Origin of the sequence: Mycobacterium numidiamassiliense (assembly GCF_900157365.1) — a bacterium.
Taxonomy (GTDB): domain Bacteria; phylum Actinomycetota; class Actinomycetes; order Mycobacteriales; family Mycobacteriaceae; genus Mycobacterium; species Mycobacterium numidiamassiliense.
In genome coordinates this window covers 2,276,699-2,738,071 of sequence record NZ_FUEZ01000004.1, presented here as the reverse complement: position 1 = coordinate 2,738,071, position 461,373 = coordinate 2,276,699, and the positions used below count along the sequence as shown (strand labels likewise).

General features: G+C 64.6%; 392 protein-coding genes, 8 tRNA genes and 15 pseudogenes (1 of these 415 running past the window's edge). 177 read left to right on the top strand and 238 right to left on the bottom strand.

Annotation, left to right across the window (positions count from 1 at the left end):
- Positions 1–36: 36 nt before the first annotated feature.
- The 3 genes from MNAB215_RS21405 to MNAB215_RS21395 are packed head-to-tail and all read right to left on the bottom strand — an operon-like array spanning position 37 to position 3,084.
- Positions 37–1,038 (bottom strand): EcsC family protein, encoded by a 1,002-nt coding sequence (locus MNAB215_RS21405; protein WP_077080584.1) that lies wholly within the window; start codon positions 1,036–1,038, stop codon positions 37–39.
- 60 nt (positions 1,039–1,098) lie between these two features.
- Positions 1,099–1,935, bottom strand: a complete 837-nt coding sequence (locus MNAB215_RS21400) for a hypothetical protein (RefSeq protein WP_131829160.1) — start codon at positions 1,933–1,935, stop codon at positions 1,099–1,101.
- 9 nt (positions 1,936–1,944) lie between these two features.
- Positions 1,945–3,084, bottom strand: a complete 1,140-nt coding sequence (locus MNAB215_RS21395) for a TIR domain-containing protein (RefSeq protein WP_083746201.1) — start codon at positions 3,082–3,084, stop codon at positions 1,945–1,947.
- A 372-nt stretch (positions 3,085–3,456) separates the two neighbouring features.
- Between MNAB215_RS21395 and MNAB215_RS21390 the strand changes: the two genes are divergently transcribed.
- Entirely contained in the window at positions 3,457–4,827 is a 1,371-nt protein-coding gene (locus MNAB215_RS21390) for a hypothetical protein (protein ID WP_077080581.1), read from the top strand.
- A gap of 334 nt (positions 4,828–5,161) precedes the next feature.
- Here MNAB215_RS21390 and MNAB215_RS21385 read toward each other — a convergent pair whose 3' ends face one another.
- The 5 genes from MNAB215_RS21385 to MNAB215_RS21365 form a co-directional block, all read right to left on the bottom strand.
- Positions 5,162–6,412 carry a DUF262 domain-containing protein gene (locus MNAB215_RS21385; protein WP_083746200.1) on the bottom strand — a complete coding sequence of 417 codons (1,251 nt, stop codon included), beginning with the start codon at positions 6,410–6,412 and terminating at the stop codon, positions 5,162–5,164.
- Positions 6,409–7,017 carry a hypothetical protein gene (locus MNAB215_RS21380; protein ID WP_077080579.1) on the bottom strand — a complete coding sequence of 203 codons (609 nt, stop codon included), beginning with the start codon at positions 7,015–7,017 and terminating at the stop codon, positions 6,409–6,411. The genes MNAB215_RS21385 and MNAB215_RS21380 overlap by 4 nt, the downstream gene beginning before the upstream one ends.
- A gap of 10 nt (positions 7,018–7,027) precedes the next feature.
- Complete coding sequence (locus tag MNAB215_RS21375) at positions 7,028–7,213, bottom strand: hypothetical protein (RefSeq protein ID WP_077080578.1); 186 nt, start codon at positions 7,211–7,213, stop codon at positions 7,028–7,030.
- Between the two features lie 162 nt (positions 7,214–7,375).
- The gene (locus MNAB215_RS21370) at positions 7,376–7,573 is read right to left on the bottom strand and encodes a hypothetical protein (RefSeq protein WP_131829159.1); all 198 of its coding nucleotides are present in this window, start codon (positions 7,571–7,573) and stop codon (positions 7,376–7,378) included.
- Between the two features lie 424 nt (positions 7,574–7,997).
- Positions 7,998–8,450 carry a VOC family protein gene (locus MNAB215_RS21365; protein ID WP_077080576.1) on the bottom strand — a complete coding sequence of 151 codons (453 nt, stop codon included), beginning with the start codon at positions 8,448–8,450 and terminating at the stop codon, positions 7,998–8,000.
- Positions 8,451–8,541: 91 nt separating this feature from the next.
- Here MNAB215_RS21365 and MNAB215_RS21360 point away from each other — a divergent pair, with 91 nt between their 5' ends.
- Genes MNAB215_RS21360 through MNAB215_RS21350 form a run of 3 tightly spaced genes read left to right on the top strand, consistent with a single transcriptional unit; the run spans position 8,542 to position 12,105 of the window.
- The gene (locus tag MNAB215_RS21360) at positions 8,542–9,810 is read left to right on the top strand and encodes a cytochrome P450 (protein ID WP_077080575.1); all 1,269 of its coding nucleotides are present in this window, start codon (positions 8,542–8,544) and stop codon (positions 9,808–9,810) included.
- Between the two features lie 24 nt (positions 9,811–9,834).
- Positions 9,835–10,677 (top strand): DUF6745 domain-containing protein, encoded by an 843-nt coding sequence (locus tag MNAB215_RS21355; protein ID WP_131829158.1) that lies wholly within the window; start codon positions 9,835–9,837, stop codon positions 10,675–10,677.
- A 42-nt stretch (positions 10,678–10,719) separates the two neighbouring features.
- A complete protein-coding gene (locus tag MNAB215_RS21350) occupies positions 10,720–12,105 on the top strand; it encodes an FAD-binding oxidoreductase (RefSeq protein ID WP_077080573.1) in 1,386 nt (461 codons plus the stop codon).
- Between the two features lie 11 nt (positions 12,106–12,116).
- Here MNAB215_RS21350 and MNAB215_RS21345 read toward each other — a convergent pair whose 3' ends face one another.
- The 4 genes from MNAB215_RS21345 to MNAB215_RS21330 form a co-directional block, all read right to left on the bottom strand.
- Positions 12,117–12,938: a lysophospholipid acyltransferase family protein gene (locus MNAB215_RS21345; protein WP_077080572.1), complete on the bottom strand. Its 822-nt coding sequence runs from the start codon at positions 12,936–12,938 to the stop codon at positions 12,117–12,119.
- 110 nt (positions 12,939–13,048) lie between these two features.
- A complete protein-coding gene (locus MNAB215_RS21340; protein ID WP_077080571.1) occupies positions 13,049–13,747 on the bottom strand; it encodes a DsbA family oxidoreductase in 699 nt (232 codons plus the stop codon).
- Between the two features lie 123 nt (positions 13,748–13,870).
- Positions 13,871–14,320, bottom strand: coding sequence for a hypothetical protein (locus MNAB215_RS21335; protein WP_083746199.1), 450 nt, complete (start codon positions 14,318–14,320; stop codon positions 13,871–13,873).
- Between the two features lie 93 nt (positions 14,321–14,413).
- Complete coding sequence (locus MNAB215_RS21330) at positions 14,414–14,848, bottom strand: protease inhibitor I42 family protein (protein WP_077082209.1); 435 nt, start codon at positions 14,846–14,848, stop codon at positions 14,414–14,416.
- A gap of 296 nt (positions 14,849–15,144) precedes the next feature.
- On the opposite strand from MNAB215_RS21330, the gene MNAB215_RS21325 reads away from it, so the two are divergent.
- From MNAB215_RS21325 to MNAB215_RS21300, 6 genes are all read left to right on the top strand, one after another.
- A complete protein-coding gene (locus MNAB215_RS21325) occupies positions 15,145–16,737 on the top strand; it encodes a Na+/H+ antiporter (RefSeq protein ID WP_077080569.1) in 1,593 nt (530 codons plus the stop codon).
- A gap of 86 nt (positions 16,738–16,823) precedes the next feature.
- Positions 16,824–18,500: an acetolactate synthase AlsS gene (gene alsS, locus MNAB215_RS21320; RefSeq protein ID WP_077080568.1), complete on the top strand. Its 1,677-nt coding sequence runs from the start codon at positions 16,824–16,826 to the stop codon at positions 18,498–18,500.
- Between the two features lie 13 nt (positions 18,501–18,513).
- A complete protein-coding gene (gene budA / locus MNAB215_RS21315; RefSeq protein WP_077080567.1) occupies positions 18,514–19,308 on the top strand; it encodes an acetolactate decarboxylase in 795 nt (264 codons plus the stop codon).
- 327 nt (positions 19,309–19,635) lie between these two features.
- Complete coding sequence (locus MNAB215_RS21310; RefSeq protein ID WP_077080566.1) at positions 19,636–20,748, top strand: glycosyltransferase; 1,113 nt, start codon at positions 19,636–19,638, stop codon at positions 20,746–20,748.
- A gap of 40 nt (positions 20,749–20,788) precedes the next feature.
- Positions 20,789–21,643 carry a sulfurtransferase gene (locus MNAB215_RS21305; protein ID WP_077080565.1) on the top strand — a complete coding sequence of 285 codons (855 nt, stop codon included), beginning with the start codon at positions 20,789–20,791 and terminating at the stop codon, positions 21,641–21,643.
- A gap of 9 nt (positions 21,644–21,652) precedes the next feature.
- Positions 21,653–22,450 (top strand): alpha/beta hydrolase, encoded by a 798-nt coding sequence (locus MNAB215_RS21300; RefSeq protein WP_077080564.1) that lies wholly within the window; start codon positions 21,653–21,655, stop codon positions 22,448–22,450.
- Position 22,451: 1 nt separating this feature from the next.
- Here MNAB215_RS21300 and MNAB215_RS21295 read toward each other — a convergent pair whose 3' ends face one another.
- Together MNAB215_RS21295 and MNAB215_RS21290 are read right to left on the bottom strand one after the other, a co-directional pair.
- On the bottom strand, positions 22,452–23,711 hold the full coding sequence (locus tag MNAB215_RS21295; protein WP_077080563.1) for a cytochrome P450: 1,260 nt from the start codon (positions 23,709–23,711) through the stop codon (positions 22,452–22,454).
- Positions 23,708–24,304: a TetR family transcriptional regulator gene (locus tag MNAB215_RS21290; RefSeq protein WP_245830372.1), complete on the bottom strand. Its 597-nt coding sequence runs from the start codon at positions 24,302–24,304 to the stop codon at positions 23,708–23,710. The genes MNAB215_RS21295 and MNAB215_RS21290 overlap by 4 nt, the downstream gene beginning before the upstream one ends.
- Before the next feature lie 101 nt (positions 24,305–24,405).
- Here MNAB215_RS21290 and MNAB215_RS21285 point away from each other — a divergent pair, with 101 nt between their 5' ends.
- From MNAB215_RS21285 to MNAB215_RS21275, 3 genes are all read left to right on the top strand, one after another.
- Entirely contained in the window at positions 24,406–25,263 is an 858-nt protein-coding gene (locus MNAB215_RS21285) for an LLM class F420-dependent oxidoreductase (protein ID WP_077080561.1), read from the top strand.
- Positions 25,263–25,994 carry a hypothetical protein gene (locus tag MNAB215_RS21280; protein ID WP_077080560.1) on the top strand — a complete coding sequence of 244 codons (732 nt, stop codon included), beginning with the start codon at positions 25,263–25,265 and terminating at the stop codon, positions 25,992–25,994. Before MNAB215_RS21285 ends, MNAB215_RS21280 begins: the two co-directional genes overlap by 1 nt.
- Positions 25,995–26,215: 221 nt before the next feature.
- Positions 26,216–27,205 carry an alpha/beta fold hydrolase gene (locus MNAB215_RS21275; protein ID WP_077080559.1) on the top strand — a complete coding sequence of 330 codons (990 nt, stop codon included), beginning with the start codon at positions 26,216–26,218 and terminating at the stop codon, positions 27,203–27,205.
- Here the strand turns inward: MNAB215_RS21275 and MNAB215_RS21270 are convergent.
- Both MNAB215_RS21270 and MNAB215_RS21265 read right to left on the bottom strand, forming a co-directional pair.
- Complete coding sequence (locus tag MNAB215_RS21270) at positions 27,202–28,404, bottom strand: cytochrome P450 (protein ID WP_077080558.1); 1,203 nt, start codon at positions 28,402–28,404, stop codon at positions 27,202–27,204. The genes MNAB215_RS21275 and MNAB215_RS21270 overlap by 4 nt on opposite strands.
- A gap of 15 nt (positions 28,405–28,419) precedes the next feature.
- Complete coding sequence (locus MNAB215_RS21265; RefSeq protein ID WP_077082208.1) at positions 28,420–29,082, bottom strand: TetR/AcrR family transcriptional regulator; 663 nt, start codon at positions 29,080–29,082, stop codon at positions 28,420–28,422.
- Positions 29,083–29,306: 224 nt separating this feature from the next.
- Here MNAB215_RS21265 and MNAB215_RS21260 point away from each other — a divergent pair, with 224 nt between their 5' ends.
- A complete protein-coding gene (locus tag MNAB215_RS21260) occupies positions 29,307–30,092 on the top strand; it encodes a spirocyclase AveC family protein (RefSeq protein WP_425436496.1) in 786 nt (261 codons plus the stop codon).
- Positions 30,093–30,097: 5 nt separating this feature from the next.
- Here the strand turns inward: MNAB215_RS21260 and MNAB215_RS21255 are convergent, their stop codons facing one another.
- The 3 genes from MNAB215_RS21255 to MNAB215_RS21245 all read right to left on the bottom strand — a co-directional run bounded on the left by MNAB215_RS21255 (position 30,098) and on the right by MNAB215_RS21245 (position 33,201).
- The gene (locus MNAB215_RS21255) at positions 30,098–31,072 is read right to left on the bottom strand and encodes an LLM class flavin-dependent oxidoreductase (RefSeq protein WP_077080557.1); all 975 of its coding nucleotides are present in this window, start codon (positions 31,070–31,072) and stop codon (positions 30,098–30,100) included.
- A 65-nt stretch (positions 31,073–31,137) separates the two neighbouring features.
- Positions 31,138–32,211, bottom strand: coding sequence for an NAD(P)H-dependent amine dehydrogenase family protein (locus tag MNAB215_RS21250; protein WP_077080556.1), 1,074 nt, complete (start codon positions 32,209–32,211; stop codon positions 31,138–31,140).
- A 12-nt stretch (positions 32,212–32,223) separates the two neighbouring features.
- The gene (locus tag MNAB215_RS21245; RefSeq protein ID WP_077080555.1) at positions 32,224–33,201 is read right to left on the bottom strand and encodes an LLM class flavin-dependent oxidoreductase; all 978 of its coding nucleotides are present in this window, start codon (positions 33,199–33,201) and stop codon (positions 32,224–32,226) included.
- 290 nt (positions 33,202–33,491) lie between these two features.
- Here MNAB215_RS21245 and MNAB215_RS21240 point away from each other — a divergent pair, with 290 nt between their 5' ends.
- Together MNAB215_RS21240 and MNAB215_RS21235 are read left to right on the top strand one after the other, a co-directional pair.
- Entirely contained in the window at positions 33,492–34,589 is a 1,098-nt protein-coding gene (locus tag MNAB215_RS21240) for an NAD(P)H-dependent amine dehydrogenase family protein (protein ID WP_077080554.1), read from the top strand.
- Positions 34,590–34,612: 23 nt separating this feature from the next.
- Positions 34,613–35,818 (top strand): MalY/PatB family protein, encoded by a 1,206-nt coding sequence (locus MNAB215_RS21235; RefSeq protein ID WP_077080553.1) that lies wholly within the window; start codon positions 34,613–34,615, stop codon positions 35,816–35,818.
- Positions 35,819–35,844: 26 nt separating this feature from the next.
- On the opposite strand, the gene MNAB215_RS21230 is transcribed toward MNAB215_RS21235, so the two are convergent.
- Complete coding sequence (locus MNAB215_RS21230) at positions 35,845–36,576, bottom strand: DUF2652 domain-containing protein (RefSeq protein WP_077080552.1); 732 nt, start codon at positions 36,574–36,576, stop codon at positions 35,845–35,847.
- Between the two features lie 112 nt (positions 36,577–36,688).
- Between MNAB215_RS21230 and MNAB215_RS21225 the strand changes: the two genes are divergently transcribed.
- Positions 36,689–37,594 carry a haloalkane dehalogenase gene (locus MNAB215_RS21225; RefSeq protein ID WP_077080551.1) on the top strand — a complete coding sequence of 302 codons (906 nt, stop codon included), beginning with the start codon at positions 36,689–36,691 and terminating at the stop codon, positions 37,592–37,594.
- Between the two features lie 6 nt (positions 37,595–37,600).
- On the opposite strand, the gene MNAB215_RS21220 is transcribed toward MNAB215_RS21225, so the two are convergent.
- From MNAB215_RS21220 to MNAB215_RS21205, 4 genes are read right to left on the bottom strand one after another with little or no spacing between them, the layout of a single operon-like run.
- Positions 37,601–38,632, bottom strand: coding sequence for an amidohydrolase family protein (locus MNAB215_RS21220; protein WP_077080550.1), 1,032 nt, complete (start codon positions 38,630–38,632; stop codon positions 37,601–37,603).
- 23 nt (positions 38,633–38,655) lie between these two features.
- Positions 38,656–39,660, bottom strand: a complete 1,005-nt coding sequence (locus MNAB215_RS21215) for a VOC family protein (RefSeq protein ID WP_077080549.1) — start codon at positions 39,658–39,660, stop codon at positions 38,656–38,658.
- Positions 39,657–40,517: an alpha/beta fold hydrolase gene (locus tag MNAB215_RS21210; RefSeq protein WP_077080548.1), complete on the bottom strand. Its 861-nt coding sequence runs from the start codon at positions 40,515–40,517 to the stop codon at positions 39,657–39,659. Before MNAB215_RS21210 ends, MNAB215_RS21215 begins: the two co-directional genes overlap by 4 nt.
- Positions 40,514–42,097 (bottom strand): bifunctional 3-(3-hydroxy-phenyl)propionate/3-hydroxycinnamic acid hydroxylase, encoded by a 1,584-nt coding sequence (locus MNAB215_RS21205; protein WP_083746198.1) that lies wholly within the window; start codon positions 42,095–42,097, stop codon positions 40,514–40,516. Before MNAB215_RS21205 ends, MNAB215_RS21210 begins: the two co-directional genes overlap by 4 nt.
- Before the next feature lie 114 nt (positions 42,098–42,211).
- On the opposite strand from MNAB215_RS21205, the gene MNAB215_RS21200 reads away from it, so the two are divergent.
- Genes MNAB215_RS21200 through MNAB215_RS21185 form a run of 4 tightly spaced genes read left to right on the top strand, consistent with a single transcriptional unit; the run spans position 42,212 to position 45,300 of the window.
- The gene (locus MNAB215_RS21200) at positions 42,212–42,838 is read left to right on the top strand and encodes a TetR/AcrR family transcriptional regulator (protein WP_077080547.1); all 627 of its coding nucleotides are present in this window, start codon (positions 42,212–42,214) and stop codon (positions 42,836–42,838) included.
- A complete protein-coding gene (locus MNAB215_RS21195; RefSeq protein WP_077080546.1) occupies positions 42,835–43,788 on the top strand; it encodes an acetaldehyde dehydrogenase (acetylating) in 954 nt (317 codons plus the stop codon). Before MNAB215_RS21200 ends, MNAB215_RS21195 begins: the two co-directional genes overlap by 4 nt.
- The gene (dmpG, locus tag MNAB215_RS21190) at positions 43,785–44,795 is read left to right on the top strand and encodes a 4-hydroxy-2-oxovalerate aldolase (RefSeq protein WP_077080545.1); all 1,011 of its coding nucleotides are present in this window, start codon (positions 43,785–43,787) and stop codon (positions 44,793–44,795) included. Before MNAB215_RS21195 ends, dmpG begins: the two co-directional genes overlap by 4 nt.
- Positions 44,796–44,844: 49 nt before the next feature.
- Positions 44,845–45,300 (top strand): hypothetical protein, encoded by a 456-nt coding sequence (locus MNAB215_RS21185; protein WP_077080544.1) that lies wholly within the window; start codon positions 44,845–44,847, stop codon positions 45,298–45,300.
- A 12-nt stretch (positions 45,301–45,312) separates the two neighbouring features.
- Here the strand turns inward: MNAB215_RS21185 and MNAB215_RS21180 are convergent, their stop codons facing one another.
- The gene (locus MNAB215_RS21180) at positions 45,313–46,041 is read right to left on the bottom strand and encodes a 3'(2'),5'-bisphosphate nucleotidase CysQ (protein WP_077080543.1); all 729 of its coding nucleotides are present in this window, start codon (positions 46,039–46,041) and stop codon (positions 45,313–45,315) included.
- A gap of 162 nt (positions 46,042–46,203) precedes the next feature.
- Here MNAB215_RS21180 and MNAB215_RS21175 point away from each other — a divergent pair, with 162 nt between their 5' ends.
- Positions 46,204–46,758, top strand: a complete 555-nt coding sequence (locus MNAB215_RS21175; RefSeq protein WP_077080542.1) for a hypothetical protein — start codon at positions 46,204–46,206, stop codon at positions 46,756–46,758.
- 10 nt (positions 46,759–46,768) lie between these two features.
- Here MNAB215_RS21175 and MNAB215_RS21170 read toward each other — a convergent pair whose 3' ends face one another.
- A complete protein-coding gene (locus tag MNAB215_RS21170; RefSeq protein WP_077080541.1) occupies positions 46,769–47,944 on the bottom strand; it encodes a thiolase family protein in 1,176 nt (391 codons plus the stop codon).
- Positions 47,945–48,091: 147 nt separating this feature from the next.
- On the opposite strand from MNAB215_RS21170, the gene MNAB215_RS21165 reads away from it, so the two are divergent.
- The 8 genes from MNAB215_RS21165 (at position 48,092) to MNAB215_RS21130 (ending at position 56,659) form a co-directional block, all read left to right on the top strand.
- The gene (locus MNAB215_RS21165) at positions 48,092–49,222 is read left to right on the top strand and encodes an NDMA-dependent alcohol dehydrogenase (RefSeq protein WP_077080540.1); all 1,131 of its coding nucleotides are present in this window, start codon (positions 48,092–48,094) and stop codon (positions 49,220–49,222) included.
- 135 nt (positions 49,223–49,357) lie between these two features.
- Entirely contained in the window at positions 49,358–50,416 is a 1,059-nt protein-coding gene (locus tag MNAB215_RS21160; protein WP_077080539.1) for a cupin domain-containing protein, read from the top strand.
- Between the two features lie 84 nt (positions 50,417–50,500).
- Positions 50,501–50,890 carry a DoxX family protein gene (locus MNAB215_RS21155; protein ID WP_077080538.1) on the top strand — a complete coding sequence of 130 codons (390 nt, stop codon included), beginning with the start codon at positions 50,501–50,503 and terminating at the stop codon, positions 50,888–50,890.
- Positions 50,891–51,079: 189 nt separating this feature from the next.
- Complete coding sequence (locus MNAB215_RS21150) at positions 51,080–51,841, top strand: sensor domain-containing protein (RefSeq protein WP_077080537.1); 762 nt, start codon at positions 51,080–51,082, stop codon at positions 51,839–51,841.
- Positions 51,842–52,145: 304 nt separating this feature from the next.
- Positions 52,146–52,901 carry a sensor domain-containing protein gene (locus MNAB215_RS21145; protein ID WP_077080536.1) on the top strand — a complete coding sequence of 252 codons (756 nt, stop codon included), beginning with the start codon at positions 52,146–52,148 and terminating at the stop codon, positions 52,899–52,901.
- Positions 52,902–53,123: 222 nt separating this feature from the next.
- Positions 53,124–54,458 (top strand): magnesium transporter MgtE N-terminal domain-containing protein, encoded by a 1,335-nt coding sequence (locus MNAB215_RS21140; protein ID WP_077080535.1) that lies wholly within the window; start codon positions 53,124–53,126, stop codon positions 54,456–54,458.
- A complete protein-coding gene (locus tag MNAB215_RS21135; RefSeq protein ID WP_077080534.1) occupies positions 54,455–56,134 on the top strand; it encodes an NRAMP family divalent metal transporter in 1,680 nt (559 codons plus the stop codon). The genes MNAB215_RS21140 and MNAB215_RS21135 overlap by 4 nt, the downstream gene beginning before the upstream one ends.
- Positions 56,135–56,341: 207 nt before the next feature.
- Positions 56,342–56,659 (top strand): hypothetical protein, encoded by a 318-nt coding sequence (locus tag MNAB215_RS21130; RefSeq protein WP_245830370.1) that lies wholly within the window; start codon positions 56,342–56,344, stop codon positions 56,657–56,659.
- Between the two features lie 368 nt (positions 56,660–57,027).
- On the opposite strand, the gene MNAB215_RS21125 is transcribed toward MNAB215_RS21130, so the two are convergent.
- Positions 57,028–57,243 (bottom strand): hypothetical protein, encoded by a 216-nt coding sequence (locus MNAB215_RS21125; protein WP_077080532.1) that lies wholly within the window; start codon positions 57,241–57,243, stop codon positions 57,028–57,030.
- 71 nt (positions 57,244–57,314) lie between these two features.
- Complete coding sequence (gene htpG, locus MNAB215_RS21120) at positions 57,315–59,240, bottom strand: molecular chaperone HtpG (RefSeq protein ID WP_077080531.1); 1,926 nt, start codon at positions 59,238–59,240, stop codon at positions 57,315–57,317.
- Between the two features lie 62 nt (positions 59,241–59,302).
- Between htpG and MNAB215_RS21115 the strand changes: the two genes are divergently transcribed.
- The gene (locus tag MNAB215_RS21115; RefSeq protein WP_077082205.1) at positions 59,303–59,923 is read left to right on the top strand and encodes a TIGR03085 family metal-binding protein; all 621 of its coding nucleotides are present in this window, start codon (positions 59,303–59,305) and stop codon (positions 59,921–59,923) included.
- A gap of 121 nt (positions 59,924–60,044) precedes the next feature.
- Here the strand turns inward: MNAB215_RS21115 and MNAB215_RS21110 are convergent, their stop codons facing one another.
- Positions 60,045–61,556 (bottom strand): class I adenylate-forming enzyme family protein, encoded by a 1,512-nt coding sequence (locus tag MNAB215_RS21110; protein WP_077080530.1) that lies wholly within the window; start codon positions 61,554–61,556, stop codon positions 60,045–60,047.
- Positions 61,553–62,374, bottom strand: coding sequence for an acyl-CoA thioesterase domain-containing protein (locus MNAB215_RS21105; protein WP_425436547.1), 822 nt, complete (start codon positions 62,372–62,374; stop codon positions 61,553–61,555). Before MNAB215_RS21105 ends, MNAB215_RS21110 begins: the two co-directional genes overlap by 4 nt.
- Positions 62,375–62,725: 351 nt before the next feature.
- Between MNAB215_RS21105 and MNAB215_RS21100 the strand changes: the two genes are divergently transcribed.
- Positions 62,726–63,358 (top strand): chitin-binding protein, encoded by a 633-nt coding sequence (locus MNAB215_RS21100; protein WP_077080528.1) that lies wholly within the window; start codon positions 62,726–62,728, stop codon positions 63,356–63,358.
- Between the two features lie 128 nt (positions 63,359–63,486).
- Complete coding sequence (locus MNAB215_RS21095) at positions 63,487–64,188, top strand: histidine phosphatase family protein (RefSeq protein ID WP_077080527.1); 702 nt, start codon at positions 63,487–63,489, stop codon at positions 64,186–64,188.
- On the opposite strand, the gene MNAB215_RS21090 is transcribed toward MNAB215_RS21095, so the two are convergent.
- Positions 64,185–64,817 carry a class I SAM-dependent methyltransferase gene (locus tag MNAB215_RS21090; RefSeq protein ID WP_077080526.1) on the bottom strand — a complete coding sequence of 211 codons (633 nt, stop codon included), beginning with the start codon at positions 64,815–64,817 and terminating at the stop codon, positions 64,185–64,187. The genes MNAB215_RS21095 and MNAB215_RS21090 overlap by 4 nt on opposite strands.
- Positions 64,818–65,075: 258 nt before the next feature.
- Between MNAB215_RS21090 and MNAB215_RS21085 the strand changes: the two genes are divergently transcribed.
- A complete protein-coding gene (locus MNAB215_RS21085; protein ID WP_077080525.1) occupies positions 65,076–67,343 on the top strand; it encodes a putative bifunctional diguanylate cyclase/phosphodiesterase in 2,268 nt (755 codons plus the stop codon).
- A gap of 57 nt (positions 67,344–67,400) precedes the next feature.
- Here the strand turns inward: MNAB215_RS21085 and MNAB215_RS21080 are convergent, their stop codons facing one another.
- The 3 genes from MNAB215_RS21080 to MNAB215_RS29815 all read right to left on the bottom strand — a co-directional run bounded on the left by MNAB215_RS21080 (position 67,401) and on the right by MNAB215_RS29815 (position 69,834).
- Entirely contained in the window at positions 67,401–67,943 is a 543-nt protein-coding gene (locus MNAB215_RS21080) for a GNAT family N-acetyltransferase (RefSeq protein WP_077080524.1), read from the bottom strand.
- 52 nt (positions 67,944–67,995) lie between these two features.
- Positions 67,996–69,483, bottom strand: a complete 1,488-nt coding sequence (locus MNAB215_RS21075; protein ID WP_077080523.1) for an MFS transporter — start codon at positions 69,481–69,483, stop codon at positions 67,996–67,998.
- A gap of 204 nt (positions 69,484–69,687) precedes the next feature.
- A complete protein-coding gene (locus tag MNAB215_RS29815; protein WP_165691599.1) occupies positions 69,688–69,834 on the bottom strand; it encodes a hypothetical protein in 147 nt (48 codons plus the stop codon).
- A 326-nt stretch (positions 69,835–70,160) separates the two neighbouring features.
- Here MNAB215_RS29815 and MNAB215_RS21065 point away from each other — a divergent pair, with 326 nt between their 5' ends.
- The 5 genes and pseudogenes from MNAB215_RS21065 (at position 70,161) to MNAB215_RS21045 (ending at position 75,252) form a co-directional block, all read left to right on the top strand.
- On the top strand, positions 70,161–70,541 hold the full coding sequence (locus MNAB215_RS21065; protein WP_077080522.1) for a hypothetical protein: 381 nt from the start codon (positions 70,161–70,163) through the stop codon (positions 70,539–70,541).
- Complete coding sequence (locus MNAB215_RS21060; protein ID WP_077080521.1) at positions 70,520–71,248, top strand: Type 1 glutamine amidotransferase-like domain-containing protein; 729 nt, start codon at positions 70,520–70,522, stop codon at positions 71,246–71,248. Before MNAB215_RS21065 ends, MNAB215_RS21060 begins: the two co-directional genes overlap by 22 nt.
- Before the next feature lie 120 nt (positions 71,249–71,368).
- Positions 71,369–72,081: pseudogene (locus MNAB215_RS21055) on the top strand (AfsR/SARP family transcriptional regulator); the annotation flags it as partial.
- A 382-nt stretch (positions 72,082–72,463) separates the two neighbouring features.
- On the top strand, positions 72,464–73,897 hold the full coding sequence (locus tag MNAB215_RS21050) for a condensation domain-containing protein (RefSeq protein WP_077080519.1): 1,434 nt from the start codon (positions 72,464–72,466) through the stop codon (positions 73,895–73,897).
- Positions 73,898–73,899: 2 nt separating this feature from the next.
- The gene (locus MNAB215_RS21045) at positions 73,900–75,252 is read left to right on the top strand and encodes a hypothetical protein (protein ID WP_077080518.1); all 1,353 of its coding nucleotides are present in this window, start codon (positions 73,900–73,902) and stop codon (positions 75,250–75,252) included.
- On the opposite strand, the gene MNAB215_RS21040 is transcribed toward MNAB215_RS21045, so the two are convergent.
- Positions 75,238–75,660 carry a DUF3060 domain-containing protein gene (locus MNAB215_RS21040; protein WP_083746195.1) on the bottom strand — a complete coding sequence of 141 codons (423 nt, stop codon included), beginning with the start codon at positions 75,658–75,660 and terminating at the stop codon, positions 75,238–75,240. The two genes, MNAB215_RS21045 and MNAB215_RS21040, sit on opposite strands and share 15 nt — an antisense overlap.
- Before the next feature lie 234 nt (positions 75,661–75,894).
- Between MNAB215_RS21040 and MNAB215_RS21035 the strand changes: the two genes are divergently transcribed.
- The 4 genes from MNAB215_RS21035 (at position 75,895) to MNAB215_RS21020 (ending at position 79,957) form a co-directional block, all read left to right on the top strand.
- Positions 75,895–77,283, top strand: coding sequence for a PPE family protein, SVP subgroup (locus MNAB215_RS21035; RefSeq protein ID WP_077080516.1), 1,389 nt, complete (start codon positions 75,895–75,897; stop codon positions 77,281–77,283).
- A 98-nt stretch (positions 77,284–77,381) separates the two neighbouring features.
- Entirely contained in the window at positions 77,382–78,245 is an 864-nt protein-coding gene (locus MNAB215_RS21030; protein ID WP_077080515.1) for an SDR family NAD(P)-dependent oxidoreductase, read from the top strand.
- 10 nt (positions 78,246–78,255) lie between these two features.
- A complete protein-coding gene (locus MNAB215_RS21025) occupies positions 78,256–79,329 on the top strand; it encodes an NAD(P)H-dependent amine dehydrogenase family protein (RefSeq protein ID WP_077080514.1) in 1,074 nt (357 codons plus the stop codon).
- 10 nt (positions 79,330–79,339) lie between these two features.
- Positions 79,340–79,957 (top strand): TetR/AcrR family transcriptional regulator, encoded by a 618-nt coding sequence (locus MNAB215_RS21020; RefSeq protein ID WP_077080513.1) that lies wholly within the window; start codon positions 79,340–79,342, stop codon positions 79,955–79,957.
- A gap of 6 nt (positions 79,958–79,963) precedes the next feature.
- Here MNAB215_RS21020 and MNAB215_RS21015 read toward each other — a convergent pair whose 3' ends face one another.
- Complete coding sequence (locus MNAB215_RS21015; RefSeq protein ID WP_077080512.1) at positions 79,964–80,395, bottom strand: VOC family protein; 432 nt, start codon at positions 80,393–80,395, stop codon at positions 79,964–79,966.
- A gap of 58 nt (positions 80,396–80,453) precedes the next feature.
- Here MNAB215_RS21015 and MNAB215_RS21010 point away from each other — a divergent pair, with 58 nt between their 5' ends.
- Positions 80,454–81,575, top strand: coding sequence for an NAD(P)H-dependent amine dehydrogenase family protein (locus tag MNAB215_RS21010; protein WP_077080511.1), 1,122 nt, complete (start codon positions 80,454–80,456; stop codon positions 81,573–81,575).
- A 24-nt stretch (positions 81,576–81,599) separates the two neighbouring features.
- Here the strand turns inward: MNAB215_RS21010 and MNAB215_RS30330 are convergent.
- A pseudogene (locus MNAB215_RS30330) lies at positions 81,600–81,856 on the bottom strand (type 2 periplasmic-binding domain-containing protein); the annotation flags it as partial.
- On the opposite strand from MNAB215_RS30330, the pseudogene MNAB215_RS30325 reads away from it, so the two are divergent.
- Positions 81,854–81,979, top strand: a pseudogene (locus MNAB215_RS30325) (cytochrome P450); the annotation flags it as partial. The pseudogenes MNAB215_RS30330 and MNAB215_RS30325 overlap by 3 nt on opposite strands.
- A gap of 19 nt (positions 81,980–81,998) precedes the next feature.
- Here MNAB215_RS30325 and MNAB215_RS20995 read toward each other — a convergent pair.
- Complete coding sequence (locus MNAB215_RS20995) at positions 81,999–82,931, bottom strand: SAM-dependent methyltransferase (protein ID WP_077080510.1); 933 nt, start codon at positions 82,929–82,931, stop codon at positions 81,999–82,001.
- A gap of 138 nt (positions 82,932–83,069) precedes the next feature.
- Here MNAB215_RS20995 and MNAB215_RS20990 point away from each other — a divergent pair, with 138 nt between their 5' ends.
- On the top strand, positions 83,070–83,816 hold the full coding sequence (locus tag MNAB215_RS20990; protein WP_077080509.1) for an SDR family NAD(P)-dependent oxidoreductase: 747 nt from the start codon (positions 83,070–83,072) through the stop codon (positions 83,814–83,816).
- Positions 83,817–83,838: 22 nt separating this feature from the next.
- Here the strand turns inward: MNAB215_RS20990 and MNAB215_RS20985 are convergent, their stop codons facing one another.
- On the bottom strand, positions 83,839–84,705 hold the full coding sequence (locus MNAB215_RS20985; RefSeq protein WP_077080508.1) for a cyclopropane mycolic acid synthase family methyltransferase: 867 nt from the start codon (positions 84,703–84,705) through the stop codon (positions 83,839–83,841).
- Between the two features lie 70 nt (positions 84,706–84,775).
- Entirely contained in the window at positions 84,776–86,020 is a 1,245-nt protein-coding gene (locus MNAB215_RS20980) for a fatty acid desaturase family protein (protein WP_077080507.1), read from the bottom strand.
- A gap of 722 nt (positions 86,021–86,742) precedes the next feature.
- On the opposite strand from MNAB215_RS20980, the gene MNAB215_RS20975 reads away from it, so the two are divergent.
- From MNAB215_RS20975 to MNAB215_RS20965, 3 genes are all read left to right on the top strand, one after another.
- Positions 86,743–87,540, top strand: a complete 798-nt coding sequence (locus MNAB215_RS20975; protein WP_077080506.1) for a COG4705 family protein — start codon at positions 86,743–86,745, stop codon at positions 87,538–87,540.
- A 117-nt stretch (positions 87,541–87,657) separates the two neighbouring features.
- Positions 87,658–88,326, top strand: a complete 669-nt coding sequence (locus MNAB215_RS20970) for a response regulator transcription factor (RefSeq protein WP_077080505.1) — start codon at positions 87,658–87,660, stop codon at positions 88,324–88,326.
- 47 nt (positions 88,327–88,373) lie between these two features.
- Positions 88,374–89,630 carry a COG4705 family protein gene (locus MNAB215_RS20965; protein ID WP_077082204.1) on the top strand — a complete coding sequence of 419 codons (1,257 nt, stop codon included), beginning with the start codon at positions 88,374–88,376 and terminating at the stop codon, positions 89,628–89,630.
- Between the two features lie 11 nt (positions 89,631–89,641).
- Here MNAB215_RS20965 and MNAB215_RS20960 read toward each other — a convergent pair whose 3' ends face one another.
- Positions 89,642–91,018, bottom strand: a complete 1,377-nt coding sequence (locus MNAB215_RS20960) for a sensor histidine kinase (protein ID WP_077080504.1) — start codon at positions 91,016–91,018, stop codon at positions 89,642–89,644.
- Between the two features lie 184 nt (positions 91,019–91,202).
- On the opposite strand from MNAB215_RS20960, the gene MNAB215_RS20955 reads away from it, so the two are divergent.
- The 7 genes from MNAB215_RS20955 (at position 91,203) to MNAB215_RS20925 (ending at position 97,231) form a co-directional block, all read left to right on the top strand.
- Positions 91,203–91,553, top strand: coding sequence for a hypothetical protein (locus tag MNAB215_RS20955; RefSeq protein WP_077080503.1), 351 nt, complete (start codon positions 91,203–91,205; stop codon positions 91,551–91,553).
- 285 nt (positions 91,554–91,838) lie between these two features.
- Complete coding sequence (locus tag MNAB215_RS20950; RefSeq protein ID WP_077082203.1) at positions 91,839–93,053, top strand: MFS transporter; 1,215 nt, start codon at positions 91,839–91,841, stop codon at positions 93,051–93,053.
- A 145-nt stretch (positions 93,054–93,198) separates the two neighbouring features.
- Entirely contained in the window at positions 93,199–93,735 is a 537-nt protein-coding gene (locus MNAB215_RS20945) for an HD domain-containing protein (protein ID WP_077082202.1), read from the top strand.
- Positions 93,732–94,415, top strand: a complete 684-nt coding sequence (locus MNAB215_RS20940; RefSeq protein ID WP_083746192.1) for a TetR/AcrR family transcriptional regulator — start codon at positions 93,732–93,734, stop codon at positions 94,413–94,415. Before MNAB215_RS20945 ends, MNAB215_RS20940 begins: the two co-directional genes overlap by 4 nt.
- Positions 94,412–94,867, top strand: coding sequence for a carbonic anhydrase (locus MNAB215_RS20935; RefSeq protein ID WP_165691598.1), 456 nt, complete (start codon positions 94,412–94,414; stop codon positions 94,865–94,867). Before MNAB215_RS20940 ends, MNAB215_RS20935 begins: the two co-directional genes overlap by 4 nt.
- Before the next feature lie 358 nt (positions 94,868–95,225).
- Positions 95,226–96,674, top strand: coding sequence for an aldehyde dehydrogenase family protein (locus MNAB215_RS20930; RefSeq protein WP_077080502.1), 1,449 nt, complete (start codon positions 95,226–95,228; stop codon positions 96,672–96,674).
- A 68-nt stretch (positions 96,675–96,742) separates the two neighbouring features.
- A complete protein-coding gene (locus tag MNAB215_RS20925) occupies positions 96,743–97,231 on the top strand; it encodes a glutathione peroxidase (protein ID WP_077082200.1) in 489 nt (162 codons plus the stop codon).
- 64 nt (positions 97,232–97,295) lie between these two features.
- On the opposite strand, the gene MNAB215_RS20920 is transcribed toward MNAB215_RS20925, so the two are convergent.
- The 5 genes from MNAB215_RS20920 to MNAB215_RS20900 form a co-directional block, all read right to left on the bottom strand.
- Positions 97,296–98,351, bottom strand: coding sequence for an aldo/keto reductase (locus tag MNAB215_RS20920; protein WP_077080501.1), 1,056 nt, complete (start codon positions 98,349–98,351; stop codon positions 97,296–97,298).
- A gap of 43 nt (positions 98,352–98,394) precedes the next feature.
- Positions 98,395–99,273, bottom strand: coding sequence for an ABC transporter permease (locus MNAB215_RS20915; protein WP_077080500.1), 879 nt, complete (start codon positions 99,271–99,273; stop codon positions 98,395–98,397).
- A complete protein-coding gene (locus tag MNAB215_RS20910; protein WP_425436494.1) occupies positions 99,270–100,058 on the bottom strand; it encodes an ABC transporter ATP-binding protein in 789 nt (262 codons plus the stop codon). The genes MNAB215_RS20915 and MNAB215_RS20910 overlap by 4 nt, the downstream gene beginning before the upstream one ends.
- Positions 100,059–100,117: 59 nt before the next feature.
- The gene (locus MNAB215_RS20905) at positions 100,118–105,682 is read right to left on the bottom strand and encodes a type I polyketide synthase (RefSeq protein ID WP_077082199.1); all 5,565 of its coding nucleotides are present in this window, start codon (positions 105,680–105,682) and stop codon (positions 100,118–100,120) included.
- A gap of 70 nt (positions 105,683–105,752) precedes the next feature.
- On the bottom strand, positions 105,753–107,411 hold the full coding sequence (locus MNAB215_RS20900) for an NAD(P)/FAD-dependent oxidoreductase (protein ID WP_281253361.1): 1,659 nt from the start codon (positions 107,409–107,411) through the stop codon (positions 105,753–105,755).
- A 380-nt stretch (positions 107,412–107,791) separates the two neighbouring features.
- Between MNAB215_RS20900 and MNAB215_RS20895 the strand changes: the two genes are divergently transcribed.
- A complete protein-coding gene (locus tag MNAB215_RS20895; protein ID WP_077080497.1) occupies positions 107,792–109,042 on the top strand; it encodes a cation:proton antiporter in 1,251 nt (416 codons plus the stop codon).
- Positions 109,043–109,166: 124 nt separating this feature from the next.
- Here the strand turns inward: MNAB215_RS20895 and MNAB215_RS20890 are convergent, their stop codons facing one another.
- From MNAB215_RS20890 to MNAB215_RS20880, 3 genes are read right to left on the bottom strand one after another with little or no spacing between them, the layout of a single operon-like run.
- Entirely contained in the window at positions 109,167–110,222 is a 1,056-nt protein-coding gene (locus MNAB215_RS20890) for an alpha/beta hydrolase fold domain-containing protein (protein ID WP_077080496.1), read from the bottom strand.
- A 37-nt stretch (positions 110,223–110,259) separates the two neighbouring features.
- Entirely contained in the window at positions 110,260–111,765 is a 1,506-nt protein-coding gene (locus MNAB215_RS20885; protein WP_077080495.1) for a flavin-containing monooxygenase, read from the bottom strand.
- Complete coding sequence (locus MNAB215_RS20880) at positions 111,762–112,658, bottom strand: hypothetical protein (protein ID WP_077080494.1); 897 nt, start codon at positions 112,656–112,658, stop codon at positions 111,762–111,764. Before MNAB215_RS20880 ends, MNAB215_RS20885 begins: the two co-directional genes overlap by 4 nt.
- Before the next feature lie 260 nt (positions 112,659–112,918).
- On the opposite strand from MNAB215_RS20880, the gene MNAB215_RS20875 reads away from it, so the two are divergent.
- Positions 112,919–112,992 (top strand) — tRNA-Cys (locus MNAB215_RS20875).
- A gap of 10 nt (positions 112,993–113,002) precedes the next feature.
- On the opposite strand, the gene MNAB215_RS20870 is transcribed toward MNAB215_RS20875, so the two are convergent.
- Genes MNAB215_RS20870 through MNAB215_RS20860 form a run of 3 tightly spaced genes read right to left on the bottom strand, consistent with a single transcriptional unit; the run spans position 113,003 to position 115,515 of the window.
- Positions 113,003–114,148: a zinc-binding dehydrogenase gene (locus MNAB215_RS20870; RefSeq protein ID WP_077080493.1), complete on the bottom strand. Its 1,146-nt coding sequence runs from the start codon at positions 114,146–114,148 to the stop codon at positions 113,003–113,005.
- 58 nt (positions 114,149–114,206) lie between these two features.
- Positions 114,207–114,602 carry a YchJ family protein gene (locus tag MNAB215_RS30320; RefSeq protein ID WP_077080492.1) on the bottom strand — a complete coding sequence of 132 codons (396 nt, stop codon included), beginning with the start codon at positions 114,600–114,602 and terminating at the stop codon, positions 114,207–114,209.
- A 1-nt stretch (position 114,603) separates the two neighbouring features.
- Positions 114,604–115,515 carry a TPM domain-containing protein gene (locus tag MNAB215_RS20860; RefSeq protein ID WP_077080491.1) on the bottom strand — a complete coding sequence of 304 codons (912 nt, stop codon included), beginning with the start codon at positions 115,513–115,515 and terminating at the stop codon, positions 114,604–114,606.
- A 177-nt stretch (positions 115,516–115,692) separates the two neighbouring features.
- On the opposite strand from MNAB215_RS20860, the gene MNAB215_RS20855 reads away from it, so the two are divergent.
- Both MNAB215_RS20855 and MNAB215_RS20850 read left to right on the top strand, forming a co-directional pair.
- Positions 115,693–117,765, top strand: a complete 2,073-nt coding sequence (locus MNAB215_RS20855) for an APC family permease (RefSeq protein WP_083746190.1) — start codon at positions 115,693–115,695, stop codon at positions 117,763–117,765.
- A gap of 48 nt (positions 117,766–117,813) precedes the next feature.
- Complete coding sequence (locus tag MNAB215_RS20850; RefSeq protein ID WP_077080490.1) at positions 117,814–119,190, top strand: DUF2254 domain-containing protein; 1,377 nt, start codon at positions 117,814–117,816, stop codon at positions 119,188–119,190.
- A gap of 30 nt (positions 119,191–119,220) precedes the next feature.
- Here MNAB215_RS20850 and MNAB215_RS20845 read toward each other — a convergent pair whose 3' ends face one another.
- From MNAB215_RS20845 to MNAB215_RS20830, 4 genes are all read right to left on the bottom strand, one after another.
- Positions 119,221–120,519, bottom strand: coding sequence for an ArsB/NhaD family transporter (locus tag MNAB215_RS20845; protein ID WP_077080489.1), 1,299 nt, complete (start codon positions 120,517–120,519; stop codon positions 119,221–119,223).
- A 58-nt stretch (positions 120,520–120,577) separates the two neighbouring features.
- Positions 120,578–121,021 (bottom strand): CBS domain-containing protein, encoded by a 444-nt coding sequence (locus MNAB215_RS20840; protein ID WP_077080488.1) that lies wholly within the window; start codon positions 121,019–121,021, stop codon positions 120,578–120,580.
- An 80-nt stretch (positions 121,022–121,101) separates the two neighbouring features.
- Positions 121,102–121,602: a DUF4352 domain-containing protein gene (locus MNAB215_RS20835; protein ID WP_077080487.1), complete on the bottom strand. Its 501-nt coding sequence runs from the start codon at positions 121,600–121,602 to the stop codon at positions 121,102–121,104.
- A gap of 79 nt (positions 121,603–121,681) precedes the next feature.
- Positions 121,682–122,686, bottom strand: coding sequence for a glycoside hydrolase family 6 protein (locus tag MNAB215_RS20830; RefSeq protein ID WP_077080486.1), 1,005 nt, complete (start codon positions 122,684–122,686; stop codon positions 121,682–121,684).
- Positions 122,687–123,058: 372 nt separating this feature from the next.
- Between MNAB215_RS20830 and MNAB215_RS20825 the strand changes: the two genes are divergently transcribed.
- The 3 genes from MNAB215_RS20825 (at position 123,059) to MNAB215_RS20815 (ending at position 126,694) form a co-directional block, all read left to right on the top strand.
- Positions 123,059–123,703, top strand: coding sequence for a chitin-binding protein (locus tag MNAB215_RS20825; RefSeq protein WP_077080485.1), 645 nt, complete (start codon positions 123,059–123,061; stop codon positions 123,701–123,703).
- Between the two features lie 259 nt (positions 123,704–123,962).
- On the top strand, positions 123,963–125,513 hold the full coding sequence (locus tag MNAB215_RS20820) for a biotin carboxylase (protein WP_245830366.1): 1,551 nt from the start codon (positions 123,963–123,965) through the stop codon (positions 125,511–125,513).
- A complete protein-coding gene (locus MNAB215_RS20815) occupies positions 125,510–126,694 on the top strand; it encodes a serine hydrolase domain-containing protein (protein ID WP_077080483.1) in 1,185 nt (394 codons plus the stop codon). The genes MNAB215_RS20820 and MNAB215_RS20815 overlap by 4 nt, the downstream gene beginning before the upstream one ends.
- Positions 126,695–126,709: 15 nt before the next feature.
- Here MNAB215_RS20815 and MNAB215_RS20810 read toward each other — a convergent pair whose 3' ends face one another.
- Positions 126,710–128,449, bottom strand: coding sequence for an AMP-binding protein (locus MNAB215_RS20810; RefSeq protein WP_217348964.1), 1,740 nt, complete (start codon positions 128,447–128,449; stop codon positions 126,710–126,712).
- Positions 128,450–129,450: 1,001 nt separating this feature from the next.
- Here MNAB215_RS20810 and MNAB215_RS20805 point away from each other — a divergent pair.
- The 3 genes from MNAB215_RS20805 to MNAB215_RS20795 all read left to right on the top strand — a co-directional run bounded on the left by MNAB215_RS20805 (position 129,451) and on the right by MNAB215_RS20795 (position 133,564).
- Positions 129,451–130,536, top strand: a complete 1,086-nt coding sequence (locus MNAB215_RS20805) for a GGDEF domain-containing protein (RefSeq protein ID WP_077080481.1) — start codon at positions 129,451–129,453, stop codon at positions 130,534–130,536.
- Between the two features lie 105 nt (positions 130,537–130,641).
- Positions 130,642–132,246 (top strand): FMN-binding glutamate synthase family protein, encoded by a 1,605-nt coding sequence (locus MNAB215_RS20800; protein ID WP_077080480.1) that lies wholly within the window; start codon positions 130,642–130,644, stop codon positions 132,244–132,246.
- A 394-nt stretch (positions 132,247–132,640) separates the two neighbouring features.
- A complete protein-coding gene (locus tag MNAB215_RS20795) occupies positions 132,641–133,564 on the top strand; it encodes an ATP-grasp domain-containing protein (RefSeq protein ID WP_083746189.1) in 924 nt (307 codons plus the stop codon).
- Between the two features lie 106 nt (positions 133,565–133,670).
- Here MNAB215_RS20795 and MNAB215_RS20790 read toward each other — a convergent pair whose 3' ends face one another.
- From MNAB215_RS20790 to MNAB215_RS20775, 4 genes are all read right to left on the bottom strand, one after another.
- Positions 133,671–134,342, bottom strand: a complete 672-nt coding sequence (locus MNAB215_RS20790) for a GAP family protein (RefSeq protein ID WP_083746344.1) — start codon at positions 134,340–134,342, stop codon at positions 133,671–133,673.
- Between the two features lie 43 nt (positions 134,343–134,385).
- On the bottom strand, positions 134,386–136,710 hold the full coding sequence (locus tag MNAB215_RS20785; RefSeq protein WP_077082198.1) for an arylsulfatase: 2,325 nt from the start codon (positions 136,708–136,710) through the stop codon (positions 134,386–134,388).
- Between the two features lie 34 nt (positions 136,711–136,744).
- Entirely contained in the window at positions 136,745–138,202 is a 1,458-nt protein-coding gene (locus tag MNAB215_RS20780; protein WP_077080477.1) for a hypothetical protein, read from the bottom strand.
- Positions 138,203–138,338: 136 nt separating this feature from the next.
- Positions 138,339–139,295, bottom strand: coding sequence for a hypothetical protein (locus MNAB215_RS20775; RefSeq protein ID WP_077080476.1), 957 nt, complete (start codon positions 139,293–139,295; stop codon positions 138,339–138,341).
- Positions 139,296–139,362: 67 nt separating this feature from the next.
- Here MNAB215_RS20775 and MNAB215_RS30845 point away from each other — a divergent pair.
- Both MNAB215_RS30845 and mgtE read left to right on the top strand, forming a co-directional pair.
- Positions 139,363–139,467: pseudogene (locus MNAB215_RS30845) on the top strand (hypothetical protein); the annotation flags it as partial.
- Positions 139,468–139,904: 437 nt separating this feature from the next.
- The gene (gene mgtE, locus MNAB215_RS20765; RefSeq protein WP_077080475.1) at positions 139,905–141,311 is read left to right on the top strand and encodes a magnesium transporter; all 1,407 of its coding nucleotides are present in this window, start codon (positions 139,905–139,907) and stop codon (positions 141,309–141,311) included.
- A 326-nt stretch (positions 141,312–141,637) separates the two neighbouring features.
- On the opposite strand, the gene MNAB215_RS20760 is transcribed toward mgtE, so the two are convergent.
- Positions 141,638–142,162 (bottom strand): DUF5666 domain-containing protein, encoded by a 525-nt coding sequence (locus MNAB215_RS20760; RefSeq protein WP_245830365.1) that lies wholly within the window; start codon positions 142,160–142,162, stop codon positions 141,638–141,640.
- Between MNAB215_RS20760 and MNAB215_RS20755 the strand changes: the two genes are divergently transcribed.
- Positions 142,134–142,451 carry a hypothetical protein gene (locus MNAB215_RS20755; protein WP_245830364.1) on the top strand — a complete coding sequence of 106 codons (318 nt, stop codon included), beginning with the start codon at positions 142,134–142,136 and terminating at the stop codon, positions 142,449–142,451. The two genes, MNAB215_RS20760 and MNAB215_RS20755, sit on opposite strands and share 29 nt — an antisense overlap.
- 932 nt (positions 142,452–143,383) lie before the next feature.
- Here the strand turns inward: MNAB215_RS20755 and MNAB215_RS20745 are convergent.
- On the bottom strand, positions 143,384–144,286 hold the full coding sequence (locus tag MNAB215_RS20745; protein WP_077080472.1) for a LysR family transcriptional regulator: 903 nt from the start codon (positions 144,284–144,286) through the stop codon (positions 143,384–143,386).
- Between the two features lie 88 nt (positions 144,287–144,374).
- Between MNAB215_RS20745 and MNAB215_RS29810 the strand changes: the two genes are divergently transcribed.
- Together MNAB215_RS29810 and espB are read left to right on the top strand one after the other, a co-directional pair.
- Positions 144,375–144,536 (top strand): hypothetical protein, encoded by a 162-nt coding sequence (locus MNAB215_RS29810; protein WP_165691596.1) that lies wholly within the window; start codon positions 144,375–144,377, stop codon positions 144,534–144,536.
- A 43-nt stretch (positions 144,537–144,579) separates the two neighbouring features.
- The gene (espB, locus tag MNAB215_RS20740) at positions 144,580–146,046 is read left to right on the top strand and encodes an EspB family ESX-1 secretion system-associated protein (protein ID WP_077080471.1); all 1,467 of its coding nucleotides are present in this window, start codon (positions 144,580–144,582) and stop codon (positions 146,044–146,046) included.
- 119 nt (positions 146,047–146,165) lie between these two features.
- On the opposite strand, the gene MNAB215_RS20735 is transcribed toward espB, so the two are convergent.
- Complete coding sequence (locus MNAB215_RS20735) at positions 146,166–146,534, bottom strand: hypothetical protein (protein ID WP_077080470.1); 369 nt, start codon at positions 146,532–146,534, stop codon at positions 146,166–146,168.
- A gap of 906 nt (positions 146,535–147,440) precedes the next feature.
- Here MNAB215_RS20735 and MNAB215_RS29975 point away from each other — a divergent pair.
- From MNAB215_RS29975 to MNAB215_RS20715, 4 genes are all read left to right on the top strand, one after another.
- Complete coding sequence (locus MNAB215_RS29975) at positions 147,441–147,848, top strand: ImmA/IrrE family metallo-endopeptidase (protein ID WP_174604610.1); 408 nt, start codon at positions 147,441–147,443, stop codon at positions 147,846–147,848.
- A gap of 356 nt (positions 147,849–148,204) precedes the next feature.
- The gene (locus MNAB215_RS20725) at positions 148,205–148,528 is read left to right on the top strand and encodes a hypothetical protein (protein ID WP_131829156.1); all 324 of its coding nucleotides are present in this window, start codon (positions 148,205–148,207) and stop codon (positions 148,526–148,528) included.
- Positions 148,491–149,441: a zeta toxin family protein gene (locus tag MNAB215_RS20720; RefSeq protein ID WP_077080467.1), complete on the top strand. Its 951-nt coding sequence runs from the start codon at positions 148,491–148,493 to the stop codon at positions 149,439–149,441. The genes MNAB215_RS20725 and MNAB215_RS20720 overlap by 38 nt, the downstream gene beginning before the upstream one ends.
- Before the next feature lie 896 nt (positions 149,442–150,337).
- Positions 150,338–150,853, top strand: a complete 516-nt coding sequence (locus MNAB215_RS20715) for a hypothetical protein (protein ID WP_131829155.1) — start codon at positions 150,338–150,340, stop codon at positions 150,851–150,853.
- Between the two features lie 201 nt (positions 150,854–151,054).
- On the opposite strand, the gene MNAB215_RS29510 is transcribed toward MNAB215_RS20715, so the two are convergent.
- The 8 genes and pseudogenes from MNAB215_RS29510 to MNAB215_RS20665 all read right to left on the bottom strand — a co-directional run bounded on the left by MNAB215_RS29510 (position 151,055) and on the right by MNAB215_RS20665 (position 161,001).
- The gene (locus MNAB215_RS29510) at positions 151,055–151,507 is read right to left on the bottom strand and encodes a hypothetical protein (protein ID WP_131829154.1); all 453 of its coding nucleotides are present in this window, start codon (positions 151,505–151,507) and stop codon (positions 151,055–151,057) included.
- Between the two features lie 887 nt (positions 151,508–152,394).
- Positions 152,395–152,669, bottom strand: a pseudogene (locus tag MNAB215_RS20710) (carboxyl transferase domain-containing protein); the annotation flags it as partial.
- Positions 152,670–152,811: 142 nt separating this feature from the next.
- Positions 152,812–153,969: a M48 family metalloprotease gene (locus MNAB215_RS20705; RefSeq protein WP_077080465.1), complete on the bottom strand. Its 1,158-nt coding sequence runs from the start codon at positions 153,967–153,969 to the stop codon at positions 152,812–152,814.
- 10 nt (positions 153,970–153,979) lie between these two features.
- Entirely contained in the window at positions 153,980–154,789 is an 810-nt protein-coding gene (locus MNAB215_RS20700) for a hypothetical protein (protein WP_131829153.1), read from the bottom strand.
- A gap of 1,076 nt (positions 154,790–155,865) precedes the next feature.
- The gene (locus MNAB215_RS30045) at positions 155,866–157,734 is read right to left on the bottom strand and encodes a DUF4185 domain-containing protein (protein ID WP_245830459.1); all 1,869 of its coding nucleotides are present in this window, start codon (positions 157,732–157,734) and stop codon (positions 155,866–155,868) included.
- 15 nt (positions 157,735–157,749) lie between these two features.
- A pseudogene (locus MNAB215_RS30310) lies at positions 157,750–158,439 on the bottom strand (DUF1906 domain-containing protein); the annotation flags it as partial.
- 805 nt (positions 158,440–159,244) lie between these two features.
- The gene (locus MNAB215_RS20675) at positions 159,245–159,991 is read right to left on the bottom strand and encodes a hypothetical protein (RefSeq protein WP_131829152.1); all 747 of its coding nucleotides are present in this window, start codon (positions 159,989–159,991) and stop codon (positions 159,245–159,247) included.
- 584 nt (positions 159,992–160,575) lie between these two features.
- Positions 160,576–161,001, bottom strand: a complete 426-nt coding sequence (locus MNAB215_RS20665) for a hypothetical protein (RefSeq protein ID WP_131829151.1) — start codon at positions 160,999–161,001, stop codon at positions 160,576–160,578.
- Between the two features lie 267 nt (positions 161,002–161,268).
- Between MNAB215_RS20665 and MNAB215_RS20660 the strand changes: the two genes are divergently transcribed.
- The 5 genes from MNAB215_RS20660 (at position 161,269) to MNAB215_RS30840 (ending at position 165,470) form a co-directional block, all read left to right on the top strand.
- Positions 161,269–162,039, top strand: coding sequence for a DUF2510 domain-containing protein (locus tag MNAB215_RS20660; protein WP_077080459.1), 771 nt, complete (start codon positions 161,269–161,271; stop codon positions 162,037–162,039).
- Positions 162,040–162,269: 230 nt separating this feature from the next.
- A complete protein-coding gene (locus MNAB215_RS20655; protein ID WP_077080458.1) occupies positions 162,270–162,464 on the top strand; it encodes a hypothetical protein in 195 nt (64 codons plus the stop codon).
- A 19-nt stretch (positions 162,465–162,483) separates the two neighbouring features.
- Complete coding sequence (locus MNAB215_RS20650) at positions 162,484–163,509, top strand: hypothetical protein (protein WP_131829150.1); 1,026 nt, start codon at positions 162,484–162,486, stop codon at positions 163,507–163,509.
- 629 nt (positions 163,510–164,138) lie between these two features.
- Positions 164,139–164,879 carry an AAA family ATPase gene (locus tag MNAB215_RS20645; RefSeq protein ID WP_077080456.1) on the top strand — a complete coding sequence of 247 codons (741 nt, stop codon included), beginning with the start codon at positions 164,139–164,141 and terminating at the stop codon, positions 164,877–164,879.
- Between the two features lie 330 nt (positions 164,880–165,209).
- On the top strand, positions 165,210–165,470 hold the full coding sequence (locus MNAB215_RS30840; RefSeq protein WP_425436491.1) for a DUF732 domain-containing protein: 261 nt from the start codon (positions 165,210–165,212) through the stop codon (positions 165,468–165,470).
- Between the two features lie 19 nt (positions 165,471–165,489).
- Here the strand turns inward: MNAB215_RS30840 and MNAB215_RS20635 are convergent, their stop codons facing one another.
- The 4 genes and pseudogenes from MNAB215_RS20635 to MNAB215_RS20620 all read right to left on the bottom strand — a co-directional run bounded on the left by MNAB215_RS20635 (position 165,490) and on the right by MNAB215_RS20620 (position 169,086).
- Entirely contained in the window at positions 165,490–166,062 is a 573-nt protein-coding gene (locus tag MNAB215_RS20635; protein ID WP_077080454.1) for a hypothetical protein, read from the bottom strand.
- Positions 166,043–167,971 carry a putative alpha/beta hydrolase gene (locus MNAB215_RS20630; RefSeq protein ID WP_077080453.1) on the bottom strand — a complete coding sequence of 643 codons (1,929 nt, stop codon included), beginning with the start codon at positions 167,969–167,971 and terminating at the stop codon, positions 166,043–166,045. Before MNAB215_RS20630 ends, MNAB215_RS20635 begins: the two co-directional genes overlap by 20 nt.
- Positions 167,953–168,264, bottom strand: a pseudogene (locus MNAB215_RS20625) (DUF2563 family protein). Before MNAB215_RS20625 ends, MNAB215_RS20630 begins: the two are co-directional and overlap by 19 nt.
- A 600-nt stretch (positions 168,265–168,864) precedes the next feature.
- Positions 168,865–169,086 carry a hypothetical protein gene (locus tag MNAB215_RS20620; RefSeq protein ID WP_077080452.1) on the bottom strand — a complete coding sequence of 74 codons (222 nt, stop codon included), beginning with the start codon at positions 169,084–169,086 and terminating at the stop codon, positions 168,865–168,867.
- Between the two features lie 150 nt (positions 169,087–169,236).
- Between MNAB215_RS20620 and MNAB215_RS20615 the strand changes: the two genes are divergently transcribed.
- Positions 169,237–169,797: a hypothetical protein gene (locus tag MNAB215_RS20615; RefSeq protein WP_077080451.1), complete on the top strand. Its 561-nt coding sequence runs from the start codon at positions 169,237–169,239 to the stop codon at positions 169,795–169,797.
- 12 nt (positions 169,798–169,809) lie between these two features.
- Here MNAB215_RS20615 and MNAB215_RS20610 read toward each other — a convergent pair whose 3' ends face one another.
- The 3 genes from MNAB215_RS20610 to mobF (MNAB215_RS20600) form a co-directional block, all read right to left on the bottom strand.
- Positions 169,810–170,781 (bottom strand): alpha/beta fold hydrolase, encoded by a 972-nt coding sequence (locus tag MNAB215_RS20610; RefSeq protein WP_077080450.1) that lies wholly within the window; start codon positions 170,779–170,781, stop codon positions 169,810–169,812.
- A gap of 150 nt (positions 170,782–170,931) precedes the next feature.
- Complete coding sequence (locus MNAB215_RS20605; protein ID WP_077082195.1) at positions 170,932–171,681, bottom strand: thioesterase II family protein; 750 nt, start codon at positions 171,679–171,681, stop codon at positions 170,932–170,934.
- 219 nt (positions 171,682–171,900) lie between these two features.
- Positions 171,901–174,735, bottom strand: a complete 2,835-nt coding sequence (gene mobF, locus MNAB215_RS20600) for a MobF family relaxase (protein ID WP_077080449.1) — start codon at positions 174,733–174,735, stop codon at positions 171,901–171,903.
- 197 nt (positions 174,736–174,932) lie between these two features.
- On the opposite strand from mobF (MNAB215_RS20600), the gene MNAB215_RS30575 reads away from it, so the two are divergent.
- On the top strand, positions 174,933–175,067 hold the full coding sequence (locus MNAB215_RS30575) for a hypothetical protein (RefSeq protein WP_281253340.1): 135 nt from the start codon (positions 174,933–174,935) through the stop codon (positions 175,065–175,067).
- 532 nt (positions 175,068–175,599) lie between these two features.
- Here MNAB215_RS30575 and MNAB215_RS20595 read toward each other — a convergent pair.
- Positions 175,600–175,806 carry a hypothetical protein gene (locus MNAB215_RS20595; protein ID WP_077080448.1) on the bottom strand — a complete coding sequence of 69 codons (207 nt, stop codon included), beginning with the start codon at positions 175,804–175,806 and terminating at the stop codon, positions 175,600–175,602.
- 546 nt (positions 175,807–176,352) lie between these two features.
- Here MNAB215_RS20595 and MNAB215_RS29505 point away from each other — a divergent pair.
- Entirely contained in the window at positions 176,353–176,796 is a 444-nt protein-coding gene (locus MNAB215_RS29505; RefSeq protein WP_131829149.1) for a hypothetical protein, read from the top strand.
- Positions 176,797–176,947: 151 nt separating this feature from the next.
- Positions 176,948–178,537 (top strand): MobF family relaxase, encoded by a 1,590-nt coding sequence (gene mobF / locus MNAB215_RS20585; protein ID WP_077080447.1) that lies wholly within the window; start codon positions 176,948–176,950, stop codon positions 178,535–178,537.
- A gap of 160 nt (positions 178,538–178,697) precedes the next feature.
- Here mobF (MNAB215_RS20585) and MNAB215_RS20580 read toward each other — a convergent pair whose 3' ends face one another.
- Together MNAB215_RS20580 and MNAB215_RS20570 are read right to left on the bottom strand one after the other, a co-directional pair.
- On the bottom strand, positions 178,698–179,210 hold the full coding sequence (locus tag MNAB215_RS20580; RefSeq protein WP_077080446.1) for a hypothetical protein: 513 nt from the start codon (positions 179,208–179,210) through the stop codon (positions 178,698–178,700).
- 1,071 nt (positions 179,211–180,281) lie between these two features.
- Complete coding sequence (locus MNAB215_RS20570) at positions 180,282–183,773, bottom strand: SIR2 family protein (protein ID WP_083746183.1); 3,492 nt, start codon at positions 183,771–183,773, stop codon at positions 180,282–180,284.
- A gap of 296 nt (positions 183,774–184,069) precedes the next feature.
- Here MNAB215_RS20570 and MNAB215_RS20565 point away from each other — a divergent pair, with 296 nt between their 5' ends.
- On the top strand, positions 184,070–184,579 hold the full coding sequence (locus MNAB215_RS20565) for a hypothetical protein (RefSeq protein ID WP_131829147.1): 510 nt from the start codon (positions 184,070–184,072) through the stop codon (positions 184,577–184,579).
- 15 nt (positions 184,580–184,594) lie between these two features.
- On the opposite strand, the gene istB is transcribed toward MNAB215_RS20565, so the two are convergent.
- The 3 genes from istB to MNAB215_RS20550 form a co-directional block, all read right to left on the bottom strand.
- The gene (gene istB, locus MNAB215_RS20560) at positions 184,595–185,398 is read right to left on the bottom strand and encodes an IS21-like element helper ATPase IstB (protein ID WP_077079381.1); all 804 of its coding nucleotides are present in this window, start codon (positions 185,396–185,398) and stop codon (positions 184,595–184,597) included.
- On the bottom strand, positions 185,395–186,624 hold the full coding sequence (gene istA, locus MNAB215_RS20555; protein WP_077080442.1) for an IS21 family transposase: 1,230 nt from the start codon (positions 186,622–186,624) through the stop codon (positions 185,395–185,397). Before istA ends, istB begins: the two co-directional genes overlap by 4 nt.
- Positions 186,625–187,042: 418 nt before the next feature.
- Positions 187,043–187,255 carry a thiaminase II/PqqC family protein gene (locus MNAB215_RS20550; RefSeq protein WP_077080441.1) on the bottom strand — a complete coding sequence of 71 codons (213 nt, stop codon included), beginning with the start codon at positions 187,253–187,255 and terminating at the stop codon, positions 187,043–187,045.
- A gap of 200 nt (positions 187,256–187,455) precedes the next feature.
- On the opposite strand from MNAB215_RS20550, the gene MNAB215_RS20545 reads away from it, so the two are divergent.
- The 3 genes from MNAB215_RS20545 (at position 187,456) to MNAB215_RS30715 (ending at position 191,615) form a co-directional block, all read left to right on the top strand.
- Positions 187,456–188,913 (top strand): hypothetical protein, encoded by a 1,458-nt coding sequence (locus tag MNAB215_RS20545; protein WP_131829146.1) that lies wholly within the window; start codon positions 187,456–187,458, stop codon positions 188,911–188,913.
- A gap of 240 nt (positions 188,914–189,153) precedes the next feature.
- A complete protein-coding gene (locus MNAB215_RS20540; protein WP_165691595.1) occupies positions 189,154–190,866 on the top strand; it encodes an ATP-dependent nuclease in 1,713 nt (570 codons plus the stop codon).
- A gap of 533 nt (positions 190,867–191,399) precedes the next feature.
- The gene (locus MNAB215_RS30715) at positions 191,400–191,615 is read left to right on the top strand and encodes a helix-turn-helix transcriptional regulator (protein WP_425436489.1); all 216 of its coding nucleotides are present in this window, start codon (positions 191,400–191,402) and stop codon (positions 191,613–191,615) included.
- An 82-nt stretch (positions 191,616–191,697) separates the two neighbouring features.
- On the opposite strand, the gene MNAB215_RS30305 is transcribed toward MNAB215_RS30715, so the two are convergent.
- Positions 191,698–192,024, bottom strand: coding sequence for a hypothetical protein (locus MNAB215_RS30305; protein ID WP_245830363.1), 327 nt, complete (start codon positions 192,022–192,024; stop codon positions 191,698–191,700).
- 216 nt (positions 192,025–192,240) lie between these two features.
- Between MNAB215_RS30305 and MNAB215_RS30300 the strand changes: the two genes are divergently transcribed.
- Positions 192,241–192,924, top strand: a complete 684-nt coding sequence (locus tag MNAB215_RS30300; RefSeq protein WP_245830362.1) for a site-specific integrase — start codon at positions 192,241–192,243, stop codon at positions 192,922–192,924.
- 44 nt (positions 192,925–192,968) lie between these two features.
- On the opposite strand, the gene MNAB215_RS20525 is transcribed toward MNAB215_RS30300, so the two are convergent.
- Positions 192,969–193,042, bottom strand: a tRNA-Ile gene (locus MNAB215_RS20525).
- 231 nt (positions 193,043–193,273) lie between these two features.
- On the opposite strand from MNAB215_RS20525, the gene MNAB215_RS20520 reads away from it, so the two are divergent.
- Entirely contained in the window at positions 193,274–193,666 is a 393-nt protein-coding gene (locus tag MNAB215_RS20520) for a heme-binding protein (RefSeq protein ID WP_077080437.1), read from the top strand.
- A gap of 122 nt (positions 193,667–193,788) precedes the next feature.
- The gene (locus tag MNAB215_RS20515; RefSeq protein ID WP_077080436.1) at positions 193,789–194,082 is read left to right on the top strand and encodes a hypothetical protein; all 294 of its coding nucleotides are present in this window, start codon (positions 193,789–193,791) and stop codon (positions 194,080–194,082) included.
- 37 nt (positions 194,083–194,119) lie between these two features.
- Here the strand turns inward: MNAB215_RS20515 and MNAB215_RS20510 are convergent, their stop codons facing one another.
- Positions 194,120–195,370 carry a cytochrome P450 gene (locus tag MNAB215_RS20510; protein WP_077080435.1) on the bottom strand — a complete coding sequence of 417 codons (1,251 nt, stop codon included), beginning with the start codon at positions 195,368–195,370 and terminating at the stop codon, positions 194,120–194,122.
- A gap of 112 nt (positions 195,371–195,482) precedes the next feature.
- On the opposite strand from MNAB215_RS20510, the gene MNAB215_RS20505 reads away from it, so the two are divergent.
- Together MNAB215_RS20505 and MNAB215_RS20500 are read left to right on the top strand one after the other, a co-directional pair.
- Positions 195,483–196,091, top strand: coding sequence for a TetR/AcrR family transcriptional regulator (locus tag MNAB215_RS20505; protein ID WP_077080434.1), 609 nt, complete (start codon positions 195,483–195,485; stop codon positions 196,089–196,091).
- Between the two features lie 255 nt (positions 196,092–196,346).
- Positions 196,347–197,363 carry an acyl-ACP desaturase gene (locus tag MNAB215_RS20500; RefSeq protein WP_077080433.1) on the top strand — a complete coding sequence of 339 codons (1,017 nt, stop codon included), beginning with the start codon at positions 196,347–196,349 and terminating at the stop codon, positions 197,361–197,363.
- A gap of 17 nt (positions 197,364–197,380) precedes the next feature.
- Here the strand turns inward: MNAB215_RS20500 and MNAB215_RS20495 are convergent, their stop codons facing one another.
- Complete coding sequence (locus MNAB215_RS20495; protein ID WP_245830361.1) at positions 197,381–197,893, bottom strand: nitroreductase family deazaflavin-dependent oxidoreductase; 513 nt, start codon at positions 197,891–197,893, stop codon at positions 197,381–197,383.
- Between the two features lie 78 nt (positions 197,894–197,971).
- Between MNAB215_RS20495 and MNAB215_RS20490 the strand changes: the two genes are divergently transcribed.
- Positions 197,972–198,292: an EthD family reductase gene (locus MNAB215_RS20490; RefSeq protein WP_083746341.1), complete on the top strand. Its 321-nt coding sequence runs from the start codon at positions 197,972–197,974 to the stop codon at positions 198,290–198,292.
- 21 nt (positions 198,293–198,313) lie between these two features.
- Here MNAB215_RS20490 and MNAB215_RS20485 read toward each other — a convergent pair whose 3' ends face one another.
- From MNAB215_RS20485 to MNAB215_RS20475, 3 genes are read right to left on the bottom strand one after another with little or no spacing between them, the layout of a single operon-like run.
- A complete protein-coding gene (locus MNAB215_RS20485) occupies positions 198,314–199,180 on the bottom strand; it encodes a carboxymuconolactone decarboxylase family protein (protein WP_077080431.1) in 867 nt (288 codons plus the stop codon).
- A gap of 16 nt (positions 199,181–199,196) precedes the next feature.
- Positions 199,197–200,570 (bottom strand): TldD/PmbA family protein, encoded by a 1,374-nt coding sequence (locus tag MNAB215_RS20480; RefSeq protein ID WP_077080430.1) that lies wholly within the window; start codon positions 200,568–200,570, stop codon positions 199,197–199,199.
- Positions 200,567–202,084, bottom strand: coding sequence for a TldD/PmbA family protein (locus MNAB215_RS20475; RefSeq protein ID WP_077082192.1), 1,518 nt, complete (start codon positions 202,082–202,084; stop codon positions 200,567–200,569). Before MNAB215_RS20475 ends, MNAB215_RS20480 begins: the two co-directional genes overlap by 4 nt.
- A 59-nt stretch (positions 202,085–202,143) precedes the next feature.
- On the opposite strand from MNAB215_RS20475, the gene MNAB215_RS20470 reads away from it, so the two are divergent.
- From MNAB215_RS20470 to MNAB215_RS20460, 3 genes are read left to right on the top strand one after another with little or no spacing between them, the layout of a single operon-like run.
- Entirely contained in the window at positions 202,144–203,025 is an 882-nt protein-coding gene (locus tag MNAB215_RS20470) for a carbohydrate ABC transporter permease (RefSeq protein ID WP_077080429.1), read from the top strand.
- Entirely contained in the window at positions 203,012–203,836 is an 825-nt protein-coding gene (locus tag MNAB215_RS20465) for a carbohydrate ABC transporter permease (RefSeq protein WP_077080428.1), read from the top strand. The genes MNAB215_RS20470 and MNAB215_RS20465 overlap by 14 nt, the downstream gene beginning before the upstream one ends.
- The gene (locus MNAB215_RS20460; RefSeq protein WP_077080427.1) at positions 203,833–205,170 is read left to right on the top strand and encodes an ABC transporter substrate-binding protein; all 1,338 of its coding nucleotides are present in this window, start codon (positions 203,833–203,835) and stop codon (positions 205,168–205,170) included. The genes MNAB215_RS20465 and MNAB215_RS20460 overlap by 4 nt, the downstream gene beginning before the upstream one ends.
- Here MNAB215_RS20460 and MNAB215_RS20455 read toward each other — a convergent pair whose 3' ends face one another.
- Genes MNAB215_RS20455 through ddaH form a run of 4 tightly spaced genes read right to left on the bottom strand, consistent with a single transcriptional unit; the run spans position 205,171 to position 209,646 of the window.
- Positions 205,171–206,049 carry a universal stress protein gene (locus tag MNAB215_RS20455; protein WP_077080426.1) on the bottom strand — a complete coding sequence of 293 codons (879 nt, stop codon included), beginning with the start codon at positions 206,047–206,049 and terminating at the stop codon, positions 205,171–205,173.
- Positions 206,046–207,494: an amino acid permease gene (locus MNAB215_RS20450; RefSeq protein ID WP_077080425.1), complete on the bottom strand. Its 1,449-nt coding sequence runs from the start codon at positions 207,492–207,494 to the stop codon at positions 206,046–206,048. The genes MNAB215_RS20455 and MNAB215_RS20450 overlap by 4 nt, the downstream gene beginning before the upstream one ends.
- Positions 207,495–207,520: 26 nt before the next feature.
- Positions 207,521–208,762 carry an ornithine--oxo-acid transaminase gene (gene rocD, locus MNAB215_RS20445; protein ID WP_077080424.1) on the bottom strand — a complete coding sequence of 414 codons (1,242 nt, stop codon included), beginning with the start codon at positions 208,760–208,762 and terminating at the stop codon, positions 207,521–207,523.
- Positions 208,759–209,646 (bottom strand): dimethylargininase, encoded by an 888-nt coding sequence (gene ddaH / locus MNAB215_RS20440; protein ID WP_077080423.1) that lies wholly within the window; start codon positions 209,644–209,646, stop codon positions 208,759–208,761. The genes rocD and ddaH overlap by 4 nt, the downstream gene beginning before the upstream one ends.
- 121 nt (positions 209,647–209,767) lie before the next feature.
- Between ddaH and MNAB215_RS20435 the strand changes: the two genes are divergently transcribed.
- Complete coding sequence (locus MNAB215_RS20435) at positions 209,768–210,214, top strand: Rv2324 family transcriptional regulator (RefSeq protein ID WP_077080422.1); 447 nt, start codon at positions 209,768–209,770, stop codon at positions 210,212–210,214.
- On the opposite strand, the gene MNAB215_RS20430 is transcribed toward MNAB215_RS20435, so the two are convergent.
- From MNAB215_RS20430 to MNAB215_RS30825, 5 genes and pseudogenes are all read right to left on the bottom strand, one after another.
- Complete coding sequence (locus MNAB215_RS20430) at positions 210,211–212,013, bottom strand: sulfatase-like hydrolase/transferase (protein WP_077080421.1); 1,803 nt, start codon at positions 212,011–212,013, stop codon at positions 210,211–210,213. The two genes, MNAB215_RS20435 and MNAB215_RS20430, sit on opposite strands and share 4 nt — an antisense overlap.
- Complete coding sequence (locus MNAB215_RS20425; protein WP_077080420.1) at positions 212,006–212,458, bottom strand: SRPBCC family protein; 453 nt, start codon at positions 212,456–212,458, stop codon at positions 212,006–212,008. Before MNAB215_RS20425 ends, MNAB215_RS20430 begins: the two co-directional genes overlap by 8 nt.
- Positions 212,459–212,495: 37 nt before the next feature.
- Entirely contained in the window at positions 212,496–213,347 is an 852-nt protein-coding gene (locus MNAB215_RS20420) for a CbiQ family ECF transporter T component (protein WP_077080419.1), read from the bottom strand.
- Positions 213,344–214,252: an ABC transporter ATP-binding protein gene (locus MNAB215_RS30830; protein WP_425436546.1), complete on the bottom strand. Its 909-nt coding sequence runs from the start codon at positions 214,250–214,252 to the stop codon at positions 213,344–213,346. The genes MNAB215_RS20420 and MNAB215_RS30830 overlap by 4 nt, the downstream gene beginning before the upstream one ends.
- A 39-nt stretch (positions 214,253–214,291) precedes the next feature.
- Positions 214,292–214,606: pseudogene (locus tag MNAB215_RS30825) on the bottom strand (ATP-binding cassette domain-containing protein); the annotation flags it as partial.
- Positions 214,607–215,507: 901 nt separating this feature from the next.
- On the opposite strand from MNAB215_RS30825, the gene MNAB215_RS20410 reads away from it, so the two are divergent.
- Both MNAB215_RS20410 and MNAB215_RS20405 read left to right on the top strand, forming a co-directional pair.
- Entirely contained in the window at positions 215,508–215,999 is a 492-nt protein-coding gene (locus MNAB215_RS20410; protein ID WP_077080417.1) for a MarR family winged helix-turn-helix transcriptional regulator, read from the top strand.
- A 64-nt stretch (positions 216,000–216,063) separates the two neighbouring features.
- Positions 216,064–218,397, top strand: a complete 2,334-nt coding sequence (locus tag MNAB215_RS20405) for an ATP-binding cassette domain-containing protein (RefSeq protein ID WP_077082191.1) — start codon at positions 216,064–216,066, stop codon at positions 218,395–218,397.
- On the opposite strand, the gene MNAB215_RS20400 is transcribed toward MNAB215_RS20405, so the two are convergent.
- A complete protein-coding gene (locus MNAB215_RS20400) occupies positions 218,357–219,079 on the bottom strand; it encodes a VIT1/CCC1 transporter family protein (protein WP_077080416.1) in 723 nt (240 codons plus the stop codon). The two genes, MNAB215_RS20405 and MNAB215_RS20400, sit on opposite strands and share 41 nt — an antisense overlap.
- A gap of 93 nt (positions 219,080–219,172) precedes the next feature.
- Here MNAB215_RS20400 and MNAB215_RS20395 point away from each other — a divergent pair, with 93 nt between their 5' ends.
- Positions 219,173–221,113 (top strand): acyl-CoA dehydrogenase family protein, encoded by a 1,941-nt coding sequence (locus tag MNAB215_RS20395; RefSeq protein WP_077080415.1) that lies wholly within the window; start codon positions 219,173–219,175, stop codon positions 221,111–221,113.
- Positions 221,114–221,131: 18 nt separating this feature from the next.
- On the opposite strand, the gene MNAB215_RS20390 is transcribed toward MNAB215_RS20395, so the two are convergent.
- A complete protein-coding gene (locus MNAB215_RS20390) occupies positions 221,132–222,544 on the bottom strand; it encodes a nitrate/nitrite transporter (RefSeq protein WP_217348940.1) in 1,413 nt (470 codons plus the stop codon).
- 113 nt (positions 222,545–222,657) lie between these two features.
- Entirely contained in the window at positions 222,658–223,137 is a 480-nt protein-coding gene (locus MNAB215_RS20385; RefSeq protein WP_077080414.1) for an LppP/LprE family lipoprotein, read from the bottom strand.
- A gap of 345 nt (positions 223,138–223,482) precedes the next feature.
- On the opposite strand from MNAB215_RS20385, the gene MNAB215_RS20380 reads away from it, so the two are divergent.
- The 3 genes from MNAB215_RS20380 to MNAB215_RS20370 all read left to right on the top strand — a co-directional run bounded on the left by MNAB215_RS20380 (position 223,483) and on the right by MNAB215_RS20370 (position 228,716).
- Entirely contained in the window at positions 223,483–227,673 is a 4,191-nt protein-coding gene (locus tag MNAB215_RS20380) for a bifunctional nitrate reductase/sulfite reductase flavoprotein subunit alpha (protein ID WP_077080413.1), read from the top strand.
- A gap of 170 nt (positions 227,674–227,843) precedes the next feature.
- The gene (locus tag MNAB215_RS20375) at positions 227,844–228,056 is read left to right on the top strand and encodes a hypothetical protein (RefSeq protein ID WP_108637676.1); all 213 of its coding nucleotides are present in this window, start codon (positions 227,844–227,846) and stop codon (positions 228,054–228,056) included.
- Positions 228,057–228,125: 69 nt separating this feature from the next.
- The gene (locus MNAB215_RS20370; RefSeq protein ID WP_077080411.1) at positions 228,126–228,716 is read left to right on the top strand and encodes a rhodanese-like domain-containing protein; all 591 of its coding nucleotides are present in this window, start codon (positions 228,126–228,128) and stop codon (positions 228,714–228,716) included.
- Here the strand turns inward: MNAB215_RS20370 and MNAB215_RS20365 are convergent.
- From MNAB215_RS20365 to MNAB215_RS20300, 14 genes are all read right to left on the bottom strand, one after another.
- Positions 228,713–230,107: an MBL fold metallo-hydrolase gene (locus MNAB215_RS20365; protein ID WP_077080410.1), complete on the bottom strand. Its 1,395-nt coding sequence runs from the start codon at positions 230,105–230,107 to the stop codon at positions 228,713–228,715. The genes MNAB215_RS20370 and MNAB215_RS20365 overlap by 4 nt on opposite strands.
- 168 nt (positions 230,108–230,275) lie before the next feature.
- Positions 230,276–230,794 (bottom strand): CAP domain-containing protein, encoded by a 519-nt coding sequence (locus MNAB215_RS20360; protein WP_425436487.1) that lies wholly within the window; start codon positions 230,792–230,794, stop codon positions 230,276–230,278.
- 15 nt (positions 230,795–230,809) lie between these two features.
- On the bottom strand, positions 230,810–231,517 hold the full coding sequence (locus MNAB215_RS20355) for a hypothetical protein (protein ID WP_077080409.1): 708 nt from the start codon (positions 231,515–231,517) through the stop codon (positions 230,810–230,812).
- Complete coding sequence (locus MNAB215_RS20350) at positions 231,514–232,227, bottom strand: tetratricopeptide repeat protein (protein WP_077080408.1); 714 nt, start codon at positions 232,225–232,227, stop codon at positions 231,514–231,516. Before MNAB215_RS20350 ends, MNAB215_RS20355 begins: the two co-directional genes overlap by 4 nt.
- Positions 232,228–232,294: 67 nt before the next feature.
- On the bottom strand, positions 232,295–233,770 hold the full coding sequence (locus MNAB215_RS20345; RefSeq protein ID WP_077080407.1) for an MCE family protein: 1,476 nt from the start codon (positions 233,768–233,770) through the stop codon (positions 232,295–232,297).
- Entirely contained in the window at positions 233,771–234,892 is a 1,122-nt protein-coding gene (locus MNAB215_RS20340; protein ID WP_077080406.1) for an MCE family protein, read from the bottom strand.
- On the bottom strand, positions 234,889–236,271 hold the full coding sequence (locus MNAB215_RS20335; protein WP_077080405.1) for an MCE family protein: 1,383 nt from the start codon (positions 236,269–236,271) through the stop codon (positions 234,889–234,891). Before MNAB215_RS20335 ends, MNAB215_RS20340 begins: the two co-directional genes overlap by 4 nt.
- The gene (locus MNAB215_RS20330) at positions 236,261–237,451 is read right to left on the bottom strand and encodes an MCE family protein (protein WP_131829145.1); all 1,191 of its coding nucleotides are present in this window, start codon (positions 237,449–237,451) and stop codon (positions 236,261–236,263) included. The genes MNAB215_RS20335 and MNAB215_RS20330 overlap by 11 nt, the downstream gene beginning before the upstream one ends.
- Complete coding sequence (locus MNAB215_RS20325; RefSeq protein ID WP_077080404.1) at positions 237,448–238,476, bottom strand: MCE family protein; 1,029 nt, start codon at positions 238,474–238,476, stop codon at positions 237,448–237,450. Before MNAB215_RS20325 ends, MNAB215_RS20330 begins: the two co-directional genes overlap by 4 nt.
- Positions 238,473–239,744 carry an MCE family protein gene (locus tag MNAB215_RS20320; RefSeq protein WP_077080403.1) on the bottom strand — a complete coding sequence of 424 codons (1,272 nt, stop codon included), beginning with the start codon at positions 239,742–239,744 and terminating at the stop codon, positions 238,473–238,475. The genes MNAB215_RS20325 and MNAB215_RS20320 overlap by 4 nt, the downstream gene beginning before the upstream one ends.
- 6 nt (positions 239,745–239,750) lie before the next feature.
- Positions 239,751–240,599 carry an ABC transporter permease gene (locus tag MNAB215_RS20315; protein WP_077080402.1) on the bottom strand — a complete coding sequence of 283 codons (849 nt, stop codon included), beginning with the start codon at positions 240,597–240,599 and terminating at the stop codon, positions 239,751–239,753.
- Positions 240,596–241,363 (bottom strand): MlaE family ABC transporter permease, encoded by a 768-nt coding sequence (locus MNAB215_RS20310; RefSeq protein ID WP_077080401.1) that lies wholly within the window; start codon positions 241,361–241,363, stop codon positions 240,596–240,598. Before MNAB215_RS20310 ends, MNAB215_RS20315 begins: the two co-directional genes overlap by 4 nt.
- A 690-nt stretch (positions 241,364–242,053) precedes the next feature.
- A complete protein-coding gene (locus MNAB215_RS20305; RefSeq protein WP_077080400.1) occupies positions 242,054–243,964 on the bottom strand; it encodes a family 2A encapsulin nanocompartment cargo protein cysteine desulfurase in 1,911 nt (636 codons plus the stop codon).
- Complete coding sequence (locus tag MNAB215_RS20300) at positions 243,951–244,874, bottom strand: family 2A encapsulin nanocompartment shell protein (RefSeq protein ID WP_077080399.1); 924 nt, start codon at positions 244,872–244,874, stop codon at positions 243,951–243,953. The genes MNAB215_RS20305 and MNAB215_RS20300 overlap by 14 nt, the downstream gene beginning before the upstream one ends.
- A 366-nt stretch (positions 244,875–245,240) precedes the next feature.
- Between MNAB215_RS20300 and MNAB215_RS20295 the strand changes: the two genes are divergently transcribed.
- The 4 genes from MNAB215_RS20295 (at position 245,241) to MNAB215_RS20280 (ending at position 248,690) form a co-directional block, all read left to right on the top strand.
- Complete coding sequence (locus MNAB215_RS20295; protein WP_077080398.1) at positions 245,241–246,506, top strand: TQXA domain-containing protein; 1,266 nt, start codon at positions 245,241–245,243, stop codon at positions 246,504–246,506.
- Positions 246,493–247,422 carry a cysteine synthase A gene (cysK, locus tag MNAB215_RS20290; protein WP_077082187.1) on the top strand — a complete coding sequence of 310 codons (930 nt, stop codon included), beginning with the start codon at positions 246,493–246,495 and terminating at the stop codon, positions 247,420–247,422. Before MNAB215_RS20295 ends, cysK begins: the two co-directional genes overlap by 14 nt.
- Positions 247,423–247,424: 2 nt before the next feature.
- Complete coding sequence (cysE, locus tag MNAB215_RS20285; RefSeq protein ID WP_077080397.1) at positions 247,425–248,114, top strand: serine O-acetyltransferase; 690 nt, start codon at positions 247,425–247,427, stop codon at positions 248,112–248,114.
- Positions 248,115–248,411: 297 nt separating this feature from the next.
- Positions 248,412–248,690 carry an ANTAR domain-containing protein gene (locus tag MNAB215_RS20280; protein WP_077080396.1) on the top strand — a complete coding sequence of 93 codons (279 nt, stop codon included), beginning with the start codon at positions 248,412–248,414 and terminating at the stop codon, positions 248,688–248,690.
- Between the two features lie 24 nt (positions 248,691–248,714).
- Here MNAB215_RS20280 and MNAB215_RS20275 read toward each other — a convergent pair.
- Positions 248,715–248,790 (bottom strand) — tRNA-Asn (locus MNAB215_RS20275).
- Between the two features lie 172 nt (positions 248,791–248,962).
- Between MNAB215_RS20275 and MNAB215_RS20270 the strand changes: the two genes are divergently transcribed.
- Positions 248,963–249,229 (top strand): hypothetical protein, encoded by a 267-nt coding sequence (locus MNAB215_RS20270; protein WP_077080395.1) that lies wholly within the window; start codon positions 248,963–248,965, stop codon positions 249,227–249,229.
- Here MNAB215_RS20270 and dnaG read toward each other — a convergent pair.
- From dnaG to MNAB215_RS20240, 6 genes and pseudogenes are all read right to left on the bottom strand, one after another.
- Positions 249,204–251,126: a DNA primase gene (gene dnaG / locus MNAB215_RS20265; protein WP_077080394.1), complete on the bottom strand. Its 1,923-nt coding sequence runs from the start codon at positions 251,124–251,126 to the stop codon at positions 249,204–249,206. The genes MNAB215_RS20270 and dnaG overlap by 26 nt on opposite strands.
- A gap of 55 nt (positions 251,127–251,181) precedes the next feature.
- Complete coding sequence (gene sodC, locus MNAB215_RS20260) at positions 251,182–251,790, bottom strand: superoxide dismutase[Cu-Zn] (RefSeq protein ID WP_077080393.1); 609 nt, start codon at positions 251,788–251,790, stop codon at positions 251,182–251,184.
- 38 nt (positions 251,791–251,828) lie between these two features.
- Positions 251,829–253,094: a deoxyguanosinetriphosphate triphosphohydrolase gene (locus MNAB215_RS20255; RefSeq protein ID WP_077080392.1), complete on the bottom strand. Its 1,266-nt coding sequence runs from the start codon at positions 253,092–253,094 to the stop codon at positions 251,829–251,831.
- 327 nt (positions 253,095–253,421) lie between these two features.
- A pseudogene (locus MNAB215_RS30820) lies at positions 253,422–253,587 on the bottom strand (hypothetical protein); the annotation flags it as partial.
- Positions 253,588–254,116: 529 nt separating this feature from the next.
- The gene (locus tag MNAB215_RS20245) at positions 254,117–255,286 is read right to left on the bottom strand and encodes a PPE family protein (RefSeq protein ID WP_077080391.1); all 1,170 of its coding nucleotides are present in this window, start codon (positions 255,284–255,286) and stop codon (positions 254,117–254,119) included.
- A gap of 125 nt (positions 255,287–255,411) precedes the next feature.
- On the bottom strand, positions 255,412–256,803 hold the full coding sequence (locus tag MNAB215_RS20240; protein WP_108637674.1) for a glycine--tRNA ligase: 1,392 nt from the start codon (positions 256,801–256,803) through the stop codon (positions 255,412–255,414).
- Positions 256,804–256,981: 178 nt separating this feature from the next.
- Between MNAB215_RS20240 and MNAB215_RS20235 the strand changes: the two genes are divergently transcribed.
- Entirely contained in the window at positions 256,982–257,365 is a 384-nt protein-coding gene (locus tag MNAB215_RS20235) for an ArsR/SmtB family transcription factor (RefSeq protein WP_174604608.1), read from the top strand.
- Positions 257,362–257,754: a Fur family transcriptional regulator gene (locus MNAB215_RS20230; RefSeq protein ID WP_077080390.1), complete on the top strand. Its 393-nt coding sequence runs from the start codon at positions 257,362–257,364 to the stop codon at positions 257,752–257,754. The genes MNAB215_RS20235 and MNAB215_RS20230 overlap by 4 nt, the downstream gene beginning before the upstream one ends.
- Before the next feature lie 7 nt (positions 257,755–257,761).
- Here the strand turns inward: MNAB215_RS20230 and MNAB215_RS20225 are convergent, their stop codons facing one another.
- The 3 genes from MNAB215_RS20225 to recO are packed head-to-tail and all read right to left on the bottom strand — an operon-like array spanning position 257,762 to position 259,867.
- A complete protein-coding gene (locus MNAB215_RS20225; RefSeq protein ID WP_077080389.1) occupies positions 257,762–258,190 on the bottom strand; it encodes a hypothetical protein in 429 nt (142 codons plus the stop codon).
- Positions 258,190–259,086, bottom strand: coding sequence for a decaprenyl diphosphate synthase (locus MNAB215_RS20220; RefSeq protein WP_077080388.1), 897 nt, complete (start codon positions 259,084–259,086; stop codon positions 258,190–258,192). The genes MNAB215_RS20225 and MNAB215_RS20220 overlap by 1 nt, the downstream gene beginning before the upstream one ends.
- The gene (gene recO / locus MNAB215_RS20215; protein ID WP_077080387.1) at positions 259,070–259,867 is read right to left on the bottom strand and encodes a DNA repair protein RecO; all 798 of its coding nucleotides are present in this window, start codon (positions 259,865–259,867) and stop codon (positions 259,070–259,072) included. The genes MNAB215_RS20220 and recO overlap by 17 nt, the downstream gene beginning before the upstream one ends.
- Before the next feature lie 62 nt (positions 259,868–259,929).
- On the opposite strand from recO, the gene MNAB215_RS20210 reads away from it, so the two are divergent.
- Complete coding sequence (locus MNAB215_RS20210; protein WP_077080386.1) at positions 259,930–261,405, top strand: amidase; 1,476 nt, start codon at positions 259,930–259,932, stop codon at positions 261,403–261,405.
- A 6-nt stretch (positions 261,406–261,411) separates the two neighbouring features.
- Here the strand turns inward: MNAB215_RS20210 and era are convergent, their stop codons facing one another.
- From era to hrcA, 8 genes are all read right to left on the bottom strand, one after another.
- Complete coding sequence (gene era / locus MNAB215_RS20205) at positions 261,412–262,311, bottom strand: GTPase Era (RefSeq protein ID WP_077080385.1); 900 nt, start codon at positions 262,309–262,311, stop codon at positions 261,412–261,414.
- A complete protein-coding gene (locus tag MNAB215_RS20200) occupies positions 262,304–263,614 on the bottom strand; it encodes a hemolysin family protein (RefSeq protein ID WP_077080384.1) in 1,311 nt (436 codons plus the stop codon). Before MNAB215_RS20200 ends, era begins: the two co-directional genes overlap by 8 nt.
- Entirely contained in the window at positions 263,611–264,900 is a 1,290-nt protein-coding gene (locus MNAB215_RS20195; protein WP_077080383.1) for a hypothetical protein, read from the bottom strand. Before MNAB215_RS20195 ends, MNAB215_RS20200 begins: the two co-directional genes overlap by 4 nt.
- A gap of 114 nt (positions 264,901–265,014) precedes the next feature.
- The gene (gene ybeY / locus MNAB215_RS20190; protein WP_077080382.1) at positions 265,015–265,548 is read right to left on the bottom strand and encodes an rRNA maturation RNase YbeY; all 534 of its coding nucleotides are present in this window, start codon (positions 265,546–265,548) and stop codon (positions 265,015–265,017) included.
- Positions 265,549–265,579: 31 nt separating this feature from the next.
- The gene (locus MNAB215_RS20185; RefSeq protein ID WP_077080381.1) at positions 265,580–266,638 is read right to left on the bottom strand and encodes a PhoH family protein; all 1,059 of its coding nucleotides are present in this window, start codon (positions 266,636–266,638) and stop codon (positions 265,580–265,582) included.
- 55 nt (positions 266,639–266,693) lie between these two features.
- Positions 266,694–267,500: a 16S rRNA (uracil(1498)-N(3))-methyltransferase gene (locus MNAB215_RS20180; RefSeq protein ID WP_077080380.1), complete on the bottom strand. Its 807-nt coding sequence runs from the start codon at positions 267,498–267,500 to the stop codon at positions 266,694–266,696.
- Between the two features lie 8 nt (positions 267,501–267,508).
- A complete protein-coding gene (gene dnaJ / locus MNAB215_RS20175; RefSeq protein WP_077080379.1) occupies positions 267,509–268,663 on the bottom strand; it encodes a molecular chaperone DnaJ in 1,155 nt (384 codons plus the stop codon).
- A gap of 71 nt (positions 268,664–268,734) precedes the next feature.
- Positions 268,735–269,766, bottom strand: a complete 1,032-nt coding sequence (gene hrcA, locus MNAB215_RS20170; protein ID WP_077082183.1) for a heat-inducible transcriptional repressor HrcA — start codon at positions 269,764–269,766, stop codon at positions 268,735–268,737.
- Between the two features lie 155 nt (positions 269,767–269,921).
- Between hrcA and MNAB215_RS20165 the strand changes: the two genes are divergently transcribed.
- The 3 genes from MNAB215_RS20165 (at position 269,922) to MNAB215_RS20155 (ending at position 271,811) form a co-directional block, all read left to right on the top strand.
- Entirely contained in the window at positions 269,922–270,263 is a 342-nt protein-coding gene (locus MNAB215_RS20165; protein WP_077080378.1) for a type II toxin-antitoxin system VapB family antitoxin, read from the top strand.
- A gap of 79 nt (positions 270,264–270,342) precedes the next feature.
- A complete protein-coding gene (locus MNAB215_RS20160; protein WP_077080377.1) occupies positions 270,343–270,936 on the top strand; it encodes a carboxymuconolactone decarboxylase family protein in 594 nt (197 codons plus the stop codon).
- Between the two features lie 2 nt (positions 270,937–270,938).
- Positions 270,939–271,811: a sigma-70 family RNA polymerase sigma factor gene (locus MNAB215_RS20155; RefSeq protein WP_077082182.1), complete on the top strand. Its 873-nt coding sequence runs from the start codon at positions 270,939–270,941 to the stop codon at positions 271,809–271,811.
- Here MNAB215_RS20155 and MNAB215_RS20150 read toward each other — a convergent pair.
- The 10 genes and pseudogenes from MNAB215_RS20150 to MNAB215_RS20105 all read right to left on the bottom strand — a co-directional run bounded on the left by MNAB215_RS20150 (position 271,808) and on the right by MNAB215_RS20105 (position 294,282).
- Positions 271,808–272,326 (bottom strand): MTB12 family secreted protein, encoded by a 519-nt coding sequence (locus MNAB215_RS20150; protein ID WP_077080376.1) that lies wholly within the window; start codon positions 272,324–272,326, stop codon positions 271,808–271,810. The genes MNAB215_RS20155 and MNAB215_RS20150 overlap by 4 nt on opposite strands.
- A 38-nt stretch (positions 272,327–272,364) precedes the next feature.
- A complete protein-coding gene (locus MNAB215_RS20145; protein WP_077080375.1) occupies positions 272,365–272,886 on the bottom strand; it encodes an MTB12 family secreted protein in 522 nt (173 codons plus the stop codon).
- A 180-nt stretch (positions 272,887–273,066) separates the two neighbouring features.
- The gene (locus tag MNAB215_RS20140; RefSeq protein ID WP_077080374.1) at positions 273,067–273,294 is read right to left on the bottom strand and encodes an MbtH family protein; all 228 of its coding nucleotides are present in this window, start codon (positions 273,292–273,294) and stop codon (positions 273,067–273,069) included.
- A pseudogene (gene mbtG, locus MNAB215_RS20135) lies at positions 273,272–274,571 on the bottom strand (NADPH-dependent L-lysine N(6)-monooxygenase MbtG). The gene MNAB215_RS20140 and the pseudogene mbtG overlap by 23 nt, the downstream one beginning before the upstream one ends.
- Positions 274,568–279,013, bottom strand: a complete 4,446-nt coding sequence (locus MNAB215_RS20130) for a non-ribosomal peptide synthetase (RefSeq protein ID WP_077082180.1) — start codon at positions 279,011–279,013, stop codon at positions 274,568–274,570. Before MNAB215_RS20130 ends, mbtG begins: the two are co-directional and overlap by 4 nt.
- Entirely contained in the window at positions 279,010–285,585 is a 6,576-nt protein-coding gene (locus MNAB215_RS20125) for a non-ribosomal peptide synthetase (RefSeq protein ID WP_077080372.1), read from the bottom strand. The genes MNAB215_RS20130 and MNAB215_RS20125 overlap by 4 nt, the downstream gene beginning before the upstream one ends.
- A gap of 1 nt (position 285,586) precedes the next feature.
- A complete protein-coding gene (gene mbtD, locus MNAB215_RS20120) occupies positions 285,587–288,658 on the bottom strand; it encodes a mycobactin polyketide synthase MbtD (protein ID WP_077080371.1) in 3,072 nt (1,023 codons plus the stop codon).
- A complete protein-coding gene (locus MNAB215_RS20115) occupies positions 288,658–289,971 on the bottom strand; it encodes a beta-ketoacyl [acyl carrier protein] synthase domain-containing protein (RefSeq protein ID WP_083746337.1) in 1,314 nt (437 codons plus the stop codon). Before MNAB215_RS20115 ends, mbtD begins: the two co-directional genes overlap by 1 nt.
- On the bottom strand, positions 289,964–290,704 hold the full coding sequence (locus MNAB215_RS20110; protein WP_174604606.1) for a thioesterase II family protein: 741 nt from the start codon (positions 290,702–290,704) through the stop codon (positions 289,964–289,966). Before MNAB215_RS20110 ends, MNAB215_RS20115 begins: the two co-directional genes overlap by 8 nt.
- Positions 290,705–290,724: 20 nt before the next feature.
- Positions 290,725–294,282: a non-ribosomal peptide synthetase gene (locus MNAB215_RS20105; protein ID WP_425436486.1), complete on the bottom strand. Its 3,558-nt coding sequence runs from the start codon at positions 294,280–294,282 to the stop codon at positions 290,725–290,727.
- Positions 294,283–294,386: 104 nt separating this feature from the next.
- Here MNAB215_RS20105 and MNAB215_RS20100 point away from each other — a divergent pair, with 104 nt between their 5' ends.
- On the top strand, positions 294,387–296,033 hold the full coding sequence (locus MNAB215_RS20100) for a (2,3-dihydroxybenzoyl)adenylate synthase (RefSeq protein WP_077080368.1): 1,647 nt from the start codon (positions 294,387–294,389) through the stop codon (positions 296,031–296,033).
- Between the two features lie 9 nt (positions 296,034–296,042).
- Here the strand turns inward: MNAB215_RS20100 and kasB are convergent, their stop codons facing one another.
- Positions 296,043–297,296, bottom strand: coding sequence for a 3-oxoacyl-ACP synthase KasB (gene kasB / locus MNAB215_RS20095; RefSeq protein WP_077080367.1), 1,254 nt, complete (start codon positions 297,294–297,296; stop codon positions 296,043–296,045).
- A 275-nt stretch (positions 297,297–297,571) separates the two neighbouring features.
- Here kasB and MNAB215_RS20090 point away from each other — a divergent pair, with 275 nt between their 5' ends.
- From MNAB215_RS20090 to MNAB215_RS20075, 4 genes are read left to right on the top strand one after another with little or no spacing between them, the layout of a single operon-like run.
- Positions 297,572–298,438: an SDR family NAD(P)-dependent oxidoreductase gene (locus MNAB215_RS20090; RefSeq protein ID WP_077082178.1), complete on the top strand. Its 867-nt coding sequence runs from the start codon at positions 297,572–297,574 to the stop codon at positions 298,436–298,438.
- A 26-nt stretch (positions 298,439–298,464) separates the two neighbouring features.
- Complete coding sequence (locus MNAB215_RS20085) at positions 298,465–299,385, top strand: reductase (RefSeq protein ID WP_077080366.1); 921 nt, start codon at positions 298,465–298,467, stop codon at positions 299,383–299,385.
- Positions 299,382–300,884: a flavin-containing monooxygenase gene (locus MNAB215_RS20080; RefSeq protein WP_077080365.1), complete on the top strand. Its 1,503-nt coding sequence runs from the start codon at positions 299,382–299,384 to the stop codon at positions 300,882–300,884. Before MNAB215_RS20085 ends, MNAB215_RS20080 begins: the two co-directional genes overlap by 4 nt.
- Positions 300,885–300,898: 14 nt before the next feature.
- Complete coding sequence (locus MNAB215_RS20075) at positions 300,899–301,843, top strand: MerR family transcriptional regulator (RefSeq protein WP_077080364.1); 945 nt, start codon at positions 300,899–300,901, stop codon at positions 301,841–301,843.
- 3 nt (positions 301,844–301,846) lie between these two features.
- On the opposite strand, the gene MNAB215_RS20070 is transcribed toward MNAB215_RS20075, so the two are convergent.
- On the bottom strand, positions 301,847–303,196 hold the full coding sequence (locus tag MNAB215_RS20070; RefSeq protein ID WP_077080363.1) for a salicylate synthase: 1,350 nt from the start codon (positions 303,194–303,196) through the stop codon (positions 301,847–301,849).
- 566 nt (positions 303,197–303,762) lie between these two features.
- On the opposite strand from MNAB215_RS20070, the gene MNAB215_RS20060 reads away from it, so the two are divergent.
- Positions 303,763–303,966 (top strand): hypothetical protein, encoded by a 204-nt coding sequence (locus MNAB215_RS20060; protein WP_077080361.1) that lies wholly within the window; start codon positions 303,763–303,765, stop codon positions 303,964–303,966.
- A gap of 285 nt (positions 303,967–304,251) precedes the next feature.
- Positions 304,252–305,490, top strand: coding sequence for a sodium-dependent bicarbonate transport family permease (locus MNAB215_RS20055; protein WP_077080360.1), 1,239 nt, complete (start codon positions 304,252–304,254; stop codon positions 305,488–305,490).
- 12 nt (positions 305,491–305,502) lie between these two features.
- On the opposite strand, the gene hemW is transcribed toward MNAB215_RS20055, so the two are convergent.
- Positions 305,503–306,684: a radical SAM family heme chaperone HemW gene (gene hemW / locus MNAB215_RS20050; RefSeq protein ID WP_077080359.1), complete on the bottom strand. Its 1,182-nt coding sequence runs from the start codon at positions 306,682–306,684 to the stop codon at positions 305,503–305,505.
- A 151-nt stretch (positions 306,685–306,835) separates the two neighbouring features.
- Between hemW and MNAB215_RS30815 the strand changes: the two genes are divergently transcribed.
- From MNAB215_RS30815 to MNAB215_RS20035, 4 genes are all read left to right on the top strand, one after another.
- Entirely contained in the window at positions 306,836–306,928 is a 93-nt protein-coding gene (locus MNAB215_RS30815) for an Ms4527A family Cys-rich leader peptide (RefSeq protein WP_425436485.1), read from the top strand.
- Between the two features lie 116 nt (positions 306,929–307,044).
- Complete coding sequence (locus MNAB215_RS20045) at positions 307,045–308,712, top strand: nitrite/sulfite reductase (protein ID WP_077080358.1); 1,668 nt, start codon at positions 307,045–307,047, stop codon at positions 308,710–308,712.
- On the top strand, positions 308,709–309,449 hold the full coding sequence (locus MNAB215_RS20040) for a phosphoadenylyl-sulfate reductase (protein ID WP_077080357.1): 741 nt from the start codon (positions 308,709–308,711) through the stop codon (positions 309,447–309,449). The genes MNAB215_RS20045 and MNAB215_RS20040 overlap by 4 nt, the downstream gene beginning before the upstream one ends.
- Positions 309,428–310,159: a sirohydrochlorin chelatase gene (locus MNAB215_RS20035; protein ID WP_077080356.1), complete on the top strand. Its 732-nt coding sequence runs from the start codon at positions 309,428–309,430 to the stop codon at positions 310,157–310,159. Before MNAB215_RS20040 ends, MNAB215_RS20035 begins: the two co-directional genes overlap by 22 nt.
- Positions 310,160–310,171: 12 nt before the next feature.
- Here MNAB215_RS20035 and MNAB215_RS20030 read toward each other — a convergent pair whose 3' ends face one another.
- The 5 genes from MNAB215_RS20030 to MNAB215_RS20010 form a co-directional block, all read right to left on the bottom strand.
- Complete coding sequence (locus MNAB215_RS20030; RefSeq protein WP_077080355.1) at positions 310,172–311,218, bottom strand: sulfate/molybdate ABC transporter ATP-binding protein; 1,047 nt, start codon at positions 311,216–311,218, stop codon at positions 310,172–310,174.
- 15 nt (positions 311,219–311,233) lie between these two features.
- Positions 311,234–312,052, bottom strand: a complete 819-nt coding sequence (cysW, locus tag MNAB215_RS20025) for a sulfate ABC transporter permease subunit CysW (protein ID WP_077080354.1) — start codon at positions 312,050–312,052, stop codon at positions 311,234–311,236.
- Entirely contained in the window at positions 312,049–312,945 is an 897-nt protein-coding gene (gene cysT / locus MNAB215_RS20020) for a sulfate ABC transporter permease subunit CysT (protein WP_077080353.1), read from the bottom strand. The genes cysW and cysT overlap by 4 nt, the downstream gene beginning before the upstream one ends.
- On the bottom strand, positions 312,942–313,979 hold the full coding sequence (locus MNAB215_RS20015) for a sulfate ABC transporter substrate-binding protein (protein ID WP_077080352.1): 1,038 nt from the start codon (positions 313,977–313,979) through the stop codon (positions 312,942–312,944). Before MNAB215_RS20015 ends, cysT begins: the two co-directional genes overlap by 4 nt.
- 317 nt (positions 313,980–314,296) lie before the next feature.
- The gene (locus tag MNAB215_RS20010; protein WP_077080351.1) at positions 314,297–314,491 is read right to left on the bottom strand and encodes a hypothetical protein; all 195 of its coding nucleotides are present in this window, start codon (positions 314,489–314,491) and stop codon (positions 314,297–314,299) included.
- Positions 314,492–314,546: 55 nt separating this feature from the next.
- Here MNAB215_RS20010 and MNAB215_RS20005 point away from each other — a divergent pair, with 55 nt between their 5' ends.
- Together MNAB215_RS20005 and MNAB215_RS20000 are read left to right on the top strand one after the other, a co-directional pair.
- Positions 314,547–315,779, top strand: coding sequence for an FAD-dependent oxidoreductase (locus tag MNAB215_RS20005; RefSeq protein ID WP_077082177.1), 1,233 nt, complete (start codon positions 314,547–314,549; stop codon positions 315,777–315,779).
- 65 nt (positions 315,780–315,844) lie between these two features.
- Positions 315,845–317,893 carry a glycoside hydrolase family 15 protein gene (locus MNAB215_RS20000; protein ID WP_077080350.1) on the top strand — a complete coding sequence of 683 codons (2,049 nt, stop codon included), beginning with the start codon at positions 315,845–315,847 and terminating at the stop codon, positions 317,891–317,893.
- Positions 317,894–317,925: 32 nt separating this feature from the next.
- Here MNAB215_RS20000 and MNAB215_RS19995 read toward each other — a convergent pair whose 3' ends face one another.
- Positions 317,926–318,636, bottom strand: coding sequence for a sensor domain-containing protein (locus tag MNAB215_RS19995; RefSeq protein ID WP_077080349.1), 711 nt, complete (start codon positions 318,634–318,636; stop codon positions 317,926–317,928).
- A gap of 17 nt (positions 318,637–318,653) precedes the next feature.
- A pseudogene (gene lepA / locus MNAB215_RS19990) lies at positions 318,654–320,532 on the bottom strand (translation elongation factor 4).
- A 62-nt stretch (positions 320,533–320,594) separates the two neighbouring features.
- On the opposite strand from lepA, the gene MNAB215_RS19985 reads away from it, so the two are divergent.
- Positions 320,595–321,194 (top strand): type II toxin-antitoxin system PemK/MazF family toxin, encoded by a 600-nt coding sequence (locus MNAB215_RS19985; RefSeq protein ID WP_077080347.1) that lies wholly within the window; start codon positions 320,595–320,597, stop codon positions 321,192–321,194.
- A gap of 114 nt (positions 321,195–321,308) precedes the next feature.
- Here MNAB215_RS19985 and MNAB215_RS19980 read toward each other — a convergent pair whose 3' ends face one another.
- Positions 321,309–321,737 carry a CBS domain-containing protein gene (locus MNAB215_RS19980; protein WP_077080346.1) on the bottom strand — a complete coding sequence of 143 codons (429 nt, stop codon included), beginning with the start codon at positions 321,735–321,737 and terminating at the stop codon, positions 321,309–321,311.
- A 214-nt stretch (positions 321,738–321,951) separates the two neighbouring features.
- On the opposite strand from MNAB215_RS19980, the gene MNAB215_RS19975 reads away from it, so the two are divergent.
- Complete coding sequence (locus MNAB215_RS19975) at positions 321,952–322,788, top strand: ribonuclease Z (protein ID WP_077082176.1); 837 nt, start codon at positions 321,952–321,954, stop codon at positions 322,786–322,788.
- 39 nt (positions 322,789–322,827) lie between these two features.
- Here the strand turns inward: MNAB215_RS19975 and MNAB215_RS19970 are convergent, their stop codons facing one another.
- The 3 genes from MNAB215_RS19970 to MNAB215_RS19960 are packed head-to-tail and all read right to left on the bottom strand — an operon-like array spanning position 322,828 to position 326,347.
- A complete protein-coding gene (locus MNAB215_RS19970) occupies positions 322,828–323,667 on the bottom strand; it encodes a transglutaminase family protein (protein WP_077080345.1) in 840 nt (279 codons plus the stop codon).
- A complete protein-coding gene (locus tag MNAB215_RS19965; RefSeq protein WP_077080344.1) occupies positions 323,667–324,644 on the bottom strand; it encodes an alpha-E domain-containing protein in 978 nt (325 codons plus the stop codon). Before MNAB215_RS19965 ends, MNAB215_RS19970 begins: the two co-directional genes overlap by 1 nt.
- Entirely contained in the window at positions 324,644–326,347 is a 1,704-nt protein-coding gene (locus MNAB215_RS19960; RefSeq protein WP_077080343.1) for a circularly permuted type 2 ATP-grasp protein, read from the bottom strand. Before MNAB215_RS19960 ends, MNAB215_RS19965 begins: the two co-directional genes overlap by 1 nt.
- A 142-nt stretch (positions 326,348–326,489) precedes the next feature.
- On the opposite strand from MNAB215_RS19960, the gene rpsT reads away from it, so the two are divergent.
- Positions 326,490–326,750, top strand: coding sequence for a 30S ribosomal protein S20 (gene rpsT, locus MNAB215_RS19955; RefSeq protein WP_077080342.1), 261 nt, complete (start codon positions 326,490–326,492; stop codon positions 326,748–326,750).
- A 12-nt stretch (positions 326,751–326,762) separates the two neighbouring features.
- Here the strand turns inward: rpsT and holA are convergent, their stop codons facing one another.
- From holA to MNAB215_RS19940, 3 genes are read right to left on the bottom strand one after another with little or no spacing between them, the layout of a single operon-like run.
- Positions 326,763–327,719: a DNA polymerase III subunit delta gene (holA, locus tag MNAB215_RS19950; RefSeq protein ID WP_108637794.1), complete on the bottom strand. Its 957-nt coding sequence runs from the start codon at positions 327,717–327,719 to the stop codon at positions 326,763–326,765.
- 30 nt (positions 327,720–327,749) lie between these two features.
- The gene (locus MNAB215_RS19945) at positions 327,750–329,297 is read right to left on the bottom strand and encodes a ComEC/Rec2 family competence protein (protein ID WP_077082175.1); all 1,548 of its coding nucleotides are present in this window, start codon (positions 329,295–329,297) and stop codon (positions 327,750–327,752) included.
- Positions 329,298–329,317: 20 nt separating this feature from the next.
- On the bottom strand, positions 329,318–330,163 hold the full coding sequence (locus MNAB215_RS19940) for a ComEA family DNA-binding protein (RefSeq protein ID WP_077080340.1): 846 nt from the start codon (positions 330,161–330,163) through the stop codon (positions 329,318–329,320).
- Positions 330,164–330,348: 185 nt separating this feature from the next.
- Between MNAB215_RS19940 and MNAB215_RS19935 the strand changes: the two genes are divergently transcribed.
- The 6 genes from MNAB215_RS19935 to MNAB215_RS19910 all read left to right on the top strand — a co-directional run bounded on the left by MNAB215_RS19935 (position 330,349) and on the right by MNAB215_RS19910 (position 337,805).
- The gene (locus MNAB215_RS19935) at positions 330,349–331,509 is read left to right on the top strand and encodes an acyl-CoA dehydrogenase family protein (RefSeq protein ID WP_077080339.1); all 1,161 of its coding nucleotides are present in this window, start codon (positions 330,349–330,351) and stop codon (positions 331,507–331,509) included.
- A 7-nt stretch (positions 331,510–331,516) separates the two neighbouring features.
- Positions 331,517–332,635: an acyl-CoA dehydrogenase family protein gene (locus MNAB215_RS19930; RefSeq protein WP_077080338.1), complete on the top strand. Its 1,119-nt coding sequence runs from the start codon at positions 331,517–331,519 to the stop codon at positions 332,633–332,635.
- 4 nt (positions 332,636–332,639) lie between these two features.
- Complete coding sequence (locus MNAB215_RS19925; RefSeq protein WP_077080337.1) at positions 332,640–333,062, top strand: PPOX class F420-dependent oxidoreductase; 423 nt, start codon at positions 332,640–332,642, stop codon at positions 333,060–333,062.
- Positions 333,063–333,245: 183 nt separating this feature from the next.
- Complete coding sequence (locus tag MNAB215_RS19920) at positions 333,246–334,304, top strand: NAD(P)H-dependent amine dehydrogenase family protein (protein ID WP_077080336.1); 1,059 nt, start codon at positions 333,246–333,248, stop codon at positions 334,302–334,304.
- Between the two features lie 172 nt (positions 334,305–334,476).
- Positions 334,477–334,905: an MmpS family transport accessory protein gene (locus tag MNAB215_RS19915; protein ID WP_077082174.1), complete on the top strand. Its 429-nt coding sequence runs from the start codon at positions 334,477–334,479 to the stop codon at positions 334,903–334,905.
- On the top strand, positions 334,902–337,805 hold the full coding sequence (locus tag MNAB215_RS19910; protein ID WP_077080335.1) for an MMPL/RND family transporter: 2,904 nt from the start codon (positions 334,902–334,904) through the stop codon (positions 337,803–337,805). Before MNAB215_RS19915 ends, MNAB215_RS19910 begins: the two co-directional genes overlap by 4 nt.
- On the opposite strand, the gene MNAB215_RS19905 is transcribed toward MNAB215_RS19910, so the two are convergent.
- The 10 genes from MNAB215_RS19905 to MNAB215_RS19860 all read right to left on the bottom strand — a co-directional run bounded on the left by MNAB215_RS19905 (position 337,802) and on the right by MNAB215_RS19860 (position 348,525).
- Positions 337,802–338,629, bottom strand: a complete 828-nt coding sequence (locus MNAB215_RS19905) for a DegV family protein (protein WP_077080334.1) — start codon at positions 338,627–338,629, stop codon at positions 337,802–337,804. The genes MNAB215_RS19910 and MNAB215_RS19905 overlap by 4 nt on opposite strands.
- A 3-nt stretch (positions 338,630–338,632) precedes the next feature.
- Positions 338,633–339,370, bottom strand: coding sequence for a diglucosylglycerate octanoyltransferase (gene octT, locus MNAB215_RS19900; protein ID WP_077080333.1), 738 nt, complete (start codon positions 339,368–339,370; stop codon positions 338,633–338,635).
- A complete protein-coding gene (gpgP, locus tag MNAB215_RS19895) occupies positions 339,360–340,031 on the bottom strand; it encodes a glucosyl-3-phosphoglycerate phosphatase (RefSeq protein ID WP_077080332.1) in 672 nt (223 codons plus the stop codon). Before gpgP ends, octT begins: the two co-directional genes overlap by 11 nt.
- Positions 340,028–340,426 (bottom strand): ribosome silencing factor, encoded by a 399-nt coding sequence (rsfS, locus tag MNAB215_RS19890; protein WP_077080331.1) that lies wholly within the window; start codon positions 340,424–340,426, stop codon positions 340,028–340,030. Before rsfS ends, gpgP begins: the two co-directional genes overlap by 4 nt.
- On the bottom strand, positions 340,423–341,085 hold the full coding sequence (nadD, locus tag MNAB215_RS19885; protein WP_245830358.1) for a nicotinate-nucleotide adenylyltransferase: 663 nt from the start codon (positions 341,083–341,085) through the stop codon (positions 340,423–340,425). The genes rsfS and nadD overlap by 4 nt, the downstream gene beginning before the upstream one ends.
- 159 nt (positions 341,086–341,244) lie before the next feature.
- The gene (locus MNAB215_RS19880) at positions 341,245–342,690 is read right to left on the bottom strand and encodes a vWA domain-containing protein (RefSeq protein ID WP_077080329.1); all 1,446 of its coding nucleotides are present in this window, start codon (positions 342,688–342,690) and stop codon (positions 341,245–341,247) included.
- Complete coding sequence (locus tag MNAB215_RS19875) at positions 342,690–343,565, bottom strand: AAA family ATPase (RefSeq protein WP_077080328.1); 876 nt, start codon at positions 343,563–343,565, stop codon at positions 342,690–342,692. The genes MNAB215_RS19880 and MNAB215_RS19875 overlap by 1 nt, the downstream gene beginning before the upstream one ends.
- A gap of 37 nt (positions 343,566–343,602) precedes the next feature.
- The gene (locus tag MNAB215_RS19870) at positions 343,603–344,850 is read right to left on the bottom strand and encodes a glutamate-5-semialdehyde dehydrogenase (RefSeq protein ID WP_077080327.1); all 1,248 of its coding nucleotides are present in this window, start codon (positions 344,848–344,850) and stop codon (positions 343,603–343,605) included.
- Between the two features lie 58 nt (positions 344,851–344,908).
- Positions 344,909–346,312, bottom strand: coding sequence for a mechanosensitive ion channel family protein (locus tag MNAB215_RS19865; RefSeq protein WP_077080326.1), 1,404 nt, complete (start codon positions 346,310–346,312; stop codon positions 344,909–344,911).
- A complete protein-coding gene (locus MNAB215_RS19860) occupies positions 346,312–348,525 on the bottom strand; it encodes an adenylate/guanylate cyclase domain-containing protein (protein ID WP_077080325.1) in 2,214 nt (737 codons plus the stop codon). Before MNAB215_RS19860 ends, MNAB215_RS19865 begins: the two co-directional genes overlap by 1 nt.
- Positions 348,526–348,657: 132 nt before the next feature.
- Here MNAB215_RS19860 and MNAB215_RS19855 point away from each other — a divergent pair, with 132 nt between their 5' ends.
- Positions 348,658–349,530, top strand: a complete 873-nt coding sequence (locus MNAB215_RS19855) for a ribokinase (RefSeq protein ID WP_077080324.1) — start codon at positions 348,658–348,660, stop codon at positions 349,528–349,530.
- On the opposite strand, the gene MNAB215_RS19850 is transcribed toward MNAB215_RS19855, so the two are convergent.
- Entirely contained in the window at positions 349,527–350,348 is an 822-nt protein-coding gene (locus MNAB215_RS19850) for a GntR family transcriptional regulator (protein ID WP_077080323.1), read from the bottom strand. The two genes, MNAB215_RS19855 and MNAB215_RS19850, sit on opposite strands and share 4 nt — an antisense overlap.
- A gap of 78 nt (positions 350,349–350,426) precedes the next feature.
- Here MNAB215_RS19850 and MNAB215_RS19845 point away from each other — a divergent pair, with 78 nt between their 5' ends.
- Genes MNAB215_RS19845 through MNAB215_RS19825 form a run of 5 tightly spaced genes read left to right on the top strand, consistent with a single transcriptional unit; the run spans position 350,427 to position 355,089 of the window.
- Complete coding sequence (locus MNAB215_RS19845) at positions 350,427–351,854, top strand: MmgE/PrpD family protein (RefSeq protein WP_077080322.1); 1,428 nt, start codon at positions 350,427–350,429, stop codon at positions 351,852–351,854.
- Positions 351,855–351,864: 10 nt separating this feature from the next.
- Positions 351,865–352,749, top strand: coding sequence for an isocitrate lyase/PEP mutase family protein (locus MNAB215_RS19840; RefSeq protein WP_077080321.1), 885 nt, complete (start codon positions 351,865–351,867; stop codon positions 352,747–352,749).
- The gene (locus MNAB215_RS19835; RefSeq protein WP_077080320.1) at positions 352,740–353,987 is read left to right on the top strand and encodes a 3-isopropylmalate dehydratase large subunit; all 1,248 of its coding nucleotides are present in this window, start codon (positions 352,740–352,742) and stop codon (positions 353,985–353,987) included. The genes MNAB215_RS19840 and MNAB215_RS19835 overlap by 10 nt, the downstream gene beginning before the upstream one ends.
- Entirely contained in the window at positions 353,984–354,544 is a 561-nt protein-coding gene (locus MNAB215_RS19830) for a LeuD/DmdB family oxidoreductase small subunit (RefSeq protein ID WP_077080319.1), read from the top strand. The genes MNAB215_RS19835 and MNAB215_RS19830 overlap by 4 nt, the downstream gene beginning before the upstream one ends.
- Positions 354,544–355,089 (top strand): YbhB/YbcL family Raf kinase inhibitor-like protein, encoded by a 546-nt coding sequence (locus MNAB215_RS19825; RefSeq protein ID WP_077080318.1) that lies wholly within the window; start codon positions 354,544–354,546, stop codon positions 355,087–355,089. Before MNAB215_RS19830 ends, MNAB215_RS19825 begins: the two co-directional genes overlap by 1 nt.
- Positions 355,090–355,195: 106 nt before the next feature.
- Here MNAB215_RS19825 and MNAB215_RS19820 read toward each other — a convergent pair whose 3' ends face one another.
- Positions 355,196–357,238 (bottom strand): NAD(+) synthase, encoded by a 2,043-nt coding sequence (locus MNAB215_RS19820; RefSeq protein ID WP_077080317.1) that lies wholly within the window; start codon positions 357,236–357,238, stop codon positions 355,196–355,198.
- Positions 357,239–357,437: 199 nt separating this feature from the next.
- Here MNAB215_RS19820 and MNAB215_RS19815 point away from each other — a divergent pair, with 199 nt between their 5' ends.
- Entirely contained in the window at positions 357,438–357,911 is a 474-nt protein-coding gene (locus tag MNAB215_RS19815) for a CAP domain-containing protein (RefSeq protein WP_165691594.1), read from the top strand.
- A gap of 33 nt (positions 357,912–357,944) precedes the next feature.
- A complete protein-coding gene (locus MNAB215_RS19810; protein WP_077080316.1) occupies positions 357,945–358,799 on the top strand; it encodes an NAD-dependent protein deacetylase in 855 nt (284 codons plus the stop codon).
- Here MNAB215_RS19810 and MNAB215_RS30290 read toward each other — a convergent pair.
- The 13 genes and pseudogenes from MNAB215_RS30290 to MNAB215_RS19745 all read right to left on the bottom strand — a co-directional run.
- A pseudogene (locus MNAB215_RS30290) lies at positions 358,797–359,009 on the bottom strand (cytochrome P450); the annotation flags it as partial. The gene MNAB215_RS19810 and the pseudogene MNAB215_RS30290 overlap by 3 nt on opposite strands.
- Before the next feature lie 24 nt (positions 359,010–359,033).
- Entirely contained in the window at positions 359,034–360,098 is a 1,065-nt protein-coding gene (proB, locus tag MNAB215_RS19800; RefSeq protein ID WP_217348961.1) for a glutamate 5-kinase, read from the bottom strand.
- A gap of 35 nt (positions 360,099–360,133) precedes the next feature.
- Complete coding sequence (gene obgE, locus MNAB215_RS19795) at positions 360,134–361,576, bottom strand: GTPase ObgE (RefSeq protein ID WP_077080314.1); 1,443 nt, start codon at positions 361,574–361,576, stop codon at positions 360,134–360,136.
- A 42-nt stretch (positions 361,577–361,618) separates the two neighbouring features.
- Positions 361,619–361,885, bottom strand: a complete 267-nt coding sequence (gene rpmA, locus MNAB215_RS19790; RefSeq protein WP_077080313.1) for a 50S ribosomal protein L27 — start codon at positions 361,883–361,885, stop codon at positions 361,619–361,621.
- Between the two features lie 13 nt (positions 361,886–361,898).
- Positions 361,899–362,210 carry a 50S ribosomal protein L21 gene (rplU, locus tag MNAB215_RS19785; RefSeq protein ID WP_067171206.1) on the bottom strand — a complete coding sequence of 104 codons (312 nt, stop codon included), beginning with the start codon at positions 362,208–362,210 and terminating at the stop codon, positions 361,899–361,901.
- Positions 362,211–362,392: 182 nt separating this feature from the next.
- Positions 362,393–365,209, bottom strand: a complete 2,817-nt coding sequence (gene rne / locus MNAB215_RS19780) for a ribonuclease E (RefSeq protein WP_077080312.1) — start codon at positions 365,207–365,209, stop codon at positions 362,393–362,395.
- Between the two features lie 319 nt (positions 365,210–365,528).
- Complete coding sequence (gene ndk, locus MNAB215_RS19775; protein ID WP_077080311.1) at positions 365,529–365,939, bottom strand: nucleoside-diphosphate kinase; 411 nt, start codon at positions 365,937–365,939, stop codon at positions 365,529–365,531.
- 29 nt (positions 365,940–365,968) lie between these two features.
- Positions 365,969–366,370 carry a DUF4233 domain-containing protein gene (locus MNAB215_RS19770; protein ID WP_077080310.1) on the bottom strand — a complete coding sequence of 134 codons (402 nt, stop codon included), beginning with the start codon at positions 366,368–366,370 and terminating at the stop codon, positions 365,969–365,971.
- A complete protein-coding gene (folC, locus tag MNAB215_RS19765; protein ID WP_077080309.1) occupies positions 366,367–367,806 on the bottom strand; it encodes a bifunctional tetrahydrofolate synthase/dihydrofolate synthase in 1,440 nt (479 codons plus the stop codon). Before folC ends, MNAB215_RS19770 begins: the two co-directional genes overlap by 4 nt.
- Entirely contained in the window at positions 367,803–370,451 is a 2,649-nt protein-coding gene (locus tag MNAB215_RS19760; protein ID WP_077080308.1) for a valine--tRNA ligase, read from the bottom strand. Before MNAB215_RS19760 ends, folC begins: the two co-directional genes overlap by 4 nt.
- An 87-nt stretch (positions 370,452–370,538) precedes the next feature.
- A complete protein-coding gene (locus MNAB215_RS19755) occupies positions 370,539–371,075 on the bottom strand; it encodes a DUF937 domain-containing protein (protein ID WP_077082171.1) in 537 nt (178 codons plus the stop codon).
- A 95-nt stretch (positions 371,076–371,170) separates the two neighbouring features.
- Positions 371,171–372,427, bottom strand: a complete 1,257-nt coding sequence (locus tag MNAB215_RS19750; RefSeq protein WP_077080307.1) for a saccharopine dehydrogenase family protein — start codon at positions 372,425–372,427, stop codon at positions 371,171–371,173.
- Positions 372,428–372,437: 10 nt separating this feature from the next.
- Positions 372,438–373,454, bottom strand: coding sequence for a DUF4331 family protein (locus MNAB215_RS19745; RefSeq protein WP_077080306.1), 1,017 nt, complete (start codon positions 373,452–373,454; stop codon positions 372,438–372,440).
- 231 nt (positions 373,455–373,685) lie between these two features.
- Here MNAB215_RS19745 and MNAB215_RS19740 point away from each other — a divergent pair, with 231 nt between their 5' ends.
- Positions 373,686–375,635: a potassium transporter Kup gene (locus MNAB215_RS19740; RefSeq protein WP_077080305.1), complete on the top strand. Its 1,950-nt coding sequence runs from the start codon at positions 373,686–373,688 to the stop codon at positions 375,633–375,635.
- A gap of 199 nt (positions 375,636–375,834) precedes the next feature.
- Entirely contained in the window at positions 375,835–376,311 is a 477-nt protein-coding gene (locus tag MNAB215_RS19735) for a hypothetical protein (RefSeq protein WP_077080304.1), read from the top strand.
- A 180-nt stretch (positions 376,312–376,491) separates the two neighbouring features.
- Here the strand turns inward: MNAB215_RS19735 and MNAB215_RS29805 are convergent, their stop codons facing one another.
- From MNAB215_RS29805 to MNAB215_RS19720, 3 genes are all read right to left on the bottom strand, one after another.
- Positions 376,492–376,635 carry a hypothetical protein gene (locus MNAB215_RS29805; RefSeq protein WP_165691593.1) on the bottom strand — a complete coding sequence of 48 codons (144 nt, stop codon included), beginning with the start codon at positions 376,633–376,635 and terminating at the stop codon, positions 376,492–376,494.
- On the bottom strand, positions 376,632–379,022 hold the full coding sequence (locus MNAB215_RS19725) for a phosphoketolase family protein (protein ID WP_077080303.1): 2,391 nt from the start codon (positions 379,020–379,022) through the stop codon (positions 376,632–376,634). Before MNAB215_RS19725 ends, MNAB215_RS29805 begins: the two co-directional genes overlap by 4 nt.
- Before the next feature lie 177 nt (positions 379,023–379,199).
- Positions 379,200–380,054, bottom strand: coding sequence for a slipin family protein (locus MNAB215_RS19720; RefSeq protein WP_077080302.1), 855 nt, complete (start codon positions 380,052–380,054; stop codon positions 379,200–379,202).
- 511 nt (positions 380,055–380,565) lie between these two features.
- Between MNAB215_RS19720 and MNAB215_RS19715 the strand changes: the two genes are divergently transcribed.
- Both MNAB215_RS19715 and MNAB215_RS19710 read left to right on the top strand, forming a co-directional pair.
- Complete coding sequence (locus MNAB215_RS19715; RefSeq protein WP_077080301.1) at positions 380,566–380,772, top strand: hypothetical protein; 207 nt, start codon at positions 380,566–380,568, stop codon at positions 380,770–380,772.
- Positions 380,773–381,118: 346 nt separating this feature from the next.
- Positions 381,119–383,635, top strand: coding sequence for a plasma-membrane proton-efflux P-type ATPase (locus MNAB215_RS19710; RefSeq protein ID WP_077080300.1), 2,517 nt, complete (start codon positions 381,119–381,121; stop codon positions 383,633–383,635).
- A gap of 317 nt (positions 383,636–383,952) precedes the next feature.
- On the opposite strand, the pseudogene MNAB215_RS30810 reads toward MNAB215_RS19710, so the two are convergent.
- The 5 genes and pseudogenes from MNAB215_RS30810 to clpX all read right to left on the bottom strand — a co-directional run bounded on the left by MNAB215_RS30810 (position 383,953) and on the right by clpX (position 390,755).
- Positions 383,953–384,403, bottom strand: a pseudogene (locus MNAB215_RS30810) (transglycosylase family protein).
- A 1,113-nt stretch (positions 384,404–385,516) separates the two neighbouring features.
- Complete coding sequence (gene mobA / locus MNAB215_RS19695) at positions 385,517–386,128, bottom strand: molybdenum cofactor guanylyltransferase (protein WP_077080297.1); 612 nt, start codon at positions 386,126–386,128, stop codon at positions 385,517–385,519.
- Positions 386,129–386,142: 14 nt separating this feature from the next.
- Entirely contained in the window at positions 386,143–387,237 is a 1,095-nt protein-coding gene (locus tag MNAB215_RS19690; protein WP_077080296.1) for a 2-oxoacid:ferredoxin oxidoreductase subunit beta, read from the bottom strand.
- Entirely contained in the window at positions 387,234–389,195 is a 1,962-nt protein-coding gene (locus tag MNAB215_RS19685) for a 2-oxoacid:acceptor oxidoreductase subunit alpha (RefSeq protein ID WP_108637671.1), read from the bottom strand. The genes MNAB215_RS19690 and MNAB215_RS19685 overlap by 4 nt, the downstream gene beginning before the upstream one ends.
- A 279-nt stretch (positions 389,196–389,474) precedes the next feature.
- Positions 389,475–390,755 (bottom strand): ATP-dependent Clp protease ATP-binding subunit ClpX, encoded by a 1,281-nt coding sequence (gene clpX / locus MNAB215_RS19680; RefSeq protein ID WP_077080294.1) that lies wholly within the window; start codon positions 390,753–390,755, stop codon positions 389,475–389,477.
- Positions 390,756–391,020: 265 nt separating this feature from the next.
- Between clpX and mmuM the strand changes: the two genes are divergently transcribed.
- On the top strand, positions 391,021–391,911 hold the full coding sequence (gene mmuM, locus MNAB215_RS19675; RefSeq protein ID WP_077080293.1) for a homocysteine S-methyltransferase: 891 nt from the start codon (positions 391,021–391,023) through the stop codon (positions 391,909–391,911).
- Between the two features lie 3 nt (positions 391,912–391,914).
- Here mmuM and clpP2 read toward each other — a convergent pair whose 3' ends face one another.
- The 4 genes from clpP2 to MNAB215_RS19655 form a co-directional block, all read right to left on the bottom strand.
- A complete protein-coding gene (gene clpP2, locus MNAB215_RS19670) occupies positions 391,915–392,550 on the bottom strand; it encodes an ATP-dependent CLP protease proteolytic subunit ClpP2 (protein WP_077080292.1) in 636 nt (211 codons plus the stop codon).
- Positions 392,547–393,137: an ATP-dependent Clp protease proteolytic subunit gene (locus MNAB215_RS19665; RefSeq protein ID WP_077080291.1), complete on the bottom strand. Its 591-nt coding sequence runs from the start codon at positions 393,135–393,137 to the stop codon at positions 392,547–392,549. The genes clpP2 and MNAB215_RS19665 overlap by 4 nt, the downstream gene beginning before the upstream one ends.
- 126 nt (positions 393,138–393,263) lie before the next feature.
- Positions 393,264–394,664: a trigger factor gene (gene tig / locus MNAB215_RS19660; RefSeq protein ID WP_077080290.1), complete on the bottom strand. Its 1,401-nt coding sequence runs from the start codon at positions 394,662–394,664 to the stop codon at positions 393,264–393,266.
- Between the two features lie 40 nt (positions 394,665–394,704).
- A tRNA-Pro gene (locus MNAB215_RS19655) sits at positions 394,705–394,781 on the bottom strand.
- Positions 394,782–394,937: 156 nt separating this feature from the next.
- Here MNAB215_RS19655 and MNAB215_RS19650 point away from each other — a divergent pair.
- A tRNA-Gly gene (locus MNAB215_RS19650) sits at positions 394,938–395,008 on the top strand.
- Positions 395,009–395,040: 32 nt separating this feature from the next.
- Positions 395,041–396,231: a serine hydrolase domain-containing protein gene (locus MNAB215_RS19645; protein ID WP_077080289.1), complete on the top strand. Its 1,191-nt coding sequence runs from the start codon at positions 395,041–395,043 to the stop codon at positions 396,229–396,231.
- 82 nt (positions 396,232–396,313) lie between these two features.
- Here the strand turns inward: MNAB215_RS19645 and MNAB215_RS30885 are convergent, their stop codons facing one another.
- From MNAB215_RS30885 to MNAB215_RS19625, 4 genes are all read right to left on the bottom strand, one after another.
- Positions 396,314–396,610 carry an Mtp family mycobacterial-type pilin gene (locus tag MNAB215_RS30885; protein ID WP_077080288.1) on the bottom strand — a complete coding sequence of 99 codons (297 nt, stop codon included), beginning with the start codon at positions 396,608–396,610 and terminating at the stop codon, positions 396,314–396,316.
- An 87-nt stretch (positions 396,611–396,697) separates the two neighbouring features.
- Positions 396,698–397,504 (bottom strand): Fpg/Nei family DNA glycosylase, encoded by an 807-nt coding sequence (locus tag MNAB215_RS19635; protein ID WP_077080287.1) that lies wholly within the window; start codon positions 397,502–397,504, stop codon positions 396,698–396,700.
- A gap of 8 nt (positions 397,505–397,512) precedes the next feature.
- Complete coding sequence (locus MNAB215_RS19630; protein WP_077080286.1) at positions 397,513–397,992, bottom strand: ribose-5-phosphate isomerase; 480 nt, start codon at positions 397,990–397,992, stop codon at positions 397,513–397,515.
- A 70-nt stretch (positions 397,993–398,062) separates the two neighbouring features.
- Positions 398,063–398,686: a mycothiol-dependent nitroreductase Rv2466c family protein gene (locus tag MNAB215_RS19625; RefSeq protein WP_077080285.1), complete on the bottom strand. Its 624-nt coding sequence runs from the start codon at positions 398,684–398,686 to the stop codon at positions 398,063–398,065.
- Positions 398,687–398,805: 119 nt separating this feature from the next.
- Here MNAB215_RS19625 and pepN point away from each other — a divergent pair, with 119 nt between their 5' ends.
- Positions 398,806–401,391, top strand: a complete 2,586-nt coding sequence (pepN, locus tag MNAB215_RS19620) for an aminopeptidase N (RefSeq protein WP_077080284.1) — start codon at positions 398,806–398,808, stop codon at positions 401,389–401,391.
- A gap of 2 nt (positions 401,392–401,393) precedes the next feature.
- Here the strand turns inward: pepN and MNAB215_RS19615 are convergent, their stop codons facing one another.
- The 3 genes from MNAB215_RS19615 to MNAB215_RS19605 form a co-directional block, all read right to left on the bottom strand.
- On the bottom strand, positions 401,394–401,861 hold the full coding sequence (locus tag MNAB215_RS19615; RefSeq protein WP_077080283.1) for a DUF5130 domain-containing protein: 468 nt from the start codon (positions 401,859–401,861) through the stop codon (positions 401,394–401,396).
- Positions 401,848–402,072, bottom strand: a complete 225-nt coding sequence (gene ctaJ, locus MNAB215_RS19610) for an aa3-type cytochrome oxidase subunit CtaJ (protein WP_077082170.1) — start codon at positions 402,070–402,072, stop codon at positions 401,848–401,850. The genes MNAB215_RS19615 and ctaJ overlap by 14 nt, the downstream gene beginning before the upstream one ends.
- Positions 402,073–402,139: 67 nt before the next feature.
- Positions 402,140–402,787, bottom strand: coding sequence for an HNH endonuclease (locus MNAB215_RS19605; protein WP_077080282.1), 648 nt, complete (start codon positions 402,785–402,787; stop codon positions 402,140–402,142).
- 143 nt (positions 402,788–402,930) lie between these two features.
- Here MNAB215_RS19605 and MNAB215_RS19600 point away from each other — a divergent pair, with 143 nt between their 5' ends.
- The 3 genes from MNAB215_RS19600 (at position 402,931) to MNAB215_RS19590 (ending at position 406,020) form a co-directional block, all read left to right on the top strand.
- Positions 402,931–403,326 (top strand): globin, encoded by a 396-nt coding sequence (locus tag MNAB215_RS19600; RefSeq protein ID WP_108637791.1) that lies wholly within the window; start codon positions 402,931–402,933, stop codon positions 403,324–403,326.
- A gap of 39 nt (positions 403,327–403,365) precedes the next feature.
- A complete protein-coding gene (locus MNAB215_RS19595; RefSeq protein WP_077080280.1) occupies positions 403,366–404,931 on the top strand; it encodes a glycoside hydrolase family 13 protein in 1,566 nt (521 codons plus the stop codon).
- A 72-nt stretch (positions 404,932–405,003) separates the two neighbouring features.
- Positions 405,004–406,020 carry an FAD/NAD(P)-binding protein gene (locus MNAB215_RS19590; protein WP_077082169.1) on the top strand — a complete coding sequence of 339 codons (1,017 nt, stop codon included), beginning with the start codon at positions 405,004–405,006 and terminating at the stop codon, positions 406,018–406,020.
- 104 nt (positions 406,021–406,124) lie between these two features.
- On the opposite strand, the gene MNAB215_RS19585 is transcribed toward MNAB215_RS19590, so the two are convergent.
- The 10 genes from MNAB215_RS19585 to lipQ form a co-directional block, all read right to left on the bottom strand.
- Entirely contained in the window at positions 406,125–406,751 is a 627-nt protein-coding gene (locus tag MNAB215_RS19585; protein WP_425436484.1) for a DUF8185 domain-containing protein, read from the bottom strand.
- A 41-nt stretch (positions 406,752–406,792) separates the two neighbouring features.
- On the bottom strand, positions 406,793–407,209 hold the full coding sequence (locus MNAB215_RS19580; protein ID WP_077080279.1) for an acyl-CoA thioesterase: 417 nt from the start codon (positions 407,207–407,209) through the stop codon (positions 406,793–406,795).
- Positions 407,206–412,035: an NAD-glutamate dehydrogenase gene (locus tag MNAB215_RS19575; protein ID WP_077080278.1), complete on the bottom strand. Its 4,830-nt coding sequence runs from the start codon at positions 412,033–412,035 to the stop codon at positions 407,206–407,208. The genes MNAB215_RS19580 and MNAB215_RS19575 overlap by 4 nt, the downstream gene beginning before the upstream one ends.
- Positions 412,036–412,083: 48 nt before the next feature.
- Complete coding sequence (ettA, locus tag MNAB215_RS19570; protein WP_077080277.1) at positions 412,084–413,760, bottom strand: energy-dependent translational throttle protein EttA; 1,677 nt, start codon at positions 413,758–413,760, stop codon at positions 412,084–412,086.
- Positions 413,761–413,852: 92 nt separating this feature from the next.
- On the bottom strand, positions 413,853–414,344 hold the full coding sequence (locus tag MNAB215_RS19565) for a single-stranded DNA-binding protein (protein WP_077080276.1): 492 nt from the start codon (positions 414,342–414,344) through the stop codon (positions 413,853–413,855).
- A 159-nt stretch (positions 414,345–414,503) separates the two neighbouring features.
- A complete protein-coding gene (locus MNAB215_RS19560; protein ID WP_077080275.1) occupies positions 414,504–416,525 on the bottom strand; it encodes a bifunctional copper resistance protein CopD/cytochrome c oxidase assembly protein in 2,022 nt (673 codons plus the stop codon).
- Positions 416,526–416,562: 37 nt separating this feature from the next.
- Positions 416,563–418,926 carry a glycerol-3-phosphate 1-O-acyltransferase gene (locus tag MNAB215_RS19555; protein ID WP_077080274.1) on the bottom strand — a complete coding sequence of 788 codons (2,364 nt, stop codon included), beginning with the start codon at positions 418,924–418,926 and terminating at the stop codon, positions 416,563–416,565.
- Positions 418,923–420,641 (bottom strand): HAD-IB family hydrolase/lysophospholipid acyltransferase family protein, encoded by a 1,719-nt coding sequence (locus MNAB215_RS19550; RefSeq protein ID WP_077080273.1) that lies wholly within the window; start codon positions 420,639–420,641, stop codon positions 418,923–418,925. Before MNAB215_RS19550 ends, MNAB215_RS19555 begins: the two co-directional genes overlap by 4 nt.
- On the bottom strand, positions 420,638–422,110 hold the full coding sequence (locus tag MNAB215_RS19545) for a WS/DGAT/MGAT family O-acyltransferase (protein WP_077082167.1): 1,473 nt from the start codon (positions 422,108–422,110) through the stop codon (positions 420,638–420,640). Before MNAB215_RS19545 ends, MNAB215_RS19550 begins: the two co-directional genes overlap by 4 nt.
- A 184-nt stretch (positions 422,111–422,294) precedes the next feature.
- Positions 422,295–423,542, bottom strand: a complete 1,248-nt coding sequence (gene lipQ, locus MNAB215_RS19540; protein ID WP_077080272.1) for an esterase LipQ — start codon at positions 423,540–423,542, stop codon at positions 422,295–422,297.
- Between the two features lie 206 nt (positions 423,543–423,748).
- Between lipQ and MNAB215_RS19535 the strand changes: the two genes are divergently transcribed.
- A tRNA-Arg gene (locus tag MNAB215_RS19535) sits at positions 423,749–423,822 on the top strand.
- A 588-nt stretch (positions 423,823–424,410) separates the two neighbouring features.
- Here MNAB215_RS19535 and MNAB215_RS19530 read toward each other — a convergent pair.
- Positions 424,411–425,031, bottom strand: a complete 621-nt coding sequence (locus MNAB215_RS19530) for a TetR/AcrR family transcriptional regulator (protein ID WP_077080271.1) — start codon at positions 425,029–425,031, stop codon at positions 424,411–424,413.
- 259 nt (positions 425,032–425,290) lie between these two features.
- Between MNAB215_RS19530 and MNAB215_RS19525 the strand changes: the two genes are divergently transcribed.
- From MNAB215_RS19525 to MNAB215_RS30710, 3 genes and pseudogenes are all read left to right on the top strand, one after another.
- Positions 425,291–426,022: an SDR family NAD(P)-dependent oxidoreductase gene (locus MNAB215_RS19525; RefSeq protein ID WP_077080270.1), complete on the top strand. Its 732-nt coding sequence runs from the start codon at positions 425,291–425,293 to the stop codon at positions 426,020–426,022.
- Positions 426,023–426,098: 76 nt separating this feature from the next.
- Entirely contained in the window at positions 426,099–427,058 is a 960-nt protein-coding gene (locus MNAB215_RS19520; protein ID WP_083746180.1) for an SDR family NAD(P)-dependent oxidoreductase, read from the top strand.
- 276 nt (positions 427,059–427,334) lie between these two features.
- Positions 427,335–427,871, top strand: a pseudogene (locus MNAB215_RS30710) (PPE family protein); the annotation flags it as partial.
- A 2,203-nt stretch (positions 427,872–430,074) separates the two neighbouring features.
- On the opposite strand, the gene MNAB215_RS30705 reads toward MNAB215_RS30710, so the two are convergent.
- Complete coding sequence (locus tag MNAB215_RS30705; RefSeq protein ID WP_342743256.1) at positions 430,075–430,473, bottom strand: hypothetical protein; 399 nt, start codon at positions 430,471–430,473, stop codon at positions 430,075–430,077.
- Here MNAB215_RS30705 and MNAB215_RS29795 point away from each other — a divergent pair.
- Positions 430,381–430,899, top strand: coding sequence for a hypothetical protein (locus MNAB215_RS29795; RefSeq protein WP_165691589.1), 519 nt, complete (start codon positions 430,381–430,383; stop codon positions 430,897–430,899). The two genes, MNAB215_RS30705 and MNAB215_RS29795, sit on opposite strands and share 93 nt — an antisense overlap.
- A 42-nt stretch (positions 430,900–430,941) precedes the next feature.
- Here MNAB215_RS29795 and MNAB215_RS30805 read toward each other — a convergent pair.
- A pseudogene (locus MNAB215_RS30805) lies at positions 430,942–431,028 on the bottom strand (nitroreductase family deazaflavin-dependent oxidoreductase); the annotation flags it as partial.
- A 126-nt stretch (positions 431,029–431,154) separates the two neighbouring features.
- Between MNAB215_RS30805 and MNAB215_RS19495 the strand changes: the two are divergent.
- Positions 431,155–431,847 carry a cutinase family protein gene (locus MNAB215_RS19495; RefSeq protein WP_174604604.1) on the top strand — a complete coding sequence of 231 codons (693 nt, stop codon included), beginning with the start codon at positions 431,155–431,157 and terminating at the stop codon, positions 431,845–431,847.
- Positions 431,848–431,875: 28 nt separating this feature from the next.
- Here the strand turns inward: MNAB215_RS19495 and MNAB215_RS19490 are convergent, their stop codons facing one another.
- The gene (locus tag MNAB215_RS19490; RefSeq protein ID WP_077080266.1) at positions 431,876–432,436 is read right to left on the bottom strand and encodes a TetR/AcrR family transcriptional regulator; all 561 of its coding nucleotides are present in this window, start codon (positions 432,434–432,436) and stop codon (positions 431,876–431,878) included.
- A gap of 132 nt (positions 432,437–432,568) precedes the next feature.
- On the opposite strand from MNAB215_RS19490, the gene MNAB215_RS19485 reads away from it, so the two are divergent.
- Both MNAB215_RS19485 and MNAB215_RS29790 read left to right on the top strand, forming a co-directional pair.
- Positions 432,569–432,997 carry a nitroreductase family deazaflavin-dependent oxidoreductase gene (locus tag MNAB215_RS19485; protein WP_077080265.1) on the top strand — a complete coding sequence of 143 codons (429 nt, stop codon included), beginning with the start codon at positions 432,569–432,571 and terminating at the stop codon, positions 432,995–432,997.
- A gap of 133 nt (positions 432,998–433,130) precedes the next feature.
- Positions 433,131–433,301 carry a hypothetical protein gene (locus tag MNAB215_RS29790; RefSeq protein ID WP_165691588.1) on the top strand — a complete coding sequence of 57 codons (171 nt, stop codon included), beginning with the start codon at positions 433,131–433,133 and terminating at the stop codon, positions 433,299–433,301.
- A gap of 52 nt (positions 433,302–433,353) precedes the next feature.
- Here the strand turns inward: MNAB215_RS29790 and MNAB215_RS19475 are convergent, their stop codons facing one another.
- From MNAB215_RS19475 to MNAB215_RS19465, 4 genes are all read right to left on the bottom strand, one after another.
- Complete coding sequence (locus MNAB215_RS19475; protein ID WP_077082165.1) at positions 433,354–433,623, bottom strand: hypothetical protein; 270 nt, start codon at positions 433,621–433,623, stop codon at positions 433,354–433,356.
- A gap of 59 nt (positions 433,624–433,682) precedes the next feature.
- Positions 433,683–434,138 carry a carboxymuconolactone decarboxylase family protein gene (locus MNAB215_RS19470; RefSeq protein WP_077080263.1) on the bottom strand — a complete coding sequence of 152 codons (456 nt, stop codon included), beginning with the start codon at positions 434,136–434,138 and terminating at the stop codon, positions 433,683–433,685.
- 286 nt (positions 434,139–434,424) lie between these two features.
- Positions 434,425–434,679: a hypothetical protein gene (locus MNAB215_RS29485; protein ID WP_131829142.1), complete on the bottom strand. Its 255-nt coding sequence runs from the start codon at positions 434,677–434,679 to the stop codon at positions 434,425–434,427.
- A gap of 101 nt (positions 434,680–434,780) precedes the next feature.
- The gene (locus MNAB215_RS19465; protein ID WP_077080262.1) at positions 434,781–435,029 is read right to left on the bottom strand and encodes a hypothetical protein; all 249 of its coding nucleotides are present in this window, start codon (positions 435,027–435,029) and stop codon (positions 434,781–434,783) included.
- 144 nt (positions 435,030–435,173) lie between these two features.
- Between MNAB215_RS19465 and MNAB215_RS19460 the strand changes: the two genes are divergently transcribed.
- Complete coding sequence (locus MNAB215_RS19460; RefSeq protein WP_077080261.1) at positions 435,174–435,944, top strand: enoyl-CoA hydratase; 771 nt, start codon at positions 435,174–435,176, stop codon at positions 435,942–435,944.
- Positions 435,945–435,950: 6 nt separating this feature from the next.
- On the opposite strand, the gene MNAB215_RS19455 is transcribed toward MNAB215_RS19460, so the two are convergent.
- The 6 genes from MNAB215_RS19455 to MNAB215_RS19430 all read right to left on the bottom strand — a co-directional run bounded on the left by MNAB215_RS19455 (position 435,951) and on the right by MNAB215_RS19430 (position 443,241).
- On the bottom strand, positions 435,951–436,943 hold the full coding sequence (locus MNAB215_RS19455; protein ID WP_083746179.1) for a bile acid:sodium symporter family protein: 993 nt from the start codon (positions 436,941–436,943) through the stop codon (positions 435,951–435,953).
- A gap of 263 nt (positions 436,944–437,206) precedes the next feature.
- The gene (locus MNAB215_RS19450; protein WP_077080260.1) at positions 437,207–438,016 is read right to left on the bottom strand and encodes an HpcH/HpaI aldolase/citrate lyase family protein; all 810 of its coding nucleotides are present in this window, start codon (positions 438,014–438,016) and stop codon (positions 437,207–437,209) included.
- Complete coding sequence (locus tag MNAB215_RS19445) at positions 438,013–438,522, bottom strand: MaoC family dehydratase (protein WP_077080259.1); 510 nt, start codon at positions 438,520–438,522, stop codon at positions 438,013–438,015. The genes MNAB215_RS19450 and MNAB215_RS19445 overlap by 4 nt, the downstream gene beginning before the upstream one ends.
- Positions 438,519–439,685, bottom strand: a complete 1,167-nt coding sequence (locus MNAB215_RS19440; RefSeq protein ID WP_077080258.1) for an acyl-CoA dehydrogenase family protein — start codon at positions 439,683–439,685, stop codon at positions 438,519–438,521. The genes MNAB215_RS19445 and MNAB215_RS19440 overlap by 4 nt, the downstream gene beginning before the upstream one ends.
- Complete coding sequence (locus tag MNAB215_RS19435) at positions 439,682–441,649, bottom strand: acetyl-CoA carboxylase biotin carboxylase subunit (protein WP_077080257.1); 1,968 nt, start codon at positions 441,647–441,649, stop codon at positions 439,682–439,684. Before MNAB215_RS19435 ends, MNAB215_RS19440 begins: the two co-directional genes overlap by 4 nt.
- Before the next feature lie 5 nt (positions 441,650–441,654).
- Entirely contained in the window at positions 441,655–443,241 is a 1,587-nt protein-coding gene (locus tag MNAB215_RS19430) for a carboxyl transferase domain-containing protein (protein WP_425436481.1), read from the bottom strand.
- A 354-nt stretch (positions 443,242–443,595) separates the two neighbouring features.
- Here MNAB215_RS19430 and MNAB215_RS19425 point away from each other — a divergent pair, with 354 nt between their 5' ends.
- Both MNAB215_RS19425 and MNAB215_RS19420 read left to right on the top strand, forming a co-directional pair.
- Complete coding sequence (locus MNAB215_RS19425; RefSeq protein ID WP_077080256.1) at positions 443,596–444,231, top strand: SACE_7040 family transcriptional regulator; 636 nt, start codon at positions 443,596–443,598, stop codon at positions 444,229–444,231.
- A 43-nt stretch (positions 444,232–444,274) separates the two neighbouring features.
- Positions 444,275–445,069 carry an MmpS family transport accessory protein gene (locus MNAB215_RS19420; protein WP_077082163.1) on the top strand — a complete coding sequence of 265 codons (795 nt, stop codon included), beginning with the start codon at positions 444,275–444,277 and terminating at the stop codon, positions 445,067–445,069.
- On the opposite strand, the gene MNAB215_RS19415 is transcribed toward MNAB215_RS19420, so the two are convergent.
- Positions 445,066–446,409, bottom strand: coding sequence for an MFS transporter (locus MNAB215_RS19415; RefSeq protein ID WP_077080255.1), 1,344 nt, complete (start codon positions 446,407–446,409; stop codon positions 445,066–445,068). The two genes, MNAB215_RS19420 and MNAB215_RS19415, sit on opposite strands and share 4 nt — an antisense overlap.
- A gap of 101 nt (positions 446,410–446,510) precedes the next feature.
- Here MNAB215_RS19415 and cmrA point away from each other — a divergent pair, with 101 nt between their 5' ends.
- Positions 446,511–447,317, top strand: coding sequence for a mycolate reductase (gene cmrA / locus MNAB215_RS19410; protein WP_077080254.1), 807 nt, complete (start codon positions 446,511–446,513; stop codon positions 447,315–447,317).
- Between the two features lie 3 nt (positions 447,318–447,320).
- On the opposite strand, the gene MNAB215_RS19405 is transcribed toward cmrA, so the two are convergent.
- Positions 447,321–448,889 carry a helicase HerA-like domain-containing protein gene (locus tag MNAB215_RS19405; RefSeq protein ID WP_077080253.1) on the bottom strand — a complete coding sequence of 523 codons (1,569 nt, stop codon included), beginning with the start codon at positions 448,887–448,889 and terminating at the stop codon, positions 447,321–447,323.
- Positions 448,890–448,990: 101 nt separating this feature from the next.
- Between MNAB215_RS19405 and orn the strand changes: the two genes are divergently transcribed.
- Both orn and MNAB215_RS19395 read left to right on the top strand, forming a co-directional pair.
- On the top strand, positions 448,991–449,626 hold the full coding sequence (orn, locus tag MNAB215_RS19400; protein WP_077080252.1) for an oligoribonuclease: 636 nt from the start codon (positions 448,991–448,993) through the stop codon (positions 449,624–449,626).
- Positions 449,627–449,674: 48 nt separating this feature from the next.
- Positions 449,675–449,750, top strand: a tRNA-His gene (locus tag MNAB215_RS19395).
- Positions 449,751–449,833: 83 nt separating this feature from the next.
- On the opposite strand, the gene MNAB215_RS19390 is transcribed toward MNAB215_RS19395, so the two are convergent.
- A complete protein-coding gene (locus MNAB215_RS19390) occupies positions 449,834–450,127 on the bottom strand; it encodes a hypothetical protein (RefSeq protein ID WP_077080251.1) in 294 nt (97 codons plus the stop codon).
- Positions 450,128–450,225: 98 nt separating this feature from the next.
- Positions 450,226–451,437, bottom strand: a complete 1,212-nt coding sequence (locus MNAB215_RS19385) for a L,D-transpeptidase (protein ID WP_077080250.1) — start codon at positions 451,435–451,437, stop codon at positions 450,226–450,228.
- A 244-nt stretch (positions 451,438–451,681) separates the two neighbouring features.
- Between MNAB215_RS19385 and MNAB215_RS19380 the strand changes: the two genes are divergently transcribed.
- Positions 451,682–451,757 (top strand) — tRNA-Lys (locus MNAB215_RS19380).
- 60 nt (positions 451,758–451,817) lie between these two features.
- On the opposite strand, the gene MNAB215_RS19375 is transcribed toward MNAB215_RS19380, so the two are convergent.
- Positions 451,818–452,477 carry a TetR/AcrR family transcriptional regulator gene (locus MNAB215_RS19375; protein WP_077082161.1) on the bottom strand — a complete coding sequence of 220 codons (660 nt, stop codon included), beginning with the start codon at positions 452,475–452,477 and terminating at the stop codon, positions 451,818–451,820.
- A 135-nt stretch (positions 452,478–452,612) separates the two neighbouring features.
- Here MNAB215_RS19375 and MNAB215_RS19370 point away from each other — a divergent pair, with 135 nt between their 5' ends.
- From MNAB215_RS19370 to MNAB215_RS19355, 4 genes are all read left to right on the top strand, one after another.
- A complete protein-coding gene (locus tag MNAB215_RS19370; protein WP_077080249.1) occupies positions 452,613–453,641 on the top strand; it encodes an aromatic ring-hydroxylating dioxygenase subunit alpha in 1,029 nt (342 codons plus the stop codon).
- A 5-nt stretch (positions 453,642–453,646) separates the two neighbouring features.
- Complete coding sequence (locus tag MNAB215_RS19365) at positions 453,647–454,732, top strand: NAD(P)H-dependent amine dehydrogenase family protein (protein ID WP_077080248.1); 1,086 nt, start codon at positions 453,647–453,649, stop codon at positions 454,730–454,732.
- Between the two features lie 55 nt (positions 454,733–454,787).
- The gene (locus MNAB215_RS19360) at positions 454,788–455,867 is read left to right on the top strand and encodes an NAD(P)H-dependent amine dehydrogenase family protein (protein ID WP_077080247.1); all 1,080 of its coding nucleotides are present in this window, start codon (positions 454,788–454,790) and stop codon (positions 455,865–455,867) included.
- Positions 455,868–456,008: 141 nt separating this feature from the next.
- On the top strand, positions 456,009–457,835 hold the full coding sequence (locus MNAB215_RS19355; RefSeq protein WP_077080246.1) for an N-acyl-D-amino-acid deacylase family protein: 1,827 nt from the start codon (positions 456,009–456,011) through the stop codon (positions 457,833–457,835).
- 7 nt (positions 457,836–457,842) lie between these two features.
- Here the strand turns inward: MNAB215_RS19355 and MNAB215_RS19350 are convergent, their stop codons facing one another.
- Complete coding sequence (locus MNAB215_RS19350) at positions 457,843–459,015, bottom strand: aromatic ring-hydroxylating oxygenase subunit alpha (protein WP_077080245.1); 1,173 nt, start codon at positions 459,013–459,015, stop codon at positions 457,843–457,845.
- A 119-nt stretch (positions 459,016–459,134) separates the two neighbouring features.
- Between MNAB215_RS19350 and MNAB215_RS19345 the strand changes: the two genes are divergently transcribed.
- Complete coding sequence (locus tag MNAB215_RS19345; RefSeq protein WP_077080244.1) at positions 459,135–459,815, top strand: TetR/AcrR family transcriptional regulator; 681 nt, start codon at positions 459,135–459,137, stop codon at positions 459,813–459,815.
- 48 nt (positions 459,816–459,863) lie between these two features.
- On the opposite strand, the gene MNAB215_RS19340 is transcribed toward MNAB215_RS19345, so the two are convergent.
- Positions 459,864–461,012, bottom strand: coding sequence for an epoxide hydrolase family protein (locus MNAB215_RS19340; protein ID WP_077080243.1), 1,149 nt, complete (start codon positions 461,010–461,012; stop codon positions 459,864–459,866).
- An 83-nt stretch (positions 461,013–461,095) separates the two neighbouring features.
- Here MNAB215_RS19340 and MNAB215_RS19335 point away from each other — a divergent pair, with 83 nt between their 5' ends.
- On the top strand, positions 461,096–461,373 hold the beginning of the coding sequence (locus MNAB215_RS19335) for a flavin-containing monooxygenase (RefSeq protein ID WP_077080242.1). 1,720 nt of this gene lie beyond the right edge of the window; 278 of the gene's 1,998 nt are visible here — the first part of the coding sequence; it begins with the start codon at positions 461,096–461,098; the stop codon falls past the right edge of the window.

Here is a 461,373-nt window from a genome sequence, read left to right as displayed (position 1 = left end):
AAGAATAGTCCCACGCAGCGGCTTAAGGCAGCTAGATCACTCGTCTTCGTCCGTATTGAGCAGCTCGATGACATCGATCGGCTGGAGCTCGTGGGCATTAACCTCGGTCAGTGTCTTTTCGACCAGGAAGCGTTCCCGGTAAGCCCAATACGCAGCATCGGCGATCTCGGCGACCGTCTTCCAGTTCAACGCGGCGCCAAGTCCGACCCCGACGACGGGTACCAGCTGAAGAAGCTTTTTCCTGGTCAGCTTCCGGCTGAACTTGACGGCGAACTTCTGAGCAACGTCGGCGAAGGCCTCCTGATCGAGCTGATGCCACGCCGCGTTTCGGGCGAGGCTTTCTGTCAGCACCGCAAGTTGTTGGTAGGCAATCGTTTTCGCCGATATTGTATCTGCCAACCCCAGTCCGATTACTTGCATCATGAAAATCTCTTCGGCGTGGTCGCTCGGGTCGTAGCCATAAAAGAGAGCATCCTGGGCCGCCACGCCACTGCACGCGGCCAAAAGCGCTGCGGTATCGACGCCCATCGCCGTCACTACCGTGCCGAATCCCGGCCCGGCCGCAACGCCGGCGGTTGCGGCCGCGCCGGCAGTTGCCGCTGCCTCGCCGCCGCTGACCGCAAGACCGGCTGCGGCGCCTTCCGCTGCTGCCGATAGTGAGTAGGCGTGATGCGCGAGACCGAATGAGGCCACATCGTCGATAGTCCGCAGGTCGAGCTTGCGGATGTCGTCGATCTCGGCTACCGGGTGACCCTTCCTCGCATAGGCACCGATGACGCGAGCATGCGAAGTCGTCAGTTGACCCGTCCTGGCCATCAGCTTGCCGGCCCCCGCGGCCGTTGCGCCCAACGCCGCCTCGGCGGGTTCTCTCACCCGGTCAAGACCGGGCACTTTCGGCAGTTTGTCGAACAGCCCGGAGCCGACTCCGCTTACCGCGGCAGGAACCCGGGGAAGCAGTCGACGTGACGGGCGAAGGTTGCGTGCCTTGTGCGCGTTGACCTTCTTGAGCTGTTCCTGCTCGTATTCAGATAGCGCCATCCGGTGCTCCCCGCGTGGTTGGGCAGTCCGTGAGTCGGGATTGCAGCTGCGCACGTGGGGTCACCGGGGTGTGCTCCTCAAGAATCTCAACAACTGCTCCGAGATATCTACCACCCTTTGGAGATCCTCGTTCGGGATAGGCACTGCGTGCGCGACGTTGTTCCGCATCGCCCGCACAATCCGTATCTCTTCGTCGAACGTAGACCGGAATAGTTCAATCTCGTCGCTGGACAGATTGACTCTAAAGCGGTCGCCGCCGACTCCATGGCCACGAGGTTGCAGGTTGAGGGACGCGTTGAGGATTTCCCAGTTCTCTAGGATGCGCGACACCAGAAAAGGATCAGGTGTATCTGTTCCGACCGACGGGTCCGACGGCACGACTGTGTTCGGTGTAAGCGCCTCACCACGGCTGAACGCGTCTATTTTGTCCGGCAGGCGCGTGTCGGCCTGCTTGATGGCATCGCTGGTTACCACAAACACTTGGTTGGTCGCTTGGGCTGCCGCAAAATTTTGAGAGATAGTATCGACGCGTAAGTTCTGCATTTGCAACTGGCTTTCCAGTCTGTCTGCCTTCGCTTCTGAATCGGTCGCTTTCTGCTCCGCTGCTTCTAAACGTCGCTTTAGCGATACGCCCAGGACGCCAACTTCGCTCATGTCTGGAGCGAGCAGCAAAACCAAGAGCAATCCAACCGCGACGACGCTCGCGTCAGTGACGGTAGGCCCGCCGCATGTCGTGGTTACGGTTGCTCCATCCTTACCGGCCCCAGATTCGACTTTGCACACCTCGAACCTGTTGCCTAGCAGCAGGACTACAAAGGTGAGTAGGCCGCCGATAGCGATCGCCCATCTAATGAGTTTGAACACGCTCGCCCGCTCAACACCCTGCTCCTTGGTCAAAATTGCCACCTACGACTTGAACTCGTTGAATGTCTTCAACAACTTCATGGTGGCCTCGTAGTCGAGCTTTCCGCCTGAATACCGAGCCTGGTACAGCCCTTGCAGGTTGGACGGTAGCTCGGTGCCCTCTTCCACCAGCAGGATGAACTTCTTGCCGTATAGGGCCAACGCAGCCCCAATCTCAATCAGCACATTAGGGTTTAGGACCTTGTGCTCTTTGTCTTCACCGTCGAGCAAGATCTTTTCCGGACCCACGTGCACCACGGCGGCGCTGCATGAGCGCATGTCGTCCATTACTTTGTCCGGCAGTGACTTCGCTAAACTCTCCTTCTGAATCGAGACGACCGGTTCGAAGCCACCAAACTTCAATAGCTCGGCGATCTGTTCGACGACTTCCACGTTCTTGCCATGGGTAACAAACACCTTGTTATTGACAATGGTTTCGACCTTGACCGGGCCAGCAGGCGTCACCTTGGTGGTGGGTGGGCAGTCAACATCATCGCGTTGTTTGACGCCAGCAGTGTCCGAGTCAGACTCATTGTCGGGTTCGCCCTTATCGTCCTCAACAGCCAGACTTCCGCCTGCGCTGGCGGATAGGTCTACGTACTCATTGCCTTGGTTCTCTACGACGTAACCCACAAAGCGCGCGTTCTCAAGGATCATTTCGAGCGCCCGTTCGGTTGCGTCAATTGGTACGCCCATTTCCTCAAGTACGTTGTACGCGATCGCCTGCTTAGGCAGCCGGTTCTGGTCGTACTTTTCAAGGAATTCGCGAATTACCCTCGGCTTCAACACCGCTTCGGCGAGTGCCAACGCATCATCGCCTTCGGTCGTCGGTGCTACAGCCCGGCGACCGAGAGGAGTAAGGGCAATGGTGTCCGCCTGCGCTGCACCTTCGGTTAAGCCATAGGCCACAGCGCCGCCGGTCAAGGCTCGAAACGGACCAGCCGTGTGCGTCATCTCCATGGCGCGTCCAACTTGCAGTGGCGTTGCAGCCTTCTTTGCGTAGGCATCTCGCAAGGCTTGCGGCACCCTGAGTGCTTGCCGGAGCGTTACCGACGGAACGTCTGACTGCGCAAGCCGAGCACGTTTTTGTTTTGTAGCAGTCGTTTCCGGCTTTTCTCGCGATTCCGGCGCGATCTTCGACATTACGGCAGCCCTCCTGTCATCCGTCTGACACAAGATACACGGAAGATCAGAAGATGTCGAGACTGCCTGCGAACCGCAATTAGCAGGCAGACATATATGCAGTTCCAGACGCTATTTTCCCGCTTCAACGTATAGCTTCGAGTCAGATCCGCTTCAGTCAGACGACAGGCAGAGCATTCACATTTCAGGGGTCAGGCCGTACTTGCCCTGCGATGCAGGAGTTCTTAGGCATCGACGGCCTTGGATGACGGCGCGGTGCCAAAACATCAGCGTGTCGTTGCGTCCGCTTTCAGACCCGTATGCGATTCTGTGGGGCTGCCAGCAAGAAGGGAGTCACACAATGTGACTAGCGTGCAGGGAAGGCGGTCGAGCATGGACGCAGATGAAGAGCCGGAAGAAGCCGAACCGGTACGGGACCGGATTAACCGGCTGAAAACGTTCGCGTCGTCGCTGGACGACGTCGAGGGCGAAAGCGCAACCGAGTTCGTCGACAAGGCCGACGACGCATTGCGCGCCATCGTCAACCCGACGCTTGCATCCCGGGCCCGCACACCGGAGGTTTTGCTCGTGCTGGAAGCCCTGGGCGCAGCAGCACGGGTCACGGCAACCATAGTTAATGACTGGGCGAATACGCCTGACGTGCGCAACCGGTACACGCGCGAGTCCGCTCAACAGCTATTCAAAGACGCTCTAGACGGCGTGTTGTCCAATAGCGAGCGTTGGCTTTCCGAGGGTCTGCCGTCGAAGGAGCAGATCCAACAAGCCCTTCAGGCCCTGGCTGTCGGCGTTCAGCAGGACGAAGAAACAATTACCAAATCCATTACCGAGCTTGATGCCCAGGACGCCGAAGCGGAGGCAGACTCGTACGGATCGATTCTGATCTTCGACAACCCAGCGTTAGACCCCAGTGTGATTTTCGAGAAGGTGTGTTCATTGACCGAAGACCAAGACAGGCGCTATCGCGATGCGTACGAACGCCTTCGGCGCATGCTGGACAGTGAGTTGTTCCGGCATATCTCGGACGAGAGCGACAGGTTCCTCGATCAACTGATCGCCGTGCTCACTGATATACGAGACCAGCGAATCTCGCTCTTCGATGTCGATGCGTGGGACGAACACCGGCGCAAAGTGCGGTCGGCGTTGATTTCTTTCACTGCTGCCTTTCACAGCCACCGCGAACAAACGATTAGGGCAGTTAAGAAGGACTTTGGTCGCGACAGCGAGCAACACCTGTCTGTCGAGAAGCTCTTCAGCGATCTCAGAACGGAGTCCTTCGACTACGGCTGGCTTGAAGAACTTCGGGGGGCACTTCAGCACGGCGATATCAACGCCTTTGGATGGGGCTTCGGGGCGTCGGTTGAAGGACCTACGGCTAACGTTTACATGAAGAGGCAGTTCATGCTGGATTTCACGCGCCAGTCATCGCAGAAGAGATGGCTGAAGCGTCGCGAGCTGCAAGAGATGGATTCTGACCCAAGCGTGATGGACATGATCAAAGCGATCCAGCCGGTGATGGGACCGCTTCAGGACAAGCTGGACAAGATCATGTATCCCAATGTGACTCAGGACGTTGCCACGGTGAAGGAACTGCTGGCCCGATTCAACGGCAGGGGTGGCCTGCATGCGTTGCAAAACGGCCCCGGCTTCACACGACGCAATCAGAGTCCGCCGATCAGTCCTTTAGCCCCGCGTGTGCTGCAGTTCGTCGCCACTTACCAGGACGAGGCCGAACCAGATAGCTAGACGGCCCCGGCCGCCGACATTTTCCGAACGTTTGTGGACGCCGTGTGGACGCGGGGTCATTTCGGCCGAGCACCGCACACGGTGGCCGATCCAAAAATGTGCCTTTAACAGTAAAAATATGTGGTGGGGGGCTCGCTCGAACCCGCGACCTACGGATTATGAGAACCTTTTCGGAACCCCGTCGACCAGCACAGAAAGTTAGCTGATTCACTCAATACTGCCTGCTAGACAGAAAAATATGCCGATGCTGGTACGCGCGCGGTACGGGTCCTGTACGGCTACAAATCGCCCTCGGTCGCCGGTAAAGCGCCGGTAAAAACCGTGCTCCCCTCGATCAACCATCGGCCAGCAGGCTGTCTTGCACTGTCTGACGTTCCTCATCGTCGTCAGTCTCATCAGCGGACTCTTCAAGCTGATCCTCGACGCGAGTCCACTGTTCATCTGACTCCGACAGCGGACGAACCGGCGATGCAGCGAGATCAGTTTTCAAAAGAGTCTTCAGCGCTTCGTTTCTGCGGACTCTGCTTAGTCGGTCGCTCGCTGCCCGTTCAACCGCTCTCAAATACGACAGCGCCTCCTGCCCGGTCGGCTTCGACACGAGCTCGTCCACGCTTTGACCCTTTCCCTCCAAACGCTTGATTTCGTTCACCAACGTGGAAAAGTCAACCAACTTGTCCACTATCGCATCCAAGTTCATTTCATCCGTAGAAATATTTTCAGCATTCCTCGCCAAGAATACTATCAGTGAGTAACAGTCAGACTTATTACGAAAGCGCGATTTCCGTAGTTTTGCGCTGCCGAAATCCAAAAATGAAACAGCTCTGCCGAATCGTCGCGTCATTTCCGACAGTTGTTCGGACGGCACACCCCGGCGTTCAAAGGTTATGAATAGTTCATCGAGACCTTCTTTTTTATTTGGAAATGCTTTTGCGTCGATTGCCAGGAGGGCCTCGGCAACAAATTCATCGTTCCGCCGACGCTGGTAATCTTTAGGCGTGAAGACTCCAAGGTCACTTAAAGCAGCAGCAGCCCCACCACGCTCAACCAACTGTATAAAAGGACCTGTAAATGCGGCATGTCGAAGCTCTTGTGCCACCAGCGCTTCGACCGTCCGATTTAGCCGTCGAAAAATCTCACGCAAGACGGCGTCATTTGCGGAAATAGGTAACTCCCGGACGATGAACTTAAATCCGAGAAATTTCGCCTTAAGATCGGTTTCGAGTTCCGAGAAAGCTTTTCCACGCCATCCTGCATCGAGGTCATCGGAATTTCCGAGTCGCAAGCGGCCTTCGGCAAAATCGAGACAGGTCGAGATCCGCTGTTGACCATCTACGACAGTAAGACGCTCCGCCCCCTCAGCGGAGGTAACAATCTGTACGTAAAGCTCTGGGACTGGTAAGCCACGCAGAATAGAATCGATTAAAAAGCTTTTTTGATCTGGGTTCCAAACCAAGTTGCGCTGGAATGCTGGTCGCAATATCAACTCCGAGATCTCGCTCATGTCGACCTGACGGAAGTTGTTTACTGTCATCCCTCTAGCATCCGAAGAAAGTTGCGGATCGAAAAACAAACTAGTTCCCGTCATAGCGTGCGCCCCTTACACTTTGTTATGCCAGTTGCGATGTAGCTGCGCAGACTCCAGTAGTCGCGATATAGCCACAAATTGACTTTTACCTCTCGGCCAAACGTGATGGCCACATACTCAGAAATGCTTGTCCTGGCGGGAAACCAATACGGACCAAAGTCCAAGTACGTGAGGAGCTTGTTTGTCAAAATAGCGCCATCGAAAAATCGCTTTCTCTGGTGGTTTATTGCGTCGATAAACTTGCCCTCAAGCTCGTTGAGCGCAGGATGAGCGCGTTCGCGAAGATTCCTCCACGCAAGCTCGAAATGCATCTCGGAAATAAGCGCAATATCGAGATCGGATTTATCATCGAACGACTTGAGATTGCCTCCCGCTATCTTTCCTGGATTAATTGACAAACCAACAGCGCCCGAACCAGCACAAAAGACGCCATTTGGATCAACTTTGAACCCCGCTGAACAGCGAAACGCAAACTCCTGAAAATCGGCGTCTGCGAAGGCAAAAGGATCGCTTCGAAGAAAATGCCGGTCGATCCAGTCAAACATGGGCTCGGCGCCCAGCAACTCCGACTGTGTCGGGTAAACACCCGCTGCAGGCGCATTCACACGGCCTACATTAGCCAATATGAAGCGACCGACCGAATGGCTGCACCACGTTGCTCGGCAGGTCGGCTTGCTTGGCCGGAGCGGACGGCTCGGGCAGATTGTTGAGCGCGCCGCCGTCCTCTTCTGGTATGTAGTCCCCGTACACGTCCAGTGTCAGTGTAAAGGTGCTGCGCCCCAGCCACTTCGACACCTGCATGAATTGGACGCCCGCCGATAGTTGTAGCGTGGCGAACGTGTGCACAAGCGCCCTCGCGGCGAGGTGCGCGGCTACCCGGGAGACCAAGTTGCCCAGTGACTGGGCCGCCCGCCGAGCCGCAAAGCACGGCTAGGCGACCAAGGACAGGTAGGCGGGGCCAAATTACGGGCCTTTCCCCCAGGGCAGCGATGGCAAAGACTTCGGAGCCCACTTGCCCGACGACTCGATAATTTCGGCCGCGCGGGTCGGCTGGTCATGCGCGATCCACGCACAATAAACCAGCCAAATCAGACGCGCTCCAAACAAAAAGGCCGCCAACGCGACCGGCACAATGCAATACAACACGACAACCTCCAGCACGCTGCCCACCTTGCCTCGGAAGCCGGGCTGGGCTGTGGTTGTAATGGACTCTGTCTTGGAGTGGCTTGCGAGCACATCGCCGGGCCGTGCTCAACGGCTAAAAGTTTGGGTGCGTGTGTAAGTTTTTAGGTGATGTGCGTGTGTAAGTTTTTAGGTGATATGTGTGTGTAAGTTTTTAGGTGATATGTGTGTGTAAGTTTTAAGTGATGTGCGTGTGTAAGTTTTAAGTGATGTGCGTGTGTAAGTTTTTAGGTGATATGTGTGTGTGATACCTCAAGCCAAGATTCAGACTACACCAGATGCCACCGAAGGGGTTTGCGCGCGCCGCCACCGTGCTGGGGGCGCGATAAGGGCGACCCAGGAGCTACCTAGGCCGTGTCGTACGAGTCCTTGACCTCAGAGCGAGGTCATCGCAACAAGAGCACTACGGCCGCGCCGGCAACGCCGCTAACCACCCATCCGACACCAGCTCCAGTAGTTGCCCGTCGGGGTCGCGGATCATCGCCATCGTGTCCGAGACCGCCGCGTCGACGACCGTTCCCCCAAATTCTGCGACCTTCTCCACCACGGCAGCAATGTCGGACACAGAGAATGAAATGTGTGTCAGCCCAACCTCATCCATGACACGCTCAGCGCCGGCATGAACCTCACGCTTCGAGTAGTCGAGAAGTTCAAGCACAAAGCCGTCGCGCACCAGGTAAGTCGCATGGACACCGAGTGGTTCGGGAAGCTGCACCACCTGGGCGGTGAGATTGTCCGGCGGGTCGAGCTCCCACCAGAACTGAAACCCGAGCAGGCCCTCGTAGAAGCGACGTGACCGCTCCCGATCAGCGACGCACAGGCCGACGTGATTGAAAACCGTTCGATGACTTGTCATTACGACCTTCCGTAGCCTCGCTGCCGTCAAAAGCGTAATAATGCAAAGATAGCTTAGTAAGCGATCGCCAACGCCAGGTTGGAGGGCCTCAATGACGACACGCCCCGACGTCGCCGACGACGTGGTGGTCGACTTCGACCACCACTCCGACGCGTTCAATGCAAACCAGCAGATTATCAATGCCGAACTGCGACAACGATGTCCAGTGGCCTGGAACGAGAACTACGACGGCTTCTGGTACCTCAGCAGCTACGACGCGGTGAGCCAGTCGGCCCGAGACGGCGACACGTTCGCCCACAAATACGAACCTAACGCCGACGACGGCGTCGACTACCAGGGCGAGATGGGCATCCCGCGGCCCGAAGGTCAGCCGGCGCTGGGCATCGGCGAGGTCGACGGCCCCTACCACCTAGCCCTACGCCACGCTCTGGCCCCATTCCTATCGCCGGGCGCGGTCGACAGGATGCGGCCGTTCATGGAGCAATCGGCCCACTGGTTCCTCGACCAAAAGGCCAAAGGCGGCGAGATGGACCTGGTGCTCGACTACGCCAGCCCGGTTCCCGCCATCCTGACCATGAAGTTGATGGGCCTGCCCTACGACAACTGGCACCTGTACGCGACCCTCTTCCACTCCGTGATGGCCGTCCCGCAGGACAGCGAGGAGTACACCAGCGCGATCGCCAAGGTGCCCGCCATGATGGAAGAGGTCATCGAGTACGCGGCCACCCGGCGGGCCAACCCGAAAGACGACCTGACCAGCTTCCTCATCCAATTCGAATTCGACGGCAAGCGCCTCGATGACGCGCAGCTGCTGAACATCCTCTGGAACCTGATCGCCGGCGGCGTCGACACCACGACCTCCCAAACCGCGCTCACGCTCAGACACCTGGGCACCCACCCCGAACTGCGTCAACAGCTCATCGATCAGCCCGAGCTGTTCCGCACCGCCACCGACGAATTCCTACGCTACTTCTCGGTCAACACGTCGCTGAGCCGCACGGTCGCCAGAGACGTCGACCTCGGCGGGCAACACCTCAGGAAGAACGACAAAGTCATCATCAGCTGGCTGGCCGCCAACCACGACGAGCGCGAGTTCGAGCGGGCCGACAAAGTCGTTCTGGATCGCGCACCCAACCGCCACGTCGCCTTCGGCCTCGGGCCGCATCGGTGCATCGGCTCGCACCTGGCGCGGGTGATGTCCGAGGTCATGGTCAAGGCGGTGCTCGACCGCATCCCGGACTACGAGGTGGACCTCAGCGGCGTCCACCAATACATGGGCAACCCAAGCATGACCGGGCTGGGCACGCTCCCGGTCACTTTCTCCCCCGCAGAAAGTCGCCAAACGCCACGTCCGTGGTGACCGCCAGGTAGCTACTGTGACCGAGTGGGAACACCGCCGGTTGCACTGAACACACCACTTACCGGTGCCCAAATCGCCGATATCCGCGTGGTTGCCGATCGGTGGATGTCAGCCGGTTTGTCGACCCGACGCTGCGATAAACCGCGGGCCGAAGCCAGCGTTCGCACCGCCTACCGGACCGCGGGCCTCGACGAACCACAGCTCATCGTGTGGATGGATTCACCCTTGGGTGGAATGTTCGCCGCAGGCATCATCAAAAGCGCCGCGACATTCCAACTGGATGGTCCTGTATGGTCCCTACTCGGCAGGCAGCCCTGGGATCAGGTTGTGGATGAGCTGGGAAGCGAGCTCGCACAACAACTCTGGGGTCAGCTCACCGCCCAGCTTGGGGACCAACTCGGGACGCAGCTCAAAGATCAGCTCTCGGACCCGCTCGAACACCAACTCAATGATCCGCTGGGGCGCCAACTCGCACTCAACCTGAGGGACGGGCTTTGGAGTCAACTCAAGGATCAAGTCGACGGCCACAAGCTCAACGACCAGCTGATGTATCAACTCCAGGACCCGCCGGCCGACACGCTCTGGGAAGAGATTTCGCTCTGGCGGGATTGCGCATGGCTGGCCTCAATGGCCTGCGCGTTACGCCTGGCGGGACTGGAGAACTCACCGCTGGACGCTGTGTGTATGGCCTCTCGCGAGGTGGATTGGTGGTGGCCGATGAGCGAGGCCGTCGTCCTCACGGATCGTCCGACGGTGATCAGCCGCGACCCTCAGGGACATCTACATAACGACAAGGGGCCGGCGCTGGTCTACGCCGATGGCTATACGGTGCACGCACGACACGGCACACTTCTGCCGCCCGCCTGATCCAGCACCGATGACTCGGTCGAAAAAGCCTAGAGTGCCATCATGGGCGACATCACGGCACAATTCGCGGACATCGTCGGCAGCCACAACCTGCTGACCGGCGACGCCATCCCCGAGGACTACTGGCACGACGAAGTGTTGACGACGGCACCGCAAAAGCCGGGCTATCTCGCCAGACCGGCATCCGCCGAAGAGGTCGCGCAGCTGCTGAAAGTCGCGACGGAACAACAGCTTCCGGTGACCGCCCGCGGGTCGGGCAGCGGCTTGTCCGGCGCGGCGGTGCCGGTCGAGGGCGGGCTGGTGATCTCCTTCGAGCGGATGAACAAGGTCCTCGAGGTCGACACCACCAACCAGGTCGCCGTCGTCCAACCCGGGATCACCCTGCTCGAGCTGGACGCAGCGACCGCCGATACCGGGCTGCGCTACATGGTGCACCCGGGCGAGCTGTCGTCCAGCGTCGGCGGCAACGTCGGCACCAACGCCGGCGGCATGCGCGCGGTCAAGTACGGGGTGGCCCGCCACAACGTGCTCGGACTGCAGGCGGTGCTGGCGACCGGCGAGATCATCCGCACCGGCGGCAAGATCGCCAAGGTGTCCGCCGGCTACGACCTGACCCAACTGATCGTCGGCTCCGAGGGCACCCTGGCCCTGGCCACCGAGGTGATCGTCAAGCTGCACCCACGCCTCGACCACAGCGCCACGGTGCTCGCGCCGTTCGCCGACTTCGACCAGGTCATGGTGGCGGTGCCCAAGATCCTCGCCAGCGGCCTCATCCCCTACATCGTCGAATACATCGACAACATGACGATGGCCGCGCTCGTGCATACCCAGAACCTGGAGCTGGGCATCCCCGACAAGATCCGCGACAACTGTCAGGCGTATCTGGTTGTGGCACTTGAGAATCTGACCCCAGAGCGCCTGGATGAGGACGTCGAAAAAGCCGGCGAGCTGATGGCCGAACTGGGCGCCATCGACGTCTACGTGCTCGAAGGCGGCTCGGCCCGTAAACTGATCGAGGCGCGTGAGAACGCGTTCTGGACACTGAAGGCGATGGGCGCCGACGACCTCATCGACACGGTCGTCCCACGCGGCGCGATGCCGAAATTCCTTGCCGGCGCACGCAGTCTGGCCACGGAGGCCGGAGGCGCCGCGGTGGGCTGTGGGCACGCCGGCGACGGCAACGTGCACCTGGCCATCTTCTGCAAGGACCACGACAAAAAGAAGAAGCTGATGACCGACATCTTTGCGCTGGCAATGGAATTGGGCGGCGCGATCTCGGGTGAACACGGCCTCGGCCGGGCCAAGAGCCCCTACTACCTCAAGCTCGAAGACCCAGCCAAGGTCGACCTCATGCGCCGAATCAAACAGAGCTTCGACCCCGCCGGCATCCTCAACCCGGGTGTTCTCTTCGCGGCACGAGACGCATAGGGTCAGCGCTGTCAGCCAATGATCGGGAAATGGCGCTGGGCGGCAAGCGTTTTGAGCCCCTTTTGCATGATCCAGCGCACGTGCGCATCGAGCCTTTTGACGTCCGCAGCCTCACCGAACTTCGCAGCGAGATCGATTGGCGGCAACACCTCGGTGACGATCTTGGTCGGCAGCGGCATGTTGACCGGCGCTAGCACACTTAAACCGAAGGGGAAACCGAACGTTATGGGCAGGATGTTCGTTCGGAATAGCTTGCGCTCCAGCTTGGTGAGCCCGAGCGCACGCGCGAGCCATTTGCCGCGACTCAAGAACAACTGGCTTTCCTGCCCGCCGATGGAGACGGCAGGAACAATCGGAACATTGGCCTCCATAGCCGTGGTGATGTAGCCCGTTCGGCCGTCGAAGTTGATGACGTTCTCCCGCAGGGTCGGCCGGTAGACGTCGAAGTCGCCGCCCGGGAAGACCAGCACGACGGCACCCGAGGCCAGCGCCTTGGCCGCATTCTCTCGCGTCGCACGGATGACTCCGGTGCGCCGGAAAAAGTCGGCGGCCGGTCCGGCGAACACGGTGTCGAAGGCAAGCGCGTAGAGCGGTCGGTCGTACCCATAGGTGTCGTAATAGTCGACGGCGAACACCGACAGGTCAAACGTCATCAGGCCGCCGGAATGATTCGCCACCACCAGGGATGCGCCCGGCGGGATGTTGTCTAGACCCCGCACCTCAGAACGGAAATACCGCTTGACGATCGGTCGAGTCAGCGCGATGACATGCTCGGTCAGACCCGGGTCCCATTGGTCGACGTCGGTCGAGTCGTCGCTGCTGTCGCTGCTCATGTTTTCCTGGCTCGTCGTTGAGCGTGAGCCGATGCTACGCCGCCGATGCTGCACCCACGCAGGTGTTCGCGGCTGAAGAGGCAACTTGTCGCTCAGAGGCGGGCAAAACGTTACCCGCGTCCGCCCGTCAGCCCTTCGACATCAATCACCTCTCCGCGATTGATGCTGACCCAGTCGCGGCCATCGAGGTAGGGGCGCAGACTGCGGCCGATGAGTTCAGCATCCGCAGCTGACTTCGGCCGCTGTAGCTCGTACACATGCGGCAACGAAGCCATGCCGGAGACGACGTCCCACAATTTCACAGAAGCCGGCCCGGTCGGCGGATCGACCAACACCGGCCCAAACAGACACTGCCCGTCGAAAAACAGCGTCGGCACGCCGTACCCACCGGCATCGACCACCCGCTGATGGTCGGCGCGGACCTCGTCGTGGGTGGTCGAATCATCAAGCGCCGCATCCAAAATCGACCCATCGACACCGATCCCCACCAACAGCCGTCGCGCAACGACGGGGTCATGCGGTTTACCGCCCGCCACGTGCAGTTCGTGTCCGATCGCCTCGTACCACCGGTCCAGCAACGCCATGTCCGTCCGGCGCAGCAGCGCGCCGATCCGCATCAGCGACCAGCCGTAGGACCAGTCGCGCTCCCACGGATGCTTCTTGCCGTCCTCGCGGTTGATCTCCTCCAGGCTGAAGAACCGCCAGTTGATGTCGATCCCCAGTTGCGCGCGGACGTCACGCATCCACACCGACGTCTGAAAAGCAAAGGGGCACATGGGGTCGAAGTGAAAGTCCACGGCGGTCGTCATCGCATCTCCTCTGCCTGGAACTCACTTACCCAACATTGTGCGACGCCGTGGCTAGAAATCCGATATCGCATCCGATATCGATGTTGCGAACAGCCGCATGGTCCTGCCACGCCAAAGCCCGCCTCAAGGCTTCGGACGCACTCCGGCGGCGCGATACACGAACTCCGGCCGCACCGGAAACCGTAGCGTCGTGCACGGCAACGCCGAAAGCACGTCAGAAGGGATTGCCCTCTTGTAGTTCAGCTTCATCGAACCACTGAAAGCGCGATCCACTCCGTGCAGGTCGATATCGATCAGCAGGCCCTTCCTGGTGGCCGTCGCGGCCGCCGGGCCGCGGGCCGTGTCCCACGAGCAATCGATCGACCGCAGACCGGCATCGCCACGCGCGGGGAAGGTGGCCAGAATCCGCGCGGCGCTGAACGCGAACGCGCCGGTATAGCGGGAGACACCCGACGCGGAGAACACACCCGGCACATGACCGCTGAAATGCCGGACCACTCCGACCTTCTGGGCAACGAAAATCAGACCCTCGGCCTCGAGCTCCTCGCGAAGCTCAAGAGGCACGTTGCTCAACTGGGACAAGGTACGGAGAAAGCCAAGCACAAACAGACGTTAACCGAGCGACCGAAAGTCCGCAGTCATTTGCCAGACGAGCGCGCCGAGGGCTTACTGCACGGTCACGATCGCCGAGTACTGACACACGGGCCCGGTGTTCTTGCCCACGAAGCTCGAGTAGTTCGTGGAGATCGTCGTCGTCCCGGACTTCAGGGCAGTGAACGTCCAGACCTCGTTGCCGGGCGCGCCCAACGCGTCGGTGCTCGGCGCCACGTACACGTGACTCTCTTGCTTGAGGATGCTCGAATCACCGATCTTCATATCGGCGGTCCACCGGTACGGGGTGGTGTAGTTGGAGCCCAACTGCACTTTGAGGGTGTTGCCGACCATCAGCGTCGCGTTCTGCGTAATCGAGTTCTGCTTCGACACCTCATCCATCGACACCTGCAACGTCTTCGACGACGGAGGGTTTCTGGATTCGAAGTGGCACCCCATCAACGTCGATGAGAGGAGCATCGCGACGGTCACCAAATGCCTGATCTTCACGAAAGCCATCTCTTCCATTATGGCGCGCAGCCTAATACGGCAGGTCGGAAACGCATCCACCCGGCACACGGCGGCTTACCCGGCCGGTTAGCCAGCGAAACTTCCTCACGACCTGTCCCCGCACCACACTCCCGGCTCTGCATTTCGGGCGCGCGTTTGCTGAGAATCAGGTAGCTTCGGTGCATGTTCGGGATCATCCGGCCCTGCCGTCATCGACTCGGCGGCGACGGTTGCTGCTGCCGCGACTGCTCGTAACTCGTTAAGCATCCCGACCGCTCGTACGGGAAGATGGGCGAGTGTTTGGACTCGTCGTCATCGTTGCGCTGGTTTCGACCGTCATCCTGGGGACGTTGCTGGGCCGGCGCTATCGCGTCGGTCCACCGGTGCTGCTCATCTTTCTCGGCTCGCTGCTGGGCCTGATCCCGGCGTTCGGCCACATCCACATCAACGGCGAAGTCGTGCTGCTGATCTTCCTGCCGGCGATCCTCTACTGGGAAAGCATGAACACCAGCATTCGCGAGATCCGCGCGAATGCCCGAGTCATCGTGTTGCTCAGCGTGGCCCTGGTGATCGTCACCGCGGTGGCGGTGTCGTGGACGGCGCGAGCGATGGGCATGGAATCCCACGCCGCCGCGGTGCTGGGCGCCGTGCTGTCCCCCACCGACGCCGCCGCGGTCGCCGGCCTCGCCAAACAATTGCCCCGCCGATCCCTGACCGTGCTGAAGGGCGAGAGCATCATCAACGACGGCACGGCACTGGTCCTCTTCGCCGTGACCGTGCACGTCGCAATCGGCGGAGCCGAGATCGGCCCGACCGACCTGGTCATCCGCTTCATCGGGTCCTACCTCGGCGCCATCGCCGCCGGGCTTCTGGTCGGCGGACTGGTAACCCTGATCCGTAAACGGGTCGACGCCCCGCTCGAGGAAGGCGCCCTGAGCATGCTGACTCCGTTCGCGGCGTTCCTGCTCGCCCAGGCCTTCGACTGCAGCGGCGTCGTCGCGGTCATGGTGTCGGCCCTGGTGCTCACCTACTCGGGGCCGATGGTGATCCGGGCCCGCTCTCGGCTGCAGTCCTTCGCGTTCTGGGACATCGCGACGTTCCTGCTCAACGGTTCGCTCTGGGTGTTCGTCGGAGTCCAGATCCCGGGTGCCATACGCGGCATCGCCGACGTCGACGGCGGACTGCGCCAGGCCATCTGGCTAGCCCTCGCAGTCACCGGCGTCATCGTCGCGTCGCGATTCTTTTGGGGCGAGGCCACCACCTGGCTGCTGCGCGTGGTGGACCGCCGCGAAGTGCAGCGCACCCGCCGCGTCAGCTGGCGTCCGCGCGTCGTGACCGCCTGGGCCGGATTCCGCGGAGCCGTCTCCCTCGCCGCGGCGCTGGCCATCCCCACGAAAACCCTTAGCGGAGCGCCTTTTCCGGACCGCAGCCTCATCATCTTCGTCGTAGTCGTGGTCATTCTGATCACCGTCTTGGTGCAGGGCATCACGTTGCCCGCGGTGGTCCGCTGGGCTCGCCTGCCCGAGGACACCGCCTACGCCGACGAACTGCAAATCGCGCGGTGCGCGGGCATTCAGGCTGCCCTGGACGCCTTGCCGACGGTGGGCGCCGAGCTCGGGGTCAGCCACGAGCTACTGGGCCGGATTCGCAAGGAATACGAAGAGCACGCCGCGATCGTGATGGCCAACGACGACGATTCCAGAACCTACGGCCTGGCTAAACGCAACGAGCTGGTTCGCCGGGTGCGCCTCGGGGTGCTCGACCGCAGACGCCGGGCCATCACGGATCTGCGCAACCAACGGGTCATCGACGACATCGTGCTGCGCGAGCTGCAGGCCGAGATGGATCTCGAGGAAGTGCGGCTGCTGGACGCCGACGACAGCGGATAACCCGGGCCTTCGCGGGTCGCACGCCCGTCGCGTGTGCGTCCTGGGCGGCCTCGCGCAAAGTAGCACCAGCGACCAGACTGGCCTACATGGGAAACCCGGGTTCGCCCGTGCGCAGCGCGCAGAAGGTCGTCGACGTGCTCACCGCGCAGGGTGTCGAGTACATCTTCGGTGTGCCCGGCGCCAAGATCGACGCCGTGTACGACGCGCTCGTCGACGGCGGCCCGCGGCTGGTGGTCTGCCGCCACGAACAAAACGCGGCGTTCATCGCGGCCGCGATCGGTCGCCTCACCGGCATCCCGGGAGTCGTGCTGGTGACGTCGGGTCCGGGCACCTCCAACCTGGCCACCGGCCTGCTCACCGCCAACACCGAACAAGACCCGGTGGTCGCGCTGTGCGGAGCGGTCGGCCGCAAGGATCGACTCAAGCGCACGCATCAGTCCATGGATGCCGCCGCGTTGCTCAGGGCGGTGACCAAGTACACCGGCGAGGTCAGCGATCCCGACGACGTCGCCGAGGCCACCGTCAGCGCCTTTCGGGCCGCCGTCAGCGAACCGCGCGGGGCGGCCGCGGTGGTGTTGCCCGCCGACGTGCTATCCGCGCCGACCACCGCGAGCATCACCGCCCGACTGCCGATCCCAAAACTGGCGAGCGCCCCCGCCGCGGCGGTCGCCCAGGCAAGCGAATTGATCCGTGCCGCACGCCGTCCGGCGCTGCTCGTCGGAATCCGCGGTGCCGACCCGGACAGTACTCAAGCCCTGCGCACCCTGGTCGCCGCGACTGGACTACCCGTGGTGGAAACGTTTCAGGCCGCCGGGGTGATCTCCCGCGCGTTGGAAGATCACTTCTTGGGCCGCGTCGGCCTATTTCGTAACCAGCCCGGCGACATCGTCCTCGGGCACGCCGACGTGTTGATCACGGTGGGCTACGACGCCGTCGAGTACGACCCGGTGATGTGGAACGACAACGTCGAGCGCACCATCATCCACCTCGACTCCGTTCCCGCCGGGATCGACAACAACTATCAGCCGACGGTGGAGCTGCTCGGCAACGTTGCCGCCACCCTCACGGCGTTGACCGACGACCTGGCCGGGTTCGCTGTCACCAATGACTACCAGGCCGAGATCGACGAGCAACGAAAAGCATTGGCCGACATCGATGTTGCCGCATCCGGTGTGGAGCCCGCTGGACCGGGACTCAATCCGGTCGCCGTCGTCCTGCGGCTGCGCGAGGAACTCGACGACTCGGCAACCATCGCCTGCGACGTCGGCTCGGTCTATATCTACATGGCCCGCCACTTCCGGGTCTACGAGCCCAGGCGGCTGTTGTTCTCCAACGGCCAACAAACCCTCGGGGTCGCCCTCCCCTGGGCCATGGCCGCGTGCCTGGTGCGCCCCGGCACTCCTGTCGTCTCCGTGTCCGGTGACGGCGGATTCCTGTTCTCCGCCCAAGAACTCGAAACCGCCACCCGCCTGGGATTGACCTTCACCCACATCATCTTCCGCGACAACAGCTACGACATGGTCGCCTTCCAGGAAGAGCTGAAATACGGGCGTAAGTCCGGCGTTGAACTCGGTGACTACGACATCGTCTCTTACGCAGCGGCATTCGGAGCACGCGGTTACCGGGTGAATACCCTCGACGAATTCGGTGCGGCGTTGCGTCAGGCGCTGGCCGAGCCCGGCCCGTCTGTGATCGACGTCCCGGTGGATTACAGCCGCAACACCGAACTCGCCGCTCATCTGCACGACGACTGCTTCGAATAGGCCGGGAGGGGTTATGAACGCCAGACCCAGCGCACGTGAGCGCTTCCAGGATTGGGCCACAACGCTTCTCGCCCATCGGGCCGCCGACGACGACGCCGAGGTGTATCAGTTCTCGACCATCAGCGCCCTGCTCGACGGTGTCTACGACGGGGACGTCACTGTGGCAGACATCCTGCGCCACGGGGACTTTGGCCTGGGCACGTTCAACCATCTCGACGGCGAGATGGTCATTCTCGACGGCGTGTGCTATCGGCTGCGGGCCGACGGATCCGCCACTCGGGCAGCGGGAACCGATCGGACCCCGTTCGCGGCGGTGACCAGATTCCACCCCGACTTCGAGATCGCCATCACCACCCGCACCGGTCAGGCCGAGGTGCTCGCCGCGGTCGACCGCCAAATCGAAAGCGCCAACCTGATTTACGCGATCAAGATCGCCGGCCTCTTCGCCGAACTACACACCCGCACCGTCATGGAGCAAGAACCGCCCTATCCGTCGTTGACGGAGGCGACCGAAGGACAGGCCGAGACACGATTCAGCGATGTCACCGGAACCCTGGTCGGTTTCCGCACGCCCGAATACCAGCAAGGCATTTCCGTGGCCGGCTACCACCTGCATTTCCTCAACAGCGACCGCACCAGCGGGGGCCACGTGCTCGACTTCACCCTCGAGCACGGGCAGGTCGCGGTCAGCGGCGCCTCCCAGCTGCACCTGAGCCTGCCCACCTCCGGCGCGTTCCTCGACGCACAGCTGTCCGGCCCCGACGTGTCCGAACGCATCAACAAGGCCGAGGGACCAAAAGCCGAGTAGCACCTGCCCTACTCGGGCCGGCTCGCCAGGCCGGCTCGCCCGGGCGGCTCGCGCGGCCGGCTCGCCCGGCCGGCTCGCCCGGGCGGAGGAACCTGACCTTTTGCCCGCCTCCGAGCGACAACGCCGTTCGACAAAGCCAGAGCCAACCGCGGTCCACGGGATTGTCGCTCAGAGGCGGGCAAATTGGGTACCCCTGGCAAGAATCCGTAGGCAACAACACTGCGGACACGTGCAATTCGACGTGCGACCAGGGGAATTCATGGACTGTTCAGGCACGCGTCAGTTCCGCATCGTTGACTGCACACGAGCGCCGCGTCTTCTCAGCGTATGCGCGTAGTACAGGTCGCCAACTTTTACGGCCCTCGGTCCGGCGGCCTACGCACCGCGGTGGACCGGCTGGGGGCGGAGTACTGCGCCAACGGGCACGACGTGTTCTTGATCGTCCCCGGCCCGCGCGCCGAGCGGACCCGGCTTACCACGGGTGTGGTGCGAATCACTATGCCCGCGTGGTTGATTCCATTCACCGGCGGATACCGCGCGGTGATGCCTGGGCCGGTCAAGGCGCTGCTGGAGGTGCTGCGGCCCGACGCGTTGGAGGTCTCCGACCGGCTCACGCTACGTTCGTTGGGCAGATGGGGCCGCGAGCACGGCGCGACCACCGTGATGATTTCTCACGAACGCCTGGATCGCCTTGCGGGACAAATACTTCCGGGATCGACGGCGCGTTCCCTGGCCGACTTCGCCAACGGCCGCACCGCGGCCGACTACGACACGGTGGTGTGCACCACCGGTTTTGCGCGCGAAGAATTCGATCGCATCGGCGCGCAGAACGTCGTCACCGTGCCGCTGGGTGTCGATCTGCAGACCTTCCATCCGAGCCGGCACTCGTACCTGCTGCGCCGGCAATGGGTCACGCCCGAGCAGCTGCTGCTGGTCCACTGCGGTCGCCTGTCGGTGGAGAAGCGAGTCGATCGCAGCATCGACGCGGTGGCCGCGCTGTGCGATTTCGGCGTCGACGCCCGGCTGATCGTCGTGGGCGAGGGTCCGATGCGACCCAAGCTGCAACGGCAGGCCGCCGGGCTGCCGGTCGACTTCACCGGGTTCGTCACCGATCGGCACACCGTTGCCGGGCTGCTTGCGTCGGCGGATGTCACGCTGGCGCCGGGCCCGCACGAGACGTTCGGATTGGCCGCGCTCGAATCGCTGGCCTGCGGTACGCCCGCCGTGGTCTCACGCACCTCGGCGCTGACCGAGATCATCACACCGGACAGCGGCGCCTCGGCCGACAATCATCCGGAGGCGATCGCCCGCGCGGTCGGCTCGGTGATCAGCCGGCCCGAATTCCACCGCCGCATCTGCGCTCGCCGCCGCGCCGAGACCTTCACCTGGCAGCGTGCGGCAGCCGGCATGCTGGCGACGCTCGGCCCCGAAGCACCCTAGAAGCCGCAAGCCAGACCGCCGCGGCGGCTAGTCTGAACCGGTGGAAGCTCGCGACCAGGTGCGGATCACCGTCACGGAGCTGGCCGCCGCTATCGAGGCCGGCGATCCGTTGAGCATTCTCGATGTGCGGTGGCGAGTCGATCGGCCGGATGGGCGGCCGGACTACCTGCAAGGCCACCTTCCGGGCGCGGTGTACGTGTCGCTCGACGACGAACTCAGCGACCACACGATCGCGGGCCGCGGCCGGCACCCGCTGCCGTCCGGGCGGCGCCTGGAAGCCGCCGCCCGCGAGTGGGGAATCCGGCAGGACTCGCTGGTCGTGGTCTACGACGACTGGAATCGGGCCGGCTCCGCACGCGCGTGGTGGGTGCTGACCGCCGCCGGGCTTGCAAATGTCCGCATCTTGGACGGCGGCCTGGCGGCATGGCGTTCGACTCGGCAGAGCATTGAAACCGGCCCGGTCAAACCGCAGCCCGGGAATGTGACTGTGCCGCACGACGATCTGTACGCCGGACGCCGGCCGACCCTGACGGCAAAGCAAGCCCTAGCGGGCGGCATAACGCTGGTCGACGCCCGCGCCCCCGAACGTTTCCGCGGCGACGTCGAACCTCTGGACCCGGTTGCCGGTCACATCCCCGGCGCGCAAAACCTACCCAGCACCGCCGTATTGGCCGGCGACGGCACCTTTCTCGGCGATTTCGCACTTTCCCAGCTGTTGTCCGACCGCGGCATCCATCCGGAAGCGCCCATCGGGGCCTACTGCGGGTCGGGTGTGACCGCGAGCGTAACGATCGCCGCACTCGCCGCGATGGGCCGTCCCGCAGCACTCTTTCCGGGCTCCTGGTCGCAGTGGAGTTCGGATCCGACACTGCCCGTCGCCCGCGGACCCGAGTAACGGTCGGACATGCTCGAGGTCATCGACAAGGCGCCGCAGCGCGAATCGGGCAAGCCGCCATTGCTTTTCGTGCACGGCGCCTGGCATGGCGCCTGGTGCTGGGATGAGTATTTCCTCGACTTCTTCGCCGCCAAGGGCTATCGGTCGCTGGCCCTGAGCCTGCGCGGCCACGGAAACAGCACCGCGCCAAAGTCCATGCGGCTCTGCTCGATTGCGGACTTCGTCGACGATGTCGACTCCGTCGCCAAGAGCCTGCCCGAACCACCGGTGGTCGTCGGCCACTCGCTGGGCGGCTTCGTGGTGCAAAAGTATCTGGAAGCCCACGACGTCCCGGGCGCCGTACTACTCGCCTCCGCCCCCATCAGCGGGATTGCGGGATTTTTGCTGCGCCGGCTCAAGCGGCACCCGTGGTACACCGGAACGGCGCTGGCCCAAACGAAGTCATTGCGCGGCGTCGGTGGCACACCGGCATTGGCCCGCGAGACATTCTTCTCGGCGTCGACGCCCGAGGCCGATGTGCTGCGCTACACCGCCCTGCTCAGCGAGGAGTACGCGTGGAAAATTGCGCTCGACATGCTGTGGCAGAACCTACCCAAAGCCGAGCGCGTCACGACCCCGCTGCTGATCTTGGGGGCCGACGACGACATGTGTTTCACGCAGCGGGAAGTACATGACACCGCCGCGGCGTACGGCACGCAGGCGGAATTCTTTCCGGGCATGAGCCATGACATGATGCTCGATCCCGGCTGGAACGTCGTGGCCGAGCGAATTCACGCATGGGTCGAAAAGGGTTACCACACGTCGTAATTCAGCGCGTGCTGCACGGCAGCCGTTTGATGCCGTGGAAGAACGACGAACGCAGGCGGTCGGGCGGCCCGATCACCCGCAGACCCGGCACGTTCCCGTACAACTCTTCGAGCATGACGCGCAGCTCCAGGCGGGCCAGTTGAGCACCCAGGCAGAAGTGCACTCCCCCGCCACCGAAGGCGGCGTGACCGGCGTCTGGGCGCGTGACATCGAATTCGTCGGCGCGCTCGAACACCTCCTCGTCGCGGTTCGCCGACAGGTAATGAATCAGGACCCAGTCGCCGGCGGGAATTTCTTGCCCACGGATATCGACGTCCCGGGTGACGGTGCGACGAAAGTGCGTCACCGGAGTCGACCAGCGCAGCAGTTCCTCCACCGCGGGTTTGATCGCGTCGGGATCGCGGGCGAGCAGCGCCTGCTGCTCGGGGTGTTCGGAGAGCGCCAAGATCCCGTGGCTCAGCGTATTGCGCGTGGTCTCGTTGCCCGCGATCGCCAAGAGTAGGAAGAACTCGTTGAGCTGGTCGCGGTTGAGCCTCTCCCCGTCCACCTCGGATTCCAGTAACGCCGACAAGATGTCGTCGGTGAGCCCGTGCTTGCGCCGACGCTCGACCAATTCGCCGCAGTAGGCGAACATCTCCGCGACGGCCTGCCCCAGCGCTTCGGGACTGGGCGCGTAGTCGGGGTCTTCGATGCCCAGGCTTCCGATGGCGTTGCTCCATCGGAAAACCTCCATGCGGTCCTCGCGCGGAACACCGAGCACGTCGGCGATGACTTGAAGCGATATCTCCGCGGAAATGTCTGTGACAGCGTCGAATTCACCCTTCTCGGCTATGTCGACGACGATGTCGCGAGCGACCTGCCGCATGAGCGGCTCCAGCCGCTGCACATTGCGAGGGGTGAAACCCTGGTTGATCAGTTTGCGGTAGTGGACGTGACGGGGTGGATCGATGCCGGGCAGCATGGCCGAGTTCGGGGGCGCCTCGACTTCGACCAGGGTGTTGCCCTTGCTGCTGGTGAAGGTATCGGTGTCGCGGCTAACCAATCGTACGTCGGCGTGTTTGGTCAGCAGCCACGCTCTGGGGAGCCCGGGTAACTGCACCGGATGCACCGGCGCCGTTGCGCGCAACCGCGCCAACGCGTCGAACGGGGCGCCGTTGACAAAGGAATCGGGATTGAGCACGGCCGCGGCGTCGCGATCGGCTGCACTCTGCTGGTTCTCGGTGACCAGCGAACCCACCACACGGGTCTTCGGCGTGTTCATCGCGGCTCCGTCGAGGCGGTGATTCCCGCGACGATGACATCGAGTCCGGCACGGAACTGGGCTGGACTCTGACGTCGGCCTCGCGCCGCGCCGGGGATCGAGCGTGCTTCCTCCAGCGCTATCGAGCCGAGCAGGTAGGTATACAGCACGGTATGGGCGGCAGCCACATCGGTCTTCGCCAGCCCGGCCTCGCGGAGCAGAGAGCGGCTGAATCGGTCGAGCCGGCGAGCGGGTTCGCTTCCGCTGCTCGTCTGCAGGATACCGGCGACTCCTGGCACGTCAAGGATCATTTCCCTTGCCGCACAGTAGAAATCGATGAGGCGGTCATGCCACGGACCGGCCGCCGGCGACGGAATCTCGGCCAGCACGGATTCGGCGAGCAGCTCGAGAGCCGCCCGCTTTCCCGGGACGTGGTAGTACACCGACGGCGCGGCGGCGCCGAGTTCGGCGGCGAGTTCGCGCATCGTCACGCGTTCCGCGCCAACGCGCCGCGCCACCTTACGCAGGGCAGCGACCACCTCAGCCCGGTCGAGTTCGCCGTAGGCACGCCTTGGCGCGGGGTCATGTTTCGCCGCAACGGCCACGGCTCTCACCAGAATTCTATCGTTGTTCGAAAATATTCGAGCATTGTTAGAATTTACCCCGTTATCCGACCGCCGCAAAGCCTGGGCCGGCACTCGGTAAGATCTGCGCGATGACAAAGCTGTCGGTGGCCACACCCGTGGTGACGATGCTGCCGCAGATCAGCGGCAGCTGGGAAAAGGACGCCGCGATCGAGGACCTGGCCCAGATCGCAGAGTCCGCAGACCGACTCGGCTACCACCACCTCACCTGCAGCGAACACATCGCGCTGCCCGCCGTCGAGCAGCAGCGCCGGGGTGCGCGCTACTGGGACCCGCTGGCGACGTTCGGCTACCTGGCCGCGCGCACCCAGCGAATTCGGTTGGCCACCAACGTGTTGGTGCTGGCCTACCACCACCCGCTGGAGATCGCCAAACGCTACGGAACCCTGGACAAGGTGAGCAACGGCAGGCTCATTCTCGGTGTGGGCGTCGGCAGCCTCAAGGAGGAGTTCGACCTCCTCGGCGCCCCCTTCGACGACCGCGGACCGAGGGGCGACGACGCCCTGCGGGCGTTGCGCGCCGCACTGTCGGTCGCCGAGCCCGCCTATCACGGCGAGTTTTATTCGTTCCACGGCATGGTCGTCGACCCGTGCGCCGTCCAGGACCGGGTTCCCCTCTGGATTGGCGGACGCACGCTGCGATCGCTGCGCCGGGCCGCGACCCTGGCCGACGGTTGGGCGCCTTTCAACGTGGGACTGCAGCAGGCGCGAGAATGGTTGGGCCGCTTTGACCTTCCGCCCGACTTCGAAGTCATCCTGCCACCCCCCGCCCTGCTCGACCCGATCAAAGAACCAGACCGCACCCGCGATGCGCTCGGCGAGACCGCCGCCCACGGCGCCACCATCGTCAGCGCCATCTTCACCCATACCTCCCTGCAGCACTATCTGGAGAATCTGCAGGCCCTCGCCGAACTTGGGGGTACTACGTAATGCGTTTCAAGGCAGGCTTTTTCAGCCTCACCCCGCCGGCGCCGGCCGACGACGATGGCAGTTATCTGCGGTGGCACCTGCTGGATCACATGCCGGAGCAGTACCAGCTTCCTGGCATCGTGCACGGGCTGCGCTGGATCGCGGACGGCGACTACCCCAAGCACCGCCTGGCGGCCCACGGACCGCTGAGCGACATCGGCAACGTCGTGCACTACCTGGTCGCCGATCCCGTCGAAGAAACCTTCGACGAGTTCGTCGCTCTCGGCCGCGCACTGCGGGAAAACGGTCGCTTTCCCGTCGCGCGGCCGTCACTGCAAGTGGCGGGGCTGCGCCTGCTGCAGTGGCACGCCGCGCCGCACGCGCTGATTTCGGCCGAGGTGGTGCCGTTTCGACCGCACCGCGGCATCCTGCTGATCGTCGAAGAGCCCACCGACGGCCGCTCGAACGAGTGGCTGCAATGGCTGCATGCCGAGCACTATCCGGCGTTGCTCGCCACACCGGGCACCGCCGGCGCCTGGACATTCGGTTCGAGCACCGGGTGGAGCCATCTACCCCGGGGGTGGCGCGCCAACCACCAATACATCACGGTCGTCTACCTCGACGCCGACCCGCTGACCACCTGCGACGCCCTGGCTCCGCTCGTCGAAGATCGCTGGCGTTCAGGCGCCGTGCGACCCGTGTTCGCCGGGCCGCTGCGGACCATGATCAGCTGGGACGCCTGGCCGCGGTGACCGTCCATGTGACCTCGCTGGTGGGCTTTTGCCCGCCTCCGAGCGACAACGTCGGTCGCTGAGCGTGCGGGCCCGCCGGTTTGTCGCTCGGAGGCGGGCAAAACGACATATCCCGAACTAGCCGCGTCCACCGCTAGCGTGGGCCCATTTTCTGTGACGCGTGAAGATCCCCGTAACCGGCATGGTTGTCTGACCTTGCTCACCTCTGACATGCTGGCGGCTTGGACATCTTCGCGGAGTGGCAAAGAGGCGCAACCGAACTTCGTTGGCGGTCAACTACTGCGGCCAACGCGGGACAAGACGTCGGTGTGTTCAGTCGCCGATGCGGCACGCCCGGCGCACCTCCGCTGGTGCTGGTGCACGGTTTCCCGACCTCGAGCATCGACTACTTCGCGTTGACGAATGAACTCAGCGCCGAGTTCGACATCTTTCTGCTCGACTTCCCCGGCTACGGCTTGTCCGAAAAGCCCCCCGAGCCCTACGTCTATTCGCTGTACGACGACGCGCGCCTGCTGGTGCACGCGATCACCGAGGTGTGGAATCTGACCGGATTCCGCATCCTCACCCACGACCGCGGCAGCAGCGTCGGCCTGATCGCGGTCGGCATGCTCGCGGCCCAGGATCCGCCGATCGCGCCGCTGGACCTGATCGTGACGAACGGCAACATCTACCTGCCGCTGTCCAACCTCACCGTGTACCAAACGGCGCTGCTCGACCCCGCGACGGGCCGAGCCACCGCGGCGGCGACCACGCCCGAGACCCTGGCGGCCGGCTTGGGCGCCAGCACCTTCATGCCGCGGCGCACGCTGGACGACCCGGAGATCGCCGCGCTGGCCAAGTGCTTTGCCCACAACGACGGGATCCGGGTGCTGCCCGACACGATTCAATACCTCAACGAGCGGGCCGCGGACGAAACCAGTTGGCTTGACACACTTTCCAAGAGCCACATCAACACCACGGTGGTGTGGGGTGTGCACGACAACGTGGCCCCGTTGCGGGTTCCCAATCACATCTGGCAGGCATACCTGAAGGACAAGCCCGGGCGAAATCGCTACTGGGTGGTGCCGGGCGGCGATCACTACATCCAATGCGACGCCCCCGCGCAACTGGCCCAGATCGTCCGGCTCACCGCGCAGGGCGAGGACATTCCGCTGCAGACGCTGGGGAACCAGCCCGACGGGGCGGTGCTGATCGACCAAAGCGCTTCTTAGCCAGTGACAACCGGCAAGCGTGCCCAACCACGCACGCTCGCGGTGTGCGCACGTTGTGCGTTGGCGTAGTCGACTTCCCAGTCGGGCCAACGGTTGAGGACCTCTTCGAAGGCCACCCGCGCTTCCAACCGGGCCAGCGCCGAGCCCAAGCAGAAATGCAGGCCCTGCCCGAAGCTGAGGTGACTTCCGCCGCGGTGGATGTCGTAGCGGTCCGGATCAGCGAACTGGTTTTCGTCGCGGTTGGCCGACGCGTTCAGCAGCAGCATGTACGACCCCTCCGGAATCACGCGATCGTAGAGCTCGGCCTGCTGCGCGACGTAGCGCGCCTGCACCGGTGACGGCGGTTCGTAACGCAGGGTCTCCTCGATCGCGCCGGGGATCAGCGAATGGTCGGCCGCAAGCTCGCGGCGTGCATCGGGGTGATCGGACAACAGCTGTCCCATGAAACCGATGAGGCGAGCGGTGGTTTCGTTGCCGGCACCGGCGATCATCGCGGTGTAGGACAGCACCTCGGTCCGCGACAGGGGGCGCTTGGTGCCGTCGGGCTCCTCGATCTCGGCCCGCAGCAGTTCGGTCATCAGGTCATCGGAAGGATGACCAGCCCGCCATTCGATGTACTCCGCGAACAGCGCGATGGTGTTGGCAAAGACACTCGCATCGACCTGGGCGGGGTCGCTGTCCTTGGTCATTTCGATGTTGGCGACGCTGCGATCCCGGATCTTCTCTTGGTCCGCTTCGGGGATGCCCAGGAGATATCCGATGGTCCGCATCGGCATCATCGCGCCCAGGTCCGCGATGAAGTCGAAGCCACCCTGGCCAACCAGTGGATCGAGCTCGCGGACACAGAATCCACGCACCATCGACTCGACCGCCAGCATGCGCCGGGGGGTGAAGACGCGGGACAGCAGTTTGCGGTGCAGGTCGTGTAGCGGCGGATCCTCGAAGAGTAGAATGCCCGGTGGCACTTCGATATTCGCGAACAGGATGTCGGCGGTGGTGCCGCGACCGGATCGATAGGTCTGCCAGTTGTGCAGCTCGCGCGCAACGTCGTCGTAGCGGCTCAGGGCGTAGAAGTTGTACTTTTCGTTGTAGTACAGCGGCGCTTCTTCGCGCATGCGCTTCCACACCGGGTAGGGGTTTGAGTCGATGTCGACATCGAATGGGTCGTAATACAATTCGACGGCGCTGGGGCTGCTCATAGTCGGATCCCTATATCAGTCGTTGCGGTGCAAGAAGCCGTGCAGGAGCGCTTGAACGAGTTCCTCAACGATCACCTCCCGCGGCGGTTGTTTGTTCCCGAAATAAGTCGAACGCAGGGCGGCCATTCCGGCGATCATCGACACCGTCGAGTGGGCCGGCAGGTCGGGATGGTCCGATCGCAGCCCCCGCAACTGCATGCCCTCAACACTGATCTGGCCGAGCACCGTTATGGCGCGCCGGATCTCGGCAATGCCGGCATCCGATTGCTCCTCATCGCTGAGGGTCTCGGATGCCATGAGCGTCAGCAGCAGACCCTGGTGTTCGACGAACACGTCGTAGAGCTGCGAGACGAAAAGCCGAGTCAGCTCTGTCTCGTCGGTCTCCTCGGGCACCACCGACTGCCAAGTCTGGCCGAACTCGTCGACGAAGCTCACGAAGGGCACGACGAGCGCCTCGCGGAACAGCGCCGCCTTCGAACCAAAGTTGCGAAAGAGCAGGTGCTCGGTGACGCCTGCGGCCTGGGCGATTTCGCGCGTGGTGGTGCTGCGATAGTCCTGGCCGGCGAAGAGCGTCCGGGCGGCGTCGAGCAGAAGTCGACGGGGCTCGCCGCGGGGCCGACGCGCGGCCGCCGCCGGCGTGTGCGCCGCAATCGGCTGCTTAGTTGCTCGCTGGGGCACCGATGTCCACTCCTCGAAACGGGCTTCGCGGTCGACGAACTTTAGGATAGTATCCACTATCTAACGGAGATAGTAGCCACTATCCAAAGAGTGTATCGAAAGGGTGACATCATGGGCGCTGTCATCATGCTTGGCACGCTGTTCGGCCTGATCGTCCTGATATTCGGGCTGGTCCTGCGCTTCGATCCCGAGGCGCGGCGCGCGCCGAGCGACGAGGGCCGCCAGTGAAGACCGAAATGACGCCCCAGATGGCGGGGGCGATGTACTTCGCCTATGTCAGCAGCATCGCGTTCCTGGTCATCGGGATCTATCTGAGCTACCGCCGCCGACGGATCCACCCACTGCTGCTGCTGAGCCTCTCGGCGATCTCGTTCTCCTGGATCGAGTCGCCGTACGACTGGGCGATGTACGCCCAGTTTCCTCCCGCGCTGCCCCGGATGCCGTCCTGGTGGCCGTTGAACGTCACATGGGGCGGACTGCCTTCGTCGGTGCCCCTTGGCTACGTCTCCTACTTCGTGATTCCCGGCCTGAGCGGCGCCGCGCTCGGACGTTGGCTGAGCGCAAAGTTCGGCTGGCGCAGGCCAATCACCCTCCTCGTGGTCGGCCTCGCCGTCGGTGTCAGCTGGGCTTTGTTTTTCAACGCCTTCACGGGGGCCCAACTGGGGAACTTCTACTACGGCTATGTGATTCCGGGCCTCGCGATCTTCGAGGGCACCAAGCACCAGTACCCGCTCTACGACTCCCTCGCCATGGGTATCCAGATGATGGTCTTCGCCTATTTGCTGGGGCGGACCGATTCCGAAGGACGGAATATCGTCGAGATGTGGGCTGACACGAAGACGAAGAATCGCGTGCAATCGTCGGTGCTGTCCGTCGTCACCGTCATCGTCTTCGGAAACCTGTTGTACGGTGCGGTCTTTGCGCCCCATCTCATTACGAAGCTGGGCGGCTATGTGACGGCGGGGCCGACCGAAGAGCTGTACCCGGGCACGCCCAACCAACCCAAATAGCGTCGTTACGAACGAGCCTGGGGCAGCACAACTTCGCCGACGCGCTTGAGATACGTCCACGCGATGTCCGGTGCCAGCCCGCCGCACAACGGCGACAGGTTGAGTACCTGACCTTCGCGGACCCTCGAAATTGCCTCTGGCACAGAGATAATGATGTGCGAACCCGGCTTCTCGCGCAGCTCGTCGACAGTGCTCACGTGCGAGAAGCCGGCCGTCGTCTCGTCCCCGGGATTCCACGCGGCGTAGGTTCGCACGTCGTGCAGTAGATGCTCGCCAATCTCTTTCCACGCCTGGTCCACATCGTCGGCGACGAACACGACCGAGGGGGTGTCGCGGCCGGGGAACATCGTCGGCCCGGGCTCATGGCCGTGCTCGCGGCACGCCTCCTCGTACGCCTCGCGCATACCGGGAGTGTCGGCGTTGCCGAGCATGCCCAGGCCGTATCTGCCGGCCCGACGCGCCGCCGCCAGCGTGCCACCACCCCACATCATCGACGGACCACCCGCCGTCAGTGGGGCCGGCGTCACGTTGATCCGGCGTCCGTCTTCTTCGACAGCTCCTTCGGCCAGCAGTCGGCGCAGCAACCCAAGCTTGTCGTCGGCGATCCGGCCACGCCTTTTGATTGCCAAGCCGAAGTGCTCGAACTCCTCGGGCCGGTACCCGAGGGCCATCGTGTACATGGCCCGTCCATTGCTGATGATGTCGAGCACGGACATGTCCTCGGCCAACCGGACCGGGTCGTAGAACGGCAGAATCAGGATCAGGTTCATCGCCAATCGCTGTGTGCGCGCGGCGATTGCCGGCGCCAGGATCATCGGCGACGGCAGGTAGCCGTCCTCGGACCCATGGTGTTCACACAGCACGGCGGCCAGGCCGCCGTGATCTTCGGCCCAGGAACACATTTCGGGCACCGCGGCATACAGCGCGGCGGGTGGTGCGCCCCACGACGGTGCACGCATATCGAAGCGCAGTGTGTACAAAGCGACTCCTCGAAAATTCGAAAAACCCTAGCCTGACTAATCTTTGTGTGACGTAGGCTACGCGCTCAGTCGAACACGTGCCGCGGCAGGGTGGTCGGGATATCCAGCGAGCTGAGCAGGCCCGGAGCCGCGTCGACTACGTAGGGAATCGCATTGACGACCCGCATCGCCGTGGAGGTCATCGCGGCATTTCCGGCGCCGTGGCCTTCGGCATCGCCGACCGTCATCGCGCAGTGGATGTCGGGGTCGCCCTCGATGTCGACGCGGTAGGTCGCATCGCAGTCCGAGGTAGGCCAGTCCGGTGCGACGTCGCGGGCCATCCGGATGATGTGTTCGAGGACGATGGCCTCGCGGCCGTCGACCACCCCCGCCGCGCGGGTCCGGACGGCGCCGCAGGTACCCGCCGGTACGATGCCGAACGCCACCTCGATGTCGCGGTGGGTCAGCTCACGGTCCAGGGAGCCGCGCACCTCCTCGATCTCGACTCCAAGACCGGCGGCGATCAGGTATAGCGGCGCCTTCCAAGTCATTTCGATGAAGCCCGGCGTCTTGAGCATCGGCTCGAAATCGAGCGGGCGGGCGAAGCCCAACCCGTTCATCATGACGTCGGCCACCGGGTAGTGGTCGTTGAGCGCGACCTCGCTGACGGTGATGCGGCGGATCTTCTTGGACTGAGTGGTCATCAGCAGGGCGAGCTGATCGGACGTGAACCCGGGAAAGATGCCCGATCCGTAGAACGACGCGTTGCCGGCGTTGGCCGCCTCTTCGAGTTCCGCGCGCCAATTCGGTGCGAAATACGCCGGCGGATAGATCAACCCCGTCGACGTCGTCGACACCACGTTGATGCCGGCCTTCAACAGCCGCACGTAATCTGGCACCGCCCCGGCCTCGCGTTCCGGGCCGCTCGCCGCGTACACGACGCAGTCGGGCTTACACGCGATCAGCGCGTCGGCGTCGTTGGTGGCCAACAGGCCCAGGGGCTCACCGCCCGCCAACTCGCCGGCGTCCTTGCCGACCTTCTCGGGTGAATGTACCCATACCCCAACCAATTCCAGGTCGGGTCGATGCCTGATTCCATCGATCGCGATCGCCCCTACTCCCCCGGTGGACCACACGACGGTGCGTATTGAGGTTGGCACTGGCCGTGTTCCTTACTGCTCGTGGGCTCGCGCGCTGGCGGCCGCGGCGCGCTCGAGATACGGCCACGCCGCCTCGGGTGCAACGCCGCCGCAGAGTGGGTGCAGGGGCAGCAGTTGTCCGCCGCGCATGTAGTCGACCGCCTCGTCGGACGTGAAGATACGGTAGGGACCGCTGTCTTCGCGCAAGCCCGCCACCGTCTCGGCACGGGTGATGCTGGCGACCGAGTCGTCGTGTGGCCGGTAGGAGGCGGCGGTCTGCGCGTCATGCAACAGGTGCGGCCCCAACTGATCCCATGCCTGGTCGACGTCTTCGGCAACGAAAACTGCTGTCGGAGCGCCGGATACGGGGAACTGAACGATTCCCGGCTGATGGCCGTGTGCGCGGCATTGCGCCTGGTAATACTCCTTGAGCTCGGGTGACGCGGTTTGCGAGATGAACCCCAGTCCGTGCGTGCCGGCCCGCCGCGCCGCGGCCTTGCTGCCACCGGCGATCAGCACCATCGGGCCGTCGGGCGACGCGGCTGCCGGGGTGACGCGAACCCGACGGCCCCGGTATTCGACGGATTCACCGCGCACCAGTGGGGCGAGCACGGCTAGCATCTCGTCAGCGACCCGACCGCGTGTGCTCATGTCAAGGCCGAAGTGGTCGTATTCCTCACGCCGATGCCCGACGCCGAACACGTACGACACCCGTCCCCTGCTGATCAGGTCCAGCACGCTCATCTCCTCGGCGAGCCGCACGACGTCCCACATCGGCAGCGGTACGGCGGCCAGCAGAATCGCCAAAACGCTTGTCCTGGCTGCGATCGCCGACGCCAGCGTCAGCGGTACGGGCAGGTGGCCGTCGTCGGCGCCGTGGTGCTCGGACAGCACGACGAGTGCGGCGCCCCGGGTCTCCGCCCACGCGCACATGTCGACGGCCGCGGCGTACAGATCGGCCGCCGGCGCGGCCCACGTCGGGGCGCGCATGTCGAACCTGAGCGTGAGCATCAGCGGCCGCCGGAGTCGGTCCTAGGGAATGGGTGACTTGCCCGCCTCTCAGCGTCAACGCGATCGACCGTTGTCGCTCGGAGGCGGGCAAAACATTGGTCGACCCTCACATCGTGCAGGTTAACCTAAAATTTGTTCGTTAGGATAGTGCTTGCTTTCTTAAACCCTTGACCGCGCGGCCTCGTGACTGTTAGCTTCCGAATCGAACGTTGGGTGGTAACAGCCGCCTGCCGCCGTAACGGCAACGGCCGCCTCAGCTTTCATCGCGCATGCAACTGAGGAGGAACAAGATGACGGCTCAGCGCGTAGTTGTGTGGGCGACGGGCGGCATCGGCTCGATCGCCATCCACGCCATCCACCGGCGGCCCAATCTGGATCTCGTCGGGGTGTGGGTGCACTCCCCCGAGAAGGACGGCAAGGACGCCGGCGAACTCGCCAACGGTGAGCCGATCGGCCTGAAAGCCACCAACGATGCCGACGCGCTGATCGCCCTGAAACCCGACTGCGTGATCTACGCGGCCAGCGGCCCGGAACGCGACGCCCTGGCCATCCCGGACTACGTCAGGCTGCTCGAAGCGGGGATCAACGTCGTCACGACCAGCACCACCCGCTTGGTCAACCCGCACGCCTACGAACCCGCGGAATGGCGCGACCAATTGGTCGCCGCGGCCAAACAGGGCCAGGTGTCGCTGTACGCGTCGGGGATCGAGCCCGGGTTCGCCGCCGACTACCTGCCGCTGGTGCTGAGCACGCAGTCGGCGTCGATCGAGAAGATCCACTCGTGGGAGATCGGCCTGTACGACGACTACGGCGTCCCCGACATCATGAGCGACGCGCTGGGCTTCGGCCGGCCGCTGGACTACCAGCCCTGGATCGGCTTCGCCGGCGCCATCGCCGGCGAATGGTCGGGGCAGATCCGGTTGATCGGCGACGCACTCGGGGTCGAGGTCCAGGAGGTCCGCGAGCATTTCGACCGCGCGGTCACCAACCGGACGCTCGAGGTCGCCATGGGCACCGTCGAGGCGGGCACGGCCGGGGCGCTGCGCATGCGGGCGAGCGGCGTGGTCGACGGCCGCGAGGCCATTGTCATCGAGCACATCACCCGGCTCGCGCATGACGTCGCGCCCGAATGGCCAACCGGGATCGGCGATCTGTCCTACCGGGTTCAGATTTTTGGCGACCCCGACATCGACTGCACCCTGGCCGCGACGCTCAAGGACCCGCAGAAGTCGGGAGTCGGTGGAATGACGTCCGGCGCGGGGGCGATGGTCGCCACGGCAATGCGTGTCGTCAACGCGGTGCCGTATGTCGTTGCCGCAGAACCGGGTCTGCTGAGTTCGGTGGACCTGCCGTTGACAATCCCCAAGCACGCGTTCGTCATCGGGTGAGCCGGGCGGCTTAGGCTGCCTGGGTGACGTCGAATCCGCTCGAGGAACTCACCCTGCAGCAGCTGCAGCGGCGGACGAGCATGAAATGGCGCGCCCATCCCGCCGATGTCTTGCCGCTGTGGGTCGCCGAGATGGACGTCAAGCTGCCCCCGAAGGTGGCCGAGGTCCTGCGTCGGGCCATCGATATCGGCGACACCGGCTATCCCGGCGGCACCGCGTTCGGCGAGGCGGTCAGCCAATTCGCCTCGCAGCATTGGCACTGGGATGACGTGGAGGTGAGCCGCACCGCGCTCGTTCCGGACGTCATGCTCGGTGTCGTCGAGGTGCTACGCCTGGTCACCAATCGGGGTGACGCCGTCGTCGTCAACCCACCGGTGTACGCGCCGTTTTATGCGTTCGTGTCACACGACGGCCGCCGAGTGATCGAATCGCCTCTCGACGACAATGGCCGAATTGACCTGGACGCCTTGGAGGATGCCTTGGAACGCGCCCGTGCGGGCGCCGGAAAGGACGCGAAGGTCGCGTATCTGTTGTGCAATCCGCACAACCCGACGGGATCGGTACACACCGTCGAGGAACTACGCGGGGTCGCCGAACTCGCCCGCCGATTGGATGTCCGGGTGGTCTCAGACGAGATCCACGCCCCCGTCATCTTGACGGGATCACGCTTCACGCCCTTCCTGACCGTGCCAGGAGCTGAGAACGCCTTCGCCCTGACCTCTGCCTCCAAGGCCTGGAATCTGTCCGGGTTGAAGGCGGCGCTAGCCATCGCCGGCCCGGAGGCGGCCGCCGACTTGCAGCGCATGCCCGAGGAGGTCAGCCACGGGCCGAGCCACCTCGGCGTTCTCGCGCACACCGAGGCATTCAAGACCGGCAGCGACTGGCTCGACCTCCTGCTGCAGGGACTCGACGCCAACCGGACGTTGTTGGGCGATCTGGTAGCCGAGCATCTTCCCGGTGTCAAATATCAATGGCCACAAGGCACTTACCTGGCATGGCTGGACTGCCGTGAACTCGGTATTGACGAAGAAGCAGCCGACGGCCTTGCGGTGGTGGCCGATCTGTCCGGGCCGGCTCGCTGGTTTCTTGACCACGCCCGTGTGGCACTCAGTTCCGGCCATGTCTTCGGAACCGGCGGAGCCGGGCATGTGCGGTTGAATTTCGCGACCTCGCAAACCATTCTCACTGAGGCCGTGTCACGCATGGGCCGCGCGCTGACCAAATCCTAGTCAATTAGCCTATTGCACAAGGTTTTTCAGCTAGGTAGCAGTTCGTCGGTGCCGCGGCCCAGGTTGCGGAAGCCATCCGCGGGTCTCTTGATGCCCAGCAGGAACGGCAGTGAGCTCAACTCGAATTTCGTGGTCATGCCCAGCCGCCCGAAGAAGCCGCGCTCCAGCGGCGCCGGCGGCGCTTCCGGCGTGGCGAGGTCGATGTAGTGCGTCGACGTTTCTCCGATGCCGTCGAAGTCGTGCGTCAGCGGCTTCGCGAGCAGGCGTGTCGACTCGTCGAGGCAGGCGGCTACCGGGTCGGTCATCAGCACGTATTCCGGCACGGGCACCGCATTTTTCAGCATTCGGTGCACCAGGATTACATCCACGCCGGCGAGCTCGACGTGGCGTTTCACCTTCTGCTCGGCCACCTCGCCTTCGTGCGCGACGAACTTCAGCGACAGGCTGTCCAGCTGTTCGCAGCTCGCGCAGTCGCAGGCGATGTCCGTTGCGATCCGCTGTCTGCGGGCCAGGAACGACTGGCGCATGCGCCGCAACCGCTCGGGTACCAGCACGTTGGCGTTGCCGTCGGGTGCCCAGAAAAACGCGGCGTCACCCTCCAACTTCGCCAGTTTCAGCCCCTTGCCTGCGTCGATCACCGATTCCAGCAACTGCGCCACCGTCAGCTGGGCGTGCGCTAAGTGCGCACGGTTCCAATGCATGTAGTTCGTGTAGCCGCCGATGTCCGCAATCAGCAGGACAGCGCGCCGAATCGCCATAGATTGGCTATTTTAGTTGCCTGACAAGCTCTGCCCAAGGAATTCTCGCACTGGACGAAGTCGCCCCGCGGAGAGAGGCTTGCAGAGGTGCCAGTCCACCGGAGGAGCTGATATGCAGGTGCTGCGAACGCCAGACTCCAGATTCGAGAACTTGGAAGGCTATCCGTTCGTAGCGAACTACCTTGACGTCACGGCCAGCGACACGCAGCCGCTGCGCATGCACTTTCTGGATGAAGGCCCGATCGATGGACCGCCGATCGTGCTGCTGCACGGCGAACCCACGTGGAGCTATCTGTACCGGACCATGATTCCGGCCCTGGCGGACGCCGGGAACCGCGTGCTCGCCCCCGACCTGATCGGCTTCGGCCGCTCCGACAAGCCAGGCCGTATCGAGGACTACACCTACCTTCGGCATGTCCAATGGGTGACGTCGTGGTTTGAGCGCCTCAAGCTGCAAGACGTCACGCTGTTCGTCCAGGACTGGGGATCGCTGATTGGTCTGCGTATCGCCGCCGAACAAGGTGAACGAATTGCGCGCGTGGTCGTGGCGAACGGCTTTCTGCCCACCGCCCAGCGGCGGCCCTCTCCGGGGTTCTTGGCATGGCGGGCCTTTGCCCGCTACTCCCCCGTGCTGCCCGCCGGTCGCATCGTCGCGGGCGGCACCGTCCGCAGGGTTCCTCCCAAGGTGCGCGCCGGCTACGACGCCCCCTTTCCGGACAAGACGTATCAAGCCGGGGCCCGGGCATTTCCGCAGTTGGTGCCGACTTCCCCCGACGACCCGGCCGTTCCGGCCAATCGAGCGGCCTGGGACGCCCTGGGCCGATGGGAGAAGCCGTTCCTCGCCATCTTCGGAGCTCGTGACCCGATCCTGGGTCAGGCCGACCGTCCGTTGATCAAACACGTCCCGGGCGCAGCAGGGCAGCCGCATGCCCGCATCAACGCCAGCCACTTCATCCAGGAAGACAGCGGACCGGAACTCGCCGAGCGCGTGCTGTCCTGGCAGAAGGCCCTGCTTTGACACACGTCACCGGGTGTTGATCAGCCGCACCACGCCGCGCATGACCGCTCTGCCGACCGTGTGACGGACCTGGTCGATCGCCGAGCCGGCACTTGGCGGCGGCGCGGTCCCCAGCCTTGGGAAAAGGGCGAGCGCGTTGCTGTGCTCGATCGCACTGCGCTCGCTCGCGCCGAGTCCGGGGTAGGTTTCCAGGCCCGCAGCAAACAGCTTGCCCGCCGCCACCGGCGCGAAGGGCCAATCGGAACCGAAGGTCAGGTGTCCGGGTTTGGCGAATGCGAGCAGGCTGGGCAAGGCGGCGGCGCTCGAAGACAACGCGGTATCGAAATAGAACCCCGCGAAGTCGTCCAGGCTGTCGGTCAGGCTGCGTCCGGTGTCGCCCATGATGGCGACCGCCATGCGATGCGACGCGTAGGGGACGAAGCCACCCGCGTGGCTCAGGATGAATTTGATATTCGGGTACCTGCGGCAGATCTGGTTGCGCACAAGCAGATACGCTGCGCGGGTGGTGTCGAGTAGGAAGTCGGCCGCGAACGGCGCAACACCGTCCACCGTGGGGCCGGGCAGGACAGCCGGGTGGATGAACACCACCGCCGACCGTGCATCCAGGGCGGCGAAGAGATCGTCCTGTCCGTCCTGGCCGAGGTAAACCCCCGCATTGTTGGCGAGCAACACCACGCCGTCCGCGTGCAATTCGTCCAGCGACCTGGCGACCTCGCCGACGGATTCGTCGACGTGCGGCAGCGGGACGGTGGCAAAGTATCCGAACCGATCGGGTTGAGCCGTGACGAGATCGGCCAGGTAGTCATTAATATCGCGAGCCAGCGCAACGGCCTCGGCGGCGCCCGTCGAGAAGGCGGTACCCGGCGTGGAGACGGACAGGATCGCGGTATCGATGTCGAGTTCGGCCATCGTCTGCAGCGACGCCTCAGGACTCCACTCCGGAAGGGCACGACCGCTCTCTTCGTCAATCTTGGCCTTTATCAACATATCTCGGTAGAACGACGGGATGGCGTGATGGTGAGTGTCGATCCGCGACATGGTGGCTCCTGCCTAATTGGCGATCAGTGGTCTGGAATACCCGCACCCGCGAGTTCCGGAACGACGTCCTCGGTGTGCAGCAGCGACGCGGCACCAGTCTTGAACTGGGTGACTTTGTCGAAGATGGTGTGCCCCTCCGGAGTGTGGCCCCAGATGCTGATGCCCTGATAGGTCGTGGGTCGCCAAGTGGTCTCGTCGACCACGATCGGATTCCAGCCGACTTCCCATTCGAAGCCGGATGGCGTGACGGCGTAGAACGACAGCTCTTTGTCGTTGGTGTGTTGGCCGACGCCGAGCGCCATCCGGAAGCCGAGTTCCTTGACCCGTTGGTAAGCGCTCGTCAGGTCGTCCAGGTCGGCGACTTCGATGTTGAGATGCTGCACCCTGGTTCGGATGGGGTTCACCGGCAACCGGTTGACCGCGGCGATCGCGATCGAGTGATGGCGCTGGTTGACCCGCAGGAAGCGGATCTTCATCTTGACGCCGCTGATCGTCTCGTCGATGTAGTCGGACAGTCGCGCGTCGAACACGGCGGTGTAGTAGCCGCGCACCTGATGCGGCCGAATCGTGGTGACCGCGACATGGCCGATACCCGCTGCGCCGGTGACGAATCCGCCGGCCACCGCGGCCTGCAGCGGCGAATCGGCGACCCGCTCGCGGGTGAAGATCTCCTGGGTCAGGCCGTTGGGCCCGGGAAATCGGGCCAGCCGTTCCACCCCGCGCAGGGCGGCCTCGTCGTCGGTGCCTTCGGCGACGGGCACACCGTGCTGTCGGACGCGGGCGAGAATGGTGTCGAACGACTCGTGGCCATCCAACTGCCAGCCGAGCGCCGTGACGTCCTCGGCGCCACCGCGTTGCAGCAGGAACCGGCACTCGTGGGAGTCGAGCCGGAACCGCATCGCGTCCGTCGAGGCCTCGTCGAGATGCATCCCGATGGCATCGCGACCGAATCTCCGCCACTCACTGAGCTTTTGGGTTTCAATCACGGCGTAGCCCAGATGAACGTTGCCGAATACCGACGAGCTCATCGCTCATCGCCCAAGAATTCGATGGCCAACCGGTTGAACAGCTCCGCGCGTTCCCACTGCATCCAATGTCCGGTGTGTGCGGTCATGACCAGCTCTGCATTCGGCAGTAGGTTGAGCAGCATCGGGCCACCGGAGGGTCGGTTGACCTTGTCGTCACGGCCCCACAGGATCAGAGTCGGAGTCGCGAGGTGTTTGAGCCGTGGGTCCCTGGTGAGATCCATCCGCCACAGGGTGCGCAGGGCCGTCAACCCGGACGGCCGACGCAGCGGCGGGTCGGCGACCACCTCGGGGTCGATCGATGCCTGGTAGCGCAGGTCGATGAGGTCGTCGGGCACCGATGCGCCGTCGTACACCAGGTATTGCCGGATGAACGCGGCGAGCTTGTCGCGGCTGGGACCGTCTCCGGTGTAGTAGGACAGCAGGCTTTTCAGCCCGGCCGTGGGAAGACCCCTCGTGGTCCCAATTCCGCCGGGCCCCATGAGGACGAGCTTGCCGACGCGGTCCGGGGTGTCCAGCGCGAGCCGCAGCGCCGCCGCGCCGCCATACGAGTTACCGATCAAATGTGCGCTGTCGACATCGAGTTCGTCGATGAGGCCACGCATTGTGTCAGCGAGGTACCCGAACGGGTCGGCCTGGTCGACGCCTTTGATCGATCTGCCGTAGCCGGGCATGTCGGGCACGATGACCCGGAAATGCGGTGCGAGAGCGTTGATATTGCGCGAGTAGTTCGATACGCCCGACGCACCGGGGCCGCCGCCGTGCAGCATGACCACGGCCGGCCCGGTCCCGGCTTCGCTGACGAAGATCGGTTTGCCGGCTACGTTGACGATGCGCTCGGTCAATTGGGCGGTGGTCATGCGCTCACTCCAGTGCGAATGGGGGCGGAATACGAAAGATCGGTGAAACCCGCCGGCGGTGGCGGCAGTGGACGTCCCGAATCGACTCCGGCGAAGACGAATCCGTCCGGACGTACGACGACGGCCGCGGCCCTCTTGCCTCGAAGCCAACGGGCCAGCGTGCCGTCGTCGTCGCGGATAGCACCCGCCGCCGGCTCGCGACTCGTGACGGCCAGCGAGCAGGCTCCGATCCGCCGCCATTGATCGGTGCCGACCGGTGCCGCACCGAAATGCAGCACCGTCCAAGCCCCGCCGAGGACGTCGTCCAACCGCAACCGCTCTCCGGTGGAATCGGTGACCCACGGCTGCGGCAGTTGCCAACGCACCGAGGCATGTGCCTGAGGTGCGAAAAACCCTGCACGGTAGCGCGCATCGGGAATCCAAATCAGCTTCTGCCCGCCCGCGAGGACCCCAGGCAAGCGCGTCAAGTTGCGTAACAGGTGATTTCTTAGCCACGCCAAGGGCTTTCGGCGTTCGGTGATCAGCCGGCCGTTGCGTACTGCCCGGCGGGTGACCTCGGTGACGTGTGGCTTCCGTTCGGCCTGATAGCTGTCGAGCAGAGAATCGGGTGCCCGCCCGCGCACTACGGCCGCGAGCTTCCAGCACAGATTGGCCGCGTCCCGCACCCCCGCGCACATCCCTTGGCCGATCCAGGGCGGCATCGCGTGCGCTGCATCGCCGGCCAGGAAGACGCGGCCGACGCGCCACCGGTCGGCGACGCGCACGTGGTGGCTGTAGATGACGGCGCGCAGGATCTTCACCTCGTTCTCGGTGATGCCCTGCTGATGCAGAACCGCCCACACTGCTTCGTCGGTAACGAGTTTCTTCTCGTCCTCGCCTGCGCGTGCCGGGTACTCCCAGCGATGATGCCCCAACGGCGTAGGGCAATCCACGGTTGGACGAGCGGGGTTGCAGTGGAACCGCAGCCGGTCGTGGCCGTCCCACTCTCGGATTACCTTGGTGTCAATGACGACCCACCGTTCGGTGTAAGTGCGCCCCGCGTAGCCGACCCCGAGTAGGCCGCGGGTCGGTGAGGATCCGCCGTCCGCGGCGATCACGTATGAGGCGCGCAGACGCTTGAGGCTGTTGGTGCGCAAGTCCGCCAGCATGAGTTCGACCCACGATTCGCTGTTCACCGCGCGCAGGCACTCGTGTTCGAGAAGCACCTCGACGTGAGGAAACCGGGCGACGCCTTGGCGGAGCACGTGGTCAACCGCGGGTTGATAGAGGAATTGCTGCGGCGGATGCCCGCAGTCGCGGGGCGTCATGGTGGTCTCGATGAAAGGCACGCCGTTGGCGTCGACCCAGGCCAGCGGCCGGTCGGGCAGCATGTCCTGTTGTAGGCGATCGGCCAGGCCGACGGACTGCCAGATGCGCATGACCTCCTCGTCGGTAGAGATGGCTCGCGCCCGCCCGTACACGTCGGAGTCGCGTTCGATGACGACAACGTTGAGGCCAAGGCGGCCAAGCAGATTGGCAGCGGTGGCACCCGTCGGCCCGTAACCGATGATCGCCACGTCGTAGATCGAATCCTCGTTCACTGCTGTCTCGCATTCGGGTCGGGCTTGTTCTGTAATGATCACTACGGTAGTGTAGCGATCACTACGATAAAGTCCGAATGAGCCGGAGTCAAGGCCCAGCAGCAAGGAGTCAAAGTGGCCAGAGGTGACAAGCCACAGCGGCGACGCCGCGTCGACGGTGAGGCATCCCGAACCCGCATCCTGGATGCGGCCACCGAGATCGCCAGCGAACGCGGGTATGAGGGAGCCAGCATCGCGCTGGTCAGCGCCAAGTGCGGGCTGCCGGCCAGCTCCATCTACTGGCATTTCAAAGACAAGGACGATCTGATCGCCGCGGTCATCGAACGCAGCTTCGCCCAATGGCTTTCGGCATGGCAGATGCCCACCGAAGGCACCGGACGCGAGCGCATGGTCGCGGTGGCCATGCAAATCGCCAAGGCATTGCTGGACGCCCCCGACTTCCTGCGACTCGGCTTGATGCTCGCGCTGGAGCGACGGCCCGTCGAGCCGCGGGCACGGGCGATGTTCGTCGCCGTGCGCGACCAGGCGTTCGAGACGCTCACTCCCGCCATCCGTGACCTCGCCCCCGGCTTGACCGACGCACAGGTCTACCAGTTGGCGACCTACGCAATCGCCGGCGCCGACGGCCTGTTTGTTGCCAAGGAGATCGGCGGCGACTCGATTGACCTGCCGGCACTGTTCGAGATGCACGCGACCGCCCTCTACGACAGCGCAGTGCGCATGGTCGCCGAGTCCGAATGACCTCCACCCAGCGATGGCCGGTAGCCATCATCGGCTCCGGCGACATCGGTACCGACCTGATGATCAAGATCCTTGAAGGCGACGGCCCGCTCACCGTGGGGGCCATGGTCGGCATCGACCCCGACTCAGACGGGCTGGCCCGCGCACGGCGAATGGGCGTGCCCACTCTAGACGGAGTCCGGGCCCTGCTGGGCAGGCCGGGCTTCGCCGACATCAAGCTCGCCTTCGACGCAACCTCCGCCAACGCGCATCGCGCCAACTGGGCAGCACTGCGCGACAACGGGATACGCATGCTTGACCTCACAGCCGCCTCGATCGGCCCGTTCTGCGTGCCGGTTGTCAACCTGGACGACCATCTCGACGCGCCTAACCTCAACATGGTCACCGGTGGCGGGCAGGCCACAGTGCCGATCGTCGCCGCCGTCGCCAAGACCGGAATCGTCTCCTACGCCGAGATCGTCTCGTCGATCTCGGCTAAATCCGCCGGACCGGAAACCCGGGCCAACATCGACGGATTCACCGAAACCACCGCCACCGCACTGCGGGTGGTCGGCGGCGCACAACGCGCCAAGGCGGTGATGATCCTCAATCCCGCCGATCCCCCGGTGCTCATGCGCAACACGGTGTACTGCCTCGTCGACGGGGACGCCGATGACCACGCGATCGAGGAGGCCATCGTCGACATGGTCGACAAAGTTGCCGCTTACGCGCCCGGCTATCGCCTGAAGCAAGACGTGCAGTTCGAGGTCTTCGATCGGGACCGCCCGCTGTACATCCCGGAGACGGGCAAGTTCACCGGCACCCGCGTCACGGTGATGCTGGAAGTCGCCGGCGCCGCGCATTACCTGCCCGCCTACGCCGGAAACCTCGACATTATGACCTCTGCCGCCAAGGCCACCGCCGAGCGCTTGGCCGTTCACACTGCCGAAACTGCAGGGGCCGCAAAATGACCCGGCACATCTACGTCAGCGACGTCACCCTGCGTGACGGCATGCACGCAGTGCGCCACCAGTACAGCATCGAGCAGGCGACCACGATCGCGCGCGTTCTCGATGAAGCGGGAGTCGAATCGATCGAAGTCGCCCACGGCGACGGGCTGGGCGGTTCGAGCTGCGTGTACGGCTTTGGGGCACATACCGACCTGGAGTGGATCGAGGCCGTCGCCGCGGCCGTCCGCGACGCGAAGGTCGCGACGCTTCTGCTGCCCGGCGTCGGCAGTATTCGCAATCTCAAAGACGCGCGCCACGCCGGCGCCACCGTGGTACGCATCGGTACCCACTGCACCGAAGCCGACATCTCGGCCCGCTACATCGCCGCTGCACGCGACCTCGGCATGGACGCCGTCGGCTTCCTCATGATGAGCCACTTGACCACCCCTGCCCACCTGGCCGCACAAGCCAAGCTCATGGAGGGCTACGGGGCCGCCTGCGTCTATGTCGTCGACTCAGGCGGGGCAATGACGATGTGCGATGTTGCCGACCGAATCGACGCGCTGCGCCAAACACTTTCGCCCACAACCGAAATCGGCATCCACGCCCACCACAATCTGTCGCTGGGGGTGGCGAACTCCATCACCGCGGTCGAACACGGCGCACACCGGGTGGACGCCTCGCTGGCGGGCATGGGCGCCGGTGCCGGCAACGCGCCGCTCGAGGTGTTCATCGCCGCCGCCTCCCGGCTCCGCTGGGACCACGGGTGCGACCTGCACCGACTGCAGGACGCCGCCGACGACCTCGTCCGACCTCTGCAAGACCGGCCCGTGCGGGTCGACCGCGAAACCTTGACGCTCGGCTATGCGGGCGTCTACTCGAGCTTCTTGCGCCATGCGGAAGCCGCCGCTGCCCGCTTCGACATCGACGCCCGCACGCTGCTTGAAGAGGCCGGTCGACGCGGCATGGTCGGCGGCCAGGAGGACATGCTCGTCGACATCGCACTCGACCTCACCGAGTCGCACTGAATACCGCTTTTGCTAGTGCTCATGCACCCTCGGGTGAAACGATCACCGCATGGACATGATGACGATGGGCCTGATGGGCACGGTCGTGGGCGCGTCGGCCGTGGGCATCGCGGGAGTTGCGAAGTCGGCCGCCGATAATCTGCTCCCGGGGGTTGTCGGCAACACCCACAACAAACACCAGATGAGGATCCACCTGCATACACAGCGCTGCGACGCGATCCAACGGTGGCGGACCGGCCTCGCGCAGGCGCGAGACGCCTACCGGCAGTGGGAATGCGGACCTCGCAGTGACGACCCGCCCAACGTCGTCGGCGACGAGTGGTTCGAAGGCCTACGCCCGCATCTGCCCAACACCGGCGAAGCGGCGAAATTTCGCAGTGCTCACGAAGTCCATTGCGACAATCCGACTCTCACGCTGCTCTCGCTGGAGATCGGCCGCGTCGAACACGAATGGGCAGAAGAGGCGAAGGGCCGCAGGCGTCGACCGCGAAGCAGGAACAGATAACGGCGGGCCGCGTCAGCCCGTCACGGCAAGCACAGCCGCGGCAAGCTCGGGACGGCAGACGACAAGATCTGGCAACTTCGGATCCGGCTGGTTGTAAAGCAGGTCCGACCCGTCGATGCGTGAAGTGTGCAGACCCGCGGCACGGGCGACCGCCACCGGGGCCGCCGAATCCCACTCGAATTGGCCGCCCGCGTGGACGTATACATCGGACAACCCCTGGACGATGGACGCCACCTTCGCTCCGGCAGAACCCATTTCGACCAACGTGCCGTCCAGCGCATCGCGGACGGCCAGCGCGATAGCCGGAGGCCTGGTCCGCGATACCACGATGCGCGGCTTGGGCGGCGCCGCGGGTGGTGGGTCAACCCGTGGTGTCGCCAGCGTAATTCCTTGTGCCGGTAGGGCTACCGCGCCGGCGATCAGTTCTCCGGCCTGCCACAGCGCGACGTGTACCGCCCAGTCGTCGCGGCCGAGCTCGGAGAACTCCCGGGTGCCGTCAAGCGGATCGACGATCCACACCCGCTCGGATCGCAGTCGCACCGGGTCGTCGGCCCCCTCCTCGGACAGCACCGCATCCCCAGGGCGCTCAGATGTGAGCGCGTCCAGCAGAAAGTCGTGGGATCGCTTGTCTCCAGCCGCTTTTCGCTCGCCGGCCTCGGCGTCGGCGAACTCCTCGCGCACTTGGAGCAACAGCTGCCCCGCCTCGGTCGCCAACCGCCCGGCCAGCGCGTGATCACTCATCGCGAACTCCTATCTTGGTAGCGTTGACCAAATTTACCGTAACACGTTACTTTGCGGTCAGGGCGCCGACCATGACGCATCTGCCATAACCTAGTGAACGTGAGCGGGGGCAACGTCACGTCCTGGGGCCGGTTGCGGCACACACCGCGGGGGCAGCTAACGGTGATCGGCCTTGTCCTGGCCATTGTGCTATTCGGCGTGCTCGGCTTCGTCGCGGTAAAGCTGGCGCAGGGGCATAGCAGCACCTCCGGTCAGCCCACTACCCCGGCGCCGCCGGAAAGCCTGGCCATACCGGGCTGCTACAACCCGTCGGTCCGGCCCACCGAGCGCCCGAAGAAACTCAACGTGGTGGGATGCGCCAGCGTTGCCGTTGCACTGCAAGACATGTCATGGACGACGTGGGGGCCGCAGGGCGCCGACGGGACCGGTACCGCGGTCTTCAAGATGTGCGATCCGAACTGTGCGACCGGATATCAAATCACCAAGCCGGTCGTCGTTCACGCATGGAATCCGCAGCCCGCGCGCCGCGACGCCATCTGCCAGGTCGGCCTCAAGATCTTCAACGACATGATCTTGGCTTTCCCGCAAGGCCCCCCGCCACCGACCGCGCAGAAGATGGACACCCAGTTCAGCGGGATGCCGGCGGTGCACTACGTCGACTATTCACCGAGCAACACCGGCGAGACCGAGTTCATCGGCTACACCTTTTGCAACTAGCCGTGGGCGGTTAGACCTCGACGACGACCGCGCCGCCCTGGCCACCGCCGGCGCACATGGCCGCGACGCCGATGCCGCCGCCGCGGCGAGCCAGCTCGTAGACCAGCGTGGTGACCATGCGCGCGCCCGAGGCCGCGATCGGGTGGCCCAGGCTGCAGCCACTCCCGGAGAAGTTCACCTTCTCCTCGTCGATGCCGAACTTCTTGCACGCCGCGATGGGCACCGAGGCGAATGCCTCGTTGATCTCCCACAGCGCCACGTCGCCGAAAGACAGGCCGGCGCGCTGCAGCACCTTTTCGATCACCGCGAGGGCGCCCAGACCGCAGTCGCGGGCCGGCACACCGGCCGCGGCCCAGGCCTTGACGGTGGCCATCACGTTGAGATTGTTGGACGCGGCGTAGTCGCGGTCGACGAGCGCGACGCCCGCGGCGGCGTCGTTGGTGCCACTGCTGTTGCCCGCGGTGATCGAGAATCCCTCGATCTCGGGGTGCAGCACCTTGAGGCCGGCGAGCTTCTCGACCGTGGTGTCGCGGCGGGGGAACTCATCGACGGAGAAGTCGACCACCGAACCGTCGACCTGGGTGATCTTCAGCGGGAGGATCTCGTCGACGAACTTGCCCGCGTCGATGGCCGCGATGGCACGCTGGTGTGACCGGGCCGCCCACGCGTCCATCTCCTCGCGGCTGATGCCAACCGCCTGCGCGGTGTTCCAGCCGACCGTGATGGACATGTCCTTGGCGGGCGCATCCGGGGTCTCGACGTGGGTCGGCGGCATCCAGCGCTCTTCGAACTTCAGCTCGGGACCGGGGATGCGCCAGTTGGTCAGCGGCGTCATGGACAGCGATTGCACGCCACCCGCAATGAGGACACGCTCCATACCGGAGCCGATCTGCGCCGCGGCGTTGCCGATGGCGGTGAGGCTACCCGCACAGTGCCGGTTGACCGACTGACCCGGGACGTGGTCCAGGCCGGTCGCGGTGGCCGCATACCGCGCCAAATCACCGCCGCCGTAATGCGATTCGGCGAAGATGATGTCGTCGATGTCCGACGGGTCGACACCCGAGCGGCGTACCACCTCCGGGAGCACCGCGGTGATCAGCGTCTCCGGCGGGGTGTTGACGAGCGTCCCCTTGAAGGAACGGCCGATGGCCGTCCGGGCAGCTCCGACAATGACGGGTGTTCCCATTAGTTTTCAACCTCGTTGCACTGGGCGACAGACGCCGCGAATCGTATCAAATACTGTATAGGCAATAGTAATGGTCTAAATTCGGTAGGCCGGGGTCTGTGACGGCGCTAACAATTAAGCGGTTTGGGTAAATATGGAGGCCACCCGTTGAAGACCAAAGGTGCCCTGGTCTGGGAATTGAACGAGCCCTGGTCGGTCGAGGAGATCGAGATCGGCGATCCCCGCCATGGTGAGGTGACCGTCCAATTGGAGACGGCCGGCTTGTGCCACTCCGACCATCATCTGATGACCGGCGATTTCCCGATCCCGAGCTATCCCGTGCTTGGTGGTCATGAGGGCGCCGGGATCGTCACCGAGGTCGGCGAGGGGGTGGAGCACCTGGCCGTCGGCGACCACGTGGTCATGTCGTTCATCCCGTCCTGCGGCACGTGCACGCCGTGCCAGACCGGTTTGCGCAACCTCTGCGACCTGGGCATGGGCCTGCTGTCGGGCCAATCGGTGTCGGACGGGTCGTTCCGCGTGACGACGCAGGGCCGCGACGTCATCCCGATGTCGCTGCTGGGCACCTTCGCGCCATACGTGGTGGTGCACCACACGTCGGTGGTCAAGATCGACCCGACGATTCCCTTCGATGTCGCGTGCCTGGTGGGGTGCGGCGTAACGACCGGATATGGCTCGGCCGTGCGCAGCGCGGCAGTAGCACCGGGCGATGACGTGGCGGTCGTCGGGATCGGCGGCGTCGGAGTCGCCGCCCTGCAGGGCGCTCGCATCGCCGGTGCGCGACGCGTATTCGCCGTCGACCCCTACGAATGGAAACAGGAGCAGGCACTCAAGTTCGGTGCGACGGAGGCCTTCGCCGACGTTGCAGGAGCGGCGGCCCGCATCGCCGAGGCGACACGAGGCCTCATGTGCCAGAAGGTCATCGTCACCGTCGGCCACGTCGAGGGCAAGGACGTCGAGTCGTGGATGGGGCTGACTGCCAAGGGCGGTGTCTGCGTCCTCACCGGCATGGCCAGCGTCATGTCCAACGAATGCACTCTCAACCTCGCTGGGCTGTCACTGCTGCAGAAGAGCTTGCAGGGCAGCATATTTGGTGGCGGCAACCCGCAATACGACATCCCTGCGATTCTCGAGTTGTACAAGCTGGGCCAAATCAACCTCGATGACATGGTGACTCGGGAGTATTCGCTCGAGCAGATCAACGACGGCTATCGCGACATGCTCGAGGGCCGCAACATCCGCGGCATCATCCGCTTTACCGACGCCGACCGCGCCTAGCTTCTTGAAGCGGGCCGCACGTTCGGCGGCCAATCACACTTGATAACCAACGGTGATCAACACATCGAAAAGCGGTGTTGGACATACCGCGAACTGCGGCGGGATCGTGGAGTCAGCACACCAATAGGAGGCGAAATGGTAACGCAGAGGAGCAAACACGTCGCATCGCTAACAGGGGGCGAAATCGTCGAAGAGTCCGACCTCGGTTCCATCCGGCGCCTGACGGCCGACAACTTTCCCATTCTGAACGGCCTGTCGATCAAGCGGCTGCTGATCAACCCGGGCGCCATGCGGACCCCGCATTGGCACGCCAATGCGAACGAACTGACCTATTGCGTCTCGGGCACCGCCCTGGTCTCGGTGCTCGACACGGGCAGCCGGTTCGCGTCGTTCGTCGTGCGTGCAGGCGACATGTTCCACATCGACTCGGGGTCGCTGCACCACATCGAAAACATCGGCACTGATACGGCCGAATTCGTCATCACCTTCCGCAGTGAACGTCCCGAGGACTTCGGCCTGGGTGCGGCTTTCGGAGCCATGACCGATGCCGTGCTGGGCAACACTTACGACCTGCCGGCCTCGGACTTCGCGGCAATCCGCCGAAGCACCGCCGACCACGCGCTGGCCGCCCGCGACGGTGACCCCGAGGTGCCCGCGACCGCCTACTTCGACGACCCACACAAGTTCTCAGTCGAAGCGATGACACCACCGGTGACCAGTGCGGTCGGCTCGGCCAGGACCGCGCGCGTGCAATATTGGCCCGCGCTCAAGGACTTGTCGATGTACTCGTTGCGCATCCGCGAGGACGGTATGCGCGAGCCACACTGGCACCCGATCACCGCAGAGATGGGCTACGTCAACAAGGGCGCGGCCCGCATGACGGTGATGAATCCCGGCGGCGAGCTGGACACCTGGTACCTGCGACACGGCGATGTGTACTTCATCCCCCGCGCCTACCCGCACCACATTGAGGTGTTCGATGCCCCGGAGATGCACTTCTGCATCTTCTTCGACCAGCCCACGCCCGCCGACATCGGGTATCGGACGTCAATCAGCGCCTATTCACGCAAAGTGCTCTCGGCCACGTTCGACACCCACATCGACGACTTGCCCGACTTCCCGTTCACCAAAGCCGATCCGCTAATCGTCAACCGGCGCAACCCACTCGACGCCCACGCCGTCGGGGAACGCTGACCAACCCAGGGACTGGCCTAGCGAAGGGGAGCGTTCCGACGCTCCCCTTCGCTAGGCCAGGTGAGCACGGGACACAATGGGCCCATGACCATCACCCCCCTAGCTCAGCGCGACGCCCAAACAACCGCTTACCGAGTCGCGGCGATGCTGATCGGCATCGGCACCCTCCATTTCCTGGCGCCCAAGCCGTTCGACGACATCGTGCCGGCGGAGCTTCCCGGATCCTCGCGCTTCTACACCTACGCCTCGGGGGTCGTCGAGATAGGAACCGGCGCGCTGCTGGTGCCACGTTCCACCCGTCGATCGGCCGCGCTGGCGGCCGTCGCGCTCTTCGTCGGAGTCTTCCCGGCCAACGTGAACATGTGCCGGTTGTGGTGGGGAAAACCGTGGCCGATGCGCATCGTGGCCCTGGCCCGGCTACCGCTGCAGATCCCCATGATCACCACTGCGCTGAAAATCAGGCGCAACAGCTAAACACGTTCTTCAGTACACCAGATCGACTCTTGAACAACCGATTTGGCGCGTTGACACTCAGGAGCCGCCGCGCGCCCTTCCGCGACGTGCGGTCCTGTCGTATGCTCCATCCGCAAACCTCTGCACGGCCGACGCGCGGGAGCGCTGAGCGCTTGGGGGCTCACTTCAGCAGGAAAGGCACTCAAACGTATGCGCCAGCTATCAGCCGCAATCGCCGTCGCCGCCGCCGGAATGTTGGTCGTTTCCTGTGGCGGCAGCAACCAAAGCAGCCCCTCTTCTTCGTCGTCGTCCGCAACAACGACCACGACCGCGTCGAAGCCACCCCTGGCACAGGCCGCGCTGGCGAATCTCTTGGTTACCCCGGCCGACATCGACGCCGCGCTGGGCGTCACGGGAACCAAGACGGACAAAACGGTCGACGCGCTCCAACCAGACCAAACCGCCAGCAATTTCCCCAAGTCATACAAGTTCCCTGACGAATGCGTGTACGCCACCGACGCTGCCTTGGTGCCCGTCTACGCCAACAGCGGTAACACAGCGGTGCACGGCGAACACGACGTGGCGCCGGCCCCCCCGGGGTCAAACGATCCCCCACCCGACGCCGACCAGTTTGTCGTGCTGTTCCCTTCCGCCGACCAGGCGAACGCCTTCTTCACCAGCTCCACCCAGAAGTGGCCCGCCTGCGCCAACCGCCAGGACACCAGTCCCGCTGACGGGGACACTCCGGCGATTACCTGGAAGGTAGGGGCGGTGTCCAACTCCAATGGAGTTCTGAGCGTCACCGCGAACGTGTCGGCGACTAAGGACAACCAGACCATGTCGCAGAGCTGCCAGCGCGCGCTGACCGTCCGCAACAACGTCGTGATCGACACCGAGGCGTGCAACAAGGACGCAGGAAACGCAGCCGTCACCATCGCCAACCAGATCGCCGGCAAAGTCGACAAACAATAGTCGTCACCGTCGCTCGCCCGTAGCTACTCGCACAGAAGATTAGTCGCCGGTGTCGGTGACCGAGGCGTCCGCCGGCCTTAGATCGACTCTGGGGCAAGTGATTTGGCGAATAGCTAACACACGTGGCGTTACCGCCCAGGCTGCTCGCCACCCGCCTTCGCGCCGTGGCGGGCAGCCCGTGCCCAGCGAACCCTTCCACGATTGCGCAGCGCTGTCGTATGCTCCAACCGCATACCTCTGAATAGCCGACGCGCGGGTGCGCGGGACGCTTGAGGAGCTCACTCAAGCAGGAAGGCACCCCACCATGCGACAGCTATCAGCCGCGATCGCCGTCGCCGCCGCCGGAATGTTGGTCGTTTCCTGTGGCGGCAGCAACCAGAGCAGCCCCTCGTCGTCGACAGCGACGAACGCTTCGACGGCGACGAAGCCAACCGTGGCACAGTCCGCGCTGGCGAACCTCATGGTCAGCCCGGCCGACATCGACAGCGCGCTGGGCATTTCGGGATCCAAGGCGGACAAAACGTTGGACGCGTTGCTACCAGACCAGACCGCGGGCAACTTCCCCAAGGGGTACAAGTTTCCCGCGGAATGTCTCTACGCCACCGACGCCGGCTTGGTGCCCGTGTACGCCGACAGCGGCAACACGGCGGTGCACGGCGAACAAGACCTGATGACACCGCCGTCGGGGTCAAACGATCCCCCACCCAACGCCGACCAATTTGTGGTGTTGTTCCCTTCCGCCGACCAGGCGAACGCCTTCTTCACTGCCTCCACCCAGAAGTGGGCCGCCTGCGCCAACCGCCAGGACACCGCAACAGGCGATGCGGATACTCCGGATATCCAATGGAAGACGGGGGCGGTTACCAATACCAACGGGGTTCTGACCGCCACCGCCAACGTGACGGCGTCTAAGAACGGCCAGAGCGTCTCGCAGAGCTGTCAGCGCGCGCTGACGGTGCGCAACAACGTCGTGATCGATACCGCGGCGTGCAGCAAAGACCCAGGAAACGCGGCCGTCACCATCGCCAACCAGATCGCCGGCAAGGTCGACAAACAGTAACTGCGCATGGCTCGAATTCACCGCCTGCACAAGCTGTTAGGCAGACTGCGCTAAAACCGCTGAGAGCTACGGCTCACCCTGAACGGTTGGATGCCCGGCGGCCACCCGCCGTTTACCTATCGGTTCTGGTCACCCATGACGAATGCGGCGTAGGCTCTGGCCGCTACCCTGGTCAAGCCACTGGGCCGTATGCACGCATCCCCCCATGTTGAGGAGCGACAAATGACCACACCGACGACGGCCGCCGATATTGGCGGAGGGCTACCGGTCATCCATCTCTCGGAACTATTGCGGGCTCCGGTGGTGGCTCGCTCGGGCGAGGACGTGGGCCGGGTCGAGGACGTGATCGTGCAATTGCGCGGCGCCGATGACTATCCGGCTGTCACCGGGATTGTGGCCGAGGTCGGTGGCCGCAAGGTGTTCGTTGGCACCGGTTCTATCGACCAGATCGCCCCAGACCGAATTGTGTTGACCAAGAACAAGGTTGACCTTCGACGCTTCGAGCGCCGCGACGGTGAGGTGCTACTGCGCGCCGACGTGCTCGGGCACCGACTGATCGATGTGGCCGCCGTGGAGCTGGTACGCGCCTACGACGTCGAACTGGAAGACACCGGCTCCGGATGGGTGCCCGCGCGGCTCGACACTCGCCGGCCACCACTCTTGTTCGGGCTCATCAAACGCTCCGGGGGACACGCTGCCCGCGACTGGAAATCGTTCGAACCGCTGATCGGCCATGCGCATACCGACGCGGTTCGGCGCTTGTCTGGCCGGTTCCGTGGCTTCAAACCCGCCGAGATCGCCGACCTGCTCGAGGAGGCCGACAAGGCCGAAGGTGGGGAGATTCTCGATCGGGTGCACAGCGACCCCGAACTCGAAGCCGACGTCTTCGAAGAACTCGAACCTGAAAAGGCTAGCCGAATACTCAACGGAATGCCGGACAACGAGGTCGCCGCGTTGCTGGGCCGGATGCGCGCCGACGATGCCGCCGACGCCATCGCCGATCTGCGCCAGTCACGGCGCCGCCGGGTGCTCGACCTGATGCCCGCCGCGCAGCGCACCAAGGTGATCACGCTGATGGGGTTCAATCCGGAAAGCGCCGGCGGGCTGATGAACGTCGACTTCGTCTCGTGCGCTCCGACCGCAACGGCAGCCGAGGCGCTGGCGCTGATCGCCGCGGCGGCCACCATACAGCCGGAGGCACTGATCAAGGTGCACGTTCTCGACGAGAACAAACAACTGGCCGGTGTGGTGTCGGTCATCGAGCTATTGCATGCCGAGCCCACTGAAAGTGTTGCGGCACTGATGGATTCCGACCCCGTGCGGGTGGACGCTGATGCCGATCTCACCGACGTCGCATTGTTGATGGCTGACTTCAACCTCTACTCGATCCCCGTCGTCGACGATCAGGATCGAGTGCTCGGGGTGGTCACCGTCGACGATGTGCTGGAGGCCACTATCCCCGAGGACTGGCGGCGCCGCGAACCCGCGCCCCGCCCGATCCGCGAGGTCACCGGCGACGACCACGACACACGTGTGCCGGGCGGTGACGCAACATGACCGCCGCCGAGGACAACACCACCGACACCGAGGCACCGGCGACCCCGACCAAACACGAAGCGCCACAGGGCACCGCGGTGCTCGACAGCGCGCACCTGGGTGATATCGAGGGCGCGTTCGGGCGCATCAGCCTCAGCGAGACCGACCATCCCCGGACGTGGAAGACCCGGCTGCTCACCCTCCTCGCCATCGTGGGGCCCGGCATCATCGTGATGGTCGGCGACAACGACGCGGGCGGCGTTGCGACCTACGCGCAGGCCGGCCAAAACTACGGCTACTCCCTGCTGTGGGTGCTGCTGCTCCTGGTCCCTGTGCTCATCGTCAATCAGGAGATGGTGGTCCGGCTCGGCGCGGTCACCGGCGTCGGGCATGCGCGGTTGATCAACGAACGGTTTGGGCGCGGCTGGGGCTGGTTTTCCGTCGGCGACCTGTTCCTACTCAACTTCTTGACGATCGTCACCGAATTCATCGGCATCAGCCTGGCCGCCGACTACATCGGCATCTCCAAATACATTGTGGTGCCGATCTCGGCGGTGGCCCTGGTGGCGATCATGGCAAGCGGTAGTTTCCGGCGATGGGAACGGGCCATGTTCCTGTTCATCGCGATCACGTTGCTGCAGATCCCGATGCTGCTGATGTCCCATCCGCAGTGGGGACAAGCGGCGAAGTCCTTTGTGGTACCAAGCATTTCGGGAGGTATCAGCTCAGACGCGGTGCTGCTGATCATCGCTATTGTCGGTACCACGGTGGCGCCCTGGCAGTTGTTCTTTCAGCAGTCCAATGTCGTCGACAAACGCATCACGCCGCGGTTCATGGCCTACGAGCGTGCCGACACCGTGCTGGGTGCCTTCGTTGTGATCGTCGGTGCCGCAGCCTTACTGATCACCGGCGACTGGGCGGCACGCTCCACCAACACCGTGGGCAACTTCACCGACGCCGGAGCGATCGCGCGATTGCTCGGCCAACACAGCCAAACCCTTGGCTCGTTCTTCGCCATCGTGCTGATGGATGCCTCCATCATCGGCGCCGCCGCGGTCACGCTGGCGACCAGCTACGCGTTCGGAGACGTGTTCGGCCTCAAGCACTCTCTGCATCGCGGATTCGCCGACGCCAAGCAGTTCTACCTGTCCTACACCGCGATGGTGGCGCTCGCCGCGGTGATCGTGCTGATCCCGGGCGCACCGCTTGGGCTGATCACCACCGCGGTGCAGGCACTCGCCGGCCTGCTGCTACCCAGCGCCAGTGTCTTCCTGCTCTTGTTGTGCAACGACCCACAAGTGTTGGGCCCGTGGGTAAATCGGGCCTGGCTCAACTGGGTGGCCGGAATCATCGTCGGTACCCTGTTGCTGCTGTCGGGAATCCTGATGGCCACCACGTTGTTCCCCAAGATCGACGTCGTCGCGGTTGCCACCTATCTGGGTGTGGCACTGGTGGTTCTCGGGGTCGCGGCCATCCCGGTGCTGCGGTGGATGGCTCGACGCCAACCGGCGCCACCGCCGGTCAAACTGCCGGTGCGCGAACTGGACCGCAACAGCTGGCGGATGCCACCCCTGACACTGCTGGAGCCGGTGGTCTGGTCACCCGGAACGCGGCTCGGCATGATCGCCCTGCGTAGTTACCTCGTCCTGGGGGCCCTGCTGCTGGTGGTCAAAGCCGTCCAAGTCGGCCGGGGATAACGTATGCCGTTGAAATCAGCCAACGCATTCCGGTTGATCGCCCTCATCGCGATCGGGTGCGGCGGAGTGACTGCCTGCGGGTCGCAGCCCGCGCCGCAACCGCAAGCCTCAAGCGCGAGCTCGACGACCGCCAGCGTCGTCCACAATCCGTCGCCCAGCCCAGCCGCTTCGCCGAGTGCGCCCAGCAGCACACCACAATGCGTCGGATTGTCGATCTGTCCGCCGCCTGCGCCGGACGCTGAAGGTAATCCTGGGTGCTATTACGCCGATGGCTGGCAAGGTAACTCAGCGGGTAGTGGAATCGAGGTCTGGTATTTTCACGAGCCGCAGAACCTGTCGAAACCCGACAAGATTTCGGCGGTGGTCCGGAAGAAGGATGGGACCAACGAGTCTCAAGACGCCACTATCGCCGCCGGACAACAAACGCATCGCTTCGAATTTCCGGCGATCGATAAGTCCTCAGTTCAAGAAGTGCTACTCACCACCAGCAGTGGCCCGTGCTTCGTGATCGGGCCCGGCAGTTAGACCGGTCACCATTCCCATGAGGCCCGCCCCGAACGTGAGCCCCGGTGCCGCATCGGCCGGGGACGGCGGGGCGTCGACGGCGTCAGCCGGGACTTGAAGCGCGGTTGGCCAGGCCGATGGCACCGCCAATGAACCGAACGCGGCCGACTTACCCAGGCCCACGGCCTCAACCTGAACGCTGGAGAAATCCAGATAAGACTTGAACGGCTTTGAACTCGAAAATCCCTCTGCCCCATCGGGTTCCATGGATCTCCTAGTGCCGGCGCAATCTTAGGCAAGAGTATAATAAGCGCGGCCATCTCACGCCACTCAACTAAATTCCTGACGGCGACACGCTGAACTTCTGCCATACGCGTGCACGCCCGCGCTCAGCGCTTTTCGCGATGGCGGCTCGCCGGTGCGGTAAAGCCGCCGGTGTCGTCGAAGTTTGCCCACTGCCCGTCGTCGTTGACCTCCACGCGCCAACCCAGCTCGGACGCGTCCGCGACGATGCCGAGGAACCAGACGTGTGCTGCCTCAGCATTGGGGAAGCTCTTCGTCGCGACAACCGCGCCATGTGGGTCGATCGCTCGAAACTCGGGCATGGGATGTGATTATGCCCTTCGAGCGGCTTTCAATCGACAGCGATGTTTGCCGACAACGTGCCTTGTCCGGACTAGACCGTGCGGGCCAACCGGTCCGCGAGTAGCTCCGCGAAGCGGGCCGGATCCTCAAGAGCACCGCCTTCGGCGAGAAGTGCGGTGCCGTAGAGAAGTTCCGCGGTCTCGGCGACGGTGGGGTCGTCGGCCCGCTCCTGGTGCGCCTGGCGCAGACCGGTGACCAGCGGATGACTCGGATTGAGTTCGAGAATCCGCTTGCCGACCGGAACCGCCTGACCGGAAGCCTGGTAGATCCGCGCGAGCGCGGGAGTCATCCCGAAAGCGTCGGTGATCAGGCAGGCCGGCGACTCGGTGAGACGCGTCGACAGCCGCACCTCCTTGACGTGCTCGCTGAGCGTCTCCTTGAGCCACGTCAGCAAGTCAGCAAATTCTTTCTCCTGCTCCTCGCGCTCGGCCTCACTCTTTTCCTCGCCGGAGTCGAGGTCGACCTCGCCCTTGGCGACCGATTGCAGCGGCTTTCCGTCGAACTCGGTCACCGATCCAACCCACACCTCGTCGACGGGGTCGGTGAGCAGCAGCACCTCGTAGCCTTTCGCTCTGAAGGCTTCCAGGTGCGGCGATTTCAGCAGTTGCTGACGCGTCTCGCCGGTGGCGTAGAAGATCTGCTCCTGCCCGTCCTTCATTCGTTCCACGTACTCGGCGAGAGTGGTCGCGTCCTCTTCGCTGTGTGTGGAGGCGAAGGAGGAGATCTGCAGCAGGGTGTCCTGGTTGTCGAAGTCCGACAGCAGACCTTCTTTGACGACCCTGCCGAACTGTGTCCAGAAGGTGCGGTAGTCCTCGGCCCGCTCGGACTGCAGCTCCTTGATCGTGGAGAGCACCTTCTTGGTCAGCCGGCGACGGATCGCGTTGATCTGCCGATCCTGCTGCAGAATTTCGCGGGACACGTTGAGCGACAAGTCTTGTGCGTCGACAACGCCTTTGACGAAGCGCAAGTACTCGGGCATGAGCTGGTCACAGTCGCCCATGATGAAAACGCGCTTGACGTATAACTGGACCCCGACCTTGGCGTCGCGGTTGAACATGTCGAACGGGGCGTGGGACGGGATGAAGAGCAGGGCCTGGTATTCGAAAGTGCCCTCGGCCTTCATGGCGATGACCTCCAGCGGGTCATCCCAGGCGTGCGCGATGTGCTTGTAGAACTCCTTGTACTCCTCCTCGGAGACCTCGTCCTTAGGCCTGGCCCACAGCGCCTTCATCGAGTTGATGGTTTCGGTCTCGATGGTGACGACCTCTTCCCCGCCTTCCTCAGCGGGCGGGGTGCGTCGCTCGACCTCCATTCGGATGGGCCAGGCGATGAAGTCGGAGTACTGCTTGACGAGGCTCTTGATCTTCCAGTCCGACGTGTAGTCGTGCAGCTCGTCTTCGGCGTCTTCCGGCTTGAGGTGCAGGGTGACCGACGTTCCCTGCGGAGCGTCGTCGACCGCTTCGATGGTGTAGGTGCCCTCGCCGCTGGATTCCCACTTGGTGGCTTCGCTCTCGCCGGCCTTGTGGGTCAGCAGTTCGACCTTGTCGGCCACCATGAACGACGAGTAGAACCCGATGCCGAACTGCCCGATGAGTTCTTCCGAGGCGGCCGCATTCTTGGCCTCCCGCAGTTGTTGCCGCAGCTCGGCGGTGCCCGACTTGGCGAGCGTGCCGATCAGACCGATGACCTCGTCGCGCGTCATGCCGATGCCGTTGTCGCGGATGGTCAGCGTGCGCGCGCCCTTGTCGACGTCGATCTCGATGTGTAGATCGGACGTGTCGACCTTGAGGTCCTTATTGCGGAACGCTTCCAGCCGCAGCTTGTCCAGCGCATCGGAGGCATTCGAGATCAACTCCCGCAGAAACGAATCCTTGTTCGAGTAGACCGAATGGACCATCAAATCCAAGAGCTGACGTGCCTCGGCCTGGAACTCCAACTGCTCAACACCCGCATTCATGAGATCCGAATGTACCGGGCTCTAGGCTGGACAGGTCAGCCCCACCGATGAAGGGAAATCAGGTGACCGTTGCTCAACGCGAACGTGCCGCCCTCGTCGAGACCATGCGCGGCCTCGGTCCGGATGCAGCCACCTTGTGCGACGGCTGGACGACGCGGGACCTGGCCGCTCACCTCGTGATCCGGGAATACCGACCCGACGCCGCACCCGGCATCCTCATCCCCTTCTTCGCCGGCCATACCGCCAAGGTGCAAAACGACGTGGCCGGGCGAAACGATTGGGACCAGCTGTTGGACAAGGTTGCGTCAGGTCCGCCGCTCTATTCGCCGCTCAAATTGCTGGACCCTGTTGCCAATATCGGCGAGATGTTCATCCACCACGAGGACGTGCGGCGGGCGCAGCCAGGCTGGACACCGCGTGAGCTGGAGCCCGCCCTGGCTAAGAGCTTGCGCCGCTCGCTACCGCTGATGGCCCGGATGACGCTCGGCAAGGTTCCCGGCCGGGTCGCGCTGCGCATCCCCGAGGGCAAGACGGTGCTGATCGCGGGCCAAGGCCCGGCCGTCACGGTCACGGGTACGCCCCAGGAGCTACTGCTGTTCTCGGTCGGCCGCAAAGCCGACGTCGAGTTCGACGGCGATGCGGCTGCGGTCGAAGCGGTCCGCGACGCACCCAAGGGGTTGTAGGCCGCGCGGCGTCACACCGGTCACTTGAGCACCAGGAAAGGCGGCGGGACTTTCTGCGCAAATGTGATGGCGCATGCGCTATCACATTCGTGGGCGTCCTAATGATCCGAGAACAGCGGCGTCAGCCGAAGGCCTCGCGGAGATCCTTCTTGATGACCTTCCCGAATTGGTTGCGCGGCAACGTATCAACGATGACCAGACGCTCGGGATGTTTGTAACGGCTCAGTCCCAGCGAATGGCAATGCTGGACTAGGGATTCCAACGTGACGCTGGTGGCAGGAGTCGGGACGACGACCGCGCAAACCCGCTCGCCAGCAGTGCGGTCGGGCACTCCGATGACAGCGACATCGGCGATCGCGGGGTGGGTGACGAGCACGTTTTCGATCTCCAGGGCCGAGACGTTCTCGGCGTTGCGGATGATCGCATCTTTGATGCGACCGGTGACACGAACATTTCCGTCGGCGTCGATCTGACCGAGATCGCCCGTGCGCAGCCAACCATCGCTGTCGAAGGCGTCGGCGTCAAGCGTGGTGTCCGCGTAACCGAGGAAGCATTGGGGACCCTTGAGCCGCAGCTCGCCGTCGACCACGCGGACGCTCACCCCAGCCACCGGCGCGCCAACCGTGTAGTCGAGCACGTCGGGTGCGGCGTCAAGAGAGGGTGAGGTCGCCACCGGGAACTCGGTCATCCCCCACGCGTTGGCGATACCGGGCACGCCAAACGTTTCGCGGACTTGACGTCCCAGGTCGGCGGTGATCGGTGCGCCGCCGGCTATGCAGCCACGCAGGGCACTGAAGAGCGGCCGAGCGCCTTGAGCCCGTTGCGCTTCCAGGAAAGCGACGAAGAAAGGGGTTGCCGTGCCCAGAAAAGTCGGGCGGTGCGCCGCGATGACCAGCGGCGTCGTTGCCGGGTCGAATGTCTCGAACAACGCCAGTCGCATCCCGGTCATCAGGGCCGCTGCCACCATCGCGGCCCCACCAATGTGAGAGACGGGAAAGGCAATCGGATCCACGTCGCTGCTCGTCATACCCATCGCGGCCACCATGCCGCGCGAGCCGGCGAGCACCGACGCGTCGGTGTGACGAATTCCCTTGGGCGCCGCGGTGGTCCCCGACGAGTAGTAGACCCATCGGGCGTGGGCGCCGGCTGACGGGGGTGCCGGGAGGGCATCCGCGTCTGCCCGGGGCAGCCGAAGCTCATCGGCGCGCGGGGGTGTCGCCAGGTCGACGGTGATGACCTCGAAGCCCTTATCGGCGGCCAGCGCCCTGGCGAGTTCGCCGTGGCCGAATCCGCGCCAAAATTCAGGCACCACAAGGAATTCGGTTGCCAGCTGGCCGGTGATGAAGCCGACCTCGCGCTCCCGCAGTATCGGGATGATGGGGTTTTGCACCGCGCCGAGCCGAGCCAATGCGGCCATGACAACCACGGTCTCAAGCGTGGTCGGCAGCTGCCACGACACCACGGTTCCCGGGCCGATCCCCCGCTGGGCGAACACGGCCGCCGTCGCGCAGGCGGCATCGTGCAGCCCACGTGCGCTCAGGCTGCGACCATACTCGTCGGCGAGCAGCGACCGATCCGGTTGGCGCCGCGCCGCATCGGCGATCAGCGTCCAGTAGGTGACTTCGTTCGTCATCCGGCCGATGCGATCGGCGGGGGACGAAATCCCGCATGCGCGATCGACACGGACACCGCAGTGCCGACTGGACCCTTGTGGTCGGCGATGACGGCGCAACCGTTGGCTATCCCGTCGGCGCTGTAGTGAGTCAACGCGGCCAGCCCGATGTGCGGCCCTTCGGGCAGGCGGCTCAGCGTCATCGTGTAGTCGACATTGATGAACTGCAACGCCTCGCTGCCCCAGTTGGCGATGGCGGCCGTGACGTCGGCGCACATCGCCGTGCGGGTGAACGCGCTCAAGGGCTCACCGTCGATCAACGGACGCGTTTCGTGCAGCCACGTGTATTTGGGTCCGGCGGTGTCCCAGTCGGGATCGGGGTTCTGCAGCTCACCGCCCCAACCGTAGGTTCGCAGGAAAAGGGTCGGACTGGCGCCATCGAGCGGGATGGGCAGCGGGGGCATCTGCACTGGTTGGGACCAGACTTTGCCGTCAGGCTGGGTACCGCGCCGCAAAAACATTGCGCTTGCCCGCGCCACGGTTTCGCCGTGCTGTGTCAGAACCGCCTCGACCAGCCGCAATCGCCGCCGATCGTGGTGCACCTTGGTACGCACCTTCACCGGTTCCAGCCCGGTCGGCGCAGGAAGGTCGACACTCAGCCGTGCCGGGTGCAACTCCGGGTCATCGACTGCTCGTTCGAGCGCCCAACCCAGGATGCCGCCAACCACGTGGCCGCTGATCGATGGACCCCACCCACCACGGGCGAATTCTGTTGGCACATAATGGCTTCCGTCGTGCCTGAAGTACGGCACGGGCGCCGCATCGGCATCGTCCGGCAAGTTATTGGGCTGGGTCACCAGATGACTCTCCGCGCGAACCGGACGTCCATCAAACTCCTCCTCTGCGGCAAGCAACAGTAGATGTTACAGTTCGTCTTCCCACTCGGCGCGGGCGCGGCCGTCGAGCTAGTTAAAGTTGCAGGCGCACAGCGCTATTGGAGTCGCAGAGAACGCGACCTCTTGAGTCCAGCGTTCATCGACACAACTCACAGCTGCGTAGCTGGAAGTTTCCCAAAGGCTTCGCAGGGGTATGACACAGCCGATTCATAGGCTGGCTATTTAGTCTCGGCTGAAGTTGGAGAGCTAACGCTCGATGAATCCACGAATAGACGAATAGATAAGTGGGGGGAAATGAATCTCAAGCAACTCGTTGCCTCGGCAACTATTGCCGGGGCTCTTGGCGCAGCGGCGCTGGGTATGGGCGCCGGATTGGCAAACGCAGCCCCCGGAGGCCCACCTCCGGCACCGGGCGGGCACGGCGCACCGGCTCAGGGCGGCTTCCACAATGAACCAGGCGGTCCGGGTGGCCCCGGTGGCCCTGGTGGACCTGGCGGTCCCGGTCCCGGTGGACCTGGCGGACCCGGTGCTGGTGGACCGGGCGGTCCCGGTGGACCCGGTGAGCACCCGGGCGGCCCCGGTGGACCCGGTGGACCTGGCGGTCCCGGTCCCGGTGGACCTGGCGGTCCGGGACACCCCGGCGGACCTGGCGGTCCTGGCGGCCCGGGTGGACCCGGTGGACCGGGTGGTCCTTGGCACGGTGACGCCCAACGCGGTTACTTCCACGGCGCTCCGTGGGGCGACGGACCTGCGCCCTGGGGACCGGGTGAGCCTCCGCGACCGGCGTGGGATCGACCGCTGCCGCCGCCCGGAGGCCCATGGAACTACGGCCCGATCAACTACTGGGGCTACCAGGAGAACCCGATCTGGAACCCTGGATTCAACCAGTGGGGCTTCGACTTCTTCGGAGTCTGGGTCCCGCTGTAAACACTCGGCAACCACGACGCCCGCTTCGCCGCTTGGCGAGGCGGGCGTCGTGCTGAGTCCGTAGGGGCGCCTTACACTTCTCGAGTGACACCGCGGGTGACTGTCGACGTTCAGCGCGCATTGGTGAAATCGTGACGACGATAAGACGTTTCGTTGCCATTGCCGTCGTCGCGGTCTTGACCGCGGGCTGTGGATCCGCGCATGCGGCAGGCCCGCGAACCATCACGCTGACGCTGGTGCGGCACGCCCAATCGGCGGCCAACGCCTCCGGCCTGATCAACACGTCGACACCCGGCCCCGAACTCACCGCAACTGGCTGGTGCCAGGCGAGGTTCGTGGCCCCGCAATTGGCGCCGAATCACTACGACGGCATCTACGCCTCAACCATGATCCGTAGTCAGCAGACGGCCACCCCGATCTCGCAGCTGCTGGCCGAACCTGTGACCGTGCTGCCGGGGCTGCGGGAGATCGAGGCAGGCCAATACGAGGGCACACCGGAGGCCAACATCGCGCAGACCTACCTTGCCGCCCCACAGCAGTGGCTGCGGGGCGACCGCAGTGCCCGGATACCGGGTTCGGTGGACGGCAAGGAATTCGAAGCGCGGTTCAACGAGGCGGTCCAACACATCTACGACAGCGGCCAGCAAAACCCGGTCGCGATCTCGCATGGCGCGGCAATCATGATGTGGGTACTGATGACCGTGCGTAACCCTGACCCGTCGCTGCTGGCGACCAAGCCGATGCCGAACGTCGGCCACGTGGTGGTCACCGGGAATCCTTCGGATGGCTGGACGCTGGCCGAATGGGACGCCGATCCCCCGCCCTGCTAAGGCTTGGCGCCAACGGTGATCACGTCGGACACGATCCGGGCCCAGGATGACCGCCGGATGCGGTGCTGATCGCTGATCGCGAACCCGGCGCCTTCGAACAGCGACCGTAATTCGGCAGGCGACGCGTTGTGCTGCGGTTTCCACCTGTTCGCCGAGGCCTGCAGCCGGGGTTGCCGCGTGCTCAGCGTCGAGACGGCCACCAAGCCACCGGACCGGAGTACGCGATGGAATTCCCGTAGGGCCGCAGGCTGGTCGAAGAAGTGAAATGCCGATGTCGTCACGACGGCATCGAGCGCGGCGTCGTCGAAAGGCAGCTGCTCGGCGGGAGCGCGCAACCACTGCACCCGATTGGATCTGGCCCGAGCCTGCGCGAGCATGCCATCGGACATGTCCACCCCGTAGATCTCGTCGGGATGCAACTCACGCTCGATTCGATCACTGAGAATCCCGGTCCCACAAGCGATGTCAGCGATTTTGCGAGACCCGTGGCTGCGCAGCCCCGCGATGACCTCGTCGTGCGGGGGTCGGTAAATGCGTCGCTGCAAAATCGGCAGGTCGTAAGCGGGCGCCAGGAAAGTCCACAATCCCGTGACCGCGCTATTCAGCCCCCGCCGTTGCGCTTCCGTCATCTGCTCAGCTCCCCTCCGACCACAGCAATACCTGGCTAGCGCGAGGCGCGATCAACGTCACATCCTCGTCGACGTGCCCAAAAGCGCCGTGTAAAAGGTTTCGGCAGCGGGTATACGCCGGTCAAAGGCAGTGTAACGGAGCATGTCAGCGAGCAAATCCGCCGAAGCAGTCTGAAATGTGGCTTATTCTGCATTCTGAAACCGCACCTGACAGGCCAAGGAATGTTGTCACTGACACGAACCCGATTAGCGGTTGGTGTGTTGGCGACTGTCGGGTTAGTCGCGTTCACCGTGTTGTTGTTGGCCCAACGTGGCTCTTCGGATCACGCGGTAATCGGCCCGATCGGATCTTTGGTGATGAGCGTGTTCGCCAACGCTTGTGCGGCCGGCGCCGCGCGATCTTCCCGAGGCCGCCAGCGCCTCGCGTGGATCGTGCTGGCAATCGGCGTGGGCGGCTGGACGGCCAGCAACGCGTTGTGGTGTTACGTGAGCCTGGGCGGCATTGCGCCGATCTCGAATCTCTCGGTGGCCAATCTCGGCTACGTGGTGTTTCCGATATGCGCATTGGCCGCCGCGGTTGCCATTCCCAGCCGCGACGACTCGCGATTTGGGATAGGCCTACTGCTCGACGGCATACTCATCGCCGCGTCATTGCTGATCGTATTGGCTATCCTGGCGCGAGGTCACGCAGGACAAACGGCACAAACAGTCAGCGTCCCGCGCATGTTGTTGATCACTGCCACAGCCGTATATTTCGCGCTCGTCGTCATGTCATTCATTCTCGTGCGGAAAGCCGAGCCGGGCCGCAAACTCTCAGCGACGCTACTGGCCATGGGGTATGTGGTGATCGCGACGGCCGGGGTAATTGTCATCTGTGACAACCATCTCTACCGGGTGCCCAATGACCTCATCATTCTTGGCTGGGCCGGCGGAATGTACTTGGTAACGCTGTCGGGAATTGCGTCTCGGCCGGGACCGGACCTCGACCTCGGTTTTTCTCAGCCATCGTCGAGGGCGTCGCTGTGGCTGCCGTACTTGCCGGTGTTCTTGGCAATTGTCGTTGGCGCTGTGCACTTTTGGCCCGCATCCGGGAGCGAGTCTTTCATTTTCGGAGCTTGTGTGGTGTTGGTCCTCACCACGCTCGCCCGGCACTTATTGCTTCTCGACCGCAAGCGGCGCCTGCTCGCCGCGGTGTCTGACGCTGCCCTGAAGGACCCGGTAACCGGGTTAGCAAATCAACGACTGTTCGACGATCGGCTGGCGCATGCCGCGCGGTTACACGTACACCACGCTGTCCCCGTCAGCATCCTCATGGTCAGCGTGGACGACTTCAAACTGGTGAATGAAACCCTCGGTTATGCCGTGGGCGACGACCTGTTGCGCAGCGTCGGCGAGCGAATCCAAGCCAATATCCCGGCGCGCGACACCGTCGCGCGGATGACCGGCGACGAATTCGCGATCCTGATCGAAGAACGACCCGAGGTCGCGATGCACGTCGCCGAAGAACTCGACCAAGCCTTCGACGAACCCCTAACTATCAACGATCAACGCCTGGACGTTCGTTTGAGCATCGGCGTGGCGTCGGCCCCAGCCCAACTCATCGCCCCGCTGAAGCCGGACCAACTTCTCCGGCAGGCGGCTACCGCACGACAATGCGCCCAATCGGGAAGCTCAACCAACATACGGATATTCACGCCCGATATGGACCTCGGGCTGGACGCGGGCGAGGCATACGACGACGGCATCGCCCGACTTCAACTACTGGGCGAATTGCGACGCGCCATCGAGGATGGCTTGCTGAACCTCTTGTACCAGCCGAAATTCGGCATGATGACCGGTTCGGTCTGCGGAGTAGAGGCGCTCGTGCGATGGCAGCACCCCAAGTTCGGCCCGCTCGAGCCGTCCGAGTTCTTGCCGTTGGTGCGGGCACACGGGCTGATGGACGCCCTCACCGACCTGGTGCTGTCACGCGCGGTCGCGGACGCCTCGGTTTGGTATGCAGCCGGCATCCCGATCCCGATCGCGGTCAATTTCTGGGCGCCCACCCTTGAAGAGGACACCCTGCCCGACCGCATCATGTCGGTGCTCGACGCGCACGGGATGTCGCCAAGTTTGCTCACGATTGAGATCACCGAGGATCTGGTGGTGGCCGACCTGCCGAAGGCCCGCACAGTGCTCAACCAGCTTCGCGAGGCCGGCATCCGAGTGGCGATCGACGACTTCGGCAGCGGCTACGCGACGCTGACATACCTGCGCGAACTGCCAATCGACGACGTCAAGCTCGATCGTCAATTCGTCGCACCGATTCTGCACGACGAACGCGCGGCCACCATTGCGCGATCCGTCATCGAATTGGCCACGGAGTTCGGCATCGCCAGTGTCGCCGAGGGCGTTGAGGATTGGGAGACAGCTCAAGAACTCAGGAGCTACGGGTGCGACGCGGTGCAAGGAAACTTCTTCTGCCGCCCGTTGCCTGCAGACGAGATCCCACACGTCTTGCCGAGTGCAAGTCTTATGGCGCGATAGTCACGCCGGTCGTCGTCGACGGTATGGGAGCGGCGCTACCGCCAGGAGGTTGCTAGGTCACAGGATTGGGCCGGGGCCTTCTTCCGGATTTCCGGTGCGGGGAAGATCGAGTTGCATCCATGCGACGTCGTGCCAGCTGTCGTTTTTCCACCCAACTCGCCGATACAGGCCGGCATCCTGAAACCCAAAGGATCGATGAAAACCGTTGCTGGCCTCATTGGGTTGGGTTATCCCGGCGAAGGCTCGCCGGTAGCCGCGCTCGGTGAGCCGACGCAAAAGTTGCGTATAGAGTTTGCGGCCCGCGCCGGCACGATGACAGCCCAGCTGAACATAGATACCGGTCTCGACCGACCACTGGTAGGACGGAACGCGATAAAGCGCGTGCCCGTAGGCGAAGCCGATGATCTCACCATCGCCCTCGAGGACGAGCCATTCGTGAGTGTCGCGGGCCGCGGTGATGCGGGAAGCCATCTCCGCCACACTCGGGACGTCGATTTCCCAACTGATCGCGGTGTTCTCAACGAAGGGACGGTATATCGCGATGCAGGCGGCCGCATCCTGTGGCGAAGCCTGACGCACACTGCTGTCGGTCACGTCCATGCCAGCAGTCTGCCAGCAGCCAACACAGAATCCGTGAGAGACCTCGATTGCCTTAGGGGTGAAGGTCTTTCGGGCGCAGCAGCGGCACGGGTCCGGTTTGGCCGGCCAGATCGGCCAGCTCGGCATAGGCGTCAGGCTGGTCGGTGCACAACTCGACGACTTCGCCGGGAACAGCTTGATCGGCGACGGCCGGATTTCTGATGATGGCTGCGCAGAAAACGGCGCCGATGAAGAAGAGGACCGCGCTGACATCGAGCAGCCGGCCGAAGCTGGCGTCGGTCAGTGTGCCTGCGGCGATCAGTCCTACGCAGGCCACGGCGGTCAGCGCAGACGTGCGGCCGACGACGTTCTGGATCGCCGCCGCGATTCCACTGTGCTCGGAATCAAGAGAGGACAGATTCAGTGCGGTCAGCGGCGTGATCGCGATGACCAGGCCGATGGCCACCACGGTGATACCCGGCATGAGATCTGTCAGGATGTTGAATCCGTTCGCTGCGGGGTGGATGAGCAGCAACCCGAACCCGGCCAACGCCGGGCCCACCACGATGAAAATCCGGGGCCCGACTCGTGCGGCCAAGCCGCCGACGCGCTTGGCGAACAGAAACGACAGCACGGGGGTGGGCAGCGTGGCCATACCTGCAACGGTGGCCGGGTAGCCGGCGACCTCCTGGGTATAGAGGGCAATGGCAATCGAGGCGAGAGTAAGGCCGCCGTAGACGAAGGCCGTGACCAGATTGGCACCGGCGAAATTGCGGATTCTGAAAACGCCCAACGGCAGCATGGGGTTTGGGGTGCGGTGCTCCCATCCCACAAACGCCAGCAGGGCGATGACCCCTACGACCAAACAAGCGGTGACGGACGGGTCGGTCCAGCCACGCCGGTGCGATTCGATCAACGCATACACCGTCGCGCTCAGCCCGACCGCGGACAACGCGGCTCCCCCGGCATCGACGCGAGCGTGTTCGGCCGGCCCCGGCATCGGACACAACCAAAACGTCAAGCCGAAGCCGACAAGCATCGGGATCGCCGACACGACATAGATCCATCGCCAGCTGAGGTAGTCCACCGACAACCCGCCCAATAGCGGTCCCAGCGCGAAAGCGGTTCCGGTCCAGGCGGTCCAGGTTCCGATGGCGGTGGGTCGGTCTTCGGGTTCGAAGGCGGAGTTGATCAGCGCGAGCGAGCCGGGCACCAGAAACGCGCCGCCCAGCCCTTGGACGATGCGGCCGAAGACCAGCATCAACGGGGAGGTCGCGCTAGCCGCCAACGCGGCACCGGTGCCAAAGGTCGCCAGCCCGAAACGCATCACCGGCACTCGTCCGAACAGATCGGAGATCGAACCGGCCATCAGAACCGTGGCCGCCAGCGCAAGCAAATAACCGTCGACGACCCACTGTTGCAGCGACAGGCCGCCGCCCAGGTCACGTTCAGTGGCCGGAAGAGCCAGGTTTGTGACCGTGGTGTTGAGGAACGCGACCATCGACACCATGATCGCCACCACCAACACTCGGCTCGTCGGCGCGGCGTCGCGTACGTTCACAGGTGATCCTGGTGGCGCTTTTCGGTCGGTCCATCTCGGACAGAGGTGGCGTCGTGATCATCAAAGCTTGGCAATGTTGCCGTGAGGTTTCCGAATTCCTGCACCGGCCTCAATTGCCGCCGGGTGTTCTTGTTATAGCGCCAGACGCATAGAGGCGCCGGCGGATTTTCTCCGCCGGCGCCTCTAGATGTCGATAGATCGTTGTTAACGGCCCCCGCCGGCTCCTCCGCCGAACAGCTTGCCGCCGCCGGCACCGCCGCCGACCAACTTGCCGCCGCCGGCACCGCCGCCGACCAATGACTTACCCCCGCCGCCGCCACCACCGAATTCGCGTGCAACACCATCCAACATGGATCCTCCTAGCAGGTCGATCACCTGTCTCCTTCTCGTAAGAAGACACCGGGTGACTGGGATTACGCTACCCGGCGGCTCGATCGCCAGAAAGATTAAAAATCCGGCATTTGAAACCTTTCAAAACGACCGATGCGCAGGGGATCTGCGTGCGCGTAGAAGGTCGTTTAAATTTTTCACTGAGGGTTCGCAGAATTCGCGTCCTCGTCGTTCTTTTGTCACCTTTGCGTGCGCTCGGTCGATCGGCTGATCGCCCGGAACTATCGCGTAACACAGAATTCATGGCGCATGATTGAGCCTTGCCGAGCCGACGTGAGGAAAGCGCCATGTACGACGACGACGTGCGAGTCGCTTTGGAAAGACACTGGGCCGCGTCTGATGCCAACGACTTCGCGACCGAACACGAAATCTACCGCCAGGACGCGATTCTCGAGTATCCGCAGTCAGGCGAGCGCATCCGCGGCCGCCACAACATTCAGGCGTCGCGAACCGCGCAGCCGAACAGCAAGCGCTTCACCGTGCGCCGCATCCAGGGTGGCGGTGGTTTGTGGATTAGCGAACTCATCCTGACCTACGACGCGCAACCGTATTACGTGGTCAGCATCATGGAGTTCGAGGGCACTGAGGTTGTCCGCGAGACCCAGTACTTTGGCGATCCATTCGAGCCGGGGCCGTCCCGGGCTCAATGGGTCGAACCAATCGCGTGACGGTGGGTCAGCCGACGCCGTTACTTCAACCGATCTATCTGCTGGCGGACAGTCAGCTGCTCTTCTGGAAGCGTCACGGCCGACTGCTACTTGAGGACGCCCTCGATGGATCGACCGGGGACCCGCGAGTCAGCGCGGCTTATCTCGGTGCGTCCAACGGGGACCGTCGCGAGTTCTACGAGATCTTCGAGGCAGCCATGGATCCGGTCGGCATCACCGACCGTCGCATGATCGATTCGTCGTTTGGACTCGACGACCGAGCCTTCCTGGAACGTGCTCAGCTGATCGTCCTCGCCGGGGGCGACGTGAATCTCGGCTGGACCACATTCGAGAAAACCGGCATGAAAGATGTGATCATCGACCGGTATGCGCACGGCGCGGTGCTGGTGGGCATTTCGGCCGGCGCCGTCCAGCTGGGACGCTACGGAATCGTCGAGGCGTCGGAATCCTCCGCGACCGGGTTGCTCGATGTGTTCGAATTTGTCCCCTTCGTCATCGACACGCACGACGAGCAGTCTGAGTGGACGCGCCTGTCTGAGGCCATTCATTTGCTACAAGGGGCGGCCACCGGGCTGGGAATTCCCTCGGGCGGTGGGGTCATCGTTCACCCGGATGCCAGCGTCGAGCCGCTGCGGCGTCCAGCGCACGAATTCCGTTTCGACGGCACTCGGGTCACGAACTCACTGTTGTACGCCGAGGAGGCGTAACCGACATTTGGACCGGTCGGTAAAGCCCGCTCATGAATCGCAGGCAGGGGCCTTTACTGGATCTTGACCATGTATTGAATTGCGCCACCGAAGATTGCTGACGTGAGTGCGCCTCCTTGGGTGGAGCTGGGGGTTTTGGGGCCTCTCCAGGTCCGACAGGAACGGCACACCGGTCACTATCCCGGGCGCAAAACCTCGTGCGATCCTCACGATGTTGGGGCTGCACGACGGATCGGTTGTGCCGGCCGGCACGCTCATCAAGGTGCTGTGGGGCGACCATCCGCCGCGCACCGCCGCTAAGGCCCTGCAGACCCAATATCTCCTCGCTGCGCCGCACACTCGGCGATGGCGTCGTGGTGACCGAGGGAGCGGGCTGGACGCTAGAAGGGCCCGAGGTCGACGCGGCGCGCGACAAATCGGCGGCCAAGGCGGGTCGTGACGCGCCGCCGCCGGCGACATCGGCCAGGCGGTGACCCGCTTCGAGCAAGCGTTGACCCTTTGGCGCGGCATTCCCGAACTTCCCGACGGGCAGCGCGGTTTATCGGAAATGACGCGCTGGGCCGAAAGCCACGCCGCGCTCGTCGAGGATCGGGCGGACGCGCTGCTGGCGACGGGCCGCGCCGCGGAAGTCATCGGCGGCTCGAGGCCGCGATCGTCGCACAGGACACTTCGCTGGATATTGCTGTGGCACAATTTATTTCATCGGTCACACGGGCGGTGACTTTGTGCTCACCGATATCGAAGGATCGACCGCCGCCTGGGAGGCGGACGCCGCTTCGATGGCGATCGCACTCGCGCGGCACGACGAGCCAGTCGTTACACCCCGCGGCGGGATGTCTTCCTTGTCGAGGACGGGCTGATCAGCCGGTACGAGATATTCGACGAGTCAAACCTCGACGCCGCCCTTACCCGCTTTGCGGAACTACAGCAGAACTAACTGATCGGGCGAGTCAGGCTAGCGCCATCGCGCCGCGAATCTGCAATATTGAAAATCTTCGCAAAAACACAACATCGCCGCTCTATTGGACTAACGTCCACAACAGCGACATCGGGGGTTGCAAGCGACGCCGTAGGGTCAGCCTACTTACGGCTAGGCGTCGCAAATTACCAACGCGGACGTTAATTCGGCATGCCCGAAAAGCCGTGCGCGGATGGACTTTTCGTGGCCCCGACGCCGCGCATGAAATGTCGGCATCACGTAGAGCGGGGCTGGAAATGGTCGCACTCGGAAATATCAACGAATGGCTGCCGCCGCGCGGTCCGCTCACCATGTGGACGGCCTCTCCCGCAGCGCACGAGGCGGCTCGTGCTGCAAGACAGGGCGATCTACCTCCGAGTTATCAGCAAACGCAACATCTCTGGGCCGCATATCACGGCAAGGCGATGAACCGGCAACTACCACGTCTGATGATCGTGGCGTGGGACATTGTCGGCGTCTGCGACATCGATGCGATGACGGCCGCGGTCAATGCGCATGTCCGTCGTCAGGACACCTATCACTCCTGGTTCGAGTTCGACAACGGCGTCATCGTGCGACGGGTGATCGAGCCAGAGGACATCGATCTCGCGCCCGTGTCGATGGGACACATGAACCCCGAGCAGATCCGCACGCACGTCTTGACGACGACCCCGGAGACGCTTGAATGGGGTTGCTTCACCTTCGGGATCGTCCAGCACGCTGACTACTTCACCTTTTACGCCAGTGTCGACCACCTACATATCGACGGGCTGTCCGCCGCCTTGATCTTCGTCGACATCCACCTCGCGTATCAGGAACTGTCGCAAGACGCGCCCCCGGGACCGACCCTTACGCCTCCCCAGGTCAGGAGCCATCGCGACTTCACCGCGCGGCAGCGTGCGAACGTCGCGAACCTGACCCTCTCATCTCCCGAGATCAAGGAGTGGATCGCGTTCGCACGCGACACCGACGGCGCCTGGCCGAGCTTCCCACTGCCGCTGGGTGATACGTGGGCCAGCAGCAAGGGCGACTTGCTGACCGTCGAGTTGTTGGACGCGGCCGGGACCCAGTCTTTCGACAGCATCTGCTCTGCGGCCGGTGCCCGGTTCCTGGGAGGGGTGCTGGCGTGCGCAGCGCTGGCCGATTACGAATTGACCGGGAAACAGACCTATCACGGTTTCACCGCCAGGGACACCCGGACCCCGGGCATCGACACGATGACGGTGGGCTGGTTCGCGAGCATGGTGCCGGTCACCGTGCCGACGGCCGGCGAATCGTTTCCCGAGGTGGCCCGGGCAGCCCAGAAGTCGTTCGACGCCGCCAAAGACCTAGCTCATGTCCCGATTGAGCGGGTCTTGGAGTTGGCGACACCGGACGAACTGGGGATCAAGCTGCCCACGTGTTTGCCGATGATGTTGTCCTTCCTGGATTTCCGGAAGATACCTCTCGCCGGAGTGTGGGCAGAGCTGAACTTCGGCACCTACGGCGACAGCCTGTCCCACGGTGGGATCAACATGTGGATCAACCGGCATGTCGAGAGAACCACGGTGACGATCTCCTTCCCGGACAACGTGATAGCGCGTGAGTCGGTGGACCGCTACATCGCAACATTGCTCGAGATGTTCGCCCGCGTCGTCGAGAGGACATCGGTCGCACCCGCCTCGGACGCCGGCGACAACGAGGCGGCCTAGAAATGAGCAACGTGCTGGATCTGACCGACCAGACCCTCTTTCTCAGCGAGAGAGCGACGAGCACCACCAATGTGCTGCAATGCATTTGGGTGTACAACCGCGCCGTCGACATCGGCGGCCTGCGCAGGTTCCATCACCATCTCGGGCGGGGACGGCTATGCCGCCGCATCGAGCGGTCCGTATTGCCGTTCGGGCGCCATCGCTGGGTGTCACCCAGTGATCACTCCGACCTCGAGATCGCTGCGACACCTCGGCCCCGCAGCGAGATCGACGACTGGTGCAACGACCAGGCCCTCACCCGCCCGGATGCCGAGCACGGACCGGGATGGCGTCTTGCGTTGCTGCCCTTGACCGATGGCGGAGCGGTGGTGAGCCTGGTCGTCACGCATTGCCTCACCGACGGCGTCGGATTGTGCCAGGCGCTGGCGGACGCGGCCGCCGGTCGCGACGATGCAATCAGCTGGCCGGCGGCAGCATCGCGGCGCCGCTGGCGGGCGCTGCGCGAGGACGCGCGCCAAACCGTTTGCGACACAGCCGATATCGGTCGAGCCTTTGTCGCAGCTGCGCGATTGCTCCGGAGCGATCGGGCCGGTGCCAGGCCCGCTGCCGCGGTATCCAAGAAACTGATCGTCGAACCGGACGCATGCATCACCCTGCCGTTAACAACGATTTTCGTCGACGCTGAGCAGTGGGATGCCCGTGCCCACTCGTTGGGCGGGACCAGCAACGCGCTGCTCGCGGGGTTTGCCGCTCGCCTCGCCCGGCGAGTGGGGCGCGTCGCCGCGGACGGCTCGGTCACGGTTGGGATGCTCGTCAACGAGCGCACGCCGGTCGATACTCGCGCCAACGCGGTCGCCAATGTTGATGTTGACGTAGACCCTGCACCCGTCACGACGGACCTGCGCGAGATTCGCGCCGCCATCAAGCAGGCGCTGGTTCGTTATCGGGAGGTGCCCGACGAGCGGTGGGCTCTACTGCCCCTCGTTCCCCTGGTGCCAAAGCGGCTTTTCAAACGAATGCTTGGTGTGGCCACCGGCAGTGCGACCACCGTCGTGTCATCCAACCTCGGCGCGATCAGCCCGGAAGCCAACCGGCCAGACGGCACAGACGCCGACCACTTCGCCCTGAAGTCTCTGTACCCGGGCGTGACCAACGCGACGATGCACCGCACCAACGGGGCCTTGGTATTGGTGTCGGGAAGAGCGCGCGGACAGGTCTTCGTTTCGATCCTCGCCTACGAGCTCGACCGCTCGAATTCGAATGAGCTTTTACAGCAGAACATTTCACGCGTCCTGAGCGAGTTCTCCCTCACCGCGACGACGGGTTGGCAGACCGCGGTCTCAGCCTCGGCCTGACTGAAAGCCCCCCGGTCCGGCAATGGTGTTGCTGCCGTTCGGGTTACTGATCTGCGGGACGGCGCCGCCCGGCCCCTTCTCCCACGTGATGTGGTTGCCGGTGCCGGTCGCGTTGATGATGGCCACGGTTTGCAGATTCACGGTGTTCGCGGCCCCGCTCACATCGACCTCGCCGCAGGATCCGTACAACGTGATGTTCGAGTCCTCCCCCGCGATCCTTATAGGCGATTGATCACCGCAGTCATAAGTCACGAACGAGAAGCTGGTGTCGACCTTCGGGGGCGCGACATCGAGGGGCAGCGGCCAACGGCCCGCGGGCGCCGCAACCGCGGCCGAGGTGCTCGCGCCACACATGAGGAGGATCGCCGTCGCGATAGTGACGGGCACACGGATCGGGATCCCTGACATCAACGCAATCCTCCACACTCGGGCGCAAGAGCCGTCCTTACGCTAGCGAGGCGGCGCGAGGTCCGCACGCCATTGCCTCATCAGCATTTCTTTGCGTGTTCCCGGCGTAGGTCTAGACATTCGTAGGCGCAAGGTCAATGTTTACGGTGTGTTGCTACTGATTCGCGTGTAGTAGGACAACGGGGCCCACCGGGCTCACACGGCGTGAGCTATCACCTAGGAGGTTGTGCAGCAATGGATTTCGCGACATTGACACCGGAAGTCAACTCCGGGCGGATGTATGCCGGTCCCGGGTCGGGGCCGATGCTGGCTGCCGCTGCGGCCTGGGACGGACTGGCCACCGAGTTGCACTTGGCGGCCTCCGCTTACGGATCGGTGATCTCGGGACTGACGGCTGGTCCCTGGCTGGGCCCCACGTCGGCGGCGCTGGCGGCCGCTGTCGGCCCCTATGTGGCGTGGATGAGCACCACCGCCGCGCTGGCCGAGCAGACGGCCACTCAGGCCAAGGCGGCGGCGGCCGCCTATGAGGTGACGTTCGCGGCGATGGTGCCCCCCTCGGTCATCGCCGCCAACCGCTCACTGCTCAAGGCGCTCGTGGCGACCAACCTGTTCGGGCAAAACACCCCGGCGATCGCGGCCACCGAGACCCACTACGCCGAGATGTGGGCCCAGGACGCCGCCGCGATGTACGGCTACGCGGCCGTGTCCGCGTCCGCGGCCATGCTGCCATCGTTCACCGCATCGCCGCAGACCACCAACCCCGGTGGACGGAACGACCAATCCGCCGCACTCACCCGGGTCACCGGCACGTCGGCGGCAATCGGCAGCCAGGCGGCGGTGGCGCGACTGACGTCGACGGTGCCCGCGACACTGACCGGGCTCTCCGCGCCCGTGGTCCCTACGACCACGGCCGCTGTGTCCACGTCCAGCATTTTCGACATCCTGCAGAGCCTGGGGCTGATATCCCCGTCGACCTTCTTCGAGCCCGCGGCATTGGGCCTCGGGTCATCGGAATTGAGCACTGCGGCAGGGGCATGGTCGGCCTCGGCACAAGGCGACGAAGCGATTCTGAAGGCCGGTGGCGAGATTTTCGACGACACAAAGGAAATCTCCGTCATGAACAAGGCGATGACGGATGGGTTCGCTCAATTGGGCGTGAAAGGCCTTCCGGCACCGGTGGTCTTGCCTGGGGCCGCGGCGGGCCTGGGCCAGGCAACTCCGGTCGGGGCGTTGTCGGTGCCGCCGGCCTGGGCGACGACGGCCCCGGAAATGAGGCTGGCCACGCTCGCGTTGCCGGCCACCAGTTTGGCCGCCGCCCCAGAAGCCTTCGCCGGTGGGTCGGCGGGCCTGTTCGGTGAGATGACCCTCGCCAGCATGGCCGGACAGGCGATCAACGGCACGGTCGGCCAGGGCCGCGAGCGCATCGGCGCGACCACTCGAGTACGGGCCTCGGCCGGGCCCAAGCCGGTGGGAGGCCCCGCGCCGGGAATCGCCGACGAGATACGCGAATTCGCGGAGCTCCTAGGCAAACTCGGCGACCTACGCGACTCGGGGCTGCTGACCGACGCGGAATTCAACATGCAGAAGGAACGCCTGCTCGGTACCGCGGTGGCATCCGTCTGAGCGATTTACCGGTCACCCTTGTCCACAAATGATTACACGTGTAATTTTTTAGCACGAGTTTCTGAACGGTCGGCAGCGGACAACAAGGGGCAGTGACCATGGGTGTGCTGGACAGCAAGGTCGCGATCGTCACCGGGACCAGCAGGGGTGTCGGCGTGGGCATCGCGCACGAGTTGTTGCGCGCGGGCGCCACGGTCGTCGGTTGCTCGCGATCACCGCTGGACGCCATTCCCGGCGTGGACAGTGAACCGGGGTGGTCGGAGCGGTCCGAGCAAATGGTCTGCGACCAAGGCGATTACCACGCGATCGACCGCCTGGTGAATACCGTGGTCGAGCGCTATGGCCGGGTCGACATCCTGGTCAACAACGCCGGCGGGACAGTCCCCGCGCCACACGCCGAGAACATCCCCGCACTGGTCTCGCGCATCCAGGGCGCGCCGAGCTCCGAAGACGACTTCGAGCGCACCGTATTGTTTCATGCGTTCGCCGTCCAGATGAACCTCATCAGCCCGATGTGGTTCGCCATCCGCGTCTACCGACAGATGCGCCAGCAGGACGGGACGGGCTGCATCATCAATATCTCCAGCGGCGCCGGTCATCCCGCGGGCTCCCCTACCCTGGTGTCCTACGGCGCGGCCAAGTCGGGACTCAACCACCTCACCCGCTCTCTGGCCGAGGAGTGGGGCCCGGCGGCCCGGGTCAATTGCGTGGCGCTGGGACCGACGATCACCGAAAACTTCCGCTCATTCGTCCTGCCCAAGGACGACCCGACGGGATCAAAATATTTCGAGGCTCTACCGCTCAAGCGCGGCGGCGAGCCCGAAGAGGTCGGCCGCACGTGTGTTTTCCTTGCCTCTGGCGCAGCGGATTTCATCAATGGCACCACCATCGAAATCGACGGCGGGATGCTGCCTGGCGTGCTCTACGACGCCGGACTCAAGACCATCACCGATCTGCTCTGAAAGGACCGCAGTGACCCGTCGGGTAGTCCAATTCTCCACCGGCAACGTCGGAATCCATGCGTTGCGCAGCATCATCGAGCGTCCCGACCTGGAACTCGTCGGCGTGCACGCACGCGGGCAGGACAAGATCGGGCGTGACGCCGCCGATCTGTGCGGGCTCGACCGGCCGACCGGAGTCCTCGCGACCGACGACGTCGACGCGCTGATCGGCCTGAACGCAGACTGCGTGGTGTACACATCGCAAGCCGAGACGCGCCCCCACGCGGCGTTGGACGAGATCGCTCGGTTTCTGCGGTCGGGCACGAACGTCGTTGGGACATCGTTTGTCTGGCTGGTGGCGCCCGACCAGGCCGACGATTGGTTGCGCGAACCGCTGGCACACGCTTGTCGCGAGGGCGATACGACGTTGTACATCAACGGAATCGACCCTGGGTTCTCCGGCGACACCCTGGTCTACACCGCGCTGAGCCTGACAGCGCGCGCCACCGCCATCATCGTCCAGGAGATTTTCGATTATGGGACTTATGACGACGCCGAATTCACCGGCGTCAGTTTCGGTTTCGGAACCGCGCCGGACCACATACCAGTGATGTTCTCGCCCGGTGTGCTCACGTCGATGTGGGGTGCCCAAGTGCGCAGTCTGGCAGTGGATCTCGGTATCGAACTCGACGAAGTCCGGGAACGAGTCGACAAGTGGGCCACGCCCGACCTGATCAAGTGCACCATGATGGACGTCGAACCGGGCAGGGTGGCCGCCGTCCGCTTTGCGGTCGAGGGCGTCCGCGGGGGTGAAGTGATCATCACGATGGAACACGTCAACAGGCTCACCGATGCGGCCGCTCCGGATTGGCCGTACCCGCCGGACGGACATCCCGGCGTGCACCGCGTCCGTGTCGAGGGCAGCCCGGGCATCGAAATCAACACCCACGTAGGGGTATCGGGCATCGACCATAACCAGGGCGGGGTCATCGCCACCGCAGCCCGCGCCGTGAACGTCATCGACGCCGTGTGCCGGGCCCCGAGCGGAATCCTTGCCGCACATGATCTGCGGCCGACCGACCACGTGCGCGGCGTGCTGTGGTAATCCGAACACCATGACCGCACCCCGTCGACCGCCCACCGGCGGCCAAGCCCGCGCCGAACGCACCCGCGTAGCCGTCATCGACGAGACCGTGCGCTGCATCCTCGACGAGGGGTTCGCCCCGCCCAGCGTCCGGCACATCACCGACCGCGCCGGGGTGACCTGGGGGGTGGTCCAATACCACTTCGGCGATCTGGACGGATTGTTGATGGCGGTGGTTGACAAGGGTTTCAGCGAACTACTCGACGCCCTCGACGAATTACCCCCGTCGGCCATCCGCAAGAGCAGCGTGCGTGCGCGCACCGCATTCGTCATCGACACGATTTGGGACGCGTTCTCCAGCCCCACGTCGATGGCAGCTCTGGAGATCCTCATCTCGACGCGCGGCCTTCGCGACACCGTCGCCAACACCCACCTCGCCGACCTGATGGTCACGCTGACGAAGCTAGGCCGACACCTGGGAGAAGGCCTGTCCGCGCCGCACGCCGGCCGGATCGGCAACCTCATCTGGGCGACGTTGCGCGGCATGGTGGTCGCTCAGATGGTGTGGCCAGAACCCGTGGACTCCTCCCGGGACCGCCAAGCGCTTGTTGAGGTGATCACCGCTTACGTCGAATCGCGCGGCGGCTGAACGACGTTACGGCAGATCAGTGGAAAGGAATGTCACAGGAAGACCGAGCACCGACAGCTCGATCTCGTCGAGTTCGTATCCGTCACCGCCGCGGTGCTGATGGAACCGAGTCTGCGCCCCGTATCGCTGCGCCACCTGCTCGGCGGCCGGGGCATCACCGACTCGGATCGCCACCGAATACACGCCGGGGCCGTTTTGCTGCAGGAACTGCGCCACCGCGCCGTCGCTATCAGGCCCGGGAGACAGTGGGGTCACCAGTTCGAGGCCGCCGGCCCAGTCCAGAAGTACTCGCAGGCCCACGTCTTCGAGCTCGATGGTCTGGAATCGAAAGCCCAACTCCGAGAAGAACTCAACTGTCTCGGAAAGCCGGTCGGGCAGCACCGCGTATACGACGTGATGAACGCTGGCTCGACTCGGTCCGTTCGCGTATTCGGTCACACAAAAACATTACACATTTCATCGTTTAGCTGAGTCACCATCCACGAAAGGATTCACCATGAGGCCGACGCCGGGTAAGACATACAAGGTTGTGGTCTGGGCGACCGGTGGCGTGGGGCGTTATGCCATCCGCACCGCAGCCGACCGGCCCAACCTCGAACTCGTTGGGGCATGGGTTCATTCGGCCACCAAGGACGGTCAGGATATCGGGTCACTGGCCGGTATCGAGTCCCTGGGTATCACGGCTACCCGCGACATCGACGCCCTGCTAGGTGGGGAGGCTGACTGCATCATGTACGCCGCTCCTGCTGGCCCTCGGCCCAAAGAGGCGCTTGCCGATTTCTGCCGGATCCTGGCCGCGGGCAAGAACATCGTGACGACGTCGCTGCCCGGCCTGGTATACGAAAAAGGCTCACTCTCCGAGCGTTATCTCGAGCCCATCCGCGAAGCCTGTCGCGCAGGCGACAGCTCGATCTATTCGTCTGGCATCGAGCCGGGCTTCGGGTGCGACCTCTTCCCCATCGCCCTGCTGTCCATGTCGCACCGCGTGTACTCAGTGCGTGGAATCGAGATCACCAATTATTCGCAGTATCCGGTCGAATTCGATGTCCGAGAGTTGTTCGGTTTCGGGCAACCGCTGGACTACCAAGGCGGTCTCAAGCGCCCAGGGGTGCTCAAGTGGGGGTGGGGTGCCGCGGTCACGATGGTGGCCGACGCGCTGGGGGTTGAGCTCGACGAGATCCGAGAGACCTGCGAGTTCCTGCCCACCCCAAGGCGACTCGAAACCGCCTGCGGACTAATCGAAGCCGGAACGGTCGGCGCGACCTACGCGCGCTGCGTAGGCGTGGTGGACGGCCAGGAAGTCATCACCATCGAACATGTCGACCGGATGGCCGACGATCTTGCGCCCGAATGGCCGACGGGCCGCACCGGCGGCACCGACGGCATCTGGCGGGTCATCATTGATGGCGAGCCGTCCTTCGACGGAGAATTCGAAGTCGGATACCACGACGATGAGAGCGCCAGCGACCACGGCCTGCTCGCCACGGGGATGCGAGCGGTCAACGCCATCCCGTGGGTGTGTGAGGCGCCCACGGGGATTGTCGATGCACTGCATCTGCCACTCACGTCGCCGCTCGGCGCACTGCATCCACAACGAGACGGCGTGCCCGCGTTCTGAGGACCATGGTCGTCATCGACTGTCTCAGGTTCGCGCCGAGTTCTCCACGATAATCTCGCACGCCGTGTCGTAGAACGCGCTGATGAGTGTCGAAAAGGAGAGCTGGAAAGGGTAGATCATATGCACGTCCAGCCGCTCGAGGTTCACCCCGGTAGCACGGGCATGATGCTGCCGTCGCGTAACCCGTTAGTGCAGATGATCTGGTTCGGCATCGCGCCGACGCCGAGCCCCTCAAGGATGTACTGCTTGCACACCTGGAAATTGTTGGCGCGCGCCCGTACCCCGATCAACGCCGCCGACTGGCTGCCGACCGATCTCTGCTGCCAGGAGCCATCGAAGAAATCCTAAGATACGAGCCACCGGCTTTGCCGGCGGCTCGGCATGTCACACGCGATATGGAGTACGGCTGCGGCTGGACTGCCGTCAGTTCGCCAATACGGAGCTGTAGTAGACCGTGTCGGCCACCGACACCGAATCGTCAGTTTGCGGAATCGCGCCAAGACCGTTGTCGGCCAACAGCTGACGCATCGGGGTGCCAACTGATCGCCATCCCAAATTCTCCAGATGAGACGCGACGTCGCTGCGCTCGCCCTCGAAGCCGAGGTCGGTGAAATCCAGGTCGAGACCATGCTCGCGCCATTTGGCGCTCGCCTTGCGCAACAGCTCGCGCGCTCGTTCCTTATCGATCTGCGGCCTGTCCGGGGTGGCCTCGCAGGCTAGCCGGCTGCCCTTGGCGCTCAGCGCAGTGATGTTGTCCAGCAAGGCATCCTGAGCCGCTGGCGGCAGATACCCGAACAGCCCCTCGGCGATCCACGCGGTCGGCCGGCTCTTGTCCAGGCCGGCATCCAGCAGCGCGGTCGGCCAATCGTTACGCAGATCGATGGCGACCGTGCGCAGGTCGGCCTTCGGAGCGGCACCAAGCCCGGCCAGGGTCGTGGTCTTGAACTCGATCACCTCGGGCTGGTCGATCTCGAAGACCGTCATGTCGTCCGGCCACGCCAGTCGGTAGGCGCGCGCGTCGAGGCCGGACGCCAAGATCACGGCCTGACGGATTCCGGCCTGGGTCGCATCGCGAAAGAATCCGTCGAAGAAGCGAGTCCGGGCGGCCATCGCATCCGGCATGTGCCCGAGCTTCCAACTGGATTCGTGGTAGTCGACATCAGCGGCGTCGATATCGCCGTCGGCCCAGCGGGTGAAGAACTCCACGCCGACCGCACGCACCAGCGGCTCGGCGAACGGATCCTCGATCACCGGGTTGTCGGCCTTCGTGGCGATCGCGCGGGCGGCTGCCACCATCGTGGCCGTCGCGCCCACGCTGGTGGCCAGGTTCCAGGTGTCGTTGTCCGTACGTGGCATGCGTGTGTTCTCCAATGTCGCTTTAGGTGATATTTAGCTAGTATAACAAACCGCCAGCCCGATGAAGTTTCGCACCGAGGTCCGTATCGTTGTGACGGTTGCACGTCGGCGGTCATATTCCGCCACCGAAGGAGAAAAATGGCACCTCAGGTTGTTCTCATTACGGGCGCACTCACCGGCATCGGGCGCGCCACCGCCGTGGCCTTCGCAAAGAAAGGCGCCAAGGTCGTCGTGTCCGGGCGCCACGACGACAAGGGTCAAGCGCTCGTCTCGGAGTTGAAAACGCTTGGCGCCGAAGCGGAGTTCGTTCGCGCGGACGTTACGCACGAAGACGAGGTCCGCAATCTTGTCGACCAGACGGTAGCGAGATTCGGCCGTCTCGATGTCGCCGTCAACAACGCCGGCTTCGAAGGCGAACTCGGACCCATCCAGGACGCCACCGTCGAGAATTTCAAGGCCGTCCATGACACGAACGTCCTCGGGGTATTCCTGAGCATGAAACACGAAGTGCGCGCGATGACAGGCCAAGATGCCGGCAGCATCGTCAACATCTCCTCGACCTACGGCCACAAGGCGGCTGCCGGCGGAACGGCTTATGTCAGCAGCAAATTCGCAGTGGAGGGCCTGACCAAAACGGTCGCGCTCGAGCAGGGGAATTCGGGAATTCGGGTCAACGCTGTTGCGCCGGGTCTGACAGACACTGAGATGGCCGATCGGTTCACCGGGTCCGCGGAAGTCAATGATGCCCTGGTGTCGACGATCCCGTTCCTCCGAAGAGGAAATACCGAGGAACTTGCCAACGCCATTGTTTTCATTTCGTCGTCGGAAGCGTCCTACATTTCTGGCACGGTGTTGGACGTAGACGGCGGCATGTCGGCGACCTGATCAACCCGTCGAAGAGTGTCAATCACCGCTTCTGCAGGGTGAACTGCACGACGTCGGAGTAGCCGATTCGAAATCCCTTGGCAGAGCCGGTCAGGTACTTCATGTACCGCTCGTACACCTCTTCGGACTGAATCTCGATTGCCTCGGTTTTATGCGCCTCCAGCGCCTCTGCCCACAGGTCGAGGGTCTTGGCGTAGTCCTGCTGCAGCGACTGGCTGCGGGTCAGCGTGAAACCAGCCTTCGCCGTGTGCTCGTGGATCATCTCGATCGTCGGCAGCTGACCGCCCGGGAAGATCTCGGTCATCATGAACTTGAGGTGGCGGGCCAGCCAAAACGTAAGCGGCAAGCCGTGATCGATCATCTGCTGCTTCGTGAATCCGGTGATGGTGTGCAGCAGCATGACGCCCTCATCGGGCAAGGCGCCGCATGCCATCTTGAAGAAGTCGTCGTAGCGGTCGTGGCCGAAGTGCTCGAACGCGCCGATCGATACGATCCGGTCGACGGGCTCGTCAAACTGTTCCCAGCCCTTGAGCAACACTCGCCCGCTGCGTGCACTTTCGTGCTGGTCGAACGAGTTCTGTACATGGGCGGCCTGATTCTTTGACAACGTCAGGCCGATGACGTTGACGTCATACTTCTCGATCGCCCGGCGCATGGTGGCACCCCAGCCGCAGCCGATGTCGAGCAAGGTCATGCCGGGCTGCAGACCTAACTTGCCCAACGCCAGGTCGATCTTGGCGACCTGCGCCTCTTCCAGCGTCATGTCCTCGCGCTCGAAGTACGCACAGCTGTAGGTCTGGCTGGGATCGAGAAACAGCCGGAAGAAGTCGTCGGATATGTCGTAGTGCGCCTGCACGTCGTCGAAGTGCGGCGTTAGCTTGGCGGCCATGAAGTCGTGGTGCTGCCTTTCCGGCGTAGAGGTGGGTCTAGAGATGGGTGCGCGAAGCGCAAAGGGTGGCTCAGCTGGCGCTCCGCCGCCATTGGCGGACCGAACCGATCGCTGTCTTGAGCCCGCGTCGCCGGCCCGTAAGGCGATCGGTTCCCGCGTAACCGGGCTCGAGCTCGGCGAACATCCGCTCGCTTCGGGTTTCCGGCGCGTCGTCCGCCGTGTCACGTAAGTACTTGTTCGGCACCGAGAGCTTGGCGATGGTGCGCCACGTCTTGCCGTACTGCACCAGGAATGGCCCTGTGGTGTAAGGCAAGTCGTACTTGTCGCACAATGCGCGCACCCGCACCGAGATCTCATGGAGCCGGTTGCTCGGCAGGTCGGGGTACAGATGATGTTCAATCTGGTGGCACAGGTTGCCGCTCATGAACCGCAGCAGCCAGCCGCCTTCGAAGTTGGCGCTGCCCAGCATCTGGCGCAGGTACCACTCGCCCTTCGTCTCGCCGACCATGTCGGTCTTGGTGAATTTCTCTGCGCCATCGGGGAAATGGCCGCAGAAGATCACCGCGTTGGCCCACACGTTGCGGATCACGTTGGCCACCGCGTTGGCCTTCAACGTCGACGTGTAGGTCGCACCCGGCGACAGCGAGGTCAGAGCCGGGAACGCGACATAATCCTTGACCACCTGCCTGCACGCCTTGACTGAGAACTCACGTGCAAGCTCGAGCGTGGAGTCGCGCTCGGGGCCCGGCTTCAAGACTTTCTCGAAATCGACGGTCTGGGTGCCGATTCCCCACTCGAACCCGAGCGCGAGTATCGCATTGAACAGCAGGTTGCCGACGTTGAAGGGCTGCCAGGGCTGATCACGTGTGACTCGCAGGATGTAGTAGCCCACGTCGTCATCCATGCCGAGGATGTTGGTGTACTTGTGGTGCTGAAAGTTGTGGGACGAAATCCAGTGTTTTGACGCCGCAGTCATGTCCCACTCCCACGTCGAGGAGTGGATCTCGGGATCGTTCATCCAGTTCCACTGGCCGTGCATGACGTTGTGGCCGATCTCCATGTTCTCGATGATCTTGGCCAGACCCAGCGTCACGGTTCCCGCCCACCATGCCGAGCGCCGCGAACTGGCGGCCAGCATGAGGCGGCCGGCCACATCGAGGGCGCGTTGCGCAGCGATGGTGCGGCGGATGTAGCGGGCATCGCGCTCGCCGAGGGAATCCTCGACGTCCAGCCGGATCGCGTCCAGTTCGACAGCCAGATTGTCGATATCGGCGTCAGTTAAGTGGGCGAAGGCCGGAACATCAGTAATCGCCATGGTTCCCTCCCGTTGGTACTGCTCTGTCGCGGTCCCGGCGTCGGTGTGCGATTGGCAAGTGCCGAATCGACGGACGCGGCCGCTCCCTTGATCGTGTAACGCGGCTAATGGTTCTGCCGTTCCTTCCGGATGACACACTTACGTGTTTCTAATATCTGCAGCTGATGCCAATGTGCTTGAGCATCAGCACCGTTCGTTGACTGGCAGTCGGAGCCTCACGAGATGAGCAGCGGCTTATCATGAGCGAGGCACGGCTGAGCAATGGGCCCTTGCCGACGACCCCGGCACCCGAAGTCGAAACAATCGGTTCCGGCGGCGCATTTCGAGCGCCAACTCAGCCGCGGCCTGAATGGACGGCGGACGGAAATCAGCGATGGATTGCTGCTGTTGAGGTTCCTGATCTGGGGGGACGGCGCGGGCCGGCGCTTTGTTCGCGGGTCCGGTGACGTCGACCTCGCCGACGACCCGTCCAACGTGATCGTCGCGTCCTCTCCCACGATTCTGATCGGCGACTGCCTTGCCCAAGCATACGTCACCGCCGAGAAGCACGAAGGCTCGCCATGCGCAGCGGAGGCGCTTCTCTCAGCGCTTTCTCAGCGCCGCTGCCGTAAGTATAGATTTGCACCGGCGAGACGAAACCGCCGGAACGATTCGACGTCGTTCGGTCGAAACGTCAGCCACCCGCTCCTGCCAACGTTCAGACGAGACCGAAAGATTGCCACGTGACGGATGACGTTTCGAAGGCGTTGACCAAGGTGCCAGCGGTCACGTTGGGCTTCTGGGTTATCAAGATTTTGGCGACAACACTCGGTGAAACGGGCGGCGACACCGTCACCATGACCCTGAATTGGGGGTATGCGGACGGAGCCGTACTTTTCGGCGTCGCACTGGTGGCACTTGTCGCCGCCCAAATCTTGGTCAAACGTTTCCATGCGGCTCTGTACTGGGCGACGATCGTCGCCTCCACGACGTTCGGGACCGCGCTGGCGGATTTCGCCGACCGATCGCTGGGAATCGGCTATACGGGTGGCTCTCTTCTGCTTTTGGCTTGTCTCTTGGCAACCCTGGGACTCTGGCGCTGGTCGCAGGGGACGGTATCGGTCAGCACCGTTTCTACGCCAAAAGTAGAGGCGTTCTATTGGGCGACGATCACGTTTTCCCAGACTTTGGGCACCGCGCTCGGCGACTGGCTCGCCGACACGCGTGGATTTGGTTATGAGCGCGGAGCTTTGGTGTTCGGCGCTGCGCTCGCCGTGGTCGTCGCGCTGTACTACTGGACCAAGGTGTCGCCAGTCACGCTGTTCTGGGTCGCCTTCATCCTGACGCGGCCCTTGGGCGCAACCATCGGGGACTTCGTTGATAAGCCCGTCTCCGACGGCGGCCTGGCCCTGAGCCGTCCGTTGGCCTCAGCGGTCATCGCGGCCGTCATCATCGCGCTCTTGCTTGTCCTGCCGCAACGCGCGGGGCGTCACCCCGGCCAGGGACAGCCGGCCCAGGAAACCGGGAACCCGAGTCCCTGACGCCGATCGAGTGTCACAGTCCATGCCCTTCAACGATATTCACACCAAGCTTGGGCGTACGGCTAGAGCCGTTGGATGATGAACGTGCGGTTCCCGAAAAAACGGGAGAGGTGTGACATGAGGGTTTTACTCGTCGAGGACGAGCCACGACTGTCGGCGACCCTGTCCAGGGGACTGAAGGCCGAAGGCTTCGTCGTCGTGTCCGTCGACACGGGCGTGGAGGGCCTGCACGAAGCGACCGAACACAGCTTCGATGTGGTGGTTCTGGACATCATGCTTCCCGGTCACAGCGGATACGAAGTGCTGCGTCGGATGCGGGAGCGCGACGTGTGGACACCCGTGCTCATGTTGACCGCCAAGGACGGCGAGTACGACGAAACCGATGCGTTCGACCTCGGAGCGGACGACTATCTGACGAAACCGTTTTCGTTCAGGGTGCTCGTGGCGCGCCTGCGCGCGTTGGTCCGTCGCGGTGCGCCAGAGCGGCCCGTGGTGCTCACGGCTGGGACGCTGTCGCTGGATCCCGCCCGGCACACAGTGCAACGCGGTTCGACGCCGATCACGTTAACCCCCCGCGAATACGGGGTTTTGGAGTTCCTTATGCGCAACAAGGACATGGTGGTGACAAAGGCAGAAATCCTGCACAACGTGTGGGACGCCCATCATGAAGGCCCGGACAACGTGGTCGAGGTGTACATGGGGTACCTGCGGCGCAAAATCGATGTTCCCTTCGGCACCAACACCATTGAGACGATCCGCGGCGTGGGCTACCGATTGATGGATTGAAGATTTCTCAGCGTCGCCTCAGCGGGCCGCTTGTACCGTCGGTCGGCGTGAGTGACACAACCAATCTCGGGGTATTAAAAGCCGGCCGAGTCCCATTGAGCAAAGTGCCCGCGGTCACGCTGTGGTTCTGGATCATCAAAATCCTATGCACCACTGTGGGTGAGAGTTTCGCGGACTGGCTCAGCGTCACGCAGGGCATGGGCCTGCCCACAACGGCGCTGATCTCCACCGTGGCGCTGGCTGCGGTCCTCGGATGGCAGTTGCACTTCAGCCACTACGTACCTGGCTTTTATTGGCTGACGGTGGTCGTTTTCAGTGTGACGGGAACGTTGTACACCGACATCCTCACCGACGGCTTCCATGTTCCACTCGCGGTGAGCACGAGCGTGTTCGCCGTCGTTCTGGCCGGAGTGTTCGCGGTGTGGTTCGCGCGGGAACGCACTCTCTCGATCCACAGCATCGTGACACTGCCCCGAGAGTTGTTCTATTGGCTCGCGGTCCTGGTCACTTTCGCGTTGGGTACCGCAGCGGGCGACTGGACGCTGCAGGTCACCGGCTGGGGCCCTGGGGTTTCGGTGTTGTTGCCGGCCGGCGTGATCGCTGCCGTCCTGATCGGCTGGCGAATGGGCGCCAACGCTGTGTTGTCGTTCTGGCTTGCCTACATCTTGACCCGCCCGTTGGGCGCGAACCTCGGAGACTGGATTGCGTCGCCACGCTCCGGCCAAGGACTCGGCTTAGGACCCGCCGCGACCAGCGCGATCTTCTTGGTCGCGATCCTGGCTACGGTCGCCTACCTCACCATCACCCGCGCTGACGTCATCGAGCGCCAGGCGCAAGACCGGGCACGGGTCGTGCCGACTACCCTTGTGCAACAACGGATTATGCTCGGCTACTACGTCATGGTCGCGGGGGCTGTTGCCGGATTGCTGGTGTGGTCGTCTGGGCGGCCTCATTCCGTCGCGGTCAGCGACGATGACGCCGCTTCGACGCCGCCGGCCGTGTCGCTCACTCCTGGTCAGGCGACCGCACATTTCCCGCCGGCCGACATCGCGAAGTTCCGGGGGATCGTCCAAGACACGTTGGTCAAGGTCCACGCCGGTGATCGACAGGGCGCGGGGGATCGTATCACCGACCTCGAAACCGCCTGGGATGAAGACGAATCCACCCTGCGGCCGATGGACGCAAACGGGTGGGGCGTGCTCGACCGCCAGATCGACACGGCCTTGAAAGCCGTTCGGGCGAGCCACCCAGACCAGGCGGCCGAGGTTGAGTCGCTCAATGTGTTGCTGGCCGCACTTCGCTGACGCAACGGCGGCTAATTGGGCGCCGACATTTGTTGGGGCAAGGCCACTATCATCGTGGTCCCGCCGCCGGGACGATCGTCGATAGTGACCGCACCGCCATGCGCGGCGACCACCTCGGCGACAATCGCCAAGCCCAGGCCGGTTCCCCCGCCACTGCGGGCGCGGTCTGCGTCAAGGCGTACGAAACGTCCGAACACCCGTACCCTATCGGCCGCCGGGATGCCAGGTCCGTCATCGCCGACGGTGACAATGGCGGTATCACCCCGGCTTTCGACATCGATTTCTACGCGCGATTTGGCATGGCGCACAGCGTTATCGACGAGGTTGCGGATCACTCGCGTCAGCCCGGCCGGGTCCCCGATCAGGGGCACCGGCGAAATCTCGGTGTGGATCGTGCATCCGGCGCCGCGACGCGCACGGGCCACCTCGACTTCGGCGAGGTCGCCGAGGGACACCTCTTCTTTGCGCAGCACCAGGCTCTGCTCGTCCGCACGGGCGAGCAGGAGCAGATCTTCGATCAGTGCCTGCATGCGATGCGCCTCGGGGAGCAAGGTGTCGATCGCCAGCTCGACATCGAGCAATTCGGGATGGGCCTCAGCGACTTCCAAACCAGAGATGATCGTGGCCAGCGGGCTGCGCAGCTCATGGGATGCGTCGCCGAGGAATCGCTGTTGTGCACGATGGCCGGCTTCGAGGCGCGCGAGCATTTCGTTCATGGTGACAGCCAGGGCTGAAATCGCGTCCCGACTGGGAGGTACGGGCACCCGTTCAGCCAAATCGGACGTCGATATCTCGGCCACCCTGCTGCGGATCACGTCCACCGATTGCAGTGACCGACGGACGAGCCAATAACTTGCGGCGGCTGCCACCCCAACAATTATCGGAGCGCCACAAGCCAATAACAGCGCGACCGTCCGCGCGGTCGCCTCGACGGCTTCGCTACCCCCTCCGACGAGGATCGTGAATTCACCGAATCGTGTCCTTACTTTTTGACCGCTGACACGCATGTTGTCGCCGGGGACGGCATCGTCCGGCATTCCGCGGCGCAAGTTGACATCGAATTCGGCAATGGGGATCAAGGGCTTTTCCGGCGCGGCGCCAGACCGCTCTATCACCTTGCCCTCCGCAGTGATGAGTTGGATCGCGACCACGCGCTGGTCGGTGGTCAACAAGGACCTGTCGAGTTCGTTGGGCGGATCGGACCGCAGGTCGTCGGCAATGTTGGTGACCCTCGCCGCAGTGGCATCGTCGACACCCGCCAACAACGATCGATACAGGATCATGTCCAGGCCCGCGCCCGCGATAGTCAGCGCGCAGAGCACGACGATCGCCGACACTGCGGCTGAGCGAGCGGAGATCCCCAATCGGGCAGGGTTCAGCCAGCGCATAGGCCCGCTCCCTCGAAATGGCCACACGCAGACATCCGCACAGTTTGATTCTGCAGCCCTGTGGAACCGCTGAGAACACCGCTGCCCGGATGTGGCGGGTTGGCGGATGTCTAGGTCAGTGGCATTCTCAGCGGCTTCTCAGCGGCCTGTTTATACGCTGGCGCTCCCATGTCTAGGACAATCGATGAACGTTGAGCAGCTGCGACGCGTACTCGCCAACCTCCCGGGAGATATGCCCGTCGTTGTCGAGGATTCCAAGATGGGCTGGATGCAGAATGCCGCGCTGTATGTGGCGCCGGCACACATTGACCACTGCGTCTCGGGTAACTACCTCCATGCGAGTCATCGCGACGATGCCGACAACTGTGACGCGCTGCTGATGAGCGGATTCGGCCAATCCGACGAGGATTTCGTCGACATTAGTCCGCAGGTCGCCCGGCTCAGCGTGATCGACGCCGAAGCCGAAGCCGAAGCCGAAGCCGAAGCCGCACTCTACGAGACACAAGACGCCATTCACTCAAAGCGCCCCGACTAAAGACTACCAATTTGCTTGATGCACAGGATATTTAGCTAATCACGAGGCCCAGTAGTGACTCGGATCCTCTGGGCGCAGCGCTATGCGCCAATGAAAGCTGTTGCGTTTCAATGCACTTCGCTTACTTGCTATTCAATAGCGTGCAGTTTGCTTTGAAACATGAAAATATTTCATATATTCGATTCAGCCCATTCTTAACTTGAGGCCAAATACTGTTCTTATCAATGTAATTGGCGCACTTCGGCGCCCATCACATGGGGGAACGTTTTGGACGAGCCAAACGCGATTGGGCAGCCGAGCATCATCGTGCGCTGGTCGATCATAGCCATCTCGCTTTTTGCGACCGCGAGTTCTTTCCTCTTCATCAACGGCGTCGCCTTCCTGATCCCGTCGCTCGAGTCCCGACTCGGAACATCGTTGGCGGACGCCTGTTTGCTGGCATCCATGCCCAGCTGGGGCATGGTGGTGACCCTGGTCGTTTGGGGCTACGTGCTCGACCATGTCGGTGAGCGAGTCGTGTTGACCATGGGCTCGGCACTCACGGCGGTGGCGGCTTATGCCGCAGCCTCGGCCCATTCGCATGTGTGGATGGGCCTCTGCCTATTCGTCGGGGGCATGGCCGCCGCCGGCTGTAACACAGCCGGAGGCCGGTTGGTCTCCGGTTGGTTCCCGCCCCATCAACGGGGCGTGGTGATGGGAATCCGCCAGACCGCGCAACCGCTGGGCATCGCGTTGGGCGCCTTGGTAATGCCCGCTCTGGCCGAACATGGACCGCGTCCGGGTTTGACCTTTGCCGCCGTGGCGTGCGGACTTGCGGCGGTGGCCTGCTTCGTCGGCATCGTCGATCCCCCACGGAAATCCCGCGGGTCAGCGACCGAGGCCGAACTGGCCTGCCCGTATCGGGGATCGTTCGTGCTGTGGCGCATTCACGCAGTTGCCGGGCTGTTGATGATGCCCCAGACGTTGACCCTCACGTTCATGGTGGTCTGGCTGACCGATCACCATCATTGGTCGGTCGCGGCGGCGAGCGGGCTGGTGACGATCTCCCAGGTGCTTGGCGCCGTGGGCAGAATTGCGGTCGGCCGCTGGTCCGATCGCGTCGGTTCCCGCATGCAACCGGTGCGGATCATCGCGACCACGGCGGCATTGGCCATGTTCCTGCTGGCTGTGAGCGATATCGCGGACTTGTCGGTTGGCGTGTTGCTGATGGTCGCCGTCTCAGTGATCGCGATGCTGGACAACGGATTGGAGGCAACCGCGATCACCGAGTTCGCCGGGCGGTTCTGGAGCGGACGCGCCCTGGGCATCCAGAACACCACCCAGCGGGTGATGGCGGCTGCGGGCCCTCCACTGTTCAGCGTGCTCATCGGCGCCGCTGAATACCCGGCTGCGTGGGCGTTGTGCGGACTGTTTCCCTTGGCCGCAGCCACTTTGGTGCCGGCCCAGTCTCCCGACGTTGAGCAAGCCGGCGTTCGTCAGGTCAGCGCAGCGCGTGCCTGATGCGACCGAACGAGAATGAGGCTGACGGCAAGCATTCAGAGCAATAAGCCGAACAATATGGACGATCGTTCATCTAATATGTACATTGTGCTGTGTGCTACCCACAACTCCTGATACCGCAGCTGCACGGGCAGCGGTGGATCTGATGAATGAAGTGTCCGGCGCCCCGCTAATCCACCACGTCTGGCGGACCTGGTATTTCGGGAGTCAACTCATCGGCCAGCATGTCGCCGACGCCGATCTGGAAGTCGCATTCGTGGCCGCGATCCTTCACGACCTCGGACTTATCGGCCGTTTTGACTCCGAGGCGCCTTTCGAGCAGGCCGGTGCGGCAGCGGCCGCTGCGACGTTGGGCGGCCTCGGGTGGTCCGAGGATCGGATTCATCTGCTGTCTGCTGCCATTGCCGGACACCTCGATCTAGCGTCCGCCGAAGCAAGGCCCGAGATCGCCCTGGTCCATTTGGGCGCCGCCGCCGATGTCGTCGGCCTTCGCGTCGACCAGCTTCCGGGCGAGCTCGTCGAAGAGGTGTTAAACATTCACCCGCGCAGTGGGTTCGTCCACACGGTACTTCCGGCTCTGCAACACCAGGCGGCGCGAAAGCCGCAGTCCACCATCGCCGAACTTTTCCGCACCCTCGGCTTCGAGAAGTTGATGCGCGGCTGCCCGTTGGACAGAAGATGAGCAACTCCATGCCCCTGCGTCCGCCGACACGCCAGGGTCGGCCGTCGGATGGCCGCCGCGCGAAGGGGCTCCGCTCGCGAGATGCCCTCCTGAGTGAGGCGGTGCAGCAGGCGTCGGTCGACGGCCTCGAGGGCCTGACCATCTCTAGTCTTGCCGAGCGGCTCGGTACCGCGAAGAGCAGCGTGCACGCCGCGTTCGGGTCCAAGGAAGCATTACAGATCGCCGCGATACGACGGGCCCGAGAGATGCTGATCGAACTTGTGGTCGCTCCTGCACTCATAGTCCCGGCAGGTGTTGCTCGACTCGAAGCGCTGGGCGAGTCGTGGTTCTCCTACCTGGAAAGCGACGTCTTTGAGGGTGGCTGCCTGCTCTGCTCGGCGTCGGCGGAGATGGATGGACGGCCCGGACCGGCCCGCGACGCCGTTGCCGCAGTGATGCAGGAGTGGCTGCAGCTCCTCGCGGACAGCGCCGCCGCCGGCATCGGCCACGGCGACGTTGCATCGGGCACCATGCCTGATCAGGTCGCGTTCGATCTCAACTCGATTGGTATGGCAGCGAATTGGCATCACCAACTGTTCGGTGGCCAGACTGCCTTCCCCCCCGCCCGCCGCGCCTGGGCCGACGCGCTGGCGCGACTTCGTCCCGACCCCTCGCCCCGCCGAAGGAGATCCAAGCCGTGACCACCCTCGCCACCTTGGCGCAGCGCAACCGGGCCTTTGCGGCCACCCACCCAGGACAGCGGCCCGGCCTGGAGCCGAGCCTCAAGACGGTGATCTTGTGCTGTGCCGATCATCGAGCCGATCCCGCCCACGTGCTCGGCCTTAGGCCCAACGAAGCCATCGTGATCCGAAATCCCGGAGGCAGAGTCACGCCCGACTTCCTTCGCAATCTCGGCGTTCTTGCAACCATCGCACGGGTGGAGCACTTATCCAGCGGATTTGAGCTGATCCTCATGCAGCACACCGATTGCGGACTCTCGCATCTCTCGCCGGAGACGCATGCCGAGGTCCTTGCACCGTTCCTCGGCGTTGGGCCGGCCGAACTTGGCGCCAAAAACCTCAGCGACCCAATGGAAGCGGTACGGAGCGACATCGCACTCTTACGCCAAAACCCATTCGTGCCCCCACGCTGATAGTCAGCGGGCTCGTCTATGACGTGGACACAGGACGCGTCGAGACAATCGTGCCCCCCGCCGCCCTGCGTGACTAGGCGCGGAGGCCATGGCTCGACGATCGCCGAGTCTGGTTCCGTAGCAATTGGCCTGGGCTTGAGGACGGTGCTCATCACCAGGGCGGCCACACCGATGGCGGCGCAGGTCCACAGCGGGATCTCGTATCCCGCTGTGGACCTGCTTTGCGGTCTCGATTGCGGTGTCCACTCGACGCCGACGGCCTACTAGACGACCTTTGGTTAAGCGCGTAACCTCCCCAACGATTCAGGACATCGCGCCTCTCCATGACGGGGCGGCTCGAGGGAAAGGACGCAGGACTTTGAGTAACGCCGTCGACATCGACCCTGCGGTCGAAAGCCCCAGCTCGGGGATCATTCCGGTCTTCAACCCATCCACCGAAGAGCAGATCGCCGAGGTCGCCGACGCCGACCAGGCAGCCGTCGACGCCGCGGTGGCCCGGGCGCGGGAAACGTTCGAGTCGGGCGTGTGGCGCAAGCTGCCCGCTGCGCGCCGCGCGGAGGTGCTCTTCCGCGCCGCGGAAATCGTCAAGCAACGCACCGACGAGCTCGCCGGGCTCGAATCCAAGGACAACGGCATGAACGCCGTGGCGGCGCAGCAGATCATCAAGGTCGCAAACGAGATGCTGCTGTATTACGCCGGATGGGTCGGCAAGATCCACGGCGAGTCAAGCAACGTCGTGTCGGACGGCCTGCTCGGCCACTACGAGAACTTTCACAACTTCACCCAGCTCGAGCCGGTCGGCGTCGCCGGCCTCATCATCCCGTGGAACGGGCCCTTCTTCGTCGCGATGCTCAAGGCCGCGCCTGCCCTCGCGGCGGGCTGCAGCTGTGTGCTCAAGCCGGCTGAGGAGACGCCGCTTACCGCGCTGAAGCTCGAAGAGATCTTCCGCGAGGCGGGGCTGCCCGACGGCGTCTTCAACGTCATCACCGGCTACGGCGAGACCGCGGGTGCGGCCCTGGCCGCACATCCGGACGTCGACAAGATCGCGTTCACCGGGTCGACGGAGGTCGGGCGGCTGATCGTCAAGGCGGCCGCGGGCAACCTCAAGCGCCTCACGCTCGAGCTCGGCGGTAAGTCGCCGCTGATCATGTTCGACGACGCCAATCTCGACAAGGCGATCATGAATTCGAGCCTGGGCCTGCTCGCCGGCTCGGGGCAGAACTGCTCCTGCACCTCGCGGATCTACGTCCAGCGCGGCATCTACGACCAGGTCGTCGAAGGCATCGCGGGCTTCGCGAAGATGCTGCCGATGGGCGGCAGCGAGGACCCCGACTCGGTGCTCGGACCGCTGATCAGCGAGAAGCAGCGCCAACGGGTGGAAGGCATTGTGGCCGAAGGTGTTTCACGCGGTGCGGAGATCATCACCGGCGGCAAGCGGATGGACCGCCGCGGCTTCTTCTACGAGGCCACGATCATCACCAACACCACGCCCGACATGCGGCTCATTCGCGAGGAGATCTTCGGTCCGGTCGGCTGCGTGATCCCGTTCGACGACGAGGACGAGGTGCTCGCCGCCGCGAACGACACGGAATACGGGCTCGCCGGGGCCATCTGGACGGAGAACGTCGGCCGCGCGCACCGCGTCGCGAACGAGCTTCGCGCCGGCCAGGTCTGGGTGAACTGTGCGCTCGGGGCAGACCCGTCGATGCCGATCTGCGGCCACAAGCAGTCGGGTTGGGGTGGCGAGCGCGGCAAGAAGGGCATCGAGGCCTACTTCAACACGAAGGCGGTCTACATCAGCCACTGATCGGGCCGCCCGGCGAATCCGATCAGCCGAGGCCATCGACGGTGATGGACAGTGTTAGCGTCATGGACGTGACCCTCAAAGACATCGCCCTGACCACCCTCGATGGCAAGCCGACCACGCTAGCCGAATTATCCGACGGCGCAACGCTTGTCGTGAATGTAGCCTCCAAGTGCGGACTGACCCCGCAGTACACGGCGTTGGAAAAGCTGGCCAAGGACTACAGCGACCGGGGCCTGACGGTCGTTGGTGTCCCGTGCAACCAGTTCATGGGCCAGGAACCCGGCACGCCCGATGAGATCCAAGAGTTCTGCTCTACGACCTACGGCGTGACGTTCCCGCTGCTGGCCAAGACCGACGTCAATGGCGACGACCGCCACCCGCTGTACGGCGAGCTGACCAAGGCCGTCGATTCCGACGGCCAGGCCGGCGACATCCAGTGGAACTTCGAGAAATTCCTGATTGCGCCCGACGGTTCGGTGGTCAATCGGTTTCGGCCCAGGACCGAGCCGGACGCGCCCGAGGTCGTCGGAGCCATCGAGGCCGTGCTGTCCCAATAGAAAGCGTTGCGCCCCTTTTCCTTTCGACGCGCAAAGTCGTTAGGGCTCCGCGGAGCCCTCAAACTCAGGTGGTGCGACGGCGCCGCAGGAACGGATCGCTGAGCGACGGCGGTTGATACCCGGCGTCGGCATGGGCGAGCGTCACACCGGGCGGCACGATCTCGTCGATCGCGTCGAGGATGTCGGTCGACAGAGTCACCTCGGCCGCTCCGATTTGCGACTGGAGATGGGCCATGGTGCGCGGGCCGATGATCGGTGCAGTGACCCCCGGGTGCTGCATGACGAAGGCCAGAGCCACGTGAATCAGCGATAGGCCGGCGTCGTCGGCCAATTTCCCGAGCGCATCGGCGGCCTCGAGTTTGCGCTGATTTCCCGGGCTCGACATATCGAACCGTCCGGGTATTCGGTTGCGGCGCATGGACTCCGGCAGGTCATTGCCCTTGCGGTAGCCGCCCGACAGCCAGCCACCGGCCAGCGGACTCCACGGCAGCACGCCCATCCCGAAGTCCTGCGCAACCGGCAAAACGTCGGCCTCGATCCCCCGCACCAGCAAAGAGTAGGGCGGCTGCTCGGTGGCGAACCGGCCGAGGCCGCGCCGCTCGCTGACCCACTGCGCCTGCACCATCTGGTGGGCGGGGAAGGTCGAGGAGCCGAAGGCCCGGATCTTGCCTTGCCGCTGCAGATCAGTGAGTGCGGAAAGTGTCTCCTCGACATCGGTGTACGGATCCGGCCGATGTATCTGGTAGAGGTCGATCCAGTCGGTGTTCAACCGGCGCAGACTGTTCTCGACTTCCCGCACGATCCAGCGGCGCGAGTTGCCCCGCATGTTGGGATCCCCGCCTTCGGCGCCCATCGGAACGCCCATTTGGCCGTGGACCTTGGTGGCCAGGACCACGTCATCACGCCGAGCCCCGGCCAACGCTTTCCCGACGATGACCTCGGACTCACCCTGAGAGTAAACGTCTGCGGTGTCGATGAAGTTGATCCCGGCGTCCAAGGCCGCATGGATCGTCGCGATCGACGCCTCGTGGTCGGGCTCACCCCAGGCGCCAAACATCATGGCCCCCAAGCAAAGCGGGCTGACTTGAATTCCGGTTCGGCCTAGGCTCCGATATTCCACACACCGAGTCTAGGCGTCATGATTCCGCTCAAGTCACGCGCGATCACTTCTTGTCCGACCACCGGAAAACCGCAATGCAGGCAAACAAACCACCGATACTCCACGCCGTCAGCACCAGAAATGTTTGCCAGTGCTCCCAGCTGCCGGCCGGTTCGAAGGCCACCATCTTCGACGGCAACAGCACTGACCGGAATCCTTGAGCCATCCATTTGACCGGAAAGACAGAGCCCAGGGTCAACATCCATGTCGGCAGCGCGATGAGCGGCACGTAGGTCCCCGATACGAATTGCAGGCCCACCGCTGGGCCGTTGGTGATGACGGCAGCTGAAACCGCGTTGCTCGCAAGGTTGCTGACGAAGATGCCCAACAATGAACAACTGACAATGCCCAAAAGAAACACCCATGTCAGCGTGAACCATCCGAACGGGTCTGTGGGTAGACGAAGCTTGAAGACGAGCACCCCTACCGACAGCAGCACGACTGCCTCGGCGAGGCTGGCGACGGCAACCAGCAAAATCTTTCCGATGAAATACGACGTTGCGGTTGTCGGTGTTCCACGAAGTCGCCGCAATGCCCCGGTCTCGCGGTCGGCAGCAATGCTGATGCCGAGGTTGATGAACGACGTCGAGAGAATCCCATAAGCGAGCATGCTCGCCGCGATCACCGCTCCCGTGCTGATGTCGCTGTCGGGCAGTTTCCTCGAAAAGATCGAACCCAGCAAAATGCAAATCACAGCCGGCATCGAAAAGGTCAGTGCCAACTGCTCCGGCCGACGGTAGAACATCTTCAACTCGGGGACGACGCGCGATAACCCGATACGGAGCGAAGACGGGAGCTTCGACTCAGACTTAGCCTTGGCCTCCGGTCCGGGCGCGCGGTGTGCCGGCGGTGAGGCGTTCTTCACGTGGTCGATGTCCGTCATGCCAGGCCGACCAACTGCAGATAAGCGTCCTCGAGCGTCGGCCGAGAGACGGTCAGCTGAGCCAGTTCTGCCCCATTCTCAGAGTGCCGCCTGATCAAGTCGGTCGGATGATCTGTGTCCTCCACATGGATCTGATCGCCCTCCATCCAGCGGACCGTCGCGGCCGTGCTGACGTACTCGGTCAATTTCGCCGGTGAGTCGACTGCCACCACGTTGCCCCCGGCGATGACTGCGACACGGTCCGCCAGTGTGGCAGCTTCTTCCAGATAGTGGGTGGTAAGGAGGATGGTCGTACCATCACCTGCCAATAGCCTGATCAGGTCCCAGAATTGTCGTCTGGCTTCTGGATCGAACCCAGTCGTCGGTTCGTCCAAGAAAAGCAAATCGGGGTTGCCAATGATCCCGAGAGCGACGTCGAGTCGACGGCGCTGGCCACCTGACAGCGTCCTGACTTTCGAACCGGAAACCGAGTCGAGCCCGACGAGCCGGAGTACCTCGGCGGGGCCCCGAACGTTCTGGTAGCACTTCGCGAACATGTGCGCGGTTTCGGACACGGTCAGCATCCCGAAATCGCTGGCCTCCTGAAGCACAATGCCGATCTTGGCGCGCCAGGTCCTGCCCGCAGTCCCTGGGTCTTCACCCAGCACGCGCACATGTCCCGAGTCGCGTTTCCGGTGCCCCTCCAGGATCTCAATGGTCGTCGACTTGCCCGCCCCGTTGGGCCCGAGGATCGCAAATATCTCGCCGAAGCCAACGTCGAGATCCAGATCGCGGACCGCGCGCAACTGCCCGTAGGATTTCGACAAACCTCGGACATGCACCGCGGACGACGGATCCGCAGAGGTCACGAGTGCGCCCCGTCTGTCTCGTGCTCGGCGGCATGTCCCTCGAGTTCTGCCAGTAGTTCTCGCAGTTCGGCTTCGGACAGCTGTTCGATGAGTCGGTCGACATCTTCGTCGTCGGCGGAGGGTTCCGATAGCTGTTCGGCCACCGCGGGCGGACTGGCGCCAGCCAGTTCAAGCTGGGCGAGTATCTGTACGGCCAGCGAGTTGACGCTTACGCCTCTGAGTAGTTCCAGCACCGGCAGTTCAACCGCGAAGGTGGCACTGATCCTGGCCCTGAAATCCATTGCCATCATTGAGTCCAAGCCGATGTCGTTGAGGATGTCGTCGGACCCGATGTCGGCAACGGCGACTTCGAAGACGGCGGCAACGATCTGTCGAACGTGGCTTGCGACCACGTCAAGCCGCTCAGCATCCGGGCATCCCGAAAGGAATTCGAGGAGCGACGATTCCGATTCGGTGCCATCGGGCGAAGCCTCGGCGGTTCCCAGTTCGGAGAACATCGGCGGCAGCTGTCCGCCGAGCCCGACGCGGCGAGCGCGCGCCCAGTCGGCGCTGATGGCGATGACGTTGGCTGTCTTCTGGTTGACGAGCCGATCGAAGATCCTGGTACCCGCTGCGGGCGTGATGAGCTCAATTCCTCGCTGGGCGTACAACTTTTCCAACTTGAGCTCTTCGACCATTCCGACCGACCAAGGGCCCCAACCGATGGTGAGAGCCGGCAGTCCCTGGGCCTGCCGGTAATGCGCGAACGCGTCGAGGAATGCGTTGGCGGCGGCATAATTGCCTTGACCGGGCGAGGCGATGACCGAACCGGCGGACCCGAACATGACGAAGAATTCCAGATCGTGCCCGTGGAAAGTGTCGTGCAGCACGCGGGTGCCGATCGTTTTGGGAGCCATCACCTTGGTGAAATCGGCTTCGGTCATGTTCACCAGAAGCTGGTCGTCAACGGACCCCGCGGCGTGGACGATGCCGCGGACGGGTCGGCCGCCGTCCCGGATGTGTTCGCTCAACCACGTTTTCACCTGTTCGGCATCGGTGATGTCGACACTGGCAAGTGTGACTCGAGCGCCAAGGTGTTCGATCTTTCGGATCGTGTCGACGGTCGCCTGATGCCGGTCGCCGTCAGTCAGCAGCGGCCAGTGGTTTCTGTGCGGGATCTCGCTTCGGCACAACAGGGTGATGTGTCGCGCTCCGCGTTCTGCGAGGTGGGTGGCAACGATGCGGCCGAGGGCGCCGGCTCCCCCGGTGACGACGTAGGTCGCATCGGGCGTGAGTTTGGTGGGAAACGCTTTCGTGAGGGTCCGGCACGGGCGGAGACGCGCAACGAACGTCGTACGGCCGCGGATGGCGATTTGATCCTCGCGATCATCGGCGAGAATGTGTTCGCAGATACGCGTGGCGGTCTCGCCGCGGTCGTCGCCGTCGTCGATGTCGATCAGTCCCCCCCATTGGCTGACGAATTCTTGGTGGCCGATGACTCGGCCAAGTCCCCAAATCGCCGCCTGATCGACGGCAAGTGCTTCGGTTCCAAGTGCTGGCTGCGCGTTCGCGGTAATGAGGTGGAGGCGGGGTCGGACAGTTTCGTAGTCTGCGAAGGCTTTGACGAGATGCAGGAGCGTGAAAACGCCCAGCTGGTCGACGTGGCCATCGGGGTGGGGTGAGATGTCCAGCGGCCAGCAGTTGATGATTCCGGCGAGGTCGCCTTCCTTTTCGAGGTGGGTTTTGAGCAGCTGGTGGAGTTGCTCCGGCCGTCGCGGGTCCAGCACGTACCCGCCATCGACTTCTGTTAACGCGTCCGCCGAGTCATGTGCGACGGTCTGGACACGATGGCCGCTGCGGCGCAATTGTTCGACGACGGGAGTTCCGACACCGGAGGCGTCGACGAACACCAGCCAGGACAGATTGTCTGTTGCGGGCGAGTTCTGATCTTGCTGGATGCCGGGGCTGGCGACCCATTGAATCTCGTAGAGCCCCTTGTCCAGTCTTTCGGGCGACACGCGCGATGAGGCGCTAAGTGATTGGACTGTGAAGCCGTCGAAAACAGCCAGCAGCCTGCCTTCGACGGTGGTGACTGTGATGTCGCTTTCGATCTCGTCTCGGGTCGCCGATACGACGCGAGCGTGCGCGGTCATGTTCTGTTCGGGCGGCCCGTATATGGCGCTTCGCCGGATCCGGGTGGGAAGGTAAGGACTGTCGTCGGTGTCGTCTCTGTCTGTGTCATCTCCGACAAACTGTGCGCCGAGCGCTGTTTGGAATGCTCCGTCGATGAGCGCCGGGTGGAATCGGTACTGATCGATTTCGTGGGCAATCTGTGTAGGGATGGCCATTTCGGCTGCGGCCCAGCGATCTCCAGAGGTGATCTCGGTGATCGCCTGGAAGGCGTCACCGTAGGCGAATCCAACGGCTCGGGTGCGCCCGTAAAACCCTTCTCCGTCAATGGTGGTGGTCTGCTCTGTGCCACTTGGGGTGTCGCCGCGGCCACGGGCTCTTGAAAGTCTGTTGAGTTCGGCCGTCGCGGTTATCGTCCACTGCAGGTCCCCGCTCGCCGTTGCCGTAAACGCGGCGAATTCCAAGGTGCCCGTGTCCCGGTTGAGGGTGGTCCTGACGATGGGGTCACAGGTTTCATCAAGGATGAGGGCGGATCGAAGCGTCAGGTTGTCGACTCCGTGTTCGGTCGAGTCGTAAGCTTCTTTCCCAGCTGCCAGGGCCATCTCGATGAACACCGCCCCCGGAACGACAACGCTTCCCTGAACCTGGTGATCCGCGAGGAAGGGCGTCATCGCGGTGCTCAACTCGACTTCCCACGTCGGATGCACGGCGCTGACGGGTTGGCCCAACAGCGGATGCACGGGCCTGTAGTGCAATTCCTCCGCCGCTTCCGGAGTCTCGTTCCAGAACCGCCTGGATTGCCACGGGTAGGAAGGAAGCTTGAGCAGTCGTGACCCAGCTCGGGGGTAGAGCGCGTCCCACGCGATCGTGTGGCCGTTGGAATGCAGTGCGCCGACGCAGTCCATCAGGGCACGGCCGTCGTCCCCGTTCCGCCGTTGGGTCGCAAGGACGACAACGTCCGTCTTCTGTGTTCTGGCGATCTCGGCAATCGACGCCGCCAGAACAGGATGCGGACCCAGCTCGACGAAGTGCGCATATCCATCGTCGAGCATGCGACGGATCGCGGGTTCGAAAAGAACTGTGGCGCGGGTGTTTTGCCACCAATAGGCGGCGCCGGTGGCGGATCCGTCCAAAAGTTCGCCCGTGACAGTGGAGTACAGCGGGAGCGTCGCGGCCTTGCAGGACAGAGTGTCCAGGGCGCTGCGAAGGTCGTCTTTCACGACGTCCATGTGGTGACTGTGATACGGCACCTTGCCGGTGAGAAAGCGATTGAAGACTCCGAGCTCGTCCAGCCGGCGGGCGATATCGTCCAGGACCTCGCTGTCGCCGGCGACGGTGACCGCTGACGGGCTGTTGATCGCGGCGATGGATATTCGCCGCCCCATCTCATCGAGCGCACCTTCGCCGATCGTCTGCATCAGCGATTCTGCGCTGAGGCCGATGGCGAGCATGCGACCCAGCCCGCTGGTGCGTTGTTGAAGGTGGCTTCGGTGATAGATGACTTGGATCGCTTGCTCGAAGGTGAGAACACCGGCGAGATAATGAGCAGCCACTTCACCGGCGCTGTGTCCGATTACTGCATCGGGACGCACGCCGAACTGGTCGAGCTGCTCAGCGAGTGCGATCTGAATGGCGAAGTTGGCGGGTTGCGCTACATCGGTCTCGGCCATCCGCGAGCCGGCTTCATCGGCTCGAAGTTCGGCCAGTAACGACCACTTCGTGTATTGGGATAGCTCGCGATCGCTGCGCAGGATGCTCTCGGTGAAAGCGGGGTAGACGTCCAGCAGTCCTCGGCACATCTTCCACCACTGCGGCCCCATGCCGCTGCAAACAAATGCCACTTTGGCCGCATTCGGCTGCTTGCGGACCACAGGGATCTGACCGCCGTCGGCGATCGCACGCAGCTGGTCCCGCGCGTCGGTCACGCTGCTCGCGACGAGTGTGCGTCGATAGTTCAGGTGGGCGCGACGCCGGCTGAGGGTGTAGCCAAGGTCTCGCAGGTTGAGGTCGGGATGAGCGTGTATGTGCCCGGCCATCTGGTGGGCCGTCGCTACCAACGCTTCCTCTGTCTGCGCCGAGATCGGTAGGACGGCCAGCGGCAGCGGCTGAAAATCGCTCGAGGCTGGGACACGGACCGGGCCAGGCGGCTCAGCGAGCACGACGTGGGCGTTGGTGCCGCCGAAGCCGAACGAGTTGACCCCAGCCACGCGACGCTTGCAGTCGGGGAACGGTCGACCAGCTCGGGGAATGTCAATACTCAAGTCTCCGAGGGGAATCTGGTCATTGGGGTTGGTGAAATGCAGGTTCGCCGGGATGTACCCGTGTTTGAGCACCATCGCCGCTTTGATCAGTCCGGCCACTCCCGCGCCGGCCTCGAGGTGGCCGATGTTGGTCTTGACCGATCCGATGAATAGTGGATTCGCTGCTGACCGTTCTGACGTCAGAGCATTGGCTAGGGCACGGACCTCGATCGGGTCGCCGACCGGTGTCCCAGTACCGTGTGCCTCCACGTACCCGACTTCGTTGGGCTCGACGCCCGCTCGTCGTAGGGCTGTCGTGATCGCCGTTTCCTGCGCGTCGGCACTGGGCACGGTGATGCTGCCGGTGTGGCCGTCTTGCGACACCGCGGTTCCCAGGATCTGGGCATAGATTTCGTCGCCGTCGTCCAGAGCTTGCTCGAGGGGTTTGATGACGACGACTGCGCCGCCTTCTCCCCGCGCGTAGCCGTCCGCGGACTCGTCGAAGGCCTTGCAGCGGCCGTCCGGACTGAGGAATCCGCTCTTCGATTCCGCGATTGCCGTGTTGGGGCCGATCATGATGTTCACGCCGCCGGCGAGTGCCAGATCGCATTCACCGTTCCAGATGCTCTGCGCCGCAAGGTGGACCGCAACGAGCGAGCTCGAGCACGCGGTGTCGATTGTCATGCTGGGTCCGCGGAAGTCGAACGCAAAGGAGATCCGATTCGCCAGCATCGTCATCATCATTCCCGTGGCGGAATGGGTTTTGAGGCGGTAGCGGCTGGTGCGTCCCTGATTCTGCAGCAGCTGGTAGTCGAGGGTGAAACCACCCATGAACACACCGACGTCGGCGCCGGCCAGGCTGTCGGCGGCTATTCCGCCATCTTCCAGAGCCTCCCATGTGGTCCGCAGCAGAAGGCGCTGTTGGGGGTCGAGAAGATTCGCCTCTCGCGGAGATATACCGAAAAAGTGGGGGTCGAATTGGTCGATTTCACTGAGGAACCCGCCGCGGCGGGTAGCCATCTTGCCAATTTTCGCAGGGTTCGGATCGTGGTATTTCGCGGCGTTCCACCGTGTCTCGGGGACCGTGCAGGTGGCGTCGGTTCCACTACACAGCAGGCTCCAGTAGCTTTCCGGGGTATGGGCATTGCCCGGAAATTGACACCCTATTCCGACGATCGCCAGGGGCGGGTGAGTACGTTGTTCGGCCAGCATGTCCATCCTGTCGCCCTAACAACCTATTGCGAGTTCGCGTCCGACCACCAACCATGAATCCTTCGTCGGGTCAACTGAATTCGAGAGCGGGCGCGTCGCTGAGAATCCAATCCCGGCTGATCGGGTTGGTCGCCTGCTCGCGGCGGTAGATGGATCGCAGTTCTCGCAAAAATGAGTCCTGTTGCCACACCTGTACCTGCCGCATGACGCCGTCCTCGGAAAAGCTGCCGCACTTGTCCGCCACCACCGTCTCGACCAGCTGACCCCCCAACTGATGGAGGAGTCGGACGTTGGCGTCGAATCGTCCGGTGAAATCGGCGGCCTTCCCCATCATCGCGGTGTGCAGCGTGCTCATGAAATTGAGTGGTGAATACAGATCGACGAGCTGAGCCGCAGGGTGCGCGTTCTCCACCGTCGCCCATTCTCGGAAGAAGAGTTGCATCCGGTTGCTGAGCTTGATGAGCCCTTCCAGGTGCGGAACCACCTCGGGATCGTCTGCGACGCTGACAAATCGGCCGTTGCTGTAGAGGAAGCCCAAAAAGCCCCAGTAGAAAGCAATGTCCCAGATCACTTTGGCCGACATCACCACGGGCGATCCCATCAGCGCATACTGATCGCAATAGACGGCGAGCCACATCTCGGCGAGAGACCTGAACAGGGAATCGCTTATTCCGGACCGTGCGACGACATCTTCACCGTCGAGTTCGCGGCCGATCATGTCGGTGATGAGGCCGTTACCGATTGCGACCAGGTCCAGCCCCGAGGAATACAAAGGATCCAGGAAGATTGCGGAATCCCCGGTGAGACACCAGCGGTCGCGACCGTCATACACCTTGCTGACGCCGTGACTGTATTTTTTCATCACCCGGAAGTCCTGGATCAGATGTTCGTGCTCCTGCAGAACCTGAGCGCATTGTGGCTCGTGCTCGCGAAGCCATGATCGAGCTTTGGCAAGTGTGTTGAACTGGTCGAAGGCGTGGAAGGCAGGGTCGGCAACAATGCCGACACTGGTGGCTCCGGACGCGAGTCGGATGAGCCAGACCCAATATCCCTCACCCATCAGGTGATTCGTGGACAGCGCACGGTCGCCCTCGACGATGCGAGCCTGCCAATCCTGGTCATCGCTCCACTGGCCAATGTCGATTTCGGTCGCGACACGGAGCCACACGGCATTGCAGTTGTGCTCGTTAGCGTTCCGCAGGTCCAATTGTCGCGACAAGGCCCGGTTGCGTCCCGATGCGTCGACCACCCAACGACACGTCGCGCGAGTCACTTCCCGGCCGCTCTGCAGGGAAACGGTGTGTGCGCGGCCGCCAGGGCCGAATTCGACAGATCGCACTCGCCCAGAGGCGACGTCGATACCGCCTGATCGACAACGCCGATACAGCTCGTTCTCCAGCCTGCCGCGGTCGATTTGATAGGTGACCTGAGGTATGAACCTGGAGCTGCCGAGTTCCACGCGTTCGGCAATATCAGTATTTCCGTTGTGCGAGAAGAACATTCGCAGACCCATCTTGCGAATCTGTGAGGTGTGCAAATGGTCGGCCAGGCCAAGGCGATCCCGCAGGTACTGGGCGGAGATCTCCACGGTCGATTCGCCGACCGTGTGCGTGACCTCAGGGACCGGGCGTGTGGTCGGCTCGATGATGAGGATTCGTGTCTGCGGCCGCGCGATGCGCATCTCCAGGGCCAGCGCGAGGCCGGCCACACCGCCTCCCATGATGGCCACATCGTGATCCGGAGCGGCGGCGTCGACATCCAACAGGCGCGTCTTTATCCGCTGGGCAAGGTCCCCCCGCGCCTCCCGGCTCAGTTGCGACACGTGAGCTCGCGCGTCCACACCGCCCCCTCCGCAAGTCAGATATACCGACTAACTTAATAGTTAATAAACTTACACTAATCACAGACGCGAGCAAGCGGAGTAGCGCAAAGCCGCAGGTGGCGGCGGTCAAAGGCCGGAGGCGACTCGGAACGTGTGGTGTCACGGCTACTTCGGTGACCGCGCACAGCAGAACTTTTACACCACCCGGTGGTGGACGCTATCGAAGGGAGCGTTGCACTTTGCTCACGGTCGACCCATGTCGCGCTGTAAACGGTGGCGGCTGATCCATGCCCGCGGCGACCGCCATTCACTTCTTCCTCGAGCTGGCCGTCATTCTGGCAACGTGCCGTCTTGTCGGACTCGTGGCCCAACGTGTGGGGCAACCGCAAGTCGTCGGTGAAATGATTGCCGGCGTGCTTCTCGGCCCCTCACTCCTGGGCCGGATTGCGCCCGGCATTCAACACAACTTGTTTCCCGCAGGACAACCGAACACCGTGCTGTACACGACTGCGCAAATCGGCCTGGTGCTCTACATGTTCCTGATCGGACTCAACTTCGACGTCAACCTCATCAAGCACCGTATCGGCTCCGCGGCTGCGGTTTCGGCTGCCGGCATCCTCACGCCGCTCGCCCTGGGAGCGCTCGTCGCTGTGCCCCTGTTGGCGAGCGGAATCTATTTCGAGAAAAGCGTCACGCTCGTCATGGCGATGATGTTCCTGGGCGCTTCGATTGCCACCACTGCGTTCCCTATGCTCGCCCGAATCATCTTCGAAAAGCGGCTTTCCGGAACGTCTCTGGGCACGCTGGCCTTGGCATGCGGTGCGACTGACGACGCGATCTCCTGGTGCATCCTGGCGATAGTGCTCGCGATCCACCGCGGCAATCCCGCGCTGGCCGCCACGGCAATAGTCGGCGGATTTCTGTACACCGTGGTGCTCCTGACACTCGGCCGAAAGGCATTGCGTGTCCTCGGTGCGACATCCGACCGCCGCAACGCGATGACCGGGCCGGTGCTCAGCACGACCCTGATTCTGCTCATGACATGCGCCTGGTTCACGGACCTGATCGGGATTTACGCCATATTCGGCGCATTCATCCTCGGTGTCGCGATGCCATCGGGTTTCTTCGCCGAACGTCTCACCGCAAGCCTCGAGCCGCTCGTCACCACATTTTTGCTGCCACTGTTCTTCGTCTACTCAGGCCTCAACACACAGATCGGCCTTGTGAACACCCCGACACTATGGGCGGTGACCCTGGGAATACTCGTGGTGTCGATCGCGGGGAAGGGAATCGCTTGTAGCGTTGCTGCGCGGCTCAACAAAGTCCCGCTCCGTGAATCCATCGCGTTGGGTGCGTTGATGAATGCCCGCGGTTTGATCGAACTCATTCTTCTCAATATCGGGCTTCAGGCCGGCATCATCACTCCGACGCTTTTCAGCATGCTGGTCTTGGTGGCCATCATCACCACGCTCATGGCGGCGCCGATTTTCGAATTCGTTTACGGACGTCATCGGGTCGCCGAATTACCTTACGGTTAAGCTAATCTCGGCGATCGGCTGTTGCGACCAAACCGACGAGCATGTCGACGAGATCCTCGGCCGCGACGATCGCGACGAACTCGTCGCAACTGCTGTGCGCGGCTTGCCCCTGATCCGCGAGTGACTAACCCAGGCTCTTGGCGAAGCCGCTGAGATCGCGAATGCTGGCCGTAAAAACGTCGGGCATCGCGCCGGCAAATATCAGATCGCCCCCATGACAGGTACCCGCGACCAGCCTGCCCACGGTGGGTACACCCGCACGCACCAGACGGCGGTAGTAATCCAGTCCTTCGTCGCGCAACGGGTCAACTTCGTTGACCGAGATCACATGCGGCGGTAAGCCCTTCAGGTCCTCGTCGGTTGCGACGCCGGCAAAACACGTCGGATCGTTCGAGTTCTGATTTTCGGGGTCATAGATCGAGCCAAGTAACTCCAACTGCTGCAGGCTGATGAAGTAGCCGTCGCATTCCCGCAGTGACGGCAACTCGTCGGGAGCGTCGTGCCACCGGTTGGAGATGTACGGGCACTGCGCATAGAAGCCCGCGATTTCGTCCAGCCACCCTTCGCGTTTCGCTTTGTGCGCCACGGTCAGAGTGAGATTGCCGCCGCCGGACTCGCCGGCGACGATCAGATGGCTGACGCCGAGTTCTGCGCGATTGGCCGCAACCCAACGAACGCCTGCCGCGCAGTCGTTCAATCCGGCGGGAAATCGGTACGGCCCGAGCTTTCCGCCGGAATTACGGAACTCAACACCGACGACGACAAGGCCGGTGCCCGCGATGTACTGGCGCAGCCGCATGTAGGTGGCATCGGCGGCGCTGGCGATGGCCATGCCGCCGCCATGCAGATGCACAATCGCGGGCACCGGGCCGTCAACGTCGGGGCGGCTGATGTAGAGCGTCACGTCGTTGCCGTCTTCGCCGGTGATCGTTGTTGTCGTCGTCGTGACACCGCTCGCGTCCGGAATGGCCGCCGCGAATAGCGCCAGAGCGGCACCCATCCCCTCCTCGGCCATCGCGGCATATGCGAGCCGTTCCTCAAGCGGGGAATCGATCGTCAGGGGCGCCGTCGGCGCATTGCTGTCGAGTCCCACCGGTGCGAGAGCGTCGACCATTCGCGGGTCCGACCGAGGGTCGGTCCTGAGACAACAATCCGGATCAGCGAGACGACCGTTGGCCATTTCGCGACTTTACCGCGCGAAGGCGCGACATTTGAGGCTACCCGCTCGACCCGTCGGAAGTCGCGGCGCGACCGAACACCATCGCCTCCCGGATGCGGTGGAATCGGTAGTCGATGAGATCGGCGATGTAGTCGTCGCGCGAAATCCATGGGCGTCGGGTACTCGACTTGGGCAGCGCATGCTGACCCCGTTGCACGTAGCCGGCTGAAACGTTCCAGGACGGCTTTACGGTCATCGGCCGGTCACCGCGGTGTGGGTACGCATGGGTATAACCGCGAGAATACATGTGCGCCAACAACTTCGCGGCTGACCGAGCGGTCAGGTCGGCGCGCAGCGTCCAGGATCCGTTCGTGTAACCCAAGCACCAGAACAGGTTCGGCACATCGTCGAGCATGTGGGACTTGTAGACGAATCGGTCGCGAGTGTCGATCTCGGCACCGTCGACGCTGATCTTGGCGCCACCCAGCGCCTGTAGTTGCAGACCGGTGGCAGTCACGACGATCTCGGCGTCGAGGTGCTCCCCCGACTTCAGTGCGATACCCGTGCGATCGAAATGATCGATCTGGTCGGTCACGACCTCGACGCGGCCGTCGCTGATCGCGGCGTACAGATCCGCGTCGGGAATCAGGCACATGCGCTGATCCCACGGGTTATAGCGAGGCGTGAAGTGCTTATCGATGTCGTAGCCGTCGGGCAGGTGGGTGCTGGCCACCTCGCGAATCTGCCGCTTCACCGCCTCCGGGTTGATGCGCGCCTGGAAAATGGCGAGACCTTCGCCGAATGCGGCGCGCGCGCGGACAATCTTGTGGGCGACGTTGGGAGACAAGTATTTACGGGCCAGAGTCGCGGACCTGCTCTCCCTGGATCCCGACATCAGATAAGTCGGCGAGCGCTGAAGCATCACCACCTTGGCTGCGCACTCCGCCAGCGCCGGGATCAAAGTGACCGCCGTTGCGCCGCTTCCGATCACCACAATCTTTTTCCCCGAATAGTCCAGGTCCTGCGGCCAGTGCTGCGGATGGATGACGGTGCCATCGAACTGCTCGATGCCGGGCAGGTCAGGCGTGTAGCCCTCGTCGTAGTTGAAGTAGCCGCTGGCGAAGAATACGAAGCGGCCGCGGTAGTGCCGCGGGGTTGACCCATCGTTTTGGACGGTGACCATCCAGGTGTCGGTGGACGAATCCCATTCCGCGGTGCGGACATAGCTGTTGAACACGATGTGTTGGTCAATGCCGTACTTGTGCGCGGTGGCGGTCAGGTACTCGCGGATGTGGCCGCCGTTCGCGACGCCCTCCGACCGTGTCCACGGCTCGAAGGCAAAGGCAAGCGAATAGATGCTGCTGTCGGAGCGCACGCCCGGAAACCTGAACAAATCCCAGGTTCCGCCAATACGCTCGCGCCGTTCCAGGATCGTGTAGGTCAACCCGGGATTGCGCCGGCTGATTCGGTAGGCGGCGCCGAGACCGGCAATGCCCGCGCCGACGATGATCACATCTGAGCATTGCTCGTCCGGCTGGATGCGACCATCCTGCACCTCGCTCACGGGCGAATGCCCTTCGAGCCAACCAGACCCTCCGCCGAGATGCGCGATCCGGGATGCGGGGTGTCCCCGATTAGTCCGAGCGGCCGGGCTCCGTTGGATTCGCGCTTCAACACTCGCTCGCGTGTCGGGCGGCCGCCGATGCGGACCCGCACCAGACGGTAGCCAAGTCGCCGCTGGAACGAACGCAATCCCGTCGGCAAACCCACGGGGCTGGACTCATCGGCGAGATAGCGAACCCCGATCTCGGAAAGGTGCTGCACCAGGACCCCACTCAGCCAATGCCGGGCCAGCCGGGCGCTGTCCGAGGATTCGAGAGTCTTGAAATACGCGAGGACGCCCCAGTCGCCGTCAACCGGGACCACCGCGACAAGCAGCGGCTTGCGGGTGGCGTCTCGCGCAACCAGCCAGGTCCGAATTTCCTCGAGATGATCAAGGCGTGGCTTGTCATTGCGGTATGTCGGGTCGGGGTGATTGCGCTCGTAGGCTTCGCTGAGGCGCAACAACTCGAGTCGCTCTTCCCGCGAGACGGGCATGGACACCGTGAAGCCTTGACGGTCCGCGCGGCGCATCTTCGTGCGAAGGCTTCGCTTGCTCTCATTGGACCCGACCAGGTACGAGGCGCCGTCTTCCGGAATCTGCAGCACCGCTGTCGTGCCGCGAATGAGCCCGCGCACCGCAGCGTTGGTACGCAAAAGTCCCCGGCGAACGGCCGCCGCCTCGGCCGACGTGGACAGTTTTGCCTCGAGGACCGGGAGCTCGGAGATCGCGCGCCAGGCATGGAGGAGCTGACTCGGATTTCTTGCGATGATTCGCACTCTGCCCTGGCCGCGGGCGCAATAAGTGTCGAAGAACCCGGAGAGAAACGACTCGGCGGCGTTCACCGACGCATGCATTGGTTCCTCCGGACGGTTTGATCTCACGGTCGTAACAAGACTATCGTCATGTTTTAGCTGCTGTTTGCATGACTTATGGTCTGCACATGGCCAGTCTCCCGTTAGCTTCAACTTCCTAAGGTTCTGTGAACGCAGACCGCTCGATCGGCCCCATCGCGGCCGTTTGCCCTGACAGAGGACCGAAAGCGGCCCAACCGAAATGATCGCGCCGAGGGAAACCCTGGGCCGCAACGGCCTGTACTGGCAGGGTTGCCGTTCGTGCGGGTGTGGCTGAGCGGCTAGGCAGCGGCCTGCAAAGCCGTATACACGGGTTCGAATCCCGTCACTCGCTCCACGAAAGCCGGTTAGGGGACGGCGTACGGGGTCACCAGGAATTTCTCGCCGGTTGCTCGCTTGACGTATTCATTGAACGCATCGGGCCTGAGCATGCCAGCGAGTGAAACCTCCCGGGTGTAGCTGCTCGCGAACGTCGTGGTGAGTTCCGCGGCCACGCGAGCGCGCAACCGGCCAAAGGTCTCGGCTCCGGCGTTTTGAATGAATGGGGTGAGCAGCCACCCACCGACACCCCATGCCATCCCGAAACTTCTGGTGAGCACCGTGGGGCTGGTGTCGAGTCCGCCGTAGATGTAGACCTGCTTGTGGACGGACGACCCGTAGCGCGAGTACTCCCCCGCGGTCGCATTGGCCGCCTTCTCCATGCCGTCGAGGATCTGGCTCGCCAGCGTTCCACCGCCCGTGGCGTCGAACGCAAGCGTCGCCGACGTCGCCTTGAGCGCCTCGACGAGATCGGCCGAGAACGACGCCGATGTGGAGTTGAGGACATGGGTTGCGCCGAGCGACCTCAGCAACTTCTCCTGTTCGGGTTTGCGGACGATATTGACCAGCGGGATGCCGTCTTGCTGGCAGAGCTTGACCAGCATTTGGCCGAGGTTTGACGCCGCGGCCGTGTGCACGAGGGCCGAATGTCCTTCGCGGCGCATGGTTTCCGTCATTCCCAGTGCCGTCATCGGATTGACGAACGACGATGCCCCGTCCCTGGCCGTCGCCCCCTCGGGCAGGACCAGACAGGCCGACGCGTCCACCGCCCGGTATTGCGAGTACATCGCGCCGCCCGCAATCGCCACGGTCTTACCGATGAGGGCCTGGGCCGCTTGGGACGACCCCGCCGCGATCACCGTGCCCGCGCCCTCATTGCCGACGGGAAGGGACTTGTCGAGTCTGGCCGAAAGCGCTCCCAGGGCCGCCTCGCCGATCGGGGCGGTGACGACGGGACGCTCGGGCGTGCCCGCGACGGTCGCGGTGGTCATGTCCGCGCCCGCAGTGAGAAGGCCTAAGTCTGAGGGGTTGATCGGCGAGGCCTCGACACGCACCAGCACTTCGTTGGCGTCCGGGATCGGGACAGGAACATCGTGTAGCGAAAGTTCCAGCGTGCCATCGGATTTAACCAAGGAACGCAGCTCCAGTGCTTCGGTAGGCAATTCTGCGGTCATGGGCGGTGCCTCGTTCCTGTTGTGGGTCTACCTTTCGGCTTGTCAACGTTTGAGGCGGCTACAGATCTTCCCTGGCGTCGAGATAAAACCACCGGCCGGCGCGGCGCTCGAAGCGACTGCGCTCGTGCAGGCTGTCGGCGCGGCCCGCGGACTCGAAGAAGGCCTTGAACTCCACCTCACCGCGATCGTCGTCTGGGCCGCCCGCGACAGAGTCGATCACCTCGAGACCGGTCCAGGTGATGCGCGGGTCAATGGTCACGTCGTCCGGTCGCGTGCGCGGGTGCCACGTGCGGAATAGATAGTCGGCGTCACCGTGGGCGAATGCCGAATATCTCGATCGCATCAACTCCTCGGCCGATCGCGCCTGCGACTCGCCGCGGTGAAACGGCCCGCAGCACACCCGATAGCTTTCGTCACTCCCGCAGGGACACGACGATCCGAGGAGTTCGTCCACGCTAAGAGCCGCGACGTCGTGGCGTGCGGTGCGCCGCCAGAACGTCGGCGTTTGCCGCCGTTTGTGCCTGGGCGGCCAGCGTCGACGCCCGGTTCGCATCGGATATCGCTCCGGCGGGGTTGCTTGCTTCCTTGCTATGTGCCGCTGCCACATACCGTTTCGTCTCGTCGAGGCGGCTCTTGGCCTCGGCCCCGATGGACTGCTGATGCCTGGCGACGTAGTCCGAGATTTGGCGCAATCGGGCGTCGGCCGTGGACAACGCCGGCCCCAAGGAATCGACGCGCCCGCCAAGGTTGGGATGCCCACCGGCGGGGCCGACCGGCCGCGCCGCGCGCCTGCGGTGGCGCGCACGAAGGAGCACCAGGATCACCACAATAAGGACCACGACGACGAAGACGCCGATCGCGATCCACAGCCAGGTGTGGTTTGACGAACTGGCTGAGCTTGTCGATGTGTTCAACCCGTCGGCCGCAGCGACCGCGGCACCGCTCCAGTCTTTGGCACCGACCGCCGGCTCAATCTTGTTGCTCTGCAGGCTATTTAACTCGGCTGGGGTGATGCCCTGCGCCTTGGACGGCACGACGAAAGCGTACAACTTAGTGTTCGTGGCTACGGCAAGCAGCACATCGCTATCGCCCATCCCGCTGGCGTCGCGGGTTTTGTCGGCCCAGTTTTCGGGTTTGAACCTGGAGAAGTTGTCGACGTAGACCACCCACAGCTGAATGTGCCGGTTCTGGGAAAGCCGGTCGATGGCCGAGTTGACCGTCGACCGACTGGAATCCGTCAGCACCCCGGAGCTGTCGGTGACGTGATCGGTGAGTTTGGACGGCGGTTGCGCGCCGACGGGGGCTGCCAGCAACCACGCCGCGCCCAGGATCGTCAGGACTGCACCGCACAGGCGAACAATGCGCATATCGGTAATCTAGCCCGTCGTCGGCCAACAGCCGAGGTAATGCGCACGGTCAGCGGGCCGACGGAATTGTTACTGCTCCAACATGAGGCGGGCGATTCATATCGACCGGTGGGGGGATCCGTCAAGATTCCGTTAAGGGAGACGTCACTAAGTTTCCCGTTCGGCTAGAAATGTTCCATGACTGGCCAACCTGACCAGCGGGCGATACCGCCATCATTCTCCGATGTGTGTAAGCGGTTCTTCCTTGGCAGGCCAAAGATCACCAGCGATCTGGAGCACGAGACGCTGTCGAATAGCGTTGCGCTCGGAGCGCTTTCACCAGATGCGATCTCGTCAACGGCCTACGGCCCCGAGCAGATTCTGGTCGAATTGCTGCCCGCAGCAGGGATGGCCGCGTTCGTGTTACTGCTTCCGATCACCGGCGTGATCTTGGTGATCCTGGCGCTCGTGGCCGCGTCGTATCGCCAAGTCGTCATGACCTACACCCGGGCCGGCGGTTCCTATATCGTCGCCAGAGAGAACTTCGGACCGCGGGTGGCGCAGGTCGCGGCCGCCGCATTGTTAATCGATTATGTGGTCACCGTCGCCATCCAGTGTGCCGCGGGCACCGTCGCGGTGGTGTCTGCGATACCGATTCTCGGCCCCTACAGCTTGGAGATCACGCTGGCTTCAGTCTTGGTCTTTTGTTTTGCAAACCTACGGGGATTGCGCGAGGCAGGCCGGACTTTCGCTGTGCCGACGTACGCCTTCGTCTTCATGCTCGGGCTGCTCGTCGTGGCTGGCGTAGTTCGCGAGATCTTCTGGACTTTACCGGTTTACGACCCTCAACATCTCGACGGAGCGGTCCCGGTCCAACAGGGCAATGGCCTGGTGATGGGTGCGACCGTGCTCGTGATCCTCAGAGCATTCGCCAATGGCGGCTCCTCGCTGACCGGCGTCGAAGCAATTTCTAACACTGTCAACCTCTTTCGCGCGCCGCAGGGGATCAACGCGCGCCGTGTCCTGACCATCATGGCCTGGATTCTTGGCTCCCTGTTGGCTGGTGTCGCGTGGCTTGCTTACGCGACCCACGCCACCCCCTATGTGGCTGGATATCCGTCAATGCTGTCCGAAATCGGCCGCGCGGTCTTCGGCGGCGGGATGCTCGGGCACATTTTGTATTTCCTTTTGCAGGCCGCCAGCGCAGCGATCCTGTACAACGGCGCCAATACCAGCTTCAACGGCTTCCCCGCTCTGGCCAACTTTGTTGCCGCAGACCGCTTCCTGCCCCGACCGCTGATGAAACGTGGTCATCGTCTGGTGTTTTCCAACGCCATCATGGCATTGACGGCTCTCGCATTGCTCCTACTGCTGGCCACGGGCGGGTCGGTCAGCGCGCTGGTGCCGCTGTTCGCGATGGGGGTGTTCAGCGCCTTTACGATGGCGGGTTTCGGAATGACCAAGCATCACCTGACACATCGCGACCCCGGTTGGCGTTACAAGCTGGTGGTCAATCTGTCCGCAGGAATATTGTCTGCGCTCGTCGTGGGGATTTTCGCGATAGCCAAGTTCGACGAGGGCGCATGGCTGATCGTTGTTGTGTTTCCGGTCCTGGTTCTCGCGCTGATGCGGTTGAACCGCCAGTACCGCGCCGAGGCGGCAGCCCTAGACATGTGTCCCACGGAGCAACCACGGTTCGATAGACATCCGCGACATCGGGTGTTCGTCTTCGTCGATTCAGTCGACCTCGCTGAAATCGAAGCGATGCGCTACGCAAAAAGCCTGCATGCCGACGAGTTGGTCGCGGTGCATTTCATCCTGGATCCGGCTCGGGCAAAGTTGTTGCGGCAGTTCTGGGATCGTTTCGAGCAGGACACTCGGCTGGACATGCTCGAGTGCCCAGACCGCCGGTTGGGTGTGGCAGCCCACGGGTTGGTCTGCCAGACGCTCCGCGACCATCCGGATGCCAGAGTGACGGTGCTGTTGCCGCGGCGCGAACACTCTCCGCTGGTGGGCCGGTTGCTTCATGATCGCACCGCCGACAAGATCGCAATGATCGTCAGTCGAATCCCAAATGCCAGCGCACAGATCGTGGCCTTCGACGTTGAATCCCGGATAGCTCGCACGACCCGGGTGGGACGGCTCAAATCATTACCGTTGTCTGGGCCCCGCCGGGCTGTCGCGCCGGCACCCAACCGCCCACCGGCTCGTCGGAACTCGCCTGACGACCACGACTTTGCGGTGAGCAATAGTGACACCCATGCGGATTAATGAAATTGGCCGTAGCGCGGCGCTGATGCAATCCACGGTCGTGTTGTGATGTTTGGTCACGCGTACCTGGAAGCCGATTGGCGGCGGGAAGCCCTGCGGACCAATCTATGGGTCGTTCCGGTGATTGAAACCGTAGGCATATCAATCTTATTCGTCGGCACCTATACCGCGGACCGCGCTTACTATGATGGACTGATTCATTTCCCAGCGTGGGTGCTCAACGGCACCGCCGATACCGCCCGAGTCATCCTGACCACAATTGCCGCGGCGGTCATAACGGTCATTGGCATCGTCTTTTCGATCACCATCGTGGTCCTGACGCTTGCCTCGACTCAATTTGGGCCGAGAATGTTGCGCAACTGCGTCCGCGACGTCGGAACGCAGGTAGCGCTGGGGGCTTTCGTTGCCACGTTCTGCTACGCAATGATCACGCTGGTATCGGTCGGGGGTGGCGAGCACGGTGACTTTGTGCCGCACCTGTCGATCACCGTGGCCCTGACGCTGACCCTGGCGAACGTGGCCGTGCTGATCTACTTCCTCAACCACGTCGCCACGATGATTCAGCTTCCGGTTGTCATCGCAAGCGTCGCCAGGACTCTGTACGCCGAGATTGCGGCCGAGGCTCGAGGGGCCGTACCCGCCAGTGGGTTGGAGTGCGGCCCGTCCTCGGAGGAATTGTTGGCGCGGTTGGCAGAGTCTGGTGCCCCGATCCGCACCCCGCGCAGCGGCTACCTGCAGGTGATTCGTATGGAGAGACTGGTGAAGGTCGCTTCGAAGGCCGGCGCGGTTGTCGAATTACCCTATCGTCCAGGGCATTTCTTTGTCGTAGGTCAGGTAATGGCACGCGTGTGGCCCGCCAGCGCGGTCGCCGCTGTCGAAAAAAGTCTCGCTACGGGCCATATCGCCGGCGCGTACCGGACGCTTCCTCAGGACATTTCGTTCGGTGTCGATCAGTTGGTCGAGATCGCCCTGCGTGCGCTGTCACCCGCGGTCAACGACACGGTCACAGGAATGACTTGTGTCGACTGGATCGCCGACGCACTGTGTCAGATCTCCCGTTCATGGCATCCACAACGTATCCGGCGTGACGCCGACGGAGAGATACGCGTGATCGCCTACCAGCCGGACTTTGAACGGCTCGTGCAGCGTGCGTTCGACACAATCCGACAGGCAGCAGCCGGCATGCCCGCGATCATGATTCGGCAACTCGAAGCACTGGCGAAGATCGTCGAACAAACGCCCGACCGTTCCCGGCGAACCGTGCTGATGCGCCAAGCCGAGGCCATTCGGAAGCTAAACATGGATACCGTGCCCGACGCAGGAGATCGCGACGCCGTTATCCGACGCTACGAAAAGGTAATGGCGCTGATCCACACGGACACGAAGACGGCTCCCTCGGAGAAGCTTGCGGGGCAAGCATTTTAACGCCAAGGTGGCCGCGGTCCGGTAGCACAGCTACGCAAGCAGGAAGTAGCGCACCCAGAGATAGCCAACGGAGATCAGCAGCGAAACCGCGGTCAGTACCGCCCCCTTTCGGGTGAACTCCCCAAAAGAGACTGGATGGCCGGCGCGCCCGGCAATCCCCATCACAACGACGTTGGCGCTCGCCCCGACGGCTGTGAGGTTGCCCCCCATAACGGTGCCGGAGATGAGGGCCCACCACAGGACGTCGTTGTGGAGGCCGTGCATCGACGAGGCAAACTGACCGACGATCGGTGTCATCGTGGCCGCATAGGGGACGTTGTTCACGAAGCCGCTGACAAGGAAGGACGCACCGAGAATCACCATGGTCGCCATCAGTGGACTGCTGCCGATCGCATCGCCAGCGGCGTGAGCGACTTTATCTATCACGCCCGTCCTCACCAGCGCGCCGACCATCACGAACAACCCGGCAAAGAACAGCAGCGTCTCCCACTCGACACTTGACAGGTAGAACTCGCGGCCCAAGCCGGAGATCACGATGAGGAGGCCCGCGCCGGTCATCGCCACCAGTGACGGTTCCATGTGGATTTGCTTATGGGTGACGAAACCGGCGAACACCAAGAGCAAGACGATCCCGCACTGAATCAACAATCGACGATCGCGGATCGCTTCACTCTCGTCCAGCGACATGACATCGGCTATCCGCTTGTCATCAACGGCGAACGCGTCAGGAAACAACCGAGGCAAAAGCACCACCAAAGCACCCAGGACGACGATTACCACCGGCGTCATGTTGGCCAGGAAAGAGACGAAACTCAGACCGGCTCCGGTGCCGATGATGATCGAGGTCGGATCGCCGACCAGCGTCGCGGCGCCGCCGATGTTGGCTGCAAATGCCTCGGCGATCAGAAATGGTGCGGGACTGATCCCCAGCCGCTCGCAGACCAGCAACGTGACGGGTGCGATCAACAACACAGTGGTGACGTTGTCCAGGAAGGCCGATCCGATGGCGGTCACCAGCAACAGGAAGATCATGATCCGCAGCGGAGAGCCCTTGGCGCGCTTGGCCGCCGAGATTGCCACGTATTCGAACACGCCAGTCTGCCGCACCACGCTGACGATGATCATCATCCCCAGAAGCAAAAATATGACGTCCCAGTCGACCCCGGTTTCTTCTGAATAGAAGACTTCATGCGAATTGATCACGGGCAGTACGAACATGGCCGTTGCGCCACCCAGGGCCACCAGCGTCTTGTTGAGGCGATCAGAGGCGATCAATACGAAGGCGACCACGAATATCGTGGTCGCGTAAATGGCGTAAACGGTAGTCATCCTCTGCACCGCCGCCGAGCGTGCACGCGGTGCCCCGCCGCATACCGCCAACCAGCGATCACGACTTCAGCACCGCGGCTAGCAGTCGGGACGCCGTAATCACACCCAGCAATCTCCCCTGCTTGACCACCGGGATCAGCGGTGTACGTAGTCGCGCCATCTTCGCAGCCACCTCTAGGACGGTGTCGTCGAACTGAGCGGGCGGCACATCGACCAAGTGGTCCGGCAACATCGCACCGACCGCCTTGCCGCTCAGGCGCTCGGCGATGTGGTCGGCAACCGTTTCGCTCAGCACTCCGGCCAGCACCGGATCGTCCTGCACGTAGCGGGGCACGATAAACCGAACCACCTGTGAGGCGGGGAGCACGGCGAAGGGTCCGCCGGATGCATCAACGACCAATATCCCGGGCAGGGTTTGTTCGGCGATCATGCGGACGGCCACGATCGCTTCCGCGTCGATGGTGATCACCGGGAAGTCCTCGGCGATGTCCGCTGCGTGCATAGGCAGACATTACAATCGCGGCCAGCCGATCGCAGGGGACCTTTACGGACTCCTGATGTGGTGAGCCGCCGGTCTCCACGCTAAGTGTGGACCTTCCAGCCTGCTAACGGCGTGGGCGCCGCCGGGGCGTTGGGGTCGTTGAACTCGATGTAGACATCGCCCTGGCCCACGTTGGCGTCGTAGCCGATGAACCCGTGCGCGGTTTGGCCGTTGGTGACGGTGCCCGAACGCAGGGGCGGCGTCTTGTTGATCGTCTGGTAGTCCACGGTCGACGAGCCACCCTGAATGTCGCGATACGGGTCTTGCCGCCATGGGGACGAGGCGGCTGTGATGGAGGTCTGGCTGTAACTGAATGGTGCGTCGGATTTGCCGACGATGGTCAGTTCGATGACGTTGCAGCCCCCGCTGCCTGAGCAGCCGGAGACCCAGTTCGCGTTGTTGAGCGTGACGTCGGCGGTCGCGCTGCTGTACTCCGTGACGTGGATCGAGGTGCCGGATTTTCCGGTCGGGAACGGCGATTGTGAGGGTGTCGGGTCGGCGGCGCCGTGGGGCGCTGTTGCGCACGCGGTTATCGTCAGCATCGCCGCGAGCGCTGCGCTCGAGGGAGTAGATATGGCCACCAGCAGACGATAGCGGGCCTGCCGATGGCGGCGTTGGCGCCTACTGGCCTGCGTTGCGGGCCAGCTCGATGGCGTACTGACTCACGAAGTTCCCCGCCGGCGGATCACCCTTGCCGCATGATCCGTCGGATTCACCGGGCCGTTTGATCCACAAGTAGGCGTCGGCATGCGCGCCCCCGGTGGCCGCCGTAGGCGGAGTGCCCAGCGCCCGGCCGCTGGGGTTGCACCAGTTGAGCTCGGCGTCGGGCGCTGGCCCGGCACCGTTACGTGACGTGTCGACCACGTAGTGCGACCCATTCGTGAGCCCCGAAATTGCTTCCCCGTAACCGATTTCGTCCCCGGTGGTGAAGAAGTTCGCGGTGTTGACGCTAAAACCCCGCGCGTGGCCGACACCGGCCTGGTTGAGCCGAGCGGCCATGTCCTCGGCGCTGTGCCAGCGCAAGTGACCGGCATCCACGTACACCGCCGCGTTCGGATCCCGGGTCAGGGTGTCGACGGCGTAGCGAATCAAGTCGTAGCGTTCTTGGCGCTGATCACCCGAAAGACAGTCGGCCATCGCGAGTGCATCGGGTTCGACGACGATCGCGACCCGCGACGCTCCCACGCCGGCTGCGATGCCGTCGATCCACCCGCGGTAGTCGTCGGCCGACCCCATGCCACCGGCAGCGAAGCTGCCACAGTCGCGGTGCGGGATTCCATAAATCGTCAGAACCGGGATCGCGCCGGCGGCCGCCGCGTCGCCGGTGTACTTCCCGACCGTGGCCGCCGAACCGCCCGGAACGATCCAGTACGCCTGCGGCGTGTTGGCGATGGCGCTCAACTGAGGGTTCGGCGGATCGGCGCTCTGCGCGGCGCGCATGGCCGCCGAATTGGGATTCACGTAGAACGGCGCACCGGCCAGCGGATCCCCGTCGCTCGCCAACCGCACCGCCGGAGCGGGGCGGACCTGCACCGGATTGGCAAGAACACCGGTGGCGGCTACCGCCGCAACCGTGAGGAAGGGGGCGATCCACCGCGCGACTGGACAAGCAGCTGAGAACGTCACCCCAGGAAAGTTAGCAGCAGCCTGGAGCGCCCGCCGCCCCCGCCAGGGCAATGGACCGACCGGCACCTGGCGCGGTAGCTCAGGACTCGCCTCGCGGACATGCATGGGCGAAATGGTCTCGGCAACGTCGCAGTAGGAGCACAGTTGCGCGCGTGACCGATTTGCGTCATCGACTTCTGCAAGACTCGCTGTACGTAGGCCGCGATCTCGGTTCTTGACCGCGAGATGCACTCAGAGGCCAGAGCCAATTGGAAATTTTTGTGCCCCAATGGCATTCAATACGGACGTTGGCCGATCGAACCGGGCCCATCGGGGGGCTGTCTGGCCTCTAGCGGTTATTCGATGATTTCACGAGTAGATAGGTGCAAGACGATGAAATTGAAGCAACTGGCTGGAGGGGTAGCCAGTGCTGGCGCGCTTGGCGCGGCGGCATTGGGTGTCGGAGTCGGTTTTGCCGATGCAGCTCCGCTCACGCCGCCCCTGGCTCCGAGCGCCCCCGGCGAACCCGGCGGCGGGACCCCGGGTGGGCCTGGCGCACACGGTCCGGGCGGACCGGGCGGACCCGGCGCACAGGGCCCCGGCGGACCAGGCGGACCCGGCGCACAGGGCCCCGGTGGACCGGGCGGACCGGCTGGGCCCGGCGCACACGGCCCCGGCGGACCAGGTCAATTCGGTGGACCGGGCGGACCGGGTGGGCCAGGCGGACCAGGCGCACGCGGCCCCGGTGGGCCCGGACAATTCGGCGGACCAGGCGGACCAGGCGGACCGGGCGGCAACGGCCCGTGGCATGGAGACGCGCAACATGGCTACTTCCAGGGAGCCCCCTGGGGGAACGGGCAAGGGCCCTGGGGCCCGGGTGAGCCACCAAGGCCGGCCTACAACCGACCCCTTCCGCCGCCCGGCGGGCGATGGAACGATGGTCCGATCAACTACTTCGGTTACCAACAAACACCGAGGTGGGATCCCGGATTCAACCAATGGGGCATCGACTTCTTCGGCGTTTGGATCCCGCTGTAAAGACCAGCTTGCGCGGTGCCTGCTTGACCAATCGGCCGAGCGGGCGCCGCGTTTGCCAGATTGTACCCACTCCCCATAGCCCGCGAGTTATGTTGCGCTACAACATCTTCCGAACAAACGGATCACCGCAAGTTCGCCCCTGGTTGCCGGTAAACGCCGGTCTGACCTGCGGAGATTTTTGGCCCTGCCCGGTCGGCGTTCAGGCACCCTTCACTTCGACACGGGGCACGGATAGGGCGCACACTTGTCGAATGAAGGTATGTCAGCTCATCGACGCCGCGCCAACTGCTGCTCCCCCGCCGCCGTCCCTGCGCCGGACCCGGGCGACGACGACAGCGCGGCTGGCGTGACCGTGCCCGAGCCACACCGCGTGCTGAACGGACTTTCGGACGTACGGGCGTTCTTTCACAACAACACCGTGCCGCTCTACTTCATCTCTCCGACCCCGTTCAACCTGCTAGGTGTTGACCGCTGGATACGAAACTTCTTCTACCTCACCTACTTTGACTCTTTCGAGGGCACACATTCGCGCGTATTCGTGCCCCGGCGACGCGACCGACGTGATTTTGACTCCATGGACGAGGTCTGCAGCCACCTGCTGTCCGATCCCGAGACGCTCGACTTCATCGGGGGTCGAGGTCCCGGTGGCAAGGCCTGCTTCGTGATGCTGAACGAGGAAATCCAGGGCCTCGCGCGGCAGGCGGGTCTCGAGGTCATGCACCCGCCGATCGAGGTGCGCCAGCGCCTGGGCTCCAAGATCGTCATGACGCGCCTGGCCAACGACGCGGGCGTGCCGAGCGTGCCTAACACGATCGGGCGGGCCGGTTCGTACGACGAATTGCTGGCGCTCGCACAAAACGCCGGATTAGGAGATGACCTTGTCATCTCGATCGCTTACGGCAACGCCGGCAGCGGGACGTTCTTTGTGCACGGTCAGGGCGACTGGGACAAATGCGCCGACGACCTGGTCGGGCAGGAACTCAAGGTCATGAAGCGGATCCGCAATGTGGAGGTGTGCCTCGAGGGCGCCGTGACCCGCCACGGCACCGTGATTGGCCCCGCAATGACCAGTCTCGTCGGTTATTCGGAGCTGACTCCGCACAGGGGCAGCTGGTGCGGCAATGACATCTGGCGCGAGGTGCTGCCCCCCGCACAGACGCACGCCGCGCGAGAAATGGTGGGAAAGCTGGGCGATGTCATGCGCCGCGAGGGTTTCCGCGGCTACTTCGAGGTGGACCTTCTGCATGACCTCGACACCGACGAGCTCTATCTCGGCGAGGTGAATCCGCGCCTGAGTGGCGCCAGCCCCATGACGAACCTGACCACCGAGGCCTACGCGGACATGCCGCTGTTTCTCTTCCACCTGCTTGAGTACATGGACGTGGAGTACGAACTCGACATCGATGAGATCAACGCGCGCTGGGAGCGCGGCTATGGCGAGGACGAGGTATGGGGCCAGGTGATCATCACGGAGACGTCGCCGGATCTTGAAATCTTCACCGCGACGCCACGCACCGGCGTATGGCGCATCGACGACGACGGGCGCGTCTCCTTTGCGCGGTCCGCCAACGACTGGGCCACGCTGCTCGACGGGTCCGAGGCCTTTTACATGCGAGTCGCGGCGCCGGGCGACTTACGTTCCGAGGGCGCCCAACTCGGCGTGCTCGTCACCCGCTCACACCTACAGACCGACGACTATCAGCTCAGCGAGCGCTGTCGGCGCTGGGTCAAGGGCATGAAAGCGAAGTTTGTCTCGACGCCCCTGGTGGCGGCCGCGCCGATTGTCTCGCGGCTCGTCGCGCGCGCGTGAGCGTGAGCGCCCCGGCCGGCATCTCACTGGACAACTGGCTGTCGGCGCCGTATTCGCAGTGGTCCTTCCAACACGTCGAAGACTTCGTGCCGACCGCGGTGATCTCGCGCGGCACCGGGCCGGTCGCCGTGTTGCCCGCGGCCACTGCTCCGCTGGCCGAGATCCCGGTAACCGGCACCGAGGGGGTGGCCACCACCGTGGGCGCGGTGATGGCCAGCACCGCTACCGACGGGTGGGCCGTCGCCTACCGCGGTTCGCTGGTGGCCGAGGAGTACCTCGGCGGCATGGCTACGCAGACCCGGCACCTGCTCTTCTCGGTCAGCAAGTCGCTGGTGGCCGCGGTGGTAGGCGCACTGCACGGGGCCGGGGCGATCGAACTCGACGCGCCAGTCACGAAATACGTTCCCGCCCTGGCGAATTGCGGCTACGACGGTGCGACGGTGCGCAACCTGCTGGACATGAGGTCGGGTATCGCCTTCTCGGACAATTACCTTCACCCGACCGCGGAGATACACGTGCTCGACGAGTCGATGGGCTGGGCACCCCGGAGCAGTCCGGAGGGCCCCGCCACGCTGCGTGACTTCCTGCTGACATTGCGGCAGAAGTCGGCGCACGGCGGCCCGTTCGAATATCGCTCGTGCGAAACCGACGTGCTCGGCTGGATCTGCGAGGTCGCTGGCGGCCAGCGGATGCCCGAACTGATGTCGGAACTGCTGTGGAGCCGCATCGGCGCCCAATGCGACGCGAACATCGGCGTAGACAAAGACGGCACCGGACTGTTCGACGGCGGCATCAGCGCCTGTCTGACCGACATGATCCGGTTCGGGTCGCTGTTCTTGCGCGACGGTGTCTCGTTGACCGGCCAGCAGGTGGTGCCGGTGGCGTGGATCGCCGACACTCTCGACGGCGGGCCCGACTCGCGTCAGGCGTTCGCCGCCAGCCCCGACGACACCCAAATGCCCGGCGGGATGTACCGCAACCAAGTGTGGTTTCCCTACCCGGGCAGCAACGTCGTGTTGTGCCAGGGGATGTGTGGCCAGATGATCTACGTCGACCGCACCGCGGAGGTGGTGGCCGCCAAGTTATCTGCCCAGTCGGATGCTGGGGACCCGCAGATGCTGTTGGACACGCTGCGGGCCTTCGATGCGGTGGCACACGAACTGGCTGGAATCACCAGCTAGCCCGAGTCGGTGCGCCTAGGCGTCCAAGCGTACGAAATCGTCTCTTCGGTACTGCTCGACACACGCTGCCCGCCTCACCTTGCCGCTCGTGGTGATGGGAATCGAGCCGGGACCTACGACAACGAGGTCCGCGACGCTTATCCCGTGCGAGTTAGATATCGCCGAGGTCGATTCACGCTTGACGAGTTCGAGCTTGTCCATCGCGTCCTCGTGGGAGTCGCCCCGCTTCTTGAATTCGATGATGACAACCAGCTTCTCGGTGTGATGATCCGGAACCGCGATCGCCGCACAACGGCCTCCGGTGATCTCCTGGATCGTCGCCTCGATGTCATCTGGAGAATGGTTGCGGCCGTACATGATCAACAGGTCCTTGATGCGCCCGATGATGAACAACTCGCCGTCGGAGAGGAAGCCTAAATCTCCGGTCTTCAGCCAGAGCTCGTGCGGGGTGCCCGGCGACGGATCGACCAACTTCCCTCCGAATGTCTGCTCCGACGCTTGGGGATCTTGCCAGTAGCCGTCGGCGACGTTGTCGCCGTGCATCCAGACCTCCCCCACCGTGCCTGCCGAATTCTCCACGCGGGTCTCGGGGTCGACGATCCGCACCGTCGCCGCACGGGGTACGCCGCAGCTGACCAGTTCGACACCGTCTTCGTCGCCGCACGGCTTCGCCCTGCTGGCCGACAGCTGCTCGTAGTCGAATCGGGCAATCGTCACTGGCCGCCCCGGCGGGTTCGACGTCGCGTAGACCGTCGCCTCCGCGAGGCCGTACCCCGGCCGCAACGCCGTATCGCGGAGGTTGAAGCGGGCGAACCGCTTGGTGAACCTCCTGATCGTAGCCGCGTGGACTCGTTCGGCGCCGAACGCGAACGTGTGGACGTCCGCTAAGTCGAGCCCGGCCATGTCCTCGTCGGTGGTGCGCCGCGCGGCCAGTTCATAGGCGAAGTTCGGCGCCCCCGTGTACGTCTGGGTGTTGCTGGCTACCGCCTGCATCCAGCGGGCTGGTTTCTCCAGGAAAGCCGCCGGGCTCATCAGTACGGTCCGCAGTCCCGCGACTATCGGAAAAGCTATGCCGCAGATCAGGCCCAGGTCGTGATAGAAGGGCAGCCATGAGACGACCGTGGTCTGCGGCGGCGCAAACTTACCGTGATTCTCGAACGTGTCAGAGATTAACTGCCCGAGATTGGACATCACGTTTTGGTGCGTCACCATGACACCGGCGGGCTGACGCGTCGAGCCGGATGTGTATTGCAAATACGCTGTGCCGCTGTGATTCTCGCGTCCGCTTCCGGATCTCGTCGGCGAATCATAGTCCAGCAGATCAAGCTCGACGACTCGCGGAGCAGCTGCGTCGGAGCCCGACATGACAGCCTCGACAACCGGGCCTACGACACCGGACGTGGTGAGGACGACAGACGGCGACGCGTCACGCAGCACTGAGCTGACGCGGTCATCGCTGGCGCCACCGAGCGGAACGGAAAGGGGAACTGCGATCAGTCCGGCCTGCAATGCGCCGAGGAACGCGGCGATGTAATCAAGTCCTTGCGGTGCCAATATCACCGCCCGGTCACCGGCCGACGCGCGGAGCCTGAGCTCGGCTGCGACGCTCAGCGTTCGCCGATACAGCTGCAACCAGGTCAGACTTGCTGCAATGCCGGCCCCGTCCTGCTCGTAATCGATAAATGTGAACGCTGTGTCATCGGGCTGCAGCCCGGCGCGCTCGCGCAGCACGGTGCAAATAGAGGCGTTAGTCACGGGCATCAGGTGCGAAAGGTTCAATCACCTACCCCACCGTACGGCCTAATCAGGACTTACCGCGCATCCAGGCGTCGGTACGGGGTCTTTCGCATGGTCAGCGCGTCACCGAGCCTCTCGCCCGCTTGCTAAGAAGCGGCCGCAGTGAAGCTCAAAACGTCCAACTGCGTTGGGAATTGAGGACGAAGCCGTGCCGTTGCGCGGTGTCGTCGCCGTGGTTTTGGCTGAATCCTTCAATCAATATGCACGCGACGAGAACATTTTGAACACCGCACCTGATCTGGTCACCGCCCATCAGGTCCCCCGGCACCCAGTATCACCTTCTCGCCCGATGCCAGGGGCTTCCCATTGAGCTTGTCGGAGTCGGGGGGCGCGCCCTGGTCGAAAGCTGACCTGTGGTCCCCCGCGTAGACCTGGTTTGCTGGATGATCGAGTCCAGGAATGGCTCCGAAACAGAATGCCGCCGTATCTCCCAGGCTGCTCCACATCGCGCACTGCAATCCCGTCGGGCTGGTAACGGTTGCCACGGCTTAGATGTGTCTACCGGAACCACTGCAGGTGCTTCTCCCACAGCGGGACTCATCAAAACCCGCCCGCCGACAACGGCGGCGCCAGTGACAATCGTAGCGGCCGCCAATACGATCATGGCTCGCCCCCAAGGCGCCCTGCTCATCCTCATCGCGCACCTCTCTAAACGGCCACCGCTCCCAGGGCGCAACTCTTCTGAATGTTCCTTATGGGCTCGAAGCCCCGACTTAACCATATGGTTGCGATAAGCCTTGTACCACAGAACTTTTCGATGGTCGGTCGAGTCCAACATGCTACGTAGTTCGACGACGACCTGTTCCGCACGGCTGACTTGCTCTGGCCGGCCGCTGTGCTCGTGGATGCGCGGCCGCCAATTTGACGATGTATCGTGTCCGCAAATAGATACCGACGCGATGGCCGAGCAAGCTCACGGCAGGGGGGCGCCCTCGGTTCGTAAGGCGCGGAGGTAGGCAATGGTTCAGTGGACACGCCGATGGTGGCAGCAGTCCGATCAGTTCGACTGGTTCAGCGCCTACCTGGAAGATCGTAATCTCGAAACACAATGGCGGGCAGCGACATTCGGCTGCACGATACTGCTGGCGGCGCTGCCGATCCTGATGCTCGGGAGTCCGGCCGGGCCTAATCACATCGGCACTGTGTGGCTGTCGATCTTCGCGGCAGCATCCGGTGCCATCAGCGCAAGCCTCTGGCTGAGACGATGGCCCACCCGCAGACAGTCATTCCTGCTCTGCCTGATGGGCAGTGCCTCGATCGCCGCGATCTGCCTGGCGCAGTCCAACCCGTACGCGGGATTAGAGGGGTGCCACATCTTCGCCGTGATCGGCGGATACATCGCCTACTTCCACACCACCAAACTCTTGGCCAGCAATCTGGCTGTGGCCGTGGCCTGTTCAGCGATCCTGGCCGGACGACTCGCCGCCGCCACCGGAGACCTGTCGCTGGTGGCGGCATCCCTCATCACTGTGGGAGCGCTCAATATCGGCGTGCCTTTCGGAATCCATTCGCTGGTGCATAGCTTGAGAACTGATCTGCGCAGCTCCGACCGCGATTCGCTCACCGGCCTGCTGAACCGCCGCTCCTTCTACCACTCGGCCTACGAACTGCTGATGCGCTATCAAGGCGCGGCAGGCAAATACCTGGTGGTTGCCATGGTCGACCTGGACAACTTCAAGCAACTCAACGACGCCCAGGGCCATGCGGCGGGCGATCGAGCGTTGGTCGACGTCAGCGCCACGCTCCGGGATCACTGCCGTGCCACCGCGGTGATCGGCCGGGCCGGCGGCGAAGAGTTCGTCATCGCTGACATCGATAATGTGACCAATCCCGCCGCCATGGCCGAGCGGCTTTGCCAAGCCATTGCCGGTCTTCCGATGCAGATCACCGCCAGCATCGGTACCGCCAGCGCGCCACTGGACACCGACGTTGATCGGAGCCTCATCGATGGCCTCGTTGGCGCTGCAGATGCCGCCATGTACGACGCGAAGCGCGCCGGCGGAAACCGGACCCGCCATCGCGACGATGTACCGTCCCCAGGTTGACCACAACGTCCGACTCCCCCAGTTGAAACCGAACTCGGATCGCCACCTCGCCGCGCTGTGCGCCTAACATTCGCGGAAAGACTGCGCCGCGAAAGGTGGGCTGCATTGATCCGGTTTGTCTGCGTCGCATTGTTGACAGCTCTCGCGGGGGCATTTGTGCCGTTGGCTGTCATGGGGCCGTGGGGCTGGTGGATCCCCGCTGTCGTGATCGGGGCCATTGCGGCCGTGGGTATCTACGACCTCGTCCAGCGCAAGCACTCGGTGTTGCGAAACTACCCGGTCCTGGGGCATCTGCGGTTCTTGTTGGAGGCACTGCGCCCCGAGATGCAGCAGTACTTTATCGAGCGCAACTTCGACGGCCGCCCTTTCGACCGCGACGTCCGATCGTTGATCTACGAGCGGGCCAAAGGTACTGCCGCCGAATTGGCTTTCGGAACCGAGCGCGATATCGACGCGGTCGGCTACGAGTATCTGGTGCACTCGGCGCGCCCGGTCGAGCCCCCCGACGAGCCGTTCCGGGTGCGAATCGGTGGACCGGATTGTGCGCGACCGTATGACATGGCTCTGATGAATGTTTCGGCGATGAGCTTCGGCGCGCTGTCGGCCAACGCCCTTCGTGCGCTGAACAACGGTGCCCGCAAGGGTGGGTTCGCCCACGACACCGGCGAAGGTGGGCTCACGCCCTATCATCTCGGTGGCGCCGACGTGATTTGGGAGATCGGCTCCGGCTATTTCGGAACCCGCACCAGTGACGGCGCGTTCGATCCGGACCAGTTCGCGGACAAAGCCGCTCATGATCTTGTCAAGTGCGTCTCGATCAAGTTGAGCCAAGGCGCCAAGCCCGGCATCGGCGGTGTGCTGCCCGCCGCAAAGGTCAGCGAGGAGATCGCCCGCTACCGAGGTGTGCCCGCCGGCGAGAAGTGCGTCAGTCCGGCAGCGCATTCGGCGTTTCACTCCCCGCGTGAGCTGATCCTCTTCGTGGCGCGGCTGCGTGAACTCACCTACGGGAAACCGGTGGGCTTCAAACTGTGCGTCGGCTCCCGGGTCGACGTGCTGGCAGTCTGCAAGGCGATGCTGGCCGAAGGGGTGACGCCCGACTTCATCATCGTCGACGGCGCCGAAGGTGGAACCGCCGCGGCGCCGCTGGAATACGAAGACAACATTGGTCTTCCGCTCACCGACGGACTGATGACAGTCCACAACGCATTGGTGGGAGCGGGCCTACGCGACAGGATACGAATAGGCGCGAGCGGCAAAGTCGCCTCCGGCAACGACATCATCAAGCGCCTGATCCAGGGCGCGGATTACACCAACTCGGCCCGATCGATGATGATGGCGACGGGCTGCATCCAATCCCAGCGATGCCATACCAACCACTGCCCGGTCGGCGTCGCGACCCAGGATCCGTATCGGGCCCGAGCCCTCGATGTCGCCGACAAAAGCGAACGCGTGTACCGATACCAGCGGGCCACCGTCGCCCAGGCAATGCGCATGATGGGCTCGATGGGTGTCTCCGACCCGTCGATGCTCAACACGCACATGCTGCGCAAGCGTCTATCGCCCACCGAGCAGCGCTCCTACGCCGAGCTTTACGAATGGCTGACGCCTGGAGAACTGCTGAACCATGCACCGCCCAGCTGGCGGTCGGATTGGGACGTCGCCAACCCCGACTCCTTTGCCCCCGTCGGCCGCGGGCTCAGCGCAGGTTAATGACCCGCCGTTGAATAGTCCGGTGCCGTCCGTGTCTACGCCGATGATGGCATCGCTGTGGGCGATCTCTTCGACGGCCGAAGAACCAGTAAACCCTTGTGCAACAACGAGTTAGGGTCATAAAAACCGTCGAATAACCCTCACTGATTCTCGTCGATTCTGGATCATTGTCGATGAACGAACGATGACCGTCCCCATCCTCGGCGCTGACGCTCATCTGTGAGTCGCGGGCGGTACCACCGCGAGGCGCTACTACCAACGCGTGGAGCCCACGGTGCTGTCGTACGTTCTCACGCTTCCCCGCGCCGCTTACAGCAGTTGCCTCACCGTCGCCGCGTAGTCTAGGTTAGCCTAACCTAACAGTCACACGCTGCGAGACAAGGAGCTCCCGCCGATGGCGAACGTGGTTTCCCGAAAGCTCAAGATCAACGGTGCGCCTTGGTCGAAGCCCGGCCGCGAAAATATCAACCAAACAGCGGATTTGCACTTGAAAGACCGGGAAAATCACGTAGCAATTTACGGAAAACATAGCCTCGATTGGATGTTTGCACTCGGCCCTCGGGCCCGGCTTTGGAAGAAAGTAATTCCAGTTAAGAGCGTTCAGCTGTTACACGAGAAGAGTGACTTGTCCTCATGGAACGATGAAAAACGAGCCAATACCGTCATCATACCTTTGATGGAGGAGCACATCACAACAATACCCGGAGGTTTCCGCCATCTAACTTCTCCGCGGGATCTCATCGTGACAATTTCCGATAAGAACAAACTGCATGACTTTCTCACCCGCTCTGGATTCCAGGATTATCTACCTGCCGTGTTTCGCGAGGGAGAAGCGGTGCGTTTTCCTTGTGTCGTCAAGAGGCTCGACCTCTACGCAGGAGATGGCGTCAGAATCGCACACGACACCAAAGAGCTTGTGTCGCATCTGCGTGATCCACTGTTCCGTGAACATCCTTATCAGGTTCAAGAGCTCATTAGTGGAGAGCTTGAATATGTAACTCACTTGGTGTGCAAATCGGGTGAGATACTCGAGGAGTATTCTTTCGAGTATCGAATGCGGGGACCCGCGGAGATCCGGCGGTTCCGCAGCCCAATTGACTTTAAGAGATCGAAGCAAAGCGATGAAGTGATGTTGCTGTTTTCGCAAATCATGAAAAGCTTGAACTTCACCGGCCCCTGTAACGTGAATTTTAAACTTGTCGACGGTCGCCCGGTAATATTCGAGATAAACCCGCGGCTGGGCGGTTCACTTATGAAAAGAGAGAGCATCGAGGGGCTCGCCAAAGTTGTTGGCGCGATTCTTAGCCACGCGGACTAGTCCCGCAGCTGCACCCCACGAACACATCTAAACCGGCGGACATGGTTGCCAGTGCCCGATAACCCAGATCCCGGCACAACCGATGAAGGTCAGTCACGTGCGGCTTTTACAGAGTCCCGAAGCCGTGCAGGGCTTTGACCCCGAACCAAATCCCAAACCCCACCCCCACCACGATCATGATGGGTCGGTCGTTGCCTTGCAGCCAACGCAAGACTCGATCCAGCGCGGAGCGTGACCGTTGCGGGAAAACTGCTGCCAGACCGACGATGAGCAGATTCCCGCCGGTGGCAAGCACCACAAAGACGATGTAGGTGACGACGTTGGCAGCCCGCTCCATCCCGGCGTTGCCGATCACACCGATCGCAGCCAGCGTGAAGACCCAAGACTTCACCGAGACCGTCATGACGCCCGTGCCGATGAAGAAGGCCTTGGTGGGCGTCGCCGACGTCAGCATGGTCATCCATTTCGGCGGTGGCGCATTGGGATCGTCGCCGCTGAAAAGCTCTCGCATCGCGGTGACCAGAAATAGCAGGGCCACCACCAAAAGGACGGTCGACACGATCCAGTGGCGCCCGTGATTCGGGTCGGCGCTACGGGCTCCCCAGTGCAGAATCGTGCCGAAAATGAGGCCCTGAAGCAGGCGCGTGCCGACATGCCCGGCGACCCACGCCGATGCCGCCCGGAGATGCGAGGGCGTGCCCAGCAGCATGATCGTGATCACCATCTCGATCGGTTCCAGCGCGCAACCCAAAATCAGTGGGACAAGGCTGCTCCACATGGTGATCACCGGCAGAGGCTAACAATCCGTCGTACCCGTTCAGCTATTGCGCGCCCAGCGCCGCACGCATCTCCGCCTCGGCGATCGCCGCGGCCAAATCCGCGGACTGCGGGCGGACGGTGGCGTCGATTCGGTCGATACGACCTGTGAACCGGAAACCGTGTCCGTACGGCGCGACCGGTGAGCCGGTGTCGACGCCAACGTCCAGTGTTTCGCCGCTCATCGAGAACCGGAATGGAACCGTGCGCTCGATCCGGCCGCTGGCCACCACGGCGTCGTTGACCTGTAGGAACACCGCGGCACCCTTCCCTAGTCCGCCGCCGTCGTAGTCGAACGAAAGGCCAAGGGCGACAGGGCCTTCCGGCAGCGGCGCGGCCGCCGCCACTGTCGTGAGCTCGTGACCAAGATAGTTGTAGGCAAAGTGCGGAATGCCCTCGTACAGGTACAGTGTCCATCCGGACATCACCCCGCCTATGCAGATCACCACGCCTTGTGCACCGCCCGGCGGTATCTGCAACTGTGCCCGTAGTTGGAATGACGTGCTGGTATAGCTCAGCGTGGCCGCTTCGGGGATGCGCACGTGATCGGCGAAGTAGGTGACCGAGTTGCGGTCGCCCAGGAGGCTCGGCCGGTTGGCGGGCAGCGCACGGGTCAGCGCGGTGTCACTGAGCGGGTAGACGTCGTATTTGCGGGCCTCGGCGTCAAAAATGGCCTTCAACTCGGCGAGCTTGTCGGGATACTGCTCGGCGAGGTCCACGCCCTGGCTGAAATCGTCGGCGACGCGATAGAGCTCCCAGCGCTCGGTATCGCCGAACGGGCAACCGTGGGTACGGACCCAGGGCAGCCGGCCATGGAAGCAGGACGCGATCCACCCCTGGTGGTAGACGGCGCGATTGCCGAATATCTCGAAATACTGCGTGGTTCGGCGGCTGTCCGCGTCTGCGTCGTCGAACGAGTACCGCATGCTGACACCTTCGATCGGCTTCTGCTCGATGCCGTTGACGCGCGTTGGCATATCGATGCCGGTTGCCTCCAGGATCGTGGGAACGATGTCGATGATGTGGTGAAACTGGCTGCGCTGCTGCCCTGCCGCGCTAATCCCCCGCGGCCACGAGATGGCCAGTCCGTTGCGGGTACCCCCGAAATGGGATGCCACCTGCTTCATCCACTGAAAAGGCGCGTCGAGTGCCCAGGCCCAGCCGACGTTGTAGTGGTTCTCGCACCGGGCCGTACCGAAATCGGCCATGTGCTCAAGTAGCCACTCGGGATCCTCGGGCAGCCCGTTTTGAAACGTCGGGCAGCTCCAGGCGCCGTGTAGCGTCCCTTCCCCTGAGGCGCCGTTATCACCGCACACGTAGATGAACAACGTGTCGTCCCACTGCCCTAACCCGTCTATCGCGTCGACGATCCGGCCGATCTGGGCGTCGGTGTGGGCCAGGAAACCGGCGTAGACCTCCATCAGGCGCCGCGCGACCGGCTTGTAGCGGTCGTCGTAGTCCGCCCACGCGGGTATCTGTTCGGGTCGCGGGGTCAGTCGCGTGCCGGCGGGAATGATGCCCATCTCGATCTGGCGGGCGTATATCTGCTCGCGCAACCTGTCCCAGCCGTCGTCGAATCGTCCGGCGAAACGATCCGACCACTCGGGCCACACGTGGTGGGGACTGTGCGTCGCGCCTGGCGCGAAATAAAGGAAGAACGGCTTGTCGGGCGCTGACGTCTTCTGCAGCCGGATCCACTCGATCGCCTTGTCGGCGAGATCCTCGGTGAGGTGGTAGTCATCGCGGCCAAGGGACGGCTCGACGGGGGCGGTCTGGTCGTAGAGCGCCGGATCGTACTGGGAGGTTTCGCCGCCCAGGAAGCCATAGAAGCGTTCGAATCCCAGTCCGGTGGGCCAGCGATCGAACGGGCCGGCGGGGCCGATCTCCCAAGTCGGGGTGAAGTGCGCCTTGCCGAACAGCGCGGTGTTGTAGCCGTTCATCCGCAGAATCTGCGCGATGGTGGCGGTGCTCTGCGGAATCACGCTGTCGTAGCCCGGGAATCCATAGGCGATCTCGCAGATGGCGCCCATGTGCACGCTGTGGTGGTTGCGCCCGGTCAGCAGCGCGGCTCGGGTCGGAGAACACAGCGCGGTTGTGTGGAACTGGTTGTAGCGCAGGCCGGTTCGGGCGACGCGGTCCAACGCCGGCGTCGGAACCGGTCCACCGAACGTGGACGCCGCGCCGAATCCGACATCATCAAGTAGCACGACCACGACATTGGGAGCACCGGAGGGCGGGTAGTCGATCGACGGCCTGACCGGAGTGGAATCGGGCAGCAACGGGTTGATGACCCCGCCGAACTCTTCGGCGCCCCGGGGTAATTCGACCATCATGCCTCCTGTTAATAGCGGTCGTCGTGAAAAGTCACATACTGCGCTGCCATGACCGGTAAACGACCCGACCGACCGTCGCGGGATCGGGCTCAGGTGCGGCCATCGAGGCGTCGAGACCCGAATGATCCTCGAGGCCAAGAACTTCGCGGAGATGGAACGCGACGTCGCCCTCGGCGTCGCGATCGGGGTGCTTGAAGTACTGGGTGTGCGCCGCCCCCGGGCGTAGCCGTTCGGGCCGGTTACCGCTGACCGCGATCTCGCGGATGCCCGGTCCGAACAACGGGCGAAGTACACCGCCAAACCAGTCACCGCGGACGCTGCCTCGGCGCACCGGAAACCAGATGTTGGTCCAGCGGGTCACGGCGAACGGGGACTGCGCTCCCAGCACACCTCGCGCGCCGTAGCTCGCCGGCCCGTCCCCTACAGCGTCGACAGGTAACGCCTCCGACCGAGGTGGGCAACTGACCACCACACCCCTGCGGATCAGCCTGTCGAACAACTCGCGCCGCCGACCGTCGGAGGGGCTGAGACCGCCGAGAATCGGCGGGCGGGCTACGAACAGGTCGGCCAGCGCCATCGGTGTGCCAACCGTAACGAAATCTGTTATTCGCCAAGGGTTTCCCTGCGCCCGAACGTCCTGCCACAGGCCGAACTGCATGGCCTGGAAGTCATCGAGTGCGCCCTGCGAGTCCGCGTCGGCCGCCAGCCGGTCGACGGCTGCCTCGAGGCCGTCCAACGATCCGAGGCCACCAGGACCCTCGGCCGGTGCCGCGCGGAGTTCGTGCGTTTCGTCCCACAGTGTTGTCAGCGCGTCGTAGGCGATGTAGCCGCCGATGCCGTGTCCCACCACGACGATGCGTGCGTAGCGGCCTTGGTGCAGCGTGTACAACAGGTCGACGAGCCCACCCCGGATCGCCCGCCGGGCCGCATGGGACTCCGGCAAGCGGTCGAAGTAACGGGCGACGTTGACGAAGCCGGTCGTGAGAAAGCTGCGGGTCAACGCGCGCGGCGCGGTGCGGAGCAAGGCCAGCCCGATGGTCACAACCACCACGCTGGTGGCGAGCCCGATAATCCATCCGGCCACCCCGGTGTGCAGGAAGTAGCCACCCACCACAAACAGCCCCGCCAGCACGGTGAATGGGACGAGCAGCGCCAGCCAGGCCAAGCGCCAGATGCCGAACAACTGGTCGGGCACATGGCGGGGTCGGCGGAGGAACACCCGTGCGAGCGCGGCCATGAATCCGGCGTACCGCGCGCTCGTCATCAGAAACGACCAGTCGTACTCGAAGAGTTCGACTCCGATCGACGGCGCAACGTAGCGGCGCGCCTCGTAGGAATCCGTGATCTCGATGGGCTGGGAGTAGTACTCCCAACCTTCGTTCGCGGGCAACGCCGTCTTGGCGAAGTCGTCGAAGGTGTCCATGGGCCGGCGCTCGAGCAGACCGTGCACGAAGACCACGGCAGTACGTACGCCGGTGTCGGTGCTCATCGTCCTCCCGGGACCGTCCATCGAGGAGGTTAACAGTTTGCCTACCACGTAGTGGCGGAAGCACAACGGGGAACGAACCGGACGCCCCGACCTCGATCAGTGGTGCGACGACGCACTGACAAGTTCGTGGGTGTGGTTACTTGGTCGGTCGGGAGAGCATGGCGAGGCGTTGCGCGATGGGCCGCATGACTTTTCGCGAATTCAAGTAAGCGACGTGCGAGACAGGGGTGTTGCCGAGAATTAGTGGCCCCACCGATACCGCCTGGTCGCTATCGACCGCATCGGCGTAATGCGCGTTCAATGTCCGCAGTGGATAGGCGATGATGTCGTCGGGGTCGTGGAAGTTCACCCACTGGGCCGCCTTGCGTGCGGCGGCACTGCGAGTGCGACCGGGGAGTTTGATCGGCGCATCGAACTTGGGGTAGCGGACCATCCACAACGCGATCGGGCTACCCAAGGTGTAGAACCAGGTCAGGGTCTCGCCACGCTGCACTGCAGCGGACGAAGCGGGCGCTGATTTCTTGGACTTCTTGCGTGCTGAATTCTGCAAATCGTAGAAGTAGTCCGAAGCGATGACGGTGCCCAGGCTGTGCGCGATGACGCACAACGGTGCGTCGGGGGCCCGTTGGGCCAGGGCCGCCAACGCCTCGTCCAGCCGGGCGTGGATGGCCTCGTAGTTGACGTCGCTGCCCTCGGCGATCTGATAGGCGATGACGTCGCCCAGAAAGTAGGTGACAGCCCAGCGCAGCGTCGGCCAGTGCGCCTTGGACAGCCCAGGAACGCGGCCCAACAGGCCCGATACCACCAGCGGCAGCATGGCGAGATATGAGTTGTTGTTGATCCGGTGGACGAGATCATCGAGTCGCCGCGTCCATCCGGTGAAGCCCGGTCCGAAGGATGCGCGCACGATTTTGTCCAGACCCGGCTCCACCACTGGGATCCAGAATGCTGCCTCGATCTCGAGCTCCGCGGCTTGTGCCCCGCGGCAGGCGCGGGCGTACTCGGCGCGCAGCAGTTTGATCGCGTTGTCGGCGTAGTGGGGATCCTTGATCTCCACGCCGTGGACGAACAGGACGGCGATCTTGGAGGTCATGGCCGCCTTCCTCGAGAGTTTGGTGAACCGCGCGCCCGGCCGGGTCGAACGGCCCCGATCGAGCCGGCCGTTGACCGGCCTGCAGAATCCCACGGGGGTGGCGGTAGACAACGCAGGCACCGTCTACGTCACTGACAATAACGACAACCGCGTGCCCCAACTACCGGCGAAGTAGACGGTCTGGACTCAGTCACCCGCCGTGGCTGGGCGGTGGGGCTGTTCGCGGGCCTGCGCTGCTAGGCCTATCTGCTCTACGCAATCTCTCGGGTTCGCGCATGCACTGCGCAGCAGCGCACCAGCGACTCCGATGAGCCCGACCACGCCCAAGGGGATGGTTCACGCTCGGCGACTTCCCACCGATGACTGGCGTTTCGCCACATAGTCACCGCAGAGGAACAATTCGCAACACTTCTAGAACAACGGCGCCATCAATATTGCCACGAAAGATGCTGGGCGCCAGAGGGATTGGGGTCAGAGCACATGTGCGGCAGCCGTATCGGATCGCCCTATGTGTGATCCACTCACAGAACGCGCCGGTGGCTGCCTGGGCGATTAGGCTAGCGCTGTCATTCGCATAATGGCCTTCGCCGCGGTGTTGAGGAGAGACAGATGAGCGCTCCGGGCGTGAACCAAGCACCAGCGATCAACGTCCGGCAGGTCCTCGCGGCGGGGACTCCTGAGGCGGTCAAGAGCTGGCTCGACGCGGTGGAAGATGTCGTCGAGCGCGCACGTCAGCTGGCGAAACTGTCTTCCTCCGACTGGCATCGGCTCGGTGAATTGCTCGACAGCGAAACCGGACCAGATGTCATCGACAGCATGGACGCGGACTTGGCCGCCGATGCGCTCGAGACGATGGCGGTCCCGAAGGCGGCCGCGATGATCGACGCCCTCGATTCAGATCACGCGACACGAATCCTTCGGCAGATGGACGACCACGGGCGCGACAAGTTGCTGACTGCGCTGCCGTCGACCCGGGCCGATACGCTGCGCGGGCTGTTGAGTTGGCCGGCAGAGTCAGCCGCCGCTCATATGCTGCCCGAGACGCTTACCGTCGCACCGACGATGACCGCCGGGGACGCGATCGCCGCCGTGCGCGAGCATGCATCGCACCTGCGCAGCGATTCCCGCAGCGGAGCCTATATCTACGTAACCGGACCCGGCGAGCACCTGCTCGGAGTCGTGCCGTTCCGCAACCTTATGCTCGCCCAGGCCGACAGCGTGGTGGCCGATCTGATGGAACCGGAGATGCTGACTGTCTCGCCGCTGACAGACGAAGAGGTGGCGGCACAGACTTTGATCGATCACCGGTTGATCGCATTGCCCGTTGTCGACGATGACGGCCGACTGCTCGGCATCCTGACCGAAGACGACGCAGCCGGTATTGCCGAGGAGCAGGCCACCGAAGACGCCGAGCGCCAGGGCGGTTCGGCCCCGCTGGAGGTGCCTTATCGGCGGGCTTCGCCGTTTCTGCTGTGGCGCAAGCGGATCGTGTGGCTACTGGTGCTGTTCGTCGCCGAGGCCTACACCGGGACCGTGCTGCGTGCGTTCGAACACGAGTTGGAAACCGTTGTCGCGCTTGCCTTCTTCATCCCATTGCTGATCGGCACCGGTGGCAACACGGGCACCCAGATCACTACGACCCTGGTGCGGGCCATGGCCACCAGCCAGCTCCGGTTACGTGATGTGCCGGCCATCGTTGTCAAGGAGCTATCTACCGGTGTGCTTATCGGCGTGGTGATGGGCCTGGCCGCGGTGATTCGCGCCTGGACGCTCGGCGTCGGCCCGCAGGTCACCGTGACGGTGTCACTCAGTGTGGTTGCCATCGTGTTGTGGTCGTCATTCGTGGCTTCGATCCTGCCACCGCTGCTTCAGAAGATGCGGGTCGATCCCGCGGTGGTGTCGGCTCCGATGATCGCCACGATTGTGGACGGCACCGGCCTGATCATCTACTTCATGATCGCCAGGATGACGCTCCCGGAGCTCGCCGGGTTTAACTTCGGAGATACTTTTGTCTGAATTCCAGTGCTACCGAAAGGTTCTCTTCATCGATAAAAGTGGGGGCAGAGTTCCCGCCCCGCTCCCCAGGCCGATACCGTTCTCGTGGACCGCACCGACAAGATCGTCGGCCGCGTCCTTTCCGAACACCTCGGCAGTCCCATCAAGATCCCAATCGCCACATCGATCACGCGCGCGACGTCAGATCCCGACGCCAACCCAGTTCACCCATCGTCTGCACCCTTCGGGCCCCGTAACTCTCCCCTCTCCCCGTCGACTCCTGGATAGCTGACGCCGGGCGCGAACAGCTGCGCACTTGGCGTCACCGTCTAACCGGTTGTGAAGGCTCAACCGCCGTGTCTTGGCGGTTTGGCTTCGCCCGGGCATTTTCCGTTATTGGCCGGCCGCACGGTGATCGACGTCGCCTGCAGAGCTGAGTTACTGTCCTTAGTTCCGCGGGCGGTAATGCACTTGCCTTGCGTGATCGCCTGACTGCTGGCAGCAGCCTGCTTGGTGTACTTGGTCTTATCGGTGACCGCCACGGGCGTCTGAGAAGTTGCACCACTGGCATCTGTACTGGTGAGGGTGATCGTGTTACCCGAGACGCCTGCGACTGCCCCCTCCACAGGTGGTCGCTTCGCTGGGGAGGAGGTCGATGCTGAGGCCGAAGGCGGTGTGGAGCCTGGCGCTTCCTCCTCGGCCTGTGGACACTTGCCGTTGACTGCCGGGCTGATGTGCACGGATTGCGCGGTGATTGGTCCGTTGCCCTCGGACTCCTTTATGGGCTGCACGGTGACGCAGCTACCCGAGGTGACGTCAGTCAGCGCGGCGTCGGTGACCTCGGTGACCTTGGTCGATCCGGTGAAGTCCACGGTGGCGGTGCCGGTTTCTTCGGTGACCTGGATTGTGCTGCCTGCCACCGCTGCGATCAACCCAGCGACCTGTTCTTTGCCGGTAGCCGGGGCCGACGAAGTCGCTGAAGAAGCCGTCGTGCTCGGTGATGTGGTGGTCGTAGGGCCCGATTTGTTCGACGAACTGCAGGACCCGGCCGACATCGCGGTAACGCCGGCGATGGCAAGGATTGCGAGCTGGCTAAACCGGGGCTTGGGTGAACGGGTCGATATCAACGTCTCTCCAATTTTGAGTGCGGACCGTGCATAGCCTGTACCCACTGAGGTGCCTGCACCCATCATCATGGCGAAACTCACCACTAAATGGCAGGTCTCAGCACGCGGCTACCCGTTGCCGTTCTCGCAGCCACATGGACAGGTACCGCCGCGGCATGCCGGCTGGAACAAACGAACCTCCACCGCGCGGACGAATGCCGAATCAGGAGTGCAGCCGCTGCCTAAATGGGCAAGCGTCGTCTTCGCCTGATCACGATCTCTGCCGTCGCCGCACTCGTCATGTTCGTTATCATCATGAGGCACTCCGCCTTTCGCAACAGCACTACCTCGACGACACCGCTCGCCACTGCTGGTTCAGCCACCCACGACGGCGACCGATCGCCCCGCGCCTCGCTGGTGCTTCCGCACTATTAACCAGTCGCTCATCCGTATTCTCTTGTGATTTAACGGAATTAACGGAGCGCTAGGGGGCCATGTGACGCATCCCACGGCCAAAAATGTCTACGTTCATCAAATCGCTTACCGGTTGCCGAGTTGTCGTTCACCCTGGTTTTTCGGCACAGGACCCTAGGCATCAAGTCGTGTGCACCTGCCCGTCATGACAACCACCGGCCCCCCACGTCAACGCTTGACGGCGATTTCAGTCCGCTATAAAGGTCGACGACTCGTGGCGGAATCGCGCTCTCTGCATGTTTGCTGTGAAAACCGTTTTGCAATTAAATACCATGGTTAAACCAGAGATTGGCCGGGCGCATAGCCAGCTCTGGTTGGCCAGTGCCAGCAGTAGGTGATGATGCGGGCACTGCCAGCACCGGCGGTGCCCGGCCGCATCGCCGCTGGATGTGAGATCCCGAGGTCCGCCTGCTGCTGACAGCATTCGGGAGTCACAGCCGTGCCCTGACGATCCTGACCTCATACAGCGGACTGTCGGTTTGAACCATCGACACAACGATATAAACCCCGGGGCTAGGGGATGACGGTCGCTCCTCGCGGTTTCGTGGGCCAGCGCAGGCACTGAAGCGCTTCGACGAAAGTGGCGGCCAGTGGTGGCCATTCGGATCGCGTGTAGGCGAACAGTTTTCGGATCAACGGCGGCTGGACGTGCCGGGTCGCGGCGAGCAGGCCTGCCGGCACCACGTTGTCGGGAATGAGCGTTACTCCCAGTCCAGCGGCTGCAAGGTGACTCGCCGCCGCGGTTTGAGTTGTCTGCACTGTGCGGCGCGGAGCGAATCCCGCACGCGCACAAGCCTCGAGAATTAAGTCCGAGAGCTGGTGGCCGGTCCCGAACAGCACCCAATCTCGGTCCGCGAGCGCACTCAGCGGCACGGCCCTGGCGGTTCCGGCCAAAGGATCTGTGTTCGGCAGTATCAGGACGAACTCTTCCCATCCCAACTCGATGATGGGTCCGCGCCATTGTGCGGGTTGGGGCCCGACGGCGATATCGCCTACGCCCATCCGCACCGCCTCAGCGAGGGCATTGGAGTCTTTGTATTCGCGCAGCGCGATGGTGGTAGCGGGGTAGTGCTCATGCCAGGCCAGAAACGCAGACGGCAGGATTCCGTACGCGATTGAGCCGATGGTTGCAACCTCTAGTTCACCGCCTTCGAGACCGAGGACACTGCGGGCGTTGCGGGTCGCGTTGGCGGCGTGGGTGATTGCCGCGCGGGCTTCGGGAAGGAAGGCTTTGCCGGCCGCCGTCAGCCGAACGCCCTTGGGTATCCGCTCGAAGAGCGCTCCACCCAATTCCGCCTCGAGGCTCTTGATCTGCTGTGACAGCGACGGTTGGGCCACCAGGAGGCGTTCGGCGGACCGGCTGATCGACCCGTCCTCGGCGATGGCGACGAAGTACTGCATCTGCCGCAAATTCATAGGCCCTCCATTAGATATAGGCAGAAACTATAGATATGTGTCGATATTCGTCTTTGCAATATAGCCCGATACCTCCGACATTAGGTTCATGACAACAACGCAGGACCAGTCCACACCCCGCGGACCGGTGATCGGGGGCCTCGGGCGCCTCACTCAGGTGCGTACCTCACGCGACCCGGAGACCGTCGCGTTGTGGCTCATGTTCCTGACGGCGGGATGGGGCACTTTCCGATCCGTCAGCGCTTTATAACGACTAACCGACGATGGCTTCAGCATAAGGAGAATGAGCCCCCATGACGCAGACGCTGAACGTGGAATACCAAGAACTCGTGGCGCGAGCTGACGAAATCGAGCGACCGCTTCCTCCCATCCCCTCTATCGACCCGAAAGCGCCATGTGAGATTTCGTTCGTCAAAGACGCCGCCACACAACTCGCGTTCAACGCCGACGCAATGCGGCTGTACTTAAAGAATTGCGAACGGGAATGGAAAACATTGGCCCAATCGCTAAGGAATGCGGCCAAGGCTTACCAGGAAGTTGACGAGGCAGCCGCCGACGGCATCGCGAATGACACTTCCGCGGCGGGGGTAGCGTCGGCATCGGTTACATCGGCATCGGTGACCGCGAGTGTTAAGAGCTGGGCGCTGCCGCCACCGAGACTGTCGTTTGAATACCCCTACTACGAAGTCAGGCAGGCGGCGCAGGATATCGAAGCCGGCGACCAGGGCACGGCGTTCCGGGCATTCGCAAAGGAATGGGACACTTACCAGCGGACTTTGCAGAAAGATACGATGAACCGGTTTCGCCCATTCATTTCTTGGGAGGGTGAGGCGAGAAGTGCCGTTGAGGCCAATTTCGACCAACAGCGGCAGTGGCTGATTTCGATGGTCGCTCTGTGCAACGAGCTCGCCAGCCAGGCCAACATGGTCGTGGACGCCCACAAAAAGGCAACTCTCGTCACCCACGAACACGCGCAAGACGATGAGCACCCCACGACCAAAGAAATATCGCTATGCGATGATTGGTATAAGTACTATTTAATTAATAAAAACGACTCCATGGTGCGCGATTGCATTTTGTGGTACGAGTACCTACAGGGACAGTCAGAAGAGGCGCTGGCGCGATACATGCGGAACGCACAATTGCCGCTAAGGCCGGTGAATCCGCAAAGGGTCCCCGTTACCACGCGGATTGACGCCCCCAAGTCCGATGACAGCAATCGCAGCGGTGATGGCAACGACCCCTTCGCGCCGCCCGACCCGTTTAACGAGGGAGACCCGCCCTCGGCCGACCCTGTCGGTGACCCGTCCATCCCGTCCGCCGGCATGCCGTCGATGCCGTCGATGCCGCCGATGCCGAACGACCCCACGCTGACCGGAGCCGCGAAGGACGTGAAGGGGTCGCCGAGCCCGCATCCAATGGCGGGGCTTAAACCGGCATCAGTGGGAGGCGGCGGGGTTGGCGTGCCGTCGATGCCGTTGCGGCCCGGGGTGGGCTCCGAAGGGAGTTCCTCGGCCGCCACACCGCCCCTCGGGGCCGCAGCCCCGGGTCGTGGAATCCCGATTCCGCCCGCGTACGCCGCGCTGGGTGGCGCCGGCGGGGGCATGCCCCCGATGGCCCCCGCCGGTCAGGATCAGGGCGGCAAGGCCAAACGCGTGCAGTGCGAGGACGAGTCGCTCTACACCGAGGAGCGTCAATGGACAGAGGGCGTGATTGGCAATCGCTCCCGCAAGGCCCACCCTGACAAGGTGGCATCGTGACGCGGTGGCCTGCTGCGTAAGCGGATTCGTCACGGATGCGGCCAGCTCACAAAACCCCAGCGGGATCGCCTGCGCAGATCTCGTTAATTCAAGCTACGAACGGCCGCCGCGCGAACACCCTATTCCGCCATCCAGTAGGTCAGCACCATCGATTGGTCGCCAGTCGAGAAGCCGAATCCCTCGCAAGCGATTTCGCCGGGTGCGGAAACGTCGTCGGAGCGGTTCCGCCAGATCAGGCGATAAGCATCTCCGACCGGTTCGATCTGCAAGTCGAAATCGCCGACCGGTTCGCCTTCGGTGCCGAAGTACTGAACATGGTAATTACCGGGGAAGCCGTTAGAGGTGTCGCCCGTTGCCCGGCCCCGACAGATCGTGCCCTTCTCGACCGCGTCAGAAGCGATCCAGCGCGCATCGATGACGTCCTTGTCCTCAGTGTTAAGCCGATATTCGCAGACCCCGATCAGCGTCGTGTGAATCATGCCGGACATAGTAGGCCGCTGGGGAGGCTCCCCCGAGTCTGTGGAGGCATTAGCTATTAGGAGTGGCGATGGCAAGTGACTGAAATAGCCGAACCCGGCGACCCCAAGCAGCCGAAGGCTAGTACGCCGAGAAAGGATTGCACCCACCGGCACCGGCGGCTTTGAATCTCCCATGCCAGAAGGCTAATACGCTGTTCTGATGAGGTCCGTCTACACGAAGGCCTCGGGGTTAAGGGCAATTGTGGCCGTCAGTACGCGCCGAATACCAGCGCCGCATTTTCACCGCCGGAGCCGATATTGCTGACGGCACAGCTGTAGTCGCCGTGGCGCGGGCTCGACGTACCGATGTCGTCATCAGCTACCCGACAACGGTTCCACCGCATGATGTCGCAATTGGAGGATTTGCCGTACCCGACCTGCAGTGGACGACTGAAAACGGTAAGTCGGCAGCACATTACTCAGCCCGGATTTCCCATCGCGGAAGTTAGCTAGCGCCCGCGCCTAGCCACGCTCATCCCGCCGCAGGCCGCAACGGGAGGCCCTTAACGAGCCGACTGACACGCTAAATCGCTCTGATCAGGCCTTACGTTGTGGGGCGGGCGGGGCTCGAACCCGCGACCAACGGATTAGCGCCCCACCGTCCACGTCGCATGCCAATGAATCCCTTATCTGCCTGTCCGCCAAGCGATTACATTCCCATTAGACGCTCATGGTTCCCGTTGATTCTCGTACTTTCTCGACCATAAACGACGAATAAAAGACGAGCTGGGGGCCCGCCAGCAAGACATACCGTCGCCCCGCCAGTAACCCGACTTGGTCGTTGCGCGACAGCTCAGGCGTTGTCCACCACAACTGCCAGGACTAGGCAGGAACCGTGAACAGACACGATGCTCCCGTTTCGGCAGTGTAGGCGTGGTGGTTGACGGTGCAATTGTCGTCACGGTTGTCGTGAAAATTGTCGTCGGGCCCGCGTCGTCGTTCGACGATCCGGCCGAGCGCTCAGTCTTCCTGGCAGCTCCATTTGCGCAGCTGTTCGGCAATCTGGTCGAGACCTGTCATTGCCCCAGTGGCGACCCCGATGAGCGAAAGTGTGGCCTTGGCGGTCAGCAGGAGGACGAAGCCGACTGGCTCTCCGGCGAGATGCTCATTCCCTACGATGGCGCGTTCCGTCTCGCCCGAGCGAACCCGACCGACCAGCAGGCAGCTGATCTATTCGACGTCAGCCTCGCGGTCGCCCGCTGGCGTATGAATCACGGTGGCGCTCGAAAGGTGGTCGAGCCGACCCGGAGCAAGTGGGCCAGCCCCGCGACGCAACGCTGGTAGATAAGGCCGAAGCGTCTCTGTTCGCACGTACCCGTCCACCTGGTAGCTGTTGCTGGTCGAAGTTCGGCAGAGCCTGAACGAACACGGCTAGCCGTCTCACAACCGTCTCACAACCGTGGAGTGCGGCTGCCGGGGATCGGCCCGTTGGTCAGCATCTCGGTCCGTGATACGCAACGTTTCAAAAGCTGATACGCTCTGTATCAGACGGAGGAATTATGCCTACAACGATCGAACGCACTGTTGAAGTCGAACACACAGTTGAAGCCATCGCCCACGAAGCGCAGGTTCGCCGGGCACACGAACGCTTGCTGCGCATCGATGACATGCGCGCTGCAAGGCACCTTAAGCGGTCAGGTATGAACCAACGAGAAATCGCTGACGTTTTGTCTACCACGCAGCCGCGAGTAGGTCGGCTGCTGCGCGGAGCCAACGCGCTCGGAGACGCACCGAGCCCCGAGGAAATCATCCTGCGCGCCACAGTCGACGGGACCCCCCGAGGCAAGCTGCTGAAACAGCTTCGCGGCCTCGACTACACCTTCACCCAGTTCGCGCCCTATCCCCACGAGGGATCCGTACCTGGGACCTGGACCCAGGTGAGCACTGCCCATCAACTCGGACTACTCAGCGACGAGGAATACGAGAGTGTCAGCTCCGCAGTCCAACCGCCGACTGCGCAATAGGGTCCATTCTCAGCTGACTGCCCTTCACCAAGGGGGGCAGTTCGCTGTTCCAGGCTCAGTAGAGCGTTATCTCAGCGATCAGCTGATCGACGAGATCGCGTACGAGTACCGAGGCAAATGCCCCGATGCGCCGGCACACGGTCGCGCCGCGATCATTACCGCCGGCGTGCCCGGTGCGGGCAAGTCGGTCGCGATCGACATGTTGGCCACCGATCACCGTCGCATTGACCCAGACGGCATCAAAGACCTCATACTGATGCGATTGGACCGCGCCGGGCTACTCGATATCCGGCACAACCACGTTCTCGCAGATGGCAAGCCCGTCCATCCCAGCGAACTGGCGTTATGGGTGCATGATGCCTCCACCGAAGCCGCGAACCGTGTCCGTGCAGTGTCCCTGCGCCGGGGGGAGAACTTTGTCATGGAGGGAACTCTGTCCTGGACGCCGCTTATTGACAGCTATGTGACCGACTTGGCCTCCGATGATTACGAGCGACTGACGATCGTCGACGTCGAGGTTCCCTTCACGCTTGCTGTCGAGCAGTCCAAACACCGCTGGTGGGCCGCGCGAGAAGCAGGACGAATCGTGGATGACGTTGAGCTCGGCGGCCGATTTATCGCGCAAGCCGCCCTCGAAGGCTTTTACACTCGGCAGCGCCGCGTCTCAAAATGCGCTGTCAATGCCCGCAAGCTCCGTAGCGACGCCAACCGTGCGCGCATCGAAACCGACCTTCTCATTGTCAGTCGCACGTCGACCGGTAAGGAATACCGGGCCTGGCTCAGACCCGACGGCGACATCGACCCATCGCAAGGCGCCCCCCTAGGCGCAGTGTGCATCAAAAGTGGGGCGATACTCACAAACCCAACCGCAATCGGGACAGGCGTTGGACGAAGTCGCGTCTACAGGTCCTGACAACGGCCAACGGCCCTTCACTACGTCTGTGATGAAGGTGCCGAATCATCTATTCATGGATAATGACGATTATCCATGAAATAACTGGAAATAGTGCCGCACAGCAGGTTTCATGCCACCGAACTGTCACGTGACGTAGCGTATTAAGCGGTTGTCGGAGTTGGGATTTCATGCCGCCGTTTAGCTGCTGGCCGTATCCGCGCGGATCGACCCAGGCTAACGCACGATCCAATCTTTAATTAGTAATTCGAGTGCTACGTCCAAGCCTTGAGCTTGCCGTGCCGGGCCGGCGGCCAGTGATCGGCGGTCGGCCCGCCATCACCCCATTCGCGCGTCCCAATACACTGGGTCGTGCTGATCGCCGTCGGTCGGAAGGCTGGCGCCCTGACGTTGGGCGCGAAACCCGGTGCGCTCTCAGCTTCACCGTCTAACCGGTTTCGGGGCTCACCCGCCGTGGCTTGGCGGTTAGCTTCACCTGGGCATTTGCCGTTGTTCGCCGGCCGCAGGATGATCGTCGTGGCTTGCAGCGTTCCGTTACTGTCCTTAGTTCCGCGTGCCGTAAGGCATTTGCCAGTCGTAATCGCTTGAGCGCTCGCTACAGCCTGCTTGTGTACTTGGTCTTGTCGGTGACCGCCACGGGCGTCTGCGAGGTACCACGCCCTGGCCAAGTCATCGAGGCCGAGTACGGCTATGGCAGAGTGGTGCGGTATCGGTCCATCGCGACTAGCTAGACGTCCTCCCCCGCCCGCTGGGGGCCACCGCAACGGTTACCCCTCGGCGTGGCGACTCGGGAAGGGCGCTGGTCTCGGGATACGGTCGCACGCAACATGGAGTCCAGAAGAGGTCCCGTGGTATCAGACGATGAACTAAAGGCGGGTCCGAGCTCGATCGAGATCTTGTACGACGAGTCAAAAGCGGCTGTCGACGTCCTGGACCAGCTTCTGATTCGGTATCGCACGAACACCACTGCTGTGCTCGCACTAGGCACCGGCGCCGCGACCTTTTTTGGTTTCTCCGACAGTCCGAAGGGCCTGTTCTTCCTCCTCTCGCTCGTTAGCTACGCCGTCGGTGTCGGTGTTGCTGTCAGAATTTATTGGCCGAGACGGTGGCGGGACGACATTTATCACGTCCTCGAGGACAGCTTGCGGAAATCGCCCCCTCCGGCATCGATGGAGCTGCGCCGCGACCTGGCACGGCACTACCAACAAGCGATCGCACGGGGCCTCGAACTACGAACACGACGGGCCTGGGAGTTCAGGATTTTGCTTTTCGCGACAGCGTGTGTCGTCATCTTCGCGGGTATCAACAGCTACTGCGCGTCACAACAATCCGACGACGACACCGCTTACAGCGCTCGCGTCAGCTGGGGGCCGCTGTGCTGCACGGTCATCTCGGAACCAATGCCGAGATGATGGGGCCGGCGAATCCGGCTTTCGTGCTCAAGGGGAAGCCCTGATCGGAAGATGAGGTTTGCTGGTCCGTTCCAAGCACCCTAAGCATTACCCGCTCTTCCTGGATATCGTGGTTATCCTTGAAGGTGTCCCGGCGTGCAGGTGCCAGTTCATTCCCAGTATCGCGCCAGCGCGACCCCTCCCTAGCTGGGTGGTCCGACCCTAGTGCCCAGGTGTATACGGCAACGGGGTCGGGGCGTCTGGACCAAGGCAGAATTCAATCGTGTGATGCGCGCCGGAATACTGGCCTAACACCAACATGGCGTCCGTCTTATTCGGATCGTCATTGTCGCCAAAGGTCTGCATCATCACCACGTCATCGTTATTTGTTGACCACCACCACGTCTGCCAATCATCATCCGGCGCTAGTGAATCAGATCGGCAAAAGGTGTATTTGTTGTCAATTGCGCCCGGCTCACACCCTGCGGGTGATCCGCAATATCCGTTGGGAAGAATGTTCTTCAGCGCGGTCCGCGCCGCATCCGGTGTGCCCGGGATGGTCCAAAATTCCGCGTTCGTCTTTACCACCCGAACCTGCCCATTGTGGTTATCCACGGCCCTTTTGGGGTCGACCCAAACGAGCGCGGACCCCGCCGGGTAGTCAAAATCCAGCAATTTAGATCTCAGCGGATCTACCGGCGGCGGTGGCGGTGCCACCGAAGTTGATGCCGGAGCCGCGTGTGTCGGTGCCGTCTGCGCTGGCGTCTGTCCCCCACACGCCGCTAGCGCGGCTGTAACCGCCGCGACAGCGACAATCCCTCTGATAGTCAAGGTTGCCTTCCTTTCACGCTTGCGAATATGGCTATCCAATTTGCTGCCACTACCCAGCTTTACGTGTGACCACGCTGTGCTCGGTAGGCATTCTGTTTACTCACCCATGAGACCCGGCAGTCTGCTAGGTCTCTATCCCAGGTGTTGCTTAAGCCACGTTCGCTGTAGCCGGGACCACAGTCGCGTCATAGCCTTCACCGTTCTTCTTGGCCGCAAACTCCGCAGCCTTTCCCGCTGGCGAAGAGCGGTAGGTCAGTCAGTCCCGCCTTGGCCGCCGCCATCCGATTGTGAGATCGGCCGGCCGCTTGTCGCGCCAAGCCGGACACCAGCCGGGGGTAGGCCCAACGCCCGCCTCAGCCCGTGATGTGTAATGTTGGCCGCACCTGCCGATCCCGAGCCGTAAACCGCCGCAAAGGGATTCAGCCCCAGCGTAACCTGCTCTCACTGCACGAACTTCAGGTGCTTGGACGGCCTGGGCCAGTTCCTGAATCTGCCAGCCCTGCCACGGGCACAGCCACCTAATGGCGGCACCGATCTCGTATCTCAACGAAGGGCAATCCAGAAGGTGCTGCCGAATTGAGTGCGACGTCAACCCACGACGGCAGTCCCTCACCACGGCGTCGTGCTCCGCGGCGCACTTGCCAGTAAGGATTCGACGGACAAAGACGGTGGTCGGAACACATTGAGAGTCATTGCAGGACAACGAACTTCGCCCGGTGTCCGACTGCATGTCAGATCGGGATATGGCCGTGGTCGCGCAAAACACGGCCTACCTTTGTTTGTCCCGTAGCAGCTTCATCGATTTGCGCAGCAGTAGTCGCGTCTCGTGCGGTTGGATCACAGCGTCGATGTAACCGCGTTCGGCAGCGATCCACGGGGTCACCATATTGCGGTTGTACCCTTCGATGAAGTCGGCTCTTATCTTCTGCACCTCCGGTGCGGTCGGATCGGGGAACCGCTTGACAATCCTCTGTGCGGCGCCTTCGGCACCGATCACAGCGATGCGCGGTTCCGCTGGGAATTACGCAGCCACGGGCTAGCGGAGGGACACGACAAACTGGTCGTATCCGACATCATCACTTTGCGGATCGAGGCCCTCAATGGCATCGAGAGTTGTTACGGAACAACGAATTCGGACAATGTCACCTCTACCGTGGTTTCGCCGGTGTGTCGGCAGCTTCCCAACGCAATTTATGGGTCGTATATAATTCGATTTGCTCGCCAACATAATCCACCCACGGGAAGAGCATAAACGGGAAATTGATAAACCCCTTCTGCATGGGAGTGGCATCTGGAAACGCCTCCAGCAACTTGCCGATGCGAGCCAGACTCGGGGGGTGGCTACCCGACCACTTTGAATCGCTGTCGAGCATGAATGCGGGTTCTTGCAGGTTCTCCAGCAAGAGATCTAAAATTAGGAAAATAAATGGTCCTGCAATTACAGATTTTTGCCTGACTCCCTCAAGCCAGGCATCCCAGTCATCTGATTTTAGCCCAGCATCAATCACAGTGAAGTCGAACCGATCATATTCCTCGACGCCAAGGATTAACTTATATCCCAGGTCATCTGCCTCGAACTCCTGCTCATGACTTTTCTTTAGCACGCTGATCACACCAGCAGAGGTCTCGATATCGGTTCGGTCGTGATCGCTGTCGGAAAAGTGGAGCGCGAGGATGTGTGCATATTCGTGCGCAATTACAAATCTCTCGGCTGCGCCTGACAGGAGGCTGTCGCGCAAGCCATCGAGACCGCCATTGACTGGGAGTGGTCCATAAAATGGATCGCCTAGCTCGACGTAGCTGGCGAGGACGGCGGCCACACCGTCAGCCGCTTCGCGCGTCTTCTCGCTGTCAGGATTGTCCGGGTCTCCTCTCGTCAGAAACGCCACAACCTGTTGCAGGATCACCATCATGCCCGAATTAACGAGTACCAGGAATCCGCCATCGACTTTGACTGTCTGACAAGCAAACGATCCGGTCGGAAATTCACCGACGAACACATCGTCGTGAAATCTCTCGGCGAACGCGGGTAGCGATCGGATAGTCGCCTCCACATCGGCCGCGGCCTTTTCAATCAGGGCGACCGCAGGGTGTTGAGTCTCGTTGAGGATGCGTTCGAAGTTCGCGTTGTAATAATCTCGAAGGTCTTCAGCTGTGGGATCGCCCTGCTCTTTCGCGGCTTCGTATTTTATGCGAAAAATCTCACGAAGTCCCGCTTCTCGTTCTTCCGCCGGCGGAAGCTCCCTCGGTTTCAGTCCATGTTCGGCGAGATACTTCTCGTACTCCACCCGCAGTAGCTCATTCATGGCCGAATTATTATTTCTCTAATAGCTCATCGTCGCTCAAGGTCTCGAAGACTAGTGAATCTCGAACAGTGTCATCATCTCTCGCCAGGTCTGGATTCAGTCTGAATATGGACGGATCACTTGCGCGCGCTGACTTGATCAACAACTTAGGTTCATCGAAAATAGCAGTTTTAAGCCGGCTTAACTGAAATAGCGGTGTAATGTTTTGGCCGCCGATGATGCTTATCGTGTCGCCTTTCTGGTATTTAACCGCAAGACCGGCTTTCGCGGAGCCCAGCGCAGCTACCACTCCGGACAAATTGGCTTTCGCGCTCAGCTCCAGCGATGCATCGACTGATTTCGAGATCAGTACGGTTGCGCTGGGCGCCTTGATCAGACGCGTCACCACCAACCAGTCCTTCTCCCAACGACGTTCGGCGTACGCTCGGCGGATCTGAAACTGGAGGTTCGGCCTATCGGCCAGCGCCGACTCGAACGTCTCGGGAGCCTGTATGACGAAGGCGCCCTTAGAGCCGAAATCAATTTTCAACCCGGCATCGGCTTCGGCGACGTAGCTAAAAGCGGCATTCGTCTCGCCCGAACTCTTAAAAGAAAGCGCGACATTGGAACCAGACGAGATGTCAAGCGGGCTAGCGTTGTCGTCCGATTCTGCGTAATACTTCATCCCAAGTTCAGTGAGTGTGCCCACCTTCTCAAATACGTACCCATTAAGTGTGCCGACGTCACCGACAGACCATCGAGTACTCGGCAGCCAGGCAGCCCAGTAGTTCTTTAGTTCTCGTTTGATCCCCTTGGAGTAAAGGTCTACGAGCTCGGCCATGCTCACCTGCTTACGTCGTTGGAGCGATCGGTTTCCGACTTGTGTCAATCTCCCGCAAATTTGGTCTTGAGTGGATTCTCCAACGAGGCTCGTGTAAGCGCAATGATCACTCGGGCAGCCATAGCGCGGGCCCTTCGCGTTGTCGAGCAGGCAAGCCGAGGCCGATAGCTCGAACAACTAGTCCGGCCGGACCCCTCCGTTCTCACGTCAGCGCCAGAGACACGGTTCGTGTGCTCGCAGAGTCACGCGTCCAGCCGCAGGAACCTAGACTTCAGTCCGTTCATCGGACACATGTCTCGTCGCGGGTCAACTTGGTCCTGCCCTACGGCGTCGGCCGTGGCGGCATACCACCAAGCTTTGGGCTGCCAGCGCCGCGGGAGCGCAGATCCGGGCGGGGGTCGATGCGGCGTGCGCACTGCTGGTCCACCTGGAATGTGTTGTGCGCCTTCCTCTAACCGGCGCAGCTCACGGCCAACCCCACGCAACTCGTCGGCCGACCGAAACTCGCGTGGGCCCCCGCACTGCAGTGCACGCACTCCTGGAAAGCGTCGCACAAGACCAAGACTCTAAATCATCCCGCACCGAACGCCTCGTCAGCGCTCGCCGCATCGACGGTTTCACCCGTTCAACCAGCTGAGACATTCTCGACCGCCGTCTCGACGGGAGTCGACCGCGCCTGCGAACACGCACAGTTCAGTGCGCAGCAGTTCACCGGCGACTGGACCAAATCAGGAACCGCGGTTACTTTACAAACAACATAGCTGTCGCTGCCAGACCCATTCCGATCAAAGCGCTCGGCTTTCTAGACGAGGTCCACTTCTCCCGGCAGATACAGTCGTTAGAAGCCCAAATCGAGGCCGCCGGTGAAGCGTCGCTGACCGACACAGATCTGGCCCGCATCCTCTTCTTACCGAAATGTATTGAGCCAGCGACATTGTCCGCACCGACGTCATCGACGTGACCGGGCCCGCGCCGCAGCCTTGGGGCCTGCCCGCAGGGCCCAGCCGCGCGGCGGTTTCCGCCGGTATTCGGGCCGACGGCGTGCTTGAACGCCTGGAACCGGCGGTTCCAGGCGTTCAAGGTAGCGGAACCTTGAACTGCATCACGTGATACGGCCACGATCCAGGGTTTTGCCACTGGCTGACGAATAGATGGAAGCCGGCGTCTAAGCGCGAGCCGGGAACGATGGATGGCCCATAAGGCTGGGCCACCGCGTCACCGCTCTCGGCGCCCCAGGCGCCGCCGCGGATTGGGATGTTCATCGGCACGTTGTAGAGGTTGCAGTTGATATCGGGGAACACCCGCGTCTCAAGCTGATATTGGCCGGCGTTGAAAACCACGAACACCCATTGCCCCTGTATGCGCCGCAGGCACATCTCTCCGTAGCCGCCTTCTAACACCGGGGTCGGTTCGTTGCCCCAGGCCCATCCGTTGACGCCGTATCCCCAGCCTTCGTATGCGCCGGGGTCTGTGAGTCTGTCAGCGGGAACACGCCGCAAAATAATTGGCGCGTCGCGCGCGACGCGGAAGGCCGTGGACATCACATAGACGAATCCATCGTCACCGATGTCCCAGGTCCACAGCTGCGCCAGCCCGTTATGGATCCCGCCGTCAATCGGGCCCGCGACGTGGAACCAGGTGTGGCCGTCGTCGATGGACTTCCAGATCTCGGTGAAACCCACGTTGCCGAATGGGAAATGCGCGCTGCAATGCAGGTACATCGCGGTGCCGATCGTCATCACGTCCGAGGGCAGCACCGTGGTGTTACCGGAGGAAATGTGATGTGGGTAGGGCCAGAGTTGCCGTGCATAGTTCGGGTCGCCGCCAGCTGCTTCAGTCCAGACGATGCCCTGGTCCAAATCTTTCGTATCGGAGATCAGCGCGACGGGCGCACGCCAGTCGGGGCTGGGCACGGCTTGGTCGCGGAATGTGTCCCCGAACACTGCCAGGATGCGACCTGACGGGGTGCGGGCCATGACTCCCAGATCTGTTGCCGCCATGCTGAATTGATCGGTCCAGCCCGGCCCGGTTACGTCTTTGATCTTTCTGGAGGAAGGTTCTGGCGGTCCCGGGTTGATCGGGGTTGGCACGACCAAGGCCTGAGGGATAGGCGCGCGCCATCCGCTAAGCGTCGCTTTGGCCAGACGATCGCGGTCGGAGAACAGTTGCGTCCACGTGCGATGTCCGACGTGTCCATCAGCCACCAGTCCGCGTCTGTTCTGAAAGTCGACGACGGCCGCATGTGTCTGTTCGCCGAAGTCGCCATCGGCGAGGAGGCCGGCGTTGGCGACGGCGACATTGTTCAACCGGTCCTGGATCTTGGTGACGTGGGGGCCGACAGCGCCCCGTGTAATCGGCCTGACCTGGCTGACCAGAGTCGCGCTGGGTAGGGCAGGGGCCACGTCGCCAGCGTATTCGCTGAGTTTTTGCCGGAAGTAATTCCACGGAAAGTTAGGGCCCACGTCGGTGTGGTCGCCCTCGCCGGTGGCAATCCGGACGCCGTTGTGGTCCGTGATCCCCGCTCCGCCATTTTTGGCTTCCTCCGGGCTGATTACCCGTGTTTCTAGGTGATAGCGGCGTGTGTCGCGAACTGCGATGTAGGCGGCGACATCGATGCCGTGCTGCATGTTGTCGAACCAGTCCTGCGCGGACCAGCTGGCCCACGATCCTGCGAAACACAAATTGACCGACTTCGAGTTGCCTGGCTCAAACACCGAATTCGCCAGTTTGGCGGTGTCAACAATGTTATACACCTGGCCGTTATTGTCGACCGTATAATGGTATGAGGCCTGGGCGTTGTTATCGCAGAGGTAGTTCGCGTGGTTCCGTGCAGATTTGCTGTTTCCGTCTTCAGTGTGCAGGACAAACCATAAGATTTTGGCTTTTCGAGAGTCGGAATAGGGGCTCTTGAGGTCGGTGTGTTCCTCGAAGTCGGGCGAGGGCATCGTGGCATGGTCAGGCCGGTCAAGACTCCACTGACCGTAGTCATCGGCAAGGACCTCATTCTCATCGACAGCGGTCTCATCCACCCGAGGGCCCGGCTGCGACGCGGTGTCGATAACGTCCTGGTACAACACTGCGGAGGCTTCCCGTTCCCCGTACGACCACGCTTTCGTTTGCCATACCCAACGACGGCCCCGAGTCGTCGAACGGCCCACTACGTCGTCTTCGATCGCCCAGGAACATACCTGCGAGTGCCCGTAGATGCCGGTCCGGTCGACTCCAAGAACATCGTTGATCCCGCGGAACCATTCGACTGCCACGCTGTTCCAGCGGACAAGATCTATGTCCTCGTCAATCGTGAAGAAGATCGGTGCCGACTCGGGGCCACCGGCCGCCTTATGCAACCGCAGCGCGGTCTGTGCGTCCGCCACCCCACCCTCGAAGGCCCGAGTGAAGTCCGACGGCGCGGATTCGCCGGGCTTGCCGTACTGGAAGTTGCTGACAATCTCAAGCCCGGCGGCGCGTAGCGCATCGGCATACTTGCGGGTGAGAGGCTTCGCGCCGAACTTGGTCCCTGGACGCGATTTCGACACATAGGCGATCACGCCACCATAACCAGCGGCCTTAATCTGATCGGGCGGTATCTGCCGCGCGGAAAAGTCTATAAGCCTCATCACTTCCCCTTTCAAGGACCGCGCGTCACGCATTCGAAGCTCTCTATGCCGTATGCAGTTGAAAACGGCAGGAGCAGCTTCTTTCGACTGCGTGAATTCTCAGCGACGATCTACAGTAAACACTGCAATGCATTTCACCGAAACCTTGATGCTTCCCTGGGGTGATCCCGATCGGCACCACCGGGGATGCCCTCGCCAACGCGCTGGCTGAAACCACCGTCGGACCTATAGACGTAACCGCTCAAAGGCTTCATCCGCTATGGCCTTCACAACGTGTCGTAGATCGCGGGAGCCTCCGCCCTGATTGTGTCCAGGATGGCCGCGCGATAGTTGGCATATCGCGCAAACCCGGGGTCGAAGGCATTGACAGCCATGTCGACCAGCTGCTCTGCGCTAGTCGGATTCGCTAACCACCCGCCACGGCTTTCATCGTATCGGACGGCCAAATACGTCACTATGACGTCTCCGCCGGATGTGTCCGGATATCAATCTTTTTGGCCACCAACATCTTTCGTGGAAATTGATGGAAATTCTGCAGCCGCGGAATCTGAGCTGATACCGCATCTGGTTCAGCCCCATAGCTGGCTAGGCGGTGAAATCGACCCTGCCGCAAGTTCTGTCGTAGGCCGGCCGATACGTCACGTGACGGCTCAGTGGCAGGAAGCCTGCTGTGCAGCAATGCTTTCCGGTTCTTTCATGGATAATCCATGAAAAATGTGGCCGTTTTCATCAGATGAATCAACCGGATGCTGCTGCCCGTCGGTCCCACTGTCACATGTGTTCACCGAATGTTGCTTTGACCAATGATATTCGGGTTGATGGCGGGGTCACCTTCGCGTCAGGGCATCGGGCCGGATACCCGGCGGACGAGGATCTCCTCGGCGGTGAACCGCAAGGCGGCGGGCGTGTAGAACGTGGCACCTCCCACCTGCGTCCCCTCGCGGCGGGGGACGATCTTCTCCAACCCGTGGACGTCGCCGCGGCCTTCAGTCCACGGCGTCCCGTCCCGCACGACGAGAACCTCCACGTCGATCACATTGCAGTGAGAGTTGTTGCAACGCAGTCGGATTCGGCCTGTGTCGCCCGCAGCGTCGGCGGGCGCCGGCCCGCAGGTCGGCTCACCGCAGAAGAGGCACACTGAGGTCGTGGCCCGGGCCGCGGGTGCGGCCCCGGGGATCCAGTCGCCGATCTCTTCGATCAGGCTCGACGCGGGACGGTCGACGATGGGGCCGTATTCGGCCAGGATGCGCACGTCGGTGCGTGCGGCGGTGTCCTCGGTACCGTCATCAACCACGATCACTTCGATCTCGCGGGCGTCGCACTGGTCATTGTTGCAGTACACCTCGACGCGACGGCGGTCCACCGATAGATCACCACCGGACCGGATCAGCGCGTCGTCGCCGCAGAAGTAGCACGACGCGGGATTCTCGCGGACCGTGCGCCGCAGCCACGGGATAGGGTGCGGCGCAGGCGACTGCGGGATGACGGCGGTGCCACGCGCAACAGCACGCTTCGCCACAGGGAAAGTGGTTCCGGGATGCTCACGCATGAGCTGGCGCGCAGCTTCCTTATGGGATGAACCCATGATCTCTTCTCCGTTTACTGAATAATCGGCAGCGCCCTGTACCCGCCGCCACTCCAGCAGTGACGGTTCCTCGCAGACCCTCAAGGGGTCTTGCCCTCAATGCCGCTGGCGGTACAGGCACCACAACGACTCGGGGTCAGCCATGCGAGACGGCTCTGCACATGACGATACCGAAGATGGGCGCTTCCCGTCGGCCGCCGAGGCTTCGGGCTGCGGGGCCGCGAATGCCGCGCTGGGTGGCCATCACTGAGCGGTCAGGGTGTGTCTTCGCGGGGCCGCCGTCCGTCAGATGTCAAGGCGACCAGATAGGCGTCGTGGTAGCGGGTGATCGCCATCCGTTCGGTGGCGAGTGAGCTTTCTGCGCAATCTCGACGGTACGCGGGTTGCGCCGCGACCTGGTGAGCTATCAAAACTCAACGGATGCGGTTGATTCAAGCGTAGTGTGCATTTCCCGTCGACGCCTTCAAAGATATAAAATTATTCTGTACGAGTGATCTTTTGGACGATTGTCCATCCTTCGGAAATCGTGATACGTCGGTGCCTCTCACGTCACCTGGGTAAACCCTTTCGATTCAGTCGGTCCGTCACAGGCCGATCCATTTGTGCCAAGCGCCGCCGTATGGTGGCGGCGCAGTTTGATAGATGTGCAGGTAATCAGCGTTCCGAACCATGTCGTTCATCGGCCTACTGCCGCTCCAGCCTTGGGCGTCGTGAACAGTGAACGGCGCACTCCCGTCATGTGGTGTCACACTGCCGGTTTGGCGGTCCACATTCACGCCGCCGTGGGTTAGGTCGAGGCGCCATGACGGAGTGCCTTCCAGTAAACCTATGTAGCTTTCGAGTCCTTGAACGTCGCGGAACGCATGCATTCGATTCGGTTCGTCTGAGCGATGAATGAAATACGAGCCATTAATGACTATCGTCTCGTAGCCGAGCGGTCGCGAGCGTGCGTTGAAATGCGCTGGGTGCTCCGTTGGGTGTGGCGCTGGCATGTCGAAATTGTAGATCAAGTGAAACGCCATGCGTACCGGCGCTTAATTGTTGCAACCGTCAATAACTGAACAGTGAGGGCCGAATATCTCTGCGCAGAACGGACACACCTTCTCGCCAGCTGCTGGCGCAAGCGTAGCGGGTTGCTGCTGATGTAGCGCTGTCGCGCCGCGCAGAACGCCAACCAGCACGCCGCCCAATCCCGCTGGGCAGGGTTTGCGTTTGCCTGCCTGCAAATTCGGGTAAGCGAGACCTTCTAGCATCCGTTGCGCCAATCGGGGGCGAATATGAGCGCGCCGTGGCCGCCACCGGGCTGGTATCGAAATCCGAGCGGCCAACCGGGACAGCGATATTGGGACGGTAGGAACTGGACCGAGCATCAGACCGGGACGCCGCCGCCGAAACCGCCGGCGGGCTGGTACGCCGACCCGTCCGGCGCACGGGGGGCCGCTCCAGGCCGCCCAACCGAGCCCCCGCCTACGCCGCAGCGCAGAATCCCGATCGGCGGGTCGGTAGCGTTCGCTGCTGTAGCGGTAGTCGCGTTGATCGTCGGCGGAGTGTTGGTGAGCCATGAGGGGTCACGATCGACCTCTACTCCACAGTCAACGACCATGTCGGTTACACCGACCCAGAGCTCTACCACGGCGGCCACAACTTCCGTGCCGCCAGCGGGGCCGCCGCTGCATTCGCAAGTGATGCCGGAGCTCGTGCTCCCCGCTGGCTCAACTAGGGACTACAGCCCGCCCGGCCACCCACTACCCCCGCCGTTCAATAACTCGGTATCAGAGATCGCGATCGAAGTCTGGACTGTCCCACGCGACGTCGCAGCTGAGGCCGCCGACGTCCGCTCCCAGTTGCCGATCAACCAACCCTACGACGGCTTACCATGGTGCGCCGACGACTCCAATCCCAAGATCCAGCTCAACCAGTGGGACTGGGGCACCGCCGAAGACATGGCCATGGTCGCAGTCACGCCTAACCTCCTCAGGAATGGCGCACATGGCCCGGGCAGCGAAGTACACATCAGCCGGGGTCCAGACACAGTAGGATGCCATTGACCCGCGCGAACAACTTGTCGCCCACTGGGCTCCGCGCGCTGCACCCGCGCGGACGCGCGACAGTCACCACCGGCGATTCTTGCTGCCGGGAAAGAACGAATGCGGAAAGATCATTGTGAGTGTCAAGGGTAGAAGTTACGGGCCGACTGACGTTCGTGATCTTAACGGCACGCTTACGGCTCAAAACGCTGAGATGAGTGTGCTTGTCACTTAAGCCATCAACCAAAGGTGTGCGAGACGAACTCGCCCACGGCAAGACGTACAAGCATCCGTCAGTGCACGAGCCGTTTCAACGTTTACAGCAGATCACGATTGCCGAACTGCTAGAAGGCAAGCGGCCACGATTGCCGCTGACCGATACGGAGACGCACATTCAAGCCGAAGCAATCAAGACGCCGAACCAAGATCAAGAGATGCTGTTCTGATGCGAGTATAGGACGCTAGATGGATACAGGATTTGGTCCTACGCAGCTCTACTCTGCATGTCGGCTCACCATCACTCACTATTACCAACCCAATGACCATACGTGGGAGCCATGTTTTGGCACAGGTTTTCTCGTCCAGTTTCCACAGGGCGACAACCGATTTGGGCTAGTTACGAACCGCCATCTCACCGATGTTCCTTGGCGCACACAGTATAAAGATGTTGTCGTTAAGTCGGTGAAGATCGAAATGTGGCAAGGTCGAACATTGAGACTCGAATTCACGATCAACGACCCTCAACCGCTATACCACGACGACCCCACGATTGATGTAGCCGTCATACCGTTTGGTCCGAGTATAGATACGGAGATCATTGGCACTCCGTACGACAAAATTAAAAACATAGATGTGGACCCGATCGAGGGTCTGATGATGAACCACGGACTAAGTTGGCCGTACTTGTTAGAGTGCGAAGAGCTTTGGCCTCTCCTTGAACCAGGCGAATTCGTGTCTTTCCCCGGCTATCCGGCCTGGTACGACAAGCTGCAGACCAGACCGGTGCTTCGTTCTGGGATGATCGCCAGCGACCCACAAACCGAGTACCGAAGACTAGAAGGTGATCCGACGATCAAAGATGGAAACCGACAGGTTCTCTTTGACGCCTTCTCCACTAGCGGAAACTCAGGTAGCCCTGTGTTTGTGGCTCAGCGCGGTCTCGCCCCTCTGCCTATCCACCTGACGAGCAGTGAGGGAAAGTTCTCGCCTGACGGACCCGCTGCACGACTTGAAGTCACTGGATACCACCGATCTTTCCTCATTGGAATCAACGCGGGCCACATCAACGACTTGGACAATGGCCGCGACAACGACCACGCGGGACTCTCTCGCCTGCATAAGCTTTCGGTCATCATGGATATCTTGCGGGCGAATACATCGCCATCAAGTGGGGCCAACACCGTCAGAATCTTTATTCCGAAAGAGCTAGTCGACGCCCTGAACGCCGACGCTGCCTCTGCCGAAGCAGTTGAATCACCACGAACCGATTGACGTGTTGCGGCGTCCTAGCCGCTATGGACGAGATTGAATGCGCTGAGATCCATGATGAAGGCTACGACCCCGATGACCAACTGTGATCGCAAGCTCTAGACGGGTACGCGCCGACCTGGCCCCTGTGGGACATGCGGCTAGACGGCGAACCTGCACCAACGAAAGAATCCGCACCGAGCGCAACGGGGCGGAAACGCCTAGCATGAATCAACCAGAGTGCGGCCACGAAACCACCGCAAACCTACTGGGCACAGCAACAATTCGCCTCCTCACAGCGGCAGTCGCAGCAGGATGGCGTGTAGACGTAGGAATCAGATATGCAGTATTACGTGTAAACGACGCCGTATTCGGTATTATGTTGTGTTACAGTCGGTTTCGTTACAACTGCCGTCCCTTGCATAGTCCATCGCCGATCGCCTTGATCAGTTTGTGCAGCGCGGCCTGTTCGGTGAGCCAGACCCCGGGTCCGCAGACTGTTCAGACACGTCGATCGAGAACTCCCCTCGGCAGTCGCACCGGATGAATATGCACGAAACGAATATGATGGTTACAAGCGATAGTTGGCGGTCGCGCATAACACTTGACTGAACGCGACAATTCAGGCAGGGGCGACGAATGGAGGGAGTGAGGTGAACTACTTAAAACGCATTCGGCTGGCACGAAGCATAGTCGAAGACTTTGATACCTATCCATTCTGCCTGCCGCTGATTCGCTCGCTGAGCACAGTTGAGTTCGATTCCTCGGTAACCTTCTTTGTGGGTGCAAACGGAGCTGGCAAGTCAACATTGCTCGAAGCTATCGCCGTAGCACTAGGCTTCAACGCTGAGGGAGGAAGCCGCAACTTCCACTTCACAACTCGAGCCTCCCACTCCCACTTGCATGCGTATCTCGATATCGCACGCGGCACGCGCAAACCCCGCACGGGATATTTTCTGCGCGCGGAAAGCTTCTTTAATGTCGCGACAGAAGTCGACCAGCTTGGCTCCGACATTATCGCCGGAGCCTATGGTGGCCGTTCATTGCACGAACAATCCCATGGGGAATCATTTCTGACACTGATGGTCGAACGGTTTACCAGCAACGGCCTGTACCTGCTTGATGAACCCGAAGCAGCATTATCGCCGACGAGCCAGCTGGCCGCCCTCGCACGGATCCACAATCTGGTTAGCCAGGGTTCGCAGTTCCTGATAGCGACCCATTCGCCCATCCTCATGGCCTACCCTGGCGCGACGATTTACGCCTGCGAGAGAACCGGCATCAGTCGAGTTGCGTACCAGGACACCGAGCACTATCGCACTACACGAGACTTCCTCCAAGCGCCTGAGCAGTTCTTACGTGAACTGCTCAACGCAGACTCACCTGGCGTGTAGACCGCCCCGGTGCAACTCGGCTGGCGTCAGAGCTCCCCCGGCGCCGGTACTCGTCACCCCCTCTCGCAACCAACCACATGGACCGCGAAGTGTGTTATTTTGCAAGGGGTTTCGATGACTGTGTGCTGTTGGTCTTGGGTGGTGTTGCGAATGGCCAGTCGTGATCAACTCCGCGCGAAGGGTCTGGACATGCTCTTTAGTCACACGGCCTCCTTCACCTACGCGCGTAGCGACTAGGCGTGGGAAGATCCGGAGATAAAGAATACGACACGGTGCCCCGGCCTGGTTGCTGCCATCGTTGGCAGTGGCGCCGTCATCGCCGCCCCGGTCGTGAACGCCGACCCAGCAGATGATGCTTACCTGCACGCGCTGACGCAGGGCGGCTTTAGTTGGGACTCTGGTTCGGACCAGAAGATGATCAGTGTGGGGCATGCGGTTTGTACGGACTGGTCGGGCGGGAACACGTTAACTCAAACCGTCGCCGATGTGAAAACCTGGCTCGGGTTAAGTGACGGCGGTACAGGCACCTTGTTAGGCGCGGCCACAGCGGCCTATTGCCCGCAATACCAGAGCAAACTTCCGTCGGGATAACTCCCGGTGTGACTAGTGGTCATCGCGCGGTCAGCTGGTTGGTGATATCGAGCCCGGCCCCAGGGTCGTGGTGGTGGTCGGTCGTGTCGCGACATTCGCCATAGAGGATGATTTGTCCGCGACTGTGGTCGGATGGCAAGTAGCTCATATTCGCGGTCACGCCATTCTTGTTGAGGGTCGTTCCGTGGTAGCGCTGTCCGGGTGGGGCGCCCTCGCTCCAGCCGTTTGAGAGCATCGCGGAGCGGATGTGCTGGAAGTACGCGTCCGGGTCGCCATGCAACAAAAAGGTGATGGTTACCCTCCCCTGATAGGGCGGATCGCCTTGGTCGTTGCAGGAGGCGAACGAAAATCCGCCGTCGACGCCTTGCAGGTCGGCGGCGGCGACGATCTGCTTGGCCGGCTCGATCACCTGGGACTTGGTCTGATCATCGGTCATGGGATGGGCGGAATCGTCAAAGGGGTTGGAACCCGAGGAATGCGGTTTTGGGAACACGAGCGAACACCCTCCTAAAAACATGACGACAGCGGCTATCACGGCCAGGTGGACTTGGCTTGTCGAAATCCGTTGTCGCTCAGTGATGGTGTTGGTCATCGAAGACATGATCATCGGTAACAGATGCTGGCGGGCGACTCCACTCCGGGTCGATGACGACGCCGGGTATACCGGGGCCGACCTGACCGAAGCCCGGGATGTTGATCTTGCCTGGCTGGTAGCGGTGTTCGGCCGTCATGCCGTCGGATTCGAGCGCGTCGCCATGCCCGGAGGCGATGTCGGCCATGCTGTGCAGTGCCTCGCTTCCGGGATGGTAGTAGTACGAATGGTCGTGGGGATTGATGCCATCGGAGCCGGGTACCTCTGCGCGAAACCTCACCGATCCGAATCCGTCGGCGGCCGGGTCGGTACCGAGGCCGGGGGTGAGACCGAGCACCTGACCGCCGATATTGTCCTGGTTCACGTAGTGGCTGAGGCCATTCAGCTGCCCGAGCATGCCGACCGGATCGGTCGAGGCGTCTCCGACGTACACGTGGCCGCCGTCAAGATGAAAGCTGTCGGCGTTAGGGGCGAGATCGGTTCCCGGACACCCGATGAGTACCGCATCGTTGGCATGCATGTGGCCCGAGGCGAACGCGTCGGCCACCGTCGTCGAACCATACGAGTGGCCGAGCACGGTGACGTGCTGACCGCCGCCCAGGTGCGTTGCCCACAACCCGTTGACATCCTGCGCCAAGGCCTGGCCGCCGGTTCGGGCCAGCGCTGGCGTCGAAATCCGCTGGACGTCGTTGAAATCATTGGGCGCGTCGTATCCCATCCAGGCGATCACCGCCGTGGGGTTGTTGGGATCGGCTGCGTTGGCCTGGCCGTAGAGATTGAGGGCATCGTTGTTATTGTCGTGCAGCCAACCGCCTTTGACGCTGCTGCTGGTGCCGGGGACGATCACCGAGGTGTTCTTTGCCATGTCGGGGTTGCCGATGGCGATCGCTGCGCGCCCCTTGCCGCCGAACGCAAGCGGATCGTAGGCGAACAGAAAGACCGGGTTGTGGCCGTGATCGGAGTCGCGGTCGAGACCTTGCTGGGTCTGATCGGCGTTCTGATAGCGGGTGATGTCGGTGGCCGTCAGACCATATTTCGACGGATCGCGCATCACATCTTTCACATCCACGCCGTAGCGGCCGGCCACGTCACGCACCCGGGCGAGGTCCTGATCCTTCACCGCCATATTGGCTGTGTTCCGCGCGAGGACGGGGACGCCGTTGAGATTGCCGATCTGGTCGGGATGCTCGGCAATGAGCCGCTGCCGCTCCTCCGGTGTCAGCGAGGTCCACCACTTGTTGACGTCCTGCGGGCTGGTGCCCGGTGGCGGAATCTGAGGCACTGCATCTACAGCCTGGAGAACGTCGGGATCGTAGCCGTCTGCGTGCAGCGTGGCCATCGATCGTTGCAGGTAGTCCGAGTAGCCATCGCGAAGCGACTCGATCTGGCCCAGAGCGGATTTGGTATCAGCAATCGCTTCGTCTTCAAGGGCAGTGATGTGTTGATCAAGAAGAGATTCTTCGGCCGCAGTCAGATGGATGTCTTTTTCCGCTTCGACCGCCTGGCCGATTTCGCTGTCGAGCTGCTGCAGCTGCCCCTCCAGCTGAGAGATCAGCACCGCGCCGGTCCGCTGCGCCTCGGCCAGGGTGGCCGCGATGTTTTCCAAGTCGACCCCGATCTTGGGTAACTGCAAGGATTGTGCTCCCAGCGATTTGGTCACCCGCTGCACTTCTGCGGAGTCATTGATCGGGTGATCGCCGTTCTCCCGATTCCAGGACGCCTCAAAGCGGCGGCGGGCTTCATCGAAAGCTGCACTGGACTCAGCAGTGCACCGACCAGCAGCGTGGAACGCCTCAGCCAAATCAGCAATCTGGGCCGGGCGGCCCTCTTGCAGGCTTTGATTGATCGCCCACGGATCACCGCCGGCTTCGCCGATCAGTGCGGGGATGCTTATGTAGCGGAGCTGCACCGAACCGCCCGCAGCTTTGCGGCGCCAGCCTCATCCATGGCGGTGAACCCGTCGGCCCCCGGATGGGCCTTGCCGCCGACCACGGTCAGCGGCTCCCGGTGAGCCTGCAGCTTCCTCAAATGCCTGTCGTGGGATGCAGAAACGGCCTCGTGAAATGCTTCGGCCGGCGGGGAAGCGACACATCCCAGAAAACAGCGGTCCCCGTGACAGCTGGTCAGCGCCCTCTTCGGCCACGCCGCCGGCGCGGTACAACTCGTCGCCCCCGAATGCAACAGGCCAGTGTCAACAAACATGGCTCCCCCTTCTCGGGCTAATACAACGCTACTACCGCGTATATGCGCGTCAATTCACAGCGATCAGCCTTTCCCATAAACGGCTAGTCGACCGGGCCCCGGCCCGCAGCTGACTCGACGGAAGTTGGACACTGCGCTGGCGCTGCATGGAAGCCTTCTGGCATGGCACCTGTGCCACGAGTTCAAACTGACCCACTACCGGCAGCCGGGTAGTGGGTCAGTTTGAATGATGTTGGCGGGGCGCACCGTGCGCCCGACGTTTGTTGGGTCGGCCTGAGCTAAGCCATCTAGGTTTCGGGACAAGACCTGTCGTGCAATCCTTCCTCCATGGATGCACACGACGCTGAGCAGGCGTGGGAATTAGTCCGCGCCCTACGCGATCAGGTGCATGCAATGACCACTCGACTCGACTGGCTTGAACGCCAAAGCCCGACCAACTCGATCAGTCGGCCAGGAACTCTCCCGTTGGAAATAGCGGCACTCCGGCGAGACATTAACGAGGCGCAGATGTTCATTAGCCGCCTACAACGCCGCTACCTGCCGGACAACGGAGACGGCCACACAACCCGACCCGAGCGGCCCCAAGCCCGCTGAGGTCGATCAGCTTGGCCCGAACTGAACCTTGCGTGTGGACTCAATCATCACATCGACGGCGACCTCGGCAAGTCGATCGGGATCGGCCCCTCCTAGCGCATCGCTGTCCGACATCGCGCGGCTGATCTCGGCGATGAGGTAGGCACGAATGTCAGCCGGTTTGCGCGCTGCTTCCTGTTGGACAAGACGGCTTAACCAGCCGTCCCAGTCGTGTATGGCCTCACTCATGCGCGCACATTAACACGGCAGCTCAAGGGCAACGTTTCCGTAGACTGAACCGGATAGCCCTAGTCCACGTCGGAATAGTTGATCGGGCCGCCCCTTGCTTTCCTTTGGGATGCGCTAGAAACAAAATTACCTAGTTCGATCTTGTCGATAATGGCCCGCTTGGCGCATGCCCCGGCGCAAAATACGTGCGGCATGAGCAAACCACCCGATCGACCCGGATCGATCATCGGATTCCGTTCCGGCGTTAACTACAACTATGTCGCAGTCTGTCTTGGCGACAACCGTTGGCGCACAACGGCGCGCGTCGTGCGCACTGACAACAGCGAGCCGATTGACCGGTTCAGGTGGAATCCCGTCAACAAGGTCGAATCTTGGACGGACCTGATCACGCGAACGAATTTGTTTTACGTTTTCACTCAATGGGGTCAGGCGCCTGCGGTTCCGGAAACGTACCTCGCCGTGGTGCGCTTCCGCCTCAAGAGATCGAAGGATTGGGACGCCGCGGTCCATATCGGCTCGGGCTCTTGGTACTCCACGGTCGCCGACACTGACGAAGACGGCGTGCGTAACCTCGACGCCCCGGCTATCAACAGCTTCGATGACATCGTCAAAAACAGCACCAGAATCGACCTCGCACGGCGCTGGAAGCCGCTGGCGGACGTGGGCTTGCCGCCCTACCGGCCTACTCCCTGGGGAGAAGCACGGCCGTGATGTCGCGGTACGCTAATCAACCTTGCCGAAAGGCAAATCGGCGAAGAACGTGACCAGTTCGGCACTGACTTCCCCGGCCCGTTCCTCCTGAAGCCAGTGCCCGGCGCCGTCGAGAATGACCTCGCGGTACGGGCCGGTGACCACCTCTGCGGTGCGGTCACGTGGCGTGAAACCCTGCGTCGGGTCATTGGTGCCGAGGATGCATAACGTTGGTACGCCAATGGTGGCGGTTACAGGGTTGGCCAGGATCTGCCAATTCCGATCGAAGTTGCGGTACCAATTCAGGGCTCCGGTGAATCCGGTGCGAGCGAATTCGGTTACGTAGTAATTAAACTCGTCGGCGCTGAGCCAGGGCGGTATCGCGCCCGGTTCAGGCAAGCGCTCGATGAATCCCGTCGGCCCGGGAGCGATCATGCGCATCGCGACATCTGGGTCGGCAAGCGCTCGCAGGTCAAAGCTGATGATCCGACGCAACGCTTGAGCAGGATCCTGATTCAGCTCGGCGTCAGCGACGCCTGGTTGCTGAAAATAGAGCATGTATAAAAAGCTGTCGCCCACCATCTTGCGGAATGCCTGCGTCGGCGGTCGCCTCCCACGCGGCGCTGGGGGAAAGTTCAACCCCACCACGCCGGCGACCCGATCGGGATGCAGACGCCCCGCAGCCCAGACGACCATGGCGCCCAAATCGTGGCCCACCCACACCGCGCGCTGCGCGCCCACGTCATCGAGCAGGCCGACCAAGCCGCCGGTCAGCGCGACAACGTCATAGGCATCCGCTGCCGCCGGGCACGACGACCCGCCGTAACCACGCTGATCAGGCGCGAGCACGTGGTAACCCGCATCCGCCAACGCTGGCAACACATGACGCCACGAATATCCCAGACTCGGGAAGCCATGCGCCAGCAACACCACCGGAGCCCCACGGTCGCCAGCCTCGGTCACACGGAGGCGCACACCATTGACATCAACCAGCCGGTCCTTCATCAAGCAGCCCTTCCCGGAACGAAAACTGACAAGCACCAAATTCTCCGAGCAAGCCGACAGTCGTTGTACAGCAACATCTTTCGTGATATCTTATTGACGATGGAGCATCTCACGCTCGAGATGCCATCCTGTACCTGCGCTCAAGTCGATTTAACCTAAACGCGTCGTGAGGTAGGCCGCGACTTCGCCGACGCGTTCGTCGAGATAGAAATGGCAACCAGAAAAAGTGGTCACCTCAAACTGCCCGTCGGTGTGCGCCCGCCATCGGTGAGCCTGCTCGACCGTGACCGTGGGATCGGCGTCACCGAGCAGCACCGACATCGGACACCGCAGCCGCTCCCCTGGCTCGAAGACGTAGGTCTCCACGGCGCGATAGTCCGCACGCAGCGGTGGCAGCACCAGCTCTGCAAGCTCCGGCTCGTCGCGCAGCACCGCCACTGAGGCCGGATCATTAGCGAGACGTTCCAGGTCGGCGAGCAGGTCCGCATCCGAGCCCGCATGCAATCGACCCGAGTACGGCGCGTCCGGAGCGATCCGCCCGGACGCGAACAACCAAAGCGGGTCGCGGTCGTGGCGCTGTAGTCGTCGGGCGACCTCAAACGCAACCGTTGCCCCCATGCTGTGCCCGAAAAGCGCCAGATTCGGCGCCGCACCCCAACTCAGCAAGTCAGCGGTGACATGCTCGGCCAGCTCAGTGATATCCGTGATGGACGGATCCCCCAGCCGATCCTGCCGACCGGGATACTGCACGGCGTACACCGCAATCCCCCGCGAGACCTGCTGTGCCAGCGCCCGAAATGCCCCTGCCGATCCCCCGCCGGGTGGAAAACACACCAGGACCACGCGTGCACCTTGCCCCGCCCGCAAGGCCCGCAACCATGTCGTGCCTGCAACCGGCATATCCGTCTCCTTCTGCGACCGGGAGGTCTCGAAGATCTTATGTTGCACCCGATCGAAAACGGATATTGGCGGACGTGGGGTCGTCGACGTCATCTGCCTCGATGAAACCCCCAATGTCATGCACGACGTACGGGTGCACCCCGAGGGCCTGCCCGAAGCTGCGGCCCAAGTGGAATTTCGGCAGCTCGCTCTTTACGAGCAGTGAGCACTCGGCGCGGCTTATAGCCCAAGGTCGTGGCCGTTGTCGCGGTCGTCGCTGCGGGTGTCGGCGAGGTATTGCTGTATCCAGCGGTTTTGTTGGGCTCGCTCGGCGACAAGCTGGTCGATCCAAACACGTTGCGCCGCAAGGCGTCGAGCGCGGGCACGGGCTTGTTGGGCCACAGCGCGCGCGACACGGTCGGGCAGTTGGTGGAAGTCGGTTTGAGCGGCGACTTGGTGGACGGTTTGGGGGCGATTGTCACGGCAGGCGATGGCGCGGACAAGCGCGACCGCCTGGTGGCTGTCGCCGCGGCGCGTCTGGTGGACACCGGGGGTGGGGTCGGCGTGTTCGTGGTCGCCTTCTCCGGCGACGCGCTCGTAGACGTGGACGCGGTTAAGGTCGCGGCCTCGGGTGAGCCCGACGTAGAGGGTGTTGCGATCGGTGGTGGCGCGCACAATCGGGTAGGAGGTGTCGGCGGTAACGCCTTGGGCGGACTGCAACGTGACGGCGTAGCCATGCTGGACGTGCGCGCGCAGGTAGTCGGCGCCGAACACGGTCACAGCGTTGTCACCGAGGCGGCGAGCCGCGATACGGGGGCGCTGTTCACGAGTGTCGATGGCCTCGACGACCCAGCGTTGTCCGTTGCGGACTTGGGGGCCGGGCTTGGTGGTGTCGAGGCGACCGCGATGATCTCGTGCGGCCCACACGTTGATACGTGCATCGTTTCCACGGGTGACCACGATGTCGCCGACGCCGATCTGGTGATCGCGTGCCCCGGTGACGGTTTCGGCGTCGTCGGCGACACGGTCGGCGTGGATCTGTTTGTTGAGTGCGTCGCAGAGTTCCCAACTGTCGGGGATGAGGAGGGCGTCTTTACCCGCGGCGATGTCGGCGCGGTAGGCCTGCAGGGCGTCGTTGGCGATGGTGACTGGGTCACCGCAGCGCAGCCGATCGTGGCGGCGGTACCACTCGAGGGCGCGCCGAAGCGGTCGGGGACCGCCGTTGCGCAACGCCTGCGACGCGACGCGCTCTTCAGGGTCGCGCATTCGCCACACTTCCGAGAGACGTTGCGACCATGGCAGGTCCGCGCATAACTGCTCGAACATTCCGCCACGTTTGCGCACCGGTGCGAGCTGGTAAGCGTCGCCGACAAGCAGGACTTTCGTCCCGGCCATGGTGGTGAACGTGAGCAGATCCCGCAGTTGGTTGTTGCCAACGAGTCCGGCTTCGTCGACCACTATGACGGTGCGTGGAGTCAGCGCTAGGCGGCCCTCGCGGAGCTCGATGAGCACCTTGTCCACGGTGTAGCCGGCATCGCCGGCGCAGTCGTTGATGGCGACGTCGACAGCGCGTCCGTGCGGGGCAACCACCACGACGGTGCGGCCCGCACGGTGCGCGGCCCGGCGTAGCGCTTTGAGGCAATGGGTCTTGCCCGCCCCAGCGGGCGCGGCCAGCGGCTGCACCAGCCAGGGCGATCCCGCCATCGCCGTCACGACCCGGTTTTGGTTGGCGGACAACCCCTCTGTGTCCGCCTGGGTGACGCGCAGATCAGCGCGGTCATCGCGCTGATCCACCAGCCCGAGCAGCTCGATTTCTTCGGCGAGGATCAAGTCGATGGTGTAGCGCTCATGGCCTTCGCGGTGATGGGCTTGGCGCGGTGCGCTGACCCGCATCGCGATCTCATCGACTGCGGCTTCGATCTGTTCGCGCGGTGACCGGTCGTCTCCATCGACCTCGACGGGCAGTTGCGCACCGATGATTTCCACGAGATCTGCACGAGTGAACGCCGCTTTATCGATGCCCGCAGCGATGTCAGCGATGCGCCGCCGATCGAAGGTGACCGTCGCTGCACGACGCTGGGTGCGGGCTCGTCGTTGAGCGTCGATGTCGAGGCGATAGCCACGCGGATCGGCTCGCCATTGCTGTCGTAGTTCAGCCCAGGACATGCCTTCTGGTTTGCGTGGTCGGGTCGCTTTTTGCGCGATCGCTAGCTGCCCCTGGGTGGGCCCGTCGATCAGGATGAGGTTGCCCTCGGCCCACTCGCGCAGTTGGGTGCTACGCCGGGAGTGCGCCTTGATCACCTCGGGGTCGATCCCGACGAGCTCGGCCATACCGGTGTGCGGGTCGATCAGGCTCCACTCTGCGCCCAGGGATTGGGCCAATGCCCGGCGCAGGGTGGCCTGATAGATCACCCCGCCCGCCTTGGATTCGTGCCACAGCGAGTCGGTGTCCACAGCGCCAAGCTTGCCGTCCGTGCGGGGCTGTTTGTTGGGCACGATGACGTGGGTGTGCAGGTGCGGATCACCCGCGCGAGAGGTCTCGTGTTGATAGGCCGCGGCAACCACTCCGGGCAGGCGCTGCAGGTCTTTTCTGCCGGTGCGGTTGTTGTGCACGCGGGTATATCCAGCGTGTTGGTGAACGTATTCCATGGCTTCGCGCACGCCGCTGTTGTGCGCGTCCAGTACCGCCTTCTGCACGACGTCATCGCCGAACGCCCGCAACAAACTCACACTCTTCGGCGCGCAAAACGTCATATCGATTCCGTGGTTGTCACTCTCGGCGAACCGCCGACCACAGCACCCATTGGGCGCAATACCGCCGTCAAGCCAACGCTGCACCACGTCCAAATCGGCCAGCCCGCCCGCGCGTTGCTCGTCGGATAAACCCACCAGCGCAGCGGCACTGCGGGCATCACCAGCTACCAGCCACACCGGCGCTCGGGTGTCGTGTTCGGAGTAGTACTCCCCCAGACCTCCATTGGCGGCCACCGCGTCTTTGGCCGCCTGGCCCGCCTCACGCGCCGTGCGGTTGTAGTAATCGATCGACCACAACTTCAGCGGCGAACACGTGAGCATCTGCCACCGCCTCCCATCGCCGTTTCGGCCGTCCTACCGCGCCGAGGTTGGGTACACGAAAGTGTGCCCAACCTCATTGTTGCACAAACTGTGCAAATGTGCCCGGCACTCCAACTGCTAGGATAGAAAGGTGGCGGGGATGGCTAACGGAAGCACTATGAAGGGGCGAGAAAGAAGCACTCCCCGACGGGAGAGCGATGGATGAAGACCTGGTGGCGGTCGAACGCCACATCGAGGAATGCGGTGCCAGATTGTCGACGCCGGACCGGCGCTGGATCCTGGCCGCGCTCGCGCCAACAGCCCTTGGATGGCCATCAACCGACACCGGATGAGATCGTGCTGCTTGTCGAGTTCACAGCCGGTGAGATCACCCTCGAGCAATACAAATCGTGCGTCCTTGACCGACCCGGTGCACATCACCAGCCGGGCCGGATCTGATCGAGCTGGGGTGACTATGCGCTACCTACCGGAGCAACCGCGATCCCCACAACGGCGTCGCTTTGGGCAACGAGATCCGAAGCGGGCCGCGACAGATTTTCGCGCCATGCTCGGCGATTACCGAGCTACCCAACCTAAACCCTGCGGACCCGATTGCAGCGCGCTACGCACAATCATCTCAGGGCCCCCTCCGGCGTTGACATCTTGCACTGTTGGGCATCCACAATGGACGCCTCATTCACGGCTTGAATCTGTTGCCGGGCGGCCCAACACCCCGCCGCCATACGTCGATGCTGATCCAGAGAACCTTCGTCGGTGCGCGTGCACGCTGACGCTTGTGCGTGCCGACGAAGAATCAGAAAGTGCGCGACAACTGTGACGGACAGGGACCAAGGATTCGACACGTTCGCAGAAGACGTCATAACGTCATGGGGCGCACCCGATTTCGGATTCGACCAGCTTGTTGCCGGCATTAGGGCGCTCTGCCGAACGAAACTCAAATTCCCAGCGGCCTGGCCTCAACACCGCCGAGACGCGTTCCTCACTGCCCACGCCGATGCGACCGCCAGTGAATTTGCGACCCTGCTCGACGATCTCACCGATACCGCTGTCGAGCGCTACGGACGCGACCACTACTGCCTCCCCGACACCCAAACCCTCAGCGAACTCATCTGGGCTGCGCGATCGGCCGCCCTCCTCGATGTCGAGCTCGGCATCGCAGACAAAGTACCAGAGCAGATCTCAAGCGCCGCAGCAGCTGACACTCGGCACGGTGAGACAAGCATGACCGCATGTGGCCCGGGCCAACGGCCACCGACAACCGCCCTACGTCTCCAGCCTCGTCGCGGTCGCAACCGACCGTGAAGGCCAACACGGCCATCACGAGCCGCACTTGTCCGGTATCGGCTGTTGTCAGTGCACGAAACGAGACTTAAGGACATGACCGACTGGCATGACATAGTTGCCCCCGCCGTGAAGCGGCTGCCGGTGCGCGGTGAACACATCAGCGCACACCCACGATCCGCGCCATCAAATTGCGCAGCCCACACCGTAGCTAATCCCTGGCAGCAATGGTGGGCCTACGCGCGCGCGACCGCTCGAACCGCCTACGACAACCCGGCTGTGGCCTCACCGCGCATTGCGGTTTTCGGCCCTGTCCTAGACCCCGACGAAATTGCAATGCTGAGCACCCAAGCCACCTATAGCCGCTTCTACGGCGGGGACGGAAGCTACCAACACTCTAATCTGTTCGTCATCGGCCGCCCCACCGTCATGATCGCTGCGATGGCCGGCAATGCCATCCTCAATTCCCGCCGCAAAGCCCACGCCCTCAAAGCCGCAACCCCGTGCTGGCGGTCGCAGCAGCCCTGTCAGATCATCGCCACCAACCGCCGACTGCTATGCCACATCGCTGTTCACGGCTGGATCAGCTTCTACTACGACGCGATTGCCGAGTTTTGCCCCGACCTGTACGCCTGGACTCTGACACTGGGCTTCGACGACCGCTGCGCCCCGCTGCGGCTCTCCGGACCACCGATGCCCGCACTCTCACTGTGGGTCGCCATCGGCGTCGAAGGCGCCCGCTGGCACACAGACCCCCGCCTCAGACCGCTGCTCACCTGACACCGGCGCTCGCACGCAACCCGGCTCCCCCATCATTTTTGGCGATACCGCGTTTGATCGACCTACTCAGTTCGTGCTGGCCAGGACGGGTTTTTGGGTCGCTGAATTTACAATGGCCAAAAGTGTACACACACCGGTTTACGGTTGTCCCATGATGAGTCTCGACAAACTCAGCGCCGAACACGGGTACGAGTTTCTCGCCAGCCACATCGATGCGCCGGTGACCGAAAAGCGCTGCTCCACAACGCCGGACGACGACAACACCCAAAAAGAGCCGCGCGGGCAGTGGATGGGTCGCGGACTGTCCGCGCTCAGCGAGCCGACCTCATGCACCCCAAACACTGACTTCGAAAAAGCATTGTGGCGTGTCGAGACCGGTTCGTACGTCAGTGAAGGCCAAATAAGAGCTCTTTTCGAATCGTGCCTGCACCCCAATGCAGACGAAATCGTGGCGCACTTGATCTCGCAGGGAGTCGGAGAAAATGCTGCCAAATCTGTTGTCCGCCTGGGCCGTCCGCTCCGTGTCAACGCAACCTCGATCGAACTGCGTCGACGTCTTGCGGCAGCCTATCGTGATCACAACATCAACCAGGGTCTGCGCCCAAGCGCCCCGATCGATGATGAGAGCCGCGCTCAGATCCGAAACACCATTGGGCACCAGACATTTATCGAGCTCTACGGGCGTGGTCCTACCGATGACCACGAACTGCGCCAGTTCATCGCCCGCGGTATACGAGGAGTGCCCACGTCAGTGGCGGGTTACGCCCTCACCTTTAGCCCAGTCAAGAGTGTTTCGGTGCTGTGGGCACTGGCACCGCTTGAGATTGCGCACACAATCGAGCTGTGCCACAACCAGGCCGTGGCCGACGCGTTGGACTACCTCCAAGACAATGCCGCACTCACACGCGTCGGCTCTCACGGTGCCACTCAAGTCAACACCGACGGCTTCCTCGCCGCACAGTTTGTCCAACACGGAAGGCGTGCAGAAGATCCCAACCTCTGCAACCTCGTCGCAGTGAGCAACAAGGTACGCGCGGTAGGCGCCAACGGCATCCCGCGCTGGCTTGCCCTCGATGGACAGCACCTTTACAAACAAAACGTCGCAGCCTCCGAGCTCTACAACACTCGTATCGAAGCGCACCTCATCGACACACTGGGGCTCTCGTTCGCCGAACGGGCCGCCACCGAGCGCGGCAGGCGTCCAGTTCGCGAAATCACCGGCATATCAGCCGATTTATGCAAACTGTTGTCCTCACGCCGAAACAAGATCAAACCCCGCTACGACGAGCTAGCCACCCGCTTCCAACTCGAACACGACCGAGAACCAACACAATCCGAGGAATTTGACCTATCGCAACGCGCAGCTTTCGAGACGCGCGGAGCCAGACCAAGACCATGCTCGCAAGCGCAGTCACGCAGCCGGTGGCGCAGTCAAGCCACCGCACACCTCGGCGGACAAGCCAATCTGGACGCAATGTTGGCAGAAGTACTCACAAAAGCCGAACAGCAGACATCCCTGATCACACCAGAATGGATACAGGAACAAGCCACCGCCGTGATCGAAACTGTCTCCAAATCACGCGCGACCTGGCAGCGCAACCACGTGTTCGCCGAAGCCCAAAGACGCGTTCGCGCAGAAGGAGTGGGCCTCGATCCCCAGATCGCGGTCGCTATCACCGACACCGCACTCCAAGATACCCACGACATTGAGCGTCCACGATCAGGACACGAAAGTCCTTGAACTACAAGATATTAGACCGACCGCACCCTCGCCGCCAGCCTCCGAAAGTCGTACCGTCGCGTAACGAGTCACAGCGGCGGGCATAATGGGCCTCAGTCCAGCCGCCCACGGTTTGCGCCGCGCATCCTGGTTGTGCCTACGGCTGCCGAAGTCGAGCGCGTCACGAGAAAGCCCGGCTGATCGCGCCCTCGACCATCTCATGCGTCACAGTCTGGCCGTCGGTCAACCACCCTGCGACCTCACAGACAGCAGGCCACAGTGGTGTCAGCTCGGTGATCCAAGCCTCCTCCCACGGGCGATATGTGAGGGCGAACTCGCCGTGCAGGTCGTGTTCAGAGAACTGGTTGACGTGGTTCACGTAGAAGATGCGGTCGCCGCTGTCATGATGCCGCCAGACATACGCCAGCGCTTGCGCGAGGTCCGCGTGACCGTAGATCTCGTTCTCAAGTAACCACCTCGCCTCGGCCCACGGACCGGTAAAAGTGACGAAAGCACGGTTCTCATCGGCGGTCTGGTGCTCGGTGGCACCGTGGACAGCGGGCTCACCCGACCACTGGGCTGGCGCCAGGGATGATTGGACCAGGGTCCCACCTCTGGCTACGACCGCGACCGCGTGCCCGGCCTCGTGATGTGAGTCGCGCGCTCTGGCTAGGGTCTCAGGGGTCCAGTTCACTCGCGGCGTCGCCTTTCGTCATGTTGTTCGAAGGCCCGAATCGAGCGAGCACTGGTCAGCCTCGTCGCCCGGTTTCTCAAGACCCTCGAATAATTCGAACATGTTCTCTCGACTCCCACCGCGTCGGGCCGGCAGCTAATGCGTCTCACTCATGAATTAGACCTTCGAGGAGATACGTCTGATCAGGCGAAGACAGTTCGATCCACTGCTGTCGGTTGCGCTGGATTGGGTGCACGGTAGTGGGAAGTCGGTCGAGGACGTCACGGAGATCGCTACGTGTAGCTGTCGAGGAATATCTGATCCAGTCCGTGGCGTCACCCCATCTCTCTAGTTCAATGAGGCTGTGACCCAGTGTATCTGGTGGTTTAGAGCACAGAACCCAGATGAAGGGCGCGAAGTAAATCTCGGCGAACACATCATAGACTTGGCGCTGGCCGAGCACTTGAAGCATCGAGTATGCGCTTGCAATGCGACACAGCGGTTTCACTGCCCGCGCCACCCGCAGTTGGAGGCCTGGCGGGAGGCGGATCTGGGTGTCGTCCTTCAGAAGTCCGGTGAGGAACTCTTCATGCATTAAGTTCATTGAAGGCGCGAGGGCGACCATTCCGTGCAGCACTGACCGTGCAACACGACCGGGTGCCACGTGCACGGAAGGAACACCATAGGGGTGGCTGGGCTGCGCAAATCCGCGACGGTTGAGTCGGTCGATTAGGCTGACACGGTTCGCGAGCTCTCCGTATGCGTCGTCGTACCGACTTGCCAGGCCGTTGCACGGTTCGCATATCGTCCGCAGCCACAGCCCGCCTTCTCGAGGCGAATCGTGACACATCACGTTGTCGACGATGTAGGGGCGCATCCGTATTACCCGGTTTCCAACGTTGCCAGCGCATTTCGGCGGTATGTGGGCTTTCGTCAGATCAGTCGATCGTCGACACAGCTGACACAGAATTCCTTGTTGCGGAGTCCCGCCCACGTAGTTGCGGTGTGCCACGCCTTAAGGCTATCGGTAAGGGATGCCATTGCTGCTCTCAGCGCACTCGCGTATCAGTTGCAGGTCTGCCCGCATTTGGGCTACCGGAGCACGATTCCGAGGTGTAAAGCCCGCTCTTCAAATCGGGTCAACAGCTCCGCGGTAACACCCGCGGCACGAAATTGCTCGAACAGCTCAGGGAGATCGTAACCGAGAAATGACGATGTCGTGTTCGACAACAGGTGAATGATTAGACGTGCAAAATCATTCGGAGCGTGTCGAATCCGCTCCTCAGAGAGCCGATGGACGAGCAGAGTCGGCTCGCTGAATCCCGCGGGATGCCGTAAGGCCAACTCCACAGCCTCACTTGCTGAGTCGGTCAGATAGACGGCCCAGCCCGCCATCGCCGACGCTTCATCGAAGTTCATCTTTCGTGGGACGCTGACCAACCGATTACTCCAAAACTTCTTGATCCATCGATTCCATTGCTGTTCAACGTCATCTGCAGACATCACCGCGAGCTCCGACGAGATCCGATTCACCCACGACACTCTCGCGTTGAGGTCGCAGATGCGCACGAAACGGGAAACCCAGACGCCTGGGTCGATACCCGACCTCAAAGCGATGCCGGCGCATAGGCCAAAGAGACTGTCCCAGTAGCGCTTCTGGAGATCGTGATAATGGCCTACGGCGGTGAGGATAGAGTTCAGCATTCCTGCCTCAAGGAGGCGGTCTGTGACGGTACCCCCGGATAAAAGCCCCGTCCAGGCACGGTTCGCGCGCGCGGGTAGGTCCCACGAGAAGAGGGGCAGCACATGTTGCTCACACCAACTAGGATCAAGCTGGTACAGCCAGTCCGTTACGCGCCCGAAGATCACCTGGATGGCTGCGCTTCGACTGTCGCCCGCCCATAGCATTGATCCGAACCGAGCGGCGAGATCGGGAGGCAATCCGCCCCCCGCCGTGTCAGATTGGTTTTCCAATACCCGGAGCCAAAATATGCCGAGTTGACCGGCCGGATCGTTCAACGCGGTGAACATCCAGTCCTCGCTTCCGGGCTCAAAAGAAGTCGCTTCAATCGCGTCCCAGCACTTGTTCGCAAGCTGTTGGCTGTTGGGCACTGATGCCCAATCTGTCCGCGGAACATCGTTATTGCTAGCCGGCATCAACATCAACGCCACATCGTCGACAGCACCCTTCAGTTCGAGATTGAGGAGGGCCAAGACGATTCGTTCAGCGGTAGGGCCATCGACGGCGCACTGCGACCACGCCCGTGCCACCGCGCCAATCACGGCTGACCTAAGGTGTTCTTCGACGCCCCCGACCACATCCAATAAGGCGAATCCAAGTGCGGGATCGCCTCGGACAATTCCCGTGAGTTGCGCGGCGCTTTCGCGCCATGTGTACCGCCGTATTTGCGGCTCTTGTTCGGCTTGGGCTTGCACTGCTCTTAGGGCAGCGATGGGGTCAGTTCGTACCAGACCCTGCAGTTCCTCAGCCGTTGGCGCCAATGGCTGGCCTGAGCTCGGCTCGCTCGCCCGCGCCGCGAATCGCCGTAGATCCTCATGCCGCTCAAGCAACGTCGCGATCGCCTGGTCGGCCATCTGTTGAAGTGAATTGTGTTCTCGCAACGCGTGCAGAAACCGGAATGCCCGACGAGCGCTGTATTCCCCGTCACCGGCGCCTGCGACCAGTCTCTCGATGAAGCCCTCGACTGCCGCAACCTCTGCGTCGCACGCCTGCGCAACAAGCGGACCGACCTCGGCCTCGTAAGAATATTCCAGCATCCAGGACAGTGTGCTAAGCCATTCAATTTTTCGCGTTGCTACGACGTCCCTCCGGTACCTCCATCCATGCAGCGCCAAACGCCGCAACAACGGGACGTCAGAATCAGCCCATGCGGCCAATTGGGATTCAGCTCTCGAACTTTCGGTGTCAAGCACGGATTCGATGCCATCACGGGCAAAATCGACCAACATAGCCAACGAGTCGCGGTAGTCCCACTCGCCTATCGATGCGATGGGCCCGCGTACCAGGGCCAGTTCGCTAACCGTATTGGGTCCGTTGGCAAGGCTGATGTCGCGTTGAGCCCGCCTCAACTGCTGGTCGACAACTGCCAACAGATCAAACGCCACCCCCGGAAAGAAGGGCTTGAATAGGTCATCCCAAGCCGCTCGAAGCCAATGATCGTCCCCGCGTACACGAACCTCAAAATGGGATCCGCCCATTACGTATGGGGCGACCCGAAGCTGAGGCTCGGTGAGGTAGGCAAAGAGCGCCACCGCTACCGCGCTCTTACCCGGCATTGCCGACTTCGACAGCAGCACTTGAAGATAAGGCTCATCTTCAGGGGCGTCGCGGATCAGAAGCACAGTCCAACTGAGCATTGTCTCCGGCACTGGCTGCCCCCGTGAGACTCGGCTGAGCTGACGCGCTATCGCATCCCAGAGTTCTGCGCCCACATGACCGCCAGCAGCACGACAGACGGCTAGCGCGTAGTCAGACGTCTCCGCCGTCACATACGTTCGGGCGAACCAGGTGGCCAGTTGCCGGGAGACTATCGTCGCGCCGGCTTTCTTATCGAACAGCTGCCGAAAATCTGGGCGCTCAGCTATCCATTCAAGCCACTCTTGTCCCCGCGCGTGGTCGCAGAAGAATTCGACCGATTTCTCGTCAGTGACAGTGGCTTCTACGTACGATCGTTGTTCAGCCGATAAGTCCTGCGGCCGAACGGAAGTCACGATGCCTTCGATCTGGCGTCGTCGGTCGAGCAATCCGCTGCGAGATTGGCTCGCCCACTTCTTGACCGCCTCATACAGCGCACGATGATCGCTGGCGGGCGAGTATCCAATCGGAATAATGTTGAGCTGATTCCAGTCGCTCGAGTCAGGCTTGTCCGTCACGATGTACCGACGCTTAGCTTGCGGGCCAAGCCCACGAGCCAGATACTTCATAATCACGTCGTCGTGGCTGTAGCCAATGAACAGCACGGGGTAGGTAGCAAACATTCGCTCCAGGAATCGCGCGGCCCAGGCCTCGGTCAGGTAGGCGATGCCAAAATCTCTGGCCGTGATGATGAGCTTGCGCGGCGCCGAATTCTCCTCCTGCAGAGCAAGTGCCCCGTGCAGATAGACGAGCCCATCGAAATCGTTTCCGACCGGTAAAGCCGGGGCGACGTACTCGCTTACCGACCTCCCAAGTGCGGAGGACAGGTGGCGATCGTAGTTCGTGGTCACGATGCGCACGCAGGTGCTGCTCGCGAGATCAGCAATCGCGCGGTGCAGTCCATTGGGGGCTGACGCCGCTGGGCTCAATAGCTTCGATGCGCGTAGATGGACGTCAACGTCATAGTCCTGATCAACCTTGTCCAAGACCTCATCGAGCGCCTGACCATCTAAGCTACCGATGATCGGGCCCAATTCGCTTTCGTCCCTGATGGTCTCAGCGAGTCGCCAAAATCCGGGCAAGTTCGATGGCGCGCCGATCGAAGCACCGGCCCCTACAAAAAGGACCAGTTCACCCTTCTGCTGGGCCTCCACGAGCTCGTGGGGAATCTCTACTTCACCAAACCACGCCACCGTCAGCCCTACCACTTTGCCCAGTTGCTGTGCGCTGCAGACTGAGGTTTATTGCGATGACCATGAGGTCGAACCTTGTGATCGAAACGCGCCTACGCAACCAGCATCCGCAGGAAATGCAGTCGCCCGTTTCACTTCAATGCTGCACCGTCGGTGCAGCATTTCGCGGTAACCCCCCGGCGTGTCGCTGGCGCGTCCTGAGACCGCGGTTGTGCAGGTTCAAACGGGTTCGATGCTCGGCGTTTCACACACCTCTTGAGCCGTGAGGCGTCATGATGACGTTGGAGTCTTTACCGAGGGGAGGTGGCCAAGTGGCCTTGCCGGAAGCTTTTACTCAGACTGCTTATCTGGTGTGCGCGAGAGCCAACGCCATCGGACACGGCGAACTCGGGTCGCGAGACCGCACCGCGACAAATATCTTCTTGCTGGTATCAACCCTCCTAAGCGCCGTCGCCGCCGCGGGCGTACTAACGGATTTCTGCAGCAAAACCGTGGTGGGCTTAATATCACTAGCGGCAACTCTTGCAACGTTGATGGCGATTGCTTGCTTGCAGATGATGAAGGCGGATCAACACCTCCGGTTGCAAGCCGAATACGAAGCCCTCTACCTGAAACTGTTGGAATGCGGTTCGCCGTACAACCATGGTTTCCCGGACCCATCGTGGGAAGAGCGCTTCAGGCTATGCCGGGAGGAATTTCAGCGCATCGTCGTGGCTGCGGGCAGCGACAAGGCGTCAATTAAAGACCGACAAGCGAAGGAGTACCGAAAGAGGGCCGAAGTGTCAACGTCGGGTGAATCTGTACCCCTTTGCGTCGGTTGAAAGTGGACCCCGCTCCTAGGTTTCTTTGGTGGTTGTGGCCGCGGGGACGCGGCCGAGGTCTCGGTCCTTTAGTCGGTAGCTGTCTCCTTTCATTGAGAGGACCTCGGCGTGGTGGACAAGGCGGTCGATCATGGCTGCGGCGACGACGTCGTCGCCGAAGACTTCACCCCAGCGACCGAAGGGCTTGTTCGACGTGACGATCAGACTGGCGCGTTCGTAGCGGGCTGAGATCAACTGGAAGAACAGATTGGCCGCTTCGGGTTCGAACGGGATGTAGCCGACTTCGTCGATGATCAACAGCGGCACGCGGCCGAGTTTGATCAGTTCGTCTTGGAGTCGGTCGCCATGGTGGGCCGCGGCGAGACGGTCGACCCATTGGGCGGCGGTGGCGAACGCGACGCGGTGCCCGGCCTGGCAGGCTCGGATGCCGATTCCGATCGACAAGTGCGTCTTACCGGTCCCGGGCGGTCCGAGGAAGACGACGTTCTGTTTGGAGGCGATGAAGTCCAGGGTGCCCAGGTGCGCAATCTGATCGCGTTTGAGGGATCGTTGATAGTCGAAGTCGAACTCCTCCAATGCCTTTCGTGCTGGGAACCGGGCTGCACGGATCCTGCCCTCACCACCGTGGGACTCGCGGGCGGCGACCTCGCGTTGCAGACACGCCGCCAGGAACTCCTCATGGGTCCAACTCTCGGCGCGGGCCCGCTCAGCCAACCGCGCAATCGCATCACCCAGCGAGGGCGCCTTGAGGGCGCGGGTCAGAAACGCCAGCTCGGCGGTGATGTCGCGGCTAGAGGTCGAGGTGCGTTTGGTGGTCACGAGGCGGCCTCCTCGCCCAGACCCAGGATGCGGTCGTAGTCAGACAGATCCCGGTAGGCCACCGCGTCGTCAGCAGGCGCGCTCGCCGTCAGCCGGTGCCGGGTCCGCAGCTGTGCGGCTGCCTCGATGTGGGCGGGGTCGCTGATCGTCTGATGCGCCGCCCAACACCTCCGATGGACGGCGACCAGAACCGAGTCACACTGCACCCACACCATATTCAGATCCGCGCTGACGCTGACTTTGCGGCCGATCACCGACGGGTGCACCGAGTAGTCATTGGTACCCAGGCGCACGTAATGATCGCGCCCCAACCGCACCGTGGTGGCCCAGCCCACCGCCGGCGCTGTGGGCGGCAACTCCAGCATCGCTGCGGCATCAGCATCCCAGCGATCGGCCGGCCGACAGCCCAGCCTGCGATGAGTACGGGAGGTGGCACCGACTAACCACGTGGTGAGTCGGTCGTTGAAGTCCGCCGGAGAGTCGAACGACCGCCCCGGCAGAAACGAGGTCTCCAAGTAGCCGTTGGCCAGCTCCACCAGACCCTTGGCCTCCGGGTCGGCGGGCCGGCACAACACCACCTTGATGCCCAGCACCCCGCGGAAGGCGTTCATCGCCGAGGTGAGTTCGGGCTTACCACCCCGCCACTTACCGACCGCAGACTCGTTGTCCCACACCAATGCTCGCGGGACAACACCCCAACCGCACAACAGTTCCCAATGCCCGCACAACAGATCCGGTGACTGCCGCGACGGCAGCATCTTCGCGGTGATCACTCGCGAGTATCCACTGACCATCACCAGCACCGGGGGCCGGCCAAACTGACCACACCCCAGCGGGATGTCCACCGGCGGAAACCACAGATCGCACTGCGCCAACTCACCGGCCACATACTGGGTTCGCCCCGACGGGTCTGGCGGCAGATACAGCGGCCGCAGCTCACGGATCCGGTCCTTCAAAATCGTGATCCCATACCCCCAGCCGACCCGCTCAGCGATCACCGTGGCCGGCATCCTCGGATAGGCCCGCAACAACTCACGGATCTGCGGCTCGACCGCGTCGACCTTCGAACCACGCGGCAACCGCTCATACTTCGGTGGCCCCTCAGCCGCCAACGCTCGCCGGACCGTATTGCGGCCCACACCCATCACCCGGGCAATCGCCTTGATCGGCATCCCCTCCGACCGGTGCAACCGGCGGATCTCAGCCCAATCCTCCACTGACATCACTTCCTCAGCATCAACGGAGGGGGTCCAAATTCACCCGACGATCAGGGGTCAGTCTTCACCCGACGCCGACACGAAGAACAGCTTAAGTCTATTGCGAGAACCGCTAGCGACGTCATAGGACCAATAAATTCTGATTCAGAACATGTTTCGAAAGAAGCGGAAGAAATACAGGCCAGCGCCAAAGAAGCAGCCCTAACTAAGCGGCGACTCCGCCTCTAGCCAACAAAAAAAGGTTCGGTGACTGTCGAGATGCAAGGAACATTGACAAGACACGCCTACCTACTTTGACAAAACATCGGTGTGTCGCGAGAGCCTGTCAATCTTCGCTGCATAACGCCAGTTCAGGGGCATTTCAGCAGCCCTGCAGCGCCTTCCTCTAGGCCCGCTGAGCAGTAGAACTAGCCCGCGTCGTACGTCGTCAGACAGGCCACACCTCGCGGCGCCACGCGGCGTCCCAGAACATCCACTCGTAGCGTGCGGTGGTGGCGAAATGGGCCCGGGCGCGCGACTCGTCGGCGGCGCAAAGGGTCAGGCCAACGATGTTGGCCAGCGCCAGCACCTCGGTGACGATGGTCTGGTAATCGTCGCCGGCATAGGTGTCGATCCAGCGCTGGTAGCGCGGATCCGGCAAACCGCGCTTAACGAGCTCGGCGCCCAGTAGGAACGATCATGGCATGGCGTGGCACCGGGCCGTGTCCACCGCCGCCCGCACCGGCTGAAGAACACTAACGGTCACGGCAGTCCGGGTCGAACTCGACCGCCGCAGCGGGTGTGAGACATAACGCGCTATATCGAAGACTGTCCTGATGGGGTCTGTACCGTGACGAGATAGTGCCATCAAGTTGGAACCGCAGCTATCGCGAGTTCGTCCAAGCGTGTCGCGCCTTCAGGCCCACTGACCTCATTCCGAGGATCTCGGCTCTGTCGGCGGCGCTGGGAGAGCCTCCCTACACAGACCAGGAAAAGCTCAGGTGCCCACCTTGGGGGCTGGCCGTCGCTGCTCGTGAATCGCTTCTGCACGGCAACGAATACCGCGGCAATCTGGTGTCGGCGCGATCAATCGACGATTTGATGCGAAGGTTTTTCAATTGCGAAGCTACGCCGCACCCGGGCGACCCCGGCTTCCTTCTTTCGGTCATCACACCCCTTCTCTACGAGCAATTCCCTTGGCAGGAGTCAATATTCGAAGAGCTCGCGCGGTCGCACGCTCTGCTGGTTGAAGGACTCGACCACGTTCAGACATCTGTGATCTCGACATCGTCCCTTGCCGAACTCCTCGGTGGGATGGATCTACGTGCCGCCATCGGCGCTACATTCGTCTTGCAAGTCGGCGCCTACCAGAATGGCGGCACCTACAACCGGGCGTGGCTCAGCCAAAGCAACTTCGAGGAAGTGCTCGCGCTCTTTCCCAAAGAGACGCTGGAAGTGACGGCCAGACGGCTGACTGCCACACGCGATGACTTCAAAAAAGACTACGAGCAGAACTCTCACGGCAACAAGAAGCTTGCGCGCTACGACTACAACCCTTTGGTTCGAACTCCGTTCATCAACTTTGGGAGGGATCTTTCTTTCGCGCCAGCCCCACGCCTGATCATGCGTACCGTCACGCCGGGTGGACTCTACTATCCAGGAATTAGTAAGTACGGCAACGCTTTTGCAGACGAAATGGGCAGGTTATTCGAGCATTACATCGGCCGCAACCTGGATTTGATTGACGGAGCTGAGGTGCGCCCCGAAATAGTGTACGGGCCGAGGGGAGTCAAGAAGAGCGTCGACTGGTTCGTAGTCATGCCAGGACTGGTTCTTTTGGTTGAATGCAAACTCAAGCGCCTCGGCCTGGCAGCCCGAGCCGGCGACTCGCCGTTAGCCACGGACCTAACGAGCTCGATTGAGCGCGCGTACCGACAGCTTGAGCACTCGATTCAACAGATGGCCGCAAAGACGCCGGAGTTCAGCCACATCCCAACAGACCGGCCGATCATTGCCCTCATCGTCTCCGCGGAACCAATTTACACCGGTGCCGCCTATCTTGTTGAGCAACAACTGACTTCGATATCATCAGGCAATTTATCCGACGTTCCGGTTGCAGCGGTGAGCGCCCGGGAGGTCGAGATGCTCGTTGCCTATGGAGATGAAGCTGAACAACTCCTATTGCAGCGCGCCCACGATCGAGCGCCGGGTGATTTAATCTCGTTGCGAGATCTTCCCTCGAGCCCTGGCCGCGAAAACTTAATACTCGAAAAGTCCTGGGATTCTTATCGATTCCCATCCCCGGCGTCGCTCGACTAGCAGGGACTGCACGCGCGCACAAAGTCGGACGTCTTACCGCAACCTCGGTTCTTACCGAGCGGCGCAAGGTACGACACGCTTTCGGTTTACCGGATTCGCTACGAAGACGGCATAAACTCGCGTCACGGCGCGCGGCAATCTCGCCTGTGTCAACACAAACGGTCAAGCATCCTTCTCCGCTGATCGACAGATAGCTACGACGGACGTGAACGGGCAAGCTCCTTTGAGAGGACTGTGGAGTTGAGTGTCATTGAGTACGTGGAGGTCGAGAATTTTCGGTCAATACGGAGCGCAGAGATAACCGAGGTCGGCGATTACGTACCCCTTGTGGGACTTAACAGCAGCGGTAAGTCCAACGTCCTTCGAGCACTAAATCTGTTCTTTAACGGCTACCTGGACGAGGATCGGACGCCACTCAGCATGACCGACGACTTCAGTACCCACGCGCCGAAAGGCAAGAAGAAGCTCGTGTCGGTCACGGTCGGACTGCGACTCAACGAGAGCTTTAAAGTCAGGGGCCAGGAAGACTTCCACGGGGCCCATGGAATCAGCGACCTAATTTTCATCAAGCGAATGTGGGGCTTGGGTGTCGACAAGACAGCGACGATCGAGACGCTCTACTTCGGCCCTTCAATGAGCGAAATGGTGGAGGCGACGACCGAACATACAGCGTCAGTGTTGGCACACATTCGCGCGGTGCGTTTTGTGTATATTCCCAACCACGCTCGACCAGCCGACCTTATACGAAGCGAACTCGCTCCCCTCCAAAGCACGCTGGTGTCACGGCTCCGTTCCACGAAGGCGTACCGCGAATCATCGGTCGATGAGCTTTTCGATGAGCTAAAAGCTATGGGCGAGAGGATGTTTGGAGATGTGTCAGCAGCCGTATCTCGTGGTCTCCCCGGGCTCGGAATCCAACCTGACTTGCCTGTAGACTTTGCCGACCTTGTGTTCAATCTTGGAGTCCAAGCCAGCACTGTCGGCGATGTTGCGCGAGCGCCGGAGTTCGAGGGTTCTGGTGTGCAGTCGCTGTTACTGCTACACGTTCTGAACCTCGCAGACCGAACGCACCGAGCCAGCGGATTCGGTTGGATTCAGGCAAGTATCTGGGCGATCGAGGAACCCGAGAGCTTTCTACACGCGGGACTTCGTATCCAGTTCGCCACGGACCTTGGGAAGTACGCAGAAGACCCGAAGCGGCAGATATTTGTAACGACCCACCAGGATGAATTCGTTCGAACGTCAGAGTTTGCTTGGCTGACAACTAAAGACCCTGATACATCTCTCCAGCGAATGCCGGTGCGCGAGGCGTTGGTCGTAAGCGCAAAAGCTGCGATCTCGACCTATTCGCATCCACTCTTCACCTTCGCGAGTGACCCAATCGTCATCGTAGAGGGCGCATTTGACGACATCTACTTGCGCGCCGCTATCGAGCAAGGAAACCTCAAGCCTCGGTGGCGATTGATCTCGCCGAAGGCCGCGTTTGGTGACGACTACACCGGCGATGCCATTCATCAGTACTTGAAGTACAACAAGCAGGTTGTGGCATCCCGCCCCGATGCAGCCCCTGTTGTCGTTTTGCGTGACTGGGAGGCCAAGGACAGCGCAAAGTATGAGGCAGTGCTGGGAGTCCATCCTTACTCGGCGTGTTTTACGGCGCCAGCGGCCCTCAGCAATCCTGCACTCGGAGAATCATTCGTTGGGATCGAAAGGTTTCTACCGACCGACTTCGTCACTTCGGTGGTATCGATAACCACTCTGGGCCGAGAGACCGGCGCAGCAGACGCCCCCTACTCCATCAAGCGGCCAAAGCTAGAAGCGGCAAAAAGGCGACTCGCCAATAACGCCGAGCAAGGCGACCCAGTTGGCCCGTTCATGATCGGCCTCGCTTCATGGATTGATACAAAGATCGGCGAAATTTTGAGCGAAGTGCCCAGCAGCGCCTTCCTGTAGGCGAATCCTGAGCACGCTGACAGCCGGGATAATCAAGCAACCAGCGTCGACAGATATTGGCCGCAGGCCCCGCGATTACGGCGGCTGGACCGACACAATTACGCACTGCCTTCTGGCGCCGATAATCACCAATTACACCAACCGCGACAGGTGCAGCTGATTGGCGACGGTGATCGTCTCGGTCGGATAGCGAGGTGCACTACCGTCGGGCGGGCTAGCTGCAGCGGTCGGCCACGGATCGAATTCTAAACGCGCGCATCGGCCTCGCGGTCCGCTTTTAACGTCGAGGAGATTTCTGACCGCGCACAGGAAACAGTCAGTGTCGCAGAAGGTCTCCGGGGTTGTGCCTGAATACTTTGACAGGTAGCTGCAATCCGTGAGCACCAACTGTTCACGGGTTGCATGAATTCATCAGCAGGAACTTCAAATGGAGCAATTCAAACACCACATGCAATCCGCGAACGTTTAGATGCTCAAGAAGTGTCACGTTCAGGGTTTACGATTCATTCAATAAGCGCCGAGCTCTGAAGGGGATGACCGCCATGGAGGCAGACACGCACGATAAGTGGCTGAGTCGACAGGAACTTGCCGACCGGTATGGCCTGCCGGTCAAGACGCCCGCGGGGTGGGCGTCAAAAGGTAAGGGACCGCGCTACGCGAAGTTCGGTAAACATGTACGTTACCGGCTGAGTGATGTCCTAGCCTGGGAGGGACAACAGTTCGATGATCGTGATCGGGACTCTGCATGACGACGCCTCGCGGGCTTACTTGCCATCGGATGTTTGTCCCAGAGCACGCAGGCTGCATGCTGATCTGACATGAAACGAAGTGTTAGGCACAGACATTCGGGCGTGGTGCCATGGTGCGCAGTCCCCCACAAGGAGCATTGTGGCCGGTAGACCTCCTCTTCGCATCGGGCAGCACGGGAAGATCACCCGCGAGTACCTGGGCAGCGGCGTGTGGGTAGCGCGATGCAAGATTCGGGATGCCGACGGCGTCACCCGGCGAATTGAGCGCCGCGGCCCAGCCGATGAGCACGACAAGCATGGCAAACTCGCCGAAGATGCTCTTATCGAAGCATTGCTGGCGCGACGTGCGCCGAGTCATGCTGACCAGATCGCCCTCGATACCAAAATCACTGTTCTCATCGAACGGCATCTCGCCAGGCTGGCCGAGGACGGCCGATCTCCGGTCACGTTATCGACATATCGATTCGCGGCCGGGAAGCTAGCGAAGTTTGTCGGAAGCGTTCGGGTTGACGAGGCGACACCTGCGCGAATCGATGCGGCAATCCGGTCCATGCGGGCGGCCCACGGCGCAACGATGGCTCGCCAGGCGAAGACCATTTTGCGGGGCGGATTGCAGCTAGCGGTCATGGCTAACACATTGAGCGCCAACCCAGTCCGCGACGTTCAGCCGATCGGGCTAAAGCGACGACCAAAGGGCGCGACGGCGCTCAGCGCCGACGAGCTGCGCGACCTGCTGGTGCGGCTGCGGGCCGACGGCTACTGCCAACGAAATGATCTCGTCGACCCGATTACCGTTCTAATCGCCACTGGGCTCCGCCGCTCCGAGCTGTTGGCGTTGCGGTGGACCGACTTCGACGAGACGAAAGAAACGATTGCGGTCACCGGAAAGGTGGTTCGCGTAGTCGGAGTGGGCTTACAACGGACCGACGACACGAAGACCGATGCGGGCCGGCGCACGATACCTTTGCCGCGCTTTGCCGTCAGCGCGCTTCGGGACCGCCGCACCCATCCGTACTTTGGCGAGTCGACCGTTATCTTTCCGTCGACGGCAGGCACTCTTCGCGACCCCAACAATCTTGGCAAGCAGTGGCGGAAAGTCCGTGACGAACTTGGCGTGCCCGGCGTTACCACGCATTCGTTCCGCAAGACCGTGGCGACGCTGATTGACGACGAGGGCCTATCGGCGCGCATCGGCGCCGACCACCTCGGGCATTCAAAAGTGTCGATGACGCAGGATCGCTATATGAGCCGCGGACGCGTGCACACCGAGGTCGCCGCCCTGTTGGACCGCGCCATAAAGTACGAATAAAGGTCGAATCGTGTGCATAGATCGGCTAGATACCAGCTCTGACGTGGGGCGGGCGGGGCTCGAACCCGCGACCAACGGATTATGAGTCCGCGGCTCTAACCAACTGAGCTACCGCCCCGTATGCATTCCGGTAGGAACGGTACCAACCGCTCGTGAGACCGTCTGTCGCACCGGATGAGCAATATCGCCATCGTGTGGTGACCGTTGGCCGTGGTATTAGTGACTTTTGGCCCGAGTGACGCTGCTTCGTCAAGGTACAGGGTTGGCAGGCCGGCTCTGCTTCGCTTCAGCCGGGCGCCGACCGCCATCGGTTGCGGCAGTCTCGATTACCGGATGAAGGAGCCAGTTGATGTTCGTTTCAGGTCGAATCCCGCGCCGAGCGCTCGTCGGCGCAACAGGCGCTAGCGCGGCAATCGGCATGCTGTTATGCGCTCCTCTAGGGACCGCCGCGGCTGATCCGACGCCTCGGCCACCCAACTGCACAGCTGCGGACGTAGCCAGTGTCGCGACTGGTGTTGGGGCGGCGCTCTCGACCTACCTCTTTGCCCACCCGGACCTCAACGGTTTCTACACCGGCCTTCAGGACGAGCCCAAAGACCAGCTCGGACACGACGTGCAGAACTATTTCAACGCCAACCCACAGGAGCAAGCCGATCTGGAGAACATCCGTCAGCCGCTGGTTGACGTCAGGCAGCGTTGCCACTGGACACCATTACTCGGGGAAGCCGGCGCGACTCCGTAAGTGATCGGTGCGCCGCAGCACCCGTGCCCCGAAAGCTCGCATGCACGCAGAGGAAACACTGCGTCCCTCAGTTCGCCCGATCGTCACAAACACGTCCCAGCCGGGACGGGAAGGAGAACCCGATGAGTCCGTGGGCGCGGTCCTGGGCTGCAGGGGGAATAGCGGTGTTGGCCCTCACGGCGATTCCCGAGATAACTGCGATCGTGCAGCCCCCCGGTGTGGCCAACGCGGACGTCTGCGCAAGCGTCGGCAACCGTGTTTCAGTGAGCGGCTGCACCAACATCGCCGATACGGTCAACTCGTACGTCCCGCCGCCTGGCGCCTATGCGCCGCTGCCACAAGACTTTCCGCCACCACCGCCGGTAAGCGTTTGCGTCGGAGCCGGTCGGCGAATCCATGTGAGCGGGTGCTCCTAGCGCACAGCCCCTCCGCCTTCGGTCCGCCAGCCTTAAATCACTTCAGCGAGTAGCGGATCGGCAAGTGCTTGAGGCCACCTACGAACGTCGTGGCCATCAGCTCGGGCTCGCCGGCCAACTCGATCGACTTGATCCTCGGCACGAGTTCGGAGAAGAAGCTGTTCATCTCCATCCGGGCCAGCGCGGCGCCCAGACAGAAGTGCACGCCGTAACCGAACGACAGGTGCTTGTTGGGATCCCGGCCGACGTCAAAGCGGAGCGGGTCGGAGAACACCTCCTCGTCGCGGTTGGCCGACACGTAGGACAGGAGCACGGATTCGCCCTTGGCGATCGGCACCCCGCGCACCTCCGTGTCCGCCTGCGCGGTGCGCATGAATTCCTTGACCGGCACCACGCAGCGGATCATCTCCTCGACGGCGGTGCCCATCAGGCCAAGGTCCTTTTGCAGCCGGGCCAGCTCGCCGGGGTTCTCCACCAATGCCAGCATGCCGCCCGCGATCCCCGCGCTGGTGGTGTCGTGGCCCGCGCTGGCCACGATCACGTAATACGAGGCGGTGTCCATGTCCGACAGCGGTTCGCCATCGATCTTGGCGTTGGCGATCGCCGACGCCAGGTCCTCGGTCGGGTGCTCGCGGCGCGACGCGGTCAGCGCCGCGAAGTAATTGAAGAAGTCCAGCAACACGGCGAGCATGTCCTCGACGTCGCCACCCCGCTGGAACTCGGTGTCGTCGCCGCCGAACATTTCCTGGGTGAGCTTGAGCATCCGCGGAAAGTCCGACTCCGGCAGCCCCAGCAGCGACAGGATCACGTAGAGCGGGTAGTTGACCGCGACCTCCTGGACGAAGTCGCACTCGGGTCCCTTCTCGACCATCTTGTCGACGTAGATCCTGGCCAGCTCGTCGACGCGAATCTTCAAGTCCCGCATCGCTTTCGGCCGGAACCAGTCGGCGCCCACCTTGCGCATGTCGCGGTGGTGCGGGTCGTCCATGTGGATCAGCGTGCGCAGGCCGATACCGGCCTCCATCTGCGCGCGCAGCACGTCTTCGCCATCGGAGACCATCAACAGCGGGCGGGGATCGTTGGTGAACAAGTCGTTCTGCCGCTCGATGTCCATCACATCGGCATGCTTGGTGACCGCCCAAAACGGCTTATAGCCTTCGACGTCGACCCACGACACGGGGGCGTGGGCGCGCAGGTGCGCCAGCGCCTCGTGCAGCCGCTTTTCGTCCGTGTAGGCCTGCGGTTTGGCGAGAACTTGCGCGGCATCGTCGATGATCCGGGCGGTCATTGGTGCTCCTCGTGTGCCGGTGCGATTGAGGGGGTCGGCATCTCCGTGCATAATCTGGAACGGAGTCGTGCCAGATTATTCCTTGGGTCAACCAGTGGGTCAAGATGTCGTCATGAGTGTCGTGGGGCGCAGCTACGGCGGGCTCAGCGCGGAAGAGCGTTCGCAAAGCCGACGCGACCGACTGCTGGTTGCCGCGCGCGCTCTCATCGCCGAGAGTGGCGTTGCTCCCCTCACTGTCGACGTCGTGTGCCAGCGGGCGAACCTGAGCAAGAAATATTTCTACAGCGAATTCGCCACCAAAGATGACCTGCTCGACGCCTGCGCGGAGGACCTCTTTACTCGGCTGTGGGCCGCGATGGAGGAGGTGCTCGCGACGGCCCCGCTGAAGGACAGAATCAACGGGGCGTTGCGCGCCGTCGTGCACATGCTGGCGTCCAACCCGGCCGACGCGCGGCTGTACATGGAATCGCCGGGCTTCCCGCGGCTTCGCGAACGCCAACAACGTGCGGTGCGCGAGTTCAGCGAGCACATGGCCGCCCACGGCGTTCCGTTCACTGGACGCCCAAAGCCATCGATCGACCGGGTACTGGCGACAAGGGCGCTAGTCGCAGGAACAACCGAGCTCATCATCGGCTGGCTACACGGTGACATTGACACTGACGAAGACAGACTCGTCGCCACCCTCACCGCCACTGCACTCGGAGCAACGACCACGATTTAGACGTGCGGCCGGCGGGGCTCGAACCCGCGACCAACGGATTAGGCGCCCCGTCAAGTGCATTGCATGGCAACGAATCCCGTATTCGCCTGTCCGCCAAGCGATTACATTGCCGGTGAGGCGTTCATGGTTGCCGTCGATCTGCCCGGCGATCACGCCACGGAATGACCCGCGTCACGGCGTGTCCTACTTGAATGTAACCAGCCGACACAGATATAGTGCATGTTACTGTCCGAAACAGATAACTTAGGAGAGGCTATGTCGAAGAGCCTGACTAACCTCCAGCTACTCCAAGAGCTTGAGCCTGTGGCTGAGCGACTGCTCAACCGTCACCTCTCGATGTTCAACGAATGGAATCCGCACGACTACATTCCGTGGTCGGACGGCAAGAATTTCTATGCCCTGGACGGGCAGGACTGGGAGCCAGGGCAAAACCAGCTCTCCGACGTGGCACGGGTAGCGATGGTGCAAAACTTGCTGACCGAGGACAACTTGCCGTCGTATCACCGCGAAATCGCGATGAACTTCAGCATGGACGGCGCTTGGGGGCAATGGGTGAATCGCTGGACCGCTGAGGAGAACAGGCACAGCACCGCGCTGCGCGACTACCTGGTGGTCACCCGCGCGGTCGACCCCGTCGAGTTGGAGAAGCTGCGCCTCGAGCAAATGACCAGGGGCTTCAGCCCTGGTCAGAATCAACAGGGCGATCTGTTTGCTGAAAGCATGTTCGATTCCGTCGCGTACGTTTCATTTCAAGAATTGGCCACCCGCGTATCGCACCGCAACACCGGTAAAGCCTGTAACGATGCGATCGCCGATCAGCTGCTCGCCCGGGTGTCGGCGGACGAGAACCTGCACATGATCTTTTATCGCGACGTCACCGCCGCCGGTTTGGACATCGCGCCCAACCAGGCGATGAAGGCAATTCATCGAATATTGCGCAACTTCAAAATGCCCGGCTTCACGGTGCCGGAGTTTCGGCGCAAGGCTGTAATCATCGCCGTAGGCGGTGTCTACGACCCGACGATCCACCTCAACGAAGTCGTCATGCCGGTGTTGAAGAAGTGGCGGATCTTCGAGCGTGACGATTTCACCGGCGAGGCCGCGTGGATGCGCGACGATCTCGGCGTGCTGATCAAGGAACTCGAGGAAGCCGGCGATAAGTTCGAAGTCTCCAAGCAGCGCTACCGCGAGCGTGAAGCGCGAAGGATTGAGAAGATCACTGCCAGCAAGGTACTCACCACAGAAGGGACGCTGACGCTCAGCGGACGCTAAGCGCCGCGCTCCGTCACTCAACCTGCCGACGGGCGAAGTCGAAAAATCCTGATCTGCCGGGGCGCGCAGTTCACGCGGTAGTTCTCGTATCCGGCATAGACGTCGTTGGCGGTAGCCCAGGCTGCGGCGCGCTCGTCGCCCGCCAGCAGTTCGGCCCGGTAGGGCGCCGGCGGACCGTTGAGCTCGACGGTGCAGTCGGGGTGTGCGAGCAGGTTGGCGCTCCAACCCGGATGCGTCTCGCGGCCATAATTCGACCCGATGGCGAGCAGCCCGTCACCATCGTCGATCAGCGCCAGCGGCTGTGGGCGGGGCCGGCCCGACTTGGCCCCGGTAGTCGTGACGAGTCCGACCTTGTCCCTTCCCATGGTGCTCAGGTGGCCGTTCGTCCGAGGTATCAAGAACTTGTCGACGTGTGGCGCCAGCTTCTGTCCGAGATAGGAGCCGGCGCGGGTCATGGCCGCGCGCTCCAGGAGCGCCTCGTCCCACCGGAGACGCCGACCGCGATAGGGGCTGAACCGTCGTAGCGACACGACCACAGCGTAGTCATTTCGCGACGGTAGGGTCGTCACAGCGATACGCCGCGACTAACAACGATGCGAGGAAATCCATTGTCCGAAACCAAACTTACGGTCATCTACGACAACCCCACCGACCCGGACGCCTTCGAAAGTGCCTACGAATCAGAGCAATTGGAGCTCGCTCGGCGGATACCGGGGTATCTCCGTCTCGAGGCGTCGAAGGTCTGGCCGAAAGAAGACGGCAGCCCGACTCCCGCTTACCGCATGATCGACCTGTACTACCCGAGTTACGACGACGTCAGTGCGGCGGTGACGACACCGGAAGCGGGCGCGTTCTTCGAAGCCTTGGGGCGAATCGCCACTGGCGGCGTACGCGTCCTGGTCTCCGACATCGAGGTGCCGCAGCACTGACCGTCCGCGACGCCGATGTTTTCAGCTGAAGACGGTCTGACCGTCGGAGTCGAGCAGATAAGTCTCGGTCCCTTCTGAAACCCGCGGGGCGTCGCCACCCAGGGATACCGCGACCTTATTGCTGGCATTGCGCATGATGTCGAAGGTGAGCTCGACGGCTTCTACCTCGGAAAACCGGGCGCGCACCTCGACGACTTCATCGGCGACGAGGTGCGACGGTGTCCAAATTAACGCATCGGCGTAGCGGAGCGCTGCTTTTGCGCGCTCGTCGAGCAGCTTAGATTGCTCGAAATCCTCGATGTCCGCGTACAGCGTCTCCGACCCGCCGGCATCCAACGCCCTGCTCTCGCGCACCGATTTGCACAGCCGGCAGTTGTGCTGAGCGGCGCCGCGCAGCCGCACCAACTCCGACGTCACCGGGTCGAGGGCGCGCATCGAGCCGACGGCGGGCAGAAACTCGTTGAACACCACATCGGACGGGTCGGTAGTGTGATCCCACTCGACCGGCGCGTGTGTCCACGACAGGTATTGCGCACCGACATCGAGCGCTTCGAGGCCGGCGCGCACCCGCGGGATGAAGTCGGCGATGTACATCTGCACGACCACACCAAAGATGCCGTCTCCCAAAACTTTAAACAACCGGGACCGCTGCTCGGCAGTGATGGTCGAGACGTCGGCGCTGAACTGCTCGGCGAACTCGGCGATGACGGACTCGGCCTCGGACTGGGGTTCGTCCACGGCCACCTCGGCGGGTAGCGGCGGCAGCGACAATGTCTGCGCACACACCCGCCGGACCAGCCCGGCGACCCGGCCTGAGCCGGGCGACCCGGGAGAAAGCGCCACCAACCGGGTCAGCTGATCATCTTTGACCGAAACAGGAGCCGCCATTCCTGACACGTTACGACTATTGCGCCTGGCTCACCGAGGACATATGGAAATCCGGTATCCGCAGCGACGGCATCGCCGCGCGGGTGGCCCAGTCTCCCCATTCCCGCGGCAGGGTCTTCTCGCTGACGCCGGCCTCGGTGGCGCGCCTCAGCAGGTCCAGCGGGCTTTCGTTGAAGCGGAAGTTGTTGACCGCCGCGGTGACCTCACCGTCTTCGATGAGGTAGACGCCGTCCCGGGTCAGCCCGGTGAGCAGCAGCGTGGTGGGGTCGACCTCGCGGATGTACCACAACGTGGTCAGCAGCAGACCCCGCTCGGTGCCCGCGATCATGTCGGCGAGCTCGGCCGTCCCGCCGGTCATGGCCAGGTTGTCGGCGGCGACGGCGACGTTCGCGTCGAACTTCGCGGCGGTGGCCCGCGGGTAGGCCAGCGCGTTGACGACGCCGTCGCGGATCCAGTCGATCTGGCCGATCTCCATCCCGTTGTCGAACACCGACGCGGTCTCCGAGGAACTGCTCACCGCGACGAACGGCATGCACGCCAGGCCCGGCGCCATCGGATCGGAATACAGCGTCAACGGCAGGTCGGTGAGCCGCTCCCCCACCCGGGTCCCACCACCGGGCGCAGAGAACGCGGTGCGGCCCTCCTGCGCGCCGCGGCCGGCCATCGACCAGCCCAGATAAATCATCATGTCCGACACCGTCGACGGGGGCATGATGGTCTCGTAACGCCCTGCGGGTAGCTCCACTTTGCGCTTGGCCCAATCCAATCGCATCGAGAGATCCTCAAGCATCAAATCGGTTGGCACATCGACGAAATTGGGCGTGCCGATACCCGCCCAGGCACTCGCGTCCCCCCGCTTGCCGTTGATCTCCACCGCCCCGGTGGGCTGGGTGTAGCGGCGGCGCAACCCCGTCGACGAAGCCAGGAATGTCGTCGAAAGGCTATGGTGCGCAAAGCCATACAGCCGATCGGTGCCGCCAAATCCACGGCTCAGCGACGCGGCGACGTCGGCGAACACCTCGGGCCCGGTGCCGGGGACCGGGGCTTCCCAGTCCGCGGGCACTCCGCTACCCGCGAGCAGCGGTGCCGCATCACCGGCCTCCGGGGCGGTGCGGGCCGCCTCCTGGGAGGCTGCCACCAGGCCGGGCAGCACCCGCGGATCGACTTCGGCCGAGACCACCGTGCCGATGGAGGCCCTATCACCCTTGCGCACAACCGAAATCACGGTCGTGCTGCGGCTGACCGAAACCCCATTGGTGGTCATTGAATTGCCGGCCCACCGCAAGGTGGCCTCGACCTTGTCGGTGACCAGCACCATGGTCTCGTCGGCGCGGCCGAGTTTGGCCGCCTCCTGCAAGACGATGTTGACGACGTGCTGCGCAGTGATCATCGGCCGCCCTCGGCGCGGGTGTTGAGCACGTTGACCCCCCGGAACAAGGCCGACGGACAACCGTGGCTGACCGCGGCGACCTGACCGGGCTGGGCCTTGCCGCAGTTGAACGCGCCGCCCAGCCGCCAGGTCGACAGTCCGCCCACGGCTTCCATGGAATTCCAGAAGTCGGTGGTGGTGGCCTGATACGCGACGTCACGCAGCTGGCCGTCGAGGCGGCCGTCGCGGATGCGGAAGAATCGCTGGCCGGTGAACTGAAAGTTATACCGCTGCATGTCAATTGACCAGGATTTGTCGCCGACGACGTAGATGCCGTTCTCGACATGGCTGATCAGGTCGGCGGTGCTGATGTCGTCGTGGCTGGGCTGCAAAGACACGTTGGCCATCCGCTGGATCGGCACGTGATGCGGCGAGTCGGCATACGAGCATCCGTTGGAGCGCGACTGGCCGAGTCGCGGCGCGAACACCCGGTCGAGCTGATAGCCGACAAAGATCCCGTCGCGCACCAGATCCCAGCTTTGGGACGCCACTCCTTCGTCGTCGTAACCGATAGTGGCCAAACCGAATTCGACGGTACGGTCAGCGGTCACGTTCATCACCGGTGAGCCGTAGCGCATGCTGCCGAGCTTGTCCGGCGTCACGAAAGACGTTCCGGCATAGGCGGCCTCGTAGCCGATCGCGCGGTCGTATTCGGTTGCGTGGCCGATGGATTCGTGAATGGTGAGCCACAGGTTCGTCGGATCGATCACCAGATCCGTCGGCCCGGCGGTCACGCTGGGTGCCTTGACCTTCTCGGCGAGCAGCGTTGGCAACTGCGCAAGCTCGTCGGTCCAGTTCCACACCTCGTCGCCGGCGAGCGCTTCCCAGCCGCGCCCCATCGGTGGCGCCAGGGTGCGCATCGAATCGAAGCTGCCGGCGGCGGCGTCGACGGCCACCGCTTCGAGCGACGGCATCACCCGTACCCGCTGCTGGGTGGTCGAGGATCCGAAGGTGTCGGCGTAGAACGTCTGCTCCTTGACGGCGGTCAGACCGGCCGAGACATGGTCAACGCCGTCGGAGCTCAGCAGCCGCCCGGAGTACTCCTCGAGCACGGCGATCTTGTCGGTGCCCGGGATGTCGAACGGGTCGATCAGGTAGCTCGACACCCAGGTTGCGTCGGGGTAGACCGGTTCGGGCGCGAGCACGACGGGATCGGAGTTCAGGGCCGCCAGCGTGGTCGCCACGTGCACCGCGCGGCGCGCCGTTTCGGCGGCCACTGCGGGCGCCAGCTCGGCGTGCGAGGCAAAGCCCCAGGTGCCGTTGACGATCACCCGCACCGCCAGGCCGACCTCGCGGCTGACGACCGAAGTCTCTAGCTCGCCGTCGCGTAACTGCACGACCTCGGTGTTGAGGCGATGAATGCGCAGGTCGGCGTAGCTGGCTCCGGCCGCGGTCGCCGCTGACAGTGCGGCGTCGGCCAGTTCGTGGCGGGGCAGGGCCAGGAAGTCGGCATCGATCCCCCGATTCGGTGTCACGGCTCCACCGTAACGACCGTGCACCCCAAACCGCCGCATAGCCCGCTTTAATTACCTCCATGGCCAGCGCGGCACCAAACAAGCGTCGATCCGCTGCAGTGGGCTACGCCTTGCTCGCGCCGAGCCTGTTCGGTGTCGTCGCGTTTCTGCTGCTGCCCATTCTGGTCGTGCTCTGGCTCAGCCTGTATCGCTGGGATTTGCTGGGTCCGCTGCAGTATGTCGGCCTGGGCAACTGGCGCTCGGTGCTTGCAGACGCCGGCTTCGGCAAGTCGTTGATCGTCACGGCCCTTTTCGTGGTGATCGTGGTCCCGACGCAGACGGTGCTGGGGCTGCTGGCTGCGACGATGCTGGCCCGCGTCCTACCGGGCACCGGCTTCTTTCGCACCGTATACGTGCTGCCCTGGATTTGTGCGCCGCTGGCGATCGCGGTGCTGTGGCGCTGGATCCTGGCTCCCACCGACGGCGCCGTGAGCACTCTGCTCGGGCACAACATCGAATGGCTCTCGGATCCCACTTTTGCGCTGCCACTGGTGTCGGCCGTCGTCGTGTGGACCAACGTCGGCTATGTGTCGCTGTCGTTCCTGGCGGGCCTGCTGGCGATTCCCAACGACATCTACAACGCCGCGCGCACCGACGGCGCCAACGGCTGGCAGCGGTTTTGGCGGATCACCCTGCCGATGCTGCGCCCGACCATGTTCTTTGTCTTGGTGACCGGAATAGTCGGCGCCGCACAGGTTTTCGACACCGTGTACGCCCTGACCGGTGGCGGGCCGGACCACAGCACCGATCTGGTCGCGCACCGCATCTACGCCGAGGCGTTCGGCTCAGCGGCCATCGGCCGGGCATCGGTGATGGCGATCGTGCTGTTCGTTATTCTGGTCGGCGTCACCATCGTTCAGCATCTCTACTTCCGGCGGCGGATCACCTATGACCTCGCCTAGCAGACTCTCGAATGCGGTGATCTATACCGGGCTGATCATCGGTGCGCTGATTACGTTGGCGCCGTTCGCACTTAGCTTGCTGACCTCGTTCACCTCGGCGCGCCAGTTCGCCACGGGTTCGCCGCTGCAGGTGCCACGGCCGCCCACACTGTCCAATTACATGGACCTGGGGGGCGCCGGGTTCGGCCGGGCGGCGATGGTGACCGCGCTGATGACGGCGGTGATCCTGCTGGGCCAGCTGACGTTTTCGGTGCTGGCCGCGTACGCGTTCGCGCGCCTGGAGTTTCCCGGCCGTAACGCGCTGTTCTGGGTCTACATCGCGACGCTGATGGTGCCGGGGACCGTCACCGTGGTGCCGCTATATCTGATGATGGCCCAGATGGGTCTGCGCAACACGTTCTGGGCCCTGGTGCTGCCGTTCATGTTCGGCTCCCCCTATGCGATCTTCTTGTTGCGCGAGCACTTTCGCATCATCCCCAACGATTTGATCAATGCCGCACACCTCGACGGCGCCAACACGATGGACGTGCTCGCGCATGTGGTCATTCCGTCGAGCCGGCCGGTGCTGGCCGCCTTGACTCTGATCACCGTGGTCTCGCAATGGAACAACTTCATGTGGCCGCTGGTGATCACCAGTGGCCACAAATGGCGGGTGCTGACGGTGGCGACCGCCGACCTGCAGACCCGGTTCAATTCGCAGTGGCCGCTGGTGATGGCGGCGACCACGCTAGCGATCGTGCCGCTGATCGCACTCTTCATTGCGTTCCAGCGGCACATCGTCGCCTCGATCGTCTTAACGGGAATCAAGTGACGCGGCCCCGGTTTTCGACGCTGGCAGCCACTGCGCTGGCGATGGTCGCGGTGGTGCTGGCCGCGGCGGCAGTGCTGTTGAGCTACTCCGGCGAACCGCACGGTACCAAGATCGTGGTGAAGGTGCGGTTGTGGGCCGCTCCGATCGCCGCGGCCTACGAGGAGTCGTTCAAGGCGTTCAACCGCACGCACCCCGGCATCGAGGTGCACACCAACATGGTCGCCTATTCGAATTACTTCCAGACCTTGCGCACCGATGTCGCAGGCGGCAGCGCCGACGACATCTTCTGGCTGTCCAACGCCTACCTGGCCGCATACGCCGATAACGACAGGCTGCTCAATATCAGCAAGGCCTTCGACCCACACACCATCGCGGACTGGGAACCGGCGGTGGTGGACCAGTTCACCCGCGGCGGCGTGCTGTGGGGTGTCCCGCAGCTGACCGACGGCGGCATCGCCGTGTACTACAACGCGGACCTGCTCGCCGCAGCGGGCATCGACCCCGGCCAGCTGAACAGCCTTCGGTGGAGCCCCGGCGACGACGACACCCTGCGCCCGCTGCTGGCCCAGCTCACCCTCGACGCGAACGGAAACAAAGCGGGCACACCGGGTTTCGACCCACTGCGGGTCCGACAATATGCGTACAACGCGGCCAACGACCCGCAGGGCATCTACCTCAACTACATCGGCTCGGCCGGCGGGGTATTCCAGCGCGGCGACAGCTTCGCCTTCGACAATCCAGGGGCCATCACGGCTTTTCGCTACCTGGTCGCCCTGATCAACAGCGACCACGTCGCGCCCCCGGCGTCGGACACCAACGACAACGGCGACTTCTCGCTCAACCAATTCATGGCAGGCAGGATGGCGCTTTTTCAGTCCGGCACCTACACCCTGTCTCAGATCGCGCGCAACGCCGGCTTCCACTGGGGCATCGCGATGCTGCCCGCCGGTCCGGTGGGCCGGGTCAGTGTCACCAGTGGTATTGCGGTAGTGGGTAATTCGGCCACCGCACATCCGGATGCGGTGCGTGAGGTGTTGGCGTGGATGGGCAGCCGGGAAGGCAACGAATACGTTGGCCGCGATGGCGCCGCCATCCCGGCGGTGCTGTCGGCCCAGCCGGTCTACTTCAACTACTGGGCCGGCAAGGGCGTCGACGTCGGACCGTTCTTCACAGTGCTGGAGGGCCCCCGCATCCCGGCCCCCGGCGGCGCCGGGTTCGGGGCCGGAGAGACCGCGATGCAAAGCTATTTCGACGACATGTTCCTCGGCCGCGGCGACGTCGCGACCACGCTGAGCCGGGCTCAGGCCGCCGCCAACGCCGCGGCGCACCAGTAGCTACCCCGGCAACATCAGCACCGGCACCGGGCTGTCGCGGATGATCTTGCCGCTACGGGACCCCAGAAAAACCTTGCGAATGTCGCCGCGCGGCGAGGTGCCCAAGGCCAGGATCTCGTCATCCTGCCAGCCAGCCTTATCGAGCGCCTCTTTCCAGCTGTGCCCCGTCGACACTTCCAGCACCGCGTCGTCACCGACCACACCCTCAGTCTTCAAGCTTTCCAGGATGTCTCGCGCTTGTGAAGCCCACTCTTCCAGGATCGCGTTCTCGACATCGATGCCCACCTCCGGTGGGTACATGGTCTTACCGCGCACCGCCAAGGTCAGCACTCGGGCGGGCACGCCGAATTGCTCGGCAGCCTCGAAGCAGCGCCGCACCACGTCAATCGAATCCGGGGTGGCGGAGTAGGCGCAGGTGAGGCGCGTCAATCTGCCTGCGTGGGAACGATATCCGGGCGGACTGATCGCTACCGGCACCGGCGACGCATGCAACAGCCAGTCGGCGGTGGACCCGATCACCATTTGTCCACGCCCAGCGCTGGGCAACGAACCCAGCACCAGCATCTCGACGTCGAGTTCTTCGATGACGTCCAGCAATCCGCCGGACACCGATCGGTGCGAGCGGTGCAGGTAGCTGACGTCGATACCCTGGGCCAAGCCATGCACGTAACGCGCGGCCTCCTTGGCCGAATCCGCAGCCAAATGTTCGGCCCAGTGCTGGTATTCGGCGCCGAAGCGAGCGATCGGCGGCGTCAGCCACGGCTTGGGGACGATGGTCGCCACGGTCAGCGAGGTCGTGAGCGTTCGCGCGATGCACAGAGCCAGGTGCAGTCCCGACGGGCCGACGTTGCCGGCCCGGTAGCCGACGACGACGGTCACGAACTCTCCTCCCGGGTGAGGTTCTCGCCATTGAGCGCACTGTGGTGACGGCCCCAGACAAAATAGAAGATCAACGCTAGCGAGGTCCAGCCGCTGAAGGCGATCCAGGTGTACCAGTGCAAGCTCGCCAAAATGTACCCACACGCGAGCACCGAAAGAACAGGAGTGACGGGATAACCGGGAACCTTGAACGCCCGCGGCAGGTCGGGCTCGCGCACCCGCAGTATGATCACCCCGACGGACACAACGATGAACGCGGTCAGCGTGCCGATGGACACCATGTCCGCGAGCTTCTGCAGGGGTATGACGGCGGCCAACACCGACGCGGCAACCGCGACGATCACCGTGTTGGTCACCGGGGTCATCGTGCGCTGATTCACCTGCGCCATTCGTGATGGCACCAGCCCGTCACGCCCCATGGCGAACAGAATCCGGGTCTGGCCATACAGCGTGACCAGCGTGACCGTGAAGATCGAGATCACCGCGCCCGCGGAGAGAATCGTGCTGGCCCACATGCCGTGGGTGACGTTGTCGAGGATGGTGGCCAGCCCGGCCTCTTGTTGCTCACCGAACTTCTGCCACGGCTGGGTGCCCAGCGCGGCCAGCGCGACGAACACGTAGACACCGGTGACGATCACCAGCGCCGCGATCAGCGCGCGCGGCATGGTCCTTTGCGGGTCCGTCACCTCCTCGCCCGCAGTCGACACCGCGTCAAGGCCGACGAACGAAAAGAAAATGGTGCCCGCCGCCGAACCGACTCCGGCGACGCCGAATGGGGCGAAGTCCTTGAGGTGGTTGGCATCGTAAGCGGTGAACGCGATGACCACGAACATGCCCAGCACACCGAGCTTGATCATCACCATGATCGCGTTGACCTTCGCCGACTCACTGGTCCCCCGGATCAGCAACAGCCCGCACAGCGCGATCAAGATGACCGCCGGCAGGTTCGCGTAACCCGGTTCTGCATCCCACGGCGCCGCTGACAGCGCCTGGGGCATTTGGAATCCAAACAGGTTGTGCAGCAGTTTGTTGACGTAGCCGCTCCAGCCGACCGCGACCGCGGCTGTGGACACCCCATATTCCAGCAGCAGGCAGGCTGCCACGCCCATCGCGACGGCCTCACCCAACGTGGCGTAGGCATACGAATAGGACGAGCCTGAAACCGGTACGGCAGAAGCTAATTCGGCATAGCAGATGGCCGCTAGCCCGGCTGCGATACCTGCGATGACGAAGGAGACGATCACGCTGGGGCCGGCTTCCGGCACGGCCTGGGATAACACAAAGAAGATGCCGGTACCGACGGTCGAGCCGACCCCGAACATGGTCAGCTGGAACGTGCCGATGCTCCGCACGAGCTGGTCTTCGGCCCCATAGGCGCTGGGGGCACCGGCCACCGGGCGGCGGCGCAGCATCTGCTCTATCAGGCTGATCGAACTGGATGGCAACGGCGCCCCCTATCTGGATCAGCTGATTATGCGGCCTCCCGCAGCGCGGTGGCGAACTGGCCCATGGCCCAGTCAATTTCCTGCCGGCTGATCACCAGTGGCGGCGCGAAGCGCAGGGTCGATCCGTGGGTGTCTTTGACCAGCACGCCACGGTCGGCCAAACGCAGACTTATTTCCTTGCCAGTGCCCAGGGCCGGCTCGATATCCACACCGGCCCACAGCCCAAAGCCGCGCACCGCCACGACGCCGTCGCCGATCAGCTCGCGCAGCCGCCGATGCAGGTGAGCACCCAATTCGGCTGAACGGGCCTGGAATTCGCCCCGCTCGAGCATCGAAATGACCGTGGTTCCGATCGCCGCGGCAAACGGGTTGCCGCCGAAGGTCGATCCGTGTTCGCCTGGATGCAGCACGCCGAGCACGTGACGGTCCGCGACCACGGCCGACAACGGAACCACACCACCGCCCAGCGCCTTGCCCAGCAGGTACACATCCGGGACGACACCCCAACGGTCGCAAGCGAAAGTGTGGCCGGTCCGGGCCAGCCCCGACTGGATCTCGTCGGCGATCAGCAACACGTTGTGCTCGCTGCACAACGCGCGGACGGCCGGCAGGTAGTCGTCGGGCGGGACGACGATGCCGGCCTCCCCCTGGATGGGCTCCAGCAGCACCGCGACGGTGTTGTCGTCGATCGCGTGCGCCAGCGCCACGGCGTCGCCGAAGGGCACCGAGCGGAATCCCGGTGTGAAGGGCCCGAAGCCGTCCCGCGCCGTCGGGTCCGACGAGAAGCTGACGATGCTGATCGTGCGGCCGTGGAAGTTGTTGTCGGCCACGATGATGTTGGCGCGGCCCTCGGGCACACCCTTGACGTCGGCACCCCACTTGCGCGCGACTTTCAGACCACTCTCCACGGCCTCGGCGCCCGAATTCATCGGCAGCACCATGTCTTTGTCGCACAACCGGGCCAGCGCCGCGCAGAACGGGCCGAGGTTGTCGGAGTGGAAGGCGCGACTGACCAGCGTGACGGTGTCGAGCTGGGCGTGGGCCGTCGCGGTGATCTCGGGGTTGCGATGTCCGAAGTTGACGGCCGAGTATGCGGCCAGACAGTCCAGGTAGCGCCGGCCGTCGGCATCGGTGATCCACGCACCTTCGGCGCTGGCGGCCACCACGGGCAGCGGCGAATAGTTATGTGCCGCATATTGTTCCACCAACGCGATAGCGGCGTCGGTATCGTCGGCCGCGGCTGAGGTCCGGGCATCGAGAATCGTCACGTAAACACCTCCAACGTGCAGCACTTCACCGAACCGCCGCCCTTGAGCAGCTCGGACAGATCGACGCCGACCGGCTCGAAGCCGAGCTCCCGCAGCTGGGCCGCGAACCCCGTTGCCGCAGAAGGCAGCACGACATGCAGGCCGTCGGATACCACGTTGAGACCCAGCACGTAGGCGTCGGCGCTGCCCACCACGATGGCGTCGGGGAACAACGCGTGCAGCTGCTGCTGCGCCGCCTCGGTGAACGCCGGCGGATAGTAGGCGATCGTGCGGTCGTCGAGAACCGCCACCGCGGTGTCCAGGTGATAAAAGCGTGGGTCGATCAGCTCGAGGGAGACCACCGGCATGCGCAGGGCCGCGGAAATTTCGGGGTGGGCGCGCACGTCGGTGCGAAACCCGTAGCCCGCCAACACCATTTCGCCGACCATCAGCAGGTCGCCCTGCCCTTCGTTGATGTGCCGGGTGGATATCGGCTGATAGCCCATCGACGACATCCAGTCCGCATAGGCCCGCGACTCGCCGGCCCGTTCAGGGAACCGGAACCGTGCCACGAGGGCGATGTCGTGCGCGACGAAGCCGCCGTTGGCGGCGTAGACCATGTCCGGCAGCCCGGGCACGGGCTCGACCAGGTCGACGCGATGGCCCAACGCCAGATAGGTCTGGCGCAGGTTTTCCCACTGCGCGTGCGCCACGCGCACATCCACCGGTGTGCTGGTGTCCATCCACGGATTGATCGCATACTCGACCGCGTAATGGGTCGGCGGCGTCATCGCATATCGACACGGCCGGGGTGTCCTGGGCCGCTTGGCGGCCGCGGCGTTTTGCCATGCAGCGGGCGCAGGCGCTGCAACCGGCACCGGCTCGTCAACACAGTAATCCGTCATGCTTCAACGATATTTGCCGCCCTTAACACAATCAAACGACGATTCTTGCGTGTCTATGAACGATTTATTGCGCTAAGATGGCGATTACAACGATTTATTGTGTTGCGGCGAGCGGAGGGTGATGGACCGCCTGGACGACACCGACGAGCGCATCCTCACCGAGCTGACCGAGCATGCGCGGGCCACGTTCGCCGAGATCGGCGAAAAGGTGAACTTGTCGGCGCCGGCGGTCAAGCGCCGCGTCGACCGGATGCTCGACAACGGCGTGATCAAGGGGTTCACCACCGTTGTCGATCGCAATGCGCTCGGCTGGAACACCGAAGCCTATGTACAGGTGTTCTGCCACGGCACAATTGCGCCCGATCGGCTACGGGCGGCGTGGGTGGACATGCCCGAGGTGGTCAGCGCGGCGACGGTCACCGGGACGTCGGACGCAATCCTGCATGTGCTCGCCCGTGACATGCGCCACCTGGAGTCGGCGCTGGAACGCATTCGCTCCAGCGCCGACATCGAACGCAGCGAAAGCATTGTCGTGCTGTCCAACCTCATCGACCGGATGCGAACCTAGCTTTCGCCGAACCAGCGTGCCAGCCGCGACGGTGACGGGCTCGGTGGCCGGCGAGACACGTAGGGCCACGGCCGGTTTCGCTCCGGAATGGAATTCGCACGGGCAACCTTGAGCTGCATCCGAAGGTGCTGGTGCAGGTCGTGCAGATCCGGATCCGTCCACCGGTTGTCGGCTTCGATCGGGTCGTGGGTCAGGTCGTAGAGTTCCCATTGGTCGTCCAGCGGATCCGTCCGATACGCCTCTCCCCCAAGGCCGTTGGCCGCCAAGTGGCGCACCCCGGGTTCGGTCCAGGTGCCCGGATCGTCGAAGGTGCGGACCAGCTTCCACAGGTGCCCGGCGCCGCCGGGCACCGTCGCATCGTCGACCTTCACAACCAGGCCCTCGAAATTGGAGGCGGTATGCGCTGGGATCCGAATACGCAGCGGCGCAGGCGGATCCACTGTCTGCTTCAGCCGACGGGCCAGGCCCGACGCGCCGCTGTCCCCCTCCAGCATGTTGTCGCGCGTCATCAGGTAGACGGCGCGCGTGTCGTCGGCGGACGCGCCACCGACGATCGGCATCAGGTCGAGGCCCGGCAACGCGTGGACTTCTGAGAACGACTCGGCCAGCGTGCCGGCGACCTCGGCGACGTCAATGCCTGCGGCGGACAACAGCGTCGGGACCAGGTCGACGTGTGATGTCGGCGCGCTGACAACGCGGTGCTGGGTCGCGTGTTCGCCGATGCGGACGATGACGAACGGAACGCGGGTGGCCTCGTCGTAAAGGTTGAACCACTTCTGGTGCAGGCCGCCGTGCGCGCCAAGCAGATCGCCGTGATCGGCCGTGCGCACCAGTACCGCATTGTCCGAGCCGCCCTCGGTGACGGCCCGTCGCACCCGATCGATCGGTGCGTCCGCTTCGGCGTGCAGGCGGTAGTAGAGGTCGCGATAGCGCTGTGCGTTGCGGTCATAGGTCCATTTGATCGCCGGCGCCGGACCGTAGCCCGAGTAGTAGGCCTCGCGAAACGCGATCTGCGCCGCCGGCTTAGTCGAGAGATCTTCGTCGGCGGTCGGCGCCGCGGGCACCGGCGGTGGGTCCAGCGGTGACGGCTTCACCGGGCTTCGGCGTGCCCACAGCGGGAATAGCACGATGTCGTGCGGGTTGACGAAGCTGGCGACCAGGAGGAAGGGACGCAACGCTTCGGGATCGCCGGCGCGACGACGCTCATAGCGATCGGTGAGCCACGCGACGACCCGGTCGGCGATCAGCGGATCGCGGCGAATTCCGGCGTTGGCCAGCAGCGCGCCGTGCGGTTCCGGGCCGACCCATCCGGAGAATCCGTACGGCCCAAGCGGATCCGCGTCGAGATAGCGCTTTACCGCAGCCGCATCGATGATCCCGTTGTCGTCATTGGTCGCCAACGACCCACCGGTTGCCGGGTCGGTGAGGTCGGCATGCGAGATGTGCCACTTGCCGTCGTAGTGGGTGTCATAGCCGGCGGCGCGGAACCAGTTGCCCAGGGTCGGCACCTCGCCCTGCCGCAGCCAGCGCATGCGGGAATCCTCGGCGGTCTTACCGATACCGTCGGTTTGGGTGACGCCGTGCAGGTCGGGATACTGCCCGGTGAAGATTGTCGGGCGGCTGGGCACGCACGCAAGCGAGCCGGTGTAGTGGCGAGCGAAGCTGACGCCGTGTTCGTCGAACCATTTGCGGCCCAACAGTGTTCGATGGCGCCAGGCGAGCACCTCGTCCGTCTCGTAGGGCGGTATCGCACGCTCTTCGTCGGTCATCACGATGACGACGTCGGGACGGTCAGACACTGGCGCACTCCAATAGGTTCGCGAGGCCGGCGAGCATCGAGTCGGATCGTCGGGCCACGAGGCGGCACAGGACCTGTTCGGCGAGGCGGTGGGGTGGGTGAGGTCCGATTTCGACGGTGCTGGTGAGGGTGACCACGGTGGACCCGCCCCCGGCCGCCGACAGCGTCCAGCGATTGCTCACCCTGCGCAGGCGCTTGGGTAGGCCTTCGATGTCGTAGGCCAGTGTGCGTGGCGGGCTGAATTCGGTGATGCGTTCGACGAGCGTGTCGCGCCCGACCTGGACCCGACGGGTCGTGCCGACGGCGCCGCCATCGGGGCCGGAGAACAAGATGCATGAGTGATCGGCGTTCGGCGCCCACGCACTGATCGAGCCGAAGTCCGCGAGAATGTCCCAGATTTCGTCCGCGGGAGCCGCGATGGTGCGGGTGCGGTGAGTGTCGGCCACGCGTTCACGCTACGCGAATCGAACGGCCGCGCCCGGGTTATTGCGTAAGGTGGAAAATCGTCTCGACCGCGACCGCGGCGCCACTGGCCGCCAAAACGATGGCGAGCGTAACCCAGTCCGCCAGTTTCGGTCTCGCCCGAACCGCGGAGAGCTGACCGGCGCCGCCGCGCGCGGTGATGGCGTCTCCCATCTCGTCTGCCCGTCGCAGTGTCACGGTGATGGCGGCCGCGAGCAGATCGATGAGTTCCCGCGTGTGCTGCTGGCGCCGCGCCTTGCGGCTGCGCGGTATCTGTTTGGGACGCAGCCGGCGGGCGGCGTAGAGCACCTGGAATTCGTCGATCAACATGGGAAAGGCGCGCAGGGCAAGTGCCGAAGCCACCGCCCATTCGTCGACCGGGATTCGAAGGACCTTGAAAGGACGGCCCAAAGTCGCCAAGGCGGGCCCGATTTCGGCGACATTGGTAGTCCAGGAGATCATCGCTCCCAGCCCGAGCAGGACGATCGACAGCGCGGTAACCCGCAGGAAGTTCAACGCCCCGCCGAATCCGATATGGGCCCCGGCGATCGAGATTGACGGGCTGCCGCCGGCCAGCGCGGCGGTCACCCCGCCCAGCGCGAGAATCAACCACAGCACGCGCGGTATCGAGGGCAACGCGCCGCGCGGAATGTGCGCGGCCCGGGCCGCGGCGGCCACGACGACCCCGACCAAACCAATCGACACCCAGCCTGGGTAGAACGTCAGCAGCACCGAAATACCAAACACGACAAGCAGCTTGGTGCCGGCCCAAAGCTCGTGAATCGGCGATGTTCCGGGTATGGGCACCAGCAGCACGACCGGACGGGCGGCGCGGCGCGGGGGCGCTGGTCCGGCGGTCGACGAGGCGGTCACGGCATACCCCCCGCCGTCGCCGGCGCCGTTTCCAGCACACCCTTGCGCAGGTGCAGGGTTCGTGGGCACACGTCCTCCAGTCCGGCGAAGTCGTGCGAAATGACCACCAGCGTCAGCCCCCGCTCGTGGCGTAAATCCGCCAGCAGGCGCAGCAGGCCGCGCTGGCTTGGGCCGTCCAGTCCGGCCAGCGGTTCGTCGAGGATCAACACTGGCGGCTTACGCACCAGCAGCCCGGCCAGCACGACGCGGCGCATCTGGCCACCGCTGAGTTGATCGATGCGCCGGCTGGCCAGTGCGGGATCCAGCCCGACCGCGCCCAGTGCCTCGGCCACCAGGTGCTCGTCGCGATCCGAAAAGCCAGCCGACGACGCGACTTCCAGGCCGACGTTGCTGCGCATCAGCTGCAGCCGGGCCGCCTGGAACGACAATGCCACCGCACCGACGTGCTCGTGGATGGGCTCGCCGCCGATCAGGCAGGCGCCGGTGGTGGGAATCGTCAGGCCGGCCATGATCCACGCCAGCGTCGACTTGCCCGACCCGTTGCCGCCGTGGATCAAGACCCCGTCGCCCTGCTCCACCACGAAGTTGATGTTGCGCAGCGCGGTCTTGGCCCACGGTGTGCCGCTGCCGTATTCATGCCCGACGTCGATGAGTTCGATCATCCGGCCGCGGCCCCCGGGATCGACGGCCGCGGTCGATGCCGGCGCGGCGGCGGTCTCGACCATGCTGCCGGCGCTAGGGGATGACTCGCTGAGGTTGATGGTGCGGTCCGCGGACGCCGCTTCGTTGTCGAAATGCGTGATGTGCACCAGGGCGGTCCGATGCCGTTCGGGGAGACGAGATAGCACGCTCAGCAAGGTGTCTCGGCCTCGCTGATCGACCATGCTGGTGACCTCGTCGGCGATGAGCAGTGCCGGCTCCCGGGCCAGTGCCCCGGCCAGCGCCAGGCGCTGCAGTTCTCCCCCGGAGAGGCTTCCGGTGTCGCGTTCGGCGAAGGCGTCCAGACCGACCTCGCTCAACAACCGATCCACGTCGATGTCGGTGCCCGGCGGTAGGCCCCACACCACATCGTCGGCAACCCGGGTGCCCAACACCTGGCTTTCCGGGTGCTGCAAGACGACGGCGGTGCCGCCCAACTTGCCCAACCCCACCGCTCCTGGGCGCTCCACGGTGCCCGACGTCGGCTCCCGGCCGGCCAGAATCAGCATTAGCGTGGTCTTCCCGGATCCGTTGGCTCCGGTGACGGCCACGTGTTCACCGGCCCGAAGGTCCATGCTCACTTCGCGCAACGCGTCTTGACTGGCGTTGGGGTAGCGGAAACGCACCTTGTCCAACCGCGCGGGAACCGGCCCGACCGGAGCCTGCTCGCCGTCACTGCCGTCCCAGGCATCCAGCTTGTGCACATCGGGGATTCCGCACATGCGCTCCAGCAGGCGGGACAACGCCCACCAGCCGATCAGCGACACGATCATCACGGCGACAACGCAGTAGCCCAGCGCCAACCATTGCCAGAAGTGCAGCGCCTTGGCGAAATACCGCGTCAGCGTGGCAGCGGCCGTCTGCAGATGAACGCGATTCATGAACGCGGCGACCCCGCTGACGTTTGCCGACGCCGCCTGGAAGATCAAGTGCCGCAACCGAGTCATCACGGTGAACTCGCCTATCACCGCGGCACCGAACACGAGCCCGGCAACGAACGACGAGGAGATCACCGTGGCCACTCCGCCGCCTCTGCGCTTGACGACCCCAGTCATCCCACCGATGTAAGCGGAGTTGATAACCGTCACAAAACTGCCCAGGCCGGCGATCAGGAACGCGATGATTCCGGCAGCAACCGTCGCCGCGACCAGGACGCGCAGCCGGTAGCGGTAAGCCAGCAATCCCGTCGGCACGGTCCCCAGCAAGGCCAATCCCGCCGCAAACGGGACGACGACGGAGATGATCGCGATCACCGCGCACAGCGCCCCCATGACCGCGGCCTGTGCCAACTCGCCCGGTCGCAGGGATCCACGCCGATGGTGCGGACGGCGGGACGAGGTCACTTGACCGATTCTGCCAGGCATGAAGCGCAGACGAGCGCAGCGCACCGCGCCCTGGAAGTTTTGCGTCCGGGGTGTTTGAGATTCGTCTCGCTTAGCAAAGCTATGCAACCATGAACACATGGGCAAGGTTGCTGACAGCGCGAACATCGAACACCACCAAGGCTTAGGAGCGGATCTGCTCGCCGTGGTGGCGCGACTCAACAGGCTCGCCACGCAGCGCATCCAGATGCCGTTGCCCGCGGCGCAAGCCAGGCTGCTGGCGACCATCGAAGTCCACGGCGAAGCCCGAATCGGTGACCTCGCCGCGGTCGATCACTGCTCACAGCCGACGATGACCACGCAGGTGCGACGGCTCGAGGACGCCGGCCTGGTCAGTCGGACGGTCGACCCCGGAGACGCCCGCGCCGTCCGGATCCGCATCACGCCCGACGGTAAGCGAACGCTCAACGCCGTCCGGTCCGACCGCGCCGCGGCGATCGAACCGCAGCTGGCCCAGCTCGAAGCGGAAGATCGCAAGGTGCTTGCGGAGGCGGTCGACGTGTTACGCCGGCTTGTCGACAATGCGGGCGCCCCGACTCGCCGCAGCCCGGTGAGCAGCGCCCACTCCTAGTGGATTGACCGCCGCCGGCTGGTAGACACTCAATTGATCTGACCGGCGATGAAAGGTGGCGGCCATGCGGAACGACGCGTTCGGCCCGCCCCTGACCGTCTGGGTCGGACCCACCCGCTACGTCTTTCCCCCCGGCCGCGACGTCGTGGTGGGTTACGGCGGCCGGTGGGACATTCCGCTGAACCTCCCGGCGCACGTCCCTCCCCACGCTGGACCGACGGCCCCCGAGCTGGTGCTGCGGTTCACCGGCGACCGCTGGGTGGCGATCGACAACAGCCGCAACGGCATTTTCCTCAACGGCGCCCGGGTGTCGACGGTCGATATCGGCGACGGTCAGGCGATCTCGATCGGCGATCCGCAGCGGGGTCCGCGCCTGGTGTTCCAGATCGGTGCCCACGTCCCGACGCAGCGGACCACACAGAAAATTCCGATCCCGCCGCCACGGCCTGCGGCGGGGCGGCGCGCGGCGCCTCCGCCTGCGCCGCCGCCCGTTGCGCCTCCGCCGCCGCCGGTGCCGCCTATCCTCGCGCCGCAGCCACGGGCCGTCGAGGAGCAGCCGACGAAGGGCCGAGGTCTGATCGAGCGGGTGACCGACGCGACGCGCAAGCTGCGCGCCCGGCGCGCTGCGCCGGAAGCCGGAGAAGGCCGAGAAGGCGGAGAATCCGTTCCTACCTATCGGCTGCCGCTGAAGGCGGGTGCCCGGACCATCGGCGTCGCCGCCTATCAGCTGGGACTCAGCGTCGACGGACACGAAGTGCTCTCGGACGTCTCCTTCGCGGCACGCCCGGGCACGCTGACCGCGGTGATCGGTCCGTCGGCCGCACCCAGCGCCGCGCTGCTCGGCGTGCTGGCCGGCATCAGGGAACTCGGCTCCGGCCGAATCACCGTGGACGGCCACGACATCCAGGCCGAGCGCGAGTCCATGCGCGCCCGCATCGGGATCGTGCCTCGCGAGGATCGCGTGCACTCGCGGCTGACCGTCCAACAAGCGCTGGGCTACGCCGCCGAACTGCGGCTACCGCCCGACACCTCGGCCGAGCACCGCCAACGCGTGGTGGACCAGATTCTCGAAGAGCTCGAGCTCACGGCCCATCGCTCGACGCGGATCGGCAAGCTGACACCCGAGTTCCGCCGGTGCGCGGCGATGGCGATCGAGCTCATCAGCAGGCCGACACTACTGGTGGTCGACGAGCCGGGCGCCGGACTGGATGCCGACCAGGAAAGCCACGTGCTGAAAGTGCTGCGCCGCCAGGCGGACATCGGCTGTGTGGTCGTCGCGAGCATGACGTCGCCGACGTCGCTCACCCACCTCGATATGTGCGACCAGGTGTTGGTGCTCACCCCGCGGGGCTCCATGGCCTTCGACGGGGCGCCCCTGCACATCGGGTCCGCGATGGCCACCAGCGACTGGTCGGAGGTGCTCGCGCAGGTTAACGCCGACCCCGAGGGCGCGCACCGCGCGTTTCGGGCCCGCCAGCACGCGCAGGGCCCGCCGGCGCCGCCTCAGGTCGCAGAACCGTGGCCACCTCCCGCCCCACTCAAGCCGATGCGACAGATCAGGCTCGCGGCCCGTCGCCAGGCGCGCCTGTTCTTCGCCGACCGCCTCTACCTTCTCTTCCTGCTGGCCCTGCCGTTTGCCTTGGCGGGCCTGACGCTGCTCATTCCGGGCGGATCGGGCCTGAGCCAGCCCGGCGCGAACAGCCGCAACCCCCATGAAGCGGTCGAAATCCTGGCCGCGCTCAACCTCGCGGCGGTCATCATCGGCACCGCGCTGACTATCCGGGAGATCGTGAACGAACGTCGGATCTTCCGGCGTGAGCAGGCCGTCGGCCTGTGGGCGCCGGCGTATCTCCTCGGCAAGATCGCGTTCTTCGGCCTCGCGGCGGCCGTGCTGACCGCGATCACGTTCGCCATCGTCGTCGCCGTCAAAGGCGGGCCGGTGCACGGCGCCTTGTTCCTCTACGACGCCACATTCGAGCTGTACGCAAGTGTCGCCGGCACCGCCATCGTCTCAGCGATCGTCGGGCTCGCGGTGTCGACACTCGGCAGATCGCTGCGGGAAGTCGTGCCGTTGGCCGTGCCGGTGATCCTGGCATCGCTGTTGTTCGCCGGGGGGCTGCTCACGCTGGTCGGTACCTGGGGCTACGACCAGATCTCCTGGTTCGTCCCGGCCCAATGGGGCTTCGCGGCGTCGGCCTCCACCGTCGATCTGCGCCGGGTCGATCCGCAGGCTGCCGACGTCGGGATGTGGGCCCACTACGTGGGCTGGTGGATCTTCGACAGGGTGATGCTCTTCATCCTCGGCGTGGCGTGGGCCGGGATCGCCGGCTACCGACTTCGGCCGGCGCGACGGCGCGTCACATCAGCGACGCCACCAGCAGACCCAGCACATACGTAGCGGCGACGGCGACCCCGCCGAACAGCAGCTGCCGGCCCGCGGCCCACCACACCGGTTTGCGGGTGAACCGGGCGGTGAGCCCGCCCGCGACTAGCAGGCCGAGGCCACCGCACGCCACACCTATCCACAACATTCCGTAGCCGAGAAGGTAAGGGATCAGCGGGATTACCGCTCCAACCGCGAACATCAGGAAGGACGCCGACGCGGCCAGCGTGGCAGACGGCTTTTCGCGGGGATCCAACCCGAGCTCGCGGACTAGATGGAAGTTGACTGCTTGGTTCTCGTCACGGTGGATCTCGTCGGCGGCAGCCTGGGCGGTTTTCTCGCTCATGCCCAGCTCGACGAGCGTGTTGGCCAGTTCGGCTTGCTCGGCTTGCGGGTGGGCGCGAAACGAACGACGTTCGACGCGCACCTCGGAATCGATCTGCTCGTTGGCCGTGGTCACCGACGTGTACTCACCCAGTGCCATGGAGAACGCCCCAGCTAACAAGCCCGCGATGCCGCTGACCAAGGTGGTGTGAGCACTCTCACCCGCAGCCACACCGGCGATCAGCGCCGTGTTGCTGACCAGGCCGTCCATCGCGCCGAAGGTGGCCGCGCGCAACCACCCGCCGCTGATGTTGGGGTGGGTGTGACCGACGTCGTACTTCGCCTGAGGTGACCGGCTGTCTGGCGAGGCCATGACGTCATCTAAGCGTGGTATCGCCGCCCGCAGCAACGGTCGCGACCGGCGCGGGTCATTCCCGCGCCAACGACCGCAGGCTACGGTCGAGTGATGGCGCCAGAGACGACAAACACTGCCCAACAGCTGCGCAACGCCTTGGACGGGCGCTTCCGTGACGTGAAAAACCAGACGCGCGAATGGCTGTCCCGCGAACAATTCCGCCCGCACTACACACCGAACACGGTGCTCGCGCGCGCGAAGGTGGCCGAGCAGATGGCGCTGATCGCCGCGGCGGGCATCTCCGACGAAGGATTCCGCAAGGAACATGGCGGCACCGGCGACGTCGGCGCGGCCGTGACGATGATCGAAATGCTGGCGATGTCGGATCTGTCGCTGATGGTCAAGGCCGGTGTGCAGTGGGGCCTGTTCGGCGGCGCGGTCGAGAACCTGGGCACCGAACGCCACCACGAGGCGTACGTGAAAAAGATCATCAGTCTCGAGCTGCTCGGCTGTTTCGCCATGACCGAGACCGGGCACGGCAGTGACGTTCAGTCGCTGGAAACCACCGCGACGTACGACGCCGAGACCGAGGAATTCGTCGTTCACTCCGAGACCCCGACGGCCCGGAAGGACTACATCGGCGGGGCCGCCGAAACCGCCCGCATCGCAGCGGTTTTCGCGCAGCTGATCACCACCGAGGACGGTGAGCCGGTCAATCACGGCGTGCACTGCGTACTGGTGCCGATCCGCGACAAGGAGGGCAACGACCTGCCCGGCGTGACGACGTCGGACTGTCAATACAAGGGCGGTCTGCCCGGTGTCGACAACGGCCGCATCGTGTTCGACCACGTCCGCGTCCCCCGGGTGAACCTGCTGAACAAATACGGCGACGTCGCGCCCGACGGCACCTACAGTTCGCCGATCGATAACCCGAACCGCCGGTTCTTCACCATGATCGGCACGCTCATCCGCGGCCGCGTCACAGTCGGCGGCAGCGCAGGCAACGCCGCCCGCGTCGCGCTGGACATCGCCACCCGATATGCGTTGGAGCGCAAGCAATTCAGCGCACCCGATGACGAGGGGGAGGTCCTGATCATGGACTACCTGGTGCATCAGCGGCGACTGTTCCCGTTGATAGCACGCTCGTACGCGTTGCAGTTCGCGCAGAACGAGCTGGTGTCCAAGACGCACGACCTGCAGACCTCGGACGTCGCCGATGCCGAGGAGCAGCGCGAGTTGGAGTCGCGTGCAGCCGGGCTGAAGGCGGCCAACACCTGGCATGCCAGCCGCGCCATCCAGGAAGCCCGTGAGGCATGCGGCGGCGCCGGCTACATGGCCGAGAACCGGCTGATCGCACTGCGCGGTGACACCGACGTGTTCACCACCTTCGAGGGCGACAACCACGTGCTGACCCAGTTGGTGGCCAAGGAGCTGCTGACCGCCTACGCCGACGACATCAAGGGCATGAGCCCGGTCGATTGGGTTCGCTTCGCCGCCAACACCGTTGGTGAAAGGGTGCTGAAACGCACTGCGGCCGAAGCGATTATGCAAAGGATCGTGGACGCACGCCAGGACAGCGAAGAAGAAGGCAGCCTGTTCAACCGCGGCACCCAGGTGAACATGTTCGAGGAGCGGGAGAGTTACCTGCTGTCGTCGGTCGCGCGGCGGTTGCAGGGCAAGTCCAAAGAGATGTCGGCCTTCGATGCGTTCAACGCGGTGCAGGATCACGTGCTGCACGCGGCGACGGCCCACATCGACCGAATAGTGCTGGAAGCGTTCGTCGCCGGGATTGACTCCTGCCCCGACGAAGAGGCCCGCGAGTTACTGGGGATCGTCTGCGACCTGTACGCGCTGTCGGTGATCGAGGATGACAAAGCCTGGTTTATCGAGCATCGGTACTTGTCCACCGAACGCGCCAAGGCGGTAACCCGCGGGATCAACGATCGCTGCCGCGCGCTGCGCCCGCATGCCAGGACACTGGTCGACGGCTTTGGTATCCCGGAGCCACTGCGTTATGCCGAGATGTTGCATCCGGAGAATCTGCCCGACTGAGTTCGGCGCAGCGTCGGCTCAGCCGGCTCCGGCCGCATTGCCGTCTGCCAGCGCGCCCAGCGGTCGGCGGATGTATCTGATCCAGGTCAGCGCGGCGGCCGCGACGTAGCAGGACATGAAGATCCAGAACGCCGGCGTCATCGTGCCGGTGCCGACGAACGACTGGCGCAGCGCCAGATTGATTCCGACCCCGCCTAACGTGCCGACCCCTGCCACGACACCGATCACGATCCCGGATATCAGCCGCGCCCACTGAGCGCGTTCGGTCTCGTCCATATCCAGCCCGCGGCCGGCCGTCTGGAAAACCGACGGGATCATCTTGTACACCGAACCGTTGCCCAGTCCGGAAAAGACGAACAAGGCGATGAGGCAGGCCACGTAACCGGCCATCGTCGAGTCGCTGACCGGGCCCGCGTGCGGGTCCTCGGCGCTGGCGACACCGATCAGCAGTCCCGCGGCCAGCGCCATGCCCACGAAAACCATCAGCGTGACGCGCCCCCCGCCGATGCGGTCGGCCAGCCGGCCACCGTAGACGCGCGCCAGCGCACCCAGCAGGGGCCCGATGAACGCCAGTTCGGCAGCGTGCAACGCGGCCTGGGACACGCTTTGCCCGCCGGCGATGAAACTGGTCTGCAGTATCTGGGCGAACGCGAATGCGAAGCCGATGAACGAGCCGTAACTACCGACGTAGAGCAGCGCGAGGACCCAGGTGTCGCGCGTGGCGGCCACCGCCGCCAGGACCGAGCGAAGCCGCCCCAGCTCCACGCGATGCTGGGCGACGTTGTTCATGAACACCGCGGCGCCTACGCCGGCGGTGATCAACAGCACCAGGTAGAGGCCGCACACCCAGTACGGCCGGCCATCGCCGGCCGTGGCGATCACGATCAGGCCGACGATCTGGATCGCCGGCACCCCGAGATTGCCGATCCCGCCGGCAATTCCCAGTGCGACACCCTTGAGCCGATGCGGATAGAAAGAGTTCGCGTTACTGGCCGACGCCGCGAAATTTCCGCCGCCCATTCCCGTCAGGGCCGCGCACACCAGGTACGGCCACAGCGGCAGCCCCGGATGGGCCAACAGCACCATTGCGCCGACCGTCGGGATCAGCAGCATGAGCGCCGAGAAAATGGCCAGGGTGCGACCGCCGAAGATCGCGGTTGCGATGGCGTAGGCCGGCCGCAGACACGCCCCGACCAGAGTGGCGGTCATTCCGAGCAGCAGCTTGTCGCCGGCGGAAAAGCCGTAGACGTCCTTGGGCATGAACAGTGCCATGACCGGCCAGAGCGCCCATATCGAGTAACCCAGGTGCACGATCACGACCGACCAAAACAGATTGCGCCGCGCGATGGTCTTGCCGCCGGATTCCCAGGCCACGACATCCTCTGCATCCCAATGGGATAGGTGCCGCAGCCTGCCTACTCGTTTGTCCATTCCGGGCATCTCCATCGGCGAACTAGCTTGGGAGACAGCCGTTGCCGGTAACTCCATTGACGGCCGTGCACGTTCCAGACACTGAGCTCCTCATCGTTGAAGTACCAGAAATCTTATTGGTGCGGAATAGCTCCGAGCGCCTGCAACTTGCCGTCGTGTCCGATCTGGAATTTCACCGTGCCCATGCCCTTCGGCGAGCTGGGCTCTTCGTTTCCGGTCAGCCATTGATACTGAACCGTGACGGTGTCCTCATTAGCGGCAGGCAGAACCGTGATGTAGGGCTTGGGATTTGGGGTCGGTGTTCCCAGCGGCGTGTTGTGGTCGAAGAACAGCAACTGTTGGGGCGTCGACTCGCTGGCGATGGTCGGGATGATCTGCACCCAGTACAGCCGGCAGTTCTTGGTGTGCCCGCGGGCGATTTCCACCCAGCTCGAACCCTCCACCTCGACCGGCACCGACGCGATGGCTTGTCGCACCGCGTCGGTCGTTGGCCCGTCGGCCTCCTTGCACGTGTTCGCCCGCGGTGTCTGCGATGCCTGTGGCGCCGCGGGCTTCGCACCGCAAGCCGAGGCCAACAATGCCAACAGAATCACAAAGTAACGGAGCACATTGTGAGCTTAACGAAGACTGTGAATGTGCCATTTGTTTGGTCGGAATCGCCGTTCTCAGCGGCAATTCAATAAGGGCGCCGAGTAATCTAAGGTAAGTCGTAGATCGGCGTTGACCTGCGATTATTAGCCTAGGATCGGGTTTTCCGGACACTTCACAAATCACTTTGCCTCGTGTGAGAGGAAGCCGTAAAACGGCGGAAACACCGGACGCCCGATGCCGAAACATCCTTGTCGCACCATTTAGCGCATACATCTGTGCGCCGCTCGAGGGGAGGGAAGCAGGTGGCTCGGCAGGCTCATGGCGCCCGGCAGGAGGTCGTGAACAGCATGTGCGCCTACTGCGGCGTGGGTTGCGGCATGGTGTTGCAGATCACAACGGACCCGGAGAGCGGCCGTCGTCACGTTGCAAAAACTGTTGGAGACCAAAGCCATCCGTCCAACTTCGGCCGGCTGTGCACCAAAGGTGCGACGACCGCGGACATGCTCGGCGCACCCGGCCGGATGGATTCCGCATATCTGCGGGCCGGACGCGGCGAATCCTTCGAGGCGATCGACATGGACGCGGCGATCACCCGGACCGGCAAGCAGTTGCGGGCGATCATCGATGAGCACGGCCCGGATGCCTTCGCCCTCTATGTGTCTGGGCAGATGTCGCTGGAGGCGCAGTACCTGGCGAACAAGCTGACCAAGGGCTTCGTCGGCACCAACCAGATCGAGTCGAACTCACGGCTGTGCATGGCCAGCGCGGGTTCCGGCTACAAGCTGTCGCTGGGAGCGGACGGCCCGCCCGGGTCTTATCAGGACTTCGACAGGGCCGACGTCTTCTTCGTCATCGGTGCCAACATGGCCGACTGCCACCCGATTCTGTTCCTGCGGATGATGGAGCGCGTCAAGGCCGGCGCCAAGCTGATCGTTGTCGACCCACGGCGCACCGCGACCGCGGACAAGGCCGATCTCTTCCTGCAGATCGCCCCCGGCTCCGACCTTGCATTGCTCAATGGGCTGCTGCACCTGATCGTCGAAAACGGCTACACCGACCAAGAATTCATCGACGAGTTCACCGACGGTTGGGACGTGATGCCGAGTTTCCTCGAGCAGTACACCCCCGACACGGTCAGCGAAATGACCGGTATCGCAGAAAAAGACCTGCACACCGCGGCCCGCTGGCTCGGCGAGGCCGAGAACTTCATGAGCTGCTGGACGATGGGACTCAACCAGAGCACACACGGCACCTGGAACACCAACGCGATCTGCAACCTGCATCTGGCCACCGGCGCGATCTGCAAACCCGGCAGCGGCCCCTTCTCGCTCACCGGGCAGCCCAATGCGATGGGCGGCCGCGAGATGGGTTACATGGGGCCAGGTCTGCCGGGTCAGCGCTCGGTGATGTCGGCGGCCGACCGCGACTTCGTCGAGGACCAGTGGGGCATCCCGTACGGGTCGCTGCGCACGGACGTCGGCTCTGGCACCATCGACATGTTCTCCCGCATGTCCAACAAAGAGATCAAGGCGTGCTGGATAATTTGCACCAATCCCGTTGCCAGCGTTGCCAATCGCAAAACCGTGTTGGCGGGATTGGAGGGCGCCGAGTTGGTGATCGTCCAGGATGCCTTCCTCGAGACCGAGACCAACGAATACGCCGACGTGTTGCTGCCCGCCGCCTTGTGGACGGAGTCCGAGGGGGTGATGATCAACTCCGAGCGCAACCTGACGCTGTTCCAGCCGGGGGTCGAGGCGCCCGGCCAGGCGATGCCCGACTGGCAGATCATCGCCCGGATCGCTTGCGAGATGGGCTTTTCAGAGTCTTTCAGTTACGCCTCCGCCGAGGAGGTGTTCGAAGAGGTCAAGCGGTTCTGGAACCCTGCGACGGGGTATGACCTCCGCGGCGCCAGCTATGAGCGGCTGCGCCAGACCCCGCTGCAGTGGCCCTGCCCACCCGACGGTCTGGACGATCGCAACCCGATCCGCTACCGCAACGACGGTGTCAGTCAGACGCGGCGGGTCCGCGAGGACGGCAACGCGCCCCGGCTGGCCTTCGCGACGCCCAACGGGCGTGCGGTGTTTTTCCCGCGCCCACACATGTCGCCCGAGGAAATGCCGGACGACGATTACCCGTTCCTGCTCAACACCGGACGCCTGCCGCATCAGTGGCACACCATGACCAAGACCGGCAAGGTCGCCAAACTCAACAAGCTCAACCCGGGACCGTTCGTCGAGATCCACCCCGACGACGCTGCCCGGCTGCAGATCTCCGCCGACGACCACGTCGAAATCGCCTCCCGCCGTGGCCGTGCCGTGCTTCCGGCCGTCATCACCGACCGGGTTCGGCCCGGTAACTGCTTCGCGCCCTTCCACTGGAACGACGTATTCGGCGAGTACCTGTCGATCAACGCCGTCACCAACGACGCCGTCGACCCCGTGTCGCAACAACCGGAATTCAAGGCCTGCGCGGTCACCTTGACCAAAGTTTCAGTTTCCCAGCGTGATTCGGATATCGAGCCCGGGCCGTCGGTGGCCACCGACACACCAGAACCCGCGCCCGTGGAGGTATCGGAGATCAGCGTGTCACGAGTCGACGCCCTCGCCGAGTTCCTTGGAGTGGCAAAGGAACCCAGACCGGAGTTCGGCCCGTTGAGCCGCACCTACCTGGCCGGAATGCTGGCCGGATTGCGCTCGGACGCCGGCCACCGCTCGGGCGGCGTGCCCACCGTTCCGCTCAACGCTCCCCTGGATCCCAGCACCCGGTTGTGGGTCGACGGTCTACTCGCGGGCATCTTCGCCCGCACCGAGGCTGCCCCTACACTGCCCGCGGATTCGTCGGCGAACCAGGCACCGGCTGGCCCGCCCGCCGCGCCCGACGTGGACGCAGCGCCGCGGCGTGCCCCGATCGTGGTGCTGTGGGCATCCCAGACCGGCAACGCCGAGGAGCTCGCCGCCGACGTCGCGGCCCGGGTCGACGAGGCCGGGCTCCCGGTCTCGTTGCGCAGCATGGACGACGTTTCGCCTGCCGAGCTGTCGTCCACTCGGGAGCTGCTGGTGATCACCAGCACCACCGGTGACGGCGAGCCGCCCGACAACGGCGCCGCCCTGTGGCGAGCGCTGACCGGCGACAGCGCGGAGAAGTTCACCGAGACCCGCTACGCCGTGCTGGCGCTGGGCGATTCGAACTACGACGACTTCTGCGGGCACGGGCGAAAGTTCGACGAGCGGCTCGCCGAACTGGGGGCGACCCGCATCCTGGATCGCGTCGACTGCGAACCCGACTATGAAGACGCCGCCGCCGCGTGGCTGGACGAGGTGGTCCAGGCGCTGACCCGCAGCCCCAGCCAGGTCGGCAGCGGCGGGGCGGCACCGATGCCCGCCGCGTCCCCCCGGCCGGCAGGCCGGCCCGCAACGCAGGCGTACACCAAGAAGGCGCCGTTGATAACCGACATCATTCGCAACACGACGCTCAGTCAGCCGAAATCGACAAAAGACGTGCGGCAGTTGGTGTTTGACTTACCCGAAGCAACGGTCAGCTACGAGGCCGGCGATGCGCTCGGGGTGTGGCCGCGCAACAGCGACCGGTTGGTGGACGAATGGATGTCCGTCACCGGACTGGACGGGCAGACCCCGGTCGAGGTTGGCGAGCACGGTCTGATGTCGTTGCGCTCCGCGCTCACCGAGCGAATGGAGATCGCCCACATCAGCCGCGACCTGGTGCGGTTTGTGCAGGAGCGCACCGGCGACTCGAAACTCGCGGAGCTGCTGAGGCCGGAAAACAAAGCGGCCCTCAGTGATTGGTCGTGGGGGCGCCAGTCCATCGACCTGCTGGCGCAGCTGCCGGTCTCCGCATCGGCGCACGAGTGGCTGAGGGTGCTCAAACGCCTTCAGCCGCGGCTGTACTCCATCTCGTCGAGCCCCAAAGAGTGCCCGCGGGAAGTTCACCTGACCGTGTCCCCGGTGCGCTACAACTTCCGGGGCGTCCCGCGCCGCGGGGTGTGTTCGACCTACCTCGCCGACCGCTCCCCCGGTGATCGAGTGGCCGTATATCTGCAGCCCTCCAGCAATTTCCGGCCGCCGAGCGATGCGGACACACCGATGATCATGATCGGCCCCGGAACCGGCATCGCCCCGTTCCGCGGTTTCCTGCAGGACCGTCGCGCGCTCGGCCACACCGGGCGCAACTGGCTGTTCTTCGGCGAACAACACGCCGCCACCGACTACTACTACCGCGACGAGATCGAAAAGATGTACGCCGACGGGTTCCTCACCGAGCTCGACCTGGCGTTCTCCCGCGACCAGCAGGAGAAGGTCTACGTGCAGCACCTGATGCGCAAGCGCGGAGCCGAGTTGTGGGCATGGCTGCAGGACGGTGCGCAGGTCTACGTGTGTGGCACCGCTGACCCGATGGCCAAGGACGTCCATCGCGCGCTCTGCGACATCGTGGCCGAACACGGCAAGCTTGACCCCGATGCGGCGAAGGCCTACGTCCAGTCGCTGGGCGCCGAAAAGCGCTACCACCGCGACGTCTACTAGCGCGGCGGCGTGCTACCAGTTAGCCGTAATTCGGCGGAAACGTCGCACACTCGTCGCTGAAACATCCCTGTCGCACCATTCACCTAAGACCAGGTGCATTCGAGGATGGACACGCGGTGACGCAGACAAGCCAAACACCCGATTGGGACAGCATGAACGCTGGTTGCCCCGTGCACTCCGGGCAGCAGCAAGCCTCGTCAGGCGGCCAGATCGACTGGGCGGGGTTACCGATCAACCTGGATTTTGCGTTCTCGCGCAAGCAGCGTGACAAGGTCTACGTTCAGCACCTGTTGCGCACGCGTGAATCCTGGTTGAAGGCCCGCAACCAACAGTGTTCGTGCGACAGTGCCGCCGGCGACGGGCAGCTCATCGCCGGTTTTTAGCCGATTCCGTCAGATTCACGTTGATCGAAACGACGGTGCGGTTCGGTTCCGGCGGGTACTGATCACGTCATGAACGCACCCACCGCAGCCGCAATCACCTCGACAGAACTGCGTACGCTGCTCAAGTCGGTCACCAGTGCGCGCGTCGTCGACGTGCGGACCCCGGCTGAGTTCGACACCGCTCACATCGCCGGGTCCTACAACGTGCCGCTCGACGTGCTGAATAAGCATGGCGCCGCGGTCGCCGAGCAGCTCGCCCAAGACCACGACGTCGTGCTGGTGTGCCGATCCGGTCAGCGCTCGGCGCAGGCCGCGCAACTGCTGGCGAAAGAGGGCCTCACCGGCGGGCGCACCCTGGACAAGGGCATCGTCGATTGGGAGGGGCAGGGATTTGCCGTGAAACGGGGCACGCAGCGCTGGGAGCTCGAGCGTCAGGTGCGTCTGGTCGCCGGATCGGTGGTGCTCTCGTCCGTGCTGGGCAGCGTCGCCGTCCCGAGGCTGAAGTGGGTGGCCGCCGGTATCGGTGCGGGCTTGACCTACGCGGCCGCCTCCAACACCTGCGCGATGGCGGCGCTGCTGGCCAAGTTGCCCTACAACCGCGGCGCGACGTCCGACGCCGCGACACTCTTATCCCGGCTCGGCGCCGGGTCCAGCGCTTAGTCCTTCTCGCCGCCCGCTACGGGCAGGCCGGTATCCCGCCAAGCCCCGAATCCGCCCAGCACATCCGACACGTCGTTAAAGCCCGACGCCCGAAGCACACTCGCGGCCACCATCGAGCGCGCCCCGCTGGCACAGTAGGTGACGACGGGCACCGCCTTGTCGAGGGTCGACAGCGAACCGGCGAGAGTCGGCAACGGGATTTCTATCGCCCCAGGGATGCCGCCGTCGGCCACCTCCCCCGGGCCGCGCACATCGATGAGCTGCAGAAGCGGTTGTGCGCCAAGTACTTCGGCGAGCCGTTCGGCGGTCACTCGTGGCGTCTGCTCGACCACGTCGGGCCGCAGGCCGAAAACCTCTGAGAGGTCGCGCAATTGACCTACGACCCGGTCGAACCCGACGCGAGACAGTCGGATCTTGGACTCCAATGCGTCGGCGGGATCGCCGACCAGCACGATGTCGCGGTCGGGCGACAGGACGTTGCCTGCCCATTCGGCGAAGCGCCCGTGGAGGGCGGCGTTGACCGCGCCGCGGAGGTGGCCGGATGCGTAGTCCGCCGGATCGCGGCTATCCAGCAGAATGGCACCCGCGGCAACGCGCTGATACACCTCGTCGACATCCAGTGTGGCAGGCGGGTTTTCATCGAGCAGGTCGCGTTGCTGACGGTTGCGGTGCGAGGTGAATTCGAAATACGGCGGTTGTGCCGGCTGGCCTAGGGTGACCTCCGCAACGAATTGGTCGACGTCTTGTGCCTGCAGCGCGTAATTGGTCTTCCGCTGCTCGCCGATCGTCGAGCTGGTTTCGCTGGACAGCTGCTTGCCACAGGCGGAACCGCCGCCGTGGCCTGGAAATACGCGCGTGGCATCGGGCAGGGTGAGCAGTTTGTCCTGCAGTGAGCGATGCAGCGTGGCGGCCAGATCGTCGGCCGACGAAGTTTCGGTGGCGCACAGGTCGGGACGTCCCACATCGCCGACGAACAACGCGTCACCGGTGAGCACACCGTAGGGAATCTCGTCGTCGGCATGCTCGTAGACGACGATGGAGATCGATTCGGGAGTGTGACCCGGTGTTGCGAGGATCTCGAGGGTCACCTCCCCCAGCGAGAGGCGTTGCCCCTCGACCAACGGCTCGAAGGGGAATTCGACGTCGGCACCCTCTCCGTAGGAGATCGACGCTCCGGTCGCCGCGGCCAATTCCAGATGGCCGCTCAAGAAGTCGGCGTGAATGTGTGTCTCGATGACCCGTTCGATTCGCAGATCATGCTCGGCCGCTTCGCCGAGGTATTCGTCGACGTCGCGGCGCGGATCGACCACCACAGCGCGACCGGTCGTCTCATCACCGATCAAGTACGACGCCTGCGACAAGCAGTCCAGATAGTGCTGGGTGAAGATCATCGGACGGTCCTCCTATTCAGCCGCTTCTCACCAGGATTCCTGAACGTCAGACGTTCTAAACCGCGGGGCGCGACGCGGAGATATGTACTCAGATTTCACAGTAGCCCAATATATTTCGGCTACGCCGGAATTTCCTTTCGCCCTCATTAAATCGCCGTGAGTTTAACCTCAGCGCCTGGGGGCAGCCGGCTGTCCGTAAACGGCAACCACGACAGTGCGGTCGAGGGCGTTGTCTGACCACACCCCGATAGAGGTGTTGGCACAGTTGCGGATGATCGCCATGTCGTCGGGGTTGGCATACCACTGGTTGACCAGTTCGAAGCTGCTAATGGCGACCGCCGGATTGATCGCCACGGTCTCGGCGGCAATGCCGTGGAAGCCGGCGGCGTTGGCGCGGTCCTGCGGACCCGAGCCGTCAGACCCGGTGTCGTCGTAGATGTTTCGGTTGGTTATCATGTCCTCCGCGTGCCATTCGGCGGCCAGCGTTAGCGCGTTGTCCCTGATGACGTCATTTGTGCAGCCCGCCTGATGCTGGAAGGTGTAGACGGCGGAGACCACGGCGCTGTTGAGCCGCTTGTTGTCGGCATGTGCGCTAGGGGTCGCCAACGCTGCTGTCCCCGAGAGAATTACGGCAACGGGCAGCACCCGGGAGCTAAGCCGTACCAAAAGGCGCATCCCTGCCAACATGTGGCCTCCTCACAATCACACCGGGTCGAAACGCGAAACCAGCCATCGGCCGTTGACCTTGTCAAGAGTCACCCTGATGACGGGCTGGGTATCCGTGGGAACGCCTTCGCCAATGGTCACGGTTTGGTTGGCATACAACAGAACCACGGCGTGGTTGGTGGTTGCCGAAACCGGAGCTGCCGCACTGACTTTGACTGTTGACGAGATGTGCTTCTCTTTTGCACCCGGAATAACCACCTGGCGGATCAAGTTGAGGTAGGCCTCTTTGAATTCGCCGGTCAGCCGATCATGTGCCGCATTGGTGAGGTCCTTGTCCGCCGAATCCGCCTTGTAAGACAACAGGGCCACAGCGTCTTCGCTGGCTACTCGGACCGATTCGGTGCGGGCCAACGCAACATCATCGGCCGATTCGTCCGCCCACTTGAAATAACCTGCCGCCACCGCCAGCAGCAATGCGAGTCCAGGCAATACACCGTAGGCGAGCACACCTGACCATGCGATTGGGCGCCTTACTCCCGCGGTCTTCGGCTCTTCCTCGGCCTCATCATTCGGATCAGCGTCGGCCTCGGCCTCAGCGGTCTTCGAATCTTCTTGAGCCGTCTCGTCTTCGGCGGCCGGCTCTATGTCTGGGGGCATTGTCTCGGCCGAATCTTTCGCGTCAGCATCGACAGTCTCCTCGTCACGTGTCACGGCGGCTTCCGTATTTTCGCTGAGTGTCGTCATGGCACGAACACCACGTTGGACACCTTGGCGTCGTCGCCAACCGACTGAACCTCAACTCGCATCCGCCATTCCCGCGGCGCCTCCTCACCGCCGGAGGTCCGTGATTTCACCGCGATCGCCACCAGCACCTGAGCCGTATTGCCCTTTTGAGATTCCAGCCCGGCATCGGTGACAGTGCCTTCTGACTTCGATTGCGCGGCCTTGACGACCTCGATGAACGGCTTAGAGCGTTGCTGAAAATCCTCTCGGAAAGCGCCAGTGGACAAGTCGATGATCCGCTGCACATCGGCATCGACCTCGGTGTAGCTGATGGTGGTGAGGTTCACCGCACCCTGGCGAGCAACCTGAACGAATTGATCACGCTGGGCCTGTGCCTCGTGCCTTTGGTAGGTCCGATAACCAAGCCAGCCGACCAATCCGGCCAGCGCAGCGACGATTACGGCACCGGCCAGCAACGCCGATCCGACGCGCGAAAGCTGCCGACCGGCAAACCGGTCCCGCAGCCGGGTGCCTTCGGATTCGCCTCCTTTTGCCTCAATCTCGTCGACGGCGGTGGTCTCGTCGACAACGTCGGCCTCGTCGGCGGCATCGGCTTCGTCGACGGCATCGGTTTCGTCGACGGCCTCCTGCTTGTCGCGGCCCTCGGCATCGGCTGCGGTCGGCTCGCTGACTTGCGCACCGGTATCGGTGGTTTCAGGCTCTTGCGCCATAGTGCTCCTCACTTAACGGTGGGTCGTGTACCCGGCGCCCCCAGCTGGGTATTCCGACCGGAAACGCTTACGGTGGCGGGACAAGAAGTGACTGCCAGGTTTTGGCCCGCGGGTTGGCCAAGTCGGATTCGGTGTACCGGTGTCCATCGGGGCCCACATAGGTACCGGTAGCCGGGTCATAGGTGGCAACGGCAAGCGGCGCCTGCTGTGGTGGTGGCGCGGTGCCCCGTGGCGGCGGCAGTCGCGGATCCTGTCCAGGCGGATACTGCGGGACGCCCTGACCGGTGGTGGTGGCGTTAGGGTCGCCCTTCCAGTTGTAGCCTTCGTTGAGCGGCACGTACTCCTCGTCGCTTTCACATAGCTCGACGGTGGGAGCACGCTTCCACGGCTTGGCCTCACACGGAATATTGCGCACGCCACGGACATTGAACTCCGAATCCTGCGGCACTCGGCAATAGAGCTCTGCTGCCGGGCGGTCCGGTGCGTCGACGCTGGCAGGCGACCGTCGCTGTGTGGGCGGCAGATACCCGGTCGTGCACGGCGGCGGCAGGTTGATGTTCAGGTTGAAGTCCAGCTGGGCGCCCTTGTACTCCTGCTTTGTGTTGGAGCTGGGCACGACAATCGCTGCCATGGCCGCGATGCCTTGCGGCAAGAGCACCAGAAGTTGCTCGATGTCGTGACGGTAGACGACCGCGATGTCGCCGAGACTCACCAGGTTGGCGAACAGAACCGGCAACGCGGGCGACACCCGGTCGAGCAGCGCGCGAGCCTCTTCTACGCCGGAAGTCCCCTGTGTCAGCAGATCTCGCACCGCAGCATCCTGCGCCTTGAACTGGGCCAGGATCGCTGCGGTTCGATCGGCCCACGTGCCGATCGCATCCGATGTTTGGACCTGGGAGTTGAGCACCGCAGGAGACTGATCGATCAGCTTGGCCAGCGGGTCGACAGTTTTGCCGCCGGCGATAGCCAGTGCGGTGGACCCATCGACGATCCGAGACAACTCGGGCCCGAGGCCATTGACCGCCTTGTTGGTTTCGTCGATCACCGTATGCAAGTTGTCACGCGGAATTGCCTGCAGCGCACGGTTGGTCATGTCGAGCAGGTGTCCGATGTCGACGGGTACGTCGACATGTCCGGCGGGAATGACATCGCCGGCACGTAGCGGGCGGGAATGTTCTCCGTCGTTGCCAGGCAGCGGAGTCAGTTCGATGTATTGCTCACCGATCGCCGATCGGCTGTGCACCGAAGCCTGCACGCCGGAGGGCACCTTGACGCCCGATCTCAGTGCGAGCAACGCGCGCACGCCGGTGGCGGTGACTTCGACCCACTTGACCTCACCCACGTCGGTACCCCGATAGGTGACGACCGACGTCTCGTAGAGCCCGCCTGACTGGGGCAGGTCGACGGTGACGTTGTATTCGCCGATCCCGAACAATGTCTGGGGAAGCTTCATGAAGTTGAACGCCATTGCGCCACAAGAAACTAAGGTCACCAGAGTCAAGATCGCCAACTGGATCCACGTCCTGCGGTTCAAGCGCAGCATTCAGTATCCCCCGTCATGGTAGGGATAGGTCAGGGGGTTGCCGGCCGTGGCCGGACTCGGCTGCATGCCGATGGTGCGCCCCCAGAGCCGTTCGAGCTGGGTAAGGTTGCCTTCCCAGCGCGAGCCGGTGAACAGCCCTTGGTCGATGCGGCTCAACGTCAAATCGACGATCAGGGTCAGGTTGGCGTAGTCGCCGCGGAACCAATTCCTCGCGGTGGAGGCCGGCCACGGATACGCCACCAGCCCGTCCAGCCCCTTGGTGAGCGACGGCCCGGCGTCGGCGAGCGAATGCAGGACCGGCGCGATGTTGCGCAGGTTGTTCACCAGAGATTCCCTGCTCTGGTGAAGCGTGTCGGCCACGATCGCGCTGAACTTACCGAGCTGATCAATCGCATCGGCGATCTTGGTGCGCTCTTCAGCTAGTACGTTCAGCGCTTTAGGCACCGTCAGCAACGCCTTGTCGACCACGGGATCCTTGTCCGCGACTTGGCCGACAAGGCCATTGAGTTTCTCGGCGGCAGCAATGATGTCATCGGTCTGGTCGTTCGTGCCGCGGATGAATTCGTCGAGTTGGCTTAGCAGACTGCGCATGTCGTTCTCGCGGCCGGCGAATGCCTTGGCGAGCGCCTGATTGATCTCCTGCAACTGCCCAATTCCGCCGCCGTTGAGCAGAATTGACACTGAGGCCAGAGTCTGTTCGGTGGTGGGATACATGCTCGCGCGCGACAACGGAATGACCGACCCGTTTTTGAGTTGGCCAACCGGCGGCTCATCTTTGGGCGGCGTGAGTTCGATGTGCATCGAGCCCAGGAGACTGGTCTGCCCGAGCTTGGCGGTCGAATTGGCCGGCAGACGGACATCGCCGTTGATGCGCATGGTGACCAGAGCGTGCCAGTCTTGAAGCTCGATCTTGGTGACGTTGCCGACGGTGACGTCATCGACTCGAACACGGGTGTTCTGCTGAATGGTTACCACGTCCGGCATTTGCGCTTGGATGGTGTAGGAACCCGGGCCCCCGCCGGACGTGCCGGGCAGGGTGAACGAATTCAAGCCGCGCCATCCGCACCCTGGCAGCGCGGCGATGCACGCAAGCGAGAGCGCCGCAGCTATTGCGCGTCTCATGATGGTCCCGTCGGTAGCAGCAGATTCTGCAGCACTTCCGTCGAGCTGATCGTGCCCGGCGGCGGCGGAGCCGGCGGCGCCTCGGCGGGCGCCGGCTGATCGGCAAGTGCCGGCGGCCCGGGAAGCGGCGGCGGCCCATCCGGTGGCGGCCCGGGAAGCGGCGGCGGCGCACCCGGTGGCGGGGTCGCGTCGGGCGGGGGCGTATAGCCGGGCCGTAGCCAGTTCTCGCTGTAGGTGATCTCGTTCGGCCGAGCCTGAGTCCCGACGAATGGGTTGAGTCCCGCCGGTATGTAGTTGTAGATGCGGTTCTTGATGATCGGGTTGAGGTACTGCAGGCACAGCTTGGAAACGCGGGCCAAGCGCGCACGGGAGGCCGATTCGATAGCGCTGCAGATAAACTGAGGAATGTCGGCGAAGTTGTTCAACGCGATGATGCCGGTCATCGCACTCTGCGCAGGCTGGTAGATGTTCAGGAAATTCTGGAACACCGTCGGGGCGATATGCAGGACCTGTTTTATATCGGCACGGCTGTCGTTGAGCGCGGTCGTGACCGAAGCCAGCCGGTCGAAGGTCACACCCATTGCCTCCCGGTTGTCCGCGAGGAACTGGCGCACGTCTGTCAATGCCCGATCTAGACCCTGCACCGCATTGGCGACCTCGTTGGGTGTGTTCGACAGCAGCGTCGTCACGCTGGCCAGGTTTTGGTTGAACGAGGCCAGCAGATCGCTGCTGGAGTACAACGCCGACACAAGCAGCTGCAGATTCCGCACCGTGCTGAAGATGTCGTCAGCGTGATCGCCGAGTGCTGAAATCGCCTGGGAAAGCTTGATTATGGTATCGCGCGCGGTGTCTCCCCGCCCACGGAGGTTTTCCGCGGCCGAGTCGACGAACTCGCCGACCGAGTTCACCCCGCCCGGAGCTGTGGGCTGCAACGCGTCCGTCAGCTTTTCCAGCTGCTTGCGAAAGTCGTCCCACTCGACGGGCACCGCGGTGCGGTTGATCGGGATGGAGGCACCTGGACTCAGCTTGGGGCCGCCCGAGTACACCGGGACAAGTTGGATCGCCCGAGAAGTCACCAGCGACGGCGACAGGATTGCGGCGCGGGCATCGGCCGGGATCGAATACTGCTTGTCGACGGAGAAGGTCACCTTGGTGCCGGCGGGCTGCGGCTCGACCTTGTCCACCACACCGACGGCGACGCCGAGGATCCTGATCTCGTCGCCGACGAACAAGCCATTGGACTCCACGAAATACGCTGAATAGGTGTTCTTTTCGACCTCTTTCCACAGCTTTGAGACGACCAGAAACGAAGCCACGGTCAAGGTCGCCGCCAGGCTGATGGCGACCACTCTTTGCAGGGTGCGACGACTAATGGACATCGTTACCCGTTATCTGAGGTATGGGCGGCGGAATGGTTCGCACCGGTGGCGTCGAAGGCGGGGGTGAGGGCGGTTGGGACCACAGCGGGACCGGTGCGTTCTCCGGCGGCACCGGTGGCGACCCGGTCGGCGGGTCCACCGACTCCGACGGCAACTTTTGGTTCGGATCCAAAAGACGGTCATACATATCCGCGTCGAGAACCGGGCCACCGATCTGGCCGGGAATCAAGTTGGCCACGTAAGCCTTGAAAAATGGCCCAGAACCCAAGCATTCGCCAAACGACATTGCATATCGTCTGAACCTGTTGAAACTGCTCTGCAGATCTTGTCTGTGGTTGTCGAGGATCTCCAGCACCCCGTTGAGCTTGTCGAGGGCCGGCTTGAGTTGGGTCCGGTTGTCATCGACGAACCCCGAAATCTGGTGCGAAACCGCGGTGAGGTTGTTCATCAGCGCGTCGATGGAGTCTCGTTCCTCCAGGAGCGCTACCAGCAGCGTGTTTGAGTTCGATACCAGGCCGGCGATCTGTTGGCTGCGCCGGCCCAGTACCGCCGAGACCTTGTTCGCGTTCGCCAGCAGGTTCCGCAGCTGGGTATCGCGGTTGTTGAGGGTCTCCGAGAACCGGGCCACTCCCTGCAGTGCAGGCTTAACATCCGGCGGTGTTTCCTTCAAGGTGTTAGCCAATGTCGTGAGCGCCGAGGAGAGTTGGGCGGTATCCAGGCCACTGATCGTCGTTGTCAGATCCCCAAGCGCGTCGGGAAGGTCGTACGGCGAGGTAGTGCGTTCCAGCGGAATTGTGCCTGTGAGCCTCCCTTCGCCACGCGGCGTCAGCTCAAGCATCTTGCTGCCCAGGATTGTCTCTGTCTTGACCGCCGCTTCCGTTCGGTCGCCGAGGTCAATATCCTCGCGGACGGTGAACCCCACCCGGACCTTGGTGCCCTCCAAGCGGACGTCTGAAACTCTGCCGACGCCCAAACCCGAAACCCGAACCGTACTACCAGGTTTGATGCCACCAGCCTCGGAAAAATAAGCGGCGTAGTCCTTGGTGTTCTTGACGAACGGCAGCTTGTTGTACTGGAAGGCGACGATCGTCACGCAGACCAGGATGGCGGTACCCATGACCCCCAACATGACGGGGCTGCGGCGACCAACCGATTTGATCTTAGGTAGCTTCAGTTTCACTTCGGGGTGCACCGCCCGCTCGGCTGGCCCAGCAGTTTGACGAAGATCGGGTTGCCCCCCTTGCCATTGAGTTTGAGCAATACTTCGCAAAAGTAGAAACCGAAGTAGTCGCCGTTCAGGCCCTGTCGGGCAAGGACCTGATAAATGTCGGGAAGGTCTTTGAGCAGTGAGTCGAAGTAGTCGCGGTCGGAAAGTACCTGCCCGGCCACGCGGTCGGTCTCGTGCACCACGTCCTTGATCGGCTGACGGGCCTCGACAAGCAGGCTGGCGACCGACCCGGCTGCTGCGTTGATGTAGGCCAGCCCGGTGGAGATGTCGTCCTTACGCTGTGCCAACCCGTCCACGAACTGCGATAGCTTGTCCAAGCCATCCGAGAACTCGCGATCGCGGGTGCCGAAGGTGTTCAGCACGGTGTTCAGGTTGGTGATCAGGGAAGCGATCAGCTCGCTGCGCCCTGCCAGGGTCGAGGTCAGCATCGACGTCTGCGAAAGCACGGAGGCCAGCGTGCCGCCTTGCCCCTGAAAGACTCGAAGCAGTTGACCAGACAGCGCATTGACCTGATCGGGATCCAGCGCACGGAACAACGGACGGAAGCCCCCGATCAGCGCATCGATGTCCAGAGCGGGCGACGTTCGTGCCAGTGGAATCGTCGTGCCCGGCGGCAGCCGGTGTGGGGGCCCGGGGCCCTCCTCCAGCGCAAGGTAGCGGTCACCGATCAAGTTCTCATAGCGCACAACGGCTTTGGTGCCCTCGGTCAGTCGCACCCCTTTGTCCACCGCGAAGCCGACGGTGACAGTGCCGTCGCGATGCAGCGTGAGGTCGCCGACTTTGCCCACCTCCACCCCGGCAATGCGGACAAAGTTGCCGGATTTCAGACCCGATACATTCGTGAAAACTGCGTCATAGCCGGTTCGGTCCTCGAAGCGCAATTGTCCGAATACGGCAATCAGCGTGAAGGTAAAGAGCAAGCAGACGAGGGTAAATATCCCGACGCGCAGGATGATGCTGGAAAGCTTCCTTCTCATGGTGGTGGCGGCACCCCCCCGCGGTAGTTGAACCGCGGCCCTTCCGGAGGGTTCTTGGTGGTCGGGAAGTAGTTGGCCCACCATGGGTTGCCGACCCACGGAGTGGTGCGGATCTCGTCGGGAGCGGCGCCCCAACCGGTGTCGGTGACCAGCGCACGGACGGGGAAGTTCGCACTCGGGTCGGGCAAGGAGCCACAGCTGGGCCTCCCCCCGGGGCCACCCGTCGCATTGACCTTTGGCAGGTGTCTCGGGTACCGGTAGGGGTCGTCGCCGAAAAGCAGTGCGGCGTCGAGGATTACGGAGTAGCCGTTGCCGCCCAAAGCATCTCGGCCACCATGGTCCACATACCATTGCGCACCCTGGAATAGGCACGTGTAGGTCGGGGAATACTTATTCAGCAGAGCCGTGGTCGGATCGAGCAGGTTGAAAGACTGCACGATGTTGGATTCGCTTCTGCCGACGACGTTGATGCCGGTCTGGCTCAAGCCCACTGCCGACAACAGCAGCGTGTCGAGCGACCGCTGGTTTTCGGTGAGGGTGGTGCTGGTCGTCGCGGCCGAGTCAAGGATCGACAGGATATCCTGCGCCGCATCGGAATAGATGGCCGTGGTCTTGCCGAACAACCGCCAATCCTTGTCAATCGTGTCCATTCGCGGGTTGACGGTCAGCAGCACATCGTTCGCACCGGTGATCGCCTGCCCAAGTCGGTCGCCCTTTCCGCGTACTGATTGCGCGAACGCCGACAGGATCGCGTTCAGCTTCGCCGGGTCGAGGGCCTGGATCACCGATTGCAGATTTTCGAAAACCGTGTTGACTTCCACGGTGACGTTGCGGGAGTGCAGGATTGCGCCCGGCTTCAACGGAGTACTGCTGGGATGCTCGGGCACGATCAGGTCGACGTACTTCGACCCGAACGCAGTAGTCGACTTGATCTCCGCCTCGACGTTGCTCGGCAGATATTTGAACGGGCCTGGTTCCATCTTCAGCTGAAGCTCAGCCGCCTTTACGTCGGTGCCAATCGACGCGACCTGGCCGACCTGCACACCGCGCAACTTGACCTTGGCGCCATCTTCCATCACCAGTCCCGCCCTGTTCGAGACCAGCGTGAGCGGGATGAATGATTGGAATTTCCCAGAGAACGACCCCGCGGTGAGTGCGATCAGTCCCGCGATGAGGATGAACAACGTTGGCGCCCACCAAATCGGGTCGATCTTGCTATCGCGGACCCGATTTCTTTTGAGAGGTCCGCTCTCCCGGTGATTACTCATCTATGGCTATCCCGACAGGTTGAAGTTGCCGGACTGCCCGTAGACAGACAACGAAATCATCAGGCAGACAAACGCCGTGACGATCATCGATGACCGCACCGAACGACCGACAGCCTCCCCCACGCCGGCAGGACCACCTGTCGCGGTGAAACCGTAATAGGTATGCACGACCATCACACCCGTCGCCATCGTCAGCGCCGACAAGAACGACCACAACAAGTCGGTGGGACGCAGGAACGTCGAGAAGTAGTGCTCGTACACGCCACGGGACTGGCCGTAGACGAAGATCGTGAGGAACTTAGCCGCGATGAACGACATCAGGACGGCGACGGCATAGAGCGGGATAACCACCAAGACGCCGGCGATAATCCGCGTGGATGCCAGATAGGTGATCGAACGGATCCCCATCACTTCCAGCGCGTCTATCTCCTCGTTGATACGCATCGCACCCAATTGCGCCGTCGCACCGGCACCGATCGTGGCAGCCAATGCCAAACCGGCTGTGCAGGGCGCAATCATCCGGACGTTCAAGAACGCGGACAGAAAGCCGGTCATCGCTTCGACTCCGATGTTGGACAGCGTGTCGTAGCCCTGTACCGCAACGAGAGCGCCGGTGGTCAGCGTGAGGAAGCCGATGATGCCGACGGTGCCCCCGATCACCGCCAGCGCACCCGTGCCCATTCCCATCTCGGCGATCAGTCGCAGCAGTTCGCTCGGGTAGCGCCGTACCGCATCGACGGTGGAGGCCAATGACTTTCCGTAGAACGCGGTCTGTTCGCCCACCTTGCGGGTTGAAGCCACCAGCCTGGGGCCAACAGCGACGAACCACGACGGCGCACCTGCGAGATCGGTCATTTGGCAGTCACCTTTACTCCGAGCGCGGTAGTCAAGATGTTGATGAAGAACAACGCCATAAAAGAGAAGACCACGGTTTCGTTCACCGCGTTACCGACGCCAGTTGGGCCGCCACCCACCGACAAGCCCTTGTAGCAAGCGATCAACCCCGCAGACAACCCGAACAGGGTTGCTTTGATCAGCGAGATCACGACCTGCGGCAACCCGGTAACGAGGGTCATTCCCGCGATAAAGGCACCGGGTGTGACGTGCTGAACGAAGACCACGAAGATGTAACTGCCGACCAATCCGGTGACCGCGACTACCGAATACAGCAGGACCGCAACGAATGTGGCGGCGATGATGCGTGGAACCACCAGCGCCTGAATGGGGTCGACGCCGATCACCTTCATCGCGTCGATTTCCTCGCGGATAGTGCGCGCGCCGAGGTCGGCGCACATGGCGGTCGACCCGGCGCCCGAGACGACCATCGCCGTGACAACCGGGCCCACCTGGGTGACTGACGCCAGCCCGGCGCCGGCACCGGAAAGATCACCCGCGCCGATCTCGACCAGCAGAATATTGAGCACGAACACGATGAGCACCGTGTACGGAATCGACAACATGATGGTCGGGAAGATCGACACTCGGGCAACGAACCAAATTTGCTCGAGGATCTCGCGCCAGGCCCAAGGCTTTCGTACCGCTGTCACGAACGCTTCGGCGCTCATCATGAAGAACTCGCCCAGAGCATTCATGGGCTTCGCGACGGTCGAGCCGATCATCGACCCCGCCCAAACCGCCTACGGCCCCTTCCGTGCATCCGGTCCCCCATTGTCGTAATCGTTATTACTCGCTCGTGATTGGCCGACCGGTAAAGGTCAGCTCCGTTTACATGCGGACCGCATCGTCTGTTTGCACACATAGAACACTGCGAAATTTACGACCAAAAGTATGCCCGGCGTTAGGGTTGCGATCACCCAGAAGAAATATGGCCAGAAGTGTTAAAAGACCGGTCGACGCTTGTGCAAGTCGTCAGCCTCTGGCGCCCGTTGAGCTGCACGGACTTCGACGTCGACACCGATGGGCACAGCTCTTCAGCCACCGCATCTAGATCGGGGAATAGCCCTCGGGGTGGGGCCCGAAGACGCCGGGGCCAGCGTTTAGCCGACGCCCCGTAAGCCTCATCGGCCACAGCCGTCGCGGCACGCCTGACAACGAAACTCACCCATTCGACGCGTGCCGCACTAACGGCAATAACGTAGGGAAATTCGGCATTGCGCGCATTTCCCTGCGTCATGATTTGAGCTTCGGAGAAGTCGAGTCCAAAGCAACAGTTGCACTCAGGGTGCGCGCAATCGACATGCCGCAGAGCGGAGGTTCGCCCGGGTCAGGTTCGCCGATCTGCGAATCGACGAACCTGTAACCCGTTCTCCCCCGCCAGCTTTCGACAGGGGTGCCGGCAATGCCTGCCGTCAGCCGACGTTGGCACCACCCTCGGCGATCCGGCGCACCGCCCGCAGGAACACGTCGATCTCCTCGAACGTGTTGTAGAAGGCGAACGACGGACGAACCGTCGCCTCGAGCCCGTAGCGCCGCAGAATCGGCTGCGCGCAGTGATGTCCGGCGCGCACGGCAATCCCCTCGGCGTTGAGGGCCTTGCCGACTTCGAGCGGCTCGTGTCCGGCCAACACGAAGGACAACACGCTGGCCTTCTCGTCCGCGGTACCCACCAGGCGAACACCGGGGATGTCGGCCAGGCGCGGTGTCGCGTAGTCCAGCAAGGCGTGCTCGTACGCCGCGATGCGCTCGATGCCGACCCGCTCGACGTAGCGCAGCGACTCCCCCAGCCCGACGGCGTCGGCGATGTTGCCCGTGCCGGCCTCGAACTTGTTGGGCAGCCCTTGGTACAGCGACCGCTCCAGCGTGACATCGGCGATCATGTTGCCACCGCCCTGCCATGGCGGAGTCTCGGCCAGAGCCTCCTCGGATCCGTACAGCACCCCAATTCCGGTGGGGCCGTAGATCTTATGCCCGGAGAACACGAAGAAGTCGACACCGAGTTCGGCGACGTCGATCGGCAGATGCGGAATCGACTGCGCCCCATCGATCAGCACTCGCGCCCCGTAACGATGGCCCAGCTGCACGATCTTTTCGACCGGAGTCACCGTCCCCAGTGCGTTCGACACCTGAGTGGCCGCGACCAGCTTGGTCTTCGGGCCCAGCAGATCCTCGAACTCCGAGAGCAACAGGTTGCCCGCCTCATCGACCGGCGCAACCCTGAGCACCGCGCCGGTCTTCTGCGAAAGCAGTTGCCACGGAACGATATTGGCGTGGTGCTCGAGATGGGTGATGACGATCTCGTCGCCGGGGCCCAAGTGCTTGCCGCCCCAGGCGTAGGCCACCAGGTTGATGGCCTCGGTGGTGCCGCGCACGAAGATGTTCTGTTCGGCCTTCTCCGCACCGATGAAGCGCCGCACGGTCTCGCGGGCCTCTTCGTAGGCGTCCGTGGCCCGGGCCGCCAATTCGTGTGCCGCCCGGTGGATGTTGGAATTCTCGTGGGCGTAGAAGTACGAGATCCGGTCGATCACCGACTGCGGTTTCTGAGTGGTGGCGGCGTTGTCGAACCAGATCAGCGGCTTCCCGTTGACCGTCTCCTTGAGGATCGGAAAGTCCTCCCGGATCGCGTTGACGTCGAACACCTCGTGGTCGTCGGTCAGTTGCGGCACCGGGTCGGACCCCGTGACTGGCGACGTCAGGAAGTGGTAGCGGTACTCGTCACCTGTGGCCGGCGCATTCAGCGCCGCCGGCGCGGCAGGCACCGTATCCGACCAGCCCAAGTCGCCAATCGACGGCGCGTCGGGCAGCCACCCGATCCCGGACGAACCCCGCGGTGCCACCGGAGCGCTCGGTGGCGCCCCGGCCAGCACACCCGGCACCGTCGGAACGATGCCCGCGCTGGGGACCTCGAACGCGCTGAAGTCAGCGGGCGGCAGGTACGGGTCGGCGACGCTGCCGACCGCCTGCGCGCCCGAGGGCGCCGCCGTCGTGTCCGGCACACTGCCGCGCGGAGCGACCGGCACCGTCTGGGGTGGCGGTTCGGGTTCCGGAGACGTCGGAGCAGGAACATAGATGTCGGAGATACCGAGTAGCGGGACCGGCGCCGAGTAGAGATCGGCGCTGCCCGCTGCGGTCTGCCCAGCCGAGGTGGCCGCCGTCGTGTCCGGCACACTGCCGCGCGGGGCAACGGGCGCCGACTGCGGCGGGCTGTCCGGACCCGGTCGGATGCTGGCCGCGTACAGCTGGCTGGCCAGCGCCGCGATTTCCGCGGCGCCCAAGGGCAGGTCGCTTTCGGCGTCTACCGACCGGTACTCACTTGTACTCATGGAACTGGTCCACAGCGACGTCTTCGAGCACGGCGAGCGCGTCGTCGGTGAGGACCGCCAAGGACGTGTAGAGAGTCACCAGGTAGCGCGCGATCGCCGACTGGTTGATGCCGGTGAACCGCACCGACAGGCCCGGTGCCTGCTCCCCGACCAGGCCAGGCTGGAACAGACCCACGACTCCTTGGCGCTCCTCGCCCGTGCGCACCAGGATGATCTTGGTCTTGCCGTCCTCCAGGGGAACCTTGTCCGACGGGATCAGCGGAATGCCGCGCCAGGTGATGAACTGCGCGCCGAACAGGCTCACCACCACCGGCGGCACGCCGCGGTAGGTGGCCTCGCGACCGAACGCGGCGATGCCCTGCGGGTGGGTCAGGAAGAAGCTCGGCGTCTTCCACACCCGGGTGATCAGCGCGTCCAGGTCATCCGGCGTCGGCGGACCACCAAGGGTCTGGATGGTCTGCTCCGGGGTCACCTGCGCGAGCAGCCCATACTCCGGGCTGTTGACCAGTTCGAATTCCTGGCGCTCTTTGATCGTCTCGATGGTCAGCCGCAGCTGCTGGGTGACCTGGTCGTGCGGGCTGGAGTACAGGTCGGAGACCCGGGTGCTGACGTCGAGCAGCGTGGAGATGTTGCGCAGCGTGTATTCGCGCGGGCTGGTCTCGTAGTCGACGAAGGTCTCGGACAGCGGCGTGTCGAGGGCGGCGCCCTCTTGTGCCGTCACGGCGACCTGCTCGGGGTTGACCACACGGTTCACCCGGTAGATACCGGCTTCCACCGGCACGAAGCTGAGCAGGTGCAGCAGCCAGCGGGGGGTGATCGTCGAGAGCTGCGGGACCGTCTTGGTCGCGTTCGCTAGCTGCCTGGCACCGAGGTCGCCGAGTGCCTGAGACTCGTTTTGAGCCGAGGTCATCTTGATCCTTCCGTCGTCGTCGAATATCTAGCGCGGGGTCGAGCCGAAATTGGGCTTGACCGACAGGGGGCGCCGCGCTGAGCCGTGGCAAGTGTAAAACTCAGCGAGATTTTTTCCACCGCGGGCGGGCTTTATCGCTCGAACCGGCCTGTCCGGAATCATGCCTTATAGTGGGTCGCATGCACCACGCTGCACAGCCGCGCTTCATCCCTTCGCGCTGCCTCGCCGTGGACTGTTGTTGCTGTTGTTGATCTCCTGACGGCCCAATTCTGACGTTCTAATCGTCGCGCTTTTTTCCCGCCGGCGGGCGGACAAGCCCGCGCGAACGTAGGCGCGCCCCAGTCATTTCAGGAAGAACAGCACTCCATGACCGTGTTATCCATATCCAGCCGCGCACTGACGCCGGTTGCGACGCGTCGGCGCGTTCTGGCCCGACCGGCCACCGAACTCCCCCACCTGACGCGTTACCGCGGTGGCACCTACTCCCACACCGTGGACCGAATCGTGTTCGCCGACGGGACGACCGCGCGCACCGACCTGATCCGGCTGCACCCCAACGTCGATGCCTACTCCCTGGACTTCACCGGCATCGCGCCGCACATCCCATCGCGGTACCGGTTGGGCACCTGGTCCGCGCTGACCCACCTGCGCAGCCGCGACTATGAAGCGGAGGTCGATTGGATCCTTCGCCACTCGTTCCCGCTGATCACGACCGCCGAACTCAGCCAACGGTTGCGAGAGGCCGGGTACCCGCTCGGGCCGGCGAACATCAACGAACACGAAGCGATCGCCGCCACTCAGGCGGCGATCTGGTACCTGACCAACGGTCTGGCACTGGACACCCAGCCGCTCAATGTTCCTGTGGCGGTGCGCCGCGACTCCGGGCCGGTGACCACCTTCGAATTCGACGGCCAACCCCAGCTGGGCGGCTACTCGGTGTGGAACGCCTCGGACACCGCGGTCACTGTGCGGCTGCAAAAATCGGCCAACGGCGTTGACTGGCTGGATGTGTCCGGCTCCCGGCTGACCACCGGCCCGGCCAAGGGCCGCTACCAACGAGCACTGGGCGTGGGCAGCACCCTGTCGTCCAGCGCCCACGGGCATCGCGGACACGGCTACCGCTACTACCGGCTGATCGCAACCGCGGAGGCCGGCACTCCCATGATCGGTCCAGTTACCTTCTGGCTCACCGGAACTCGGCACTACCGCAACGCCGATCGCATAGTGCACCTGTACAATTACCTGTTGGCCGGAACGCTGGAGGCTGCCATCGAAACGGACGAACTCGGACTCGTCGACGGCCGAGCCACCGCGACAGCAGAACTCGTCGGACCGTTCCAGGTGCGAACTCCGTTGACGCTCAACGTCACCGACGGTCATACGCTGGTCGACGCCGACGGCTTCGCCATCCATGACGTGGTCCGGCCGGGTACCGACTTCTACCTGCGGCCGGCACCGGGCACGTCGTCGGCCACACTGACCGCAACACCGGCGCACCATCACACCGGCCGGGTGCTGGCCGGCGTCGGGCCGGAGGGTTCGGAGCGGTTCACGCCCGTAGCCCTCGCCGTGACCACCGACGTTGCAATCCACTTCGACATCAGCTGGGATGGCGATTGTGACCATTGCTGACAACATCACTCAACTGATCGGCAACACGCCACTGGTTCGGCTGAACCGAGTCACCGACGGCGTAGGGGCGGACGTCGTCGCGAAGCTCGAGTCCTTCAACCCCGCGGCCAGTGTGAAGGACCGTCTCGGGGTGGCGCTGATCGACGCGGCCGAGGAAGCCGGTCTCATCAAGCCGGACACCATCATCCTCGAGCCGACGAGCGGGAACACCGGCATCGCACTGGCGATGGTGGCCGCGGCCCGGGGCTACAAGCTGGTGCTGACCATGCCCGAAACGATGAGCATCGAACGGCGCAAGCTGCTACTCGCCTACGGCGCCGAACTCATCCTGACCCCGGGCCCCGAGGGCATGCCGGGTGCGATCGCCAAGGCCGAGGAGCTAGCCAAGACCGACCAGCGCTATTTCGTGCCTCAGCAGTTCGAGAACCCGGCCAATCCGGCGATCCACCGCAAGACCACCGCCGAAGAGGTGTGGAACGGCACCGACGGCAAGGTTGACATCTTCGTCGCCGGAGTCGGCACCGGCGGCACCATCACCGGTGTCGCCCAGGTGATCAAGGAGCGCAAGCCGTCGGTGCAAATCGTGGCTGTGGAACCGGCGGCGTCGCCGGTGCTGTCCGGCGGGAAGAAGGGGCCCCACCCGATCCAGGGCATCGGCGCCGGGTTCGTGCCACCGGTTCTCGACACGGATCTGATCGACGAGATCATCACCGTCGGCAACGACGATGCGATCAACCTGACCCGCCGACTGGCCCGCGAAGAGGGGTTGCTGGTCGGCATCTCCTCCGGCGCGGCTGGGGTCGCGGCTTTGCAGGTGGCTCGGCGCCCCGAGAACACCGGCAAGCTCGTGGTCGTCGTGTTCCCATCGTTCGGTGAACGTTATTTGAGCACACCGCTTTTCGGCGACGCGGACTGAGCATGCTCGACGAGGTGCGGCGCGACATACGGGCAGCCAAGGAGCGCGATCCGGCCAACCCAACGACACTGCAGGTCGTGGTCGCCTACCCCGGTGTTCATGCGATCTGGGGCCATCGAATCAGCCAGGCACTGTGGAATCGTGGCGCCAAGGTCGCCGCGCGGGGATTCGCCGAACTCACGCGCATCCTGACCGGGGTGGAGATCCATCCCGGCGCCACTCTTGGCAGCGGACTGTTCATCGACCACGCCACCGGCGTGGTGATCGGCGAGACTGCCGAAGTGGGCGACGACGTGACGATCTATCACGGCGTCACGCTGGGGGGTAGCGGCAGAGACACCGGCAAGCGCCACCCCACGATCGGCGACCGAGTGATCATCGGCGCCGGGGCCAAGGTGCTGGGCGCGATCAAGATCGGCGACGACAGCAGAATCGGTGCGAATGCCGTTGTGGTCAAAGAGGTTCCGTCGAGCTCGGTCGTCGTCGGGGTACCCGGACAGGTGATCAGCAGCGCCAAGCCCGGTAGCCCGAACGATTCGCTGATGCCCGACCTCGTCGGCGTCAGCCTGCAACAGCTACTCACCCGGGTTGCGCGGCTGGAAGAGGCCCAGGGTGAGGACAACAGGCAGACCGGCCGCGTCATCCGTCCGCCCGAGGCCGGCGTCTGGCATGGCGAGGACTTCTCCATCTAATCGGGCTGTGCGCGCACGCAATACACGTAACCAATGTCCCAGCAAGATTTAAATCGCTTGTGAGCCAAACACTTAGGCCTCTTTTGCGGCGATGTGAAATGCTATAGTTGGGCTATGCAACAGTCCCCGGCGCGTCTAGTCGCTTGGCGTTGCTGCGCGGCGCACTGTTGTCGCTGATCTTCGTATCGCGCCCGTCATGGGCAACAATCCGAGTCCGTCCGGCCAGACCGGACGCTTTGCTCGACTTCTTTTGCATTCCCCACTCAGACAACATGATTCGAATCAGGGAGTAACACCATGACCGACATCCTCACGACTCAGGTCTCCGCCAGCCCCGCTCGCAAGCCAGAGAGCCGTACTCTCGACACCGCGGTGGGGGTACTGGTCGGCTGGCGCCGGTACAGCACGGATGCCGCCTTCCGGGAGCTGGTCGCGGTCAGCGAGCGGCACCGAGTGCCGATCTTCGCGCTGGCAACGGCGCTGGTGAGCCTGGCCAGCCAAGACGGCGACCCCCGCGGGGGCACGGCCGCCGAGCTCGCGGCAGAGCGGGAATGGGGCCTGACTTACCTGCTCTAGGCGCACTGGCGACTACGCCTCAGGTGGCTCCCCCGGGTGGACTCGAACCACCAACCGTTCGGTTAACAGCCGAATGCTCTGCCAATTGAGCTACAGGGGATTAACCCGGTATCCGCGCGGTCGTTCCGCGGATCGCTGGACGACTCTAGCGTACTGGCACACCAAGACCCAACTAGAGGGCCAGCCATCAAGGGCCCAGCTAGAGGGATCGGGAGAGCACACACCCGGCCCGGTGAGGCAGGATGGAGCCATCGCTCGTCGGGAGGAACGCTTTGATCCGATATGTCGTCGTGCTCGCAGTGGGCTATGTGCTGGGCACGAAAGCCGGACGACGCCGCTATGAACAGATCGCGGACACCTATCGGGCGCTGACCAGCAGCCCCGTGGCCAAGTCGATGATCGAGGGTGGGCGTCGCAAGATCGCGAATCGCATCTCGCCGGATGCGGGATTTGTCACGGTGGCCGAGATCGACGAGCAGACCGCCGTCGTCGAACGTCCGATCGAGGCGGCTCTCACACCGTCAGATCGTCACCGCTAGCCTGCTCCAACAGGCTGCGCCGATACGCCTCCATGGCAACCAAGTCGCCGAACAGGGCGTGATATTCGTCGCCGTGCTCAATGGGTGACATGCGCTGCAGCTTGGACTTGACCTCGGCGATCTGCCGGCCCATCCACACCTCCTGCAGGCGAGCCATCACCCCGGAGATATACCGCGGCAGCCTCTCGTCGTCGACCGCGATGCCCTCCACACCCAGCTCGCTGATCAAGCCGGCGGTCAGGCCCGACGTCGTCTGCTGGCGCACCGCGTCGATCCACTGGGCGCCGCTGGCACCGGTCGCGGTGCCGCCCGCCCCGTCCAGCGCCGCACGCACGGCCGCGTAGCCGGGGTGAGTGAAGCTCTCGACGGTCAGTGAGTCGAACACCGGGCCGGCGAACGCCGGATACTGCAACGCCGCCTTGAGCGCCTCACGCTGTGGCCACAGGGTCGGGTCTTTGGGGTCAGGCCGTGCGCCGGCGGGTTCGGCCCGGGCCGTGTCGGCGCCCTGCTGCGCGGCGCGGCGCGGGCCGGCGGACCCGGTGGCACCGCGAGCGGGCGGCTTCGATTCCTTGGCCGAGCTCCGCACCCGGTCGATAACCTGCGCGACGTCGTCCCAGCCGACCCAGCCGGCCAGCTGGCGGGCGTATTCGTCGCGCAGCGTGGGGTCCTTGATCTGGCCGACCATCGGTACGCAGCGCCGCAGCGCGGCGACCCGGCCCTCGGCGTTGTCCAGGTCCATCTCGGCGAGCGCGGTGCGAATCGCGAACTCGAACAACGGGGTTCGCCGTGCCACCAGATCGCGCAGCGCGCCGTCGCCGGACTTCAGCCGCAGATCGCAGGGATCCATGCCGTCCGGGGCGACCGCGACAAAGGACTGTCCGGCGAGATTCTGCTCACCGTCGAAGGCCTTGAGCGCGGCGGCGCGCCCGGCCGCATCGCCGTCGAACACGTAGATGAGTTCGCCGCGAAAGAAGCTGTCGTCCATCATCAGTCGGCGCAGCATCGACAGGTGCTCGTCACCGAACGCGGTGCCGCAGGAGGCGACGGCGGTGGTGACCCCGGCCAGATGCATCGCCATCACGTCGGTGTATCCCTCGACGACAACGGCCTGGTGTCCCTTGGCGATATCCCGTTTGGCCAGGTCGAGGCCGAACATCACCGACGACTTCTTGTAGAGGATCGTCTCTGGCGTATTGATGTATTTGGCTTCCATCGGGTCGTCGTCGAACAGCCGCCGGGCCCCGAACCCGATCACCTCGCCGGCCGAGGAACGGATGGGCCAGAGCAGCCGCCGATGGAAGCGATCCATCGGGCCGCGGCGGCCCTCCCGGGACAGGCCCGCGGCTTCCAGTTCCTTGAATTCAAAACCCTTGCGCTGCAGGTGTTTCGTCAGCTTGTCCCAGCCCGACGGCGCGAAGCCGCAACCGAAGTGGCGGGCGGCCTGGGCATCGAAGTTCCGCTCGGTCAGATACTGGCGGGCCGGTGCCGCCTCGTCGGACTCCAGTGCCTCGGCATAGAACTCGGCGGCGGCTGCGTTGGCGGCGACAAGCCTGCTGCGGCTGCCGCGGTCGCGCTGCACGCTGGTGGCCGGGCCGCTGTAGGTGATCGTGTGGCCGATGCGGTCGGCGAGCAGTTCGACCGCCTCGACAAAACTGACGTGTTCGATCTTCTGGATGAATGCGTACACGTCGCCGCCCTCACCGCAGCCGAAGCAGTGGAAGTGGCCGTGGTTGGGGCGGACGTGAAACGACGGCGACTTCTCGTTGTGGAACGGGCACAAGCCCTTCATCGAATCCGCGCCCGCGCGCCTCAACTGGACGTAGTCGCCGACAACCTCTTCGATGCGGGCCCGTTCGCGGATGGCGGCGATATCACGATCGGAGATCCGGCCAGCCATCGGCCCAGTCTAAAACGCCGGGCGCGGACTTCGGATCAAACCCGTGACGGCCAGCTCAGCCGGCCGCCGCGATCACGCCGCAAGCGACGCGCTGCATCTCTTGGTCGGTGTCTTCGAGACCGTGGACCATCAAGGCGGTCTTGTTGCCTGCCAGCAGCTGGTCCCGGGTGAACGCGTCGGTGGTGGTCACCAGGTATGCCGAGCCGTCAGAGCGCACCTCGAGCGAAGTCAGGTCGCCGCTTTCGGGTTTCCCGGTATGCCCCGGCGCCTGGAAGTGACCGCCGGCGGACAAGAAGTTTCCGGGCGGGCCGCCGGTCGGGGCGACCGAGTTCGGCTCGCACTTGCCGATCTCGTGGATGTGCATGTCGTGGAACCCGGGCGCCAGGATGCCCGCGGCGACAGTCTTCACGGTGACGGTGACGTAGCCGTTGGTGAAATCGAAGGTAGCGGTGGCCACCTGCCTGCCGTCGGGCGCCTGCAGTTGCGCCGAGAGGGAACCGGCGGACGGCGACGGGCTGGATGTCGTCGACGGCCCTGCCGAGCCGCTGACGACCGCGGGGGTGGTGCCCGGCTGGGTGCTGGCGTGCTGAGGCGAGCTGCAGGCGGTGAAGGCCAGCAAGGGAAGCGGCAATAAGACGGCGGAAACGGCGGTGTTTCTGATCATGTCCGCAGCGTAGCTCTGCGGACCGGCCGAAAATACCCCTACCGGCTCGCCGGGTGGGTGTCGATTCGCTCCACCCGGCCCTCGGTATACGACGCGATCTGATCGACGATGGACCGCAACCGGGCACCGTCGTCGGCCGCGGTGACGAACGCGGCGGCGAAAACCGGGTCGAGGGTCCCGGGAGCCCCGGAGTACAGCCAGTGCGCCACCCGGTGGATGCGTTCACGCTGCCGGGCCTGCGTCTCCAGATGCCGCGGATCGGACATAATGAACTGCAGCGCAAGGATCTTCAGCAACGCAACCTCGGCGCGCACCAAATCGGGCACCTGCAGGTCGGCTTGGTAGCGCACCAGCGGTCCCGGGCCGGCCGCGGCCCGTGTGGTCGCGATCGCGGCCGAGGCGAACCGCCCCACCAGCTCACTGGTCAACTGCTTGAGCGCGACCGACGCCGCCAGCGTGGCGTCGTACTTGCCGACCGCGGCGACCACCGGCAGCCCCGACAACCGCCGCGCGGCGGCCATGAAATCGTCGGCGCTCACCCGGGAGAATTCACTTTCACCCAGCTTGGCCAGCGCGGCCGCCTCGTCGTCGTCGGCCAGCACGCGCAGGTCGATGCGCCCTGACACGACACCGTCCTCGACGTCGTGCACCGAGTACGCGACGTCGTCGGCCCAGTCCATCACCTGGGCTTCCAGGCACATCCGGTCGGGCGGGGCGCCCTGGCGGACCCAGGCCGCCTGCTCGCGATCGGATTCGTAGAACCCGAACTTGCGGCGCCCCGCACCGCGCATCCACGGATATTTGGTGACCGCGTCCAGCGACGCGCGAGTCAAATTCAAGCCCGCGCTATCGCCTTGTGCATCAATGACTTTGGGCTCAAGGCTGGTGAGTATGCGGAAATTCTGTGCGTTGCCCTCAAAGCCGCCGTGCTCGATGGCGAACTCGTCGAGGGCGCGTTCGCCGTTATGGCCGTAGGGCGGGTGCCCGATGTCGTGCGCCAGACCGCCCAACTCCACGAGATCGAGGTCGCAGCCCAGTCCGATGGCCATTCCCCGTCCGATCTGCGCCACTTCCAGCGAGTGCGTCAACCGGGTGCGCGGGGTGTCGCCTTCGCGCGGTCCGACAACCTGTGTCTTGTCCGCCAGGCGGCGAAATGCCGCGCTGTGCAATACCCGGGCCCGGTCGCGGGCGAAGTCGGTGCGGTGCTGGCCCTCGCTGCCGGGCAGGCCCGCCGTTTTCGGGGGTTCGGGTGCGCGCCGTTGACGGTCGAAGTCGTCGTAGGGGTCGTGCTGGTTCGTGATCACCGAGGCACAGTCTGCCAGGCAACGTGAAAAGAGGATGAGCGTGACGACGGGGACGGATTGGCCACTGCCTATCGGTCACCCGCCCGGCATGGGTGGCGGCCGGTGCTGAGTCGCTCACTGGGCATGGCTCAGGCGCCGTTGGCCGCGAAAGTCGCTGGCGGCCAACGGTTAATTTCAGGCAAGCGGAGTTTTCTCGCTAACCGGCCGCCGGCGAGTGCGGTATCACGCTACTCGGCCGCGCCACCTCGAAGCGTGGTTGCGCTTCGTCTCCCCGTTGCTTGAACTGCCCCCACTCTTCTGCCGTGCGCTCACTGCTCGCAGCGTCCTCGACATCGGCGCCGACTAACGGCTCCGGTGCCCAATGGTCATAGTCGTCCGGTGGAACGGCGACGCCCCAAACAAGCGGAACCGACAAGCCACCGAGCAGACCCGACTCACCCCGAGCAGCCGACACAGCATCATCTGGCAGAGGTGTACCTAGAGGCAATAACATGCCGCCCCCTTCCACGCCCGATCTCTGTACAGCCAGACCTCCTGGCGAAACTAATCACCACCAAGCCCTTAGCAATCGTAAGTCAATCCGGTGCGCAATATCTGGGAATATCTCATATTTCTTGCGATAAATCGGGTGCGGCAAACGGCCGAAAAAATCGGTGAGCCAAATCCGGCGCCCAAACCGCTTCCACCTGTACACCCGATCCGGGTGCCACCCGGGGCCAATCGGCGGCAGCGCAACGCGCAAATGCTGGATCATGCATCGAAAATCTTTGCTGAACAAGGCATTTCGCGGTCTTCGGATATCCGCGTGGTGTCACCGGTTTGCCCAACCAGACGTCGCGTGAACGCCGCCGTAGATTTGTCCGGCACGACGCTCCGGATCAGATTTACGATCCCCGGCGGATCGAAATATAGAGTCTGCGGATCGAAATTCACCGATCGGTAAGTTCAGCGTCGCTCGTGTCCCAATTCGGAAAGTCCGAATATTGCGCCGCGACCCCAGCGAAGGTCCGTTCGTGACCCGGTTATCCGACTTCGGTACGCGGCACCACGCGGGGCCGAGACTGGACGACGTGCTTCGCGCGGGGTCCGCCGCTGCCCGGCGTCGCCCCGGGCACGCCGGGTTTGCTGGCCGAAGCGGACTTCGACGACATCACCGGAACGCCGGTCGGCCCCGCGGTGCCGACGGGAACGCCGGGTGCCGTGGCCTCCAACGACATCGCCGCAGAGACGAGCCGGGCGGGAACCGCCCCCTGCCACGCGGGCGGCACCGAGATGCTGCCCACGAACCGCGCCGTCCCCAGACTTGCAGACATTGCCGAGCCGAAGCCGCCACTGCTGCCGAGCACCTGCATGCCCGGCGCCGTGGCACCGGCAAGCGCCGGAGCGCCGGCGAGGACCTCGGTGGCACCCATCACCGAGGTCGCCGGCACGGTGCCATGTGCCAGTGCCACCACCGGCGACACCACAGCAGCGGTCGCGGGATACATCCCGATCTGGGCCACCGAGGCCAGGGACGACACCGACACCGGCAGCGCGGAAAATAGCGTCCCCACCTGGGCGATCGCCGACTCGGCGGTGCCCATCAGCGAGGACAGCCCCGAGGCGAACGTCGATCCGATCGACGACAGGAAATCCGTCAGCGGGGTGGATATCAACCCGGCCAAGCTGCCCGGCGGCGCGATGATCGTCGGCAAAGCCGCCGCCACCGACGACGCCCCCGCGTGATAGCCGAACATCGCCGCGACATCCTGAGCCCACATTTCCATGTACTCGATCTCGGTGGCGAAAATGGCCGCCGTGTTCTGACCCAGGATGTTCGTCGCGATCAACGTCATCAACGTCATCCGATTGCCTGCCACCGCCGCCGGATGCACTGTGGCCGCCAACGCGGCCTCGAAGGCCGCGGCCGCCGCATGGGCCTGCGCCGCCGAGCCCTCGGCGTGCCCCACCGCCGCGCTCAACCACTGCAGATACGGCGCCGCCGCCTGGGCCATCAGCTCCGCGGACGGGCCCGTCCACTGCCCACCCGTCAGCCCGGAAATCACCGAGTCAAATGACGAGGCCGACGACGACAGTTCGGAGGCCAATTCGGCCCACGCCGAGGCGGCGGCAAACAATGGCCCGGCACCGGCACCACCAAAGATCAACCCAGAATTGACCTCGGGAGGTAACAACGTGAATTCCAGGACCATCAAAACTCCAGCACATCTAGCCGCACCCCGACGGTCACCTGCGGCGACCGGTAACGCTTGTACTAGATCCTAAAGCGAAACCGCACCAAATTCCGCGGCTTTTGCCCAGACGGCCTTTCCCGGGGCTAACAGCCCTTGAGTCGCACCGCCAAGTAGTCGGCGACCGCATCGATCGCGACCCGTTCCTGGGTCATGGCGTCACGTTCGCGCACGGTGACGGCGTTGTCGTCGAGCGAGTCGAAATCCACCGTCACGCAGAACGGCGTCCCGACCTCGTCCTGGCGACGGTAGCGCCGGCCGATCGCGCCTGCGTCGTCGAAATCGATGTTCCAGCTTTTGCGCAATTCCGCGGCCAGGTCGCGAGCCTTGGGACTCAGGTCGGCGGGCCGCGACAGCGGCAGCACCGCGGCCTTGACCGGCGCCAGCCGCGGGTCGATGCGCAACACCGTCCGTTTGTCGACCCCACCCTTGGCATTCGGCGCTTCGTCCTCGGCATACGCGTCGATCAAAAACGCCATGAACGACCGCGTCAGGCCGGCCGCCGGTTCGATCACGTAGGGCGTGTAGCGCCGATCCTCGACCTGGTCGTAAAAGGACAGGTCGACACCGGAATGCTTTGCGTGCGTTGACAAGTCGAAGTCGGTCCGGTTGGCCACACCTTCCAGCTCACCCCAAGGATTGCCCTGGAAGCCGAATTTGTATTCGACGTCGACGGTGCGGTCGGAGTAATGCGACAGCTTCTCCTTGGCGTGCTCGTAGAGCCGCAGATTCTGCGGATTGATGCCGAGGTCGATATACCACTGCAGCCGGGTGTCGATCCAGTACTGGTGCCACTCCTTGGCGGTCGAGGGCTCGACGAAGAACTCCATCTCCATCTGCTCGAACTCGCGGGTGCGGAAGATGAAGTTGCCCGGGGTGATTTCGTTGCGGAAGCTCTTGCCGATCTGCGCAATGCCGAACGGCGGCTTGCGGCGCGCGGTCGTCACCACGTTGGCGAAGTTGACGAAGATGCCCTGTGCGGTCTCGGGACGCAGATAGTGCAGCCCCTCCTCGGTCTCGATGGGTCCGAGGTAGGTCTTGAGCATCATGTTGAATTCGCGCGGCTCGGTCCACTGGCCGGGCTCGCCGGTCTCCGGATCGCGGATATCGGCCAGACCGTTGGGCGGCGGATGTCCGTGTTTGGCTTCATAGGCCTCGATGAGGTGGTCGGCCCGATAGCGCTTGTGGGTGATCAGCGACTCGACCAGCGGGTCGTGGAACACCTCGACGTGGCCGGAGGCCACCCACACCTGCCGCGGCAGGATGATCGACGAATCGAGCCCGACGACGTCGTCGCGGCCGGTGACCACCGTGCGCCACCATTGCCGCTTGATGTTCTCTTTGAGCTCAACGCCGAGAGGCCCGTAGTCCCAGGCCGACTTCGTGCCGCCGTAGATCTCTCCCGAGGGGTAGACGAAGCCCCGCCGTTTGGCCAGGTTGACGACGGTGTCGATGACGGACGCCACGGGGCAGCGCACTCCCTTTCCAGGTCAGGCAGAAGCGTGCGGCGGCGAAGTGCCGCACGGAAAACACCAGCAATGGTATCGACCCGGACCGCGGTCTTTGACATGCGTCATCACGCATGTGACAGTGGAAGTCGTTCCTTACCGTGGACACGGCTCCTATCCGGCACTTTCTCGAGGTGATGACTCTCGCATGGTGATGTCCTCCTCAACGCCGTCAGATCTCACCGCGGTGGCCCACGACCACGACGAGACACCGCTCCGGCCCGCCGAATGCCCGGTGCCACCGCCGCGGGAGATTCTCGACGCCGCCGGTGAGCTACTGCGCGCGCTGGCCGCGCCAGTGCGGATTGCCATCGTGCTGCAGTTACGCGAATCCCACCGCTGCGTGCACGAATTGGTCGACGCCCTGGGTGTGCCGCAGCCGCTGGTCAGCCAGCATCTGAAGATCCTCAAGGCCGCGGGCGTGGTCACCGGCGAGCGGTCCGGCCGTGAGGTGCTCTACCGGCTGGCCGACCATCACCTCGCACACATCGTCGTCGACGCCGTGGCCCACGCCGGCGAGGACACACCGTGACCGGCACGAGCGTCCGCTCCACCCGTCAGCGGGCGGCGATCTCGACGCTGCTGGAGACGCTCGACGAATTCCACTCGGCCCAGGAATTGCACGACGAACTCCGCCGCCGCGGCGAGAACATCGGACTGACCACGGTCTACCGGACGCTGCAATCCATGGCGGCGGGGGGCATGGTCGACACGCTGCGCACCGACACGGGCGAGTCGGTGTACCGCCGGTGCTCGGAACATCATCACCACCATCTGGTGTGCCGCAGTTGCGGTTCCACCATCGAAGTCGGCGGGCACGAGGTCGAGGAGTGGGCGGAGCGGGTGGCCGCCCAGCATGGCTTCTCCGACGTCAGCCACACCATCGAGATCTTCGGCACCTGCGCGGATTGCCGGTCCTGAGCCGGGGTCAGGCCGTCAGCGCACGACGCATCTGAGCGCCGGAATCGAGGACCAGCAGGATCAGGGTGCGCAGCGCAGCATCGCCCAGGCCCGCGGCGGGAAAGTTGTACCGCAGCATCACATCTGCGGTCTTGGACGCGCCCTTGCCGGAATTGCGTTGCGCGGCCTTGTCACTGACCTTCTCCACCAGCGACACGCTGCCGAAGTTGCTGTCGTGCGCCTGCTTGGCCACCTGATCGCTGATCTTCTTGGTCAGCGGCAGATCCCACGCCACGATCTGGGTGAGCGACACCAAGTCCAGGTCCTCGGCGATGTTCACCACCCGCAACGACGCGAAGGTGCCGTCGTGGTGAACCGTGAGCGCGCCGTCGGATTCGCTTTCGACGGACACCACGTCGCGCAGTACCGATTCCAATTGCTCTTGCAGTGAAGGCATTACGCGCTCCCGAACCTGCGGTTGCGATCCGCATATTCCTCGCACGCCGCCCACAAATCGCGACGGTCGTAGTCAGGCCACAGTTTGTCCTGAAAAATGTATTCGGCGTACGCCGCCTGCCACAGCATGAAATTGCTGGACCGCTGCTCCCCCGACGTCCGCAGAAAAAGATCCACGTCGGGGATGTCGGGCCGTTGCAGGTGATGGGCCACGGTCGCCTCGGTGATGCGCTCCGGATTGAGCCGTCCGGCGGCGGCCAAACGCGCGATTTCCTTGGTGGATTCGACGATTTCGGCGCGGCCGCCGTAGTTCACGCAGTAGTTGACGGTGATGACGTCGTTGTTCTTCGTCATCTCCTCCGCGATCGCCAATTCGTTGATCACGCTGCGCCACAGCCGCGGTCGCGAACCCACCCACCGGATCTTGACCCCGATCGCCTTGAGGTTCACCCGGCGCATGCGCACCACGTCGCGGTTGAAGCCCATCAGGAAGCGGACCTCCTCGGGCGAACGCTTCCAGTTTTCCGTGGAAAAGGCGTAGAGGCTAAGCCACTTGATCCCGATTTCGATTGCGCCGCAGACGATGTCGATCACCACCGCCTCGCCTGCCCGGTGACCTTCGGTGCGGGTCAGTCCCTGCTGGGTGGCCCAGCGGCCATTGCCGTCCATGACGATGGCCACATGGTTGGGCAAGCGCTCCGCCGGGATGCGCGGCGCGACCGCCTTCGAAATGTGCTGCGGTGGCCGGCTCGGGCCGCCGTCGGACGATGGCGGCAGCTCGGGAAACACGACGGGCCAGGTCGACCTGTCCGGAAAGGTGGGATAGTCGTCGGGCGCGGCGGGCAGTTGCGGGAAGTCCACGGACTTTCCCTTGCGCTCCTTAACCACAAGCCTCATCCTGCCCGATCAGCGCGGCGCGCTGATCGGCGATGGTGTGGTCGGCCCGATAGCTGCGCTCCACCAGCGGCAGGGTCTTGAGTTGCCGTTCCAGATGCCATTGCAGGTGTGCGGCCACCAATCCGCTGACGTGGTTGCGGTGGGATTGCGGCGCCGCCTCGGCGGCCTCCCAGTCGCCGTCGTGCAGTGCGGACATCAATTCCAGTACACCCAGCGGCGGTGTGGTCGAACCGGCCGGGCGGCAATGCGGGCAGATGCTGCCCCCGGCGGCGATGTGAAATGCCCGATGCGGACCGGGGGTGGCGCAGCGGGCGCACTCGGTCAGCGCCGGCGCCCAACCGGCGATGCCCATGGCGCGCAGCAGATACGCATCCAACAGCAGGTCGCGGGGGCGGCGGCCATCGGCCACGGCCCGCAGCGCGCCCACCGTGAGCCGATGCAGGGCTGGGGCGGGCGCCCGCTCCTCACCGGCCAGACGTTCGGCGGTTTCCAGCATCGCGCACCCGCAGGTGTACCGACCGTAGTCGCTGACGATGTCGGTGGCGAACGCGTCGATCGACACGACCTGGGTGACGATGTCGAGGTTGCGACCGGGGTGCAGCTGCGCGTCGATGTGCGCGAACGGCTCCAGCCGGGCGCCGAATTTGCTGCGGGTGCGCCGCACGCCCTTGGCGACCGCGCGAACCAGCCCGTGATCACGAGTCAACAGGGTGACGATTCGGTCGGCCTCGCCGAGCTTGTGCTGGCGCAGCACAACAGCCCGGTCTCGATATAGCCGCATCACAATAGTTTTGCACCCCACCGCGACATTGCGGGTATCCGCGCCGGATAGTCTCGTACCCCGTGATTGGCGCCGACGAGTCTGCTTCCGGGTCCACTTCCGGACCCCGCAGCAAGCGCCTGCCAACGCTCACTGACCTGCTGTATCAGCTGGCCACCCGCAGGGTGACGTCCGACACATTGGTGCGCAAGTCGCTGCATGCCATCGATACGAGCCAGTCCACCCTGAACGCGTTCCGGGTGGTGCTCACCGAGTCCGCGCTGGCCGACGCCGCCCGGGCCGACCGGCGACGGGCCGCCGGTGACACGGCGCCGTTGCTGGGCATCCCGATCGCCGTCAAAGACGACGTCGACATTGCTGGCGTGCCCACCGCGTTCGGCACCGACGGATATGTGGCCGCCGCGACGCAGGACGCCGAGGTGGTCCGTCGCCTCAAGGCCGCAGGCGCGGTGATCGTCGGCAAGACCAATACCTGCGAGCTGGGGCAATGGCCCTTCACCAGCGGACCCGGCTTCGGGCACACCCGCAACCCGTGGTCACGCCGGCACACCCCGGGCGGGTCGTCGGGAGGCAGCGCGGCCGCGGTGGCCGCGGGCCTGGTCACCGCCGCCATCGGCTCAGACGGCGCGGGCAGCGTCCGCATCCCGGCGGCGTGGACGCATCTGGTGGGCATCAAGCCGCAGCGGGGACGCATCTCGACCTGGCCGTTGCCGGAGGCCTTCAACGGCATCACGGTCAACGGAGTGCTGGCCCGCACGGTGGCCGACGCGGCGCTGGTGCTCGACGCCGCGTCCGGCAACGTCGAGGGCGACCGGCACAAGCCGCCCCCGATCACGGCCTTCGACTATGTCGGCAAAGCGCCCGGTCCGCTGAACATCGCGCTGTCCACCCGGTTCCCCTACACCTTCTTCCGGGCCAAGCTGCATCCCGAAATCCAGGCCGCCTTACGCGCCGTCGGCAAGCAGTTGGAGCTGCTCGGGCACACGGTGGTGACCGGCAACCCCGACTACGGCGTTCGGCTGGGGTGGGATTTTCTCGCCCGGTCCACCGCGGGTTTGCGGGACTGGGAGGAGCGGCTGGGCGACGGCGTCGACCTGGACCCGCGCACCGTCGCCAATCTGCGCACGGGCCACTTCCTGGGGCAGGCCATTCTGCGCAACACCCGCCTGCACGAGCCGGCGCTGCAGTACCGAGTGGGTTCCATCTTCGACATCGTCGACGTGGTGCTGGCCCCCACCACCGCGCAACCACCGCCGCTGGCCCGCTATTTCGACCGCTTCGGCAGCTACCGCACCGACCGGGCGATGATCCGCGCGTGCCCGGTGACCTGGCCGTGGAACGTGCTGGGCTGGCCGTCGATCAACGTGCCGGCCGGGTTCACCAGCGAGGGCCTGCCGATCGGTGTACAGCTGATGGGGCCGGCCGACAGCGAAGGCATGCTCATCTCGCTGGCCGCCGAACTGGAAGCGGTGAGCGGGTGGGCGACCAAGCAGCCGACGGTGTGGTGGGACCACGAGCACATCCAGCCACACAGCTAGGACGCGCTAAAAGCCAAGTCGGCCAAGCTGTTTGGGGTCGCTCTGCCAGTTCTTGGCGACCTTGACCCGCAGGTCGAGATAGACCTTGGTGCCCAGCAGCTTCTCGATCTGACCGCGCGCCGCGGTCCCCACTTCGCGCAGCCGTTCCCCACCCTTGCCGATGATGATGCCCTTCTGGCTGTCCCGCTCGACGTAGAGCACCGCGTACACGTCGATCAGGTCATCACGGTCCGCGCGCGGGTTGACCTCGTCGATCACCACCGCCAGAGAGTGCGGTAGCTCGTCACGCACGCCTTCGAGGGCGGCCTCGCGGATGAGCTCGGCCATCAGGGTTTCTTCGGGCTCGTCGGTCAGCTCACCGTCCGGGTAGTAAGCCGGGCCAATCGGCAGCGCCCCGGCCAGCACGTCCATCAGCACGCCGACTTGCTCACCGGTCGTCGCCGAGACCGGAACAATTTCGGCGGCGTTGTCGACCAGCTCTGCGACAGCGACCAGCTGTGCGGCCACCCGATCCCTGGGGACTTTATCGATCTTGGTGACGATGACGACGAGGGTGGTTTTGGGAGCGACCGAACGGATCTGCTCGACGATCCAGCGGTCCCCCGGACCGATCGCCTCGTCGGCCGGGATGCACAGCCCGATGATGTCGACCTCGGTATAGGTGTCGCGGACCAGGTCGTTGAGCCGCTTGCCGAGCAGCGTGCGCGGCCGGTGCAGACCCGGGGTGTCGACCAGGATGATCTGAAAGTTCTCCCGGTGCACAATCCCGCGAATGGTGTGCCGGGTGGTCTGCGGCCGCTTCGACGTGATGGCCACCTTGCTGCCGACCAGAGCATTCGTCAGGGTGGACTTGCCGGTGTTCGGTCGTCCCACGAAACACACGAAGCCCGAATGGAATTCAGTCATGGCCGTCTTCTCCGTCGGACCCGTCGGACCCGTCGTCGTCAACCGGGCTCAGCAGCACGGTACCGATCCGCACCCGTCCGCGATGGTCGGGGCCGCCCTCGGCGTGCAGCCGCAGACCGTGGGACACCACCTCGGCGCCGGGTAGCGGAACTCGGCCCAATTCGAGCGCAAGCAGGCCACCGACCGTGTCGACGTCGAGATCTTCGTCGAATTCCACGCCGTACAGTTCACCGACGTCTTCGATCGGCAGTCGCGCCGATACCCGAAAATGCTTGTCGCCCAAGTCTTCTATCGGAGCTGTCTCTTCGGCGTCGTATTCGTCTGCAATCTCGCCGACGATCTCTTCCAGCACGTCTTCGATACTGACCAGGCCGGCGATCGCGCCGTATTCGTCGACCAGTAGCGCCATGTGGATCCGGTCGCGCTGCATTTCCCGCAGCAGGGCGTCGAGCGGCTTGGAGTCCGGCACGAACACCGGGGGGCGCATCACCTGGGCCACCGTGATGTCCCGACCGCCACCGTCGGCCAGAAACGTCTGCTCGACAAGGTCTTTCAAGTACACGACCCCGACGATGTCGTCGACGTTTTCACCGATCACCGGAATGCGGGAATGCCCGCTGCGCACGGCCAGGTTGGTTGCTTGACTGGCGTACTTGTCGCTTTCGATCCAGATCATCTCGGTGCGTGGCACCATCACCTCACGGGCCGGCGTGTCACCGAGTTCGAAGACGGACTGAATCATCTTGCGCTCGTCGGCGGCGACCACGCCACGCTGCTGAGCCAGATCGACGACCTCGCGCAATTCGATCTCGGACGCGAACGGACCGTTGCGCAAGCCGCGTCCCGGTGTGATCGCGTTACCGACCAGCACCAGCAACCGGCTGATGGGCATCAGCAGCCACGAAATCGCCTGCAGCGGAAGGGCCATCACCAACGCGATCGAGTACGCGTTCTGGCGCCCGAGGGTCCGCGGGCCCACCCCGATAATGACGAAGCTGACCAGCACCATGATGATCGCGGCCCCGAACAACCCCCACCGCAGGCCGAAGTTGTCGTAGAGAAACACCACCAGCAGCACGGTCGCGGTGATCTCGCAGGTGTTGCGCAGCAGCACGACCAGGTTGATATAGCGCGGCCGATCGACCATCACCTTGGCCAGCGAGCGGGCGCCAGGTCGCTCGTCGCGCACCAGTTCCTGCACCCGCGCCAAAGACACCGTGCTGATGGCCGCATCGATCGCCGCGAACAGCCCACCCAAAACGACCAGAGCGATCGCGCCGAGTAACTGCGACAGGCCCGTCAATTCTGCAGATGCCTTGACTCGGCCGCGGACTCCGTTATGGCCTCGGCGCTTTGTCTTCGACGGTTGACCCACCAGAGGACGGCGCCCACTCCTATCGCCAACGACCCGAACCGCAACAACGCCGGCCACAAGGATTCGGCTTTGGCGGGTGGGGCAGGTTGAACGGGCTCCTCGTGGGTCGCCAGCGCCACCAAGAAGTTGCCATTGTCGGTCGGCCCGGCGCCCGGCAGCGACTGAGTCTTGGTCACCTTGATTTGGGCACCGCTGCCGGCATCGTTGGCCTGACCCCAGGCCACGGTGGAGTCGTCGAGTAGGAACATGTCCTGGTTGCCCACGGTCTGGTCATCGGAGTGACCCACCACCTGAACCCGGCCCACTTCCACGATCTGATTGTCGGTCGGGACGTACGCCGAGACATTCTGGTACACGGCCGGCGGCGCCGGCGCGACGTACTCCGGCGGCGGTGGGCCGCCATTCCAGTCCTTCGGCGGTATCCAGGCCCCGCCGGTGAAGCTGCCCGCGACCACGACACTGTCGCCGACCGCCGTGAACGGGACCAGCCCCGCCGTGGCGGCATCGAGAATGATCCGCCCGCCGGCCGGCAGATAGACGTCCCGGTAGTTGTCGCCGTAGAAGTAGCGGAAGGTCAGCGCCTGCGTGAGCGGGTTGAACAGCACCGGGCGGTGGTACTCGTCGTAGTCGACGTACTCCCACACCCGGGGCCGGGTCAGCGTCTGATTGTCGACCTTGACGGTGTCGATGCTGGCGCCGTGGCCGCTCATCACCGCCTCGAGCTGGTGGTCGAAGTCCACCTGGCTCGGCGGGCTGGGCGGGTTGGCCGGGTCAACCCGCGCCGCCGGGGCCGCCTTGGCCGCCGCGATCGCCTGCGGCGGCGCGTCCACGTGTTTGGGCGGCGCCACCACCAATGTGGTTTTCGGTGCCCCGGGGCTCGGTGGATTGATCTTCGGGGTCTGCACCGGAACCTGGGTTGCCGGACGTGAGCCGGGCGGGACGGGGGCCTCGATGGTCGGCACCCACGGCGGCGGCGCCACCTGCGGCAGGGTGCTCGTGGCCGGCGCGACGGGGCGGGGCGGATTGTCGTTGTCGCACACCTGCGTCGAGGGGGTGTGATACGCCCCCACCAGAAAGCGGCAGTACGAGCAGCGTGCGGGGGTTGACCCGGCACCCGCACAGGGAGCGGCGTGGGTGACGCCGGGCGCGGCGACCAGCACCGCAAAGGGCGCGAACGCTATGGCGGCCGCCGCCGCGATCCCGAATGCTCTCATCTGCAAGTTGCCTTGACGTGTATTCCTGATCTGCTGACGCCCCCTGCGTATATCCCACCACGCTGCCCGGCGACCACCGCATTTTCGCAGGTCAGAGGGCAGCGAACGGTCGGTTCAATTGTCGAAGAACCTTGACTTGTCCAACAGCCGGCGATCTCTTTCGTCCTGCCGATCGAGATGATAGGCCGCGACCTGCTCGGCGACCCATTCCTCAAGCAGCCGCCCCTGCAGGGCGAACATCTCCTTTTCCTCGTCCTGCTCAGCGTGATCGTAGCCAAGCAGGTGCAGCACACCGTGAATCGTCAACAGCGCCAGCTCGTGTCCGAGGCTGTGGCCAGCGGCGGCGGCCTGTTCGGCCGCGAATTCCGGGCACAGCACAATGTCGCCCAGCATCGACGGCCCCGGCTCGGGGGCGTCGGGACGGCCGCCCGGCTCGAGCTCGTCCATCGGGAAACTCATCACGTCGGTCGGGCCCGGCAGGTCCATCCAGCGCATGTGCAGGTCGGCCATCGCGGCGGTATCCAGCAGCACCATCGACAGCTCGGCGCCCGGGTTGACGTCCATTTTGGCGATGACAAACCGCGCGACGCTGACCAGTTCGGCCTCCGAGACGTCGATGCCCGACTCGTTGGATACTTCGATGCTCATTGGCTGCTCATGGGATTACTCACCGCAAGCATTATCGGCGAGTGCGGGTACCCGAAGCGCGCCGGGCCGCCCGATTCATCCCAGCGCCGGGCTCCTCGTGTCGGGCGTAGGCGTCGACGATCTCGGAAACCAGCCGATGGCGCACCACATCCACGCTGGTCAGCTCGGCGATGTGAATGTCGTCGACGTTGTCGAGGATGTCGATCGCCGACCGCAGCCCCGATCGGGCGCCGCCGGGCAGATCGATCTGCGTGATGTCCCCGGTGACCACGATCTTGGATCCGAAACCCAGGCGGGTGAGGAACATCTTCATCTGCTCGGCGGTGGTGTTTTGCGCCTCGTCAAGCACGATGAAGGCAGAATTCAGGGTCCTTCCCCGCATATAGGCCAACGGGGCGACCTCGATGACCCCGGCGGACATCAGCTTGGGGACCAATTCGGGATCCATCATCTCGTACAGCGCGTCATACAGCGGCCGCAGATACGGGTCGATCTTCTCGCTCAGCGTGCCCGGCAAAAAGCCAAGGCGCTCACCGGCTTCCACCGCCGGACGGGTCAAGATGATGCGGCTCACCTGCTTGGACTGCAGGGCGTTGACCGCTTTCGCCATGGCCAGGTAGGTCTTGCCGGTGCCCGCGGGCCCGACGCCGAACACGACGGTGTTGGCGTCGATGGCGTCGACGTAGCGCTTCTGGTTGAGCGTCTTGGGCCGGATCGTCTTGCCGCGGCGCGCGAGGATGTCCAGGGTCAGTACCTCGGCCGGCGACTCGTCTCCGGTGCCCACCAGCATGGCGACGCTGTGGCGCACCACCTCGGGGGTCAGCGGCTGGCGATTGGCCACGATCGCGATCAGCTCGGAGATCGCCCGCTCGGCCAGCGCGACGTCGGCCGGTTCACCGCTGAGCGTGACGGTATTGCCGCGCACATGCAGGTCGGCGCTGAGGGTGCGTTCCAGCGCACGCAGGTTTTCGTCTGCCGAACCCAGCAGGCCCATGACGAGATCGGGCGGAACGTCGATACTGCTGCGCACCTGAGCGTCGGCCTGCAGGGCCCCAGCTGCGTCAGCAGCGCTGGTCTCGCGTGGCGTCACGTGGTTTCCGATGCCTGCCTTCTCGGCTTGTCAGGGTGTATGCGGCTGCCTCAGTCTACGCCGGGGGCCGGGGTTGGTCAGCTGTCAGCGGCATGCTCGGCCCGACCTCGCCGGGCTGATCCCACCGCGGGGTGAGCACACCCAGCGCGCCCAGCGCGACGGCGGCCGCGCTCGTCGTCCGCAGCACCTGCGGGCCCAGCCGGACCGCGACGGCGCCGGCATCGGTGAGCGCGGCGATCTCCCCCGGTGCGATACCACCTTCGGGCCCGATCAGCAGCATCAGCGAGTTCGCTTGCGCGACAGCGATATCGGCGAGCCGGCTGGAGGCCGACTCATGCAAGGCCAGCACCAGCACGCCGGCGGCTACGTCGTCGCGGACCCGGTGTGTGAGCGCCGCGGTGGACAGCACGCCGTCGACGGGCGGGATGTGCGCCCGCCGCGATTGCCGGGCCGCCGACCGGACCACCGCACGCCACCTGCGCAGGCCCTTGTCGACCCGGGCGCCCTGCCAGCTGGCCACGCAGCGGTCCGCCTGCCAGGCCACGAACGCATCCGCGCCGGCCTCGGTGGCCAATTCGATCGCCAACTCCGAACGCTCGGACTTGGGCAGCGCTTGCACCACCGTCACGGCCGGCTGGCCGCCCGCGACGCTCCACCGGTCCAGCACCCGGGCCGCGAGCCCGTCACGCCCGGCCTGCTCGACCACGCAGTGGGCCAGGCCACCGGCGCCGTCGCCGAGCACCAGCTGCTCGCCGGGCCGGATGCGGCGCACCGTGGCGGCGTGAAACCCTTCGTCGCCGTCGACGACGGCCAGCTCGCCGGTGTCCGGCAGGGCATCGACGTAGAACAGCGTCGCCACCATGGGCGCGGCTAGCGCCCGGTGAACGTCTCGCGCAGCCGGCTGAACAGGCCGCTGCCGCTGCCATTGTGCGTCGAGCGGACCTCGGCCACATCGCGGCTGCGACGGGTCTTCAGCTCGCGCAGCAGGTCGGCGTCGTGGTGGTCGAGCCGCGCGGGAACCACCACCTCGACGTGGGCATGCAGATTGCCGCGGGTGGTGGACCGCAGCTGCGGCATCCCGTGGCCCCGCAGCGTGATGATCGCGCCCGGCTGAGTGCCGGGCGGAACGACGATCTCACTCATACCGTCCAAGATGGCGTCGACGCTGACCGTGACGCCCAGCGCCGCGTCGACCATCGGCACCGAGATCGTGCAGTGCAGATCGTCCCCGTCGCGCACGAAGATGTCATGGGCCTGTTCGTGCACCTCGACGTACAAGTCACCGGCCGGTCCGCCCCCGGGCCCGACCTCGCCCTGGGCGGCGAGCCGCACCCGCATGCCGTCGCCGACTCCGGCGGGAATCTTGACGCTGATCTCGCGGCGGGCCCGCACCCGGCCGTCGCCCATGCACTGGGTGCACGGGTCGGGGATGACGACGCCCACGCCGCGACAAGTGGGGCACGGTCGTGCCGTCATCACCTGGCCCAGCAGCGAGCGCTGCACCGTCTGCACCTCGCCGCGGCCACCGCAGGTGTCGCACGGGATCGGCGCCGAATCGCCGTTGGTGCCCTTGCCCTGGCAGCGGTCACACAACACCGCGGTGTCGACGGTGACCTGTTTGGTCACTCCGGTGGCGCACTCTTCGAGATCCAGCCGCATCCGCAGCAGTGAGTCCGAGCCCGGACGCACCCGCCCGATGGGGCCGCGGGAGGTCGCACCCCCGCTGAAGCCGCCGCCGAAGAAGGCCTCGAACACGTCGCCCAAACCGCCGAACCCGCCGAACCCGCCGGCCGCCGAGGCGGCGGCGTTTTCCAGTGGATCCCCGCCCAGGTCGACGATCCGGCGTTTCTCCGGATCGCTGAGCACCTCGTAGGCGGCGCTGATCTCCTTGAACTTCGCCTGCGCGGCCTCATCGGGGTTGACGTCGGGATGCAGTTCGCGCGCCAATTTCCGGTACGCGCGCTTGATCTCCGCATCGCTGGCGTTTCTGCTCACGCCGAGCAGCCCGTAATAGTCGCGTGCCACGCTTGACTCTCTCCTATGAGGGGTCTGAAGCCGCTTCTAAGCGGCTGTCCACAAACTTGTCAGGTGCGCGGTCATCGAGCACCCAGGACCTCGCCAATATAAAGAGCAACTGCGGCGACCTTGGCGATAGTTCCCGGATAGTCCATCCGGGTGGGTCCCAGCACACCCATGCCGCCGTAGACCGTGTCGGCGTTGCCGTAGGCGGTGGACACCATCGAGGTGCCCACCATCTGCTCGACGGCGGTCTCGTGGCCGATTCGCACCGTCACCTTGCCGGCCTCCTGCTGAGCGGCCAGCAACCGCAGCACCACCACCTGCTCCTCGAGTGCCTCCAGAATGGACCGCAGCGACCCCCCGAAGTCCGCGGCATTGCGGGTCAGGTTGGCCGTGCCGCCCATCAGCAGGCGCTCTTCGGTGTGCTCGACCAGCGACTCCAGCAGCACCGTAGCCGCGCGGCCGACGGCATCGCCCAGCCCCCCGGCACCGCTGAGCTGGGACGCGAGGTCGGCCACCGCGATCGAGGCCGCCGACATCTTCCTGCCCTCCAGCGCCTGGCCCAGCATCTCGCGCAGCTGGGAGAGCTGGTGATCGTCGATGACATCGCCGAGCTCGACGATGCGCTGATCGACCCGGCCGGAGTCGGTGATGACCACCATCAGCAGCCGCGCCGGGGTCAGCGCGATCACTTCCAGATGGCGGACGGTCGACGCCGACAGTGTCGGGTACTGAACGACCGCCACCTGCCGGGTCAGCTGGGCGAGCAGCCGCACCGCGCGCCGCAGCACGTCGTCCAGGTCGACGCCGGACTCCAGGAAGCCCAGGATCGCGCGCCGCTCCGCCGTCGACATCGGTTTGACGTCGTCGAGCCGGTCGACGAACTCGCGGTAACCCTTCTCGGTGGGCACCCGGCCGGAGCTGGTGTGCGGCTGGGTGATGTAACCCTCGGCCTCGAGCACGGCCATGTCGTTGCGGACGGTCGCGCTGGACACACCGAGGTTGTGCCGCTCGACGAGGGATTTGGAACCGATGGGCTCCTGGGTGGCGACGAAGTCCGCGACGATGGCGTGCAGCACCTGGAAGCGACGGTCGTCGGCACTGCCCATGAGCCCCACCTCCTTGATCGTGTCCATTTTACGGTCTCAGGAGGTGCCGGCCTGCCATTAGCAGGGCGTCGCCCCGCGCCGCGGACGTTTTCTCGGGCTAGCCTATCCAGCATGTATGCGTCGGGCCTGGGTGACGCCGCGATGAAGATCCGCCGATGATCTTCAAGGGCGTGCGGGACGGCAAGCCGTACCCCGAACACGGTCTGTCCTATAAGGACTGGTCTCAGATACCGCCACAGCAGATTCGGCTCGACGAATTGGTCATGACCACAACGGTTCTCGCGCTGGATCGCCTGCTCTCGGAGGACTCCACCTTCTACGGCGACCTTTTTCCGCACGCGGTGCGCTGGAAGGGCGTCATCTATCTGGAAGACGGCCTGCACCGTGCGGTGCGCGCCGCGCTGCGGAATCGCACCGTGTTCCACGCCCGGGTGTACGACATGGATGTGCCGCTGAGCCAGCAGACGCAGGGATCGGGTTCGACGTTCAGGCAGTGACGGTCACGTTTGCCCGGCGCCCGGGGTCGACGTAGTGAGGACCGATTAACGGTCCCCACCGCTGTTCGGAAGGATCGCCATGTCCCGCCTTCAAGGAGTCTCCGACCACGACGCCGGCCTGGGCGCCAAGATCGCCTTCTTCTTCACCAAACGCCAGCTCACGCAGATGACCGGACTCGAGACCGCGGGCATGCTCGAGCCCCTGCGGATGTACGCCCACATTCCCAGGCTGCTCAACGCGTACGGCCGACTCGAGCAGGCCGAATCAAAACTGGACATCCTCAGTCCCCGGCAGCGCGCACTGGCCGAGCTGAAGGCGGCGACTACGGTGCGCTGCGAATACTGCATCGACCTCGGTTCACAGATCGCCCGCCAATGGGGCCTCTCCGACGAAGAGCTGCGGTCCATCTCCAATTACCGCGTTGCCCCGTGCTTCTCCGACGTCGACAAGCTGATCCTGGAGTACGCCGCCGCCATCAGCCGCACGCCGGTCGAGGTGAGCGACGCGCTTTTCGACGGCCTGCGCGCGCACTTCGACACCGCGCAGATCGTCGGCCTCACCCATGTCATCACGCTGGGCAACCTGCGGGCGCGGTTCAACATCGCCCTGGGCATCGGATCGTCGGGCTTCTCGGGTGCGCGAGTGTGTGCGCTGCCCGACGATGGCTGCTGACGGTGCACTCAGCTGAGCCGCCGCTGGCGGCGCGGTTCGAGGCGGCCCGGCCGCGGCTGGGTGCCGTCGCGTATCGCATGCTGGGCTCGATCGAGGACGCGCAGGACGCGGTGCAGGAGGCCTGGCTACGGCTGAGCCGCAGTCCGGCGGAGGGCATCGCCAACCTGGATGCGTGGCTGACCACCGTGGTGGCCCGGATCTGCCTGAACACCCTGCGCGATCGCCATGCCCGCGGTCGCGAGGAACTGGTTGCCCAGCTGCCGGATCCGATCGTGGACGCCCACGACGCGTCCGACCCCGAGCACCGGGCCATGCTGGCCGACGCGGTGGGCCTGGCGATGTTGGTCGTGCTCGACACGCTGCCGCCCGCCGAACGCCTGGCCTTCGTCCTCCACGACGTCTTCGCCGTCCCGTTCGACCGGATCGCGCCCATCGTCGAGCGCACGCCGGAAGCCACCCGCAAGCTGGCCAGCCGCGCGCGCCAGCGCATCGCCCATGCCCCGATTCCCGACGCCGACCTGGCCGCACAGCGCGCGGCCGCCGATGCGTTTTTCGCCGCCGGGCGAGCGGGCGACTTCGACCGGCTGGTGTCGGTGCTGCATCCCGACGTGGTGCTGCGCGGCGACTTCGGTTCCGGCCTCGTCCACGCCGAGGGCGCATCGTCGGTGGCCAAGCTGGCCCGCGGCTACGCCGGACCCGAGCGGGCGGTGCTTGCCGCGACCGTCAACGGCGCCGCCGGCGCGGTCATCCTCGTCGACGGTCGGCCGACGGCGATCATGGCCTTCGTGGTGCGCGCCGGACGCATCGCCGCGATCGACGTGCTGGCCGACCCGGCACGCGTCGCGAAGATCGACGTGAGCGCGGTGACCGACTAGCCCGTCGCCGCCGCCGCCTGAATCAGGGCGATCGCGGCGTCGTGCTGCAGCACCCAGTTGCCGCCCTGTTGGACGAACACCAATTGCTTGGTGACCGGTCCCGCGAACTTCGGTCCCCCGATGGCGACCTGGGCGGCGGCCGTGTTCGGGCCGGCCGGCACGATGTTCGTCACGGTGAACGTCTCCGGGAAGTTCCCGTTCCGGTAGGCCTTGCGCAGATCGTGGTCGGCTACGTGGCCCTCGTCGGGATTGATGCCGTTTTCAACCAGGCCGGTCTTCGTGGAGTAGCCCGTACCGGGGTCGGTGGCCTGGATGCAGAGGTTGCTCAGCTGCTCCGGGGTCGGCAGCCCCTGTCCCACCGGCGCCGGGGCCGGAGGAGGCGGCGGCTCCTGCGGAAGCGGCCCGCCGACCGCGGCCAATTGCACCTGGGCGGTCGGCGCCGCGACCGCGGCGATGCCTGCGGCTGCGCCGCCGATGACAGCCAGCGCGGCCGCGCTGATAACTACGGATTTCATGGTTCCCCCTTCGATGCTGTGAACGTACCGGATGCGGATCAGTGGCCCGCGGCTTGGATGAGCTGCATCGCCGACGCGCGCGACAGCACCCACCCGCCCTGGTTGATGAACGTGAGGTTCTGCGTCACCGGGGTCGTGATTCTCGGGCCCGAGACCACAACATCGGCCGTCACGGAACCCGCGGCGCCCGGTTGAATGTTGCTGATGTTGAACGACAACGGGAAGTCCCCCTTGTCGGCAGCCTTCTTGAACTCGTGGTCGGCGAGGTGTGCCTGGGTCCCGCTGATGCCACCCTCGACCAGATTGCTCTTGTTCGCGAACGGAACGCTGGGGTCGGCGAGGCTGTTGAGCACACCCGTCAGCTGGTCCGGGGTCGGGACGTTGGCGCCGGGGGCCGGAGCGGGCGCCGGCGGCGGGTCTTGCGGAAGCGGCGCGCCGAACGCGGCCGGCCGCACTGGCGTCGCACCCGCGGTCGCCGCGATCGACGTCATTCCGATGGCTGCTGCGCCGATGGCGCCCAAAGCTGCTAGTCCGGTGGCAACGGCTTTCACGGATCTCATGGTTTCCCCTTCAATAGCCATGGACGTGACGGACAGTCGCCCGACGCCATCGCATGGTGTAGCTGGTGCAATTGTGCACCCTGTGACAGATGCTACGTGGGATTGACCTGGCTAATCTGTGCGTAACCTATGTAACAGCCCAGAATTTTGGCCGCCGGCTAGTCGGCCTGGGCAGTACAGCTAGTCGGCCCCCTGGCGCTTACTTAGCGAGTCACGCAGGCTTTTCGGCCGGATATCGGGCCAATTCTTCTCGGCATACTCCAGGCACTCCGCGCGCGACGCCTCGCCGTACACCACCCGCCACCCGGCCGGAACGTCGCTGAACGTGGGCCAGAGGCTGTGCTGCTCCTCGTCGTTGACCAGCACAAAAAACGTGCCGTTCTCGTCATCGAACGGGTTGATGCTCATCGCTTCTCCATCATGGTTTGGTACCTCGATACATTCGCCGGGCCGGCCGCGGAGCCGAGCACCCGGTCCGACAGCAGCCCGAGACAGCTTAGGTTGGGAAATCCGGGCCCCTGCGTCAGTCCGGACAGGTTCGGCAGGAACAGCTTGGGGTTGACGTCGGTGACGGCCAGGTCATACCCGATCGATTCCTGCAGGCGATCAGCGGTCAGCGGGCCGCCCAGCCCCAGCTCGAGCAGGTCTAGCGCGTCCTGGCTGAACAACGACGTGAACCACAGCGGGTCGGCACCGGAGCCGTCGATGACGAGATCGAAGCCGTGCACCGTCTCCAGGTTCTCGCTCCCCCGGTTGGTGGACAGCGTCAGCCGGATCTGACCGTCCCGGCCCACCGCGTGGGCGACCCGGCCGCGCAGGTGGTGGATGCGGTCGTCGGCCAGCAGGGCTTCTTGCACGGTGGCGGAGAATACCCCGCGATCGGTGCGGGCCAGCGCGTCGCGACGTTCTTGCAGAGTCAGGGCGGTCCAGTCGGTGGGGTCGGAGAACAGCGAGTTCTCGAAAAAGCCCTCCCCGCGGGTGAACAGCGTCACCTGGGGCGAGATCACGGTGATCGTCGAAACCCGGTGCCGGAAAAGCTCATTGAGCATCGATGCGGCCGTCTCGCCGCCGCCGATAACCGCTACCCGCTCGGCGGTGATGCGGTCGTGGCCGGCGGCACGATCCCAGAACTGCGCGATCGACAGCACCCGCGGGTTTCCGGGCAGCAAGGATTTTTCGGCTTGGCCTGGCCCGGTAATCATCAAAGCGTCTGCGTGCACAGTGGATTCGTCGGTGTGCAGCGCCCAGCGATCGCCGGTCACCGACAGCCCGTCGACCTCGCCGTGCACCACCTTCATGCCAACGTGGTCGGCGACCCAGGCCAGGTATTGGCTCCATCCGCGATGCGGCGGCGCCGGGCGGCCCCGGTCAATCCACTGGGCGAACATGGAATTCGCGATCAGATAGGACTGCCAGCTGTACCGCGTCATCCGCTCGTCGAGTTCGGCGTTGCGGCGCGGCACCAAGGACGACCGGTAGGGAAAACCGACGTCTTTTTCCGGGCTGGTGCCCAGCCGGTGCGCCCCGTCGGTCCAGCCGCCGCTCGCCTGCCAGTTGGCCCCAACCCCGGTGCGCTCGACGGCGATGACCTCGGGCGCATCGACACCCATGTCGCGCAGTACCGATGCCTTGGCCGCCACCGCCACCGCCTTGACGCCGGCTCCGAGGACCGCAAGTGTGCTCATTTCACCATCTCCCGCAGGGATTCAACCCACAGTTGTTGCAACGCAGCGATATCCGCGTCGTCAAGAATGTCGGCCGGCGCCCGCCACTGCGCGGCCAGAACCCGCTGCCCATCGTGGGGCAGCACGGCGGCCATGATGGTGAGCTCATGGCGCACCGCCAGGTCCGGCTCCGGCTGCGGCGATACCCCGGCGAGGAGCTCGCGCGACGGCGTCAGCGTGGTCCCGCCGCCCGTGTGTGCGGCACCCAAATAATTCAGCAACAGCTGCGGGCCGGGGAATTGGGCCAGGCGTGCCGCGGTGTCGGCCCGCAGGTAGCGCAGCAGCCCGTAGTCGAGTCCGTCACCGGGGATCGCGGCGAGCCGCTCCGCCACGCGCCGCGGGTCGGCCGAATCCACCCGCACCGGATACATGGAGCTGAGCAGTCCGACCGTGTCGCCGGTGTCGATGGTGTATGCGCCCGGCACGTCCACCAAACTGTCTGCGCGGCCGTGCGTTTCGAGCGCCAGCAGCGGCGGCGGCGTGGCCTGGCCGCGGGATCGCCGCCATCGCGTGACCATCGTCGCGGTGGCGGCGATCAACAGAGTGGGCAGCGGCAGACCGGAATCCAGGAGCCGGCGAGTGACGTCGGCGTCGGCAGCGACCATGCGCACGATCAGATCGCGAGCCCGGTCGCGGGCCGGGTCGAGCCGCCGCGCGCCGAGGTCCGGATCGTCGCCCTCGAGCTGGGCGGTCCAGAATTGCTCGGTGTCCAGCCGATCGGCTCGCTCGAAAAGTGCTGCGGCCCAACGCCGATAGCTGGTGTGCTCGCGAATCGGTGCGGGCGCGTGGCCGGTGGCCAAGGCCTGCAGCGCCCCGTCCAACTCGCCGAGAACCACTCGCCACGACGCCGGATCCATCGCCAGTACGTGTGCGGCCAGCAGCAACACGCTGGGCCCTGTCGCGGGCCGAAGCCATGTCGCGGTCAGTAGCTTTGCGCGTTCGGGGTCCAGGCGCTCGACGGCCTGCGCGACGTGCCCGGGCACGGTTGCCTGCAGGTCGTCGCCGGCCGGCACCTCGGTGAGGACGTCGGCGAGCACCTGCGCGGGCGGCACCGGAATAAGGACCATGGCCGCGCGGTCCAGCCGACTGTGCAGCGTCTCGTGCGCCTCGACTACGCCGGCTAGCGCGGCGTACAGATGCTCGCGGCTGACGGTCTCGGGCAGCCGGATGGCTTCGGTCTGCGCGAGCCGACGCGGCTCGCCGTATTCGTAGAGCCAGCGGCCGTTGGGCAGCAACGGCATCGGCCCGGTGCTCTCCTCGTCGTCCCGGGCAGCGACCACGGCCTCGGAGTCGATGGCTTCGGCCAGCTCGCGGATGTTGGCGCATTCGAGAACGAGCCTGGCACGCAACGCAATTCCCCGGGCACGCGCGGCCTGCACCACCGAGAGCGCCATGATGCTGTCCACACCCAGCTGCAGGAAGTCGGCGGCGACATCGACCCGGGGTCCCCCGCCAGCGGGTGCCCCCAGATGCAGCAGCTCGGAAAGCACTTCGGCCAGTGCGGATTCGGTGGCCGTCTCGGGTTCGCACGCGGCCGCGGTGGCTTCGACGGCGTCGAAGGTGGCCAGCGCGGCTTCGTCGAGCTTGCCGTTGGCGGTCAGCGGGATCTCATCGACGGTGACGATGCGATGCGGAATCATGTAGCGCGGCAGCCGGGATCCCAGCATGCCGCGCAGCTCCGCGGCCGACGGGGTCTGCGCCGCCGCATCGACGACGACATAGGCGGTCAGCCGCGCGGCCCCATGGGGCTGCCGCACCAGCACACCGGCGTGCCGAACGGAGGGATGCGATTCGAGCGCGGCGGCGATCTCGCCCGGCTCGACCCGGTAGCCGCGAATCTTCACCTGCGCATCCGCGCGGCCGACGAACTGCAGCGAGGCGTCCGAGCCTCGCCGCACCAAATCGCCTGTGCGGTACATTCTTTCACCATCCGCGAACGGATCGGCGATGAATCGGTGGCCAGTCTCGGCGGCGCGACCAAGATATCCGCGGGCCAGCTGGGCGCCGGACAGGTAGAGTTCGCCGGTCGCACCGCACGGCACCGGACGCAGCGCGGAGTCCAGCACGTAGGCGCGGGTGGGCCCGGTCGGTCGCCCGATCGACGGCTCGTCGTAGTCGGCGATGGCCGCTACCACCGCCTCGACGGTGGCCTCGGTGGGTCCGTAGCAGTTGTGGGCCGTCAACCCCGTGCGTCCGCACTCGGAGCGGATCAGCGCCCACGCGGACGGGCCGATCGCTTCCCCGCCCAGTGCCAGAACCGCCAGTGGAACCGTGGTCAGCAGACCGCATGCGGCGAGTTGGGTAAACATCGATGGCGTTGTGTCGATCATGTCGACGCCGTGGTCGGCGATCGCGGTCGTCAGTGCTTCGGCGTCGGTCTGCGTGGATTCGTCGACGACGTGCACCCGGTGGCCGTCGAGGAGCGCCACCAATGGCTGCCAGGCCGCGTCGAACGCGAACGACCACGCGTGCGCGATCCGCAGCGGTCGGCCCAAATGGGCGGCCGCGGGCCGCAACACGGCGTCCAGATGATCGTCGGCGTAGGCACCGAGCGCAGCGTGAGTTCCTATGACGCCCTTGGGTTCTCCGGTCGTTCCCGAGGTGAACACGACGTAGGCCGCCTGCCCCGGCGCCACGTCGACCGGGTGGAAGTCGTGTTGTCGGCCGGCGGCCACCAGTTCCTCGTCGACAATGATCGACGCACCCGTCTGGCGCAGAATCGACGCCACCCGCTCTGCGGGCATCGCCGGCTCCATCGGCACGCACATACCGCCGGCTTTGAGCACCGCCAGCATGGCGACGATGTAGTCGGGGCCCCGGCAAAGTCGTATCGCGACCGGGGTTTCGGCCTTGACGCCGCGAGCGGCGAGCTGGGCGGCGAGTCCGTTGGCGCGGGAGTCCAGCTCGCGGTAGCTCAGCGTGCCGCCCACCCAGCTGACCGCGGTGTTGTCCGGTGTCCTGGCCGCAACCTCGGCGACTCGGGTGTGGAAGCCGTCCGTTGCCGACGGTGTGAGTGTGCGCGCCGTGCGCAGCGGGATCTGCTCGCCGTCGAAGAGGACGCTGATGGCGCGAAGCGGTCGATCCCAGTCCCGCAGTAGCCGCTCCGCGGTGGCCACTACCCGCTGCCCGAGGGTCAGCGGTGACGTGGCACCCAGCGCACCGTCGATCACCTCGACCAGCACCACCAGTTCGCCGGCGGCCATGTGCGCCGCGACCGCGACGGGGAAATGGGACAAGCTCTGCAGGGCGTGCGGCTTGAATGTCGCACCGGCAGCGCTGAATTCCCCGTTGGCGGCCAGACCGTCGAGTGGGAAGTTCTCGTAGACCAGCAGGGTGTCGAACATCTCCCCGACCCCGCCCAGCGCCCGCAGTTGTGCGTGCCCGAGATAACTGTGCTCCCGCAGCAGCGCGGCGTTGCGTTGCACGTCGCGGCATTGCTCCCCGGCGCTGCGAGCCGGATCGAGGCGCACCCGCATCGGCACGGTGTTGATGAACAGGCCGATCATGGTTTCCACGCCGGTCAATTCGGCGGGCCGGCCCGACACCGTGACCCCGAATACCACGTCGTGGGTGTCGGTCAGCCGGGACAGCACCAGCGCCCAGGCCATTTGCATCAGGGTGTTGACGGTGACGCCCCGTGATCGGGCACCGTCGACGAGCCGGCCGGTTGCCTCGGCCGTTACGCGCAATTCGGTGCTGCGCGGCAACGCCTGTTGTCGTCCCTCGACCGCGTCGGCCGAGCCCAGCGACGCCGAGAGCAGGGTGGGGCCGGCCAGACCCGCGAGGTGCTCGCGCCAGATGAGTTCGCTGGCCGCCGGCTCGCGACCGGCCAGCCAGCCGATGTAGTCGCGGTACGGTCGCGGAGCGACGGGCAGCGCCGACGGATCGCCGCCCGCTTGATACAGGATCATCATCTCGTTGACGAACACCGGTAACGACCACCCGTCGATCACGATGTGATGGGCGGTCAGCACCAAACGCCATTGGGCATGCGGCAATTCGATGAGCAGGAAGCGAATCGCCGGGCCGCGCTCCAGATCGAACGGCCGCTGGCGTTCGCCCGCCTCCAGCGCCGTCACCTCCTCGGGTGCGGCGGTGACGGCCCGCCAAGGCAGCTCGACCCGGGACGGCACGATCTGCACCGGGCGCGCAATACCCCGGCTGAAGAAGCTGGCCCGCAGGTTCGGATGTCGGGTCAACATCTTTGTCGCGCAATCGCGTAACAGGTCGACGTCGAGGACACCGGAGATGTCGGCGGCCATGCCGATCAGATACGGGTCGTCGGCCGACTCGCCTTCGGCGAACTCGGCGAGAGTGGTCAGCGAATACAGGCCCTCCTGCAGGGGGCTCAGCGCCATCACATCCTCGATACCCGGCGGGGTATCGGTTCTGGCAGCGGTCATGCCGTACCGTCGCGCGACGATGACCAAAGCTCGGTCACCGCAGCCAGATCCGCGGGCGACAATCCCGATGTGGTCATCGGCTCGAACCGGGTATCGGCGTGCCCGTCGGACCCCTCGATGTCGGCTTGGGTGCCGTCCAGCGCATCCAGCGCGGCCGCCAGCTCCCGCACGGTCGGTTTCTCGAAGATCATCCGAGGGCTCACGGCGAGGCCGGCCGCGCGGGCCCGCGCCGCCAATTGCACCGACAAGATGCTGTCGCCGCCGAGGGCGAAGAAGTCGTCGGACCGCCCGACCTCGGGAGTCGACAACAGTTCGGCGAACACCTTGGCCAGTGCGCCTTCGGTGTCGGTGCGCGTCGGTTCGATCTGACCGCTGGTGCTCACCGCAGGCCGCGGCAGGCCGGGACGATTCAGCTTGCCCGACTCCGTCTTGGGCAGCGCGTCGAGCACGGTCAGCGACGAGGGAATCATGTATCCGGGCAGCGTACCCGCGATCGCGGTGCGCACCGCGATCGCAAAGGCCGCCTTCTCGGTATTGTCGGCGATCGGCCTTTGTGGCACAACATATCCGGCCAGCGAGGTGCCGCCGTGCAGGTCCCAGGTGCGGGCCGCCGCGGCGGCAACACCGTCGGCCGCGGCCAGTGCGGCCTCTACCTCGGCCAGCTCGACCCGAAAGCCGCGCACCTGGACCTGGTGGTCCGCGCGGCCGACGAACTCCAGTTGGCCGTCCTCGGTCCAGCGGGCCAAGTCGCCGCTGCGATACAAACGCGAACCCGGCTCGGCGGCAAAGGGATTCGCCACGAACCGGGACGCGGTGAGGCTGGGCCGCTTCCAGTAGCCGCGGGCGAGCTGGTCGCCCGCGTAGTACAGCTCGCCGACCACGCCGACCGGCACCGGGCGCAGCCCATCATCGAGCAGATAGGCTTCCGCTCCCGGAAGCGGCTTGCCGACAAGCGGATTGGGTAGACGCAGCCGCCCACGGGATACCGCGCCCGAGGTCTCGGTGGACCCGATGTTGTTGAGCAGCTCGGTGTCACCATCGGCACATGCGGCCACCAGCCGCTGCAGCAGCGACGTGCTGACCGGTTCCCCGCCGCACACCAGCCGCGACAGCGATCGCACCGCGCCGGCCTCGGTGTCGACCAGCGCCGAGACCAAACTCGGCACCGCAGTCACCTGCGCAACGGAATGCCGGTTCATCAGTGCCACAAGCGCTTCCGGGTCGCGCAGCTCGGTGTCGTCGGCGAGGATCATGGTCGCACCGGCCGCCAGGCCGGCCAGCATCTCCATACCCCCCTCGAGGAAGGTGATCGAGGCCTGCGCCAGTCGAATGTCGCGGGCCCGCGGCCGGTAGTGCCGCAGCTGCCAGTCCAGCCGGGCCGACATGGACCGATGGGTGCCCACCGCGCCTTTAGGCTTGCCGGTGGATCCGGAGGTGAACACCAGATACATCGGATCGTCGGGGTCCGGCAGCGGCAGCTCCAGTGGGTCCGCATCGGAGTTCTCCACCGCCGCACGCACCCGCGGGTCGTCCAGTGAAAGCACAGCAACCCCAAGCACTTCCGGCATGGTGTCGAGTGCTTCGACGGTGGCCAGCACGACCGGCGGCACGACGTCGTCGAGCATGAATTCCTTGCGCGCGAGCGGATAACCGGGATCGATCGGGAAGTACCCGCCGCCGGCCTTCACGATGGCGACCAGCGCCACCACCAGGTCGATGCTGCGCCGCATCGACAAACCGACCAGCGATCCCGGCCCGACGCCGTGGCGGACCAGCAACGCCGCCAGGTTGTCCGAACGGCGATGCAGCGCGGGGTAATCGATCTCCTCGTCGCCGCAGCGCACCGCGATCCGGTCGGCCCCCCAGCCTCGGCTGGGCGCCAGTACTTCCGGAATGGTGCACGGCCGGTCGTGCGGCGCCGCTGCGCCGCGGCTCCAGTCCGCCACCAGGCGGCGTTGTTGGTCGGTGTCGATCAGCCGGACGTCTCGCAAAGTCTGGTCGACGTTGTCGGCAAACTCGGTGACGATGCGAGTCAGCCAGCCGGCCAGTCGCTCGATGGTGGCCCGGCGGTACAGCTCGGTGCGGAAGATGACCGCGCAGTTGTACCCGGTGTCATCCGACCCGTCGGTCCCGAAGAAGTTGACGGACAGATCGGCATGCGCCATGTCGAAGGTGGGGTCCAGCGAGGTGCATACCGTGTCCTGGCCGCCGGCCTCGGGCGCAGCGTCGATCACCCGGGTGGCGGGCAGGTGGTCACGCACGTGCACGACGACCTGGAACAGCGGGTTGCGCGACAGCGACCGCACCGGGCTGACGCTGTCGACCACCCGGTCGAACGGCAGATCCTGATGGGCGTACGCGGCCAGCGCCGTCTCCCTTGCCCGGCTCAGCACGTCGCGCAGCGTCGGGTTGCCGGACAGGTCGTTGCGCAACACCAGAATGTTGACGAAAAAGCCGATCAGTTGCTCTAATTCGGCCTCGGTGCGACCGGCGACGGGTGTGCCCAACGGAATGTCCACGCCGCCACCGGCTTTGTGCAGAACCACCGCGACGGCCGCCTGCAGCAGCATGAACTCGGTGATGCCCAACTCGCGGCACAGCTCGGCGAGTTTGGTGCGCGTGGCCGCATCGATACGGAAGTCGACGGATTCACCTTCGCCGCTCGGCACCGGCTGACGTGGAAAGTCGGGACGCAACCCCGTGTCCTCGGCCAGCCCGGCGAGCTGAGACGTCCAGTACTCCCGCTGCTCGGTGGCAACGGCGGACTCCTGACCGCCGCTGTCGCCCAGAAACGCCCCCTGCCACGCCGCGTAGTCGGCGTACTGCACGCGAAGCGGCGCCCACGACGGCGCCTCCCCGGCGCGCCGGGCCCGGTAGGCGGCGATGACGTCGGCGAACAACACCCCCGCCGACCAGTGGTCCGAGGCGATGTGATGGACCACCAGCGACAAGGCATGCTCGGCGCCGGTGTCGAACACCGCGACGCGGATCGGCCCCTCGCTGTCCAGCTCGAAGCAGTACCGGCGCTCGGCGTCGAGCCGCTCCTTGAGCCAGGTCTCGCTGTCGCTGTGGGCGCCGTCCCACGCCTCGCGGCGGACCGTGAGCTCACCCGCCGGGTTGACCACTTGATAGGGCACCCCGTCGATCTCGACGTAGCTGGTGCGCAGGATCTCATGGCGCGCAACGACGTCGCCGGCGGCCGCGATCAAGGCGTCGACGTCCCATGGCCCGCTCAACTTCGCGGCGAACGGAATGTTGTTGACCCAGCTGGGCCCCTCGACGCGGTACGCGAACCAGCTGCGCAGCTGCGACGACGACAGCGGCAGCGGCTCGTCGTGGGCGGTGGCGATCAGTTTGGGCCGCGACGGCGCGAGCTCCCCCGACCGCAGTTGGTCGACCCGCTCGGCCAGCAGGGCGACCGTGCCGAGTTCGAAGATGTCCCGGATGCCGACCTCGACCCCGCAATCCGAGCGGATCGCGGCGACCAGTTTGGTCGCCACCAGCGAGTGGCCGCCCAGGTCGAAGAACGAGTCGTCGACACCGACCCTGTCATGACCGAGCAGCCCGGAAAACAGTGCGGCGATGCGGCGTTCGGTGGGCGTCGTCGGGTCCCGGTATTCCGCGCCGGCCGCGATCTCAGGCTCGGGCAGCGCGGCGCGGTCGATCTTGCCGTGCGCCGTGATCGGAATCTCGTCGAGCACCACGTAGGCGGCCGGCGTCATGTAGTCGGGCAGCGCCGCGGCCACCCGGGCGCGGATGCGCTCGACCTCAATGGTTTCCGTGCTGCCGCCGTCGGCCGGGGTCACGTAGCCCACCAGACTCTTGCCCAAGCCGGGCAGGTCGACGGCCAGCACGACCGCCTGTCCGACGCTGGGGTCGACCGAGATGGCGGCGGCGATTTCGCCCAGTTCGATGCGGAAGCCGCGGATCTTCACCTGCTCGTCGGCGCGGCCGACGAACTCGATGTCACCCTCGGCGTTGCGACGAGCCAGGTCGCCCGACCGGTACAGCCGCGCGCCGGGGGTGAACGGGTCGGCGACGAAACGTTCGGCCGTCAATCCCGGCCTGCGGTGATATCCGTGCGCGACATGTGTTCCACCGACGTAGATTTCGCCGATGACCCCCACCGGGACCGGCTGCAGCGCATCGTCGAGCAGATAGACCTGCGTGTTGATCTTGGGCCGACCGATCGGCACCACCCGGGCGCCCTGAGCGCCCTGCACCGGATAACTGGTGCAGTTGACCACGGTCTCGGTAGGTCCGTAGAAGTTGTAGAGCAGCGCATCGAACGTGGCGTGGAACTTGTCGGCGATCTCGCCGGGCAGCGCCTCACCGCCGATGGGGACACGGCGCAGGGTGCGCCACTGCTTGACGCCCGGCAGGGACAGAAACAGCCCCAGCAGCGACGGCACGAAATGCATCGAGGTGATGCCTTCGCGGCGCAGCAGTTCGGTCAGATAGCCGATATCGCGCAGTCCGTCGGGCCGCGGAATCACCAGTCGCGCACCACAAATCAAGGTGCCGAAGATCTCGCCCATGGATACGTCGAAGCTGGGCGAGGCGACCTGCAGCAGCCGGTCGGTCTCGTCGACCTTGTATTCGTCGCCGAACCAGACGAAATACTCGGCGATCGGCGCGTGGGACACCGGAACACCCTTGGGCAGTCCGGTCGAACCGGACGTGTAGATCAGGTAGGCGGTGTTCTGCGGGCCCAGGGGACGAATCAACGCCGCGGGCTCGTTTACCGGATAGTCCTTAAGGGAGGAAATCGGTTCGCGCAGCACCAGTTTGGCGTCGGCGTCCTCGAGAATGAAGGTCACCCGGTCCTCCGGGTAGGTCGGATCCACCGGCAGGTAGACCGCGCCCGCTTTCAGGATGCCCAGCCCCGTGATGACGAGTTCCGGCGACTTGTCCAGCAGAACCGCGACCCGGTCCTCGGTACCGATGCCTTGCTCGATGAGCCAGTGCATCACCCGATTCGACTCTTCATCGATCTCGCGATAGGTGTACTCGCGGCCCTCGTAGACGACGGCGACGGCATCGGGTGACAGCGCCGCGCGCCGCTTGACCAGGGCAGGCAGCGTGGCGGCCTCGGTGGTGAACTCTTCACCCGTCGACATCCCGCGCAGCCATTCGGCGTCGTCGTCGTCCATCAGCGCACACGCCGACAGCGCCGCGTCCGGGTTGGCGAGCGCGCTGTCCAGCAGGACCGCATAGTGGCGTAGCAGCTGCTTGACCAGCTCACGATCGAGAACCTCGACCAGATACTCGGCCTCGACCAGCCCGCCGCTGATGCCGTGGGGCGACCGGGTCAGTTCAACCATGAAACTCAGGGGCAGCTGGTTGAAGTGGCCGCGCAATTCGCCGCGCTCGCAGCGCACTCCGGGCGGGCAGAAGCCGGCGCCGTCGGCGTCTCGCTGGCCGAAACTCACCCGGGTCATCCGGTCCGCGCCATGCCGGCGATCGGGATTGGACTCGCGCACCAGCCAGTCCAGGTCGGCGCGCGAATGCGCGAAAGCGCCCACCGCGCTATCCCGGGTCTGGGTCAGCAGGTCCCGGAATGTCTGGTGCGACTGCGGCCGCAGCCGAATCACCACGGTGTTGCCGTGGTAACCGATGGCGTCCTCGGTGCCCACGCCGCGATTCAGCACCGGGGCCGCGATCAGGAAGTCGGTCGATCCGGTGTAGCGGTGGACCAATGCGCCGAAGGCGGCCATCAGGACCATGTACGGGGTGGCGCCCATTTCCCGGGCCAGCGCGGCCGCCCGATCGACCGTGGACGCCGGCAGCTGCGCCGTCGCCCGCTGCGCGCGCCACGTACTCGGCACCACCGAACCGTTCGGACCCGGAAGTTCAAGTGGTTCAGGGAGGTCCGTGATCAGCGGCCGCCAGAACTCCAGGTCCGCGTCCCGCCGTGCGGCCTCGTCGGAGTCCGCGACGGGAGCCGGCACCGTGGGTGCGGCGGCGAAATCCTCCGGGTCGGCGTATGCGCGCGTCAGGTCGGCGAAGAACGGCGCCCACGAACCGTCGTCCCAGGCGATGTGGTGGGCGGTGATCAGCAACATCACCTCGTCGGCGGACAGGCGCGCGGCGGTGACCCGCAGCGGCGAATCCTTGGCCAGGTCGAATGGCCTACCAAAGTCGCGCTGCGCCAACACATCCAGCCGCAGCCGCCGCGACTGATCGGTCAACTCGGACAGGTCGTGTTCGGCCCAGTGCGGACGCAGCTCCGCGCGAACCACCGGCCGGGGGTCGCCCTCGTCATCGACGTCAAACGTTGTGTGCAGTACGGCATGCCGCGCGGCCACCGCGTCGACGGCCTCGCGCAGCCGCACGACATCGACCGCGCCCGTGATGCGATAGGACACACAGATGTTGAGCAGCGCGCCGTCAGGGTCGACCGACTGCACGAACCACATCCGGTGCTGACCGGCAGAGACGCGCGGCCCGTCGAGGGTCGCGACGGCCGACCCGCCCGCGGGCCTGGCCAGCCCGCGTTCGGCGATCTTGCGGCGCAATAATTCCAGCCGCTGTTCGTCGAGCCTGGCGCCGGCACCGCTGATTTCAGTCACGCTAGGACTCCAACCTTTCCAGCATTGCGAGCTTTGAGCGTTGCTCCCCGTTGGGAGTGTTGGTGCGCACAAGCGTCGGGGGTGCCGACGGCCCGCCGTTTGAGCCGGTTGAGCCGAGGCGCAGCGCGTCGATCAATTCGTGCACGGTGATGCCGCCGAGCATGCGCGCCACCGGAACCGAGCTGCCCACCGCCCGGCGAAGCCGCTTGCGCAGGTCGAGCGCGAGCAGCGAGTCCACCCCAAGGTCGATCAGCGACGCGCTCGCGTCTATCGACGCCGAATCGCCCACGTGCAGCGTCGCGGCCAGTTCGGCGCGCACCACATCGGCCAACGGCATCGCCGCGGATCCGTTGTCGCTGCCGGCTCCCCGGCCGTAGGCGTCCGGCGCACTGAACGGGATTGGTATTCCCTGGCTTTCGAAGAACACCCCGAGCCGGTCGAAGTCCGCGTCGAAGATCAGCGGGTCGGCGCCGTAACCGTACAGGCCGGCTTCGATCGCCGGCTGCGGGTCCATCGCGACCAAACCGGAGCGCTCGGTGCGGGTGATCTCGTTGCCCGCAACCACTCCGGCGCTTTTCCACAATCCCCAGCGAATCGCCAGGCAGTCGCGGCCGCTGCGCCGCAACTGGGCGGCCAACACGTCGAGCATCCGATTCGACGCCGCGTACGCCGCGTGGCTGTAGCCACCCCACACGCCGAACACCGACGAGCAGGCCAGAATTCGGCAGTCCGGGCGCAGCGGCCACAGGTCGGCCATCAGCGCCAGGCCCTGGACCTTCGCGGCACACACCTCAGCGACGTCCGCACCGGTCAGATCGGCACGGCGGCGGGCCCTGGCGATACCGGCGGTGTGGATCAGCAACGACGCGCCGGAACCGGCGTAGTCGGCCGCGACGGCGGATACCGCGACCGCATCGGTGATGTCGCAGCATGGAGCCTGCACCCGCACGTCATAGTTTTCCGCGAGCCGCGCCAGCGCGGCGGCCTCAACTCCGTTGCGGCTCAACAGGGTGACCGTCCGCGCCCCGTGTTCGATGCAGTAGCGGGCGTACTGCAGGCCGATGGCCCCGCTGCCGCCGGTGATCACCACATGGTCCAGCGCGGCGGCCTCCACGGGTCGCCTGGTCGCCGATTCGCGGCTGCCGCGGAAGGTTCGAACGTAGTGCCGCGGCGGTTCGACTCCCCGCAGCGCGACCTCGGCAGCCTCGCCCAGCAGGACGTCGACCGCCGCCAGCGCCGTCGGGGCATCGGCGTCGCGGTGCGGAAGGTCGAGGTGTCCGAACGCCTGGTCCGGGAATTCGAAGCCGGCGCTGCGATGCATCGCGGCCAGCGCCGCCTGTGCGGGAGAGACGGTCGACTCGTCCGCACCGACCTGTTCGGCACCGGCGGTGAGCAGCCAGACGGCGCGGCATCGCGGGCCGACGATCGCGGCGTAATCGGGCAGGCCCGCGTCGGGCCGGCCGGCGATCTGTTCGATTGCGGCCGCGGCGTCCGGGTGGTCGAGCCCGGGAGCGATCACCGCGACGATCTCCGCCTCGTTCGGCGGCACCACCCGGCAGCCGCCGCGTGCCACGATCGTGTCGATCAGCCGTTGCGTCAATGCGTTGTCTTCCGGTTCACCGAAAATGCCGATGGCACAACCAGTTGCAGGCTCCGTGGTCGGTGCCGCGGCCTGCTGCCAATCCTCGACGGCGACGGTCAGCGCGGGCGTCGGGTCGGTGTCGGCCAACGGTTCCGGTGCCGCCCACAGGTGCAGTGCCCGCATGGGTGCGTTCGGGAATTTCCGCAGCGGCGGCTGGACTCCGCCCGGGATCGCGTTGGCCCACTGGCAGCCGGGATCAGTGGCCGCCACCGCGGCGAGGCTGGCCGACAGCGACTCGGTGATGGATCTGTCCCGTTGACCGGAGCCCACGATCACGGTCGACTCGTCGTCGGTGATGTCGGCCAGCGGGTACAGCAGCGACGGGTGTGCGGACATCTCCACGAAGACGTCGGCCCCGGATTTCTGGGCGAAGTGCACGGCCCGATCGAATCGGACGGTGCCGCAGAGATTTTCGCACCAATAGTCGGAGAAGTCGGTGTCGCTGCCGACGTCGGCGCCAAAGGTGGATCCGATGAAGCTCACCGGCGCCTCCCGGAAGGCCGACTCGGGCATCTGCTCAATCATGTTGTTGCGCAACGGCCGTAGCGCACTGGTGTGGCCCGGGTAGTCCACGAACAGTTGGTGGGTGAAGATGCCTCGTTGTCCCGCCAGTCGCACCGCGGCATCCACAGCGTCGCGATCACCGGAGACCACGGTCGACGACGGCCCGTTGACCGCCGAGACTTCCAGCCAGCCCGCCGTGTCGGCCAGCACTGACTCCGTCTCCGGTGCGCCGACGCCCAGGACCGCCATCGCGTAGCGGCCGGTCAACCGGTCGACGACGCTCGCGCGCGCGGCCACCAATGCGACCGCGTCCGGCAGCGATACCGTCCCGGCGACATGGGCCGCGGCGACCTCACCGAGGCTGTGCCCGACGGTCATCTGTGGCACCACGCCGTAGCACCGCCAGACCGCGGCCAGGCCGACCGCGTGCGTGAACTGCGCCCCCTGAATCTCGGTCCGTGACCAGTCCCGGTCCAGCCCGCCCACGAGATAGGGCAGCGGAGAGGGTAATTCGGCGGCGAGGAAGGCTTCGGCGCAGTGGTCAGCGGTCTCCCGGTAGGCCGTCAGTCGCCGGTAGGCGTCCGCTCCCATCGCGCGCCATTGGTTGCCCTGGCCCGGGAACACGAACGCGATACGCGGGGCCGCGGTCTTCGTCGCCCGGGCAACCAGATCGTGATCTTCGCCGCGCGCGATCGCCGACAGCGCCGCGACGAGCTCGGTGCGGTCCGCGGCCCGCACCACGGCGCGGTGGCGCCGGACCCGGCGCAGCCGCAGCAAGCTCGACGCGATCGCCCCGACGACATCCGCCGATTCGGTGGCGCGATCGAGATAGTCCACAATGCCCGCCGCCTCCTGGCGGATCAGTTCTTTGTCGTGTGCGGTGAGCAGCACCGGAACACGGCCATCTGGCAGCGGGTCATCCAGCACTATGCGACCTCGGGCACGGACACAATGAGATGAGCATTGGTACCGGCGATGCCGAACGCCGACGCCACGGCGGTGCGCTGCCCGGCAACCGCAGGCCACGGGGTCAATGTCTGCGCCAGCCGCAAACCCTGAGTTTCCCAATTGATTTCAGTACTGGGCTCGGCCGCGTGCAACGTGGGCGGCACGGCGCGGTGTTCGGCGGCGACGAGCACCTTGGCCAGCCCGAGCGCGCCGGAAGCGGCCAGCGAATGGCCGACGTTGGATTTCACCGAACCCAGCAGCGCTCCGGAACCGGCTTCGGCCTCCCCGTATGTCTTTGCCAGCGAACGTAGTTCGGTGCGATCACCGAGCCGGGTACCGGTGCCATGTCCCTCGATCATGCCTACTTCTCCGGGCTTGATCCCGGCGTGGCTGATGGCCCGCCGGAACAGCCGAATCTGGGCTTCCTCGCTGGGGGCGGACAGACCGGCGCTGCGCCCGTCCTGGTTGACGGCGGTGGCGCGGACCTCGGCCAGGATCGGCCGGCCGTCGCGCAGCGCTGCCGATCGGCGTTGCAACACAAACATCGCCGCGCCCTCGGCCCACACGGTTCCGCTGGCGTGCGCGCTGTAGGGGCGGCAGACACCGTCATCGGAGAGGGCGTGCTGTTTGGAGAACTCGACGAAGAAGCCCGGAGAGCCGAGCACGTTGACGCCACCGGCCAGCGCCAGCTCGCAATCGCCATTCTGCAACGCACGCACGGCGACATGAAACGCCACCAGGGCGGAGGCGCACGAGCAGTCGAGGGTCAGCGCCGGGCCGGACAGCCCCAGTGTGTAGGCCACGCGGCCGGAGATCACGCTCAACGCCGTCCCGGCGAGCAGATGGCCGCTATGCCCGGAGAACTCCGCCATCTCGGGCCCGTACCCGGTGGCCGACGCACCGACAAAGCAGCCCACGTCGTGCCCGGCGAGATCGTCGGGATTGATGCCGCTGTTTTCCACCGCACGCCAGGAGACGCGGAGCACGACCCGCTGCTGCGGGTCCATCGCGATGGCCTCACGGGGCGAGATACCGAAAAATTCGGGGTCGAATGTGGTTGCCCCGCTGAGGAATCCACCACTATCGTGGATCTCTTTGAAGCCGCTGCGCCGCGACCCGGCCAGCAGGTCCGCGACCGCCCAACCCCGATCGGTGGGGAACGGACCCAGCGCCTCGCGGCCGTGCGCCAACAGCTCCCAGAAGCCGTCGGCGGTGTCGATACCGCCGGGCGCCTCCAAGGCCATGCCGACGATGACGATGGGGTCGCTGGCATCGAATCCGTTGTCATACATCGGCATTCACCTGCGCGGCAATCGTCTCGACATGCTCGTAGACGTAGAAGTGCCCGCCGTCGTGCAGCGATAGGTCGAACGCCCCGGCGGTGTGGTTTTCCCAGAGCCGCAGCACCTCGGTGGCGATGCGGTGGTCATCGCGGCCACCCAGAACATGGATGTCGGCGCCGATGCAGACCTCGGGACTGGGGTCGTAGCGGTTGAATGCTCGGTAGTCGGCGCGCATCGCGGTGGTGAGCAGTTCGGCGAACTCTTCGTCGGCAAGCAGTTCGGGATCGGTGCCGCCCAGATCGGCGAGCTCCGCGAGTACCTCATCGTCGCTGGTCGGCAATTCGGGCATATCGGCAACGACGCAGGGCGGTGGGCCCGCCGACGCCCACAGCTTCCGCACGGCGACGCCGTGTTCTTCGGCGACCCGGGCGAATTCGAACGCGACGACGGCGCCCATGCTGTGGCCGAACAACTGCAACGGCGCCACACTGGCCCACGGGCCGGCCTCGAAGAGACCGACAGCAAGGTCATGCACGGTTTCGTGGGCGGGTTCGCTGAGCCGGTCGGCGCGCTGCGGGTACTGCACGATGTAGGTATCGGCGCCCGCGGCCAATGCGGCGGCCAGCACCCGGTAGCTCGCGGCCGCCGCACCGGCATGCGGGAACACCACTATCGCGCCCGCCGATGGACCGGCGCCGCGTCCGGGGATCAGCTTGATCCAGGACGGAAATGTGGAAGGCATGGTAACCAGGTCTTGGAACGTCATTGCGCCGTTTCGCATTTCACGGGTTGCCCGGATTCCGCGAGCACCGAATCAGCGTCCATGCCGATAACCTCCAGATACAACTCGGCGACCTGGTCGAGCCGCCCGGAGTCGCGCTCGCCGCGGCCGAGCAACCGGGCGAGCGCCGACACCGTTCGGTTGGCGAAGATGTCGGCGACCATGACGTTCGGCGTGTCCAGCCAGGCGCGAATTCGCGCGACCGCCTGGGTGGCCAGCACCGAATCGCCGCCGAGCGCGAAGAAGTCGTCGTCGACGCCGACGCGATCCAACCCGAGCAGGTCCACGACGATCGCGACCAGTGCGGATTCCAGCGCCGTCGACGGGGCCCGATAACCGGGAGCGTCCATGCCCGAGCCGGCGACCGCGGCGGACAGGTGGGCAGCGACGGCACGCCGGTCGATTTTGCCGGCGTCGGTGAACGGAATGCTCTCCATCGCCACGATGTGACGCGGAATCATGTGTGCGGGAAGCAGATCGGCGAGGGCACCGCGGATCCGCTCGGCGTCGGCGTCACAACCGGCCGCCACGCAGACCGCAGCGGCCAGCACCTCGGACCCACCGGAAAGGACTGCGGCCACAGCGATCTCGACTCCTGGCAGCCGCCGGATCGCGGCCTCGACTTCGCCGAGCTCGACTCGGTAGCCACTGATCTTGATCCGGTGATCGGCGCGGCCGACGAATTCGATGGTGCCGTCCGGCCAGTACCTGGCCAGGTCGCCGGTGCGGTACCAGCGCCGGCCGTCGTGCGCGACGAAGCGCTCCGCCGTGAGATCGGGACGCCCGCGATAGCCGCGCGCGAGGCCGCGCCCGGACACCCAGAACTCACCGGCAACCCAGTCGGGGCAGTCGTCGCCGGTGTCGCTGACGACGCGGCAGGCGTTGTTGGCAAGCGGGGTACCGAAGGGCAGCGCCGTCCAGTCCGCCGGTAGCTCTCCGACGTCGGGCACCTCGAAAATCGTGTTGTGCACCGGGGTTTCGGTCGCGCCACCCAGACCGGCGAAGCGCAGATTGGGCGCCTCGGCCCGCAGCCGCCGCGCCACCTCGGGGCGCACCCAGTCGCCGCCGGTGGGCACGACCCGCACCGAGGACAGCCGGCCGTGGCCGACCGCGATCAGCATCTCCAGCCAGCCCGGCATGAAGTGCAGCACCGTGACGCGGTGAGTGTCGATGAGCCGGGCCCACGCGTCGGGATCGCGGCGCTGCGCTTCGTCGACCACCACGATCGACCCGCCGGTCCGCAGCGTGACGAAGAGGTCCATCACCGAGATGTCGCCCTCCAGCGTGGACAGGGCCAGGCAGCGGTCGCCCGGGCCGATCTCGAAGTGACGGCCGACGAATTCGACGGTGTTCATCGCGGCATCGTGGGTGACCTCTACGCCCTTGGGCTCACCCGTCGAGCCCGAGGTGAACAACACGTAGGCCAGGCCGGCGGGATCGACCCTGCCCGAGCCAAACTCGGCGCCGGCACGCGCGTCGGCCAGCACGTCGGCAAGCGTCAGTGCGGGCACCGGCAGCGACAGCCGCTGCCCGCCGCACAGCAGGGCCAGGCGCGCCTGGCCGGTCTCGAGGATGCGTTCGGCTCGGTCGCGAGGTTGATCGACACCGATCGGCAGATACGCCGCGCCGGCGGCGAGGATGCCCAACACGGCGGGCACCTGTTCGGCGGACTTGGGGCCGACAACGGCGACCGTGTCGCCGGCGCCTATTCCGCTCGCCCGCAACGCCGCAACGACGGCCAGCACCTGATCGCGCAGCTGCGCGTAACTGAGGTCCCCCGAACTGGAGAACACCGCTGGCGCGTCGGGCCGCTGCTCGGCCTGCCGAAAGAACCCGTCGTGCAACGCTTCTCCGCTGGATTCGGCGGTGCGGCCGTTGACGGCATCCCGCACCGCCCGCTGTGCGGCCGGCAACGTCCAGCGATCCGCTGCATCCCAAGCGTCGTCGGCGGAGGCCAGTCGGAGCAGCTCGTCGATCTGGTGGGTGAACATGGCGTCGATGACGCCCGGGGCGAACACACCGTCACGCACGTCCCAGTTCACCAGCACACCGCCGTCGAACTCGGTCACCTGCGCGTCCAGCAGCACCTGGGGGCCCTGCGAGATGATCCACTCGGGCGTGCCGAACTGCTCGGTCACGTCGGCGCTGAACAACTCGCCGAGCCCCAGCGCACTGGTGAAAACCACCGGCGCCAGCACCTGGGTGCCGCGATGGCGGCTGAGGTCGCGCAGCACCGAGAGTCCGGGGTACGCCGAATGCGCGGCCGCGGTCCGCATCGACTCCTGCACCGCCCACGCCCGCTGAGTCGCGGTGCCCGCGCCCGTCAGGTCGACGTCGAGCAGCAGCGAGGAGGTGAAGTCACCGACCAGCAGGTCGACATCGGGGTGCAGCGCCTGGCGCCCGAACAGCGGGACATTCAGCAGAAACCGCGACGTGGCCGACCAGCGCGCCAGTGCGTTGGTGAATGCCCCGGCCAGCGCCATGGCCGGGGTGACTCCTCGCGCTCGCGCTCGCGCAAACAGGGCGTCGCGGGTGGCCGGGTCCAACCAGTACCAGCGGCGCGTGCTTCGCCGGGAGTCGCGGCCACCGGTCAGCGGCGGCATCGGCGGATCCGGCAGCTGCGGGATGCGCCGGGCCCACCAGTCCCGGTCGGCGTCGCGGGCCGGTTGCGGCTGCGCCTCGTCGCGCGCGATCGCCTCGCGGTATTCGCGGTAGCTGTAGGCCAATTCGGGCAGATCACGGCCCAGATACTCCGCGGCCAGGTCGGACATCAGAGTGCGGTAGCTCATGGCGTCGGCGGCCTGCATATCCAGATCGACGTGCAGTCGCGAACGCTCGCCGGGCAGCAGCGTCAACGCGAGCTCGAACACCGCGCCGTCGAGTTGCTGGTGCGACTTGGCATCCCGGGTCGCCGCGAGCCGCTGCTCGACGAGGTCGGCGTCCAGGTGGCGCAGATCTTCGACGGTGACTACGAAGTCGCCGCATTCGTCGGGCGAGGCGATGCGCTGGGTGCCGTCGGGCAGGAACCGCACCCGCAGCATCGGGTGCCGCCGCGCCAGCCGGGTGGCCGCCGCGCGCAGCCGGTCCGGGTCGGTCGAGCCGCCGTCGAATTCGACATAGAGGTGCCCGGCCACACCGCCGAACTGCTGGCCGGGTTCGCGACCGATCCACATCGCGTGCTGCATCGGGGCCAGCGGAAAGGGCCGCCCAGCTGCGCCGGAGTCATCCGCGGCGCCGGGCGTGGTGGCGTCGGGCGTGGTGGCGTCGTGGCCGACCACGGCGGCCGCCTCGGGTGCGCCGACGGCCTGCGCACCGGCGGTGACCAGCGCCGACCAGGCCTCTATGGTGGGAGAGGCGGACAGGGTGGCGAAATCGACGTCAATGCCCTGACGACGCCAGCGACCGGCCAGCGTCATCATCCTGATCGAGTCCAGCCCCTGGCCGATCAGATTGCTGTCGGGGTGCACCGCGTCGACGCCGACGCCGAGCAGTTCCGCCACCTCTGCCCGGACATCCTCCGAGCACGACGGGGAACGCACCACCGGTTCCTCCCTTAATTAGCACAGGCTGCCCTAATTTTTAGGAGTTACCCTAACTCCTGTCGTTGCGCCGCTGCTACCAAACCCCCCTCTAAGGAGCCGAGGTGTCCGAGAACACAGCGCAGTCCCTGGAGGGCTTCGTGCCGTTCCCTGCCGAGCGGGCCGCGTCGTACCGGGCCGCGGGCTATTGGACGGGCCGCCCCCTCGACACCCTCCTGGCCAACGCTGCGCAACGCTGGCCCGGGAGAATCGCGGTGCTCGACGCCCCCGCGGAACCCGGCGATGGCCTGACTTTCGCCGAACTCGACGAGGCGGCCAACCGCGCCGCCGCCGGGTTGCGCGGCCTGGGCATCGGGGCGGGCGATCGGATACTGCTGCAATTGCCGAACGGCTCGCAATTCGCGGTGGCGCTGTTCGGGCTGCTGCGGGCCGGGGCGATCCCGGTGATGTGCCTGCCGGGTCATCGCGCCGCGGAGCTGGGACACTTCATCGACGTCGGCCGGGCGAGCGGACTGCTGATCACCGACACGGCAAGCGGATTCGACTACCGGGCGATGGCGCGCGGCCTGGTCCAGGGCCACCCCGGACTGCGGCACGTCATCGTCGACGGCGACGCGGAGTCCTTCCTCTCCTGGCGGCAACTGTGTGGCTCCGCCGCACCGGCCACCGGCCCGTCACCACCCCCCGATCCGGGATCGCCTGCCCTGCTGCTGGTTTCGGGCGGCACCACCGGGCTGCCCAAGCTCATCCCCCGCACCCACGACGACTACGTGTTCAACGCCACCGCCAGCGCCGAGCTCTGCCGGTTGCGCGCCGACGACGTCTATCTGGTGGCGCTGTCCGCGGGCCACAACTTCCCGCTGGCGTGCCCGGGACTGCTCGGCGCGATCGCCGTCGGCGCCACCACGGTGTTCGGCACCGACCCCAGCCCGGAGGCCGCCTTCGCCGCCATCGCGCGTCACGGCGTCACGGTCACCGCCCTGGTGCCCGCGCTGGCCAAGCTGTGGGCACAGGCCTGCGAGTGGGAGCCGGTGACCCCAAAGACATTGCGCATTTTGCAGATTGGCGGTTCCAAGCTGGAGCCTGACGATGCCCGTCGGGTACGCGACACCCTGACCCCGGGTCTGCAGCAGGTGTTCGGGATGGCCGAAGGGCTGCTGAACTACACCCGCCTCGACGATCCGGTAGAGGTGCTCGAAAACACCCAGGGCCGGCCCCTGTGTGTGGCCGACGAACTTCGGATCGTCGACAGCACGGGCCGGCAGGTGGGTCCGGGCGAGGAAGGCGAGTTACTGGTGCGCGGCCCATACACCCTCAACGGCTACTTTCGCGCCGAGCGCGACAACGAGCGCAGCTTCGATCCCGCCGGGTTCTACCGCAGCAGCGACCTGATCCGCCGGCGAGACGACGGCAACCTGGTGGTCACCGGCCGCGTCAAGGACGTCATCACCCGCGCCGGTGAGACGATCGCCGCCCAGGACCTCGAAGAGCGGATGCTGACCCACCCGGTGATCTTCTCGGCCGCAGCGGTGCCGCTTCCCGATCCATATCTGGGCGAGAAAATCTGTGCCGCAATCGTTTTCAGTGGGAAGGCGATCAGTCTTGCCGAGCTGAACGCCTACCTCGACGAGCGTGGTGTCGCCGCACACGCCCGGCCGGACGTACTGGTCGCGATGACGACGTTGCCCACCACCCCGATCGGAAAGATCGACAAGAAGGCGATCGTCCGTCAGCTCAGCCACGGAAGCTGACGAAGCGCATCAGTAGCGCCCGAAGGCGATTGCCACGTTGTGGCCGCCGAATCCGAACGAGTTGTTGATCGCGTAGCGGTAGTTCCCGGGCCGTCGCTCACCGGCGACCACGTCCAGGTCGATCTCGGGGTCAAGGTTTTCCAGATTGAGCGTCGGCGGAATCACCTGATCCCGCAACGCCATCACGGTCAAGATCGATTCCACGGCGCCGACGGCGCCCACTGAGTGTCCGAGCGCGCCTTTCGGCGCGTACACGGCCGGGCTGTTGCTGCCGAGGGCGTTGTTAATGGCGTTGGCCTCGGCCAGATCACCGACCTGGGTGCCGGTGGCGTGGGCATTGACGTGATCGATGTCGTTGGGACTGAGGCCGGCCAGCTGGATCGCGCGCGTCATGGCGCGCCCCGCTTCTACCCCGTCAGGGTCCGGATCCACCAAGTGGAACCCGTCCGATGTGATGCTGGCCCCCATGATTCGAGCCAGAATATTGGCGCCGCGAGCTTTGGCGTGTTCCTCGGTCTCGATCACCATGTATGCACCGGCCTCACCGAAGACAAATCCGCTTCGGTCCTTGTCGAACGGGCGACAAGCTCGCGCCGGATCCTCGTTTTCGGTCGACATCCAGCCGCGCATCTGGGAGAACGCGGCGATCGGGACCGCTTCGATCTGGGTCTCCACGCCCCCGCAGATCGCGATATCGGCTTCCCCGAGCACTATCTGCTGCCAGGCCCGGGCTATGCCCTCCGAGCCGGACGCGCACGCCGACGCCGAGGTGAGCACGCCAGCCTTGGCCTGCCGTTCCAACCCCACGGCCGCGGCGGCGCCGTTCGGCATGAATTTCTGGATCCCCAGCGGGGAGACCGCCTTCAGGCCGCCAGCGCGCATATCGTCATAACTGAAGACAATCTCTTCGTTCGAGGCGAAGCCGGTGCCGATCGACACCAACAGCCGGTTGCCATCGACGTCGGGCGCGCCGGCGTTCTCCCACACCCGGCGGCCCACGATGGTCGAGATCCGTTGCAGGTACGCGGTCCGACGCAGCTCGATCCGCGTCAGCTGACTTTCGAGGTCCTCCAATAGGCGGCCGCCGATGCGGACCGGCATTTCGAACTCCTCGACGAACGGCCTATCGAGTACGCGGATACCACTGTGGCCGTCCAGCAACAACTTCCACGTGCTCTCGGCGTCTGTTGCCAGCGCCGTCGTCATAGCTACAGCGGTGACCACCACATCGGGGAACGCCTTTCCCGTGGTCAACTCTGTCATCGGTCCTCCCAAATTCCTTCCATGCCGACCAAGGCCGTCGATGATCATCTACCGTGCTGCGGCCGCAGGGCCGGGCCGCGCATAGCACAGAAATTCCCGCTCTCCTAGTAGCCAAACACGGTGGTCACTGCCAGTATCGCCCGACCTCGAGTCGTCGCCCAAGATCTGCGCGGCCACAAAAGCTGCCATTGACTAATGTCACCATTTAGTATTGACTGCGATTCATGACGGAGGGGATTCCGGTTCGGGGTTCACCGCGCTTCCGCGGTGCGGCGATGTTCGGTCCCCTGGACAGGCTGTGGCGAAGGACCCGCACCAGCCGTGGCGCGTCGGCCGTCGTGACCGGCGCCGGCAGCGGGATCGGCGCGGCATTCGCCGTCGAACTCGCCCGTCGCGGTGGCGCGGTGGTGTGCAGCGACATCGATGAAGCCTCAGCCCAAATCACGGCCGACGCGATTATCGCGCAGGGCGCAAAGGCGGTGGCCGTGCGCTGCGACGTGTCGAAGATCGAGGACGTCAACTCACTGGCGCAAGAATCGCAGTCCTGGTTTGGGGCGGCGCCCACGCTGGTAGTCAACAATGCCGGTGTCGGCGCCGGCGGCGCGGCCATCGGCGAAGTGTCCCTGGACGATTGGGCATGGACCCTGGGCATCAACCTGTGGGGAGCCATCCACGGCTGCCATGTGTTCACCCCCATCCTGCGCGAGGCCGGTCCTTGGGGACCTGGGCATGCCCCACGCGGCATCATCAACGTCGCCTCGGCGGCGGCGTTCGGCGCGGCTCCGGGCATGGCGGCCTACAACGTCAGCAAGGCCGGTGTGCTCTCGCTGTCCGAAACGCTGGCGGCCGAACTGTCCCGCACCCCCGTGCGGGTCACGGTGCTGTGCCCGACGTTCGTCGCGACCAACATCCTCGAATCCGGCCGCATCACCGAGGAATCCTGCGAACTGGCCGCCAGGTTGACGCGCTGGATCGGATTCTCGCCCGAGAAGGTGGCGCGGATTTGCCTGGATGCCCACGACCGCGGCGAGCTGTACTGCATGCCGCAACTTGACGCCAAGTTCAGCTGGGGCGTCAAACGTCTTGCCCCGCAAGCCTATACCCGCGCAGTTGGCCTGGTGTCCCGCGCGAACATGCACTGATAACCCCGAAAGATAGGGAGCTGCTGGTGGCCATCGACATGGAAGCCATGCTCGCCAAGATCCAGGATCGTCAGTGGGCGCTGGCCGATATCGATTGGGAGGCACCGGGCGCCGAAACCATCCGGCCCGAGTTCCGTCCGAAGCTCAAGGCGTTCATGACCGACCTCTGCTGGATCGAGAACATCGGCGCCCGCGGCTTCGCGGCGCTCGCCAAGAAGGCACCCGACCCGACCATCGCGGAGATCTACCGGTATTTCCATGCCGAGGAGCAGCGCCACGCCAACGCGGAACTGGCCCTGATGAAGCGCTGGGGCATGCTCGAAGAGGGCGAGGTGCCCAAACCCAACGTCAACATCCGCTTGGCGATCGAATGGCTGGACGCCTACTCCGACGACATGCCGTTGTCGGTGCTGGGCACCGTGATTCCGATGCTCGAGGTCGCCCTCGACGGTGCGCTGCTGAAATTCCTGCTCGACAGCGTCCAGGACCCGGTCTGCCATCAGGTGTTCGAGAAGATCAACAACGACGAATCACGGCACATCGCCGTCGATTTCGAGGTCCTTGAAATGATCGGCAACGCATCCGCCCGTCGACTGGCCATCGAATTCGTCGGCCGCTTGGCAACTCCGGGCCTGATCCTCGGGGCCCTCATGTACGTGCCGCTGCTCAACCGCATCCGCAACGAGATGGCCGGCATGGGCATGGACGCCGAGCGGCTGTACAACGCGGTCAAACGGTTCCAGCAACTGGGCGAACGTGGCGAGCGCACCCCGCGGGTGCCCGCATACAAGCTGCTGAGGCGACATGGCGGGTGGGTGGTCAACCCGCGGCACCCCTATCAGTTGCTGGCCAATTCCATGGTGTGGCTGTCGGATTTCTATCCCAAGGCGCTGCTGAGGCCGATGCCAGCCTGGTCCAAAGAACTCACCCACAACCCGGCGGCGTGACCGTGGCACCCGAGCACACCTACGCGACACTGATCATCGGAGCCGGCTTCACCGGACTCGGTACCGCAATTCGGCTGGCAGACGCCGGGATTGACGACGTCGCCATCCTGGAGCGCGCCGACCGGGTCGGCGGAACCTGGCGGGACACCACCTATCCGGGTGCCAGCTGCGACGTGCCGTCGCTGCTGTACTCGTACTCGTTCGTGAAGAACCCGACATGGTCGCGGACCTACTCGCCCGCCCCGGAGATCTGCCGCCACCTCGAGGACATGGCGACCAAGTTCGACATCCGTCGTCACATCCGGTTCAGCCACGAGGTCAGCGACCTGACCTTCGACGAGGACGCCGGTGTGTGGACGGCCAAGACCAAGAACCGCAAGCGCTTTCGGGCCCGCACCGTCGTCCTGGCGTCCGGCCCGCTGTCGGATGTCAGTTTCCCCGGCATCCGCGGGCTGGACAGCTACTCCGGACACAAGATCCACAGTGCCCGCTGGGATCACGACTACGACTTCACGGATAAAAAGGTCGCCGTCATCGGTACCGGCGCCAGCGCCATCCAGATCATTCCCGAACTGGTCAAGCGGGCCGGATTCGTCAAGGTGTTCCAGCGCACCCCCGGCTGGGTGCTGCCTCGCCTGGACATGGCGACCCCGTCGGCGGTGCAGGCCTTGTTCGCCAAAGTTCCTGCCATCCAACAACTTGCCCGCCAAGCGTTGTTCTGGGGCCACGAAGCCAGCGCCACGGCGCTGGTGTGGGACACCCCGCTCACCTCGCTGGTGGCGCGACTGGGCCAGGCCCATCTACGCGCCCAGGTCAAAGACCCCTGGTTGCGCCGGCAGCTGACCCCCGACTTCGCACCCGGCTGCAAGCGGATGCTGGTCTCCAGCGACTACTACCCGGCGCTGCAGCGCGACAACTGCAAACTGATCGGCTGGCCGATCGCGACGCTGAGCCCGGTCGGCATCCGCACCAGCGACGGTGTCGAACATCACCTCGATTGCATCGTTTTCGCCACCGGTTACGACGTCCACCTGACCGGGCCGCCGTTCGGTATCACCGGCCTCGGCGGCCGGTCGCTGGCCGCCGAATGGGCCGACGGCGCACAGGCTTACAAGAGCATCAACGCCCACGGCTACCCGAATCTGTTCTTCATGACCGGCCCCAACTCCGGGCCGGGCCATAACTCGCTGCTGGTCTACATCGAAGGCCAGCTCGATTACGCGGTGCGCGGTATCCGCACCATCCTCGACGACGACCTGCGCTATCTCGATGTGCGCGAAGACGTCCAGCTGCGCCACAACGCGGACATCCAGCGCCGGCTCACCAAGACGACGTGGATGTCGGGTTGCCGCAGTTGGTATCTCACCAAGGACGGGTTCAACGGCTCGATGTACCCGGGCTTTGCGACGCAGTATCTTCGCCAGATGAGCGACTTTCGCCACGCGGACTACCAGGCGGTGGCGCACCGGGCCAGCTCGCGCGTCACTTCCACCGCCTAAGGTGACCCACTGAGATGGCATACGACCGACCGCCCCGACCCGAACCCGGCACGATCGCCAGCGTCCTGTACAACGTGCGAAGGGCTCCCAAGCGGGTTCGCCGCCAATCGCGCGACTTCATCGAGACCGCGGTGTCGCAGCTTTTCGACGCGGCCACGCGCCACCCGCACGACGCCGCGGCGTCCGGGGAGTACCGCATCGACGACCTGGCCCGGCTGGCCGGCACCACCACCCGCAATATCCGGGTGTACCGCGACCGCGGGCTGCTCCCACCGCCCCTGCGGGTAGGCCGCATCGCCTTGTTCAACGACACACACCTGACCCGGCTGCGACTGATCACGTCGATGCTCGACCGCGGTTACAACATCGCACATGTGCGGGAAATGCTCAGCGCGTGGGAGGACGGCAAGAACCTCGGCGATGTCTTGGGCCTGGAGACCGCCATCGTGGGCACCTGGACCACCGAGAAGCCGGAGACCATCCCGCTCGTCGACGCCCAGCGGCTGGTCGACGATCCACGCGCATTCGAGCGGCTGGTCGGACTGCAGGTGATCCGGGTCGACGGCGATCAGGCCACAGTGACCCGGCCCAAACTGATCGAGGCGTTCAACGAGATCCGGGGCTACGGCGTCGAATTGGACAAGCTCGTCGACCTGCATGAGCAGATCGTCCCCGAGATCGACAAGATCAGCGACATGCTGGTCCGCGCCGGAGCCGAACACGTTATGGACAGGATCAAGCCGGGCCAGCCTCTGCCCGCGGATTCCGAGATCGCCGAGCTGCTCACCATTCTGGTTCGGTTCCGCACTCAGGCGGTGGCGACCGTCGCGGCAACCCTCGCGTCGTCGATCGAATCGAACATCGAGTCCTTGGTCAGCCGTATCCTCGCCGACTACCTCGAGCGGTCATCCGACGCGGTGCCCGACGAACTCTCCGCGCGCCGGCACAAGGCCAACTGAGAACTACTGGCGCTCAACCAGATACGGCGCCAGCGTGGACAGCTTCTCGCACGTCTCCTCGAATTCACGTTCGGGATTCGATTCCGCGATGATGCCGGCGCCGGCCCGCAGCCACGTCTTGCCGTCGGATTCGTAGGCCGCCCGCAGCGTCAGCGCTGCATCCAACCCGCCGTCTGCCGAAAGCATCACCACCGCACCGGAATACAGTCCCCGCGGAACTTCGTCGAGACGAAGGATGGCGTCGACTCCGGTGTCTTTCGGAATGCCGGACGCGGTGACCGCGGGAAACAACACTTCCAGGGCATCCATCCGATCGCTCGACGAATCCAGCCGGGCGCTGATGGTGGAGCCGAGGTGCTGCACACTCCCCCGCTCGCGCACCGTCATGAAATCGGTGACCACCGCCGTTCCTTCCTCAGCGACCTCACCGATCTCCTGCAGCGAACTGCGCACCGAAATCGCATGCTCGACAATCTCTTTCGAATTCGACTCCAGGTCGTCGCGAGCCTGCCGGTCATTCTTCGCGCCACGACCGAACGCGCGGGTACCAGCCAGCGGCTCGGTGACGACCTCACCATCGCGGACCGCGGCGACAAGCTCGGGGCTGTAGCCGACGGCCCGAATTCCGCCCAGCCGCAACAAGAACGACCGCACCGGGGTGTTGTTGCGACGCCCCAGCCGGTAGGTCGCAGGAAAGTCAAGGGCGAAAGGCACTTCCACGCTGCGGGACAGGATTACTTTCCGGTAGCGGCCCGCGGCGATCTCGGCCACCGCCGCCGCCACTCGGTGGCGATAGCCCGACGCGTCGTCGGTGACACCGATCTCTCGCGCGTCGGGCACGTCGGGCACGCCTCTGTGGAGTAATTCGAGTACCGCCTCGCGGTGGCCGACCGACTCGCCGAAGAACGAAACATCCTCGTGACTGACGACGATCCGGTTGCGGGGCGCGAAGATTCGAGCCAGCGGGGTCTGGGGCGCCAACCGCTGCTGCAGCCCGTAGCGGTAGATGCCGAATTCGAACGCGATCCAGCCGAAGGCCTGATCGGTCTCGAGCAACAGCCGATCGACCGCCTCGCCCAGCACCGGTCCCGGGCGTCCGGACCATTGCTGTCGCCGGGTCACGCCGTCGCTGGTGACCCGTAATTCGTCGCTGTCCAGCTCGACCATCGCCTGCACGCCGCTGGCCAGTACCCATTGGCCGTCGTGCTCGTAGAGCAGATATTCATCGTCCGCCCGCTCCGGCAGCACTGTGGCCAGCTCGGCCGCCAAGTCGGCAGGATCGATGTGGGCGGGAACGGGAATCGGTCGAGACACCATGCCGGGGGAACTTGTCGCAACGCTGACGTCGGTCACAGCTAGTAAATGTAGCCTAACCTATGAAACTCCGCGCCAACCCCTCCCGGCGAGCGCAATGCGACCGTGGAATCGTCCCAGCCCGGCCGTGGGCGTGGGCGTGGGCGTGGGCGTGGGCGTGGGCGTGGGCGTGGGCGTGGGCGTGGGCGTGGGCGTGGGCGATAAAATCTCGCCCGGACGTAAAGCGCCAACCGGCGCATCCGCGCTATCTTCAGGGTCTGCACACCAGTACCACGTAACGTTCCCGCAGGTGTTAGCCCTAGCACTACTGTCTGGTCGGCCTGTCGTCGCGTCGCCCACCCTGAAATACCGAGAATGTTTCCGTTCGCCCACTTACGGATGACCGAGCGACCGATTACCGTAACCAGAATCTGCGTACCATCGTTGGTTTGCTGGCTTGGGGATTTTTTTACGGAATCTTTGCGCCCAAGGGGCAGCGGGTGTGCATAGGTGCGCTTGACGCGCGCGGGGCAGAAATGCTTAACACAACTTTAATGCGGTCGCTGTGAGCCTCTCAGCTAACTCCGGACCGCCAATAGAAAGCCCACGGATCCGAGAGGAACCCCATGTTCGTCATCCGACTCGCGAACGGCGAAGAGGTTCAGGGATCCGACGGCGACGAACTCGAAATTAGCCAAGAAACCGGCATCCTTTCGGTTTCCCGGGTCGACGGCTTCGAGGAAATAACCACGCATTATTCGCCGTCGGCCTGGCTCTCGGTGACGCATCGCAAACGCGGTGCCGGCGTCAGGCCCTCGCTAATTTCCTAGCAATCGTGGAAGTCCAATAATCTGACAGTAGATGCACAGCAAACTCCCAACGAAATTCGCCCATAAGCCCTGAAACGGGCCCGAAGACGGCGTCCTGAGCTGGCTTTTTGCGTTGATCATAAGTTCCTGTGAAGCAGTGCTGCCCTGGGGTTTTTACGTTTTTACTGAGTGGCGGATCGACAGCGCCGGGGCTAAGTTTTCCTCGGTCGTCGGGATGGTTCGTGGTTGCCCGCTTTGCGGACGGTGCCTCCCCGGAACGACATCGCGAACCCGAGAGAGGCCCCAATGCTTCAGGAGTTCTGGCACAACTTCACGCACAACCTGTTCAAACCGCTGCTGTTGTTCTTCTACTTCGGGTTCCTGATTCCAATCCTGAAGGTGCGGTTCGAGTTTCCCTATGTGATTTATCAGGGCCTGACCATGTACCTGTTGCTGGCTATCGGCTGGCACGGCGGTGAAGAGCTGGCCAAGATCAGCCAATCCAGCATCGGGGTCATCGTCGGATTCATGGCGGTGGGATTCGCGCTGAACTTCCTGATCGGCGGTTTCGCCTACTTCCTGTTGGGCTGGATGACCAAGCTGCGACGAATAGACAAGGCCACCGTCGCCGGCTACTACGGGTCGGACTCGGCGGGCACGTTCGCCACCTGTGTGGCCGTCCTGACCGCCGTCGGCATCGCCTTCAACGCGTACATGCCCGTCATGCTGGCCGTCATGGAGATTCCCGGCTGCCTGGTGGCGCTGTACCTGGTCGCCCGCCTGCGGCACCGGGGCATGGACGCGGCCGGCAACATGGAAGACGAGCCCGGGTACACGCCGGTCAAGGTCGGGGTCGGCCCCGGCACCGCCGCGCGACCCCCGCAGGGCGGGAGCCTGGATGGCGAGCGCTCGCTGGCGGTCGAAGACGAAATCGAGCTTTCGCTGGAAAAGGGCGAGCGCACTGAGGAACTCGACGTCAGCCCGCCGATCGCCAAGGCCGGCAAGAAGCCCTCGCTCTTCTCCCGCGAGCTGTTCCAGGAAGTGTTCCTCAACCCTGGGCTGGTGCTGCTGATCGGCGGCATCATCATCGGCCTGATCAGTGGTCTGCAGGGGCAGAAGGTGGTTGCCGACGACGACAAGTTCTTCGTTATGGCATTCCAGGGTGTGCTGTGTCTGTTCCTGCTGGAGATGGGCATGACGGCATCGCGCAAGCTGCGCGACCTGAGAACAGCGGGCCCCGGCTTCATCGCCTTCGCGCTGATCGCCCCGAATATCTTTGCGACGCTTGGCATCTTCGTCTCCTGCGTCTACGCCTCGCTGACCCACACCGATTTCAAGTCGGGGACCTACGTGCTGTTCGCGGTTCTCTGCGGCGCGGCGTCCTACATCGCCGTTCCCGCGGTCCAGCGCCTGGCCATCCCCGAGGCGAGCCCGACGCTACCGCTGGCGGCATCGTTGGGTCTGACGTTCTCCTACAACGTCACCATCGGAATCCCGCTCTACATCGAGATTGCGCGGGTTTTCGAGCGGTGGTTCGGCGTCTGACACCCCAGGCCGTCATCCCAGCAGCGTTCGCACCACCGCGTCGGCCAGCAGCCGTCCGCGCGCGGTGAGGACCAGCCTGTCGCCGGCGGGCTCCAACAAGCCCTCGGCGACCACGGTTTCGGCGCGTTCGCGCTCGGCTTCGCCCAGGCTGGTCAGCGGAAGCCCTTGGCGCAGGCGGATTTTCAGCAGTACGTCTTCGGTGTGCAGGGTGTCGGCATCCAGCTGCTCGAAACCTGCCACCGGCAGCGTGGCTTGAGTTCCAGGGGCCAACATCTCCGCATAGGTGTTGGGGTGCTTGACATTCCACCATCGCGTGGTGCCGACGTAGCCGTGCGCCCCCGGACCAGCCCCCCACCACTGGCCGCCATCCCAATAGCCGAGGTTGTGCCGGCATTCACCGCCCGGCCGCGACCAGTTGGACACCTCGTACCACGTCATCCCGGCCCCGGACAGCTGAGCGTCGAGCAATTCGTAACGATGCGCCAGCACATCGTCATCGGGAGCGCTGAGCTCACCTTGGCGAACCCGGCGGGCCAGCGCGGTGCCGTCCTCGACGACGAGGGCATAGGCCGACACATGATCGACACCACTGTCCAGCGCCGCGTCGACGGAGCGCGCGACGTCGTCGTCGGATTCGCCTGGGGTGCCATAGATCAGGTCGAGGCTGACGTGTTCGAAGCCCGCGGCCATCGCCTCGCGGGCGGCGGCCGCCGATCGGCCCGGTGAGTGGACCCGGTCCAGGGTGGCCAGCACCCGGGGCGCCACCGACTGCATGCCGAGGGACACCCGCGTGTACCCGGCGGCACGGATCGCGTCGAAGAATTCCGGCCAGGTCGACTCGGGGTTGGCTTCGGTGGTGATCTCGGCGTCGGGCGCCAGCACGAAGTGTTCGCGCAGCATGTTCAGCAATGTCGCCAGGCGCTCACCACCGAGCAGCGACGGCGTCCCTCCCCCGACGAACACGGTGTTCACCGTCGGTGCGTCCAGCCGTGCGGCGGCCAGCTGCAGCTCCGTGTGTAGTGCCTGCAGCCACCCGTCCGGATTGACACCGCCCAGCTCAGCCGGGGTGTAGGTGTTGAAATCGCAGTACCCGCACCGAGTGATGCAGAACGGGACATGCACGTAGATGCCGAACGGTTGCCCGCGACTCGGCTGTAGGCCGGGTAGGTCCACCGGCGCCTCGCGAACGGCCATGCCAAATCATCGCACGGTTGGCCGCCGTCCTCTCAGCCGATTCTGGGGTTTGTGTGTCTAATAACCCAGCTTTATGGCGTAATTTAGATCATCGTGAGAAGAAGTTTGACCTGGTTGCATCGCCGCTTACGATCCATGGCACAATGGGGCCGTGACCGTCGCCAGCCCCCACGTGAGCATCGCCTTGGTGGCGCGGCGGCATATCGATCTCAAGCGTGTCTGCAGCTGTAGCTGTCTGTCTTGATGTCGTAGACCCGCCCACCTACACGTCCAGGATGGCGCCGGATCTGCCCCCACCGAAGAACACCGGTGAGCTGCGCCTCCACGCCTGCAACGAGTTTTGCGAAGGAGATCCTTTCAATGACCACAGCCCGTCCCGCGAAGACCCGTAGTGAGGGCCAGTGGGCGCTGGGAGATCGTGAGCCGCTGAACCCCAACGAGGAGTTCAAGCAGGCCGGCCCGCCGCTCGAGGTGCGGGAACGTATCGAAAACGTCTACGCAAAAGAGGGCTTCGACAGCATCGAGAAAAACGACCTGCGCGGCCGCATGCGCTGGTGGGGCCTGTACACCCAGCGCGAACAGGGTTACGACGGCAGCTGGACCGGCGACGAGAACATGGACAAGCTCGAGGCCAAATACTTCATGCTGCGGGTGCGCTGCGACGGCGGCGCGCTGTCGGCCGCCGCCCTGCGCACGCTGGGCGAGATATCGATCGAGTTCGCCCGCGACACCGCGGACATCTCCGATCGCGAGAACGTGCAATACCACTGGATCGAGGTGGAGAACGTCCCCGAGATCTGGCGTCGCCTGGACGCGGTCGGGCTGCAGACCGCCGAGGCGTGCGGCGACTGCCCCCGCGTCATCCTGGGCTCGCCGCTGGCCGGTGAATCGCTGGACGAGGTGCTCGACCCGACCTGGGCGATCGACGAGATCGTGCGCCGCTACATCGGCAAGCCCGAGTTCGCCGACCTGCCGCGCAAGTTCAAGACCGCCATCTCGGGTCTGCAGGACGTGGTGCACGAGGTCAACGACGTCTCCTTCATCGGCGTCAACCATCCCGAACACGGGCCCGGCCTGGACCTGTGGGTGGGCGGCGGCCTGTCCACCAACCCGATGCTGGGCCAGCGGGTCGGCGCGTGGGTTCCGCTCGACGAGGTGCCCGAGGTCTGGGCGGCCGTGGTGTCGATATTCCGCGACTACGGCTACCGCCGGCTGCGGGCCAAGGCGCGGCTGAAGTTCCTGATCAAGGACTGGGGTGTCGAGAAATTCCGGGAAGTCCTGGAAACCGAATACCTCAAGCGTCCGCTCATCGACGGCCCGGCGCCCGAGCCGGTCACGCATCCGATCGACCACGTCGGGGTGCAACGACTCAAGAACGGGCTCAACGCCGTCGGGGTCGCTCCGATCGCGGGGCGGGTGTCCGGCACCGTCCTGGCGGCGGTGGCCGACTTGGCCGAGCAGTCCGGGTCCGACCGCATCCGGTTCACCCCCTACCAGAAGCTGGTCATCCTCGACATCGCCGACGACAAGCTCGACGACCTCATCGCCGGCCTCGAGGCGCTGGGGTTGCAGTCGCGGCCTTCGCATTGGCGTCGAAACCTGATGGCGTGCACCGGCATTGAGTTCTGCAAGCTGTCCTTCGCCGAAACCCGGGTGCGGGCACAGTCGTTGGTGCCGGAGCTGGAGCGCCGTCTCGACGACATCAACTCGCGCCTGGACGTGCCGATCACCGTCAACATCAACGGCTGCCCCAACTCATGTGCGCGAATTCAGATCGCCGATATCGGTTTCAAGGGCCAGATGGTCGACGACGGTGAGGGCAACTCGGTCGAGGGCTTCCAGGTGCACCTGGGCGGTAGCCTCGGCCTGGACAGCGGCTTCGGCCGAAAACTGCGCCAGCACAAGGTGACCAGCGACGAGCTGGGCGATTACATCGACCGGGTGGTGCGCAATTTCGTCAAACACCGCACCGCCGGGGAGCGATTCGCGCAGTGGGCGGTTCGCGCCGAGGAAGGAGACCTTCGATGAGTGAGGCGACCAAGCCGAGCGAAGACGAACTCCGCGAGTTGGCCGCCCGCGGCGCCGCCGAACTCGAGGGCGCCGGCGCCGCGGACCTGCTGCGCTGGACAGAGGAGAACTTCGGCGGCGTCAACGGGCCGCGCGGTGGGGCGACCTGCAACTACGTGGTGGCTTCCAACATGCAAGACGCGGTGCTGGTGGATCTGGCCGCCAAGGTGCGGCCGGGCGTTCCGGTGTTGTTTCTGGACACCGGTTATCACTTCGTCGAGACGATCGGTACCCGTGACGCGGTCGAATCGGTCTACGACATCCGGGTGCTCAACCTCACCGCCGAGCACAGCGTCGCCGAACAAGACAAACTGCTGGGCAAGGACTTGTTCGCGCGTGACCCCGGCGAGTGCTGCCGATTGCGCAAGGTCGTCCCGTTGGGCAAAACACTGAGTGGCTATTCCGCCTGGGTGACCGGAATACGCCGGGTGGAGGCGCCGACCCGTGCCAACGCGCCGCTGGTCAGCTTTGACGAGGCGTTCAAGCTCGTCAAGGTCAACCCGCTGGCGGCGTGGACCGACGACGACATGCAGAACTACATCGACGAGCACGACGTCCTGGTGAATCCGCTTGTCTACGAAGGCTATCCGTCGATCGGGTGTGCGCCCTGCACGGCCAAGCCCATCGAGGGCGCCGACTCGCGCAGCGGGCGCTGGCAGGGCCTGGCCAAGACCGAATGCGGGTTGCACGCGTCGTGACCGCCCTCGTGCTGACCGCGCACGGGAGCAAGGACCCCCGGTCGGTAGCCAATGCCCGGGCCGTCGCGGACCGGGTGGCGTCGCTGCGGCCCGGCCTGGATGTCCGGCTGGCGTTCCTCGAGCGCAGTTCGCCGAGCCTCGCCGATGCGCTGGCGTCGGTTGACGGTCCGGCGGTCGTTACCCCGCTGCTGTTGGCGGACGCGTATCACGCCCGGGTCGACATTCCTCGCCAGATCGCCAATTGCGTTACCGCCGAACAGGTATCGCAAGCGCCTGTGCTCGGTGAGGACGACCGGTTGGTATCGGTGCTACGCCGGCGCGTGACGGAGCTGGGCATCTCGCGTCTCGATGACCGGCTTGGTGTATTGGTGGTGGCGATCGGCACCTCCGACCTTGCGGCGAACGCGCGCACGCGCAGAGTCGCACCGAAGCTGTTGGCCGGCACCTCGTGGGCGGGGGCAACGACCGCGTTCGCCACCCATCAGCAACGATCGCTGACCGAGGCGCTGGGCAGGTTGCGCCGCCAGGGCGCGCGGCGGATTGTCATTGCGCCGTGGTTTCTGGCACCGGGCTTACTGCCCGACCGGGTGCACGCCTTTGCCCGAGGCGCCGGCATCCCGATGGCGCTGCCGCTCGGCGCGCACGATTTGGTGGCCGCGACGGTGCTCGATCGCTTCGACGAGACCGCGGCGGGGCGCGCGGCGGCCTAAGTCACGCCGAAGTCAGGCCGACAAGGTGGCCGAGACGGCCCCGTCAAGGGCGATCGGCGGCACCCGGGTGGCCCGCACGTACACGGTGTCGCCGTCCCGCAACGCCAGCGCCTCGGCGTCACCCCTGGTGATCTGCGCGATGAACGGGCCTCCGGTGGCCGCGTTGGTCAGCTCCACCCGCACCTCGAAACCAAGTGCCACCACCCGGTCTACGACGGCACGCACCACCCCGACGGATTCGGCGGTGCCGTCCCCGCCGGCGACCGCCATGTCCGGGTTGCGGCCGACCCGGATGTCGTGCGGGCGCACCAGGGCGCCGTTCAGCGTCGAGACCGCACCCAGGAACGACATCACGAACGGGTTGGCCGGGGAGTCGTATACATCGGTCGGGGACCCCACCTGTTCGATGCGGCCCTTGTTGAGCACCGCGATGCGGTCGGCCACATCCAGCGCCTCGGACTGGTCGTGCGTTACCAACACCGTGGTGACATGCACCTCGTCGTGCAGGCGGCGCAACCAGGCCCGCAGATCCTCGCGCACCTTGGCGTCCAGCGCGCCGAACGGCTCGTCGAGCAACAGCACCTGCGGGTCGACCGCCAGCGCGCGGGCCAGCGCCATCCGCTGCCGTTGACCGCCGGAGAGCTGATTGGGATAGCGGGTTTGAAAACCGCTGAGCCCCACCACTTCCAACAGGTTGTCGACCTTCTCCTTGATCTCGGCCTTGGGCCGCTTGCGGATCTTGAGCCCATAGGCGACGTTGTCGCGGACGGTCAGGTGCTTGAACGCCGCGTAGTGCTGAAACACGAATCCGATGCCGCGCCGCTGTGGCGGGACCCCCGTCACGTCGTGACCGCCGATCGTGACGGTCCCGCTGTCCGGATGGTCGAGGCCCGCGATGGTGCGCAACAGCGTCGACTTTCCCGAACCACTGGGGCCCAGCAACGCCGTCAGCGAACCGGTGGGCACGACGAAATCCACATGGTCTAACGCGACGAAGTCGCCGTAACGCTTGTTGGCGTTACGCACGACGATGGCGTGGTCGGTCTCGGTGGCGGTCATATTCGTGTCTCCTTGTTACGCAGCCTTGTTCGCTCGCGCACGGCGAACATCGAGAATCACTTGGACGATCAGAACAGCCACGGCAACCCCCATCAGCAACGTCGATAGCGCGTAGGCGCCGTATTCGGCCCCGCGGTTGTAGCGGTCCGAGACCAGCAGCGTCAGTGTCTGCGACTTCCCGGGGAGGTTGGACGACACGATGATCACTGCCCCGTATTCACCCAGGGTGCGCGCGACCGTCAGCACGATGCCGTAGGTGAGCCCCCACCGGATCGAAGGCAACGTGATACGCCAAAACGTCTGCCACCAACCGGAACCCAGGGTCGCCGCCGCCTGCTCCTGGTCGGTCCCCAACTCGTGCAGCACCGGTTCGACCTCACGCACGACGAACGGCAACGTCACGAAGATACTGGCGATCACAATCCCGGGCAGGCCGAAAATGACCTTCACCCCGAGATCCCTCTCGACAAACCCCAATGCACCGGCAGATCCCCACAGCAGGACCAGTGCGACACCCACGATCACCGGAGAGACGGCGAACGGCAGGTCGACGATGGCCTGCAACACGCCCTTGCCGCGAAACTTGGTGCGCGCCAGCACTAATGCGGTGGGGATACCGAAAATGACGTTCAGCGGTACCACGATGGCGACCACCAGGAGCGAGAGGTTCAGCGCGGAGATCGCGGCCGGGGTGCTGATCCAGTCGTAGAACTGGCCGAAACCCGGTTCGAAGGTCCGCCACAGGATCACGCCTACCGGAACGAGTAGCAGCACAAAGATGTAGCCCAGACCGATAAACCGGGTGAGGTAGCGGACCCAGGGCGACGACGTCACGAGGCGCGCTCCTCTCGCCGGGCGGCGCGGGCACCCACGATGCGCAGGACGAACAGCAGGGCGAACGAAATGAGCAACAGCACAATCGATATCGCCGCGGCCCCAGTGCGGTCATCGTTCTCGATCAGGGTCCGGATCCATTGCGACGACACCTCGGTCTTGCCGGGCACCGCCCCACCGATCAGCACCACCGAGCCGAATTCACCGATGGCCCGCGAGAATGCCAGGCCCGCACCGGACAACAGGGACGGCAGCAGCGACGGCAGGATGACCGAAGTGAAAATCTTTGGGCCGTTGGCACCCAGGGACGCGGCCGCCGCCTCGGTCTCCCGGTCGATTTCCAATAGCACCGGCTGTACGGCGCGCACCACGAACGGCAGCGTGACGAACGCCAACGCCACTGCCACACCCCAGGCGGTGTGCTGCAGGTGCAAGCCCACCGGGCTGTTGTTGCCGTACAGGGCGAGCATTACCAGGCTCGCGACAATTGTGGGCAGCGCGAAGGGCAGGTCGATGACCGCGTCGACCAGCCTTTTGCCAATGAAGTCGTCGCGCACCAGAATCCAGGCGATCAGCAGCCCGAACACGATGTTGATCACCGTGACTCCGGCGCTGATCGTCAGGGTGACCCGGAACGAGTCCACCGCGGCGTGCGAGGTGACCGCAAGCCAGAAGGTGTGCCAGCCACCGCCCGCGGCCTGCCAGGCAATTGCCGCCAAGGGCAGCAGCACGATCACCGAGAGCCAGACCGTCGCCACACCGACCCGCAACGACGTACCGCCCGGCCGGATGAGGGTCCTCGACGGCCGCGGTGCACCCTCATTCGCCGGCTCGTTCAGTTCGGGCCGGATCGCTTCGGGGTTCGTACTTTCGCCCAGAAAAGATCCCGTCATCCGGTGGCCTTTGTGTAGATCTTGGTGATGCTGCCGTTGTTCTTGTCGAACAGCTGCGGGTCCACCGTGGCCCAGCCGCCCAGGTCGGCGATCGTCCACAGTTTCGTCGGCACCGGGAATTGGTTCCGGAAATCGGCGGCGACCGCCGGGTCCACCGGCCGAAAACCGGCCTGCGCCCACAGTTTCTGCGCAGGGGCGGTGTATTGGAAGTTCTTGAAGGCGGTCGCGGCGCCCAGGTTGGGGCTGGTTGTCACTACGGCCACCGGGTTTTCGATTTTGAAGGTCTGTGGCGGGGTGACGTGTTCGACCGGTTTGCCCAACCGTTCGGTGGCGATGGCTTCGTTCTCGTAGCTGATCAACACGTCACCGCTGCCCTGGACGAAAACATCGGTGGCTTCCCGCCCCGATCCGGGACGCAGCTTGACGTGTTCGCGCACCAGCTTGCCAACAAAGTCAATCCCCGCTTGGCTATTGCTGCCGCCGTCGCTTTTGACCGCGTACGGCGCCAGCAGATTCCACTTCGCCGAACCCGAACTCAGCGGGCTGGGGGTGATGACCTCGACATCGGGCCGCAGCAGGTCATCCCAATCCTTAATGTTCTTCGGATTCCCCTTGCGCACCACCAATGTCACGACCGAGCCGAACGGAATCCCCTTGGTGGCGTCGGTGTTCCAGTCCTTGGAAACCTTGCCCGCCTTGACCAATCGCGTGATGTCGGGTTCGACCGAGAAGTTCACCACATCGGCCGGTTTGCCGTCTTGGACACCGCGAGACTGGTCACCGGAAGCTCCGTACGAGGTGATCACCTGCAGGCCCTTGCCCTCGTCGGAGGCGACGAAGGCGGGAATCACCTTGCTCCATCCGGGTTCTGGCGCGGAGTAGGCGACCAGGGTGATGGTGGTGTGCGCATTGGACGGCCCGCCGCCACCAACGACGTCACTGGGGCCGCCCGCGCACGCGGCGACGACGGCGGCGGTCAGCGTGAGCGCGACGACAGGACGCCAGCGCAGGGCGCTGCCGATGTCGTGATGCATTCGCGGCCTTCCGGACTGAGGGATTCTGGTTCCCGTTGCTGCGGAATGGCATGTAAGACGTCAAGGAGAATTCGCTTGCTCCTTACCAGACCACGCACGGGTTGGTAATCAGCGACAACAGTGCACGCAGAGATGACAGTCCAAGACAGCGGATGCCATGTGCATGGCGCGAAGCCTAACAGGAATTCGCTGACCCGCCACCGGGCCACCCGGCAAACAGGCGTGGCTCGATCGTCAGTGCGTCAACAGCCAGGCGACGAGCACCAGCACCACCAGCGAGACGAGCACCAGGGTCACATGTGACCGAGGCATACGGCTTACCCGGCCGCCCCGTCAGCGTGGCGGGCGCGGCGCACCAACGCGATGCCTCGACCGAGGACGGCGTCCAGCAGCACCGCGGTGAAGTAGGCCACGGCCAACACGACGGGCATCACAACCATGGCCTGCAGCACGAACGCGAGCCCGGAAAGCCACAGCTCGTTGCCGTCCCACCAATTGAGAAACCCGTTCATCGTCTTCACACTATTCGTCACGGCCAGCGAAACCAATCTGTGTCAGGATCGGCTGATGCCGACTGCTACCGAGGAAACGACCTGTCTCGTCGCCGGCGGAGGCCCGGCGGGCATGGTGTTAGCCCTGCTCTTGGCCCGTGGCGGCGTGAAAGTCACGGTGATGGAAAAGCACGCAGATTTTCTGCGCGACTTCCGCGGCGACACCGTGCACGCCAGCACTCTGCGGCTGCTTGATGAGCTCGGTCTGGGGCCGCAATTCGCACAGCTCCCGCATCGTCGTCTCATCGAGACCATGCACATGCAGATGCAGGGCCAACCGGTCGATCTCGATTTGTCCCGCCTGCCGGGCGCCCATCAGCACATCGCCCTGGTTCCGCAATGGGACTTCCTCGAGCTGTTGGCCACCGCCGCGGCGGCAGAACCCAGCTTCCGGCTGATGCGCAGCACCGAGGTGACCGGTGTGGTGCGCGAGGGGGACCGCGTCGTCGGCGTCACCTACCGCGAATCGAGCGGCGAAACCAAGCAAATGCGCGCCGCCCTGACCGTGGCGTGTGACGGTCGCGGGTCGACGGTGCGCTCCGCGGTTGGCCTCAAGACGCGTACCTTCGGCGCCCCGATGGACATCTGGTGGTTCCGGTTGCCGCGCCATGCCGACGACCCGAGCGGACTTGCCGGCACCTTCGAGTCCGGCCACGGAATCATCCTGATCGACCGCGGTGACTACTACCAGGTCGCATCGATCATCCCCAAGGGAACCGACGCCGAAATGCGCGCCGAGGGCATCGAATCGTTGCACCGCGTTGTCGTGGGACTGGTGCCCTGGCTCGCCGATCGGGTTGACACGCTGACCTCGTTCGACGACGTGAAACTGCTTGACGTGCAACTCAATCGGCTCCGCCGGTGGTACTCCGACGGCGTGTTGTGCATTGGCGACGCGGCACACGCCATGTCGCCGGTCGGCGGCGTCGGCATCAACTTGGCGGTGGCCGATGCCGTGGCCGCCGCACGCATTCTGGCCGGCCCGCTTCGGGCCGGACGGGTATCGGGTCGCGAACTTGCCCGGGTGCAGGTGCGCCGCTGGATACCCACGGCGATCGTGCAGGGCCTGCAACGGATGATCCACAAGCAGATCATCTCCGGGGTGGTGACCGGACGCGACGCCGGTCTGCCCCGTGGCGCGCAAGTGGCGATCGGGTCGCCCGCCTTGCGGCGACTGGTCGCCTACGTGGTGGCGATCGGTCCGCTCTCGGAACACACGCCGAAGTTCGCCCGGCGCAGCGCGTCATAGACCGGCCGGGGCGTCACCTCGGCAAACTCTGGACGCCGGGCTCCCCGAGAGTTGATGATGGCGGAATGGTCCTGCACGCTGAGCCCGCCGACCGACCCGCCGATGCCGGCCCGAAAGACTTCGGAACTGTCCCGCTGACGGCTCGCGACTCGTCCCTGGCGTCGCCGCTCGACTTCAGCGCACCCGCACCCTTTATCTCCGGCGGCCCGCTGCGCAATCCGTTTCCCCCGATCGCCGATTACGCATTCTTGTCCGACTGGGAGACGACCTGCCTGATCTCCCCCGCCGGCGCAGTGGAGTGGATGTGTGTTCCGCGGCCGGACTCGCCCAGCGTGTTCGGCGCGATGCTGGACCGCAGTGCCGGCCACTTCCGGTTGGGGCCCTACGGCGTCTCGGTGCCGTCGGCCCGCCGCTACCTGCCGGGCAGCCTGATCATGGAGACCACTTGGCAGACCCACACCGGCTGGCTGATCGTGCGCGACGCCCTGGTGATGGGCCCGTGGCACGACATCGAACGCCGATCCAGGACGCACCGCCGCACGCCGATGGACTGGGACGCCGAGCACATCCTGCTGCGCACGGTCCGCTGCGTCAGCGGCACCGTCGAGCTGATGATGAGCTGCGAACCGGCGTTCGACTACCACCGCGACAGCGCCTGCTGGGAGTACTCGGCGAACGCCTACAACGAGGCGACCGCCCGCGCGGGCAGGGCGCCCGACGACCACCCGGCCCTGAAGCTGACGACCAACCTGCGCATCGGGATCGAGGGCCGTGAAGCGCGGGCACGCACCCGCATGAAAGAAGGCGACGACGTGTTCGTCGCGCTGAGTTGGACCAAGCACCCGGCGCCGCAGACGTACGAGGAGGCCGCCGACAAGATGTGGCAAACCACCGAGTGTTGGCGGCAATGGATCAACATCGGCAACTTCCCCGACCACCCTTGGCGGGCCTACCTGCAGCGCAGCGCGCTGACGCTGAAGGGACTGACGTATTCGCCCACCGGTGCGCTCTTGGCCGCGGCCACCACGTCGCTCCCGGAAACACCTGGGGGCCAACGCAATTGGGACTACCGTTACGCCTGGGTGCGTGACTCGACGTTCGCGTTGTGGGGGCTTTACACGCTGGGGCTGGACCGCGAGGCCGACGACTTCTTCGCCTTCATCGCCGACGTGTCCGGCGCCAACAGCAATGAGCGTCATCCGCTGCAGGTGATGTACGGCGTGGGCGGCGAACGCAGCCTGGTCGAAGAGGAGCTCAACCACCTCTCCGGCTACGACCATGCCCGCCCGGTGCGAATCGGCAACGGCGCGTTCGACCAAGTGCAGCATGACATTTGGGGTTCCATCCTGGACTCGTTCTACCTGCACGCCAAGTCACGCGAGCAGGTCCCCGAGACGTTGTGGCCGGTGCTCAAGAAGCAGGTCGAAGAGGCGATCGCGCACTGGCGTGAGCCCGACCGCGGAATCTGGGAGGTTCGCGGGGAGCCCCAGCACTTCACCTCGTCGAAGGTGATGTGCTGGGTGGCGCTGGACCGCGGCTCGAAACTCGCTGAGCGACAAGGCGAGAAGAGCTATGCCCAGCAGTGGCGGGCCGTCGCCGAGGAGATCAAGGCCGACATTCTCAAGCACGGCGTCGACTCCCGCGGCGTGTTGACCCAGCGCTACGGCAGCGACGCGCTGGACGCCTCGCTGCTACTCGTGGTCCTGACCCGATTCCTGCCGCCCGACGATCCGCGGGTACGCAACACGGTGCTGGCGATCGCTAACGAACTCACCGAGGAGGGCCTGGTGCTGCGCTACCGGGTCGAGGAGACCGACGACGGGCTGTCCGGCGAGGAGGGCACTTTCACCATTTGCTCGTTCTGGCTGGTGTCGGCGCTGGTCGAGATCGGCGAGGTAGCCCGCGCCAAGCGGCTGTGTGAGCGACTGCTGTCCTACGCCAGCCCGCTACACCTCTACGCCGAGGAGATCGAGCCACGCACCGGCCGGCACTTGGGCAACTTCCCGCAGGCGTTCACCCATCTGGCGCTGATCAACGCGGTGGTGCACGTGATTCGCGCCGAGGAGGAGTACGACGGGTCCGGCATGTTCCAGCCAGCCAACGCGCCGATGTAGATTGCGCCGATGTAGATGTAGCAGGCCAGCGCTCAGCTCAGCGCGAGCATGGCATGCACAATGTCGATGGCGCTGGTCTTGATGTCCGCGGACCCCTGCGCCGACGGGTCGCCGTTACCGAAAAAGTCCACCGCGACCTCGACGAGATAATTGCCCCGCACGCCGAGAGCGCGGGATACCGGTACCGGCGTCAGGATCGAGTGTTCGGGCGGATGCATCACGACGCTTGCCGCGACAACCGAATCCGCGATGCGTACGTCGGAGATGACGTTGCTGGCGGAGGTAACGGAGGAAACGTTGAGTGTCGTGCTGTCGCATTCCTGCCATTGCGCGGAAAACTTCGCGAACGCCGCGGCGGCGTCCTTGGAACTGGGGAACGACAGCACGCCCTCGTCGACGGAATCCACCCTCACGGAGGAGTGATCGTCGCTCGTCCACATCTCATCGGCGACGTTCTGCACGGGGACGGACTGGTAAGCGATCTTCTGCATCATGAACACGACGCCGACGCACTCGGCGGGAGTGGCCGATTCATAAGCGGTTCCAAACTTTTCGCTGCCGCCGTAGGACGGCGGGGAGAACGGCACACCCTTGAACGGCTGGCCGAGAAGCTTGGTCAGCGCGGCGCCGTCGAGCAAGACCTGTTTGAGGGCCGGACGTGCCGCGCCCGGCGCCGGCCGCGCTGTGCCACTGGCGATGTCGTCGCACCCGCCGACCAGGATCACGGCCGCCAGCGCGGCCATGAGACACCGGCGGCGTCTCACTTCTTACCCTTGTCCCCCGCCGTATCGGTGGACAACGCGGCGACGAATGCTTCCTGTGGTACGTCAACGCGCCCAATGGTTTTCATCCGCTTCTTGCCTTCCTTCTGTTTTTCCAGAAGTTTGCGTTTACGGGTGATGTCACCGCCGTAGCACTTGGACAGCACGTCCTTGCGAATTGCCCGAATGTTCTCGCGGGCAATGATTTTCGATCCGATGGCAGCCTGAATGGGCACCTCGAACTGCTGGCGCGGGATGAGTTCCTTGAGTTTGGTGGTCATCTTGTTGCCGTAGGCCGCGGCCCCGTCCTTGTGCACGATCGCGCTGAACGCATCGACGGCCTCGCCCTGAAGGAGGATGTCGACCTTCACCAGCTGGGCCTCCTGCTCGCCCGCTTCCTCGTAGTCGAGGCTGGCATAGCCGCGGGTGCGCGACTTCAACGAGTCGAAGAAGTCAAAGATGATCTCCCCCAACGGCATTGTGTATCGCAGCTCCACCCGTTCGGGCGACAGGTAATCCATGCCACCCAGCTCGCCGCGGCGTGACTGGCAGAGCTCCATGATGGTGCCGATGAACTCACTGGGCGCGATGACGGTGGTCTTGACGACGGGCTCGTAAATCGTGCGCACCTTGCCTTCTGGCCAATCCGACGGGTTGGTCACCACGATCTCGCTGTCGTCCTCTTTGATCACCCGGTAGACGACGTTCGGCGACGTCGAGATCAGGTCCAGGTCGAATTCACGCTCCAGGCGCTCACGGGTGATCTCCATGTGCAGCAGGCCCAAAAAGCCGCACCGGAAGCCGAAGCCCAGCGCCACCGACGTTTCGGGCTCGTAGGTCAGGGCAGCGTCGTTGAGCTGCAGCTTGTCCAGGGCGTCGCGCAGAACCGGGTAGTCGGAGCCGTCGACGGGATAGAGCCCCGAATAGACCATCGGCCGCGGCTCGCGGTAGCCCGTGAGGGCGTCCTTGGCGCCGTTGCGAGCCGTCGTCACGGTGTCCCCGACCTTGGATTGGCGGACATCCTTCACGCCGGTGATCAGGTAGCCGACCTCGCCGACCCCGAGGCCCACGCTGGGTTTCGGTTCGGGCGAGACGATGCCGACCTCGAGCAGTTCGTGGACGGCGCCGGTGGACATCATCAGGATGCGCTCGCGTGGGGTGATCTTGCCGTCCACCACGCGAACGTAGGTGACCACGCCGCGGTAGATGTCGTAGACGGAGTCGAAAATCATTGCGCGGGTGGGCGCGTCGGCGTCGCCCTGTGGCGGCGGCACCTCAGCCACCACGTGGTCGAGCAGTTCGGCGACACCCGCCCCGGTCTTGCCGGACACCCGCAGCACATCGCCGGGCTCACAGCCGATGATGTGAGCGATCTCGGCCGCGTAGCGCTCCGGGTCGGCGGCGGGCAGGTCGATCTTGTTGAGCACCGGGATGATGTGCAGGTCGCGGTCCAGCGCCAGATAGAGGTTGGCCAGCGTCTGCGCCTCGATGCCCTGCGCGGCGTCGACGAGCAACACCGCGCCCTCACAGGCTTCCAGGGCGCGCGACACCTCGTAGGTGAAGTCGACGTGCCCTGGGGTGTCGATCAGGTGCAACACGTAATCGGTGTCGCCCACCCGCCAGGGCAACCGCACGTTCTGCGCCTTGATCGTGATGCCGCGCTCGCGCTCGATGTCCATCCGGTCCAGGTACTGGGCACGCATGTCCCGGTCCGCGACGACGCCGGTGAGCTGAAGCATCCGGTCCGCCAGCGTGGACTTGCCGTGGTCGATGTGGGCAATGATGCAGAAGTTCCGAATCTGCGCCGGCGGAGTGAAGGTCTTGTCGGCGAAACTGCTGATGGGAATCTCCTGGAAGCGGCGGTTTTCGAACTCTCAGGGTATCCGTGCACGGCCATCAGGACCCAATCCTGGCGGGTCGCTCGCGTCTATGCTGCGAATATGGCGTCGCCCCGGAAATCCCAGTGGAAGACGTTCCAGCGGTTCGCCGAGGACCTGGTCGTCAACAAGGCTCCCCGGCTCATCCGCCACGTGCAGACCTCGCAAATCGTGCTGCGAGAACTCCAGCAAGCCGTAAAGATCACCGCCGACGTCATCGCCGCGGCCACGCCACAGCACGCCGCGATCACCGCGGGCCGACCGGTGACCAGCACCAGCTTTCCCACCGCGCATCGAGCCCGCAAGGTGGTCTACGCGCCGGACCTCGACGGCCGGGCCGATCCCGGGGAGATCGTCTGGACCTGGGTGGTCTACGAAGACGATCCCACCAAGGGCAAAGACCGCCCCGTACTGGTCGTGGGGCGTGATCGCAGCGTCCTGTTGGGGTTGATGGTGTCCAGCCAGGAGCGCCACGAGACCGATCCCGACTGGGTCGGAATCGGTGCCGGGGAATGGGACTACGAACGGCGGCGGAGCTGGGTCCGGCTGGACCGGGTGCTCGACGTTCCCGAGGAGGGAATTCGGCGCGAGGGCGCCGTGCTGGAACGCGAAATCTTCGACGTGGTGGCTGCCCGGCTGCGCGCCGAGTATTCCTGGCGTTAGTCGCCTTGCGCGCCCGACATCGACATGAGCGCGGCGACACGCCGAGGACGGCGTCGCCACCGTCGATTTCGGCAGGATTTCGGCAGGCAAATGGGACCGCGGAGGCGGCCGCGCTCACCCCTGGGTGATGTAGGAGTGCAGCTGCTCCTGCTCGGCTTCGAGTTGCTCCATCCGGGTCTTCACTACGTCGCCGATGCTGACGATGCCGATCAGTTTCTTGCCGTCGAGCACCGGCACGTGACGCACCCGATTGGTGGTCATCAGCACGCTGATGGCGTCGACCGTGTCGGACTTGGTGCAGGTGGCCACCATCGTGGTCATGATCGTGGAAATCGGGCGGTGGAGCACGCTGGCGCCGTGGGCGTGCAGCTGGCGCACGACGTCGCGCTCGGAGACGATGCCGACCACACCCTCGTCGCCGACCACCACCATGGCGCCGATATTTTGTTCGGCGAGGCCGGCCAGCAGCTCCCCGACCGTGGCCTCGGGGTTGATCGTCACTACCGCCGCACCCTTGTTCCGCAAGACGTCCGCGATCCGCATCAAGCCTCCACTCGTTGTGATCTGCTTCACAACAGGCTACGGCTAACTGGCGTGCCGGGAAAGCCACCACGGCAACGCCACGGCCGAAAGGCGCCATACCCCCAGGTCTACCCGCGAACACGGCGCGCCGCTGACGGTGAAATCTTGGCCGGCGGCAGATGTCGGTCGGCCAATCGGCTGCGATCCGGCGGCACCGCTTGGCAGGATCGTGGCCATGATCGAGATCACGTTGCTTGGTACCGGGAGCCCGATACCCGACCCGAATCGCGCCGGGCCCTCGACTCTGGTGCGGGCCGGCGGTCAGGTGTTCCTGGTCGACTGCGGGCGTGGTGTGCTGCAGCGGGCGGCCGCGGTCGGCGTGGGCGCCAGCGGGCTGTCGGCGCTGCTGCTCACCCACTTGCACAGCGACCACATCGCCGAACTCGGCGACCTGTTGATCACGCGCTGGATCACCACCTTCACACCCGACCCCGCACCGCTGCCGATCATCGGGCCGCCCGGCACCGCGGAGACCGTCGACGCGATGCTGAAGGCATTCAGCCACGACATCGGCTACCGGCTGGCCCATCACGACGATCTCAACGCCCCGCCGGCGATCGAGGTCCACGAATACACCGAAGGCCAGGTATGGGACCGCGACGGCGTCTCGATCCGCGTCGCCCCCACCGATCATCGGCCGGTGGCACCCACCATCGGATTCCGGATCGAATCCGGTGGCGCCTCAGCGGTACTCGCCGGGGACACGGTGCCGTGCGCCAGCCTGGACGAGCTGGCGGCGGGGGCAGGTGCGCTGGTGCACACCGTGATTCGCAAAGACATCGTCGCGAACATTCCGCAGCAGCGGCTGCAGGACATCTGCGACTACCACTCGTCCGTAGAGCAAGCGGCGGCGACCGCGGCCCGCGCGGGTGCGGACATCCTGGTGATGACGCACTACGTCCCGGCGCTGGTCCCCGGCCAAGAAGAACAGTGGCGCACCCTGGCCGCCTCGGAATTCGGCGGGCGTATCGAACTCGGCGACGATCTGCACCGCGTCGAAGTCCAGCCGTAGTTATTCCATTGCACTGCAACGACTTCGGCGGTCAGCCCGCTACGCGAGCCGGGTGACCTCCACGACCACGTCGAGGTCGGTGGCGCCTTCTCCCGAGTAGATCCCCTTCAGCGGGGACACGTCGGAGTAGTCGCGGCCGACGCCGACGCTGACGTATTGCTCGTTGATTTCGCTGTCGTTGGTGGGGTCGTAGTTCCACCACCCGCCGGTCCAGGCCTGAATCCACGCGTGGCTTCGTCCGTCCACGGTGTCCCCGACGACGGCGTTCTTCTTGGGATGCAGGTATCCCGACACATAACGCGCGGGAATGCCCATGTCGCGCAACATCATCAGCGAAAGATGCACGAAGTCCTGGCAGACGCCCCTGCCTTCGTTCAGCGCGTCGAGGCCCGACGTGTACACACTGGTTGTCCCCGGCATGTAGTCCAGTTCCTCGCGCACCCACTTGGCCGTGGCGACAACGGCTTCGGTGGGATCCAGATTCTTGGCGAGCTTCTTGGAGATGGTCTTGAGGCGCTTGCTGGCCGGCGTATGCGCGGTCGGGCGCAGCAGTTCGTCGAAACGATCGATCACCGCCTCGGATTGCAGATCGTCCCAACCGACCTCGCTCTCGGGCGGTTCAGGCCGTTCCGTCTCGACAACCGATGACGACGTCACCGTGAGATCGGTGTGCGGCGCGTGCAGATCGAACGCAGTGACGGCAGTCCCCCAGTAGTCGTTGAAGCGGTACGACCGGGTGGCCGGGATGGTTTCCACACGATTGAGGATGACGTTTTGCCGGGTGTCAGACTGTGGGGTCAGCCGGGCCTCGTTGTAGGACGCGGTGACCGCCGACTGGTAGGCGTATCCGGTGGTGTGCACCACCCGCAGCCGCCACATCAGGTTTTTCCGTTCCGCGCGATCAGCTGTGCGCTCTGCCCGGCATCCGACCACGCCACCCACGGCGTGACGTGGAAGTACTGCAGCGACAAGGCTTCTCCGACGTCGTAGCACGTCGTCTGCAGGCCCGCCAAGCGCGTCTCTAGCGTCTCGAGCAGTACGCCGGGGGGCATGAATTCCAGTTCACTGCGGGCGTGCCCGAGCAGTCGCTGCGCTTCAACGGTGGCCCCCACCCGGCTCTGCGGGTTACGCACCAACTCTTCGATGCTGTGTTCGGCCAGTTTCAGCGAGTAGAAAATCGATCGGGGAAACAATCGGTCGAGCATCATGAACTCGACCACCCGCCCGGCGTCCAGCACCCCGCGATAGGTGCGCAGGTAGGTGTCATGGGCTCCGGCCGAACGCAGCAGCGTCACCCACGCAGGCGAGGAGGCGCTGTCCCCCACCCGCGACAGCAGCAGCCGAACCGTCATGTCGACCCGTTCGATCGCGCGGCCCAACAACATGAAGCGGTATCCGTCGTCGCGGGACAGCGTCGAGTCGGCCAGGCCGGCGAACATCGCCGCGCGTCCCTCGATGAACGACAAAAACTCGTGTGGCCCAAGGCGTTTGGCGGCGCGCTGGCGTTCGCCCAGTGCGTTGTAGGTGGTGTTGAGGCACTCCCAAATCTCGCTGGACGTCACCTCCCGCGCGGACTTCGCGTTTTCCCGTGCCGCCGTAATCGCCTCGACAATCGAACTACCACCGCGATCGTCGGTCCTGTAGGCCACCAGCTCGGTCAACGACCAGACGTCCAATTCGTCCTCTGGAGGCTCAATACCGAGCACCTGCAACAACACCCGGGACGCGTGGTCGGGATCGACGCTGGAATCCTCCAGCAGCTGGTGCAATGCGACATCCAGAATTCGTGCCGTGTCGTCGGCTCGCTCGACATAGCGACCGATCCAATAGAGCGCTTCTGCGTTGCGGGCCAGCATCAGCGGACCACCCTCTGTTTTTGCTGTTGCTCTTGTTGATGCTTCTGCTTCTGCTTTTTCGGGGGCGCAGCGTCGTGCGGCTGCTCGCCGTTCGACTGCGCGCCGTCGGCCGCGGGATCCGTCATGGATTTCGGCAGCGAACGCACGACCTCGGCGGCGCCCAACTCGCGATCGGCGGCCGAAGCGCGCGACGACGCCAGCACCCAGGTGTCCTTGGAGCCGCCTCCCTGGCTGGAGTTGACCACTCGCGAACCCTCCACCAGGGCCACCCGGGTCAGCCCGCCCGGCAGCACCCACACCTCGTCGCCGTCGTTGACCGCGAACGGCCGCAGGTCGACGTAGCGGGGAGCCAGCGAGCTGCCGATCTGGGTCGGCACGGTCGACAGTTCCATCATCGGCTGAGCGATCCAGCTGCGCGGATCGTCGCGAATCTTCTTGGAAACGGCAGCCAGTTCTTTCTCGGAGGCTTCCGGCCCGAACACGATGCCGTATCCGCCGGATCCCTCAACGGGCTTGATCACCAGTTCGTCGACGCGATCGAGTACCTCTTCGCGTTCGTCGTCCAGCCAGCACCGGAAGGTGTCCACGTTGGCCAGCAACGGCTTCTCGCCCAGGTAGTACTCGATCATGGTGGGCACGTAGGTGTAGACGAGTTTGTCGTCGCCGACGCCGTTGCCGATTGCGCTGGAGATCACGACGTTGCCGGCGCGCGCGGCGTTGACTAGACCCGCGACCCCCAGCACCGAGTCGGCCCGGAACTGCAGCGGGTCCAGATATATGTCGTCGATGCGTCGGTAGATGACGTCGACCTGGCGCTCCCCCTCGGTGGTGCGCATGTACACCTGGTTGTCGCGGCAGAACAGGTCGCGACCCTCGACGAGTTCGACGCCCATCTGGCGGGCCAGCAGCGAATGCTCGAAATACGCCGAGTTGTAGACCCCGGGGGTCAGCACCACCACGGTCGGGTCGGCCTCGTTGGTGGCCGCGGAGTTGCGCAGCGCCCGCAGCAGATGCGAGGCGTAGTCGTCGACGGCTCGCACTCGGTGGGAGGCGAACAGGTTCGGGAAAACCCGCGCCATGGTGCGCCGGTTCTCCATCACGTACGACACGCCCGAGGGCGACCGCAGGTTGTCCTCGAGAACCCGGAAGTTGCCCTTCTCGTCGCGGATCAAGTCGATGCCGGCGACGTGGATGCGCACCCCGTTGGGCGGGATGATGCCTACGGCCTCGCGGTGAAAGTGTTCGCACGAGGTGATCAACCGGCGCGGGATGACGCCGTCGTTGAGGATTTCCTGGTCGCCGTAAATGTCGTCGAGGTACATCTCGAGGGCTTTGACACGCTGGATGATGCCGCGCTCCAGCCGGCTCCAGTCGGCCGCCGAGATCACCCGTGGCACCAAGTCCAGGGGAAACGGCCGCTCCTGACCGGACAGCGAGAACGTGATCCCCTGGTCGATAAAAGCGCGGGCCAGCGCTTCGGAGCGGGCCTCGAGGTCTGAGGCGTCCGACGGCGCAAGCTCGGCGTAGATGCCTTTGTACGGGGCGCGGACGTTGCCCTGGTTGTCGAACATCTCGTCGAAGGCGAACGCGTAGTCGTCCGATGTGAGGTTGTATCCGCCGAAGATTCGCTCAAAGCGCGCCAACGACCGCCTCGCACCGCGGGATCCCCGTTTGGTTTTCTCCAGCTGGTTAGGTTGACTCACGTGTCAGATGCTGCCTCAAATTGACGTTACGGCAGGCCACGGGTTCCCGTTTTGGGAGAAAACGTAACCGACTGCTAACCTGGGCACTCGCACTGGGTGTGGGGCGCCCTAAGCAATTCAGCGAAAAGACGAAGGAATTTTTGTGGCCAACATCAAGTCGCAGCAGAAGCGTATCAAGACGAACGAGCGCGCTCGCTTGCGCAACAAGTCGGTGAAGTCCTCGCTGCGAACCGCCGTGCGCGCGTTCCGCGAGGCCGCCGACGGTGGCGACAAAGAAAAGGCCACCGAGCTGCTGGTCACGACCAACCGCAAGCTGGACAAGGCGGCCAGCAAGGGCGTGATCCACAAGAACCAGGCCGCCAACAAGAAGTCCGCACTGGCCCGCGCCCTCAACAAGATCTAAGCCGCTCCGCCCCTATCGGCCGCCGTCGGCCACCAGTTCGGCAACATGCCTGACCGCTGATTCCAGCGCGTAGTCAGCATCCGCGGCAGCGCCTTTGACGTCGGCGTTCAGTGCCGCCACCACCTTCATCGCCTCGGCAACCGAATCACGCGACCAGCGCCGGGCCTGTTTTTGGGCTTTCTGCACCCGCCACGGCGGCATCCCGAGTTGTCCGGCCAGCCGGTAGGGGTCACCGGACAGCGGGCCGACCCGCCCGATCGTGTGCACGGCTTCGGCCAGCGCGTCGGCCAGCACCACCAGCGGCTCGCCGCGCATCATCGCCCACCGCAACGCCTCCGCGGCTCCAGCGACGTCGCCGGCCACCGCCTTGTCGGCGATGTCGAAGCCCTTCACCTCGGCTTTGCCGCTGTGATAGCGGCGCACCGCCTTCGCATCGACGGCACCGCCGGTGTCGGCAACCAACTGCGAACACGCCGCGGCGAGCTCGCGCACGTCGGAGCCGACGGCGTCCAGCATCGCAGTCACCGTCTCCTCATCGACTTTGACCCGAAGTGCGCGAAACTCCTTGCGGATGAAGTCGATACGTTCGCTGAGCTTGGTGATTCGCGCACAGGGATGCACGACGGCGCCCAGCGACTGCAGCTCGCCGGCCAGCGCCTTGGCCCGGCCGCCGCCCGAGTGCACGATGACCAGCACGGTGCCCGCGGGGATGTCGGTGCACGCCGACGCGATCATCGCTGTGGCTTCCTTGCCCGCTTCGCCTGCGGCCTCCAGCACGACGATCCGCTCGTCGGCGAACAGCGACGGGCTCAGCAACTCGGCGAGCTCATAGGTGCTGATGTCGCCCGCGCGCATTCGGTTGACCGGGATCGCGTCAGGGTCGGCGCCCGACCGCTGGCGGGCGGACCGCAGCACCTCGGCCACGGCTCGCTCGACCAGCAGCTCTTCGTCTCCCAGGACCAGGTGCAACGGCGAATCCTCGCTCACCCCACGATGGTGTCACGCCGCGCCGACGAGTCCGTACAGCGACCACGCCAGCAGGCACATCGCGACGGCCGCGCCGGCCAACCCGGTCGCCCTGCGAAACCACCGGTGCCGCCACGACACCCTGGCCAGCAGCAGGGCCGACACGGTGGCAGCACCGACCAGCAGCACGCCGGGCACGCCCGAGGGAACCGGGACGGTCGCCACCGGGATAGCTGCCGCCCACTTCGCCACACCCAACACCCACCACAGTTCGGGGCCGGTGAAACGAATCAACAGCTGGGCACCGGCAGGCCACGGCACGCACAGCACGGCCGCCGCGCTGCCCAGCACGGTGATCGGCGCGATCGCCGCGGCCACGGCGAGATTGGCGAGCGGCGCGACGAGGCTGAAGCGACCCGAAATACCGGCAACTAACGGGGCGGTCACCAGATGTGCCGCGGCCGCGACCGCAAGCCCATCCGCCAGCGGCTTGGGGCAGCCGCGCCGGGCCAGGCCCTGTGACCAGGCCGGGGCGATGACGACCAGCGCGGCCGTCGCCAGCACCGACAACGCGAAGCCGACATCGACGGCCAGCTGCGGAGCGATGCCCAGCAGTATCAGCACCGTGGCCGACAGCGCCGGAATCGCTTGCCGCCGCCGCGACGACAGCATCGCCAGCAGCGCGATGGCTCCCATCACGGCCGCGCGCAACACACTCGCGGTCGGTTGCACGACGATGACGAACGCGATCAGCGCCACGGCGGCGAGCAGGACCGCCGCTCGCCGGCCGAGCAATTGGGCGCAGCACAACACGGACGCACACACGATCGTGACGTTGGCCCCCGATACCGCCGTCAAGTGCGTCATTCCCGCCGCGCGAAATTCGCGGCTGGTCTCGGTGGTGAGTGCCGACGTGTCGCCGAGAACCAGGGCGGGCAATGCCGCGGCCTGACCGGCGGGCAGCTCCTCGCGAGCGGTGGCGGCGAACCGGCCGCGCACCGTCTGCGCGGCTCGCTGTAACGCGCCGGCCCGCCCCGTGGTGGGCCGCCCGGCCGCGTTGAGCACCGCGACCGTCAGATCGTGACGCGTCGGGCGGCTGATGCCGGCGGCGAACCGCACCGGCTGGCCGACCATCACCTCACCGAAGTCGGTCGCGCGAGCGAACACGACGACCCGGCCAGATGCCTCGTCGGTGTCCAGACGCTGCAGCGTCGCCCGGAACATCAGCCGGCCCCGGCCCAGCGACTGCGCGCTTTCGGTCGGGGTGACCGTCACCGGAATGGTCGTCCCGAACGCCGCGGTGATCGGGTGGTGAGCGACCGCGTCGGCACGCAGCGCGATGGCAAGACCGAACCCCGCGCCCACGACGCCGATCGCGACCAGGCCGGCCGCGGCGCTCCGCCGCCGCGGGCTTCGGCACCTCGGGTGGCACACCAATGCAGCCGATGCGGCGACCAACGCAACGCAGCACAGCGCCAGCGGGCGGCCGACCGGCCACACGATCCCCGCCGCCGTGACGAGCCAGGCGGTGAGCGCGGCGGGGACCAGGCGGACGTCGAGGCGCGGCGCCGCGTCCGGCACACCGGGGTGATCCACCGGCGTCAGACACGGACCAGGGCACGCAATTTGTCCAGCCGTGCCGGGCCGATGCCTTCGACGTCGGCGAGCTGGTCGACGCTGGTGAACTTGCCGTGGGCCTGCCGCCACGCCACGATCGCGGCAGCCGTGACCGGTCCGACGCCGGGCAGGGCGTCGAGCTGTTCGACAGTCGCGCTGTTGAGATCGACTACCCCACCCGCCTTCGGCGAGCCTGACCTCGGTGGCGGCGTCTTCGATGCGGATGGCGTCCCGGCTGTTACGGAGCTGCCCAGCGCGCTGGGCTGCCCGGAGATGGGAGCAAGCCCGACCACGATCTGTTCGCCGTCGTCGAGTGGGCGGGCCATGTTCAGCCCGATGGTGTCTGCGCCGTCCACCGCCCCGCCGGCGGCCTGCAGCGCGTCGGCAATCCGCGCGCCTGGTGCCAGGGTGACCACCCCGGGGGCGTGCACCAAGCCGACCACGCTCACCACCACCGGGTGGTCGGGGCCCGCGGCCGGGCTGGCCGAGGACCGGGGGCTCGCGGTGGCCGCCTTCTCGACCGGCGGCAGTCTCGCCGACATCACCGGCGCCGGGCGGTCACGCACCAGCGTGAATACCGTGATCAGCACGGCCAGGACGGCCACCACCGCGAGTGCGATGGCACCGGCACGACCCGGATCGGCGCGCATCCGGGTAAGCCAGCCGCCGCCCTGAGCCACGTCGGGCAGCCAGCGCGGGAGCAGCGAGTTCTGGTCCTCGTCCGGCGCGTCCTGATCGGACTCCGCTTGCCCGGTGTCGTCGTGCGAATCGGAATCCGGCTCGGCGCCGAGTCGTCGATGCAGTCGCTCCGCGGGAAGTTCTGTTCGCATGCGCCGACGTTAGGTGCGCCCATCGCCACGACGGGCCCGGCCGACCGCGTCCACGCGGCCTCCTGTGGACTAACTGGAGGCTGTGCACAAGCTCAGCGGCCGATAGGTCAAGATGGAAAGCAGAACGAGACGCTCATCGTCGAAAAGCGGTCGCCACGTTCACTCCCCAGGGAAAGGAGACGGCCATGCAACTGGCCCTCACGTCGGAGGAAGCCGCGTTCCGCGACGAACTTCGCAGCATTTACACGACGAAGATTCCTCAGGAGATGCGCGACCGGGTACGCGCGGGGTCGGCGGAAGTGGTCCACGACGACATCGTCACCTCCCACAAAATCCTGCACGAGCACGGCCTGGCGGTACCGAACTGGCCGGTCGAGTGGGGCGGCAAGGACTGGACGCCCACCCAGCACCAGATCTGGGCCGACGAGATGCAGCTGGCGTGCGTCCCGGAACCGCTGAACTTCAACACCAAAATGGTGGGCCCGGTGATCGCCGAATTCGGTTCGGAGGAGATCAAACAGCGCTTCCTGCCGCCGACGGCCAACCTCGACATCTGGTGGTGCCAAGGATTTTCCGAGCCCGAGGCGGGCTCGGACCTGGCGTCGCTGCGCACCACCGCCGTCCGCGACGGCGACAGCTATGTCGTCAACGGCCAGAAAACCTGGACCACGCTCGGCCAGTATGCGGACTGGATTTTCTGCCTGGTTCGCACCGACCCGCAGGCGCCCAAGCGTCAGGCCGGAATCTCGTTTCTGCTCTTCGACATGAAGACGCCGGGCATCACCCTGCGGCCCATCAAGACGATCGACGGCGGCCACGAGGTCAACGAGCTGTTCTTCTCCGACGTCCGAGTGCCCGCGAATCAACTTGTCGGGCAAGAGAATCAGGGCTGGACATACGCGAAATTCCTGTTGGGCAACGAGCGCACCGGCATCGCCGGGGTGGGGCGGACCAAAGTGCGCCTCGCCGAGGTGAAGAAGTTCGCCGAGGAATCGGGGGTGCTCAGCGATCCGCTGTTCGCAGCGAAGCTGGCCGAGGCCGAAAACGAGCTGCTGGCACTGGAACTCACGCAGGCGCGGGTCGTGTCGGACTCCGCCGACGGGGAGCCCAACCCGGCGTCGTCGGTGCTCAAGCTGCGCGGCAGCCAGTTACAGCAGATCGCCACCGAACTGCTGGTCGAGGCGGCCGGCCCCGACGCCCTGCCCGCCGACGGCGAAGACATCTCGTCGCCGGTGTGGGCGCAGGGCAGTGCGCCGCGTTACCTCAACTACCGCAAGACGTCGATTTACGGCGGCAGCAGCGAAGTGCAGCGCAACATCATCGCGTCCACCATTCTCGGATTGTGAGGCAGCCATGGACTTTCAACTGAGCGACGAGCAGGCACTGCTCCGCGACACCACCCGCGACCTGTTGTCGCGGACCTACGACCCGGAAAGCCGCAACAAGGTCATCGGCACCGATCTCGGCTGGAGCCGCGAGGTGTGGAGTCAGCTGGCCGACACCGGGATTCTCGGCCTGGGCTTCGATCCCGACGAGTCGGGCCAGCTCGAGATCGCCGTCGTGCTGACCGAGGTCGGCCGCCGGCTGGCCCCCGAACCGATCCTGCACGCCGCACTGGGGCCCGGCGCGCTGATCGCCGAACTGGGCACCGACGCCCAGAAACAACAGCTCGACGAGGTCGCGGCCGGCCAGCGACTGCTGGCGTTCGCCCACCTCGAACCCAAGCAGCGTGATCTGGCCAAGGCCGTCGCGACCGAGGCTGTTCAGCAAGGCAATTCATGGACGCTGAGCGGACGCAAGAATCCGGTGCTGGCCGGTGACTGCGCCGACACCCTGGTGGTCAGTGCCGCGTTGCCGGACGGCGGCAACGGCCTGTTCCTGGTCGACGCGTCGCAGGACAACAGCGGGGTGACCCGTCATGCGTATCCGACCTTCGACGGGCAGCGCGGCGCCCAGATCGACCTGGACTCCGCGCCCGCCGAGCCGCTGGGCGACGCGGTCGACGTGTCCCGCGCGATCAGCGACGCCGTCATCCGCATCCAGTCCGCGTTGTGCTCCGAAGCGGTCGGGGCGATGGAAGAAGCACTGCGCCTCACCACCGATTACCTGAAGACCCGCAAGCAGTTCGGCGTCACGCTGAACAAGTTTCAGGCGCTCACACAGCGCGCCGCCGACATGTACGTCTCGCTGGAATTGGCCCGCAGCATGGGCCTGTACGCGGCGATGTCGATCGCCGACGGCAACCTCGACCCGGTGATCGCCTCGCGGGCCAAGCTGCAGATCGGCCGCTCGGGCCGGCATATCGCGCAGGAGTCGATCCAGCTACACGGCGGCATCGGTGTGACCGCCGAATATCCGGTCGCTCACTATGCGGCCCGGCTCACCGCTATCGAGCAGACCCTGGGCACCTCGGGCGACCACCTGCACAACCTGATCGACCACATCGGCGACTACGACCTGGCCCGGCTGTAGCGGCATGGCCGAACTGTCGGACCGGGTCGTCGAATTCCTATCGGCTGGCACCCGCACCGGCATGCTGGGTTACGTGGCCGCCGACGGCCGCCCGCTGGTCGCCCCGGTGTGGTTCGTCGTCGACGACGGCCAGCTGGTGTTCAACACCGGCCGTGACACCTCGAAAGGCCGTGCGATAAAACGTGATTCGCGGGTTGTGATCTGTGTCGACGACCCGCACCCGCCCTATTCGTTCGTGCAGGTGCAAGGTGTCGCGACGCTGACAGACGATGCGCAGGACGTGCTGGACATCGCGACCCGCGCCGGCGCGCGGTATATGGGCGCCGATCGGGCCGAGGAGTTCGGCCGCCGCAACGCCGTCGACGGCGAACTGGTGGTGCGGGTCCACCCGACCAAGGTCATTTCCGGCCTGGATATCACCGCCTGACCGAAGGCGGTGTGGCAGGTGAATTCCTTGCCGCGCAACCGGTTCGACCGCGGCTGGCGTCGACCCGTGAGGCGCCCCCACGCACAGCAGCCCCGGGAATTTCCCGGTGGCTGGTACGGGGGGTAACGGCCGCCAACCGCAGTTCGCATAATGAGTCAACCCGCATCCGGCAAAGGAGCCTCCATGACCACAACCAGCCCAGATCGTCCGTTACGTGTGATCCAGTGGACGACCGGGAACATCGGGCGGCGGTCGCTGCATGCCATCATCGGCCGGCCCGACATGGAGCTGGTCGGCGTATATGCCCACGGGGCAGACAAGGTCGGCGTCGACGCCGCCGAACTCTCGGGCTGGCCGGAGCCGACCGGCGTGCTCGCGACCAACGACATCGACGCGCTGATCGCGCTGCACCCCGACGCCTGCTGCTACAACCCGCTGTGGCCCAACGTCGACGAGTTGGTGCGCCTCTTGGAATCGGGCGTAAACGTGTGCTCGAGCGCGGCCTGGATCACCGGCGGCAAACAAACGCCGGAGGATCGGCAACGCATCCTGACGGCCTGCGAACGGGGCAATTCGACGATCTTCGGCAGTGGCGCCCACCCCGGGATGACAAACATGGTCGGCATGGTGCTGTCTGGCTCCTGCGAGCGTGTCGACGAGATCCGGATCACCGAGTCGGTGGACTGCTCGACGTACGAGTCGGCCGAGACGCAGACGGCGATGGGCTTCTCGCAGGATCCCGACACCCCTGGGCTGGCGGAGAACGTTCGCCGGGAAAGCGAGGTGTTCGCGGAATCGGCAGCGATGATGGCCGACGCGATAGGGGCAAAGCTGGACAAAATGACGTTTGACGTCACGTTCACCGCCGCGACCGGCGACTCCGATTTGGGCTTCATGAAGATCCCCTCGGGAACGGTCGGCGGCGTCTACGGATTCCACCGGGGCTGGCAGGGCGACCGCAACATCGTCAGTGTCGGATTCAACTGGACCATGGGCAACCACGTCGACCCGCCCAAGCCGCTCGAGCACGGCCACGTCATCCAGGTCTTCGGGTCTCCCAACATGCGTACCGTCCTGCACTGCCTGCCACCCAAGGACTGGACGGAGCCCGGATTCATGGGGCTGGGAATGATCTACACCGCGATGCCGGTTACCAATGCAGTCCCGGCAGTGGTCGCTGCCAAACCCGGGATAGTGACGCTTGCCGATTTGCCGCCGGTGACCGGCCGTGTCAGAGCCTGAACATATGGTGTCTGCCACAGAGGCGGCCCCCGGAGGAACGGTTACGTGCCTTAAGGTTTACAGTACTTAGCCGAGCAATATATTTTGCCGACAACTAATGTTGTCGGCGGCGGTGCTCCGCAGGGGCGAGCGGGAGGCGGTTGAGTTGGCGACTGCGTCAAGGTCGGGTGTGATCACTCGGGCAGTCAAAAAGGCATGGATACCTCTGCTCTTGGTGGTGGTGCTGGCCGTGTCGACCTTGGTGGTGTCGAGGCTGCACAAGATATTCGGCTCTCAGGACCTCAACGCGAACGCGGGCAAGGGGATCGAGATCGTGCAGTTCAATCCGAAGGTCGTCGTCTACGACATCTCCGGCCCGCCGGGCGCCACCGCGAACATCAACTACTGGGACGCGGACGCCAACACCCACCAGGTGAACAATGCACCGCTGCCGTGGTCGACCACCCTCTCCACCACGCTGCCGGCGGTGAGCGCCAACATCATGGCGCAAAGCGACGGCAGCAGAATCACCTGCAAGATCACCGTAGATGGTGTGGTCCGCGATCAGCAGGACTCCGACGGCCATAACGCCCAGACCTTCTGCCTGGTGAAGTCCGCATGACCGACATCAACAACAAGACCGACCACAGACGTGACCTGAGCGCCGAGGACACCGGCCCGATCAGTACCCAAGAAGCTAAAGCGCGGCGCGGTCACTGGCCATACCTCCCCCACGCCATCCGCATTTTCGCGATACCGATCATCGTGGCCTGGGTGGTCGTGACGGTGCTGGTGAACGTCCTGGTCCCCACCCTGGAAGTCGTCGGCGAAGCGCACTCGGCGCCGATGACGCCCCTGGACGCGCCGTCGATGAAGGCGATGATGCGGATGGGCCACAACTTCCACGAGTTCGACTCCAACAGCACCGTGATGATCGTGCTCGAAGGCCAGCAACCCCTGGGCCAGGATGCGCATCAGTACTACGACAAGATGATCCGCGAGCTGCGCCAGGATCCCAAACACATCCAGCACATCCAGGACTTCTGGGGAGACCGGCTAACGGCGGCGGGCGCGCAGAGCGCCGACGGCAAGGCTGCGTACGTACAGGTGAACCTCGCCGGTAATCAGGGCACCACGCTGGCGAACGAGTCCGTGGATGCCGTCCGCAAGGTCATCGAGGAGAACAAGGCGCCGCCCGGCGTGAAGGCCTACGTCACCGGTCCCGCGGCGCTCTCCGACGACATGCACATCATCGGCAACGCCAGCCTGGCCACGATCACGCTGTTCACCCTGGGTGCCATCGCGATCATGTTGCTGCTGGTCTACCGGTCCGTCTCCACCACGCTGATCCAGCTCTTCATGACCTTTGTGGCGCTGGCGTGCTCGCGAGGCGTCGTCGCGGTTCTGGCCTACAACAACGCATTTGGCCTCACCACGTTCGCCGCCAACATCCTCACCATGCTGGCGATCGCCGCCGGAACCGACTACGGCATCTTCCTCGTCGGCCGCTATCAAGAGGCCATAGCCGCCGGCGAGGATCGAGAAACCGCGTACTACACCACATTCAAGGGCGTCGCCCCGGTGGTCCTGGGCTCTGGCCTGACGATTGCGGGCGCCACCTACTGCCTGAGTTTTTCGCGGCTACCGTGGTTCAACACCATGGGCGCGCCCGTGGCGATCGGCATGCTGGTCGTGGTGGCCGCCGGCCTGACGCTGGGCCCCGCGGTCGTGTTCGTCGGCAGCCGCTTTCACATGTTCGAAAAGCAGGCCAAACGTGGGCGGCTGTGGCGCCGGGTGGGCACCGCCGTGGTGCGTTGGCCCGCACCGATTTTGGCCGTCAGTGCCGCGGTCGTGATGGTCGGCATGGTGGCCCTGCCAAGCTTCAAGACGAGCTACAACGACCGCCATTACCTGCCGTTGTCGGCCCCGTCCAATCAAGGGCAAGAGGCCGCGAATCGGCATTTCTCCGAGGCACGGATGAATCCCGACTTGTTGATGGTCGAGTCCGACCATGACATGCGGAATCCGGCCGACATGTTGGTGTTGGACAGGGTGGCGAAAAATGAGATGCGCACGCTCGGCATCGCGATGGTCCAGGACATCACCCGGCCACTGGGCATTCCGATCCAGCACAGCTCGATTCCGTTCCAGAACAGCATTCAGAGTCAGACGACGATGCAGAACATGGGCTTTCTGAAGGAGCGCATCGCCGACATCCTCAGGATGGCCGACGACCTGCAGACGCAGATCGAAACCACGCAGCGCCAGTACGAGGTGTCGCTAGACCTGGCCAATGCCGCCGACGACAGCGCACGGACCACGGCGGTGACGTCGCAGATCACCGATAGCTTGCGCGACCACATCGCGGATTTCGACGACACCTTCAGGCCGGTGCGCACGTACTTCTACTGGGAGAAGCACTGCTACGACATTCCCGTGTGCATCGGGCTGCGGTCCCTTTTCGACACGTTCGACGGGTTCGACCAACTGGCCGAGCAATTCCACTATTTGACGACCGACATCCAGCACACCGCAAAAGCATCACGCGACCTGACTTCGCTGTTTCCCACGCTGATCACAACGCTGAAGACCACCAGGGGCATCACGCTGACGCTCTACCAGACGTTCAAGGCGATGATCGATCAGATGGAGGCGATGAGCAACACCGCGATCGTGATGGGTCAAAGCTTCGACACGTCGAAGAACGACGACTTCTTCTACCTGCCACCGGAAGCCTTCCAGAACCCGGACTTCCAGACGGGCCTGCGGATGTTCTTGTCGCCGGACGGGAAGTCGGCGCGTTTCTTCATCACCCATCAGGGTGATCCGATGTCGCCGGAGGGCATTGCGCGGGTCGATGCGGAGCGCACCGCCGCGCAGGAAGGGTTGAAGCAGTCCTCGCTGTCGGATGCCCGGGTGTATCTGGGCGGAACCGCCGCGACATTCCGGGACATGGCCGACGGTGAGAAATACGACCTGATGATCGCCGTGGTCTCGGCGCTGACGCTGATCTTCATGATCATGTTGCTGCTCACCAGGAGTGTGGTTGCCGCACTGGTGATCGTCGGCACCGCGGCCAGCTCGATCGCCGCGTCATTCGGTCTGTCGGTGTTGATTTGGCAGGATCTGTTCGGCATCAGAATCCACTGGATCGTGATGGCGCTGTCGGTCATCATCCTGTTGGCCGTCGGGTCTGACTACAACCTGCTGCTGGTCTCCCGATTCAGGGAAGAGATCCATCACGGACTCAAAACCGGAATCATCCGGTCGATGGCCGGCACCGGCGGGGTGGTCACGGCCGCGGGTCTGGTGTTCGCCTTCACCATGGCGTCCATGCTCGGCAGCGACCTGCGGGTGCTCGGACAGTTCGGGTCCACGGTGTGTATCGGTCTGCTGCTGGACACGTTGATCGTGCGCACATTGTTGATGCCGTCGATCGCGACCCTGCTCGGACGTTGGTTCTGGTGGCCGCAAGTTGTCCACCCGCGCGGCGACTACGGCCGAAAGCCAGTGTCGGCCTAGGCCTTCGGTAGCGCCACGCAGACGGCGACCGCCCCGGTGCCGACGTGCACCCCAAGAACCGGCCCCAGCGGCGTGATGATCGCCGGCTCGCAGGCCGGCAGCCGGCGCGCCAGCGCGGCCGCCACCTCGTTCGCGCCGTCGGGGTTGACGACGTGGTGCACCGCCAGCGCCGCGGCCTCGTCGCCCACCACCTCGCAGACCCAGTCGATCATCGCCGCAGTCGCCTTGGTGACAGTGCGAACCCGTTGGGCTAGAACAAGTTTGCCGTCCTCGATGCGCAGCAGCGGCTTCAGCGCAAGCGCGGTACCGAGCCAGGCCTTGGCGCCACCGATCCGGCCACTGCGGCGCAGGTTGTCCAGCCCGTGCACCACGATGAAGGCGTGACTGCGGCCGATCGCCGAGTTCGCGGCGTCCGCAACGGCATCTAGGTCACCGCCCGCCGCCGCCGCGCGAGCGGCGGCCAGTGCGACAAAGCCGGTGCCCATCGCCGCCGATTTCGAGTCGATTACCCGCACCGCGGGCCCGAGCTCGGCCGCGATCCGCTGGGCCACGCCGTATGTGCCCGAGAGCGCCGACGAAATATGCACTGCCACAACGGCATCGGCGTCGGCTAAGGCCGCGCGATAGGCGGCCGCAAGCTCGGCGGGAGTGGCCGCCGCTGTAGTGGCGTGATGTTGGTAGACGACGTCGGGAATCTCGTCCACACCGTCGCGCAGGTCGTGGCCATCAAGCAAGATGTGCAGCGGGACAACGCGTATCGCCCACTTGTCGAGCAGATCGGCCGGAAGGCGCGACGATGCATCGGTCACGACCACGACGGACATCGGTCAGCCGCGCGGCTTCTCGTTCGAAACCCCGGCTTCGGCAAGCGCTTTGAGCATCAGCTCCGCGACCGCCTGGTGGGCCTCGAAATTCCAGTGAATGCCGTCGGGGTTACCCCGTCCGCTCATCACCTGCTCGGCCACGGCGGCTTTGAGATCCACCAGGGGAACGTCGTGGTCCTGCGCCCACTGGGTAATCGCCGCGACGGTGCCCGCCCGACCGTGATGGGCCTTGCCGTAGGTCTCGGCGATATGCACCGACGGCAACGAAGCCACGATCGGGATGCCGGGCCTGTTGAAATCGATTGCGCCACGGGTCTGTTCGAGGTATTCGGCGCTCAGGTGCGGCGGCAGCGCGGCCCGCGCGACCGGCGACAGCCTCGGCTGCAGCCACCCATAGCCGTCGCGGGCCCAGCGCCGCAACCATGGCGGCCGCACATAGCGGATCAGCTCACGCAACGCGGTCGGCAGCACCGACGGCAGCGAATCCATGCCGCCGGTGGCGAATATCACCGCGCCCGCCCTCGGCAGCGCCGCCCAGGCCCGCGGATCTTGCGTCGCCGCCCACCACACGTCGCGGCAGGTCCAGCCGATGCGGCCGATCAACTCCAGATCCCAACCCAGTTGCGAGGCAACGATATTGGGCCAGATACGCGGATCGTCGGCGGGCAAGCCTCCGGTCGGCCCGTAGTAGGCGAGCGAATCGGCGAACACCAACAGCGTGGGTCGTACGTCAGAGCACATCGTTGGAGACCTGCGCCGAGGCATTCCACACGTCCAGACGCCAACGGATACCGTCGAAGTCGTCGGCATCGTCGGAGTGGCCGGAGAGCTGCACCCAGCTAGCATTGCCCATGCCGCCCAGGATCGGCCAGTTGGCGACCGGAAGTCTCAGCAGCGCAGCCGCCAACGCCGCGATCAGGCCGCCATGAGCCACCAGCACCACCGGCCGGTCGGGTTCGCCCGCCTCACCCCACTCCGGTTCCCCGGACACCAACTCCTTGACCAGCGGCTCGCTGCGCGCGGCGACGTCGACTCTGCTTTCCCCACCATGGGGTGCCCAGGTCGCGTCGTCGCGCCACGCCGCTCGGGCCCCGGGGGCCACGGCGTCGACTTCGGTGTGCGTCAAGCCCTGCCAATCGCCGAGGTGGGTCTCGCGGAGTCGTTCGTCCACCCGCACGCGCAGCCCGGTCCGCTCCCCCAGTTTGATCGCCGTGTCGTAGGCGCGATGCAGATCCGACGACACGATGAGCAATGGCTGCAGCTTGCCGAGCACTTCGGCGGCGGCGACCGCCTGGGCGCGGCCCAGTTCGGTGAGCGCGGAATCCAGCTGTCCCTGCATCCGGCTACCGGCGTTGAAGTCGGTCTGCCCATGGCGCAACATCACCAGACGACGAATCCTCATGGCGCACTCGCGGAGTCGGCGGAGCTGCCCGACTCGTCGGCCAAATCGACTGGCACCACTGGGCAATCGCCCCACAGCCGATCCAGGGCATAGAAGTTGCGGTCGTCCTGATGCTGGATGTGCACGACGATGTCGCGATAATCCAGCAGTGTCCAACGGCCTTCCCGGGTACCTTCGCGCCGTGCTGGCTTGTAGCCGGCTTCGCGCATCTTCTCCTCGACCTCGTCGACGATGGCGTTGACTTGGCGCTCGTTGGAGGCCGACGCGATCACGAAGCAGTCGGTGATCACCAGTTGCCCGGAGACATCGATGACGATGACGTCGTCGGCGAGCTTGGCGGCCGCCGCGCTGGCGGCCACGGTGGCCATGTCGATGGCTTCCTGGGTGGCGCTCACGTGTTGTTTCCGGTGGCCAGTGTGGACTCACTCTGGTTCGAGGTCGGGGCTATCGTGGCGCTGGCCTCTCCGTCGCGGGGTTCCCGATAGAGCCGGCGCTTGGACACGTATTGCACGACGCCGTCGGGCATCAGGTACCAGAGCGGCCGCCGCGCCTCGGCACGCTGACGGCAGTCGGTCGACGAGATCGCCAGGGCAGGGATCTCGACGAGGGTCAACGCGTCTTTGGCCAGCTCCCCCAGGACCTCGGTGATGTGCTCGTCGTGCAGCTCGTATCCGGGCCGGCTCACCCCGACGAACCGCGCCAACTCGAACAGCACCTCCCAGCCCTGCCACGACAAGATCGACGACAGCGCGTCGGCGCCGGTGATGAAGAACAGCTCGGAATCCGGGTTCAGCGCATGCAGATCGCGCAGTGTGTCCTTGGTGTAAGTCGGGCCGCCGCGGTCGATATCGACGCGGCTCACCGAGAAGCGGGGATTGGAGGCGGTGGCGATCACCGTCATCAGATACCGGTCCTCGGCGGCAGAGACCTGCCGGGACTTCTGCCAGGGCTGACCGCTGGGCACGAACACCACTTCGTCGAGGTGGAACAGGTCGGCCACCTCGCTGGCGGCGACCAGGTGCCCGTAGTGGATGGGGTCGAACGTCCCACCCATGACTCCGACCCTGCGACGGCCCTTTTGCACGATTTGCCAGCTTACCGGGCCACGTCGGCGACACGTCGCCACGCTGTCGTCACATGCACCACACCAGTCTCTAGCGCCGGAGGCCGGTGTGGCTGATGTGACCAGCCGCGTCCGCAACCGGGCAAACCGTCACACCGGCAGCAGTTGGTCGATGACGGCGGCGAGCTGTTTGGCCGAACGGCATTCGTGCATGGTGATGACGTCTTGATAGCGCGGCACCGCCGAGTCGCCGCTGCCCCACAGGTGTTTGGGCTCGGGGTTGAGCCAGTGCGCGTGCCGGCTCGCGGTGACCATGTCTTCGAGTACGTCGAGGGCCGGGTCGCGGTAGTTGGTGCGGCCGTCGCCGAGCACCAACAGCGAGCTGCGCGGCGACAGCACGCCGGGATTGGCCTGCACGAACGAGACGAACGCGTTGCCGTAATCGGAGTGGCCGTCCCGGCTGTACACGCCGGCCTCGCGGGTGATCCGCTGAATCGCCACGGCCAGATCGGCTTCCGGGCCGAACATGTGCGTCACCTCGTCGGTCGTGTCGATGAAGGCGAACACGCGGACCCGCGAAAACTGTTGCCGCAGAGCATGTACCAGCAGCAGGGTGAAGTGGCTGAAGCCGGCGACCGAGCCCGAGACGTCGCAGAGCACCACCAGCTCCGGCCGCGCCGGACGAGGTTTGGCCAGCACCACGTCGATCGGCACACCGCCGGTGGACATGGACTTGCGCAGCGTCTTGCGCATATCGATCACCCCGGCGCGGCTGCGTCGGCGGCGGGCCGCCAGCCGGGTCGCCAGGGTACGGGCCAGTGGAGAGACGACGCGTTGCATCTGGCGCAGCTGGTCACCGGAGGCGCGCAGAAACTCGACGTTCTCCGAAAGCTGTGGGATGCCGTACATCTGGACGTGGTCGCGGCCAAGTTGCTCGGCGGTGCGCCGCTTGGTCTCGGCATCGACCAGTTTGCGTATCTGGGAAATCCTCTGCGCGGCAAGCGCCTTGGCGATCTGCTCTTGTGTCGGGGTGGGCTCGTCGCCGTAGGGGGCGAGCAGCCCCGCCAGCAACTTGCCCTCCAGTTCGTCCAGCGCCATCGCCTTGAGCGCCTGATACGACGAGAACGACGGGCCGCGGCTGGAGCTGTACTTGCCGTAGGCCTCCACGATCCGCGCGATCATGGCAACCAGGCGTTCGTCCATGTCGGCGAGGTCGGGGTTGTCGGCGAGCAGATCCGCCAGCATCTGGCGCATCGCCTCGACGTCGTCCTGTGGCAACGCGTCGTCGGGCGGGTCACCGGCCTCCTCGTCCACCACGACCGAGCGTGCGCCCATTGCCGCGGGGAACCATAGGTCGAACATGGCGTCGTAGGTCTCGCGATGGTCGGGCCGGCGCAACACCGCGCAGGCGATGCCCTCACGCAGCACCTCACGATCGCTCAGGCCGAGCGTGGCCATCACCCGACCGGCGTCTACCGTTTCCGACGGTCCCACCGAAATCCCGCTTCCGCGAAGCGCTTCCACGAATCCCACCAAGTGGCCCGGCAGCCCGTGCGGAGCGAGCGGGCGGGAGGGGCGGACGCGGCGGATGGCCATCAGTTGAGCCTAAGTTCCCCGGCCGCGCGTTGCTGGTCGGATTGGTGCTTGAGCACCACACCGAGCGTTTGGGCGACCACCGCGTCGTCGATGGTGTCCAGACCCAACGCCAGCAGCGTGCGGCCCCAGTCGATGGTCTCGGCGATGGACGGCACCTTTTTGAGCTGCATGCCCCGCATGACGCCGATGATGCGCACCAGCTCCTCGGCAAGGTGTGCGGGCAGCTCGGGAACCCGGGACAGCAAGATGCGGCGTTCCAGATCGGGGCTGGGGAAGTCGATGTGCAGGAACAGGCAGCGACGTTTGAGCGCCTCCGACAACTCGCGGGTGGCGTTGGAGGTCAGCACCACGAGCGGTTGGCGCTCCGCTGTGATGGTGCCCAATTCGGGCACGGTCACCGCGAAGTCGGACAGCACCTCGAGCAGCAGGCCCTCGATTTCGATGTCGGCCTTGTCGGTCTCGTCGATCAGCAAAACCGTTGGCTCGGTGCGGCGGATGGCGGTCAGCAGCGGGCGGGACAGCAGGAATTCCTCGCTGAACACGTCGGTCTTGGTCGCTTCCCAGTCGCCCGAACCGGCCTGGATGCGCAGGATCTGCTTGGCGTGGTTCCACTCGTAGAGTGCCCGGGCCTCGTCGACGCCTTCGTAACATTGCAGCCGGATCAGGCCGGAACCGGTCGCCTGCGCGACGGCACGGGCCAGCTCGGTCTTGCCGACGCCGGCCGGGCCCTCCACCAGCAGCGGCTTGCCGAGCCGGTCGGCAAGGAACACCGCGGTCGCGGTCGCGGTGTCCGGCAGATAGCCGGTCTCGGAAAGCCGTTTCGAGACGTCGTCGATGTCGGCGAAAAGGGGCGTGGGCCGGGCGGGCACGCTCACGATCGAATTCTCCTAAAGCGTTGTTGTCGAGGGGATTTCAGGTCGGACGGATGTGGCCGTCGCCCCAAGCGATCCATTTGGTCGAGGTCAATTCGGGCAGCCCCATGGGGCCGCGCGCGTGTAGCTTCTGGGTGGAGATGCCGATCTCGGCGCCGAAACCGAACTGCTCGCCGTCGGTGAACGACGTCGACGCGTTGACCATCACGGCCGCCGCATCGACTCCGTCAGTAAACCGTTGCGCGGCAGCCACATTGTTGGTCACGATCGCCTCGGTGTGGCCGGTGCCATACTCGTTGACGTGGGCGATCGCGGCGTCGACCCCGTCGACGACGGCGACCGCGATCTCCATCGCCAGGTATTCCCGGCGCAGGTGGTCCTCATTTGCGTCCAGGTGCACCGTCACGCCCGAATCCTGAAGGGCGGCAACCAGTCTGGGCAGCGCCTCCCCAGCGATCGCGGCATCCACCAGCAGGGTCTCGGCTGCGTTGCAGACACTGGGTCGCCGGGTCTTGGAGTTCAGCACAATTCGTTCGGCCACATCGAGGTCGGCGCCCTCGTGCACGTACACGTGACAATTGCCGACACCGGTCTCGATGGTAGGCACCTGCGCGTCCCGCACCACCGCGTCGATCAGGCTCGCTCCCCCTCGCGGGATCGCCACGTCGACCAGACCACGGGCTTGGATCAGGTGCGTCACCGTGGAGCGATCGTCGGCCGAAATGAGCTGGACGGCGTCGACGGGCAGGTCTTCGGCGCGCAGCGCCGACCGCAAGACCTCGACAAGCGCCTGATTGGAGTGCCACGCCGACGAACTGCCCCGCAGCAGGACCGCATTGCCGGACTTCAGCGCCAGGCCGAAGGCGTCGACAGTGACATTGGGCCGGCCCTCGTAGATCATGCCGATCACGCCTAGCGGAACTCGCTGCTGACGTAGCTGCAGCCCATTGGGCAGCGAGTAGCCGCGCAACACCTCACCGACCGGATCGGGCAGCCCGGCAACTTGGCGCAGGCCGGCGGCGATCCCTTCGACGCGCGTGGCGTTCAAAGCCAACCGGTCCAACATCGCGTCTGCGGTGCCCACAGCCCTGGCCGCCTTGAGATCTTCGGCGTTGGCCGCGAGGATTTGCTCGGTGTTGGCAACGATGGAATCGGCCGCGGATTTCAACGCCTGATCTTTGGCAACCGTCGGCAGCAACGCCAGCGCCCGCGATGCGATCCGGGCTCGCCGCGCGGCGTCGTGGACCTCCTGGCGCAAGTCCGGGCGCGATGGTGCTTGCAGACTCATTTATCCAGGGTATAGGGCGTGACCCGGTCAGGTGAGGCGGCCTGCTGTAGACGTCCGGCTACCCGACCCGCTCGCCGCGACCCGCCTGTCGCACCTTGCTTTGCCGCTCCTCGAGAACTTGGCCAAAGTCCTGTAGCAGCAACGGTTCCCGCATCACCAGGTTCTCCACATGTTCACGATCGAGCTCCAGCGCGGTTACCTCTTCGAGCGCATGGGCACTGGCGAGGTTCGGTTGCCGGGTCAGCGCGGTCAGCCCGAGAAAGGAACCCGCCTCAAGGGTGCTGATCTCCGCCACTGCCCCGTCGCTGTCCACAGCGGTCAATCGCACCCGCCCCGCGATCAGGAACGTCATCCCCGCCGGCACCTGACCGGCGTACTCCACGATTTCGTCGGCGCCGTAGCGGACGATCCGCGCACTCGAATGCAGCGACTGCTGATCGGCGAGGCCCAGCCGCAGCACCGGCGCCACCACAGTGCGCAACGCGTGCTCCACCCGCTCCCTGCTCGAGTAGTCGTCGTCGGCGTTGTCGAGATGCAGCTCCTCGCGCCGCGACGAGTACCAAATCCAGCGGAGAAACGTCGATCGCGCCGCACCGTCGTCGGCCGGTGAGTTCAGCCGGATGCTCGTCGAGTATTCGCCGTTCCCGATCGGCACCGAGCGGGGCTCGCTACCGGGCTTGAGCTGCGGCAACGCGCTGGCGGCGCGGGTCAGCATCGCGCAGACCCGCTCGGGCGGGTCACCGAGCGAAAAAGTGGTCTTCATCGACACCTTGTACGTGCCGGCCGGCCGGCTCAGGTTGGTGAAAGGCTGGCTGGCCAGCACCGAGTTCGGGGTGATCCGCGTGCCACTGCCGGTTTCGATGTGCACGGCACGCCAGTTCACTTCGACGATTCGTCCCCGTGCCGTCGACGTGTCTATCCAGTCGTTGATGCGGAACGGCTGCTCGAACAACATGAACAGGCCCGACACGATCTGGCCGACGGAGTTCTGCAGCATCAGGCCGATGACGACCGATGTGACGCCCAGAGCGGTGAAGAGGCCGCCGACCCGGACACCCCAGATGTAAGACAGGATCAAGGTCAGCCCGATGCCGATCAGTGCGAACCGGGCGGCGTCGAGGAAGATGGTGGGCAGCCGTTTGCGCCAGCTGTCTTCCGGCGCGCTTTCGAACACGGTGGCGTTGAGCCCAGACAACAGCAATACCAACACAAGAAATCCGAAGACCGTGCTCAGGATTCGGACCAGCGGGTCCCCGGCCGGGACCTGCGCGGCGTTGACAACCAACAGCAACAGGGAGCCAAGCGGCAGCAGGTAATTGCGCAGCAGACTGACCTGCCGGGCCATCCGGCTATTCCTGCGAACGAGGGCGTGGTGTAGCTCGGTGAGCAGGATGACCATGGCCGGAAATCCGAGCGCGACACCGACCGCCCAGTAGAACCACGACGCGTGGAGAGTGTTCATCATCGTTCCGATAGTCGGTAGATCGCCTGGTCGACACCGCCGACCGAAATCGTGCCCGCCGCAGCGAACTGCCGCACGTCATGCATCGCTTCGTACACCTTCGCCGTGACGTAGATACCGGGTTGCGGTGAGCCGCTGTGCATTTGGTAGGCCGTACTGACCGCGGCACCCCACATGTCGTAGACCAGACTCGATCGGCCCACCAGCCCGCTCACCACGTTGCCGGTGTTGATGCCGACCCGAAGCCGTAGTTCGTGGCCGGTTTGGCCGTTGAACCGGTCGATGATCTGGCGCATTTCGAGGGCGAACTCCACGCTTCGGTGGATGCTGTCCAGTCGTGGCGTGACCATCCCGCAGCTCGCCAGATAACCGTTGTGGAAGGTGCGGATCCGTTCCACCCCAAGGGCTTCGGCCGCCGAATCAAACTGGCGGAACAGATCGTCGACGATCTCGACGAGTTCGTTACCGGTCATGTCGTTGGACATCTCGTCGAGGCCGACGATGTCGGCGAAGATGACGGATACGTCCTGGTGCTTTTGCGCGATGGTCTCCTGGCCCTCGCGATACTGCTGCACCACCGACTCCGGCATCAGCGCCAGCAACAGACGGTCATTTTCCTTGCGCTGCTCGGCGAGCAACTCTTCCTTGATCGCCAGGTTACGGCTCATCTCGTTGAAAGCCGCACTGAGATCACCGATTTCGTCACGCGATGTGACCGGGATGCTGACCTCGTAGTCCCCGGAGCTGATCTTTTGCGTTCCGGCCTGCAGCCGCCGCACCGGCCGCAGCAGCACCTGGGCGAGCAGCATCGCGGCCACGCACACCGTGAAGATCATCGCCGACACGCCAACCACCAGCGTTTTGCTGAATCTCCCCAATCGCGCGTAGGCGGCGGCGTCGTCGCGCGTCACCAGAATCGACCAGTGCAGATCGGAATTCGGCACGTTCAACGGGGCGTAGGCTTCCATCTCCCTATTGCCCGTGTAGTCGGTGTCGGTGACGGTTCCGGTCTGTCCGCGCTGAGCTGCACGTACACCCGCGCTCGGCACCGGCTGCGACAGGATCGTGGTGCCCAGCGCGATGGCCCGGTTCACGTCGTCGGCCGGAGTCCCGTTGGCGATCGCTTGGCGCCGATATTCCTGCGGATCCTCGATGAATAAGCGGGAATCCGAACGCATCAAGTTGTCTGGCCCCACCAGGTATGACTCGGTCGAGGAACCCAGGCCGGCGGCTTCCCACTGTCTGTCGGCGGTCATGATCCTGTTGATCTTCGCGGTCGGCAGTGGCCACGCCATGACACCGTCTATCTTTCCGTTCAAACCGATCGGCGACACCACCCACCCTATCGGGGCATCCAGCGCCGGCTGGTAGGGCTGGAAATCGGTGATCCAGATGAAGTCGACGTCGTTGGAACGCAAGGCTTTTTGGTAGGCATCCCGCAGCTTGGACTCGCGATACGGGCCGGTGAGAACATTCGTGCCGAGGTCGGGGCCCTTGTTCACGCTATAGACCACATTGCCCTGCGTATCCAGCAGCAGTACGTCGTGATAGTCGAAGCGGGTGACGATGCCGCGCATATAGAAGTCGAAGCGGGCGTTGGCCGCCGACCAGGCGCTGCCGTCGCCGGCATCGACGGGCGGCAACTTGTCGGCGGCCGCCCGAGGGGGTGCCGTGTAGTTGGCCTGAAGGTATTTCTGCGCGGGCGAACTCGGCATCACCGCGTTGATATCGATTGTTTCACCGGTGATTCGCTTGATCGGATTGATCATGTCTTTGTTGTAATAGTTGACGAGCGCCTCCTGCTGGGCAGGAGTGATCGTCGCGTTGCCCAATTGGTTGAATCCCGCGGTGAGCGACTCCAATGCCTGGATAATGCTGAAGCCGCCGCTGTAGATGATCAGCGAATTCGTCATCTGCTTGAAAAGGGCCTCCAGCTCCCGCTTCTGCGACTCGCGCAATTCGGTTAGCCGGTCGGCTTCGACCTGTCGCAGGGCGTTGCGCCCGGAGATGGCACCGATCAGGCCAACCACGGAGACCGACAAGATGCTGCAGATCAGCAGCGTCATCAACAGCTTGGACTGAATGCCGATCCGGAAAAAGCGGCGACGGTGCGGTTTCTGACCCTTGTGGTGCTCGCTCTTGTGCGCCGCGGGGTCCTGGGCCGAGGCAGGTTCGTCGGCGGTAGCGGCGTCCGTCAGATCGCTCGATGTCAACGCGGCCCACTTTCTCGGAAACTATCCAGCATCGCTAACGCAGCAGAGTAGCGCGCGGACGAGCAGATATTGGCGTTTGCGCGCCGCGCCTATGGCCCAAAATGCAGGACAGACGCGACTAACGTCGACCAGATGGCACGCGTATGCGTGGTGGGCAGCGTCAACCTCGATCTCACCGTCGACGTGGATGCCCTGCCGCGTCCGGGAGAGACGGTGCTGGCGTCGCAACTGACCTACGCACCCGGCGGCAAGGGCGGCAATCAGGCGGTGGCCGCGTCGCGCGCGGGAGCCGCCGTGCAGTTCGTCGGCGCCCTCGGCGATGACGCTGCCGCCGAGCAGCTGCGGGCTCACTTGCTGACCAACGGTGTTGGGCTGGAAGCAACCGTGACGGTGCCGGGGCCCAGTGGCATGGCGGTCGTCGTGGTCGATGCCGGCGCGGAGAACACCATCGTGGTGGCGCCGGGCGCCAACGGACAGCTGACGTTGGACGCGACGGAGATACCGGCGGCCATCACCGAATGCGACGTGTTGTTGACCCAGTTGGAGATTCCGGTGACCACGGCGATCACTGCGGCACGCGAAGCCAGGTCGGCCGGGGCGGTCGTCATCGTCAACGCCTCGCCGGCCGCCCGCGACCGACACTCATTGGCCGAACTAGCGTCATTGGCCGACGTGGTGATTGCCAACGAAGCCGAGGCGAAGGAATGGCCATGGCGCCCAACCCACTTGGTGACCACCCTCGGCGCCCGCGGCGCCCGCTGCGTCAGTCGTGACGACGAATTCCAGGTACCCGCACCGTCGGTCAAAGCGGTGGACACCACCGGTGCCGGCGACGTCTTCGCCGGAGTGCTCGCCGCGAACTGGCCGGCCCACCCCGGTTCGCGCGCCGAGCGGCTGGCGGCGTTGCAGCGGGCCTGCGCCGCCGGCGCACTGGCGACGCTGGTGCCCGGCGCCGGTGACTGCGCACCGGATGCCATGGCCATCGACGCGGCGCTGCCGAGCTAAGACCGCGAGGCGCCCCGGTCCACATCATGAGCAATGGTCAGACCGTCGGCGACCTCAAGTTCGTCCGCCGTCTGGTTGAGCAGGACTCGACTTCGGCTCGGCGACAACAGCGCCGACAGGTGGTGGTGTGGTGTGCCGCTCACGAATACCAGCCGGTTGACCCGCAGCAACGCGGCGCCGATCGCCGTGTCGAGTAGTTGTGCGTTGCGCGGACCGGCGATCTCGGCGGTGATTTCGTGCCGCACCCGATCCGGCACAATCCCGTTGTCCGACAACAGTTCATAGAGCGGCGCGCGTCGCAGCGCAGGCTCGGTCAAGGTGTCGGCCAGTCCGGGAGGCAGCCACACGTCGGTCACGAGCAACGGCTCGCCGGTGCGGCGCTGCCGGCGCACCCGCACAATGTGCAGTAAATCGTCGGACGTTTCGAGCGCTTCGGAGACGGCCCGCGGCGGGCGCCGCACACCGAGCTCGACGACGTCGACCTCGGTTTCGAATTGGGTCTGCCGCAGCCCTTCCATGTAGGAGCTTCCGTGCGACGACACATCCGCTGGACCGTGCCGGCGCACGAAGGAACCGACACCGTGACGGCGCTCGATGTATCCCTGCTCGGCCAGGTCTGCCAGCGCCCGGCGGACCGTGATCCGCGAAACCCCGAACTGGTCGCACAGCGTCTGCTCGGTGGGTAACGCGTCGCCGGGTGCCAGGACGCCACGGTCGATCTCGTCATGCAGGACCAAAAAGAGCTGACGGTGCAGCGGCACCCCGGCCGCGGCGGACACCGTGCCGGCCTTACCGCTGGTCTCGCCCACGGTGGTCATGTTTCCACATCGCCTCTCTTGCACTGCGCGTTCAGTTGTTATATGTATATAACAACATCATGATTCAAGGGAGACCCGATGACCTCGGCGCAGCAGACCGCCACCGATCCAGCGGGGCCGACCGGGCAGTTGGCCGGCTGGGTCGCCGATCTCAGCCTCGACGACGTGCCGGCGCCCGTTGTCGAGCGGGCGAAGTACCTGTTGCTCGACGGCCTGGGCTGCGCCCTGGTCGGTGCCCAACTGCCCTGGTCACGCGTCGCCACCGCCGCCGTCCTCGATTTGGAGGGCTCGGGCGACAGCGTGGTCATCGGCACCGGTCACAGGACCGGGGCGCCCGCGGCCGCGGTGCTCAACGGGACGTTCATCCAGGGCTTCGAGCTCGATGACTTCCATCCCCTGGCCCCGCTGCACAGCTGCTCACTGCTCATCCCGGCCCTGCTGTCCACGGCATCGGTGCGGGATTCGACGACCACGGGCGCTGAGCTCCTGCTCGGGGCGATCGCCGGTTTCGAGGTCGGCCCCCGGGTCGGCTACACGCTGCACGGTTCCCAGATGCTCGACCGCGGCTGGCATTCGGGACCGGTGTTCGGCACCCATTCGGCGGCCATGGCGTCGGGCAAGCTGCGTGGACTGCCACCCGGACAGCTCGAGGACGCCCTCGGCCTGGCCGGTACCCAGTCGGCGGGGCTGATGGCGGCGCAGTACGAGGCCATGAGCAAACGCATGCACCACGGCCTCGCGGCGCGCAACGGCTTCTATGCCGCGGGGCTCGCCGCGGCGGGTTACACCGGCATCAAGCGAGTGTTCGAGCGTGAATACGGCGGATACCTCAGCGTTTTCGGCGAGGGCCACAATCCCGACGCGTCGCTGCTGACCACTCAGCTCGGCCGGCACTGGGAGACCAACGTCATCATGGTCAAGTCGTACGCGGCGATGGGCGGCCTACACGGTGCGATAGACGCGGCTAGGCAGTTGCGGAAAACCATTGCACCCGAGGATATTTCGAAGGTAGACATCACCGTCGGCGAGACCATCTACAAACACGGCTGGTGGACACCGGAGCGCCCGCTCACCTCGATCGGCGCCCAGATGAATATCGGCTACGCGACCGCAGCGGCGCTGCTTGACGGCAACGTATTGCCCGACCAGTTCACCCAGGCCCGGCTGGACTCCGACGACATCTGGTCGCTGATCGACGCCACCTCGGTGCATCTGGACGAGTCGCTGGCCCAAGCCCCCATCACCGAGCGCTTTCGCACCGACGTCTCGGTGACCACCCGCAACGGCGACGTACACCAAGTCCGCGTCGTGGCGCCGCACGGCGCACCCAACGACCCGGTGACCAACGACGAACTCGTGGCGAAGTTCCACGCACTCGCCGACCGGGTCACCAACCGCGGGCACGCCGAGGCGATCGACCGCGCGGTGGTTGGCCTCGAAAACCTCGACGACATCGTGGATCTGATCGATCTGCTCGACCAACCCGTTGCCGGCGCGCTGGACTGAAAGGACTCAGATGACTACCACACCCGCTCGTCAGCGGCTGCGCGACCTGTTGGATAGGCGCGAACTCATCGTCGCGCCCGGGGTTTTCGACGGCATCTCGGCACAACTGACCAAACGGACCGGCCACGTCGCGGCGTACATGACCGGTGCCGGCGTAGCTGCATCGGGCTTCGGGCTGCCCGACATCGGACTGGTGACCGCGACCGAAATGGCCGACCGGGTGCGGATGATCGCGGACGCACTGGGCGACATCCCGCTGATCGCCGATGCCGACACCGGCTACGGCGCACCGATGAACGTGGTGCGCACCGTCCGCGCCTATGACGTCGCGGGAGTGGCCGCAATCCAGTTGGAAGATCAGGTGTTTCCCAAGCGTTGTGGCCACCTGCCGGACAAGCAGGTGGTCGACGTCGCCGTGTTCGAGCAGACGCTGGCGGCCGCCCTGGACGCCCGGTCCGACGACAACCTGCTCATCGTGGCCCGCACCGACGCACGCGCGCCCCTTGGGCTGGATGCAGCGATCGAGCGGGCCAACCGATACGCCCAGGCCGGCGCGGACGTCATCTTCGTCGAGGCACCCCAGGACACCAGCGAGATCGAGCGCATCGGTCGCGAAGTCGACGCTCCCCTGCTGATCAACCTGGTGCTGGGCGGCATGACCCCGCTGGAATCGGCAGCACGGCTAGAGGAGTGGGGCTACGCGATCGCGATCCATCCCAGCAACCTGTTGATGCGCGCGACTTTCGGTATGCTGCAAAGCCTTTGCGAGCTCAACGCCAGCGACCCCGCCGCGCATCTGCCGACCAGCCCGGCCGACTTCTTCAACCTGGTAGGCATGGCCGAATGGCTGGACCTCGACATCCGCTACGCACGCAAGGACCCATCATGGGCATGACCATCATCGAAAAGATCTTTGCGCGTAAAGCCGGTCTGCGGTCGGTGGCGCCGGGCGACACCGTCGTCGTGGACGTCGACATGACCGTGTTGATCGATCTGCAATTCGCCACGATGTGGATCCAGCCGAGCCGGATCCACGATCCCGACAAACTGGCGATCGTGATGGACCACGCCGTCCCGGCACCGACCATCAAGGACGCCGCGGGCGGCTCGCATGCCCGAAAATTCGCCGCCGACTTCGGCATCGAACGCTTCTACGACGTCGGCCGGCACGGCATCTGCCACCAGGTCATCGCCGAGAATGGGCTGGCCCGCCCCGGAGAACTCCTGGCCTGCACCGACTCTCACACCTGCGCCGCAGGCGCCTACAACGCCGCCGCACGCGGACTGGGGCCCGCCGAGGTGTATTCGGTGATGTGCACCGGCACCACCTGGTTTCAGGTCGCACCGACCGTCCGCTATGAACTCGATGGCGTCAAACCGAACACCGTGAGCGGCAAGGACATCTTTCTGCACATCGCGAACGAATACGGCGACGCGGCCAACCTGAACCTGGAATTCGGCGGCCCGGGACTGGCCGGCATCCCGATGCACGATCGGCGGACCATCGCCACCCAGGGCGCCGAGATATCCGCCGATTTCAGCACCTTCGAAGCCGACGACGTGTTGGCCCGTTTCCTCGACGAAACGGGCGTCACCGGGTACGCCGCGGCGGCACCGGATCCCGACGCCGACTACTACGACATCCGGCACGTCGACCTGGCGGCGCTGGAGCCCTATGTGGCGCGGCCGGGCACCGTCAGCCGCAATGGACTGCCCGTCTCGCAGCTGGGCCGCCAGAAGGTGGACCAGGCCTTCATCGGATCGTGCGCGAACGGGCAACTCGAGGATCTTGAGATCGCCGCAGCGGTGTTGCGAGGCAAGACCGTAGCGCCGGGAGTGCGCCTGCTGGTCACGCCCGCCTCGCAGGCCGTGTACCGGGAGGCGATGCGGCGGGGCTATCTACAGGACATCGCCGATGCGGGCGGCGTGGTCACCAACTCCACCTGCGGGGCGTGTTTCGGGTACCACATGGGTGTGATCGGGGCGGGCGAGGTGTGCATCACGTCGAGCACCCGTAACTTCACCGGACGCATGGGCAGCACCGAGGCCGAGATTTTCATGGCCTCACCGGCGACCGTCGCCGCATCGGCAATCACCGGATACATCACCGACCCGAGGAGTGTGGCGGCGTGACAGTCGCTTTCAGCGGAAAGGTCTGGGTGTTCGGCGACAACCTGAACACCGACGCCATGTATCCCGCCTTCGCGATGAAGATGGATCCCCCCGAGGCGGCCAAGCACATCTTCTACGAGGTACGCCCGGGCTGGACCGACGAGGTATCGCCGGGTGATATCGTGTTGGCCGGCAAGAACTTCGGGCTCGGTTCGTCGCGCCCGGTCGCATCCCTGTTCACCGAGCTCGGCGTCGCCGGACTCGTCGCCGAGGAGTTCAACTCGTTGTTTTTCCGCAATGCCGTGAACGCCGGCCTGCCGGCGATGACCCTGCCCAACGCCACCGCAGTGTTCACCGAGGGCGACAGAGGATCCTTCGATCTCACCGCGGGCACCTGGCACAACGACACCACCGGAGCAGCGGGTTCGGTGCCCAAGCTGCCCGCCTTGATCCTCGACATCATCGAAAGTGGCGGTGTCATGCCCCGATTGGCGGCGCAGGGCTATCTGCCCGCCGAACTCGGCGACCTGCTGCGCTCGAGCGCCGTGGCGATGCGCGGCGCGGGCAGCGGCGCCTAATGGCACTACTGGGCAGGCTGTTGCGGCGGTTCCGCTCCAACGAACACCGTAGCCCGTTGTCCGGCAGCGCTTTTGCCGCGCCGGACTCGATCGCGGTTACCAGCACGGCGTTCAGCGACGGCGGCGCGATGCCAGCGTCGAGTGCGGGCAAGGGCGTGGGTGACAATACGTCACCGCATTTGCGTTGGGATCGACTTCCGCCGGGAACCCGGCAGGTGGTGCTGATCATCGATGACGTCGATGTGCCGCTGCCGCGCCCGCTGCTGCACACCGTCGCGGTGATCGACCCGACGGTGGACAGCGTCGCGACGGGATCGTTGCAGCCGGGAACCGCCGGAATACGGTTCATCCGCGCGGATTTGGGCCATCGCGGGTACGCGGGTCCGCGACCGATCCCCGGTCACGGACCACACCACTACCGCTTTCACGTGTTCGCCATCGACCAGCCCATAGCGGACAGCGTCACCACATCCAAGGCTCTGCTGGGCGCGGTGGCCGGGCGGGTGCTGGCCCGCGGCGTGCTGACCGGGACCTACGAGCGCTAGTTTCGGGGCTTCGCGGTCTCGGGGCTTCGCCAGCCTAACCCCACTGCGACTTCAGGGCCGAAATCTCGCAGTCACGTTAGGCTCGCGGTGATCTCGGAGCCGAGCGCTAGTCTTCGGGGATTTCGCGGTCGATTTCGTCGAGCCAGATGCGGGCGGACATGTCCGATGGAGCACGCCAGTCCCCACGGGGCGACAGCGCCCCCCCGTGAGACACCTTGGGGCCGTTGGGCAACGCCGAGCGTTTGAACTGGCTGAACGAATAGAACCGCTGCACAAAGACCTGCAGCCAGTGCCGAATCTCCTTGAGCGTGTAGGACGGTCGCTTGTCCTCGGGGAATCCGGCCGGCCAGTTGCCGTGTTCGGTATCGCTCCAGGCATGCCAGGCCAGGAACGCGATTTTCGACGGCCGGAATCCGTAGCGCAGGACATGGAACAGCGCGAAATCCTGCAGGGCGAACGGTCCCACCTTCGCCTCGCTGCTCTGTAGTTCTTCTTGCTCACCGGCCGGAACGAGTTCCGGGGTGATCTCGGTGTCGAGCACCGACTGGAGCACGGCGCCGACCCGTGATTCGAATTGGTGCGACGCGATGATCCAGCGGATCAGATGCTGGATCAGTGTCTTGGGTACTCCGGCATTGACGTTGTAGTGCGACATCTGGTCGCCGACACCGTATGTCGACCAACCCAGGCCGAGCTCGGAGAGGTCACCGGTACCCAGCACGATGCCGCCGCGCTGATTGGCGAGCCGGAACAGGTAGTCGGTGCGCAGCCCGGCCTGGACGTTCTCGAACGTGACGTCGTAGACCTTGTCACCCTGCGAGAACGGATGATCCATCTCTTTGAGCATCAGCGACGCGGTATCGCGGATATCGATTTCGGCGAAGGTGACGCCAAGGGCGCTGCACAGCTCGACCGCATTGCGTTTGGTGCGATCTCCGGTCGCGAAGCCGGGCAATGTGAAAGCCAGAATGTCGCTGCGCGGCCGGTTCTCGCGATCCATCGCGCGCGCGGCGACGATCAGAGCGTGGGTCGAGTCCAACCCGCCCGAAACCCCGATGACGACCTTGGGGTAGTTCAGCGCCCGCAATCGCTGTTCGAGCCCGGAGACCTGGATGTTGTAAGCCTCGTAGCAATCCTGCTGCAGCCGTTGCGGATCGGCGGGGACGAACGGGAAACGCTCGATCTGTCGCAGCAATCCGATGTCGCCGGCCGGCGGAGCGAGACGGAATTCGATGCGCCGGAACGATTCCGACGAGCGGCGATGGTGTCGGCGATTGTCGTCGAAGGTGCCCATCCGTAGCCGCTCGGACCGAAGCAACCCGGTGTCGACGTCGGCCACCGCGCGCTGCGCGCCCTTGGGAAAGCGCTCGGATTCCGCGAGCAGCACCCCGTTCTCCCAGATCATCGTCTGGCCGTCCCAGGCCAGGTCGGTCGTCGATTCCCCTTCTCCCGCAGCGGCATACATGTAGGCGGCCAGGCAACGCAGTGACGCCGAGCGGGCGAGCAGCTTGCGGTCCTCGGCGCGGCCGATCGTGATTGGGCTGCCCGAAAGGTTGGCCAACACCGTCGCGCCCGCCAACGCCGCCTCCGCGCTCGGCGGGATCGGCACGAACATGTCCTCGCAGATTTCGACGTGCAGCACGAAATCGGAGAGATCGGTTGCCGCGAACAACAAGTCCGGACCGATCGGGGCCGCGATGTCGCCGATGCGGATGATGCCCCGCTCGTCGTCACCCGGGGCGATTTGGCGGTGCTCGTAGAACTCGCGGTAGGTGGGCAGATACGACTTGGGCGCCACACCGAGCACCGCGCCGCGATGGATGACAACGGCGGTGTTGTAGATGCGCTGCCGGTAGCGCAGCGGCGCACCGACAACCAGCACCGGCAGCAGATCGGTGGATGCGGCGACGATCTCGAGGACGGCGGCTTCGACATCGTCGAGCAAGAGGTCTTGCAACACGATGTCCTCGATCGAGTACCCGGACAGCGTCAGCTCGGGGAAGATCGCGACGCCGACACCCTCGTCGTGGCAGTCGCGGGCAAGGCGCAGCACCGACGCCGCGTTGGCCGCCGGATCACCGATCGTGGTGCGGTGCGTGCAGGCGGCAACGCGGACAAAACCCTGGCTGTAGCTGTTGTAAAAGTCCATCGCCCTTCCATTGTCGCCCGACCAGTGTAAATAAGCATGCACCGGCCCTAGACTCGACGAGGTGGCGGATTCGCTGCGAGTCGGCAACGAGCGGCTGCGAGTTGGGCACACGACGACCGCGGCCTGCTGTCCCCAATGGTCACAAACCGGTAACGTTTGGTTGCCGAAGACCGAAAAGTAGTGCATGGCAAGAGGCAATATGGGGCGCAAAGTCGCAAAAGTCGCCGTCGTCTCGATTTGTGCTGTTCTCATGACGGCGCTCGACAACGTTGCCGGTTTCCCTGCGCGCGCGGACGATCCGCGGACCGCGATATACAGCGGCGTCAACCAGCTTCGCGAGGCCTGCGGAGTCCTCGGCGACGACCCGCGTTTAACAGCAGCCGCAGAGCGGCACGCCAACGACATGCTGCGGAACGGGGTGAATGGCCACATCGGTTCCGACGGCTCGTCACCGCAGGCACGTATCACCGATGCGGGCTACCGGTCCCGCTACTCGGGTGAGATCGTCTTCTGGGGAACCGGATCCGCTGCGTCTACCAGCACAGCCCTCGACATGTGGATGCAAAGTCCACCACACCGGGCAATCATCCTGAACTGCGCATACACCGCAGGCGGCTTCGCCACCGCCTGGGACGGCAACAAAATGACCGCGGTCGGTGACTTCGCGGCGTAAACCCACACCGGTTCAGTCCGTACTCTCGAAGATGTGACCACACGCTGCGCCGAATCGCCGGAGTTGGTCGCGCTGTTGGCTGGACGCCGTATCGCGGTGCTGACGGGCGCCGGGATGTCCACCGACTCCGGCATTCCCGACTATCGTGGTCCGGACTCGCCGCCGAGCAACCCCATGACCATCCGCCAGTTCACCTCGGATCCGGTGTTCCGGCAACGGTATTGGGCACGCAATCACGTCGGTTGGCGACATATGGACGACACCCTGCCCAATGCGGGCCATCGCGCGCTGGCCGCGCTGGAAGATGCCGGGGTGGTCACCGGGTTGATCACCCAGAATGTCGACCTGTTGCACACCAAGGCAGGCAGCCGAAACGTCATCAACCTGCACGGCACCTATGCCCAAGTGGTCTGTCTGAACTGCGGCCACACCATGAGCCGGACCGCGCTGGCCGAACGGCTCGAGGAGCTCAACCCTGGATTCCTCGAACGCGCCCAGGCGATCGGCGGCCTGGCCGTGGCTCCCGACGCCGACGCCGTCGTCGCCGATACCGCATCGTTCCGGTATCTCGACTGCCCCCGCTGCACCGGCATGCTCAAGCCCGATATCGTCTATTTCGGCGAGAACGTTCCTAAAGAGACTGTGGCCCAGGCGTATTCACTCATCGATCACGCCGGGGCGCTGTTGGTCGCCGGCTCGTCGCTGACCGTCTTCTCCGGCTATCGGTTTGTGCGTCACGCCGCCGCGGCCGGCATCCCAGTCGCCATCGTCAACCGCGGACGCACGCGCGGCGACGACCTGGCGACCGTCAAAGTCGACGGTGGGTGCTCGGAATTGCTGGTGCTGCTGGCCAACGAGCTGGCGCGGACAACAACGTCCTTGCACTAAAAGGTGCACGGCATAGACGAAGTTGCCTGCGACCCAGGCCGGATCACCGGCCTGGATGTCGGGCAGCTGACGAAGCAGCTCAGCGAAGATGGCGCGCAGTTGGGCCCTGGCCACGTGTGCACCCAGACAAAAGTGCACTCCTCCGCCGCCGAAGCCCAGGTGCGGGTTGGGACTGCGACGCAGGTTGAAACGGTCCGGGTGGTCGAACGCTATCTCAAGACTGCGAACTGACTCCTACACGGCAACCAGGTCGTCGGCGTGCACCGCGGGCCGGCGTAGCTCCCCCGGCAGCTCGGAGCTGGACCTGCCCATGATGCCGGCAAGCTCGGTCGCATCGTAGGCAACCACACCGCGAGCCACCATGGTCGCGTCAGGTCCGCGCAATTCAACGACGTCTCCGCCGTAGAACCGGCCCGACACCCCGGTGATCCCCGCGGCCAGCAGCGAACGACGCTGGTGCACGATCGCGCGCACAGCGCCCTCGTCGAGGGTGAGTGAACCGGCCGCGTCCGCGGCGTAGCGCACCCAGAATCGGCGGGCCGACATCCGTTGCGGCCGAGCGGCAAACACCGTGCCCGCCGACGCGTCGGTGAGCGCGGTCGCGGCGTCGGACGCGGCGGCAAGCAGCACCGGCACGCCGGCGTCGGCGGCCAGCAATGCCGACGACATCTTGGACTCCATTCCCCCGGTACCCAGCGCACTGCCCGGGCCCGCGACTACGTCGACGAGATCGGCCGTGCTCGACACCTCGGGAATGAAGCGGGCCCCCTTGGCTTTTCGCGGATCGGAGTCGTAGAGCCCGTCGATGTCGGAGAGCAGCACCAAAGCCTCGGCCCCGACCAGGTGGGCCACCAACGCCGACAGGCGATCGTTGTCGCCGAACCGGATTTCATTGGTGGCCACCGTGTCGTTCTCGTTGACGATCGCCACCGCGTGCAGAGCGCGCAACCGGTCCAGGGTGCGCTGGGCGTTGGTGTGCTGGGCCCGCATGGAAATGTCGTGCGCGCTCAGCAGCACCTGGCCAACAGTGCGGCCATACCGCGAGAAGGCCGTACTCCACGAGTTGACCAGCTCCACCTGACCGACACTCGCGGCGGCCTGCTTGGTCGCCAAATCCTTTGGGCGACGGGATAATCCGAGTGGCTCGATGCCGGCCGCGATCGCACCCGAGGATACGATGACGACGTCGGTGCCCGCCTTCATCCGCGCCTCGATGGCCTCCGCCAGTCCAGCCAGCCGGCTGGCGTCGAAAACCCCGGACGAGGTGGTCAGCGCGTTCGTGCCGACCTTGACGACCATGCTGCGCGCCGTCCGGATGGCGTCGCGATGTGCGCTCACGAGTCGTCGCCGTGTTCGCGGCGACGGCGCCGGGCGGCCTTGCGATCGTCGGCGCCGATGCGCTCGTTGCGTTCCAGCCGCACGTCGGTACCGCGGCCGGTCATCGTGACGTCGACCCCCGCAGGCGTCTGCGGCTCCCAGTCGAACGTCATCGCGCCGATGGTGACCGCACACCCGGATTCCGCGCCCAGCCGCAGCAACTCGTCCTCGACACCGAGACGCGCCAGCCGGTCGGCGAGATACCCCACCGCCTCGTCGTTGTCGAAGTTGGTTTGGCCGATCCACCGTTCGGGTCGCGCGCCCCTGACGAGGAAACCGCCCTGGCCGTCGGGTTCGACCGTGAAGCCACTGTCGTCCACCGGGACCGGGCGGATCACCGGCCGTCGCGCCACCGGCGTCGGCCGCGCGGCGTTGTAGGCCTCGATCATCTTCCACAGCCCAAAGATGAACGGCTGCAAGCCCTCCCGGGTGGCCGTCGACACCAGGAACACCGGCCAGCCGCGTTCGGCGATCTCATCGCGGACGAATTCGGCGAGTTCACGGGCTTCCGGCACGTCGATCTTGTTGAGCACCACCGCACGGGGTCGCTCGGCCAGGTCGCCCAACGCCGCGTCCCCTTGCAGCGTCGGCGTATACGCGGCGAGTTCGGCTTCCAGCGCCTCGATGTCAGAGATCGGGTCGCGGCCCGGTTCCGCAGTGGCGCAGTCGATCACATGCACCAGCACCGCGCACCGCTCGATGTGCCGCAGAAAGTCCAGGCCCAGGCCGCGGCCGGCCGAGGCTCCAGGGATCAGACCGGGCACGTCGGCCACGGTGAAGGTGTGCTCACCGGCCGAAACCACGCCGAGGTTGGGAACCAGCGTGGTGAACGGGTAGTCGGCGACCTTCGGTTTGGCCGCCGAGATCACCGAGACCAGCGACGACTTTCCGGCCGAGGGGAAACCGACCAGGCCGGCATCGGCGACGCTCTTGAGTTCGAGAGTGAGGTCACGCACGTCACCCGGTTCGCCCAGCAACGCGAACCCGGGGGCCTTGCGCGCCCGCGAGGCCAACGCGGCGTTGCCCAGCCCGCCGCGGCCGCCGGCTGCGGCTTCAAAACGGGTGCCCGCACCGACCAGATCGGCCAGCATTCGCCCGTTTTCGTCGAGCACAACCGTGCCGTCGGGAACTTTGACTTCCAGATCTGAGCCCGCGGCGCCGTCGCGGTTATTGCCCATCCCCTGCTTGCCATTGGGCGCGGTGACATGCGGCCGGAAGTGGTAGTCCAGCAGGGTATGCACCGCAGGGTCGACGACGAACACGATGCTGCCGCCGCGGCCGCCGTTGCCGCCGTCGGGGCCGCCGAGCGGCTTGAATTTCTCGCGATGGACCGAGGCGCAGCCGTTACCGCCGGAACCCGCCCGCGCGTGGATGACGACCCGATCGACAAACCGAGGCATCGGGGCTCCCCTTAATCACGGGTGAATGCGCACCCGCGGCGCTCAGTCGGTGGTGTGCCCGGCCGCGACGATGCTGATGGTCTTGCGTCCGCGCTTGACCCCGAACTCGACCGCGCCGGTCTCCTTGGCGAACAACGTGTCGTCTCCGCCGCGGCCCACATTCGTGCCGGGGTGGAATTTGGTGCCGCGCTGGCGGACCAGGATCTCGCCGGCCTTGACGAGCTGGCCGCCGAATCGCTTGACTCCCAGCCGCTGCGCATTCGAATCGCGCCCGTTACGCGAGCTGGAAGCGCCCTTCTTGTGTGCCATTTCGTCGCCTCCGCTACTTGATTCCGGTGACCTTGAGGACCGTCAGCTGCTGACGGTGTCCCTGACGCTTGTGGTAGCCGGTCTTGTTCTTGAACTTGTGGATACGGATCTTGGGGCCCTTGGTGTGCTCGAGGACCTCGCCGGTCACCGCGACCTTGGCCAGCGCGGCGGCATCGGTGGTGACCTTGGCACCGTCCACCACCAGGGCGACCGGCAAGGACACGTTCGACCCCGGCTCGGACTCGAGCTTCTCGACCTTGACCACGTCCCCGACGGCGACCTTGTACTGCTTGCCGCCGGTCTTGACGATTGCGTAGGTCGCCATCGTTGCTCCTGCTCTTTCTCGCGTCTTCCGCGCGCATGCAACTGCGGTGCGCGTGGTGGGTCTGGGGAGCGGGATAACGTTCCCGCCTGTCACCGGTGAGATTCCTCAGCCTGACGACAACTGTCCAAGGGTACGTGACCAGCGGCTACAGGGTCAAACCGGCACTTCGGGCGTGCCGCGGATCAATCCGTGTGGATCGGCGGGCCCGCCGGCCGGCCTGCCGCGCGCCGCCGGCGCGGACGTCCGAAACCCGCCTCGGCGCCGACGGAGTTGTCGTCGGAATCCTCGTCCTCGTCGTCGAGATCCTCGTCCTCGAGGTCGAGGTCCTCATCATGATCGAGGTCGTCGTCGTCTTCCTCGTCGTCGTCATCCTCGTCCTCGTCCTCGTCCTCGTCGTCATCGTCGAGGTCGTCATCGTCGAGGTCGTCTTCGTCGTCGTCATCGTCGGAGTCGTCCTCGTCGGAGTCGTCCTCGTCGACGTCATCAGTGTCGGCGTCCTCGACGTCTTCGGAGTCCGTGTCCGCCAAGTCGGCGGAACCCTGAGCTGTGGTCTGCTCCTCGGTCTCGTCGGCCGATTCGACATCGGACTCGTCGGCCTCGTCGTCGGCGAGATCGGTCGTGCCGGATGAGCCCGCGGCCATCGCCTTGAACATCGGGTGCTCGCCGGGAGCGTGGGCGGGCACCTTGGCCACCACGGGCTGCTCGGCGGCCTCCTCGGAGCGACCCCTCTTTGATCGCTTGCTGCGCCGACCGCCGGATTCCGACTTACGCCCGGGCGCCGAGGTGGAATCGACCGGGTCGCCGTGCAGCAGGATGCCGCGGCCGCCGCAGTTCGGGCACGAGGTGGAAAACGCCTCGACCAGGCCGGTGCCCAGCCGCTTGCGGGTCAGTTGCACCAGGCCCAGCGAGGTCACCTCGGACACCTGATGGCGGGTGCGATCGCGCGCCAGTGCCTCGGTCAGCCTGCGCAACACCAGATCCCGGTTGGATTCCAGCACCATGTCGATGAAGTCAATGACGACGATGCCGCCGATGTCGCGCAGCCGCAGCTGACGCACGATCTCCTCGGCCGCCTCGAGGTTGTTCTTGGTGACGGTCTGCTCGAGATTGCCGCCCGACCCGGTGAACTTCCCGGTATTGACGTCGACCACCGTCATCGCCTCGGTCCGGTCGATCACCAGCGTGCCACCCGACGGCAGCCACACCTTGCGCTCCATCGCCTTGGCCAGTTGCTCGTCGATGCGATGCACCGCGAAGACATCCGGCCCGGCCTGCTGCTCATCGGAACCGGCCGCGGGCTCGTATTTGTTCAACTTCGAAACCAGCTCGGGCGCAACCGAATTCACATACTCGTTGATGGTGTTCCAGGCGTCGTCGCCGGAAACGATCAGCCCGGCGAAGTCCTCGTTGAACAAGTCGCGGATGACCTTGACCAGCACGTCCGGCTCTTCGTAGAGCGCGACGGCCGCACCGGCGGCCTTGCCCTTGACCTCGACCGCCTTGGCCTCGATTTGATCCCAGCGCTCCTGCAGGCGGGTGACGTCGCCGCGGATGTCGTCCTCTTTGACGCCCTCGGACGCGGTACGGATGATCACGCCCGCGTCCGCCGGTACCACATCGCGCAGGATCTCTTTGAGCCGCTGACGCTCGGTGTCGGGCAGCTTGCGGCTGATCCCCGTCGACGAGGCACCCGGCACGTAGACCAGGTAGCGGCCCGCCAACGACACCTGCGTGGTCAGCCGCGCGCCCTTGTGACCCACCGGGTCCTTGCTGACCTGGACCACGACGTAATCGCCGGGTTTGAGGGCCTTTTCGATCTTGCGCTCGGCCCCGCCCAGTCCGGCGGCTTCCCAGTTGACCTCACCGGCGTACAGCACGCCGTTGCGTCCGCGACCGATGTCGACGAACGCGGCCTCCATCGAGGGCAGCACGTTCTGCACGATCCCGAGGTAGATGTTGCCCACCAACGACGCAGAACCGGCGGAGGTCACGAAGTGCTCGACGACGATGCCGTCCTCGAGGACAGCGATCTGGGTGTAGCGGGCGCCGGGGTGCGGGGGCTCGCTACGAACCCGGTCGCGCACCACCATCACTCGTTCGACGGCCTCGCGCCGGGCCAGGAACTCCGCCTCGGTCAAGACGGGCGGGCGGCGCCGTCCGGCATCGCGCCCGTCGCGGCGGCGTTGCCGCTTGGCCTCCAGCCGCGTCGAGCCGTCGATGCCCTTGATCTCGGCGTTGCTCGAGCCGCCGCCATCGCCGGAGCCGCCGGACCTACCGCGGGGTGGCCGCTCGTGCACCACCGTGTTCGGCGGATCGTCGGGCGACGGAGCCTCGCCATTGTCGTCTCCGGATCCCGACTTACGACGGCGACGCCTGCGACGGCGCCGATTACCCGCCTCCGACGAGCCGTTCTCGTCGTCGCCGCCGTCGGCGTCGTCGGAGTCGTCCGAGTCGTCGTCGTCCGAGTCGTCGTCACTGGCCTCGCCCAGGCCGTCGGACCCGCCCTGTTCGCCGCGTCCACGGCCGCGACCGCGCCGGCCACGGCGGCGCCGCCGGTTGGCCGGCCGATCGACCTGCTCGTCGTCCTCGTCGTCGCCATCGGAATCGTCGACGTCATCGGGGTCATCGACGTCGTCGGCGCCGATCTCGATCTTCGGCGCAACCGGTTGCGGTGCGACGAACAGCGGCATGTAGGCCGGCCGCTCGATCGGCGACTCCGATGAAGAATCGCTCGTGGCGCCCGTCGCGTGGCTGACCGCGCTCACCAGTTCTTCCGGGGGCCGGGCCGACAGCAGGTCGCGGACCTGGATCGCCTGCTCATAGTCCACGCCGGACTGTGCGCTGCGGACGCGCCCGTCGAGTGCGGTCAGCGCGTCCACCACCCGCTTGCTGGTGGTTCCCAGCGCCCGGGCCAGCGAGTGGACTCTCAGCCGGTCCGGCAGGTCTTCGGCCTGGACAGGCTCCTGCCGTGGATCTGAAGTTGGGCCACCGTCTATCACGTACTCTCCTCAAGCCCCCGGGCGCGTCATTTCGACGCGGCCACGCGAGGGCTTCGCTATGTGCCCGGGTCACTTCTCCCGGGCTTCTGATGGTCTCGCCCCGAGCGGCCCATGTTGAACCCACTCGGCGCCGTGCTGAATGTCGGCCTGACATGCCGCGCAACATCGCGAGCTGGCGATGGTGGCGCTTGTCTAAGTCTTCATTCGAGTGTCTGAAGCCAGTCCGGCGACGTTCACCCGCAGTCAGTATCCCACATCACTATCGGTGCCCAAGCGACCCTGAGCTTCAAGCGGGAAAAACGGGGTCGGGACCGCGCGGCTAAACGCCGGGAAACCACAGCGCGATCTCGCGCTTTGCCGAGTCGGTCGAATCAGACCCGTGCACCAGATTGAACTGGGTTTCCAGCCCGAAATCTCCGCGAATGGTGCCGGGTATGGCCTTTTCCACCGGGTCGGTGCCGCCGGCAAGCTGGCGAAACGCGGCAACCGCTCGCGGCCCCTCCACGATTGCTGCCACCACCGGTCCCGACGTGATGAACTCGAGCAACGGCCCGAAGAAGGGTTTGCCCTCGTGCTCGGCGTAATGCTTGCCGGCCAGCTCTTGGCTGACGTTGCGAAGCTCCAGCGCGGTAATCGTGAGGCCCTTGTGCTCGATGCGGCTGATGACCTCGCCTATCAGCCGGCGCGCAACACCGTCGGGCTTGACCAGTACCAGGGTCCGTTCAGTCACGGCGCACAGCGTACAGAACCATACGCCGATCAGCCCGGCGGTGACTGCCCGTGGTCCTGCCGCCGCCGGACCTCGGCGCGCAAGTAGGCGATCATGGCCCACAACGCGGCGAACAGCACGCCGATGAATCCGATCCCGGGATAGATCGCAAAACCGCCCAGCACGATCAGCTGAACGCCCAGGTTCACCCAGATCGCCCAGGGCCGGCCCTGCAGCCCCCCGAGCAACAGCAGCAACACCGCCAGCCCGATCAGGTAGCCCAGCGATACCCCGTTCAGGCCGCCGCCGACGGCGCCGACCACGGGTATCGCCAGCAGCACCACGATGGCCTCCAGCAACAGCGTCGCGGCCATCACGCCGCGAAAGCTCTTCCAGGGATCGGACGCCGGCGGGCTCTGGGGGCCATCGCTGCGATCGGACTGCTCGCTCATTGCGGATCACGGCCGAACAAGGTGCGCGCGGCGCCGGCCGTGACGACCGAGCCGGTGATGACAATCCCGGTGCCGGAGAACGAATCGGCGCCTTCGGCCTCGGTGGCGTCGTCCACCAGCGCGGTCGCGACGTCGATGGCGTCGCGCAGGTTCGCGGCCGTCAGCACCCGGTCGGGCCCGAACCGCTGCTGTGCCACCAGCGCCAGCGACTCGACGTCGAGCGCCCGCGGCGACCCGTTATGAGTGACCACCACGGAATTGAACACCGGCTCCAGCGCGGCCAGGATGCCGTCGACGTCCTTGTCGGCCATCACACTGAGCACCCCGACCAGGAACCGGAAGTCGAACTCGTCGGCCAGCGTCTGCGCCAGGGCGGCCGCACCAGCCGGATTGTGTGCGGCATCGATGAAAATCGTTGGGGCGCTGCGCATCCGCTCCAAGCGGCCGGGGCTGCTCACCGCAGCGAAGCCGGCGCGGACAGCGTCGACGTCGAGCTGACGCTGCGCGCCGGCGCCGAAGAACGCCTCCACGGCCGCCAGCGCCAGCACGGCGTTGTGCGCCTGGTGTTCGCCGTGCAGCGGCAAGAAGACATCGGAGTACACCCCGCCGAGGCCCTGCAGTTCCAGGAGCTGCCCACCGATGGCGACCTGCCGGCCGAGCACCGCGAACTCGGAGTCCTCCCGGGCAACCGCGGCCTCGGCGCGCACCGACTGGGCCAGCAGCACTTCCATCGCCTCGGGCACCTGCTTGGCGATGACGGCGACGGTATCCGGTGCACCCTCAGGGGCTTTGGTGATGATGCCGGCCTTCTCGCCGGCGATTCCGGCGATGTCGTCACCAAGGTATTCGACGTGATCGACGCCGATCGGGGTGATGACCGCTACGGACGCGTTGATCACGTTGGTAGCGTCCCAGCGCCCGCCCAGGCCGACCTCGACGACGGCGACTTCGACGGGCGCGTCGGCGAATGCCGCGAACGCCATCGCGGTGAGCACCTCGAACTTGCTCATCGCGGGCCCGTCGGCGGCCTGCGACTGCGCGTCGATCATCTGCACGAACGGCTCGATCTCGCGGTAGGTGTCCACGTATTGCGCTGGGCTGATTGGCTTTCCGTCGATCGCGATGCGTTCGACCGCCGATTGCAAGTGGGGGCTGGTGGTCCGGCCGGTGCGTCGCTGCAGCGCGGTCAGCAGCGCGTCGATCATCCGCACCACCGAGGTTTTGCCGTTGGTTCCCGCCACGTGGATCGACGGATAGCCGAGCTGCGGTGAGCCAAGCAGGTCCATCAGTGCGCTGATGCGCGTCAGACTCGGCTCGATTTTGGTTTCGGGCCAGCGCTGATCAAGCAAGTGTTCGACCTGCAGCAAGGACGCGATCTCGTCCGGTGTGGGCGCCGTCAGGGTGACCGGCTCCCATTCTTCGGGCTCGAAAGTCATTGCAGCCCAGCCAGCCTGGCGGTGATCCGATCGGTCTCCTCCTGTGCCAGCCGCTGACGGTCGCGTATCTTGCCGACGACATGTTCAGGCGCCTTGGCCAGAAAGTCCGCGTTGGACAATTTGGCGGCGGTCGATGCCAATTCCTTTTGCGCGGCGGCCAAGTCCTTTTCCAGGCGGCGGCGTTCGGCGGCGACGTCGATCGTGCCCGAGGTGTCGAGCTCGACGACCACGGTGCCGCCGCTCAGCCGCACCTCCACCGACGCCGAGGCGCGAAAGTCCGGGCCCGGAGCGGTGAGCCACGCCAGCGACGTCACCGCGGACACCTGAGTGCCCAGATCGGACTCTTCGACGCCGGCCAACCGGGCCGGCACCTTTTGCCGATCGGCCAGACCCTGATCGCTACGAAACCTGCGAACCTCGGTGACCAGCCGCTGCATGTCGGTAATCCGTTGCGTGGCAACCTGATCCAGAACTATGCCGGAGGGCTTCGGCCACTCGGCGATCACCAGCGATTCTTCGCCCGTCAACGCCTGCCACAGGGTTTCGGTGATGAACGGGATCACTGGGTGCAACAACCGCAGCAGGGTGTCCAGCGCCGCGGCCAGCACGGCGGTGGTGTGCGTGAGTCCGTCGCCGAGCTGCGTCTTGGCCAATTCGACATACCAGTCGCAGAACTCGTCCCACGCGAAGTGGTAGAGCGCCTCACAGGCTCGGCTGAACTCGTAGCTGTCGAACGCCGAATCGACTTCCCCGCGAACCTCTTCCAGCCGTCCCAGGATCCACCGGTCGGCGTCGGTGAGCTCGGCTTCCGGCGGCACCGGCGCCAGCCGTGCGCCGTTGAGCAAGGCGAAGCGAGTGGCGTTGAACAGCTTGGTACCGAAGTTGCGTGACGCCCGCACATGATCCTCGCCGACGGACAGGTCACCGCCGGGGCTGGCGCCGCGCGCCAGGGTGAACCGCAGCGCGTCGGCGCCGAACGTCTCCACCCAGTCCAGCGGGTCGATGACGTTGCCCTTCGACTTACTCATCTTGCGGCCAAACTCGTCGCGAATCAGCCCGTGCAGGAAGACGTCGGTGAAGGGCACCTGCGGGCCGCGACGGCCGTCGAGCGTGATCGCGTCGTCGCCCCCGACAAATGTGCCGAACATCATCATCCGGGCGACCCAGAAGAACAGGATGTCGTACCCCGTCACCAAAACGCTTATCGGATAGAACTTTTCCAGATCCGGGGTCTGCGACGGCCAGCCCAGGGTGGAGAACGGCCACAACGCCGAAGAGAACCACGTGTCGAGCACGTCGGGGTCCTGCTGCCAGCCCTCCGGCGGCGCCTCATCCGGCCCGACGCACACCTTTTCGCCGTCCGGCCCGTACCAGATCGGGATGCGGTGGCCCCACCACAGCTGCCGTGAGATGCACCAGTCATGCATGTCGTCAACCCAGGCGAACCAACGCGGCTCCAGGCTGGCCGGGTGAATCACGGTGTCCCCGTTGCGGACTGCATCACCGGCGGCCTTGGCCAGCGATTCCACCCGCACCCACCACTGCAGCGACAGCCTGGGTTCGATCGGTTCGCCGCTGCGCTCCGAATGTCCGACGCTGTGCAGGTAAGGGCGTTTCTCCTCGACGATCCGGCCCTGCGCGGCCAGAGCCTCGCGCACGGCGACCCGGGCTTCGAAGCGGTCCATGCCGTCGAATTGCGTTCCGGTGTCCTCGATGCGGCCCTTGGTGTCCAGGATCGAGATCATCGGCAGGTTGTGGCGTAGCCCGATCTCGAAGTCATTCGGGTCGTGGGCGGGCGTGACTTTGACTGCGCCGGTGCCGAATTCGGGGTCGACGTGCTCGTCGGCGACGACAAGCATTTGACGGTCCACGAACGGATGGGGCAGCGTGGTGCCGACCAGGTCGCGGTAGCGCTCGTCGTCGGGATGCACCGCGATCGCCGTGTCGCCCAACATCGTCTCGACCCGGGTGGTGGCGACCACGATGTGGGGTTGCGAGTCGTCCAGCGAGCCGTATCGGAACGAGACCAGCTCGCCTTCGACGTCGATGTAATTGACTTCCAGGTCCGAGATGGCCGTCTCAAGGACCGGCGACCAGTTGACCAGTCGCTCGGCCTGATAGATCAGCCCGGCGTCGTAGAGCCGCTTGAAAATGGTCCGCACCGCCCGCGACAGGCCCTCGTCCATGGTGAACCGGTCGCGACTCCAGTCCACCCCGTCGCCCAGCCGTCGCATCTGGCCGCCGATGGCGCCGCCGGACTCATGCTTCCAGTCCCAGACCTTGTCGACAAATAGCTCCCGGCCGAAGTCCTCCTTGGTCTTGCCGTCAATCGCGAGCTGCTTTTCCACCACGCTCTGCGTGGCGATGCCCGCGTGGTCGGTGCCGGGCTGCCACAGCACCTCGTATCCCTGCATGCGCTTGCGGCGGGTCAAGGCGTCCATCATCGTGTGCTCGAGAGCGTGACCCATGTGCAGGCTGCCGGTGACGTTCGGCGGCGGCAGCACGATCGAGTACCCCGGCTTGGCACTGGCCGGGTCGGCCGTGAAGTAGCCGGCGTCCACCCACGTCCGGTAGATCGCGCCCTCGACCGCGGCCGGATCCCACGACTTGGGCAGGTCGGCGGCGGAGTTCTGACTGGCGGTCACCGGTCAATTCTAGGGAGCGGTATTTACCCGCGTGTAAGCGCCCGAATTCGCAGGTGAAGCGGTGGGTCCGGCCTCGTGGCCCCAGAGTTACCTTTTGCCCCCGAGCAAGCCGCCCAAGATGTCACCGAGTCCGCCACCCTTGCCATGCAGCAATCCACCCAGGATGTCGCCGAGCGACTTGTCGCCCCCGCTCCCCTTGAGGATGTTGCCCAGCACCTCGCCCAGGCCGCCCGAGGATGCTTCTTCCTTCGCCGGCGAAGGACCACCGGAGAGCCGTTTACCTATGTACGCCAGCACAATCGGGAGGACGATCGGCAACAGCTGCTTGATCAGATCGCTGTTTCCCGCTCCCCCGGTGGCCAGCGCGGATGCGACCTGATCCGCGTCATTGCCACCAAAAAGCGTCGCCATTGCCTGATGACCGTCACTCTCGGCGGCCTGCGCGTGCACAGCGGATTCAATCCTGCTGGCGTGCTCGGGGTCTGCCGAATTCTGGTGCAGACCGCCGAGTAGCGCAGGCACCAGAGTATGAACCGCCGAGTCGACCTCGCCCTCATCGGCCCCGAGCTTGCCTGCGATTTCAGACGTCGGAATCTGGGCATAGAGATCGTCGAGACCGGCCATCGGCATGTCCACCTCGATTGCAGGGGTGTGGGTACGAGCGGACTCTCACACTATTCCCATGTACCGCCGACCGAAAGCCGTTGGGGTACCTGGATTCAATTCAGCCGCTCGGTGCGCAGCGAGACTCCGGCGGGCCCCAAGCGGTCGAGCAGGGCCTCACCCATCGCCGCCGCGGGCGTGAGCACGCCCCGCAGCTCGGAGAGTTTGTCACGATCCAGTGCCAGCGCCAGGCCACACTCCCCCAACAGCACCGAGGTCGCCTTGTAGCCGGGGTCGCCCTGTTGTTCGATGCGCGCCACGTAACGCGCACCGCTGGTGGTGGTCGTGTAGGTCTCGATGCGGTAGTAGCCGCGCTCACGCGCGGCCGGGCCGGGGCCGGTGCCGGGCTTGGGGACGATGCGGTCCAGCAGCCGACGCGGCAGCCGCCGGAAGTAACGGCTGCCCAACCCGAACGCCGCGTTGCCGAACCCGGCCAGCACCGCGGACGCCACCGGCGCGGCCGGCGACGATCCCAGGCTCATGTACTCGCTGTAGCGGAACCGACGGCCGTAGGCCCAGTCGAGTAATGCGTTGCTGCGGCGCACAATTCGAGTGTCAATCGATGCCATCAGGTAGCCGGCCGTCCACAGTCCGGCCAGTTCCGGAGCGATCTGGCTGCCCCGCCCCCACGGCTGGTCGGGCTGGGGACCGAGTTCGGGTTCGGCAGCGCGGTCGGTGCTCAGCGTGTACGGGTCGAGAAGCTGGCGGCGGACCTCGGCGTCGCTGGACGAGGCGTCCATTACGTCCATGAGCGACGCGATGGTGCCGCCAGATAGCCCGCCGGACAGCGCGCGCACGACGTAGGCGGTGTCGGTGAGTTCGCCGGCGCCGTCGTCGCGCGCCGCGCGGTAGAGCGCGTACACCGTCATGTCGGAGGGGACGCAATCGAACCCGCAGCAGTGCACGATGCGGGCGCCGGTGTCGGCGGCCTGCTTGTGATAGAGGTCGATGGCCTCGCGGATGAACATCGCCTCGCCGGTCAGGTCCGCGTAGTCGGTGCCCGCCGCGGCGCAGGCGGCGACCAGCGGCATTCCGTAACGGTTGTAGGGCCCGACCGTCGTCACGACGACCCGGGTGCGGGCGGCCATCTCGTTGAGGCTCGACGGCGATGCCGCGTCGGCGGCCAGCACCGGCCAGGACCGTGCCTCATCGCCGAGAGTGTCGCGAACAGCGAGCAGTCGCTCGGTCGACCGACCGGCCAGCGCGATCCGCGCTCCGGCGCCGGCGCGGGCCAGGTATTCGGCGGTCAGCCTGCCGACGAAACCGGTGGCCCCATACAACACGATGTCGAATTCACGCTGCGCTGCGATCACCGATCCGACGCTACCCGTGCCCGTGCGGCGGACCCAGATAAGGGAACTCGGTCAGGGTGTCCGTGTGTGGGGAGAGCCCCGACGGCGGGCATTCGCCCTTGGTGAGGAACGCCAGCCGGTAGTCGATGACATCGTCGGTGAACACCCGGCCGTTCGGGTACCGCGCCGGTTTGGCTGGGTCGAAGGTCAGCATGTCGGGCAGCGTGCCCTCTTTCTCGATGGCGGCGATCTCGTCGCGCGTGTAGTCGCCGGTGTGACCCATGAGGTGGACGAACCGGTCCAGCCACCGGTCCCAGTCGTCCGGGGGCTCGCTGGCGTTGTACTCCAGCTTGGTGTCGTCGGTGTTGAAGAAACTGCTGACCGATGGGTGTCCGGCCCGGTCGACGTGGTTGAGGGTGCCGTTCTCGCGTAGGCTGCAACGGCCCCAGATCCGGATCGGCCCGCTCGCGCCGAGCGTGCTGGTGGGCAGCTCGATCGCGATCGAGCAGACGTTGGCCACGGTGTTCGAGTCCTGGCCGGTCCAGGGCGATTTGCCGCCGAGTTCGGCGAGGTGAGGCGCGGTGAAATTGCGCTTGCCGCTGGTGTCGAACAGGTTCTTGATGCCGTCGAAGTCGAAGAAGAAGGCATCGCTGCGGGCACCGGCGGCGAAGCTGATGTCGCCGGCCGTGGCCACATTCGGCTGCGCCCCAAACGCCACCTCGACATCGGTGAAGATCTGCTCGCCGACGGGCTCGGGTGAGCGGGACTCTTCGCCGCGGGCCAGGAACACGTCGACCGTCTGCCGGCTGTCCACCGGGGCGGCGAACACAAAGCTGAAGGCGATGTCGTTGATCAGGTCACCGTCGGTGTCGATGGCCAACCGATAGATGGCGTCCGGATGCAGCGCGTCGGCGTTCGGATTGGCGTTGAGGATCAGGACGGTGCGCGAGCTGTCCGTCGGTGATTGGAACGCGTACAGGTCGCACAAGTCGAGGCGCTGATCGCCAAGCGGCGGGCCGAGACTCAGGCCGGTGAAATGGTTGGACATGCGAGCACCTTTCCACGCCGCGTCTTCGTCGTGGACAACCTAACTCGTCGGCGTGCTGCATGGGCGGAAGGTTCGACATGTGACCGCATCGACCAACTGGTGAACGCTGGAGCGCCAACTGGGCGCGAACGGTCGTCGCCAGTTTAGGATTTATCCGCGCGCCGCCACCGTCGATACCGCGTCTCATCGCGCAATAACTAAGGTGCGGTTCTGCTGAACGGGGATCTCACCGTGGACACGAGTTCAGAGACTGCCGCACCGCTTAGCACGGTCGGCGTCCCGGAAGCGGTTCGGGCCGTTCGCCTCGGCGTCGTTGTCGCCGCGCTCGGGGTCGTTTTCGGCGACATCGGGACCAGTCCGATCTACACGATCCAGACGGTTTTCAACCCCGACGACCCGCATCCGGTGCCGCTCAACACCGCCAACATCTACGGCATCGTGTCACTGATCTTCTGGTCGGTGATGACCATCGTCACGCTGACCTACGTCACCCTGGTGATGCATGCCGACAACGATGGCGAGGGCGGCATCATGGCGCTGATAACGCTGCTGCGGCGCTGGGGCGGGGCGCAGCGGGAGCGCACCCTCGCGACGCTGGCTGCGCTGGGCATCTTTGGCGCCGCGCTGTTCTTCGGCGACAGCATGATCACGCCCGCGATGTCGGTGCTATCGGCGGTGGAGGGTCTCAAAGTCGTCCAGCCCTCGCTCGGTGACTGGATCGTCCCGATCACGGCGGTGATTATCTTCGTGCTGTTCGCGGTTCAGCGCTACGGCACGGCCACTGTCGGTCGGCTGTTCGGGCCGGTGATGATCGTCTGGTTCGCGTCGATCGGTGCCTGCGGGGTGAAAGGCATCATCGGCCATCCGGAAATCCTGAAGGCGCTCTCGCCGACCTACGCGCTGGCATTCATGTCCAGTCACTTCGATATCGCGTTCTTCGCCCTGGCCGCAGTCGTGCTTTCGGTCACCGGCGCGGAGGCGCTATACGCGGACATGGGCCATTTCGGTCGGCGGGCCATCACGTGGGGCTGGCTATTTCTCGTGCTGCCGGCCTGCGCTCTCAATTATCTCGGCCAGGGAGCGCTCGTGTTAGGTGACGAGTCCGCCGTGAGCGCCCCGTTCTTCCTGCTCACCCCGGGCTGGGCACAGTTGCCCATGGTGCTATTGGCAACCGCCGCAACGGTTATCGCGTCTCAGGCGGTGATCACGGGGGCCTATTCGGTGGCATCGCAGGCCGCTCGCCTCGGCTATCTGCCGAGATTGCGAATAACCCACACGTCGGAATCGACGATCGGCCAGATCTACGTGCCTTGGATCAACGGTTTACTCATGGTCGCGGTACTCATCCTGGTGTTCGCCTTCCGTAGTTCGGCGGCGCTGGCCTATGCGTTCGGCATGGCCGTCACCGGCACGATCACCATCACCACGCTGCTGTTCTTCTACATCGCCCGGACGAGGTGGCGGACTCCGCTGTGGCTGGTTGTGATCGGCGCCGGCTTCCTGTTGCTAGTGGATCTGATGTTCCTGACCGCAAACCTCACCAAACTGGTCCACGGGGCGTGGTTGCCGCTGCTGATCGCCGTGGTCGCGTTCACCGTCATGACCACCTGGCAGCGCGGCCAAGAGATTGTCACCCGGGCCCGGGAGCAGGCGGAGGGGCCGCTGCGTGAGTTCGTCGATCATCTCGCCGACCGTCAGCCGCCATTGCTGCGCATCGCCGGCACGGCAGTATTCCTCAACCGCGGAAAAGAGACCACGCCCCTGGCAATGCGGGCCAACGTCGAGCACAATCGCGTGCTTCATGAGCACGTGGTGAGCATGGCGATCGACACGCTGCCCGTGCCCCGCGTACCAGACTCCGAACGGACGGAAATCGATGCTCTCGGCTATGCCGAGGACGGGCTCATCCATCTCACCGCGCACTTCGGGTACATGGAAAAGCCGGATATCCTTGGCGTGCTTCGCCTATTGGACCCGGCGGAGACTGAAGGCATGATCACAGTCGACGACGCTTCGTACTTCCTGTCCAAGCTGGAACTGACGAAGGGCACGGCGCCGACCATGGCGCGATGGCGCAAACAACTGTTCATCGCGACCTCCTACATCACCGCCGACGCCGCCGACTACTTCGGTCTGCCCCCCGACCGCACGGTAGTCATGGGTTCGCGGATTGAGATCTAGCTGAGCGGGTTCGAAATGTCTGGATCGAACGCCATCAGCCGGGTGCTATGTATCCCGCGCCTCCGGCCCCAGGGACCATGGGCTCCCTACTATGTGTCTTTCGACTTTGTTGGCTGCCCGCAAGAAGCCATTAGCGTCGCAGTTATTAGCGGATTGGACGCTAATGACATCATGCAGCGCATCCCAAAGGACAGAAACCATGGTCATCGTTGGATTAGTTGTATTGGTTGTCGCGGTGATCGTCGCGATAGCCGGTGTGCTTGGTAATGCGGGGCCCGCGCACACGTTGACCGAGAGCTTCTCCGTGTTCGGTTATCACGTGACCGGGTCGACCGGCACGCTGTTCGTGTTCGGGATCGTGATCGGCGCGGTGGCGATGCTGGGATTGAGCGTGTTGCTGGCCGGCGCGCGGCGAACTGCGGGCCGCGGCCGAGAAGCCCGACGCGACCTCGCCCGGTCCCAACGCGAAACGGCGTTTGCCAACCGCGACCGCGCCACCCTGCTCGAGCACCAGCAGGTCGGCGCAGCCACAGGCGAACCGGTGAACTCGCAAGTGACTACGATCCGCCGCAACAAGTTTCCCCTCCTCGGTCGCTGGTCGCGGGGTCGGCAACCAACCCCGGTCAGCCCGCAGTCGCGGTCTGTCGTCGCCGACCACGAAAGCAAGCCGCAATGAGCATCGGTGAGAAGCTCGCCCACAAGGCCGAAGCCGTCAACGGCGCCACCACGAAATACTTCGGGCGCGCGACTCCGGACTGCTATGTCGTCGTCGGATCTAGGTAAACGGTCTTCATTCGGAAATACGTTGAACGGCTACTCCCCCGAGAAACCCCTTACCGCTGCTGCGGGAGGCTGGCTACAGGGTTCGTAGCGACACCGTGATGACTGCGGTGGAGGGCCCTTGTCGGGCGGCGACCAATGCGTTCGCCGCGCTTACCAGGCCCGGCAGGTCCGGCGCAGCAACCGAGGTGACCGGCACCCGGGCTATCGATGTCGTCATTGTGGCGGATTCCAGGTCCAGTTGCGGATTTCGGGATGGTCTTGGCCGTGGGTGTTGATGTAGCGGGTGTGTTCCACGAGTTTGTCGGCCATGGTCTGTTTGAGGTAGTCGCCGGTGGCGCCGAGCTGCGGCAGGCGGTCGATGACGTCGGTGACGAGGTGGTAGCGGTCGAGCTTGTTCTGTACCCGCATGTCGAAGGGGGTGGTGATGGTGCCTTCTTCGTTGTAGCCGCGCACGTGCAGGTTGTGGTTGGTTCTGCGGTAGGTGAGTCGGTGGATAAGCGTCGGGTAGCCGTGGAAGGCGAAGATGATGTGTTTGTCGGTGGTGAACAAGGCGTCGTAGTCGCAGTCGCTGAGTCCGTGCGGGTGCTCGGTGGCCGATTGCAGCTTCATCAGGTCGACCACGTTGACCACGCGGATCTTCAACTCGGACAGGTGTTCCCGCAAGATCTGCACCGCCGCGAGCACCTCCAGGGTGGGGGTGTCCCCGCAGCACGCCAGCACCACGTCGGGCTCGGCGCCGGAGTCGTTTCCGGCCCATTCCCAGATGCCGATGCCCTCGGTGCAGTGCACTTCTGCCTGCTCGATGTTCAGCCATTGCGGCATCGCGCGTTTGCCGGCGACGATCACGTTGACGTAGTGGCGGCTGCGCAGGCAATGGTCGGCCACCGAGAGTAGGCAGTTGGCGTCCGGCGGCAGGTATACCCGCACGATGTCGGCTTTTTTGTTGACGACGTGGTCGAGGAAGCCGGGGTCTTGGTGGGTGAAGCCGTTGTGGTCTTGCTGCCAGACGTGTGAGGCGAGTAGGTAGTTCAGTGACGCGATGTCGCGGCGCCATGGCAGTTGCGCGGTGACCTTGAGCCATTTGGCGTGTTGGTTGAACATCGAGTCGATGATGTGGATGAACGCCTCGTAGCAGTTGAACAGCCCATGCCGCCCGGTGAGCAGATAACCTTCCAGCCAGCCTTCGCTTTGATGCTCACTGAGCATCGAATCCAGCACCCGCCCCCGTGGCGCGAGGAACTCGTCGTTGGCGACGGTGCGGGCCTCCCATTGCCGGTCGGTGACCTCGAAAACCGCGCCGAGCATGTTCGACAGGGTTTCGTCGGGGCCGAAGATCCGGAAGTTGCGGTGCTCCTGGTTGAGGCTGACCACGTCACGCAGGAAGCTACCCAACACGCGGGTGTCCTCGGCCTCCGCCGCGCCGGGCGAGGCCACGGCGACCGCGCGGGCGCGAAAGTCAGGCATATGCAGGTCACGCAGCAACAACCCGCCGTTGGTGTGCGGGTTGGCGCCCATCCGCCGTGGCCCTTGGGGCGCTAACGCGGCCAGGTCGGGTAAAAGCCCCCCGGCCTGGTCGAACAGCTCGGCCGGTTTGTAGCTGCGCATCCAGGCGTCGAGCAGTTCGACATGCCCGGGATGCTGCTCGTCAACGAGCAACGGCACCTGATGCGCCCGGAACGTGCCCTCGATCTGCAGGCCGTCCACCACCTTGGGTCCGGTCCAGCCTTTCGGGGAGCGCAACACGATCATCGGCCAGCGCGGGCGGGTGGTCTGGCCCTCGGTGCGCGCCTTGCGCTGGATGCGGTGAATATCATCAATCACCGAATCGAGGACGGTGGCCATCAGTTCGTGCATGTCCTCAGGGTCGTCGCCTTCGACGTAGTGCGGTTCCCAGCCGCAGCCACGCAGGAACTGGTCAAGCTCCTCGGGTTCGATGCGGGCCAGCACGGTGGGGTTGCTGATCTTGTAGCCGTTCAAATGCAGGATCGGCAGCACTGCCCCGTCGCCAACCGGATTCAGGAACTTGGTGGAATGCCAGGCCGTCGCCAGCGGCCCCGTCTCGGCTTCCCCGTCGCCGATCACGCAGGCCACGATCAGGTCCGGATTGTCGAACACCGCGCCGAACGCGTGACTCAGCGAGTAGCCCAGTTCCCCTCCTTCGTGGATCGATCCCGGCGTCGTGGGTGCCACATGGCTGGAAATGCCTCCGGGAAAAGAGAATTGGGTAAACAGCTTCTTCAGTCCGGACTCGTCCTGACTCACGTCGGGATAGATCTCCGAATACGATCCCTCGAGGTAGGTGTTGGCGACCAGGGCCGGGCCGCCGTGGCCGGGGCCGGCGACGTAGAACATGTCCAGGTCGTACTTAGTGATGACCCGGTTGAGGTGCACGTAGATGAAGTTCTGCCCGGGCGTGGTCCCCCAATGGCCAACCACTAGAGGTTTCACATCGGAGAGCGCCAGCGGTCGCTCCAACAACGGATTGTCATACAGATAAATCTGGCCGACCGACAGGTAATTCGCTGCCCGCCAATAGGCGTCCATCCGATGTAGCAGTTCAGGTTCCAACGTTAGGGTGCTCGTCATCGTTTGGGTGCTCGTCATGGGTGTCCTTTGCTCGACACGTCGGGAGTGCTCTGGCGGTTGAGTTCGTAGCTTGTCGGTGTCATTGGGGCCGCGGAGTCGATGCGGCAACCGGTGTCGTTAGCTGGGTGGATCGCACGGCGCGGTGCGTCACTCAGTGACTCCACCCGATCAGTGACCACATCATCAGCGCGGCGATCACGACTGGCTGCCGGCCGCGGGGGTTCCGTTGCCCACCGCTGCCGGGAGGGCAATCGGTGACTGTGGCTCTGAGGGGGTTGCGGCGCCGGCTTCTCGGGCCAGGAAGGTTCCGAGTTCGGCGATAGTCGACATCAACGGTGCCGGGAAAACGACGGTGGTGTTCTTATCGACGCCGAGCTCGACCAGGGTCTGCAGATTGCGTAGCTGCAGCGCCAGCGGGTGGGCCATCATGGTGTCCGAGGCGTCGCCCAAAGCGGCAGCGGCCAGCGATTCACCCTCGGCGGCAATGATTTTCGCCCGCTTTTCTCGCTCCGCCTCCGCTTGGCGGGCCATCGCGCGCTTCATGCTGTCGGGCAGTTGGATGTCTTTGAGCTCCACCAGGGTGACCTGCACGCCCCATTCGATGGTGGTGACATCCAGGATCGCGCGGATGTCGAGGTTGATCTTGTCGGTCTCTGAGAGCGTCTCGTCCAGGGTGTGCTGACCCACGACCTTACGCAGCGTCGTCTGCGCGATCTGATCGATCGCGGCATAGACGTCCTCGATCGCCACGACCGACTTCACCGCGTCGACGACCTTGAAGTAGGCCACCGCGGAGACGTCGACAGTGACGTTGTCGCGGGTGATGATCCCCTGGGATTGGATCGGCATCGTCACGATTCGCAACGAAATGCGGTGCAGCACATCGATGAACGGAATGATCAGCCGCAACCCGGGTTGGCGTTCTCCGATCACCCGGCCCAGCCGGAACAGCACGCCGTTCTCGTATTGTTTGACAATTCGCACCGCCATCGCCAGCACCAGCAGTGACAGTGCGACTAAAACAAAGACGACGACGCCTAGCGCGTTCATCGCTGTGCACCGCTCGGTGAGCCGTGCTCAAGTCTGCCCACGGCCACGTCATCCGCAACCGTCATTGTTCGCAGGCGTGGTAAGGGGGCCGATTGAATAGAAAGATTCTGTAAAGCAGTCATGGTGATCCTGATGTGCAGACGATCACCGGCGCGTAAGGGCCTCGGAGCCAACGCTCCTCGAGTTCTGCAGCGGACAGCTGAACTCATCCCGAACCAGCTGAAACTCCCAGCACCCCAAAGGCTACACCCGTGGGACCACTTCCACCCATTCCGCCTGGGGCGAACCGCATCCCACCGCGGTGCCCGGCGATACCGGCGGTGAATGTCCGCAGGCGCGGCGGCACGTACCAAGGACTGCAGTGACCGGCACTGTCCCCAGAACTGCGAGCGGCGGTACTCTTGGCGTGACAATCCACCTCGTGGCTGTTGGGCCGCATGGGTAGTTGGCGGGCTCTGTCTCGGTACGGCGGGCACCGACCGGGGCCTTGATGAGCACAGGTGGCATAAGGATGACCGAGTTCACCAACAGCGTCGACAGCATCCCAGTCGGATCACTGACGCCAGCGCAGGCCAGCGCCGATGCCGCCGACCTGCAGACCGCCATCGGCGAGTTGGCAGGCCTGGTGGCCGGTAGCCGCGGGCTGCCTGAGTTGCTGTCCGAGGTCGCGGCGTTTGCGGTCGATGCGATACCGACCGGCACGCTATCGCACAACTGATCCTCGGTGGAGTCATCGACATCGACGACAACCGGGGCCGTGACATCCGTTGAGAGCGGACGCGCCCGTAGGGTACCGTCAACGGCGTTGGGACGCTCAACCAGTCCGGAATGAGAGTGGCTGTCCGCCGCCGCATCTCACTGAGCCCTTGCTCACGACCGGACAACCGGTGAACTCCGCACACGTCGGGAATCGCCATTACCACCGTAGCCAGTCCGCGGACGCCGAAACCGGCTCCTGCGCAATATTTTCCGATCGACAGCGTCATGTGTCTGATCCGGCATGACTCTTTAGATCGCTCACGGCGCGAACCGGCCGCTGACATACGGCGTTTGGACCGGACGCCATGACCGCTGACGCGCCGCATGTCGCGCCGCCGCGCTCTGCGGGCGCACCTGAACCGGGTCCCGACTTGAAATCGGCACCCATGCTCGAGCTGGAAAAAGAGCTTGGCTACTCCCCTGGCGGCCTGAGTCAGGCTGAGGCCGCCATGCGGTTGACGCAGTCCGGGCCGAACGAGATCGCCGAGCACAAACCCAACCCGCTGCTGAAGTTCCTCAGCTACTTTTGGGGCCCGATTCCGTGGATGATCGAGATCGCCGTCATCTTGTCCGGCGCGGTCGGGCACTGGCCAGATTTTTTCATCATTCTGCTGCTGCTTGTCGCCAACGGTGTGGTCGGCTACACCGAGGAACGGCAGGCCGGCAACGCAATTGAGGCCCTCAAAGCCAAGCTGGCGATCAACGCACGCGTGAAACGCGACGACGCATGGATCACCGCGCCGGCGCGGGAGTTGGTGCCCGGTGATGTGATCCGGCTGCGCCTGGGCGATATCGTCCCCGCCGACGCCCGGCTGCTGGAGGGCGACGAGATCGAGGTCGATCAGTCCGCGCTGACCGGGGAGTCGCTGCCCGCCACCTGCACACCCGGCGACGCGGTGTTCTCCGGATCCATTGTCAGGCAAGGTGAAATAGGCGCCCTGGTCTATGCCACCGGCACCGGCACCTACTTCGGCAAGACCGCCGAGTTGGTGCAAGGCGCGCGCACCGTCAGCCATTTCCAGCGCGCCGTGCTCAAGATCGGCAACTACCTGATCATCCTGGCGGTCGCGCTCGTCACGGTCATCGTCACCGCCTCCCTGGTGCGCGGCAACGCGATCCTGACCACGCTGCAGTTCGCCCTCGTGCTGACCGTCGCCGCGATCCCGGTCGCGATGCCCACCGTGCTGTCGGTGACGATGGCCGTCGGCGCACGGCTACTCGCCAGAAAACAAGCCATCGTGAGCCGGCTGGTCGCCATCGAGGAACTCGCCGGCGTCGACGTGCTGTGCGCGGACAAGACCGGCACCCTGACCCAAAACTCGCTCACGTTGGGCACCCCGTTCAGCATCGACTGCGTCACCCCCGCTGACGTCATTCTGGACGCCGCGTTGGCCTCCCGCGCGGACAACGACGACCCGATCGACCGGGCGGTACTCGGCGGCCTCGAGGACGCCAAGGTCCTGCAGGCCTACACCGTCACCCACTTTGAACCCTTCGACCCCGTGCACAAACGCACCGAGGCCACCGTCGTGAGCGCCGACGAGACCACCTTTAGGGTCACGAAGGGCGCCCCACAGGTCATCCTTGCGCTGGCCGCCAACGCCGCGCAGATCACACCCGCCGCCGACAAGGCAGTCAATGATTTCGCCGCCCGCGGCTTCCGGTCATTGGGCGTGGCCCGCGCCGACGGGGACGGCGACTGGCAATTCGTCGGCATACTGCCACTATTCGACCCACCCCGCGACGACGCCGCGGCGACCATCGCCAACGCCGCAGCCATGGGCGTCACCATCAAGATGGTGACCGGGGACGCACTAGCCATCGCGAAGGAAACCGCGGCCAAGGTCGGCTTGGGCGCCGACATCCTCGACGCCGCAGCCTTGGGCGATACCAGCAAGAGCGAATCGGCGGCAGTTGCCGAATCCATCGAGACCGCAGACGGTTTCGCCCAGGTCTTTCCCGAGCACAAATATCACATCATCGACGTTCTGCAACAGCACGGCCACATCGTCGGGATGACCGGAGACGGGGTCAACGACGCGCCGGCCCTGAAAAAAGCCGACTGCGGCATCGCCGTATCGGGCGCCACCGACGCCGCCCGCGCCGCTGCCGATATCGTGCTGCTGACCCCGGGGTTGTCGGTGATCATCGAGGCAATCAAGCAGAGCCGCAAGATCTTTCAGCGAATGAACAGCTACGCGATCTACCGCGTCGCCGAAACGCTGCGGGTGCTGCTGTTCATGACCGTCGCCATCCTGGTCTTCAACTTCTACCCGCTCACGGCCATCATGATCGTGATGCTCGCGCTGCTCAACGACGGCGCAATCCTGTCCATCGCCTACGACAACGTCCGCTACCGCAACGAGCCCGAAGCCTGGAACATGCGCCTGGTGCTCGGCATCTCCACGGTCCTGGGGGTGCTTGGACCGATCGCCGCGTTCGGCTTGTTCTACCTGGGCGACCGTGTCTTCGACCTTGGCCATCCGCGAGTCCAGACGCTGATGTATCTGATGCTGTCCGTCGCGGGTCACCTGACTATTTTCTTGACCCGAACCCGCGGCCCCTTTTGGTCCATCCGCCCGGCCCGCATCTTGTTGATCGCTGTCCTCGGCACCCAGTCCGTCGCCACCCTCATCGCGGTGTACGGGCTATTCATGACCCCGCTGGGCTGGGGGTGGGCAGCGACGGTATGGGGATACGCCTTCGTCTGGTTCCTCGTCAGCGACTGCATCAAACTTCTGGCCTACCGCATCCTCGACCCGGCAACGAAGGCAAATAAAAAGTTCGAAACAGATCGTGACCCAGTGCCCGCGCCTGGCTGACACGAATGATCACGTGGCACAACAACCAGAGGACCAACCAGTGACCTCGCACGGGAGCGGTCACCATCGCCTGACGATTGAGAAGATCTTCAGGCACCCGGCGGGCGGGAGCATCGAGTGGCGCCAGTTCTTGTCCTTGCTCGAGGACCTCGGGTCCGTAAAACAAGAACACAACGGCAAGTTCGCTGTGACCCTGGGACCTCAGACAGAGGTAAACGCTTAGGCCTCTTCACCTGCACATTTAACAAGGAATGCCGGGCACGAGGCCCGGCATTCCTTGTTACGTGCGACGGCTAGGCGCCTGCGCTGGCTGTCGGTCAGCCGCGACGGCCGCAGACCGGCCAGGCTCCGATGCCCTGAGAGTGCAGCACATTCTCGGCCACCCGGATCTGTTCCTCACGGCTGGCGCCGGCGGGAGAACCCGCGCCGCCGTTGGAGTGCCAGGTGCTGGAGGTGAACTGCAGGCCTCCGGAGAAGCCGTTACCGGTGCTGATTCCCCAGTTTCCGCCCGACTCGCACTGCGCGATGGCGTCCCAGTTCACGCTGTACGCCTTGATCGGCGCGGGGGCGTCCGGCGGCGGAGGCAGGTTCGGGTCAAGGCCCACCGGGGTCGGGAGCCGGGGGCGGCGGGGGCGCGTCAGGCGCAGGTGCCGCGGGAGCAACGTTCGGGTCAAAGCCCATCGGTTCCGCGTTGGCGGTGGCCGACGGCACGCTTACCAGCGTCCCGGTGATCGCGGCCAGGATGAGCGTCTTGCGGACGTTATTCAAGTTGTTCCTTTCGACTGCGCGCGCGCCAAACTCAACCCACCCAGCGGCGGGTTGAGGTGCTATGTCGAGATGAAATAGGTGCTTTGGCTCGTGCCGTCTCGTTCGGGCACGACAGCGGCGGGCAAGATCTGCCCGGTCGGCTCAACAGCCGCTGGCCGCTCGCGGCCATCGCCGCTCGCAGCCCCGCTCACACGCGGATTCGTGGATTAAATTTTTTATTAACCCGTCTCGGGCTAAAAGGCACAGTAGGAGACTCGATTGCGTTCGTCATATCCGACACGCCGATATCTCGATCCGATAACAGGCCGATCACAACGCACCCTGAAAAATATCCATGCAGGTCAACTGCGCCTTTTTCCGGCTTATCCAGCTGTCTTGATGCCTACACATTTGTGATCCTAATCACACACTATTTGTGAGTTGAACCACGCATTTGCCAGGCCGTTAAGCGGTCGGATCACGACGCAGTCGTCAGGTCTCGCGAAGGCGCGCAATCAGGCTTTCGAGGGCCCTAAAATGCCCTTCCACCTGCGACGATGAGACATCGTGGAGCGAATCGCCGCAGCTCAAACGCATTTGACAGCAACCGCATTCGTCGCTAGGGCTCGTTAGCCGTGATCGAAAACACTGCGGGAAGCCACGTTTAGCGCCGCGCAAACGCATTCCGGCAGCGATCACCTGAGTTACACACTGTCGCAAGCTCTTTAGCACAACACGAGGTCCAGGGACCGATGCACGGGGTTCCGATGCCACCCCAGCGTCAAACTTCCTCCCCCTCGCTCCGGTCCACCCGAATTTGCACAACGCAATTTGCTGGGAAATCTTCACTTGCGGTTACTTCAGACCGGGGTTGGCGGCTTGACCCGACGACGGCCCCTTCACGCGTCGCCTGAGACACGAAACCGTTTGTCCCCCAACGTCTTACGACGAAGAACCAGCCTATTTTCGAATTCGACAGCGGATCGGCGCGAATTTGGTCGATCGACGCGGGCAAACCAATAACGTTTTGGATGAACAAACAATTAACGAAGAAATAGATGAGCCTAAAAGCTACGCGCAGCAATTACCCGAAGAATTAATTAAAGGTCTGCAGCAACCGCTGAGCGAGTTCGCTCAGGCCCCGGGCAGCACCAGCGCGCGCAGGTCCTCGTCGGAGTTCACGTTGGTCACCAGGCGGGAGTCCGGCAGCACGATCTGCTGGGCGTCCGAGGCGTCGATCAGAGCGCTCATCCTGCGCTCGCCCGTGGCGACCAGCGCGTCGATCCGATCGGCCAGATCAGTCCGGTACACCGCGGCCAGGAAGTGGCTGCGGCCATCCCACGGGGATACCACCTCGGCATTGGTCTCGACGGCCAGCTGGACCAGGTTGTCAATCAATTCCGTTGCGAGCAGTGGCATGTCGACTGCGCAGACGAACGCGAGCGTCGCACCCGCCTGCGCGGCCGCGCGCAGCCCGAGACCGGTTGCGGGCAACGGGCCCAGCCCCTGTATCTCGTCGCGAATGATCTGAGCCTGCATTTTCGGTAGCGGCTGGCCGGTAGCGGCAACCACGAACACCGGTGCACACCGCTGCGACACAACGCCGAGAATGTGTTCGACCATCGTCGTGCCGGACGACGATCCGGGGCCAGACCCCGGATAGGGAAGAGTCGCCTTGTCGCGGCCCATGCGCCGCGATTCGCCCCCAGCGAGGATCACCCCGGCCAGCGAAACTGTGTCGGGCATAACGTCCACCTACCTCAGTCGACGGTCCAGGTGTCGCGACCGCGCAGCAGCGATTGCAGCGCGGTGGCGTCGAACGGAGTTGATGATCGGGCGGCATTGACCTGCGAGCGGGCCGCGTCGTCGTAGGTGGGCCGGCTGACATTGCGGAAGATGCCGAGCACGGTGTGGTCGAGGTTCTGATCGGACAGCCGCGACAGCGCGAACGCGTAGGCGGAATTGTCGGCGTGCGCGTCGTGCACCACAATTTCGTCGACCGCCACATCGGCCGTCTTGGCCACCTCAAGGCCGAAGCCGGACTTCACCACGCAGTATTCGCCGTTGGCGCCGAACACAATTGGCTCGCCGTGGCGGATGTTGATCACCCGGTCTTCGGCGCCCTCCTTGCGCAGCGCGTCGAACGAGCCGTCATTGAAGATCGGGCAGTCCTGCAGGATTTCGACCACCGCGGCGCCGCGGTGCTCGGCCGCGCCGCGCAACACCTCGGTCAGGCCGTTGCGGTCGGAGTCAAGTGCCCGGCCGACGAACGTGGCCTCGGCGCCCAACGCCAGCGAGGCTGGGTTGAACGGGTGGTCCAGCGAACCCATCGGCGTCGACTTGGTGACCTTGCCGACCTCGGACGTCGGTGAGTACTGACCCTTGGTCAGCCCGTAGATCCGGTTGTTGAAGAGCAGGATCGTGATGTTCACGTTGCGGCGCAACGCATGGATCAGGTGGTTGCCACCGATCGACAAGGCGTCGCCGTCGCCGGTGACCACCCATACCGACAGGTCCTCGCGGGCCAGCGCCAGTCCGGTCGCGATGGCCGGTGCCCGGCCGTGGATCGAGTGGAAGCCGTAGGTCTCCAGGTAGTACGGGAAGCGACTGGAGCAGCCGATGCCGCTGATGAACACGATGTTCTCGCGGCGCAGGCCGAGGTCGGGCAGGAAGTTACGGATGGTGTTGAGGATGACGTAGTCACCGCAGCCCGGGCACCAGCGGACCTCCTGGTCACTGGTGAAGTCCTTGCCCTTCTGCGGCTCGTCGGTGGTGGGCACGCCGTCGTTCTTCTTCAACCTCGGAGTCAAGCCGAGGTCTGTGCCCGCTAGATCGTGATCGATCCCGCTTGTCATGCGCTAGCTCCTGCTCCAACAGTTGCTGCCGCCATTTTGGCGACCATTGTCTTGTCTTGCTCGATTTCGGCCAGTGTCCCGGCCAGGGCAGCGCGGATGACCCGCCCGATCTCGTCGGCCAAGAAGGCGAGGCCCTGAACCTTGGTGACCGACTGCACGTCGACCAAATACTTGCCCCGCAGCAGCAGCGCCAGCTGGCCCAGGTTCATCTCCGGTGCGACCACCTTGGGGTAGCGCCGCAGCACGTCGCCGAGGTTGGCGGGGAATGGGTTCAGGTAACGCAGGTGAGCATGGGCGACCTTGACTCCCTTGCGCCGTGCGCGGCGGCAGGCTTCACCGATCGGGCCGTAGGAGCTGCCCCATCCGATCAAGAGCAGCTCGGCGTCCCCGGTCGGGTCGTCGACCTCGAGGTCAGGAACCGTGATGCCGTCGATCTTGGCCTGGCGCAACCGGACCATCAGGTCGTGATTGACCGGCTCGTAGGAGATGGCGCCCGAACCGTTTGCCGCTTCCAGTCCACCGATGCGGTGCTCCAGGCCGGGAGTGCCCGGGACGGCGAACTGGCGAGCCAGCGTTTCCGGGTCGCGCGCGTACGGCTGGAACGGCTCGTCGGGCTTGGCGAAGGTGTGCGTGATCGACGGCAGCGCGCCGACGTCCGGAATCATCCACGGCTCGGAGCCGTTGGCGATTGCGCCGTCGGACAACAGGATCACCGGTGTGTGGTACGACACCGCGATGCGCACCGCCTCGAGGGCGGTCTCGAAGCAGTCCGACGGCGACCGCGGCGCCAGCACCGCGACCGGCGATTCGCCATTGCGGCCGAACAGCGCCTGCAGCAGGTCGGCCTGCTCGGTCTTTGTCGGTAGACCCGTGGACGGGCCGCCGCGCTGCACGTCGACGATCAGCAACGGCAGCTCGGTCATCACGGCCAGCCCGATCGCCTCAGACTTCAGCGAAATACCCGGTCCCGAGGTGGTGGTGACGCCGAGCGCACCGCCGTAGGACGCACCCAGCGCCGCGCAGATGCCGCCGATCTCGTCCTCGGCCTGGAAGGTGATGACGTTGAAGTTCTTGTGCTTGGAAAGCTCGTGCAGGATGTCCGAGGCCGGCGTGATCGGGTAGCTGCCGAGCACGACCTGAAGGTCGGCGATCTGACCGGCCGCGACAATCCCATAGGCGAGCGCGGTGTTGCCGGAGATCTGCCGGTATTCGCCGGTCGGCAAGCTCGCGCGGGACACCTCGTAGGTGGTGCCGAACGCCTCGGTGGTTTCGCCGTAGTTCCAGCCCGCCTTGAGCGCAAGGACGTTGGCCTCCGCGACATCGGGCTTGCGGAGGAACTTCTCCCTGATGAAGGTTTCGCTGGTCTCGATCGGCCGCCCGTACATCCAGGACAAAAGGCCAAGCGCGAACATATTTTTGGCGCGCTGGCCGTCCTTCTTCGACGAGCCGATCGACTCGACGGCTCCGAGAGTCAGCGTGGTCATCGCGACCGAGTGCACCACGTAGTCGGACAACTCGTCGGTTTCCAGCGGGTTGGCTACATAACCCACTTTGGTGAGATTGCGCTTGGTGAACTCGTCGGAGTTCGCGATCACCATTCCGCCGCGGGGCAGGTCGCCGATGTTAGCTTTCAGCGCAGCGGGGTTCATCGCGACAAGCACGTCGGGCCGGTCGCCGGCGGTCAGGATGTCGTAATCGGCGATCTGAATCTGGAATGACGAGACGCCGGGCAGCGTGCCTGCTGGTGCGCGGATCTCGGCGGGGTAGTTCGGCTGGGTCGCCAGGTCGTTACCGAAAAGCGCTGCCTCCGTCGTGAACCGGTCACCGGTCAGCTGCATACCGTCGCCGGAGTCGCCGGCGAATCGGATGACGACTTGCTCCAAACGTTGACGGCCGGATCCGTTGTGCGGGCTCCCATTAAGAGAATCTGACCCGGCTCCGCTGCCGTTCGGATCCACGTCTCTGCCTCCCATTTGTTAACCGGACCGGCACTCCACCGAAGGTCCAGGTTACGCGCCGCTAAAGGGATTACCGGCCTTACACGAATGTATGAGACTGGTAGTACCAATTATGGCACTGGTTTTCGGGCCGGAAGTACGTTTCTGCCGGCGCGTACTTACCGTTATCTTAGACAAAACACGTAGTCAGCTAGGGGCTACTGGTGAGTACGGCGCAAAACTGTGGTTTTGGTCACTTCGCTGGGCGGCCCGATTCCGCCCCCCGGCATACGTCCGTGCTCAGGCGCTCTTGTCGCGGCGCTCGGTGCGCGACGGCTTACGCGGCACGATCGTCGGCAACACGTTGTCCTGCACGGTCTCCTTGGTAACCACCACTTTGGCGACGTCGTCGCGGCTCGGGATGTCGTACATCACCGGCAGCAGGACCTCTTCCATGATGGCGCGCAGACCACGGGCGCCGGTGCCGCGGTGGATCGCCTGGTCGGCGATGGCCTCCAGCGCGTCGTCGGTGAATTCGAGCTCGACGCCGTCCATCTCGAACAGCCGCGTGTACTGCTTGACCAGAGCGTTCTTCGGCTCGGACAAGATCTTGACCAGCGACTCCATGTCGAGGTTGGTGACAGAGGCGACCACCGGAAGACGGCCGATGAACTCGGGTATGAGTCCGAACTTGATCAGGTCCTCGGGCATCACGTCGGCGAACTGGTCGGTGGTGTCGATCTCGGCCTTCGAGTGGACTTCGGCGCCGAAGCCCAGGCCGCGCTTGCCGACGCGCTCGTGGATGATCTTCTCGAGCCCGGCGAACGCACCCGCGACGATGAACAGCACGTTGGTGGTGTCGATCTGGATGAACTCCTGGTGCGGGTGCTTGCGGCCGCCCTGCGGAGGAACCGAGGCCTGGGTGCCCTCCAGGATCTTGAGCAATGCCTGCTGCACGCCTTCACCGGAGACGTCGCGGGTGATCGACGGGTTCTCGCTCTTGCGGGCGATCTTGTCGACCTCGTCGATGTAGATGATGCCGGTTTCGGCGCGCTTGACGTCGTAGTCGGCCGCCTGGATCAGCTTGAGGAGAATGTTCTCGACGTCCTCACCCACATAACCGGCCTCGGTCAGCGCGGTGGCGTCGGCGATGGCGAACGGGACGTTGAGCATCTTGGCGAGCGTCTGGGCCAGATAGGTCTTGCCGCACCCGGTGGGTCCGAGCATCAGGATGTTGGACTTGGTCAGCTCGACCGCCTCGTAGCGGGAGTCACGACCCTTCTCGCCGGCCTGAATTCGCTTGTAGTGGTTGTAGACAGCGACGGCCAGCGTCCGCTTGGCGGTGTCCTGCCCGATCACGTATCCCTCGAGGAACTCCCGGATCTCAGCCGGCTTGGGCAGTTCGTCGAGCTTCACGTCGTCGGCGTCGGCGAGCTCCTCTTCGATGATCTCGTTGCAAAGATCGATGCATTCGTCGCAGATGTACACGCCGGGGCCGGCGATGAGCTTCTTGACTTGCTTTTGACTCTTCCCGCAGAACGAGCACTTCAGCAGGTCGCCGCCGTCTCCGATGCGTGCCATGATGCGTCAGCGCCTACTTCCCTGTTCGCCGTTGGTCTTGCTGTCCCCGCATGTATTCCCCGACGCTACCCGCTTGCTCCGGGCCGACGCGACCATTAGAGCTGAATCGCGTCAGTGGTATTCATGCCTCTCGTCTGAATGAACATATAGCCCGACAGGCTCGTCTCTGGCCGAGACGCGCATCCGTGTCTTTGGCGTGTCGCGGTCGTAATCCCCCCGAGGCTGTAGTGGGCCGGCCGCTGACCCACCACCCTACAGTGGCCGTGTGGGGTTGGCTGCGGGAATTTCCTGGCCCGGCGAATCCGTGCTCACCAGCGATGGTGGCCTGGCCACCGAGCTCGAGGCGCGCGGTCACGACCTGTCCGACCCGTTGTGGTCGGCGCGGCTGCTGGCGGATGCGCCGCAGGAAATCGTGGCAGTGCACGAGGCCTTCTTCCGGGCCGGTGCCACGGTCGCGACGAGCGCGAGCTACCAGGCGTCCTTCGACGGTTTCGCCGCTCGCGGAGTCGGCCGAGACGATGCGATCGGGCTGCTGCGCCGCAGCGTCGAACTCGCGGCGACCGCGCGGGATAACGCCGGCGCCCGGGACGCCCGGATCGCCGCCTCGATCGGACCGTATGGCGCCGCCCTCGCCGACGGCTCGGAATATCGCGGGCGCTACGGACAGTCGGTTGCGGCGTTGACGCGGTGGCATCGACCGCGGTTCGAAATCCTGGCCGGGGCGGGCGCGGACGTGCTCGCCTGCGAGACCGTGCCCGATGTCGACGAAGCCGAGGCTCTGGTGAACCTGGTGCGTTCGGTCGGTGTGCCGGCCTGGCTGAGCTACACCATCGACGGCTCCAGGACCCGGGCCGGACAACCGCTGGAAGAGGCGTTCGCGGTGGCGGCCGGAATCGACGAGATCGTCGCGATCGGTGTCAATTGCTGCGCACCCGACGACGTCCTGCCCGCGATCGCCACGGCGTCGGCGATCGGCAAACCGGTGATCGTCTACCCGAACAGCGGCGAACGCTGGGACGGCCACGGCTGGGTCGGCCGGCCGCGGTACACCGCGCACCTGGCTCGGCAATGGGCGGCCGCCGGGGCACGCATCGTCGGCGGCTGCTGCCGGGTTCGGCCCGCCGACATCGCCCAGGTGGCGGCCGTATTGCGTTGAGGCTCAGGCGGTTTGCGCGGAGAGCTTCCGGTATTCCAGCACGGTGTCGATGATCCCGTAGTCCTTGGCCTCTTGGGCGGTCAGGATCTTGTCCCGGTCGGTGTCCTTGCGGATCACCGCGGCGTCCTTGTTGGTGTGGTGGGCCAGGGTGGTCTCCATGAGCGTGCGCATCCGCTCGATCTCGGCGGCCTGGATCTCCAGGTCGGAGAACTGACCCTGGATCACGCCGGACAGCGACGGCTGGTGGATCAGCACGCGCGCGTTGGGCAGCGCCATCCGCTTGCCTGGCGTCCCGGCGGCCAGCAGCACCGCCGCGGCCGAGGCGGCCTGACCGAGGCAGACCGTCTGGATGTCGGCGCGGACGTATTGCATGGTGTCGTAGATCGCCATCAGCGAGGTGAACCCGCCGCCCGGGGAGTTGATGTACATGGTGATGTCGCGGTCCGGGTCCAGCGACTCGAGCACCAGCAGCTGCGCCATGATGTCATTCGCCGACGCGTCGTCGACCTGCACGCCGAGGAAGATGATGCGTTCCTCGAACAGCTTGTTGTACGGGTTGGATTCCTTGACGCCGAAGCTCGAGTGTTCGATGAACGACGGCAGGATGTAGCGCGCCTGGGGTCGGGTTTCGGGGTTCATCGGGCTTCTCCGTTGGTGATGTGGGCGGCGCGGGTGATGATGTGGTCGACGAAGCCGTATTCCAAGGCCTGCGGCGCGGTGAACCACCGGTCGCGATCCGAGTCGGCCTCGATACGTTCGATCGACTGGCCGGTGAACTCGGCGTTGAGCCGGAACATCTCCTTCTTGATGACGTGGAACTGCTCGGCCTGGATTGCGATGTCGGCCGCGCTGCCGGTCACCCCGCCCAGCGGCTGGTGCATCAGGATGCGGGCGTGCGGCAGCGCGTAGCGCTTGCCCTTGGTGCCCGCCGCCAACAGGAACTCGCCCATCGAGGCGGCCATGCCCATCGCGTAGGTGGCGATGTCGCAAGGCGCCAGCACCATGGTGTCGTAGATCGCCATCCCGGCGCTGATCGATCCACCCGGGGAGTTGATGTAGAGGTTGATGTCCTTCTCGCCGTCCTCGGCGGCGAGCAGCAGAATCTGCGCGCACAACCTGTTGGCGACTTCGTCGTTCACCTCCGAGCCCAGGAAGATGATGCGCTCGGAGAGCAAGCGCTCATAGACGGAGTCCGTGAGGTTGAGACCCACCGAATTCGAACGCATGTCAGTCACGACTGGGTTACCTGCTTTCTCAAATCTGTTTGAACCGACACTAACCAACCGGGCTCGCCGTTTCGCGGCCACGCACCCCCGAAACGGGCGCGTTCGCTCACAGCGTCACGCCCCTCGTCACTTCTCGGCGTCGGCCTCGTCCGATTCGTCGGCCTCGGCGGAGCCTTCCTCGGCCGCCCCCGCCTCGTCGTCCTGGCCCCGGGGCGGAAAGAAATCGCTGGTGTCGACGGTGTTTCCGTCGGTGTCTTTGACGGTCGCCGCGGCGACCACCGCGCCGATGGCCAGGCTGCGTCGCACATCGGCGAACATGGCCGGCAGCTGGTTGTTCTCCTGCAGGTAGCCGAACAGCTGCTGCGGCTCGATGCCGTATTGCTGCGACGTCGCCACCAGTCGTTCGGTGAGGTCGTCCTGGCCGACCTGGACCTCCAGCTCGTCGGCCAGCGCGTCCAGCAACAGCTGCCGCTGCACGTCCTGCTCCGCGGCGCTGCGAGTCTCGGCCTCGAACTCCTCGCGCGTCTTGCCCTGCCCGGCGAGCACCTCGTCGAATTTGGCTTCGTCGTGGTTGAGGCCGTGCAGCGCGCCGTGGATGGCGCTGTCGTACTGAGCCTGGACGACCGCCTCGGGCACCGGCACGTCGACCTTGTCGAGCAACGCTTCCAGGGTGGCCTCGCGAATCTTCTCGGCCTGCTGGGCCCGCTTGATCTGGGTCACCTGCTCGCGCAGGTTGGTGCGCATCTCGTCGATGGTGTCGAATTCGCTTGCCAATTGCGCGAATTCATCGTCGGCCTCGGGCAGCTTGCGTTCCTTGATCGACTTGACCGTGACAGTCGCCTGCGCGTCCTTGCCCGCGTGCTCGCCGGTCGCCAGCTTCGCGGTGAACTCCCGGGACTCGTCGACGGACAAACCGGTCAGCGCTTCGTCCAGGCCGTCTATCAGCCGGCCGGAGCCCACCTCGTGGGTCAGCCCCTCCGCGGCGGCGTTGGGCACCGGCTCGCCGTCGACGGTGGCCGACAAGTCGATCGAGACGAAGTCGCCCTCGGCCACGGGGCGGTCCACCGTGGCCAGCTCGCCGAACCGGGCGCGCAACGCCTGCAGCCGGGCGTCCACGTCGTCGTCGGTGACCTCGATCGGATCCACCGAAACCTGCAGCGTGCTCAGGTCCGGAAGCTCGATCTTGGGGCGGACGTCGACCTCGGCGGTGAACTCCAGCCCCTGGCCGTACTCCTTTTTGGTCACCTCGATCTCGGGCTGGCCGATCGGCTGGACTTCCGACTCGGCGACGGCCTGTCCATAGCGGGCGGGCAGCGCCTCGCTCACGACCTGGTCCAGCATCTCCTCACGACCGAACCGGGCCTCCAGCAACTTCATCGGCGCCTTGCCCGGGCGGAAGCCGGGCAGCCGGACCTGCCTGGCCAGCTCCTTGTACGCTCGCTGGAAATCCGGCTCGAGTTCGGTGAACGGCACCTCTACGTTGATGCGCACCCGGGTGGGGCTCAACTGCTCGACGCTGCTCTTCACGGCTGTACTCCTCGGTGGTCGTTCTCAGCATTTGGCGGCATGGTCGGGGTGACAGGATTTGAACCTGCGGCCTTCCGCTCCCAAAGCGGATGCGCTACCAAGCTGCGCTACACCCCGCACTGACCACGCGATCCTACGGCCCGTAATCACCAGGTTGGCCACCGGCTTAACAGGAACCTCTCCAGACCTCACGGACCTCACGATGCGGCCACAAATCCGCTTCAATTAGATTTGATCTTCACCGCCAGATACAGTCTCGCTCGACTAATACATGCGGGCGTAGCTCAATGGTAGAGCCCTAGTCTTCCAAACTAGCTACGCGGGTTCGATTCCCGTCGCCCGCTCGGGCTTAGTAGCTGCTCGATAGAGAGGCGCCATGAGCGACCTAAAAAGGGACGTGGCGATCCATGGCTCATGCGCTTCGGACTTCGTCGGCGTGCGCGACGCGTTCGAGCGCAACTTCACGCTGCTTGGCGAGGTCGGCGCGGCTGTCGCCGCCTGGGTCGACGGCAATCTCGTGGTCAACCTGTGGGGCGGCTGGGCCGACGAGGCCGGCACCCGGGCCTGGCGAGAGAACACCCTGACGACGGTGCTGTCCGGCACCAAGGGCCTGACCTCCACCTGCGTCCATCAACTCGTTGATCGCGGCGAGCTCGACCTGCAGGCACCGATCGCCCGTTACTGGCCCGAGTTCGGGCAGGCGGGCAAACAAGACGTCACGTTGGCGATGGTACTGAGCCATCGGTCCGGCGTCATCGGGCCGCGGGCCCCGATGACCTGGCAGCAGGTCTGCGACTGGGACTTCGTCTGCGGCGAAATCGTCGCCGCGGAGCCGTGGTGGCGGCCCGGCACCGCCCAGGGCTATCACATGACCACCTACGGTTTCATCCTCGGCGAGGTGTTCCGCCGCGTCACCGGGCGCACCGTCGGCCAGTACCTGCGCACCGAGATCGCCCATCCGCTGGGGGCCGACGTGCACATCGGCCTGCCCCCCGCCGACCAGCGGCGCTGCGCCGAACGGGTGAACAAACCGCACATGCGCGACCTGCTCACGCACATTCCCAGCAATCCGACCTCCCTGGCCGACCACCCCAAGGCCGGCCTGGCGGTCGCGATGGGATTCGCGCCCGACGACGAGGTGAGCTCGTATGACCTCGACTTGTGGCGCCGCCTCGAATTCCCGGGCACTAATGGGCAGGTGTCCGCGTTGGGGCTGGCCACGTTCTACAACGCGCTCGCCCAGGAGAAGCTGATCAGCCGCGAACACATGGACCTGATCCGGGAATGCCAGGGCGGCCTGGAGACCGATCTGGTGCTCGGACCGCGAGTCGCCGACCACGGCTGGGGCCTGGGCTACATGCTCAACCAGCGCTGCATCAACGGACCCAACCCGCGGATCTTCGGGCACGGCGGCTTGGGCGGCTCATTCGGCTTCGTCGACCTGGAACACCGGATCGGCTACGCGTACGTGGCGAACCGTTTCGACGCCACCAAGGCCAATGCCGACCCGCGCAGCCTTGCGCTCAGCAACGAGGTCTACGCCGCGCTGGGTGTCGCCGTCGGCTGACACCGCCGATCAATTGCGCCAACGCAAACGCGCCCCGCCGAATATCGGCAGGGCGCGTTTGATTACGCGGGCAGATGGAGGATTACGGGTGCCATCCAGGAGGCGCACCCCACGGTGGTGGTGGCGGCGGCGGTCCTGGAGGACCCCAGCCGGGTCCGCGGTCATAGCCGCCGGGCCCGTAACCAGGGGGTCCACCGTGCCAATCATGGCAACCGTTCCAGTCCCAGTTGTTGCCCCAGCCCGGGTCCCAGTACTCGCCCGGGCACCATTGCGGGAAGGGCCCGGGATGGGCTTGGGCGTCAGACGCGACCCCCAAGCCGGCCAGTCCCAACCCACCGATCGCGAGAGCCGTTGCAGCTAAACGTGGAATTGTTTTCACGAGACGACGTCTAGCCCGCCCGGTCGGTTTCCAAACTGTGAACGCCAGCGTTTCTTGCTGACAGTTTCCTGTCAGTTTGAGGGCTCCTCAGGTTTGGCAGGTGGGGCACCAGAATACGTTTCGGCCCTCCAGCACTGTCGTGCGGATCGGCCCCCCGTTCACCCGGCAGGGCTCGCCGGCGCGTCGGTACACGTATGTCCGGGGCCGCCCCGGCGCGTACGACGGCGCACCATGGTCGTGCTCGGGCCGCACCGCGATGATCTTGCCGCGGCGCAAACCGACCTTCATCAGCGCCACCAGATCGGTCCATGCCGCGTCGAATTCCGACTCGCTGACGTCGCGGCCGGGCCGGAACGGATCGATGCCGTGGCGAAACAGCAGCTCGCTGCGGTAGACGTTGCCGACCCCGGCGATGACGGTCTGGTCCATCAACAGCGCACCAATGGGCCTGCGGGACTTCGCGATTCGGGCCCAGGCCCACGACGGGTCGGCGTCGCTGCGCAACGGGTCGGGACCCAGCTTGGCCACCACGTCGCTCATCCGGGCCTCGTCGACCACCTCACACACCGTCGGGCCCCGCAGGTCGGTGCCGTATTCGGCACCGACCATGCGCATGCGCACCTGCCCCACCGCTTCCGGAAGCGCTGCTCCGTCGGTCACCGGCCATTCGGTGAAGGTGCCGTAGAGACCGAGGTGCACGTGCACGATCGGGCCGTCGGCGTAGTGATGGAACAGATGCTTGCCCCAGACGCTCGCGCCGGTGAGCACCTGGCCGTCCACCACGGCCGCCGCGCTCGCGAAACGACCCTGCGGGCTGGACACCGCGACCGGGGCACCGGCAAAGCGCCGCTGATGCAATCGGGCCAGCCGGTGCAGAGTGTGCCCTTCGGGCAATGGAGTCCTTAGCCCTGCGCGCCGGGCACCGGCGGCGCCTGATGCGTGCGTTCGTACTCATCGAGAATGTCGATACGCCGTTGGTGGCGTTCGGCTTTCGACCACGGCGTGGTCAGGAACGCGTCGACGAAGGACAGTGCCTCCGGCACGGTGTGCATGCGGCCGCCGATGCCGATCAGCTGCGCGTTGTTGTGCTGGCGGGCCAGCGACGCGGTCTCGACGCTCCACGCGAGCGCGCAGCGGGCCCCGGGGACCTTGTTGGCGGCGATCTGCTCGCCGTTGCCCGATCCGCCCAACACGATGCCCAGGCTCTCCGGGTCGGCCACCGTGCGCGTGGCGGCGTCGATGCAGAACGCCGGGTAGTCGTCCTCGGCGTCGTAGGTGAAGGCACCGCAATCGATCGGCTCGTGCCCGGTTTCTTTGAGGTGCTCGATGATCTGTTGCTTGAGCTCGAATCCAGCGTGGTCAGAACCGAGGTAGACGCGCATGACCGCAATCCTCGCCTGGCGCGCCCAACGACGCAACGCGCAATGCGTCACGTCGTCCGGCGCTACCGAGTCAGTCGAATTCCGGCTTTTCGTGCCGAGTCCGCTTGAGTTCGAAGAAGTGCGGATACGACGCGAAGGTCACCGAGGCGTCCCAGAGCTTGCCGGCCTCTTCACCACGCGGGATCCGCGAGAGCACCGGCCCGAAGAACGCCACACCGTTGACGTGGATGGTCGGCGTGCCGACATCGTCACCGACCGCGTCCATCCCAGCGTGATGGCTCTTGCGCAGCGCAGCGTCGTATTCGTCGCTCGTCGCGGCCTCGGCGAGCTCGGCAGGCAGGCCCGCGTCGGCCAGGGCCAGCGAGATGACCTCGGCCATGTTCTTGTTGTCCTCGTTGTGGATGCGGGTTCCCATAGCGGTGTACAGCGGCTCCAGCACCTTGGCGCCATGTGCCTGCTCGGCGGCGATCGCCACCCGTACCGGACCGAAGGCCTGCGCCAACTTCTCCCGGTAACTCTCCGGCAGGCCTTCGCGGTTCTCGTTGAGCACGGCAAGGCTCATGACGTGGAAGTTCACCTCGATGTCGCGAACCTTTTCCACTTCGAGGATCCAGCGCGAGGTGATCCACGCCCACGGACACAGCGGGTCGAACCAGAAATCGGCTTGGTTTTTCGCGGGGGCCTTTTCGGACATTGCGCAGTCCTCTCCTGGAGGGTTCACGGACGGTCATAAGTGACGTCTGGCACAACGGTAGTCACCGCCGCACTGTTCCCGATCTGCAGGTCCGGCCGCGCACGCTTTAAGTTGGAGGCGTGGCACTTCCTAACCTCACCCGAGACCAGGCGGTCGAGCGCGCCGCTCTGATCACCGTTGACAGCTACCAGATCAGCCTCGACATCACCGACGGCTCGGGCGGTAGTGGGGCGCCCGGCCAGCGAACGTTCCGGTCCACCACCACCGTGGTGTTCGACGCGCTGGCCGGCGCCGACACGGTCATCGACCTCGCCGCGGACGCCGTGCACAGCGCCACCCTCAACGGCCACGAACTCGATGTCTCCGGCTACGACGAATCGATCGGCATCCCGTTGGTCGGGCTCGCCGACCGCAATGTCCTGGTCGTCGATGCCGACTGCCGCTACTCCAACACCGGCGAGGGCCTGCACCGGTTCGTCGACCCGGTGGACAACGAGGTCTACCTGTACTCGCAGTTCGAAACCGCCGACGCCAAGCGCATGTTCGCCTGCTTCGACCAGCCCGACCTCAAGGCGACGTTCGATGTGCGGGTGACCGCGCCGGAGCACTGGAAGGTGATCTCCAACGGCCCGACCCGCAGCGTGGAGAACGGCGTGCACACCTTCGCCGTCACTCCGCGGATGAGCACCTACCTGGTGGCCTTGATCGCCGGCCCCTACGCGGAATGGAAAGACAGCTACACCGACGAGCACGGCGAGATTCCGCTGGGCATCTACTGCCGGAACTCGCTGGCCCCACACATGGACGCCGAGCGGTTGTTCACCCAGACCAAGCAGGGCTTCGGCTTCTACCACCAGAACTTCGGCCTGCCCTATGCGTTCGGCAAGTACGACCAATTGTTCGTTCCCGAATTCAACGCCGGCGCAATGGAAAACGCGGGCGCGGTGACCTTCCTCGAGGACTACGTCTTCCGCAGCAAGGTCACCCGGGCGTCCTACGAGCGGCGCGCCGAGACGGTGCTGCACGAGATGGCGCACATGTGGTTCGGCGACCTGGTCACCATGACGTGGTGGGACGACCTGTGGCTGAACGAGTCGTTCGCGACGTTCGCATCGGTGCTGTGTCAAAGCGAGGCCACCGAATTCACCGAGGCGTGGACGACGTTCGCCACGGTGGAGAAGTCGTGGGCCTACCGCCAGGACCAGTTGCCGTCGACGCATCCGATCGCCGCCGACATCCCCGACCTGGCCGCCGTCGAGGTGAACTTCGACGGAATCACCTATGCCAAAGGCGCTTCGGTGCTCAAGCAGCTCGTCGCCTACGTCGGGCTCGAGCACTTCCTGGCCGGGCTGCGCGATTACTTCCGTACCCACGCATACGGCAATGCCACCTTCAGCGACCTGCTGGGCGCGCTCGAAAAGGCCTCGGGCCGTGACTTGTCCGACTGGGGCCGGCAGTGGCTGAAAACCACCGGGCTCAATACGTTGCGGCCGGATTTCGACGTCGACGCCGACGGCAAGTTCACCCGGTTCGTCGTGCACCAGGGCGGCGCCGCGCCGGGCGCGGGCGAGACGCGGGTGCACCGGCTGGCCATCGGAATCTATGACGAGGACCAAACCGGGAAACTGGTGCGCGTGCAGCGCGAAGAGCTCGACGTCGACGGTTCGGAGACGGAAGTGCCTGCGCTCGTTGGTGTTTCGTCGGGCAAGCTGATCCTGGTCAACGACGACGACCTGACCTATTGCTCGCTGCGGCTGGATGGGCAGTCGCTGCAGACCGCGCTGGACCGCATCGCCGACATCACCGAGCCGCTGCCCCGCACGCTGGTGTGGTCGGCGGCCTGGGAGATGACCCGCGAGGCCGAACTGCGGGCCCGCGACTTCGTGGCTTTGGTCTCCGGCGGCGTCCATGCCGAAACCGAAATCGCCGTGCTGCAGCGGCTGCTGCTGCAGGCCCAGACGGCGCTGGGGTCCTACGCCGACCCGGCCTGGGCCCGCGAACACGGCTGGCCGCAATTCGCCGACCGGCTACTGGAATTGGCCCGCGGCGCTGCGGCCGGATCCGACCATCAGCTGGCCTTCGTCAACGCGTTGTGCGCGTCGGTGCTGTCCACCCGGCACGTCGTGACGCTGGCCGATTTGCTTGACCGCGACCCCGCCGACGTGGGTTTGGCGGGCCTGGACATCGACACCGAGCTGCGCTGGCGCATCGTGACCGCCCTGGCCACGGCCGGCGACATCGACGGCGATGGACCCGAAACGCCGTTCATCGACGCCGAAGTGGAGCGCGACCCCACCGCGGCCGGTAAACGGCATGGCGCGTTGGCGGCGGCCGCGCGTCCCCAGCGCGACGTCAAAGAGAAGGCCTGGGCTCAGGTGACCGAGGACGACACGCTGGCCAACATCACCGGACGCTCCATCATCGCGGGCTTCGCCGCGCCGGGCCAGGCTGAGCTGCTGCAGCCGTTCACCGCGCGGTACTTCGACGCGATTCCCCGCGTCTGGGAGCGGCGCTCCAGCGAGGTCGCCCAAACGGTGGTGATCGGGCTGTATCCGTCCTGGGACATCAGCGACGAAGGCGTGGCCGCCGCGGAGAAATTCCTCGGCGGCTCCGCGGTTCCCCCGGCGCTGCGCCGGCTGGTGCTCGAAGGCCAAGCGGGAGTGAAGCGGTCGCTGCGGGCGCGCCAGTTCGACGCCGCCGACTGACGTCAGGCGGGTGAGATTCCCTCGCTGAGCACCCCGATCGCGCTGACCAGCCCGTCGACCAGGTGGCCCTGCTCGAAGGCCGCGGCCGCGGCGGCAACTCCCAGCGGCGCGGCCGCCTCGGCGCCGCGTCCCCGGACCTGCGCGCCGTAGACCACTTCGATGACGCTCTGGTCGGGCGAGACGGCAAGGAGCACAGCGTTGTTGGGCGTCGGCACCTTGGCCAGGATCTCGCGGGCCCGGGCGGCGGTGTCGCCACCCAGGTCGCCGATGTAGATCGCGAACCGGGCCAGCGATGCTCGCGAGCCGTATTTCAGGGCGTCATCGATGGCGACGAGGTCGTTGATCGTGAAGGGAAGGTCGGACGAGAGTTCACCGGGCTCGGTGACTCCGGAGATTCGTCCGCTGGTGGTGATCACCCAACCCTTGGGCAGCTCGGTGTGTTCGATCGTTGCTACCTCACCATGTGCCACTGGCGCCACCTCCGACTGAGAACTCCGATGAGTGATGTCCGTGGGACTTGTCGACCGCCTCGTCGGTGGCCGCCCACAGGACGGGTGCGTGCGTCCACGGCTCCGACAATGTGTAGCTCGCGGGGTGTGGTCCCTTGCGCCTATAGATCAGGGCGACCAGCACGATCACCAGCAACGCCGGGATGCCGACTGATACAAGGTGAATCTGCATCTCGTTCACGACGCAAACCGTATCCCACCGGGCCAGTGGCTGGCGCGTTCGGACACAAGTTTGTTGGTCAGGCCGCGCCTTCGCCGAGGTACCGGGCCCAAGCCGGATCCATTTCCTTGACCGTGGACAGCAGGCGCCAATGCTGGCCCGTCGGCGGGACGGGCGGGCGGCGCAATGCCCAGCCGAGTTCGGCAAGCAGTTTGTCGCCCTTGCGGTGGTTGCACGTCGAACAGCACGCCACGCAGTTCTCCCAGGAGTGGTCCCCGCCGCGGCTGCGGGGCACCACATGGTCGACGGTGTCGGCCTTGGCCCCGCAATAGGCACATGAGAACCGGTCACGGTGCATCAGGGCGGCGCGGGTCATCGGGACCCGGGCGCGATACGGCACCCGGACATAGGTCCGCAGCTGGATGACCGACGGCACCGCGATTGAGCTCGTCGCCGAGTGGATGACCGGCCCTGACGGGTCGGCGTGCACGACGTCGGCCTTGCCGCAGATCACCATGACGATCGCTCGCCGCATCGGCAGCGCGGTCAGTGGCTCGTAGGTGGAGTTCAGCAGCAGCACGCGGCGCCGACTCCAGATCGACGCGCTGTCGAGCCGGTTGGGCGGATGGCTATCGAGGCTGTGCAGGGACGACACGGTTGGGGGCCCGGTTAACCCTGCCGCGGCCCCGGAACTGCGGTGGCTGCGGCGCTTCTTGCCCTGCGCCATAGATCCTCCGTCGACAGTCCATCATGATTCGCCGCCAATCGCACGCCTATTCCAGGTGCGCGCCGTTACCAGCCGGTGAACAGCAAGGAGCACCCGGGGCCCGGTGGGAGTTGCCGCGACGCTGATGCACCACAATGGAGGCGATGGAATCCCAGCAACAGTCGTTCTACGACGCTGTCGGTGGTGCCGAGACTTTCCACGCGATCGTGCACCGGTTTTATGAGCTGGTCCCCGAGGACGAAATACTGAACGTGCTGTATCCGGCGGACGACCTGGCGGGCGCCGAAGAACGGTTGCGGATGTTCCTCGAGCAGTACTGGGGCGGCCCGCGAACATACTCTGACCAGCGCGGACATCCGCGGCTGCGGATGCGTCACGCGCCGTTCCGGATCACTCCCATCGAGCGCGACGCCTGGCTGCGGTGCATGCACACCGCGGTCGCGTCCATCGACGCACACATTCTCGACGACGAGCACCGCCGCGAGTTGCTCGACTATCTGGAAATGGCCGCACACTCACTCGTCAATTCAACGTTTTGATCTCTAGCCCTAAACGCCGAGCAAACTGAACGGAGCAGGATGAGCCCCGCAGCATGGTGGTCGAACGCGGTTTTTTATCAGGTCTATCCCCGGTCTTTCGCTGACAGCAATGGCGACGGGGTCGGCGACATCGACGGCTTGGTGGCCCATCTGGATCACCTCGAGCGACTGAGCGTCGACGCGATTTGGCTCAGCCCGGTGATGGTCTCGCCGATGGCCGACCACGGCTACGACGTCGCCGATCCCCGCGACATCGACCCGCTGTTCGGCGGGATGCCCGCGATCGAACGGCTGATCTCGGCGGCACACGAGCGGGGCATCAAGCTCACCATGGACGTGGTGCCCAACCACACCAGCTCGGCGCACCCCTGGTTCCAGGCGGCGCTGGCCGCAGGCCCGGGCACCGACGCGCGGGAACGCTATTACTTTCGCGACGGTCTCGGCTCGGCCGGGGAGCTGCCGCCGAACAACTGGACGTCGGTGTTCGGCGGCTCGGCCTGGACGCGGGTGGTCGAGCCCGACGGCAATCCCGGCCAGTACTACTTGCACCTCTTCGACACCGAGCAGCCGGACCTGAACTGGGAGAACCCAGAAGTGTTCGACGATTTCGAGAAGACGCTGCGCTTCTGGCTGGACCGCGGCGTGGACGGGTTCCGCATCGACGTGGCACACGGGATGGCCAAGCCCCCCGGCCTGCCCGACGCGAAGGAAGGCGTCAAGGTGTTGTCGCACAGCGACGACGACCCGCGCTTCAACCACCCGAGCGTGCACGAGGTTCACCGCGGGATCCGCAAAGTCGTCGACAACTATCCGGACGCGGTCACCATCGGCGAGGTCTGGGTCATGGACAACGCCCTCTGGGCGGAATACCTGCGCCCAGACGAACTGCATCTGGGCTTCAACTTCCGGCTGACCAAGATCGGCTTCGACGCCGGCGAGATCCGCCACGCGATCGACAATTCCCTTGCGGCCATCGGGATTCACGACGCCGTCCCAACGTGGACGCTGTCCAACCACGACGTGGACCGCGAAGTGACCCGTTACGGCGGCGGCGAGATCGGGCTGCGCCGGGCGCGGGCCATGGCGCTGCTGATGCTCGCGCTGCCGGGCACGGTTTTCGTCTACAACGGCGAGGAACTCGGGCTGCCCGACGTGTTGGACCTGCCCGAGGAAGTGCTGCAGGACCCGACGTGGGAACGCTCCGGGCACACCGAGCGGGGCCGTGACAAGTGCCGCGTTCCGCTGCCGTGGTCGGGCGACGCTCCCCCGTTCGGCTTCTCGACGTCCGACGACACGTGGTTGCCGATGCCCGCGGAGTGGGCGGCACTGACGGTGCAAAAGCAACAAGGCGATCCCGAGTCGACGCTGTCGTTCTTCCAGAAAGCGCTCGAATTGCGAAGGAAGCGTGTGGAATTCGACGGCGTCGAGCTCGAGTGGCTCACCTCGCCGTCCGACGCGGTGATATTTCGGGCCCGCGGCGGCCTGGTGTGCGCGCTCAACGCCGGTGAGACTGCGATCCCGCTCCCGGCCGGAGAGCCCATCTTCGCCAGCGGCCCTCTGGTCGACGGTCAGTTGCCGCCGGATGTCGCGGCCTGGCTCGTCTAGCCGATGGCCGCGCACCGAGCACGGCACCGTTGGTTCCTCTATACCTAATACATGCCGACCTACGCGTGGACAGTGATCGGGGCCGGACCGGCGGGTATTGCCGCGGTGGGACGGCTGCTCGATCATGGAATCGCTGCGGAAAAGATCGCCTGGATTGACCCCGCTTTTGCCGTAGGCGACCTCGGCCAAAAATGGCGATCGGTATCCAGCAATACCATCGCTGAGACGTTTCTGGGCTTCCTGAATGCCTCTGCCGCATTCCGCTTCGCGGAGGCGCCCCCGACGCCACTGCAAGAAGTCGACCCCGAGGACACCTGCGCCCTCGACCTGGTCGCCGATCCCCTGGTGTGGGTCACCCAACAGCTACGCGAACGGGTGCATGTCGTTCAAGCAACAGCGACGTCGCTGTCCCTGCACCAGCGACAATGGAGAATCGACACCGAGCACCGAGAAGTGTTCTCCGACAACGTGATTCTCGCCGTCGGCGCCGTACCCAAGAGCCTGTCCTACCCTCACCTCGACGAGATCCCCGTCGAGGTTGCTCTTGATCCGGAAAAGCTTGCGGCGCAATCACTTGACGGTGCGACCGTCGCGGTCTTCGGCTCCTCGCACTCGTCGATGATCGCCCTGCCGAACCTGCTGCGCCAGCCCGTCGAGAAGGTCATCAACTTCTACCGGACACCGCTGAAATACGCTGTGTACCTGGATGGCTGGATTTTGTTCGACGACACCGGCCTCAAGGGGCACGCGGCGGCATGGGCCCGCGAAAATATCGACGGAAAGCATCCGGACCGACTGGAGCGCTGCTGGGTCTCGAGCCCGGAATTCCAGGAGAAGCTCGAAGCCTGCGATCGCGTCGTCTACACCGTCGGCTTCGAGCGCAGACAACTGCCGGCGACCCCACAGTGGGGCGAACTGGAATACAACCAACAAAACGGCATCATCGCGCCGGGCCTATTCGGCTTGGGCATCGCGTTTCCGGAGTACGCCGAAGATCGGTACGGCTTCGGGGAACACCGGGTGGGACTCAAGAAATTCATGGACTACCTGAATTCCGTGTTGCCGTTGTGGCTGCACTACGGCACCTGACGAACGGCGGCCTCCGTCGCTACGTTCGACGCCGTCAACGGCCCCAACTGACGACCGCGCGGCTCCGGGGCTTCGCCATAAACTCGCGCTGAGCCAAAGGCCGATCAGCGCAGAACCACGGCCGAACTTCCGCGACGGCGGTACACGGAGCCGAACCTGGCATCCAGACGCAACCACGCCGGCATGATCCGGACCCGGATGATGTCCTCGTCGTCGATCGCCTCCGCTGACTGCGGCAGAAAACCCATCGCGGTCAACGCGAACACGCAGCGCATCGGTAGCCCGACACTGTCGTTGGCCGAGCTGACCCGGATGACCTCCTGGTCGAGCAGCGAAGCTGGCGGGCCGTGAGAACTACTGTGCTCCTTGGCAAGTCGCGCGCCCTGTTGCGCCAGGTCCAGCATCACCCGGGCCGGTACGTCGTCGAGGTGGACGAAGCCGGATTCCGGGGGCAGCGCGCTGCGCCACGCCGAGTCCATCGCGAAGCCCGGATTGACGTAGCCCAAGGTGTCCATCCTGGATAGGCCCCGCGCCAGTTCGTCCACAGCGACCGTCGTGTCCTCGGGCCGCACCCTGCCCACCACCACCCGGCTGGCCAGCACATCGAAACCTGTTGCCATCCATGCGGTTAACAGCCTGGAAGATCGGGTGCGCAAGCGGATGACCGCGATTTCGTCGAGCCGCTTCGCCCGGTCGACGAACGCAGCCAGGTCCGCGCGGTGGGCTTCCATGGAGGTTGGGCCCAGCCACAATCCGCGATCCGCTGCCTGCTTTATTCTCGAAGCCACCGCTGCAAGTACTCCCGATGATGTGGCAAGAGGCGCACCAGGCGCTGCTCCTCGATATTGAACGCGACCAGCTGCGACTCGCCGATGACGGCGGGTTTGGACTCGGGATCCGCGCTGACCGAACGCACTTCGTAGCCGAGCGTGAAGTCCACCGCGCGCAGGCGCTGGGTCCAAATGGTCACCTGCAGCGGCGAATCGACCAGTCGCAGTTGCCCCTTGTAGGTGACCCGGACATCGGCGATCAGCAGTCCGATGGACAAGATGTCGGTCTCGAAGGCCGGTTTGAGGAAGGGGACTCGCGCCTCTTCCAGGATCGTGACCATGGTCGCGTGGTTGACGTGCTGATACATGTCGATATCCGACCAACGCACTGGAACCTGTGCGACAAACCCGACCGTCACACCGACGACCCTCGCCCGCTGGTGCGGGTCATGCGACGGATCTGTCGTGCGGCCACCGAGAGCGTGGCGAGGTCCGTGGCGCCGCTCTCGTAGATCTCGGTGAGCGTGCGGCGTGCCCGCTCCACCCGGGAGGCGCTGATGTGTTCCCATTCGGCGATCTTCTCTTCGCCGCTTTCGTGCGGCTCCCCGACCGCCAGCACGTCGAGACATAGCGATCGCAGCGAGGCGTAGATGTCGTCACGAATTGCCAAGCGCGCCAACGAATGCCAGCGGTCATTGCGGGGCAGTTCGGATATCGCGGTCAACAGGCCGTCGGTTCCCAGCCGATCCATCAGCGCGAAATACGTGTCTGCCACGTCGTCGGTCTCGACCTCGGTGATATCGGCGATGTCGATGATGTCGAGCAGGCTGAAGCGGTACAGGCCGGCCGCGACGCGGTAGGCAAGATCTTGCGGCGCCCCCTGCGAGACGAATTCGGCGACCTCCTGTTCGACAATGGCCTTGTCGTCACCGCGCAGCCATTCCGGCATCCGCGGCGTCAGCGCTTTGACCTTGGCGGCGAACCTGTTGATCTCGGCGCCGACCGCCAAGGGCTGGGGGCGATAGTTGAGCAGCCAGCGCCCGGCGCGGTCAATGAGGCGCCGGGTGTCCAGTGTCAAACGGTCGGACAGCTCGACCGGGATGTCCGCGGCCCGGATCCGGCGCCAGATGTGGCCCACGCCGAAGATGGCGTCGGTGGCGACATAGGTGCGGATCGCGTCGATCGGCCCGACTCCGACGTCTTCGCTGATCCGGAAGGCGTAGCTGATGCCGCCGGTGTCCACCAGATCGTTGATCAGCATGGTCGCGACGATCTCGCGGCGAAGCTGATGCGTGCGAATCTCCGGGGTGAAACGTTCGCGCAGCGGCGTTGGAAAGTATTGCGGCAGCCGGGATGCGAACACGTCCTGCTCCGGCAATTCGGTGGTCAGCATCTCCTCTTTGAGCGTCAGCTTGACGTGCGCCATCAAGGTTGAAAGCTCGGGAGAGGTGAGTCCGATGCCGGCCTCGGTGCGCCGTGCGATCTCCTTCTCCGACGGCAGCGCTTCCAATTCGCGGTTGAGTCCGCGCCCTTCCAGATACTTGATCTGCAACGCGTGCACCGGGAGCAGGCTGGCCGCGTTGGCGCGGCTGGTCCCGATCAGGTCGTTCTGGTCTTCGTTGTCGGTGAGCACCAACTGCGCGACCTCGTCGGTCATCGACTCCAGCAGCTGGGTGCGTTCCTCGACCTTGACCTTGCCCGCGGTGACCAGCGAGTCGATCAGGATCTTGATGTTGACCTCGTGGTCTGAACAGTCCACGCCGGCGGAGTTGTCCATCGCGTCGGTGTTGATCCGCCCACCGGCCAGATCGAACTCGACCCGGCCTAGCGCGGTCACCCCGAGATTGCCGCCCTCGCCGATGACCTTGGCGCGCAACTGGTTTCCGTTGACCCGCACCGGATCGTTGGCGCGATCGCCGACGTTGGCATCGGACTCAGTCTCCGCCTTGATGTAGGTGCCGATGCCGCCGTTGAACAACAGATCCACCGGTGCCAGCAGAATCGCCTTGATCAGGTCGGGCGGCGCCATCTCGCTGACGTCCTCGTAGATGCCGAGGGCGGTGCGCACCTGCGGGCTGACGGGGATGGCCTTCTGCTCGCGGCTGTATACCCCGCCGCCCTCGCTGATTTGCGACTTGTCGTAGTCGTCCCAGCTGGAGCGCGGCAGCTCGAACATCCGTTGCCGTTCGGTCCAGGACGTCGCGGCGTCGGGGTCCGGATCGAGAAAGACGTGCCGGTGATCGAAGGCGGCGATCAGCCTGATGTGCTTGCTCAGCAGCATCCCGTTGCCGAACACGTCGCCGCTCATGTCGCCGACGCCGACGACGGTGAAGTCCTCGGTCTGGGTGTCCACCCCCATCTCGCGGAAGTGGCGCTTGACCGCCTCCCATGCGCCCCTGGCGGTGATGCCCATGGCCTTGTGGTCGTAGCCGACCGATCCGCCGGAGGCGAAGGCGTCGCCCAACCAGAATCCGTAGGCCTTGGCGACGTCGTTGGCGATGTCGGAGAAGGTGGCGGTGCCCTTGTCGGCGGCCACGACGAGATACGCGTCGTCGCCGTCCCGGCGTATCACCTGGGGTGGCGGGCTGACCTTTCCGGTCGAGTGGTCGACGTTGTCGGTGACGTCGAGCAACCCGGAGACGAAGAGCTGATAGCAGGCCACCCCTTCGGCGCGGTTGGCGTCACGGTCCACGGCGGGGTCGCCGGTGGGCAGTGGCGGGCGCTTGAGCACGAAGCCGCCCTTGGCCCCGACCGGCACGATGACGGCGTTCTTCACCGCCTGCGCTTTGACCAGACCCAGGATCTCGGTGCGGAAGTCGTCGCGGCGGTCCGACCAGCGCAGGCCGCCGCGGGCCACCGGACCGAACCGCAGGTGGACGCCTTCGACGCGGGGCGAGTACACGAAGATCTCGTATTTGGGACGCGGCAGTGGCAGCTCGTCGACCAGCTGGGCGTCCAGCTTGATGGACAACACGTTGCGCATGCGGGCCGAACCTTCGCGGGTGACATAGTAATTCGTTCGCAGCGTGGCCTGCACCAGTGAGGCGAACGCGCGCAGAATCCGGTCGGTGTCCAGGCTCACGAGCGCGTCGATGTCCGCGGCGACCGCGGCTGCGGCGGCTTGGGCGTCGCGGCTGGTCGGCCCCGACGCCCGGGGCTCGAACAGGGCTTCAAACAGCAGGACCAGCGATCGCGAAGTCGAGCAGTGCTCGTTGAGTACCGATTCGATGTAGGACTGGCTGTAGGGAAAGTTGGCCTGCCGCAAGTACTTTGCGTAGGCCCGCAAGAGCACGACCTGCTGCCAGGTCAGCCCCGCGCGCATGACCAGCTCATTGAAACGGTCGACCTCGACACGGCCATGCCAGATCGCGGTGACCGCATCGGCGAATCGATCACCCATTGCGTCGCGCTCGGCCTCGGTCGCGGGCAGCTGGATGGTCGGGTGCGGTTGGATCTTGAACTGGTAGATCCACACCGGCAGTCGGTCCGGCCGCGTGACCGTGAACGGGCGCTCCTCGAGCACCACCACCCCCATGCTCTGCAGCATCGGCAGCAGCTGGCTCAGTGAGGCGCTGTGCCCGCCCAGAAACCAGGTGAGGCGGGCGACTCCGTCGTCGCTGCGGTCGGTGAAAACCAGCTTGACCGAGTCGTCGGACAGCTCGTTGATGATGGCGATGTGCTCGAGGGCGTCGTCGGGAGCGATGGCGGATTTGTAGACCTCGGAGAACGCAGCGGCGTAGTGCTCGGCGTCGGCGTGCGAGGTCGAGCCGGCCGCGGCGGCGCTGATCAGCCGGTCGGTCCAGGTGCGCGCGGCTTCGCTGAGCAACACCTGGATCCGTAGCCGATTGTGTTCGGAGACGTCGACGGGCGGTGCATCTTCGGGTAGCCGCACCATGAAATGCATTAACGCCCAGGGTGATTCGCTGACCCGGGCGGTGAATTCCAGTCGAGTTCCGCCGAATTCGCGAACCAGGATGTCCTCGATCTGCAACCGCACCGGGGTGGTGTAGCGATCGCGGGGCACGTAGACCAGGCAGGAGACGAAGTACTGCAGCCGATCGGCGCGCAGGAACAGCAACGCGCGCTGTTGGGATCCCAGATCCACCACTGCCTTGGCCATGGTGAAAAGCCGTTCGGCACTGATGGTGAAGAGTTCCGGGCGCGGGATGGTCTGGATGACGTCGAGCAGCAGCTGGCCCGGGTGCACGGGGTCGTTGTCGGCCATCGTGAGCGTCGCGCGCACGCGCCGCGAGATCGTCGGGATCTCCAGGACGTCGGCGTTCATGGCGGCGACCGTGAAGAGGCCGACGAAGCGGTGCTCGATCACGCCGCCGTCGGCGTATTCGCGGACGGCGATCGCATAGGGGTACGCGCCGTAGCGCAGGTAGCTGCCGACGGAGGCCTGGGCCAACACCAGCAGCTTGTCGTCGTCGGTCAGCCGCGGCCTTGTACCGCTGCGGTTGCGCATCACACCTAGTCCGCTGGAGCCGTCGCCGAAGACAAAACCGTCGTCCACGCGGCAACGCTGGTAGCCCAGTAACAGGAAATTGCCGCTGCCCAACCAATTCAGCAGCGCCGCAACGTCTTCGCGGTCCGGTGCGGAAAAGTGGTCGTCGGTGTTGGCTTCGACAGCGGCGGCAAGGTCGTTGAGCGTCGTGATGATCGCTGCCGCGTCCGCGGCGACCTGCTGCACGTCGGCGAGCACCTTGGGCAGCAGCTCTTCGACCTCGGTGAGTGTCTTGTGATCGACCGAAGGGTCGAGCTGCATATGGATCCAGGCCTCGCCGACGTATTGCGGCGTGCCGGGTGCCTTCGGTTCGATGCTGAGCAATTCGCCGGCCTGGTCGCGACGCACCTTGAACACCGGTGTCATCAGCGCGGTGTAGGGCACCCCGAGCCGGTGCAACAACACGGTGACCGAGTCCATCAGCATGCCGCCGTGGTCGGTGACGACTTGGAGCGCGGGCCCGAATCCGGCGGGATCGTCCGCGGGGTACACGGCGACGCGGCTTTCACCCGGCGGGCGGTGCTGGCCGAGCCGGTAATGCGCGCCCAACAAGGCAGGGGTGACCAGCGCGGTGGGGATGCTCAGGTCGACGATTCCGGTGGCGGCTCCGAGTTCCTTATCGTGCGGGCCGCGGTAGCTCTCGACGTAGGCGGTGGCGATCCAACCGGGGATGTCCGATGCTTTGGTGAACGCGGTCCACGGCGTGGTGTCCTGCTTCGCGCCGGAATCGATCGTCATGCCGATGGCTCCCATTCACGCCTTATGCCCTCGTTGGCAGAGCTGACCTTAGTCGCGTGTCAGCCTTCGGTGGGTGACCCGGTGCGGCCTGGCGGCGTCGGCACCGAGTCGTTCCACCTTGTTCTCCTCGTACGCGCCGAAGTTGCCCTCGAACCAGAACCATTTGGCCTCGTTGTCCTGGTCGCCCTCCCAGGCCAAAAGGTGCGTGCAGGTGCGGTCGAGGAACCAGCGGTCGTGGCTGATCACCACGGCGCAGCCGGGAAACTGCTCCAGCGCGTTTTCCAGCGAGCTCAGGGTTTCGACGTCAAGGTCGTTGGTCGGCTCGTCCAGCAGGATCAGGTTGCCGCCCTGCTTGAGGGTCAGCGCGAGGTTCAGCCGGTTGCGCTCCCCGCCGGACAGCACGCCGGCCGGCTTCTGCTGGTCGGGGCCCTTGAATCCGAACGCCGACACGTAGGCCCGCGACGGCACTTCGGTCTGGCCGACCTGGATGTAGTCCAGCCCATCCGAGACGACTTCCCAGACGTTTTTCTTCGGATCGATACCCGAGCGGCCCTGGTCGACGTAGCTGAGCTTGACGGTCTCTCCAACCTTGACCACGCCGCTGTCGGCCTCCTCCAGCCCGACGATGGTCTTGAACAGCGTGGTCTTGCCGACCCCGTTGGGACCGATGACCCCGACGATGCCGTTGCGCGGCAACGTGAACGACAGGTCCTTGATCAGGATGCGTCCGTCGAAGCCCTTGTCGAGGTGTTCGACCTCGACAACCACGTTGCCCAGCCGGGGCCCGACGGGGATCTGGATCTCCTCGAAATCGAGCTTGCGCGTCTTCTCCGCTTCGGCGGCCATCTCCTCGTAACGCTGCAGGCGGGCCTTACTTTTGGCCTGGCGTGCTTTGGCCCCGGAGCGCACCCACGCCAACTCTTCGGTCAACCGCTTTTGCAGCTTGACGTCTTTGCGTCCCTGCACCGAAAGCCGCTCGGCCTTCTTCTCCAGGTAGGTCGAGTAGTTGCCCTCGTAGGGGTAGGCACGGCCCCGGTCGAGTTCCAGGATCCATTCGGCGACGTTGTCCAGGAAGTAGCGGTCGTGGGTGACCGCCAGAATCGCACCCGGGTAGCTGGCCAGATGCGATTCGAGCCACTGCACGCTCTCGGCGTCCAGGTGGTTGGTCGGCTCGTCGAGGAGCAGCAGGTCAGGCTTGCTCAGCAGCAGCTTGCACAGGGCCACGCGACGGCGTTCGCCACCGGAGAGGTTCGTCACCGGCTCGTCGGGCGGCGGGCAGCGCAGCGCGTCCATCGCCTGCTCGAGCTGGGAGTCGAGGTCCCACGCATCGGCGTGGTCCAGCTCCTCCTGCAGCCGGCCCATTTCGTCCATCAGCTCGTCGGTGTAGTCGGTGGCCATCAGTTCGGCGACCTCGTTGAACCGGTCGAGCTTGACCTTGATGTCGCCCAAGCCCTCTTCGACGTTGCCGCGAACGGTCTTCTCTTCGTTGAGCGGCGGCTCCTGTTGCAGGATGCCGACGGTCGCGTCATTGGCCAGGAAGGCGTCGCCGTTGTTCGGCTTATCCAGACCGGCCATGATCCGCAAGACGCTCGACTTACCGGCGCCGTTAGGGCCGACGACGCCGATCTTGGCGCCCGGGAAGAAACTCAGGGTGACGTCGTCCAGGATCACCTTGTCGCCGTGCGCCTTGCGGACCTTCTTCATCGTGTAGATGAACTCAGCCATGCCGCGGTTGTGCCTTTCTGGTCTTTGAGAATGATCTCGCGGACCATCCTAGGCATCACGCGAGCGGGCTAACCCAACGCCCAACCCGAGAGCTACGCCGACAGCGGCAGCGGGCCGCGCGCGGCGGAGCCGTCGTCGGATGCCACCGGGTCATCGACGGCGGTGGGCACGGCATCGCCGGTGGTGCCCGCCCCGGCGGGTGGCGCCGGCTCGGCGTCCGGCCCGCTGTAGCCGGGCTTCTCGATGCGCACGATCGCGCGGGATAAGTCGGGGCCGACCGAGGTCGCCCGCATCTCCAGCGATGACCGGCGATTGCCGTCGCGATCCTCGTACTCGCTGGTGTAGACGTGTCCCACCGCGATCACCGGCGCGCCCTTACCCAGTGCGGCACCCACCCCGGTGACCAGCTTTCCCCAGCAGTTGACGGTGATGAACAGCGAGTTCCCCGCCTCCCAGCTGCCGTCCCCGGCGCGGCGGCGCGAATTGCTGGCCACCCGGAATTTGATGACCTCCTGATCGCCGACCTTGCGGCGCTGCGGGTCGTTGACGATGTGACCGACGACGGTCAGTGGGGTTTCGAACATTGGCTCGCGTTCCTTTCCTAGCTAATTTGTTCATTCGCGCTTGTGCGTGCTGCCCATTCAGCTGCATGACACCGACGGGCCGTCTCGTCGTAGGCCGTGGCAGGGCGGGTGTGTGGAGAAAGGTGCGACTGGGGACAAACACCGGGAAGACCTTCCGGTCTACCGCGGCTCCGGCGTTTCGCGCCGCGCCAGCTCGGCGAGCATGGCGTTGTAGGCGCTCAGGTCGGCGTCGTCGTTGCGGTCGGCCGCGCGATCCAGCCGCCGGGCGGTCTTCGCGTCGCTGCGCGCCCACTGCACCAACAGCGCGAGCATGACGATCACCAGAGGCACTTCGCCTGCCGCCCAAGCGATTCCACCGCCCAGCCGTTGGTCGCCAAGGAGATCGGTGTGCCAGCTCAGGCCTAGCGATCGGTAGTAGGCGGCGCCGAGCACGGTCGGGGTGCCCATCAGCTCCACCCCGAAGAACGCGTGCATCGGCAGCGAGGCGAAGACCACGCCCACCTTGGCCAGGTGCGGGATCGGCCGCGGCGTCGGATCGACCCCGATCACCACCCAGTAGAAGAGGTAGCCGCTGACCAGGAAGTGGACGTTCATCGCCAGATGCCCGGCGTGGCTGGCGACCGCGTCGTCGAAGATCGACGTGAAATAAAGGCCGTAGAACCCGGCGACGAACAGCACGGTGGCCACGATCGGATTGGTGAGGACCTGCGACACCCTGCTGTGCAGGGCGGCCAGCAGCCATTCGCGCATGCCGGGCGGATCGTTGCGGCCTGCGGCGGGCAGCGCCCGCAGCGCCAGGCTCACCGGCCCGCCCAGCACCAGCAGGATAGGTACCAGCATCGACAGCCCCATGTGCGCTGCCATGTGCATGCTGAACATCGCGGGCATGTAGCGACCGACGCCCGACGACGTGACGAACAGCAATGTCAGGCAGCCCAACAGCCACGCCACGACCCGGCCGGCCGGCCACTGATCGCCGCGGCGGCGCAACCGCAACACCGCCGCCACATACAGGGCAGCCAAAATGATTGCCGCGGTGCCGAAGATGAGATCGAACCGCCAGTCGAAGAGAATGCGCGCCAGCGTGGGCGGACCGTCGAAGTCGTAGCCGATCTCGGCTTCGGGAATGGTCGGCAGCCGAACCGGCGGCGGCGGGGGTGGCGTGCGCCCCAGCCCGACGGCGATGCCGAACGTCACGCCGAACACGGCCGCCTCGATCAGCGCCAGCCGAATCAAGATGACGCGCGCCTTCGGTGAGCCCGGATCTGCCTGCAGCGCAACAACTCCGGCGCGCCGCTGGCGCCAGCCGAGGAACCCGAGCACGCACAGGGCGACGAACTTGGCCACCACCAGGCGCCCATACGCGGTGGTCGGCAGGTCGGACGGCACCACCCGCACCAGCGCGTTGACTCCACCGCTGAGTGCCATCGCGATCCAGCACCACAAGGCGATCGTCGAGAAGCGCCGCGCCGCCAGCGCGAGGTGATCGCCGCCGCGTAGCGCGTGGGCCAGCAGAGCCAGCAGGCCACCGGCCCACAGGCTGGCCGCGACCAGGTGGATCAACAGGCTATTGGTGGCCAGGTCGTGCGAACCGCCGGCCGACGAGTGGCCGGTGAGTCCCAACGGAATCAGGGTGATCAGCGACCCGCCGACCAGCAACGGCGTCCATGACCAGCGCAACACGGCCAGGCTTGCCAGCGTCACCACGGCGGCCAGCACCGCCGTCCACCGCCATGCGCCCGCGGTGTTGATCAGGTCGGCCAGGGTCCAGATCGTCAGCGGATTGAGGTGTTCGGCCAACGGGTGACCGGATACGTCGGAGATGGTCAGCGGAATCAGCAGGGCCGCGCACACCGCCCACACGCCCGAGGCCACCGTGCCCAGGCGAAGCGCCCGGTAGCCGCCCGCGTCGAGCACCCCGGTCTTTTGCGGCGGGGCCAAAAAGGCTGCGAACAGAAACGCCCCGACGGCCAGCACCGCCGCGATCTCGCCGACCGCCCGGACAAACGGCAGACCCAGAGTGGTGGCGGGCCCCGGATCGGGCAACCCGGTGGCGGTCAGCGCCTGCGCCAGCGACAGCGCCCCGATCCCGGCGGCCGTGCAGCCGGCCAGTACCGCGACGCCGGTGAGCAGCGGCCACACCAGCGCACGCGCTCTGCCCGCCGATTGGCCCACCGTCATGCGTCCAGCGTATGAGCGGTGCCCCGGGGAGCCCGCACTACCCGGCTTGCCGGGCAGGGTCTTCCTGGCGGGCTTTGAATTCGCGGGCGACGAACTGATCGCGCGCGATGCGCCCGACATAATCGCAATCTCGCACAATTGCGCGCAATTCGCGTCGGAAAGCGACGCGGCGTTCGGCGAGATCGCCGGCCGGGGCGACCAGCTTCTGGTCGACGACCACCTGGCGCGCGGTGGCGAACAGCAGGGTCGATACCGATTCGCAGCTGCGGACCCGAGTTTGGGCCACGTACTGCTGGCCGACGCCGAGCGCCAGCTCGGTCAGCTCCTTCTCGCCGATATCGGCGGGAGCATCGCGCAGCACGTCGGCAACAATCTCATAGGCCTCGAAGAACACTCGCAGCATCGCGTCCGACATCAATGGGCGCTTGGCAAACAGCATGGCGTCGATCTCGTCGCCCCCGGCGGCGACGTGGGCCTGCCAGTCGTCGTGCCATGCCATCTCTTCGGCGATGTTGTCGCGGAACGCCGCCGAGTCGGCGAAATAGAAATCGAATTTCAGCAGATCGCGCAACCGCATCGCCTGGGCCCAGAACGCCTCCATGCGATCGCCCTGAGCGGCCGTGTCGTTCCGGACGTGCGCCAGGGCAAGCTCGACGATCGAGGTCTCCAAAAAGGTGTGAATGACCGAGTTCCGGTAGAACGCCGCAGCAAGCTCATCGTCGGGCGCGATGCGCCACACCGGCTCACGCCCACTGTCGACCCGGGTGATCGGATGCCCGTTCGACAAGGCGTCGACCGCGGCACGCACACCGTCGCGGGTGCGCAGCCGCAGCGCACTCGTCGATACCGGAGTTTGTTTGCGGTCCAGGTAATCCAGCGAGTCTTGCAACGTGTGGTGCAGCTGACCAAGGGTCAGCGCCGCACCGTGAGTGGTGAGCAGCAGCGCACACACCAGACCCGTCGCCGTCACCGGTGTCGCCCGCAGAATTCGCCATGCGACTTCGAACGACATCTTCTGCAGCGCAAGTCGTTTCGCATCATTATCTCCGACCGGCTGGCCGTGCGATGGGCCGAGGTACTGCCGCATCGAAACCGCTTCCGGGAAGCGGACATAGATCTTGCCGTAGTTGCGTTCGCCCTGGGCCTTGATGAAGTTGTACAGCCAGCCAACGCCCTCGGGTGTCTTCTCGCCGCCGCGGGCATAGTCGGCGTACTCGGCCGTCTCGTGTAGCTGATCGAAGCTGATCGAAACCGGTTGCAGGAGAATGTCTTCGCTGCGGCCATCCAGGTAAGCGTCGGCCACGTAGCTCATCAGACCAAGCTTGGGCGGCAGCATCTTGCCGGTGCGCGAGCGGGTGCCCTCGATGGACCAGCTCAGGTTGAATCGCTTTTCCACGATGTAGCCGACGTATTCGCGCAACACGTATTTGTAGAGCGGGTTATCGGCGATGTTGCGGCGGATGAAGATGACACCGGAACGGCGCAGCAGCGGTCCCATCAGCCCGAAGGACAGGTTGATTCCCGCGAACACATGCACCGGGGGCAGCCGGTTCTCCTGCATTGCGACCGGCACCACCGCCCCGTCGATGTAGGACCGGTGTGAGAACAGCAGCACCGCCGGATGCACTTCCAGCCCGGCGCGCAGCGCCGCGACTTGATATTCGTCGTAGTCGATTTCCGGTTCGAAGCCGCGGCTGATCAATCTGCCCAGGCCGGACACCAGGTCGACCGACGCTCTGCTCCACCCGGTGGAGAGTTCGTCGAGCATCTCGCCGGCTTCGTCGACGGTTGCGCCAGGGATTTTCGCCAGGCCGGCGCGAAATCGTGCGGACGCCAGGATCTCTGGCTTCACCAGCCGCGGCGACTTGTACTGCGGTCCGAGGATGCGGTATTCGGCGCGCTCGATCGCCAAGACGGCGCGGCGCGCGACGAACTGGGCGAAATCGCGCTGGTCCTCGCCGACGGTGGTGTCGCGCCACTGCTGGCGCAGTTCGGATGCCTTGGCCGCCTCGCCGGCCACCACGCGGGCCCGGCCGGGATCGTCGCGGACGATCTGGCGCTGCTGACGCCGGTTGGGATGGTAGGGATCTCGGTTCGGCAGCAGCCCAGCGAGGGTGGCGATTCTGCCGCGATCCGGGGCCGGCAGCCAGAAGACCCGCACCGGCACGATCGACCGGTCGTCGGCCGACTCGAGCTGCTGGACGAGCTGCGTCAGGTCGGTCGGCGGCGCGTCAGCGGACGGCAGTTTCAAGAGGTCGAACTTCGCGCCGGGGTTGCGGATCCGCTGCCGATCCAGCCAATCCATCACCAGCTGCGTTTCGACGTCGGAGTCCATGGACGCCAATACCAGCGCATGTTGCGCGGTCAAGACCGCGCTGGTATCTGCGGCCGGTTGGGTCACGTGTTTCCTTCGGGCCCAGCGGTTGTCGGGTCGGCGCTGCCGTTCTTGCCCGCCCTTGCAGCCGGGCCGGTCGCAGGCTTCTTGGCCGCAGCCTTCTTGGCCACGGCCTTCTTGGCCACGGCCTTCTTCGCCGGGGCTTTTCTTGCGGCGGCTTTCGCGACCGGCTTGGCCGCGGCCTTCTTCGTCGGCGCCTTCTTCGCCGCCTTCTTCCCGGCGTAGAGAGCGACCGCGGGCAGCTCGTCGACGGGCCAGTTGGCCAACGTGTCCAGATACAGCTGGCGCACCTGGGCAATGTGCTCGGGCAGCGTGTCAAGTGTCCAGTCCTGCAAGGGGATTGGCGGAAACACCGCGACGTCGACGGTACCCGGATTTATCGTGGCGGAATTCCGAGCGGCGACGATCTCCGCGTTACGGATGACGATGGGGACGATCGGGATCCCCGCCGCCATCGCCAGACGGAACGGCCCCTTTTTGAACGGCCCGACCTCGGTGGTGTCGAGCCGGGTGCCTTCCGGAGCCATCAGGATCGAGAGCCCGTTTTTGGCTCGATCTTCGACCGTGCGCATCGTCTCCACCGCGGCGGTCGCATCGTCGCGGTCGATGAACACACCGTCCAGGGCCTTGCCGAGGAGCGCCATGATGGGGTTCTTTTGCAACTCCTTCTTGGCCACCGCAACCCAGTTGTCTTTCACCAGCGCACCGGCAATGACCGGGTCAACCTGATTGCGGTGGTTATAGATAAAGACGGCGGGACGCTGCGCGTTGAGGTTTTCTCGTCCGATCACGTTAAGTTCCACGCCGGTGGTCGCCAGGACCAACTGGGAAAAGTTGGAGGTAAAGAAATTGGCGCCGCGTCGCCGGCTGCCGGTCAGCAAGCCCATCGCCACGGCGCCGGCCCCGACCGGGAACATCGAGCCCAGTCCGGCAATCGTTCGCACCTGCCTGCGGATGCCGACGGTACCCCGGCTGCTGAATTTCAGGATCGGCCAGCCGCGCCGCTTGGCGACGGCGGCCATCTTGCCTTCGGGGTTGGTGGGTCGCGGATTGCCGACCAAGTACATCAGGGCGACATCCTCGTCACCGTCGGCGTAGAAGTAGCTGTCCTTGAGGTCGATGCCGTTCTCGGCCGCAAACCGTTGTACCGCAGCGGCTTTCCCGGGCCCCCACAGGATCGGCGCCACGACTTCGCCGGTGAGCTGCCCGTCGTCATTGGTCTCGAACTTGTTGGTCAGCGTGTTCACGATCCCCAGGAAGTTGGCGACCGGGTTGACCTGGATGGTCAGCGCCGACGAGCTGAGCACCACGGTGTGGCCGCGCGCCACGTGGGCCCGCACCAGCTCGCGCATCTCCGGGTAGATCCGGGACTCGATCCTCTGGACGAACAGCCGCTCGCCGATCTCCTCCAAGTCGTCGATCAATCTCCCGGCGAGTGCCGAGGCGGCCTTGCCGATCAGGTCTTCGAACTCGAGACGTCCGAGCCGATGGTTCAGGCCTGCCTGCACCATGCTGAGCAACTCACCCACACCCATGTCGCGTTTCCGCAGGCGCTCTTGGGTGAGGATGACCGCGGTGAAGCCGGCGACCAAGGTTCCATCCAGGTCAAAGAATGCGCCGACTTTGGGGCCGGCAGGACTGGCGAGAATCTCGGCAACCGAGCCAGGTAACCGCAAATCACCTGCCGGCGTTGATGTCTCGTGGCTATCAGCAGCGCTCATGAACCTGACACCGATCGCGACTCCGAATCTGCTTGTGCGACAAAGGAAGCGGGTACTGCGCGCGGCGCCGGATCACCGGCCAAGGCGAGAATCTCGTTGAAACCCTCCAGCAAGCATTGGGCGAACAGCGCCTCGTCGCGCACGGAAGCCCTGTCGTAGCGCACGGTGATCGTGCACCATCCGCCCCGGGAAATCAGCACCACCATCATCGCCACACCTGGCAGCGGACCAATCCCATACTGCCGCAGGACCTTTGCGCCGGCGATGTAGGTGTCTCCGGGGTACACCGGGACATTGCTGGCTTGTACGTCCGCGCCGACCACCGAGCCGGTGATCCCCTCCAACACCGCGGTGGGGAGCACACTGAGCACCGGCGCCATCGAACCGATGATGTTCATTGCGGGCTCGTCGCGGCGCTGTGTCATCTGCGCCCGGATCTTCTGCATCCGGGAAATCGGGTCCGCGGTACCGATCGGCGCGGCCAGGTTGACGCCGGTGAACCGATTGCCCCCGGCGGTATCGGCGTCGGCCCGCAGGCTGACGGGCACCGCCATCGGCAGCGTGCCGATCGGCACACCGAGCGCCTCGTGATAGCGCCGCAAGGCGCCCGACAGGCCGGCGAGATACGCGTCGTTGATCGATCCCCCACCGGCCTTCGCGGCCTTGTGCAGATCGGACAGCGGAATGTCGATCGCTTCGGAACGGGTGGCCAGACTGCGCCGGCGCAGCAGCGGCGACGGCTCGGCGGCGCGGTTGAGCACCCGCATGCCGGATACCGCGTAGTTCACAATTCCCGACACCGTGGACACCGGTTCCAGAATCGCCCGTCCGGCTACCGACACCGCCCCGGACAGTGCGTTCAACGCACTGCCGACCACGGCGATCGGGAGGCGATTGAAGCCCTCCCGCATCAGATCGTTGCCCGACAGGTCCTGCGGGACCGGCAACGGCGGCGTCGGCCGGGCCGGCGGATCGCGCTCCAGGTCGTAGATCTCGGCGAACATCTCGACGCCGCCGACGCCGTCGGTGACCGCATGGCTGACATGCAGCAACGTCGCGGCCTTGCCGTCGGGCAGGCCCTCGACGAGGGTGGCCGTCCACAGCGGCCGGGATATGTCCAGCGGCGACTGCAGGATGAGATCGGCGAGGTCGAATACCTCACGCAGCGTGCCGGGTTCCGACACCCGCACCCGGCGGACGTGGAAGTCCAGGTTGAAGTCGGGATCCACCACCCAGCGCGGGTTGGCCGTCGGCAGCGTCGGCACCACGACTTTCTGCCGCAATCGCAGCACCCGCCGGGAGGCGTTCTCGAATCGGGTGCGGAACCGCTCCCAGTCCGGCGTGCTGTCCAGGAGTTCGAGCGCCATGATCCCCGACCGAGTCCGGGGATTGGCTTCACCGCGATGCAGCAGGTAGTCGACCGGTCCAAGCTCGTCGGACAATCCACTGGCCACGAAGGGCTCAGTCATGATGATCAACTCGAAGCGCTAACCGCGTCACTGCCGCACACGCCTCCTGCCTCGGCACTGCTCACCCAATTGCCACACCAACGCTAGTCGGGTTGCCGCGGCGGTGAAAGGCACGATTCAGTTGCTAAGGCCGCTGCCGCGACCCGACGGATGAGACGTTGTGGCTGGCAGTTGATCTGCGCGATCAGCTGGCCGGTGTCGCCGAGAGCGGCCACGAATCGATGAGCGCGCTCTCCCGCTGCCCGTAGGCGATGCCCAGGAAGTCGGCGACGGCATTGGCCGCGAGCCGCGATCGGACCGTGGAGAGGATGTCGAAGGCGTGGTGGGCATTGGCCAGCTCGGCGTAGGCCACGGTGGCGGCTCCGGCGTCGCGCATGGCCGCGCAGAAGGTCCGGGCCTGGCTGCACGGAACCAGCTCGTCTTTCTCACCGTGCAGCACGAAGAATGGCGGTGCTTGCTTGTGCACGTAGGAAATTGGCGACGCCGCCTGGAAGCGTTCGGGCTTCTCGGCGTAGCGGGCCCGCATGACGAAGTGCTCCAGGAACGGCAGCATCAGCTCGTGCATGACTTCGGCGTTGGTGAAGTCGTAGACGCCGTAATACGGCACCGCGGCCTGGACCGTCGTGTCGGCGTCTTCGAACCCGGGCTGAAACGTCGGGTCGTTGGGCGTAAGCGCGGCCAACGATGCGAGATGCCCACCCGCTGAGCCGCCGGTGATCGCGATGAAGTCAGGGTCGCCGCCGTAGTCGGCGATGTTCTCGCGGACCCAGGCGATGGCCCGCTTGACGTCAATGAGGTGGGCGGGAAAGGTGCTGCGCGGGCTTTTGCTGTAGTCGATCGATACGCAGATCCAGCCGAGTTCGACCATCCGGCTCATCAGCGTGTACGCCTGTCCGCGCTTGCCGTTGACGGCCCACGCCCCGCCGGGGACCTGAATGAGCACCGGTGCACGCCGGCCCGGCGCCATGTCGTGGCGTCGCCAGATGTCGAGCAGGTTGTCGCGGCCACCGGGGCCGTATGAGATGTCCGAAGTCTGCGCTGCGTACCGGCGATGGGGCCCAGGGCGGTGCAACCACCCGCCGCGGGGCGCGCACTCGGACTCCTCGCTGGTCGGGTGATAAACCTGGTCACCAAAGTCCGGTCCAAAAGACTCCACCAGGGCGGCTGTGAGGGCTTCGTCGGCCCGCTGCGCGGCCCAGGTCTTGCCGACTTCGCCGATGGACGGGCGCGACACCCGGGACAGCGCGTGTCCGGTGACCACATGCGGGGGGAATTCGGTCGAGAGCCAGCCGGCGAACCAGCCCAGCGCCGACGGTGAGCCACGCAGTAATAAGGCGCTGGCGCGATAGGTACCTTGGGCATCGGATGCCATTCGCAGCGCTTGGGCACCCGCCCGTGCATACCGCGAAGTCATGCTCATGACCACGCTCATTACAACGTCACCCCTCGACGCTATGCACACGCCTCGTTGCGGTTAACGGCTGTTTACCAGCCGGTGATGTACGTGTGTCGAGGGCCCCACCATAGCCGATAATTGGCGCATGGGAAGGTTTTTCAGGCGCGTCGCGACGGCGGGTCGGCGCGTCGCGGCGGCGGGTCGGCGTACCGGCCGCTGTTCGATAGACTGACCTGCGCATTGCCTCCGTAGCTCAGGTGGATAGAGCAAGGGCCTTCTAATCCCTAGGTCGCACGTTCGAGTCGTGCCGGGGGCACTGGTCGGAGTGGGTTTCCGGTCTGGGTCTCGTGCTCGGAGTAGCACTCCCCCAATCCACCGTTAGTGCGCTGCAGATCGGAGGTGGCGCGCTCAGCTGTCTTCGCGGTGTCGATGTAGTAGTTGATCGACCACCGCATGAGCTTCGAAATGGTTAACAACAGCGAATCTGCTCACAGCCGGGGCTTCGACGCTTGCTGCGCCGCAGTCATTCTCGCACCCTTGTGTAAATGTGCCAGCAGTATTTTCGGATGTCGTGACTGTAACTTGTTGCAGTGTAACTGTTTTGGGAATTAGACCAGATGGATGGGGCGGTAGTGGTGATGTTGACATGGCTTGGTTGTTATTGAGAAGTGTTGGAGAATAGGGTGTTTGGTCGGTTGAGTTGATTGCCATTCATCCGCGCTCGGTGGCAACTAAGCGGGCCCAGCTTCGCGAACAACTGCCAGGGCATGGGCGGCGCCGACGGTGAGCCGGGTCTGGCCAGCGAGTTGCGACTGCCAAGCCGCCGCTCGAGGCAGCTGACTCTTAATCAGCGGGTCCTCTGCCTGTTCGGCGGCCCGTCGCGAGCGACGGCCCCCGCGAGCAGTTAAGGAGCGGGCAGGGACAGGGCATCGATGAACTCCAATATGGAGTCCAGGGCGGCTTCCAGCGGCTCGGTGCTGCGCTGTACCTGGCAGAGCAGAAGTCCGCCTTGCACCGCGGCGATGCTGGCCATGGCCAACTTCTGGGGGGTCTGCTCGTAGGACAGTTTCCCGCTGGACTGCAGCATCCGCAGATCCGATTCCAGGATCTCCTGCCAGCGGCGGAAACTGGCGGCGATGATGTCTCGGGCGTCGGCGTCGGGTTTGGTGACTTCGTAGGTCAACGAGCCCAGCGGGCAGCCGCCTTCACAGTTTCGCCGGCGTTGCGTGTCGACGATCGAGTCCCGCCAGGCGCGCCGGCCGGCCTTGGTCTTGAAGTTGGCGGTGCGTTGGATGTCCACCATCATGTCGGTCTGATACGCGATGACCGCCTTGACCAGGGCGTCTTTGTCCGCGAAATACAGGTAAAGCTGTGAACTGCTGACGCCGGCGGCGTCTTTGACGTCGTCGAGCCGGGTGGCGCTGATGCCGTGGAGGTGAAACAGTCCGGCGGCGGTGCTAATGATGCGCTGCCGGGTGATCTGACCCTTCGCCGTGATCCGCGGTCCGGTGGTCGATGCGTCCATGCCGTCGATGCTACCGCTGGCGGATTCTTGAATCCATTCTTGGCTCAGTTCCAGGATGCTAACACCAATTCGGAGCGAGCTGACACGGCTTCTGCAGGATTGCTGAAATGCCTTTCTTGCAGTGATGATGGTCCGACCGACAGGTGAGCGCGTTGACCTCCCCGCCCTTCCGTGAATCCTCATTATGGATTTGACATTCCATAATTGTGGAGGGACGCTATGCCGTACGTAGCCAACGTCAACTGAGAAGGAACAGCCGATGAGATTCGATGGCAAGAAGGTCCTCGTCACGGGCGCTACGTCCGGTGTCGGTCGGGAAACCGCGAAACTGTTCGCCCAGCATGGCGCCGCTGTGATCGTCACCGGCCGCAACGAATCTCGCGGCAAAGCCGTGGTCGAGGATCTCGCCACCGCAAGCGCACCTGCCCGCTTCATCGCCGCCGACCTGAACGTTTCCGACGACGTGCGACGGCTGATTCAGGAGGCCGGGGACGTCGACATTCTGGTCAACAATGCCGGTTTCTGGGAATTGGCCCCGACCGCGGAGGCCACCGAAGCTGGTTTGGACGCCATGTTCGCGGTCAACGTCAAAGCACCGTTCCTGCTGACCGCAGCGTATGCCCCGGCGATGGCGGGAAACGGCGGCGGCGCGATCGTGAATGTGTCCACGATGGTCGCCGACCGCGGCCAGGCCGGGATGGCCGGCTACGGCGCCGCCAAGGCAGCCCTGGAATCGCTGACCCGCTCCTGGGCCGCGGAATACGGGCCCCAGGGCGTGCGCGTCAACGCCGTCGCGCTGGGTCCCACAATGACTCCGGCGATGGATCCGATGGCACACATGCTGCCCACCTTCGTCGCTGCCATTCCGTTGGGCCGTGCCGCCCAGCCCATCGAAATCGCCAACGCCATCGCCTACCTGTGCAGCGAGGAGTCGAGCTTCATCACCGGTGCCGTCGTCCCGGTCGACGGTGGCCGCCAATCCGTTCTGTGAACGGCTGCCACACCCATCTGATCCTGGGCGCAACGCCCGCCACTCTCAGCCCAAACCTCACGATTAGGAGACTTCAATGAGCAAGCAGCCCTCCCCAAGCGGCCGGTTGCGGGGCCAGACCGTCCTGGTCACCGGCACCACCAAGGGTGGCATCGGGTACGAGACTGCCCGCCTTCTCGGTGACGAGGGAGCCACCGTCCTGACGCACGGCCGCACTCCGGAAGCGGCGGGCGCCAGCGTTGAAAACCTCGCGGTCGACGGTAACGGGGCTGGCAGGGTCATCCCGGTCGCCGCCGATCTGAGCTCGATCGCCGGCGCGCGACAGCTGGCAGACGCCGTCCGAGCCGCCGCCCCCCAGGGCATCCATGGTCTGGTCAACAACGCCGGCGCCGGGTTCAACGAGCGGCGGCTGTCCTCAGATGGCTTCGAGATGACCATGGCCATCAACCACGTGGCGGTAGCCGCCCTGACAGACGGACTCCTCGACCTGCTGCATGCGGGTGCGGATTCCTTGGGAAGACCGTCGCGGGTAGCCAACATGACCGCGTTGATCGAGGGGCGCGGGAAAGTCGAGACCGACTGGTCCTATCCGGGTAAGTACAGCCAGACTCAGGCCTACTTCAACGCCAAGTTGACCAACCTGCTCTACACCTATGCCCTGGCTCGCCGACTCGACGGCCGCGGGGTCACGGTCAACGCGGTCAGCCCCGGCACCGTGAAATCGGATTTCGGCGCCAAGGCCGGCGGAATCTTCGGGCTGATGGCACGGTTCGGCGCACCGCTATACGGCCACCCCAGTAAAGGCTCCCGCGGAGTCGTGCGGATCATGACCGACCCTGACCTGGCCACGGCCACGGGCAACGGCGGCTACTACACGCCCTCCAAACTCAAGAAATCCTCCAAGAACTCCCGCACAGAGCACCTGCAGGAACAGGTTTACCTGCAGACCGAACGCATCCTGCGTGCCCACCGCGACAACCACCCTAGGAGCGTCGGTGATGACCGCGCTCGCCGCACGCCGGAGCGTTTCGAGTAGGGAGTTATCAGGGGCAGGGGGGACCCCAGCGACGGATTTCGCGCGACCTGGCCAACAGTGATGGCAGCGATCGAATCGGTCACCGAACCGCACCGGCTTGCTGGCCGACGTAGCAGCGACCCGGCACCGACGACTGCCACGTAGCTACGCGATCGTTCACGGCGGAATTTAATCCTGCTGTTACGCGAGGTTTGCCGGAGCCGCGTCCGATCCCGACATTCCCGCGTACGCTCCTGCTAACGATCAACACGCGTGACTCCCGAAAAGCGAATAGACATGCCGGATTTTGCGCTGTTGCCGCCGGAGATCAACTCTGGGCGCATGTATGCCGGGCCGGGGGCCGGGACGTTGCTGGCCGCCGCGGCGGGCTGGCACGCGCTGGCGGCCGAGCTGGAGTCCACTGCGGCCGGCTACTCCGCTGTGATTGCAGGGCTGACCGGCCACGTGTGGTTAGGCCCGACGTCGATAGCGATGGCGGCCGCGGTGAAACCCTACGTGGGGTGGCTCTCAGCGACCGGGGCTGCGGCTGGGCAGACCGCCGTCAATGCCTACGCGGCGGCGGCGGCCTATGAGGCGGCGTTCGCGATGACGGTGCCCCCGCCGGTGGTCACCGCTAACCGGACACTGAAGATGGCGTTGATCGCAACCAATTTCTTCGGGCAGAACACCCCGGCGATCGCGGTCACCGAAGCCCAGTACCTGGAGATGTGGGCCCAGGACGCCGCCGCCATGTACGGCTACGCCTATGCGTCCGAGTCGGCGAGCGCTCTGCGCCCCTTTCGTGAGCCGCCGCCGACCACTAAGGGGGACGGCCCGGATGGCGGCGGCCGCAACGCTGGCCGCGGCCAACCAGGCCGCGGGCATGGCCACTCCAGGTCGATGGGGCACTGCGGCAACCAACAGCCGAGCCCGACCACCATCGGACCTAACGCCGTCGACACCGCCGGCCCCAAAGGCGCCACGGTCGTGGTCAACGAGGGCGCCGTCACAGTCGGCCAGGGCTCCACCATCAACGTTCCCGTCCAGGGGACCGTCACGGCCGGCCCCGGTGGCGCCACCCTCACCTACTCCGACTACCCGGCCTTCAACATCCTCCCCAACGCCACCGCCACCCTCCCCCGCGGCTTCGAGGGCGCCAACGTCAGCGTCAGCTCGGGCTCCGTCACCGTCCCCGCGGGCTCGACCGTCACCGTCGGCCCCGGCGGTTCCGTCACCGGCGGCGTTCAGGGCGGCGCCACGGTTACCGTCAGCAGCGGCTCCCTCGCCCCGGCGGCACCGGTGGTGACGCCGGCAACGACGGCGACGCCGACCGCGGCGGCCCCGGCGGCGACAACGACATCGGCGACGACTTCGACGACTTCGACGACCTCGTCGGCTTCGACAACCTCGTCGACATCGGGAACGACGACGGCCGGGACGTCGACGCCCGCGGGACAGGTTCCGGGGGCTCAGCCGCAATCGGCTCCTGGAGCCCAGCCGCAGTCTGCTCCGGGAGTTCAGCCGCAATCGGCTTCGGGGGTGCCGCAGGCTGCACCGGGGTTGGCCCCGGTGCAGGCCGTACCGGGGGTGGCCGCGCCCCTCGCGGTTCCCGGTGCCGTAACAGCTGTCGGGGCGCCGGCGCCGACGGCCCCCCTTGGGGATCCGCTGCAGTGGGCTTCGTTGGAGCACCTGCCTTCACCGGCTGCGCCGAACTTGGCGCTCGGCGGGCAGCCGGGCTCGCAGCCGTTGGTGCATACCGATCAGGTTGTACTCACTTCGGGTGCGACGCTATTAGGTACCGGTGGTGGCGGCCTTACGTCATTCATTTCCACTAAACCGACATTTTATCGCGGAGAAACTGTTGTAACCAAAATACAGCATCAAGCATTAATCCGCGATGCATCGCTTCGCTTCGTGAAAAGCTTAGATATAGCACAGAGCGCCATCAGTTTGTCATCGACGTTAGAATTATCCGCGGGACTTGATGAACTAATGTCGTCCAATCACGTCGTCAGAAACCTCTTCGAGCAGGTAAAAGCCGGCACGGGCGCGGCAACAGCCGGTCAGGCGATCGAGCTCCTCTCGGGCGCAACGGAGACGACTCCTCCCACACTTGAGCAAATTGCAGCCGTCACGCTCCGCTCGGCGCTTGGCGCGGCACCTCAAATGGCTGAACTAAATGACATTATGACGGAAATGAAGTTGATAATGCCTAGCGATGTCCTGCTAAAAGCTCAGTACGCCGCGATCGTCACACTTTTCGAGGCTCATATTTCCGAGGCCGGCACACCAACGAGTAACGGAAACCAAGCCTCGGGTGCGGCCGTCACCGACTTTGTCGATGCGGTACGAAGCGATTTCGGTTTGGACCCGATAGCGTTGGCCTAAGACGACGCGGTTCTTAATTCTCAGGTGACAAGGACGGCGGCCCGGCGGCGCTCAATCCACCGGGCACCGAGCTCTCAGGTGGTCCGGGTTTCAGCCGGTGCCGGTCACCGCAGACGCTCAGGCGCAGTCGGCCCCGGGGCTGGTGCCGCCTGCATCTGGTTCGGCTGCAACGGATTTGGCGCTCAGGGAGCAGGCCAGCCGGCGGCCGTCTACATTTACGCGTATGCACATGGATCAGGCTGTACTCACTTCGCTTGCGACGTTGCTAGGTGCCGGTGTTGGCGGCTTTACGACGTTCATATCCTCTAAAGCCGCATTTCATAGAGCGGAAACCGTTGAAACCAAAAGGCAGCGCGACGTACTATTGCGCGATGTATCGGTTCGCTTCGTGAAGACCTTGGACATAGTGCAGGGCGCGATTAGTTCGTCGAAGTTCAAGGAATTATCTCCGGAATTTGATGAACTAGTGTCGTCCAATCAAGATGTCAAGCACCTGGTGGAGCAGGTAAAAGCCGGCGCGGCCGCGGCAACAGCCTCTCAGGCGATCGAGCTCCTCTCGCACGCAGCGGAACCGACTCCTTCCATGCTTGAGAAAATTGCAGCCGCCACGTTCCGCGCGGCGCTCGCCGCGGCGCCTCAAATGTTTGAATTAAATAGCGTTATGGCGGAAATGAAGTTGATAATGCCTAACGACACCCTGCAAAAAGCTCAGTACGCGGCGATCGTCACACTTCTTGCGGCCCTTATTTCCGAGGCAGGCACACCGGCGAATAACTGGGACCAGGCGTCGAGTGCGGCCGTCACTGACTTTGTCGAGGCCGTACGCACCGATTTCGGTTTGGACCCAATTGCGTTGGGCTAAGACGACTAAATTGTTCTTCCCAACTCGGGACGGTGTAACCGCGCGCAGGGAATCGACCAGCCGGTCGATCACCGCGCCGACGTCCTCGCGCCCTTGCTGCTGATCGTCTGCGCGCGATGTAAGAGTTGCCTCTCGCAGTGCGCCCAGCATCGTCAATGCGGTCGCCTCGACCGGCTGTGGCGAGATGGCGCCGGACTCGATGGCATCAGCAAAGACTTCTACGAGATGTGGCCCACAACATCATCCGATTCGTCCCATCCGTGGGGCACCTGGCTACGAATGCCGAACATGAGTCACCCACTCCAACGCGCCGACGACCTCGCCGTGCTGGCCTTCTGGTTTCTCGGTGAGCACTGGTTAAGCCGTCTGGTGACTGCCGATGAAGAGGAGCTGGCTGCGCTGAGAACCGAGGCGTTCCGGTTCTCACGGGAAGTAGACGGGAGCGAACCGCTGGTATTGAAGGCCCGCGAGATCGCCAACGCCTTCCTCGAAGTGTTGTCCCAGTTCCAGGCACCCGACAGCTTTCAGAAGCTGAAAACAGCCAGCCAGGCCTACGAACAGGAACGGCTTCTGTCGCGCCAGGGCACATCGCGCCGCGTTGACGGGCGGTGAAGCCCAGGGGCGAGGGGGTCCTGGGCTTCACCGTTTAGTCGGTCATTCGAGGACGAAGACCGGGATCTTCCTGTCCCTCAGCGACTGCAGCTCGACGTAGTGGGGGTAGGCCTCGATCGCCGTCTGCCACCACTGCTGGGCCGTACTTCTTGCGTCATGCCCGCCTCAACATTTCGGCATGCCCGGCCATTCCCACGGCCACGCGTGGCGCGACGTGGACGGTAGCTGTCGGTCGCCATATGTGAGCATGGTGGCGTGAACGCACGCCAACTCACTCGTCTGCTGGCTGCCGCGATGGCGGCGACGTCGGCGGCCTTGCTGAGCGCTTCGACCCTCATCGCCCCCGCGTCCGCCGCTCCCTGCCCCGATGTCGAGGTGACGTTCGCCCGCGGCACCGAGGAAGCGCCCGGCGTTGGTGGCGTCGGACAGGCATTTATCGACGCACTGCGCTCACAGGTCGGAGGCCGGTCCGTCGGTGTGTATGCCAGCAACTACCCCGCTGGCGACGATTTCGCTCCGTCCTCATCGGCCGGCGCCGTCGATGCCCACGCACACGTCAGGTCGATGGTTGCCAACTGCCCCAACACCAAACTGGTGCTCGGCGGATACTCCCAGGGCGCCATGGTGATAGACTTGACCACCATCGCCCAGGCACCGATTGCCGGCTTGATCCCCGACATCCTGACGGCCGACGAAGCCGCTCATGTTGCCGCGCTCGCCACCTTCGGCAATCCATCGGACAGGTACCTGGGTGCACCGATAAGTGTGGTCAGCCCCTGGTACGGGGCGAAGGCCATCGACTTGTGCGCGCCCGGCGATCCGGTATGCACGCCGGGCGGGACCTGGGCGCTGCCCACGCATGACGAGCTGTTCTCCCCGGTGCATCTGTCCTATCTGGAGTCCGGGATGCCCAGTCAGGCCGCAACTTTCGTGGTGAGCCACCTCTGACGCAGCCGTCGGACCGACGGTTTGTTGTTTAGCCCGGAAGATGAAGCTTGATCGTTTCGATCAAGTGCCGGCCGACATGGTCGAGCGGGTCTGGCGACTGCGAAGCGAGCGCGATGATGATGGCGCCCTCGATGGACGCGATGGTCAACGCAGCCAGCGAGCGCGCCGTGTCGGGGACTACTCCAGCCCCGACTAAGCGGTCGGCGACGACCGTCTGCCAGTCATCAAACGCCTCGGCGGCCGCCTGTGCGGCTGCCGGTGCGTCGACGCGACCCAGGACCGCGGCCACGATAGGGCAGCCCGCTTCCAATTGACTCTCATCAAGCGCGGCCTTCCACTGGTCGATGAAGGCCTGAATCGCTTGCGCCGGATCATCATCGCCCGCTGACCGAATCACCGCCGTCAACGCCTGTCCGGCCTCGCGAGTGGCCTCGGCAATGAGTTCCTCTTTGCCGCCGGGAAAGTTCAGATAGACGGTGCGTCGCGCGACTCCACTGTCCTCCAGCAGCGCGCTGAGGCCAGTGCCGGCGACACCCCTGCGTCGAACCAGTCCGGTGGCACTCGCGATGAGCGCGTCGCGCGCTGACATAACATGCCGCCTCTCGAATCCCTCGAAATTTCGTGGTTGAACTATACCAACCGGTCTACTACTATACCAATCGGTCTACCGTCGTTGAGCGGCACTCAACACCGAACAGGATGAACACATTTGAGAGAGACGATGATGAACACTCGCGACGGCAAGACACTGCGGAAGTTCCACCGGGAACGCGCGTTCGGCCGGTATTTGTTCAACCCGACGGTGAGGGCCCTCAGCCGACTGGGGCTGCGCACCGCGCTGGCCACCGAGTTGGAGACCATCGGCCGCAAGACCGGCCAACCACGCCGTGTTCCGGTGTCGGCGCAGTTCGACTCCAAAGGGGCGTGGGTGATCAGCCAGCACGGCACTCGCTCCGGTTGGGGCAGCAATATCGCCGACAATCCGAATGTCCGTATGCGCGACGGGGATAACTGGCGGCCCGGGCTCGCAACATTTAGGCCGGACGACGACGTCGTCGCGCGAGGTCGCAAGTTCGGCCGACTAGGGGCCAGGTTGGTAAAGGCGCTCGAAACGACGCCCGTATCGGTGCGGATCGACTTCACGGACTGAAGGTCGACTCGCCCGGTGAGTTAAATCTAATCGCCTCTTCGGCGCGGGAAAGTGCCTGATGAATAACACTCATGTACTTTAAATTCAAGTCGCCCAACGTTGGACGTTTCCCTCGCTCCGGATGGAGGATGCAATGTACAAACGTGAAACCGAAAGATGCCGAAAATGCGACGGGCTCGCCGACGCACTCGTCTGGTATCAGTACTCGTCAAATGGCCACCCGGTCGGGCGGATCATTCACCGGATCCGGTGCCGGCACGGCTGCTCGGGCCTGGTCGTCGACGGACCCGGCGCGCGCGGCTAGCGCATTCCTAAACAGTCGCCGCACCAATTCCGCCGCCGAATTAATTCCGCCATTAACGCCAGCTGGCCGGTAAATCGACGATGTGGTTCGGGCAATAATCTTGGACCGCCTGGGACATGATGTCCCGCGCGCCCTGAGCCGACATCTTCGCGCGCAGCATCATGAAGGCGTATTCGGCTGGGGTGTAGCCCGATTGGGGACCCGCGGGATCGTCCATCAGCTGGCATGCCTCCTGCTCCTGGCCGGGGTTGGCGCGGGCAATGCCCGAACCCAACAGGCCGACCAGACAAGCCAGGCCGGCAGCGGTGATCGCCGCGTTAATCCGCACCGGTACTTCTCCCCTACGAACGAGCCCGCGTCGACGTCGACGCGGCGGCCATCCTAGCCGCCGTGGAACGCGTTGGCACCCATCACCAGCGATGCGGTGCCGCCGTAGAGGTAGCCGACCTCGACCGCCTCGGTGATCTCGGCTTCCGATGCGCCCGCGGCTCGCGCGTTGTCCGCCAGCGTCCTGACACCGTCCGGGTGCGCGGCAATCGTGTCAGTGATCATGCCCATCAGCAGCTTGTACTTGGCCGGAATGGCACCGTCTTTCAGGATGCGCTCACGCATCGCCGCATACGAGTCGGCGAATTGTGGGTCGCGCTGCTGAATGGCTTGCAGCCACCCCGGATTGTCCTGCGGGGGCGCGGGATCGGTGCAGCTACCCGCCGGTGCACGGCCGTCGTCGCACACATCGGCCGACGTCGGCGGGGCGTTGTGGACCAGCAGGCCGGCGCCGAGGAGCAGTGCCCCGGCCCACGTTGCGATGCTCGAGCGGCGAGATGTCTTCGTCATGGGGCAACGGTATCCGACGCATCCTCGGGGCAACCGAAAACTGTTGTGCCACTTGACCTATCGATGTTTAGCGTGGGCCGTTCTGGTCATGCTCGCGGCGCTCCGGGGAAGCGCGTTGCCCGATTACCTCGGCGCGACGGGCGGCGTCACCGCCGACGGCGCGCCAACCGGAAGTCTGGCCTACGCGTCGATCTGCTTCGGCGTCGCCACCATCGCGGTGATCAGTGTCAGCGGGAGGCGTGCCGGGACCCAGGTGGGCTTAGCGCACACCGCCGCTAACGGCGCATCAGCCGCCGCCACCACCGCCGCCGCCACCGTCGGCGCCGTAATTCCACCCGTAGTCTGGGCTGCTCTGCCGCCCCGGCGGGGGTGGGGGTGGCGGCTGTGGCGAAGTGGACGACGGCGGTGCCGCAGGCTCCACATCACTGGGAGCCGCATGCACCGGGATACTCAGACCGACCGCGGGCACGGCGGCGAGCACGAACGCGACCGTCATCTTCGCCACGCCGCTGCGAACACCGGAAGCACCTCGCAAATTCATAGACCACTCCTCACGCATTCATACACATGAGAAATGATTCAGCGGCTTCGTCATCGCTGCGTTAAGCCGTGGTTACTTTCGTTACCTGCACGACCCGTGGTCTAAGCCCAGTTGTACTGCCAGACCAGGTCGTGGCGTCCGATCGTTGCCCGGTCGCACCACATCGTGCGCCCATCGGCATCCTGGCTGGTCGCATGCCGGACCGAGCACGTGTCGCCCGACGCGGGCACGTTGCGGCTGACCACAGCGATTCCCGCCAGGACGGCGGCGGCCAGCACCAACGAGACCAGCGCTAGCCGAGTTGCGCAGCGTGCGGTGGTGATCCGCACGGCGTCCAGTGTGTAGACCATCGAAGGCCTCCTTCCGTGGATGTTCGGTGTTCTCCTGCAGCATCGCGACACGCCCTTGAAGGATTCTCAAAAGCCTCTTGTCTGCGCCGGCCGGCGCGGAGCCGGGCTCGAAAACCCGGCAAACTCGCGAAGTACGCTTGCCCGATGGCCCAATCCGACCTCGTCCTGTACAGCGTGGCCAATCGCGTCGCGCTCGTTACCGTCAACGACCCCGATCGACGCAATGCGGTGACAGGCGAGACGTCGGCGTTGCTGCGTGGCGCTGTCGAACGGGCCGAGGCCGATCCCGACGTGCATGCCGTGGTGGTGACCGGAGCGGGCAAAGCGTTCTGCGCCGGCGCCGACCTGAGCGCACTGGGCGCGGCAGGCAGCGCGGGAGCGGAATCGGGTCTGCAGCGGCTCTACGACGGTTTCATGGCCGTGGGGAGCTGCACGCTGCCGACCATCGCAGCGGTCAACGGCGCGGCGGTCGGCGCTGGATTGAACTTGGCCCTGGCCGCCGATGTACGTATCGCCGGGCCCGCCGCGTTGTTCGACGCTCGTTTCCAGAAGTTGGGGCTGCACCCCGGTGGGGGCGCCACCTGGATGCTGCAGCGGGCGATCGGTCCGCAAGCCGCGCGGGCGGCACTGTTGTTCGGCATGCGCTTCGACGCCGAAGCCGCCGTGCGGCACGGGTTGGCGCTCAGTGTGGCCGACGACCCCGTCGCCGCCGCGCTGGAGCTGGCGGCGGGGCCGGCGGCGGCACCGCGTGAGGTGGTCGTAGCGACCAAGGCCACGATGCGCGCCACGGCCAGCCTGGGGTCGCTGGACGACGAGCAACACCTCCTCGCTATGCGCACTGAGCTTGGGCCGCAAGCACACTCGATCCAGTCGCCGGCGTTCGCTGACCGCCTGGCGGCGGCACGACAGAAGTAGGCGCCCCTAAGCGGGTTGTTCGTCCACGGCGGTATCGGAGCTGGTGGTATCGGAGCCGGCGGTATCGGAGCTGGTGGTATCGGCGTTGGCGGTATCGGAGCCGACGGTATCGGAGCTGATGGTATCGGCGTTGGCGGTGTCGCGGAAGGAAGAGTCGAACCGGCGCACGACGACGATGAACGTCAAGGCGATCAGCGGTGCGAGAGCACCGTAAACCGCGGCCGGCATGGCCATATCCATGCTGTTGAGTAATTGCGGGCTCAGTGCGATGCCCAATGCCAAGGCGGCGTTGTGCATTCCAATCTCCAGGCTGATGGCGATGGCCTGCCGGGGGGCCAGCCGCATCCAGCGTGGCACGAGATAGCCGACCGTCAGGCTCACGGCGCAGAAGCACACCACGGCGCCGCTCAGCACGCCGAGATTATTGAAGAGAGTCTTGTGGCCTGCGGCGATCGACGTGACGACGACAACCACGAACAACACCGCCGCGAGAATGCGGACCGGCTGCTGAACGCGCAGGGCAAACCCGGGGAGTCGATGTCGTATCGCGATGCCGATCGCGACGGGAATGAGCACAAACCCGAAGACCGTGACGAATTTACCCGGCGGCAGCGGGATGAAATGTCCGTCGCCGCGGAACCAGGTCATCGCTATCGCCAATATCGCCGGCAGGGTGAAGATCGACAGCACGGCGTTGATCGCCGTCAACGTGACATTGAGCGCCAGGTCTCCCCTGACCAGGTGACTGAGCACACTCGACGTGGTGCCGCCCGGCGTCGCGGCCATCAGCATCAGCCCAATCGCCAGAGTCGGCTGAAGATGGAAGGCTTCGGCGATCAGCAGGCACAGGGTGGGCAGAAGCAAGGACTGGCAGATCAGCGCGACCAACAGCGGGCGGCGCAGCGTGGCGGCCCGCTTGAAATCGTCGACGGTCAGTGTCAGCCCGAGGGCCAGCATGACCACGACGATGACGAACGGAAAATACTGCTGGTTGCCCATACCTCTCCACGGTGTCGGTGCGCAGCGGCCGGTGGCATTGGACCGGCGGAATGTAGCTTGCCTTATCCCGCTGCAGGTTGCAGGTGTGCGGAGACCGGACTCGTCCCCACCCGCCGCATCCGCATCTTAAATTGCCCGATTTCCAAAGCATTTGCGCGGCTACTCAGCAAGATTTTTTGTCGGTGGCTCAGGCTATTTGAGGCTATGAGTTTCCAGGCCGTCGTTGACCGCGATGCGGTGATCGCGGCCTCCGCGTTGCTTGACTAGTCCCCCGCTCGCCGCAGCACCATCGCGGCATGCTTGAGCACCGGCGAGTCAACCATCTGCCCTTCGAACGCGAATACCCCGCGCTCGGTCTTGGCCGCCGCCAACACCCGTCGCGCCCAGTCCCGCTTCTCCTCGCTGGGCCGAAATGCCTGGCGCACCACCGGGATCTGGCTCGGGTGGATACACACCGTTCCCGCGAAACCCAACGCCACCGCATCTTCGGCTTCTTCGCGCAATCCGTCGAGGTCGCGGATGTCCAGATGCACCGCGTCGAGCGCAACCCGGCCGAAGGCCGACGCCGTCAGCAGGGCCGTCGACCGCACGTGATGGGCGACGTCGCGGTACGTGCCGTCGGCCTTGCGGCTGGAGCTACCGCCGAGCGTGGCGACCAGATCCTCGGCGCCCCACATCAGCGCCACAGTGCCCGGCGCCGCGGCGATCTCGGTCGCGAAGACCGCGCCGCGCGGCGTCTCCAGCAGCGCGATCACGTCGCGCGGCGCCAACGCGGCGACCTGCGCGGCCGATTCGGTCTTGGACAGCATCACCGTCGTGTATGCGGTGGTGGCCAGCGCTTCGAGGTCGCGCGGGTATTCCTCGGTATCGGCGGCGTTGATCCGCACCACGGTGCGTTCCGGGTCCAGCGGCGTGTCCTGCAGCGCCTTGCGGGCAGCGGGCTTGTCCACTTCGGCCACGCCATCCTCGAGATCGAGGATCACCACATCGGCGGTCGCGGCGGCCTTCTCGAAACGCTCGGGGCGATCGGCCGGGCAGAACAGCCACCCTGGCCCGGCGGCGCCTAGGTTCATCGGGACTCCTCGTCCGCGGGTCGTTTCTGTACCAGGGTCTTGCGGACCGCCCGTGCGACCACATCGCCGAGCTGATTACGCCCGGTGTGTTCGAGGCTCACGATGCCTTCGCCTGGGCGGCTTTTCGATTCCCGCTTGTCGGTGCACACAGTCTCCGCGTACAAGGTGTCGCCGTGGAAGAGCGGCTTGGGGAACGCCACCTCGGAGAAACCCAGATTCGCCACGATGGTGCCCAGCGTCAGCTGCGTCACCGACAACCCGACCAGCGTCGAGAGCGTGAACATCGAGTTCACCAGCCGCTCGCCCCGGAAGCCCGGCTGCTCGGCGGCCCACGCCGCGTCGAGATGCAGCGGTTGGGTATTCATCGTCAGCGTGGTGAACAGCACGTTGTCGGCCTCGGTGACGGTGCGGCCCGGACGATGCAGATAGGTGGTCCCGATCTCGAACTCCTCGAACCACAACCCGCGCTGGACAACCGATTTGCCATCGGTCGCTCCGCCTGTCATCCAAGCCCCAGCGAGCGCGCGATCAGCATCAGTTGCACCTCGGTGGTGCCTTCGCCGATCTCGAGGATCTTGCTGTCCCGGTAGTGACGGGCCACCGGATACTCGTTCATGAAGCCGTAACCGCCGTGAATCTGGGTGGCGTCGCGGGCATTGTCCATTGCCGCCTCCGACGAGATCATCTTGGCGATGGCCGCCTCCTTCTTGAATGGCTTACCCGCCAACATCTTTGCGGCTGCATCGTAGTACGCGGTGCGCGCGACGTAGGCGCGCGCCTCCATCCGGGCGATCTTGAAGCTGATGGCTTGGTAGGAACCGATCGGCTGGCCGAACGACTGGCGCTCCTTGGAGTACTTGACGCTTTCGTCGACGCAGCCCTGCGCCGCCCCGGTCGCCAGCGCGGCGATGGCGATGCGACCCTCGTCGAGGATGGACAGGAAGTTCGCGTACCCCTTGCCGCGAACACCCAGCAGGTTCTCCTCCGGGACGCGGGCGTCGGCGAAGGTCAGCGGGTGTGTGTCCGACGCGTTCCAGCCGACCTTGTTGTAGACCGGCTCGACGGTGAAACCCGTTGTGCCGTTGGGGACGATGATGGTCGAGATCTCTTTTTTGTCGTTAGCCAGGGCGCCGGTAACCGCGGTGACGGTGACCAGCGACGTGATGTCGGTGCCCGAGTTGGTAATGAATTGCTTGGATCCGTTGATCACCCAGTCACCGTTGTCGAGCTTGGCCGTCGTCCGGGTGCCCCCGGCGTCCGATCCCGCGCCGGGCTCGGTCAGCCCGAAGCCGGCGAGCGCGCGGCCGGCCACAAGGTCGGGTAACCACTTGTGCTTCTGGTCCTCGGTACCGAACCGATAGATCGGCATGGCGCCGAGCCCTACCGCGGCCTCCAGGGTGATCGCCACGGATTGGTCGACCTTGCCGAGTTCCTCGAGCGCCAGCGCCAGCGCGAAGTAGTCACCGCCCATGCCGCCGTACTCCTCGGGAAACGGCAGACCGAACAGCCCCATCTCAGCCATCTTGGCGACGACCTCGTACGGGAAGCTGTGCTCCTCATCGTGTTTCGCCGATACCGGGGCAACCACAGTGCGCGCGAAGTCGGACACCGTGTCGCGCAGGTCTTCGTATTCCTTGGGAAGCGTTCCCGCGGTAATCGTTGTCGTCATGATTCCTGATCCTTGATCCTTGCTAATACCTGATCGACCTTGACTTGATCGCCGACGGACACCAGCACCTCGACTTGTCCCGCTGCGGGCGCGCTCAGCGAGTGCTCCATCTTCATCGCCTCGACGACGACCACCACATCGCCCTCGGCGACCTCGGAGCCGGACTCCGCTTGCACCGCAATCACATTGCCGGGCATGGGGCTGAGAATCTCGGCTTGCCGCTCGCCGGCCGCGCGATGGATCTTCTGCTCTTCGGCTTCGCGCAGCAGCCACGTTCCGCGCTCATCGGCGATCCAGAAGTGCCGGCCGGCTTCGGCCCACCGGTAATCGCGGCGCAACCCGTTCAGTGTCACGCTCATCCGATCCGGCTCGACTTGCACACTCGCCGAAGCGATCTCGCCCGCACCGACCTGCACCTCGGCAGCCTCGGGCGGACCCCACACCAACACGGTCTCGGTGCGCAGCGGGGTGCTCATCGCGGTGCGCACGGGCGCCACCACACCGCCGACGCGCCACCCGGTCGGCGCGGCCCACAGATCGCCTTTCGCGCGCAGCGCCAGGGCCCACTGCCGGTAGAGGCCGCCGGCGGCCAGCACATCGTCGGGCGCCGGGAGCGGCGCGAAGTCGGGCAGTCGCTCCTCGAGCAGTGCGGTGTCCAGGTCGCCGGAACGCACGCGATCGTCCGACAGCAGGAAGCGGAGGAACTCGACATTGGTCTGCACGCCCAGCACCGCGGTGTGCGCCAAGGCCCGATCGAGCAACGCGAGCGCCTCGTCGCGATCTGCCCCATGGGCAATCACCTTGCTCAGCATCGGGTCGTAGTCGCTGCCCACCGCCGTGCCGGCCAGCAGAGAGGAATCCACCCGCACACCCGCGGGTTCGACGACCTGCAGCACTTCCCCGCCGGTGGGCAGGAATCCCCGCGCGGGGTCTTCGGCGTATATCCGGGCTTCGATGGCGTGGCCGCGTAGCTGGATATCGTCTTGGGCTACGGTCAGTTTCTCGCCGGCGGCGACGCGCAGCTGCCACTCGACGAGGTCCAGCCCGGTAATCGCCTCGGTGACCGGATGTTCCACCTGCAACCGGGTGTTCATCTCCATGAAGAAGAACTCGTCGGGACGATCGGCGGAGACGATGAATTCCACGGTGCCGGCGCCGAGGTAGTCCACACTGCGGGCGGTGTTGCAGGCCGCCGCCCCGATCCGCGCGCGGGTCTGCGGGTCAAGCAGCGGCGACGGCGCCTCCTCGATGACCTTCTGGTGACGCCGCTGCAGACTGCATTCCCGTTCGCCGAGATGCACCACGTTGCCATGGCTGTCGGCGAGCACCTGCACCTCAATATGCCGCGGCCGCAACACAAATCGTTCCAGGAACAGGGTGTCGTCGCCGAAGGATGACGCGGCCTCGCGCCGGGCGCGCAGCAGCGCCTCGCGCAGCCGGGAAGGCTCGTCCACCAGGTGCATGCCCTTGCCGCCGCCGCCCGCGGACGGCTTGATGAGCACCGGGTAACCGATGTCGCCGGCCGCGGCGACCAGATCGTCGTCGGTCAGTCCCGGCTTGGCGATCCCGGGGACAACGGGCACGTCGAAGGCGGCGACGGCGTTCTTGGCGGTGATCTTGTCGCCCATCACCTCGATCGCCCGGGCCGACGGACCGAGGAACGCCACGGACGCGCGCTCGCAAGCGGCGGCGAATTGTGCGTTCTCGGAAAGGAACCCGTAGCCCGGATGGATCGCCTGCGACCCGGTGCGTGCCGCGGCGTCGAGCACCTTCTCGATATTCAGGTAGCTTTCGCGTGCCGCGGCCGGGCCCAGCCGCACAGCGGTGTCGGCCTCACGCACGTGCCGCGCGCCGGCGTCGGCGTCGCTGTACACGGCGACCGACCGGATGCCCAGCCGGCGCAGTGTCCGGATCACCCGCACCGCGATCTCGCCGCGGTTGGCCACTAACACGGTCTCGAACATGGCACTCACATCCGGAATACGCCGTAGGAGACGGGTTGCAGCGGTGCCTGAGCGCACGCCGAAAGGGCAAGCCCGACATGCATTCTGGTGTCCGCCGGGTCGATGATGCCGTCGTCCCACAAGCGCGCTGTCGAGTAGTACGGATTGCCCTGGTCTTCATATTGGGCCCGGATGGGCGCCTTGAACGCCTCCTCCTCGTCGGCCGACCAGGGTTTGCCCGCCGCGCTGAGTTGCTCGCCGCGCACGGTGGCCAGCACCGACGCGGCCTGCTCGCCGCCCATGACGGAAATCCGTGCGTTGGGCCACATCCACAGGAAGCGCGGCGAGTAGGCCCGGCCGCACATCGAATAGTTGCCCGCCCCATACGATCCGCCGATGACGACGGTCAGCTTGGGCACCCGCGCGCAGGCGACCGCGGTGACCATCTTGGCGCCGTGCTTGGCGATGCCGCCTGCCTCGTAGTCACGGCCGACCATGAAGCCGGCGATGTTCTGCAGAAACAGCAGCGGGATGTTGCGCTTGTCGCACAGCTCGATGAAATGTGCGCCTTTCAAGGCGGATTCGCTGAACAGCACCCCGTTGTTGGCGATGATGCCCACGGGATGGCCGTGGATGTGGGCGAAGGCGGTCACCAGCGTCTTGCCGTATTTTGCTTTGAATTCACTGAAGTCGCCGCCATCGACCAGCCGCACGATGACCTCGTGCACATCGTAGGGGACTCGCGGATCGGGAGGCACGACGTCGTAGAGCTCGGTCTGCGCGTGCTTGGGTTCGACGGGCTGTCGGATCTGCCACGGGCTGGGCTCACGCGGGCCGAACGTCGCGGCGATCGCGCGCACGATGCGCAGCGCGTCCTCGTCGTCGTCGGCGAGGTGGTCGGTGACGCCGGAGACCCGCGAGTGCAGATCGCCGCCGCCCAGATCCTCGGCCGAGACGATTTCTCCGGTGGCGGCTTTGACCAGTGGCGGGCCGCCGAGAAAAATCGTGCCCTGCTCGCGGACGATGACCGCCTCATCGCTCATCGCCGGCACGTAGGCACCGCCCGCCGTGCACGAACCGAGCACCGCCGCCACTTGCGGAATCCCCGTGGCGCTCATGGTCGCCTGGTTGAAGAAGATTCGCCCGAAATGCTCGCGGTCGGGAAACACCTCGTCTTGGCGTGGCAGGAACGCGCCGCCCGAGTCGACCAGGTAAATGCACGGCAATCGGTTCTGCAGCGCGACTTCCTGCGCGCGCAGGTGCTTCTTGACCGTCATCGGGTAATAGGTGCCGCCCTTGACCGTCGCGTCGTTGGCGACGATCACGCATTCGCGCTCCGATACCCGGCCGATTCCGGTGATGATTCCGGCGCCGGGGGATTCGTCGTCGTACATGCCATCGGCGGCCAGCGGGGACAGCTCGAGAAAGGGGCTGCCCGGATCAACCAGACGATCCACCCGCTCGCGCGGCAACAGTTTGCCGCGGCTGACATGTCGTTCGCGCGCACGCTCGTTGCCGCCCAGAGCCGCGACCGCGAGTTTTGCGTTCAACTCACCGACCAACCGGCGGTGCTCCTCGGCGAACGACGGCGCAGCCGCCACGGACACAGTCACCTCCGGCCTCCTTGCCGTCCTGCCGCTTTCAGTTAATCATCATTAACTGGCGCTGAGAATACCATCGTGCGCGCTACCGCGTCCAGGTTCGCCGGCCGGGTAGCGGGTCAGTTTGAAACGTCCATGTTCCAACTACCCTGGCCCACCTGCGAGTTGCGCCCCGCCTGAGGGACCCCGGGGTTGCTGGTTCCTCGTCAGGTCGTGCCCCATTGGCTTTGCCCTGGGCAAAGCGCTGGCGGTTGACCGTCGCTGAATGTGCCGACGTCGGCGAGGTATCCGCATTCTTGCGCGAGTTGAGTTAATAGCGAATAACTCATGTTAGGTTAGCGGCGATTAACCTAACGAAGGTTCGCCATGAGAACGTCTGCCTCCGAGGGCCAGCCTGACGCCCCAAATCGTCGCAGCCAGTTGAAGTCTGACCGGCGCCTACAACTTTTGTCCGCGGCCGAACGACTATTCGCCGAACGCGGTTTTCTTGCGGTACGGCTGGAAGATATCGGCGCGGCCGCCGGCGTCAGTGGCCCGGCCATTTACCGGCATTTCCCGAATAAGGAATCGATGCTCGTCGAGCTGTTGGTCGGGATCAGCACCCGGCTACTGGCCGGAGCTCGCGACGTCACTGCCCGACACCCGGATGCAGCCACGGCGCTGGATGGCCTGATCGATTTTCATCTCGACTTCGCGCTGGGCGAGCCAGACCTGATCCGCATCCAGGATCGCGACCTGACACACCTACCCGTCGCCGCCGAGCGCCAGGTGCGCAAGGCGCAACGACAATATGTAGAGGTATGGGTGGCCGTACTGCGCGAGCTGAACCCCGTGCTGGCCGAAGCGGAGGCCCGGCTGACCGCGCACGCGGTCTTCGGCTTGCTGAACTCGACACAACACAGCATCAAGTCGCCCGACAAGCCGGGCCGCGCGGTGCGCTCACGCGATGTCATGCGGGCGATGACCGTCGCCGCGCTGGGAGCAGGCGGTCAACTTCGCTGACCCACCCATGGAGCACAGGTACCCTGCAAATCATGAGGTGGACATGAACGATCCGCGGCGAACCGAGCGGTTTAGTTCTCCTCCTCTCTCGGGTTCTGGACCGGCCGGGCCGCAGGGCCCGCACTATGCGCCTCCGCCTGATCCGGCGTACGCCGACCAGGCGCCGTACGCGTCCACCTACGGCGGCTACGCCCCGCAGTGGGCGCCGGGGCTGAACGAAACCAACCCGACCACCCGGTTGCCGGCGTATTGGCAGCAAGACCAGCCCCCGCCGGGTGGCGGTCTGCCGCCCGACGGGCTACCTCCCGCGCCACCGGAGGGCCCGAGGTCGCCGCGCTGGCTGTGGATCGCCGCCGGCGGGGCGGTGCTGCTGGTCGTCGCGTTGCTGATCGCGCTGGTGCTGACCAACGGCGCCATCAAAGACCAGACCGTCGTGCCGCCGTTGCCCGCCATGCCCGGGTCAAGTTCAGAATCGCCGACTCCCTCACCCTCGACGCGCATACCGACGCCGCGCACCCGGACACCGCTGCCGCCGCCCGGTGCGACGTCGCCCGGAACGACGGTTCCCGGCGCGATGCAGAACGTCGTCTACAACGTCGACGGCGACGGACGCGCGATCAGCGTCACCTACTGGGACACCGGCGACGTCATCCAGACCGAGTTCAACGTCGCTCTGCCGTGGAGCAAACAGGTCACCCTGTCCCAGTCAGCCGCGCATCCGGCGAGCGTCACGATCATCAACATCGGCCACAACGTCACCTGCACGCTCACCGTCGATGGCGTTCAGATGCGCCAGCGCACCGGGGCCGGCATCACCATCTGCGACGCAGGGCGTTAGGACTGCTCGGCCACCGCGGCGCCATGGCGCGGCGGGACCCGAACCACCAGCATCGCCAGCAGCCCGGCGATGAGCACCACCGCGATTCCGCCCAGCCCGGCCCGCACGGCACCGAAGCCGTCGACGAAGACCGAGAACAGCCACGGCGCCACGAACGCGACCGCCCGACCCGTCATCGTGTACAGCCCGAACGCCACGCCCTCCCTGCCGTCCTTGACCATGTGCAGCAGCAGGGCCCGCGCCGACGACTGCGACGGCCCGATGAACAAAGCCAGTAGCAGGCCGCACGTCCAGAAGGCCACCGGGCCGGACAGCACCATCAGCGTGACCGTTACCGTGACGATCGCCGCCAGCGACGCGACGATGACCGGTTTGGAACCGACCCGGTGGTCGATGGAACCACCAAGTATCGCGCCGATCGCGGCCACCACGCTGGCCGCCACACCGAATATCAGCACAGTGGCCGGCGTGACGCCGTAGGCGTTGACACCCAGCACAGCGCCGAAGGCGAATATCGCCGAAAGCCCGTCGCGGAAAAGCGCGCTGGCTCCCAGGAAGTAGACCAGGTTGCGGTCCCGGCGCCACTCCGCGGAGATCTCGTTCCACAGCTTGCGATAGCCACCGAGCATGCTCGCCGGTTGGTAGACCTCCGTCGGGGCGGGTAGCCGGTGGGCGACCAGCAGCAACGGTAGACCCAGCACCGCCAGCCACAGCGCGGCCGCCAGCATCGCCACCCGGACGTAGAGCCCGTCGTGCAGAGGCAACCGCAGCAGCCCACGCACCGCGTCCGGGCCCGAGCCGGATCCGGAGATGAATCCCACATAGATCACCATCAGCAACACGACGTTGCCCAGGTATCCCGAGGCCCAGCCCAGGCCGGAAATCCGGCCTGCGGTTGCCGGCGTCGAAAGCTGGCGCAGCATGGCGTTGTACGGAACGCTGGCCAGGTCCCCGCAGGCCGCGGTCGCGCCCAACAGCACCAACCCCGCCCACAGGTAGCCGGGGCGATCGTGAATAAAGAACATCGCGCAGGTCAGCGCCACCGCCAGGCAGGTCAGCACGCTTAGCGCCACCCGCCTGCGATGCGGTGATTCCACCCACACACCGACTAGCGGAGCCAGCAGCGCCACCGTCAGCCCGGCCAGCGCCCCGGCCCGCCCCAACCAGCTCGCCGGTGTGGTGCTGCCGGAGATGCCCACCCCCACACTGCTGGTCAGATAGACGGAGAACACAAACGTCGCCACGATCGCGTTCAGGCCGGTCGAGCCGCAGTCCCACAATGCCCACGCGACGATCCGGGATCGCCCCACCTTGCCCGAAGCCAATTCCGGCTGACCCATGCCCGGCACTCTATGTGTCCGGCGACCGACTCGCCGCGCCCGGTGATGGGGCGCTCGCGGTGGCTACGGGTGGGCGGCGCCGGCTTGTCTACGATTGCCCCATGCCGATTCCAACTCCCAGTCCCGACGCGCGTGCCGTTGTCACCGGGGCTTCGCAGAACATCGGCGCGGCGCTGGCCACCGAGCTGGCCGCTCGGGGACACAGCCTGATCGTCACCGCGCGACGCGAAGATCTGCTCAACGATCTGGCCGCGCGCCTGACCGACAAGTACGGCGTCGCGGTCGAGGTGCGACCGGGCGACCTCGCCGACCCGGCCGAACGCGCCAAGCTCTGCGACGAACTGGCCACGCGGAACATCTCCATCCTGTGCGCGAACGCGGGGACGGCGACCTTCGGTCCGATTGCCGGGCTTGACCCGGCCGGCGAAAAGGCGCAGGTGCAGCTGAATGCCATTGCGGTACATGACCTTACGTTGGCGGTGCTGCCGGGAATGATCGAGCGCAAGGGCGGGGGCATCCTGATTTCCGGTTCGGCAGCCGGGAATTCGCCAATCCCCTACAACGCGACCTACGCGGCCACCAAGGCGTTCGCCAACACCTTCAGCGAATCGCTGCGCGGCGAACTGCGCGGCTCGGGTGTGCACGTCACGCTGCTGGCTCCCGGTCCGGTGCGCACCGACCTACCCGATGACGCCGAGCGATCGCTGGTCGAAAAACTGGTACCCGATTTCCTGTGGATCTCGACCGAGCACACGGCCCAGATTTCACTGGATGCCTTGGCGCGCAACAAGATGCGTGTGGTGCCCGGATTGACGTCGAAGGCGATGTCGGTCGGCAGCGGATACGCCCCGCGGGCCATCGTGGCCCCAATCGTGGGCAGCTTCTACAAGAAGCTCGGCGGCGGGTAGCCGCTACTTCCGGCCGCCGCCGAACCTGGCTCGGATGAGTTCGCGCATGCTGCTCTTGATGACGTCCTTCACGTCCGGGTTCTTCAGCACTTCCTCCCACATGGCCGGGCCCTTCGGCTCGAACGGCTCCGGCATCGGCGGTATGTCGTACGTGTCCGGATAGGACGGCAGTGGGTCGTATTGCCCCCGCGGGGCCGGCGCCTGCGAGGGCGGCCCCTGCGGTTGGAGCACTTGAGGATCCGGCGGCTGTTCCACCGTCTGGCCGTATTTGGCTTGCAGCGGACTGGCTTTCGCGGCGGCGACGACCGCGTCGGGGCTGATGGCCCCCATGAGCGACCGCGGCACTCGCATGCGCGTCCACGCGACCGGCGTCGGAGCGCCCTTCTCGGACAGCACGGTGATGACGGCCTCGCCGATGCCCAGCGACGTCAATGCCGACTCGAGGTCGTAGACATCGGTTTTCGGATAGGTGCGCACGGTCCTCGACAGCGCCTTCTGGTCGTCCGGGGTGAATGCGCGCAAGGCGTGCTGGACCCGGGCGCCCAACTGCGAGAGGACGTCGTTGGGCAGATCCGTGGGCAGCTGGGTGCAGAAGAACACCCCGACGCCCTTGGAACGAATCAGCTTGACGGTCTGCTCAACCTGCTCGAGGAATGCCTTCGACGCATCGGTGAAGAGCAGGTGTGCCTCGTCGAAGAAGAAGACCAGCTTGGGCCTATCCACGTCGCCGACCTCGGGCAGCACGGTGAAAAGGTCGGCGAGCAACCACATCAGGAAGGTGGAGAAGATGACCGGGCGCAACGACTGACCGGTGAACTCCAGCAGCGAGATGACGCCCTGCCCCTGACCGTTGGACCGCAGCAGGTCGCGCGAATCGAGCTTCGGTTCGCCGAAGAACGTGTCGCCGCCCTCGCCTTCCAGGTTCACCAGGGCCCGCAGGATGACACCGGCCGTCGTCGGCGACACCCCGCCCAGGTTTTTCAGCTCTTCCTTGCCCGCGTCGCTGGTCAGGTAACTGATGACGGAACGCAGCTGGTCCAGAGTGACCAGCGGACGGTTTCTGTCGTTGGCCCAATGGAAAATCAGGCCGAGAGTCGACTCTTGAGTAGCGTTGAGACCCAACACTTTTGACAGCAGCACCGGGCCGAAGCTGGCGACCGTCGCCCGAATCGGCACGCCGACGCCGTCGGTGCCCAGCGACAGGAACTCGACCGGGAATCCCGTTGCCTCCCAGGCATCACCGGTGTCCTTGGCGCGCGCGGCGGTCTTGTCGTTGCTCTCCCCCGGCGCGGAGAGACCGGACAGGTCGCCCTTCACGTCCGCCATCAGCACGGGAACTCCCGCGGCGGACAGCTGTTCGGCGATCAGTTGCAGCGTCTTGGTCTTACCCGTACCGGTCGCTCCAGCCACCAAGCCATGCCTATTGATGGTCGCCAGCGGGATGCGAACCTGGGCGGTCGGATCGACGGTGCCGTCGACGACTACCGTGCCCAACTCCAGGGCCTGGCCGTGAACGGCGTAGCCGCTGGCAATTCGCTGCGCGGGCCCGCCGTCCGCCGATTCGGTACTCATCGTGCAGCACCCCTTTTCCTGTCGGTCCCCACAAAGCATCGCCCACACTACTTGCCAGGGGGCGGCGTCGGCAGGGCTCACGTGGGCTTACGCTGAGCGCTGTGCGGGACGAATTGGTGTGGATCGACTGCGAGATGACCGGACTGGATCTGGGTTCGGACAAATTGATCGAGATCGCAGCGCTGGTCACCGACGCCGACCTGAACATTCTCGGCGACGGAGTCGACGTAGTGATCCACGCCGACGACGCCGCGCTGTCGTCGATGGTCGACGTGGTCACCGCGATGCACACGCGCTCGGGGCTGATCGACGAGGTGAAGGCATCCACCGTCGACCTGGCGACCGCCGAGGCGATGGTGCTGGACTACATCCGCAAACACGTCAAGCAACCCAAGACGGCGCCGCTGGCGGGTAATTCGATCGCCACCGATCGCTCCTTCATCGCCCGCGACATGACCGATCTGGACTCTTTTTTGCACTACCGGATGATCGACGTCAGCTCGATCAAGGAGCTGTGCCGGCGCTGGTACCCCCGCATCTATTTCGGCCAGCCGGCCAAGGGGGTCACCCACCGAGCACTGGCCGATATCAAGGAGTCGATCCGCGAGCTGCAGTTTTATCGACGTACCGCGTTCGTGCCATTGCCGGGGCCGTCTACCAGCGAGATCGCGCAGGTCGCCGCCGATATCGAGGGCACGGGTGGAAACGATTCGGCTACCGAGCCAACGAGCGGCTAGTATCTACAGTCGCTGCTCGTGCGGGCCCTGGGCCGGCAGGCAGCCATGGTGGGTGTAGTTCAGCTGGTAGAGCGTCAGGTTGTGATCCTGAATGTCGCGGGTTCGAGTCCCGTCACTCACCCCAACGGATCAAGGGGCAATGCTGCCCTTTGATCTTTTCTTTGTCGCGCCGCATTGGTGCGCGGCATTGCGCGCGGCCCGGCCGCGTTAGGCGCCGGGGCGCAGCGGCCTTTTCAAGGTGCAGACGATGCTCCACTCGAAACGCAACTCCCCGCCCTTGTCAAAGCCACTGAAGTGGTGGGTGACCTGGGTGCGTTGCACCGCGGAGTTCACGATCTCCCAACCCTGTTCGCCGTAGGTCTTCGTCTGACGGCTGGCCTCGTCTATCACGGCTTCCAAAGCCTCATCGGTGCAGTGGAAGAACTTGGTCTCCCAGCGAGGGGGATACCACTGGCCGTCAGACGCCAACCACCAACCCTGCCCGGGCGAAGGAGTGCTCATAGTCCCGGCACCTTACGCGGTTCGGACCAACGGATGAATGAATGAAAAATGACGGAAGCTACAACACACGGCACAAAGCCCGGGTCGCCTGCCCGGGATCAGGTGTTGGCGTTGCCCGCCTTCCACTGCGGCCAGGGCATGTTCCAGTCACCGAGCCCCTCGGTGGCCGGCAGCGTCGGCCCGACGGTATTGATGACTTCGACGATGTCACCGCTCTTGCTGTGGTCGTAGAACCACTCGGCATTGCTCGGGCTCACGTTCAGGCATCCGTGGCTGGTGTTGGTGTGGCCCTGCGCTCCGACCGACCATGGCGCCGAGTGCACGAAGACACCGCTATAGGACATCTGTGTGGCCCAATCGACCTCGGTGCGATATCCGTTGGGCGAGTTGACCGGAACGCCGTAGGTCGACGAGTCCATGATGATGTGCCTGAACCGCCCGCCGATGATGTAGTCGCCGTTGGCCGTCGGGGTGCTGTCCTTGCCCATCGACGTGGGCATGGTCTTGACGACTTCACCGTTGACTCGGACGGTCACCATCTTGGTGCTGTCGTCGGCGGTGGAGATGACCTCGTCGCCGATGGTGAAGTGCGTCTTGACGTTGTCCTCGCCGAACATCCCGTCGCCCAGGTCGACACCGTAGGTGTTGACCGCAACATCGATGGCTGTGCCCGACTTCCAGAAATGCTCTGGGCGCCAACGCACTTCGCGGTTGTTTAGCCAGTAGAACGCGCCCTCGACAGGCGGGTTGGTGGTGATGACGATTGCCTTTTGGGCCGCCGCGCGATCGGCGATGTTCTCGTCGAACCGGATGGCCACCGTCTCGCCGATGCCCACCACCTCGCCGTCGCCAGGGTTGACGTAGGGCATGGTCAGGTGAGCCGGCGAGCTGGTCGCGAAGCTCATCTGACGGCTGGCCGCCCCACCCAGCCCGAGCGCCTTCGCGTTCAGCGTGTAGTGCCTGTTGTAGCCAAGCTGTTCGGTAGTGGACCAGCGCAGTCCGTCCGGACTGAGCTGGCCGCTGATCGCCCTGCCGTTGTCGTTGACCATGGTGACCGAGGCCAGCACCCCGTCGGCGACGCTGACCGTGACCGGCGCGTCGACCGTGACGCCGACGGCGCCGTCGGTTACCGAGGAGGTGAGCTTGGGAACCAGCAGATCGGCGAACGGGGTGCCCTTGTCGAAGATGACCTTCGCCGGCGCGGCGGCATGGTTACCGCTGCACGCAGCGCCGAACACAGCAAACAGACTCAGCGCGATAGCCAGCCACGATCGACTGGCCCGCAAAGGCATCATCAAGCGACCTTCCATATGATCCCGCTTATTCGGTCACCACTGACCCCAATTGACTGCAAGACATTCTAAAGGCTCCCGGCCGCTGGACGCGGTAATACCGGACCACTTATGACGCAAGCCAAGCGACACTAGGCCAGGACGCGGCAGTCCGCAAACGCGATGACTGCCGACCACCGAAGCCTCTACACTAGAGGGCCGGGAGATTTCGCTCCGCGACGCGTTACCTGTTATTGTCGCGTGCGCGGTCTCGGCCGACCAAGCGCCGTTAGCTCAGTTGGTAGAGCAGCTGACTCTTAATCAGCGGGTCCGGGGTTCGAAACCCTGACGGCGCACCACCAAACGCCCGGCTACTCGCGGGCGGGGGCCTTCGAACTCGATGGCCTAAAATCGAAAAGCTAAGTCCCAGAAGCACTTCGGTCGCCGGGGCCGCTCGAAGCGGACGACTCCAGGTACGCCACGATCGCATCGGTGAGCCCCCGCCGCGCCAGATCGAGGTCGTAATAGCTACCGAGCTGACGCTCTGAGGTGATGCCGCGCATTGCCCCCGGAATGAATGTGGCGACCGCGCGCACCCGTTCGGTGTCGACATTCAGGTCAGCGAAGGCGTTCTGGCAGGTTTCCAGCCAACCCCGCCCCCACGACTGGAGTTCAGCGGACGTACGCGGGTAAAGGCGTTCGAGCTCGGCCGGGTCCCGGGGAAGGGCGGCGCGCAGGTTCTCGATCGCCCGGGAGTCAGTGGCAGTCAGCCCGTCGTAGAGAGTGTCGATGATCGCCGCAACTCGTTGTCGCAGTGGCACCGCGGTGTCGGAAGGCACGAACAGGTCTGCGCGGTGCTCGGCGGTCCGATGTAATACCGCGGCCCACAACCCGTCCGCGTCGCCGAACTGGTACTTCACCACACCCCAGGTGGCTCCGATCTGCTTGGCGATCCGGTTCGCCGACACCGCTCCGGGATCGCCGGTAGCCAATGCCTTCAACGCCGCCTCCAGCATGTTCTCGCGCGAGGCATCACCGCGTCGGTTGGTGCGCTGCGGCTGAACATCCGTATCGGTCATCATGCAGATGTTAACCGCCCGACCACGCATTTCAATGATTCACAGAGCCCTCTTTGGTTTTCCCATTAGCGCCACTATGCTTCTTGCGAGACGACGTTTCAGGTGCAGCCCAACGCGCCAGGTAGAGGAGTTCGGATGGCGAAGCCGCCGCTGTCGATGAAGCCGACCGGCTGGTTCCAGATCGCGTGGTCGGACGAGATTCCCGTCGGCGACGTGCACAAGATGCATTACTTCGGCCAGGAAATGGTGGCCTGGCGGGCGCAGTCGGGGCGGCTGACGGTGATGGACGCCTACTGCGAACATCTGGGCGCCCACTTGGGTTTCGGCGGTCACGTCGAGGGCGAGGTCATCGAGTGCGCCTTTCATGGCTGGCAGTGGAGCCATGAGGGCCGCAACGTCTGCATCCCCTACGAGAACCGACCCAACCGCGGACGCAAGATGCGCACCTACCCCGTGGTCGAACGCAACGAGTCGGCCTACATCTGGCACGACGTCGAGGGTCGTGAGCCGTTCTTCGATGTGCCCGACATCTTCGCCAGCTTCGAGGACGGCAGCAGTCTGGCCGACTACTACCCCCGCCAGACCATGTACGAGCCCAACCAGGAGTTGCATCCGCAGTACGTGATGGAAAACGGTGTCGACGTCGCCCACTTCAAATTCGTGCACAAGACGCCGATCGTGCCGGTCTTCACGCGGCACGATTTCGATCAGCCGACGTCCTACGTCGACTTCACCATCACCTTCGAGGGTGACGAAAACCAATCGATCGACGACATCGACAGCGGTGTCGAGGCGATCAACGGCGGGCTCGGTATCGCGGTGACCAAGAGTTCAGGCATGATCGACAACCGGACCATGTCGACGGTCACCCCCGTCGACGAGCACACCTCCGACGTGCGGTTCACGGTGTACATCGGCCGGGTGCCCGGCAAAGACACACCTCGGCACGAGGCAAAGGCCGAGCAGTTTGGCCAGGACGTCATCCGGCAGTTCAAGCAGGACGTCTATATCTGGTCGCACCAACGCTATTCGGACCCGCCCGCACTGTCTTCGTCAGAGTTCGAGGGTTTCACCGCGCTCCGCAATTGGGCCCGACAGTTCTATCCCGACGGACGAGGCGGCAGTGCCGCCGAACTGCAATCGACGACCGCGCAGGCTCACTGAATTCTATGACCACCAGCGCACCGATCCGGGTGTTTCAGGTCGCGACCGGCAACGTCGGGACCGAGATGATCAAACGCATCGCCAGCCAGCCGGATCTCGAGCTAATCGGATTACACTGTTACACACCGGAAAAGGTTGGCCGGGATGCCGGCGAAATCGCCGGCCTGGCACCCAACGGCGTCATCGCCACGGGTTCGGTCGACGAGATCATCGACGCCAAGCCCGATGTACTGACCTTCCACGGCGTGTTCCCCGACGAGGACCTCTACGTGAAAGTCCTTGAGGCAGGGATCAATATCGTCACGACGGCGGACTGGATCACCGGTCACCACCGGGACCGGAACCACCCGCATGCCTCCGGCAAGTCGACCACCGAAGTTCTGCAGCAAGCGTGCCTGAAGGGCGGCTCGACGTTCTACGGCACCGGCATGAATCCGGGGCTGTGCCAAATCCTGGGAGTGGTCAACTCCTGCAACGTTTCCGAGATCGAGAACATCACGGTCATCGAGTCGGTCGACGTCTCCTGTCACCATTCGGTCGAGTCATGGCGGATGTGCGGCTACGGCCTGCCGGTGCAGGATCCGCGTATCCCGGGAATGCTGGAGGTGGGCACCCGGGTGTTCGCCGACGGGGTGTATCTGATGGCGGACTGCTTCGGACTCGAACTCGACGACGTAATTTTCTCGTACGAACTGGGTGCCTGCACCGAGGACGTCGACCTGGGCTGGTACCAGCTTCCCCAGGGTTCGCTGGGCGCGAATTACCTTAAATACCAGGGCATTGTGGACGGCGTGCCCAAAGTCGAGGTGCACCTCGAATGGCAGATGACGCGGCACACCGAGCCGCGCTGGAAGGTGCAGCACTGCTACATCACCAAGATTCAGGGCGACCCGTGCATCACCAGCAAGCACATGATGCACCCCAAGCCGGGCGTAGACATCCGTTCGCCGCAAGCGGTTGCCTCGATCGGCATGACGATCACCGGCATGCCCGCCCTGAACGCCATCTCCTCCGTCGTCGCGGCGCCACCAGGACTGCTGACCAGCGCCGACATCCCGTTACGCGGATTCGCCGGCCGCTTCAAGACTTAACCCCATTCTCCCCCAACCCTCAAACGACGCACCATCAACCGAAAGGCCGAATCGAATGAACGCTCCCGTCCGTGTGTTCCAGGTAGCCACCGGCAACGTCGGCTCGGAGATGATCAAGCGGCTCGGTGAGCGCACTGATTTGGAACTTGTTGGCCTGCACTGCTATTCGCCCGAGAAGATCGGCCGCGATGCCGGCGAGATCGTCGGCCTCCCCGCGATCGGAGTGAAGGCGACCGGCACGATCGAGGAGATCATCGCGGCCAAACCCGACGTGCTCACCTTCCACGGGGTCTTTCCCGACGAGGATCTTTACGTGAAAGTCCTTGAGGCCGGCATTAATATCGTCACCACTGCCGACTGGATCAATGGCTGGCACCGGGACAAAAACCATCCCCACCCGTCGGGCAAGCCGGTGACCCAACTGCTGGCCGAAGCCTGCGAAAAGGGTCAGGTCAGCTTCTACGGCACTGGCATGAATCCCGGCCTGAACCAAATTCTCGGAGTCGTGTGCTCAGCAGATGTCGCCGAGATCGAGAATGTCACGACCATCGAGTCGGTAGACGTGTCCTGTCACCACAGCAAGGACACCTGGATCGAGGTCGGCTACGGCCTGCCCGTGGACGACCCAAGCATCCCAGCCAAGCTGGAGAAGTACACCCGCGTCTTCGCCGACAGCGTGCTGATGATGGCCGACTGCTTCGACATCCAACTCGACGAAGTCAAGTTCAGCTATGAACTCGGTGCGTGCACGAAGGACGTCGACTTGGGCTGGTACCAGATGCCGAAGGGTTCCCTCGGCGGCAACTACATCAAGTACCAGGGCATGGTCAACGGTGTGCCCAGGGTCGAGACGCACCTTGAGTGGCAGATGACCGCGCACACCGACCCGAGCTGGGACATCAAGGGCTGCTACATCACTCAGATCAAGGGCGACCCCTGCGTCTACAACAAGCACATGATTTTCCCGAAGCCCGGTGTCGACCTGTCCAACCCCGACAATTTCGCCTCCATCGGCATGACCGTCACCGGCCTGCCCGCCCTCAACGCGATCAAGTCCGTCGTCGACGCCCCGCCGGGACTGCTGACGAGCGCGGACCTCCCCCTGCGGGGCTTCGCGGGACGCTTCAAGCTCTAGCCAAGGCGCGGCGCGGGCATTCCCGGCAGCCGAGCTGGAACTCGGGCATTCAGTCACCATCCACTTACGCAGAGGCGTATGGTCAATCAAGAAGTGCGCAGTGCCACCACACGACTGCCGATCCACAGGCGAGGGACGGGTATGTCATACGACACGATCATCCGCAACGGACGCTGGTTCGACGGGACCGGAGCGCCGTCGGCAGTCCGCAACATCGGAATTTCCGCCGGACATGTGACCGCGGTGTCAACACAGGAACTCGATGGATCCGGTTGCCCGAATGTCATTGACGCGTCCGGAAAGTGGGTGGTCCCGGGGTTCCTCGACATTCACACGCACTATGACATCGAGGTCTTGGAAGGCCCCGGCTTAGCAGAGTCGGTCCGGCATGGCGTGACGACGGTCGCAACGGGATCGTGCTCGATATCGACGATTCACGTCGATGCTGAGGAGGCCGGCGACCTGTTCGGCCGTGTCGAGGCCATCCCCCGCGAATACGTGATCAAGTCGATCGGCGCGCACAAGACGTGGAGCAACAGCGAGGAGTACATCGCCGCGATAGAGGACCTGCCACTGGGCCCAAACTTGTGCTCTTTCATCGGACATTCGGACATTCGCACCGTCACCATGGGACTCGAGCGCTCCACCGACGACGGCATCAAGCCGACCCGCGCCGAAGTGGCGCGCATGGAGCGAATGCTGACCGAGGCATTGGACGCCGGCTTCATCGGGTTGTCAACCAACCAACTTCGCTTCGACAAGCTCGACGGGCAGATCTGCCGGTCACGCACGCTGCCGTCGACGTACGCCAAATGGCGAGAGAACCGCCGACTCGAGAAGCTTGTCCGCGCACGGGGCCGCATCCTGCAATCGGCTCCCGACATCGCCATGCCGCTGAGGATGATCTTCCAGGCGCTGCAATCGATTGGGCTGTACCGCAAGCCGCTGAAAACCAGCCTGCTGGCCGCGGCAGACGCCAAGTCAAATCCTTTGGCGTTCTACTTCCTCAAGGGACTGGCCACGGCGGTCAATACGCTCGGCGCCAACTTCCGCTTTCAGCATCTTCCGGTGCCGTTCACCGTCTACGCCGACGGCATCGACTTCGTCATCTTCGAGGAATTCGGATCGGGACAGGAAGCGATGCATCTGGCGGAGTGTCTGGAACGCGATGAGTTGATGCGCGACGAGGCCTATCGGCGGCGGTTCCGCAAAGACTACGACCAGAGGTTCGGGATTCGGGTGTGGCACCGCGACTTCTTCGACGCGGAGATCACCGACTGCCCGGACCGGTCCGTCATCGGAAAGTCGTTCGGCGAGGTCGGCCTTGACCGCGGCGGCTTGCACCCCGTCGACGCATTCCTCGATCTGGTGCTTGAACACGGCACTAAGCTCCGCTGGTTCACCACGATCTCCAATCATCGGCCCGAAGTGCTCAAGAAGTTCGCCAAGGAGCCTTACACCCAGTTGGGTTTTTCCGACGCGGGGGCGCACCTGCGGAATATGGCCTTCTACAACATGGGTATGCGGCTGCTGAGGCACGTGCGTGACGCGGAAAATGCCGGAACACCTTTCATGACAGTCGAACACGCCGTACACCGCCTCAGTGGTGAAATTGCTGACTGGTACGGGATCGACGCCGGCCACCTCCGCATCGGTGACCGAGCGGACCTCTCAATCATCGATCCCGAGCGTCTCGACGACTCCCTGGATGAGTACGCCGAAGAGCGCGTCGAACAGTACGGTGGTCTGTCACGCATGGTGAACCGCAACGACGCCACCGTCGTTGCGGTGTTCATCAGCGGCCAGCAGGTCGTGGCAAACGGCGAACCTACCGACATCCTCGGGACGGTACGCACCGGCAGCTTCCTGCGGGTCGACCGGCGATCACCCGCGGTGGCACCGCAATCGGCACAGGGCGGCGATGCGCTGGTCGACCGGGAGAACGCAAGCGACTTCGCACCCTGGTGACACGCAGTCAGCCCAGGGCTATTCCGAGTTCCTGAGCAAAGACGCTAATCATGTGCTGAACCCCGATTTCGTTGCGGCCGATGATCATATGGTCGTGCTGGCCGTGACGAACGCCCTCGCCGCATTGCGGCAGCATTGCGAAGTCCTCATCGCGCACCGCCGCATGAACGGCATTGAAGATCATGTCGTAACCCGCGCGTGTTTCGTCGTCGGCAGCGGGAATGCGGGCCAGCCAACTGTGCCGGACCGTGCATCTGGTGGGTGATCCCGCGGGCAGGATGTCGATGACCTCCACGCCCACAGAACTGTTGGCCAGGACAAGGTTTGGATAGATCCAGTAGATGACGCCCATGTTGTCACGGACATCCCAGGAGCCACCAGGATCATTGTCCAGGTTGGTGATCCAGTTGAACGGAAAGCCCATCCGATGGTGCTTTCCGAAGCGGTCGTGGATGGACGTGTTGGCCAACGTGTTCTGGCCAATGAGACTCCCGCCGTGCACAAATGGGAAGTGATAGGACTCCGCGAACGCCTCCAACGCGCCCTTCCAGGACACCTCGGACTCGAACTCGCGGTAGTCGTGGTATCCGAACGAGGCATAGTCCAGCGCCGCCAGATCCAGGCCGAGGCCGCCGAGGTGTCCGTCGACATCGATGTCGGCATCGGCGGTCAACACCGCCCAGATGAAGCCGTGCCGTTCTTGATGGGGCAACTCGACCAGTCCGTAGTCAGCCTTGTCCATGGCGGAGAAACCCGCATTGCCAGGAACGCTGAACAGCTTTCCGTCGTTTCTGTACGTCCACGCGTGGTACGGGCAGGTGAAACGTGTTGCGCTGCCCGATCCGCAGGCCGGCATGGCTCCCCGGTGGCGGCAGTAGTTCAAGAACACGTGACTGTTTCCGTCCTTGTCGCGGGTGATGAGGAGCGAATCACCCAACACAGAGCGCACGACGTAGTCATTGGGCGCGGCGACCTGCGCACTGGGAAGGACGGCCAATGGCGTGCGCCGAAGGATTTGAGATTCCTCAATCTCGGTGATTTTGGGATCGCGGTAATAATGCAGAGGAACTTTGAGAACGTCATCGGCCATGTCGGTGGTCTTGTCGAGTACCACCTGCAGTGCTCGTCGGGTCAGTTCGGTGTCGAGCACCCCCGCACGCAGCTGTTCTTCGATGGTCATCGCATCCTCCTCCGCCGCCTCTTTTCGACCATACACTGATGGATTAGTGAATGGTCGCCACGGAGGGCAGATCGGTGACCTTAAGGTTGCTGTAGTGGACGTATGGGATCCTGTTGCTGATGCGAACACACGGGTGGTCCGGCGCGAAGCCGGCTGACGACGACGAGGCGATCGCCCGAATCCTCGACGCCGCGCGGCGCAGAATCGACGAATTCGGCACGGACTTCGGCATTTCCGACGTGGCCAAGGACGTGGGTGTCACCCGGCAGACCGTCTACCGCTACTTCCCGAGCACTGAAGCGCTGCTGTTTGCGACCTCGATCGCGGAGGTCGGCCCGTTCTTGGACAGCCTGGCCGCACATGTACGCAGGATTCATGACCCGGCCGAAGCGGTTGTCGAAGGAATCGCCCACACGCTGGAGAGGCTTCCGCACGAGCGATACCTGAGCCTGCTCCTGACCCCGGGCAAGGCCAGCACGTTCTCGGCCGGCGTCACCTCCGACACCGCCATGACATTCGGCCGCTCGATAGTCGAGCGGTTCAACGTCGACTGGGCGAGTGTGGGCATCATCGACGATGAACTTGATCGACTGGTCGAGTTCATGCTGCGGATCTTCCAGTCATTGGTTATCGACCCGGGACGCCCGCCGCATCGCGGCAAGGAGCTCCGGGAATTCCTTCGACGCTGGGTTGCGCCGGCCATCTCGCTTAATGCTCCGGTAAGTACGCCCGCCCGGAGGGGCCCAGCGAAGCGCGCCCAGCGAACACAACCAAGTCGAAAAGCGAAAGCTGTCAAGTGATCTGGCGCTCGGCCGTGGCGGCCAGGTCGTCCTCGACGATCTGTTAAGTCAGCAGATCCCTTGTTCTCGCAGGGTCTGCCCAAACGCGTTGACATCGGCCGCAAAGAGCTGCGGCTGCTCGAAGGCCGCGAAGTGCCCGCCCCGATCCTGGATCGTGTAATACATTAGGTTGTACCGCTTCTCGGCCCACACCCTCGGAATCCGCATCAGTTCATACGGATACACGGCGTAGCCGGTCGGAACGTCGACCCGGCCGGTCCACTCGCTCAGGGCGCCGGTGCCCGCTCGCGCCGCTTCGCAGTACAGCCTGGCCGCCGATGTTGCGGTACCGGTGAGCCAGTAGAGCATTAGGTTGTCGATCAACCGATCGGTGCGGATCGGCATCCCGTCGCGGGCGTCAGACCATGCGTGAAACTTCTCCAGGATCCAGCCCGCCAGACCGAGCGGCGAATCGTGCAGCCCGAAACCCAGCGAGTGCGGCCGGGTCCCTTGCAATTCCATGTACGCCGTGCCGCCGGCCATCCGTTCCGCAGACGTGATCATCGCCGCCAGTTCGCTCTCGGTCACGCCGGTCATGGCGTCGGCACCGTCACCGTCGAATGGTGAGAACAGCATGTTGGTGTGGATGGCGGCGACGCGGTGTGAGTAGTGCTCCCCCAGGTAGCGGACGACGAGCGCGCCCCAGTCGCCGCCCTGGGCGACGTATCGGGTGTATCCGAGTTGGCCCATCACGTCGTCGGCGGCCGCCGCGACCTTCGCCGTGTCGACGCCGAGTTCGGTAGTCGGCCCGGAGAATCCGTAACCCGGCATTGAGAAAACGACGACGTGGAACCGCTCCCGCAGCAGCGGAAGAACATCGAGGAACTCGACGATCGAACCGGGCCATCCATGAATCAGCACCAAGGGGACGGCGCCGTCGTCCACCGACGGAACGTGCAGCAAGTGCACCCGCTGTCCAGCGGCGGTGGTGATGAATGATCCCCAGCCATTGAGCTCGGCTTCGGTGGCCCGCCAGTCGTACCCGTCACGCCAACGGTCCACAAGCGACCGCAGCGCCGCCTCGTCTGTTCCATAATCCCAGCCGGCACCGGCGAGTTCGTCGGGCCACCTGGCTGATTGGAGACGACGTCGCAGATCGTCAAGCTCGTCGTCGGCGACATCGATCGTGAAGGGGGTCAGCCCGTTACCCGTGCCCATCAAGCCTCCTTCACGTGTGTCCGACACGATGCTAACCTACGACTAGACATCGCCGAAGATCTGTCTAGTCATGTGGAGGAATTGTGGCCCTACCTGCCTCGACATCCGCATCGACGGACCTGAGCCGACTGCTCGGGCTGCCTTTCGCGGACTCCGACGACGTCATTCGCGATGCCGTCGACCAGGCGAGTGTGCCTGCGCTGTTGATGTCGATGGTGCACATGACCGGCGACATGGGCTTGCTCGATGAGCTTCCCCGGCCGTTCATGCTCATCGCGATGGACCTGCAGGGCGCGATGAGCGAGCTCGACAAGGAGTTGGTGCGCAAGCGCGCCTACGACGTGATTCGCGACTACCGCGA

Coding starts and splice junctions, on each gene's coding strand:
- MNAB215_RS19345 (WP_077080244.1), top strand. CDS start 459,135: ATGCGAACACACGGGTGGTCCGGCGCGAAGCCGGCTGACGACGACGAG.
- MNAB215_RS19755 (WP_077082171.1), bottom strand. CDS start 371,075: ATGGCCGGTCTCGACGATCTCTATGCCCAGATTCCGACGTCTGAAATC.
- MNAB215_RS20150 (WP_077080376.1), bottom strand. CDS start 272,326: ATGAAATCCGTAGTTATCAGCGCGGCCGCGCTGGCTGTCATCGGCGGC.
- MNAB215_RS19985 (WP_077080347.1), top strand. CDS start 320,595: ATGGCGTCGCCCCGGAAATCCCAGTGGAAGACGTTCCAGCGGTTCGCC.
- MNAB215_RS20370 (WP_077080411.1), top strand. CDS start 228,126: ATGAACGCACCCACCGCAGCCGCAATCACCTCGACAGAACTGCGTACG.
- MNAB215_RS20360 (WP_425436487.1), bottom strand. CDS start 230,794: ATGTTGGCAGGGATGCGCCTTTTGGTACGGCTTAGCTCCCGGGTGCTG.
- MNAB215_RS20335 (WP_077080405.1), bottom strand. CDS start 236,271: ATGTCCATTAGTCGTCGCACCCTGCAAAGAGTGGTCGCCATCAGCCTG.
- MNAB215_RS20795 (WP_083746189.1), top strand. CDS start 132,641: ATGGCGAACGTGGTTTCCCGAAAGCTCAAGATCAACGGTGCGCCTTGG.
- MNAB215_RS20380 (WP_077080413.1), top strand. CDS start 223,483: ATGTGCGCCTACTGCGGCGTGGGTTGCGGCATGGTGTTGCAGATCACA.
- MNAB215_RS19525 (WP_077080270.1), top strand. CDS start 425,291: ATGAGATTCGATGGCAAGAAGGTCCTCGTCACGGGCGCTACGTCCGGT.
- MNAB215_RS21310 (WP_077080566.1), top strand. CDS start 19,636: ATGCGCGTAGTACAGGTCGCCAACTTTTACGGCCCTCGGTCCGGCGGC.
- MNAB215_RS19440 (WP_077080258.1), bottom strand. CDS start 439,685: ATGACGACAACGATTACCGCGGGAACGCTTCCCAAGGAATACGAAGAC.
- clpX (WP_077080294.1), bottom strand. CDS start 390,755: ATGGCACGCATCGGAGACGGCGGCGACCTGCTGAAGTGCTCGTTCTGC.
- MNAB215_RS20675 (WP_131829152.1), bottom strand. CDS start 159,991: ATGGGTTCATCCCATAAGGAAGCTGCGCGCCAGCTCATGCGTGAGCAT.
- MNAB215_RS20995 (WP_077080510.1), bottom strand. CDS start 82,931: ATGCCACGTACGGACAACGACACCTGGAACCTGGCCACCAGCGTGGGC.
- dmpG (WP_077080545.1), top strand. CDS start 43,785: ATGACCCGGCACATCTACGTCAGCGACGTCACCCTGCGTGACGGCATG.
- MNAB215_RS21090 (WP_077080526.1), bottom strand. CDS start 64,817: ATGACGGAAGCGCAACGGCGGGGGCTGAATAGCGCGGTCACGGGATTG.
- MNAB215_RS21340 (WP_077080571.1), bottom strand. CDS start 13,747: ATGACGACCGCCGTGGACTTTCACTTCGACCCCATGTGCCCCTTTGCT.
- alsS (WP_077080568.1), top strand. CDS start 16,824: ATGGGAAACCCGGGTTCGCCCGTGCGCAGCGCGCAGAAGGTCGTCGAC.
- hemW (WP_077080359.1), bottom strand. CDS start 306,684: ATGGCCGTTCGCGAGGCGCCGGTGGACCTACCCGGCCTACAGCCGAGT.
- MNAB215_RS19840 (WP_077080321.1), top strand. CDS start 351,865: ATGACTACCACACCCGCTCGTCAGCGGCTGCGCGACCTGTTGGATAGG.
- MNAB215_RS19455 (WP_083746179.1), bottom strand. CDS start 436,943: ATGGGCAACCAGCAGTATTTTCCGTTCGTCATCGTCGTGGTCATGCTG.
- MNAB215_RS20090 (WP_077082178.1), top strand. CDS start 297,572: ATGTTCGGTCCCCTGGACAGGCTGTGGCGAAGGACCCGCACCAGCCGT.
- MNAB215_RS20515 (WP_077080436.1), top strand. CDS start 193,789: ATGAGTCCGTGGGCGCGGTCCTGGGCTGCAGGGGGAATAGCGGTGTTG.
- MNAB215_RS20075 (WP_077080364.1), top strand. CDS start 300,899: ATGGCATACGACCGACCGCCCCGACCCGAACCCGGCACGATCGCCAGC.
- MNAB215_RS21060 (WP_077080521.1), top strand. CDS start 70,520: ATGGGTCGAACCAATCGCGTGACGGTGGGTCAGCCGACGCCGTTACTT.
- MNAB215_RS20355 (WP_077080409.1), bottom strand. CDS start 231,517: ATGACGACACTCAGCGAAAATACGGAAGCCGCCGTGACACGTGACGAG.
- MNAB215_RS19450 (WP_077080260.1), bottom strand. CDS start 438,016: ATGAACCTAGGCGCCGCCGGGCCAGGGTGGCTGTTCTGCCCGGCCGAT.
- budA (WP_077080567.1), top strand. CDS start 18,514: ATGAACGCCAGACCCAGCGCACGTGAGCGCTTCCAGGATTGGGCCACA.
- kasB (WP_077080367.1), bottom strand. CDS start 297,296: ATGACAGAGTTGACCACGGGAAAGGCGTTCCCCGATGTGGTGGTCACC.
- MNAB215_RS20745 (WP_077080472.1), bottom strand. CDS start 144,286: ATGAATTTGCGGCAGATGCAGTACTTCGTCGCCATCGCCGAGGACGGG.
- mobF (WP_077080449.1), bottom strand. CDS start 174,735: ATGCTCACGTGTTCGCCGCTGAAGTTGTGGTCGATCGATTACTACAAC.
- MNAB215_RS21150 (WP_077080537.1), top strand. CDS start 51,080: ATGCGCCAGCTATCAGCCGCAATCGCCGTCGCCGCCGCCGGAATGTTG.
- MNAB215_RS20345 (WP_077080407.1), bottom strand. CDS start 233,770: ATGCTGCGCTTGAACCGCAGGACGTGGATCCAGTTGGCGATCTTGACT.
- MNAB215_RS20140 (WP_077080374.1), bottom strand. CDS start 273,294: ATGAGCATCAACCCGTTCGATGACGAGAACGGCACGTTTTTTGTGCTG.
- MNAB215_RS20055 (WP_077080360.1), top strand. CDS start 304,252: ATGCTTCAGGAGTTCTGGCACAACTTCACGCACAACCTGTTCAAACCG.
- MNAB215_RS21360 (WP_077080575.1), top strand. CDS start 8,542: ATGACGACACGCCCCGACGTCGCCGACGACGTGGTGGTCGACTTCGAC.
- obgE (WP_077080314.1), bottom strand. CDS start 361,576: ATGCCTCGGTTTGTCGATCGGGTCGTCATCCACGCGCGGGCGGGTTCC.
- MNAB215_RS20915 (WP_077080500.1), bottom strand. CDS start 99,273: ATGACGGACATCGACCACGTGAAGAACGCCTCACCGCCGGCACACCGC.
- MNAB215_RS21230 (WP_077080552.1), bottom strand. CDS start 36,576: ATGGCGATTCGGCGCGCTGTCCTGCTGATTGCGGACATCGGCGGCTAC.
- MNAB215_RS20905 (WP_077082199.1), bottom strand. CDS start 105,682: ATGCTGGCCGAACAACGTACTCACCCGCCCCTGGCGATCGTCGGAATA.
- MNAB215_RS19460 (WP_077080261.1), top strand. CDS start 435,174: ATGGCCCAATCCGACCTCGTCCTGTACAGCGTGGCCAATCGCGTCGCG.
- MNAB215_RS20955 (WP_077080503.1), top strand. CDS start 91,203: ATGAACGTTGAGCAGCTGCGACGCGTACTCGCCAACCTCCCGGGAGAT.
- MNAB215_RS20825 (WP_077080485.1), top strand. CDS start 123,059: ATGAAATTGAAGCAACTGGCTGGAGGGGTAGCCAGTGCTGGCGCGCTT.
- MNAB215_RS21135 (WP_077080534.1), top strand. CDS start 54,455: ATGACCGCCGCCGAGGACAACACCACCGACACCGAGGCACCGGCGACC.
- MNAB215_RS19385 (WP_077080250.1), bottom strand. CDS start 451,437: ATGGAAGGTCGCTTGATGATGCCTTTGCGGGCCAGTCGATCGTGGCTG.
- MNAB215_RS19745 (WP_077080306.1), bottom strand. CDS start 373,454: ATGTCCAACCATTTCACCGGCCTGAGTCTCGGCCCGCCGCTTGGCGAT.
- MNAB215_RS20605 (WP_077082195.1), bottom strand. CDS start 171,681: ATGCCGGTTGCAGGCACGACATGGTTGCGGGCCTTGCGGGCGGGGCAA.
- MNAB215_RS19645 (WP_077080289.1), top strand. CDS start 395,041: ATGAGCGACCTAAAAAGGGACGTGGCGATCCATGGCTCATGCGCTTCG.
- MNAB215_RS20315 (WP_077080402.1), bottom strand. CDS start 240,599: ATGACCGATCTCGCAGGTGCGCCGTCGTGGTTCGTCGCTGTTGGCCCC.
- MNAB215_RS20650 (WP_131829150.1), top strand. CDS start 162,484: ATGGATACAGGATTTGGTCCTACGCAGCTCTACTCTGCATGTCGGCTC.
- MNAB215_RS19835 (WP_077080320.1), top strand. CDS start 352,740: ATGGGCATGACCATCATCGAAAAGATCTTTGCGCGTAAAGCCGGTCTG.
- MNAB215_RS21080 (WP_077080524.1), bottom strand. CDS start 67,943: ATGGACGTGACCGACAGCAGTGTGCGTCAGGCTTCGCCACAGGATGCG.
- MNAB215_RS20235 (WP_174604608.1), top strand. CDS start 256,982: ATGGTGATGTCCTCCTCAACGCCGTCAGATCTCACCGCGGTGGCCCAC.
- MNAB215_RS19975 (WP_077082176.1), top strand. CDS start 321,952: ATGATCGAGATCACGTTGCTTGGTACCGGGAGCCCGATACCCGACCCG.
- MNAB215_RS20320 (WP_077080403.1), bottom strand. CDS start 239,744: ATGAGTAATCACCGGGAGAGCGGACCTCTCAAAAGAAATCGGGTCCGC.
- MNAB215_RS20195 (WP_077080383.1), bottom strand. CDS start 264,900: ATGAGAGCATTCGGGATCGCGGCGGCGGCCGCCATAGCGTTCGCGCCC.
- MNAB215_RS20395 (WP_077080415.1), top strand. CDS start 219,173: ATGGCGCCAGAGACGACAAACACTGCCCAACAGCTGCGCAACGCCTTG.
- MNAB215_RS20990 (WP_077080509.1), top strand. CDS start 83,070: ATGGCACCTCAGGTTGTTCTCATTACGGGCGCACTCACCGGCATCGGG.
- MNAB215_RS19355 (WP_077080246.1), top strand. CDS start 456,009: ATGTCATACGACACGATCATCCGCAACGGACGCTGGTTCGACGGGACC.
- proB (WP_217348961.1), bottom strand. CDS start 360,098: ATGGTCGTCAAGGTCGGCACGAACGCGCTGACCACCTCGTCCGGGGTT.
- rplU (WP_067171206.1), bottom strand. CDS start 362,210: ATGGCGACCTACGCAATCGTCAAGACCGGCGGCAAGCAGTACAAGGTC.
- MNAB215_RS19925 (WP_077080337.1), top strand. CDS start 332,640: ATGGCCGAACTGTCGGACCGGGTCGTCGAATTCCTATCGGCTGGCACC.
- MNAB215_RS20465 (WP_077080428.1), top strand. CDS start 203,012: ATGACCTCGCCTAGCAGACTCTCGAATGCGGTGATCTATACCGGGCTG.
- MNAB215_RS20735 (WP_077080470.1), bottom strand. CDS start 146,534: ATGTCCGGCATGATTCACACGACGCTGATCGGGGTCTGCGAATATCGG.
- MNAB215_RS20700 (WP_131829153.1), bottom strand. CDS start 154,789: ATGGCCGAGCTCGTAGACCTTTACTCCAAGGGGATCAAACGAGAACTA.
- MNAB215_RS20005 (WP_077082177.1), top strand. CDS start 314,547: ATGCCGACTGCTACCGAGGAAACGACCTGTCTCGTCGCCGGCGGAGGC.
- MNAB215_RS20870 (WP_077080493.1), bottom strand. CDS start 114,148: ATGACCGCAGAATTGCCTACCGAAGCACTGGAGCTGCGTTCCTTGGTT.
- MNAB215_RS20305 (WP_077080400.1), bottom strand. CDS start 243,964: ATGAGTACAAGTGAGTACCGGTCGGTAGACGCCGAAAGCGACCTGCCC.
- MNAB215_RS19485 (WP_077080265.1), top strand. CDS start 432,569: ATGATGAACACTCGCGACGGCAAGACACTGCGGAAGTTCCACCGGGAA.
- MNAB215_RS20310 (WP_077080401.1), bottom strand. CDS start 241,363: ATGATCGGCTCGACCGTCGCGAAGCCCATGAATGCTCTGGGCGAGTTC.
- MNAB215_RS21155 (WP_077080538.1), top strand. CDS start 50,501: ATGACCATCACCCCCCTAGCTCAGCGCGACGCCCAAACAACCGCTTAC.
- MNAB215_RS21065 (WP_077080522.1), top strand. CDS start 70,161: ATGTACGACGACGACGTGCGAGTCGCTTTGGAAAGACACTGGGCCGCG.
- MNAB215_RS19770 (WP_077080310.1), bottom strand. CDS start 366,370: ATGAGCGAGCAGTCCGATCGCAGCGATGGCCCCCAGAGCCCGCCGGCG.
- MNAB215_RS20960 (WP_077080504.1), bottom strand. CDS start 91,018: ATGCGCTGGCTGAACCCTGCCCGATTGGGGATCTCCGCTCGCTCAGCC.
- MNAB215_RS21125 (WP_077080532.1), bottom strand. CDS start 57,243: ATGCCCGAGTTTCGAGCGATCGACCCACATGGCGCGGTTGTCGCGACG.
- MNAB215_RS21285 (WP_077080561.1), top strand. CDS start 24,406: ATGACAAAGCTGTCGGTGGCCACACCCGTGGTGACGATGCTGCCGCAG.
- MNAB215_RS19605 (WP_077080282.1), bottom strand. CDS start 402,787: ATGGCGCAGGGCAAGAAGCGCCGCAGCCACCGCAGTTCCGGGGCCGCG.
- MNAB215_RS21180 (WP_077080543.1), bottom strand. CDS start 46,041: ATGAGTGATCACGCGCTGGCCGGGCGGTTGGCGACCGAGGCGGGGCAG.
- MNAB215_RS29805 (WP_165691593.1), bottom strand. CDS start 376,635: ATGACGACATCGATAGCCCGGGTGCCGGTCACCTCGGTTGCTGCGCCG.
- MNAB215_RS20405 (WP_077082191.1), top strand. CDS start 216,064: ATGCGGAACGACGCGTTCGGCCCGCCCCTGACCGTCTGGGTCGGACCC.
- MNAB215_RS20880 (WP_077080494.1), bottom strand. CDS start 112,658: ATGCATGCGTCGGTGAACGCCGCCGAGTCGTTTCTCTCCGGGTTCTTC.
- MNAB215_RS21405 (WP_077080584.1), bottom strand. CDS start 1,038: ATGGCGCTATCTGAATACGAGCAGGAACAGCTCAAGAAGGTCAACGCG.
- mobA (WP_077080297.1), bottom strand. CDS start 386,128: ATGCCCGACACAGTTTCGCTGGCCGGGGTGATCCTCGCTGGGGGCGAA.
- MNAB215_RS20940 (WP_083746192.1), top strand. CDS start 93,732: ATGAGCAACTCCATGCCCCTGCGTCCGCCGACACGCCAGGGTCGGCCG.
- MNAB215_RS21035 (WP_077080516.1), top strand. CDS start 75,895: ATGGATTTCGCGACATTGACACCGGAAGTCAACTCCGGGCGGATGTAT.
- MNAB215_RS20350 (WP_077080408.1), bottom strand. CDS start 232,227: ATGGCGCAAGAGCCTGAAACCACCGATACCGGTGCGCAAGTCAGCGAG.
- MNAB215_RS20045 (WP_077080358.1), top strand. CDS start 307,045: ATGACCACAGCCCGTCCCGCGAAGACCCGTAGTGAGGGCCAGTGGGCG.
- MNAB215_RS20820 (WP_245830366.1), top strand. CDS start 123,963: ATGTCAGCTCATCGACGCCGCGCCAACTGCTGCTCCCCCGCCGCCGTC.
- gpgP (WP_077080332.1), bottom strand. CDS start 340,031: ATGAGGATTCGTCGTCTGGTGATGTTGCGCCATGGGCAGACCGACTTC.
- MNAB215_RS19725 (WP_077080303.1), bottom strand. CDS start 379,022: ATGACGAGCACCCAAACGATGACGAGCACCCTAACGTTGGAACCTGAA.
- MNAB215_RS20850 (WP_077080490.1), top strand. CDS start 117,814: ATGTTTGGTCACGCGTACCTGGAAGCCGATTGGCGGCGGGAAGCCCTG.
- MNAB215_RS19735 (WP_077080304.1), top strand. CDS start 375,835: ATGGTCATCGTTGGATTAGTTGTATTGGTTGTCGCGGTGATCGTCGCG.
- MNAB215_RS30045 (WP_245830459.1), bottom strand. CDS start 157,734: ATGCCCTCGCCCGACTTCGAGGAACACACCGACCTCAAGAGCCCCTAT.
- MNAB215_RS30300 (WP_245830362.1), top strand. CDS start 192,241: ATGGCTAACACATTGAGCGCCAACCCAGTCCGCGACGTTCAGCCGATC.
- ybeY (WP_077080382.1), bottom strand. CDS start 265,548: ATGAGCATCGAAGTATCCAACGAGTCGGGCATCGACGTCTCGGAGGCC.
- MNAB215_RS19850 (WP_077080323.1), bottom strand. CDS start 350,348: ATGACCACCGTGGGCGAGACCAGCGGTAAGGCCGGCACGGTGTCCGCC.
- ctaJ (WP_077082170.1), bottom strand. CDS start 402,072: ATGCAGATTCACCTTGTATCAGTCGGCATCCCGGCGTTGCTGGTGATC.
- MNAB215_RS20985 (WP_077080508.1), bottom strand. CDS start 84,705: ATGGCCGCCAAGCTAACGCCGCACTTCGACGACGTGCAGGCGCACTAC.
- hrcA (WP_077082183.1), bottom strand. CDS start 269,766: ATGGGCAGTGCCGACGACCGTCGCTTCCAGGTGCTGCACGCCATCGTC.
- sodC (WP_077080393.1), bottom strand. CDS start 251,790: ATGATCAGAAACACCGCCGTTTCCGCCGTCTTATTGCCGCTTCCCTTG.
- MNAB215_RS19870 (WP_077080327.1), bottom strand. CDS start 344,850: ATGAGTCTGCAAGCACCATCGCGCCCGGACTTGCGCCAGGAGGTCCAC.
- mgtE (WP_077080475.1), top strand. CDS start 139,905: ATGAGCGCTCCGGGCGTGAACCAAGCACCAGCGATCAACGTCCGGCAG.
- MNAB215_RS20635 (WP_077080454.1), bottom strand. CDS start 166,062: ATGACCAACACCATCACTGAGCGACAACGGATTTCGACAAGCCAAGTC.
- MNAB215_RS29505 (WP_131829149.1), top strand. CDS start 176,353: ATGCTGAGCACCCAAGCCACCTATAGCCGCTTCTACGGCGGGGACGGA.
- recO (WP_077080387.1), bottom strand. CDS start 259,867: ATGCGGCTATATCGAGACCGGGCTGTTGTGCTGCGCCAGCACAAGCTC.
- MNAB215_RS30305 (WP_245830363.1), bottom strand. CDS start 192,024: ATGCCGTTCGATGAGAACAGTGATTTTGGTATCGAGGGCGATCTGGTC.
- MNAB215_RS21270 (WP_077080558.1), bottom strand. CDS start 28,404: ATGAGCAGCCCCAGCGCCGTCGAATTGTATTACGACCCATTCGATGTC.
- MNAB215_RS20060 (WP_077080361.1), top strand. CDS start 303,763: ATGTTCGTCATCCGACTCGCGAACGGCGAAGAGGTTCAGGGATCCGAC.
- MNAB215_RS30575 (WP_281253340.1), top strand. CDS start 174,933: ATGGATGAAGACCTGGTGGCGGTCGAACGCCACATCGAGGAATGCGGT.
- MNAB215_RS19630 (WP_077080286.1), bottom strand. CDS start 397,992: ATGCGCGTCTACCTCGGTTCTGACCACGCTGGATTCGAGCTCAAGCAA.
- MNAB215_RS20790 (WP_083746344.1), bottom strand. CDS start 134,342: ATGTGGAGCAGCCTTGTCCCACTGATTTTGGGTTGCGCGCTGGAACCG.
- MNAB215_RS20500 (WP_077080433.1), top strand. CDS start 196,347: ATGTCGAAGAGCCTGACTAACCTCCAGCTACTCCAAGAGCTTGAGCCT.
- MNAB215_RS19935 (WP_077080339.1), top strand. CDS start 330,349: ATGCAACTGGCCCTCACGTCGGAGGAAGCCGCGTTCCGCGACGAACTT.
- ettA (WP_077080277.1), bottom strand. CDS start 413,760: ATGGCTGAGTTCATCTACACGATGAAGAAGGTCCGCAAGGCGCACGGC.
- MNAB215_RS21245 (WP_077080555.1), bottom strand. CDS start 33,201: ATGCTCACGCTCAGGTTCGACATGCGCGCCCCGACGTGGGCCGCGCCG.
- MNAB215_RS19445 (WP_077080259.1), bottom strand. CDS start 438,522: ATGACAGGCGGAGCGACCGATGGCAAATCGGTTGTCCAGCGCGGGTTG.
- MNAB215_RS19715 (WP_077080301.1), top strand. CDS start 380,566: ATGACCGAGTTCACCAACAGCGTCGACAGCATCCCAGTCGGATCACTG.
- MNAB215_RS29815 (WP_165691599.1), bottom strand. CDS start 69,834: ATGTTGGATGGTGTTGCACGCGAATTCGGTGGTGGCGGCGGCGGGGGT.
- MNAB215_RS19575 (WP_077080278.1), bottom strand. CDS start 412,035: ATGACGATCGATTCCGGCGCGAAGCAGGACACCACGCCGTGGACCGCG.
- MNAB215_RS19720 (WP_077080302.1), bottom strand. CDS start 380,054: ATGAACGCGCTAGGCGTCGTCGTCTTTGTTTTAGTCGCACTGTCACTG.
- MNAB215_RS20000 (WP_077080350.1), top strand. CDS start 315,845: ATGGTCCTGCACGCTGAGCCCGCCGACCGACCCGCCGATGCCGGCCCG.
- MNAB215_RS20775 (WP_077080476.1), bottom strand. CDS start 139,295: ATGACCTCCAAGATCGCCGTCCTGTTCGTCCACGGCGTGGAGATCAAG.
- MNAB215_RS21195 (WP_077080546.1), top strand. CDS start 42,835: ATGACCTCCACCCAGCGATGGCCGGTAGCCATCATCGGCTCCGGCGAC.
- MNAB215_RS19930 (WP_077080338.1), top strand. CDS start 331,517: ATGGACTTTCAACTGAGCGACGAGCAGGCACTGCTCCGCGACACCACC.
- MNAB215_RS19420 (WP_077082163.1), top strand. CDS start 444,275: ATGAACGATCCGCGGCGAACCGAGCGGTTTAGTTCTCCTCCTCTCTCG.
- MNAB215_RS20615 (WP_077080451.1), top strand. CDS start 169,237: ATGGCCCGCTTGGCGCATGCCCCGGCGCAAAATACGTGCGGCATGAGC.
- MNAB215_RS21280 (WP_077080560.1), top strand. CDS start 25,263: ATGCGTTTCAAGGCAGGCTTTTTCAGCCTCACCCCGCCGGCGCCGGCC.
- MNAB215_RS29485 (WP_131829142.1), bottom strand. CDS start 434,679: ATGAATTTGCGAGGTGCTTCCGGTGTTCGCAGCGGCGTGGCGAAGATG.
- espB (WP_077080471.1), top strand. CDS start 144,580: ATGACGCAGACGCTGAACGTGGAATACCAAGAACTCGTGGCGCGAGCT.
- MNAB215_RS19825 (WP_077080318.1), top strand. CDS start 354,544: ATGGCACTACTGGGCAGGCTGTTGCGGCGGTTCCGCTCCAACGAACAC.
- MNAB215_RS21030 (WP_077080515.1), top strand. CDS start 77,382: ATGGGTGTGCTGGACAGCAAGGTCGCGATCGTCACCGGGACCAGCAGG.
- MNAB215_RS19665 (WP_077080291.1), bottom strand. CDS start 393,137: ATGCGTTCGAATTCGGTGGGTCTCAACCTCACGGACTCCGTCTATGAG.
- MNAB215_RS20245 (WP_077080391.1), bottom strand. CDS start 255,286: ATGGTCCTGGAATTCACGTTGTTACCTCCCGAGGTCAATTCTGGGTTG.
- MNAB215_RS19425 (WP_077080256.1), top strand. CDS start 443,596: ATGAGAACGTCTGCCTCCGAGGGCCAGCCTGACGCCCCAAATCGTCGC.
- mobF (WP_077080447.1), top strand. CDS start 176,948: ATGATGAGTCTCGACAAACTCAGCGCCGAACACGGGTACGAGTTTCTC.
- MNAB215_RS20115 (WP_083746337.1), bottom strand. CDS start 289,971: ATGTATGACAACGGATTCGATGCCAGCGACCCCATCGTCATCGTCGGC.
- MNAB215_RS20325 (WP_077080404.1), bottom strand. CDS start 238,476: ATGAGAAGGAAGCTTTCCAGCATCATCCTGCGCGTCGGGATATTTACC.
- MNAB215_RS19690 (WP_077080296.1), bottom strand. CDS start 387,237: ATGACAAGCGGGATCGATCACGATCTAGCGGGCACAGACCTCGGCTTG.
- cysE (WP_077080397.1), top strand. CDS start 247,425: ATGCTCGACGAGGTGCGGCGCGACATACGGGCAGCCAAGGAGCGCGAT.
- MNAB215_RS20145 (WP_077080375.1), bottom strand. CDS start 272,886: ATGAGATCCGTGAAAGCCGTTGCCACCGGACTAGCAGCTTTGGGCGCC.
- MNAB215_RS20225 (WP_077080389.1), bottom strand. CDS start 258,190: ATGCCTTCACTGCAAGAGCAATTGGAATCGGTACTGCGCGACGTGGTG.
- ddaH (WP_077080423.1), bottom strand. CDS start 209,646: ATGACGGATTACTGTGTTGACGAGCCGGTGCCGGTTGCAGCGCCTGCG.
- MNAB215_RS19820 (WP_077080317.1), bottom strand. CDS start 357,238: ATGGACTTTTACAACAGCTACAGCCAGGGTTTTGTCCGCGTTGCCGCC.
- MNAB215_RS20510 (WP_077080435.1), bottom strand. CDS start 195,370: ATGACCGCCCGGATCATCGACGATGCCGCGCAAGTTCTCGCCAAACCG.
- MNAB215_RS19855 (WP_077080324.1), top strand. CDS start 348,658: ATGGCACGCGTATGCGTGGTGGGCAGCGTCAACCTCGATCTCACCGTC.
- MNAB215_RS20470 (WP_077080429.1), top strand. CDS start 202,144: ATGGCCAGCGCGGCACCAAACAAGCGTCGATCCGCTGCAGTGGGCTAC.
- MNAB215_RS21345 (WP_077080572.1), bottom strand. CDS start 12,938: ATGAGCAGCGACAGCAGCGACGACTCGACCGACGTCGACCAATGGGAC.
- MNAB215_RS19470 (WP_077080263.1), bottom strand. CDS start 434,138: ATGACGAAGACATCTCGCCGCTCGAGCATCGCAACGTGGGCCGGGGCA.
- MNAB215_RS21295 (WP_077080563.1), bottom strand. CDS start 23,711: ATGAACACGCCGAAGACCCGTGTGGTGGGTTCGCTGGTCACCGAGAAC.
- MNAB215_RS20030 (WP_077080355.1), bottom strand. CDS start 311,218: ATGACCGCCACCGAGACCGACCACGCCATCGTCGTGCGTAACGCCAAC.
- MNAB215_RS19465 (WP_077080262.1), bottom strand. CDS start 435,029: ATGGTCTACACACTGGACGCCGTGCGGATCACCACCGCACGCTGCGCA.
- MNAB215_RS19340 (WP_077080243.1), bottom strand. CDS start 461,012: ATGGGCACGGGTAACGGGCTGACCCCCTTCACGATCGATGTCGCCGAC.
- MNAB215_RS19360 (WP_077080247.1), top strand. CDS start 454,788: ATGAACGCTCCCGTCCGTGTGTTCCAGGTAGCCACCGGCAACGTCGGC.
- lipQ (WP_077080272.1), bottom strand. CDS start 423,542: ATGAGCGTGGTCATGAGCATGACTTCGCGGTATGCACGGGCGGGTGCC.
- cmrA (WP_077080254.1), top strand. CDS start 446,511: ATGCCGATTCCAACTCCCAGTCCCGACGCGCGTGCCGTTGTCACCGGG.
- MNAB215_RS21045 (WP_077080518.1), top strand. CDS start 73,900: ATGAGCAACGTGCTGGATCTGACCGACCAGACCCTCTTTCTCAGCGAG.
- MNAB215_RS21020 (WP_077080513.1), top strand. CDS start 79,340: ATGACCGCACCCCGTCGACCGCCCACCGGCGGCCAAGCCCGCGCCGAA.
- MNAB215_RS20895 (WP_077080497.1), top strand. CDS start 107,792: ATGCCCGCGGCGACCGCCATTCACTTCTTCCTCGAGCTGGCCGTCATT.
- MNAB215_RS19965 (WP_077080344.1), bottom strand. CDS start 324,644: ATGCTGGCCCGCAACGCAGAAGCGCTCTATTGGATCGGTCGCTATGTC.
- MNAB215_RS20505 (WP_077080434.1), top strand. CDS start 195,483: ATGAGTGTCGTGGGGCGCAGCTACGGCGGGCTCAGCGCGGAAGAGCGT.
- MNAB215_RS20970 (WP_077080505.1), top strand. CDS start 87,658: ATGAGGGTTTTACTCGTCGAGGACGAGCCACGACTGTCGGCGACCCTG.
- MNAB215_RS20165 (WP_077080378.1), top strand. CDS start 269,922: ATGATCTTCAAGGGCGTGCGGGACGGCAAGCCGTACCCCGAACACGGT.
- MNAB215_RS21225 (WP_077080551.1), top strand. CDS start 36,689: ATGCAGGTGCTGCGAACGCCAGACTCCAGATTCGAGAACTTGGAAGGC.
- MNAB215_RS21140 (WP_077080535.1), top strand. CDS start 53,124: ATGACCACACCGACGACGGCCGCCGATATTGGCGGAGGGCTACCGGTC.
- MNAB215_RS19565 (WP_077080276.1), bottom strand. CDS start 414,344: ATGTTCGAAACCCCACTGACCGTCGTCGGTCACATCGTCAACGACCCG.
- MNAB215_RS20705 (WP_077080465.1), bottom strand. CDS start 153,969: ATGAATGAGCTACTGCGGGTGGAGTACGAGAAGTATCTCGCCGAACAT.
- MNAB215_RS20295 (WP_077080398.1), top strand. CDS start 245,241: ATGACCGTGTTATCCATATCCAGCCGCGCACTGACGCCGGTTGCGACG.
- MNAB215_RS19905 (WP_077080334.1), bottom strand. CDS start 338,629: ATGTCCGTCGTGGTCGTGACCGATGCATCGTCGCGCCTTCCGGCCGAT.
- MNAB215_RS21110 (WP_077080530.1), bottom strand. CDS start 61,556: ATGACGAACGAAGTCACCTACTGGACGCTGATCGCCGATGCGGCGCGG.
- MNAB215_RS19490 (WP_077080266.1), bottom strand. CDS start 432,436: ATGTCAGCGCGCGACGCGCTCATCGCGAGTGCCACCGGACTGGTTCGA.
- MNAB215_RS19520 (WP_083746180.1), top strand. CDS start 426,099: ATGAGCAAGCAGCCCTCCCCAAGCGGCCGGTTGCGGGGCCAGACCGTC.
- MNAB215_RS19530 (WP_077080271.1), bottom strand. CDS start 425,031: ATGGACGCATCGACCACCGGACCGCGGATCACGGCGAAGGGTCAGATC.
- MNAB215_RS20220 (WP_077080388.1), bottom strand. CDS start 259,086: ATGAGGCTTGTGGTTAAGGAGCGCAAGGGAAAGTCCGTGGACTTCCCG.
- MNAB215_RS20610 (WP_077080450.1), bottom strand. CDS start 170,781: ATGAAGGACCGGCTGGTTGATGTCAATGGTGTGCGCCTCCGTGTGACC.
- MNAB215_RS21300 (WP_077080564.1), top strand. CDS start 21,653: ATGCTCGAGGTCATCGACAAGGCGCCGCAGCGCGAATCGGGCAAGCCG.
- MNAB215_RS21215 (WP_077080549.1), bottom strand. CDS start 39,660: ATGAGCTCGTCGGTATTCGGCAACGTTCATCTGGGCTACGCCGTGATT.
- MNAB215_RS20840 (WP_077080488.1), bottom strand. CDS start 121,021: ATGCACGCAGCGGACATCGCCGAGGACTTCCCGGTGATCACCATCGAC.
- MNAB215_RS20130 (WP_077082180.1), bottom strand. CDS start 279,013: ATGACCGCTGCCAGAACCGATACCCCGCCGGGTATCGAGGATGTGATG.
- MNAB215_RS19375 (WP_077082161.1), bottom strand. CDS start 452,477: ATGACCGATACGGATGTTCAGCCGCAGCGCACCAACCGACGCGGTGAT.
- MNAB215_RS21375 (WP_077080578.1), bottom strand. CDS start 7,213: ATGCAGGTGTCGAAGTGGCTGGGGCGCAGCACCTTTACACTGACACTG.
- MNAB215_RS20855 (WP_083746190.1), top strand. CDS start 115,693: ATGACTGGCCAACCTGACCAGCGGGCGATACCGCCATCATTCTCCGAT.
- MNAB215_RS19365 (WP_077080248.1), top strand. CDS start 453,647: ATGACCACCAGCGCACCGATCCGGGTGTTTCAGGTCGCGACCGGCAAC.
- MNAB215_RS20785 (WP_077082198.1), bottom strand. CDS start 136,710: ATGGTCGAATTACCCCGGGGCGCCGAAGAGTTCGGCGGGGTCATCAAC.
- MNAB215_RS21160 (WP_077080539.1), top strand. CDS start 49,358: ATGGTAACGCAGAGGAGCAAACACGTCGCATCGCTAACAGGGGGCGAA.
- MNAB215_RS20110 (WP_174604606.1), bottom strand. CDS start 290,704: ATGCCTTCCACATTTCCGTCCTGGATCAAGCTGATCCCCGGACGCGGC.
- MNAB215_RS19545 (WP_077082167.1), bottom strand. CDS start 422,110: ATGACTGAGCCCTTCGTGGCCAGTGGATTGTCCGACGAGCTTGGACCG.
- MNAB215_RS21145 (WP_077080536.1), top strand. CDS start 52,146: ATGCGACAGCTATCAGCCGCGATCGCCGTCGCCGCCGCCGGAATGTTG.
- MNAB215_RS21390 (WP_077080581.1), top strand. CDS start 3,457: ATGGACGCAGATGAAGAGCCGGAAGAAGCCGAACCGGTACGGGACCGG.
- MNAB215_RS19600 (WP_108637791.1), top strand. CDS start 402,931: ATGGAATCCCAGCAACAGTCGTTCTACGACGCTGTCGGTGGTGCCGAG.
- MNAB215_RS20945 (WP_077082202.1), top strand. CDS start 93,199: ATGAATGAAGTGTCCGGCGCCCCGCTAATCCACCACGTCTGGCGGACC.
- rpmA (WP_077080313.1), bottom strand. CDS start 361,885: ATGGCACACAAGAAGGGCGCTTCCAGCTCGCGTAACGGGCGCGATTCG.
- MNAB215_RS30715 (WP_425436489.1), top strand. CDS start 191,400: ATGACCGCCATGGAGGCAGACACGCACGATAAGTGGCTGAGTCGACAG.
- MNAB215_RS21100 (WP_077080528.1), top strand. CDS start 62,726: ATGAATCTCAAGCAACTCGTTGCCTCGGCAACTATTGCCGGGGCTCTT.
- MNAB215_RS20300 (WP_077080399.1), bottom strand. CDS start 244,874: ATGACCTCGGCTCAAAACGAGTCTCAGGCACTCGGCGACCTCGGTGCC.
- MNAB215_RS20805 (WP_077080481.1), top strand. CDS start 129,451: ATGGTTCAGTGGACACGCCGATGGTGGCAGCAGTCCGATCAGTTCGAC.
- MNAB215_RS21210 (WP_077080548.1), bottom strand. CDS start 40,517: ATGACCACCGCCCAATTGACCGAGCGCATCGTCAACGTAGCCGGCAAA.
- MNAB215_RS19370 (WP_077080249.1), top strand. CDS start 452,613: ATGGCGAAGCCGCCGCTGTCGATGAAGCCGACCGGCTGGTTCCAGATC.
- MNAB215_RS21040 (WP_083746195.1), bottom strand. CDS start 75,660: ATGTCAGGGATCCCGATCCGTGTGCCCGTCACTATCGCGACGGCGATC.
- MNAB215_RS29790 (WP_165691588.1), top strand. CDS start 433,131: ATGTACAAACGTGAAACCGAAAGATGCCGAAAATGCGACGGGCTCGCC.
- MNAB215_RS20725 (WP_131829156.1), top strand. CDS start 148,205: ATGAACCAACGAGAAATCGCTGACGTTTTGTCTACCACGCAGCCGCGA.
- MNAB215_RS19940 (WP_077080340.1), bottom strand. CDS start 330,163: ATGCGAACAGAACTTCCCGCGGAGCGACTGCATCGACGACTCGGCGCC.
- MNAB215_RS19920 (WP_077080336.1), top strand. CDS start 333,246: ATGACCACAACCAGCCCAGATCGTCCGTTACGTGTGATCCAGTGGACG.
- MNAB215_RS20835 (WP_077080487.1), bottom strand. CDS start 121,602: ATGCTGACGATAACCGCGTGCGCAACAGCGCCCCACGGCGCCGCCGAC.
- MNAB215_RS20845 (WP_077080489.1), bottom strand. CDS start 120,519: ATGACTACCGTTTACGCCATTTACGCGACCACGATATTCGTGGTCGCC.
- era (WP_077080385.1), bottom strand. CDS start 262,311: ATGACTGAATTCCATTCGGGCTTCGTGTGTTTCGTGGGACGACCGAAC.
- nadD (WP_245830358.1), bottom strand. CDS start 341,085: ATGGGTGGGACGTTCGACCCCATCCACTACGGGCACCTGGTCGCCGCC.
- MNAB215_RS20860 (WP_077080491.1), bottom strand. CDS start 115,515: ATGCGCATTGTTCGCCTGTGCGGTGCAGTCCTGACGATCCTGGGCGCG.
- octT (WP_077080333.1), bottom strand. CDS start 339,370: ATGTGCTCTGACGTACGACCCACGCTGTTGGTGTTCGCCGATTCGCTC.
- MNAB215_RS20280 (WP_077080396.1), top strand. CDS start 248,412: ATGACCGACATCCTCACGACTCAGGTCTCCGCCAGCCCCGCTCGCAAG.
- MNAB215_RS20480 (WP_077080430.1), bottom strand. CDS start 200,570: ATGATCACTGCGCAGCACGTCGTCAACATCGTCTTGCAGGAGGCGGCC.
- MNAB215_RS20890 (WP_077080496.1), bottom strand. CDS start 110,222: ATGGCCAACGGTCGTCTCGCTGATCCGGATTGTTGTCTCAGGACCGAC.
- MNAB215_RS19585 (WP_425436484.1), bottom strand. CDS start 406,751: ATGGAAGCCCACCGCGCGGACCTGGCTGCGTTCGTCGACCGGGCGAAG.
- MNAB215_RS19880 (WP_077080329.1), bottom strand. CDS start 342,690: ATGGCCATCCGCCGCGTCCGCCCCTCCCGCCCGCTCGCTCCGCACGGG.
- MNAB215_RS21220 (WP_077080550.1), bottom strand. CDS start 38,632: ATGTCGCGGATCGACACTCACCATCACGCCATCCCGTCGTTCTACCGA.
- MNAB215_RS21050 (WP_077080519.1), top strand. CDS start 72,464: ATGGTCGCACTCGGAAATATCAACGAATGGCTGCCGCCGCGCGGTCCG.
- MNAB215_RS19405 (WP_077080253.1), bottom strand. CDS start 448,889: ATGAGTACCGAATCGGCGGACGGCGGGCCCGCGCAGCGAATTGCCAGC.
- MNAB215_RS19845 (WP_077080322.1), top strand. CDS start 350,427: ATGACCTCGGCGCAGCAGACCGCCACCGATCCAGCGGGGCCGACCGGG.
- MNAB215_RS20410 (WP_077080417.1), top strand. CDS start 215,508: ATGGGCAAGGTTGCTGACAGCGCGAACATCGAACACCACCAAGGCTTA.
- MNAB215_RS21185 (WP_077080544.1), top strand. CDS start 44,845: ATGGACATGATGACGATGGGCCTGATGGGCACGGTCGTGGGCGCGTCG.
- MNAB215_RS20035 (WP_077080356.1), top strand. CDS start 309,428: ATGCGGGTTGCACGCGTCGTGACCGCCCTCGTGCTGACCGCGCACGGG.
- MNAB215_RS20365 (WP_077080410.1), bottom strand. CDS start 230,107: ATGATCTTCACCCAGCACTATCTGGACTGCTTGTCGCAGGCGTCGTAC.
- MNAB215_RS20400 (WP_077080416.1), bottom strand. CDS start 219,079: ATGGCCTCGCCAGACAGCCGGTCACCTCAGGCGAAGTACGACGTCGGT.
- MNAB215_RS19980 (WP_077080346.1), bottom strand. CDS start 321,737: ATGCGGATCGCGGACGTCTTGCGGAACAAGGGTGCGGCGGTAGTGACG.
- MNAB215_RS21395 (WP_083746201.1), bottom strand. CDS start 3,084: ATGTCGAAGATCGCGCCGGAATCGCGAGAAAAGCCGGAAACGACTGCT.
- MNAB215_RS19550 (WP_077080273.1), bottom strand. CDS start 420,641: ATGAGCGCTGCTGATAGCCACGAGACATCAACGCCGGCAGGTGATTTG.
- MNAB215_RS20980 (WP_077080507.1), bottom strand. CDS start 86,020: ATGGCGATTACTGATGTTCCGGCCTTCGCCCACTTAACTGACGCCGAT.
- MNAB215_RS20435 (WP_077080422.1), top strand. CDS start 209,768: ATGGACCGCCTGGACGACACCGACGAGCGCATCCTCACCGAGCTGACC.
- MNAB215_RS19995 (WP_077080349.1), bottom strand. CDS start 318,636: ATGGCCGCGCTGGCGGCCGTGATCCTGGTCGGCGGGTGCGACGACATC.
- MNAB215_RS19350 (WP_077080245.1), bottom strand. CDS start 459,015: ATGACCATCGAAGAACAGCTGCGTGCGGGGGTGCTCGACACCGAACTG.
- MNAB215_RS19815 (WP_165691594.1), top strand. CDS start 357,438: ATGGGGCGCAAAGTCGCAAAAGTCGCCGTCGTCTCGATTTGTGCTGTT.
- MNAB215_RS19390 (WP_077080251.1), bottom strand. CDS start 450,127: ATGAGCACTCCTTCGCCCGGGCAGGGTTGGTGGTTGGCGTCTGACGGC.
- MNAB215_RS20010 (WP_077080351.1), bottom strand. CDS start 314,491: ATGAACGGGTTTCTCAATTGGTGGGACGGCAACGAGCTGTGGCTTTCC.
- MNAB215_RS21385 (WP_083746200.1), bottom strand. CDS start 6,412: ATGACGGGAACTAGTTTGTTTTTCGATCCGCAACTTTCTTCGGATGCT.
- MNAB215_RS21350 (WP_077080573.1), top strand. CDS start 10,720: ATGGGCGACATCACGGCACAATTCGCGGACATCGTCGGCAGCCACAAC.
- MNAB215_RS20660 (WP_077080459.1), top strand. CDS start 161,269: ATGAGCGCGCCGTGGCCGCCACCGGGCTGGTATCGAAATCCGAGCGGC.
- MNAB215_RS20340 (WP_077080406.1), bottom strand. CDS start 234,892: ATGAGACGCGCAATAGCTGCGGCGCTCTCGCTTGCGTGCATCGCCGCG.
- MNAB215_RS20620 (WP_077080452.1), bottom strand. CDS start 169,086: ATGAGTGAGGCCATACACGACTGGGACGGCTGGTTAAGCCGTCTTGTC.
- MNAB215_RS21365 (WP_077080576.1), bottom strand. CDS start 8,450: ATGACAAGTCATCGAACGGTTTTCAATCACGTCGGCCTGTGCGTCGCT.
- folC (WP_077080309.1), bottom strand. CDS start 367,806: ATGACTTTCGAGCCCGAAGAATGGGAGCCGGTCACCCTGACGGCGCCC.
- MNAB215_RS19415 (WP_077080255.1), bottom strand. CDS start 446,409: ATGGGTCAGCCGGAATTGGCTTCGGGCAAGGTGGGGCGATCCCGGATC.
- MNAB215_RS19435 (WP_077080257.1), bottom strand. CDS start 441,649: ATGTTCGAGACCGTGTTAGTGGCCAACCGCGGCGAGATCGCGGTGCGG.
- MNAB215_RS19865 (WP_077080326.1), bottom strand. CDS start 346,312: ATGAACACTCTCCACGCGTCGTGGTTCTACTGGGCGGTCGGTGTCGCG.
- cysT (WP_077080353.1), bottom strand. CDS start 312,945: ATGACGGGATCTTTTCTGGGCGAAAGTACGAACCCCGAAGCGATCCGG.
- MNAB215_RS20390 (WP_217348940.1), bottom strand. CDS start 222,544: ATGGACAAACGAGTAGGCAGGCTGCGGCACCTATCCCATTGGGATGCA.
- MNAB215_RS20160 (WP_077080377.1), top strand. CDS start 270,343: ATGTCCCGCCTTCAAGGAGTCTCCGACCACGACGCCGGCCTGGGCGCC.
- MNAB215_RS20520 (WP_077080437.1), top strand. CDS start 193,274: ATGTTCGTTTCAGGTCGAATCCCGCGCCGAGCGCTCGTCGGCGCAACA.
- MNAB215_RS19560 (WP_077080275.1), bottom strand. CDS start 416,525: ATGACGGTGGGCCAATCGGCGGGCAGAGCGCGTGCGCTGGTGTGGCCG.
- MNAB215_RS19910 (WP_077080335.1), top strand. CDS start 334,902: ATGACCGACATCAACAACAAGACCGACCACAGACGTGACCTGAGCGCC.
- MNAB215_RS20780 (WP_077080477.1), bottom strand. CDS start 138,202: ATGAGCACCGACACCGGCGTACGTACTGCCGTGGTCTTCGTGCACGGT.
- MNAB215_RS19970 (WP_077080345.1), bottom strand. CDS start 323,667: ATGTGGCGGCTGCGGGTGGTGCACACCACCGGATACGCCTACCAGTCG.
- MNAB215_RS20485 (WP_077080431.1), bottom strand. CDS start 199,180: ATGGCGGCTCCTGTTTCGGTCAAAGATGATCAGCTGACCCGGTTGGTG.
- MNAB215_RS29810 (WP_165691596.1), top strand. CDS start 144,375: ATGACAACAACGCAGGACCAGTCCACACCCCGCGGACCGGTGATCGGG.
- dnaG (WP_077080394.1), bottom strand. CDS start 251,126: ATGGCTGGCCGGATCTCCGATCGTGATATCGCCGCCATCCGCGAACGG.
- MNAB215_RS20180 (WP_077080380.1), bottom strand. CDS start 267,500: ATGGTGGCGACGCTGTTCTACGTCGATGCCCTGCCGGACACCGGCGAG.
- MNAB215_RS20040 (WP_077080357.1), top strand. CDS start 308,709: ATGAGTGAGGCGACCAAGCCGAGCGAAGACGAACTCCGCGAGTTGGCC.
- MNAB215_RS20015 (WP_077080352.1), bottom strand. CDS start 313,979: ATGCATCACGACATCGGCAGCGCCCTGCGCTGGCGTCCTGTCGTCGCG.
- MNAB215_RS19710 (WP_077080300.1), top strand. CDS start 381,119: ATGACCGCTGACGCGCCGCATGTCGCGCCGCCGCGCTCTGCGGGCGCA.
- MNAB215_RS19595 (WP_077080280.1), top strand. CDS start 403,366: ATGAGCCCCGCAGCATGGTGGTCGAACGCGGTTTTTTATCAGGTCTAT.
- clpP2 (WP_077080292.1), bottom strand. CDS start 392,550: ATGAACCCCGAAACCCGACCCCAGGCGCGCTACATCCTGCCGTCGTTC.
- MNAB215_RS21240 (WP_077080554.1), top strand. CDS start 33,492: ATGACGGCTCAGCGCGTAGTTGTGTGGGCGACGGGCGGCATCGGCTCG.
- htpG (WP_077080531.1), bottom strand. CDS start 59,240: ATGAATGCGGGTGTTGAGCAGTTGGAGTTCCAGGCCGAGGCACGTCAG.
- MNAB215_RS21170 (WP_077080541.1), bottom strand. CDS start 47,944: ATGGGAACACCCGTCATTGTCGGAGCTGCCCGGACGGCCATCGGCCGT.
- MNAB215_RS19625 (WP_077080285.1), bottom strand. CDS start 398,686: ATGTCCGAAAAGGCCCCCGCGAAAAACCAAGCCGATTTCTGGTTCGAC.
- MNAB215_RS21010 (WP_077080511.1), top strand. CDS start 80,454: ATGAGGCCGACGCCGGGTAAGACATACAAGGTTGTGGTCTGGGCGACC.